Raw genomic sequence first — 461373 nt, forward strand, 5'->3', positions numbered from 1 at the left:
CCTCGCCCGAGGACGGGCCGGCCGAATTCATCGACAAGCCGGGCCTGTCGCTGCTGGCGCCGGGCGCCACCAAGCGCTTCGCCATGTCGGTCCGCTGGCTGCCCGATGTCGGCCGGCTGATCGGCCCGCATGAGGTGGAGGGCTAGCGATGCGCGGTGCGCCGATGCGGGGAGGAGCGGGTCGGAAAACCGTCTCCATGCTCGACCTGTTGCGTGGGGAGAACCTCCTTGGCATCAGCGTCGGCGATAGTCGTAAGAAGGTAATAGGCAAAATTGGGAAGCCAACTATGCAAGATATCTATCTTGCAACTGGCAACATTTGTTATCGATACAATGATATTGAAATGGCATTTTACCATGTTGATGATGAATTGTGTTACGTTGTGTTTTATGGAAAGGGAAAAAATGGAAGAAAGGAAAATTTTCGCCTTCCGCGATTCATAAAACGTAGAGACAGAATTCTTAGGGACATAAACTATGAAAATATGATCCGTCTTCTTGAGAAGAACAATATCTGGTACTCGGTCAGAGCGAGCGTTGGCGATGATGATAAGCGCCTTGACGTAAAAAACGGAAGTATGACATTCTACGATGCGTGCGAAGATGGAAATTTTATTTTATATGCACTGTATCTTTATCACGTATGACAAGAAATTGTCCGGCTGAGGGCATCAATTCATCGCGCTGGGCCGCCTTGGCCGCGCGGGGCGGCTGCCGGAAGAGGGCCCCGGCGCCGTCATTGCCTCCCGCGCGGTGTTCTGAGACCATCGCCGGGCACGAAGGCTCGATGGTGAAGATGGTGCGTTACGGCCTTTATCGTCTCAAACTCCTTGCCGGCGCCGCCGTGGCGCTGGCCGGCTTAATCCTGCCGGCCTTCGCCCAGGCCGGGCCGCCGCCTGCCGCGCCCAGGCCTGTCGTCGTCTGGGATGTTCCCGCCTTCGATGCCCTGCCGGACGATGAACAAGGGCGGCTCGCCCGCTATGGCCGCTCGGTCATCGAGGCGACCTATGCCCATATCGGTCCGGCCGTCGCCGATCCCGCCGCCCGCTTCGCCGGCAACAATCTGGCGTGCGCCAACTGCCATTTGCAGGCGGGCCTGAAGAAATTCGGCCTGCCGCTGGTCGCCGCTTCCGCCGACTACCCCGCCTATAGCACCCGATCCGGCGCGGTGAGTTCGCTGTTCGACCGCGTCAATCAGTGCCTGAAGCGCAGCATGAACGGCCGGCCGATGGGAGAAAACGACCGGCCCATGCAGGCGATCCTCGCCTATCTCGACTTTCTCGCGACCAACATCCCGCCGGATGCGTCGATTGTCGGCGCCGGGGCGGGGGCGATCCCTGAACTGGGCCGCGCGGCCGATCCGGTGCGGGGCGCGGCGATCTATGCCGCCAATTGCGCGGAATGCCACCGCCGCGACGGGCTGGGCGTGCGGCGCAACGAGGCGCAGCCGGATATGGGCTATGCCTTCCCGCCGCTCTGGGGGCCGGACAGTTTCAATGACGGCGCGGGCACGGCGCGGCTGATCACGCTCGCTAATTTCGTCCATGACAATATGCCGAACGGCACGTCCTGGGTGGCGCCGACACTCGCGCCGCAAGACGCCTGGGACGTGGCGGCTTTCGTGCTGTCGCAGAAGCGGCCGCAACTCGACGGCATCGACCGGGATTTTCCCGATCTGCTACTGAAGCCGGTGGACGCGGCCTATCCGCCCTTTGCCGACAGCTTCCCGGCCGAGCAGCACCGCTACGGTCCCTTCGCCCCGATCCGGGCCGAGATCGCCCGGCTGAAACAGGCGCGCGGGGCGATCCCTAATCCCAACATGCCCTGACACGACGTGCCGGGCACGGCACGCCGTCAGAGCGGCCGGGCGCCGGCGCGCGGGTCGGCCGTTTCGCCGAACGTGTCGCCGATATGGGTCAGTTCGTCGATGAAGCGTTGGCACCAATGATGGATGGTGTTGGTCTCCACCGTGCTCATATTGGTGCGCCAGCGCTCCTGCCGCTCCTCGCGCGGCATGTTCAGCGCCCGGTCCATCGCCGCCGCCATGCCCTCAATGTCATAGGGGTTGACCAGCAGCGAGCCCTTCAGCTCGTCCGCCGCGCCGGCGAAGCGCGAGAGCACCAGCACGCCGGGGTCCTCCGGGTCCTGCGCCGCGACATATTCCTTGGCGACGAGGTTCATGCCGTCGCGCAAGGGCGTCACCAGCCCGATGCGGGCGCGGCGATAGATGGCGGCCAGCGTCGCGCGCTGGAACGGGCGGTTGAGATAGCGCAGCGGCACCCAGTCGAATTCGGCGAACTCGCCATTGATGGCACCGCCCAGCTCTTCCAGCTCGCGCCGCAGCGCCTGATACTCGGCCACCTCGCTGCGCGAGAGCGGCGCCACCTGCATCATCGTCACCTTGGAACGGTGCTCGGGATAGCTGCGCAGCAACTCGCCGAAAGCCCCGAACTTGCCGGGCAGGCCCTTGGAATAGTCCAGCCGGTCGACGCCGACGGCCAGCGCTCGGCCGGCGAGGCTTTCGTTTAGCCGCCGCTCCTCCTCGCTGCCGACCGACTTCCTGGCGTCCTTGACGAAGGCGTCGGCGTCGATGCCGATGGGATAAGCGGCGACGCGGAAGCGCCGGTCCTTCAGCCCCACCGTGCCGCCGGGCGCGATCCAGCCGCGCACTTCGGAGGAGATGTAGGTCAGCAGCGCGCGGACATCGTTTTCGGTCTGCAGCCCGACGAGATCGTAGCGCGAGAGGTCGTCGACCAGCGCCGCGTGCGAGGGCAGGCTGAGATAGACCTCCGGCGTCGGCCAGGGGATGTGGTGGAAATAGCCGATGCGCCCCTCGAAGCCGAGCTTGCGCAGTTCCGCCGCCAGCGGGATGAAATGGTAGTCATGCACCCAGACAATGTCGTCGGGTTTCAGCAGCGGCATCAGCGCGCGGGCGAAATGCTCGTTGACGCGGCGATAGCCCTCCCAATCCGCCTTGCGGAAGGAAAGAAGGCCCAGCCGGTAATGGCACAGCGGCCACAGCGTGCCATTGGCATAGCCGGCATAATGGGCGCGCTGGTCCTCGGGGTCGAGGTTGAGCAGGGCATAGGTGACGCGGCCGGAACGGAAGACCTTGGGCGTGTCAGGCGGGTTGACTTCGGTTTCCCCGCTCCAGCCGAACCAGAGCCCGCCGCGCTGGCTCAGCGCCTCGCGCAGGGCCACCGCCAGTCCGCCCGCCTTGGCCGCGCGCTCCTTGGGCGACGCCACCCGGTTCGAGACGATTACGAGCCGCGCCAAAAGGCTTCCTCCCATGTCTTCGACAGACGCATGGCGGTGTCGATCAGGCCGACCATGGAATAGGTCTGCGGAATATTGCCCCACAGCTCCAGCGTCTGGTTGTCGATGTCTTCGGACAGCAGCCCGGCCGGGTTGCGCCGGGCGAGCAGGCTGGTGAACATCTCGCGCGCCTCGTCGCGGCGGCCGATCAGGTCGAGCGCGCCAGCGTACCAGAACGAGCAGATGGTGAAGGAGGTTTCCGGCAGGCCGAAATCATCCTCGCCGGCATAGCGCATGAGGTAGCCATTGCGCTTGAGCTCGCGGCCGATGGTCTCCACCGTGGCGACGTAGCGCGGATCGTCCGGCCGGACGAAGCCGAGTTCGGCCAGCAGCAGCAGGCTGGCGTCGAGCTGGCCGTCCTCCTCCGCATCGACGAAGCTGCCGCGCGCCTCGTCCCAGGCGAAGGCGAGGATGCGGGTGCGGATCTCGTTGGCGTGCTGGGTCCAGAACGCGGCGCGGTCAGGCAGTTCGAGCACTCGGGCGATACGGGCCAGCCGGTCGCAGGCGGCCCAGCTCATCACGGCGGAGAAGGTGTGCAGCCGCCGCTTGCCGCGCAGTTCCCACAGCCCGGCATCCGGCTCGAAGGCGAATTCCACCGCCCGCGCGCCAACCCCTTCCAGCAGCTCGAACAGCGCCTTGTCGCCGCGCTTGGGCAGGCGTTCGTCGAAGAACATCTGCGCCGCCGCCAGCACGACATGGCCATAGCCGTCATTCTGCACCTGCTCGCCGGCCTGGTTGCCGACGCGCACTGGCCCCATGCCCTGGAAGCCGGAAAGCGCCGGAGCGAAGCGCTCCTCCAGCGGCGTGCCCGGCACGATGGAATAGACCGGCGCCAGCCGCCCCGAAGGCTCGGAGGCGATCACCGTGGTGAGATAGCGGATGTAGTCTTCCATGGTGCGGGTGGCGCCGAGCATGTTCAGCGCCCGCACGGTGAAATAGGAATCGCGCAGCCAGCAGTGGCGGTAGTCCCAGTTGCGGATCGAATGCGGCGCCTCGGGAATCGAGGTGGTGAGCGCGGCGACGATGCCGCCGGTCTCCTCGAACGCGCAGAGTTTCAGCGAAATGGCGGCGCGGATCACCGCGTCCTGCCACTCATAGGGAATGGAGAGGTAGCGCACCCATTCGTGCCAATAGTCGCGCGTCTTTTCCTCGAAGCCGCGCGTGGTGTCGGCGATGCTGGCGGGGAAAGGTTCGTCCGGCCCCAGCACCAGCGTCGCCGCCTTGCTGAGCACGAAGGGGCGCTCTTCCATCACATAGACGATGGGCAGGTCGGTGGTGGCGCGCAGCGTCACGTCGTCGCCGGCAAAGCGCATGTGGTTGGAGCCGCGCACCGGCGCCGGGCGCTGTTCGCCCCAGTTGAAATGCGGGCGCAGGCGCAGCGTCACACGGCACATGCCGCTGATCGGCTCGATCCGCCGCACCAGCATGGCCGGACGGTAGATGCGGTCATAGAGCTTGAAGCGCGGAGCGAAGTCGACGATGCGCAGCTTCGCGCCCTGGTCGTTCTCCAGAATGGTCTCGATGATCGCGGTGTTGGTCTGGTAGCGGCGCGTCGCCTTCACCTGGCCTTCCAGCACTACGTCGAAGAAACCCGCCTCCGGCTCGGTGCCGCCGAGCAGGGAGGAGAACACCGGGTCGCCGTCGATGCGCGGCCAGCAGCACCAGCCGATGCGCCCGTTACGGTCGATCAGCGCGGCGATGGTGCCGTTGCCGATGGCGGCCAGGTCGAGATGGGTGCTCACGAATTCACGCGCTCCAGTGCCGTGGGAAGGTCGGTCAGCCAGCGCCGCACCTCGGTGGGCGAGGCGAGCTTGTAATCGGCCTGATCGGTCGGGCGGGACCCGACGGCGAGGGCAAGGCCGCCGGCGGCGCGGACAGCGCGGAAGCCGTCCTCATCCGTCACATCGTCGCCGAGAAACACCGGGCGGCGGCCGGCGAACAGAGCCGAGTTCATCAGCTCCGCCACCGCCGTGCCCTTGTTGCGGCCGGCCTGGCGGACTTCGATGACGTATTTGCCCTTGAGAAATTCGACCCCGCCATCGATGCCGGTGCCGAGCGCGATCACCCGGTCCATGATCGCCTCGCCGAACTGCGGCACGGCGCGGAAATGCACGGCCAGCGACAGCGGCTTGTGCTCGACGAACACGCCGGGCCAGGTGGCCAGCACCTCGTCCAGCGCCTGTTCCAGCGGCCGACGCCATTTCGGCAGGGGGATAGGCACGGAGGGGGCGTCCGGGGCGAGGCGCACCTCCGCCCCGTGCTGGCCGGAGGCGGCGAGGCGGGTGGGGGCGAAGCGGCGATCCATCCAGTCGATGGTCCGTCCGGACACCAGCGCCACCGCGCCGTCGAGCGCGCCCTGCAGGCGCGCCAGCAGGTCGGGCAGGTCGTCGGGAATGCTCACGCCCTCGGGGTGGTCCGCATGCTCGATCAGGGTACCGTCAATGTCGAGGAAGAGAGCCCAGTCGGGGCGTGGAAGCAGGGGGAAGTGTGCGCTGGGTGCTGTCGCCATGCTGTCGTTTATTCCGCCTGGGTCCGGCATAGTGAGGTCGAAAGAGCGGCATAGGCTGCCGGCACGGTCGCCGGCTGCCAACAACGCGCGAGAGCCGGAGGCGTTCCAATACCTCGGTGAAAAAGCCGCGAAAGCCCGCCTTTCGCGGGGCGGTTGGCGGGCGTCCCGCGCGTGACGGCCTTGCCGCTCAACGGCGCGCGGTTTACATAGCGCCCAACCCGCACCTTATGACGCCGCGGCAGCGCGGCATGTTACCGGCTCGCCCGCACGCGCAGGATTTGGACATGGCTTATCAGTTTATCTACCACATGCACGGCATGACCAAGGCCTATCCGGGCGGCAAGAAGGTGCTCGACAATGTGCACCTGTCCTTCTACCCCGACGCCAAGATCGGCATTCTCGGCCCCAACGGCTCGGGTAAGTCCACCCTGCTGAAGATCATGGCCGGCATGGACAAGGACTTCTCCGGCGAGGCCTGGGTCGCCGAAGGCGCCCGCGTGGGTTACCTCCCGCAGGAGCCGCTGCTCGACCCCAACCTCTCCGTGCGCGAGAACGTGATGCTCGGCGTCGCCAAGCAGAAGGCGATCCTCGACCGCTACAACGAACTCGCCATGAACTATTCCGAGGAGACCGCGGACGAGATGACCGCGCTCCAGGACGAGATCGAAGGCCAGGGCCTGTGGGACCTCGACAGCAAGATCGACCAGGCGATGGACGCGCTCGGCTGCCCGGAAGAGGGCTCGGACGTTTCCAGGCTCTCGGGCGGTGAGCGCCGCCGCGTCGCGCTGTGCCAGCTGCTGCTCTCGCAGCCGGAACTGCTGCTGCTGGACGAGCCGACCAACCATCTCGACGCCGAGACCACCAACTGGCTGGAAGGGCATCTGCGCAACTATCCCGGCGCGATCCTGATCGTCACCCATGACCGCTACTTCCTCGACAATGTGACGGGCTGGATCCTCGAGCTCGATCGCGGTCGCGGCATCCCCTATGAGGGCAACTATTCCTCCTGGCTGGCGCAGAAGGCCAAGCGCATGGCGCAGGAAAACCGCGAGGACGAGGCCCGCCAGCGTGCGATCGCCTCCGAGGCGGAGTGGATGGGGGCCTCCCCGAAGGCCCGTCAGGCCAAGAACAAGGCCCGTATCCAGCGCTATGACGAGCTGGTGAAGAAGGCGTCCGAAAAGGCGCCGACCACCGCGCAGATCGTCATCCCGGTGTCCGAACGGCTCGGCAACAACGTCATCGAGTTCAACGGCCTCAGCAAGTCGTTCGGCGACAAGCTGCTGATCGACAACCTGTCCTTCAAGCTGCCGCCGGGCGGCATTGTCGGCGTCATCGGCCCGAACGGCGCGGGCAAGACCACGCTGTTCCGCATGATCAACGGGCTGGAGAAGCCCGATGCCGGCTCCATCACTGTCGGCGACAGCGTCCAGCTCGGCTATGTCGACCAGAACCGCGACGCGCTGAACGATAAGAAGACCGTGTGGGAGGAAATCTCCGGCGGCAACGAGGTGCTGTATCTCGGCAAGCGCGAGATCAATTCGCGCGCCTATTGCGGCGCCTTCAACTTCAAGGGCGGCGACCAGCAGAAGAAGGTCGGCATGCTCTCGGGCGGTGAGCGCAACCGCGTGCATCTCGCCCGCATCCTGCAGCAGGGCGCCAACGTCCTGCTGCTGGACGAACCGACCAACGATCTCGACGTGGAAACCCTGCGCGCGCTGGAAGAGGCGCTGGAAGATTTCGCCGGCTGCGCGGTCATCATCTCGCATGACCGCTTCTTCCTCGACCGTATCGCCACCCACATGCTCGCCTTCGAGGGCGAGGGCCATGTCGAGTGGTTCGAGGGCAACTTCCACGACTATGAGGAAGACAAGAAGCGTCGTCTCGGCGTCGACGAGATCGTCCCGCACCGGATGAAGCACAAGAAGCTGATGCGCTGACGCCATGACCGGACGGAGGGCGGCGATGACCGAAGACTGGAACCCCGCCCTCTACCTCGCCTTCGAGGATGAGCGCACCCGCCCGCCGCGCGACCTGCTGGCGCGGGTGCCGCTCGTCCATCCCCGCCGGGTGATCGATCTCGGCTGCGGGCCGGGCAATTCCACCGAGTTGCTGGCGCAGCGCTGGCCGCAGGCCGAGGTGATCGGCGTCGACAATTCCCCGGCGATGATCGAGCAGGCCCGCGCCCGCCTGCCGGGCCTCCGCTTCGAACTGGCGGACCTCGCATCCTGGACGCCGCCCGAAGGCACCGACCTGCTCTTCGCCAATGCCGTGTTCCAGTGGGTGCCGGACCATCTCGACGTGCTGGCGCGGCTTCTCGATCAGCTGCCGCCCGGCGGTGTACTGGCGGTGCAGATGCCGGACAATGTCACCGAGCCCTCGCATCTCCTGATGGAGGAAGCCGCCGCCGCCGGGCCCTGGGCAGCGCGCATCGCCGGCGCGGCCCGCGATGTTCTGCCGGCGGTTGGGGCCTATTACGACCGGCTCGCGCCGCTCGTCCGCCAGGTCGATATCTGGCACACGCTGTACAACCACCCGCTGGCGGGGCCGGCGGCCATTGCCGACTGGTTCCGCTCCACCGGCCTGCGCACCTATCTCGCGCCGCTCGACGCGGCCGAGCGGGAGGCGTTTCTCGCCGACTACACCGCGCGGCTGGCGAAAGCCTACCCCGCCCGCGTCGACGGCAAGGTGCTGCTGCGCTTTCCCCGGCTGTTCATTGTGGCGGTGCGCTGACGCCCGGCGCGGCGGACCGCCCGCGACGTGCAGGCCGGGCGCCCGCTCAGATGCCGGACTTCAGTGTGAAGGTCACGACCGCGTCCGGCGGACGCGACGGCGAGGTGAAGTCCTCCCAGAACCGGCCCCTGAGATTGCCCGAGGCGTCGCTGACCATCACGAAGTTGTTCTTGCCATTGGTGGTGAAGCTGAAGCCGCCGCCGGCGTCGCGATGCACGTTCACTTCGACGCACAAGGTCTTGTAGCAGTAGACGATGCGGTCGCCGTCGGTGAATTGAAGGCGGCTTATGTTCTTCGGGTCGCGTTTGTCCTTGAACGCGCCCTGCCACACCCAGCGGCCCTGAAAGTGTTCCATGCCGGTCTCGATGGTCGGCTTGGATTGCGCGGTCGCGCTTTGCAGACCGGCGATCTGCACGGTGGCCATCATGCCCGCGCCGGCAAGCGCCGCGCGCCACAAACTCTTCTTCATGGTCCGATCCCGGTGTGTCGCATGCCGTCGACTGGCATCATGGTAGGGTAGGAGAGTTGCCGCCTTTTGCAAAGCGCCGCGGTGCGTGAGCGATCCGCACTCCGGTCGGATTGCGCTCAAAGGTTCACAGCCGGGGGCGATACGGGTTATCTCAAGCCATGATGTTCCCCGCGCTTCGCCGCCCCCTTGTCGCCGCCGCCCTGGTGCTGGGCCTCCTCCTCGCCGCGCGCCCCGCGCTTGCCGATGCCGGCTTTGACCGCTGGCTGGCGGCGCAATGGCCGGCGGCGCAGGCCATCGGCATTTCCCGCGCCACCTTCGAGCGCGAGACCGCCGGGCTGGAGCCGGATTATGCGCTGCCCGACCTCGCCCTTCCCGGCAAGCCGAAGGCGCCCGACCGGCAGGCGGAATTCGTGCAGACCCCCGCGGCCTATCTCTCCGATAAGGCGATCGCCACCTATGCCGCGCGGGGGCGCAAGCTGGCGGCGCAGTACCGCGCGCAGCTCGACGCGCTGGAGCGGCAGTTCGGCGTGCCGGGGCCAATCCTGCTCGCCATCTGGGCGCGCGAGACCTCCTATGGCGGTGCCAAGCTGAACCATGACGCGCTGCGCGTGCTGGCGACGCAGGCCTATGTGGGGCGGCGCAAGGAGGAGTTCCGCGCCGAATTCCTCGCCGCGCTGAAAATCCTCGACGAAGGCCATGTCACCCGCGCGGCGATGAAGAGTTCCTGGGCCGGGGCGATGGGGCTGACCCAGTTCATGCCCACCGGCTATCTCGAATATGGCGTCGATCTCGACGGCGACGGCACCGCCAATATCTGGACCGACGTGCCGGAGGCGCTGGCCGCAACGGCGAGCCTCCTGAAGCAGAAAGGCTGGCAGGCCGGCAAGCGCTGGGCCTATGAGATCACCGTGCCGCAAGGCTTCGACTGCACGCTGGCCGAGCCGGAGACGCGGCTGCCGATCGGCGAATGGCTGAAGCGCGGTGTGAAGATTGCCGACGGGCGCCGCGTGCCGCCCGCCGCTCTGAAGGACGAGGCGTCGATCATCATGCCGGCGGGGCCGTATGGGCCGGCCTTCCTCACGCCGGCCAATTATTTCGTGCTGAAGAGCTACAATTTCGCCGACCTCTATGTGCTCTATGTCGGCCATCTCGCCGACCGCATCGAGGACGACAGGCCCTTCGCCCGCGACTGGGCGGAGATCGCGCTGGTGAAGACGCGCGATCTCGAATTCATGCAGAAGGTGCTGACCCGCGAGGGCTTCTACGCCGAGAAGATCGACGGCAAGGCCGGGATGAAGACCCGCGCCGCGCTCGGCGCCTATCAGAAGGCCAACGGTCTGCCGCTCGACTGCTGGCCCGACGCCGCCGTGGTGGCGCATATGAAGAAGGGCGGCTGAACCTCAGCGCGGCATGCGGTTGATGACGCGCAGATCGGCGTTGACCGTGAGATCGGCGGCGGAGAGCCAGAACACCTCGCCTTCGCTGTCTTCGGTGTCGAGCCAGAGGAAGGGAAGATGCGGGTATTCCGCCTGCAAGATTTCCTTGCCGGTGCCGAATTCGCAGATGAGCCCGCCGCCAGGGCTGAGATGGGCCGGTGCCTCCGCGAGGATACGGCGGACGATGTCGAGCCCGTCCGGCCCACCGGCAAAGGCGAGGCTCGGCTCATGGCGGTATTCCGCCGGCAGCGCCGCCATCGCCTCTTCATCGACATAGGGCGGGTTGGTGATGATGAGGTCGTAGACTTCGCCCTGGAGCGGGCCGAACAGATCGCCCTCCAGCAGCCGCACCCGGTCTTCGAGCCCGTGCTCGGCGACGTTCTCCGCCGCCAGCGTCAGCGCCTCGGGGGAGAGGTCCACCGCGTCGATCTCGGCATTGGGGAAGGTCATGGCGGCGAGGATGGCGAGGCAGCCCGAGCCGGTGCACAGGTCCAGCACGCGGCCGACCGTCTCCGGCTGCGGCACCAGCGAATAATCGCCACCGGTGAACAGTTCGCCCGCCATCAATTCGCCGATGAAGGAGCGCGGCACGATGGCGCGCTTGTCGGTGCGAAACGGCACGCCGCCAATATAGGTGCGGCCGAGCAGATAGGCGGCGGGCTGGCGGGTGGTGCAGCGCCGCTCGATGAGATCGGTGAGGCGCAGGCGCTCCTCATGGGTCAGGCGGGCGTCGAGCCAGGGCGAAAGGTCGTCCACCGGCAGGTTCAGCCCTTCCAGCACCATGAAGGCGGCCTCGTCCAGCGGCTCGCTGGTGCCATGGCCGAAGGCGATGCCGGCCTTGGCAAAGCGGCTCACCGCGTAGCGCACGAAATCCCTGACCGTCTTCAGATCGTCCGCCGCCGTCATCGCGCCCTCTCCCCGTTGTCGCGCCAAGGGTCAGCACGGCAGGCCGCCGAATGCAAGCTGCGGGCTTGTCATCGCGGCGTGAGAAGGGCGCGAAGCGGGGCTTGTCATCGTGGCGTGACAAGCGACGGGCTTGTCATCGCCCTGTGACCGGACGATAGGAAGGAGACAGGCTCGCAAGGGGACATGGCATGGCCGAGGCGCTGGACGACGAAATCACCTTGGTCATCGACCGCTCCGTCGCGGTCGTGCTGTTCGAGTTCCTCTCGCGCACGGTCGACGATGCCGATGGCGAGGCGATGGCCGAGTTCATCGAGGACGAGGCGGAGATTCCCGCGCTGTGGGCGCTGCTCGCCGGGCTGGAAAGCGTGCTCACCGAGCCGATGGCGGAGGATTATGAGCGCCGCGTGCTGAAAGCGCGCGAAGCGGTGATGAAGCGCTTTGGCGGCGCCTTCTCCGACAAGGGCGAAGACTGAGCAAGGGCGACGACTGAACTTAATCCGTCGCCGCCGAACCCAGACGTTCAGGGCGCGGCGGCGGCCGACACCGGCAGGGCGGCGGGCGCAGCCGGAAGCGCGGAAGACTTCGCCGCCGCACCGCCCGCACTGCCCACTTCCGCCGAGCGCTGCTGCGATTCGACATTGGCGACCACGGCGCGGCCGAGATCGCGGGCGAAGCAATTATAGCCCCAGTCGTTCATGTGGAACTTGTCCTTCCAGAGGAAGGAATCGAAGCCCATCGACGCCTTTTCGTGCCAGTCGCGCATCAGCGCGAAGCGGTGATACACCGCCACGCCTTCTTCCGCGCCCACCTCATCGATGAGGCGGACCATCGGCCCGCTATCGGCATCGGCGAGCACGCGCGGCGCATATTGCGGATCGACCAGCACCAGATCGGCGCCGATCGCCTTCACCCGGGCAATGGCTTCGTGCAGCAGGGCGTCGGCGGAGGCGAGGCCATTGTCGCGGAACAGCGCGTTCACGCCCGATTGCCAGATCACCAGCGTGGGTTTCAGCGCGGCGACATCGCTGTCGAACCGCGCCAGCATTTCCGGTGCGTCCTGCCCGTTGACGCCGCGATTGAGTACGGTGATGTCCGCGGCGGGGAAGCGCTCGCGCAGCATCGCCTGCAGGCGGGCGGGATGGCTCGCCTCCTGGCTGCTGGCGCCGGCCCCGGCGGTGGAGGAGGAGCCGATGGCGACGATCACCACCTTCTCGCCGGCCCTCAGCGCCGCAGCGGTGCGGGCGAGCGGGGCGTTGAGCTTCGCCAGCGTCTTCGTGCTGGGGCAGCCGGCGGGGATCATCGTCTGGGCGCGGGCCGGCAGGGCGGCGGGCGCCAGGACGGCGGCGGCAAGGGCGAGGGGGAGAAGACGGCGCAGCAGCATTTAGCGGGAACCGAGCGTTCGCAGATCGACGCCATCGACGATCATGGTCACCAGAAGGCGGCCAATGCAACTATGCACATCGTCGAACAGCGTGGGGGAGGGGCGGGCAGTGTCGAGATCGAAGACGCCATCGTCTTCCCAGAACCGCATGATGGCGTAGCGGTCGAAGAACGGCACCCCTTCGAGCCGCGCGGTCCAGCGCATGGCGTTGGTGTAGGCGCCGATATCGAAGGCGAGGGCGGTGCGCGGGCTGTATTGCGGGCTGACGAGAATGACATCGGCGCCGGCCGCGCGGGCTGAGCGGATGCCGGTGCCGACCGCGTCGGAGAAGGTGGAGGTTTCGGCGCCGAGAATGGCGTCGTAGGTGCCGGTCTGCCAAATCATCAGCGCCGGCTTGGTTTCCGCCAGCATGGCGGGCAGATCGGCGAGCATCGCCTCGGCGGTGGCGCGCGGCTGGCTGCGGGTCGTCACCACCACGCCGCCATCGGGATAGCGGGCCCGCAGCGTCTCCTCGATGTAGCTCGGGAAGCTGCGGCGGGCGACCGCCTTGCCGCCGTCAGAGGTGGAAGGCGGCTTGGCGGTGCTGGCGCTGTTGACCACCAGAATGGTGGTCGGTTCCTTCTTTTCCAGCGAGCGGGCAAGGCGCGGCAGGGCGAAGCCGGCGCGGGTGAGGGCGGACGGCGCGGCGCACACCTTCCCCGTCTCGGCGGCGGCCACAGTGCCGCCGTCCCAGGCAAGGACGCTTGCGAAGACAACACCCAAAATCCAGCGTTTCACGTCGAACCGCGCTAGCCAGCCTTCTTGCGCGCCATACGGTCGCGCTCGGCGCGAGCATACCACGACAGCAATGCCGAGAGACCTACCATTAAGGCGATGCCGGACACGCTCATGGTTAATTGCATGAGCACCGTGCCGGAGACCTCGTTCAGCACGAAATGTGCGGCAAAAGAAAGGAAGACGCCGAAACAGAACACCTCAAGTGAGTGCTGACCGCACATAATGAGCGGTTTCAGCAACTCCCAGCGCAGAAAGGCAGCGTGCACCGGTATCAGCCTGACGATGACAACCGCCAGCGCCAGAAAATGCACGAAGCGCAGCACGGAAAGGTCGGTCTTGCTGATGGGGTAGATGATGTCGCCGATTACCGGCGGCACGAAACCTTCCATCGGCGGCCAGTACCAGCTGGTGACCACGGCCAGCGACAGCACGAGATAGAGGACGGACAGTACCAGCACGAGCCGCGAATGCACCAGACCGGACAGCCGGTCGCTGCCGCCGAGGCCACACCAGCCGCCGAACACAAACATCAGCTGCCAGGCGAAGGGGTTGAAGAACCACATTCGGTCGTCGGGATAGCCCGGCAGGTTGAAGCCGAGGAACTGCACGGCGAGCCAGAGCAGGAAGGAGGCGAAGAGCGTGGCGTCGGGCCAGCGCTTCAGCGCCCACAGGATCGGCGGAAAGGTCGCCAGCAGCACGATGTAGAGCGGCAGCACATCCATATTGGCCGGCCGGAACTTCAACAGCAGCGCCTGCACCAGCGCCACGTCCGGCTCGGCCAGGAACTGCAGCGCGCCCATCTCCTCGGCATAGAGGGGGTTCTCGAAACTGCCGACGACATAGGAGATTTCGGCGAGATAGATGACGAACAGAAAGATGAAGGCGACATAGAGCTGCCACGCCCGGCGCAGGATGCGGGCGGAGGTCACCATCACGCCGCTGGAGTCGAGCTGGCGCCCATAGACCATGGCGGCGGTGTAGCCGGAGATGAAGACGAAGATCTCGGTCGCGTCGGAGAAGCCGAAATTGCGGTTGGTGATCCAGTTGCCGACATTGTTGGGCACATGGTTCAGGAAGATGAACCACAGCGCCAGTCCGCGGAACAGGTCGAGCCGCAGATCGCGCCCGGAGGCGGGCGGGGGCGGGGCCGGCCGTTCGGCCGGCTCCGCGTGCGTGGTCGCCGTGGCGGCGAGGGGCGCAGGCACCGTTCCGCGCTACTTCTTCAGGCCGAAGCCGAGGAACAGCACGGCGATGCCGTTGAACACCAGGTCGATGCCGAGCAGCAGGCCGAGCACCCACAGCCCGCTCACCGGCCAGCCGGCGATGATCTCGATGCCGAGCAGAATGGCGATGACGGCGGAAAAGGCGATCCAGCCCCAGCCCTCGGCCGGACGCAGCCGGAAGGCGGCGACCAGACGGAACACGCCGCCGACGATCAGCGACACGCCGAGAAACAGGGTGAGGAACTCGGCCGCCACCATCGGCACGAAGATGCAGACGAGGCCGGCGGCGAGGAACAGCAGGCCGTCGAGCAGCCAGAAGGCGAAGGCGCCCCAGGTCTTGACCTGAAAGGCGTGGATGACCTGCGCGCCGCCGGAAATGGCCATCATCACGCCGATATACAGCACCGAGACCACGGTGCTGAGCACGAGATTGCCGAGCGCGATGGCGCCGGCCATGACCATCAACAGGCCGAGCGCGACAAACCAGCCCCATTTGGCGCGCAGTTCGGAAAGATGCCCGGCGACCATGCCGCCCGGCGTCGGCGAGAGGGAACCCGATTGCGAAGACATGTGGTCGATCCTCATTCTTGCCCGCCACGCCGGCAGCGCGGTAACGCAATCCCGCCTCCCGGAGTTCCAGCGACTCGTGTTGAACGAGCGCCCTAACGTATAGGCTGGCACTGCCCTGTCGTCATGGAAGAACCGGATGCCCACCCGATCCCCCGCGCCGCCGGCGCCTGACCTGTTCGGCGCGCCGGTGGCGCTGCCCGGCCGCCGCCTCACCGCGCAGCTCACCCAGACACTGATCGCCGATGGCCCAGGCTTCGCCACCCGCGCGGTGGCAGAACTCGCGGTCACGCTTGAGGGCATTGAAGGCGATCGCCATGCCGGTTTTGCCCGCCGGGCGGATACGCGCGTGCCGTGGTATCCGCGCGGCGCGCCGATCCGCAACAGCCGGCAATTGTCGCTGGTGGCACCCGACGAACTCGCCGAGATCGCCCGCCGGCTCGGCGTGCCGGCGGTGGAGCCGGAATGGATCGGTGCCAATCTGATGATTGCGGGCGTGCCGGATCTCACCGGCCTGCCGCCGGGCACGCGGCTGCATTTCACCGGCGGCGCTGCGCTGGTGGTGGAGGGGGCGAACGCGCCCTGCCGCCATGCCGGGGCGGCGATCGCGGCGGCGACCGGGAACAGCGCGGCGGAGGTGGATTTCGCCAAGGTGGCGAAGGGGCTGCGCGGGCTGGTCGCCTGGGTCGAGCGTGCCGGCCCGCTCACGGCCGGCACCGAGGTGAGCCTGCGCATTCCGACCCAGCGCCTTTGGGGCGGCTGAATGAAAACGGCCGGATCGCGGGGGCGATCCGGCCGTTTGGTCATCATTGGTCTTGCGCGGCGTCCGCTCAGCGGACGGCGAAGCCGGTCTCGGCCACGGGCGCGGCGGCGGTGGGCGGCACGGCGCCGGCACTCGCGGTGGCGGGCGCATTGCCCGGCAGGACCACGACCTTGGTGCCGACCTTCACCTTGTCATACAGCGCTTCCACGTCCTCGTTCAGCATGCGGATGCAGCCCGACGACATGAACTGGCCGATGGTGGAGGGCTGGTTGGTGCCGTGGATGCGGTAGATCGTGCCGCCGAGATACATGGTGCGGGCGCCGAGCGGGTTGCCCGGGCCGCCGGCCATGAAGCGCGGCAGATAGGGCTGGCGCTCGATCATTTCCGCCGGCGGGCGCCAATCGGCCCATTCCGCCTTGCGGCTGATCTTCTCGGTGCCGGCCCAAGTGAAGCCCTCGCGGCCGACGCCGATGCCGTAGCGCTCCGCCTTGCCGCCGGGCAGCACGTAATAGAGGTAGGTGTTCGGGGTGTCGATGACGATGGTTCCCGGGGGCTCCTTGGTCACATAGTCCACCACCTGGCGCTTCAGATTAGCCGGAAGCTCCTTGGGCGGGCCTTCTTCCGGCTGGTCCTCGGGCGGCAGCATGGCGACGCTGGAGCCGTTGGCGCCAGCGGTGTTGGCGCCATTGCCCACCGGCGCGGGCGGCTGGCCATAGGCCGGCGGCTGGCCGTAGTTGGGCTGGCTATAGGCCGGCTGCGGCGCCGCGGCCTGGTTGCCATAGGGCGAAGCCATGCCGGCTGGCGGCTGGCCGGAGTAAGCCCCGGCGGGGTAGCCGGAAGGCTGGCTCGACGGGGCGGTGTAAGGAGCGGTAGCCACCGGCGGAACACCCGGCGCCGCCGGGGCATAGGGATCACGCACGCCGGGAGGAGGCGCGCCATAGGCCGCCTGCGGCTGGCCATAAGCGCCGGGCTGGCCATAGGCCCCCGAGGGTGCCGCCGCGCTGGGGGCCTGCGCCCCATAGGGGTCATAGGCGGCCGGGACCTCGACATTCTCATTCGCGCGGCTGCCTGCCGCGTCATAGGCCGACCCACCCTGCGCAGCCGGGTCCTGGCCTTCGACGGGGTAGTACTGGGCTGCGGCGGTGCCGACCGATGCCAGGACCGTGAAGGCGACAGCGGGAACGAAACCGAGGCGAACGACCATCATCAAGCCTTAATCGAATCTGTCGGCGCGGAACTGCGCCAAAATGTTCTGCCGAGGGACATGACGCAGGATCAAGGCAGGTTCAAGACCATAAGTCCTCACGAAAACGCGGGTTCCGCCCTGCCATGCGCGTAGCGCGGGGCTGATGCAGCGGCGCCACAGGTCACCCAGCGGCAGGGCCAGCCTCGTCCGCGCGCTCGCGCCGCCAGCCGACGGCCGCGTCGGGGTGACAGTCGGTGGAGGCGAAATAGGGCTTGATGTCGAGGAGCGGCGTGCCGTCGAGGCAGTCCGGGCCGATCACGGTGAGCCTGCCGCCGTCGATCCCGAGCAGCCGCACCGCGCTCAGGGCGATGGGGTTGGGCCGGGCCGGGCTGCGCAGGGCGAAGGTGCCATGGGCGGTGCCGGAGCGCCGCGGCACCTGCATCACAAGGTTGCGCGGCGCCTGATCCATGAAATAGAGCAGCCAGAGATGCGTGGTTCCCTCAAGTCCCTGCAGCGCGGGGCGAAAGGGTGGGTCGATTTCCACCGTGCACACGTGCTGCCGCGCCATCGCCTCGCCGGCATTTTTCGGGCAGTCGGCGCGCTGCGTCCACGGGGTGCGGATGCGGCCGATGAAATAGAGCCCGGCGTCCGGCTGCGCCGGCAGGTCCACCGTCACCTCGCCGGGGCGCACGCCGAAATCGCCGGCTGCGCCGGTCACACCGTGCGCGGTGTCGTCCTTCTCAACGCTCATGATGCGTCACGGCCCCTTGCGTCGGGTCGGGATAAGACATAAACATATCTTTATATCTTTCTTGGAGGTCTCTTTGTCCGCTTCCCCGCTCGGTTTCGCGTTGCTGCTCGACGGCCTGAAGGCGGCCGGCGAGGACACGCGATTGCGCCTGCTGGCGCTGATCGGCGAGGGCGAACTGACCGTTTCCGAGCTTACCGAGATTCTGGGCCAGTCGCAGCCGCGAATCTCGCGCCATCTCAAGCTTCTGGCCGAGGCCGGGCTTGTCGAGCGCTTCCGCGAGGCGAGCTGGGTGTTCTACCGCCGCGCCGTCGACGCGCCCGGCGCCGCGCTCACCGATGCACTGCTGGAACTGATGGCGCCTGATGACGAGGTGCTGCTGCGCGACCGCGAGCGGCTGGATGCGGTGCGCGCCGCCCGTGCCGCCCATGCGCAGGCCTATTTCCGCGCCCATGCGCATGAATGGGACGCCATCCGCCGGCTGCACGCGCCGGAGGCGCAGGTGGAAGCCGCGATCCGGCAGGCGCTGGCCGGAGGGCGCATCGGCAGCCTGCTCGATCTCGGCACCGGCACCGGGCGCATTCTGGAACTGTTCGCGGGCGAGATGGAGCGCGGCGTCGGCATCGACCTTTCCGCCGAAATGCTGGCGGTGGCGCGCGCCAATCTCGACCGCGCCGGCGTCCGCAACGCCACGGTGCGCCAGGGCGACATTTACAGCCTCGCTCTGCCGCGCGACGCGTTCGACGTGGTGATCGTGCATCAGGTGCTGCATTTCCTCGAAGACGCGCCGCGCGCCATCAAGGAAGCCGCCCGGGTGCTGCGCCCCGGTGGGCGACTGCTGGTGGTTGATTTCGACCCGCACGACCTCGAATTCCTGCGCGAGCAGCACGCCCATCGCCGTCTCGGCTTCGCGCCGGAAATCATGGAAAGCTGGCTCGCCCAGGCCGGACTCGTGCCGCAATCCCATCGCCTGCTCGCCCCCAAGGACCATGGAACGTCCGGGGAGGGCCGGCTCACCGTGTCGCTCTGGCTCGCCCGCGATCCCCGCATCGTGCGGGCGGAAGCCCAACACAACAAGGAGGTCGCCTGATGTCGTCGGATGTCGAGCGCCGCAGCCGCCGCGCCGGCGGGCGGCCCATTTCGGTGTCGTTCGAGTTCTTCCCGCCGAAGACGGCCGAGATGGAGACCACGTTGTGGAACTCCATCACCCGTCTCGCGCCGCTGGCGCCGAAATTCGTCTCGGTCACCTATGGCGCCGGCGGCTCCACCCGCGAGCGCACCCACGCCACAGTGGAGCGCATCGTCAAGGAAACGCGCCTCGCGCCGGCGGCGCATCTCACCTGCGTCTCCGCCACCAAGGGCGAGGTGGACGAGGTGGTGCGCGGCTATTGGGACGCCGGGGTCCGCCACATCGTGGCGCTGCGCGGCGATCCGCCGGGCGGGGTCGGCCATCATTATGAGCCGCACCCGGACGGCTACCGCACCACGGCGGAACTGGTCGCCGGCATTCGCCGCATCGCCAATTTCGAAGTGTCGGTCTCGGCCTATCCGGAAAAGCACCCGGAGAGCCCCTCGCTCGACACCGATCTCGACATTCTCGCCGCCAAGGTGGAGGCCGGGGCGACGCGGGCCATCACCCAGTGCTTCTTCGACAATGATCTCTACTTCGCCTATCTCGACAAGGTGCGGGCGCGCGGCATCGATGTGCCGATCGTGCCGGGCATCCTCCCCGTCTCGAACTTCAAGCAGGCGAAGAATTTCTCGGAGAAGACCGGCACCTTCATGCCGGACTGGCTGGCCGCCCGCTTCGAGGGTCTGGACAACGACCCCGAGACCCGCAAGCTGATCGCCGCCGCTGTCGCGGCCGAGCAGGTGTTCGATCTCGTGGATCGCGGCGTCACCGAGTTCCATTTCTACACGCTCAACCGCGCCGATCTCGTCTACGCCGTGTGCCACCTCCTGGGCATCCGCCCGCCGCAGGAGGTCAATGGCGCGGGCGACGGCAAGGGACAGGCGGCGGCATGAGAATTTCGCGTCGGCGTGCCATATAGTAGGGGCACTCCACGGAGACGGTCGATGAGCGAGCCGGACAACTTCATCCTGACGCTGCTGCGTGAGATCCGCGCGGAGATGAAAGAGGGCTTCGAGCGGGTGGATCGCAAGCTGGTGGAGCACGATCTTCGCTTCGAGGGTCTGGACAAGAAAATCGAAAGCCTCAAGCAGGCCATGCATGGTGAATCCGTGCTCGGCCGTTACGCCTCTGCCGAGTTTGAAGACCGTATCGAAGCCATCGAGAAGCGTCTCGACAAGCTCGAAAAAGGTCATTGACCTGCAACGCGACGGGGTGATGGCGTCGGCCCCATGGGTTCGCGCCGCAGCCCCTCACCCCAACCCTCTCCCCGCCGGGGAGAGGGAGTAGAAAGTGCTCTGTCATGGCCAACGCCCCGACCTTGACCACCGACACCCTCGACGCCCTGCATCAGGCCGCGCGCGAGCGCATTCTTGTGCTCGATGGCGCCATGGGCACGATGATCCAGCAATTGAAGCTGGATGAGGCGGGCTATCGCGGCGAGCGGTTCAAGGCATGGAACCGCGACCTCAAGGGCAATAACGACCTGCTCAACCTCACCGCCCCCGACGCGGTGCGCGACATCCACCTGGCCTATTTCCTCGCCGGGGCGGATATCGTCGAGACCAACACCTTCTCCGGCACCACCATCGCCATGGCCGATTACGGCATGGAAAGCCTCGTCTACGAGATCAATTTCGAGGGCGCCAAGCTCGCCAAGGACGCCGCCCGCCTCGCGCACGCGAAGGACGGCCGCCGCCGTTTCGTCGCCGGCGCCATTGGGCCGACCAACCGGACCGCCTCGATCTCGCCCGATGTGAACGATCCTGGCTTCCGCGCCACCTCGTTCGACGAACTCGCAACCGCCTATGGCGAACAGGCCGCCGCGCTGCTCGACGGCGGGGCGGACCTCCTGCTGATCGAAACCATTTTCGACACGCTGAACGCCAAGGCGGCGGTGTTTGCCATTGAGCGGCTGTTCCAGGAACGCGGCATCCGCGTGCCGGTCATGATCTCCGGCACCATCACCGACCTCTCCGGCCGCACCCTGTCCGGCCAGACGCCGGCGGCGTTCTGGAATTCGCTGCGCCACGCCCAGCCCTTCTCCATCGGGCTGAACTGCGCGCTCGGCGCCAAGGAGATGCGCGCCCATATCGATGAGCTCTCGCGCCTCGCCGATACGCTGGTCTGCGCCTATCCCAATGCCGGCCTGCCCAACGAATTCGGCCTGTATGACGAGAGCCCGGCGGCGATGGCGAAGCTGGTGGGCGAATTCGCCGCCTCCGGTCTCGTCAACATCGTTGGGGGCTGCTGCGGCACCACGCCGGACCATATCCGCGCCATCGCCGAGGCGGTGGCCCCGCATGCGCCGCGCATCGTGCCGGAAATCGAGCCGATGCTGCGGCTGTCGGGGCTGGAGCCGTTCGAGCTCACCCCGATCATCCCCTTCGTCAATGTCGGCGAGCGCACCAACGTCACCGGCTCGGCCCGCTTCCGCAAGCTGATCACCAATGGCGACTACACCGCCGCGCTGGCGGTGGCGCGCGACCAGGTGGAGAACGGCGCCCAGGTCATCGACATCAACATGGATGAAGGCCTGCTCGATTCCGAGAAGGCGATGGTGACTTTTCTCAACCTGCTCGCCGCCGAGCCGGACATCGCCCGCGTGCCGGTCATGGTCGACAGTTCCAAATGGAGCGTCATCGAGGCCGGCCTGAAGTGCATTCAGGGCAAGGGCATCGTCAATTCCATCTCGATGAAGGAAGGCGAGGAGGCGTTCCGCCACCATGCGCGCCTCGTGCGCGCCTATGGCGCCGCCGTGGTGGTGATGGCCTTTGACGAGAAGGGGCAGGCCGACACGTTCGAGCGCAAGATCGAGATCTGTTCGCGCGCCTACCGCATCCTCGTGGATGAAGTCGGCTTTCCCCCTGAGGACATCATCTTCGATCCCAACATCTTCGCGGTGGCGACGGGCATCGAGGAACATGCCGGCTATGGCGTCGCCTTCATCGAGGCGACACGCGCCATCCGCCAGCAGCTGCCGCACGCCCACATCTCCGGCGGCGTCTCCAATCTGTCCTTCTCGTTCCGCGGCAATGAGCAGGTGCGCGAGGCGATGCACGCCGTGTTCCTGTACCACGCCATCGCTGCTGGTATGGACATGGGTATCGTCAATGCCGGCCAACTCGCGCCCTATTCCGAGATCGAGCCGGAACTGCGCGAGGCCAGCGAGGACGTGGTGCTCAACCGCCGCGAGGACGCCACCGAGCGCCTTCTCGCGCTGGCGGAGCGCTTCAAGGGCGGCGGCCGCGAGAAGAAGGAGGCCGATCTCACCTGGCGCACATGGGCCGTGGAGAAGCGGCTGGAACACGCGCTGGTCAACGGCATCACCGATTTCGTCGAGGTGGACACCGAAGAGGCGCGCCAGTCGGTCGCCCGGCCGCTGCACGTCATCGAAGGCCCGCTGATGGCCGGCATGAACGTGGTCGGCGACCTGTTCGGCTCCGGCAAGATGTTCCTGCCGCAGGTGGTGAAGTCCGCCCGGGTGATGAAGCAGGCGGTGGCCTATCTCATGCCCTTCATGGAGCAGGAGAAGATCGACGACGGCACCACCGGGGATTCCTCCGCCGGCAAGGTGCTGATGGCCACCGTGAAGGGTGACGTGCACGACATCGGCAAGAACATCGTCGGCGTCGTGCTTCAGTGCAACAATTACGAGGTGATCGACCTCGGCGTCATGGTGCCGGCGGCGAAGATCCTTGAGGTCGCCAAGGCCGAGAAGGTGGATGTGATCGGCCTGTCCGGCCTCATCACCCCCTCGCTGGACGAGATGGTGCATGTCGCCGCCGAGATGGAGCGCGAAGGCTTCGAGGTGCCGCTGCTCATCGGCGGCGCCACGACCTCGCGCGTCCACACGGCGGTGAAGATCGCCCCGCAATATGTGCGCGGGCAGGCGGTCTACGTCACCGACGCCAGCCGCGCGGTGGGGGTGGTCTCCAATCTGCTGAACGACAACACCCGCACCGACTACGTCGCCAGCCTGCGCGCCGAATATGCCAAGGTCGCCGACGCCCACGCCAAGAGTGACCGCAACAAGGTGCGGGTGAAGCTGGCGGACGCCCGCGCCAACCGGCTGGCGCTGGACTTCGCGAGCTATACGGCGCCGGTGCCGACCTTCCTCGGCACGAAGGTGTTCAGCGATTACGACCTCGCCGAACTGGTGCCCTATATCGACTGGACGCCGTTCTTCCAGTCCTGGGAACTCGCCGGCCACTACCCCGCCATTCTCGACGATCCCAAGGTCGGCATCGCCGCGCGCGCGCTCTATGACGATGCGCGCAAGATGCTGGACCGGATCGTTTCGGAGAAATGGCTCACCGCCCGCGCCGTGGTCGGCTTCTGGCCGGCGGGCGCGGTGGGCGACGACATCGTGCTGTTCGCGGATGACAGCCGGGCGCAGGAGCGCGCCACGCTGCACACGCTGCGCCAGCAGATGGCCAAGCGCGAGGGCCGCACCAATCTGGCGCTGGCCGACTTCATTGCCCCCACCTCGACCGGCGTGCCCGACTATATCGGCGGTTTCTGCGTTTCCACCGGCTTTGGCGAGCAGGAGCGCTCCGACGCTTTCAAGGCCGCGAACGACGACTATTCCTCGATTCTTCTCAAGGCCTTGGCGGACCGTCTTGCAGAAGCGTTTGCGGAACGGATGCATGAGCGGGTGCGCCGGGAATTCTGGGCCTATGCCCCGGATGAAAAGCTGGAGAATGAGAGCCTCATCCAGGAAGCCTATCGCGGCATCCGCCCCGCGCCGGGCTACCCCGCACAACCCGACCACACCGAAAAGGCGATTCTTTTCAATTTGCTCGACGCCACCGCTGAGATCGGAGTCGAGCTAACGGAAAGCTTCGCCATGTGGCCGGGGGCGGCGGTGTCCGGGCTCTATTTCGCCCATCCCGAGGCCGCCTATTTCGGCGTCGGCCGCATCGAGCGCGACCAGGTCGAGGATTATGCCGCGCGCAAGGGCATGAGCGTGGAGGAGGCCGAGCGCTGGCTGGCCCCGGTGCTCAATTATGACCCGCTCAGCCTGCGGTCGCAGGCGGCGGAGTAGGGACGATGAGCGTGCTGGATGGCGAGACGCGCAAGGTGCTGATGTGGGCGCTGGTCGCGCTCGTCATCTGGGCCGCGCTCGCCTATGTGATGCTGCCGCGGCTGTGGACGCATCACGAGCACCAGCCCGGCATCAAGCGCATGCCGATGGTGACGCAGACCAAGCAGGGCATTCCCGGCGACCCGATCGATGTCGGGCTTGTCGGCACGCAGGAGGATGTCCTCCACGCCATGAATGCCGCCGGCTGGCTGCCGGCGGACCCGATCACGCTGAAATCGAGCCTCGCCATTGTCGGCTCGGTGCTGCTGCGCCGGCCCGACCCGCAGGCGCCGGTGAGCCCGCTCTATTATGACGGGCGGGTGGAAGACCTCGCCTTCGAGAAGGAGGTCGGCCGTAGCGCCGACCGGCGCGACCATGTGCGCTTCTGGAAGGTGCTGGACAGCGGCAAGGAAGGCGCCCCGGTGTGGCTTGGCTCGGCCACCTATGACAAGGGCGTCGGGCTCAGCCATTACACCGGCGCCGTGACCCACCATATCGGCGCGAATGTCGATGCGGTGCGCGACCTGCTGATCGACGACCTCAAGGCCGCCGGCATGGTGCGCACGGTCTATCAGGTCACCGGCCTCGGCCCCACCTTGTTCGGCCGCAATGGCGGCGGCGACCGCTACTACACCGATGGCGAGGTCACCTTCGCCCGGCTGACCACCAATGGCGAGAAGAACCCCAACCCGCCCACCATCGTCGCCTCGCCCCCCGGCGTGGGGGTGAAGAACGCGGTGTGGAGCGCGGCGGCGTCGCTGCTCGGAGTGGACTGAAGAAGTGCCGGCGACGACGTTGATCGTCGCCGGCTCCGGCGCTGCGGCCTGACAGGCTACTGGCTGGCGGGCTGCCAGATCACCACGGCGCTGGTATCGACGGCACGGGGCAGCAGCTTTTCCGCTAGAAAGGCGTCGGCGATCTTCTGCTGCTCGGCGAGTCCGTTCTTGGTGACGGCCCCCACCTTGTAGCTGCGCCGCCCATCCGCGACCTCGACGGCGGCGGGATCGATGCCCCACAGCGTGGCGAGTTCGGCGGCGGCCGCCTTCGGGTTGGCCTTCACCCAGTCGCCCTTCGCCTTGAGCTGCTCGAACAGCAGGGCGATGACCGGGGCGCCCTTGGCGGCGAACTCTTCCGAGGTGAGGTAATAGCGCTTGTAGCTCGCCAGCCCGTTCGTGCCGTCGGCGAGGATGCGCGCCTTGGATTGCGCCTGCGTGGTGGCGAGGAAGGGGTCCCACGCCACCCAGGCATCGACATTGCCGCCGACAAAGGCGGCGCGGCCATCCGCCGGCGTCAGATAGGCGGGCTCGATGTCCTTGAAGGTGAGGCCGCCCTTGGCCAGCGCGGCGAGCAGGAGATAGTGGCTGCCGGCGCCCTTGGTGACGGCGATCTTCTTGCCCTTCAGCTCGGCGAGGCTGGCGATGGGCGAGCCCTCCGGCACGAGAATGGCCTGCGCCGACGGGGAGGGCGCCTCCTCGGCGAAGAACACCAGCTTGGCGCCCGCCGCCTGCGCGAAGACCGGCACCGTGTCGGCGACATCGGCCGTCACGTCGATCTTGCCGAGATTGAGCGCCTCCAGCAGCGGCAGGCCGCTGGTGAATTCATGCCAGGTGACCTTCACGCCGAGCGGCGCCAATGCCTTCTCAAGCAAGCCATCCGCCTTGAGCAGGGCGATGAGCGTCGACGAGCGCTGATAGCCGATGCGTACCGTCTCGGGCGATTGGGCGTGGACCGGCAGCGTTGCGGCCAGTGTCAGGGCAGCGGCGGCCGCTCCGGCGACGCGGATGAGGGATCGACGGGAAAAAATGCGGGACATCAATTAAATCTCCATTAGTATATCGATTTAATATAATAATGGATGACCTGTCCAGCGTCGCGCGAACCAGAATGCAAAAAGCCCCGGACGTTGCCGTCCGGGGCCTTGTGGCAGGCAGGGCTGCGGCGATCAGAACTTGTAGTTCACGCCGGCCTTGAGGGTGGACATGGACATGTCCAGCTTGGTGCCGGAGGCGCCGTCCCAGGTGATGTCGCCGAGGTCGATATAGAGATACTCGGCCTTCACGGTCCAGTTGTCGGTGATGGCGTATTCCACGCCGCCGCCCAGCGTCCAGCCCCACAGCGTGTCGCTGCGCGAGGAGGCGCCGAAGCCGTCGAGCGCGCCGTCGGCATAGGAGGTGAAGCTCTCGCTGACCTTCACATTGCCCCAGGCGAGACCGCCGGTGACGTAGGGGAGGAAGCGGTCCATGGAATAGCCGACGCGGGCGCGGACGGTGCCGAAGGACTCGATCTTGGTGTTGATCGAGCCGGTGTCCTGCAGGGTCGGGTCGCCGGCGGCGATGGCGGTGTAGTTCAGGCGATCCGTCATGGAGCCGAAGTTGAAGTCGGCTTCCGCGCCGAGAACGACGTTGTTCGCGAGCTGGTAGTTGTAGCCGATCTGCGCGCCGCCGAACCAGCCGGTGGGGTTGGAGCCGCCATTGGCCGCAACCGAATCATAGCCGCTGTAGTAGTACAGCAGGTAGTTGTTCCACGGCGCGGAGCCATCGCCCCAGCCATAGCCGAAATTGCCGCCGAGATAGACGCCGGTCCAGCTGAAGGCCGGCACATAGGCGACGGGCGCCGCCTTGACCGGGTAGGAGAGGTCGGCCGCGAGGGCCGGAGCGGCGAGAGCCGCCGCTGCGACGGTGCCGAGGAGGAGAGACTTGATACGCATGAGGAACGCCCCCGAAGGAAATGGAATGGGGGCAACCTAGTGCTGCGTACTTAACAAAGCCTCTGCCGGTGTCGTTAACAAACCGTTTTCTGCGACAGAAACAGCGTCAACTTTTTGTCAGGCCGCAGATGCTTGGGCCGGAAACCGACCTCAGGCGGCGACGATGGCCCGCTCCAGGAACCGGCCGATCTGCATCAGCTCGCGGTCGCGGCCGAAGCGGCCGACGAGCTGCACGCCGATCGGCAGTCCGGTGGCGCCGGTCAGGCCGGTAATGTTGAGGCACGGGCTGCCGGTCAGCGTCCACACGCGGTTGAACGCCGGCGAGCCGGTGCTGCCCAGGCCTTCCGGTGCCTCGCCGGCCGCAGAGAAGGTGAGCAGCGCGTCATAGTCGGTGTAGAGGTCGGCGAGCGCGTGACGGCCGCGCCGGGCGGTGCGCCGGGCGGAATCGTACTGCTCCGGGGTGAGGGCGGCGGCGCCTTGCAGATAGGTTGAAAGCGTCGGCGACAGGGCGTCGCGGTGGCGGTCCCATTCATCGGCGAAGGCGAGCGCGGCCTCATAGCCCTGCACCACCCCATGCGCCTCGTCCGCCGCCTCGACCGCGTCCGGCAGATCGAGCACCGTGACCTGCGCACCGGCCTTGCCGGCGGCCGCCGCGGCGGCGTCGAGCGCGGCATGGGCGTCGGCCGTGGCCAGCGCCGCGCGCGCCGTCTTCACCACGGCGATGCGCGGGGCCGGCATGTCATCGGTGAGCGCGAAGTCGCGCCCCGTCAGTGCCCCCGTAGCGAAGGCGACATCCGCGACATGGGCGCCGAACAGGCCAATCGTATCGAGCGACCAGGAAAACGGCTTGAGCCCCAGCACGGGCAGCAGTTTGAAGGACGGCTTGTAGCCCGTAACGCCGCAAAACGAGGCCGGACGGATGATCGAGCCGCCGGTCTGGGTGCCGATCGTCACCGGCAGCATGCCCGCGGCCACCGCCGCCGCCGATCCGGCGGACGAGCCGCCCGGCGTGTGGGTGACGCGACGTGGGTTGCGGGTCACGCTCGGCTGCAGGAAGGCGAATTCCGTCGTCACCAGTTTGCCGGCTATGAGCCCGCCCGCCCGCACCGCCATACGAACAACGGCCGCATCGGTTGTGGGTCGGTAGCCGGCAAAAAGCTTTGAGCCGCGCTCGGTGGGAAAGTCCACCGTGTCGAGAATGTCCTTGACCCCGACCGGGAGCCCGGCCAGCGGCGTCTGCGCGAGCCCCGGCCGCGTGGCGGCCTCCAGCAGCCCCGGCAGGTCGAGGCTGGCGAAGGCCTGCACCTCTTCCTCGCGGGCGCGGATCGCCTCGGCGCAGCGTTCGGCGACATCGACCGGGGAGAGGCGTCCGGCGTGGACGGCCTGGGCGAGGGCGGCAGCGGAGAGCATCTCTGTCATGGCCTTAAGCCTGTCGCATGGGCGGGGATTCGCGACAAGAGCCCGCGTGCCGGCGACGCATCGATTCCGCTTATGGGAGCCGCGCGGAATTTCGTTTGAGCGCTTGCCTTCGGGGCGCTAAGCGCGGATCGTCAGCAAAGGTGAGGCGCGTCGCATGAATATTCTGTCGATCCAGTCCTGGGTGGCCTATGGGCATGTCGGCAATGCGTCCGCCATGTTTCCCATGCAGCGGCTCGGGCATGAGGTGTGGGGCCTGCACACGGTGCAGTTCTCCAACCACACCGGCTATGGCGCCTGGCGCGGCGAGGTGTTCGGCGCCGATCTGATCCGCGAACTGGTCGGAGGGCTGGAGGACCGCAACGTGCTGCCGCGCTGCGACGGCGTGCTCTCCGGCTATATGGGCTCGGCCGAGATCGGCGATGCCATCCTCGACACGGTGGGTCGCGTGAAGGCGGCGAATGCGGAAGCGCATTATTGCTGCGACCCGGTGATCGGCGATGTCGGGCGCGGCGTGTTCGTGCGGCCGGGTATCCCTGAGTTCATGCGCGACCGGGCGGTGCCGGCGGCCGATCTCATCACCCCCAACCAGTTCGAGCTGGACTATCTCTCCGGCCGCTCCTCCACCACGCTCAATGAGGCGGCGGCGGCCTGCGACGCGGTGCATGCCAGCGGGCCGCGCGTCATCATGGTCACGAGCCTGCACACCGAGGACACGCCGGAGGATTCCATCGACCTGATGGCGTCCGGCCCGGACGGGCGCTTCCGCCTGCGTACCCCCAAGCTCGACATTTCGGTGAACGGCGCGGGCGACGCCATCGCGGCGCTGTTCTTCGTGCACTGGAAGGCGACGCATTCCACTGCCGAGGCGCTCGCCAAGGCGGCCTCCTCCGCCTATGGGCTGCTCGCCCGCACCGCGGCGGCGGGCTCGCGCGAAATCCTCACCGTCGCCGCCCAGGACGAGTTCGTCACCCCGTCCCGCCTCTTCACCCCGGAGAAGATCTGACCCCATGGCCCGCCGCTTCGTTGTGCTCGACGTCTTCACCGACCGGACACTCTCCGGCAATCCGCTGGCCGTCGTGCTCGACACGGAGGGGCTCGACGGCAACCACATGCAGGCGATCACCCGCGAGTTCAATCTCTCGGAGACGGTGTTCATCCTGCCGCCGCAGGACGAGACGAACCGGGCGCGGCTGCGCATCTTCACCACCAGCCACGAACTGCCCTTCGCCGGCCACCCGACCGTGGGGGCGGCGGTGCTGCTGGCGCTGCGCGACGGCGTGACCACCAGCGACGATTTCGTGCTGGAGGAAAATGTCGGGCCGGTGGCGTGCCATGTTGCCGTGCGGAGCGAGCGTTCGGGCAGCGCCACCTTCACCGTGCCGCGCATTCCGGAAATCCTCGACGCCGCGCCGATGACACGCGAGGCCTGCGCCCAGGCGCTGGGCCTCGACACGTCCGATATCGGCTTTGACGGCTACGGCCCGTTCATCGCCTCCGCCGGGGTGCCCTTCGTCTGCGTGCCGCTGGCCTCCCGCTCGGCGCTGGCGCGCATCAGCCCGAGCGCGGCGCGGCTCATCTCCACCTTCGGCGGCGGCGCCGATTCCGTCTATGTGTTCTGCCGCGATGAGGATGGCGAGGGCGACTTCCGCGCCCGCATGTTCGCCGCCAATATGGGCATCGACGAGGATCCCGCGACCGGCTCGGCCGCCGCGTCGCTGGCGGCGGCGCTGCTGGCCGGCGAGCAGCCGGGCGACGGCTTCCATGCCTATGACATTCTGCAAGGCGTCGAGATGGGCCGTCCCAGCCTGGTGCGGCTCGGTCTCAAGGTGGAAGACGGCGCGCTGACCGCCGTCACCATTGGCGGCGGCGCGGTCATCGTCTCCGAAGGCGTGCTGCATGTCTGAGCCGGCTGGCCGCCCGGAACGTTGGTGAGCATGGCGGCAGAGCCGGACGGGCTGACGCTGCGCATGCTCGACCATGTCGAGGGGCGGCTCGCGCCGACGCCGCTCATTTTCACGCCCGAGGAGCGGTCGGCGATCGACGCGCATTACGCCGCCCGCAAGGCGGCCAATCCGGCGCTATGGAACGGCCGCGTGCTGCTGCTCGACGCCCACCGCTTCGAGGGGCGGCGGCTGGTCGCGGACTATGCCGAGGCCGATTATGCGGCGCTGCTCTGGCTGCTGGCGAATGAGCGCGCGCATCCGCGCCTGCGCGTCTCCTTCGCCATGGGCGCGCTGCGCGGGGCGGATGGCGGCTTCGTCCTGATCCGTATGGCGCAATGGACCGCCAATGCCGGGCGCATCTATTTCGCCGCCGGCACGCCGGACCTCACCGACCTCACCCCCGAGGGAACGGTCGATCTCGAAGGCAGCGTCCGGCGCGAGCTTACCGAGGAGACCGGCCTCACCGCCGCCGACATCACCCTGGCTCCCGGCTGGACCGCGCTGCACGATGCCCGCCGGCTGGCGCTGCTGCGCGAGGTGCGCGCGCAGGAGGAGGCAGAGGCGCTTGCCGCCCGCATCCGCCGCTTCGGCGCGGGTGATGAGAGGCCGGAATTCGACGAGGTGCTGGTGGTGCGCGGGCCGCAGGACCTGGCCGAGGGCATGTCGCCGCTCATTCGCCGCTATCTCGCGCAGGCTTGGGCGACGCAGGCTTAGGCGGAGGCGCCGACGCCTGCCATGGGAACAGGGCAGGGGACAGGGTAGAATGAGGCCGTGACTTTTCGGACCAATCAGTTCGAAAATGGCATGGCCCTCGCATGGGCAGGGTCATCGCGGCGCTGAGCTGGGGCCGGTCGCCGGAGCTTATTCGGGGAGTACAGGAAATGCTGCGCAAGTCGTCTGGAAGCCTGCCGCTTTTTTCGTCAGGCATGCTGGATCGGCGGCAATTGCTGGCGCTCGGCGCGGGCGCGCTGGCGCTGACCGCCGCCGGCCGCGAGGCCTTCGCCGCCGGCAAGGCCAAGCCGATCAAGGTTGCCGCCATCTACACCGTGCCGGTGGAGCAGCAATGGGTCTCGCGCATCCACAAGGCGTTGAAGGCCGCCGAGGCGCGCGGCGACATCACCTACAAATTCTCCGAGAACGTCGCCAACACCGATTATGAGCGCGTGATGCGCCAATATTCGGAAGAGGGCGCCGACCTCGTGGTCGGCGAGGTGTTCGCGGTGGAGCGCCCGGCCCGCAAGGTGGCGGCGGACTACCCCAAGACCGCCTATCTCATGGGCTCCTCCTTCGGCCCGACCAAGCCGAACTTCTCGGTGTTCGACAATTTCATCCATGAGCCGTCCTTCCTCACCGGCATGGTGGCGGGCAAGACGACCAAGTCGAACATCATCGGCCTCGTCGGCGGCTACGCCATTCCGGAAGTGAACCGGCTGATGCAGGCCTTCATGGAAGGCGCCGTCTCGGTGAACCCGAACGTCAAGTTCATCGTCACCTTCATCAACTCCTGGTACGACCCGCCCAAGGCCAAGGAGGCGGCCTTCGCCCAGATCGACAAGGGCGCGGACGTGCTCTACGCCGAGCGCTTCGGCGTCTCCGACGCCGCCAAGGAGCGCGGCGTGAAGGCAATCGGCAACGTGATCGACACGTCGAGCCAGTATCCCGGCACGATCATCGCCTCCGCCCTGTGGCAGATGGAGCCGACCATCGACAAGGCGATCAAGGAAGTGACGGAGGGCACCTTCGTCGCCGCCGATTACGGCCCCTACAGCTACATGGCCGAGGGTGGCGCGAGCCTCGCCCCGCTCGACCCGAAGCTGGTGCCGCCCGAGGTGATCGAGCTGGTGCTGGTAAAGGAAAAGGAGATCAAGGACGGTCTCTTCCGCGTCAACGTCAACGACGCCGAGCCCAAATCGACGCTGTGAGGCGGGACGACAGCGCCGCCTTCTTCCCTCTCCCCGTCGGGGAGAGAGCCAGGGTGAGGGGGCTGCGGCATCTCGCCCAAACGGCCGCCATCCCGGATGGTCCTAAGTCGTTCCGGGAACGCTGACCGACCACCTTCCTCCCTCATCCCCGGGCTTGACCCGGGGATTTAGGGGGACGGGTAGGCACCAACACTGGGTGCCCGGGTCAAGCCCGGGCATGAGGGCCTGTCAGTAGGGCCGCTTTCCTTACATGGACATTCCATGCACCCCGATTCTCGGCATCCCGATCCCCGCCCGCTCGTCCTTTCGCTCAGTGGCATCACCAAGCGGTTCGGGCCGCTGGTGGCGAACGACGCCATCGACCTCGATGTGCGCGCCGGGGAGATCGTGGCGCTGCTGGGCGAGAACGGGGCCGGCAAGACCACGCTGATGAGCATCCTGTTCGGCCACTACATCGCCGATGAGGGCAGCGTCTCGATCGCCGGCGCCGATGGGCAGCTGAGCCCGCTGCCCGGCGGTTCGGCGCAGGCGGCGCTGGCGGCGGGCATCGGCATGGTGCACCAGCACTTTGCGCTGGCCGAAAACCTCACCGGCTTCGAGAACATCGTGCTCGGCACGCAGTCGCTGTGGAGCGTCAAGCTGCGCGGGCGTGGCGCGCGGGCCAAGATCGCCCGGTTGATGCAAGAGAGCGGCCTTGCCGTCGATCTCGACGTGCCGGTGGCGCGGCTGTCGGTGGGCGAGCAGCAGCGCATCGAAATTCTGAAAGCGCTTTATCGTGACGTGCGGGTGCTGATCCTCGACGAGCCGACCGCCGTGCTCACCCCGCAGGAGGCGGACAGCCTCGCCGCCACGGTGCGGGCGCTGGCGGGGAAGGGGCTGGCGGTCATCTTCATCAGCCATAAGCTGCACGAGGTGCTGGCGCTGTGCGAGCGGGTGGTGGTGCTGCGCGGCGGCGCCAAGGTCGCCGACCGCCCGACCGCCGGCGCCGACCGCGCGACGCTCGCCGAACTCATGGTGGGCCGCGCCATTCCCGCGCGCGAGCGCCCGCCGTCGACCCCCGGCGCGCCGGTGCTGAGCCTGAGCGGCGTCAGCGTTGGCGCGCCTTCCGCGCGTGACCGGCTGGAAGACGCCGACCTTGAGGTGTGCGCCGGCGAGATCGTCGGCATTGCCGGCGTTTCCGGCAATGGGCAGGGGGCGCTGGCGGCGCTTGTCGCGGGTCTTGCCGCGCCCCGTGCCGGAGAAGCGCGGCTCGACGGCGCGCGCCTCGCCGCCGCCGATCCGGCCGGGCGTGTCGCCGCCGGGGTGGGCCGAATCCCTGAGGACCGCCACCGCGACGGCACCATCGGCGCGCTCAGCGTGGCGGAGAATTTCGTGCTGGAAACCATCGCCGCGCCGGAGAACCAGCGCGCCGGACTTATCCGCCGCGCCGCCATCCGCGCCCGCGCGCGTGAGGCGATACAGGCCTATGACGTGCGCTGCCCCGGCCCGGACGCGGCGATCCGCGCGCTATCGGGCGGCAACATGCAGAAGGTGGTGCTGGCCCGCGTGCTGGAGCGCGCGCCGCGGCTCGTCTTGGCGCATCAGCCGACGCGCGGGCTCGACATCGGCGCCACCACGGATGTGCATCGAAGGCTCATCGCCGCGCGCGGGCGCGGGGCGGCAGTGCTGCTGATCTCGGAGGATCTCGACGAACTCTTCGCCCTTTCCGACCGCATCGCCGTGGTCCATGCCGGGCATTTGTCGCCGGCGCTGCCGGCCGAGGGGCTGGATGTGCGCACGGTCGGGCTGATGATGGCCGGTCATGGCGTGGGGGAGGCGGCGTGATGGCGTTCGATGACAACGAGCATCCTTCGAGGCCCGGCTTTGCCGGGCACCTCAGGATGACGGCAATCGGTGAGAGCCACGTCATCCTGAGGTGCGAGCGGAGCGGGCCTCGAAGGATGCTCGTTGTGTCACTTGGAAGGCCCGGAGCCCGCGCATGATCCGCTTCGTGCCCCGCGCCCGCACCCCGCTCTGGCTCACCCTTGCCGTTTCCGTCAGTGCGGGGCTGGCGGCGCTGGCGCTGACCGCTATCCCTCTGGCGCTCACCGGCGCCCCGGTGTTCACCGCCTTCGCGCTGATGGCGCAGGGCGCGGCCGGCAACGGCTTTGCGCTGGCGGAAACGCTGACCCGAGCGACGCCGCTCATCTTCACCGGCCTCGCCGCCGCCGTCGCCTTCCGCGCCAAGCTGTGGAACATCGGCGCCGAGGGCCAGCTCTATGCCGGGGCCCTCGCCACCGTGGCGCTGGGCGCGGGACTGATCGAGGCGCCGTCCTATGTGCTGGTGCCGCTGGTGCTCATCGGCGCCGCACTGGCTGGGGCGGTGCTGCTGCTGGTGCCAGTGCTGTTCAAGACCCGCTTCGGCGCCGACGAGGTGGTGGTGACGCTGCTGCTCAATTTCATCGTGCTGCTGTTCGTGCAGATGATGCTGGAAGGGCCGATGAAGGACGAGATGGCGCTCGGCTGGCCGCAATCGGCGCCGGTGCTGGACGAGGCGACACTGCCCAAGCTGGTGGCCGGCTGGCGCCTGCATTGGGGGCTGGTGCTGGCCATCCTCGCCGCCGTGCTGCTGCACGTCTTCATCACCCGCACCGTCTGGGGGTTCCGCCTGCGGGCGGTGGGCGAGAATGCCCGCGCCGCCCGCTATGCCGGCCTGCCCGTGGGCAAGGCGATGGCGCTGGTGGGCCTGCTCTCCGGCGGGCTCGCGGGCCTTGCCGGGGCGAGCGAGGTGGCGGGGCTGAAGGGCTATCTCACCGCCGATCTCTCGCCCGGCTTCGGCTATGCCGGCATCGTGGTGGCGACGCTGGCGAACCTCTCGCCGCTCGGCGTCATTCCCGCCGCCATCTTCGTCGCCGGCGTGTTCGTCGGCGCGGATTCGATGAGCCGGGCCATCGGCGTCTCCAACTATCTCGCCGATCTCGTCGTCGCCTTCGCCCTGCTCAGCGTGCTGGTGGGCGGGCTGCTGACGCGCTTTCGCATCGTTTTCGTCCGCCGGGGGACCGCCTGATGTGGGAGGCGCTGGACATTCTCACCCAGGCCAATTTCTGGGCCGCGACGCTGCGCATCGCCACGCCGCTGATCTTCGGCGTGCTCGGCGCGCTGCTGTGCGAGCGGGCCGGGGTGCTCAATCTCGGCATTGAGGGCATCTTCGTCGCCGGCGCGCTGTCGGGCTGGCTGGCGGTCTATCTCGGCCTGCCGCTCTGGGGCGGGGTGGTGGTCGCGGCCGGCGTGGGGGCGGCGTTCGGCCTGCTGCACGGCGTGCTCACCGTGCCGCTCGGCCTGTCGCAGCACGTCACCGGCATCGGGGTGACGCTGCTCGCCACCTCGCTCGCCTATTTCGGCTACCGCGTCGCCTTTCCCAATGTGGCGACGCCGCCGCGCATCGAGCCCTTCGCGCCGCTCGACGTGCCGGTGCTGGGCGACCTGCCGTTCATCGGGCCGATCCTCGCGCAGCAGACCGGCTTCACCGTGCTGGCCTTCGCCTGCGTCGGCGGGCTCGCCTTCGTTCTCGCCCGCACGCCGCTTGGCCTCGCACTCCGGGCGGTGGGCGACAATCCGGAAGCGGTGGAAGCGCAGGGGCTTTCCGTTGTCGGGCTGCGCATCGGCGCGGTCATGGCCGGCTCGGCGCTGATGGCGCTCGGCGGGGCGTTTCTCACGCTCTCCGCCTTCAACGCCTTCTATTTTGGCATGATCAACGGGCGCGGCTGGGTGTGCATCGCGCTCACCGTCTTCGCCTCCTGGCGGCCGGGCAAGGCGCTGCTGGGCGCGCTGCTGTTCGGCGCGCTCGACGCCTACCAGCTGCGGGTGCAGACCATCGCCGGCGGGGTGGTGCCGAGCCAGATCTTCCTCATGCTGCCCTATATCTTCTCCATCGCCGCGCTGGTGCTGGTCGCCCGCCGTGCGGATTACCCGCGTGCGCTGATGAAGCCCTATTTCAAGGGCCAAAGGTGAGTCTGGAGTTCCCATGAGCATCGACCTTCTCGTCAAGAACGCCCGCCTGCCCGACGGGCGCGCCGGCGTGGACATCGCCTGCGAGGGCGGCCGCATCACCGCCGTCGAGCCGGACATCGAGGCCGAGGCCGGGCGGGTCATCGAGGCGGATGGCCGGCTGGTCACGCCGCCCTTCGTCGATGCGCATTTCCACATGGACGCGACGCTCTCGCTCGGCCTGCCGCGGCTCAACCAGTCCGGCACGCTGCTGGAAGGCATTGCCTTGTGGGGCGAACTGAAGCCGCTGCTGACGCATGAGGCGGTTATCGAGCGGGCGCTGCGCTATTGCGATCTCGCGGTCAGCCAGGGCCTGCTCGCTATCCGCAGCCATGTCGACATTTGCGACGACCGGCTGCTGGCGGTCGAGGCGCTGCTCGACGTGAAGGAGCGGGTGAAGGACTATATCGACCTGCAACTCGTCGCCTTCCCGCAGGACGGCTATTACCGCTCGCCCAACGCGGCGGAGAACCTCAACCGCGCGCTCGACATGGGTGTCGATGTCGTCGGCGGCATCCCGCATTTCGAGCGCAGTATGGCCGACGGCGCGGCGTCGCTGAAGGCGCTGTGCGAGATCGCCGCCGCGCGCGGGCTGCGGGTCGATATCCATTGCGACGAGAGTGACGATCCGCTGTCACGCCATATCGAGACGCTGGCCTATGAGACGCAGCGGCTGGGGCTTCAGGGAAGGGTGGCGGGCTCGCACCTCACCTCCATGCACTCCATGGACAATTACTATGTCTCGAAGCTCATCCCGCTGATCGCGGAAGCCGGCGTGCACGCCATCGCCAACCCGCTGATCAACATCACCCTGCAGGGCCGGCACGACACCTACCCCAAGCGGCGCGGCATGACCCGGGTGCCGGAATTGCGCGCGGCCGGCGTGAATGTCGCGTTCGGCCATGACTGCGTGATGGACCCCTGGTACTCGCTCGGCTCCGGCGACATGCTGGAAGTCGCGCATATGGCGCTGCATGTCGGCCAGATGACCTCGCGCGAGGCGATGACCTGGTGCCTGGAGGCCGTCACCACCAACCCAGCGGCAATCATGGGGCTGGAAGGCTACGGCATCGCGCCCGGCTGCAACGCCGATTTCGTGCTGCTGCAGGCGGCGGATGCCATCGAGGCGATCCGGCTCAAGGCGGTGCGGATGTTCGTGGTGCGGCGCGGGCGGGTGATCGCCGAAGGCATGCCGCGCGTCAGCGTACTCGGTCTGCCGGGCCGGCCGGGGCTGGTCGATCCGGCGGCCTATGCGCCGGTGGCGGCGGGCGGTTAGGTGACTGACGGACGAACGCCGTCATCCTGAGGCGCTCGCGCAGCGAGCCTCGAAGGATGGGTCTCCGGCGCACCCTAATGAGCATCCTTCGAGGCCCGGCCGTTGGCCGGGCACCTCAGGATGACGTTCATCCAACTGGGCGAGTAGACAGTTGCGCCTCACCCACCCGGCGGCAGCACGATCACCGTCGGTTTCTTCGGCAGCGTCGCGCGCGAGAGCACGAGTTCGGGGCTCTCGCGCCGCTCGATCACATAGTCCCGCCCGGCGAAGCGGGTGAGGAAGTGGTTCAGCGTGCCCTCGTTGAAATAGTGCATGGGAATGATGACGGGGGCTTCCAGCGCTTTCAGCACCTCGATCATGCCGTCAATGTCGAGCGTGTAGCTGCCATCGACGGGCGCCAGCACCACATCGAGCCGGCCGAGTGCGCCGATGTCCTCTTGCGTGAGCGTGTGGTGCAAATGGCCGAGATGGGCGATGCACAGATCGGCGGCGCGAAAGACGAAGATCGAATTGCCGTTGCGGACCGTCTCGCCCTGCCAGTCGCGGATATTGGTCGGCAGATTGCCGACCCAGAGATCGCCAATGTCGAGATCGTAATGCACGGGGTCGCGGTCCTCGCGCCAGCCCTTGAGCACATGTTCGATGCCGGGATCGGGATTCAGCGAATAATGGGTGGAGTGCGCCCGGTTCATGGTGGCGACGCGCGGCACCACGGAGGGGCGGACATAGTCGTTATAGTCGGTCGCCGCCGTCACCCCGCCGGCGGTCTCGATCAGAAAGGTGGAGTGGCCGATATAGGTCAGCCCCACCTGGCGCGGCGCGACATAGGCGGCGGGCAGGGCGCGCGGCGCCAAGCGCTGCAGGAACGGGTTCTCCGCCACCAGTTTGGGGCAGCGCTCGGCCTGGGCGCGGGCGGGGCTCGCGGCGACGAGCGCGGCGAGGCCGAGGAGCAGGGCGGAGCCAAGAGCGGCGATACGCGACAGGGGGCACGGCATGGGCGGGGCTCCGGGCTGGCGTCCGGAGCATCATCAGCCCTCCCTTGCGTCAGGGCGAGTCACAGTTCCGTGGCGGTGCGGCCGGCTTGAGCGCAGGTGAGCCCCGTCATCCCGGACGCGCCATTGGCGCGATCCTGGATCGCCCGCCAATCGCCGAGCGATCCAGGCTCTTCGCTGCGCTGCGGCCGGGATGATGGCGGAAGAGAGGGCCCGGTCCTGACGACTTCCCCGCTATCGCCGCTCAGCGCAGGAACGGGTTGGTGCGCTTTTCCAGCGCGATATTGGTGGCGCTGCCATGGCCGGGCAGCACGGTGAAGGCGTCGCCGAGCGGCAGGATCTTCTCCTTGATGCCCTTGATGAGCAGCGGCCCGTCGCCATAGGGGAAATCGGTGCGCCCCACCGAGCGCTGGAACAGCGTGTCGCCGACAATGGCGAGTTTGTTCTCCCGGCTGACCAGCACGATATGGCCCGGCGTGTGGCCGGGCACATGCAGCACCTCGAACACCACGCCGCCGATATCGACCGTCTCGCCTTCCTCCAGCCAGCGGTCCGGCGTCACCACACGGCCGGGGATGCCGGTGCGCTCGCCATCGGCGGGAAGGTTGTCGAGCAGGAACTTGTCGCCCTTATGCGGGCCTTCCACCGGAATCTTCAGCGTTTCCGCCAGTTCCGCCGCGCCGGCGGCATGGTCGATATGGCCATGGGTGAGCACGATCTTCTCGGCCGTGACTTCCAGTTCCTCCAGCGCCGCGAGAATGCGCGGCAGGTCGCCGCCGGGGTCGATCACCGCGCCGCGCTTGCTGGTCTCGTCCCAGACGATGGAGCAGTTCTGCTGGAACGGGGTGACGGGAACGAGGGCGACCTTGAGTTCGGGCATGGGGGCTCCTTGGCGACAGGCGGCGCGAATGTGGTCGAACACGCCCCGCCGCGCAAGGCGGCGCCTTGTAGCGTAACGGCGCCAATGCTATCCCGCCCGGCATGAGCACCGAGCCGATTTCCAACATCCGCAACTTCTCCATCGTCGCCCATATCGACCATGGGAAGTCGACCCTTGCCGACCGCCTGATCCAGATCACCGGCGGATTGTCGGAACGCGAGATGTCCGAGCAGGTGCTCGACAATATGGATATCGAGCGCGAGCGCGGCATCACCATCAAGGCGCAGACCGTGCGCCTGTCCTACAAGGCCAAGGATGGGCAGGACTATGTGCTCAACCTCATCGACACGCCCGGCCATGTCGACTTCGCCTATGAGGTGAACCGCTCGCTCGCCGCCGTCGAGGGCTCGCTCCTGGTGGTCGACGCCTCGCAGGGCGTGGAAGCCCAGACGCTGGCGAACGTCTACCAGGCCATCGACAATAATCACGAGATCGTGCCCGTCCTCAACAAGGTCGACCTGCCGGCCGCCGAGCCGGACAAGGTGAAGGCGCAGATCGAGGACGTGATCGGGCTAGACGCTTCCAACGCCATCCTCATCTCGGCCAAGACCGGCATCGGCATCCCGGACGTGCTGGAAGCCATCGTCACCCGCCTGCCGCCGCCCAAGGGCGACCGCGAGGCGCCGCTGAAGGCGCTGCTGGTCGACAGCTGGTACGATGTCTATCTCGGCGTCGTCGTGCTGGTGCGCATCGTCGACGGCGTGATGAAGAAGGGCATGCGCATCAAGATGATGCAGACCGGCGCCGTCTACGAGGTCGACCGCGTCGGCGTGTTCACGCCCAAGCTCACCGTGATGTCCCAGCTCGGCACCGGCGAGATCGGCTTCCTCACCGGCTCGATCAAGGAAGTGGCGGATACCCGCGTCGGCGACACCATCACCGAGGAAAAGCGCCCCACCGCCGAGGCGCTGCCGGGCTTCAAGCCGGCGCAGCCGGTGGTGTTCTGCGGCCTGTTCCCGGTCGATGCCGCCGATTTCGAGGATCTGCGCGCCGCCATGGGCAAGCTGCGGCTCAACGACGCCAGCTTCTCCTTCGAGATGGAAACCTCCGCCGCGCTCGGCTTCGGCTTCCGCTGCGGGTTTCTTGGGCTGCTGCATCTGGAAATCATCCAGGAACGGCTGGAGCGCGAGTTCAATCTCGACCTGATCGCCACCGCCCCCTCGGTCATCTACGAGATCGAGATGAACGACGGCAGCGTGCTGGAACTGCACAACCCCGCCGACATGCCGGATGTGGTGAAGATCAAGGAAATCCGCGAGCCGTGGATCCGCGCCACCATCCTCACCCCGGATGACTATCTCGGCTCGGTGATCAAGCTGTGCCAGGATCGGCGCGGCAACCAGATCGAGCTGACCTATGTCGGCGCGCGCGCCATGCTGACCTATGACCTGCCGCTGAACGAGGTGGTGTTCGACTTCTACGACCGGCTGAAGTCGATCTCCAAGGGCTATGCCTCGTTCGACTACCACATCACAGATTACCGGGTCGGCGATCTCGTGAAGATGTCGATCCTGGTCAATGCCGAGCCGGTGGACGCCCTCTCCATGCTGGTGCACCGCACCCGCGCCGAATATCGCGGCCGCGCCATGTGCGAGAAGCTGAAGGACCTGATCCCGCAGCATCTGTTCCAGATTCCGATCCAGGCCTCGATCGGCGCCAAGATCATTGCCCGCGAAACCATCCGCGCGCTGCGCAAGGACGTGACCGCCAAGTGCTATGGCGGCGACATCACGCGTAAGCGCAAGCTTCTGGAGAAGCAGAAGGAAGGCAAGAAGAAGATGCGCCAGTTCGGCCGCGTCGAGATTCCGCAGGAAGCCTTCATCGCCGCGCTGAAGGTCGACGACTGATCTGCCACATCTCGATCAAGCATTGACGCGCCAATCATGGCTGCCCCCATTATGTTGTCTTCAGTCTGGGAGCAGAGCATGGGTAACGACATTAGAAAGAGCGAGAAAGGCGGCAACACTGCCTACCTCAACGTTGGCGTCTGGTACAATGCAGACACAGGGCACATTCATTTGACCTTGCCGCGTTCAGGATGGTTTCACACGACAGTCAATGGCGATGAGAAGAGTAAGAGGGGACACCCGAATCTATACGGGAAACTCGCTCGGGCTCTCAAGGAGGCAGGCGTCCCTGGCCCAGACACCGGCGATGTTGAGTAATCTCTCAACTATCCAGGAGGTGCCTTTCGTGATGTGATCGTCCTTCCCTCAACTGATAAAGGGAGGATGCGACAATGGCCTACAAGTTCGAAGTCTATAAGGACAAGGCAGGCGAGTTCCGGTTCCGTTTCCGGGCCTCGAATGGAGAGGCGATGTTCTCGTCCGAAGGCTACAAGGCCAAGGCGTCCGCCCTGGCCGCCGTCGAATCCATCCAGAAGAACGCATCCGCCGCGGAGATCGTCGACACGACGAAGGAAGCGCAGGGATGACCACGCAATAACGGCCGGGCGTTGAGCCCGGCCGCTGCAAGTGGGACCGGCGTGCCTACGCGTCAGATGACGTAAGGCGGCACGTTGTAATAGTCGTCGACCTTGCGCCCCCAGTCGCGGTCCTGCCAGGAACGCTCGTCCGAGGTGGCGTGGTGCGGCGCGCCCTGTAGCTGCTCCTCGCTGATATCGACGACATAGCCGTCGAGCCGCTCGTCATATTTCAGCAGCGACCAGGGCAGCGGGTAGTAATCCTCGCCGAAGCCGAGGAAGCCGCCGAAGCTCATCACCGCATAGGCGGTCTGGCCGGTCAGCTTGTCGATCATCACGCGCTCGATAGCGCCGATGCGCTCGCCATTGGGGCGATAGACGGCGGTACCTTCCACCTTGTCGCTGCCGATCAAGGTGCGGGTCTCGCGCGCGTCGACATTCTGCTGCGTCGTCTGCATGTTGGCCTCCCATTGTTGACAGTCTCGTTGTGTCAACCGCTTGGGCCCGCCCCGGTTCCGCTGCGTCGCGGCGGGTGTGGGCGATGCGACCAGAAATCGGCGGTTGGCGTGGCGGGCCGGTGCCCGATATCGTCGCGCCGGCTTCAGCACAGGGAGAATCACCATGACGGACGGGACGAGCGGCTGGCGCGCGGATCGCCGTACGGTGCTGTTGGGCGGCGCGGCCCTTGTGCTGACGGCGGCCGGAGGCTGGCCGGCGCAGGCGCAGCAAGTGGCGGAGACCGAGGTCGACAAGCTGAAGCCCGGCCAATTCGCCTGGTTTCCCGACCGCGCGCCGGAGGGCTTCGTCGCCATCATCGTCTCGCTGCCGGACCAGCGCTGCTATGTCTACCGCAACGGCGTGCGCATCGGCGTCTCCACCGTCTCGACGGGGCGGGAAGGGCACGAGACCCCGGTGGGCGTGTTCGTCATCCTGCAAAAGGATGTCGACCACCATTCCTCGCTCTATGACGATGCTTCCATGCCCTACACGGAAATGCTCACCTGGTCCGGGGTGGCGCTGCATGCGGGCGGGCTGCCGGGCTACCCGTCCTCGCATGGCTGCGTGCACCTGCCGCTGGAATTCGCCAAGCTGCTGTTTTCCGTCACCCATTACGGCACGCCGGTCATCATCGCCGATTCGCATTCCGAGCCGGTGGACGTGCTGCATCCCGGCCTCGTGCTGCCGACCGATGCCACGGCGGCGATCGCCAAGGCCGACCCCAAGAACAGCAATGGCACGCCCGACACCGAGGCGGCGCCCGACCCGGCGCAGGACGCGGTGACGATGATCGTCAGCCAGGCCGACATGGCGCTGACCGTGCTCAAGGACGGCGCGGTGGCCTTCACTGCCCCGGTGACGATCCGCGACCCGCAGACGCCCCTCGGCAATGTGGTCTATGTCCTGAAGAATGTCGGCGGCGAGGTGTCGTGGACGGCGCTGTCCTTCGAGGGCTATGGCGCTGCCGGTGGCAAGGCCGCCGCCGCCATCGACCGCGTGACCGTGGCGGCGAGCGCCAACCAGCAATTGGCCAAGCTGCTGGTGCCCGGCTCGACCCTGTTCGTCACCGAGCTTTCCGCCAAGCCGGACACGCGCTCGGACAAGAACTTCGTCATCCTCTCGCAGGCGGCGAACTGATGCGGCGGCGCGCGGGCCTCGCGGCGCTCGCCCTCGTCCTCGCGGCGGGGGCAGCCTCGGCGCAGACGCCGGACGCCGGCCGGCTCGACACGCTGCCGGCCAAGCAGGTCTTCGGCGCGGCCAAGGCGCCGGCGCCGCTGGAAGCGCGCGCCATCGGTTTCTATTCCAAGGGCTGTCTGGCCGGGGCGCAGGCGCTACCGGTCAATGGCGCGACCTGGCAGGCGATGCGCCTGTCGCGCAACCGCAACTGGGGGCACCCGAACCTCATCGCGTTCCTGGAGCGCTTCGCCGCCGCCGTGCCCAGCGTCTCGCAATGGCCGGGCATATTGGTCGGCGACATGTCGCAGCCGCGCGGCGGGCCGATGCTCACCGGCCATGCCTCGCACCAGATCGGGCTCGACGCCGATATCTGGCTCACCCCGATGCCGAAGCGCGAATTCACCCGCGACGAGCGCGAGAAGGTCGCCGCCACCATGATCGTGCGGAAAGACCGGCTCGACGTGGATGCGGCGGTGTGGACCCCCTCGCACATCGCCGTCATCAAGACGGCGGCGCAGGACCCGGAGGTCGAGCGCGTGCTGGTCAACGCCGCGATCAAGAAGGCGCTGTGCCGCGATGCGAAGGGCGACCGCTCGTGGCTGCAGAAGGTGCGGCCCTATTGGGGGCACGACTACCACATGCATGTGCGCCTTTCCTGCCCGGAAGGCGCGAAGGATTGCCGCCCGCAGGATCCAGTGGTGCCGGGCGAGGGCTGCGGCCCGGAGCTCGACTGGTGGTTCTCGGACGAGAATCTCCACCCCAAGCCCCCGGCGACCCCGCCCAAGCCCAAGCCGCCCATGCTGGTGAAGGACCTGCCCGATGCCTGCCGGCAGGTGGTGCTGGCGCCGTAGGAGATTTCGGCAAGGCTGCCGGCGCACATGGAGGTCGTCGCTCCCTCTCCCCGTCGGGGAGAGGGGGATCTAACGCTCGCCGGATCGTGGCCCCTCACCGACCCGCTTCGCGGGCCACCTCTCCCCAATGGGGAGAGGGAGAGTGATCCGGTCTGCCGGAAGGGCCGGCAATTACCCCCGCGCGTCCGCGAGGATCATCCCCGCCGCCTTCTCCGCGATCATGATGGTGGGCGAATTGGTGTTGCCGGAGACGATGGTCGGCATGATCGAGGCATCGGCGACGCGCAGGCCCCGGACGCCGAACACGCGCAGCCGCGCATCCACCACCGCCGTCGGGTCGGAAGGAAGGCCCATCTTCGCCGTGCCGACGGGGTGGAAGATGGTGGTGCCGATATCGCCGGCGGCGCGGGCCAGCGCCTCCTCGCTGTCGTCGATGGCGGGGCCGGGCAGATACTCCTCCGGCGTGAACGGCGCCAGCGCTGGCTGGCGGACGATGCGCCGGCCGGTGCGCAGGCTGTCGGCGGCGACCCGCCGGTCCTCCTCGGTGGCGAGATAGTTCGGCTGGATGCGCGGCGGTGTGGCGCTGTCGGCGCTCGCCAGCGTCAGCGTGCCCCGGCTGGTGGGGCGCAGATTGCACACGCTCATGGTGAAGGCGGGGAACCGGTGCAGCGGCTCGCCGAACTTGCCGAGCGAGAGCGGCTGGACGTGGAATTCGAGGTCGGCGCTCTCCTTCTCGGCGCGCGAGCGGGTGAAGATCCCGAGCTGCGAGGGTGCCATGGTCAGCGGCCCGCGCTGGAACAGCGCGAAGTCGAGCCCCATCTTCGCCCGGCCGAACAGCGAGTGATATTGCTCGTTCAGCGTCGGCACGCCGGAGACCTTGTAGATCATCCGCAGCTGCAGATGGTCCTGCAGATTGGCGCCGACGCCCGGCAGCGCGTGCGCCACCGTGATGCCGTGGCGCGCCAGTTCCTCGCCCGGCCCGATGCCGGAGAGCTTGAGCAGATGCGGCGAGCCGATGGCGCCGGCGGCGAGGATCACCTCGCCCCGCGCCCGCGCCACCTTGGTGACGCCGTTCTGCCGGTAGACGACGCCGGCGGCGCGCCCGTCCTCGATCAGCACCCGCTCGGTGTGGCAGGAGGTTTCCAGCCGCAGATTGGATCGGGAGAGCACGGGTTTCAGGAAGCCGCGCGCCGCGCTCCAGCGAAAGCCGCGCTTCTGGTTCACCTGGAAATAGGACGAGCCCTCATTGTCGCCGGTGTTGAAATCCGGGATCGGCGGAATGCCCGCCTGCTCGGCCGCCACCCGCACCGTGTCGAGCAGCTTCCAGGTGAGGCGCGGCGCCTCCACCCGCCATTCGCCGCCGCCGCCATGGAATTCGGCCGTGCCGAGATAATGGTCCTCATGCCGCTTGAACACGGGGAGCACATCGTCCCAGCCCCAGCCGTCGAGCCCGAGCTGGCGCCAATGGTCGTAATCCGCCGCCTGGCCGCGCATATAGATCATGGCGTTGATGGCGGAGGAGCCGCCAATGGTCTTGCCGCGCGGGTAGTTCAGCGCCCGCCCGTTCAGCCCGGCTTCCGTCTCGGTCTTGAAGCACCAGTCGGCGCGGGGATTGCCGATGGCGAAGAGATAGCCGACCGGAATGTGGAACCAGATCCAGTTGTCGCGCCCGCCGGCCTCCAGCACCAGCACCCGGTTCTTCGGGTCGGCGGAAAGCCGGTTCGCCAGCACGCAGCCGGCCGAGCCGGCGCCGACCACGATGTAGTCATAGGTTTCGGCGGAAGCGGGGAGGGCGTCGGTCACGGCAGGCACCTGGCAGTATCACGGGGGGACTGCGATAAAGCCGCCGGCCTTCCCGCGCGGCAAGCCGAAATCCCGCGCAAGGGCTGTTCGCTTATGGGCGGTGGTCGGCCCTCCCACGCCGTCCTCCCGGACGCCGCGCAGCGGCGCCGGGATCATCGCCAATGCCCCGCGATCCCGGCGCTTCCGCTTCGCCTGCGGCCGGGATGACGCTCTCTGTCCCTATTGCTTCAGCTTGCTGGCGAACAGGCCGATGGTCTTCACATAGACCTCCGCCTTGTTCCAGCCGAGCAGCGCCTGGTAATTCGGCTCGCCCGGCCCCCAGCCGGCGCCGGGGCGCCAGCCATGGCCGCGCAGATAATTGGCGGTGGAGGCCAGCACGTCCGGGGCGCTGCGCACGAGGTCGGCGCGGCCATCGCCGTCGAAATCGACCGCGTATTTCACATAGGACGAGGCGAGGAACTGGGTCTGGCCGATCTCCCCGGCCCAGGCGCCGCGCATCTCGTCGAGTGTCAGGTCGCCATGCTGGTAGATGCGCAGCGCGTCGAGCAACTGGCCGGTGAAGAAATCGGAGCGCCGGCAGTCATAGGACAGGGTAGCGAGCGAGCGCAGGATCGGCATCTTGCCCTTGTTGACGCCGTAATCGGTCTCCAGCCCCCAGATCGCCACCAGCACCTCGCCGGGCACGCCATAGCGCTGCTCGATGCGGGCGAGGGTGGAGGCGTATTGCTGCATCTTCTTCTTGCCGGTGGCGATGCGCCCGGCGCTGATGCGGCTGGCGGCGAACTGCTCGAAGCTCACCTTGAAGTGCTTCTGGTTGCGGTCGAGCCGGATCACCGTGGTGTCGTAGGTCACCCCGTCCAGCGCCCGCAGCGCGGCGGGCGAAATCCCCTGCGCCTGCGCCTCGCGCTTGAAGGCCGGCAGCCAGGCGGCAAAGCCCGAGGCGTCGTTGCCGCAGGGCGCGGCCTGTGCTGAGGCCAGCGCCACGGGCACAAGACACAGCGCGGCGATGCCGCCCTGCCAGAACCGCTTGAACATGCCTGCGCTCATCCTTGTCCCCCACGGGTCGCCATACCCCAGCATGACTTAGGGGAGTGAACGGGTGGTTTCACCTTGGCGTCAACAGCGGCCCGCACTTGTCAAATGCCGATCCGCCCGAATCCCGGCAGCTTGATGCCCGGCCGGCGCAGGTCGAGCCCGGCGACGGCGCCGAGGAAATTGAGCTCGATGCCCTCCACCCAGGCGACGGTGAGGCCGAGATAGCCGTCGAGCGTCACCCGGAGGCCGGTGCGCGAAGGCGCGAGCCCGAACCAGCCGCCATCGACGGGATAGTCCTTGCCGATGGCGGTGGGCGGCAATGTGACGCCGAGTTCCGGCACCTGGCCGATCACATGGGCAATGAAGCTGTTGGAGTTTGGCCCCGGCCACACATGGTAGTCGCCGGCCTTGCCATAGGGATAGGAGGCGACCGCCGCCCGCAGCTTCGGAATCAGCCGCTCGGCCTCCTCTCCGGTGGCCTCGAACACGATTTCCGGGTCGTTGCCATACCAGCGCCCGTCCGGCGCATAGCCATTATGGCGGATCGGCCGACCCCAGCCGACCTTGTCATAGCGCTCATAGGCGCCGGCGCCCGGCTCCTTGAACACGAGCCAGCTATGCACGGCGAAGATGCCGCGCCAGCGCCCGACGCGGGCGGCATAGATGCGCACCATCGCCTCCGGATGCGCGTCCGCCGCCGGCAGCGTGCCGGTGCTGGACCAGTCGGCACTGCCCCAACTGCGTGACCAGTCGGCCGTCTGCCACTGCACCAGCGCATGCGCGCCGAGGGGCAGGATGAAGAGCAACAGGAAACCGAGGAGCATGAGACGGAGGGCTTTCAGCATCAGCCGCGAACATGGCTTCCAAGCCTCGGAATTTAAAGGGGAAGCACCGGCCGCGCGCGAAAACGTGTCCACGCCGTCCGCCCTTGCCGGTGCCGCGCGCGGCCTCCCTGTCTTGCGCGCGTCGCCCCATAGGGGTCAGATGGCGCGGCCTGCGTATCGAAAGGGGAGGCGGCATGGACGGCGGAACCAGCTTCTTCGGCGAGCTTCTGGGCAGCATTGCCGAGCGCGGGCGTGCGCTGCTGGACCTCGGCCGTGAGCGCCGCCCGTCCGGCGAGGCGCGGACGGCCAGCGTCGCCGAACTGTGCGAGCGGCTGCTCTCCGGGCAGGGGGAGGCCTCCGGCGTCGCGCTGGCGCAGGAAATCCTCGCCGCCTATGCCGGGCTGCGCAGCGGCGAGCGCATCGCCTTTTTCGAGACGCTGGCGCATGATTTCGGCCCCGATGCCGCCCGGCTGGACAAGGCGCTGGCGGCCTACGCCGCCCATCCCGGCGCGCGCAGCGTGGCGGAGATTCACTTTGCCAGCGAGCCGCGCCGGCAGGAACTGATCCGTCGCTTCAACCTTGCCCCCGGCGCCACCGCCCGGCTGGTGGCGATGCGGGCCGATCTTCTCGGCTTTCTGCGCCGCCGCCCCGACCTCGCCGAGGTTGACCGCGACTTCGTTCACCTCTTTGCTTCCTGGTTCAATCGGGGGTTCCTCGTGCTGCGCCGGATCGACTGGTCGACCCCCGCCAATGTCCTGGAAAAGATCATCCGCTACGAGGCGGTGCACGAAATCCGCGACTGGAACGATCTGCGCGCCCGCGTCGATAGCCCCGACCGGCGCTGCTACGCCTTCTTCCATCCCGCGCTGGTCGACGAGCCGCTGATCTTCGTCGAAGTGGCGCTGACCCGCGAGACGCCTTCCGCCATCGCGCCGATCCTCGACACGGCGCGCACGCCGCTGGCGCCGGAGAGCGCGCGCACCGCCGTGTTCTATTCCATCTCCAACTGCCAGACCGGGCTCGGCGGGGTCAGCTTCGGCAATTTCCTCATCAAGCAGGTGGTGGCGGAAATCTCCCGCGAATTCCCCAATCTGAAGGAGTTCGTCACCCTCTCCCCGGTGCCCGGCTTCCGCGCCTGGGTGGAGGGGCAGCTCGCCGACCCCGCCTCCACCGTTCTCACGGCGGAGCAACGCAGCGCGCTCGCGGGCCTTGCGGCGAAGGAGACGCCCGATGCCCCGGCACGTGAGGCGCTGCGCCCGGTGATCGAGGCGCTGGCGGCGCATTATTTCCTGATCGCACGTTCTCCCAAGGGCAAGCCGGTGGACCCGGTGGCGCGCTTCCATCTCGGCAATGGCGCGCGGCTGGAGCGCCTCAACCCGTTTGGCGACCTCGCGGCGCGCGGCATGGCGCAGTCCTACGGGCTGATGGTGAATTACCGCTACATCGCCGAGGACATCGAGAAGAACCACGAGGCGTTCTTTGATCGCGGCACCATCGTCGCCAGCCCGCAGGTGCGCAAACTCGCCCGCGCCGAGGAGACGCCGAAGCCGTCCGCGCTGCGGGAGGTGGCGGGCTAGGGGAGGGTGGGCGCGACCTTCCCGTGCTTGACAGGGCGGCGGCCCTTATGCCCGATGCCGCAAGGCGGACCGGCGGGGGCTCGCCGGGCAGGCGGAGCGTTCCATGCGGTTTCTACCCCATCTCCTCAAGCGGTTCGTCCATAAGGGCCAACTGACGGTCATCGAGCCCAATGGCACGCGCACCGTCTTCGGCAGCGGCGAGGACGGGCCGAATGTGGTGATGCGGCTGAAGGACGAGAAGCTCGACCGCGAGCTGTTCTTCAATCCCGAACTCGTGTCGGCCGAGGCCTATATGGACGGAAGGCTGACCTTCGAGGACGGCTCCACCGTCTATGATTTCCTCATGCTGTTCTCGGTCAACCGGCGCGGCCTCGCCTCGCATCCGGTGCAGCAGGCGCTGCGGCGCTCCTGGCGCGCGCTCAAGCGCTGGCACCAGTCCAACCCGCTCGGCCGCTCGGCCAGCAACGCCCAGAGCCATTACGACCACCCGCCGGAATTCTACCGGCTGTGGCTCGATTCGCGCATGATCTATTCCTGCGCCTATTTCCCCACTCCCGACGCCTCGCTGGAAGAAGCCCAGGAAGCCAAGCTGCGCCACATCGCCGCCAAGCTGAAGTTGGAACCCGGCATGCGGGTGGCGGAGATCGGCTCGGGCTGGGGCGCGCTCGCCATCTATCTCGCCGAGCTCGGCGTGCATGTCACCGCGATCAACGTCGCCACCGAACAGCTCGCCGAATCGAAGAAGCGTGCCGAGGCGGCCGGCGTCGCCGACCGCATCACCTTCTTCGAGCGCGACTATCGCGAACTCACCGGCCGCTTCGACCGCATCGTCTCCGTCGGCATGATGGAGCATGTCGGGGTCAATCATTTCGACGACTATTTCAACACCATCAAGCGGCTGCTGGCGCCGGGCGGCTTCGCCATGATCCACGCCATCGGCCGCATGTCGCCGCCCGGCTCGACCGCGCCCTTCATCCGCAAATACATCTTCCCCGGCGGCTATGTGCCGGCCATGTCGGAAGTGTTCACCTCGCTGGAGCGGGTCGGGCTGTGGACCGCCGACTGCGAGATCCTGCGCCTGCACTATTACTGGACCATCCGCCACTGGCGGCAGAACTTCGAGGCCAAGCGCGGCGAGGTAGTGGCGATGATGGGCGAGCGCTTCGCCCGCATGTGGGAGTTCTACCTCGTGGCGGTGGAACTCGGCTTCCTGCACGGCTCGAACATGGTGTTCCAGCTGCTGCTGTCGAATGAGCGCGACGACGTGCCTGTAATTCGTGACTTCATCACCGAGGGCGAGCGGGCGCTGGCGGCGCGCGCCATTCAGCCGCTGCCGCCTCAGTAGCTGTGGGGTCCAGTAGCTCTGGGGGTCAGTAGCTCTTGAGCCCGTCTCGGCTCAGCACCCCCAGCGCCGTGCCCCGGCCTTCCAGGGCGATGTCGGCTTCCCATGCGCCGCAGCGCACCCGCTTGGTGCTGCGGGCGGTCTCGTCCTGCCAGGGGTCGATCGCCATCACCACGCAGGAGCCGTCATCCAGTTCGACGGTGCGCACCAGCGGCTGGCGCGCGCGCCAGGCGGTCTGGGCCGGGGTGTCGATGACCAGCCGGCCACGGCCGATCTTGTCCGACAGCGCCGCCACGCGCTGCAGCGAGCGGACATAGCGCGGGAGCTGCGCATAGGGCGGGCGCGCGGTTTTCAGTTGCGGCTCCCAACCCCAGAGCACCACGCCCTTGGCGCCGCTGAAATAGGGAATGATCGCCATCGCCTCGGCGAGATAGCCGGGCACTTCCTTCCCGCTCAGCTCGGCATTCGAAACGTGGAACTGCAGCCACTCATAGGCATAGACCGGCCGGTCGCCGAACGGGCGGGTCCGCAGATAGTTCTCCTCGACATTGGCCGCCATGTAGAAGACCGAGTCGGGCTTGTCGTAGAACAGGTAGATGCTGGAAATATAGAAATCGACATGAGGGTCGATATACTCCCACAGCAGGGCATCGGTGCGGTGCGACCCGTCGATCTGCGCGGCATCCTTGCCGGAAAGGCCCCAATAATCGCGCCGGAATGGCTGCGGGCCGTAGAGCCCGACCACGGCGCCGGGGTAGCGTTCCTTGGTCCAGAGCAGCGGCAGCCAGAACCATTCCGCCCATTTCTTGTAATAGGCCGCCTCGAACGCCGCCAGCGAGGTCGTGCCGGAGGCGAGACGCGCCGCCGTATCCCCATGCGCCTTGTCGATGCTCTCGACGAAGGGGAATTCGATGTCCTGGACGTAGATTCCGCTGGGCTTGCCGTTCTCGATGGCGCGGCGGACCACCAGCTCGAAATTGGGCGGCATGTCCCAGGGATTGGCGCTTGGCCCATCCTTGGACGGGTTGATGTCCCGGCGCGGCTTGCCCCAATAGTCCGCATAGGTGTTGACCAGCGTCACCGGCTCGAAGCCGCGGGCATAGGCTTCGGTGTTGTTCTCGGCGAAAGGGGTGAGCACGTTCCAGAACGCCTTCAGCCCGCCCTTCATCTCAAAGCGCGGAATGTCCGCCCAGCGGAGCGTCTCGCCGCCCGATTGCTGGCTGAAAGCGGGGGCGGGCGACAGCACGGCGAGCGCCGGGGCGAGCGCGAGCGCGAGCAGAGCGGCCGCGCCGCGGCCAGTCCGGGGGTTCGTCATCGACTTCTCCGTCGCCATCTCGTCGCGAGGATTCATACGCCAAATCGAGCCATTTGATGGTGGTACGCCCGCCGGGCACGGGCGGAAACGGCGCTGCGTCAGGAAGCGTGGAACCCGGCGAGGGGTATTGCGTTCTCCGTAGCTACTGACCGACTGTGAAAGCCGAAAAGTTCCCTTATGCCCCTCGCCCCGTGTCGCCCGTCGCCCTGTTCGCGGCCTCGCCGCCACCGTCCGAAGCCCTTGGCGGCGGGCATGTTCCTCCCCGCTTCCGGCCCCTTCGGCCCGGCCGCGCGCGCGAAGGCCGGGGCGTTTCATGTCGGCGGGTGAGCGGGTCGACCTTTCCAATTGCGATCGCGAGCCGATCCACATTCCCGGCAGCGTGCAGTGCCATGGCTGCCTCATCGCCTGCGATCCGCAGGGCGGGGTGGTGCAGCGCCATTCCAGCAATGCGGCGGAGATGCTCGCCCTGACGGGCGACCTCATCGGCCGCGATCTCGCCGATCTGCTCGGCCCGCACGCCGCCACCCGCATCCGCGAGGCACTGGCGCGCGGGTCGGACCCGTCCTCGCCGGCGCTGCTGTTCAATGTCGAACTGGCCTCGGGCGGGCGCTTCGACGTGTCCGCCCATGTGTTTAGGGGTGTCAGCCTCATCGAGTTCGAGGTCGCCTCGGCCGAGGACGGGCCGGCGCTCGATCTCGCGCGCTCCATGTTCGCCCGCGTGCGCGGCGAGAAGGACATCGACAAGCTGCTCGAACACTCCTCGCGACTGATCCGCAGCCTGCTCGGCTATGACCGGGTGATGATCTACCAGTTTGCCGAGGACGGCGCCGGGCAAGTGGTGAGCGAGGACAAGCGCGAGGATCTGGAAAGCTTCCTGCACCAGTGGTTCCCCGCCAGCGACATTCCCCAGCAGGCGCGCACGCTCTATGTCCGCAACATCGTCCGCGTCATCGGCGATGCCAATGGCGAGCGCTGCCCGCTGGTGCCGGAGGAAACCCCGTTCGACGACCCGCTGGACCTGTCCTTCGCGCATCTGCGCTCGGTGTCGCCGATCCATCTCGAATATCTGCGCAATATGGGGGTGGCCGCCTCCATGTCGATCTCGGTCATCGTCGACGGCCAGCTCTGGGGGTTGGTGGCGTGCCACCATTACGCGCCGCGCGTGCTGCCGATGGCGGAGCGGGTGGCGGCGGAGATGTTCGGCGCCTTCTTTGCCCTGCATCTGCAGGCGCTGAAGCAGAAGCGCACGCTCGATGTCGCCACCATGGCGCGCCGCGCGCTCGACCGCGTGCTGCGCCTTGCCTCGCAGGAAGAAGACATCGGCGAATTGCTGCGCACCAATCTCGCCGACTTCGCCAAGCTGATGCCCTGCGACGGCATCGGCCTGTGGCTCGGCGGGCAGTGGAGCGCGGAAGGCGCGGTGCCGCCCGCCTCCGACATTCCCGGCCTCGCCAATTTCATCGGCGAGCGGGCCGAGGGCAAGGTGTGGGCGAGCCACGAACTCTCCGCCATCTGGCCGCGCGCGGAAGCGTTCTGCGCCGAAGCGTCGGGCGTGCTGGCGCTGCCGCTGTCGCAGCTGCCGCGCGACTATCTCCTGTTCTTCCGCAAGGAAATCGTCCACACGCTCGACTGGGCCGGACGGCCGGAAAAGACCTATGAGACCGGCCCGCTCGGCGACCGGCTGACCCCGCGCAAGAGCTTCGCCATCTGGAAGGAAACGGTGCGCGGCAAGGCCAGCCCGTGGACCGATGCCGACCGCGAGATCGCCGAGGCGGCGCGCTCCACGCTGGTGGAAATCGTGCTGCGCCACAATGAACTGATGGCGGATGAGCGCGACAAGGCCGACACGCGCCAGCGCCTGCTCAATGAAGAGCTGAACCACCGGGTGAAGAATATTCTCGCGGTGATCAAGTCGCTGGTGGAGCACTCGCTGCGCGACGGCCGCAGCACGCAGGACTATGTCGATAGCCTGCGCGGCCGGGTGCAGGCGCTGGCTATTGCGCATGATCAGGTGGTGCGCGGGGCCGGCGGCGGTTCGCTCGGCGACCTGTTGCGCGCCGAACTCTCGCCCTATGGCGGCGACGGTTCCCGGCTGACGCTGAGCGGCCCCACGGTGTGGCTGGATGCGCGCGCCTTCTCGGTCATGGCGCTGGTGCTGCACGAACTCTCCACCAACGCTGCGAAATATGGCGCGCTCTCGCGTCTGGGCGGGCGGCTGGAGGTGACGTGGCGTGTCACCCCGGAGGGCGATTGCGAGGTGGTGTGGCGCGAGCAGGGTGGGCCGGACGTGGTCGCCACCGGACGGCGCGGCTTCGGCATGGCGCTGATCGAGCGCAGCGTGCCCTATGATCTCGGCGGCACCAGCCGGCTGGAATTCGCCCCCAGCGGCCTCGTCGCGCATCTGCGCCTGCCGGCGCGCCATATCTCCACCTCGTCGGGCGAGGCGGGGGAGGGGGTGGAGGGCGACGGGCTCGGCCCTGTCCCGGCGCAGCCGGAGCCGTTGTCGGAACTGGGTGTGCTGCTGGTGGAAGACCAGATGCTCATCGCCATGGATGTGGAGATGATGCTGAACGATGCCGGCATCGATAATGTGGTGACGGCGCCTTCCGCCGCCGAAGCGCTGCGCCGGCTGCAGGACTTCACCCCGGATGTGGCGGTGCTCGATGTCAATCTCGGCGCCGGCACCTCGGCCCCGGTGGCGCAGGAACTCCAGCGCCTCGGCGTGCCCTTCCTCTTCGCCACCGGCTATGGCGACCGCTCGATGATCCCGGCGGGCTGCGAGGGCGTACCGGTGTTGCCCAAGCCCTATGAGAGCGAACCGCTGCTGAAAGCCTTGCGCGAGGTCTGGGAGCGCCGGGCGGCCTGACGCTTTTGCCGTCGCGGCGGACGGACGGCCGCGTCACTTGTTCCCGATCATTTCACCGTTTCACGGAAACAGTGAAATGATCTAATTCTTTGTTTTATCACGTTTTCTTCACGCGAACCGGTATCCGCTTCGCTCGAAAACGCTCTAGCCGCGCGCGGCGGGCTTCTCGACCGGCTGCGTGCCGTAATAGGCGAGGAAGATCGCCACGGCGCGGTCCACCGTGGCCTCGATCTGCGAAGGCGTGGGCTGCTGCTCGGTGCCGAACAGCAGGCCCTTTACCTGATTGCTCTGGCACAGGTTGAAGAACACATAGGCGGCGGCGAGATCGTCGTCGATGGCGAGCCGGCCGAGATCGGCCTGCTGGCGCAGCAGATCGGCCAGCCTCTGGCCGCCATGGCAGGGGCCGGCCTCGAAGAAGGTGCGGCCGACGCGCGGAAATCGTTCCGCCACCGCGATCACCATGCGTACCAGCCGGATATGGTCCGGCTGCACCATCATGGTCATGAAGGATATGCCGATCCGGCGCAGCAGGCTCGCCACATCGTCGATCGACGGGTCGACCACGAACAGGTGCTCGGCGGAGCGGGCGCGGTCATTGTGCACCAGCGCTTCGAACAGCTCTTCCTTGCTGTTGAAATAGACATAGATCGTCGCCTTGGAGACGCTGGCCGCCTTGGCCACCTCGTCCATGCTGGCGGCGTCGAAGCCTTTTTCGAAAAAGACCTTCCGCGCGCCGTCGATGATGTCGCGGCGCTTGGACGATTCCGGCTCGGTGCGCGCAGGCGCGGCGGGCGTTTCGATGTCGATCATGCTCATGGCTATCCCCAGCCCCCTGATAGGGCGCGCGGAGCGCTGTTGTCAAAGCTCTTGACTAAACTGTTTAGTTTGATATGTAAAGCACCAGAGTGAACTGAACGGTTTAGTTACGTTACGGAGGGTGGCATGGCGCAGGCTGAGATCAGGGCAGTGCCGGAGACGGCGGGGCGGCAATCCGCCGAGCCGATCCCGCTCACCGCGCGCAAGCCGGCGCCGGACGCCGTCGCGCCTGTCGCGCCGTCCACTGACGCGGCACCCAAGCCGCCGCGCTCGCGCAAGAAGCTGATCCTCGGCGCGATCCTCCTCGCCGTGCTGGCGGGTGGGGGGCTCTATGGCGCCGATTGGTGGCGCGTGGGCCGGTTCATGGTCGCCACCGACGATGCCTATGTCGGCGCCGACACCTCGATCCTCGCCGCCAAGGTGGCCGGCCATGTCGTGGCGCTCGATGTGGAGACCAACCAGAACGTTAAGGCCGGCGATGTCATCGCCCGCATCGACGATGGCGACTACCGGCTCGCACTCAAGGCGGCGGAGGACAAGATCGCCACCCAGCAGGCGACCATCGACCGCTATGGCCAGCAGATGGAGGCGGCGCGGGCGGAAATCGACCAGGCGCAGGCCGAACTGGCCTCGCAGCAGGCCGAACTGCAGCGCGCCGATCTCGAACTCACCCGCCAGACCCAGCTGATGAAGGACCAGTTTTCCAGCCGCGCCACGCTGGAAACGGCGCGCGCCGACCGCGACAAGGCGCAGGCCGCCGTCGATGCCGCCAAGGCAAAGGTCGTCTCGGCGCAGGCCAATGTCGCCGTGCTCGACGCCCAGCGCACCGAGGCGCTGCGCACGCTCGACGAATTGAGGACCGCCCGCGACCAGGCCCAGCGCGACCTCGATTTCACCGTCGTCAAGGCGCCCTTCGACGGCGTCGTCGGCAATCGCGCGGTGCAGGTGGGGCAATTGGTGCAGGCCGGCACGCGCATCGCCGCGCTGGTGCCGATGGCGCAGGTCTATGTCGACGCCAATTTCAAGGAGACGCAGCTCGGCCGGCTGCATCCCGGTCAGAAGGTCGATGTCGCGGTCGACGCCTATCCCGACGAGACCTTCCATGGCCGCGTCGTCAGCGTCGCCCCGGCCTCGGGCTCGGTGTTCAGCCTGCTGCCGCCGGAGAACGCCACCGGCAACTTTACCAAGATCGTTCAGCGTGTCCCGGTGCGGATCGAGTTGGATGAGGCCGCCCGCGACAAGGCGGAGCTGCGCCCGGGCATGTCGGTGGTCGCCACCGTCGACACCCGCGGCTGAGCCTTCAGGAGGCGCGCATGTCCGACATGACAGCAACGCCCGGAGCCGCGCCGCGTGCGGCCTCCAGCGAGGGGAGGCGCATGTTCGCCTTCCTGTGCATGGTGTTCGGCATGTTCATGGCGATCCTGGACATCCAGATCGTCTCCGCCTCGCTGTCCGAAATTCAGGCCGGGCTCGCCGCCTCCTCCGACGAAATCTCCTGGGTGCAGACCAGCTACCTCATCGCCGAGGTGGTGATGATCCCGCTGTCCGGCTTCCTGTCGCGGGCGCTGTCCACGCGCTGGCTGTTCGCCGCCTCGGCGGTGGGCTTCACCGTGATGAGCTTCATGTGCGCCACCGCGACCTCGATCAACCAGATGATCGTCTATCGCGCGCTGCAGGGCTTTCTCGGCGGCGGCATGATCCCCACCGTGTTCGCCGCCGCCTATTCCGTGTTCCCGCGCGAGAAGCAGGGCGTGGTGGCGCCGCTCATCGGCCTGGTGGCGACGCTGGCGCCGACCATCGGCCCGACCATCGGCGGCTATCTCACCGATCTGTTCTCCTGGCACTGGCTGTTTCTGGTCAACATCATCCCCGGCATCTTCGTCGTCATCACCACGGTGACGCTGGTGGATTTCGACGAGCCGGACCTTGCTCTGCTCGACCGCTTCGACTGGTGGGGCCTGCTGTTTATGGCCGGCTTCCTCGGCAGCCTCGAATTCGTGCTGGAGGAGGGGCCGACCAATGACTGGTTCGAGGATGAGTGGATCCTCATCTTCGCCGTGCTCGGCGCGGTGTCGGCGGTGGCGTTCTTCGCCCGCGTCTTCATGGCCCGCGAGCCGGTGGTCGATCTGCGTGCCTTCGCCAACCGCAATTTCGCCGTCGGTTCGGCCTTCAGCTTCGTGGTCGGCATCGGGCTGTATGGGCTGACCTATCTCTACCCGCTCTATCTCGCCCGGGTGCGGGGCTATTCGGCGCTGATGATCGGCGAGACCATGTTCGTCTCCGGCCTCGCCATGTTCCTGTGCGCGCCCATCGCCGGCCGGCTGATGAGCAAGGTCGATCCGCGCGCCATGATCGCCTTCGGCTTCGCCGCCTTCGCCGTGGGAACGTGGCAGGTGACCGGGCTGACCAAGGATTGGGATTTCTGGGAGTTGCTGGTGCCGCAGATCCTGCGCGGCGTCGGCATCATGATGGCGATGATCCCGATCAACAACATCTCGCTCGGCACCCTGCCGCCGGACCAGCTGAAGAACGCCTCCGGCCTGTTCAACCTGATGCGCAATCTCGGCGGCGCGGTGGGGCTCGCCCTCATCAACACCGTGCTCAACGACCGCTGGGACCTGCACCTCGCCCGCCTGCACGAGAATGTGCAATGGGCGAATGCGGCGGCGGTGGAGCGGCTCGATTCCATGACCCGCGCGCTCTCGGCTCTCGGTTCGGACGCGGGCACGGCGGCGCTGAAGCGGATGGCGGGGCAGGTGCGCATCCAGGCCGAGGTGATGGCGTTCTCCGACGTGTTCCTCGTGCTCACCGTGCTGTTCGTCGTGCTGTTCTTCGCCGCCCCGCTGCTGCGCCGTCCGACGCACAAGGTGGAGGGTGGGCACTGAAGTCTTCGCTTCCCCGTCCGGCCGCACGGACGTGACGGGGTCGAACGTCATGGCCGGGCGAGGCCCGGTTGCCGCGCCATCGGGAGGCCGCCCCCTCCACCCGACGGCGCGCGGCTAGGCGCCCGCCCGGCCATGACGCACCCGCCTCCCGTCTGCGCGAGCCGGAGGCGCCCCTTACCCGCGCCCTTGCCGTTTCCCCCGCGCTCGGCTATGACCTTGCGCCAGAGCAACCTCGCGAGAGCCGAGCCGTGACGAATTCGTCCGCCCGCCGTTCTTCCGCGACCCCGACCGCGCTGCGGTTTGCGGGGAAGGTTCTCCTTGCGTCCGGGCTCCTTCTTCTTAGCCGCCCCTGAGGGCCGGCCGGGCTTCGCGCCTGGGCGCTCAGGGGATGACGCCTCCCGCCACACTGTCAGACAGGCAACGGACGATGCCGCACGGGCCAGAACGCCCTGCCGCTCCCGGTGCCGGAGCCGAGAAGGAAGCCCACATGTCCACCCCTCATGACCGCGTCGTCATTTTCGACACCACCTTGCGCGACGGCGAGCAGTGCCCCGGCGCCTCGATGACGCTGGAAGAGAAGCTGGAAGTCGCCGATCTGCTCGACACGATGGGCGTCGATGTGATCGAGGCCGGCTTCCCCATCGCCTCCAATGGCGATTTCGAGAGCGTCGCCGAGATCGCCCGCCGTACCAAGCGCGCGGTGGTCGCCGGCCTCGCCCGCGCCATCCCCGCCGATATCGCCCGCGCCGGCGAGGCGGTGAAGTTCGCCCAGCGCCCGCGCATCCACACCTTCGTCTCCACCTCGCCGATCCATCTCGAACACCAGATGCGCAAGACGCAGGATCAGGTGATCGACATCATCACCGCGACGGTGACGCAGGCGCGCAACCTCGTCGACAACATCGAATGGTCGGCGATGGACGCCACCCGCACGCCGATCGACTATCTCTCCCGCTGCGTCGAGACGGCGGTGAAGGCCGGCGCCACCACCATCAACCTGCCGGACACGGTGGGCTATGCCACCCCGTCGGAATATGAGGCGATGTTCCGCCAGGTGCGCGCCTACATCCTCGACCGCGTGCCCAATGGCGAGCAGATCATCTTCTCCGCCCATTGCCATGACGATCTCGGCCTGGCGGTGGCCAATTCGCTGGCGGCGCTGGCCGGCGGCGCGCGGCAGATCGAATGCACCATCAACGGCCTCGGCGAGCGCGCCGGCAATGCGGCGCTGGAAGAGGTGGTCATGGCCATCCGCACCCGCGGCGACGTGCTGCCCTATGCCACCGGCATCGAGAGCACCATGCTGACCCGGGCCTCCAAGCTGGTCTCGGCCGTCACCTCCTTCCCGGTGCAGTACAACAAGGCCATCGTCGGCCGGAACGCCTTCGCCCATGAGAGCGGCATCCACCAGGACGGCATGCTCAAGAACAACACCACCTATGAGATCATGACCCCCGACAGCGTCGGCGTGTCCAAGACCTCGCTGGTGATGGGCAAGCATTCCGGCCGCGCCGCCTTCCGCGACAAGCTGAAGGCGCTGGGCTACGAGCTGGGCGAGAACGCGCTGAACGACGCTTTCAGCCGCTTCAAGGAACTCGCCGACCGCAAGAAGGTGGTCTATGACGAGGACATCGAGGCGCTGGTCGATCACGAGATCGCCGCCGCCCATGACCGCATGAAGCTGGTGTCGCTCAGCGTCATCGCCGGCAGCCATGGCCCGCAGCGCGCCACCATGAAGATGAAGGTGGATGGCATCCTCGTCACCGAGGAATGCGAGGGCAATGGCCCGGTGGATGCGGTGTTCAACTGCATCAAGGCCATCGTCCCGCATGAGGCGAAGCTGGCGCTCTATCAGGTCCACGCGGTGACCGAGGGCACGGACGCGCAGGCGGAAGTCTCGGTGCGGCTGGAGGATGGCGACAAGGCGGTGACCGGGCGCGGTTCCGATCCCGACACGCTGGTCGCCTCGGCGCAGGCCTATATCATCGCGCTCAACAAGCTGGCGACCAAGCGCGGCAGCCTGAACGCGCAGGCGCAGCCGGCGGCGGAATAGTCCGTTTCGCGCGACGCGCACCGCCCCTGAAACGACAAGAGCCCCGGCCGATGGCCGGGGCTCTTTTTGTTTCAACGGCGCGGGCCGGTCGCGGCGGCACGCGCGGTGGCGGCCATAATGCTGCCGGGCGCATCGGGGATGGCTTTGCCGACCACCGGAGGCTCCCCGTGCCGGCCCATCCCGCATGATCGCCGTCTCGTCCCTGCCGGGCGCCGTCCACGGTCTGCTGGAAGCGGACGAGCGCCGGCCGCCGCCGGCGCGCTCCGTTGCCGAGGCCGCGCGGCTCACTGCCTCGGCGCTGCTGCATCTCGGCGTGCTGGCGGCGCTTGTGCTGGTGGGGACGAGGGGTTTTCCGGAACCGGCCGACGCGCCGGCGCTGGAAACCGAGATCATCAGTTACCGCGATTTCGCCGCGTTGCGTGGTGTCCCGGCGCCGGCCGTCTCCCCGGCCCCCGTACCGTCATCGCCCTCGGCGGAAGCGCTGCCGCGCGCGGGGGCAGCGCTTCCGCCGACGGCGCATGCGGCGCCCGCAAAGCCCGCCGCACCGGAGATGATACGCCCCGCGCGGATCCTGTCGGAACAGGCGCTGGACAGCCCGCGCAGCCGGGGCCTGCGCCGCGAACTGGCGCGGCTGGGCGAGGAGGACCGCCTCGCCCAGCTCTGCGATCTTGAGGCGATGGAGCAGATCCACACCTGGCGCCCGGAGTTCCAGCCCGACCGGCTGGTCGACTACGCCTCGGGCGATACGTCGCTGGAGGGAGCGGTGTTCACCGCCAGGGGCGGCGCCTTCCGCAGCCAGCGCCGCTGGTACGAGGTCTCGTACCGGTGCGAACTCGATCCGCCGCTGCGCAAGGTGGTGGGCTTTGCCTTTCATGTCGGCTCGGCGATCCCGCGCGAGGACTGGGCTTCCTATAATCTTCCGGCCGTTCATTGACGGCGGAGAGAGGCGGCAAAATCTCACTTTACTCGCCGGCCCTCCGCCAGTTCCCAAACGGCGCTGAGCGGTCCGCTGACAGGTACGACCGTAGACGCGGCGAGGTGACAGCCATCCGGTGACGGTGACGTACCGGATGGCTCCAAGGGTAGGGTGCCCCGCCTTTACTGCGCGCCGGGCGGCACGGGTGGCTGACCGGGCCCGCCGGGGCCTCCCGGACCACCCGCCCCGCCGCCGGGCGGACGCGGCTGACCCTGCGGCGGACGCGCGGGTTGGTTCGGTCCGGGCTGGCCCTGCGGGGGACGAGCCTGCTGTGCCCCCGGCTGCTGTGGCGGCTTCTGCTGACGCTGCTGCATCTGCTGCTGCATCTGTTCCTGCCGCTGCTGCTGCCGGGCGCGCTGCTGCTCCTGCTGGGCCTCCTGCTTCTGCTGCCGCTGCTGCTGGTTCTGCTGCTGCCGGGCACGCTGCTGCTCCTGCTGCGCGTCCTGCTGCTGCTGGCGCTGCTGCTGGCGGGTGCGCTGCTGCTCCTGCTGGGCGTCCTGTTGCTGCTGGCGCTGTTGCTGACGGGCGCGCTGCTGTTCCTGCTGAGCCTCCAGCTTCTGCTGGCGGGCACGCTGCTGTTCCTGCTGGGCGTCCTGCTTCTGCTGACGCTCCTGCTGCTGACGCTCGCGCACCTCCTGATTCCGCTTCGCCCGATCGGCATTGTTCAGCGGCGCCGGATTGGGGGTCGGTTGCGCCGCCGCGGGCGGTTGACCGGGCACGGGGCGGGGGGCTCCCGGCCCGCCGGGGCCGGCATTGGGACCGCTATTCGCACCGCCCGGACGGGGCGGCGTCGCTCCGGGCGCACCGGGGCCACCGGGGCCACCGGGCCGGCCGGGGCCGGCGTCGGGGCCGTTATTCGGCCCGCCCGGACGGGGCGGCGTCGCACCGGGCGCGCCAGGGCCACCGGGCCGGCCGGGGCCGGCGTCGGGGCCGTTATTCGGCACGCCCGGACGGGGCGGCGTCGCTCCGGGCGCACCGGGGCCGCCCACCGGGCCGTTATTCGGTGTGCCGGGAGTGGCGCCGGGCGCGGCCGGTCCGCCGGGGCGGCCGGGTCCCACACCGGGGGCGCCGGGGCCGCCGGGGCGCGGGCCGGGTTGGTTTTCCACCCGGTCCACCACACGCTGCGCCTTGGCGCGCTGTTCCGCGCGCAGCTGTTCATAGACGGCGCGGCGCTGCTGCAGCGCCTCGCGCTGCTGGCGCTGGAAAGCCTCGGCGCGGGCATCCGCCTGCCGCCGCTCTTCCAGCAGCCGGTCCGCCCGCTCCCGCTCCAGAAGCTGCACCTGCTGGCGGAACCGGTCCGGGTTGTCGAAGCGGCGTTCGCGCAGATCGCGCCTGTTGTCGGGGGTCAGCACGTTGAGCAGCGCCGCCGAGGGGGCGAGCCAGCCCGGCACGTCGCGGTCCTCGCGCACATATTGGCGGATCAGCGGCCGGCGGTCGGGCTCGATCTCGCGCACATAGCGCGGCGGCGGGCCGCGCCGGTCGCCGAAATCGAGGCGCGGCGCGAAGATGCCGAGCCGGCCGCCCGTGCCGTCGAAGAACACGTCGTCGCGGTTGTCGACATAATAGACCTCGCGCGTCACCAGCCGCTCGCGCACCGGCGCGTCATAGACGCGGTAGCCGAAGCCGCGATTGACGTAGTAGCCATCGTCCCAGCTTGGCTCATAGGCATCCGGCGCCGCCTGCAGATAGATGTTGATCTGCGGGATCGGCGCGACATGGACGGCGATGTCCTCCGCCGCCATGTAGCGGTCCTCGACGAAGACCCAGCTTTCCGCCACGGGCGGGGCATAATGGGCGGGCCGGCCGACGGCATAGCCGGGGCGATCCGGCGCGATCGGCGCCCAGCCGGTGCGCCCGCCGCCGCGCCGCCACGTCACCCAGGCCGGCGCCCAGGTGTCGCCGGGCACCCAGAACCAGCCATAGGAGGGGTCATAGCCCCAGCGGCCATAATGATAGGTCGCCCAGCCGAAGGGCTCATAGGATTCCCAGTACCAGCCATATTGTTCGGTCCACACCCAGCGCCCTTCCTGATAGGGGCGCCAGCCGGGGCCGACATCGCTGGGAATGAAGACATAGTCGTAATCGGGATGAGCGACCCAGGTGCCGAAGCGGCCCAGCTGGTCATAGAACAGGTTCACGTCCATCGTCGCGGCGCCGCCCTGCGGGCCGGCCTGCGCCAGCCGGATCGGCGCGTTCTGCGCGAGGGCGGGCAGGGCGGCGACGCCGGCGAGAAGGCTCGCGCCAATCCCGGCGGCGAGCAGGGGGCGGGTCAGGCGAAGCATGGGGCACCTCCGGCAGCTTTGCGGTGGTCTTCAACGCCGCCGCCGCCGGAAGGTTTCAAATAATTGCGGCATGTCCGCGTCGGTTCGCCGGCGCAAAACGCAGCCGAATAAGAAAGCGTCAAAAATATGATGCCGCCATGTCTCGCGTCCTCTATCGCCAACGCAAGATATCGCAAGGTGAGCGGTGCGCTTATTTTCCGACGGTGGCCTGCCGCCAGATTATATCCTGCAGGTTGCGTAGGCTGTCGTGCTCGTCGCCCAGTGCAACGCCGTCCAGCGCCGTCACCGGGCGGAGGAAGCGCACGGAATTGGTGAGGAACACCGCGTCCGCCCCGGTCAGCGCCGCCGGCGCCAGCGGGCGCTCCTCCACCGCCAGCCCGAGACGCGGCGCCGCCTCGATCACCAGCGCCCGCATGATGCCGGGCAGGCAGCCCTCGCTGAGCGCCGGCGTCACCAGCCGCCCGGCGATCAGCGCGAACACATTGGCGATGGTGGTGCAGGCGACGCGGCCCCGCGTGTTGAGCAGCAGCGCGTCGTCCACCCCCGCTAGCGCCGCCTCGCGCGCGGCGAGGATATGGTCGAGATAGCCCAGCGTCTTGAGGTTGGCGGTGGGCGAGAATTCGTTGCGTCGCCCGCTGGCGGTGATCAGCCGCGCCGGCTGGCCGAGGAGGGCAGGGGACCAGGGCGCGCGCGTCACCACGACGGTCGGCGCGCCGGCGCTCGCCGGCCACAGGCCGCGCGCCGCCGCGCCGCGCGTCACCGTGGTGCGCAGAATGGCCGGCTCCGGCGTCAGGGCCGCGTCGAGCGCCGCCTCGACCGCCGCCGCCTCAAGGGCGATGCCGATCCGCTGCGCCGCCGCCACCAGCCGGCCGACATGGCGCGCACGGGCGAAGACCGCCCCGTCCAGCGCCAGCGCGGTGTCGAACACCCCGTCGCCGAGCGTGAAGCCGCGATCCTCAATGCTGATCGAGGTCATCGCACGCTGCCGCCATCACCTCTCCCCGTGGGGGAGAGGTCGGCGCGCAGCGCCGGGTGAGGGGAAGGCGAAGGGGCCAGCGACCCCTCACCCCAGCCCTCTCCCCCACGGGGAGAGGGGGGCTGACGCGCCAACTTCAGGAAATTGCCCAGCAGCGCGTAGCCATCCGGGGTCAGCACGGATTCCGGGTGGAACTGCACGCCATAGGTCGGGTGGGTGCGATGGGCGAGGCCCATGATCTCGCCATCCTCGCTCCAGGCGGTGGCGATCAGCGGCGCGCCCTCCTCCAGCTCCACCGCCAGCGAATGGTAGCGCCCGGCCGGCAGCGGCGAGGGTAGGCCGGCAAACACATCCGTGCCGGCGTGGCGCAGCAGCGAGGCGCGTCCATGCATCGGCTCCTTCGCCCGCACCACGCGCCCGCCAAAGGCCTGGCCGATGCACTGGTGGCCGAGGCAGATGCCGAGAATCGGCAGCGTGCCCGACAGCGCCCGCACCGCCTCCAGCGAGATGCCGGCCTCGTTCGGCGAGCAGGGGCCGGGCGAGATCACCAGCGCCTGCGGCGCCCGCGCCTCGATCGCCGCAAGGTCCAGGGCGTCGTTGCGGGCGACCTCCACCTCTTCGCCCAGCTCGGTGAGATAGCGCGCGACGTTGAAGACGAAGCTGTCGTAATTATCGATCAGCAGGATCACGGCGCCGCCCTCTCGGTGAAGGCGCGGAACAGCCGCTCGGCCTTGGTCAGGCTTTCCGCATGTTCGGCGGCAGGGTCGGAGAGGGTGGTGATGCCGCCGCCGACGCCGAAGCTGGCGCGCCCGTCTTCCACCGTCACCGTGCGGATGGCGATGTTGAAATCCATGGCGCCGTCGAAGCCGATATAGCCGATGGAGCCGCAATAGACCCCGCGCGGCCGGCCTTCCAGCTCGTGGATGACTTCCATGGCGCGGATCTTCGGCGCGCCGGTGATCGAGCCGCCGGGAAAGGAGGCCGCCATCAGGTCCAGCCCGTCGCGGCCCTCCTTCAATGCGCCGGTCACCACCGAGACGAGGTGGTGGACATTGGCATAGGTCTCCAGCCCGCACAGGCGCGGCACCTTCACCGTGCCGGGCCGGCACACGCGCGAGAGATCGTTGCGCAGCAGATCGACGATCATCACGTTTTCGGCGCGGTCCTTCTCGCTGGCGGCGAGCGCGCGGCCGCGAAAGGCGTCGAGCGTCGGCTCCACCGAGCGCGGCAGCGTGCCCTTGATCGGGCGGGTCTCCACCTCGGCGCCGACGAGCTTGACGAAGCGCTCCGGCGAGGAGGAGGCGATGAGACGGTCCTCATTGACGATCAGCGCCGCGAACGTGGCGGGGTTGGCGCGGCGCAGCTGGTCATAGAGGGCGAAGGGGTCGACGGCGCCGACCTCCGCCTCGAAGCGCTGGGTGAAATTGGCCTGGAAGATATCGCCGGCGCGAATGTAGTCGATCACCCGGGCGACGGCGTCGCGATAGCCCGCCGCGTCGAAATTGGAGCGCCAGTCGCGCGCCCGCACCGGCGCGCCGAGCGGGGCTTCTTCCGCGGCCAGCCGGGCGCTGGCCTCATGCAGCCGTTCGCGGGCGCGGCGGGCGCGGCGGGCGGGGTCCGTTTCCGGCCAGCCGGTGGAAATGAGAAAGGCCCGTTCCGCCACCACGTCGAAGGCGGCGACGAGATCGTAGAAGCCGAGGTCGATTTCCGGCCCCTCGCCGGGCTCGGCCTGCGGGGTGGGGAACCGGTCGAACAGCCGCCCGGCCTCATAGGCGATATAGCCCGCCGCCCCGGCCTGAAAGCCGGCCTCGCCCGGCAGGCGGGGCTGGGCATAGGCGTGGAGCCGGGCACGCAGCGCTTCCAGCGGCGGCGCGTCTTCGCGCACCCCGTTCCAGTGCGCTACGCCGCCTTCGCTGCGGAAACGGCCGAAGGGCTCGGCCATGACATAGGACCAGCGCCCAAGCACGGGGTGACGCATGGCGCTGTCGAGAAAGGTCAGCCCCGCCACCGGCGCGCCATCGCGGCAGCCCAGCCGGCGCGCGGCCAGCCAGGGCTCCTGCCAAGCGATTTCGACGACGAGGGGAGGCGGCTCCTGAATCATGCCGCGAATATGGAACGTCACGCGGCGGGTTCCTAGAGCCGTGATGCGCCCTCCGCCTCCCCGCCATGGATATGTAGGGCGCCGCGTGTTTTCTAAGCCAAAGGGCCACTTGACGCTGCGTTGCGCGGGTGGTGGCCTAGTCTCCCAACAATACGGCGCCCGCCCGGACGGGCGACCGTGCAACTAAACAGGCTCAACACGTCTCGGGAGGGACATATGACGAACTTCAAGGGGGCGGCCACGGCCCTTGCTGCCTTTGCGCTGATGGCATTGCCTTTTGGCGCTGCGGTTGCGCAGGATTATCCGAACCGTCCGGTGACGATGGTGGTGCCGTTCGCCGCTGGCGGACCGACGGACACGGTGGCGCGGCTGATCGCGGAATCGATGTCGCGCACGCTTGGCCAGCAGGTGGTGGTGGAGAATGTCGGCGGCGCCGGCGGCACGCGCGGGGCCGGGCAGGTGGCGAAGGCCGCGCCCGATGGCTACACCGTGTTGCTGCACCATATCGGCCAGGCGACTGCGGCCACGCTCTACCGCAAGCTGCCCTACAACGTGCTCACCGATTTCGAGGAAGTCGGGCTCGTCACCGACGTGCCGATGACCGTCATCGGCAAATCCACGCTGGAGCCGAAGGATGCGGCTGAGCTGATCGCCTATGTGAAGAAGAACAAGGACGGCGTGATCTACGGCAATGCCGGCGTCGGCTCGGCCTCGCATCTGTGCGGCATGCTGTTCATGTCGGCGCTGGACACGCAGATGACCACCGTTCCCTATCAGGGCACGGGCCCGGCGATGAACGACCTTGTCGGCGGGCAGATCGACCTGCTGTGCGACCAGACCACCAACACGACGGGCCAGATCAAGGCCGGCAAGGTGAAGGCCTATGGCGTCACCACCAAGGCGCCGGTGAAGTCGCTGCCCAACCTGCCGACGCTCGATTCCGCCGGCCTGCCCGGCTTCGAGGTCGCGGTGTGGCACGGCCTTTACGCACCCAAGGGCACGCCCAAGGCGGAGATCGACAAGCTCAACGCCGCCCTCGTCGCTGCGCTGCAGGACCCCAAGGTCATCTCCCGCTTCGCTGATCTCGGCACCGAGCCGGTGGCGCTGGACCGCGCTACGCCGGAAGTGCACCAGAAATATCTGGAAGCCGAAGTCGCCAAGTGGAAGCCGGTGATCGAGAAGGCCGGCGTCTTCGCCGACTGACGCCGCCGCCGTTCCGGCGCGCCCGTGTGGCGCGCCGCTGCGTCGCGCTCGTTCCGCCCTTCCTCCTGCCCGCCGGCCTGCCGCTCACCCCGGCGGGCCGGTCCCCCATCCGGCCGCTGGACACATCCCATGACACGCTTCGTCAAAAGCCCGAAGGAGGTCGCCAGCGGCTTCCTGCTGGTGCTCCTCGCCGCCTTCTTCGCCTGGCAGGCGATGGACCTGCCCATGGGCCGTGCCATCCGCATGGGGCCGGGCTATTTCCCGATGATTCTGGCCGGCCTGCTCGGCTTTCTCGGCCTCATCGTCCTCCTCACTGGACTCACACTCCACCCCGTGGCGGAGGAGGATGAAGGCCAGGAAATCGGGCTGCGCCGCTGGCCATGGGTGCCGCTGGGGCTGGTGACGCTCGCGGTGGTTGTGTTCGGCCTCGGCATCCGCCCGCTCGGCCTCGGCCCCTCCATGGGGCTGGCGGTGTTCCTCTCCACCCTCGCCAGCCGCAAGTTCCGGCTGACCACCGCGCTGCTGTCCTCCGCGATCATGGTGGCGTTCTCCTGGGCGGTGTTCATCAAGGGGCTCGGCCTGCCGCTGCCCATGCTGGGCCCGTGGCTCGGCGGCTACTGAGGAGCGAACCCCATGGAAATCTTCGACAATCTCGCCCTCGGCTTCTCCGTCGCCGTCACCTTCCAGAACATTTTCTACTGCTTCATCGGCGTGCTGCTGGGCACGCTGATCGGCGTGCTGCCGGGCCTCGGCCCGGTGCCGACCATCGCCATGCTGCTGCCCATCACCTTCGGCCTCCCGCCGGTTTCGGCGCTGATCATGCTGTCGGGCATCTATTACGGCGCGCAATATGGCGGTTCGACCACGGCGATCCTGATCAACCTGCCGGGCGAGAGCTCCTCGGTCGTCACCGCCATTGACGGCTACCAGATGGCGCGCCAGGGCCGCGCCGGGGCGGCGCTCGCCACCGCCGCGCTCGGCTCCTTCTTCGCCGGTTCGGTCGCCACCTTCCTGCTCGCCGTCTTCGCCCCGCCACTCGCCGACCTCGCGCTGAAATTCGGGCCGCCGGAGTATTTTGCGCTTATGGTTCTAGGGCTTGTGGCCTCCGTCGCCCTCGCCTCCGGCTCGGTGGTGAAGGCGCTGGCCATGGTGGTGCTCGGCATCCTGCTCGGCCTGTCGGGCCAGGATGTCTACACCGGCACGCCGCGTTTCACCTTCGACATGCTGGAACTCGCCGACGGTGTGGAATTCGTCGCGCTGGCCATGGGCGTGTTCGGCATTGGCGAGATCGTGCGCAACCTGGAGGATGAGCACACCCGTACCGTGCTGGTGCAGAAGGTGAAGGGTCTGCTGCTGACGAAGGACGACATCAAGCGCATCCTCGGTCCCATCCTCCGCGGCACCTTCCTAGGCTCCTTCCTCGGCATCCTGCCGGGCGGTGGGGCGATCCTGTCTTCCTTTGCCGCCTATTCGATCGAGAAGAAAATCTCCCGCCATCCCGAGCGCTTCGGCAAGGGCGCCATCGAGGGCGTGGCCGGTCCGGAAAGCGCCAACAACGCTGGCGCCCAGACCTCCTTCATCCCCATGCTAACGCTGGGTATTCCGTCCAACCCGGTCATGGCGCTGATGATCGGCGCGCTGATCATCCAGGGCATTGTGCCGGGGCCGAATGTGGTGAACGAGCAGCCGAACCTGTTCTGGGGCATCATCGCCTCGATGTGGATCGGCAATTTCATGCTGGTGGTACTCAACCTGCCGTTGATCGGCATCTGGGTGCGGCTGCTCACCGTGCCCTACCACATCCTGTTCCCGCTCATCGTCGGCTTCTGCTGCATCGGCGTCTACAGCGTGAACAACAACGCCATCGACGTCTACACCATGGCGCTGTTCGGGGTGGTCGGCTACGTGCTGGTCAAGCTCGACTGCGAGCCGGCGCCGCTGCTGCTCGGCTTCATCATCGGCCCGATGCTGGAGGAATATCTGCGCCGCGCCATGCTGATCTCGCGCGGCGATCCGACCGTGTTCTTCACCCGGCCGATCTCTGCCACCATGCTCGGCCTCGCCATGCTGGCGCTGGTCGTGGTTCTCCTGCCCTCCGTCCGCAAGAAGCGCGAGGAGGCCTTCCAGGAATAAGTCGGTAGGCTCACCGAGCCTGTGGATAGATCAGGAAGCGTACCTGACCCTATGGACACACCCCGGGGGCTCTGCTACACGACCCCCCGTCCGCAAGGCCACGGTCTGCGGCGGGGGCGCATAGCTCAGTTGGTAGAGCAGCTGACTCTTAATCAGCGGGTCCTAGGTTCGAGCCCTAGTGCGCCCACCAAATCCCGGCTCGCCGGCGATTGGTGGAAACCAAGGCGAAGTCTCTTCGCCACCCCTCTTCTTAATCTTGTTCGTCATGCTTATTTGACGGCACCGCGCGGCGGCGCCGTCGCCGGAACTTTATTTTCCCTATGACCATCTGAAAGCATCGGGCGGGCGATCTATCGGCGGCGCCGCCGCGTGATCCAGGCCGCTTTGCTCAGGAGGGCGAGATGATCGACCAGTCTTCCATGCTGTGTGCCCATTGCCAGCGCTGCGGGCGGCGCTCCGTGCTCGGGCGAGTCGATGCTGCCGCCCTCGCGCCGCCGGCGGAGGGCGGCAGCGCACCGCGCCTGCGCTGCGACATGTGCGGCGGCCGTCAGGTGAAGCTGTTCAACGCTCAGGGTCCGGTGGAAATGCTGGCCTTTCTCAACGGACGTATGTGAGGGGGGCCATCATCGGCTCGCCGTGAAAGCTACGGCGAACGAATTGCGGCCTCGCGCGTTAGGCCTCGCAGCAGCACAAGCAGGCGAGGCAAGTCATGGAACATCCGAACAACGGTTATGGCGTATCGGGCGGAGCCGGCGCCGCGAACACCGAGCGTAAGGTGGAGGGGGCGACGGCTCAGCCCCGCCTAACGGGCACGAGCACATCCAGTGGCCAAAGCGGGGCCGAGAGGCGCGCCACCGGTTCAACCGCATCGCTGTTCCCACCGCGCCTCTATTCCTTCCAAGCACTGGTTGCGATGGGCGTGCTGGGCTTCATGGTCGGCCGCATCTGCCGCTGAGGCCCCTCCTTATGCGGGGCGGCGTGTCCGCCGCTCCCTGGAAATTGATCATGCAGACTTTGACTGTCCGACACGTCACCCATTACCGCTATGCCAACCCGGTCGTGTTCCACACGCACCGGCTGATGCTGCGCCCGCGCGACAGCCACGATCTGCGGCTGGTGGACGCGGAACTGGTGCTGTCGCCTCATGGCACGGTGCGGTGGATCCACGACGTGTTCGGCAATTCCGTCGCCATCGTCGACTTCGCCGAGCCGGCAAACGAATTGCGGATCGAAAGCGTGCTCACGCTTGAGCGTTACGGTCTCGGTGGCCTGATCTTCGAACTCGCCGAAGACGCGCAGTCGTACCCGTTCGTTTATTCGCCCGATGACCGAATCGATCTCGGCCGGATGCTCGAGCCGCATTATCCCGATCCGAACGGGGAGCTCGAGGCCTGGGCGAAGGGGTTCGTCGCCACCCGCCCCACGGACACGATGGCGCTGCTGACGGACATCAACAACAGCATCCATGCAAACTTCGCCTATAATCTGCGGATCGAGGAAGGCACCCAGCCGCCGCTGGAAACGCTCCGCCTCGGCACCGGGTCGTGCCGTGATTTCGCGCTGCTGCTGATCGAGACCGCGCGCGCGCTCGGCATCGCGGCGCGTTTCGTCACCGGCTATCTCTACGATCCCGCGCTCGATGGCGGCGAGATGGGCGTTGTCGGTGCGGGCGCCACCCATGCGTGGGCGGATATCTATCTGCCGGGTGCCGGCTGGGTCGAGTTCGATCCCACCAATGGGACCATCGCCGCTGACAATCTCATCCGCGTGGCGGTGACCCGTGATCCCAGCCAGGCGGTGCCGGTGGGCGGCGGCTTTACCGGTCTGACAGGCGACTATCTCGGCATGAATGTCGATGTGGCGGTGCGCACGGTCCAACCGGAAGCGCCACTCGCGGCCTGATCCCGCGCGTCCGGGAAAAGAAAAGGCCCGGCAGTGCCGGGCCTTTTTGTGCGTCAGGCGCTCGCGCCTTCCAGCGTGGGATAGTCGGTGTAACCCTTTGCGCCGCCGCCATAGAGATGGTCGCGGTCCAGTTCGTTGAAATCGACGCCCCGGCGCAGACGCTCGACCGCGTCGGGCGAGGAGATGAAGGCCTTGCCGAAGGCGACGAGGTCGGCCTTGCCGTCCGCGATCACCTGCTCAGCCATCGCCTTGTCGTAGCCGTTATTGACCATCCAGGCACCGCTGTAGCGGGCGCGCAGCGCCTCGAAATCGAAGTCCGGCGCGATATCCCTCGGTCCGCCGGTGGCGCCCTCGATCATATGGACATAAACCGGGTGCAGGCTCTCCACCACATCCATCACGTGGTTGAACAGCGCCTGCGGGTCGCTGTCGGCAAGGTCGTTGGCGGGCGTGACGGGGGAGAGGCGCAGCCCGGTGCGCGCGGCGCCGATCTCGCCGATCACCGCCGCCAGAACCTCCTTGAGGAACCGGGTGCGGTTCTCAATCGACCCGCCATAGGCATCGTCGCGCTTGTTCGCGCCGTCGCGCAGGAACTGGTCGACGAGATAGCCATTGGCGCCGTGAATTTCCACGCCGTCGAAGCCGGCGCGGATGGCATTGGCCGCCGCCTTGCGGAAATCGTCGACGATGCCGGGAATTTCCTCCAGCGTCAGCGCGCGCGGCTCATCCACCTCGACGAAGCCGTTATTCACATAGGTCTTGGTGTTGGCGCGGATGGCGGAAGGGGCGAGGGGGGCGGCGCCGCCCGGCTGCAGCGAACGGTGCGAGACGCGCCCGACATGCCAGAGCTGAACGAAGATGTGGCCGCCTGCGGCGTGGACGGCATCGGTGATCTTCTTCCAGCCCTCGATCTGCGCCTCGGTGAACAAGCCGGGCGTGTCTTGATAGCCCTGCGCGGTGTCGGAGATCTGCGTCGCCTCGGTGATGATGAGGCCGGCGGTGGCGCGTTGGCGATAATATTCCACTGCGAGCGGCGAGGGGACGAGACCCGCCCCGGCGCGGTTGCGCGTCAGCGGCGCCATGACGATGCGGTTGGCAAGAATGATGTCGCCGAGGCGATAGGTATCGAAGAGGGATTTCGTGGCAGCCACGATGTGCTCCTGTCGAGAAGGGCCACTGCGGTTGGGCAGGGCGTTGGAGCGCAGTTAATCATTGGATCGGCGGTTCCAAGGGCTGAATCGCACGACCTTCGTCGCAGGGTTCGACCCTGCCCTGCCGTAAGCGACGCGGTGCGGCCTGCAATTTCGTGCGGCATGCTCTAGAAGGGGAGGCCGGGCAAACGGGGCCTACCGCATGATCGACATCGCGACTCGCGTCTATAACCATACCTGGAAGATCGACCCGATCGTCCGCTCCGTGCTCGATACGGACTTCTACAAGCTCTTGATGGCGCAGACGATCTACCGCCGTCACTTCCACACCCGCGTCACCTTCGGCATCATCAACCGCACCCATTCCGTGCGCATCGCCGATTTCGTCGATGAGGGCGAACTGCGCGAGCAGCTCGACCATGTGCGCACCCTGTCGTTGACGCGCGGGGAATCCACCTGGCTGCGCGGCAACATGTTCTACGGCAAGCGCCAGATGTTCTCGCCGGACTTCGTCGCCTGGTTCGAGGGGTTCCGCTTTCCTGCCTATCATCTCGAAAAGCGCGACGGGCAATATGAGCTGACCTTCGAGGGGCCGTGGATCGAGACCACGATGTGGGAAATCCCGGCGCTCGCCATCATCAACGAGCTGCGCTCGCGCGCCGTGCTCCGCAGCATGGGGCGCTTCGAGCTGCAGGTGCTCTATGCCCGTGCCATGACCCGTGTCTGGGAGAAGGTGGAGCGGCTGAAGGCGCTGAGCGGGGTCGGCGTCGCCGATTTCGGCACCCGTCGCCGGCACGGCTTCCTGTGGCAGGACTGGTGCGTGCAGGCGATGATGGAGGGGCTTGGCGAACGCTTCCTCGGCACGTCCAATTGCCTCATCGCCCTGCGCCGCGAGGTCGAGGCCACCGGCACCAACGCTCATGAGCTGCCCATGGTCTACGCCGCGCTCGCCGACAGCGACGCCGCACTCGCCCGCGCGCCCTATGACGTGTTGGCGGACTGGCAACAGGATTACGAGGGCAACCTTCTTGTCATCCTGCCCGACACGTTCGGCACCACGCATTTCCTGGAGAAGGCGCCGGACTGGGTCGCGCGATGGACGGGGATCCGAATCGACAGCAAGGATCCGATCGAAGGCGGCGAGGAGGCGCTGCGCTGGTGGAAGGCGCGCGGGCAGGACCCGACGCAGAAACTCGCCATCTTCTCAGACGGGCTCGATATCGGCGACATCGAGCGGATCTACCGCCATTTCCACGGCCGCATGCGCATGGGCTTCGGCTGGGGCACGCTTTTGACCAATGATTTCCGTGGCTTCGCACCTGAGGGGCGGCTGGACCCGATCTCGATCGTCTGCAAGGTCATCTCGGCCGACGGGCACCCGACGGTGAAACTCTCCGACAATCCGACCAAAGCCATGGGGTCGCCGGCGGAACTGGAGCGCTATCACCGCATTTTCGGCGCCACCGCCGCGCCGGCGCGGGCGGTGCTGGTGTAAGGGGCTGCGCGTTTCCCACAAGGCATTGCAGCTGTTGAGGTAATTTGACGCTGGGGGAGTGAACGCGGCCAAGAGTTGCCGCATTCTTTGTTCATAAGGAAATTTCCGGCATGTGACATTCTTGCATCAAGGGGGCATTTGCCGGTAAGTTGTGACCCGTCGCATACGAAGGCGGTTTACGGAACTCGGTCGCGGGCCCTTGGGCGCCGGCCCGAATGGACTGGAAGAACGCATGCGAAGTGGTCAGCGCCGCGCCCTTGAGCTGGCCGTCAGTGCTTCTCGGCACTGTCGGCATCCGCACCGTGCAGACGCTTTTGCCGTTTCGTCTTTCTTGTTCGCCCGCCCCTTCCTCGTAGCGTAGAGTTCCCGCGTCATGGCCACGGCATCGCAACAGTCGCGCGGAAACGGGCTCTCCTCCTCGTTGATTTCCGATTTCCGCTCCATCGTCAGCACGCTTGAGCAGGAAAAGGCGGGTCGCGACGGGAGCCCATCCGACGGCGAGGCGTCTGCGGCAGCGCGCTCCACGCCTGGCGAGCAGCGTTCCCTCGGCGATGTCCGCAGCCGCATCGCGGCGCTCGGCGACATGGGCGATGTGCTGGCCGCCAGGCCGGTATCGGCAAGGGTCGAACCGGTCGCGGCCCCCTCCGCCGAGACGGCGCAGGCCGCCCGCCGGCGCAGCTTCGGCAGCACGGCGCGCCAGCCCGGAGAATCGGAGGCGCGGCGCAAACGTAACGCTTCCAAGGATGTCATCACCTGGCAGCGTCTCGGCGTGCTGGCGGTGTTCATGGCGGTGGTCGGTGGTGGGGCCATCCTGCTGCAATCGCTCGCCGCCCGTGAGGAGGCGAAGGTCGCCCCTGAGGTGATCGGCAACGCCGCCGTGGCGAGCGTCGCTCCCTCCGCCCAGAGCGAGGCGCAAGCGGCCGTTGCGCTCAAGCCGGTGGAACTGTCGGGCGCGGCGATCGAAGCCTCGGTGCCGTCATCCGCCCCGCCCGCCGTACTCGCCCATGGCTCGGCCTCGGACAGTCTACCTCCCATCGTTCTGAACGCGCGGGGACGCGCGAGCGCCGCTCCCGATGTTCCGCCGCTGGCTTCCGGCGTCACGGCCTTCGCGGCGCCCGATCCTGTGGTGGCCGCCGCGGGTGCCATCCCCGATGCGGCCGAAGGGGCGCCTGAGGCGGTCGCGGCCGTCGCCGCCGATGCGGCAGCACCGACGCGCGTGGCGGCCCTGCCGAAGCAGGCACCGCTGCCGCCAACCCGGGCACCCCAGCGCGAGGTCGCGGCGGCCACTCCTGCAGCTTCGAATGCCGAGGCCCCGTCCTCGGCTCCCGCTGCTCCTGCGGCGCTGGCCGTGGCCGAACCTCTGCCCGCGGGTTTCGGCGGCGACCCTGTCGGTACGGCGGTCATGCGCAGCCCGGTGACGATGCGGGCGGCGCCAAAGAAGGGAGCCGCCGCCATTGGCAACCTGCCGCGCGGCAAGCAGGTGCAGCTGGTGACGTGCCAGCAATGGTGCGAGATCATCGTCGATGGCAAGCGGGCCTTCGTCTACAAGAGCTTCGTCGATACCGGCGCCGTTGCGGCGAGCGCGGGCGCTGCGGCGGAAGAGGCCGGCGACGCGGCGGATGCCGAGGCCGCCGCTCCTGAGTGAGGCTGTCGGTAACAGGTTGAAGCAAATAGTGAAGCCTTTGTTGTGGCTTTACGATTCGGCCTCTCTCGCCACGCTTCGGGGCGCGTGTTAGACCCCGGCAACCTATTCAGACGGAAGGATGTTCCCGAATGGTGAAGGACCCGAGCGGGGCTTCTAAGCCCGTTCGCGTCGGCGTCGTCGGCGTCGGCATCATGGGTTACAACCATGCCCGCGTGCTGATCGACCTGCCTGGCGCCGAGATGGTCGGCGTCGCCGATCCCGATCAGGGCCAGCGCGAGAAGGTGGCGGCGCTGCTGGGCTGCCGCGCTTTTGCCAGCATTGATGAGCTCGTGGCGAACGGAGCCGAGGCGCTGGTCATCGCTGCCCCGACCCATCTCCATCACGAAGTGTCGCTGCGTGCGATCGAGGCCGGCATGCATGTGCTGGTGGAGAAGCCGATCGCGCCCACCGTTGCCGAGGCGGAGGCGATCGTCGCCGCGGCCAAGGCGAAGGACGTGGCGCTGGTGGTCGGCCATGTCGAACGCTTCAATCCGGCGGTCGAGGCGGTGAAGAACGCAATACGTGACGAGGAGATTCTCTCCATCGGCATTACGCGCGTCGGTCCGTTCCCGCCGCGCATGTCGAATGTCGGCGTGGTGATCGACCTTGCCGTGCATGACATCGACCTGATCTGCCATTTCACCGGCTCGCACATCACCGAGGTGCAGCCGCAGGTGAAGGCGGCGGTGGCCGAGCGCGAGGATATCGCGCTGCTGCAGTTCCGCACCGCCAATGGCGTGCTGGCGCACATCAACACCAACTGGCTGACGCCCTTCAAGGCGCGCACCGTGCATGTCGCCACCCGCAAGAAATATGTCATCGGCGACCTGCTCACGCGCCAGGTGACTGAGTATTTCGACTACAAGCCGGACGGCAGCTACTCCATGCGCCATCTTCCCGTCGCCTATGCCGAACCGCTGCGGCTTGAGCTGCTGCGGTTCCTCGAGGCGGTACGCGGCGGTTCGGCCCCGGCGGTCACGGGCGAGGATGGTGTGGCGGCCATTGCGGTCGCCATGCGCTGCCTTGAGGCACTGGAACCCGCGCCCGTCGCGCCGACATCCGCCGTGCCGTCGCCCCTGCGCGCCAGCGTGGCCTGAGAGGAACACCGATGAATTCGCATGTGAAGACCGAGTTGGCGCCCATTCCTTTCATCGACATTGCCGCCCAGCGGGCGCGGCTCGGCGCGCGCATCGACGAGGCGGTGGCGCGGGTTCTGACGCATTGCCGGTTCATCAACGGGCCCGAGGTGACGGAATTCGAGCATCAGCTCGCCGCCTTCGCCGGCGCCAAGCACGCGGTCGCCTGCTCCAGCGGTACCGACGCGCTGGCCATGATCCTCATGGCCTGGGGCATCACGGCCGGTGACGCGGTGTTCTGCCCGGCCTTCACCTTCTGCGCCACCGCCGAGGTGGTGCCGTGGGTCGGGGCGACCCCGGTCTTCGTCGATATCCTCGAAGACACTTTCAACATGGACCCGGCCAGCCTGGAGGCCGCCATTGCGGTGGCGAAACAGAAGGGGCTGACGCCGAAGGTGGTGGTGCCGGTCGATCTGTTCGGCCAGCCGGCCGACATGGACGCCATCGACGCCATCGCCAGGGCGCATGGTCTCAAGGTGCTGTGCGACACGGCGCAGGGCTTCGGCGCCACCTGGAATGGCCGGCGCACCGGCTCCTTCGGCGACGCCACGGCCACCAGCTTCTTCCCCGCCAAGCCTCTCGGCTGCTATGGCGACGGCGGCGCGGTGCTGACCGATGACGACGCGCTTCTGCCGACCCTGAAGAGCGTGCGCGAGCACGGCCAGGGCGTCGACAAATACGAGAATGTCCGCCTCGGCATGACCGGCCGGCTCGACACGATCCAGGCGGCGGTGCTGCTGGAGAAGCTCGCCATTTTCGAAGACGAGATCGCCGCCCGCCAGCGTATCGCCGACCGCTACAATGCGGCGCTGGCCGATGTCTGCACCGTGCCGGAGGTGGACCCGCGCGCCAGTTCGGTCTGGGCGCAGTACACGATCCGCCTGCCCCACGGCGTGCGTGACGATCTGGCGGCGGCGCTGCAGAAGGAAGGCGTGCCCACTGCCGTCTATTACCGCATTCCGATGCATCGCCAGCCGGCCTATGCGCAGTATCCCGCCGCCGGCAACGGCCTGCCGGTGTGCGAAAAGCTGGCCGGCGAGGTGATCAGCCTGCCCATGCATCCCTACCTTGATGAGGCGGCGCAGGAGCGCGTCATCGCGGCGGTCCGCCGCGCGCTTGGCGCCTGAGACACGGCAGGGGCTGGCCGGGCGGGGACGGGGAGGCTAGCTTTCCGCCCGCCGTCCGATTCCGGCAGCCTCTAACGCGTCGGCTCCCATGATACGCAGCATCTTCACGGTCGGCGGCTGGACGCTGCTCTCGCGGCTGACAGGCTTCGTGCGCGACATCGTCATGGCGGCGGTGCTCGGCGCCGGGCCGATGGCGGATGCCTTCTACATCGCCTTCCGCCTGCCCAATCATTTCCGTTCCATCTTCGCCGAGGGCGCGTTCAACACCGCCTTCATCCCGGCCTATGCGCGGGTGAAGACCGTGGAGGGCGAGGTAAAGGCGCGCCGCTTCGCCGACGGCATCCTCACCGGCGTGGTGCTGGTGCAACTGGCCATCCTCGCCATCGCCCTTCTCGCCACGAATTGGGTCGTCGCCACGCTGGCGCCCGGCCTGTCGGACGATCCCGGGCGCTTCGCCCTCACCGTGGATTTCACCCGCATCACTTTCCCCTATCTCGGCCTCATCGCCCTGGTGACGCTGGTCGGCGGGGTGCTGAACGCCAATGACCGCTTCTGGGCGGCGGCGGCGGCGTCGATCCTGCTCAACGTCGCCATGGTCGGCACGCTCAGCGTCGCCGGGCTGTTTCCCACCGCCGGCCATGCGGCGGCGTGGGGCGTGCTGATTTCCGGTTTCCTGCAACTCGGCCTGCTGGTGTTCGACGCCGAGCGCCACGGCCTCGGCCTGCGCTTCGGTCGGCCGCGGCTCGATCCGGAGACGCGCGCCTTCCTTATCGCGCTGGGGCCGGCGATCATTGGCTCTGCCGGGGTCCAACTGGCGATCTTCGCCGACACCATCATCGCCTCCTTCCTGCCGCAAGGCGCGGTGGCGGCGCTGTTCTATGCCGACCGTATCAACCAGCTGCCTATCGGCGTCGTCGGCATCGCCGCGGGCATCGTGCTGCTGCCGGAAATGTCGCGCCGCATCGCGGCGGAGGATTTCGATGGCGCACGCTTTGCCCAATCGCGGGCGATCGAGCTGACGCTGCTCCTGGTGCTGCCCTTCCTCGCGGCAGCGCTGGTCATTCCCGAGATCATCATGCGCGGCCTGTTTATGCGCGGCGCCTTCACGCCGGAGGCGGCGGCCGAAGCTGGCGCGACGCTCGCCGCCTATGCCATAGGGCTCGCGCCCTTCGTGGTGGTGCGGGCCTTCATGTCGCCCTTCTATGCCCGGGGCGATACGCGCACCCCCGTGCTGGCGACTCTGGGAGCAGCGGTGGTGAACATCGGGCTCAAAGTCCTCCTGATGGGCACGTTCGCCCAGGTGGGCCTTGCGTTTGCCACCTCCGTCGGCGGCTGGATCACCGTCCTCGTCCTCGCGATGCTGGCGCGCTGGCGCGGCTATGAATGCGGTGATGCGCAATTGCTCCGGGCCCTTCCGCGCCTGGGGTTGATCCTGGCGGCGCTGGCCGCGACGCTGCTCGCCACCTCCGCTGTCGCGCCGCGCTGGCTGGCGGTGCTTCCGCACGGGCGGGACGAGACGCTTCTGGCCTTGTGCGTCGCAGCGGGCGGGGCGGTCTATGCGGCTCTCGCGCTGGCACTTTTCGGTCGCCGTTATCTCGTCGGCCTGTTGCGCGGGCGGCGCTGACGGGCTCATCCGTTTACGTTTTATTGCTTACGCGGTGCAGCAAAACTGTGGTACGTCGCACCGGCGTCATGGGTTCCGGGCGGGGTGCCCCATGGCTTGCGACCTCAAAGGGACAATGTCCCGACATGCCCGACGAGCCTTCCCGGAGATGTCCATGATCACCGCGCTGCCGCGTCTTTCCCTCGCTGCACTCTCGCTCGCCGCTCTCGCGCTGGCGGGCTGCTCCGAGCAGAATCAGGGGCAGCCGGCGGCCGCTCCGCCGCCGCCATCCGTAACTGTCGCCCATCCGACGACGCGCACCATTACGGATTACGACGAATATGTCGGCCGCTTCGCCGCCGTCGATCTCGTCAATGTCTATGCACGGGTTTCGGGCTATCTGGAAAAGGTGGCCTTCACCGACGGTCAGCTGGTGAAGCAGGGCGATCTTCTGTTCACCATTGACAAGCGGCCCTTCCAGGTGGCGCATGATCAGGCGCAGGCCAATCTCCAGCGCGCCCAGGCCGAGCTCGACTTCGCCACCTCCGACCTTCAGCGCGCCCAGACGCTGATCGACGACAAGACGTCCAACGCCATTTCCAAGCAGGCCTATGACCAGCGCCTGCAGAGCGAACGCACAGCGCGCGCGAGCGTGGCGGCGGCCCAGGCAGCGCTGCAGGCCTCGCAGCTCGATCTCGACTTCACCGATCTGAAGGCGCCCGTGACCGGCCGTATCGGCGACCGCAAGGTGTCGGTCGGCAACCTCGTCACCGGCGGCTCGGGCGGCACCAATACCAATACGCTGCTCGCCACCATCGTCTCGCTGAACCCAATCTATTTCGAATTCACCTATGACGAGGCGTCCTATCTGCGCTACCAGCGCATGGCCAAGGAACTGGGTGCAAAGGCGGATTCGATCCCGGTGAAGCTGGGGCTGATTGATGAGAAGGGCTTCCCGCATGAGGGCAAGCTCGACTTCGTCGACAACCGCATCAGCGAGGACACGGGCACGATCCGTGGCCGCGCCACCTTTGCCAACCCGGATGGCACCTTCACCCCCGGCATGTTCGGCCGCATCCAGATTCCCTCCGCCGCCCCGCACGAGGCGGTGCTGGTGCCGGATGTCGCGATCGGTACCGAGCAGACCCGCAAATTCGTCTATGTGATGCAGCCGGGCGACCAGCCGCAGGCGCCGCAGATGAAGTATGTCACCCTCGGCCGCGCTTATGACGGCCAGCGTGTCGTCACCAGCGGCATCGGCAAGGACGACCTTGTCGTCGTCAACGGCCTGATGCGCATACGGCCCGGCGCGAAGGTGGTGGGCAAGATGGAAGCGCCGGCGGCTCCTCCCGCCGCCGGTGCGGCGGGCGATGCCAAGGCGGCCGACGGCAAGGCATCCACCACGACCACCGCCAACTGAGCGCGGAGCGGTCTCATGCGATTCTCCCACTTCTTCATCGATCGACCGATCTTCGCCTCGGTGGTTTCCATCGTGGTGATGATTCTCGGCGCGGTCGCCTTTGTTGCGCTTCCCGTGGCGCAGTATCCCGACATCGCCCCGCCGGTGGTCAATGTCAGCGGCCAATATCCCGGCGCCAGCGCGGAAACGGTGGCCGACACAGTGGTCGCGCCGATCGAACAGCAGATCAACGGCGTCGAGGGGATGCTCTACATCTCCTCCAACTCGACGGCGGACGGGCGCTTTTCGATCGCCGTTACCTTCGACATCGGGACGGACCTCGATATCGCGCAGGTGCAGGTGCAGAACCGGGTCGCCACCGCGACGCCGCGCCTGCCGCAGGATGTGCAGCAGATCGGCGTTACCGTCGCCAAGTCCTCGCCGGACATTCTGATGGTGGTCAGCCTGTTCTCGCCGGATGATTCCCGCGACTCGCTGTTCATCTCCAACTACGCCAATCTGCAGATCAAGGACCAGCTCCAGCGCGTCCCGGGCGTCGGCTCGATCACCGTTTTCGGCTCGCGCGACTACGCGATGCAGGTGTGGCTCGATCCCTTGAAGCTGCAGGCGCTGAACCTGACGGCGGGCGACGTGACTGCCGCGCTGCAGGCGCAGAACCTTCAGGTCGCCTCCGGCGTGCTGAACGCGCCGCCGGTGCCGAACCAGATGGGCTTCCAGATCGCAGTGCGCACGCTTGGCCGCCTCTCGACGCCCGAGCAGTTCGGGAACATCGTGGTGCGGGAGACGGGCAACGCCGTGGTGCGGCTGCGCGACGTGGCGCGGATCGACATCGAGGCGCAGGATAATTCCTCGATCTCCTATTTCGATTCCAAACCCTCCGTGGCACTGGGCATCTTCCAGCTGCCGGGCTCCAACGCGCTCGCCACCGGCGAGGCGATCGAAGCGGCGATCAAGGAAATCGCCAAGGGCTTCCCGCCCGGTGTCGCCTATTCCACCGCCTACAACCCGACGCAGTTCATCGCTGAATCCGTGCGGGCGGTGGAACACACCATTATGGAAGCCATCGTTCTGGTGGTGATCGTGGTGGTGCTGTTCCTGCAAAGCTGGCGGGCGGCGATCATCCCTATCCTCGCCATCCCGGTGTCGCTGATCGGCACCTTCTTCATCATGAGCCTGTTCGGCTTCTCGCTGAACAATCTCTCGCTGTTCGGCCTCGTGCTGGCCATCGGCATCGTGGTGGACGACGCGATCGTCGTGGTGGAGAGCGTGGAGCACAACATCTCCACCGGTCTCTCACCGCGCGACGCGGCGTACAAGACCATGGACGAGGTGGGCGGGGCGCTGGTGGCGATCTCGCTCGTGCTGGCCTCGGTGTTCATCCCCTCGGCCTTCATCACCGGCATTTCCGGGGAGTTCTACCGCCAGTTCGCCCTCACCATCGCCGGTTCGACGCTGATCTCGCTGATGGTGTCGCTAACGCTGTCGCCGGCCATGTGCGCGCTGCTGCTGAAGCCGCATAAGGGGCCGGACCACAAGCCGGCCTGGTACGCCCGGCCGTTCACCGGCTTCTTCTACTATTTCAACAAGGGCTTCGACGCGGTTTCGGGCGGCTATGGCTGGCTCACCAGCAAGCTGGTCCGCGTCGCCGTGGTAGTACTGCTGGTCTATATCGCCATCCTTGCCGGTGGCTTCCAGCTGTTCCGCACCACGCCGCAGGGCTTCATCCCGGCGCAGGACCGCGGCTATCTCATCGTCGCGGCACAGCTTCCCGGCGGCGCGGCGCTTTCGCGCACCAACGAGGTGATGACCAAGGCTGCCAAGGAGGTTCTGGCGACCCCCGGCGTGGCGCATGTGGTGAACATTGTTGGCTTCTCCGGCGCGACCTTCACCAATGCGCCCAATGCGGGCGCCATGTTCGTCATCCTTGGCCCCGCCGCCGAGCGCGCCGAGCACCCCGGACAATCCGCCCCGGCGATCCAGGGCACGCTGTTCGGCAAGCTCGCCTCGGTGGAGGAGGCGCAGATGATTGTCGTCATGCCGCCGCCCGTCTCGGGCATCGGTAATGCCGGCGGCTACCGGATGATGATTGAGGATCGCGGCGGGCGCGGCTATCAGGCGCTGCAGGGCGCGGTCTACGCCATGATGGGCGCGGCCAACCAGACGCCAGGCCTGCGACAGGTCTATTCGCTGTTCGAGACCTCGACGCCGCAGCTCTTCCTCGACATCGACCGCACCAAGGCCCAGCTGCTTGGGGTCAACATCGCCGATGTGTTCTCGACGCTGCAGACCTATATCGGCTCGTCCTATGTCAACGACTTCAACCTGTTCGGCCGCACCTACCGGGTGCAGGCGCAGGCCGACGCACCCTATCGTCTGACTTCGGACGATCTGCTGCGGCTGCGGGTGAAGAACGCGGACGGCCAATTGGTCCCGCTCGGCTCCTTCACCACGGTGAATGACATCTCCGGCCCCTACCGCGTGCCGCGCTACAATCTCTATCCGGCGGCGGAGCTCGACGGCGACACCATGCCCGGCACCTCGCAGGGCCAGGCGATCCAGAAGATGCAGGAGATTGCCGCCCAGGTGCTGCCGGATGGCTTCGCCTTCGAGTGGACGACGCTGGCCTATCAGCAGGTGAGGGCGGGCAATACCGCGATCTTCGCCTTCGCGCTGGGCGTGGTGTTCGTGTTCCTCGTGCTGGCGGCGCAGTATGAGAGCCTCACCCTGCCGCTGGCGGTGATCCTCATCGTGCCCATGTGCCTCATCGCGGCGGTGGTGGGCATCCAGATTAGGGGACAGGACAACAACATCCTCAGCCAGGTCGGCTTCATCGTCCTCATTGGCCTCGCGGCGAAGAACGCGATCCTGATCGTCGAATTCGCCAAGCAATTGGAGGATCGGGGCGAAAACCGCTTCGTCGCCGCCACCGAGGCCGCCAAGCTGCGCCTGCGGCCGATCATCATGACCTCACTGGCCTTCATCTTCGGCGTCGTTCCCCTCGTCATCGCCACAGGCGCGGGGGCGGAGCTGCGGCAAGCGCTCGGTACGGCGGTGTTTTCGGGAATGATCGGTGTGACTGTCTTCGGTCTGCTGTTCACACCGACCTTCTATGTCGTCTGCCGCTGGCTCGCCGGCTTCGGCGAGCGGCGCCGGGCCCGCAAGGGCGAGACGCCCGCCGCCGCGCCGTACTGAACAGGGCGCTGGCGATCAGCGGATGACCGATCGACCCCGCCGCTCCTTCGAGCGGCGGGGTTTTTCTTTGTCGCGAGATGTCGCGATGCACTTGGCGCGCCGTGGGCCGCGATCTCTCGGGCCTCCGCGACGGCTTGCCTTTCCGGATCGGGCCCTCGACCCGCGGACAGGGCGACCCGGCGATCCGCCTTCGTGTTGCGATGGCGCCTTGGGCGCCCGCCCACGCTCCGTGATGCGTCTCGGACAAGGCCGTGGCGCAGCGGAGACGACAGGCCCCGCAGGAGAACCAGCAGACAAGGCGCGCCCGTGGGGCCCGCCGCTGGCGGAGAGACCCGGACGATCGTCCGTGGCCTGGTGACGCGGCTAAGCCCTAGCCCTTCGCTGCACCTCGTCTCCCGTCCCAACGCTCGCCGTCGACGACGCACTTTCGCAGCCTGCTGCGCCTCGCTCAAAAGAAAACCCCCGCTCAAGGCGGGGGCTCTCATTCGACGGGGTAGGGACTAGGCCGGGCCGCGTCAGTCGAAGCGGCCGGCGGCATGGGCGAGCAGGGTGTAGACCTTGCCCGTGTCCGAGGTGAGATAGGTCTTGGTCAGCTCCTGCCCACGCTCATCGCGGGAGACCTGCTCCAGCAGACGCTCGAACTCGCCAATATACCGATCAACGGTGTCGCGGAACTCGAGGTCGCGCCGGTACTTGCGGCGGATTTCCTCAAAGGTCTGCTGACCCTGCATGGTGTAGAGACGGCGGGTGAAGACGTTGCGCTCACCCTTCTTGTAGCGCTCCCAAAGGTCGACCGCCGCTTCGTGGTCGATCATGCGTGCGATGTCCACTGACAGCGAGTCGAGCGACTCGATGGTGTGGTGTACCGGCCGCTCCGGCTGTCCCTGGCGCGGGTCGAAATTGCGCGCGGGGTTGGCCGGGACGCTGCGGGGCATGGGGCCCACGGGCCCATTGCTCTCGCCGTCCGAGGCCCGCGCGAGGAGTTCCGACAGCCAGCCGCCCTTGTCGGAACCGCTGCGTTCAGCGGCTGCCGGGGTGACATTGGCGCGGCGCTGGGGCGCGGGAGCCGCATTGCCATTGCCGCGAGGTGCCTCGAAATAGGCGGGCGCTTCCGGCCGGGAGGCTGGCTCAGGGCGCGGCGCGACCGCCTGGGGACGGGCGAGCGGCGCGCGTGCGGCGGGAGCCGGCGCCGCGGCTAGCGGCTGCGGGCCGGGCAGCGGGGCAGTAACGCGCGTCCGGGGAGCGGCTTCCACGTCGAGCGTGCGACCATGGCGCGAGACGATCTCGTTCAGCTCGGCCAGCGCCTTGATCTGCTCGGCGACAGTGCGACGCATGGCCGAGGCATTGGCCTCGGTCTCCTCGGGCAGTTCCAGAATGCCGCGCTTCAGCTCCTCGCGGGTGGTCTCCAGCAGGCGCTGGATGTCCTGCACCGAGCTGCGCAGAGCCTGGGCGGTGCCGGAGAAGCCCTGATTGGCCTGACGCATCAGCGTCTCCACCTCGCGCACGGCCTGCTCATAGGTCTCGTGCAGCGCGGCCACGGTACGCTCGCGCTCGGCCTCGGTCGCTTCGCGCATCTCCTGCTGCTGACGCACGATGGCATCAGTGGAGTTGCCGGCGGCCGCCAGGATCGACTTGGAGATGGCGCCGACGCGCTCCTCGGCGCGGCCGAAGGTGCTCTCCAGCGTGGTGGTGTAGTGCGACAGCCGTTCATCCAGCTCCGCGGTCCGCCCGGTGACCTGTTCCGCAAGCGCGAGAAGCGCCTCGTGACGGCCGCCGAGCGTGTCGTCCAGGTTCTCATGCGCATTGCCGAGCGCATTGGCGACGTTGGTGATGAGGCTCGCCTGCTCACTGAAGGAATGGCTGAGGCGGGCCACGTCCTTGAGCACGTCCGTGGAGACGGACCGCAGCGCGCGGATCTGCTCGTCCATGCGCGAGGAGGCGACGGCACTGGCCTCCTCGACATTGGCGACGGTGCTGCGGAAGGCTTCCAGACGTTCGCTGATCGTCTTCTCGGTGTCGGCGAGATTGCTGGCCGAGCTGGCGAGCACGTCCTGCAGCTGGACGTTCACGTCGCCCAGACGCTCCAGCAGGCTGGTGACATCGCCTTGCAGCGCCTCATTGGTGGCGGCGATCTCCGCCACCGCCGAACGGCCGCTGGCGGCGATCGCATCGATCAGGCCACTGCCACGCCCTTCCAGCGCCGCCGCGAACTCTTCCGCCAGCCGGGCAAACTCCTCGGACGCCACCGTGGTGGCGCGGCGGGCGCTGTCGGTAAGCTGAGCGCCCTGGCCGTCGAACGCATCGACAAGGCGGGCGAATTCCTGGGAAGCCCCACCGGTCGCTTCGCGCACGCTTTCGACCAGCTGGCTGCCGCGCCCGTCGAACTCGTCGACGAGGCGGGAGAATTCGCTGGAGGCGAGAGCGGTCGCCTGGCGGGCGCTTTCCACCAGCTGGGCGCCGCGCCCGTCGAATTCGCTGAGGAGGACATCGCCGGCTGTGGCGATTTCCTGGGTCACCTGGCCGCCGATCTGCTGCAGCGAGGTGGAGACTTCGCCGGTGACCAGCTTGAGCTGGCTGTTGACGTCGCTGCCCACCGACTGCAGCGAAGCGGTGACTTCGCCACCCGCCGCCTGCAGCGAGGCAGCGACATCGCCGGTGATCTGCTGCAGCGACGACACGACATCGCCGCTGATCTGCATCAGCTGGTCGGCGCGGCTGGTGGTCGCGCTGTCGAAGGCCGAGATGATGGCATCCGAACGGGCTTCCAGCGTGTTCAGCAACTCGTCGCTGGCGCGCATGATCTCGGTCACGGCGCCATTGCGCGTGGTGTCGAGCGCGGAAACCAGGTTCTGGCGGTGATCGTCGATGGCCGTCAGAAGATCGGTGCTGGCGCGGGCGATCTCGCTGGTAATGGAGATGCTGCGGTCTTCCAGCGCCGTGAGCAGGCCATTGCCGCGCTCTTCGACGATGCGGGCGATCTCATCCGTGCGCGAGTCGAACAGCGTCGTCACTTCGCCGGCGCGGTCGGACAGGGTGCGGCTGACATTGTCGACCAGCGAGGTGAGGCTGGTCTCGATCTCGGACGCTTCGCTGCGCAGCTGACCGGCGACGGCGCCGATACGCTGGCCGAGCAGGTCGGCCATTGCCGCGCCGCGCACTTCCACCGAGGTTGCTACATTGTCGAGACGGCTGATGACGGTCGCCTCGAAGCGGCCCACGCGCTCGTCGAGCGAGGTCGCGATATCCTGGGCGCGCGCCGCGAGGGTGCGGTCGGCCTGGTCGATATGCTGCGACAGCTGGTCGGCGATGGTGCCGGCACGCTCGTCAAAGAAGCCGCTGAGCATGCCGAGCGACTCGCTCATCGCGTCATTGGCCTGACGGGCACCTTCGGACAGCGTCTGGGCGAACTCGACGGTGCGGCTGCCAAGGGTCTCGTTGAGGCCTTCCACGCCCCGGTCGAGCACGCTTTCGATGCTGGCGATGCGCTGGTCAAGGGCGGCAGCGACCTGCTCGGCCTTGTTCGAGACCTGATCGTCGAAGCCGGAGAGGTTGGTGTCGATCGCCCGGGTGACCGCGTCGACGCGGTCCGAAATGCGTTGCACCAGCTGACCGCCATTGGTGTTGATGACGGTGTCGAAGTCGCGCAACCCGTCGACGATCTGGCGGCCCAGCAATGCGGTGTCGACAGAGATACGGTCGGCGATCTCGCCGCCGCGGACGCTGACCAGATCCTCGATGTTGCGGAACTGCTGTTCGAGGTGGTCGCGCATGTTCTCGCTGCGCGTCGTGAGGTCGGAGGCGAGGTAGTCGGCCGCCTCGCGGAACTGCTCGGTCACCCGCGCGCCGTTGTCGGCGAGCGTCTGCGCCGCTTCGGCGCCGACATGGGCGAGCTGCTGGGTCAGGGCCTGGCCGCGATAGTCGATATCCTGCGAGACCCGGCCCGCCGCTTCGGCGAGGGCATCGTGAATGCCGGTGCCGGCCTGCGACAGCTGGTGGACCACGCGCTGCCCGGTCTCGCCGAGCAGCCGCTCCAGTTCGGCGCCACGCACGGCGACGGCGTCATAGATGCGGTTGCCGGTATCGGCGATGCGGTCGGCGAGGTCGTCGCCGCGCACGGTGATGGTGTCCGCCACCCGGTTGCCGGTCTCTTCCAGCTTGCGCACGACTTCGCCGCCGCGCACCGAAAGGTCGAGCACCAGCGCGTCGCCGGTGGTCTTGAGCGTCTGGTTCACCTGGCTGGCGCGGATCGCAATCTCGTCGGCGAGCCGCGTCCCGGTGCTCACCAGGGCGTCGGTGATCTCGTCCGAGCGCGCGGTGAGCGTGCTGGTGAGGTTGATGGTCGTGGCCGACAGCTTATCGCCCAGTTCCTCGGTCCGCAGATTGACCACATGCGACAGCTCGGAGGCGGTCCGCAGCAGGCGGTCGCCGATCTCGTCGGTCCGGGTGGCGAGGGTGTCGGAGAGGTTCTCAGTGACGCCGGTCAGCTGACGGCTGATCTCGTCGGTGCGGATCGACAGGGTATCGGAGAGGTTTTCGGTGACGCCGGCGAGCTGGCGGCTGATCGCGTCGGTGCGGGTAGCCAGCGTATCGGTGAGGTTCTCGGCGATGCCGGCGAGCCGCAGGCCGATCTCGTCGGAGCGTGCCGTGAGCGTCTTGGAGAGGTTGTCGGTGGCGCCCGAGAGCTGGCGGCTGATCTCGTCGGTCCGCGTGCTCAGCGTTTCGGTCAGCTGGGTGGTGACGCCCGAGAGACGGTTGCCGATCTCGTCGCTCTTGGCGGCGAGGGAGGAGAGCAGGTGCTCGCTCGAATCGGACAGGTTGGTGTTGACCTCCGACCCTGTGGCCTGCAGCCGGTCGATCAGGTCGCCGCCCTTCTCGGACAGAGCCTCGATGATGGTGTCGCCGACGCGGCCGAGCGCCAGGGTGATGTGTTCGCCACGATCCGAAAGCGTCAGGGCCACGCGGTCGGCGGCCAGGGTGACGGTCTCGTTGATGCGGTCGCTGACATTGCCGACTTCCTCGGCAAAGGTGAATTGCGAGGCGGCAAGCGTCTCGCGCACATGCTCGGTCTGGGTCAGGATGGCATCGCGTTCGAGCTGCAGACGCTCGATCAGCTGATGCATCTTGCGATTGTTGTCGTCATAGGCCTGGGCCAGTGCCGCCACCTCGCCGCGCACGAAGGCTTCCGCCTCGCTGGCGCGGGTGACCGCCTGTTCAAGCCCGGCATACTGGGCAAGCGTATCGGGCGAGACGCCTTCCGGCATCTGAATGGCCGGCAGGGCGGCGGCGGTTGCCGGCGCGATGACGGCCGGGGCGGGTGCGGGCGCCGGCGTCTTCGCCGGTTCGGCAAGGCGGATGGCGACCTGCGCCATGGAATAGGCGACGATCCGCATTTCCTGCATCCGCCGCACCATGGCGGCGAGCACGACGAAGAAGATCGGCGGAACCAGAGTCGCGGCAATGCCGGCGAGGAAGCCGGGCGCGTTCATCAGCGCGGAGAAACTGCCGCCTGCGGCCCCGAACTGCGCCTGCAGCAGCACGCCGCCGGCCACGAGCCAGATCAGCGCGGCGAGGCTGGCAACGACATAGGGCGTGGAGGAGGGCCGGCGCTGCAGAGACGCCAGCAACTGCCCGATGCTCTCGCGGTCGTCATTGGCGGCGGCACGGCGTCCCTTCGACGGCGTGGCTGTCTCGGCCGGTTCGGCCTCGCTGCGTACCTCACCGCGCGGAAGAACGGCCGCAGCGCCGGCGGCTGCCACGCTTGCCGCCACAGCGGGTGCGACCGGGCTTAGCCCGGCATCCGCACCGGTGGGGGTAACGTCGAATGTCGGCTCGCCCGCGCGAGTAAGGTCGGACGTGTCGGCGAGGTCATCCTCGGACAGCCGGAAGTCGTCGTCGTCGAGCGACGCCGCGTCGAATTCGGCCGGCTCCGCCGTATCGCCGAACAGGTCGATCTCGTCGAGAAAGCGCGAAGACCCGGCCTCGCCGGTGGCGCCGGCGCGGGTCTCGATACGCGGTCCCTCCGGCTCGCGGGCCGGGGGCAGCTCGAAGTCGTCCCCCGCCGATGCGGCGAAGCCGTCATCTGGCGTGTGGTCGAGACTGAGCGCCTCCTCGATGGCCGACAGCGCGGCCTCGGCGGGATCCTGCTCAATCTTCTTCGTGTTCGTCGACATCGGCGCCTGCCTCCGGTCCGTACTCTACTCCGACCGGCTCGCGCCGTCGGCCCGGGGTTTCGCGGAGTCATGGCATTCCCGTCCGTGGGAGAGTTCCGCACTTGACGAGAGGAACGCCAGTTCCCCGCAGCTTTATCCTACGCTCTTGACCATCAGAAATGGAACGGGGGTTAACGGGCTGATTTCAGTTATCGTTAACGCCCTGTTTACCACGCCGTGAAACCTATGATTCACGGTCTTACGAAAAATCATCCCAGCACCTCTCGCTCCGCGAATCGCGCTGCGGCCAAACTCCGGGGCCGCGGCATGAGCCGGCTGGTGTTCGTCGCGTCTCACCGTTATCTAGGGCGGACCTTCCTGAAGTCATTCCAAATCGCTGAAGCCCCATGCCCAAGATCACCTTTATCGACGCCGCCGGTACCGAGCGCTCCGTTGAGGCCGCCCTCGGCGCCACCGTAATGGAAGCGGCGATCCGCAACGGCGTGCCGGGAATCGACGCCGAATGCGGCGGCGCCTGTGCCTGTGCGACCTGTCACGTCTATGTGGACGAAGCATGGCAGGCGGCCACCGGAGAGCCGGGCCCCATGGAGGAGGACATGCTCGACTTCGCCTCCGACGTGCGCCCCACCTCGCGTCTGTCCTGCCAGATCAAAGTGACCGAGGCGCTGGACGGGTTGGTCGTGCGCACGCCGGAAAATCAGGGCTGAGCGGTTCCCGACGGGGGCTTGGCGCCCTCGCTCGCGGGCTCCTTCGTAGCGCTGCGGCTGATGAGGCCGGAAGCGACGTCGCTGAGCGCCGGTGCCTTGAGGGCGACGAAGGGCAGGGGGCGTGTCACCTCAATGGCCGCAATGCCAAGCCGCGCGGTGAGCAGGCCGTTCACCACGCCCTCGCCCAGCCGCGCCGAGAGCTTGGCGGCGATGCCGTGGCCGACGACCTGCTGAACCAGCGAATCGCCTGCCGCCATGCCGCCGGTCACAGCGAGATGGGTGACCACCTGGCGAAAAAGCCGCACCATGCCGAGCGCGCCGGGGCGTCCGCCATAAAGCTGCGCCAGCCGTCGCACGAGGCCGATAGCCGTCACCAGCACGAAGATGAGGTCCACCGCCGCCCGGGGCGAGACAGCGGTGACCACCGAGACGCGCTTGGCGGCGTTGGACACCAATTGCGTCGCCTCGGCGTCGAGCGGGGCCATCAACTGGCGCTCGGTGAGCCGGATCAGATCGGCGCCATCGATGATGGCGTCGAGATGGCCCGAGAGTTCGGTGCGGGCGCGGAACAGGCGCGGCGAGGTCGCGGCGATGGCGAGCAACTGGCTCGTCACCGATTCGGCGAGGCGTCGGTCATCCTTCGCCAGCGCTTCCGCCGCCTGCTCGCGCAGGTGGTTGAGCGTGCGTAGGCGTATGAGCCCGAAGGCCTCGCGCGTCAGAATGGCCAGGCTGGCCAGCGCCAGTGCCAGCGCGAAAGCGAGGCCGACATAGCCGAGCCAGTCCGCACGGGCGAACAGGTCTTCGACCAGCTTCGTCACCGCCAGTCCGGCCCCGAGGCTGACCAGGCCGCCGAGCCCCGCCCAGAACAGCTGGCCCCAGCGCGACGTCTTCGGCGGGGCCGGCGGCAGCGGGGTAATGTCCTCCAGCGCTTCGGCCGTCGTCGGCGTGACCACGACGGCGCCGCGCGGCACGGCGCGGCCGTCTTCGGCCAGCACGACGCCGGGATCGTCGAGACGGAAGGCTTGCGGGCGTCGAGGGGTGCGGTCGCTCATAAGTGTCCCTGTCCAGCCGGCTCTATTTCAGTCGGTCGCCGAGGAGGAATTCCAGCGCGCGATCGAGACGAATATGCGGAAGCGGCAGGGCGAGTGTCTCCGCATTGCGCGCGACCAGCGGTGGACGGAAGCGCAGGAAGCGGAAATCACCGCCTGCGGCGTCCGACAGGCCGCTGAAGCCATGGGCGGGATCGAACAGGGCGGAAGGGTTCTCCGGCAGGTCGCCGGGGAAAACGGCGGCCTCCGCCAACCCGTCGAAAGCGTCTGCGCCGTGCTGGCCGGCCTCCGGTACGCCGACAATGGCCGGCAGATGCGCCCGCCCGCGCTTCACCATCGCCTCACGCGTTGCCCGCACGGCGGCGAGGGCTACCACATCAATATCCGCCCCCGCGCTTTCCGCCCGCGCCAGCGCCCGCTCCACCAGCCGGCGCAGGATCGCCTCCAGCGGGTCGTGGCTGGTGTGGTGGAGATGGTCGGCCTTGGTGGCGGCGAACAGCACCTTGCCGATGCGGTGGCGGAAAAGGGCCGAGAGCCATGAGTTCCGCCCGATGCGGAACGCCGCGAGGATGCCGTCCAGCGCCGATTCGAGGTCGGCCAGCGCCGCCGGCCCGGCATTGAGCGCGGAGAGCACGTCGATGAGCACGATCTGCCGGTCGAGCCGGGCGAAATGATCGCGGAAGAACGGGCGGACGACGCGTTCCTTATAGGCTTCGAAGCGCCGCTCCATCATCGCCTGCAGCGAGCCGGAAGCGGCGTCCGTACTTTCGGCGAGGTCGAGCGGGGCGAAGGTGAGGGCGGGCGAGCCTTCGAGGTCGCCCGGCATAAGAAAGCGCCCCGGCGGCAGCAGGCTCATCGACACGGTCTCCGCACGGCATGCGGCGAGATAGTCGGTGAACAGCGCCGCGAGCTTCCGTGCCTCGGTCTCATCCGCCGGGGCAGAAGGGTCCGTCGCCGCCAGCGCCGCCAGGAACGGGCCGGCGAGCGGACGGCGGGCGGGCGCATGGGCTAGGGCGAGGCTTTGGCGGGCGAAATCGGCGAAGGACTGATCGAGCAGCGGCAGGTCGAGCAGCCATTCGCCGGGATAGTCGACGATGTCGAGTGTCAGCGTCCGGCGCCCGCCCCGCGCGGGGGCGTAGTCGATGGCCAGGCGCAATTCGCTGATGCGCCGCGTCGATTCCGGCCAGCGCCGGTCGTCCACCAGCGTTGCCAGATGCCCCTCATAGTCGAAGCGTGGCACGCCGTCGTCCGGCTGCGGCTCCAGCCTTGCGGTGGCGATGCGTCCCTCATGCATGGCGCGGAAGACCGGCAATCGCCCTCCGCGCATCAGCGCATGAATAAGGGCTGTGGTGAACACCGTCTTTCCCGCCCGCGACAGACCGGTGATGCCGAGCCGCAGCGTCGGGCTGGCGAGGTCCTCGGCGCGGTCGATCAGGGTCTGCGCGGTGAGGCGCGCTTCATCCAGCAGCCATTCCAGGCGAGAGGCCACGGCTAGTCCTTCTCCTTCGTCACCCCGAGCGCACGCGGCGTGACGAATCGTTCCAGCGTGCCGATGCCAGGCTCGATATCGGCCCAGTTCGCTACCGGCACATCGATGACCGCTAGGGCGCCTGTGGGAAATTTCGGTAGAACCTTGGCCCGCTGCTCGCGGCGCAGGAGCAGAGTGGTGAAGTCCTCCATGCCGGGATTGTGTCCGACGAGCATCAGGGGCGACGCCTCGTTCTGCGCCGTTACGAGACGCATCAGATTGGCAGCGGGCGCCTCATAGATGCTGCGCTCATAGGCTGGCAACGGATGCGCCGGCCAGTCGCGGCTCACAATCTCCCAGGTCGCGATGGTGCGGCGTGAGGGCGAGACGAAGATGCGAGCAGGAAGCAGTTCCTCCTGCGCCATGTAGGCGCCGATGGCGGTGGCGGCGCGCAGGCCACGCGGGGCCAAGGGGCGGTCGATGTCGGCGACCCCGTCCGGCCAGGCGGACTTGGCGTGACGCAGAAGGATGAGGCGCAGCATCATAATCCATGAGCGGAGGAGGGGACGTAACGGACATATAGGTGCGAAATCCGGTGGTGCGAGTATCCGCAGGAGCTGCCGCCTTAATGATTGACGGGCATTAAGTGACTTTTCGGCAACCACTTGCGTGCTAACCTGCTGTAAGGAAGAGGCTGTCGGTTTCATAGGATGGTTGCAATGCGGTCAGTCGGCTTCGCCAGTGTCGTGGTTGTTGCGGGAACGCTCGGCCTTACGGCGTCGATCACCCATGCGGCCGACATGACCTACAAGGGCGACCCGACCTACGCGCCGACCGAATCGCGCGATCGCCAGTGGACGGTCACGCTCGGCGGCTATGTGATGGGCGTGCCGACCTGGATGGGTTCGGATGACTATGAGTTCGGCTTCAAGCCGATCATCAGCATCAACCGTGCGGACCGGCTGAGCCAGTTCAAGAGCTTCAACGACAATCCGAGCATCGCGCTGTTCGACAACGGCGTGTTCGAGGCCGGTATCACCGGCACGATGACCTGGAAGCGGGATTCGTCCAGCTCCGATGCCCTGCGTGGCATGTCCAACATCGATTATGCCTACCAGGTCGGCGGCTACGCCCAGTGGTTCCCGATGGACTGGCTGCGCCTGCGCGGCGATGTCCGCTATGGCTTCGGCGGCTTCGAGGGCGTGGTGGCGGACTTCGCTGTCGACGCCATTCATTTCAGCCCGGAACTCTGGGGTGTCACCCTGTCGGCCGGCCCGCGCATGACGCTGGCCAGCTCGGGCTATACCGACACTTATTACGGAATCACCCCGGCCGAGGCGACCTTCGCCCAGGCGCTCGGCAACCCGCTGACGCCCTATAAGGCCGGTGGCGGCATCTATTCCGTGGGCTTCGGCGGGCAGGTGGTGAAGCGCTTCACCGAGAACATCACCGGCTCGATCTTCGCCGAGTACAAATATCTGATGGACGACGCGGCCGACAGCCCGCTCGTTGTGCAGAACGGCGACCGCAACCAGTTCCAGGCCGGCGTCTCGCTCGCCTACACGTTCTTCCTCGGTTTCGAGTAGTTGCGCGGGCCGGGCTACCGGCGCGCTTCCCCTTGCGGCGCGGGCCCGGCCCGCGCTTGGGAGCCGTAACGGCTCCCTGCCTCGTTTGGGCGCTCAACCTGCTGAAAAATCCGGCATTTTGTGTCGAGCGCATGACGCTGTGAGGTGTTGTGCGGCGCGGGGCGTGGCGATATAAGCTGCCCCCGATAGGGGTGCCCCCGGAAAACGAGGACCAAGGCCGATGTCGGTTGAGATCGACCAAGAGTATCGCCCCCGCGAGGACGAGCCTTTCATGAATGAGCGGCAGCGGGAGTATTTCCGCCACAAGCTGCTGCAGTGGAAGGAAGACATCCTGCGCGAGGCGAAAGAGACGCTTCAGCACCTTCAGGACGAGAATCAGAACCACCCGGACATTGCCGACCGCGCCTCGTCCGAAACCGACCGCGCCATCGAGCTGCGGGCTCGCGACCGCCAGCGTAAGCTGATCGCGAAGATCGAATCCGCGCTGGAACGTATCGATGACGGCTCCTACGGTTATTGCGAGGAGACCGGCGAGCCGATCTCGCTCAAGCGCCTCGAGGCCCGTCCGATCGCGACATTGTCGATCGAAGCGCAGGAGCGGCATGAACGCCGCGAGCGCGTCTATCGCGACGACTAGGATTGATGCGGTCGTGCATTTGCCGGCCTCGTTGAGAGGGCGGCGAGGGGATATGAAAAGGGCGGCCCGGATGACGGGCCGCCCTTTTCCTTTGTTCGCGCTAGCGTCCTGCGGCTCAGGGGCGGCGGTTGCGGCCGAGGAGGCTCGCCATTTCCTCCTCGAACAGGTCCACCTCCTCGCCCGGACGAGATGTGGCCTCGTCGGGCAGCTGGATTTCCGGGGCGAACATGTCGATCGCACGGACCGACGCCGCGGGCACGGCGGGCGCATTCTCCGCATTGGTGTCCAGGCGTACCTCCGGCGCTGCCGCGTCGGCCGCCACGACGGGCGGCTTGACGACCGGCGCGCCGGTCAGCGGTGCCCGCACGGGTGGGACAGGCGCCATTTCCGCTACGGGTGCCGCGACGGCCGCAGGGGAGACAACGGGCGTCGCATGGACAGGGACCGCCGGGTGAGGCATAGGCGCGAGCGCCGCGTGAGCCGGCGGCGTGGCGGAGCGCCCCGGACGATCGATCGCCTTTTCCAGCGCGCGTTCGAAGGCCGGCGAACCGAGCGGCGAGGCGGCGACGGGCGGCCGAACAGGCTCGGCGTCGGCCACGGGCGGACGCCGCAGCGTCTCCTCCAGATGCTCTGCCATACCGGCAAACAGCGGGTCGACCTTTACAGTGACCCGCGCGCCGGTGTCAGGCTCGGGAGCGCTGATAGGTTCGGCGCGAGTCGCGACCGGAGCGACGCCCGGCGCGTGCGGCAGCGGGGCCAGCAGCGGCGATGTGCGGGGAGCCTCCGCCATCTCGGGCGCGCGCGGTTCCAGCGGGCGGCGGGCAAAGGGCGGGCCGGCGACCGGGCCCGGCGAAACCGCCGGACCGGGCGTGAGGGGAGCTGGCTCCGCGCCGATGTCGCGGGCCGGGCCGCGCGAGATCATCGGCGGGCGGGGATCCACCGGTCCGCGCGCCTCGGGCGGCAAGGGGGTGGCGCGCGGCGCACGCGCTGCTGCCGGGGAAGGCGGCGGTGCCTCGCGCGGCGGGCGTGCCTCGCGCAGCGGTTCGGTTCGCGGGGAGGGGCGGTGGAGATCGCCGGGTCGTGGGTCGAAACGGTGAGGATCGAGCGGCGGGTGGTCCGGGGTCCGCGCCAGCTCGGGACGCAACGGCTCGTGATGCGGCGCGGTGTCCGGCCGTGCCGGCTCGGGCACGCGCACCGGGTCGACAGCCCGCGCGGCCAGGGAAGGGTGTTGCGGCGCCCGGGCGTGGACGGCGGCAATGCCGCTCTCCACCAGGAAGTCGCTGCCTCCGCCCAGCACGACCAGATGCTGGACATCGTCGCGCTGGATCAGCACGAGGCGGCGGGTTTCGTCGATCTGGATATGGTCGATGACGGCGAGCCGGTGACCGGCGACCATGCGCTGGCTCCGGTTGCGCCGTGTCAGGCGGCCCAGAAACACCACGAGTCCCGCCAGCACGATCAACCCGGCCAGGGCGAGGATCGGTACGGTGTAGGGTCCGAGACCGGACAGTACATCCATCATGCGCCACATCTCCTGCAGGGCGGGCCTGCGCTGGCGTCGCACAGACCGATCACATCCGTCCTTTGTGTCGCGTCAGGGCCTTTCCGGCAAGTCCCGGCCTCAATTCCGCCGTTCCGCGCACGGCTTAGATCGCTGCGTGCGGCGGATAAGCCCAATCGGGCCTTGCCCCGGGGGAGCGGGTCAGGCACCAAGAAGGACAGGTTGAATCGCCTCGCTGCGCGGCGTCGGCGGCGGCAGCGGAAGGCTCCTGGCTTGAACATGGCGGACGGCGGACGCGACGATCCCACCCTCGACCGAACCGAGATCGGCGGCAGCATCCGGCTGGTGCTGCTTGTTGCGCTCGCGCTGGTCGGCGCGGTGGTGTCGCTCCTGCTGTTGGGCCGCGACCGGGCCGACCCGTGGATCATCGGGCTGCTCACCGTCCTTGCGGTCGTCGGCGTTTTCGCCCTGTTCGCCTATGCGGCGGGCTTGCTGCGCTTCGGCGCGCCGGACCTGCGCGACGAGCTGGCGCGACGAATCGTCGATAGCGGTCCCGAGGGCGTCAGCATCGTCGATACGCTTGGGCGGGTGCTTTATGCCAATCCGCGCTATTGCGAGATCACGGGCGCGGCCTCCCTGCAGGAAGCGCGACCGGTCGAGCGGCTGTTCACCAGCGACCCCGATGTGTCGGAGGCGGTCTATCGCCTCGCCCAAAGCGTGCGCGAGGGGCGCGCCTCCGTCGAGGAGGTGCGTCATGCGGTTCCCGGCCAGCCCGTGCGCTGGCTCCGCCTCGGCGCCCGCCCGGCGGCGGCGGGGAAGGGCGTGCGCTGTGCCGTGTGGACGGTGAGCGACCTGACACGCGAGCGGGAGCGGCAGGAGAGCGCCTTTCTCGAACTGCAGCACGCCATCGACTATCTCGACCACGCACCGGCCGGCTTCTTCTCGGCGGCCGGTGGGGCCATCCACTACATCAATGCCACGCTGGTGGATTGGCTCGGCTACGACCTCGCCGAATTCGGTCCCGGCGGGCTCACGGTCGGCGACATCGTGCCGGGGCCGGCGGCGGCGCTGCTCACCGGCATGGCGCCTCTTCCGGGCGGTGTGCGTACCGAAGTGCTCGATCTCGACCTGCGGCGCAAGAATGGCCAGCCTCTTCCGGTCCGCCTCTGGCATCGCGTCGCCTATGCCTCCGACGGCACGCCGGGCGCCTCGCGTACGCTGGTGGTCAACCGCTCGCGCGAGGACAATGCCGCCGATCCCGCCCGCGCGGCCGAGGTGCGGTTCGCCCGGTTCTTCCACAATTCGCCCATCGCAATTGCCGAGGTCGATGCCGAAGGCCGCGTCGTGCGTGCCAATGCGATGTTCGCCCGGCTGTTCGGCGGCCGCGAGGATGAGCGGCGGCACATTGTCGATCTCGTGCCCGAGCCGGCCCGGGCGCCGCTGCGGGGCGCGTTGACGGCGGCGGTGCAGGGGCAGGCGCCGTCGGCACCGCTCGATATCGTGCTGGAGCGCGAGGGCGGGCGGTCGGCGCGCTTCTATTTCGCTTCGGTGGAGGATGGCGGCGCCGCCCGCGAGGCGGCGATCGTCTATGTCATCGAGACCACCGAACAGCGGGCGCTGGAAGCGCAATTCGCCCAGTCGCAGAAGATGCAGGCGGTCGGCCAGCTCGCCGGCGGCGTAGCGCACGATTTCAACAATGTGCTGACCGCCATCATCGGCTATTCGGACCTTCTGCTTGCCAATGCGCGCCCCACCGATCCGTCCTTCCAGGACGTGATGCAGATCAAGCAGAACGCCAATCGCGCGGCGGGGCTGGTGCGTCAGCTTCTCGCCTTCTCGCGCCGCCAGACGCTACGCCCGCAGGTGCTCCGGCTCGGCGACGTGATGAGCGACCTCACCATGCTGCTGCGCCGCCTGCTCGGCGAGACCATCAAACTGGAGGTGAAGGAAGGACGGGACCTGTGGCCGGTGAAGGCGGACCTCAACCAGTTCGAGCAGGTCATCGTCAATCTGGCCGTCAATGCCCGCGACGCCATGCCGGCCGGCGGCACGCTCGCCATCCGCACCGCGAATGTCGGCGCTGCGCAGGCCGCTTCCTACGCCGAGGCCGGCCTGCCGGAGGCTGACCATGTGCTGGTGGAGGTGGCCGACACCGGCACCGGCATTCCGCCTGACATTCTCGACAAAATTTTCGAGCCTTTCTTCTCCACCAAGGAAGTCGGCAAGGGCACGGGCCTTGGGCTCTCAACCGTCTATGGCATCGTCAAGCAGACGGGCGGCACGCTGCAGGTGGAGAGCGAAGTGGGACGCGGCTCGGTGTTCCGTGTCTTCCTGCCGCGCCATGTGCCCGACGCCGCGGAATTGGCGCCGCGTGCGCCCGAGCCCGACGCCCCGGCGAAGGCCGCCGACCTCACAGGACGCGGCACGCTGCTGCTGGTGGAGGACGAGGAAGCTGTGCGGGCCTTCGCGGCTCGGGCGCTGGCCTCGCGCGGCTATCACGTGCTGGAGGCCGGTTCCGGTGTCGAGGCGCTGGAAGTGATGGCGCAGCACCCCGGCGAGGTCGAACTGATCCTTTCCGACGTGGTGATGCCGGAAATGGACGGCCCGACGCTATTGAAGGAGTTGCGCCCCAGCCATCCCGACATCAAGGTGATATTCATGTCGGGTTATGCCGAGGAAGCCTTCGCCAAGAATCTGCCGGAGGGCGCGGATTTCGGCTTCCTGCCGAAGCCGTTCACCCTCAAGCAACTGATCGAGGCGGTGAAGGCGAGCATGGGCCGGAGCGAGCCGGGCCGTACCGAGTAATGTCCCGCGAGGGGACCGTCTGGAGGATGAGATGAGCGCAGCGACCGAGGATGTCTTCAAGGCTCTGGCCGCCGACCATGCTTCCCGCGCCGAGCAAAAGGTGGCGGACCTCTTCGCCGCCGATGCCGACCGCTTCGCGCGCTTCTCCGCCTCTTTCGAGGACATGCTGCTCGATTTCTCCAAATGCTCGCTGACGGCGGACACGCTCGGCCTGCTGCTTGGCCTCGTCCGCGCCGCTGGCGTCGAGGCGAAGCGCGAGGCGATGTTCTCCGGCGTGCACATCAATCTCACCGAGGACCGGGCGGTGCTGCACACCGCGCTGCGCGATCCCGGCGAGACGCCGCTCGTCGTCGACGGGCAGGATGTGCGCGCCGATGTCGCCTCGGTTCTCGCCGCCATGGCGACCTTCGCCGAGGGCATCCGCTCCGGCGCGCTCAAGGGCTGGACCGGCAAGCCGATCACCGATGTGGTGAATATCGGCATCGGCGGCTCGGACCTCGGGCCGGTCATGGCGACCATCGCGCTGACGCCCTATCATGACGGCCCGCGCGCGCATTACGTCTCCAATGTCGACGGCGCCCATCTCTACGACACGGTGAAGGGGCTCGATCCGGCGTCCACCCTGTTCATCGTCGCCTCCAAGACCTTCACCACGCAGGAGACGATGGCGAACGCCGCCAGCGCCCGCCACTGGATTGTCGAGGCGCTGGGTGAGGCGGCGGTGGCGAACCATTTCGCGGCCGTGTCCACCGCCCTGGACAAGGTCGCTGCGTTCGGCATCGCGCCGGACCGCGTCTTCGGCTTCTGGGACTGGGTCGGCGGGCGGTATTCGGTGTGGTCGGCCATCGGCCTGCCGGTCATGATCGCGGTGGGCGAAGCGCATTTCCGCCGCTTCCTGGCCGGCGGCCACGCGATGGACACGCATTTCCGTACCGCGCCGCTGGAGAAGAACCTCCCCGTCCTGCTGGCTCTCGTGGGCCTCTGGCACCGCGACGTGTGCGGCTATGCCACTCGCGCGGTCATCCCTTATGACCAGCATCTGGCGCGGCTGCCGGCCTATCTCCAGCAGCTCGACATGGAGAGCAACGGCAAGCATGTGACGCTCGACGGCCAGACGGTGGCGCATGACACTGGCCCTGTGGTCTGGGGCGAGCCGGGGACGAATGGCCAGCACGCTTTCTTCCAGCTGATCCACCAGGGCACCAGCCCGATCCCGGTCGAGTTCCTGATCGCCGCAAAGGGCCATGCCGAAGAGACCGAGCCGGGGCTGAAGCGTCAGCATGCGATGCTGATCGCCAACTGCCTCGCCCAGTCCGAGGCGCTGATGCGCGGGCGCTCGCTGGAAGAGGCCAAGGCGCAGCTCATCGCCGCGGGCCGTGACGAGGTCGCCGCCGACAAGATCGCCCCGCACCGCGTCTTCACCGGCAGCCGCCCCTCGGTGACGATCGCCTATGAGACGCTCGATCCCTACACGCTCGGGCGCCTCATCGCGCTGTATGAGCACCGCGTGTTCGTCGAGGGTGCGGTGTGGAACATCAACAGCTTCGACCAGTGGGGCGTCGAACTCGGCAAGGAACTCGCCAGCACCTTGCTGCCTGCCGTGGAAAGCGGCGTGGCGCCGGACAGCGTCTCGACCTCGGCGGCCGGGCTGCTGCGCCATCTCGTCGGCAAGTGACGGTCCACCCTGGCCCGGCTCCCTCTGTGGAACCGGGCTCTTTCCCAAACGTCTAATGATCCCGGCGCGGCTGTGGCTGTCGGGGATGGGTTGAGCAAAGTCCGGGAGCGAGCATGATCCGCGTCGTCGCCACTACGCCGTATGAGGGCCAGAAGCCGGGCACGTCGGGCCTGCGCAAGAAGGTGCCGGTGTTCCAGCAGCCGCACTACATCGAGAACTTCGTGCAGGCGCTGTTCGACAGCCTTGATGCCTTCGAGGGCGAGACGCTGGTGATCGGCGGCGACGGGCGCTTCTACAACCGCGAGGCGATCCAGATCGTGCTCAAAATGGCGGCGGCGGCCGGATTTGGCCGGGTGCTGGTGGGCAGGGGTGGCATTCTCTCCACTCCCGCCGCGTCCTGCGTCATCCGCAAGCACGAAGCGTTTGGCGGCATCATCCTTTCCGCGAGCCATAATCCCGGCGGGCCGGAAGGCGATTTCGGCATCAAGTACAATATCGGCAATGGTGGCCCGGCGCCGGAGCATGTGACCGACGCGATCTTCGAGCGGAGCAAGACGATCCGCGAGTACCGGATCTTCGACGGCGACGATGTCGACCTCGACACGCTCGGCATCACGCGCCTTGGCGACATGGTGGTCGATGTCATCGACCCCGTCGAGGACTATGCGGAGCTGATGGGTGAGTTGTTCGATTTCGACGCGATCCGCGACCTGTTCGCCTCCGGCTTCACCATGCGTTTCGACGCGATGAGCGCGGTGACGGGCCCTTACGCCACCGCTATTCTGGAGGAAACGCTGGGCGCCCGCCCGGGCACGGTGATGCACGGCACGCCACTGCCGGATTTTGGCGGTCATCACCCCGACCCGAACCTCGTCCACGCCAAGGAACTCTGCGACCTCGTCATGTCGGAGGAGGGGCCGGAGTTCGGTGCGGCTTCCGATGGCGATGGCGACCGCAACATGATCATCGGCCGCGGCCGCTTCGTCACGCCCTCGGATTCGCTCGCCATCATCGCCGCCAATGCGCATCTCGCGCCGGGCTACAAGGCCGGCATCACCGGCATCGCCCGCTCCATGCCGACCAGCGGGGCGGCGGATCGTGTGGCCGCGAAGCTTGGCGTTACGTGCTACGAGACGCCGACGGGCTGGAAGTTCTTCGGCAATCTGCTCGACGCCGGGCTCGCCACCGTGTGCGGGGAGGAGAGCTTCGGCACCGGCTCCAACCATGTGCGCGAGAAGGACGGTCTCTGGGCCGTGCTGATGTGGCTCAACATCCTCGCCGTGCGCCGTCAGAGTGTCGCGGAAATCGTTGCTGAGCACTGGCAGGCCTATGGGCGCAACTATTACACCCGCCACGATTACGAGGAAGTCGATAGCGCCGCCGCCGATGCGCTGATGGCCGATCTGCGGGCGCGGCTGGAGAATTTGCCGGGCACTGTCATCAACGGGCTCACCGTGGAGCGCGCCGACGATTTTGCCTACCGTGACCCGGTGGATGGTTCGGTGACCACGAAGCAGGGCATTCGCGTGTTCTTCGACGACGGCTCGCGGATCGTCTACCGCCTGTCGGGGACGGGGACCGCTGGCGCGACGCTGCGCATCTATCTCGAACGCTTTGAGCCCGACGCCGCCCGGCACGATCTCGACACCCAGGACGCGCTCGCCGGCTTGGTGCAGATCGCTCGCGATCTGCCGGATATTGAGGGGCGCACCGGCCGCAGCGCTCCGACCGTGATTACCTGACGGCGCAGCGCACCCCCGGTCGGCGGCGACGGCGCTCGGCTAACGCAGGGCGCCCGTCCAGTGCAGTTCCAGTCGCCGGAGGACACCATAGGCGACGGTGAGGTCGTCACTCTCGTCGTCCTGCGCGGGTTGTGAGCCGGCGGGTCGGCCGTCATGTGTGGCGCGAATAGCGTCACACAGGCTCTGCGCCTTTGTCGTCAGTCGCAGCCGGGCCGAGCGGCGGTCGCGTTGGGAGGCGGCGCGATGCACATATTCCGCATCTACAAGTTGCTTGAGATTGTAGGACGCATTCGAGCCGAGATAGTGCCCGCGCTCCAGCAGGTCGCGGACAGACAGTTCGTCATTGCCGATATTGAACAGCAGCATCACCTGCGACGGGCTGATGTCGTCCACGCCAAGGCGGGTGAGCTCGGCACGCAGTACATCTAGGAAGCGGCGATGAGCCCGCTCGATCAGCCGCCCGATGTCTAAGGGGGTGACCTGGGCGCTACCTGCGGGCCCATCCAACGAAGCGGCCGCCGGAAAGGCCTCCTCCGGGGCGTCGGAGTCTCCGGCCGTCTCCGCCGCCTGGGCAGCTTTCCGTGCAGTCGACCTCATAGCTGTGTCCCCATCCCCGTAATCGATGACTGATTTCGCGACCGTCCCCGAACGGTCACGCAGCAGACGCCGATGATGTGGCCAGCAGATTATTGAGAAAATGCGGCGGTCGCCAACGGATTTATGAGAGGAGCGCCCCGGTCCACGGAAAACCGTCGCCACATAGGCGCGGCATTGCAAAGTGTTCGGGGGGAGATGGCCTCATCCCTGCCAGGCCCAGGGCGCGGACTCTCATCGCGGGGTTTCGAGATGCGATTCGAGAAACCAGAGCGCTTTATCGAGGGAGCGCGAGGCGGCGGTGAAGATGTCGGCAGTGGTTGGGTCGCCGGCGTCATCGGACTCATTGATCGCCTTGCGCACATTGTTCGCCACCGCTCCGAAACGCTCGGCCAGGGCCGCCAGATGGTCGGGAATGGCGTAGATGTCGGTCGGGTAGGCCTTCAGTGGAGTGCCGTCCGCAACGGTCTGCGTGGTTCCTAGCGCCGTGCCGCCCAGCTGAACCACACGCTCGGCCATGGTGTCGTTATGGTCGTCGAGCTCGGTGCGGAAGCCGTCGAGCATTTCATGCACGGCGATGAATTGCGGGCCCTTCAGGTTCCAATGCGCCTGCTTGACCGCCAGTGCGAGGTCGATGCCGGCGGCGAGATTGGCGTTGAGCAGGTCGATGGCGACCTTCTTGGCATTGGACGGAACGTCATTTGCGGTCTTGTGGTCAGACATAGGGAACCCTCTTCCTGGGGTGGCCCGGCAGCGGCACTGCCGGGCGCCAACAGGGACAAGATTGGCCGCGCCGAACGGTATTCAAGAGCCCCTGTTGTGAAGAATCCGGCCGATGAAGTTGAGCAGCAACTGGGCGGCGAGGATGGAGGTGACGCCGCCGGGGTCATATTCCCGCGCCACCTCGACCAGGTCGACACCCGCGACGGTGCCGCGCTTGGTCAGCCCGTCCAGCAGTTCGAGCACTTCGTAATAGGTGAAGCCGCCATGGCTCGGCGTGCCGGTGCCGGGCGCGATGGAGGGGTCGAAGCCGTCAATGTCGATGGTGACGTAATAGCGCTTGCCGGCGGGAATACGCGCCAGCACCGCTTCCGTGCCGAGCTTGCGGATCTGGCGGACGGAGAGGATGTCCGAGCCCATGGCGCGGGCCGCCTCATAGCCCTCGCGTGCGGTGGAGGAAACGTTGCGGATGCCGAGCTGGGTGAGGCCGGTGACATAAGGCTTTTCCGCCGCGCGGCGCAGCGGGTTGCCATGCCCGCGCCGCACGCCGTGGCGCTCATCGACGAAGTCGAGATGGGCGTCGAACTGGACGATGTGGATCGGCTCCTGCTCGGAGAACGCCTCGATGCAGGGAATATTGATCGAATGGTCGCCGCCGAGCACCACGGGGAGGGCACCGGCGGCAAGGATCTTGCGGACGGCCAACTCGATATTGGCGTGGCTGCCCTCGGTGTCGGTGTGGATCATGTCCGCATCGCCGATATCGACGATGCGGGTGGCGTCCGCCGCGAGGTAGGTGACGTCGTCCTCGTGGTCGTAGGCGCCGGCGTGGCCGAAGGAGAACAGCGTCGAGGCTTCGCGGATGGCACGTGGGCCGGAGCGAGCGCCCGAGCGCCATTGCGTGCCGAGATCGAACGGCGCGCCGACAATGGCGACATCGGCGTCGATCTTGTCCCAGTCGAGCTGCAGCGGGTACTTGCCGAAGGTGCAGATGCCGACAAAGGGAAGATCGAGCCGGCCGCCCTCATAACCGTGAGCCATCAGCGCGCGCCCTTCTTCTCGACCGCGCCGGCGAGGACGCAGAGCAGTTCGAACAGGATAGTGGCGCCGGTGAGGGCGGTGAGGCCAGAGGGATCGAAGGGCGGCGCCACCTCGACGAGATCGGCGCCGATGATGTCCAGCCCGTCGAGCAGGCGCACCATCGCTTGAGCCTCGCGGGTGGAGAAGCCGCCGATTTCCGGCGTGCCGGTGCCCGGCGCCTGCGACGGGTCGATGCCGTCAATGTCAAAGGTCACATAGGTCGGCGCGTCGCCGACAATGGCGCGTGCTTCCGCCATCACATCGGCGACGCCACGCTCCATGAACTCCTCGATGAAGATGATGCGCACGCCCATTTCACGGGCGTAATCATAATTGCCGGCGTCGGAGATGGCCCCGCGCAGGCCGATCTGCACGAAGCGCTTGGGATCGACCAGCCCTTCCTCGATGGCGCGGCGGAACGGCGTGCCGTGGGTGTAGCGGCTGCCATTGAAGAAGCTGTCATAGGTGTCGGAATGGGCATCGAACTGGATGAGGCCCACGGGGCCGTTCTTCGCCAGCCCGCGCAGGATCGGCAGGCTGATGAGATGGTCGCCGCCGGCGGTCAACGGCAGCGCGCCGGCCGCCCGCACGGCCTCGTAATGAGCGGTGATGATGTCGAGCGAGCGCATCAGGTCGAAGGGATCGATGATGACATCGCCGCAATCGGCGACGCGGGCGCGGTCATAGGGCGACAGGCCGGTGACATGATGCACGCGGCGCATCAGGCTCGACTGGTTCCGCAATTCGCGCGGGCCATGGCGGGTGCCGGCGCGGTTGGTGGTGCCGAGGTCGAAGGGCACGCCGATGATGGCGATGTCGACCTGGGAGGGCTCGGCCACCGGGAGGCGCATGAAGGTGGGAAGCCCGGCGAAGCGCGGGACAGTGCCGGAATCGAGCGGTTCGAAGGCGTTGGTCATGTCGGAACCTGATGCGTGCGTTCGGGCCTAAAGCCCGAACTCCTTGCGGACGGCGGCGGAGATGTGCGTGACGTAATCGGCCATTAGCGCCTCGCCCTTTTCGACGGTCGAGCCGGTGGCGACCGCCAGCACGCCGGAGGGCGGCAGACCGAAATCGTCCGGCACCGGGAAGCGGTCATAGGGCGGGAAGGTCGCCGGGCCGTCGGAAGGCGCCTTGTCCATCTCCACAAGGTCGGGCCGCAGCACCAGCATCAGCGACGTTTCCATCAGGCTGGCATGTTCCAGCTCAATGCCGGGGAAACCGGCGGGGAAGATGCCCTCCAGCGTCGCGCGCTGGGCGAAGTCCCAATATTCCAACCGCATCACGGTGAGGTCGGTGATGCCGTCGCGGGCGATCTCGCGCCGGGCGAGGTCCAGCCCTTCCACCGACGGCCAGAGGTTCTCGTAATGGCCGTTGACCACCACCAGACGCCGCACCCCCTGGCGGACAAGGTTGCGGATCACGTCGCGCACGACCAGCGCGAAGGTGTGGGCATCGACGCTCAGCGTGCCGGGGAACTGCTCGCCGCCGCCCGAGCGCGGCATCGACTTGCAGCCATAGGCGACGGTGGGGGCGACGAGGCCGCCCACCTCGCGAGCGATGCGCTCGCACACGCCGGTGGGCAGCACGACATCGACATTGAGCGGAAGATGCGGGCCATGCTGCTCGGTGGAGCCGAGCGGCAGGAACACCGGCGCGCCGGCGGCCATTTTCGCCGCGAATTCCGGCCAGCTGAGTTCGTCGAGACGTACGCTGTCGACCATGCGGTCCCCCTGAGTGTGATGGCGTGCCCGTTCAGTGCATCGCCGCGCCGCCATCGACGCTGATGCACTGGCCGGTGATGAAGGTGGTGGTGCGGCTCGCCAGGAAGAGAACCGCCTGCGCGACCTCTTCCGGCCGCCCGACGCGGCCGGACGGGTTGCCGGTTTCCAGCCGCTTCAATTCTTCGCTCAGATTGGCGAAGTCGAGCAACGGCGTGTCGACCGGCCCGGGCGCGATGGCGTTGACCAGAATGTCCGGCCCGAGTTCCCGCGCCCAGGAGCGGGTGAGGGCGAGGACGGCGCCCTTGGTGCCGGCATAGCCGGAGAAGCCGGCGCGGCCGAGATAGGCGAGTTCGGAGGCGATGTTGATGATGCGCCCGCGCACCGGACCTTCACTGCTGAAGCGGGACAGTGCCTCGCGCGCCATCAGCATCGGCCCGCGCACATTGACCGCCGCCATCCGCTCATAGGTCGCGATATCAAGGCTCGCCAGCAGCGTCTCCTCGCAGATGCCGGCGCAGTTGACGATGACATCGAGCCCGCGCAGTTCCGCCACGGCTGCGTCCATGCCGCCAATGACCGAGGCTTCGTCCGCGACGTTCACCAGAATGGTCGGCCAGCGGGTCTCGTCGGGTGGGGGATGAAGATCGAAACCGATGACCTTGGCGCCGGCGGCGCACAGCGCGTCCGCGCTCGCCCGGCCGATGCCGCTTGCCGCGCCGGTGACAATGACGCGCAAATCCCGGTGGGGGTGGTCCTTGTGGTGGGCTACCATGGCAGTTCTCCGCGATCGACCCCGAGGCTCTGGCCGGTGATGTTGGCCGCCAGGTCCGAGGCGAGGAAGAGATATGTACCCGCCACATCTTCCGGGTCCATGAAACCCGGCAGAATCTGCGCGGCGACGATTTCCTCCAGCAGCACCTCGGGCGCGAGGCCGGTACGCGCCGCCATGGCGTGGAGGGAACGCAGCGAGGCTTCCGTGCGCACCCAGCCGGGGCAGACGGCGTTGACGGTGATGCCGCGCGGCCCGAGCTCCTTGGCCCAGGTCTTGGTGAGGCCGATCACCGCGTGCTTGGAGGCGACATAGGCGCCGAACAGCTGCTCGGCGCTGCGCGACCAGATGGAGGCGGTGTTGATGATGCGCCCGCCGTGCGCGAGGCGGGGCAGCAGGGCGCGGGTGACGAGAAACGTGCCAACGACATTGATTTCCACCACACGGCGGAAAATCGCTTCGTTGTCGGTGCTCAGGTCGTCCAGAGGGGTGACGCGCTCCAGCCCGGCATTATTCACCAGAACGTCGAGATGAGGGATCGCTTCCGCCACCGCCGCCACCTCCTCGGCGACGGTGATGTCGGCGCGGTGGCCGCGCGCGCCAAGGCGTTCGGCGACCTCGGTGATCGCCTCGTCATCAGCCAGCATATGCAGTTCTGCTCCCGCCGCCGCGAAGGCGCGGGCGATGCCGAGGCCGATGCCGCGGCTAGCACCGGTGACCAGCACGGTGCGGCCGGAAATGCCGTCGAGGCTCATGGGCGGGACCGGGTCAGGCGGGGGAAGACGGGCACGGTGGGCTCCCTTTGGCCCCACATGCTGGCGCATCTTCACATCAAGAGAAATCGGAATTAATGGAAAGATACATCGGCAAAGGTCGATGTAAGTGGAGGGCGGATGCGCCGTCTCGACAATATCGACCTGCGGCTATTGCGCGTCTTCGTCACGCTCGCGGAGGAGGGCGGCTTTCAGGACGCGCAGATCGCGCTCAACCTGTCGCAGTCCACGCTCTCCACCCATCTCGCGGCACTGGAGCGCAAGCTGGGCGGGCAGCTGTGCGAGCGCGGGCGGGCCGGCTTTCGGCTGACGCCGTTCGGCGAATCGACCCTCGCCGCCGCCAAGCGGCTGTTCGACGACATCGACGCCTTCCACGGCCGCATCGGTCAGGACCAGCGCCGGCTGGTGGGCCGGCTGCGGATCGGCATTGTCGATGGCGTCGTCACCAACCCGCAGCTCGGGTTGCAGACGGCGCTGTCGCGCTACATGGCCTATGCGTCCGAGGTGTTCGTCGATCTCGAACTCGGCACGCCGCTGGTGCTGGAGCGGGCGCTGATGGACGGGGCGCGCGACCTCGTGGTCGGGCCATTCTCGCAGAAGGTGCCGGGCCTTACCTATGTGCCGCTCAACCGCGAGGCGCAGGCGCTCTATTGCGGGCGCGCGCACCCGCTCTTCGCGCTGCTAGGCGCCGAGATCACCCACGCCCGCATCGAGGAGGCGTTGTTCTCGGTCCGGCGCTATCGCCACCTCGACGACCTCTACCGGGTCAACCACCCGCGCGCGAGCGGCGCCATCGTGCAGATGGAGGCGCAGGTGATGATGATCCTCTCCGGCCGGTTCATCGGCTATCTCCCGCGCCATATCGGCGAGGACTGGGTGGCGCGGGGAGAGATGCGGGTGCTGCGGCCTGAGGCCTATGGTTTCGAGACCACCCATTTCGCCGCCACGCGGCGGCTCAAGGGCGAGCAGCCGCTGGTCGACGCCTTCGTGCGCGAATTGAAGGTGCAGGCGGGCGGCGGCCCAGCCGGCTAGAGCGCTTTCGAGCGAAGTGGATACCGGTTCGCGTGAAGAAAACGCGATAAAACAAAGAATTAGATCATTTCACTGTTTCCGTGAAACGGTGAAATGATCTAGATGCCGCCGCGCACGCGGTCGCTCAGGTTGCGGCGCTCGCGGACGATGACGGTCAGCGCCGCCTCCTCCTCCGGCCCGCGCGGCAGCTGGGAGAGCTGATCGAGCTGATTGAGGGCCACGAGACGTAGCAGGTCGTCGCGCACCGCGCCTTCCTTGTCGCGGGGGAGGGCCGGCACCAGCTGGAGATGCTCCGGCGGCAGAAGATCCGGCAGGCGGGCCGCGAGATGCGCGCGCAAGGCTTCCTCAGTGGTGCCTTCCGCCTCGACGAAGGCATAGAGCCCGAAGGAATGGCCGGCGGTGGGGAAATCGCAGATATGCACGTGGCGCACACCCGTGACCTCGCCCAGCGCGCTGGCGATGCGCGGGCCCTGCTCCATGGCGCGCGGGCCGCGCCCCTCCGTGTCGTGGTAGTTCAGCAGCCGGCGGGTGACGAAATTGTAGACCTTCTTGCCGGTCTTCATCCACACGCGGGTGAACAGGCTCTTGCGGGCGAGAATCTTTTTCTCGCGCGCGGTCAGCGCCTCGGGGCAGTAGCTGCGCTTCTGCTTGAGGAAGTGGCGGATGTCCTCATAGGCCGCGACGCGGAAGGCCTTGCTGCGCCGGGAGAACACCATGGCGAGCTGGAAATCCATCAGCACCGCGCGGCCATCGGCGGCGTAGAGCCAGTTCTGCGGCTTGGCGAGATCGTTATGGGCGATGTTGCGCCGATGCACCTCGCGCAACCCCTTGCGGGCGGAGGCAAAATAGGCGCGGTCGCCGCGCGGGCGGGCGATCTGCAGCGGGATGCCGTCGACAAAGCCGCGGACCAGATAGCCCTCTTCCAGCGCATAGACCGGCACGGTGTGGCCGCTGCCCTCCGCACGCATCAGCGCGCGCGCCTCGCGGGCGGCGAAGTGGCGAGCGAGCGGCTTCACCCACCATTTCACCTCGGCATAGTTGCGCCGTACCGCCGGGTAGACGGTGCCGGCGGCATCGCGCCAGAAGCCGCGCTCGATGGTGGAGAAGGTGTCGCGCTTGAGCACGGTGTCGAGCTCGAACACGCCGCCCTTGGCGGGGACCGTGAGGCTCACGCGGCGGCCTCGTTCGGCTCATCGGCGTGGGCCTTGGCCCAGGCGTCCATATCGGCAAGGGCGCGGGCGGCGAGGACCTGCTTCTTGGCCACCGTCTTCTGCGTGCCACGCAGGCGGTTGCCGTCGGCGTCGCGGGTCGGGTTAGCGTCGAGAGGCGGGAACAGGCCGAAATTGACGTTCATCGGCTGGAAGGAGCGCGGGCCGGTCTCCAAGCTCTCGATATGGCCACCGGTGATGTGGTTGAGCAGGGCGCCATGGGCAGTTGTCGGTGGCGGCAAGGCGGGGGTCTCCCCGCGCTGCTCGGCGCTGGCGAACAGGCCGGCCATCAGCCCCATGGCGGCGCTTTCCACATAGCCTTCGCAGCCGGTGATCTGGCCGGCGAAGCGCAGGCGCGGCTCGGCTTTCAGCCGCAGCGTGGCGTCGAGCACGCGGGGTGAGTTGAGATAGGTGTTGCGGTGGAGGCCGCCGAGCCTCGCGAATTCCGCCTTTTCCAGCCCCGGAATCATGCGGAACAGGCGGGTCTGCTCGCCATGGCGGGTCTTGGTCTGGAAGCCGACCATATTATAGAGCGTGCCCAGCGCGTTATCCTGCCGCAGCTGGACCACGGCGTAGGGCTTCACCGTCGGATTGTGCGCGTTGGTCAGGCCCATCGGCTTCATCGGGCCGTGGCGCAGCGTTTCCGGGCCGCGCGCGGCCATCACCTCGATCGGCAGGCAGCCGTCGAAATAGGGCGTGTTGGCCTCGAACTCGCGGAAGGGCACGGTATCGGAGGCGACCAGGGCGGCGACGAAGGCCTCGTACTGCGCCTTGTCCATGGGGCAGTTGATGTAGTCGGCGCCGGTGCCGCCGGGGCCGGCCTTGTCGTAGCGCGACTGAAACCAGCAGACGCTCATGTCTATGGAATCAAAGTGAATTATCGGCGCGATCGCGTCAAAGAAGGCGAGCGCCTGCTCGTCGGCGCGGGCGCGGATCGCTTCGGCGAGGGCCGGGGAGGTGAGCGGGCCGGTGGCGATGATGACGCTGTCCCACGCCTCCGGCGGCAGGCCGGCGACCTCGCCGCGCTCCACCGTGATCAGCGGATGGGCGGCAATGGCGGCGGTGACGGCCTCGGCAAAGCCGTCACGGTCGACCGCCAGCGCGCCACCGGCGGGGATCTGGTGATGGTCGGCGCAGCCCATGATGAGCGAGCCGAGACGGCGCATCTCGGCATGCAGCACGCCGACGGCATTATTGGAAGAATCGTCTGATCTGAAGGAGTTAGAGCAGACGAGTTCGGCCAGGCTGTCGGTTTTGTGGGCATCGGTGCCGCGCGTCGGGCGCATTTCGTGCAGCACGACAGGGGTGCCGCGACGGGCGAGCTGCCAGGCGGCTTCGCAGCCGGCGAGGCCGCCGCCGACAATGTGAACCGGGCGCTTTTCGGTGATGCTCATATCCTGCCGCTGCTCAACACATCCGCGCGCGGCTTAGCACGGAACGGGGGCAAAAAAGAACGGCCCCGGAAAATTCCGGGGCCGTACGATCAGTGCAGTGAGGTGGACGATGTGTCCGGTCAGACGCCAGCGTCCGGCCTCAAGGCCGCATCACGCCGCAGCGGCGGCGCGACGGGCAACGCTGGTGATTTCGCCACGCGACACGTTGATGTCGGCGAGGGTGCGGTCGTCGAGCTGGGAGAGCTCAACGAGAGTGCGGCGATACGCCTGGTAGCGGCGGATCTGCTTGGCAACGAGGCCCCAAAGCAGCATGTCAGTCTCCATCGGTTTTAGTTACCGGATCGCGGCCTCCGGGCATCCCCGGCAGCTGCACGTCCGTTAATCATTCCGTTGCCTAGATATTCGACATCCTGCTTGTTTGGTAGGAAATATACCGCATCCCAGCCCTGCGAGGCGCGCATGCCACGCTCACAATTCATTCACGATCCGCAAGGTTGGCGAAACCTTGGTGTGAATCAGGCGCCCGTGGGCGCCTGATCGAGATCGGCCGAGCTGCGCCCGCAGGCGCCCGTTCAGCAGCGCTTATCAGGCGTTTGCCAGCGCCTGTTCGAGATCGGCGATGATGTCCGCCGCGTCCTCGATACCCACCGACAGGCGCACCACATCCGGGCCGGCGCCGGCCAGCGTCTTCTGCTCGTCGGCGAGCTGGCGGTGGGTGGTGGAGGCAGGGTGGATGATGAGCGAGCGGGTGTCGCCGATATTGGCGAGGTGCGAGAACAGCTTCACCCCGGACACCAGCGCCACGCCGGCCTCGAAGCCGCCCTTGAGGCCGAAGGTGAACACCGCACCGGCGCCCTTCGGCGTGTAGTGCTGGGCGAGGTTGTAATAACGGTCGCCCGGCAGGCCGGGATAGCTGACCCACGACACTTTCGGGTGGTCGGCGAGGAATTTCGCCACCGCCAGCGCATTGTCGCAATGGCGCTGGATGCGCAGCGGCAGGGTCTCAATACCGGTGAGCAGCAGGAAAGCGTTGAACGGCGACAGCGCCGGGCCGAGATCGCGCAGGCCAAGCACCCGCGCGGCGATGGCGAAGGCGAAATTGCCGAAGGTCTCGCCAATGACCACGCCCTCATATTCCGGGCGCGGCTGGGAGAGGAAGGGATAGCGCCCCTCGCGCAGCCAGTCGAAGGAACCGCCATCGACGATGACGCCGCCGATGGAATTGCCATGGCCGCCGAGGAATTTGGTGGCGGAATGGATGATGATGTCGGCGCCGTGCTCGAACGGACGGATGAGGTAGGGCGTCGCCAGCGTGTTGTCGACGATCAGCGGCACACCGGCGCGCTTGGCGATCTTCGATATGGCGGCGATGTCGGTGACGATGCCGCCGGGATTGGCGATCGACTCGATGAAGATCGCCTTGGTGCGCGGCGAGATGGCGCGCTCGAAGGAGGCGACATCGTCGGAATCCGCCCAGACCACGTTCCAGCCGAAGCTCTTGAAGGCGTGGTTGAACTGGTTGATCGAGCCGCCATAGAGCTTGCGCGCGGCGATGAACTCGTCGCCGGGGGTCAGCAGCGTCTGGAAGGTGAGCAGCTGCGCGGCATGGCCGGACGCGACCGCGAGTGCGGCGGTGCCGCCTTCCAGCGCCGCGACGCGCTCTTCCAGCACCGCATTGGTGGGGTTGCCGATGCGCGTATAGATGTTGCCGAACGCCTTCAGCCCGAACAGCGAGGCGGCGTGGTCGACATCGTCGAACACGAACGACGTGGTCTGGTAGATCGGCGTCGCGCGCGCCTTGGTGGTCGGGTCAGGGGCGGCGCCGGCATGCACGGCGAGGGTGGCGAAGCCCGGGGCGGGAGTGGTGGCGTCGGTCATTGGCGTTCTCCTGTCGACGGCTCGGCGGCCGCGCGAGCGGTGCGCGGCGGCGGGCGTCTTGGGAGGTAGTGTCGCGCCTTGGCTAAAAAACGCAACAGGGCTGGAGAAAGAATTAAACAGCGGAAGTTGGCTGTTGATATTGCGGCTAGGCGAGGCGCGGAAGCTGCAGCCGGGGAATCTCGATGGCGGGGCAGCGGTCCTGAATGACGGCGATGCCTTGCGCCTCCGCGGTGGCGGCGGCGGCATCGTCGCGCACGCCGAGCTGGCTCCATATGAGCTGCGGGCGGGGCGAAAGCGCGAGCGATTCCGCCACCACGGCGGCGAGATATTCCGGCGCGCGGAACACGTCCACCATGTCGATCGGTTCGGGCACATCGGCGAGGCGGGCATAGGTGGGAAGCCCGGCGATGTTGCGCCCGGCCTGGCCGGGATTGATGGCGAACACGGTATAGCCGTGCGCGGCGAGAAAGCGGGCGACGCCATGGCTCGGGCGGGCCGGATTCGGACTGGCGCCGACCACGGCGATGGTGCGCACGCGGCCGAGCCAGCCGGCGATGAAGGCGTCGTCATAGGAATCGTGATTCACGGGGCCTCCTGGGGGTGGATGGCGGGGCTTCTGCCGGCCATATGGTGCGCCGGTGCGCACACGGGGAGGGGGCGCACGCGCTCGAAAGCGGCGGGCCGGAGGGCGAATTTCAAGGGGTTAGAACGTGGTATTAAAATACCTAAATCGTAACTCATTGATTTTTAATAGAAATATCAGATAGTGCGGGATTGACGTTGCGCGGGTGCTCGTCTAGAACCCCGCCACGAGAGAGGTGCGGGTACTCCGCGCCCTTGCATATGGATTTTCCCATGAAGACGTTTTCGGCAAAACCCGCCGATATCCAGAAGAAGTGGGTGGTGATCGACGCCACCGGCCTCGTGGTCGGTCGTCTCGCCACCATCATCGCCACCCGCCTGAAGGGCAAGCACAAGGCGATCTACACCCCCCACGTCGATTGCGGCGACAACATCGTCGTCATCAACGCCGACAAGGTGGTGCTGACCGGCCGCAAGCGCGATGACAAGGTGTATTACCACCACACCGGCTTCCCCGGCGGCATCAAGGAGCGGACCGCGAAGTTCATCCTCGAAGGCCGGTTCCCGGAGCGGGTCGTCGAGAAGGCGGTGGAGCGCATGCTGGCGCGCGGCCCGCTCGGCCGCAAGCTGATGGGCAATCTGCGTGTCTACAAGGGCGCCACTCATCCGCATGAGGCCCAGCAGCCGGAGACGCTCGATGTCGCCGCGCTCAACCGCAAGAACGTGGGTATCTGATCATGGCTGAGCTCATCCAGTCGCTCGACGGGCTCGAAGCCCTGAAGTCCCAGGCCGCTGAGGCCCCCAAGCATGTCCAGAAGCTGGACAAGCAGGGCCGCGCCTACGCCACCGGCAAGCGCAAGAACGCGGTCGCCCGCGTGTGGGTGCGCCCCGGCACCGGCAAGATCCTGGTCAATGAGCGCGACGTCGAGGTGTATTTCGCCCGCCCCGTGCTGCGCCTCATCATCCAGCAGCCGTTCTCGGCGGCGGCCCGCAGCGGCCAGTATGACGTGGTCTGCACCGTTTCCGGCGGCGGCCTCTCCGGCCAGGCCGGCGCGCTGCGCCACGGCATCTCCCGCGCGCTCACCTATTACGAGCCCGAACTGCGCGGCCCGCTGAAGAAGGGTGGCTTCCTGACCCGCGACTCGCGTGTGGTCGAGCGCAAGAAGTACGGCAAGGCGAAGGCCCGCCGCAGCTTCCAGTTCTCCAAGCGCTGATCGGCGCTTCGGCCTCCAATGCGAAAGGGCGGGTCCTGCGACCCGCCCTTTTTGTTTGTCTTGTGGAAATGCCGGCACGAAAAAGGGGCGCCCTGCGGCGCCCCTTTCCGTTGGTCGACCGGCGTGCCGATCAGACCGAGTAGTACATCTCGAACTCGACCGGGTGCGGGGTCATTTCGAACCGCATCACCTCGACCATCTTCAGCTCGATATAGGCGTTGATGAAGTCGTCGCCGAACACGTCGCCCTTCTTGAGGAACTCGCGGTCCTTGTCGAGCGAGGCCAGCGCCTCACGCAGCGAGCCGCAGACGGTCGGGATCTTCTTCAGCTCCTTCGGCGGCAGATCATAGAGGTCCTTGTCCATGGCCGGACCCGGATCGATCTTGTTGATGATGCCGTCGAGGCCGGCCATGACGAGCGCGGCGAAGGCGAGATAGGGGTTCGCGCCGGGGTCCGGGAAGCGGGTCTCGACGCGCTTGGCCTTGGCCGAGGTGGTGTAGGGGATGCGGCAGGAGGCCGAGCGGTTGCGCGCGGAATAGGCGAGCAGCACGGGCGCCTCATAGCCGGGGACCAGCCGCTTGTAGGAGTTGGTCAGCGGGTTGGTGAAGGCGTTCAGCGCCTTGGCGTGCTTGATGATGCCGCCAATGTACCACAGGCATTCCTGGCTGAGGTCGGCATATTTGTTGCCGGCAAACATCGGCTTGCCGTCCTTCCAGATCGACTGGTGCACATGCATGCCCGAGCCGTTGTCGCCGAAGATCGGCTTCGGCATGAAGGTGGCCGTCTTGCCATAGACATTGGCGACCTGGTGGATGCAGTACTTGTAGACCTGCAGCTGGTCGGCCATCGTCACCAGCGTGTCGAACTTCAGACCCAGCTCGTGCTGGGCGGAAGCGACCTCGTGATGGTGCTTCTCGACCTTGGCGCCCATGCGGGCCATGGCCGCGAGCATCTCGCCGCGCAGGTCCTGGCAGCTGTCGACCGGCGGCACCGGGAAATAGCCGCCCTTGGTGCGCACGCGGTGGCCGAGATTGCCGCCTTCATATTCGGTGCCGCCATTGGTCGGCAGTTCCACCGAATCGAGCTTGAAGCCGGTGTTGTAGGGGTCGGCGGTGAAGCGCACGTCGTCGAAGATGAAGAACTCGGCCTCGGGGCCGATATAGATGGTGTCGCCGATGCCGGTGGACTTGAGATAGGCCTCGGCCTTCTTGGCGATGCCGCGCGGGTCGCGCGCATAGGGCTCGCCGGTGGTCGGCTCCAGCACGTCGCACACCACGACGAGCGTGGTCTCGGCGAAGAACGGGTCGATGCTGACGGAGTCGAGATCGGGCTGCAGGTGCATGTCCGATTCGTTGATGGCCTTCCAGCCCGCAATGGAGGAACCGTCGAATGCCTGACCTTCGGCGAAGAAATCTTCGTCGACCATCGAGATATCGAAGGTCACATGCTGCCACTTGCCGCGGGGATCGGTGAAGCGCAGGTCGACGTATTTCACGTCGTTGTCCTTTATCAGCTTCATTACATCCTTGGCCGTCGTCATATTGTTCGTACCTCTTCTGATACTGCCGTCTTTTGCAGGGCAGATGGATCCCAAGCGGATGGTCAACGACGATACGCGCCGCATCCGTGGGGATGCGGCGCGCTCATATGCGCCACCATACTACGCTGGCTGTCAGATGGCGTCGACGCCCGACTCACCGGTACGAATGCGAATGGCTTCTTCGATGTTGGAAACGAAGATCTTGCCGTCGCCGATGCGGCCGGTCTGGGCGGCGCGACGGATGGCGTCGATCGCCGTTTCCACCGTCTCGTCGGCGACCACGATCTCGATCTTCACCTTCGGCAGGAAATCGACGACGTATTCGGCGCCCCGATAGAGTTCCGTGTGTCCCTTCTGCCGGCCGAAGCCCTTGGCTTCCGTTACGGTGATGCCCTGCAGGCCGATCTCCTGCAGCGCCTCCTTCACCTCGTCGAGCTTGAAGGGCTTAATGATGGCCTCAATCTTCTTCATCTGACCTCGTCTCCCTGACTCGTCGATCCGCGACGCCCGGCCGAGTCGGGTCGCGAAGAAGCAGAACCCATGCCAAGCACCCTAGTGTCGCCGGAAACCGTTAATAGCGCATCATCGCATGCCGCTACCGCACCGGCCAAACAGCTTCGATTTCCGGGAATGATGAAGTTGTGGGCGTTGTGCCGGCAAACTAGGCAAAAGCGACAGGGCGACCGGCCGAAGGGCTGCGCTAAAGCTAGGCATTTGCCGTCGATTGTTGCGGCGGCTGCGGCCTCGCACGGCTGGTGCGGTTTCCGCTAAGCTAGAGCCGGCGCCGCCGGCAGCGCCGACCGTGCAGGATCAGGGACCGATGGAACTTCTCACCCCCGCCGAAATGGCGCGCGCCGATGCCTTCACCATCGCCGCCGGCGTTCCCGGCGCCGTGCTCATGGAAAGGGCGGGACACGCTGTCGCAGCCCTCGCCGCGCGGGTGACGGTGGCGGGCGGGCGGGTGCTGGTGCTGTGCGGGCCGGGCAATAATGGCGGCGATGGATTCGTCGCCGCGCGGCTCCTGGCGGCGGCCGGCTACCGGGTGCGGCTCGCTCTGCTGGGCGACCGGGCGGCTCTGCGCGGCGATGCCGCGCTCATGGCCGCGCGCTGGGAGGGGCCTGTCGAGGGGGCGGAGACGGTCGACCTCGCCGGCGTCGATCTCGTCATCGACGCGCTGTTCGGCGCCGGGCTGGCGCGCGATCTCGACGGCGCGGCGCGGGCGCTGGTGGAGCGGGTGAACGCCGCCGGCCTGCCCGTGCTGGCGGTGGACCTGCCCTCCGGCATTGACGGCGCCACCGGCGCGGTGCGCGGGGCGGCGATCATGGCGCGCTGGAGCGTCACCTTTTTCCGCGTCAAGCCCGGCCATGTGCTCCTGCCGGGGCGCCTGCATGCGGGGGAGGTGAGCGTCGCGGATATCGGCATCCTGCCCGCCGCACTGGACGACCTCGCGCCCCGCGCCTTCGCCAATGTGCCGGAGCTGTGGGGCGGCCATTTCCCGGTGCCGGCGCCGGAGGGGCACAAATATTCGCGCGGCCATCTCGTGGCCGTTTCCGGCCCGGCGCAGGCGACCGGCGCGACGCGGCTTTCCGCCCGCGCGGCACTGCGCGCCGGGGCGGGGCTGGTGACGGTGGCGTGCCCGGCCGAGGCGCTGCCGATCCATGCGGCGAATCTCTCCGCCATCATGGTGCGGCCGGTGGAGGACGCGGCGGGGCTGGCGCATCTGCTGGCCGACCCGCGCCTGACGACGCTGGTGCTCGGCCCCGGCCTTGGCGTCGGGGAGGCGGCGCGCGCCAAGCTCGCCGTGTGCGGCGGGCGGCGGCTGGTCATCGACGCCGATCTCCTCACCTCCTTCAAGGGCGAGGCGGACGCGCTGGCGCAGGCGCTGGCCGGCGCGCCGGCGGCGGTCGCGACCCCGCATGACGGCGAGTTCGCGCGGATTTTCGCCGGCTGCCCGCAGGTGCTGGAAGCGCCTTCGCGGCTGGAGCGGGCGCGCGCCGGGGCAGCGCGCCTTGGCGCGACGCTGCTGCTCAAGGGGCCGGACACGGTGGTGGCGAGCCCGGACGGGCGCGCCAGCATCGCCGCCAATGCGCCGCCCTGGCTGGCCACCGCCGGGGCAGGGGATGTGCTCGCGGGAATCGTCGGCGGGCTGCTGGCGCAGGGCATGCCGCCCTTCGAGGCGGCGAGCGCTAGCGTGTGGCTGCATGGCGAGGCAGCGCGCGAGGCCGGGCCGGGGCTGGTGGCCGACGATCTGATCGACGCGCTGCGCCCGGTCTATCGCCGCCTCTTCGCCCTGCTGGGGGCTGTGTAGCGGCGGGCGGACGCGCGCATTTTGCACTGGCGCAGCGTCATGACCGTGTTATAAGCCCGCACCCGGCTGGCGGCGCCTTCTCGGGTGCGCGCCCATGTGCCCATGCGCGTCCTCGCGGACGACGTGGCGGGCGACAGGCGCAACCGCGGGCGTGGCGGAACTGGTAGACGCGCTGGATTTAGGTTCCAGTGGCGAGAGTCGTGGGGGTTCGAGTCCCTCCGCCCGCACCAGTGCCTTACCCTTGTCCGGTGCCGCCTTCCGACCCATTTGCACCGAGCGCGGCCGTCGGCGATCACGCGGCCACGCACACCGACATTCGAGAGCCCGCGCACGCGGCAAACTAGACGAAGGCCGATTAAAATGCAGGTCACCGAACTCCTCGCCGAAGGTCTGAAGCGCGAATATCGCGTGGTGCTGCCGGCCTCCGAACTTGACGCCAAGGCCAATGCGCGCCTCAGCGAACTCAAGGACAAGGTCCGCCTCAACGGCTTCCGCCCCGGCAAGGTGCCGGTCGCGCATCTCAAGCGCATGTATGGCAAGTCCGTGCTCGCCGAGGTCATCGACCAGGCGGTGAACGAGGCCAACACCAAGATCATCGAGGATAACGGCTTCAAGCTTGCCATGCAGCCCAAGGTGGAGCTGCCGCAGGACCAGGAGCAGGTGAACGAGGTCATCGAAGGCAAGGCCGACCTGTCCTTCACCGTGAACCTCGAAGTGCTGCCGGCGATCACGCTCGGCGACTTCAAGTCGATCACCCTCGACAAGCCGGTGCTCGCGGTCTCCGACGAGGAGGTCGAGGAGACCGTCAAGCGCATCGCTGACGCCAACCGCCCCTATGCCGCCAAGCCGGAAGGCACGGCCGAGAACGGCGACCGCGTGACCATTTCCTTCGTCGGCTCGATCGACGGCGAGAAGTTCGAAGGCGGCGCGGGCGAGGACGTGCCGTTGGTGCTCGGCTCCAACAGCTTCATCCCCGGCTTCGAGGAGCAGCTCGTCGGCATCAAGGAAGACGAGACCCGCACCGTCACCGTCACCTTCCCCGAGGCCTATCAGGCCGCCCATCTCGCCGGCAAGGAAGCCTCGTTCGAGGTGACGGCGAAGATGATCGAAGCCCCGACCGAGATGGAAATCGGCGACGAGTTCGCCAAGACGCTGGGTATGGACAGCCTCGCTGCGCTCAAGGAGCAGGTGAAGAGCCGCATCGCCCAGGAGCACAACGCGCAGAGCCGCAACAAGGCCAAGCGCCGCCTGCTCGACGCGCTGGACGGCCTGCACCAGTTCGACGTGCCGCCGACCCTGGCGGAGCAGGAATTCGACGGCATCTGGGGCTCGGTCACGTCCGAGATGGAAGCCCAGAAGAAGACCTTCGCCGATGAGGGCACCACCGAGGAGGCCGCCCGCGAGGATTACCGCAAGATCGCCGAGCGCCGCGTGCGCCTCGGCCTGGTCCTTGCGGAAATCGGTGAGAAGAACAACATCCAGGTCACCGACGACGAAGTGACCCGCGCCGTCGTCGAGCGCGCCCGGCAGTTCCCGGGGCAGGAGCAGCAGGTGTGGGAGTTCTACCGCAAGAACGCCCAGGCGCTGGCCAGCCTGCGCGCGCCGATCTTCGAGGAGAAGGTCGTCGACTACCTGCTCGAACTCGCCACCGTCAACGAGGTCCCCGTCACCCGCGAGGAACTCTATGCCGAGGACGAGGACGACAAGGCGGCCTGATTTCGGCGGAACTCGCGGAGTCGTGCACGGTGCGCGGCTCCGCCTCCCGCCGCTGCCGCACCGGCGGGCTGGTAGGGACGCGCTTTCCCTTTATTGTGGGGTAGGTGGATTCGCGGGCGGCGCAGGCGCGCCGTGCCGCCGAGGATCGAAATATGCGTGACCCGATTGATACCCTGAACAACTACCTGGTCCCGATGGTGGTCGAGCAGACCAACCGGGGCGAGCGTTCCTACGACATTTATTCGCGGCTCCTGAAAGAGCGCATCATTTTCCTGACCGGGCCGGTCGAGGACGGCATGGCGACCCTCATGGTCGCCCAGCTGCTGTTCCTCGAAGCGGAGAACCCGAAGAAGGAAATCTCGATGTACATCAACTCCCCCGGCGGGGTGGTGACATCGGGTCTGGCGATCTACGACACCATGCAGTTCATCAAGCCGGCGGTATCGACGCTGTGCATCGGCCAGGCGGCCTCGATGGGCTCGCTGCTGCTGACCGCCGGCGAGAAGGACATGCGCTTCGCCCTGCCGAACGCGCGAATCATGGTGCACCAGCCCTCGGGCGGCTTCCAGGGCCAGGTGACCGACATCATGCTCCACGCCAAGGAGATCATGAGCCTCAAGCAGCGGCTCAACGAGATCTACGTGAAGCACACGGGCCAGGACATCAAGTCGGTGGAAGACGCGCTGGAGCGCGACAACTTCATGACCGCCGAGGTGGCCAAGTCCTTCGGGCTTATCGACAAAGTGATCGACAAGCGCCCGGATGAGGCGGCACCGAAGCCCTGACGGGCCTTCGCGCCGTGTTTCCGAATGCGGCGCGACTTCCTATATTGACACCTGAGCCCGCGTCGAGATGAAGCGCGGGCTTGCATGCGTCGCGGTATCGCGCTTGCATGGCATCAGCATGAAGTGTCGCCTGGAGGTGTGACGAGGGGACGACGGGCAGATGCCCATTTCGCGAAAGCGGGGATGGTGCGAATGCCTTCTTGATCGGATCGTGGCCAGCGTGCTTGGCTGTGACAGAACAGGGACCCTTAAGTCGCTTCCTTTTGACGGCCTTTTCGAGCCGTCGCGTTTCTCCCCCCTTGGAGGCCCGCGGCGGCCGCGGGACTGGGGCGGTTCCGGGCAGTGCCTGGACCGCCGAGCGGACGGAGAGACGCATGAGCAAGGTTGGCGGCGGCGACAGCAAGAATACTCTTTACTGCTCGTTCTGCGGCAAGAGCCAGCACGAGGTCCGCAAACTCATTGCGGGACCGACCGTGTTCATCTGCGATGAATGCGTCGAGCTGTGCATGGACATCATCCGCGAGGAAAACAAATCCTCGCTGGTGAAGTCGCGCGACGGCATCCCGACCCCGAAGGAAATCTGCAAGGTCCTGGACGACTATGTGATCGGCCAGTTCCATGCCAAGCGCGTCCTCTCGGTGGCGGTGCATAACCACTACAAGCGCCTGAACCACGCGACCAAGCACGCCGGCGATGTCGAGCTGGCCAAGTCCAACATCATGCTGATCGGGCCGACGGGCTCGGGCAAGACGCTGCTCGCGCAGACGCTCGCCCGCATCCTCGACGTGCCGTTCACCATGGCGGACGCGACCACGCTGACCGAGGCGGGCTATGTCGGCGAGGATGTCGAGAACATCATCCTCAAGCTGCTCCAGTCGGCCGACTACAATGTCGAGCGGGCGCAGCGCGGCATCGTCTATATCGACGAGATCGACAAGATCAGCCGCAAGTCCGACAACCCGTCCATCACCCGCGACGTGTCGGGCGAGGGCGTGCAGCAGGCGCTCTTGAAGATCATGGAAGGCACGGTCGCTTCCGTGCCGCCGCAGGGCGGGCGCAAGCATCCGCAGCAGGAATTCCTGCAGGTGGACACGACCAACATCCTGTTCATCTGCGGCGGCGCCTTCGCCGGCCTCGACAAGATCATCTCCTCGCGCGGCAAGGGCACGTCCATCGGCTTCGGCGCGGTGGTGGCGGCGCCCGAGGACCGCAAGCCGGGCGAAGTGTTCCGCGAGGTGGAGCCGGAAGACCTGCTGAAATACGGGCTGATCCCGGAGTTCATCGGCCGTCTGCCGGTCATCGCCACGCTGGGCGACCTCGATGAGGCCGCGCTGAAGAAGATCCTCTCCGAGCCGAAGAACGCGCTGGTGAAGCAGTATCAGCGCCTGTTCGAGATGGAGAATGTCGAGCTGACCATCCATGAGGAAGCGCTGGGCGCCATCGCCCGCAAGGCCATCGAGCGCAAGACCGGCGCGCGCGGCCTGCGCTCGATCATGGAGGGCATCCTGCTCGACACGATGTTCGACCTGCCGGGCCTGGAAGGCGTGGAAGAGGTCGTCATCAGCAAAGAGGTCGTCGAGCAGAACGCACGTCCGCTCTACATCTATGCGGACCGCGCGGCCGGCGATGCGGGCGCGAGTGCGTAGTCGACCGGCGGTGGACAGGGCCGGGCCATCGGGTCCGGCCAGCGGCGCGGCCCGCTCCCTTGACGGGGGGCGGGGGCATCGCCATCTGAGCCTCAACCACCGGTCCTCGACCGCATCGACGTGCCCCGCGCGCCTGACGCAGCCCCCGCACAGAGATCAACGTTCGCGTTCCGGCCGCATCGCGGCGCGGTTCTCCCCGGGGACGTGTGTCCTCGGGTCTGGTCGCCTGCCGCCCAAAGAAAGGAAAGAGCCATGACGAGCCCCAAGCCTCGCACCGCGCTCACCCCGGGAGTGGCGCAGACCTTCCCGGTCCTGCCGCTGCGCGACATCGTCGTCTTCCCGCACATGATCGTGCCGCTGTTCGTCGGCCGCGAAAAGTCGATCCGCGCCCTCGAAGAGGTGATGCGCAACGACACCTTCATCCTGCTGGCGACGCAGGAGAACGCCTCGGACGACGATCCGGCGACCTCCTCCATCTACAAGATCGGCACGCTGGCCTCGGTGCTGCAGCTCTTGAAGCTGCCGGACGGCACGGTGAAGGTGCTGGTCGAGGGCATTTCGCGCGCCAAGGTCAACCACTACACCGACCGCACCGACCTCTACGAGGCCGAGGCGCAGGCGCTGGAAGAGGAACTCGGCTCCAAGGTCGAGGCCGAGGCGCTCGGCCGCTCCGTGCTGGCCGAATTCGACAGCTATGTGAAGCTGAACAAGAAGGTCTCGCCGGAAGTCGTCGGCGTCGTCACCCAGATCGAGGACCACTCGAAGCTGGCCGACACCGTCGCCTCGCATCTCGCGGTGAAGATCCCCGAGAAGCAGGCGGTGCTGGAGATCCTCAAGGTCACCAGCCGGCTGGAGAAGGTGCTCTCGCTGATGGAAAGCGAAATCTCGGTCCTTCAGGTCGAGAAGCGCATCCGCACGCGCGTCAAGCGCCAGATGGAGAAGACCCAGCGCGAGTACTATCTCAACGAGCAGATGAAGGCGATCCAGAAGGAGCTGGGCGACGGCGAGGACGGCCGTGACGAGCTGGCCGAGCTGGAAGAGCGCATCAAGACCGTCAAGCTCTCCAAGGAAGCGCGCGAGAAGGCGACGCATGAGCTGAAGAAGCTGCGGCAGATGTCGCCCATGTCGGCGGAAGCCACCGTGGTGCGCAACTATCTCGACTGGCTGCTGTCGATCCCGTGGGGCAACCGCAGCAAGGTCAAGAAGGACCTGCCCTTCGCCCAGAACGTGCTCGACACCGATCATTTCGGTCTCGACAAAGTGAAGGACCGCATCGTCGAATATCTCGCCGTGCAGAGCCGGCAGAACAAGCTCACCGGGCCGATCCTGTGCCTGGTCGGCCCGCCCGGCGTCGGCAAGACCTCGCTCGCCAAGTCCATCGCCAAGGCGACGGGCCGCGAATATGTGCGCGTCGCCCTCGGCGGCGTGCGCGACGAGGCGGAGATCCGTGGCCATCGCCGGACCTATATCGGCTCCATGCCCGGCAAGATCATCCAGTCCATGCGCAAGGCCAAGAAAGCCAACCCGCTGTTCCTGCTGGACGAAATTGACAAGATGGGCGCGGATTTCCGCGGCGACCCGTCCTCGGCCCTGCTTGAGGTGCTCGACCCCGAGCAGAACCACACCTTCGCCGACCACTATCTGGAAGTGGATTACGACCTCTCGAACGTGATGTTCGTGACCACCGCCAACACGCTGAACATTCCGCCGGCCCTGCTGGACCGGATGGAGGTGATCCGTATCGCCGGCTACACCGAGGACGAGAAGGTCGAGATCGCCCGCCGTCACCTCATCCCGCAGGCGCTGACCAAGCATGGTCTGCAGCCCAAGGAATGGTCGATCGACGACGAGGCGCTGCTCACCCTGGTCCGCCGCTACACCCGCGAAGCGGGCGTGCGTAACCTTGAGCGCGAGATTTCCAATCTCGCCCGCAAGGCGGTGAAGGACCTGATGCTGACCAAGAAGAAGACGGTCAAGATCACGGTCAAGCAGCTGGAGGACTATCTCGGCGCGCCGAAGTACCGCTATGGCGAGGCCGAGAGCGAGGATCAGGTCGGCGTCGTGACCGGCCTTGCCTGGACCGAGGTGGGCGGGGAAATCCTCACCATCGAAGGCGTCATGATGCCCGGCAAGGGCAAGATGACGGTGACGGGTAATCTGCGCGACGTGATGAAGGAATCGATCTCGGCGGCGGCCTCCTATGTCCGCTCGCGCGCGCTCGATTTCGGCATCGAGCCGCCGCTGTTCGACCGCCGCGACATCCACGTGCATGTGCCGGAGGGGGCGACCCCGAAGGACGGGCCGTCCGCCGGCGTCGCCATGGCCACGGTGCTGACCTCGGTGCTGACCGGCATCCCGATCCGCCGCGATGTCGCCATGACCGGCGAAGTCACGCTGCGCGGCCGGGTGCTGCCGATCGGCGGGCTGAAGGAAAAGCTGCTGGCGGCGCTGCGCGCCGGCATCAAGAAGGTTCTGATCCCCGAGGAGAACGCCAAGGACCTGGCGGAAATCCCGGACAATGTGAAGAACGCGCTTGAGGTCGTGCCGGTGTCGCGGATGGACGAGGTGCTGCAGCACGCGCTCGTCCGCCAGCCGGAGGCGATCGTGTGGGAAGAGAAGGCGCTGGCGCCGGCCACCGAGGTCGAGCCGGTGATCGCCCGCGACGAGATCGGCGTCATCGCCCCGCACTGAGCGGGTAGAGCGAACGGTCGACGCAACCGAAAGAGGAAATGGCGGCGCCCGGCGGGCGCCGCCATTTTCGTTTGTCGCCCGTTCGGGCCGGACCGGTGGCCGTGCCCATGGGCAAGTCCAAATATGGCGGTTTGCGGGCGGCGCGTTCGCCCAAAATGCGGGCGTGGCAAACCGTCACAAATTACGGTATCCAATTACACTCAATCGCCCCGAAGTCGTGTATTTGTGCGGGTTTCGCGGTGGGAGCGCTTGCAATCGCCGCAATTTGGGGAAAGTGTGCCCGCCCGTCGTCGGTGCATGCGACCGACGATTCTTGTGCAATCAAGGGAAGGACCGGTCAAATGACCACGAAGAACGAACTCGTCGCCGCTGTGGCCGAGCAGGCCAAGCTGACGAAGGCTGCTGCGGCGGCCGCGGTCGACGCGACCTTCGATGCTATTGCCGCCTCGCTGAAGGCCGGCGAAGAAGTCAAGCTGATCGGCTTCGGCAGCTTCTCCGTCGTGACCCGCGCCGCGCGCGAAGGCCGCAACCCCCGCACCGGCAACCCGGTCAAGATCGAGGCCTCCAAGGCCCCGAAGTTCACGCCCGGCAAGGGCCTGAAGGAAACCGTCAACGGTTGATCCTCACGGCGTCGCGCCCCCCGTGCCTGATGGTGCGGGGTGCGGTGCGGCACTGAAGGCGCAGGTTCGCCGGCCATGCCGGCGGACCCGCGCTGCGCCCGCCCTCCGTGGCGGCGCATGGCGGCTGCGAGTGAGACGCCGCACCGGCCTTTTTTCCAGATATCCATCCGCATGAGCGGCGCGCCTCCCGCACCCCGACTCAACTGTCGAGATGGCACGGCCCACGGGCCGATGGCGCGTCCGCGCCGCCCTTCTCACCCACAGCCTCTTTGACACCGGCGCCGCTTTCTCGTCAGAGGCTCTTGCCGCCTCGCGGCGGCGATGCTTAAACGCGGCCGGCGAAAGCCGTGCGGGCGGTTAGCTCAGTTGGTAGAGCATCTCGTTTACACCGAGAGGGTCGGCGGTTCGAGCCCGTCACCGCCCACCATCGCCCCCCGAAGCGGGGCGGCGCCTCCGCAGGGGTTGTGACCCGGCGGCACGACAGCTTCACACAAGGCGGCGTTTTCATGGTGACGGCGGTAGGTCTCGGCCGGCACCGCGCAGCGACGCGCCCGGGCTGGGGCTGGGTTAGCTGTCCCGTGGAGCTCACATGTCCTTCAAGAATTTGCCGCTTATCGGCAAGATATCGGCGCTGCTGCTGCTGCTGGCCGCCTTCGCCGCCGGCGGGGTGATTTTCGCCGGCACCCGCATGCAGGCGATCAGTTCGGAATATCAGGGGGCCCTTACGGGCCCGGCCTCGGCCGCCGTGGCGCTAGCCCGGGCCAATCGCTTCACCGTCTATTTCAACCAGGGTGTCTATCAGTCTCTCTCGTCGCTGACCGATGAGGACAATGAGGCCGCCGTCAACGTGCAGAAGGAGGCCGTCGCCGGCTTCCATGACCGCATGACCGAGGCGGCCACCAAGGACCCCTCGCTGACCGAACAGGTGAAGACGCTGGTGGCGAGGTTCGACCGCTTCACCGGCGAGCAGTGCGGCGACGTTGTCGCGCGCGCCAATGCTTCGACCTCGGTCGAGGAGAACAACAAGACGGCCGCAGAATGGAATGCGCGCTGCATGCCGATTTCGACTGCGCTCATCGCCGATATCGCCAAGGAGGTGAACGCGCGGGCGAGCGACATCGTTAAGCTTTCCGACAGCCTGCGCGCGGACGCCGACTCGGCCGTCATGACGGTGTATGTCGGCATGGCCGTTGGCCTCGTGCTCGTGCTGCTGCTGGCCTTCCTGGCGACGCGCTTCGGCGTGGTGAAGCCGCTGGAGCAGCTGCGGAAGGTGTTCGACAATCTCGCCCAGGGCGTGCTCGCCGTGACCGTGGACGGCACCGAGCGCCGGGACGAGATCGGCGGCATGGCCCGTTCGGCGGATGTGCTGCGCGGCGCTCTCGTCGATGCCGAGAAGGCGCGCGAGGAGGCCCGCCAGGCCGAAGTCCACGCCGCCCAGCGCGTCGTGGCGCAGCGCCAGGCGATCGCCGACGAGTTCGAATCGAAGATGGGCACGCTCGTCAACGCGCTGTCGAACTCCTCCACCGAAGTGTCGGAAGCGGCGCGCAACCTCGCCGCCAGCGCCGAGGAGACCTCCCGCCAGGCGGCGGCGGTCGGCAGCGCCGCGGCGGAAGCCTCGGGCAGCGTGCAGACGGTCGCAGCGGCGACGGAGGAGCTTACCTCCTCGATCCGCGAGATCGGCAACCAGGTCAGCGGCGCCGCCGGGCGTGCGGTGAACGGGGCCGAGGTGGTGAACCGCACTGCCGCCGAGATCCGCGAACTCTCCGACGCCGCGGCCAAGATCGGCGAAGTGGTCAACCTCATCACCGACATCGCCGCCCAGACCAACCTGCTCGCGCTCAACGCCACCATCGAGGCGGCGCGGGCGGGTGAGGCCGGCCGCGGCTTCGCGGTGGTCGCGCAGGAAGTGAAGCAGCTGGCCGAGCAGACCGCCGGCGCCACCAAGGAGATCGGCCTCAAGGTCAACGATATCCAGCAGGCGACCGGCCGCACCGTGGGCTCGATCGAGCACATCGTCACCACCATCGCCCAGATCCGCGATGCGACGACCACCATCGCCAGCTCGGTGGAGCAGCAGGGCTCGGCCACGCAGGAAATCGCTGTCAACACCAACCAGGCCGCCAGCGGCACCGGCATGGTGAGCGAGAACATCGTCGGTGTCGGCCGTGCGGCCGAAATGACCGGCGCCGCCTCCGCGCAGCTGACCTCGCTCTCCGGTGCGCTGGCGCATCAGGCCAGCGACCTGAAGCAGCAGGTGGGTGAGCTGGTGCGCAGCCTGCGGGCGGCCTGACCGTCCACACGCTCCCAGCCCCGCCGCGCGCCGCTTCCCCCAGCGGCGCGCGGTTTGCTTTTCGGGAGGCCGCCCGGCCGGTCCGGCGCCGGGGGTTGACATCCCCGGCCGCATCCCCGACTTCGACGGCTCTCCCGCGCAGCCGTGCCCCACGTGCCGCGCCCCGTCAGCCGCGCGTGGTGTGCCGATGAAACTCGTCCTGTTCGATTGCGACGGCACGCTGGTGGACAGCCAGCACGTCATTGTCGCCGCCATGGGCCGCGCCTTCGCCCGCGCGGAACTCGCCATGCCCTCGCGCGAGGCGGTGCTCGGCATTGTCGGCCTGTCACTGGTGGAAGCGATGCAGCGGCTGGGCGAGGACGATCCGCGCTTTCCCGCCGAGCGGCTGGCCGAGCTCTACCGCGAGGCGTTCCGCGAATTGCGCACCGAGCCGGATTTCAGCGAGCCGATGTTCCCCGGCATGCGCGGGCTGATCGACTGGCTCGCCGCCCGCGACGATCTGCTGCTCGGCATCGCCACCGGCAAGTCGCAGCGCGGCGTGGCGGCGGTGCTGGCCCATCACGGGCTGGAAGGGCGCTTCGTCACCATCCAGACGGCGGATGACGCCCCCTCCAAGCCGCACCCGGCCATGGTGCTGCAGGCGATGGCGGCCACCGGCGCGGCGCCGATGGACACGGTGCTGATCGGCGACACCAGCTTCGACATGGTGATGGCCCGTGCCGCCGGGGCCCGCGCCATCGGCGTGAGCTGGGGCTATCACGCGCCCGATCTGCTGACCCAGTCGGGCGCCGAGCGTCTGGCAACGGATGCGGACGAGCTGCAACGGGCGATCGACGAACTCTGGGAGACGGTGGCGTGAGCGAAGGAACCCCCGAGGCCACGTCTGCGCCGGCCCGGCCGGGCTTTGCCGAGCGCAAGCCGCTGCCCAAGCGTTTCTACCGCGAGGCCGGAGCGGCTGCGACGGAGGGCGGCCTGTTCCGCGTGGAGCTGGACGGGCGCCCGGTGCGCACGCCGGGGCGCCACCTCGTCGCGGTGCCGAGCCGGCCGCTGGCGCAGGCTCTGGCGGAGGAATGGCAGGCGCAGGGCGAGTTCATCGACCCCATGACCATGCCGATGACCCGGCTGGTCAATTCCGCCCTCGACGGCGTCGCCCCGAACATGGCCGAGGTGGGCGAGGAGATCGTGCGCTACGCCGGCAGCGACCTGCTGTGCTACCGCACCGACACGCCGGCGCAGCTGGTGGCGCTGCATGCGGAACTGTGGGACCCGGTGCTGGCCTGGGCGCGCGAGCGCTTCGGCGCCATTTTCATGCTGAGCGAGGGCGTCGTCCATGTCGCCCAGCCGCCGCGCACGCTGGAACTCATCGCTGGCGCGCTGCCGGACGATCCGCTGCGGCTCGCCGCGCTCAACCTGATGACGACGCTGAGCGGCTCGGCGCTGCTGGCGCTGGCGGTGGCGCATGGCCATCTCGATGCGGAGATGGCGTGGCGCGCCGCCCATGCGGATGAAGAGGTGCAGGAGCAGCTCTGGGGCACCGATGCCGAGGCGCTGGACCGCCGCGCCCGGCGCCGGCGCGATTTCGACGCCGCCGCGCAGGTCTACGCGCTTCTTTAGCAGGGCCGCAGCAAGCTCAAGGTCGCCAGCGCGATCATCCGCTCCTCATCGGTAGGGATGACCAGCACATGCGGGCCGGGGCCGTCGGCGTCGATCCAGGTGGCGTTGGCGTCGTTGGCGGCCGCGTCCAGCGCCACGCCGAGCAGGCCGAGCCGGGCACAGATGCGGGCGCGGATCTCGGCTGAGCGCTCACCGATGCCAGCGGTGAACACCAGCGCGTCGAGCCCGCCCAGCGTGACCGCGAGCCGCGCCACCGCCTGCGCGACATGCAGGGCGAAGTACTCCACCGCCAGCGCGGCGGCGGGCGCCTCGCTCGCCAGCAATTCGCGCATGTCGCTGGAGAGGCCGGACAGGCCCTTCAGCCCGCTGTCGTGATAGAGCATGTGGCCGACCTCGGCAGCGCTCATGCCCTTCTGCTCGATGAGATGCAGCACCACGCCGGGGTCGAGCGCGCCGCAGCGTGTGCCCATGGGCAGGCCGTCCAGCGCGGTGAAGCTCATCGTCGCGTCTTGGCTCGCGCCGTCCTTGAGACCGCAGGCCGAGGCGCCGGAGCCGAGATGGCAGATGACGACGCGCCCGCGCGCCAGTTCCGGCGCCAGTTCGCGCAGCGCGCCGGAGACATATTCATAGGACAGGCCGTGGAAGCCGTAGCGGCGCACGCCGTCGCGGTAGAGCGCGTCGGGCAGGGCGAAGCGGTCGCAGATTTCCGGGTGGCTGCGGTGGAAGGCGGTGTCGAAGCAGGCGACCTGCGGCAGGTCCGGCCGGCGCTCGCGGATGGTGCGGATGGGGTCGAGATTGGTCAGCTGGTGCAGCGGGGCGAGCGGGATGAAGCTCTCCAGCGTGCGCAGCACCTCGTCATTCACGCGTTCGGGGTGGGTGTAGTGCGGCCCGCCATGCACGACGCGGTGGCCGACACCGATCAGATCGAACCCGTCGAGATGCGGCAGCACCCAGTCGCTGATGGCGTGCTGGGCCTCCGGCGCCTTGGCGATTTCCTCCGGCGCGAAGCTGCGCTCGACCAGGACCGTGCCGGCCTCGTCCTTGGCCAGGAGGCGCGGGCGTGTGCCGATGCCGTCCAGCGCCCCGCCGAGGACCAAAGCGACATCGCGCCCGGTGACGCGGTAGAGCTTGAACTTGATGCTGGACGAGCCGGCATTGACGACGAAAATGGCCTCGTTCATCGCGCTCATCCCCCCAGCTTCGGCTGGCGCAGCCGCGCCTGCGCATAGAGCACCGCCACCGCGCAGGAGGCGAGGCGGGTCTTCAGCGTGTCGGCGCGGCTGGTGAGGATCACCGGCACCCGCGCGCCGAGCACCACGCCGGCGGCATCGGCGCCGGCCATGAAGGTGAGGTTCTTCGCCAGCATGTTGCCGGCTTCGAGGTCCGGCGCGACGAGAATCTGCGCCCGGCCGGCGACGGGGGAAACGATGCCCTTGATGCGCGCGGCTTCCGGCGAGATGGCGTTGTCGAGCGCCAGCGGCCCGTCGAGATCGCCGCCGGTGATCTGGCCGCGATCGGCCATCTTGCACAAAGCGGCGGCCTCGATGGTGCTGGGAATGGAGGTGGTGACGGTTTCCACGGCCGAGAGGATGGCGACGCGCGGCCGGCCGAGGCCGAGCCCGACATGCAGGTCGATGGCGTTCTGCACGATGTCGCGCTTGGCATCGAGATCGGGGAAGATGTTCACCGCCGCATCGGTGATGAACAGCGGCTCGGCATAGCTCGGCACGTCCATGACGAAGACATGGCTGACCCGCCGCCCGGTGCGCAGGCCGGTGTCGCGGGCGGTGATGGCGGCGAGCAACTCGTCGCTGTGCAGGCTGCCCTTCATCAGCAGCGCGGCCTGGCCCTCCCGCACCAGCTCCACCGCCTTGGCGGCGGAGGCGACGCTGTGCGGCGTATCGACGATCGCGATGCCGGCGAGGTCCAGCCCTTCCGCCTGCGCCACCGCCTCGATGCGGGCGCGGGGGCCGACCAGGATCGGCACGATGAAGCCGGCCTTGGCGGCGTCGAGTGCGCCGTGCAGGGAGGCGGCGTCGCAGGGATGGGCGATGGCGGTGGGCATGGCCTCCACCGTGCGGGCGCGGGCGACCAGGCGCTCATAATTGCCGTGATCGATCGGGGGCACCGTGCCGGGGCTTGTGGCCATGTCCATGTCTTCGCCTCCGTTGCGCCGGTGTCGCGGCGCCGATGTCGCGTTCAGTGTCGCCGCCGTGGCTGACGGCCGGACGACACAGACCGACCTTTTGTGCCCACGTCCATGACCTCACGCAAAGACCGCCCGACCCGCACCGGTCGCCCGTGGGCAGGCTCAGCCCGGGCGGCGGGCGACGAGGTCGATCTCCACCAGCGCGTCGCGGGCGAGGCCGGTGACGCCGACGCAGGTGCGCGCCGGGCGGCGATCGGCCGGGAAATAGGAGGCGTAGACCGCGTTCATGGCGGGATAGTCGCCCTTGAAATCGGTGAGATAGACGCGCGCCTGCAGCACATGCGACAGGTCGAGCCCGATGCCGGCGAGCACCAGCACGAGATTGTCCATCACCCGGCGCGTCTGCGCCTCCACGCCCTCCGGCAGCGGGCGCGAATCATCGTCCGGCCAGGTCGGCATCTGCCCGGTGATGAAGACCCAGCCATCCGCCTCCACGGCGTGGCTGAACGGGGCGACGGGGGTGGGGGCACCGGCAATCATGTGGAACTGCGCCAAGATCGCGTCTCCTGCGGGGGATCGGGTGCGCGAGCTTCCCCCGGCGACGGCGGCGCGGTCAATGCAGGAGGCGGGACGCGCGGCCGGGGGGCTGGCCTTCGTGCCGGAGCGGGAGGAGAATGCCGCCCGTGAAAGCGGTGCCGGGCAAACCCGGATGTGTCGTGAGTCGAGCATGAATCAGCATGTGAGCGCCCATATTCTGCGCGAGCCCTTCGGCACCCTCGCCGACGGCACCGAAATCCAACGCTTCCGCCTGTGCGGGGAGGGGGGCATGGAGGTGTCCATTCTCGACCTCGGCGCCACGGTGCAGGCGCTGCACGTGCCCGACCGTTCGGGTCGCCGCGCGGATGTCGTGCTCGGCCATGACACGCCGGACGCCTATGTGCGCGAGCCGCGCTTTTTCGGCGTGGCGGTGGGCCGCTACGCCAACCGCATCGCCGGCGGACGCTTCACGCTCGACGGGACGGAATATCGCGTACCTGCCAATGATGGCGACCACGCCCTGCATGGTGGGCCGGAAGGCTTCGACCGGCGCGTGTGGCGGCTCGCTGAGCTGTGCGAGGGGCAGGCGCCGTCGCTGCGCCTCACCCTTACCAGCCCGGTGGGCGATCAGGGTTTTCCGGGTACGCTGGACGCGAGCGTGACCTACACGCTGAGCGGGGCAGGGGAACTGACCATCGCCTTCGAGGCGACGACGGACGCGCCGACCCTCGTGAACCTAACCCATCACGGCTATTTCAACCTCGGCGGGGTGGAGGCCGGCGGCGATGTGCTCGACCATCTGCTGACCATCCATGCCGACGATTATCTGCCCGTGGACGCGGCGGCGATCCCGCTCGGCGGACCGGAAAGCGTCGACGGCACGCCCTTCGATTTCTGCACGCCGCGCCGCATCGGCGACCGCATCCGCCAGGCGCATGAGCAGCTGCGGCGCGGGCGGGGCTATGACCATAATTACTGCCTTGAAGGCGGCACCACCTCTCGCCCCCGCCTCGCCGCGCGGGTGGAGCACCCCGCCTCCGGTCGGGTGATGGAGGTGCTGACCGACCAGCCGGGGCTGCAATTCTATTCCGGCAATTTTCTCGACGGCACCGCGCTCGGCAAGGGCGGTCGGCTCTACCGTCAGGCCGACGGTTTCTGCCTGGAGCCGCAGGTCTGGCCCGATGCGCCGAACCGGGGGGACTACCCCTCGGCCCGGCTGGACCCCGGCCAGACCTATCGCCACGTCTCCGTCTACCGCTTCTCCACCGACTGAGGCGCGGCCCTCATGCCGGCAGGTAGCGCCGGGCGAGATGGGCCTTGAACACGCCGGCATCGAGCGGGCGGCCGGTGGCGCGGGTGAGGAGTTCATCCGTGTCGAGAAGCGAGCCGAGCCCGTGCACATGGGTGCGTAGCCAGCCGACCAGCGGGGCGAAATCGCCGCGGCCGATGGCCGGCAGCGTGTCCGGCTCGGCGCGGCAGGCGGCGTCGAACAGCTGCGCGGCGGCGATGGCGCCGAGCGTGTAGGTGGGGAAATAGCCCCAGCCGCCGCTCGGCCAGTGAATGTCCTGCAGGCAGCCCAGCCGGTCGTTCGGCGGCGTGGTGCCGAGCAGTTCCTTCATCCCGGCATTCCATGCCGCCGGCAGCTCCGCCAGCGGGAGGTCGTCGGCGATCATCGCCTTTTCCAGCCGCGTGCGCAGGATGACATGGGCGGGATAGGTGACCTCGTCGGCATCGACGCGGATGAAGCCGCGCTCGATGCGGGTGTAGCGGCGCCACAGCGCCTCCGCCTCCCATTCCGGCCCCGTTCCGCCGAAGGCGGCGCGCATCAGCGGCGCGGCGAAGCCGAGGAATTCGCGCGAGCGGCAGGCCTGCATCTCCATCAGCAGCGACTGGCTTTCATGCAGCACCATGCCGCGCGCCTGCCCGACCGGCTGGTTCATGTAGCCGGCGGGGCGGCCCTGCTCATAGAGCGCGTGGCCGGTCTCGTGGATCACGCCCATCAGCGCCTTGGCGAAATCGGCCTCGTCATAGCGGGTGGTGATGCGCACATCATGGTCGGCACCGCCGCAGAAGGGGTGGGTGGACACGTCGAGCCGGCCCCGGTCGAAATCATAGCCGAGCGCCGCCATCATGCGCTGGCCGAGCCCGCGCTGCGCCTCCACTGCGAAGGGGCCTTCCAGCGCGCCGGGCGCGGGGCGGCGGGCCTGCGCCGCCAGCGCTTCCTCGGTGAAGCCGGGCAGGAAGGCGGCGAGATCGTCGAACAGCGCGTCGATGCGGGCGATGCGTGCGCCGGGCTCATAATCGTTCAGCAGCGAGTCATAGGGCGAGAGGCCGAGAATCGCGCCCTTGGCGGCACCGGCCTCGCGCTGAAGCCGCAGCACCTCGGCGAGATAGGGCAGCAAGGCGGGGAAGTCGGATTCCGCCCGCGCCTGCCGCCACGCCATTTCGCAGGCGGAAATCGCCTTGCTGGAGGCTTCCACGAGATCGGCGGGGAGGGCGGTCTGTGCCGTGAAGACGCGGCGCATCTCGCGCAGATTGGCCCGCTCCCAGCTACCCAGCGTGTCGTCGCTGGCGGCGGCCTCCAGCCAGTCGCCAAGGCGCGGGTCCACCGCCATGTCGTGCTGGAGCACGCGCAGCAGCGCCAGGCTTTCCGCCCGGCTGGCGGCGGCGCCCTTCGGCATCATCGTGTCACTGTCCCATTGCAGGATGCCGACCGCGTTGGACATCGCGCTGATGCGGCCGAAATGGGCGGCGAGGGAGGCGTAGGCGGACATGAACCTTCTCCGGCAGCTGCCGGCGCGGGCCGGCCTTGCCCCTGTTCTAGCCGAGGGCAACCTCCGGCGGAACCTTGGTGCCGGGGGCGGGCATGGCGGCCTCGCGGACGATTTCCGCCATCCGCTCGAAGGAGGCGGCGAGCGGATTGGTCCGGCGCCAGACCATGCCGATGGTGCGGGTGGGGCGGGGCGTCGCCAGCCGCGCCACCGCGACGGCGGCGGAGCGCGTTTCGATCCCCACCGCCATTTGCGGGATCAGCGTCACGCCGATGCCGGCGCCGACCATCTGCACCAGCGTGGTGAGCGAGCTGCCCTCCATCAGGTCGCGCGGCAGCTGCGAGGCAAGGTTGCAGAAGGAAAGCGCCTGTTCGCGGAAGCAATGGCCTTCCTGCAGCAGTAGCAAGCGCATGGTGCGCAGCGTCTCGGAATTCGGCACCGGCAGGTCCGCCTCGATTGCGGGGCGCACGAGGACGAACTCCTCCTCGAACAGCGCGTGTTCGCTCAGCGAGGGCTCGGAGACGGGCAGGGCGACGAGGGCGGTGTCGAGCCGCCCGTCGATGAGATCGTCGACGAGGCGCTGCGTCACCGCTTCGCGCGGACGCAGGTCGAGGCCAGGAAAGCGCTCGCCCAGAAGCTGCATCACGGCGGGCAGCAGATAGGGCGCGACGGTGGGAATGACGCCGATGCGCACGCGTCCGGCCAGCGGGCTGTGCGAGGCGCGGGCGAGATCGCCCAGTTCGTCCACCGCCCGGAGGATATTGCGCGCGCGGGCGGCGAAATCCTCGCCGAGACGGGTGAGCCGGATCTGGCGCGGGCCGCGCTCCACCAGCGGTGCGCCGAGGATTTCCTCCAGCTCCTTCACCTGCAGCGACAGCGCCGGCTGGGAGATGGCGCAGGCTTCCGCCGCCCGGCCGAAATGCCCGTGCTGGGCCAGCGCCTCGAAATAGCGCAGATGCCGCATGGAAATGTCTGTCATAAGCTCAGGTTATCGTGGCAATTAGAAAATGCAAATTTTCATTATCCCGCGCCTACGATAAGACCTCTTCCAATTCCAAACGCCTGCCCGCGCGCCTCGCGTGCCCGGGCGCGCGCCGGGCGAAGCTCGCCGCCGGCCTCTTCTCACGATCGGAGACTGCAATGGACGACATCACGAACAGGCCGGCCGGCAAGTGCCCGGTGATGCATGGCGCGATCACCGAAACCGGCACGTCGAACATGGATTGGTGGCCCAAGGCGCTCAATCTCGACATTCTCAGCCAGCACGACACCAAGACCAACCCGCTCGGCGAACACTTCAATTACCGCGAGCAGGTGAAGACGCTCGATTTCGACGCGCTGAAGGCGGATATGCGCGCGCTGATGACCGACAGCCAGGAATGGTGGCCGGCGGACTGGGGCCATTATGGTGGGCTGATGATCCGCATGTCGTGGCACGCGGCCGGCTCCTACCGCCTCGCGGACGGGCGCGGCGGCGGCGGCACCGGCGACCAGCGCTTCGCCCCGCTCAATTCCTGGCCGGACAATGTGAGCCTCGACAAGGCCCGCCGCCTGCTGTGGCCGATCAAGAAGAAATACGGCAACAAGGTGAGCTGGGCCGACCTGATCGTGCTCGCCGGCACCATTGCCTATGAGACCATGGGGCTGAAGACCTTCGGCTTCGGCTTCGGCCGCGCCGATGTGTGGCACCCCTCCAAGGACACCTATTGGGGTTCCGAGCGCGAGTGGCTGGCGCCGAGCGACAACCGCTACACCGATGTGAACGACCCCTCGACGATGGAGAACCCGCTCGCCGCCGTGCAGATGGGCCTCATTTACGTCAACCCGGAAGGCGTGAACGGCAAGCCCGACCCGCTGAAGACCGCCGCGCAGGTGCGCGAGACCTTCGCCCGCATGGCGATGAACGATGAAGAGACCGCCGCGCTCACCGCTGGTGGCCACACGGTCGGCAAGACCCATGGCAATGGCGACGCCAAGGCGCTCGGCCCCAACCCGGAAGCCGCCGCGCTGGAAGACCAGGGCATGGGTTGGTCCAACCCGAACCAGAACGGCCTCGCCAGCCGCGCCGTGACCTCCGGCCTCGAAGGCGCCTGGACGACGCATCCGACCCAGTTCGACATGGGCTTCTTCGAGATGCTGTTCGGCCATGAATGGGAGCTGCGCAAGAGCCCGGCCGGCGCCTGGCAGTGGGAGCCGATCAACATCAAGGAAGAGGACAAGCCGGTCGACGCCAGCGACCCCTCGATCCGCCACAATCCGATGATGACCGACGCCGACATGGCGATGAAGGTCGACCCGATCTACAACGCGATCTGCCAGAAGTTCATGGCCGATCCCGAGTACTTCAAGGACACCTTCGCCCGCGCCTGGTTCAAGCTGACCCATCGCGACATGGGCCCGAAGGCCCGCTATATCGGCCCGGACGTGCCGGCCGAAGACCTGATCTGGCAGGACCCGGTTCCCGTCGGCCCCACCGACTATGACGTGACGGCGGTGAAGGCGAAGATCATCAATGCCGGCCTCACCATCAGCGAACTGGTGAGCACCGCCTGGGACAGCGCCCGCACCTATCGCGGTTCCGACATGCGCGGCGGCGCCAATGGCGCGCGCATCCGCCTCGCGCCGCAGAAGGACTGGGAAGGCAACGAGCCGGCGCGCCTCGCCAAGGTGCTCGGCGTGCTGGAAGGCATCGCGGCCGAGACCGGCGCAAGCCTCGCGGACGTGATCGTGCTCGGCGGCAATGTCGGCATCGAGCTGGCGGCCAAGGCGGCCGGCCATGATGTCACCGTGCCGTTCGCGCCGGGCCGGGGCGACGCCACCGACGCCCAGACCGATGCCGCCTCCTTCAGCGTGCTGGAGCCGCTGCATGACGGCTACCGCAACTGGCTGAAGAAGGACTATGTGGTCAGCCCCGAGGAAATGCTGCTCGACCGCACCCAACTGATGGGCCTCACCGCGCCGGAAATGACCGTGCTGGTCGGCGGCCTGCGCGTGCTCGGCACCAATCACGGCGGCAGCAAGCACGGCGTGTTCACCGCCCGCGAAGGCGCGCTGACCAACGACTTCTTCGTCAACCTCACCGACATGGCCTACACATGGACCTCGGTCGGCAATGGCGTCTATGAGCTGCGCGACCGCAAGACCGGCGCGGCGAAGTGGACGGCCACCCGCGTCGACCTGGTCTTCGGCTCGAACTCGATCCTGCGCGCCTATGCCGAGGTCTACGCCCAGGACGACGCGCAGGAGAAGTTCCTCAGCGACTTCGTCGCCGCCTGGACCAAGGTGATGAACGCCGACCGCTTCGACCTGGTGAAGTGATTGCCTGACGGCTTGGTGAAGTGATCGCCTGACAGCTTCCCTCTCCGCCTCTGGCGGGGAGGGGCGGCTCCTGCAAGGCCCGTTGCGCCCGGCGCGACGGGCCTTTACTTTTGCCGCACCGACAGCGCCGCGCGCCGTTCGGCCCGGGGGGAACGCGCATGACCGACCGCCGTCCCGAACGCCGTCCCGATCCCGTGCTCATCGCCGGCGCCGGCCCGGTCGGGCTGGTGATGGCGCTGGAACTCGCCCGCTACGGCGTCCCGGTGCGGATTGTCGACCCGATGACCGCGCGCGCCACCACCTCTCGCGCCGTGGCGATCTGGCCGCGCACACTGGAGTTGCTGGACCGCGCCGGCGGCGACCTTACCGCCGAGCTCATCACCGCCGGCAACAAGGTGATTGCGGCGCATATGCTGGCCGATGGCAAGAGCCTCGCCCGCGTGCCGCTCGCCGAAATCGAGTCGCCCTATCCCTTCGTGCTGATGCTGCCGCAGAGCGAAACCGAGCGCATTCTGCTGCATCATCTGGAGGCGCGCGGCGTTCGGCCGGAACTGGCCACGGCGCTGGCGGACTTCACCCCGGACGAAGAGGGCGTGACCGCCACACTCCGCCGCGCCGATGGCAGCGAGGAGACCGCCCGCTTTGCCGCGCTCATCGGCTGCGACGGCGCCCACAGCCCGGTGCGCCACCGGCTTGGCCTCGCTTTCGCCGGCGAGACGCTGGGCAGCGACTGGGCGCAGGGCGACTTTCATCTCACCGGCATGCCGTTCCCGGTCGATGAATTCGCCACCTGCCTGCACCGGGAGGGGCCGGCGGTGCTGTTCCCGCTGTCGCCCGGGCGCTACCGCGTCATTGTCGGCCTCGGCCCCAACCCTGCGCCGACGGCGCCGCCACCGCCCGATATGGCCGGCTTCCAGGCGCTGCTCGACCGGCGCGGCCCCGGCGGCATCACCCTGACCGAGACGCTGTGGTCGACCTCGTTCCGCATCAATGAGCGCCAGGTGGAGAGCTATCGGGTGGGGCGCGTCTTCCTTGCCGGCGATGCCGCCCATGTGCACAGCCCCGCCGGCGGGCAGGGCATGAACACCGGCATGCAGGACGCGGTGAACCTCGCCTGGAAACTCGCCCTGGTGCTGCGCGGGTGCGCGACCTCCCCGCTGCTGCTCGACAGCTACGACCCGGAGCGGCGGGCGGTGGGGGCGGAGGTGATCGCCACCTCCGGCCGGCTGATCCGGCTCAGCACGATCAGCAACCCGCTGGCGCGGCAGCTGCGCAACATCGTCATGCCCTTCGTGCTTGGCCTGGCGCCGGTGCGGCACGCCCTCGCCGGCGAACTCACCGAGACCGCGATCCACTACGCCGACAGCCCGCTCAACGGCGCGTCCTGGGAGGCCGGCCGCCGGGCCGGCACGCGGTTGGCGCCGCTGGCCGGGGAAGTGCCCTATGGCGCGGGCGATACGCCGCGCTTCACCCTGCGGCTCGGCGCCGGCGTGCCCCCGCCGCCGGACAATCTGCCGATGGGCCTGGTCGATCCGGTGATGCGCGCGAACCCGGTGCCCGGCGGCATCGAACTGGTGCGGCCCGATGGCTATCTCGCTCTGGCGGTGGCCGAGGGCGAATGGGAGCCGGTTTTGGAATATATGCGCCGCCTCGGCCCGGTGGACGCTTGACCGGCGCGCGGTGGAAGCTCTGCTTCCGTCCGTCTGCTGATCCCTGCCGGGGACAGCGAGCGCTCGCAGGACCGCCCCCCACCACCTTTTCTCGGCGTGAAGCCAACCCGTTCAACAAGCCAGGGCTCACGGCCTCTTTGCCTGGAAGCCGCCCCAGCTATGCGTGAAGCGTTCGGCATCGGCCGGCGGCTCCGCGGGATAGAAACCTTCTGGACTAGCGCAATAGAGGTCGCGTTTCGCACCTTGATACATGCGAAAGAACAACCCGGCCGAAAGAACCCAGCTGCATAACGGTGAGTGGTCGCCTTGATCACGCGCTGCGGCGTTTCTGGTCATGGCCGGTGAAGCGTGAACCGCCCCGCACTGAGATTGTTACCGTTCTCTGTTGCTAGCAGACATTATTTGCCCGGATTAACCCGGACGACAGCGAACGAAGCCGGATAGGTTCCGCTTAGGGGCCCGCCAGATAGGTCGATCCCGCAAGTCCAGCATCGTGAAGCCGCTCATCGCGCGCCTTGTACCGCGCTCGGTAGCGCCCGCCGTAGCGGTGCTGATCGCGGCAGGTGTTGCATTTGTGGTCGCGTTGACGGTGACACTGTTGTTGACGGTCACGGTCTGTTGCATCTGCCTGCTCTGGTCGACGTTGTTGACCAGATCGGCCATCGTTCGCGGGGCAGGCAGGGCACCCGTTGTCGCGTTGTCGTTGGCGGCGGCCGGGCGGTTCCTCTGGCGTCGCTGACCGCGCTTGCCACACAGGTCCGAGACCAGCATCCCGGCCTCGTGCTCCTTCACTGATGATCTGCTCTTCCGTGAACCGGCTGCGCCTCATGTTCTGGTCCTCTCATTGGGCCAGAAAGAACTTCAATCCGGATTAGCCAGGAGAGGCAACGTCATGCGGGTCCTCAATACTCGCTATCCCGGAGGCTTCCGGGATTGCGTGTCGCCCCGTTGCTCCAAAGGTTGCCAATCGAACCAATGGAGGAACCGCAGAAATGAGTTTTTGCGCCGGTTTCCGGCCGATAGAGCGACAAATAGTGTTGGCGGGCAACCACCGCCAGAACGACAAAAAGCGATCGAACCCCCAGGGCTGGCGCGGTTCGCCGATAAGAACATATTGCGAACATCGAACAAACGGGGTACAAACGCGGTAACGTCTTTCCCGCCGCCCTTTTCCCTTGCGCCAAGCCCGGAGCCCGGCAATGACTCAATCGACTCTACGACTCGTTGAAGGATCTTCCATGGACAAGTCCAAGGCGCTCGACGCCGCACTGACCCAGATTGAGCGCCATTTCGGCAAGGGCTCGATCATGCGGCTGGGCAAGAACGACAAGATCATGGAGATCGAGACGGTCTCCACCGGCTCGCTCGGCCTCGACATCGCGCTCGGCATCGGCGGCCTGCCGCGCGGACGCGTGATCGAGATTTTCGGGCCGGAATCCTCCGGCAAGACCACGCTCGCCCTCCACACCATCGCGGAATCGCAGAAGAAGGGCGGCGTGTGCGCCTTCATCGACGCTGAACACGCGCTGGACCCGATCTATGCCCGCAAGCTCGGCGTCGACCTCGACAATCTGCTGATCTCGCAGCCCGATGCCGGCGAACAGGCGCTGGAGATCGCCGACACGCTGGTGCGTTCCGGTGCGGTGGACGTGCTGGTGGTGGATTCGGTCGCGGCCCTTACCCCGCGGGCGGAACTCGACGGCGAGATGGGCGACAACCAGCCGGGCATGCAGGCAAGGCTGATGAGCCAGGCGCTGCGCAAGCTCACCGCCTCGATCAACCGCTCCCACACCATGGTGATCTTCATCAACCAGATCCGCATGAAGATCGGCGTGATGTATGGCAGCCCGGAAACCACCACGGGCGGCAATGCGCTGAAATTCTATGCCTCCGTCCGCCTCGACATCCGCCGCATCGGCGCGATCAAGGAGCGCGAGGAGGTGGTCGGCAACCAGACCCGCGTCAAGGTGGTGAAGAACAAGCTGGCGCCGCCTTTCAAGCAGGTGGAATTCGACATCATGTATGGCGAGGGCGTCTCCAAGATGGGCGAACTGATCGATCTCGGCGTCAAGGCCGGCGTGGTCGAGAAGTCCGGCGCCTGGTTCTCCTATGACAGTCAGCGCCTCGGCCAGGGGCGCGAAAACGCCAAGACCTTCCTGCGCCAGCACCCCGAGGTTTCCGGACGCATCGAGGCGACCATCCGCCAGAATGCCGGCCTCATCGCCGAGCAGATCCTGGCGGGCAGCGAAGAGAGCGAGGACGGCGACGACGCCGAGTGAGGCCGCGGCCGGGGTGGCGGCCGGGCTTGCCTGCGGCATCTCCGGCTGTTGCGCGCCGGGTCGGCAGCGCAGCGGGGACGACGCCCCGCTGCTTTCTGGACAAGGTGTTGATGCGTCGTTAGAACCGTTGCGCCCGCGCCGGTCGGTGCGGGTCGGCGCCTTTCGCGGCGCTGCTATCCAGCATCGGCGGACCCGGGTTCATGAGCGGCGTAAACGAGATTCGCGCGACCTTCCTCGACTATTTCGCCCGCAACGGGCACCAGGTGGTCGACTCCTCCCCGCTCGTGCCGCGCAACGACCCGACATTGATGTTCACCAATGCGGGCATGGTGCAGTTCAAGAACGTCTTCACCGGCATCGAGAAGCGGCCCTATTCGCGTGCGGTCACCTCGCAGAAATGCGTGCGCGCCGGCGGCAAGCACAACGATCTCGACAATGTCGGCTACACCGCGCGGCATCACACCTTCTTCGAGATGCTCGGCAATTTCTCCTTTGGCGACTACTTCAAGGAGAACGCCATCGAGCTCGCGTGGAACCTGATCACCCGCGAATTCGAACTGCCGGTCGAGAAGCTGCTCGTCACCGTCTATCACGAGGATGACGAGGCGTTCGGACTGTGGAAGCGCATTGCCGGCCTGCCGGACGAGCGCATCATCCGCATCGCGACGTCAGACAATTTCTGGCAGATGGGCGATACCGGCCCGTGCGGCCCGTGCTCCGAGATTTTCTTCGACCACGGCCCGCATATTCCCGGCGGCCCTCCCGGCTCGGCCGACGCGGACGGCGACCGTTTCATCGAGATCTGGAATCTCGTTTTCATGCAGTTCGAGCAACTGCCGGGTGGTGAGCGGGTGCGGCTACCGCGTCCGTCCATCGACACCGGCATGGGGCTGGAACGCATCTCCGCCGTGCTGCAGGGCACGCACGACAATTACGAGATCGACCTCATGCGCGCCCTGACCGGCGCGGTCGAGGAATTGACCGACGTGCCCGCCAATGGCCCGCAAAAGGCCAGCCACCGGGTGATCGCCGACCATCTGCGCGCCTCCACCTTCCTCGTCGCCGACGGCGTGCTGCCCTCCAATGAGGGGCGCGGCTATGTGCTGCGCCGCATCATGCGCCGCGCGATGCGCCATGCGCAGCTGCTCGGCGCCCGCGATCCGCTGATGCACCGCCTGGTGCCGGTCCTGGTGCGCGAGATGGGCCGGGCCTTCCCGGAGATCGTCCGCGCCGAGGCGCTGGTGGCGGAGACGCTGCGGCTGGAGGAAACCCGCTTCCGCAAGACGCTGGAGCGCGGCCTGTCGATCCTCGAGACCGAGAGCGAAGGTCTCGAAGCCGGCGCGAAATTCTCCGGCGAAACCGCATTCAAGCTCTACGACACCTTCGGCTTCCCGCTCGACCTCACCGAGGACGCGCTGCGCGCGCGTGGCGTCGGCGTCGACGTCGAGGCGTTCAACACCGCCATGGCGCGGCAGAAGGCCGAGGCCCGCGCCTCCTGGTCCGGCTCGGGCGAGGCGGCGACCGACACGGTGTGGTTCGCGGTGCGCGAGGATGCCGGGGCGACCGAGTTCCTCGGCTATGACACGACGAGCGCCGAGGGCACGGTGACCGCGCTCGTCGCCGAGGGGCGGCAGGTCGCGGAGCTTGGGGCGGGCGCCACCGGCCTGGTGGTGCTGAACCAGACGCCGTTCTATGGCGAATCCGGCGGCCAGACCGGCGACACCGGCGTGTTCAGCGGCGAGGACGGGCTCAAGGTCCGCGTCACCGGCACGCAGAAGAAGCTGGGCGACGTGTTCGTGCATGAGGTCACGGTCGAGAGCGGCACGCTCAAGGTCGGGAGCGCGCTGGCGCTCACCGTCGATGCCGAGCGCCGTCAGGCTATTCGCGCCAATCATTCGGCCACCCATCTGCTGCACGAGGCGCTGCGCCGCGTGCTCGGCGACCATGTCGCGCAGAAGGGCTCGCTGGTCGCGCCCGACCGTCTGCGCTTCGATTTCTCCCACCCCAAGCCGGTGGAAGCGGACGAATTGCGGCGGGTCGAGGATTTGGCCAACCGCATCGTGCTACGCAATGAGCCGGTGGTGACCCGTCTGATGGCGGTGGATGACGCCATCGCCTCCGGTGCGCGGGCGCTGTTTGGCGAGAAATATGGCGAGGAGGTCCGCGTCGTCAGCATGGGCACCGATCCCGGCAATGGCGCGCCCTATTCGATCGAACTGTGCGGCGGCACCCATGTCGGGCGCACGGGCGATATCGGCGTCATCAGTCTCGTCAGCGAAAGCGCCGTCGGCGCCGGCGTGCGCCGGGTCGAGGCGATGACCGGCGATGCCGCCCGCCACGCGCTGACCGCCGACCGCCAGGCACTGCAGGGTGCGGCGGCGCTGCTCAAGGCACCGGTCGCCGAGGTGGAGGCCCGTCTCGCGCAACTGGTCGAGGAACGCCGCAAGCTCGAGCGCGAGCTGGGCGAGGCGCGGCGCAAGCTGGCCATGGGCGGCGGTGCGGGGGCGGAAGAGCCCGTGCGCAGCGTCGGTGATGTCAAGCTGCTGGCGCGCGAAGTCACCGGCATCGAGCCGAAGGATCTCAAGAGCCTGGTCGACGAGGGCAAGAAGCGCATCGGCTCCGGCGTGGTGGCGATTGTCGGTGTCACCGAGGATGGTCGTGCCGGCCTCGTGGTCGGCGTCACTGAGGACCTGACCGGGCGTTTCGACGCGGTGGCGCTGGTGCGGCGCGGCGCCGAGGCTCTGGGTGGCAAGGGCGGCGGCGGGCGACCGGACATGGCGCAGGCGGGCGGGCCGGACGGCGCCCGTGCGGCCGAGGCACTGGCGGCGATCGAGAGCGCTCTGGCCGGCTGATCGCGCCGGTGGGCGGGGGAGTGTCCGGCGATGGCGGCGCGCAGACACGAGCCCGGCGGGTCGATGGCGTCGCTGTGGCGCGCGCGGCGGCGGCGCTGCTACGAGATATTGGAGCGCGACGCCGCGCATGACCGCACGGCGCATCGGGTCGAAATCGGCCTGATCGTGCTGGTGGTGCTCAACGTCATCGCCGCCGTGCTGGAGACGGTGCCGAGCCTGTATCTGCGCGACTACCGCGCCTTTCTCGGCTTCGAGCGGCTGTCCCTGCTGGTGTTCGCGCTCGAATATGCGCTGCGCCTCTGGGTGGCGCCGGAGAATCCGCGCTATCGCGGCCTCACGCCGCTGCAGGCGCGGCTGCGCTATGCGCGCACGGCGGTGGCGATTGTCGATCTCATCGCCTGGCTTCCCTTCGTGCTGTCGGCGGCTTTCGGGGTCAACCTCGTCACGCTGGCCATCTTCCGCCTGCTGCGCTTCATCAAGCTGGTGCGCTATTCGCCCGGCATGCAGTCGCTGCTTGAAGTGCTGCACCGCGAGAGCCAAGCGCTCATGGCGTGTTTCTGGCTGCTGTCCGCCGCCGTGCTCGTCGCCGCCTCGGCGATGTATGTGGCGGAGGGCCATGTCCAGCCCGAGCATCTCGGCTCGATTCCGGCGGCGATGTGGTGGGCCATGGCGACGGTGACCACGGTCGGCTATGGCGATGTCTATCCCGTCACCGTGGCCGGCCGGGTCATCGCCAGCCTCACCATGGTCACCGGCATCGTGATGATCGCCCTGCCGGTCGGCATCATCGCCACGTCCTTCGTCGATGTGATCAAGCGCCGCGATTTCGTCATCACCTGGGGCATGGTGGCGCGGGTGCCGCTGTTCGCCGATCTCGACGCGTCCGGCATTGGCGAGATCCACAAGATGCTCTCGGCCCATACCGCGCAACCCGGCGAGGTGATCGCCCGTCGCGGCGAGGTGGCGCGCTCCATGTACTTCATCGCCTCGGGCGAGGTGGAACTGGAATTCGCCGACAGCGTGCATGTGCTGGGCGAGGGGCAGTTCTTCGGCGAGATGGCGTTGCTGCACCAGACGCACCGCGCCGCCACGGCGCGGGCGCGGGCGCGCTGCATGCTGCTCATCCTGGAAGCGGAAGCGCTGGCGGAGGTGATCCGCCGGCATCCGGAAATCGGCAAACGCATCCGCGCCATGGCCAAGGATGAGGAAGGCCCGCATCCGGTGCGGCGCAGCGCCGACATCGCCAATGATGAACTTGTGGAGCCACCGGCGCCCGAGGGCGCATAGGCCGGGCAATTCGGCGAAGACGCGGGGCGAGGGCGCGTTCAGATCGCGATGGGCGGGCCTGCGGCAGTGTCGTCCCGGGCCGGCGCACTCGGCGACCTGTCGCGCTTGGGCACCGGGGGGGCCGCTAGTCAGCCGAATTTGGTTTGTGAGGCCGTCTGCGAGCGGCGGCGGTGCCGTGGCGCGCCGCCGCTCCGCGGAAGCGCATCAGGCCGCCGGGAACGCGCGGGCGACGAGGCCGCGCCAGGCCTGTTGCGAGGCGAGGTGGAGGACGATGAGGTCCGTCCAGCCATTGGCATGGAAGGTCTGCAGCGTCGGGCCGGACAGCGCGCGGAACGCCGCTTCATCGACCAGGCGGAAGCCCTGGATCAGCTTCTCCGTTCCGTCCGGCAGGGTGACGCGGGCCTCGCGGCCGGTCAGCAGGTTTTCGGATTCGAGCGCGGCGGCGAAGGCGCGCGTGCGCTCATGCTCCACCGCATAGGCCTCGCAAAAGGCGATGGCGGCGGTCGCGACCTCGGTCGCCTTGCCGTCTTCGGCGAAGAGCGGGCGGGCGCCGTCGCGCACCGCGTCATTCGTCACGTGGGGGGCGGCAAGGTCCACGCCGAGCAGGATCGCTTCGCCTTCGCCCGGCGTCATGCCGATGAAGGGGTAGCGGCGCACATAGCTCGGCACATAATCGCCTTCCGTCCAGCCGCCTTCCGCACGCACGAACAGGTTCTGGCCCGCCGTGAGCCCGGTCACCGCCAGTGGCGCGGCGCCTTCATCGGTCGCGAACACGATGGGGTAGCTACGCTGGATGTGAACGAACTCGCTCGCCACCAGCGGGATCGCCGTCGCCGTCCGCGCGAAACCGAAATCCACGCCGTCGCGCAGACCGATCAGGCGATGGTCAGGGAAGCGCAGGAGCGCGGGGGAGCCGTAAAAGGGCGGAAGCCCGGGAGCAGGAATTGGCGTGCCGGCCGACATGGGAGGAGCTTTCGTGGAGAGGAAGCAGCGCCGCAGCCGGGCCGGCTGCGGCCTTCGGTGGGCAGGGATCAGGGCTTGAGGCTGGCGTCGAGCGCGGGCGCGAAACCCTTGAACGAGATCGGCAGGGTAACGGGACGCTGGGCGCCGTCCTGGAAGGTGAAGCTGCCGGCCTCGGCGGTGGTCTTCATGGCCTGCACCAGGGCGGCGTCGAGCTGGGCTTCGGCGACGCAGACCTGCGCGCAGCGCTTATACTCGAGATCGATCTCCTTGCCGTTTTCGCCGATCTTCAGCGATATTCCGGCCGGCAGCCATACGCCCTGCGGCACCTGGATGAGGATGATCATCGGCGACTTCGGGTCGGCGCGGCCGACGGCGATGGTGGCGACGAGGCCCTGGCCCTGCACCTGCAGCTTCTGGATCACTTCGCAGGCGCGGGGCTGGTCGGCCGGGGTGACGCAGCGCATCAGCCAGTCCTGATAGGTCGCCGTGGTCTCGGCCGGCTGCGCATCCCCCGCAGCGGCCGCAGGTGCCGGCGCCGCCGGGCGCGCGGCGGCGGGCGCCGCCGGGCGAGGTTGGGTGGCCTGGGCCGGTGTCGGGGCGGTGGTGGTCTGCTGCGCCTTAGCGGGCCCAGCGATGAGAGCGCCGGCCATCAGGGCGGCGCTGAGCATTTTCAGGCTCGCATGCATGTCTCTGCTCTTTCTTGAACGCGAGGGAAGGGATGTGAGCGGCGCCGGCCGCGGTTGCGGCACGGCGACGCCGTGTGAGGACGCCGTTTCGGCGGCGACGCGCGACGGCGGCTGGGACAGGTCTGCGGCATCCGGTCAGAACCTCACCGAGAACTGGGCGCTGAAGGCGTTCTGGCTCGCCTGCGCGGCGATCTGGCCAGCATAGTTTACCTGCAGAGTGACGGTATCCGACAGCCCATAGGCGAGGCCCGCGCCGACGATCAGCGTCTCCTGCGCGATCGGCACGCCCTGGATCTCGAAGGGGGTGGTGCCGGAGAGGAACCGCATCGTCGCCGTCGAGTCCGTGTCGCCGAAGGCGTGCTGCCAGCCCAGCGTCGCGCTCGGCGTCACGGTGCGACCGCCCCACTCGAAGGAGGTCGCCATCCGCGCGCCCACCGTGGAGTAGAACGTGTCCTGCCCGGCGACATCGACCGCCAGCCCCGCCGCGTTGAGCCAGCTTTCGCTGGCCGACCCACCAGCCACGCCGACATAGGCGAGACCGATGAAGGGCTCGATCTCGTAGCCGGCATAGGCCATGCGATAGCCGGCCTCGCCGAAGATCTGCGTGGTGCCGACCATGTAGCTCGCGCTCTCCTGTTCGGCGAAGCCGGGGAAGGCCACGTTCCGCTCCACGTCGATATCGTGCCAGCTGTAGGAGGCACCGCCGCGCAGGCCGAGGGCGCCGAATTGCGCGCCGAGATAGACGCCCAGATCGACATTGTCCATCGAGCCGGAAGAGGAGCGTCCATCGACGGCGAAGGTCGAGCGGCTGTAGCCCGTCACCACGCCGGCGCGCACATTCTCGGCGATGGCCGCGTCGACGCCGCCGAGGAAGCCGCCGATCGAGGAGGAGATGGTCGCCGCATTGCCATTGCCGAAGGCATCGCCCCAGGCACCGTAGCCCTGTGCCCACAACGTGGGGGCGAGTTCACGGCTGAGCGCCGCCGTGGCCGGGCCGGCCGCCTTGGCGGCGTAGCCGAGCGCGCTGCTGTCCGTGCTCATATCCGCCTGGCGCAGGCGGGCGCCGACCGCGTCGCGCAGATAGACGCTCTCCTGCTGGATCACGGTGTTGATCGACGGGTAGATCTCGCCGGTCAGCTGGTTCAGCGCCGGCGCCGCCGCGCTGTCGGGCAGCATCAGCAGCGCCTCGAACACCGCGTTGCCCTCGCCCAGCGCCTGCGCCGCCACCGCGACATGGGCCTGGTTGGGGGTGGTGGCGTAGTCGACGAATTCGGCGCCGCTATAGACGAGGTCGAGATAGACGTTGTGCAGGTCGTAGGTCAGCGTCGGCCGCAGGAAGGCGAAGTTCGAGCTGGCCGTGCCGAACTTGCCGGTCACGGTGCCTGACGTGGTCAGGATGGTGACCTGGCTCTTGCGGTCATAGGTGCCCGGCGTCGCCACTACCTTCACGCTCGCCCCGGACGAGAGCGTGACATTGCCGGAGGCGACGATGAGGTCATGCGCACCCTGCGGCGTCACATCGACGGAATAGATCGCGCCGCTATTGAAGGCCAGCGGTCCGTTGATGGTCAGCGTGCCCGGCGAATAGCCCGGCGCCACCACACCGCCGCTGTTGACGGTGAGACCGGCAATGGTTGCCGAGCCGCCCAGCACGCCGCCGGCATTCAGCACGAAGGTGGCCGCCGTCGTCGATCCCGCCACAAGCTTGGTCGTGGAATTCTGCAGCGTCACCTGACCCGCATAGGACGAGCCGAACACGGCCGTGCCGCCGCCGGTGAGGGTCAGCGTGCCGGTGCCGGTGATGGCGCCGGTGATGGTGTAGGTGTCGGAGCGGTTGAACACCAGATTGGCGTTGTTGACGATGTCGCCGGCGACTGACCCCGTTGTGCCGCCATTGCCGATCTGCAGCGTGCCGGCGGAAATGGTGGTGGTGCCGGTATAGGTGTTGTTCGCCGTCAGGATCAGCGTGCCGGTGCCGGTCTTCTCCAGATCGCCGCCGCCCGAGACGACTCCCGAGACGGTCAGCGTCTTGCCGCTGTCCACCGCGATCCTCGCGTCGGATGGCGAGGACAGCGCCGTCGACAGCACCACGCCGCCGGCGAAGGTGAAGGTGCCGCTGGCCTGCAGCGTCGCCCCGCGCTCGATGGTCAGTCCGCCCGTGCCCATGCTCTGTGCGGTGAGCGCGCGCAGCGTGCCCGCGCCGATGGTGGTGCCGCCGGCATAGCTGTTGGTGCCCGCGAGGGTGAGCACGCCCGAACCGTTCTGCGTCACCGTGCCGGTGCCGGAGATCGCCCCGGCGAAGCTGGTGTCGGCGGAGAGGTCGAACACCAGCGAGGCATTGTTGATGACATTGCCGAGGATCGAGCCGGTGGCGCCGCCATTGCCGATCTGCAGCGTGCCGGCGCTGATGGTGGTGCCGCCGGTGTGGCTGCTCGCGCCGGTGAGGATCAGCGTGCCGCGATCGGTCTTTTCCATGCCCACCGAGCCGGTGAGGGCGCTGGCGATGGTCGCCACCGTCGCGGCGCCCGCGTCGGTGCCGTCGCCGACGCGGATCGTCGCCTTCTCGGTGCCGGTCAGTTCGATCGATCCGCTGGTCACGAGATAGCCGCTGGTCACGAACTGCATGCCGCTGGTGCTGACCTGGCCGGAGCCATTGTCTACCGTCACCGTGCCGGCCGTGCCCTGGAACACGGCGAAGCCGCCATTCCAGGCCTGCGCGATGGTGCCCGACGCATTGCTCCAATTGGTCGTGGCGCCCGCCGTCCAGGTGCCCGTACCGCCGACGACCGTTTGCGCCGGCGTGGTGGTGGAGCCGTTCCAGAACTGGATCGATGCCCCCGCGCCCTCGACGACGAGATTCACCTCGCCCGCCACCGAGGTCTGCACCCCGCCCGCGAACCCGCCGGTGAGCGGCGCCACCACCATGCCATTGTCGGTGAGGCTGCCCGTATAGGTAATGAAGCGGTAGACGCCCGCGCCGAAGCCCGCTTCCTGGGTGACGTTCAGCGTGCCGTTCAGCGTCACATTGCCGTTCACGGTGAACACGTCGCCATCCGTGGTCAGGCCGAGCGCGATGTCCACATTGGCGCCGGCCTGGAGGTCGAGCCCGCCCATGGTCAGCGCGTCTGCCTGCGCTCCGGTGAGCGTGCCACCGGCGAGCACTTGGACGGTGCCCGCCACCGTGCCATCGCCCGAAAGCGTCGCCCCATTCTCCACCGTCGCGCCGCCGGCGACGCTGCCGGTGAGAGCCAGCGTGCCGCCGGAGACGGTGGTGGTGCCGGTATAGGTGTTGCTGCCGCTCAGCACCAGCGTGCCGGCGCCGGTCTTGCCGAAGCCGCCCGTGCCCGACAGCACGCCGGAGAAGCTGGTGGAGCTGTTGTCGCTGCCCGCCGTCAGGTTGGCCGCGTTCATCTTCACGCTGCCGGCGCCGCTCAGCGCGCCGAGCGCCTTGGTGCCGGTCATCTGCAGATCGAGGATCGCCCCCGCCGCCACCGTGACGGTGCTGCCGGCGGCCAGCGCCCCGGCCCCGTCCGCGACCAGCGTGCCGGCCTCGACCTGCAGCGTCGCCGCGCCATTGCTGCCGTTCAGGGTCAGCGTGCCCGCCCCCTGCTTGATCAGGCCGCCCGTGCCGGTGATCGAACCGGAGAAGGTGGTCGTCGTACCGTCGCCGCCGGCGGTGAGGACGTGGCTGCCGAGGGACAGCGTGCCGGCGCCGGCGAGCGAACCCACCGTCTCGTTGGCATCGCCGAGGGAGAGGGTCGCGCCGGCCTCGATGGTCAGGCGCGCGCCATCGGCCAGCGAGGCGCCGCCGCTGATAGCCAGAGTGCCGCCCGAAACGGTTGTGGCACCGGTGAAGCTGTTGGTCGCGGACAGGGTGAGGGTGCCGCCGCCCATCTGGGTCAGCGTGCCGGTGCCGGAGATGGCGCCGGCGAAGGTCACGTCGTCGGAGCGGTTGAAGACCAGCGCGGCGTTGTTGGTGATGTCGCCGGCGATCGCGCCTGACGTGCCGCCATTGCCGATCGAGAGCGTGCCGGCGGAGATGGTGGTCCCGCCGGTGTAGTCATTGCTGCCGGAGAGGATCAGCGTGCCGCTGCCCATCTGGGTCAGCGTGCCGGCGCCGGAAATGGCGCCCGCAAAGGTCACCTCATCGGTGCGGTTGAAGACGAGGCCCGCGCCGGAGGCGAGCACGACATCGCCGCCGATCGCGCCCGTGTTGCCGCCCGCGCCGATCTGCAGCGTGCCGCCGGTGACCGTGGTGCCGCCGGTATAGATGTTGGCGCCGGTGAGGATCAGCGTGCCGAGATCGGTCTTCTCAAGGCCGGTGGAGCCGGCGAGCACAGAGCCGATGGTCGCGCTGTCGCCGGCGCCGTCTTCGGTGCCATCACCGACGCGTACCGGCGTCTTGCCGGATGCCGCCGCCAGCGTGATGGTGCCATCGGAGACGGTGTAGCCATCGACCATGAACTGCAGGCCGATCGCCGACACCGTGCCGTCGACCGTCACCGTGCCGGCCGTGCCGGCGAAGGCGGCGAAGCCGCTGTTCCAGGCGCGCGACTGGTTGAGCGACGAGGTCAGCCAGTTGGTCTCCGACGGGCTCGCTGTCCAGGTGCCGTTGCCGCCCTGGATGGTGCCGTCCGCCGTGGTGGTGCTGCCGTTCCAGTACAGCATCTCGCCGCTCAGCACGGCAAGATTGACCTGACCCGGGGCAAGCTGGATCTCATAGGCGAAGTCGCTCGGCGTGGAGCCGAGCACCAGCCCGTTATTGGCCGCCAGCGTGGTGTAGTCGATGATGCGGTAGACGCCGACGGCCATCCCGCCGCCATTGGTCACGTTGAGCACGCCGTCGAGCGTCAGCGTGCCGGTGGAGACGACGCCGCCACTGCCCGGCGCGCCGAGCACGACATGGACATTGGCGCTGCCGGAGAGCACCAGCGCGCTCATGGAGAGGCCATAGGCGCCGGCCGTGGCGCCGGCGCCGGCGCGCAGCGTGCCGCCATTGGCGATGGTGACGGTGCCGGCGATGGTTCCGCCCGCCGTGCCGTCGGTCGCGCCTTGCAGCGTGGCGCCGGACTTCACCTCGACATCGCCGGCGAGGCTGACGCCGCCACCCAGCGCGAGCGTGCCGGCGGAGACCGTGGTGCCGGCGCCGGCGCTGTTGGCGCCGGTGAGGGTCAGCGTGCCGGCCCCGCGCTTGTCCAGCGCACCGGTGCCGGTGATGGTGCCGCCGGCCGTCAGGTCGTCGGAACGGTCGAAGACCAGCGTGCCGCTATTGGCGATCGCGCCGGCGATGGAGCCCGTGGTGCCGCCATCGCCGACCTGCAGCGTACCCGCCGAGACGGTGGTGCCGCCCTCATAGGTGTTGCTGCCGGTCAGCACCAGCGTGCCGGCGCCGGTCTTGGTGAGGCCATCCGTGCCGGCCAGGGTGACGGCGAGCGTGGCCGAGCCGTCGTCCACCTTGATGAAGGGGGCGCTGTCATCGGCCTGCTTGATCAGGGTGAGGGTCTGGTCGCCGCTGAGCTGATAGCCGCCCACCGCGAATTGCAGCCCGCTGGCGCTGATCGCGCTGCCGAGCGTCACCGTGCCGGCGGTGCCGTTGAAGATGGCGAGGCCGCCCTGGATCCAGGACGCGGCGATGGTGCCGTCGACATTGGACCAGTTGGCGTTGGCCGCGTTCCAGGTGCCGGCCCCGCCGGTGATGGTGCCGCTGCCGGCGGTGCCGGCGCCGTTCCACCATTGGGTGGAGACGCCGTCGACGATGGCGATCAGATTGACCTGGCCGGCCACCGAGGTCTGGATCACGCTGTTCGACAGCGAGGCGGGCACGCCTTCCAGCGCGAGGCCGTCGCCCTCCAGGGTGAGGGTGCCGGCATAGTCGATCAGCCGGTAGCTGCCGGCGGTGAAGCTGCCGCCGCCATTGACGGTGACGAGGCCGCCCGAGAGGGTGAGGTCGCCGGTGACCGTGATGCGGTCATTGAGCGTGCTGGCGGGATCGTTGGCCACGGCCAGGGTGAAGGCGAGGGTGGCACCGGAGCCGACGGAGAGATCGCCGCCGATGGACAGCTTGCCCGCGGTGCTGGCGGTGCCGGGCGTGAGGGTGGCGCCGGTGGCGAGGGTGACATTGCCGCCGATCGTGCCGCTGCCGGCGAGGGTGGCGCCGCTCGCCACCGAGGCCGCCCCGGCGACACTGCCGTCGACCTGCAGCGTGCCCGCCGAGACGGTGGTGCCGCCGGTGTAGTCGTTGGCGCCGGAGAGGATGAGCGTGCCGGCGCCGGTCTTGGTGAGGCCGCCCTCGCCGGTGACGACACCGGAGAGGGTGAGGGTGGTGGCGGTGTCGGTGTCGAACGTGCCGCCGCCGGCAAGCGTCACGCCGCGGGCGGAGGCGAGGGTCGCGGTCGTCGCCAGCGTGGCATTGGCGAGGGTGAGGCCGCCGTCCTCATCGCCGAGATTGGCGTCGTCCGAGATCGACAGCGTGCCCGCCGAGACGGTGGTGCCGCCCTCATAGGTATTGCTGCCGGTCAGCACCAGCGTGCCGGCGCCGGTCTTGGTGAGGCCGCTCGTCCCGGTGACGACGCCGGAGAGGGTGAGGGTGGTGGCGCTGTCGGTGTCGAACGTGCCGCCACCGGAGAGCGTCACGCCGCGCGCGGAGGTGAAGCTCGCGGTCGTCGCCAGCGTGGCATTGGCGAGGGTAAGCCCGCCGTCCTCGTCGCCGAGGTTCTCATCGGCGCCGATCGACAGCGTGCCGGCGGAAACCGTGGTGCCGCCCTCGTAGCTGTTGCTGCCGGTCAGCACCAGCGTGCCGGCGCCGGTCTTGGTGAGGCCCGCCGTGCCGGCCAGGGTGACGGCGAGCGTGGCCGAGCCGTCGTCCACCTTGATGAAGGGGGCGCTGTCATCAGCCTGCTTGATCAGGGTGAGGGTCTGGTCGCCGGTGAGCTGATAGCCGTCCACCGCGAATTGCAGCCCGCTGGCGCTGATCGCGCTGCCGAGCGTCACCGTGCCGGCGGTGCCGTTGAAGATGGCGAGGCCGCCCTGGATCCAGGACGCGGCGATGGTGCCGTCGACATTCGCCCAGTTGGCGTTGGCCGCGTTCCAGGTGCCGGCCCCGCCGGTGATGGTGCCGCTGCCGGCGGTGCCGGCGCCGTTCCACCATTGGGTGGAGACGCCGTCGACGATGGCGATCAGATTGACCTGGCCGGCCACCGAGGTCTGGATCACGCTGTTCGACAGCGAGGCGGGCACGCCTTCCAGCGTGAGGCCGTCGCCCTCCAGGGTGAGGGTGCCGGCATAGTCGATCAGCCGGTAGCTGCCGGCCGCGAAGCTGCCGCCGCCATTGACGGTGACGAGGCCGCCCGAGAGGGTGAGGTCGCCGGTGACATTGATGCGGTCATTGAGCGTGCTGTCGGGATCGTTGGCCACGGCCAGGGTGAAGGCCAGGGTGGCACCGGAGCCGACGGAGAGATCGCCGCCGATGGAGAGTTTGCCGGCGGTGCTGGCGGTGCCGGGCGTGAGGGTGGCGCCGGTGGCGAGGGTGACATTGCCGCCGATCGTGCCGCTGCCGGCGAGGGTGGCGCCGCTCGCCACCGAGGCCGCCCCGGCGACGCTGCCGTCGACCTGCAGCGTGCCCGCCGAGACCGTCGTGCCGCCGGTGTAGTCGTTGGTGCCGGAGAGGATAAGCGTGCCGGCGCCGGTCTTGGTGAGGCCGCTCGTCCCGGTGACGACGCCGGAGAGGGTGAGGGTTGTGCTCTCCGCCGTGCTGATCGTGCCGCCGCTGGCGAGCGTCACGCCGCGCGCGGAGGTGAAGCTGGCGGTCGTCGCCAGCGTGGCGGCATTGAGGGTGAGGCCGCCGTCCGCGTCACCGAGATTGGCGTCGGCCGAGATGGACAGCGTGCCGGCGGAGACGGTGGTGCCGCCCTCATAGGTGTTGCTGCCGGTCAGCACCAGCGTGCCGCTGCCCTTCTGGATGAGCGCGCCTGCGCCGGAAATGACGCCGCCGAAGCTCACCGTGTCGGTGCGGTAGAAGGCCAGGTTCGCCCCGGAGGCGACGGCGACATTGCCGAGAATGCGGCCGGACGTGCCGCCCGCGCCGATCTGCAGCGTGCCGGCGGACACGGTGGTGCCGCCGACATAGGTGTTGGTGCCGGAGAGCACCAGCGTGCCCGCGCCGGTCTTGGTGAGGCCGCGATGGCTGTCCGTGTTGCCGCCCGACACCACGCCGGTCAGCGTCAGCGTGGTCGCATCGGCGGTTGAGAACGTGCCGCCCGCCACGCCCAGCGACACGGCGCGGGCGGAGGCGAGGGTCGCGGTCGTCGCTAGCGTGCCGCCGGCGAGGGTAAGCAGCTTCGACGTATCGCCGAGCACCTCGTTCGCGGCGATTTGGAGCGTTCCGTAGACGGTGGTGGAACCGGTATAGTCGTTGCTCGTATTCGCGAGCACCAGCGTGCCGGCGCCGTCCACGATCAGCGCGCCGGTGCCCGAGACCTTGCCGGAGAGCGTGAGGACGGTGCCGCTATCCGGGGCGAAGGTGCCGGCATAGGTAAGTGTGACCGCGCGCTCCGAGGTGAAAGTCTCGGTTGTCTGCAAGGTGCCGAGGGCGAGGGTGAGGCCCCCCAGAGCGCCACCCGGTGTGCCACCGAGCGGGCCGCCCAGCGCGCTGTCGGCGGCGATCTGCACGATGCCTCCGTTGACGGCCGTGCCGCCCGTATAGCTATTGCCGGCCGAGAGGACCAGAATGCCCTGGCCCGAGGCGGTGAGCGCGCCGGTGCCGGCGATGACGCCGGTGAGGGTTAGCGTCTTGCCCTCGTCTGGGGCGAAGCTGCCGCTGCCGGTGAGGGTGATGGCGCGCGCGGAGGCGATGTCCTCCGTGGTCTGCAGCGTGCCGCCGGAAAGCGCGAGGGCGCCGCTTATGGCGCCGAGATTGCCGTCGTCGCTGATCGACAGCGTGCCGGCGGAAATGGTGGTGCCACCCTCATAGCTGTTGCTGGCGGTCAGCGTCAGGATGCCAGATCCCGCCTGCGTCACCGAGCCGGAGCCGGAGATCGTGTAGTCGAAGGTCACGTCATCGGAGCGGTTGAAGACGAGGGCGCCGTCATTGCTCACATCGCCGGAGATGTGGCCGGAGCTGCCGCCATTGCCGATCTGCAGCGTGCCCGCCGAAATGAACGTGCCCCCGCTATAGCTGTTCTCGCCGGTGAGGATCAGCGTGCCGCTGCCGGCCTGGGTCAGCGAGCCGTTGCCGGCAATCTCGCCGCCGAAGGTCAGTTCGTCGCTGCGGTTGAACACCAGGAAGGTGTTGGTCTCCAGGCTCACATTACCGACCAGGCTGCCGGAGGTGTTGCCATCGCCCACCTGCAGCGTGCCACCCATGACGGCGGTGCCGCCATCATGCGCGTCCTCGCCCGTCAGGATCAGCGTGCCATCGCCGGTCTTGGAATAGGACCCCGTGCCGGAAATGGCGCTGGTGAGCGTGAGGGTGAGGCCGGGGTCGATGTTGATGGTGCTGTTGCCGGTCACGGAGACCGCGCGGGCGGAGGTGATGTCCGCGACGATGGCGAGCGTGCCGCCATCGAGGGTGAGGCCGCCGGTGCTGGCGCCGAGATTGCCGTCCTCGGAGATCTGCAGGAGGCCGCCGGAGAGGATCGTGCCGCCGGAATAGCTGTTGAGGCTCGACGCCAGAACCAGCGTGCCCGCGCCCGCCATGGTGAGGCTGCCGTCGCCCGAGACCACGCCGGCGAGGGTGAGCACGGTGCCGACCGACGGGTTCACCGCGCTGTCGGCCGTCAACGACACGTTGGAGCTGTAGGTGAGCGAGGCCGTGGTGGCCAGCGTACCGCCGGCGAGGGTGAGGCCGCCCGTGCCGAGATTGTTCGCGGCGGCGATCGACAGCGTGCCGGCGGAGATGGTGGTGCCGCCGGAATAGGTGTTGGTGTTGGTCAGCACCAGCGTGCCGTAGCCGGTCTTGGTCAGGCTGCCGCCGCTGCCGGAAATGACGCCGGTGAGGGTGAGCGTCTTGCCGCTCGCGGGGGAAAGCGAGCCGCCCGAGCTCAACACGATCGACCGGGCGGACGTCATGTCCGCCGTCGTCGCCAGCGTGCCGCCCGACAGGGTGAGAGTGCCGTCCTCGTCGCCGAGCGCGGTGTCGGCACCGATGGAGAGCGTACCGGCGGAAATGACGGTGCCGCGAGTGTACGTGTTGGTGCCGGTGAGGACCAGCGTGCCCTCGCCGGACTTCACCAGCGCGCCGCCATAGTAAGGATCGTAATCGCCAATGGTGCCGGACAGGGTCAGCGTGGTGCCGGTGGCGGTGGCGAAGATGCCGTTGTCGATGAGTTGCACGTCGCGCGCGGAGGTAATGTCCGCCGTCGTCGCCAATGTGCCTCCCGTCAGGCGCAAAGAACCGCTGCTCGCGCCTAGATTGGCGTCGGACGCGATTTCCAGCGTTCCGGCGGCAATCTCGGTGCCGTCGGCATAGTCGTTGTCGCCGGTGAGGACGAGCGTGCCCGCACCGGAAATAACCAGATAACCCGCGCCGGTGATGTTGCCCTCGAGGGTCAGCGTCTCGCCGCCCGCCACGTCCAGATAGGCTACGCTCTCCACCGTCACCGCCCGGCCGGAGGTGAAGCCCGCGGTCACGGTCAGGTTGCCGTAGTCGAAGGTCAGCCCGCCGGTGGCGGCGCCGAGATTGGCATCGCTGCTCACCCGCACCGTGCCGATACTGATGATCGTGCCGCCGCTATAGCTGTTGTCGCCGGTGAGCGTCAGCGTGCTGTTGGCATTCTGCGTCACTGAGCCGCTGCCCGAGATCACGCCGGCATAGGTTGTGTCGTCGGAGCGGCTGAACACCAGCTTGGCATTGTTGAGGATGTCGCCGGTCACGGAGCCGGTGTCGCCGCCATCACCGATCTGCAGCGTGCCGGCGGCGATGGTGGTGCCGCCGCTGTAGCTGTTGTCGCCCGTGAGGATGAGCGTGCCGGCGCCGCTCTTGGTCAGCGCCCCCTCGCCGGAGAGAGTGCCGTCGAGCGTGAGGGACACCGCATCGTCCGTGGAAATGGTGCTGCTGGTGCCGTTGGTCAGTGTAACCGCGCGGCTCGAAGAGAACGTACCGGTTACGGACAGCGTGCCGCCGGAGAGGGTCAGGCCGGCGGAGTTGTTCCCGAGATTCTGGTTCGTGCCGATCTCGAGCGTTCCGGCCGCCACCGTGGTGCCGCCGCTATAGGTTTTGGTGTCCTCCAGAACCAGCGTACCGTCGCCGGTCTTGATCAGCCCGCCGCTGCCCGTAATGTTACCCGTCACGGTCAACGTCGTCCCGGCAGCCTGGGAGAAGGTGCCGGTGGCCGTGAGCGACACGGATCTGGTGAGGGTGAAAGTGCCCGTGGTGGCGAGGGTGCCGCCATTGAGCGTCAGCGAACCTGTGCCACCGAGATTGGTTCCCTGCGAGACCTGCAGCGTCCCGCCATTAATCGTCGTGCCGCCGGTATAGGTGTTTGTCCCGGTGAGGACGAGCGTGCCCGCGCCGGACTTCACCAGCGCGCCGCTGGAGATCACTCCGGAAAGGGTGAGCGTCGTAGCGGTGGCCGTGTTGATCGTGCCGGTGCCGGTGAGGGTGACGTTGCGGGTGGAACTGAAGGTGCCCGTCGTCGCCAGCGTGCCGCCGGAGAGCGTGAGCGCGCCGGTGCCGCCGAGATTGTCGTCGGCGCCGATCTGCAGCGTGCCGGCTAAGACCGTCGTGCCACCGGTGTAGGTGTTGCTGCCGGTCAGCACCAGCGTGCCGGCGCCGGTCTTGGTCAGGCCGCCATCGCCGGAGATCGTGCCGGACAGGGTGAGGGTCGTGTCCGCATCCGTGCTGAAGGTGCCGGCGCCGGTGAGCGTGACGCTGCGTCCCGAGGCGAAGGTGGCGGTGGTCTTGAGCGTGCCACCGTCGAAGGTCAGGTCGCCATAACCCAGCTTGTCTTCGCTGGACACCTGCAGCGTGCCGGCGTTCAGCTCGGTGCCGCCTTCATAGGTGTTGTCTTCGGTGAGAACCAGCGTGCCGGCACCGGCCACCACGAGCGCGCCGCTGCCCTCCAGAGAGCCGGTGAGGGTGAGCGTCGTCCCGCTCGCCACGGCGAAGACGCCATCGGCGGTAAAGTCGGCGCGGCGGTTCGAGGTGAAGGATGCCGTGGTGGCGAGCGAGCCGCCGGTGAAGATGAGCGCGCCGGACTCTCCGCCGAGATTGTCGTCGGCGCTGATCGAGAGCGTGCCGGCGGCGATTGTGGTGTCGCCGGTGACGTTGTCGTCGCCGGTGTAGCTGTTGGTGCCGGTGAGGATGAGCGTGCCGGCGCCGGTCTTGATCAGTCCGCCTATGCCGGAGATCTCACCGGAAAGGGTCAGCGTGGTGCCGGTCGCGGTGTCGAACGTGCCGGTGCCGGCGACATTCACGGTACGAGCGGAGGTGACGTCGTCCGTCGTCTGCAGCGTGCTGCTCTCGAGGAAAAGCCAGGCGGTGCTGGCGCCGAGATTGGCGTCGTCGCTGATCGAGATCGTGCCGGCATTAATCACGGTGGCGACACCATAGGTGTTGGTGCCGCTCAGCGTCAGCGTGCCGGTGCCGGCCTTGGCGAGTACTCCGTTGCCGGAGATAGTGCCGGAGAAGGTGGTGCTGCTATTGTCACCGCCGGCGGTGAGGCTTTGGTTGCCCACGGAAAGACTGCCCGCACCGGCCAGCGAGCCGACGACCTCGGCGGTCGCGAGCGTGACGCTGGCGCCCTCCTCGATGGTGAGGCGCGCCGTATCGGAGAGTGACGACCCGCCGCTCAGCGCCAGCGTGCCGGTGGCGACGGTGGTGGCGCCGGTGAAGCTGTTCTCGCCGGTGAGGCTCAGCGTGCCGGCGCCGGTCTTGGTCAGCGATCCGTCGCCGGAGATGGTGCCGGAGAGGGTCAGCGTGGTCGAGGCATTGGTGCTGAACGTGCCAGCGCCGGTGAGGGCGACGGCGCGGGCGGAACTGAAGGAGGCCGTCGTTTTGAGCGTGCCGCCGTCGAGGGTCAGCCCGCCCGACGCATCGCCCAGATTCGCATTCGCGCTCACCTGCAGCGTGCCGGCGGAGATCGTCGTGCCACCGCTATAGGTGTTGGTGCCGCTCAGCGTCAGCGTGCCGTCGCCGGCCTTGATGAGTGTGCCGCCGCCGGAGATCGTGCCGGAATAGGTGATATCATCGCTGCGGTCGAACGTAAGGATGGTGCCGCTGGCGAGGCTGACAGCGCCGGTGATGCTGCCGGTGCTGCCGCCATCGCCGATCTGCAGCGTGCCCGCCGAGACGGTGGTGCCGCCGGTGTAGTCGTTGGTGCCGGTGAGGATGAGCGTGCCGGCGCCGGTCTTGGTCAGGCTGCCGCTGTTTGAAATCTTGCCGGAAAGTGTAAGCGTTGTACCGGTGGATGTGGCGAAGGTGCCTGTTCCAGTGTTCAATGACACCGTGCGGGCGGAAGAGAACGTCCCCGTGGTCGCCAGCGTGCCGTTCGAGAACCCGATCCCAGAGCCGGCACCGAGGTTGGCGTCGGCCGACACCTGAAGCGTGCCGGTGGTTATGCTGGTGTCGCCCGTATAGGTGTTGGTCCCGGAGAGGACGAGCGTGCCGGCCCCGGCCATTCTGAGAGCGGTACCAGAGAGCACCCCGGAGAGCGTGAGCGTGGTACCGGCGGCCGGCCTAATGAAGCCGTTAGCGAGGGTCACCGCCCGGCCGGAACTGAAGCTTGCCGTGGTGACGAAGCTGGTGGTCGACCCGCTAATGGTAAGACTTCCTGCGGCGTCACCCAGATTTTCGTCGGCGGACACCTGCAGGGTTCCGGCCGAGATCGTCGTGCCGCCCGAATAGGTGTTGGTTCCCGTGAGGATGAGCGTTCCCGCGCCGGACTGGGTCAGCGATCCGAGGCCGGAAATCACGCCGCCGAGCGTCAGACTCATGCTGGTTGCCGGCGCGAACGCCCCGGCACCGTCGAGGGCCACCGCCCGGTTCAACGTGACCGTGGCCGACGCCGCGAGCTTGCCGCCGCCCGACAAGGTCAGGCCACCCGCATCATTGCCGAGATTGCCGTCCGAGGAGACCTGGACCGTGCCGGCCGATATGGCCGTCCCGCCCGAATAAGTGTTGTCGCCCGAAAGAATGACGGTGCCGGCGCCGGTCTGCGCCAAGGCCCCCGTCCCCGCGATCACCCCGGCCACGGTCAGCGTCGTGCTCGCGGCTGCGGCAAGGGCTCCCGTGCCGGTGACGGTGATGGCGCGGCTCGTCGAAAATGTCGCCGTGGTCGCAAGTGTGCCGCCCGCCAGGGTCAAGCCGCCGCTTGCGGCGCCAAGACGGCTGTTGCCACTGATGCTCACCGTGCCGGAGTTGATGGTTGTGCCGCCGGTATAGTCACTGGTCGCCGAGCCGAGAACGAGGGTCCCGGCGCCTGACATGATCAGTGCGCCCGACCCGCTGATCTTTCCGTTCCACGTCAGGGTCGTGTCAGATGCCGGTGCGAATGTGCCGCTGCTGCCGGAAGACAGGGTGGTGTTGCGCGTATTGGTGAAGGTTTCCGTGACGGCCAGCGTTCCGCCCGAGAAGGTGACGATTCCACTGCCACCAAGGCCGCTGTTCGCCGCAATCTGGACCGTGCCGCCCGCGATGGTGGTCCCGCCGGTATAGGTATTAACGCCGGAGAGGACGAGCGTGCCTGGGCCGGTCTTGGTGAGGGCGCCGCTGCTGGAGAGCACGCCCGACAGGGTCAGCGTGGTGCCGGTGGCGACGGAAACAGAGGAGCTGCTGGCAAGGGTTACATTCGGGGTGAAACTGAACGTGCCTGTGGTGGAGAGGGTACCGCCACCGAGGGTCAGTATGCCGGTTCCAAGCGCCGTATTGCTCGCCACCTCCAAGATACCGCCCGAAATGGTGGTGCCGCCGGTGTAGGTGTTGCTGCCCGACAGCACCAGCGTGCCGGCGCCGGTCTTGGTCAGGCCGCCATCGCCGGAGATCTCGCCGGACAGGGTGAGCGTGGTGTCGGCGTCCGTGCTGAAGGTGCCGGCGCCGGTAAGCGTGACGCTGCGTCCCGAGGCGAAGGTTGCAGTGGTCTTGAGCGTGCCGCCATTGAAGGTCAGGCCGCCCTCGCCGTCGCCGAGATTGTCGTCGGCACCGATCTGCAGCGTGCCGGCGGATAGGGTCGTTCCGCCCGAATAGGTATTGGTGCCGGTGAGGACCAGGGTGCCCGCGCCGCTCTTGGTCAGGACGCCGTCGTCGCCGGCGATGACACCGGAGAGAGTCAGCGTGGTGTTGGCGCTGGTGGAGAACGTGCCGGCGCTGTCGAGCGTGATGCCGCGCGCCGAGGCGATGTCCGCCGTGGTCGCCAGCGTGCCTCCGGCGAAGGTGAGGCCGCCCGTGTTCTTGCCGAGATTGGCGTCGTTGCTGATCTGCACCGTGCCGGCTCGGACCGTGGTGCCGCCCTCATAGGTATTGGTGCCGGACAGCACCAGCGTGCCGGCGCCGGACTTGATGAGCGCACCGGTGCCGTCCACCGTGCCGGTTAGGGCGAGGGTGACCGAGGACTGGGCAAAGAACGTGCCGCCATCCGCGCCGAGATGGAAGGTGCGGGTACTGGTGAAGGAGGCGGTGGAGGCGAGGGTGCCGCCGGAAAGCGTCACCGCCCCCGCCGCGTCGCCCATATTGGCCTCGTTCGCCACCGACAGCGTGCCGGCGGTGACGGAGATGCCGCCGGTGAACGTATTGACGCCGGTGAGGGTCAGCGTGCCAGCGCCGATCTTGGAAATCCCGCCGCCGCCGGACAGGATGCCGGAGAAGGTCGCGCCAAAGCCATTGGTGTCAATGCTGGTGGTGACGTTATCGACCAGCGTCGCGTTCACCGCCGTGGCGATGGAATTGTCGATGATCTGGATCCCGCCGCCGCCGAGATTGAAAGTGGCGGTGCCGGTTGGGCTGCTGGCGCCAAACCGGGTCCTGAGATCGCCGCCGAGCTGGAACACGCCGCCATTGAGGTCGTAGCGGCCATTGCCATAGGCGGAGAGGTAGAAGGTCGTGCCGGTGCGCACGCTGAAGGTGCCGCCGGTCTGGGTGATGGTGCCGGTGCTCTGGCCGCTGGTGGCGCCGGGCTCGCGATTGCCGAGGATCAGCGTGCCGCCACCGAACACGCCGGTGGTCAGTTCGACGAAGGCGGTGCCACTGATGTTGAGCGTGCCGCTGCCGGCGGGGTTGGAGCCCGAGTTGCGGCCGATATTGTTGAGGCCGCCCTGGATGCTGAGCGTGCCGGCGCTGATGTTGTAGGTGCCGGTGCCGCCCTGATTGCCGATATTGATCGAGGCGCAGTTGGCGCTGATCCCGCAGGTGGCGGCGATGTTGAGCGTGCCGCCGGTCTGGTTGACCGTGCCCGTGCCGCCCCAGTCGCCGATTTGCAGGCCGACGCCGACATTCAACGTGCCACCGGAAATCGCCAGTGTGCCGGTATTCGCCGTGCCGTAGGTGGTGGCCGTGCCCACCGAGAGATAATCGACCGCCGTGGTGCCGCTGCTGATGGCGAGGCCGCCGCCGAGCACATAGGCTTCGCCGCCGGCAATGGTGGCGCCGTCGAGGGTGAGCGTGCCGGTGCCGGCCTTGGTGAAGGTGCCGCGGGCGGCGCTTCCCCAGGCTGTGCCGGTGTTGGTGATCGTGCCGGAGAAGGCAGTATTGGTGTTGTCGAGGCCGACGATGAGCGCGTTCGTCCCCATCGTCACCGTGCCGCCGCCGGCGAGCGAGCCGATGATGAGCTGGACGGCGGAGAGCTTGAACGTCGCGCCGCTGGCCACGGTGAGCGCGGTGCTGGTGGACAGCGCGCTGGTGGAGCCGGCGGTGAGGGTGCCGGCGGCCACATTGGTGGCGCCGGTGAAGCTGTTGGACCCGCTGAGCACCAGCGTGCCGTCGCCGGCCTTCGTCAGCCCGCCATCGCCGGAGATGTTGCCGCTAAGCGTTGTCGAGCCCGAGCCGACGTTCACCGTGCCGGTGAAGCCGTCGCCAATAGCGATGGCGTTGGCGAGCGAGGCTACGCCGGTGACGTCGAGCGTCGCGTCGCCGCCGAAATTCACCCTGCCGGCGCCGAGGGCCGTGCTGGACCCGATCGCCAGCGTGCCGACATAGAGATAGGTGCCGCTGGAATAGGTGTTGGTGCCGTTCAGAACCAGCGTGCCCTGCCCGTTTTTCAGCAGATAGGTGCTGCCCGAGATGTCGCCGTTGAGTGTGAGCGTGGTGCCGGTCGCGGTGTTGAAGGTTCCGAGCGAGGACAGGACGATGTCGCGGTCGGAGCTGAAAGTGGCGGTCGTCGCCAGCGTGGCGCCAGTGAGCGTCAGGCCGCCCGCCGTGTCGCCGAGATTGGCGTCGGAGCCGATTTTCAGCGTCCCGCCGGAAACCAGCGTGCCGCCGGAATAGGTGTTGGTGCCGGTGAGTTGGAGCGTGCCCGTGCCGCTCGCTTCCAGCGTGCCGTCGCCCGACACCACGCCGCTCAGGATCAGTGTCTGGCCGCTATTGACCTTGATGATGCCAGAGGTGCTCGCATCGATGGCGACCGTGCGGTCGGTGGTGAAGCCCTGTGTGACCTTCAGGGTACCGCCGGAGAAGGTGAGCCCGCCAGTCACCGCGCCGAGATTGGCGTTCTCCGAGATTTCCAGCGTGCCGCTGACAAGGCGCGTGCCGCCCTCATAGAGGTTTTGGGCGGTGAGCGTGACGGTCCCGTAACCCTGGACCGACAGCGCGCCGGTGCCGGAGATCACGCCTGCGGCGGTGAGCTGCACGTCGACGAAGGCGCCGAGCCCACCCACGCCGGTAACGGTGATCGCCCGTTCCGTGGTGAAGCTCTCCGCCGCGCCCAGCGTGCCGCCGCTCAGTGTGACCCCGCCAGCCCCGTCGCCGAGCTTCTCGTCGCCGGTGACCAGCAGAATGCCGCCCTGAACTTCCGTTCCGCCCTGATAGGAATTGTCGGAACCGAGGATGAGGTTGCCCGTCCCCGTCTTCACCAGCTTGCCAGTCCCCGAGATGGTCCCGCCCAGCCCGAGGCCGACGCCGGCGCCTTCGGTGGCGAAGGTGCCAGTACCGGCAAGGGTGACATCCCGGTTGATGGTGCCGCCGTTCATCGCCAGCGTTCCGCCCACCATTGTGAGCGTGCTGTCGCCATCGCCCAGATTGGCGTCGCTCGCCACTGAGACGGTGCCGCCCGTGATAAACAGCCCGCCTGTAAACGTGTTGGTGCCGGTGAGGGTGAGCGTCCCGTCGCCGGTCTTGACGAGCGCGCCATCGCCGGAAAGCACGCCGGACCAGGTGGCGCCGAAGCCGTTGGTGTCGATGGTGCTGGTCGTATCCACCACCAGCGTCGCGTTCACCGAAGTGTTGAGGTCGGCGCCAATGACCTGGATCGTGCCGCCGCCCAGATTGAATTCATAGGTGCCGGCGCCACCGGTGTAATTGCCCACCAGCCCGTCGCTGCCGCCCACCTGCAGCGTGCCGCCAAGCAGATCGTAGCGTCCGGCGCCAGAGGCCGAGAGATAGAGGTGCGAGCCCTCCGAAACCGTCAGCGTGCCGCCGGTCTGGGTGATCGTGCCGGTGCCGTTATTGGTCGCGCCTACGCTGCGGTTGCCGAGCACCAGGCTCGCCGCCCCGTTCGCATCCGTCTGCAGGACGACGACGGCCGTGCCGCTGATGTTGAGCGTGCCCGTGCTCTCCGGGCGTGAGCCGGTGCTGCGGCCGAGATTATGGAGCCCGCCGACGAGATTGAGCGTGCCGGCAGAGATGTTGTAGGTGCCGGTGCCGCCCTGATTGCCGATGTTGAGGCTGGCGCAGCGGCTGAGGTCACCGCAGCTGGCCTGCACGTTCACGGTGCCGCCGGTCTGGTTGACCGTGCCGGTACCGCCCCAGTCGCCGACCTGCAGCGCGACGCCGATATTGAGCGTGCCGCCGGTGACGGTGAGGGTGCCGGTGTTCCCCGTGCCGGACGTCGTGCCGGAGCCCACCGCGAGATAATCGATCGCGGTCGTGCCGCTGCCGATAGCGATCGAGCCTCCTTCGATATAGGCCTCGCCGCCGGTGATGGTGGCGCTCGTCAGCGTCAGGACGCCGCTGCCCTTCTTGCTGAACGTGCCGTAGGAGCTGTCCCAGCCATTGCCGGTATTGGTGATGGTGCCGCTGAAGGTGCTGTCGGTGGCGGAGTCGAGGGTCAGCCGGTAGGTGTTGGTGGTTACCGTGCCGCCGCCGCTCAGGCCGGCGACGGTCTGGCTCGCGGTGAGGTTCAGCGTCGCGCCGTCGGCGATGCTGACCGCCGCGCTGCTGAAGAGCGCGCCCGCCGCTCCGGCGGTGAGGGTGCCCTCCGTGATCGTCAGCGGGCTGGAAGAACTGTTGGCGCCGGTGAGGACCAGCGTGCCGGCACCTGTCTTCGTCAGCGCACCTGCGCCGGAAATCGAGCCGGCAAGCGTTGCCGAACCGGAAGCGACATCGAGCGTCGCCGTAACGCCGGTGTTGACGACAAGAGCGTTCGCCACGCTGGTGCCGCTGGCAAGGGCCAGCGTCGTGTCGGCCGTGACCGTCGTCGCCCCGCTGCCGAGCGCGCCATCCGCGCCGATCTGCAGCGTGCCGGCGGAGACCGTGGTGCCGCCGGTATAGGTGTTGGTCCCGGAAAGGACGAGCGTGCCCGCGCCGGACTTCACCAGCGCGCCGCCCGAGATCACCCCGGAAAGGGTGAGGGTGGTGCCGGTGGCCGTGCCGAAGGTGCCGGTGCCGGTGAGCGTGACATTGCGGCTGGAACTGAAGGTCGCCGTGCTGGCCAGTGTGCCGCCGGCCAGGGTGAGCGTGCCGGTACCCAGGTTGTCGTTGGCGCTCACCTGCAGCGTACCGGCCGTCACGGAGGTGCCGCCGCTATAGGTGTTGGTGCCGGTGAGGATCAGCGTGCCGGTGCCCGCCTGCGTTACCGAGCCGCTGCCGGAAATCTCGCTGGCAAAAGTGAAGCTGTCGGAGCGGTTGAACACCAGCGCCGCGTTGTTGGTGACATCGCCGGCCAGGCTGCCCGTGGCGCCGCCTGCCCCGATCTGCAGCGTGCCGCCCGAGATGGTCGTGCCGCCGCTATGCGTATCGGCGGCCGCCAGGACCAGCGTGCCCGCGCCGGCCTTCTGATAGGAGCCGGTGCCGGAAACGCTGCCCGTGAGGGTCAGGGTCAGGCCGGTGTCGACGTTGAGAACGCTGCTGCCGACCGCCGAGAAGCTGCGGGCGGAACTGATGGAGTTAGCAACGATGGCCAGGGTGCCGCCGTCGAGGGTGACGCTGCCAGCGGCGTCGCCCAGATTGCCATCGCTGGAAATCTGCAGGGTGCCGCCGCCGGAAAGGATCGTGCCGCCGGCATAGGTGTTGGCGCCGGAGAGCACTAGCCTTCCCGCGCCGGCCATGTTGAGCGAGCCGGCGCCGGAGACGATCCCGGACAGGGTGAGCGTTGTGCTGGCGGCAGGGTTGAAGGAACTGCTGCCGGTGAGGGAGACCCCGCTGGCATAGGTCAGGGTCTGGGTGCTGGCCAGCGTGGCGGTGCCGAGGGCGAGGCTACCGGTGCCGAGATTGCCGGCGCTGGAAATCTCCAGCACGCCGCTCGCGACGGTGGTGCCACCCCCATAGGTATTTGCTCCCGAAAGCACCAGCGTGCCGCTGCCGGCCTTGATGAGCGCGCCCGTGCCGGTGACCGTGCCGGAGAGGGTGAGCGTGGTGCCGATCGAGGGCGAGATCGTGCCCGTGCCCGTGAGGGTGATGCCGCGCGCCGAGGCGAAGGTGGCCGTGCTGGCCAGCGTGCCGCCGGAGAGGGTGAGCCCGCCTGACGCGTCGCCGAGCGCGCTATCTGCCCCGATCTGCAGCGTGCCGGCAGAGACTGTCGTGCCGCCCGCATAGGTGTTGACGGCTGAAAGGGTGAGGGTGCCGGTGCCGGTCTTGGTCAGCGAGCCGCTGCCCGAAAGCACGCCGGAGAGGGTGGCGCTGTTGCCGTTGGTGTCGACGGTCGCTGTCGCGCCCGTCTTCAGCGTCATGGCGTTCGACGTGGTCAGCGTCGAGCCGACCTTCAGCGTGCCATTGCCGAAATTGAACGCGCCGGTGCCGCGAATGCCATTCGTACCGCCGACCGTGAAGGTGCCGCCATCGAGGTTAAACGTGCCGGTGCCGGAACCGAAGGAGAGATAGCTGCCGCCCGAAAGCGTCAGCGTGCCGCCGGTCAGATTGACCGTGCCGGTGGCGCCGGAGACGCTGGCGAGAATGAGGGTGGTGGCCACATTCGCTGCGCCACCTGAAATATTGAACGTACCCGTGCCGCCGGAGGACGCGCCGAAGATGATCTGCGGGGAACCGCCGACATTCTGTACCGTGAGCGTACCGGCGGAGAGGTTATAGGTGCCGGTGCCGCCGGTGCCGTAATTGCTGACATCGCTGCCGAAGCGGATGGGATTGGCGAGCGCCAGCGTGACGACCGAACTGGCGCCATTCTGGGTGATGGTGCCCGAACCCTTGGAATCGCCGACATAGAGCTGACCCCCGGCGAAGCTGCCGGTGGTGATCGAGAACTGGGCACTGTCGGAAATGGTCAGCGTGCCCGTTGAGGCGGTTCCGGTGCCGCCGGCGCCGGACGTACGGGAGCCGATATAGGCGGTCATGCCGCCGGAGCTGGCATCGAAGACCGCGTCGCCCGACAGGGCATAGGTGCCCGTTCCACCCTGCGTGCCAAGATCGAGGCTGCCGGCGCTGCTGAAGCGCACCACGCCGCTCGATTGGTTGAACGAACCCGTCACGCCCGCGCCCCGCCCGATGGCGAGGCCGCCATAGTTCAGGCTGCCGGCATTGGCGACATAGAGCAGTTCGCCACCCGTCATGTTGACGGTGCCGGTGCCGCCGGTGGTGTTCGAGTCGCCACCACCTACCCAGATGCGGCCAATCGACGCTCCCGGTGCGGTGCTGGTGTCGGCCAGGTTCACCTGGATCGTGCCGCCGGAAATGTTCAGCGTGCCGGTGCCGCCATTGCCGATCTCGAGGCGGCCCAGCGGACTGCCGCTGGTGGTGTTGAGCGTGAGGGCCGAGCCGGACTGCAGCGTAAGCGTCGCTGTCCCATCAGCCGTGCCGATGTCGAAGGGCGAGGTGTTGAACGTCAGGTTCAGTGTAGTGCCGGCACGCGGTAGCGTCCACGCCGGCTTGGCGACGAAGGTACCGCCGCCCTGGGCGGTGATGTTGTCCGGCTGGCCGGTGGCAATGGCCGCATCGACGGCCGCCGCGAAACCGCTCTGGTCGGTGACGATAACGCTGTCTGCGCGGGCCTCGCCCGTGGGGGCAACATGCGCCAGCACGGATAGCGCGGCAACCCCCGCGCATAGCCGCGCTGCGCGTGCTTTCAACAAGCCAGCCACCCCACGTACCCCGCACCGTTTTTTACGGCTTCGACCCCGGGCGGATTCGCCGCGTGGTCGCGCATAATTGGTTACCGTTCTACGCTGTGAGGCGCAGAACGTGCAACGAATGCGAACAGTTGAGGGTGCCGATTTTTGTGTGTTTCCATCCGACCCTGTCGGGCGCCTGGGCGCCCAATAACCGGAGGTAATCGGGTGGCGCAATTAGCCGGCGCAGCGGGCTAAGCAGCGGTCGGCGCTCTGGTATTCCAGTAGAGAGTAGCCGCCGAGCACGTCACCGGCCGGGTCGCGGCGCGGGCAGGGCCCCCGGGGCGCGGTGGCCCCGGGGGGTGGAAAAATTCAGGCAAGCGCCTTTCCGAGGTTCTCCGAGATCTTGTCGAGGAAGCCGGTGGTGGAGAGCCACTTCTGGTCGGCGCCGACCAGAAGGGCGAGGTCCTTGGTCATGTAGCCGCTCTCGACCGTGTCGACGCACACCTTCTCCAGCGTGGTGCAGAAGGTGGCGAGTTCGGCATTGTCGTCGAGCTTGGCGCGATGAGCAAGGCCGCGCGTCCAGGCGAAGATCGAGGCGATGGAGTTGGTGGAGGTCTCCTTGCCCTTCTGGTGCTCGCGATAATGGCGCGTCACCGTGCCATGGGCGGCTTCCGCTTCCACCGTCTTGCCGTCCGGCGTCATCAGCACCGAGGTCATCAGGCCGAGCGAGCCGAAGCCTTGCGCCACGATGTCGGACTGCACGTCGCCATCATAGTTCTTGCACGCCCAGACATAGCCGCCGGACCATTTCAGCGCCGAGGCCACCATGTCGTCGATCAGGCGGTGCTCGTACCAGATCTTGTGCTTCTCGAACTCGGCCTTGAACTCGGCGTCGTAGATCTCCTGGAAGATCTGGCGGAAGCGGCCGTCATACTGCTTGAGGATGGTGTCCTTGGTGGACAGGTACACCGGGTACTTCCGCATCAGGCCGTAATTGAGCGAGGCGCGGGCGAACTCGGCGATGGACTCGTCGATATTGTACATCGACAGAGCGACGCCGGCGCCGGGGTACTTGTAGACCTCATGCTCGATCACCTGCCCGTCGTCGCCGACGAACTTGATGCTGAGCGTGCCCTTGCCGGGAACGAGGAAGTCGGTGGCGCGGTACTGGTCGCCGAAGGCATGGCGGCCGACGATGATCGGCTGGGTCCAGCCCGGCACGAGGCGCGGCACGTTCTTGCAGATGATCGGCTCGCGGAAGATCACGCCGCCGAGGATGTTGCGGATGGTGCCGTTGGGCGAGCGCCACATCTTGGCGAGGTTGTACTCGGTCATGCGGCCGGCATCGGGGGTGATGGTGGCGCATTTCACGCCCACGCCCACGCGCTTGATAGCCTCGGCGGCGTCGATGGTGACCTGATCGCCCGTCGCGTCGCGATTGGGCAGGCCGAGATCGTAATATTCGAGCGGCACATCCAGATAAGGATGGATGAGCTTGTCCTTGATGTACTGCCAGATGATCCGGGTCATCTCGTCGCCGTCGAGCTCGACGACCGGATTCGCCACCTTGATCTTCGCCATGAAATAGCACCTCGCACGGAAATCGTTGTCGGAGGGGTCGCGGCGCGTGTCCGCGCGGGCAGACGCCGGATGGGCGGGTGATACCCCGCCGGGCCCCCAAGGGAAAGCAGGGACCGGGCCAATTTCGGCAAATCTGACATGCCGGCGGCCGTTTATGCGCCGAGGTGGCTGGCATCTGGTATGCGGTGCGGCAGATACATGGTGAAAGCCGCTTGACGCTTCGCAAGCGGGCCCGGCGCCGCTATAGGAGCGCAGCTTTCAAAAGGCGAAGCAGCGGGGAGACACGGATGTCCGGCGCCGGCACCGATAGCACCAAGCCATGGCCGGAAAACGGGCCGGTGGTGATTCTGGTCGAGCCGCAGCTTGGCGAGAATATCGGCTCCGCCGTGCGCGCCATGGGCAATTTCGGCCTGACGCGGCTGCGCATCGTCAATCCGCGCGAGGGCTGGCCCAACCCCAAGGCGGTCACCTTCGCCTCCGGCGCCGACCGCATCCTCGACAATGCCGAGATTTTCCCGGATCTGCGCGCGGCGCTGGCGGATCTGAATTTCGTCGCCGCCGCCACCGCCCGTGAGCGCGGCATGCAGAAGGCGGTGCTCGGCGCTGACGCCGTGGCGGTGGAAACCGCCTCCCGCATCGCCGGCGGCGAGCAGGTGGGGCTGGTTTTCGGACGCGAGCGCACGGGACTCTATACGGAAGAGGTCTCGCTCGCCGATGTGATCCTCACCCTGCCGGTCAATCCTGCCTTCGCCTCGCTCAATCTCGGCATGGCGGTGGCGGTGGTGGCCTATGAATGGTTCAAGCTGGCCTCGGGCGGCGCGCTGCCGTTCCAGCAGCCGGACCGCTACCCCATCGCCGACAAGGCCGACCTTCTGGCCTTCTTCGACCATGTCGAGCGCGAGCTGGACGAGGCGCTGTTCTTCCGCTCGCCGGAGAAGAAGCCGGTGACGATCCGCAACATCCGCAACATCTTCCATCGCGTCGGGCTGACGCGGCAGGACATTGCCACGCTGCACGGCATGGTGGCGGCGCTGGTGGAGGGCAGGCGGGTGCGCGAGGCGCGCACCGCCGCGCGGCTGGAGGGGCGGAGCGGCGTGCCGGAGGAGGGCGCGGGCGAGAACTGAGCCGGGTGCAACGAAGCGTTCACCAAGATGCGCCACAATGATGCCTGGGATGGAGGACATCAGATGCGTATCGAGGCTTCTCCCGTAACCGTTGCCGGCCTACGCGGCGTCTCGCCACCTGCTTCGTCCACCGGGACTGTTGCCGTGTCGTCCTTGCCGCCTGCTACCGCTCTGCGCGCGCCGACCATACTCGTGTTCGATTCCGGGCTCGGTGGCCTCTCCGTGTTTCGCGAACTCGCCCGCGCCCGGCCGGATGCCCGCTTCGTCTATGCCGCCGACGATGCCGCCTTTCCCTATGGCGCGCTGAGCGAGACGGCGCTGGTCGCCCGGGTAATGGCGGTGATGGAGCACCTCATCGCCCGCCACGCGCCCGATGCGGTGGTTATCGCCTGCAACACCGCCTCCACGCTGGTGCTGGCGCCGCTGCGGGCACGCTTCGACCTTCCCTTCGTCGGCACCGTACCGGCGATCAAACCGGCCTGTGAAAGCTCGCTGACGCGGCAGGTGAGCGTGCTGGCGACGCCCGGCACGGTGCGGCGCGACTACACGCAGAAGTTGATCCAGGATTTCGCCGGCGATTGCCAGGTCACGCTCGTGGGCTCCACCCGGCTGGCGCCGCTCGCCGAGGCGGCGATGCGCGGCGAGGGCGTGAGCGACGCGGACCTCGCCGCCGAGATCGCGCCCGCCTTCGTGCGTGAGGGGCGTGCGCGCACGGACACGGTGGTGCTCGCCTGCACCCATTATCCGCTGCTGCTCGACCGGCTGCAGCGGGTGGCGCCGTGGCCGGTGCGCTGGATCGACCCCGCCCCGGCGATCGCCCGGCGCCTGTCTTCGCTGATCGGCCCCGTCGCCTTCGCCGCCAGCCCGGCGCCGCTGCGGCTGTTCTCCACCGGAGAACGGCTGGACGCGGGGATGGTGGAGCGGATCGTCGGGCGTCGCGCCCGGGCGGGCGAAATCCTCGCCATGGACGCGCCCGCGCCCGCGTGATCCACTGCGCGGTATCCCGTTGTGCGGGGTGCGGAGCGTGGGCGTTCTCTGAACAGGGTGCCTTGCCGGCGCCGCGATCCCTGCCCAACATGCCGCAACGGCAGGAGCATTGACGTGACGCGCGACCCTTCCACCGCCAGCCGGCGGGCCTTTCTCCTCGGCGCCGGCGCCAGCCTCGGGGCTTTCGCCTTCGCGGGCGGGGCGCAGGCGCAGGTGGCGAAGGAGCGATTCGAGGCGTGGGTGGTGACCTTCCAGCCCCGTGCCCGCGCCAAGGGCATTTCCGATTCGGTCTATGAGCGGGTGATGGGCGGGTTGCGGCCCGACCTTTCCGTCTACGCCAAGGACAGCGGCCAGCCGGAATTCCGCGAGCAGCTCTGGCAATATCTCAACCGGCGCATTTCCGACTGGCGGCTGATGACCGGCCGGGCGGCGGCAAAGAACAACGCCGCGCTGATGAAGCGCCTGCAAAAGGATTTCGGCGTCGAGCCGGATGTGCTGCTCGGTCTGTGGGGTATGGAGAGCGCCTTCGGCGAGCTCGTCACCGATCCCGACCATATGAAGCCGGTGTTTCCCGCGCTCGCGGCGCTGGCCTGGGGCGAGCCGCGCCGGCGCAGCTACTGGGAGACCGAGCTCATCAACGGCCTCGCCATCGTCCAGCGCGGCTGGGCGAGTCCGGACGAAATGCTCGGCTCCTGGGCCGGGGCGATGGGCCACACCCAGTGGATGCCCGAAGTCTGGCTCAATCTCGGCGTCGATTATGACGGCGACGGCGCGCCCTCGCCCTACCGCGCGGCGGACGCGCTGGCGGGCTCCTCGCTCTACCTCATCAAGCGCGGCAACTATCAGCGCGGCCTGCCTTGGGGCTTCGAGGTGAGGATGGACGGCGTGCCGGAGAAATACGCCGACGCCAAGGCCTGGCGCACGGTGGAGGAGTGGGGCAAGCTCGGCGTGACACCGGCCGGGGGCGGGCGCTTCGCCCTGCCCAAGGCGCGGACGCGGCTGTGGGCGCCGGTGGGGCCGGAAGGGCCGTGCTTCCTGCTGACGCAGAATTTCTACGCCGTGCGCAGCTACAACCCGTCGATGAACTACGCGCTCGCCGTCTGCCATCTCGGCGACCGGGTGCTGGGCGGCGATCCCTTCATTACCCCCTTCCCCGGCGGCGAGCGGGCGCTAACCCTGTCTGAAATCCAGGAGGTGCAGCGCCGGCTGACGCGTGCGGGATTCGACACCGGCGGCGCCGATGGCCGCGTCGGCAACATGACCATGCGCGCCGTGGCCGATTTCCAGCGCAAGATGGGGGTGGAGCCCGACGGCTATGCCAGCCTTGAGGTGCTGGCGGCGCTGCGCGGGGGGCGGTAAGCGCGCTTATCGCGTCCTCCCGTCTCGGTCGCGCTTTCCGGATGACGGAAGGACGACAGGAACTTGACCTTTCGGCCTTTTGTGCCTATGCACCCGGCCAAGCGCGGGGCTGGAAACGGCCCCGCGTGGTGTTTCACGCACCCGTGGGCCTTTCCGGCGCGTTCGGAAAGATCCTGTCGGCTCCCGAAATGGGGGTAGAGGAGGGGGCGCGATCCAAACCGCAACGATATGCGAGAGGACCTGCGCATGAGCAAGCGCGTTTCGGCCAAGCACAAGCTTGACCGCCGTATGGGCGAAAACATTTGGGGCCGCCCGAAGAGCCCCATCAACAAGCGTGAATACGGCCCCGGCCAGCATGGCCAGCGCCGCAAGGGCAAGCTGTCCGACTTCGGCGTGCAGCTGCGCGCCAAGCAGAAGCTGAAGGGCTATTACGGCTCGATCGGCGAGAAGCAGTTCTATTCGGTCTATGTCGAGGCCTCGCGCCTCAAGGGCGATACCGGCGCCAACCTGATCGGCCTGCTCGAGCGCCGTCTCGACGCGGTGATCTACCGCGCCAAGTTCGTCCCGACCGTGTTCGCCGCCCGCCAGTTCGTCAGCCACGGCCACATCAAGGTCAATGGCCGCCGCGTCAACGTCCCGTCCTACCAGGTGAAGGTCGGCGACGTGATCGAGGTGAAGGAAGCCTCCAAGCAGCTCGTGCTGGTGCTGGAAGCCGTCGCCTCCGGCGAGCGCGACACCCCGGATTATCTCGAAGTCGATCATTCCAAGATGACGGCCAAGTTTGTCCGCATCCCGGAGCTCAACGAGGTGCCCTATCCGGTCGTGATGGAGCCGAACCTCGTGGTCGAATATTATTCGCGCTGATCCTTCCCCGGATCGCGAGAAACGGAAAAGCCGCCCGGTGGGGCGGCTTTTTTGTTGGGTCGACGCCGGTTGGTTTCGGACCGAAGCCGGCAGAGCTATATGTCCGCTATGCCGAGGAAGGCCCGCACGGCCGCAGCTGCCTCCTTTGGGAAGTCGACCATTTCGCCGTGTCGCAGCGCCCGTGGGAGAATGTCGTTCAAGAGCTGGGCCTTTTCGGCCGGATGTTCGGCCCAGTAGGGGGCGGGGGCCCGCACGACACTGGCCAGCAGATCGCCGGGGTAGAGGCTGACACATCTGCAGGGTTCTTCCACAAGCAGGCTCAGGGCGAGAGGCACCAGCCAGGGAAGGCCGATGCCCTGGCCAATTACGAGCCTCAGTTCCTCCGGCGTCAGTGTTCGCAATGGCTTGCGTCGGGCCGCGTGGCAGGTGGTCACGACATGGGAAGTGAAGCCGGGCTCGTCCCACCGCTCGCCATCCAGCTCCTCCAGCGTGTAATCGAGCGGACCTTTTGAGCGCCGCTCCTTGCTGCTGCGCCCCATATGCCTCACTCCCTGGCTGGCGACCGCTGCCGCTTTTGCCTGAGGTGGAGAAAGTGCTCCAACCCGCACAACACGAAGCTGTCTTCTTCCGCAATCGTGGTTCGAATGTCGCGAATGCTCTCTCCTGACCTCACACGCCGTGCAATGGCGAGCGCTCGGTCGGATCGCTGAAGGGCCTCGGCCCGCCAGATGTCCAGCCATCGACGGTTTGAGGGGCTCGATGTTGGTAAAGACAAGCCAGCCCCGGTGCCGACCAGCGTGCAGAAGTGGTCGAACGAAGCGGTGGGTGCATCTATCGCCCAACGGATGCTGCACAGCCGTACGGTCAAATCTCTATCGTGAAGGCATTTTGCCAACGCGTCGGCGATCCTCGCATCGTAAAGGTGCGTATCTGTCACGAACTTTACGAAGGCGCGCCGGCAGTCGGAGAGGTTGTCATCGGCGAAGCCGACAATAGCCTCGTACAGCGCCTCGTGAGCGGTTGCGGCTTCCTCAATGAGGAAGGAGGCTCGGCTCCGCGCGGCACTGCTGTCCGATTGCATCAGCGCGACCAACAGCGGCAGATCGATGCCTGCCCTGCAGCGCTTGATGAGTTCCCAATCGGCTTCGTATCGAGAATCGGGGTCGCACGCGGGCGACGCACCTTGGGCGATCAGTTCGGCGGTCGAAACGCCGGAGATTGCGCTGGGCATGCCTACAGCCCGCAAAGCGCGGGCGACTGGAGCAAAAAAGCCCTGCCACTCGAACACGAATGGCAGGGCTTTGCAATGTCTGGCCTTGGTGTGCCCGGCTGTCGGACCCTTCAGCCGCGGCAGAGGCGAGAACCTCAGGCGGTCGCCTTGCCCATCACCGGGACGCCCTTCTCTTCCAGCAGCGTCTGCAATTCGCCGGACTGGTACATCTCGCGGACGATGTCGCAGCCGCCTATGAACTCCCCCTTGACGAAGACCTGCGGAATGGTCGGCCAGGAGGTGTACTCCTTGATGCCGTTGCGGATCTCGTCGGAGTCGAGGACGTTGATGCCCTTATAGTCGACGCCGAGCAGGGCGAAGACCTGCGCCACCTGGCCGGAGAAGCCGCACATCGGGAATTGCGGCGTGCCCTTCATGAAGACGACGACGTCGTTGCTCTTCACCTGGCCGTCGATGAAATCGTGAATGCTCATCACATTGCCTTTCGCCCTTGCGGGCCTCGCGAGATGGTGTCGTGGCGGCGCGGCTCAGCGCGCCGGCCGCCTTCAGTCAGGTACATTGGTCTGAAGCGCGAGGGCGTGCAACACGCCGCCCATCTGGCCCTTCAGCGTCGCATAGACCATCTGATGCTGCTGCACCCGGCTCTTGCCGCGAAAGCTCTCGGCCACCACCGTCGCGGCATAGTGATTGCCGTCGCCGGCGAGATCGCGGATCTCCACCGAGGCGTCCGGCAGCCCTTCCTTGATGAGGCGCTCGATTTCCGCCGCTTCCATCGCCATCAGACAGGCTCCCTCACATCAAGCCCGCGCCCATATAGATGGGCAGCCAGGCCTCGTGCCGCTCGCGCAGCGCGTCCACTACAATTGGGCGCTCGCCCGCAATATTCAATCGGTCGCCGCCCGTGGTGCCGAGCTTGGCGAGCGGGATGCCGGCCAGCTCCGCCCGGCGCGCGACCAGCGCCTTGGCGCTGCCCTCGACGGTGACGATGTAGCGGGCCTGATCCTCGCCGAACCAGAAGGCGAAGGGGTTCATGTCAGGCGGCGGCGCGGCGAGGGTGGCGCCGATACCCGACGCCAGCGCCATTTCCGCCAGCGCCACCAGCAGGCCACCATCGGACACGTCGTGCACAGCGGTGACGAGACCGTCATTGATCAGCGCACGCACCAGATCGCCGGTGCGGCGTTCCAGATCGAGATCGACCGGCGGCGGGGCGCCGTCCTCGCGGTCGAGGATTTCCGAGAGGAAGGCGGACTGGCCGAGCCAGCCGGTGGTGGCGCCGATGACGAGGATGGTTTCGCCGCCGGCCTTGAAGTCCAGCGTCGCCATCTTCTCGATGTCATCGAGCAGGCCGACGCCGCCAATGGTCGGGGTCGGCAGGATGCCCCGGCCATGGGTTTCGTTGTACAGGCTGACATTGCCGGACACGACGGGGAAGTCGAGCGCCAGCGCCGCCGCGCCGATGCCGCGCAGGCAGCCGACCAGCTGGCCCATGATCTCCGGCTTTTCCGGATTGCCGAAATTGAGGTTGTCGGTCAGCGCCAGCGGCTTGGCGCCGACGGCGGTGATGTTGCGCCACGCTTCCGCGACCGCCTGCTTGCCGCCCTCGAACGGGTCGGCCTCGCAATAGCGCGGGGTCACGTCGCAGCTCATGGCCAGCGCCTTGGGCCCGTCTTCCACCCGCACCACCGCCGCATCGCCGCCCGGGCGCTGCGCGGTATTGTTGAGGATGAGATAGTCGTACTGCTCCCAGATCCAGCGCTTGGAGGCGAAATCGGGCGAGCCGATCAGCCGTTCCAGCGCGCCCGGAACGGTGGCGGTGATGTCGAGCGAGGCGGGGTCGACGCGCTGCTGCTTGGGCGTCTCCACCCAGGGGCGGTCATAGAGCGGGGCCTCGTCGCCCAGTTCCTTGATCGGCAGGTCGGCCTTGATCTCGCCCTTGTGCTTGACGACGAAGCGCAGCGTGTCGGTGGTGTAGCCGACAATGGCGAAGTCGAGGCCCCATTTGCGGAAGATGGCCTCCGCCTCGTCTTCCTTGCCTGGCGCGATGACCATGAGCATGCGCTCCTGGCTCTCGGACAGCATCATCTCATAAGCGCTCATGCCCGCCTCGCGGCAGGGCAGCTTGTCGAGGTCGAGTTCGATGCCGAGGTCGCCCTTGGCGCCCATTTCCACCGCCGAGCAGGTGAGGCCGGCGGCGCCCATGTCCTGAATGGCGACGACGCAGCCCGCCTCCATGATCTCAAGGCAGGCTTCGAGCAGCAGCTTTTCGGCGAAGGGGTCGCCGACCTGCACGGTGGGGCGCTTTTCCTCCGCGCCCTCGCCGAACTCGGCCGAGGCCATGGTGGCGCCGTGGATGCCGTCGCGGCCGGTCTTGGAGCCGAGATAGACCACGGGCAGGCCGACGCCGGTGGCCTTGGCGTAGAAGATCTTGTCGGCGTCGGCGAGGCCTACCGCCATGGCGTTGACGAGGTTGTTGCCGTCATAGCGGGTGTGGAAGCCCACCAGGCCGCCCACCGTCGGCACGCCGAAGGAATTGCCGTAGGAGCCGATGCCGCTCACCACGCCGGCGAGCAAATGCCGGGTGCGGGGGTGCTTGGGGTCGCCGAAGCGCAGCGCGTTCAGCGCCGCAATCGGGCGGGCGCCCATGGTGAACACGTCGCGCAGAATGCCGCCGACCCCGGTCGCCGCGCCCTGGTGCGGCTCGATATAGGACGGGTGGTTGTGGCTTTCCATCTTGAACACGGCGGCCTTGCCGTCGCCGATGTCGATGACGCCGGCATTCTCACCCGGGCCCTGGATCACCCACGGCGCCTTGGTCGGCAGGCCGCGCAGGTGCAGGCGGGAGGATTTGTACGAGCAGTGCTCGTTCCACATCGCCGAGAAGATGCCGAGCTCGGTGAAGGTCGGCTCGCGGCCGATCAGCTTCAGGATGCGCTCATACTCGTCGGGCTTGAGGCCGTGCTCGGCGACGAGTTCGGGAGTGATTTTCGGTTCGGAGGGGATCATGTGAAGGCCGTCATTCCGTTACGCGGTCGGGCAGGGCGGGGCAGGCGGGGTCACGCCTTCTCCAGCACCCCGACGAGGCTCTCGAACAAAGCGCGCCCATCGGTCGGGCCGACCTGCGGGTCCACATGGTTTTCCGGGTGCGGCATCAGGCCGAGCACGTTGAGCTTCTCGGAGACGATGCCGGCGATGGAATTGGCGGCGCCGTTCAGCACCTGCGCGTCGTCGCGGTGGCCGTCGGGCATCACATAGCGGAACAGCACCCGGCCCTCATCCTCCAGCTTCTTCAGCGTGGTGGCGTCCGCGGTGTAGTTGCCCTCGCCATGGGCGACGGGGAAACGCACGACCGCGCCGCGCGCGTAGCGGCGGGTGAAGGGGGTGTCGTTGCGCTCCACCTTCAGCAGTGCCTCGCGGCAGATGAAGCGCAGCCGGGCATTGCGCACCAGCACGCCGGGCAGCAGCCCGCTCTCGCACAGGATCTGGAAGCCGTTGCAGATGCCGAGCACCAGCCCGCCACGGGCGGCGTGGGCGCGCACCGCGTCCATGATGGCGGCGCGGGCGGCGATGGCGCCGCAGCGCAGATAGTCGCCATAGGAGAAGCCGCCCGGCAGCACGACGAGGTCGGTGCCGGCGGGCAGGGCGGTGTCGGCGTGCCAGACCAGGGCCGGCTTGACGCCCGAGACCAGTTCGAGCGCGCGCGCGACATCGCCCTCGCGATTGGAGCCGGGGAAAACGAGGACGGCGGCTTTCATCGTCGTCAGCCCACCAGCTCGATGCGGTAGGATTCGATCACCGTGTTGGCGAGCAGCTTCTCGCAGGCGTCCTTCAGTGTCGCCTCGGCCTTGGCGGCATCGCTGGTTTCCAGCTCGATATCGAAGACTTTGCCCTGGCGGACGCTGGATACGCCGGGAACGCCGAGCGAGCGCAGGGCGCCCTCGATGGCCTTGCCCTGCGGGTCGAGCACGGCGGATTTCAGGGTGACGAGGACGCGCGCCTTCATGGAATCACTCTCGGGGAGGTTCGTGCGACAGAAGCACCGAAAACAGAAACGGGGGCTTTGAGGCCCCCGCCTACCATCTGGCCGCGAACGGCTCAATGCTCGAATGCGGAATGGCTGACCCGAGGGCAGGACATTCCGCATCCGGCACGTTTCATTCGTCGGGCTCGGATTTCACCAGGACAGGGCCGCCCGGCTGGGCGCGCTCGTTCTCGGTCATGATGCCGAGACGGCGGGCGACCTCCGAATAGGCCTCCACCAGCCCGCCCATGTCGCGGCGGAAGCGGTCCTTGTCGAGCTTGTCGTTCGACTTGATGTCCCACAGCCGGCACGAATCCGGGCTGATCTCGTCGGCGACGACGATGCGCATCATGTCGCCTTCCCACAGGCGGCCGCATTCCATCTTGAAGTCGACGAGACGGATGCCGACGCCGAGGAAGAGGCCGGACAGGAAGTCGTTGACGCGGATCGCCAGAGCGATGATGTCGTCGATTTCCTGGGTGGTGGCCCAGCCGAAGGCGGTGATGTGCTCTTCCGAGACCAGCGGGTCGTTGAGCGCGTCGTTCTTGTAATAGAACTCGATGATCGAGCGCGGCAGCTGCGTGCCTTCCTCGATGCCGAGGCGGGTCGACAGCGAGCCGGCGGCGACATTGCGCACCACGACTTCGAGCGGGATGATCTCGACCTCGCGGATGAGCTGCTCGCGCATGTTCAGCCGCTTGATGAAATGCGTGGGGACCCCGATCTCGTTGAGTTTCAGGAACACATATTCCGAGATGCGGTTGTTCAGCACGCCTTTGCCGTCGATGACGTCGTGCTTCTTGTTGTTGAAGGCGGTGGCGTCGTCCTTGAAGTGCTGGATCAGGGTGCCGGGCTCAGGACCTTCATAAAGGACCTTCGCCTTACCTTCATAAATGCGGCGGCGGCGGCTCATGGGTGGGTACCGTCGGTTGAGGAAGTCCATTAGGATGCCGGGGCTCCGGTTCCGGGTTCACGGCTGGGGGCGCCGCGTCTGCGCGAACTCTCCGCGCTCTGACGATTCGTCTCGCATGGCGCGGGCACCCTCGAGCGCGACACTATCGCATCGGGGGGGCGGATACAAACGCCGCCGCACGCACGGCACCGCATGGCAGCGCTTGCTGCGGGGCTATCCACCGTGCCGGCGCGGGCGAGCGTCACATTGCCCTAGGTAATGGTCGCGATGGTGCCGGGCGTTGATTTGGGGGCGGCGTCGCGATAATCAAGCCGCGCTTTCCAAAGACACGGGGCAACCAGATGAGCACGTTTGACAAGCGCGAAGACGCGTTCGAGGCGAAGTGCGCCCACGACCAGAATCTGCGCTTCAAGGCGCTGGCGCGCCGCAACAAGGCACTCGGCCTGTGGGCTGCCGAGAAGCTTGGCCTCGCCGGCGAGGAGGCGAACGCCTATGCCGGTTCCGTCATCGCCGCCGACCTCGAAGAGGCGGGCGACGAGGATGTCTACCGCAAGCTGAAGGCCGATTTCGACGCCAAGGGCGTCGATGTCTCCGAGCACCGCATCCGCCGCACCATGGAAGAGCTGCTGGCCGAGGCGATCGAGACGCTGAAGAAGGAGGGCTGAGCCCTCCCGCGTCGTGCGCGGCGGCGCCCGTCCGGGCGGGTCTCGCTAGCGGGACTTGTCTTTCCGCCCGCCGCCGATCCCGGCGGGCGGCATCTGCACTGTTTCCTCCGCTAGGTAATGCAACCAATTTCGCCGGATTCGATTGCTATCGAGGATGGATAGCGAGCGGGTCCGCCGGAGATCTGTGCCGGACGCTCCCGCAGGGAGGTTCACATGCAAAAAATCATGAAGACGCTGGCTCTGGCCGCCGGCCTGCTTGTCGGAGGGGCGGCGCTGACGGCGGCCTCGGCGGCGGTGGTGACGCGCGATCTCAATGTCCGCGCCGGTCCCGGCACCAATTTCCGCGTCATCGGCTCGCTGCCGGGCGGCACGCGGGTGAATGTCGGCGCCTGCCAGGGCAATTGGTGCCAGGCGGCGGGCGGCTGGGTCAGCGCCAGCTATCTCGCCGGCGGCAATCAGACGGTGATCGTCAACCCCAACAATTATGTCGCAGACGATGTCGCCATCGGCGTCGGCGCCTTCGCGCTCGGCGCGGTGGCGGGCTCGGCCTGGGGGCCCGGCTGGGGTGGCGGCTATTATGGCCCCGGTCCCGGCTGGGGCTATTACGGCCCGGGCTGGCGCCCGCGTCCGGTGTGGTGGGGCCGTCCGGGCTGGGGGCCGCGCCCGGGTTGGGGCCCGCGTCCCGGTTGGGGTCCGCGTCCGGGCTGGAACGGCCCGCGTCCCGGCTGGGGTGGTCCGCGCCCCGGTATGGGTCCGCGCCCGGGCTGGGGTGGTCCGCGCCCGGGAATGGGGCCGCGTCCGGGCTGGGGCGGTCCGCGTCCCGGCATGGGTCCGCGTCCGGTCTTTGTGCGGGGTGGCGGCTTCGGTCCCGGCCCGCGCGGCTTCGGCGGCGGCGGTCGCGGCTGGCGCTGATCGGCTTACACAGGCAGCTGAAATGCGAGAGGCCGGGGGAACCCGGCCTCTTTTGCGTATAATCACAGAGCTGGAGCCGTTCCGGTCACCAGAACCGCTCCAGGTCAGCTGCGCCCGAACACGCGCTGGAAGATCGTGTCGACATGCTTGAGGTGGTAGCCGAGGTCGAACTTCTCGGCGATCTCCTCTTCCGACAGATATTGCCGCACCTCGGGGTCGGCATTCAGCAGCTTCTGGAACTCGCCCTCGCCGCGCCAGACCGGCATGGCGTTGCGCTGCACGAGGCGATAGGCGTCCTCGCGGCTGGCGCCCTTCTGGGTCAGCGCCAGCAGCACGCGCTGGGAATGCACCAGCCCGCCGAGGCGGTCGAGATTCCGCTGCATGTTCTCGGGATAGACGACCAGCTTCTCGATGACGCCGGCCAGCCGGTTCAGCGCGAAATCGAGGGTGACGGTGGCGTCCGGCCCGATCATCCGCTCCACGGAGGAGTGGGAAATATCCCGCTCATGCCAAAGCGCCACATTCTCCAGCGCCGGCGTGACCATGCCGCGCACGAGGCGGGCGAGGCCGGTGATGTTCTCGGTCAGCACCGGGTTGCGCTTGTGCGGCATCGCCGAGGAGCCCTTCTGGCCGGCGGAGAAGAACTCCTCCGCTTCCAGAACCTCGGTGCGCTGCAGGTGGCGGATCTCGATCGCCACCCGCTCCATGGAGGAGGCGACGACGCCGAGCGCGGCGAAATATGCGGCGTGGCGGTCGCGCGGAATGACCTGGGTGGAAACCGGCTCCACCGTCAGCCCCATCTTCGCCGCGACATGTTCCTCCACCCGCGGGTCGATCTGGGCGAAGGTGCCGACGGCGCCGGAGATGGCGCAGGTCGCCACTTCTTCGCGCGCGGCGACGAGGCGGGCGCGGTTGCGCTGGAACTCGGCATGGGCCTGGGCGAGCTTGAGACCGAAGGTGGTCGGCTCGGCATGGATGCCGTGCGAGCGGCCGATGGTCGGGGTCAGCTTGTGCTCGAAGGCGCGGGCTTCCAGCGCCGCCAGCAGCCGGTCGACATCCTTGATCAGGATATCGGCGGCCCGCACCAGCTGCACCGACAGGCAGGTGTCGAGCACGTCCGACGAGGTCATGCCCTGATGGACGAAGCGCGCTTCCGGGCCGACGATCTCGGCGAGATGCGTCAGGAAGGCGATCACGTCGTGCTTGGTGACGGCCTCGATCTCGTCGATGCGTTCGACATCGAAGGTCGCGTCCTTCGCCATTTCCCAGATCTTCGCCGCCGCTTCCTTCGGCACCACGCCGATCTCCGCCAGCGCGTCGGTGGCGTGCGCCTCGATCTCGAACCAGATGCGGAAACGGGTCTGCGGCTCCCAGATGGCAGCCATTTCGGGGCGGGTATAGCGCGGGATCATTGGCAGTGCCTTTGTACGGGAGCGTTTCCGCAGCGCTCTATCAGGCATGGCCCTTCGTCGCAAACCAGGCATGAAGTAGTGCTGGACGTAAATACACGGAGAGGTAGTATGCGCGTCTGGAAGTCTTTATTCGTGGGGGCGGATATGGCTACAGACTCGGACAATCAAGGGGCGCCCGTGCCGACACAAGCGGAGCTGCCAGACGTGGCAGCTCGCGCCGCTGGACCATCGCCGGTGGAGGCGGGTGCAGCCGGTGATGTGGAAAGGCCGGCATCCTCGACGGCGCGCGATCCAGCGCCGACCAGCGCGGAAATCCTGTCGCGGATCGCGCGCGAGGCGGAAGGCGAAGGTGGCGGCCGTTCGGCGGACCGGATGGCGGACCGGCTCATCAATGATCTGTCGGCCAATCCCGAGCTGGCGGGCACGCTCGAACGCTCTCCCGAAAAGGTGCGCGAATTCGCCGATGTCGCCAAGCTCAGCGCCGATGCGGCCCTGCTCCGCCAGTACGATCTCGAGATCATCAAGAGCAATGGGCAGCTCTATCTCCTGGTGGTCGGTTGTGTCGGCGCTTCCCTTGTCTTGGTGGTGCTGGCCATTGCGATTCTGGCCCTGTACCAGCTCACCCTGCTGGGCAAGCCGGTGCAGGGCACCATTACCATCGCGGTGCCGGATGGGCTGATCGCCCTCGGCTCCGCCGCCATCGGAGCGTTGGCGGGCCTGCTCACACCGCTCACCGGCCGGCGCTGATCTCTCACACCAGCTCGCCGCGCGCCCGCAGCGCGGCGCTGCGGATGGCGTCGATATTGCCGGCATAGGCGTCGGCGCCGCCCTTGAACACGGCGGAGCCGGCGACCAGAGCATTGGCGCCGGCCTTGATGCAGGCGGCGGCGGTATCCTTCGTCACGCCACCGTCGATCTCGATATGGATCGGCCGCTCGCCCACCATGGCGGAGAGCGTCGCCACCTTGTCCATGACCGAGGGGATGAAGGCCTGCCCGCCGAAACCGGGGTTGACCGTCATCACGATGATCACGTCGATGAGGTCGAGCACATGCTCCACCGCGTTGGCCGGGGTGGCGGGGTTGAGTGCGACGCCCGCCTTCTTGCCGAGCGCGCGGATCGCCTGCAGCGAGCGGTGCAGATGCGGCCCGGCCTCGGCATGGACGGTGATGTGGTCGGCCCCGGCCTTGGCGAAGGCTTCCAGATACGGGTCCGCCGGCGCGATCATCAGATGCACGTCGAAGGGCTTGGCGGAATAGGGGCGCACCGCCTTCACCGCGTCAGGGCCGAAGGAAATGTTCGGGACGAAATGCCCGTCCATCACGTCGATATGGATCCAGTCCGCGCCGGCGGCATCGACCGCGCGCACTTCCTCACCGAAGCGGGCGAAGTCGCAGGCGAGGATGGAGGGGGAGAGGATCAGCGGACGGGTGGTCATGGCGGGGGCTCCGGCTGTGTGCCGGGGGCGTAGCATCACGGGGCCGGGGCGGCAATGCCGTCCCGGCCCGCGCGGGGCCTAAAGGCCGCAGCTGGCGGAGAGCGTGCCGGTCGGGACCGTGGCCCCGCCGATGGCGAAGACCTGCCCGCCGGTCTCGGTGAGCTTGGTGCCGGACCATTGGCCGGCATCGGCCGAGCACGGGGCGGCAACGTCGGTCGTGCCGATGTTGCCGGAAATGTCCTGGATCGGGCCGGAGACATAGACGGCGGAACTGCCGCTGGCGATCACCTCGACATCGGTGAAGCTCACCCCGGTCACCGGCCCGCCGGCGAAGCCATAGGCGTCGCCATAGAAATAGACGCCATAGCTGCCGGGATTGGAGATGGTGACATTGGTGAAGCTGATATCGCTCGACGGGTTGAGGAAGATGCCGGCGCGGTAGGTGTCGGCGATGAAGGCGTCGGACACCGCGATGTCGGTGGTCACGCCCGGCAGGTTGAAGGAGGAGGCGAACATCAGCGCGTTGATGCCGCCACGCAGGGTGAGATCATCAAGCGTGGCGTGCGCGGTCTTCTGCAGGACGATCAGGTCCATCGAGCGGTCCATGGCGGAATTGTCGATGCTGATGGAGCGCAGCGCGGCGCCATCGACGCCGACCAGCAGGATGCCCTCGCGGCGGCTGTTGACGATGGAGAGGTTCTCGACCGTCAGGTTGCCGCTCTGGCCGGTGATCACATTCTCCCAGTCGATCTCCTCATAGCGGCTGCCGACGAAGAGGCCGTAGGTGACATTCTCCATCGCCACATTGCGCAGGGTGAGGTCGTCCACCGCCAGCGCGGCGATGCCGGCATTGTGCACCACGTTCGGATCGAAGATCGACCATTCGCAGTCCGTATTGTTCTCGCACAAAGCGAGGTCATGGATGCGGGTGGCGCTGATCGTGGCGCCCGAGACGGTGTCGAGCGCGATACCGTGCTGGCTGGTGCCGGATATGTCGAGATCGCGCATCACGATGCCGGAGACGCCCTCCGCCACCACGCCGGAGCGGCCGCCGCGGATGGAAAGCGAGGCCACCGCGCTGCGGTCGCCGTCGAGCGAGACCACGTCGTCCAGCGGGTCGGTGCCGGTGAGCCGTGCCGCCGGCAGGGCGTTGCGGAACACGGCCGTGCCGCCGCTCACCGCGCCGCGCACGGAAACCGCGCCGCCGCCGCCGAGCAGATACTGGCCGGTGCCGAGCGAGACGGCGGAATCGACATTGATCGCGCCGGAGGCCAGCGCCAGCGCGCCATTGCCCGCCTCGGCCAGCCGGGCATTGATGCTGCCGGCGTCGTCACCGGCGCCGATGGCGACCACGCGGCCGGCGACCGCGCCGGTTTCCGTATAGATCGCCGCCTCCGCGGCGCCGGTGGCGCCGACATGGGTGCGGATGGCATCGGAGCGCTCGACCCGGCGATAGAGCGGGTCGTAGGGCGCCTGGCCTGAGGTGTCGCCGAGCGGCACGCGCAGGCGGGCGAGGAAGACACCCTGCGTGTCGTACTGCTCGTCATAGGTCAGGCCGGCGATGAGGGTCAGGCGCGACCCGTTGCCGAAGGCCGGCAGGCCGGCGCGGGAAAGCTCGATGCGGGCGGAGACGCCCGGCACGTCCTCGACGCCCTCGCCCGTGTACCAGTAGCCGCCGGTAAACAGCTTGATCTGGGTGAGATCCTCCGGGGAGAGGAAGGGCAGGCGGTAGCCGATTTCGCCGTTGAAACCCTTCAGTGCGGTTTCCTCGCCGGCGCGGAACACCAGCCGTCCGGCCTCGATCAGCGCGGCATTGGCACTGGCGAGCGCGGCCTCGATGTCGCCCACGGGGAGATAGCCATTGGCGCGCAGTTCCCAATCCTGGCTCAGCGCCTCGACGCCGACCCCGATCTGGGTGAAGTCGTTGTCATAGGTGCTGTTGAGATAGTCGAAATAGCCGTTGACGCCGTAGACCCAGCCATTGTCGTGGCGGAAGCGGTAGCCGAGGCCGAGCGAGCCCTGCTCGATCTCCTGCTCGCTGCCGAAGCTGGCGCGGGCGTCGAGGAACAGCAGCCTGTCGCTGTCGCCCAGCATGGGCAGGAACAGGTCGAAGCTGCCAAAGGCTTCGTTTCCAACGCTGCCGAGCGTGGCTTCCACCGAGGCGGGGGACGGGCCCCGCGGTTCGGCCATCGCCGGCAGACTCACCGTTGCCGCGACCATCACGGGAAATACGGCGCGTCTCATGTGCACTCTCCTGGGCAAGGTGCCGGGGGCATTTGCGCCCCCCGGCCCGACCCGTGCGATAGCACCAATAATCGACATGCAGAACGACGAATGACTCTAAGTTATTGAAAAGAAATGTAATTTCAAATTGTTCGTATTCCAATGAAGCCTGTAACTGGCGTTTTTCGCCTGACGGTCGGCGACGTTGCGGAACTCGCTTATTGCCGCTGGGGCAGAAAAGGCGTCCCATTACCGTCTCGAATCCACGGCGCGCGAGCCGGCGCCGGAGAGACCCTGAGGAGCGAATGTGATGATGAAGAAGAGCGTTCTCGCCGGGCTGGCGATGCTGTCGAGCGTCGGCCTGCTCGGCACGGTACAGGAAGCGAGCGCCTGGCGCGCGGCCGGCTGCGGCGGGCGCGGCTGCGCAGCCGCCTGGGGTCCGGGCCCCGGCCATTATTATGGCCCCGGCCGCTATTACGGCCCGGTGCCGCGCGGCGGCGGCGTGGTCGTGGTCAATCCGCGTCCCTACTGGCCGCCGGGCGGCGCGGTCGCGGCCGGTGCCGCGCTCGGCTTCCTCACCGGCGTCGCCGCCGCGAACCTCGCCGGCCCGCCGCCGCAGCCGAATTACTGCTGGTTCTACACCAACCCGCAGCGCACCCAGGGTTTCTGGGAGCCGTGCCCCTGATCCCTGCCTGACAAAAAAGGGCGGCCGGAACGCGCCGGCCGCCCAAGGGGAGGCAAACCCGACCGGCACGACCCGGCCGGGCTCGTTCACGAGGGCGGGCGAGGGCCCGCGCACTCGTATCGGCGCTCGCGCGCCGATCTCTTTGCGGCCGGCGCCGCGTGGCGCCCGCGCTGTTTCTCGGCGGGCGCATCGTCGCGCCCGCTTTGGTTCATGATGGCTGACGCGGTATCGCGCCGGGGTCACTTCATCCAGGCGTCGACCTTGGCCTTGTTGGCGGCGACCCAGGCCTTGGCGGTGGCAGCGGGATCGGCGCCGGGCTTGTTGTTCTCGACCATCACCTTCTGCTCGTCGTCGAGGGTGAGGCTGAAATTGTCGAGGATCTTGTAGGCCTCCGGCGCCTCGGTCTTCAGCTTGGTGGAGACGATGGTGTTGACCGTTTCCTCACCGCCGAACACGTTCTTGGGGTCGGCGAGGTACTTCAGGTCCCACTCCGCGAACATCCAGTGCGGCGTCCAGGTGGTGACGATGATCGGCTCTTTCTTGGCGTAGGCGTCCTTGAGCGCGGCGACCATGGTGGCGTCCGAGCCTTCGACCAGCTTCACCTTAAGCCCGTAGTCCTTGACCGCCTTTTCCGAGGCCTTCATCAGCCCCGCGCCGGGATCGATGCCGATGACCTTGCCGCCGAACTTGGCCGGGTCCTTGTTGATGTCCTCGATCGAGGTGATGTCGACATAGGTCGGCACGGCCCAGCCGATCTTGGCGCCGGAGACGTTGGGGCCGAGATTGACCACCTTGTCCTTGAGCTTGGCGTAATAGGCCTCATGCGTCGCCGGCAGCCAGCCGGCCACCATCGCGTCCGCCTCGCCGCTCGCCACCGCCTGCCACATGGCCGCGCCGGAAAGGGGGATGAGCTTCACCTTGTACCCGGCGTCTTCCAGCACGGTCTTGACGATGTTGGTAGCGACGACGGTGTCGGACCATTCGACATAGGCGAGGGTGAGGTCCTTCTTTTCCGCCTGCGCGGCGCCGACGGCAAGGCCGAGCGCGGTGGCGGCGATGGCCGCGGTCTTGAGCACGTTTCCGAGGAATGACATGTCGCTAGGCTCCACTCTGAAAAGGGGTGTTGGGTTCGGAAGTCGTTCGCTGCTTCCGTTTGAGAAGGTTCAGCCCTGCTGGCGGTCGCGCCGCATGTGCCGGGCGATGTGCTGGGTGATGCGGTCGAGAATGACGGCCAGCACCACGATGGCGATGCCGGCCTGGAAGCCCTGGCCCGCCTCCAGCCGCTGGATCGCCCGCCACACCTCACCGCCGAGCCCGCCGGCGCCGATCATCGCGGCGATGACGACCATGGACAGCGCCAGCATGATGGTCTGGTTGACGCCGGCCATGATGGTGGGAATGGCGAGCGGCAGCTGGATCTTGAACAGCTTCTGCCAGCGGCTGGAGCCGAAGGCGTCCGCCGCCTCCACCAGCTCCGGCGGCGTCTGCAGGATACCGAGCGCGGTGAGGCGGATGGTGGGCGGCATGGCGAAGACGATGGTGGCGAAGCACGCCGACACCGCGCCCAGCCCGAAGAACGGGATGGCGGGGATCAGATAGACGAAGCTCGGCATGGTCTGCATCATGTCGAGCGCCGGGCCGACAATGCGCCAGAACCGCTTGCTGAGCGCGGCCGCGACGCCGATCGGAATGCCGATGGCGAGGGCGAACAGGGTCGAAACCAGCACCAACACCAGCGATTGCAGCGTCGCCCGCCACAGTTCGAGGTTCCACAGGAAGGCGAAGCCGATCACCGTGCCCAGCGCGATGCGCCAGGTTGTGAGCCGCCACACCAGCAGGCCGCAGGCGAGGATGACCAGCCAGGGCGGCAGACCGACGAGAAAATCGGTGGTCGATTCGATGGCGGTGCCGACCACGGCGCTGAGCGCGCGGGTGACGCCGGAGAAATGCTCCGTCGCCCAGTCCAGCGCGACATCGCACCATTCGGCCAGCGGGATGCGGGGTATCTCGAAATCCATCCGTCCCTCCCGTCAGTGCGCCTCGACCCGGCGCCGCGCCAGCGCGGCGACGAGGTCGGCATTGGCGATGACGCCGAACAATTCGCCGTCCGGCCCGGTGACCGCGATTTCGCCGCGCCCGGAGGCGAGGCGGGCCACCGCCTCGTTCAGCGTGGCAGAGCGGGGCACGAAGGCATCGCGGTCGCTCAGCAGCAGGCGCAGCTCGGTGGTGCCGGCGCGGCTGAGGGTGTCGGCGTCGACCGTGCCCTGGAACCGGCCCTGCTCGCACACCACGGTGACGACAGGTTCGCCGGACTGGGTGAGCACCGCCAGCGCCTCGGCCGCCGTGCTTTGCCAGGGCCGCACCGCAGCCGGGCGGCGCATGGCATCGCCGGCGGTGACGACGCCGAGCACGTCGATATGCTCGACGAACCGGCGCACATAGTCGTCGGCGGGGTTGGCGAGGAAATCGGCGGCGGTGCCCTGCTGCACCACGCGCCCGTCCTTCATCAGCACGATCCGTCCGCCGAGCGCGATAGCCTCGTCGAGATCGTGGCTGACGAAGACGATGGTCTTCTTCAGCCGCTTCTGCAGCGCCACGAGCTCCTGCTGCATGTCGCGGCGGATCAGCGGATCGAGGGCGCTGAAGGCCTCGTCCATCAGCAGCACATCGGGGTCGAGCGCCAGGGCGCGGGCGAGGCCGGCACGCTGCTGCATGCCGCCGGAGAGTTGCGAGGGGAAATGCTGGTCCCAGCCCTTCAGCCCCACAGTCTCGATGGCGGCGAGCGCCTTGTCGCGCCGAGCGGCGGGCGGCACGCCCTGCACTTCAAGCCCATACTCGACATTGCGCTGGATGGTGCGGTGGGGGAACAGCGCGAATTGCTGGAACACCATGCCGAAGCGGGTGCGGCGCAGCTCCATCAGCTCGCGCTCACCCAGCGCGGTCACGTCGGTGCTGTCGATATGCACCGAGCCGGCGGTCGGCTCGATCAGCCGGTTGATGCAGCGCAGGCAGGTGGACTTGCCCGAGCCCGACAGCCCCATGACGACGAGGATCTCGCCCTCGGCGACATCGAAGCTCACATCCTGCAGGCCGATCACCGCGCCGGTGGCCTTCTGCACCTCGGCGCGGCTCTGGCCGGCGCGCAGCAGCGGCAGGGCCCGGCCGGCCTCGTCGCCGAAGATTTTGGTAAGCCCCCGCACCCGGATGCGTGGTTGCGTCTGGTTCATGCGCCCCCCTCTTATTGAGGTGAGTGTCAGACGCATGGCAGCCATGCCGATTGGACAGATGCGACAAGCGGCGCGTCAAAACCGACAGAGGCCCCGTGCTTATTGCGTGCGACGCAATAAGCCGGTGTCAGCCGCCGAAACGCTGCCGCCAGCTGGGAAGGGTATCCTGTTGCGGCAAGGGCTTAGCCTCGAACACCGCCCGGGCGCAGGCGCGGGCGAGGGTGCGCACTACCGCGTCGCCAATGAGGGCGAGGTCGAACACCGGGTCTTCCAGCGGGCGCCGACCGGTGGCGGCAGCGAAGATGGTGTCGCCGTCGAGCGGCGTGTGCACAGGCCAGATGGCATGGGCGTAGCCGTCATGGGCCATCACCGCCAGCCGCTTGCACTGCGCCTTGGTCAGCACCGCATCGGTGGCGACGATGGCGATGGTGGTGTTGGCGCCGGGCGGCAGACCTTTCAGCGCCGGACGCACCGGCAAGGGCGGCAGCGGATGGGGCAGGCCGAGGCCGCCGAACTCGTTCTTCTGCTCGAAGGGGGCCGCCCAGAAATGCGGCCCGCCGGGGAAATTGGTGGCGCCGCAGGCATTCACCGCCACCAGAGCCCCGACCGTGTGGCCGGTGGATGCCATCATCGAGGCCGAGCCGAGGCCACCCTTGAGGTCCACCGTCGTCGCCCCGGTGCCGGCGCCCACCGTGCCGAGCGGGAAGTCGCGCCCGGCGGCGTTGGCGGCGGCATAGCCGAGATCGCGATAGGGCGGGAAGCGGCCCCAGTTCTTGTCGCCGCCATTCAGCAGGTCGAACAGCACCGCGCCGGGAACGATCGGCACCCGGGCATCGCCGACGGGGAAACCGATGCCACGCTCGGCCAGCGCCGCCGCCACCCCGCCCGCCGCATCCAGCCCGAAAGCGGAGCCGCCGGACAAGGTGAGGGCGTGGACGGCGCCCACGGTCTCGTCCGGCGCCAGCAGGTCGGTCTCACGCGTGCCCGGACCGCCCCCGCGCACATCGACCGAGGCGACGGTCGGCTCATCGAACAGCAGCACAGTGACGCCGGAGGCGAGGGCGAGGTCGGTGGCGTTGCCGACGGTGAGGCCGGCGACATCGGTGATCAGGTTACGCATGGGCTCCTCGCTCGCGCCGCGTGGAATCGCGGCATCACATCACGGGTAGAGGCCAAGCCGCCGCATTGCGCCGGCGGGTGGGCCGGTGCATTGGGAAGCCTCGGATAGGCTAGGGTTGCTTATTTCATGGCCGACGTCACTCTTCCGGCTGCCTTCGTGGCCGGTATCGCCAGTTTTGCCTCGCCCTGCGTGCTGCCGCTGGTGCCGCCCTATCTGTGCTACCTCGCCGGCACCAGCCTCGATCAGATCACCCACAAGGCGCCGACCGATGCCGCCGCCCGCCGCACACTGGGCGCGGCGGTGCTGTTCGTCGCCGGGTTCTCCACCGTGTTCGTGGCGCTGGGGGCGGGGGCCTCGGTGGCGGGGGCGTATCTGCGCTACTATTCGCAAGAACTCGCCATGGTGGCCGGCGTCGCCATCCTGCTGATGGGGCTGCACTTCCTCGGCATTTTGCGCTTCGGCTGGCTCACCCGTACCAAACGGGTGCATGTGGACGCGCCCTCCACCTTTCTCGGCGCCTATGTGATGGGGCTCGCCTTCGCCTTCGGCTGGACGCCTTGCATCGGCCCGGTGCTGGCGGCGATCCTCGCCGTGGCGGCGAGCGAGCAGACGCTGACCCATGGCGCCGGCCTGCTGGCGGTCTATTCCGCCGGGCTCGGCGTGCCGTTCCTCGTCGTGGCGGCGATGGCGCGCCCGGCGCTCGGCGTGCTCGGCCATGCCAAGCGCTACCTGCCCATGGTGGAAAAGGTGATGGGCGCGCTGCTGGTGCTCACCGGCATCGGCTTCCTCTCCGGCTGGATGGCGCAGCTGAGCTTCTGGCTGCTGGAGACCTTCCCGGCGCTGTCCGCCTTCGGCTGAGCGCGCCGGCTGGAACCGGACCCCACAAAGCAAAACCCGCCGGATCGCTCCGGCGGGTTTCGTCTTTCAGTCCTGTCGCGGCGCGCCGTGCGCGCTTCGCCTCAGAGCTCGGTGTAGCCACCGTCCTTCCAGACATAGACGACGTAGTCGAGGTTGGTGCGGTCGCCCTTCTTGTCGAAGGTCAGGGTGCCGAGGACGGTGTTGAACTTGGCGCCGGAGTGGATGTACTCGGCGACCTTCTTGCCATCGAGCGACTTGGTCGCCTCGACCGCCTGCTGGATCACCTGGCCGGCGGCGTAAGAGTAGAGCACGTAGCCTTCCGGATCGATGCCCTTCTTCTTGAACTCCTCGACGACCTTGGCGGCGGCCGGGTTGTTGCGCGGGTCCGGGCCGAAGGTCATGAGGGTGCCGGCGGCGCCCGGACCGGCGATGGTCCAGAACTCCTTGTCGGTGATGCCGTCGCCGGAAAACAGGACGGTGTTCTGGCCCTGGTCGCGCAGCTGGCGCACCAGCAGGCCGGCTTCGGTGTGCAGGCCGCCGTAGTAGAGAATGTCGACGTTCGCGGCCTTCAGCTTGGACACGAGCGCGGAATAGTCCTTCTCGCCCGGGTTGATGCCTTCATAGACGACTTCGGTGACGCCGCCGGCGTTGAGCGCCTTCTTGGTCTCGTCCGCCAGGCCCTTGCCGTAGGGGGTCTTGTCGTGGACGATGGCGATCTTCTTGCCCTTCAGGTTCTGAAGGATGTAGGCGGCGGCCACCGCGCCCTGCTGGTCGTCACGGCCGCAGGTGCGGAACACGTTGCTGAGGCCGCGCTCGGTCAGCTTCGGGTTGGTCGAGGCCGGGGAGATGGCGACCACGCCGGCTTCGGCATACTGCTCGGAGGCCGGGATCGACACGCCCGAGTTGAAGTGGCCGATCACGAACTTCACGCCATCGGCGATGAACTTGCTGGCGACCGAGACGCCCTGCTCGGGCTTGGAGGCGTCGTCGCCCACCACGATCTCGACCTTCTGGCCGAGGAGGCCGCCGGTGGCGTTGACATCCGCCGCCCACTGTTCGGCACCGTTCTTGAGCTGGGCGCCGAAGGTGGCGTTCGCACCGGTGATCGGGCCGCCGACGCCGACCTTGACCTGCGCCGAGGCCGGCGCGGCCAACGCCGCCATGGCGCCAAGCGCCAGGCCGGCAAACAGAAGCTTCTTCATGAACGTCTCTCCTGATTCTGGAAGGTTGGAAAGCGCGGCCTCAATGGCTCGGCGGCTGTCGCCCCGGGCCGATATCATGCCCTTTTCGGTGCTCTTGTCGATGAGCAAGCGAAACACGGTAAAGTTGCCTCTCACGGCTCGCCGGAACGGGGGCCGGCCTGGCCTTCGAGCCAGCCGAACACGCCGGACTGACGGTAGATCCAGCCATAGCGGGTCGCCATCTGCCGTGCCCGCTCGGCCCGGAAGCCGAGCGTGGCGAGGGCGACCAGGAAGGCGGTGTCGGTCAGGAAATAGTGCAGCGAGAGCAGCGTGCCCTCGAACAGCGCGAAATGGAAGAAGCGCACCACGCAGCCCAGCAGCAGCGCGTAGACCACCGCCTGCCGGTAGGGCCGCCAGGTGGAGGCGATGGAGCGCCCGGTGAGCCATGCCGCGCCGCCGCCCAGGAACAGGGTGACGAGCACGAAATCGGCGCGCGACACCTCAACCACAAGTTCCGGCTTCAATACCGCCGAAACGAGGACGAGGGCGACCACCAGCAGCGGCAGCACGACGGCGAGGCTCGCCGAACTGCCCTTGGAAACGAGGGTGCCGGAAACGGGAGCCATCAGTGCGCTCCTCCTTCGAGATAGGCGGCGCGCACTTCCGGGCGCTCCAGCAACTCGCGGCCTTCACCCGAAAGGGTGATGGCGCCGTTGACGAGAACATAGCCGCGATGGGCGAGCTTGAGCGCGTGGAAGGCGTTCTGCTCCACCAGCAGCACGGTGAGCCCTTCGCTGCGGTTGAGCTCACGGATGGCGTCGAAGATCATCCGCACCACCAGCGGGGCGAGGCCGAGCGAAGGCTCGTCCAGCATCAGCAGGCGCGGACGGCTCATCAGCGCCCGGCCGATGGCGAGCATCTGCTGCTCGCCGCCCGACAGCGTGCCGCCGCGCTGGTTGATGCGCTCCTTGAGGCGGGGGAACAGGCTGAAGACCTTTTCGAGGTCGGCGTCGAAATGGGCGAAGCCATCGAGCGCCGCGCCCATCTGCAGGTTCTCGAACACGCTCATGCGCGGGAAGATGCGCCGGCCTTCCGGGGACTGGGCGATCTTGAGATGGGCGATCTCGTGGGTCGGCACCTTGGTGATGTCCCGGCCCTCGAACAGGATCGAGCCCTCGCGCGGGCGCGGCTGGCCGAAGATGGTCATCATCAGCGTCGACTTGCCGGCGCCGTTGGAGCCGATCAGGGTGACGATCTCGCCCTTATGCACGTCCACATCGACGCCCCGCAGGGCCATGATGTTGCCGTAGAAAGTCTTGACCCCGCGCACCTGCAGCATGGGCGTGTCGGTGCGTGCGGGCGCCGTCGTCGCGGCGGCGGGAGGGGTGAGGATGTCGCTCATGCGCTGGCTCCCGGCGCGGAAGACTCCATTTGCAGCTCGGCCTCGACCTCCTCGATCGCGTCCTCGTCGACACCGAGATAGGCGGCGATGACGCGCGGGTCGTTCTTCACCGCGTCCGGCGTGCCGTCGGAAATCTTGGTGCCGTAATCGAGCACCACGACGTGGTCGGAAATCTCCATCACCACGCTCATGTCGTGCTCGATCAGCAGGATCGAGGTGCCGTGTTCGGCGCGGATGGCGCGCAGCAGGGTGTTGAGTTCAAGGCTTTCGCGCGGGTTTAGGCCGGCGGCGGGCTCGTCGAGGCAGAGCAGGATCGGCTCCGAGCACATGGCGCGGGCGATTTCCAGCCGGCGCTGGGCGCCATAGGGAAGATCGCCGGCCGGGTCGTCGGCGCGGTCGGTGAGGCCGACCTTGTCGAGCCAGTATTTCGCTTTCTCGGTGGCGGCCCGCTGCGCCCTTGTCCAGCCGGGCAGGCCGAACAGACCTTTCAGCGAGTAGCCGGACGCCGCCATCAGCGCGTTATGCTGTGCCACCATCAGGTTCTCCAGCACGGTCATGCCGGTGAACAGGCGGATGTTCTGGAAGGTGCGGGCAACCTTTGCCTCGCCGGACACGCGGTAGTCCGGCAGACGCTCCAGCAGGTAGACGCCGGCGTCGCGGCCGGTGAGCGAGCGCTCGCCGATGCGGGTCACTTCGGCGATCTCGTCGGGCGTCGGGGCGCGGCCCTGCGCCAGGATGAGGCGGCCCTCACTCGGCTTGTAGAAGCCGGTGATGCAGTTGAACACCGTGGTCTTACCGGCGCCGTTGGGGCCGATCAGGGCGGTGATGTCGCCGCGCCCGACCTTGAAGCTGAGGTCGTTCACCGCGATCAGGCCGCCGAAGCGCATGAACAGGTGTTCGACGATGAGGATGGGGTCGGCTTCCCAGCGCGGGAGGCCGGTTGCGGGAGAGGTTGCCATCAGCCGTGGCCCTCCTTCACGAGATCACCGGAGACCGCCTTGCGTTCCTTGAGGAAGATCGTGGGGTCGCGGGTGGAGACGAGACCGCGTGGCTTCCACACCATGATGGCGACCATGGCGAAGCCGAAGATCAGCATGCGGTACAGGCTGGGGTCGAAGTCGTTGCCGAAGAACTGCTTGAGAAAGCCGAGATTGCGCAGCATCTCCATGCCGCCCATCATCACCGCGGCCGACACGGCAACGCCGATCTGCGAGCCCATGCCGCCGAGCACGACGATGGCGAGGATCATCGCCGACACGTCGAAGGTGAAGCTTTCCGGGCTGACGAAGCCGGCGCGCACGGCGAAGAAGCAGCCGGCGAAGCCGCCGAACATGGCGCCGGTGGCGAAGGCCGAGAGCTTGGTCGTGGTGGTGTTGATGCCGAGCGAGCGGCAGGCGATCTCGTCCTCGCGCAGCGCTTCCCAGGCGCGGCCGACCGGGAGCCGGCGCAGCCGCACGGTGACGAAGGCGGTGAGCAGCGCCAGCGCCAGGATGACGAAATAGAGGAAGACGATGCGGTGCATCGGGTTGAAGGGCAGTCCGAACAGCGCGGCGAAACCATTAGGCTCCGCATTGAAGGGAATGCCGAAGAAGGTCGCGCGCGGGATCGAGGCAATGCCGGCGCCGCCATTGGTGAAGTCCACCCAGTTGATCAGCACCAGGCGGATGATCTCGCCGAAGGCGAGGGTGACGATGGCGAGATAGTCGCCGCGCAGCCGCAGCACGGGAAAGCCGAGGATCATGCCCCAGACGCCGGCGAAGATGCCGGCCATCGGCAGGCAGATCCAGAACGCCCAGTTGGCCCAGAAGGTGGCGCCGAACAGGCCGGCGAAGAAATCATTGATCGGCGCCGAGGTCGCCAGCAGCGCATAGGTGTAGGCGCCGACCGCGTAGAAGGCGACGTAGCCGAGATCGAGCAGGCCGGCGAGGCCGACGACGATGTTGAGGCCCCAGCCGAGCATCACATAGGTGAGGATGAGAATGCCGAGGTCGATGAGGTAGCGGCTCTCGTTCAGCCCGCCCATGAGGAAGGTAGAGAGGAACGGGAACGCCACCGCAAAGGCCAGCAGAGCCGGCTTGACGCCGGGGCCGATGGCGGTGCCGAGCCGGTCGAACACGCTCGGGCCGGTGCGGGCAGCGGGGCGGCGGTTCGGCGACCACAAGGTGAGGTTCAGCAGCAGCCGGCCGACGAAGATGATGCCGACCATGATGGCCAGCAGCGACGGGCGATAGGCGAGGCCCAGCGCCCCGTCGATGACGATGGTCTGGAACCCGATCAGCGGGCCGAACAGGCCGAGCGCGATCAGGCCGGTGATCAGCGCGTCCTTGAAGGCGTGGCCGAGGAGAGACGGGGAGCCGGCGGCCGGGGCTGCGGGCGCAGCGGTGTCGGCGGTCTGGACAGCCATGATGCGCGACCTCAGACCTTCTCGACCTCAGGCCGGCCGAGCAGGCCCTGCGGCATGAAAATCAGGGTGATGGCGAGGATGGAGAACGCCGCCACATCCTTGTACTCGATGGAGAAATAGGCCGACCAGAAGGTCTCGATCAGGCCGATCAGCAAGCCGCCGAGCACGGCGCCGGGCAGCGAGCCGATGCCGCCGAGGACCGCCGCGGTGAAGGCCTTCACGCCCGGCACGAAGCCGTCGGCGAAGTTCGCGACGCCGTAATACATGAGGTACAGCGTGCCGGCGACGGCGGCGAGCGCGGCGCCGATGACGAAGGTTAGCGAAATGGTGTGGTCGACATTGATCCCGAGCAGCGCCGCCATCTTGCGGTCCTGTTCGCAGGCGCGCTGGGCGCGGCCGAGCGAGGTCTTCTGCACGAGGTACCAGAACCCGCCGAGCAGGGCGGCGGTGACCACCATGATGATGACCTGCTTCCAGGCGAGGGTGACCTGGTAGGAGCCGGAATCCATCAGCACGATCACGTCGGTGATCATCGGCGGCACCGGCTTGTTGCGCGGGCCCTGCGTCACCTGCACGAAATTGGCGAGGAAGATCGACATGCCGATGGCCGAGATCATCGGCGCCAGCCGGAACGAGCCACGCAAGGGCCGGTAGGCCACCCGCTCGATCGCCCAGTTGAGCAGCGAGGTGAAGAACATCGCCACCACAAGCACGATCGCCAGCGCGAGGAAGATCGAGGTGATGCCGAGCACCGTGGTGACCAGCAGGAAGCAGATCAGCGCGATGAAGGCGGAGACCATGAACACGTCGCCATGGGCGAAGTTCACCATGCCGATGATGCCGAACACCATGGTGTAGCCAATGGCGATCAGCCCGTAGATCGAGCCGAGCGTCAGCCCGTTTATGAGCTGCTGAACGAAAATTTCCATGATTGTACCGGCTCCCCTCAGCCGAATTTGCGCAAGGCGCCATCGTCGGGCTTTTGCACAGTTTATGACCGTGCCCTTACGACAAGCGCCCTTACTCTTAGCTCGCGCCCGTTTCCGATACAATTCGATCGAAAGACGAAATGCAATCGATCGAAAAGCATGATATTAGGGTGCGTAATTACCGCTTAAAGTAAATCTCATTGCAACTCAAGCGGTTAATGTGACGAGACTGCGTCCGACTTGTGTCGGCCTCCGTCATTTTTGTCTTCACATCGTCATGTCGACATGGGGGGTGGAGGCGCGGTTTCCAAAACCGGCCGCCAGAGGTTATGCACAGCGCATATGCGTGCGGCCGCCTTCGGTCCACGCGCCGGTGCAGGAGGCACGGCAGATTGGATCAGCCAAAGGCGCCTGAGGCGCATCACGACGCCGGGCACGCAGTCGAGGCCGGGCTCTATCGCGAGGCGATGAGCCGGCTGGTCGCCGCCGTGCATGTCATCACCACCCATGGGGCGGAAGGCCGCGCCGGCTTCACCGCCACGGCCGTCGCCTCGGTGTCCGACAGCCCGCCGACCCTCCTCGTCTGCCTCAACCGCCGCATCCGCTCCGCTCCCGCCTTCCGCCAGGCCGGGCGGTTCGCGGTGAACATGCTGGCTGCCGACCAGCAAGCGGTGGCGGAGAGCTTCGGCGGGCGCGGCGGGCTGGAGGGCGAGCAGCGATTCGGCGTCGGCCAGTGGCACGAAGGGGCGCTAGGGGTGCCCTGTCTCACCGGCGCGGTGGCGGTGTTTCAGTGCCGGCTGGTAGAAGCACGCACCATCGCCACCCATGATGTGCTGGTCGGCCGGGTCGAGGCGGTGACGCTTGGCCCGGACAGGGCGAAGCTCGCCTATCTCGGGCGCGGGTTCCTGTCAGTCTGAGGGGTGCGACCGGTGGCGGGCATCACGCCACCTGCCCGGCGACCCAGCCGGACGACCACGCCCACTGGAAATTATAGCCGCCGAGCCAGCCGGTAACGTCCACCACCTCGCCGATGAAATACAGGCCCAGCACGGTGCGGGCTTCCATCGTGCGTGAATCGAGGCCGGCCGTATCAACGCCGCCCAGCGTCACCTCGGCAGTGCGGTAGCCTTCCGAGCCGGTCGGCTTGAGCCGCCAGCCATTCACCGCCTCGTCGATCCGGCGCAGCACTTTGTCGGAGAGGTCGGCGAGGTTGCCGGCAGCGGCTTCGCGCTCGGCGATGAGCTGGGCGAGGCGCTTGGGCAGAAGCGTCGCCAGCGCGGTGACGGGCGCCTGCCGGCCATTGGCGGCGCGCATCTCGCGCAGCCGGGCGAAGATGTCGGTGTGCGGCGCCAGCGCCAGCCTGATCTCGTCGCCTTCGCGCCAATAGGAGGAAATCTGCAGGATCGCCGGGCCGGACAGGCCGCGATGGGTGAACAGCAGCCCTTCCTCGAACCGCGTCTTGCCATGGCTCACCCGCGCCTCCACCGCCACGCCGGCGAGCGGGGCGAGCCGCTCCAGCTGCGCGGGATCGAGCGTCAGCGGCACGAGCCCCGGGCGCGTGGGCTGCAGCGCCATCCCGAAGCGCTCCGCGATCTCATAGCCGAAGCCGGTGGCGCCCATTTTCGGGATCGACTTGCCCCCGGAGGCGACGATTAGCGAGCGGCAGGCGAAGCTCCCGGTCGTCGTCGCCACGGTGAAGCCGTCAGTCGCCCGCTCGATGCCTGTTATGGCGGTGGCGAGGCGCAGTTCGCCGCCGGCCTCGCGCAGATCGTCGGTCAGCATGTCGACCACCTGCCGGGCCGAGCCGTCGCAGAACAGCTGGCCGAGCGTCTTCTCGTGCCAGGCGATGCCGCGTCGGTCGATGCGGGCGATGAAGTCCTGCGCGCGGTAGCGCTTCAGCGCCGAAATGGCGAAGCCGGGATTGGCCGAGAGATAGTTGCGTGGGCCGGCGTCGCGATTGGTGAAATTGCAGCGCCCGCCGCCGGAAATGCGGATTTTTTCGCCCGGCGCCCGGGCATGGTCGATCACCACGACGCGCCGCCCGCGCCGGCCGGCTTCGATGGCGCACATGAGCCCGGCCGCGCCGGCGCCGATCACCACCACATCGACGGGTGTGGGGCGGCTCACACGCCCTCTCCATACGCATGCACGCCGCCGCAATAATCGGTGACGCGCCAGCCCTCCGGCGCCGGTTCCAGATAGGACGGGCCGACCGGCACCTTGCCGTGGCCGCCGGGAATGTCGAGGACATAGGTCGGCAGCGCGAGACCGGAGACCCGCCCGCGCAGCGCCGCCATCAATTCCTGCCCGCGCTCTATCGGCAGGCGAAAATGCGCGGTGCCGGGGGCGAGGTCGGGATGGTGGAGGTAATAGGGTTTCACCCGGCACTCCACCAGCGCACGGAACAGCGCGGCGAGCGTCTCCGCCTCGTCATTGACGCCCGCGAGCAGCACGCTCTGCCCCACCAACGCGATTCCGGCATCGGCGAGACGGGCCAGCGCCGCGCGGGCCTCGGGGCCGAGTTCGCGCGCATGGTTGGCATGGATGGCGACATAGGTCGTCACACCGGGCGCGCGCAGCGCCGTCACCAGCGCGCCGGTCACCCGCTCCGGCGCGGCGACCGGCACGCGGGTGTGGAAGCGCACGATCTTCACATGCGCAATCGCGGCGAGGCGGGCCATCAGATCGGCGAGGCGGCGCGGCGAGGCGACCAGCGGGTCGCCGCCGGTGAGCACCACTTCCCATATCTCCGGCCGGCCGTCGATATAGGCGAGGGCGGCGTCGAGCGCGTCGTCGGACAGGCTGGTTTCCGCGCCCGGTCCGACCATCTCGCGACGGAAGCAGAAGCGGCAATAGACAGCGCAGACCCCCACCAGCTTCAGCAGCACCCGGTCGGGGTAGCGGTGGACGATGCCCGGCACCGGGCTGTGCGCGTCGTCGCCGATCGGGTCGTCGCGCTCTTCCGGCCGGGTCTCCAACTCGCGCGCATCGGGCAGGAACTGCCGGGCGATGGGGTCGGCGGCGTCGGCGGGGTCGATCAGATGGGCCAACGTCGGCGTCACCGCCACGGCGTAGCGCGCTTCCACCGCCTCCAGCGTCGGATCGGCCGTCACCAGCCCGGCCTGCGCCAGTTCACCCACGCGGCGCAGGGTACGGGCGGGCAGGGCTTCGGGCGCGGGCGGGGCGAGGGGCGTGCGGAGGGGCGAATTCATGCGCGGTCTTGTGATCGTTTCCGCGCGCGCGGGCAAGGCGCGTTTGCTGCGGCGCGTTATAGTGCGGGAGAGACCGAAGGAGAAAACATGCTCACGCGCGAGGACGATGTGTTGCAGGTGGCGGCCGATTGGCGGCGGGCCGGCCGGGGTGTGGCGCTGGCCACGGTAATCGAAACCTGGGGCTCGGCACCGCGCCCGGTGGGCAGCCATCTCGCCATCGATGAGGACGGCAACTTCCTCGGCTCGGTGTCGGGCGGCTGCGTCGAGGGCGCGGTGGTGGCGGAGGCGGCCGAGGTGATCGCCGACGGGCGGGCGCGGCTGCTGGAATTCGGCGTCGCCGATGCCACCGCCTGGCAGGTCGGCCTGTCCTGTGGCGGACGCATCGCCGTCTATGTCGAGAAGGTCGGCTGATGGACCTTACTCTGCTTGAAGCGCTCAATACCGAACGCGCCGCCCGTCGCGCGGCAGTGCTGGTCACCGATCTCGATGGCGGCGCCCAGCGGCTGGTGCGCGCCGGCGACGCCGGCACCGATCCGCTGGCGCCGCATCTCGCCGAGGCGCTGCGCAGCGGGCGCAGCGGCAGGGTGGAGGCGGAAGGCCGGCGGCTGTTCCTCACCGTCCAGCTTCCCGCGCCGCGTCTCGTCATCACCGGCGCGGTGCATATCGCGCAGGCGCTGGCGCCCATGGCGGCGGCGGTGGGATTCGCGGTGACGATCATCGACCCGCGCACCGCCTTTGCGACGCCCGAGCGTTTCCCCGGTGTCGATGTGCGGGCGCAATGGCCGCAGGACGCGCTGGCCGAGCGGTCGCTCGACCCGTTCACCGCCGTGGCGGCGCTGGCGCATGACCCGAAGATCGACGATCCCGCGCTGGAAGCGGCGCTCAGCGCCGGCTGCTTCTATGTCGGCGCGCTCGGCTCGCGTAAGTCCCATGCTGGCCGGCTGGCCCGGCTGGCGGAACGCGGCGTGCCGCGCGCGGCGCTGGAGCGCATCCGCGCGCCCATCGGCCTCGATATCGGCGCGGCGACGCCGGCGGAAATCGCCGTCTCCGTCCTCGCCCAGCTGGTCGGTGAACTGCGCCGCCGCCCGGCGCGTCCACCTGCGGCACTGGTGCTGGCCGCCGGGGAGGGCACGCGTCTGCCGGGGGCTTACAAGCTGACCCTGCCGCTTGGCGGCGTGCCGCTGGTGCGACGTGCGGTGGAGGCGGCGCTCGCTGCCCGCGCGCGGCCGGTGATCGTGGTCACCGGCCATGAAGACGCTTTGGTGCGGGCGGCGCTCGACGGGCTCGATGTCACCTTCGTGCCCAATCCCGATTTCGCGCGCGGGCTCTCCACCTCGTTGCGCACCGGTGTCGCGGCGCTGCCGAAGGAGACGGAACGCGTGGTGGTGCTGCTCGGCGACATGCCGAAGGTGGAGCCCGCTCTCATCGACTGCCTCGCCGATGCGCTCGATCCCGCGCGCGGGCGGCTCGCGGCGGTGCCGGTGGCGAGCGGCCGGCACGGCAATCCGGTGGCGCTGGCGCGGGCGCTGTTCCCGGCGCTGATGACACTGGAAGGCGATGTCGGCGCCCGCCGCATCCTCGCCGACAATCCCGATTTCGTGGTCGAGCTGCCGGTGGAGGGGGAGGGGGCCTTTGTCGATGTCGACACGAGGGAGGATCTCGAGGCGCTGGAAATCCACGAGATCGCCGCCGCGAGCGATGTCGATGCCGCCGCCGCTCTGGAGGCAATGCGGGCGGAGGACGCCTGAGCCGGTGCGGGTCAGAACGGGATGAACAGGGACAGCGTGCCATAGGGGCTGTCGTCGCTGTCGCCGCTCCAGTTCCAGCCGGCGGCGGCGCGCAGTTGCCAATCGCGCAGCTCACCCCCTTGCAGCGGGCTGGCGAGGAACAGGCCGAACCGGGCGCTCTCATCCGGCCAGTCGGAGGTGGCCCCGGCCTCGACGCCGAGATCGAGCCAGGGAAACGCCCGCCAGCCGGCGGTGGCGCGCCCGCTGACGCTGCCATCCGCCGTGGAGCCGCTGAGCGAGGCGGTGAGCGTCCAGCGGGCATCGAAGCGGTAGAACCATTCAATGACGGCCTTGCCGCCCCAATGCGTGCCCTGGTCGCGATTGCCGGGATCGGGCGTGTCCAGCCGGTTGTCGACGACATTGACCCCGGCATAGAGCGCCAGTGCGTGCGGACCGCGCAGGAACTGCCAGCCGAGCAGCACCTCGCCATCGGTCTTGTCGACGCTGTTCCAACCGCCCGGCACGGCTTGCGTGCGGTAGTCATAGCGCCCGCCGCCGGTCTGGGTGCGCAGCCGCAGCCCTTCCTGGTCCATCGGCGCGAAGGGTGCCCACGCCATGCCGCCCCAGCCATAGCCGCTGTCGCGGGCGATATCGACGCCGGTGTAGAAATAGAGCCGCCGGCGCAGCGACACTTCCGCCCCCTCCTCGGCAGCCGCGCCGGGAGCCGGGCACGCGGCAGCGACCGTCGCCGCGAGAAGAGGCGCGAGAAATCGCGCCGGCGAAGAGGGCATCGCCGCGCTCACGGTTGTGGGGCTTCAGGAAGTACGCCTTATCCGAGCACCCGCCGCGATCGGCCTCAATCAACCGAAGGGCGAGCTTCGATGGGGATGCACGCCACGGCATGCCGCATTTTGTCGCAGGGGGGCCGCGTCCGGCTCAGACGGGCGGCGCCATCAGATGCTCAATGGTGACGCCGACGCGCTCGCAGATGAGATCGGCTACCATCTGCCGGTGGCAGTGCTCGGGATGGCGCTCGAAGCACAGCACGCAGACGCGCCTGCCGGCCTTCACCAGCGCGGTCAGCTCGTCGAGCTGCTCCTGCGCGGTCGGGGTGGCGAGGTGGGCGTCGTAGATGCGCCTTAACTCGTCGTAATGCCCGCTGCGCGCCGCTTGCCGGCCTTCCGCCGGGGTGCCGAGGCCGCGCAGATGCAGATAGCCGATGCCGCGCTCGCTAACGCCGGCGGCGAGGTGGCTCTTGGAGAAGCCAGCGCGGCGTGAGGCGGCGACGGCGCGCACATCGACCAGCAGGTCCACCCCGGCGCCGCTCAGCGTGTCGAGCACGGCGGCGGAGGAGACCTGTTCATAGCCGATGGTGAAGAAGGGCGGGAGCGACATGGCGGCAGAGTGGCCCGAAGCATGGGGCTTGTCGAGCCGGGCCGAATCTGTGGAGTTCTTGCCGGCTGTCGGCGTTGGCCCTTGCCGCGTGCTAAAGGCAGGGCCGGGCGCGGCGGCCACAGCGGCTTCCCGCCGGATCGGCCGGCTGGGGGGCGGGCAATCGAACCATGCGGTCCTCGCGCAGGGCCGGTGCAGGGATGCGTCACCGCAGATGAAGATCGGTATCGAGCTTGGAAGCAGCAACGCCGGACAGCCGGTTCGGCTCGATCTGGAAGAGCTCCTTTCCACGCGCCTTCTGGTGCAGGGCAATTCCGGCTCGGGAAAATCGCATCTGCTGCGCCGCCTGCTCGAACAGAGCGCCGGCCATGTGCAGCAGGCGATCATCGACCCGGAAGGCGATTTCGTCGGGCTCGCCGAGCGTTTCGGCCATGTGGTGATCGACGCCGAGCGCACCGCCGGCGAGATCCAGCGCATCGCCGCCCGCATCCGCAAGCACCGCGCTTCGGTGGTGTTCAACCTCGAAGGGCTGGATGCCGACGCGCAGATGCGCTCGGCCGCCGCCTTTCTCAACGGCCTGTTCGATGCCGACCGCGAATATTGGTACCCGATGCTGGTCGTGGTCGACGAGGCGCAGCTCTTCGCGCCCTCGGGCGGTGGCGAGATTTCCGACGAGGCGCGGCGCATCTCGCTCTCGTCCATGACCAACCTCATGTGCCGTGGCCGCAAGCGCGGACTCGCCGGCGTCATCGCCACCCAGCGCCTCGCCAAGCTGGCGAAGAACGTGGCGGCGGAAGCGTCCAACTTCCTCATGGGCCGCACCTTCCTCGACATCGACATGGCGCGCGCCGCCGATCTGCTCGGCATGGAGAAGCGGCAGGCGGAGAGCTTCCGCGATCTCAACACCGGCTCCTTCGTCGCGCTCGGCCCGGCGCTGGCGCGTCGCCCGGTGGCGGTGAAGATCGGCCATGTCGAGACGGCGAGCCGCAACGGGCGCCCGTCGCTGCTGCCGCCGCCCGAACTCGGCATGGCGGAAATCCAGGACCTGATCTTCGACGATCTCGGCACCGAGCCTTTGCCCGCGCCGCCCGCCCGGGCCGAGCCGCGCGCCACCGAGGCCATTCTGGAGACGCTGGAAGACGCGCCGCCGCCCGAAGCCGCGCCGGTCGATCCGGAAGTCGCTGCCGCCTTCGCGGCGGAGCGCGAGGCGCTGGTGGAGGAGATCATCCGCCAGTTCGTCTCCGATCCCGAAGCGCCGTTCCGCTCCGCCGCCGCGCTCTACCCGGATTTTCTCGTGCATTGCCGGGTGCGCCGCGTCGGCTCCAAGGTGCCGGACCTCGCCGAATTCACCCGGCGGCTGGCCATCGCCCGCGCCGGGCTGGAATCCCGCAGCGGCGATGAGGGCTGGGCGCGCGCCGTCGACCAGGCGGCCGGCCTGCCGGAGGAGATGCAGGGCGTGTTCCTGCTGCTGGCGCGGGCCGGCATGGAGGGTGCGCCCTCGCCGGCGGACGAGGCTCTGGCCAAGGCCTATGGCAGCCGTTCGCCCTCGCGCGGGCGCTGGCTGCTGACCTATATGGAAGAGCGCGGCCATCTCGTCTGCGAGGCCGATTTCCGCGGCCGGCGGGTGGTGCGCTTCCCCGCGCTCGGCTGGAAGACTGCGCCGGGCGACCCGCGCGCGCCGGCGGCCTGAGAACGATCACACCGGCGGATATGAAAACGGGCCCTTGCGGGCCCGTTTGCTTTTGCGGGTCGCGACCGTCAGCCGCCATAGAGGTAGTTTGGCAGCCAAAGCGCGAAGCCGGGGAAGGTGTAGAGCAGCACCATCGCGAACACGACAATGAGGATGAACGGCATCACACCGGAGAAGATCTCGTCGATCGACACATGCTTCGGCGCCACGCCTTTTAGGTAGAACGGCGCCATGGCCACAGGTGGCGAGAGGAACGAGGTCTGCAGGTTCAGCGCCACCAGCACCCCGAAGAAGATCGGGTCGATGCCGAAATGGTCGAGCAGCGGCAGGAAGATGGGCAGGAAGATGACGATGATCTCCGTCCATTCCAGCGGCCAGCCGAGCACGAAGATGATGACCTGGGTGAGGATCAGGAAGCCGATCGGCCCGATATCCAGCCCCATGATGAACTCTTCGACCACACGCTGGCCGCCGAGCAGGGCGAACACGGCGGAGAACACCGCCGAACCGACGAACAGCCAGCACACCATGGCCGACGCGCGGGCGGTGAGGAACACCGAGTCCTTCAGCTTCTCGATGCTGAAGGTGCGGTAGGCCAGCGCCAGCAGGATGGCGCCGAAGGCGCCGACGGCCGCCGCCTCGGAGGGCGTGGCGAGGCCGAAGATGATGCAGCCGAGCACGGTGACGATCAGCAACACCAGAGGGAAGAACGAGGTGAGCAGCGCCCAGATGATCGTTCCCACCGGGACGTTGCGTTCGGCGGCGGGCAGCTTCGGCGCCAGCGACGGGTTGATGATCGCGCGGATGATGACATAGGCCATATACATGCCGGCCAGCGTGATGCCGGGAATGAAGGCGGCGGCGTAGAGCTTCACCACCGACACGCCGGCCGTCGCGCCGTACAGAATCAGCATGACGCTGGGAGGGATCAGGATACCGAGGCAGCCGCCGGCGCAGACCACGCCCGAGGCGATCTTGGTGTCGTAGCCGGCGCGCAGCATGGCCGGGAAGGCGAGCAGGCCCATCAGCGTCACCACGGCGCCGACAATGCCGGTCGCGGTGGCGAACAGGGCGCAGGTGATGAGCGTCGCCACGGCGAGCGAGCCAGGAATCCAGCCGGCGGCGAGCTGGATGGCGCGGAACAGCCGGTCGAGAATATTCGCCCGCTCGATCACATAGCCCATGAACAGGAACAGCGGGATCGAGATCAGAACGTCGTTGGCCATCACCGAATAGGTGCGCTGGACGAAGAGCTGGAAGATGCCGTCGCCGATGGAGAGGTAGCCGAAGGCGACGCCGAGCGCCATCAGCGTGAACGCGATGGGGAAGCCAAGCATCAGCAGGATGAGAAACAGCACCAGCATCAGCATGCCGAGCGCGGGATCGGAAAGAAACATCACAGGGTCCCCCGCGTGGTGGAGTCGCGCTCGACGGCGTTGAGCAGTTGTTCCTCGGCCTCGGCCTTGGCGGCCGCCTCGTCGAGAATGACCTTTTCGAGTTCCTCCACATCGTGCAGGCGCTGCGGCCATTCCCCGTCGCGGATGCAGATCCAGCAGCGCACGACCTCGACCATGCCCTGCAGCAGCATCATCACGCCGGTGATGGGGATCAGCGCCTTGAACGGCCAGATGACCGGGCCTTCGGGGCTGAAGGAGGAGTGCTCGTTCAGCAGATAGGACAGGTAGAAATAGCCCCAGCCGGAATAGATCAGCGCCAGGATGCCGGGGAAGTAGAACAGGAAGTAGAGCGCGAGATCGCTCTTCGCCTGCGTGCGCGGCGCCCATTTGCGGTAGATGAAATCGCCGCGCACATGGCCGTTGCGCGAGAGCGTGTAGGCGCCGGCCATCATGAACAGGGCGCCATACAGCATCAGGCTGACATCATAGGCCCAGGTGGTGGGGTCGCGCAGCACATAGCGGCGGAACACTTCGTAGCAGATCGCCGCCATCAGGATGACGATGCACCAGGCGAACAGCTTGCCGATGAAGGCATTCAGCCGGTCGACGCCGAGAAGAATGGATTGCATGGGGATGGGCCTCTTGGTGGCACGTCGGGGTCGCGCGGTGTCGAGACGGAGGCTGTGGCGCATGCACCGGCGTCGGCCCGTCACGCCACACAGGGAGGCGCGGCCAGGCCGGAAACCGGTGCCTACCGAAACCAAAAGCCCCTCTCCGTCGCCGGAGAGGGGCGCACGCGAACCCGGGATCAGGCCGGCTTGAAGAAGTGGTCGTAAGCGAACTTGTTGTCCGGCTCATATTCCAGCCGGAAGCCGACGATGCGCTTGGCCCATTCCTTCTGACTTTCGACCACCTTCTTGAACACCGGATCGGCAGAGAGGTTGGCGATCACCACATCCCAGGCCTTGAGCTGGGCTTCCAGCACGGATTTGGGCGTCTGCAGCACCTTGACGCCGCGCGCCTTGATCGCCGCGAGGTCCTTGGAATAGCGATCCTGCGCCTTCCACATCATGGTGGAGGAGGTGGCGTCCGAGGCGCCGCGCAGGATTTCCTGCACGTCCTTCGGCAGGCCGTCGAACTTGGTCTTGTTGAACAGGATCTCGAAGCATTCGAGCGCCTGATGGTAGCTGCCGAGCATGTAGACCTTGGCAACGTCAGGGAAGCCGAGCACGAGGTCGGACGAGGGGTTGTTGAACTCGGCACCGTCGAGCAGGCCACGGTCGATGGCCGGCACGATTTCGCCGCCGGGTACGATGGTCACCGCCGCGCCGAACTCCTTGAACAGGTCGGCGCCGAGGCCGACGGTGCGGTACTTCATGCCCTTCATGTCTTCGGGGCCGGTGATTTCCTTCTTGAACCAGCCGAGCGGCTGGCTCGGCATCGGCCCGGTCAGCATGCCGACCACGTTCAGCTTCAGCGTGTTCTGTACGAGGTCGTCATAGAGCTCCTGGCCGCCGCCGAAGCGGATCCAGCCCAGCAATTCGTCCGCGTCCCAGCCGAAGGCGGGCGCGGTGCCGAACAGCGAGAACGCCTTGCTCTTGCCGTACCAATAGGCGGCGACGCCGTGGCCGCCGTCGAGAACGCCCGAGGACACCGCGTCCAGCATCTGGAAGGCCGGAACGACCGAGCCGGCGGGAAGAATTTCCAGCTCGACGCGCCCGCCGGTCATGGCGTTGACGCGCTTCACATAGTCGCCGGCGAATTCGTGGAAGATGTCCTTGTTCGGCCAGGTCGACTGGAATTTCAGCTTGATGGGGGCCTGCGCATGAACCGCCGGGGCGGCGACGGTGGCGCCGGCGGCCGCCGCTGCGGCGGTGGCGATGAAGCGGCGACGGCTGGTGCGGACATCCGGACGCGCGTCCGTGGTCTTCCCTGACGTTTCGGTCATGGGGCGGTTCCTCCTATGGCGTTTCCTTGCGGGTAGTCCCCCGCCGGGCGGCGCTTCGGCGCCTTGTCCCGATACGCCAAGGAGACGATGCCGAAAGGGCGAGTGCAAGCCCTAATTGATGATTTTTACTGTAATCCTTTCGTCCGAAAGTCGAATGCTGCGCGGTTGACGCAGAGGTCGCGTGTCCGGCCTCGCCGCGCCGCTGCGGAAGGAGAAGCCGGCTGCCGCAACGGGGTTATCCGCCGTCCATCCTGTGCAGGCGGCGGGATCGTCATGCCTTTGTCATGGTCAGGCCGTTGAACCGCAGCAGCGCGGGCCGGTTCCGCCCGCATCCGATCGGAGACCCCCATGCGCCCGATGCTTCTCGCCACCGCCTCCGCCGCCGTGCTCGCCCTCGTCGCCCTGAGCGCCCCGGTGCTGGCGGCGGACGCGCCGTTCAACCGCATCGCCACTTTCAATGTGATGGAAAACCTCCCGGCCGGTGCCGATCCCGCCAAGCAGACGGCGGCCGAGATCATCACCTATACCGAGGACGGCAACACGCTGATCTACAGCGACAGCCCCGGCGAGCGCATCGGCTTCATCGACATCACCGATCCGGCGGCGCCGAAGGCGGCCGGCGTGGTCGCGCTCGACGGCGAGCCCACCACCACGGTCGTGATCGGCGGCAAGGCGTATGTCGGCGTCAACACCTCTGAATCGAAGGCGAAGCCCTCGGGTCATCTCGCGGTGGTGGACCTCGCCACCCGCAAGGTCGAGGACAAGATCGATCTCGGCGGCCAGCCGGATTCGATCACCAAGAGCCCGGACGGAAGCTATCTCGCCATCGCCATCGAGAATGAGCGCGACGAAGAGCTGAATGACGGCGCGCTGCCGCAGCTGCCGGCCGGCAACCTCACCACTTTCGAGGTGAAGGACGGCCGCGTGGTCGACGCCTCCAAGCGTGTGATCGACCTCACCGGCCTCGCCGCCATCGCGCCCGAGGACCCGGAGCCGGAATATGTCGACATCAATTCCCGCAACGAGGTCGTCATCACGCTGCAGGAGAACAACCACATCGTCGTGGTGGACCTGCTCACCGGCAAGATCCTCTCGCATTTCTCCGCCGGCACGGTGGACCTCGACAAGATCGACACCAAGAAGGATGGGGTGATCGACCTTTCCGGCTCGATGAAGGCGGTGCCGCGCGAGCCGGACACCGTGCAGTGGATCGACGACAACCGCTTCGTCATCGCCAATGAGGGCGACTGGAAGGGCGGCACGCGCGGCTTCTCCATCTTCGACAAGACCGGCAAGCTGCTGTTCGAGAGCGGCACCGCGCCCGAGCACATGGCGGTGCGCCTCGGCCATTATCCCGAGAAGCGCAACAAGAAGGGCATCGAGATGGAGGGCGCGGAAGTCGCGACCTTCGGCGATGACCGCCTGATCTTCGTCGCCTCCGAGCGCGGCTCGCTGGTCTTCGTCTATCGCGACAAGGGCCCCGGTGCGGCGCCGGAATTCCTGCAGGTGCTGCCCGGCGGCGTCGGCCCGGAAGGGCTGATGGCGCTGCCCAAGCGCGACCTGTTCGTCACCGCTGCCGAGACGGACAACCGCAAGGATGGCGGCATCGGCTCCGTCGTCACCGTCTATCAGCGCCAGCCCGGCGCGACGGCGGCTTATCCCACGCTGCTCTCGGTCGACGGGCCGGATGGCCTGCCGATCTGGTGGTCGGCGCTCTCCGGCTTCGCGGCGGATGCGAAGGAGGCCGGCAAGCTCTATGCCGTGACCGACAGCGCCTATGCGCAGGCGCGCATCCTGACCATCGACGCCACAGTGAAGCCGGCGAAGATCACCGCCGCCACCGTGCTGACCAAGGACGGTGAGCCGGCCAAGGGGCTCGACCTCGAAGGCATCGCGGTGCGTCCCGAAGGCGGCTTCTGGATCGCCTCCGAGGGCAACCCGGAGAAGAAGGAGAAGCCGACACAGAACCTGCTGCTGCGGGTCGGCGCGGACGGCGCCATTGCGGAAGAGATCGCGCTCCCCGAGGCGGTGGCGGCGCAGGCCGGACGCTTCGGCTTCGAGGGCGTGGCGGTGGTCGGCACCGGCGCGGACGAGACGGTGTGGATCGCCGTGCAGCGCGAGTGGAAGGACGACCCCAAGGGCTTCACCAAGCTCCTCGCCTACAAGCCGGCCGACAAGAGCTGGGGCGTCGTGCGCTACCCGCTCGACAAGGCGGCCAAGGGTTGGGTCGGCCTGTCCGAGGTCTCGCCCTATAAGGATGGCCTCATCGTCATCGAGCGCGACAACCAGATCGGCAACGACGCCGTGATCAAGAAGCTGGCCTTTGTCTCGCTGAAGGACGTGAAGCCGGCGCCGCTCGGCAGCGAGGTCACGCCGCCGGTTCTGGTGAAGAGCGAAGTCAAGGACCTGCTGCCGCTGCTCAAGGCGACGCATGGCTATGTGCTCGACAAGGTCGAGAGCTTCGCCATCGACGCCGCCGGCAACGCCTTCATCGTCACCGACAATGACGGCGTCGACGGCTCCTCCGGCGAGACCCAGTTCATGGCACTCGGCAAGCTGAACTGAGGGCGATCCCGGTCCTCTGGGTGGCCGGGTCAAGCCCGGCCATGAGGGACAAAGGGACTGGAAAAGTCAGGGACGGGCGCCTTCGGGCGCCCGTTTTCGTTCCGCAGCCTGTCCGCCCCTCAATCCAGCACGGCGGCCTTGAGCAGGCAGACCATGGTGGCGTGGGCGGGCTCGGTGGTGAGGTTGCGGATGACGTGGCGGCGGTCGCAGCGATAGCGCAGCGTCTCGCCGGCGCGGGCGGTCTCGATCACGTCGCCGCACTCCACCTGCAATTCGCCCGAGAGCACCGACAGGCATTCCACCGAGCCGCGCTGGTGGCCGTCGGAGATCAGCTCGCCGCCCGGCCCGGCGACGAAATCGAACCATTGCAGCCATTCCACCGTCTTGATCCAGCCGGTGATGGTCAGCCGGCACTTGCCGTCCTCCGACACCAGGATCGGCGTGTCGGCGCGGGTGAGGTGCTCGACGAAAGGCTCATCGTCGGTCGCCGCCATGAAGCGGTCGATCGACATGTCGAGCGCCTGTGACAGCCGCCAGACCGTGGCGAGCGTCGGGTTGGTCTCGTTGCGCTCGATCTGGCTGATGATCGACTTGGCGACGCCGGACTGCTCGGAAAGCTCGGACAGCGACAGATTATAGGCCTTGCGCAGGCGCTGGATGGTGCGGCCGAGCTGGCCGGTGATCGCCTGCGCCCCGGCATCCATGTCGCCCCGATCGAGGCTGCGCGTTCGGCCCGACATGCCGGCTCCCGTTTGGCTTATGAGACATGTATTTAGGTCGCCCGGGCCCGCCCGCGCAAGCCGGCGCGAAAAAGCTGCGCGCGGGCGTCGGAAAGCACATGCGCGCGCGCCGTCGCGGGATTAAGCTCAGCCCATGATGCAGAGCAACGCCCTTCCCACCTATGACGACGTGACCTCGGCCGCCGAACGCCTCGCCGGCGTCGCCGTGCGCACGCCGCTCCTCTCCTGCGCCCGGCTCGACGAGATCACCGGCGGGCGGGTATTCCTGAAGCCAGAGCCGCTGCAGCGCACCGGCTCGTTCAAGTTCCGCGGCGCCTATAACCGCATCTCGCGCATCCCGGCGGATGAGCGGGCTGGCGGCGTGGTCGCCTGCTCCTCCGGCAACCACGCGCAGGGCGTGGCGGCGGCGGCGACGCTGATGGGCATGGCCTCGGTCATCGTCATGCCGAAGGACGCGCCGGCGATGAAGAAGGCCCGCACCATCGCCTTTGGCGGTGAGGTGGTGGAATATGACCGTGGCGTCGACGACCGCGACGCCATTGCCGGCGAGATCGCGCGGGCGCGCGGGGCGGTGTTCGTTCCGCCCTATGATGATTTCCACATCATCGCCGGGCAGGGCACGGTGGGGCTGGAGATCGCCGAGGACCTGCTCGCGCGGGGGCTGACGCCCGATCTGGTGATGGCCAATGCCTCCGGCGGCGGGCTCGTCTCCGGCATCGCGCTGGCGGTGAAGCACCATTTCCCCGAGGTGCAGGTGATGACGGCCGAGCCGGCCGGCTTCGACGATCATGCCCGCTCCTTCCGTTCCGGCGGGCGCGAGCGCAACAACCAGGCCACCGGCTCGATCTGCGACGCGCTGATGGCGGCGACGCCGGGACAGCTCACCTTCGAGATTTCCTCGCGGCTCGTCGGCGTCGGCGTTTCCGCCACCGATGAGGAAGTGGCGCGGGCGGTGGCCTTCGCCTTCGAGGAGCTCAAGATCGTGGTCGAGCCGGGCGGGGCGGTGACGCTCGCCGCCGTGCTGGCGGGCCGCGTGGACCTCAAGGACAAGCTCGCCGTGCTGGTGCTGTCCGGCGGCAATGTCGACGCCGACACCTTCGCCCGCTGCCTCGCGGCGGCCTGAGGTTCACCCCGCCGCCGCGTGCGCCGTGGCATGGGCGCGGGCATGGGCGGATTCGATGTTGTGCAGGAACTGTTCGGTGCAGGCGCGCCAGGAAAAGCGCAGCGCATATTCCCGCGCCGCCGCGCGGTCGAGGGTGAGGGCGGTCAGCGCCGCCTGCTTGAGGTCGTCGCTCAGCACGCCGACGGCGGCCCCCGCCTCGCCGATCACATCCTTCGGCCCGGTGACGGGGAAGGCGGCGACCGGCAGGCCGCTCGCCAGCGCTTCCAGCAGCACGATACCGAACGTGTCGGTGAGGCTGGGGAACACGAACACATCCGCCGCCGCATAGATGCGGGCAAGCGCCTCGCCTTCGCGGAGGCCGAGGAAATGCACGCCGGGGTGCCGGGACTGAAGCTCGGCGCGGGCGGGGCCGTCGCCGACCACGACCTTGGAGCCGGGCAGGTCGAGATCGAGGAAAGCGGAGATGTTCTTCTCCACCGCCACCCGGCCGACCGAGAGGAAGATCGGGCGGGGCAGGGCGGCGACCAACGCATCCATTTCCGCTTGCGGGCGCGGGCGGAACAGCTCGGCATCGACACCGCGCGACCAGCGCAGAATGTTGTGGAAGCCGCGCGCGCGCAGCTCCGCCTCTAGCGTCGGGGTGGAGACCATGATGCCGGCGCCGGCATTGTGGAAGCGGCGCAGCCAGGCATAGGACAGCACTTCCGGCACTGGGGCGCGGGCGGCGAGATATTCGGGAAAGCGCGTGTGGTAGCTGGTGGTGAAGCTCTGCCCGCGCGACAGGCAGGCGCGGCGCGCCATGATGCCGATCGGCCCTTCGGTGGCGATGTGCACGTAATCGGCGCCGATCTCGTCCATCCGCCGGCGCACCCGTCCGGGCGTTGCCAGCGCCAGCCGGATTTCCGGGTAGGTCGGCATCGGCACGGTGCGGAAATCGGCGGGGGTGAGAAAATCGATGTGCGCGCCGAGCTTTTCGGCCTCGCGCGCCGTGTTCTGCAGCGAGCGGACGACGCCGTTGACCTGCGGCAGCCAGGCATCGGTGGCGACGAGAATGTGCATCAGGCGGCGACCTTCGGCCGTTCGAGCAGCAGCGGCGCCTTCACCCGCGCCCGTGTCTGGCGCGCCCAGTCGATCAGCTCGAAGCGCCCGTCGGCATGTTCGACGATCGCCGTGCAGCTTTCCACCCAGTCGCCGCAATTAATGTACTCGACGCCGAAGCTGTCGTGAATGACCGCGTGGTGAATATGCCCGCACACCACCCCGTCCACCTTGTGCCGGCGGGCCTCGGTGGCGACCGCTTCCTCGAAGCGGCCGATGAAATTGACGGCGTTCTTCACCTTCAGCTTGGCCCACTGGCTCAGAGACCAATAGGGAAAGCCGAATTTGCGGCGGGCCCAGTTGAGATAGGTGTTGAGGCCGAGCGCGGCGGTGTAGGCGCCGTCGCCGAGGAAGGCGAGCCAGCGGGCGTGGCGCACCACCACGTCGAACACGTCGCCATGGATGACGAGGTAGCGTTTGCCATTGGCGGCTTCGTGTATCGCCGTTTCGACCACTTCGATGCCGCCGAAATGATTGCCGTAGTAATCGCGGAGGAATTCATCGTGGTTCCCCGGCAGATAAACCATGCGGGTGCCCTTGCGGCTCTTGCGCAGCAGCTTCTGCACCACGTCATTGTGGCTCTGCGGCCAGTACCAGCCCGAGCGTAGCCGCCAGCCATCGACGATGTCGCCGACGAGATAGATGGTGTCGGCGTCGTGGTAGCGCAGGAAGTCGAGCAGCAGATCGGCCTGGCAGCCCTTGGTGCCGAGATGGACATCGGACAGGAACAGGCTGCGGTAGCGGCGTGCCTCGGGTGCGTCGTTCACCTCGGAAGCCCCCTCGATCAGGCCCGCGAATGGGCTGGGCAATGTCTCCATGGGGAAAGCATAAGCCCGACTCGCATCACGCTTTTATGACGATGCTGCGCTGCACCGTGCTTCGGGCCGATCAAACGAGCGTCAGAGGAACAGCATCACCACGCTCGCCGCCACCAGCGCCGCCATGGCGTAGTTCACCAGCCGCTGCTGGCGCGGGGTGGAGAGCAGCCGGGCGAGCAGCGCGCCGAAGCCGGCCCACAGGCACAGGCTGGGAAAGGTGACGATGCCGGAGACGAGCGCGATCATCGCCACTTCGGCGAACAGATCCTCGCCACCCACCGTGGTGAAGGCCGGCACGATGGACAGCGCGATGGTCCACGCCTTCGGGTTCACCCACTGGAACAGCGCCGATTGCAGCAGCGTCATCGGCTTTTCCACCTCAGCCCCGCCGCCCGGGCCGCCGGCATGGGCAATCTTCCAGGCGAGGTAGAGCAGGTAGAGCGCGCCGACGATCTTCAGCGTCTGGTGCATATAGGGGATGGCGAGGAACAGCGTGCCGAGCCCGAGACCGATCGCCACCACCATGACCGCGAAACCGACCGTGACGCCCCAGATCTGCGGCAGGGTGCGGCGAAAGCCGAAGGCGGCGCCGGAGCCGGCCGAAATCATGTTGTTCGGCCCGGGGGTGAGCGCGCCGGCAAGGGCGAACAGGAACAGCGGCAGAAGCTGGGAGGACAGCGGCACGGGCATTCCTCGGGCGGTGGGCCGGAACGGCGCGCCAGAGCTAGGCCGTCCACCCGCCCGCCGCAACCCGGAAAGGTCGGCGGCACAAACGAAACCGCCGGCCTTCCCAAGGCCGGCGGCGAAGCGGTAGGGCGCGGGCACGCTGCCCGGCGGCTCAATGCGCGACGAACAGCGGCGCGGGCGGATCGACCAGCAACGAGGCGGTGACGCCGCCGAGGATCATTTCCGCAAGGCGCGAGCGGCTGTAGATGCCCATCACCAGCAGGTCGGCGCCGAAGTCTTGCGTCTCCTGCGGGATGATCGTCGCGGCGGAGCCTTCCGCGATATGGCGGTGCTTGGCGTTGATGCCATGGGTGGCGAGATAGGCGGCGAGCTTGGCGCCGGAGGCAGCGACATCGGACTTCGCCTCCTCCACGGTCAGCACTTCCACCTCGTCCGCCAGAGCGAGGATCGGCAGGGCGAAGCGCACGGCATGGCCGGCCTCGCGCGAAGGCTTCCACGCCACCAGCACCTTGCCGAGCCGGCCCGGCACCTTCTTGCCCGTCGGCACCACGATGACGGGGCCGTTGCAGGCGAGGGCGAGATGCTCGGGCAGGGTGGCGGCGAGTCCGTCGTCCACCGTGCCGTAGCGGGTTTCGCTGACGATGGTGACATCGGAGAAGGTGATCTCGTCGCGCAGGGCGGCGGTGACCTCGCCTTCCACCGTGTGCCACACGCCGGTGACGCCGGCTTCCGCCACGGCGGCCTCGAACTGCGCCTTGAGGGTCGCTTCCTTCTCCTTCGCCTCGCGCACCAGCTCGTTGACATAGATGGACAGAGCCCGCCCGACGCGGGGAACGCCGGCGGGATAGAGCGTGTAGACCGCCCGCAACTGCCCACCGGTCTGGCGGGCGAGGCCGATGGCGAAGGCCAGACGGTCATTGAAGCCCGAATCGGGGGCGGCGTGCAGCAGGATGGTACGGATGGACATGGCGTTTCTCTCTCCTGACGGCTGTGCCTTTTGACGTAGGGTCATTCGTGCAGAATGAAAATGCGGGAAACCACGATCCGCAACAGGCAGTAGCTCCTCGCGATGCCTAGGCTGTCCCATCACGAGCGCGCGAACAGGCGACCGCGCCGATTGCCATCTTACCGCCGGCCAATAAGGTCGGCCGGCGCGCGCGCCTTCCCGGCGCGCGAATGAGGGAGCATTTCATGGTTCGCCGACTGACGGTTGCGCTCGCAGCCGGCATGATCACCGCCTTTGCCGCCAGCATGGCGATCGCCCAGACCGATGTGGTGAAGGAGCGCCAGGCGCTGCTGAAGCAGTTCGGCGATGCCACCAAGCCGGTCGGCGGCATGCTGCGCGGCGGCACACCGTTCGATCTCGCCCAGGTGCAGGCGGCGCTCGATCTGTATGTGAAGAACGCCAAGGCGCTGCCGGCGCTGTTCCCGGAAGGTTCCGGGCCGGGCAGCGACGCGCTGCCGGCGATCTGGACCAACAAGGCGGATTTCGACGCCCGCTTCGCCAAGTTCGGCGCCGACGCCGCCGCCGCCCGCGCGGCGATTACCGACGAGGCCAGCTTCAAGGCCAATTTCCCCGGCGTGATCCGCAATTGCGGCGCCTGCCACGACAGCTACCGGCAGAAGAATTGATCGGCGCGCCGCTCTCCCCTCCCGCGCCGGCGCTGCTGGCGTGGGACCTGCCGACGCGGCTGGCGAAATGGAGCCTCGCCGCGCTGGTCGGGCTCGCCTTTGTCAGCCGCTATTACGGCGATGCCGGGCTGGTCTGGCACCAGTGGAACGGCCTTGCCATTCTCGTCGTGGTGGTGTTCCGGGTGTTCTGGGGGCTGGTGGGCGGCTCGACGGCGCGCTTTGCCGGCTTTCTGCGCGGCCCGCGCGCTGCGCTGCGCTATGTCGCCTGCCTGCTCAGGGGCCGGCCGCAGCATTTTCTCGGCCATAACCCGCTCGGCGGCTGGGTGGTGATGGCGCTGCTAGGTCTGGTGGCGGCACAGGCCCTCACCGGCCTGTTCACCAGCGACGACATCATCGTCTACGGCCCGATGACGCCCGTGGTGAGCGACGAGACCATCCGCAGCGCCTCGGTCTGGCACCAGCGGCTCTACCCCTATCTGCTGGCGCTGATCGGCCTGCATGTGGCGACCAACATCGCCTATTCGCTGTTCGGGCGGGACAATCTGATCCGCGCCATGATTACCGGCGCCAAGCCGGCGGCGTCCTATGCCGACCGGGCACCGGCGACGCCGGGCGGGATCGGGCGGGCGCTCGCCTGCCTTGTGCTGGCGGTGGTCGTGGTCTTCGGCGGTATCGCGCTGGAGGGAGGGCACCCCTTCCCCTGATGTTTAGGCCTTTCGGCGCGCTTGCGGGGCGCCGGCAACCATGCTCCATGGCGACCCCATGAACGCGCTCAAGGGCATCGCGCTGCAGGTCGGCGCGACGTTCCTCTTCACCATCATGTCGGCCCTCGTCCGCATCGTCTCGGATCATGTTCCGACGGGCGAGATCGTCTTTTCGCGCTCCTTCTTCGCGTTGTTTCCGCTGCTCGCCCTTCTGGCCTGGCGGCGGGAGATCGGCGCGGCGGTGCGCACCGCCAACCCGCTCGGCCATATCGCGCGCGGCACCATCGGCGTGTGCGCCATGGGGCTGAGCTTCGCCGCGCTGGCGCGCATCCCGCTGGCGGACGCCACCGCCATCGGCTTCGCCGCGCCGCTGCTCACCGTCATGCTGGCGGCGCTGCTGCTGCGCGAGCGGGTGCAGGCCTATCGCTGGGCGGCGGTGGTGGTGGGGCTCGGCGGGGTGGTGGTGATGCTGTGGCCGCACATGCAGGGCTCGTTCGACACGCCCGGCCATCTGTTCGGCGCGCTGTTCGCGCTTATGGCGGCGGCGTTCACCGCCGGGGCGATGGTGCAGGTGCGCCGCCTCACCCAGACCGAGACCACCGCCTCGATCGTGTTCTATTTCCAGGCGCTGGCGGCGCTGGCGGGACTGGCCACCGCCGGCTGGGGCTGGGTGCTGCCGAGCGGGCGGGAAGGGCTGCTGCTGCTGACCATCGGTTTCATCGGCGGGGTCGGGCAGATCCTGCTGACCGAGAGCTACCGCTACGCGCCGGCCTCGGTGGTGGCGCCCTTCGCCTATTCCGCCATGCTGTGGTCGCTGCTGCTCGGCTTCATCCTCTTTGCCGAGGTGCCGCCGCTCCTGGTGCTGCTCGGCGGCGCCATCGTCATCGGCGCCGGCCTGTTCGTCATCTGGCGCGAGCGCCAGCTCGGCATTGACCGGACGCAGGACGAGGCGGCCTCGACCCCGCCCGCCGCACCGGCGCCCTGAGGCCGTCAGAACGCCTTGAAGGTGATCAGCGTGCGGGTGTCCTGGATGCCCGGGAACAGCTGCACCTTCTCATTGACGAAATGGCCGATATCGGTGCCCTCGGGCACGTAGAACTTCACCAGCAGGTCGAACTCGCCGGCGGTCGAATAGATCTCCGAGGCGATCTCGGCGTCGGCGATGGCGTTCGCCACCTCATAGGCGCGGCCGAGCTGACATTTGATCTGCATGAAGAAGGGAACCATGGCGGTCTTCCGGCTGAACGCGGGGAGGCCGATAGGAAACAGAAGGCGGACCCCGGCGCAACCCCCGCCGTCCCGTGGCGCGACGACGCCTTGCGCGTGCGCGCGTCCTCGCCTATCTCGCGACAGACGATCACGTTGGGGTGCCCAAGGCGCGCACGCGCTCCGGGCTGAGAGGCGAAGGCGGGCCGAAAGGCGCGTCGCCAACCCACGAACCTGATCCGGGTCATGCCGGCGGAGGGAACGGATCGCGCGCGCCGGGGGCCGGTCTCCCGTCGCGACGCCTCCACCCCGCGCGGCGAGGGGAGGCGTAGCATGGCAGGCTCCACACCGATTGCGGTGACGATGGCGGGCTCGGACAGCGGCGGAGGCGCCGGCATCCAGGCCGATCTCAAGACCTTTTCCGCGCTCGGCGTCTATGGCGCCAGCGTCATCACCGCGCTCACCGCGCAGAACACGCGCGGCGTCACGGGCATTCACGACGTGCCGCCCGCCTTTATCGCCGCGCAGATCGACGCCGTGCTGTCCGATCTCGCGGTCGATGCGGTGAAGATCGGCATGCTCTCGCGCCCCGAGGCGATCACCGAAGTGGCGTCGGGGCTCGCGCGGCACGGCGTGTCGGCGGTGGTGCTCGATCCCGTGATGATCGCCGCCTCCGGCGACCGGCTTCTGGTGCCGGAAGCCATCGACACGCTGCGCCGGGAATTGCTGCCGCAGGCGCTGCTGATCACGCCGAACCTGCCGGAAGCCGCCGCGCTGCTGGAGGCGGCCCCGGCGGAAGACCTCGCCAGCGTGCGCGCGCAGGCGCAGCTCCTCCTGGCGATGGGTCCGCGCGCGGTGCTGATCAAGGGCGGCCATGGCGAGGGGCCGGACAGCATCGACGTGCTGCTCGATTCGGATGGCTTCATAGAATTCACCGCGCCGCGCATCGTCACCCGCAACACCCATGGCACGGGCTGCACGCTGTCTTCCGCCATCGCCGCCGGCCTCGCCAAGGGGCTGGGCCTGCGCGAGGCGGTGGCGGCGGCGAAGGACTATCTGACCAAGGCGCTGGCCCGTTCGGAAGAACTCGCCATCGGCCAGGGACACGGGCCGGTGCACCACTTCCACGCCTGGTGGTGAGCGCGCCGGTGGTGCGGCGGCGCGCGGCCTGCTAAGCCGGGCGACGCCTCCGCGAGCCGCCCCCCGTGCCCCTCATCGCCCCCCGCCACGCCATCGCCGCCGTCTATGCCGGGCTGTTCTTCGGCATCGGCGTGTTCATGCCGTTCTTCCCCGTCTGGCTGGAGGGGCGGGGCTTCGACGCGGCGATGATCGCGCTGGCGCTGGCCGTGCCGCAGGTGGTGCGGCTCGTCACCATGCCGCTCGGCGGCCTGCTGGCCGACCGCAGCGGTCGCCCGCGCGCGACGCTCATCGTCTATGCCGCCGCCACCGCCCTGTGCTTCGCCGGCATCGCCTTTGCCCCCAGCGCGACTTTCATCCTCATCGGGCTCGGCCTTGCCGCCGTGTTCTGGCAGCCGAGCCTGCCGGTGCTCGACGCCTATGCGGTGGCGCGCCGGCGCGAGGGGCTGATCGATTATGGAAGGGTGCGATTGTGGGGCTCGGCAGCGTTCATCGGCGGCAATCTTCTGGCCGGCGGCCTGCTCGGCGGCGCGTTTCTCGTCGCGGTGCCGCCCGATACGGTGATCTGGCTCATCGCCGGGGCGAGCGTCGCGGCGGCGCTGGCGGCGGCAACCCTGCGCGAGGTGCGCCCGGCGCCGCATGAGGCGGCGCGGCCGAGCGGCTTTGTCCTCGCCGGCCTCGCGCCGGTGCTGTTCGTCGGCATGGCGGCGGCGGCGCTGGTGCAGGGCTCGCACGCCGTGCTCTACGCCTTCGCCTCGCTGATGTGGCAGGGCAAGGGGCTCTCCAGCACCCTTATCGGCCTGCTCTGGTCGCTCGGCGTAGTGGCGGAGGTGGTGCTGTTCCGCTACGGCACGCGGGTGACGCGGCGGTTGGGGCCGGAAAAGCTGCTGCTGATCGGCGGGCTGGCCGGGGTGCTGCGCTTTGCCGTCATGGCGCTCGATCCGCCGCTACTGCTCCTGCTGCTGTTGCAGCCGCTGCACGCCTTCACCTTTGGCTGCACCTATCTCGGCGCGGTGGAACTCGTCGCCCGTCATGCGCCGCCCGGGCGCGGGGCGAGCGTGCAGGCGCTGGCGGCCTGGGCGACGGCGATTGCCATGGCCGGGGCGACGCTCGCCGCCGGCCCGCTGTGGCAGGCGTTCGGCCCCGGCGCGTTCTTCGCCTCCGCAGGGCTGGCGCTGGCGGGAACGGGCCTCGCGCTCGTCGCCGGCCGGCTGCGTCAGCCCCACAACGCGGGTTCGGGCGGGTAGACGAGGCTGCCCTCATAGCGCAGCGCCGGGGTACGGTCGGCCGCCAGCAGCAGCGGGCCGTCGAGATCGACGAAGCGCGCCAGCGGCGCCAGCAGCAGCGCCGGCGCCATGGCGAGCGAGGTGCCGACCATGCAGCCGACCATGATGTCGAGCCCGGCGGCCTGCGCGGCGCGGGCGAGCAGCAGCGCCTCGGTCAGCCCGCCGGTCTTGTCCAGCTTGATGTTGAGCGCGTCATAGCGCCCGGCGAGCGCGTCGAGACTCTCCAGCCCGTGCGCGCTCTCATCGGCGCAGACCGGCACCGGACGGGCGATCTCGGCGAGACGGGCATCGTCGGCGGCGGGCAGGGGCTGTTCCACCAGTTCGACCCCCACCTTCGCGCAGGCGGCGAGATGGGCCTCCAGGCTCTTCCCGGTCCAGCCCTCATTGGCATCGACGATCAGCCGCGCCTGCGGCACCGCCGCGCGGATGGCCTTCAGCCGGTCGAGATCGCCCTCGGCGCCGAGCTTGAGCTTGAGCAATTCGTGCCCCGCCTCCTCGATCGCCGCGCGTGCTGCTTGCGCCATCGCTTCCGGCGTGTCGAGGCTGAGCGTATAGGCGGTGACCACCGGCTGCGGCGCCGGCAGGCCGGCCATCTCATAGGCGCGCATCCGCGCCCGCTTGGCGTCGAGGTCCCACATGGCGCAGTCGATGGCGTTGCGCGCCGCGCCGGGTGGCAGAACGCTCATCAGGTCCTCGCGTCGCAGACCCTCCGCAACCAGCTTTTCCAGCGCGGCGAGCTGGGCGATCACGCCCTCAACGCTCTCGCCATAACGGGCATAGGGCACGCATTCGCCCCGCCCGACATGGGCCCCATCGCGCAGCTCGACCGTGACGACGGCGGCCTCGGTCTTGGAGCCGCGGGCGATGGTGAAGGTGCCGCGTATGGGAAAACGCTCGGCGGTGATGAGAAGCTCGGTCATGGCGGAAGCCGTCCGGAGGGAGAATCGCACCGCCCATGATAAGGCCCCGCGCGCGCCGCCGGGCGTCGCCGCGAAAGCACACCTGTGGGGATTAAGTCACTTTGCCGCCGTCCCTAATCGCGAATCGCCGCTGGCTCTCTCGACGGCTGCGGCACCCCCCGCTAGAAACGCGGAGCGAGTTCTGGTGTCGGCGTCGCGGCCGTGGCGTGGTCGTGTCCGCAGGGAGGGTCATCTTGGGAGCTGCTGAAGCGCCGCTTCTGGCCACCGCCCGCAATGGCCGCGAACTCGTGTTCGTGGGCAATGGCCGCTGGGTGGCCGGGCAGGGCCGTGCGCTGGAAGGCTCCGTCGACGCCGCCCTCGCCGAGGTCGCTTCCGGTGCCAGCGAAACCGCGCGCATCGACCTTTCCGGCGTGCGCAGCCTCGACACGCTCGGCGCCGTGGTGCTCGACCGGCTGCTGCAGGCGCTCGACAAGGCGAACATCCGGTTCCAGATCGTCGGTCTGGAGCGCCGCTTCCGCCCGCTGCTCGACGACATCATCAACGGCAGCCACGAGAATCCGCCGCGACGGCACCATGTCAATCCGCTGTTGGGCGCTCTGCAACTCGTCGGCAAGACGACGGTTGCCATGGGCGAGGACGGGCTGGCGCTGCTGTCCTTCATCGGCTCCGTGGTCGCCGCGCTGCTGCGGGTGCTGCTGCGTCCGCTCAGCTTCCGCTTCACCTCGATGATCTATCATCTGGAGCGGACGGGGCTGCGCGCGGTGCCGATCGTCGCGCTGATCACCTTCCTCATCGGCTGCATCATCGCCCAGCAGGGCATTTTCCATTTCCGCAAATTCGGCGCCACCACCTATGTCGTCGACATGGTAGGCATTCTCACCCTGCGCGAACTCGGCGTGCTGATCGTCTCGATCATGGTCGCCGGCCGCTCGGGCAGCGCCTTCACCGCCGAACTCGGCTCCATGCGCATGCGCGAGGAGGTCGACGCGCTGCGGGTGATGGGGTTCGATCCCAATGAGGTGCTGGTGCTGCCGCGTCTCATCGCGCTCATCATCGCCGTGCCGCTGCTCACCTTCATCGGCAATATGTGCGCGCTGTTCGGCGGCGGGCTGGTGGTCTGGCTCTATGGCGGCATCTCGCCGGCGATCTTCATCGCCCGGCTGCAGGAAGCCATTGCGCTGAACACCTTCGAGGTCGGCATGATCAAGGCGCCGTTCATGGCGGCGATCATCGGCCTCATCGCCTGCATGGAAGGCATGCGTGTGGGCGGCAGCGCCGAATCGCTCGGCGCCCACACCACCGCCTCGGTCGTGAAGGCCATCTTCCTGGTGATCGTGGTGGACGGGCTGTTCGCCATGTTCTTCGCCGCGATCGACATGTGAGGGCGGCGATGCAGCTCGACAGCGCAGCCCAGTCTTCCAATGGCGCGGTTCCCGAGGTGGCGCCGGGCGAGCCGATCATCCATGTCCGCGACCTCGTGGTCGGCTTCGGCGAGCGAACCATTCTCAAGGGGCTGTCGCTCGACGTGATGCGCGGCGAGATTCTCGGCTTCGTCGGCGCCTCGGGCGGCGGCAAGTCGGTGCTCACCCGCACCATTCTGGGGCTGGTGCCCAAGCGCGCCGGCACGGTGGCGGTGTTCGGGCAGGATCTCGACGGGCTGACCTTCGAGGGCCGCCGCGCGCTGGAGCAGCGCTGGGGTGTGCTGTTCCAGCAGGGGGCGCTGTTCTCCTCGCTGAGCGTGCGGCAGAACATCCAGTTCCCGATGCGCGAATATCTCGATCTGTCGCAGGGGCTGATGGACGAGCTCACCATCGCCAAGCTGGAAATGGTCGGCCTGACCGCCGACGCGGCGGAAAAGGCGCCCTCCGAGCTTTCGGGCGGCATGATCAAGCGCGCCGCGCTGGCGCGGGCGCTGGCGCTCGATCCGGAAATCCTGTTCCTCGACGAGCCGACCTCGGGTCTCGACCCGATCGGCGCCGGCGAGTTCGACGAACTGATCGCCACGCTGCAGCAGACTTTGGGGCTGACCGTATTCATGGTAACCCACGATCTCGACAGCCTGCACACGGTCTGCGACCGCATCGCGGCTCTCGCCGATGGCAAGGTCGTGGCGGTGGGGCCGATCGACACCATGCTGGCGTCGAAGCACCCCTGGGTTTCGGCTTATTTCCACGGAAAGCGGGCGCGCGCCGCCGGCTTCGGTTCTGAGGGGGCGCGCTGAGGAGACCATGGAGACACGCGCCAATTACACGATCATCGGGCTGTTCACTCTGGCCGTCGTCGCGGCGGGGTTCGCCTTTGTCTGGTGGTTCACCGGCTCGGCCAGCCGTGGGCCGCGCATCTCCTATGACGTGGTGTTCAGCGGCGTGGTGAGCGGGTTGCAGACCGGCTCGGCCGTGACCTTCAACGGCATTCCCGTCGGCGAGGTGACCGGGCTGCGGCTCGACGCCAAGGACCCGCGCAAGGTGATCGCCCGCATCGCGGTGCAGCCGGACACGCCGATCAAGTCCGACACCCGCGCCACGCTGGATTCGCAATTGCTCACCGGCCTCGCCTCGGTCGGCCTCGTCGGCGGCTCCACCCAGGCGACGCCGCTGCCCGCCCCGCCCGAGGGCCAGCTGCCGATGATCGACGCTGATACCTCGGCGGTGCAGGACCTGATGCGCACGGCGCGCGAGGTGCTCGGCCGGGTCAACGACATCGCCATCCGCGTCGACGACCTCGTCAAGGCCAACGACGCCAAGATTTCCTCTGTTATCGACAATGTCGACAAGTTCACCGCCGCACTCGGCGAGAACTCCGGCAATATCGATACCTTCCTCAAGGAAATGGGCGGTGCGGCGAAGCGCATCTCCTCGCTGGCGGACAATCTCGACAAGCTGGTGGTTTCCGTCGACCCGGAGAAGCTCGGCAGCACGGTGAACGATATCAGCGCCTTCACCGCCCAGCTCGGCACCATGGCCGACAAGGTCAACGGCATCCTCGACAATGTGAACGCGATGACCACGAGCGAGGAAGGCAAGGGCATGTTCAACGAGATTTCCGGCGCGGCCGCCGAAGTGCGCAAGCTCGCCGCCAATCTCGACACCCGCACCGCCGAGCTTTCCGCCAATCTCAACAAGTTCACCGGGCCTGGCCTGCGGCAGTACGAGGCGCTGGCGGTGGACGGACGGCGCACGCTGGGCGAGATCGAGCGTGTGTTCCGGAATTTCGAGCGCAATCCGCGCCAGTTCATCTTTGGCGGGTCGAACGTACCCAGCTACAATGGGCGCTAGGCGATGGGGCGCCATATGATGGGAATTCGGGAAGCCGACGACGGGGGCAGGGGCGTTCGCGTGAGTGTTGACGAAAGGGGCGCCCGTTCCGCCGGGCACGGGACGCGGCCGGGCCGGACTGTCGGCGCTGTCGGTCTGCTGATGCTGGCGCTGTCGCTCGGCGGCTGCGGCACGCTGCTGTCCGGCGGCGACAAGGCGGTGCCGACCTTCGATCTCAGCGCCCCCGCCGATTTCAACGCCCCGCGTCGTGGCACGGGCCTGCTCGTGGTCGGCCCGCCCACCGCGCTGGCCGTGCTCGACACCGAGCGGATCGTGGTCGAGCCGCAGCCCGGGCAGATCACCTATCTCGACCAGGCGCAGTGGAGCGACCGGTTGCCGGCGCTGTTCCAGGCGCGGCTGATCGAATCCTTCGAGAACGGCAACCGCGCCCGCTCCGTCGGCCGGGCCGGCGAGGGTCTGAACGCCGACTACACGCTGCTGTCGGATCTGCGTGCCTTCGGCATCCGCACCTATGATGGCGGGCCGGTGGCGGTGGTCGAGGTGTCGGTGAAGATCGTCGGCGCCAGTTCGGGCCGCATCGTCGCCGCGCAGGTGTTCACCGCCCGCGCGCCCGCAGCCTCCACCAGCGGGCCGGACGCCACGGCGGCGCTCGATCAGGCCTCCGACCAGGTGTTCGTCGAGCTGGTGCGCTGGGCGTCCAGCCGGTTCTGAGACGGCACGGCGCCCGGTGGCGCCGGCCTCCACCCCTCGCCCCAGATGCAAAAAAGCCCGGCTCGCGCCGGGCTTTTTCATTCATCGGACCATCGGCCGGGCGGATCAGAACTTGTAGCTGATCGCGGCGCGGACGATGTTGGTGGTCAGGTCCGCCTTGGCGCTGACATAGCTGCCCGGGGCGCCGGCGAGATAGCTGGTCACGTTGGTGTCCCCGAGGTCGACATAGAGATATTCGCCGCGCAGGATCCAGTTGTCGGTGATGGCGTATTCGAGACCGGCACCCAGCGTCCAGCCGGTGTTCATCTTGTCATAGGAGCCGGTGGCGGCGGTGGTGAAGTCCGGTGCGCCGGCGCCGTTGAGCCCCATCACCGTGGTCGAGCCGCTGACCTTGCCATAAGCGAAGCCGCCGGTGCCGTAGACCAGCAGACGGTCGAAGGCGTAGCCGAGGCGGGCGCGCACGGTGCCGAACCATTCCAGCTCGGCGTTGGTCTGGTAGTAGGGGCCGTCCACGGTGGCGTAGAAGGAGCGGCTGTCCTCGGCGCCGGTCCACTGGAAATCGGCCTCGATGCCGACCACCACATTGTTGGTGAACTGGTAGTTATAGCCGATCTGGCCGCCGGCCACCCAGCCATCCATGTTGCCGAGTTTCACGTCGTTGCCGGCATAGAGCCCGCCGGGCGTATAGACGCCGCCGATGCTGTCGAAGAACAGGACATCGGTTGCCTTGGATTCACCCCAGGCATAGCCGGCATTGCCGCCGAGATAGAAGCCGGTCCAGGAGAAGGCCGGCACGAACACCTGCACCGGCTCGGCCTTGACGGGGTAGGGAAGGTCGGCGGCGAAGCTGGCGGTGCCGGTGGCCAGCAGAGCGGCCGCGCCGAGGAGCAGCGAGCGGTTCATGGGGTTCTCCAAGGTGAACGAACTGCCGGGATAATGACATTGCCGGCAATAGGTTCGGCCGTGGGTGAATACCCCGCGCGTTGTTCCGAGTGGTGTGTCAGAAATGCGACACTTCTGGTTGTTTGATACCATTTGCCGGTATCCGGTAGTGCATGAACGCGCCGAACCATATCAAGCGGCGCGACGAGGTTTAGCGCCCTCGCCGACGAAAAAGGGCGCGGCTTGCGCCGCGCCCTTTCGTACGTCCAGGGAGAATGAACTTCCTCAGAAGTCCATGCCGCCACCGAAGCCGGCTGTTGCCGGCTTCGGCACTCAACCCACCGCAGGGGCGGATGGATTTCCTCAGAAATCCATGCCGCCACCTGAGCCGGGCTTCCCCGGCTCAGGCACTCAGGGAAAAGCAGGGGCGAATGGACTTCCTCAGAAGTCCATACCGCCCATGCCGCCCATGCCGCCGCCGGGCATGGCGGGGGCCGCGCCGCCCTTCTTCGGAATGTCGGCGATCATCGCTTCGGTGGTGATCAGCAGCGAGGCCACCGAGGCCGCGTTCTGGATCGCCGAGCGCAGCACCTTGGCCGGGTCGATGACGCCGGCCTTGTACATGTCGACATATTCGCCGGTCTGGGCGTTGAAGCCGAAGGCGTAGTCGCTCTTCTCCAGAATGCGGCCGACGATCAGCGAGCCGTCTTCGCCGGCATTGCTGGCGATCTGGCGCGCCGGGTACTGCACCGCCTTGCGGACGATGTCGACGCCGGTCTTCTGGTCGGCATTGGCGGTGACGACACCGTCCAGAGCCTTGAGCGCGCGCAGGAGAGCCACGCCGCCGCCCGGCAGCACGCCTTCTTCCACGGCCGCGCGGGTCGCGTGCAGCGCGTCGTCAACGCGGTCCTTCTTTTCCTTCACTTCGACTTCGGTCGCACCGCCGACGCGGATCACCGCGACGCCGCCCGCGAGCTTGGCGAGGCGCTCCTGCAGCTTCTCGCGGTCGTAGTCCGAGGTGGTTTCCTCGATCTGCGCCTTGATCTGCGCGACGCGGTCCTCGATGTCCTTCTTGGCACCATTGCCGTCGACGATGGTGGTGTTCTCCTTCTCGAGCACGACCTTCTTGGCGCGGCCGAGCATGGCGAGCGTCACGGTGTCGAGCTTGATGCCGAGATCGTCGGAGATGGCGGTGCCGCCGGTGAGGATGGCGATATCCTGCAGCATGGCCTTGCGGCGATCACCGAAGCCGGGAGCCTTCACCGCCGCGACCTTCAGGCCGCCGCGCAGCTTGTTGACCACCAGGGTGGCGAGCGCCTCACCCTCAATGTCCTCGGCGATGATCAGCAGAGGCTTGGAGGTCTGCACCACGGCTTCGAGCACCGGCAGCAGTTCCTGCAGGCCCGAGAGCTTCTTCTCGTGGATGAGGATGTAGGGGTCCTCGAACTCGACCCGCATCTTCTCGGCATTGGTGATGAAGTAGGGGGAGAGATAGCCACGGTCGAACTGCATGCCTTCGACCACGTCGAGCTCGGTCTCGGCGGTCTTGGCTTCCTCGACGGTGATCACGCCCTCATTGCCGACCTTCTCCATCGCCTCGGCGAGGTACTTGCCGATCTCGGAGTCGCCATTGGCAGAGATGGTACCGACCTGGGCGATCTCGGCGTTCGAGGTCACCTTGCGGGCGTTCTTCTTGAGGTCGGCGACGATCGCCTCGACGGCGAGGTCGATGCCGCGCTTGAGGTCCATCGGGTTCATGCCGGCGGCGACCGACTTGGCGCCTTCCTTCACGATGGCCTGGGCCAGCACGGTGGCGGTGGTGGTGCCGTCGCCGGCAAGGTCGTTGGACTTCGAGGCCACTTCGCGCACCATCTGCGCGCCCATGTTCTCGAACTTGTCCTCGAGCTCGATCTCCTTGGCGACGGTGACGCCGTCCTTGGTGATGCGGGGAGCGCCGAAGCTCTTCTCGATCACGACGTTGCGGCCCTTGGGGCCAAGCGTGACCTTGACGGCGTTGGCGAGAATGTCGACGCCGCGCAGCATCTTCTCGCGCGCGTCGCCAGCGAACTTAACTTCTTTGGCGGACATGATGTTTTACTCCGGTGATGCGTTGCGAGCAGCGGGAAGAGGCTGGCTCAGGCGGCCTTCTGGGAGGCGGCGACGCCTTCGAGCACGCCAAGGATGTCGGACTCCTTCATGATGAGGTAGTCGACGCCGTCGATCTTGACCTCGGTGCCCGACCACTTGCCGAACAGCACGCGGTCGCCCGCCTTCACATCGAGGGGGACCAGCTTGCCGGCCTCGTCGCGGGCCCCGGGGCCGGCAGCGACGACTTCGCCCTGCGAGGGCTTTTCCTTGGCCGTATCGGGAATGATGATGCCGCCCGCGGTCTTCTCTTCCGCTTCGATACGCTTGACCACCACGCGGTCATGCAGGGGACGGAACTTCATCGGCTCTCTCCAATCGTGAACGATCGTTTGATCCTGCCACCGCGCCCGCCAGCCCGGACGGCATGGGGTATCGCGCGGTGCCGTGCGACATCTAGGCGCCGGTGAAAGGGGGCGCAAGGTGCGGACGGCAAAAAATTGGCAGTCTCGGAAAGAGAGTGCCAACGTGGGCCGGCAGGCGCTGTCAGCACTCCGTCGTCTATGCTGCTAGTGCTTTGATTTTGAACGTGTATTGCGATTTTTAACCTTGCCGCGCCATCGTGTCGGCGGCACACTTCCCTCTCGTCACGAAAGGAGGTTCCGCATGACCGATCATGAAGGTTCGTCGCGTGGTGTTGTCTCGACCAAGGCGGCGGAGGGGGCAGGGGGGCGCGTTTCGGCGGATTTCCGCCGTCAGCTGGAAGGCTACGGCCTCACCACCGCCCATATCCTCTACCGCATGCCAGATCATCCCGGCATTCTGCAGAGCTTTCTCTGGCAGCATTACGACCTCTGCCCGCATTTCCCCGAGCTGAAGCGCTTCCTGGACTTCTGGGCGCGCGAGCTGGAAGGGCCGCTACATTCCGTAAGGGTGGCGCATGCGCGGCTCATCGGGCCGGCGGAGCTGCGGCGGGTGGACAGCGAGTTCCGGGTGAACTGAGGCCGGGCGTCCTGCCTTTCTTTTGAGCGTGCCTGCCCTCTTATTGCCGCGCGCGACGTGCTATGAGCGCGGAGGAAGGGGCCGGTCCGGCGCCCGAGGAAAGTCAGGCAGCTGGTCACGCTGGTGGATCATCGTTCTCCCCGCACGTCGGAATTGCTCTCGGCGATCGTCACCGCCCATTCGGCGGAGCGCATCGGCGTGGGCGAGATCGTGCACGCGCTGCGCAACCGCGCCTTCGGCCTGTCCATCCTGCTGCTCGGCCTGCCGAACTGCCTGCCGATGCCGCCCGGCCTGCCGGTGCTGTGCGGCATTCTGCTCTGCCTTGTCGGCGGCCAGATGCTGCTGGGGCGCGACGAGCTGTGGCTGCCGCGCTGGCTCGCCAACCGCACCCTTTCCCGCGCGCTGCTGGAGAAGATCGTCACGGGCTCGCTGAAGCTGATCCGCCGCTTCGAGAGCTATTCGCGCCCGCGCCTGCCCTATTTCTCCTCGCCCTCGGCGCGCTTCGTGCTCGGCGGGCTTGTGGTGGTGCTCGGCCTGCTGCTGCTGCTGCCGATCCCGATCTTCGGCAACCTGCCGCCCGGCATCGCCGTGGTGATTCTTGGCCTCGGCCTCGTCGAGCGCGACGGCGTGTTCATCCTCGCCGGCGTGGTGGCCACGCTGGTCAGCTTCGGCGTGATGGGCCTGCTTAGCTGGCTGCTGTTTCAGGGCGCGCTGGCGGTGTTCTGAAACCGTCAGAAAAATAAGGTCTTGCAGTCAGTTAGTGGTGCTGGACAGGCCCGGTTTCCTGCCCCTATTCCTTAACGGAATGGGGTGGGGGAGTGAATCATGGCGCGACGCGGATCGGGCGTGCTGGCGGCCGCAGCCCTGTTTTTCGCCATGGAGCGGCCGGCGCTCGCCGCTGATCTGCCGGTGTCCGGTCTTCCCGATCAGCTTCTGCTGGCGACGCCCGGCGAGGAAATCACCCTGCGCGCCGGCTTCGGCTATAGCTGGATCACCGCCAATGAATATGTCTATGAGCGCGGCAACCGGATCAGCCGGCTGATCTGGGAGAGCCAGGCGCCGGTCGTCACCGCCTCACTGAAGGTGGAGCTGTGGGAGAACGTGGTGTTCTCCGCCAATGGCAAGCTCGGCTTCTCCGGCAGCAGCCATATGCGCGACTTCGACTGGCTCGGTCCCTATGTGCGCAGCTACGCCGCGCAGGACTGGACCCATTATTCCACCCACCCCTCCACATCGCTCGACCACTATGTCGATATCGACGCGGCGCTGGGCCGGCGGTTCAGCCTCGGCGAGGGGCGGCAGCTCACCTTGCAAGCCGGGTTCAAGTACACCGACATCAAGTGGACCGCCAATGACGGTCCCTATGTCTACAGCCGCAACGGCTTCCGCGACACCATCAAGCTCGATTACACCTCGCTGCCGACCATCGACTACCAGCAGCGCTATGCGGGCGTTTTCGTCGGTGCCGAGACCGAGCTACGCCACGAGGCGTGGACGCTGACCGCGCTGGTGAAGGGCGGCGTGACCTTCTCCGCCAACGACACCGACCATCATTACTTCCGCCAGCTGCGCTTCGAGGACGATATCGGCACCTTGCCCTTCCTCACGGTCGGGGCGCGGGCGGATTATGCGCTCAGCGCCCGCGCCGGGTTCTATCTCGGCGTGGAACTCGACACCTATTTCCGCGCCACCGGCGACGCGACAATGTACAACAACGCCACCGGCGAACTGTTGGATGTGTTCAAAGACGGTTCCGGCATGGACTTCCAGGCGACCACCGTCTCCGCCGGCTTCCGGCTGGCCTTCTGAACGCCCCGTCTCACCCGCGCCCGACGAAAGGCGCGCTGCTGGCCATGATGGTCATGGTGAGGATATTGGCGTCGAGCGGCAGGCTGGCCATGTGCGCCACGGCGCGGCCGGCATGGACGGGGTCGAAGGTCGGCTCGACCATGATCTGGCCATTGGGCTGCAGGATGCCGGTCTTCATCTTCACCGCCATGTCGGTGTCGGCATTGCCGATGTCGATCTGGCCGCAGGCGATGTTATGGGCCCGCCCTTCCAGCGCCACCTGCTTGGTCAGGCCGGTGACGGCGTGCTTGGTGGCGGTATAGGGGCCGGTCAGCGGGCGCGGGGCATGCGCCGAGATCGAACCATTATTGATGATGCGCCCACCCTTGGGGTCCTGCGCCTTCATCAGCCGCATGGCGTGCTGGATGCACAGGAACACGCCGGTGAGGTTCACATTCACCACATGCTGCCAGTCGGCAAGCGGCACGTCCTCGATCGGCGTGGCGGGCGACCAGCCGCCGGCATTGTTGAACAGCACGTCGAGCCGGCCGAAGCGGGCCGCCACCGCCTCGAACAGCGCCGCCACCGAGGCGGGATCGGCGACATCGGCGGTGATGGGGTGGCCCCGGCCTTCCATAAGAGCCGCCACCGCCTCCAGCGGCGCGGCGCGGCGGCCGGCGAGGACCACGGTGAAGCCGGCCTCGCCGAGGGCAAGCGCGGCGGCCTTGCCGATGCCGGTGCCGGCGCCGGTGACGAGGGCGATGCGAGTGGCGTTCATGGTGTCCTCCCCAATTGTTGGCCCGGCGCGATATGAGTTCAGGAACCCTATAGCAATTCCGGCGTTGTCAAGGCGAACCGCACATCTTGCAAACCGGAGGTCGACATCATGCCGATTCTTTTGTGGCTTATTGGTATTCCGATTCCGATCATTCTGCTGATCTGGCTGCTCACCTGACGGTGAGATGTCATTGCCCGCTGCAATGGGCGATGACGTGTAAAATGGGCGGCCGTCTACTGTGACGAGCCGCCCTTTTTCTATGGCGGCCGGCTAACGCCCGTAGGGCGGGCGGGGAATCGACGTATGGGCCGCCCGCAGCGCCGCCGACCAGCGCTCGCGCAGATCGTGGAAATAGGGCTCGCCCGGCTCGATGCGGTAATTCAGCTCGGCCTGCGCGCCGTCGCGCCGCGCCACCAGGATGTCGATCGGCATGCCGACGCCGAGATTCGAGCGCATGGTCGAATCCATCGAGATCAGGCCGGATTTCAGCGCGTCGTAGAGGTCGGTCTCATAGGTGATGGAGCGGTCCAGCACCGGCTTGCCATATTTGTGCTCGCCGATCTGGAGGAAGGGCGTGTCGCTGGTGCATTCGATGAAATTGCCGGCGGCATAGATCATGAACAGCCGCATCCGCCCGCCATTCACCTGCCCGCCAAACAGGAAGGACACGTCGAAGCGCAGATCCGCTTCCTTCAGCGCCGCGCCATAGAGGTCATAGACATGGCGCACCGCCCGTCCGACCAGCTGCGTCGCGCGGAACATGCTGGTGCAGGTGGAAAGCGTTTCCTTCGCCCTCGTTTCCGGGTTCTCCAGCCCCTCCTGCAGCGTGCTGATCACCGCCTGCGAGATCGAGAGATTGCCGGCGGTCGACAGCGCCAGCACATGCCGCCCGGGCTCCTCGAACACGTGGAGCTTGCGGAAGGTCGAGACATTGTCGAGGCCGGCATTGGTCCTCGTATCGGCGATCATGACGAGGCCGTCACGCACCAGAATGCCGCAACAATAGGTCATGAAAGGCACTTCCCCCATCCGCGCCGGCGCTGAAACGGCGCTGCCCCGCGCCCTTATACCGGGCCGCTTTCCCGCCGGGCAACCTCGGCGGCGATGTTCCCACGGTCCTTCGAGCGAACCTGGCCCAGCCTAGCCCTGAACCTGCCGGCTGGACTGGTCCACTTTGAGGGCGACGGTGAGATGCTCGTCGCCGCCGCCATAGCGGTTGCCGCGCACGGGCGCGGCACCGAGATAATCGAGCCCCACCGCGAGGCGCACATAGGCGTCGGTCGGGCACTGGCTCAGCACCGGGTCGAAACCGACCCAGCCTAGCCCTTCCACATAGGCTTCCGACCAGGCATGCCCGGCCTGATGGCCGGCGCGCTGCTCGGCCACGGCGCCGTCGCCGACGAGATAGCCGGTGACATAGCGCGCCGGCACGCCGATATGGCGGGCGCAGGCGGTGAAGACATGGGCGAAATCCTGGCACACGCCGCGCTTCTGCTTGAAGGCGGCGGCGGCCGTGGTGGAGGAATGGGTCGGGTCGGCGTCGAATTCCATCGCCGCTGATATCGCCTCCATCAGCGCGTGCAGCCGGGCGATGCGGTCGCCCTCACCCTTGCCGGCGCTCTCGGCGAAGGCGGCCAGCTCGGTGTCGGGCAGAGTGAGGTCGGTGCTGCGCAGGAACAGCGAGGGCGGAAAGCGCTCGCTGATGCCACGGATGACGCCGGCCGTGTCCTGCGTCTCGACCTCGCCTTCCACCAGCACGCGCAGCTCGCTGATCGGGCCGTCGAGCGCGAAGGTGTGAGTGAGGTTGCCGAAGGCGTCCTGATGGGCGCGCAGCTGGCAGCCTTCGGAAACGTCGATGCGCCAGGCGACGACATATTGGCCGTCATGGTTGCGCGGCGTCAGGCGCAACGTCTGGATCGCGCCATTGGCCGGCGGATCGTAGGAATAGGTGGTCGCGTGGTTGACATGGATACGCATGACGCAGGCCGGATCAGAGCAGGTACTGCTCGTTGACGAGGGAGCCGAGGCGGTTGTTCTCGGTCACGAAATTGTCGATGTATTCGTGCAGTCCGGTCTGGAAGATATCCTCCATGCGGCTGTTGCCGAGCCGTGTCAGGGTCGAGCGCGCCAGCCGCTGCGAGCTGCCCTGCCGCCCGTAGTAATTGGCGATATCGTCGAGATAGCGCGTGATGTTCTGGTAGCAACTGGTGAGCGAGCGCGGCATCTGCGCGTTGAGGATCAACAGGTCCGCCACCAGCCAAGGCTTGACGCTCTCGCGATACACCCAGTGGAACGAGGTCAGCGCCGACACCGAGCGCAGGATCGAGGCCCACTGGAAGTAGTCGAGCGGGCCGCCAATGTGCTCGGAATCCGGCAGCAGCACGTGATATTTCACGTCGAGAATGCGGGCGGTGTTGTCCGCGCGCTCGACATACATCCCCACCCGCGAGAACCAGAACGCATCGTTGCGCAGCATGGTGCGGTAGGCGGCGCCGTCGAAGCGCAGCGAGGTTTCCTTGACGAAGGACATGAAGCGCGCCAGCTCCTCGCGCGTCATGTTCTTGGTGGAATAGCGCTTCAGCTCCAGCCAGGAGGAGTTGATCGTCTCCCACATCTCCATGGTCAGCGCGGTACGCACCGAGCGCGCATTGGTGCGGGCGATCTCGAAGCAGTTGCGGATCGAGGACGGGTTTTCCGGCGCGAAGGCGAGGAAGTTGATGACGTTCTGTTCCGTCACCTCGTCGCCATGCACCGCCTTGTACTGCTCGGCGCAGCCGGCGGTGAGCAAAGCGGAGCGCCACTCATTGGTCGAGCCGCCATAGGCCGCCGGCAGCTGGGCGAGGCGCTGGGTCACGTCGAGGATGCGGGCGAGACAGTCCGCCCGCTCCATGTAGCGGGCCAGCCAGTAGAGATTGTCGGCAGTACGAGAAAGCATGGGACCCGCGTTCTATTTGGCGTTGCGCCAGGCGAGCGTGGCGACGCCCGCCGCGATCAGCAGCGAACCGCCGACCCGGTTGAAAAGGGCGACCAGGCGCGTGTTCTGCACCGCGCCGCGCAGGCGGCCGGCGAGCAGCGCATAGCCGAAGGCATTGGCGGCGGCGAGGGTGAGGAAAGTCGCCTCGAAGATCGCCAGCTGGGTCAGGAAATCCCGGCCCGGATCGAGGAATTGCGGCAGGAACGCCACGAAGAAGGTGATGCTCTTGGGGTTCAGCGCGGTGACCACCCAGGCATGCGCCATCATCCCGAAGGCGGAGCCCGCCGGGCGCGCCTCACCGAAGCTCGCCGTGCCGCCAGCGCGCCAGAGCTTGATGCCGAGCCAGATGAGATAGCCCGCGCCGATCCATTTCAGCACGGTGAACAGCGTCGCCGAGGTGGCGAGCAGCGCGCCGAGGCCGAGCATGGACAGCGTCATGGCGGTGAAATCGCCGAGCGCCACACCGAGCGCGACGGGGAAGGCGACCTTCCGCCCCTGGCCGAGCGCATAGGACACGACAAGCAGGATGGTCGGTCCGGGTATCACCAGCAGGACCGCCGAGGCGGCGACGAAGGCCAGCCATGTTTCAATCGGCATCTGTTACACGCTCCCACCCATTGTATCCCAGAGAGCACCGTCATCCTGAGGTGCGAGCGAAGCGAGCCTCGAAGGATGCTTATCCGGGCGAATATCCTTCGAGGCCCGGCTACGCCAGGCACCTCAGGATGACGTTGTCCTTGTCGTTCTCAGAACGCCGAAATCAGCTCTCCTCCAAAACCCAGGTGTCCTTGGTCCCGCCGCCCTGGCTGGAATTGACCACCAGCGAGCCCGCCTCCAGCGCCACGCGGGTCAGCCCGCCCGGCACGATGCGCACCTTGTCGGCGCCGGTCAGCACGAAGGGGCGCAGATCCACATGGCGCGGCGCGATGCCTTCCTCGACGAAGGTCGGGCAGGTCGAGAGAGCCAGCGTCGGCTGGGCGATGAAATTGGTCGGGTCCTGCTTCAGCTTGGCGCGGAACAGCTCGATCTGCGCCTTGTCGGCGCGCGGGCCGATCAGCATGCCGTAGCCGCCGGAGCCGTGGACTTCCTTCACCACCAGCTCGCTCAGATGATCGAGCACGTATTTCAGATGGTCCGCCTCGCGGCAGCGCCAGGTCGGCACGTTCTTCAGCAGCGGCTCCTCGCCGAGATAGAAGCGGATGATGTCCGGCATGTAGCTGTAGACCGCCTTGTCGTCGGCGACGCCGGTGCCGACCGCATTGGTCAGCGTGACGTTGCCGGCGTTATAGGCGCTCATCAGCCCCGGCACGCCGAGCGCGCTGTCCGGCCGGAAGGCGAGGGGGTCGAGGAAATCGTCGTCAAGCCGGCGGTAGATCACGTCGACCCGGCGCGGGCCTTCGGTGGTGCGCATATAGACGACATCGTTGCGCACGAAGAGGTCGCGGCCCTCCACCAGTTCCACGCCCAGCTTGTCGGCGAGGAAGGAGTGCTCGTAATAGGCGGAATTGTAGATGCCGGGGGTCAACACCACCACGGCGGGGTCGCTGCTGGAACTCGCCGGCGCCAGCGATTTCAGCGTCGCCAGCAATTCGTCGGTGTAGTTCTCCACCGGTGCCACGCGGTTGTCCGCGAACAGCTCCGGGAACAGCCGCATCATGATCTCGCGGTTCTCCAGCATGTAGGAGACGCCGGAGGGCGTGCGGGCATTGTCTTCGAGCACGTAGAAGGTTTCCGCGTCCACCCGCACCACATCGATGCCGGCAATGTGGACATAGAGATCGTGCGGCACCTTCTGGCCGTTCATCTCCGGGCGGAAGGCCGGGTTCTGGTAGACGAGGTCTTCCGGCACCACGCCGGCTTTCAGGATCTCGCGGCGGGAATAGATGTCCTTGAGGTAGAGGTTCAGCGCCTTCACGCGCTGCTCCAGCCCGCGCGACAGCCGGCGCCATTCGGTGCCGGTGAGGATGCGCGGGATGATGTCGAAGGGGATCAGCCGTTCCTGCGCATCGCTGTCGCCATAGACGGCGAAGGTGATGCCGATGCGGCGGAATATGAACTCCGCCTCCTTGCGGCGCATGTCCAGCACGTCGGGCGGGACATCGCTCAACCAGCGCGAGAGGGCGGTGTAGGCGGCCCGGATCGAACCGTCCGCGTTGGTCATTTCGTCGAAGGCCACGCTCATTGGTGCAAATGTACTCCCCAACTTCGCCAAGTTAGCTACAAAGCTCGTGCCAGCGGAAGGGGAGGCGCGTGCCTCTCGGCGATAATTGCGAGTTTGCGCACCAATTGCCCAATCGGAAGGCAGCGTGCCGCCCGTTGCGGCGAAAACTGCGGTGAATTGCGGCGACGGGCGGCAGATGGCAGCTTCGGCGGCGTCGGTGAGGGAGGGGAATCGGATGACGGCTTCGGCAGAGCAGGTGACGGCGGCGGTTCTCGTCATTGGCGACGAGATCCTTTCGGGCCGCACCAAGGACCGCAACATCGGCTACATCGCCGAATATCTCACCGCCATCGGCGTCGATGTGCGCGAGGTGCGAGTGGTGCCGGATGTCGAGGAGGAAATCGTCGCCGCCGTGAACGCGCTGCGCGCGCGCTACAGCTATGTGTTCACGACAGGCGGCATCGGTCCGACGCATGACGACATCACCGCCGACAGCGTCGCCAAGGCGTTCGGGGTCGGCATCGATATCGATCCGCGCGCCCGCGCCATGCTGCTGGAATACATCAAGCCGGAAGACCTCAACGAGGCGCGGCTGCGCATGGCGCGCATCCCGCACGGTGCTGAGCTGGTGGAAAACCCGGTCTCCAAGGCGCCCGGCTTCTGGATCGGCAATGTCATCGTCATGGCGGGCGTGCCCACCATCATGCAGGCCATGCTGGATCAGGTGGCGCCGAAGCTGAAGACCGGGGTGCGCATGCTCTCGCAGACGGTGCGGGCCGATGCGCGCGAGGGCGATGTCGGCGGGCCGCTGGGCGAGATCGCCAAGGCCAACCCGGAAGTGAGCATCGGCAGCTATCCCTTCATGGGCGAGGATGGCCGCCCGAACACCAATCTGGTGCTGCGCAGCCGCGATGACGCAAAGCTGGCGGCGGCGGTGGCGCAGGTGGAAGCCATGGTCGCGGCGCTGCCGCGCCGGGCGTGAACCTTCCGGTCCGATTTTCCCGTGCGAAGGCCGGAATTTCCGCGCCGCAGCACTGGAGAAGGGGCGGCACTGCCGCTAATGATCGCCGCTGACGCCTGTTGTGCCTTATCGAACCGACCTGCCGGGGCCTTTCCTGATGACCGACGACCGCCAGAACAAGGCCTTTCCGGTGTCCTGGGATCAGTTCCACCGCGACGCGCGCGCGCTCGCCTGGCGGCTGGCCGGCGCGGGACCGTTCGAGGGGATTGTCTGCATCACCCGTGGCGGGCTGGTGCCGGCGGCGATCGTGGCGCGCGAACTTGGCGTGCGGCTGATCGAGACCGTGTGCATCGCCAGCTATCATGACTACACCAAACAGGGTGAGATGCAGGTGCTGAAGCCGATCGCCGATGTGGTGACGGCGGCGGCGGGCGAGGGCGGCCGGGGGCTCCTGGTGATCGACGATCTCGTCGATACCGGCAAGACGGCGCGGGTGGTGCGCGAGATGCTGCCATCAGCGCATTTCGCCACCGTCTACGCCAAACCGCTGGGGCGCCCGCTGATCGACACTTTCATCACCGAGGTGAGCCAGGATACGTGGATCTATTTCCCGTGGGATATGGGGCTGAGCTTCCAGCCGCCGATCCGCGACGGGGTGGCGTGAGGACAAGACATGGCCGACAGCTACGACGAGCCCGAGAACGACAGCGATGACGGCTATGATGCCGCCTTCGACCAGCACCGCGCGGCGCTGTACGACATGCTGATGGAATATGCCGACGAGCACGATCTGAGCGACAGCTTCATGGCGGTGCTGGCCTCCGATATCGGCCTGTCGTTGCGCATGGTCGCCTATGCCTCCGAGACCGAGAAGCCCTCGGTCGGCGGACTGCGGCTCGATCTCGACCGCTATGCCCGCGAGCTGGGCGACAGCGTGCGCGACGCCAAGAAATACGCCGCCGAATTCATCGCCGAAGCCAAGGCCGCGCAGGAAGCGGAAGGGGCAGAGGACGACGAGGAAGGCGAGGAGGACGGCGAGGGCGCGGACGACAAGGCGGGCCGCCCGTCCTGAGGGCCAGCCGGTCGGCGGGGCGCGCGCGTGCGCCTCGCCTTTCGGCTTCCCTTCCCGGCTTCCCTTGCGCTATGCCGGGGTGCGGCAAATTGTGCCGCTTAAGGGTCCCTACCGATGACACCCACGCTCATCTCCGGCATCCTGCTTTCGCCGATCACGGCCTTCGTCGCGCGTCTCCTGCTCGTCTTCATGTTCCTCGGCAGCGCCATCAGCAAAGTCACCGATTTCGCCGGCGCCGAGGCCGAGATGGCCCATTTCGGGCTCAATCCACCGTGGCTGTTCGCGGTGGGTACCATCCTCACCCAGCTCATCGGCGGCGTGCTGATCCTGCTCAACCGGGCCACCTGGCTCGGCGCCGGCGCGCTCGGCATCTTCACCCTGCTCACCATCCCCATCGCGCACCATTTCTGGCGCATGGAAGGGCCGATGGCGCAGTTCGAATTCTATGTCGCGGTCGAGCATCTCTCGGTGCTCGGCGGCATGCTGTTGGTCGCCATTCTGGCCGAGCGCATGCGCGCGGCCTGACGGCGAAAGGCGACCGGCGACACGTGGCCGGCGCAAAGTGTAACGGGAGCCTTCATGAATACCGCGGCGCGCACCATCGACCCCACCAGCGACGCGGCGATCGCCGCCTCCGTGACGCCGCGTCCCATCGAGGAGATCGGCGCCCGGCTCGGCGTGCCGGCCGCCGATCTCTACCGCTACGGCCATGACAAGGCGAAGATCGCGCTCGGCTTCGCCCGCGCCGCCGAAGCCAAGGCGGATGGCAAGCTGATCCTCGTCACCGCCATCAACCCCACCCCGGCGGGGGAGGGCAAGACCACGACCACGATCGGCCTGGGCGATGCGCTGGCCCGTGCCGGCAAGAACGTCGCCATCGCGCTGCGCGAGCCGAGCCTCGGCCCGGTCTTCGGCTCCAAGGGCGGGGCGACCGGCGGCGGCCATGCGCAGATCGTGCCGATGCAGGACATCAACCTGCATTTCACCGGCGATTTCCACGCCATCAGTGCCGCGCACAATCTGCTCGCCGCCGCCATCGACAACCACATCTACTGGGGCAACGCGCTCGACATCGACACACGCCGCATCAACTGGCGGCGCGTGGTCGACCTGAACGACCGCGCCCTGCGCAGCGTCGTCGTTGGGCTCGGCGGGCCGGGCAACGGCTTCTCGCGTGAGGACGGCTTCGACATCACCGTCGCCAGCGAGGTGATGGCGATCTTCTGCCTCGCCCGCTCGCTGGAGGACTTGGAAGAGCGGCTCGGCCGCATGGTGGTGGCGCAGAACCGCGCCCGCCAGCCGATCACCGCCGGCCAGCTCAAGGTGACCGGGGCGATGACCGCGCTCCTGCGCGACGCCTTCCAGCCCAACCTCGTGCAGACGCTGGAAGCGACGCCGGCCGTGGTGCATGGCGGCCCCTTCGCCAACATCGCCCATGGCTGCAATTCGGTGATGGCGACGCGCACCGCGCTCGGCCTTGCCGATTACGTGGTGACGGAAGCCGGCTTCGGCGCCGATCTCGGGGCGGAGAAGTTCCTCGACATCAAGTGCCGCCAGGCCGGCCTCGCGCCCTCGGTCGTCGTCATCGTCGCCACGGTGCGGGCGCTGAAAATGCATGGCGGCGTGGCGCAGAAGGACCTGGGGCCGGAGAATGTCGCGGCGGTTTCCGCCGGCACCTCCAATCTCGTGCGCCATATCGAGAACATGAAGGCGTTCGGCCTGCCGGCGGTGGTGGCGATCAACCGCTTCACCAGCGACACGCCGGCCGAGATCGACGCCATCAAGGCCGCCTGCGCGGCGGTGGGCGCGCGCGTGCATCTGTGTTCGCATTGGGCCGAGGGCTCGGCCGGAGCACTCGGGCTCGCCGAGGAGGTGGCGGCGCTCGCCGAGGCCCCCTCCGGCTTCCGCCCGCTCTATGACAGCGCCCTGCCGCTGGTGCAGAAGATCGAGACCATCGCCACCCGCATCTACCGCGCCGGTTCGGTGGCGATCGAGCCCGCCGCACTGCGCAAGCTTGCCGAGTTCGAGGCGCAGGGCTATGGCGATCTGCCGATCTGCATGGCCAAGACCCAGTACAGCTTCTCCGCCGACCCGGCCAAGCGCGGCGCGCCGGAAGGCTTCGTGCTGCCGGTGCGCGACGTGCGGCTCTCGGCCGGCGCCGGCTTCGTGGTGGCGCTGTGCGGCGACGTGATGACCATGCCCGGCCTGCCCTCGCGCCCGGCGGCGGAGGACATCTTCGTTGACGAGACAGGCTTCATCGGCGGGGTTTTCTGAGGACCCCTCCGAAAGCGGCGGATCGCCACCGCTGAACGCCGTGCGGGCGTGGCGAAACAGGTAGACGCAACGGACTTAAAATCCGTTTCTCTCTGAGAGTGCCGGTTCGAGCCCGGCCGCCCGCACCAGTTTCCGCCGATGCTCGTCAGCGGCACAACGCTCGGCAAAGGCACAAATGACCAGCCCAGCGTGACCTGCCACTGCTTCTTCTTCCAAGTGGGGTCAGAGCCCGGCCTGACGAGGAACGGGCACCCTGGGCATCTCCCCTGAGGAGAGGACATGCAACAGCCTGTAATGGAACGGACAGCGGGGCCGGGGTTGGAGTTGGTCCACCATCTCAACCCTTGGGACTGCGCGACCTTCCAGGGCAACACGGCATCGATCGCATCGGTCCGCATGACCGGGACGGAGGGGGTGGCGCAAACCTTCTCGGCCTTTCGCGACTGGTGCCTGGAAAACCGGGTGCTGCTGGTGGATTGCCGGCTGAAGCACGACCAACTGGCCGAATGCGCCGTGCTCCAGGGATTTGGGTTCCGCTTCATCGAGCTGAGCTACCGGCCAACGATCACGGATCTTTCACGGTTCCTCCCCGATCCGGAACTGGCCGTTTCGCCCGCATCGGAAGCTGATCGCCCTGTCATCAGCGCCATTGTGGCCGGCTCATTCCAGACCGGCAGGCTGCATGCGGACCCCGAGGTGGGGGCCGATCTGGGGACACGCCGCTACGTCATCTGGGCGGATCGCGCGTTCGTCACGCCCGGGGAGTCCGTGCTGGCGTGCCGGCTGGACGGAAAGACCATCAGTTTCATGACCGTGGCGGAGCGCGGCCCGACGCGGCGTCAATGGAATCTGACAGCGCTGCCGCCGGAGCTGCAAGGACGTGGATTGGCAAAGCGGATTTGGAAGGCTGTGCTGCACTACCAGCATCTGGAGGGGGTAGAGGAGGTGACGACGTGCGTTTCCTCCCTCAACGCCAAATCGTTCAACCTGCTGGCGTCCATCGGCTTTCGTTTCCCGGCCCCGGACATCACTCTGCACTGGTGTCCGCTTGGCCCCTTGAACCGAGATGGTCGGACCTGAGCCCTTTTTTGACCTGAGACCCTTTTCTCCTCCGATTGAGGAGAGACGCCGAGGGTTGATGACGTGGCCGCCACAGGCATCGAACGGGCGGCGTGACGGAGACCGGAACCGGGCTTGACCGAGCCGCCACTCTCTCCGCCAAAGGCGGGACGCCTCAGAGAAGGGGGCTCAGCTCATTTGCAATTGTTTCATCAGCGCGCGCTGTCGGCTACGCGCCTTTTCAATACTTGCCGCCTTCACGTGACCATAGCCACGGATCTGCATCGGCAAATTGGCGAGTTGCAGCGCGATGTCACTTGTCGACATGTTGAGCGTCTTGAGCGCCATGTTCATGCACTGCTTGTATTCCACAATGAGCGCACGTTCCTGACGGCGTTCCTTTGTGTAGCCGAAAGGGTCAAGCCGTGTCCCGCGCAAGCCTTTTAACTGCGCCAGAACTCGGAACAGGTGTTGCGCGGCGTGGCCATAGGTGCGTTTTCGCGGGACGCCACCGTCCAGTAGCGAGACTATCGGCGGTGCGAGATGGAAGCGCAGCTTGAAATCGCCCTCGAACGTCTCAGACAGGGCTTGGTGAAAGTCTTTCCCCGTGAGCAGGCGCGCGACCTCATACTCGTCCTTGTAGGCCATCAGCTTGAACAGGTTATGCGCAACCGCTAACGCCAGAGCTTCCTTGCCCGTGGCAGCGGCTTCGGCTTGCCGTACCTGCTCGACAAAATCCACGTAGCGATTGGCGTAGGCAATGTTCTGGTACTCGACGAGGAAGTCGCGGCGGAGGGTGAGAACGTCGTCCAGGCGCGTCTGCTTCGTCGGCTTCGCGGATTTTGCCGGCGAGGACGTGCGCGTATCGTCGGGCAAGCTGGACGCCGCATGGCGTCCCCACTGGAAAGCGCGTTGATTGGCAGTAACGGCGACACCATTCAGCTCAATGGCGCGCATGATCGACGCTTCGGTAAGCGGCAGCAGGCCGCGCTGGAACGCATAACCGATCATCAGCAGGTTCATATAGAGGGCGTCACCCAGGTGATGCTGTGCAAGGCCACCTGCATCGACAAAGTCGAGCTTAGCCCTGGCTGTCTCGCCAAGAAGACGGCGCAACTGTTCCGAGGGAAATTGCCAGTCGATTTGGCGGATCGCGTATCCTGGAGGCGTCTCCTCCGTGCTGAGTACGATCTGTGTGTGGTCTGGTTTGATCGTGTCCACCGCCTCGCGCGCGCCAGCGGCGAGGATGTCATAGGCAAGCACCACGTCAGCCTGGCCTGTCGGGATGCGCTGAGACTGCAGGGACTCGTCCCGCTGCGCGAGCCGAACATGCGACATCACCGCACCATTCTTCTGCGACATACCCGTGATGTCCAGGACGGAGGCTGCCTTGCTTTCCAAATGCGCGGCCAAGCCGAGGATGTTGCCGACCGTTATGACGCCCGTGCCGCCGATACCGCAGATGAGGATGTTAAAGGGCCGGTCGGGCATCGCCGGCAGAGGCGGTGGGGGCGGCAGGACAGGAGCGCTCTCGGTGTTATGAGCCGCGCCGCGTAGGCGCCCCCCTTCGATAGTGACGAAGCTGGGGCAAAAGCCTTGCGCGCACGATCTGTCTTGGTTGCACGAATCTTGATGGATGGCGCGCTTAGATCCAAATTCCGTCTCTACCGGCTGGATGGACGAGCAATTCGATTGCGTTGCGCAGTCGCCGCAGCCTTCGCAAACCAGTGTGTTGATAAAGAGATGTCGTTCGGGAGCCGGTGTCGTCTGCTTCTTCTTGCGCCGACGCTTCTCAGCCGCGCACAATTGCTCGTAAATCAGCACGCTGGTGCCTTGCACCTCGCGTAATTCACGCTGCACGGCGTCCAGCTTTTCGCGCGGGTGAATGGTAATGCCCGCAGGCAACCTGCTTTCGCCGACATGACGCGACGTATCTTCCGATACAAGCGCAATGCGCGTGACGCCTTCCGACATCAGCTGACGCGCAAGATCCGGAACGGTCAACGTGCCGTCCACCGGCTGGCCGCCCGTCATGGCCACGGCGTCGTTATAGAGAAGCTTGTAAGTGATGTTGACTTTGGCAGCAATCGCCGCGCGAATGGCGAGTATTCCAGAATGAAAATAGGTGCCGTCGCCGAGATTGGCGAATATATGCGTCAATTGCGAAAACGGCGCTTGTCCAATCCATGGAACGCCTTCTCCGCCCATCTGCGTGAAGGTCTTATTCTGATCTGGAAATATCTCGGTCGCCATGATGTGACAGCCAATGCCGCCAAGTGAAAGACTGCCTTCGGGCACCTTGGTGGACGTGCTGTGGGGGCAACCCGAGCAGTAATAGGCGGAGCGCGCTGGCGTCGTCACCGCGAGGTCGAGAAAGGCTTGGCGATCGCGAAACGACGCTGCCGTTTCGACGAAGCGGCTGTGCGGGAAGAATTGCGCCAACCGGTCCGCAATACCTAGGGCGATCTGCGCGACGGAGAGGTCCGCTTTGGCCGAGAATACACCCTTGACCATCGAACTCACGGACTCGCCCGCCGCGTCAGACTTGCCGACGATACGTGGCCGCGCGCCGTTCGGCTGGTCGTACATGATCTGCCGCAACTGAGATTCCACGACCGGACGCTTCTCTTCAACAACGAGAATCTCGTCCAATCCCGAAGCAAAATCACGGATGCCTTCCGGCTCCAGCGGCCAAGTCATAGCCACCTTGTAGATGCGTAGCGCGGCCATCTCGTCGGAGTCCGCACCGATGTCGAGCAGGGATAATGCCTCGACCACATCGCGGTAACTCTTGCCGGATGCGACTATGCCGAGGCGTGCGTGGGGCGTGGTGTGTGCGATGCGGTTGAGACGATTGACGCGCGCATAAGCAAGCACGGCAGGCAGTTTGTGATCCAACAGCAGCGCTTCTTGCTTTCGCGCGGTCACACCCACCGGATCAGACGACAGCCGACGGTTGAGGCCACCCGCAGGGATCCTATGGCTTTCAGGCAGCGCGATCCGCAGCGCGAACGGATCAGCATCCACGCTGGTCGATGATCCGACCGTATCCGCCAATACCTTGAGGGCGACAGGGCAGCCCGAGTACCGCGACATGGCCCAGCCGTGCAGGCCAAGATCGATACACTCCTGCGCATCCGCCGGGTACAGCACCGGGATCATAGACGCGTGGAACAGATGGTCGCTCTGGTGCGGCAATGACGACGACGAGGCGCTGTGATCATCACCCGCCACCAACAGCACGCCGCCGCGCGCATGGGTGCCGTAGTAATTCATGTGCTTGAGCACGTCCGCCGAGCGGTCCACGCCTGGACCTTTGGCATACCAAAGGGCGAACACGCCGTCGTATGTGGAGTCGCCGAGCAGGTGCACCTGCTGTGTGCCCCACACGGCGGTGGCCGCAAGTTCCTCGTTCAGGCCGGGCTGGAAACGGACGTCGTGCGCTGCCAGCGCATCCGTCGCCTTCCAGAGTGCCTGGTCCAACCCGCTAAGAGGGGAGCCGCGATAGCCTGAAACGAAGCCGGCCGTGTTAAGCCCGGCTGCGCGATCACGAATCTGCTGCACCACCATGAGTCGAACGAGCGCATCGATCCCGCTGAGGAAAACGCGCCCGCTTGTCACCCTATATTTGTCAGTGGCATCGCCCGCTGGTGACATGGATTGCATCAAAGTCTCGCAAAGCTTGAACGAGTCGACGCGGCATAAAAAACCTGCCCCCCTCACTGGCGGCTGGCATGCCGTTTCGGCGAACGTATCTGCTAATGTCGCATCACCGCTTGATTAGGCAGGCGCTCCACGAAGGCCCTGCACCAAAACGGATGAGAACGACCTTCCCGCAGCAGCGCTGGGCGCAGCTCCTTACGCACGGAGTATCGGCATTCCCTCAGCTGCAAAGTGCGCGTCCTGCCTGCCATCGCTACCCTGCCTGCTGACCGAAATTCCGGGTGAAATCCGGGAAAAGCTAAGGAAGAGAGCCGGCAATAGCAAAGGTTGTGAGCGGTACCAACGATTTTGAAATTTTTGGATTTTCGCGTGGCCGCCCGCACCATTGACCAAGGGGCCGGCATCCGGTCGGCGCGCGCCTTCCGTCCAAAGGATGCACCGCTGTCGAACGCGGTCGTCCGGCCCGGCCGGCCGCTCGTCGCGACCGGAACGCCTCAAAGTGTACAAACGATAGTTACAACTCAAGATCGTGCTTGACAGGCGGCGCTCGCCCGTCGAACCTGATGCGAGATGCAACGTGGAGTAGATATCTCCATGCGATACGCGTCGTTCGGCCTTTACTAGCCTGTTGGAAGATGTCTGCGCGATTCCGCTCTCCGGCCGCCGCCGGAAGACGGAGGAGCGGAGGAGTGCGTCTGAACCGCCGCGATCCCGGTCGGGTATGCGGCCCATCCCGGACAGGCGAAAGGCCGGCCCGGGATGATACCGGCGCGCCGGTTTCCTGAGCGGTTGTCGAGCGGCACCCGTCATTCTCTCAAAAGGTCGAGTGTCGGCGGAAGAGCATCTCTGAATTTACGTCACAGCGGGTGTGGGGGCCGTCACCATGAAGACGTTTCACGTCGATCTCAGCGATCTCGATATTTCCGGGGACCTTCAGCTTGCCATTGGCGCGCGGCATTTCGACATTCGCGAGCATGACGACCGGACGTTGAACGCTGCCGTCGATTCAAACCGCCTGTTTGCCTATTCCGACACTGCCCGGTCGACATTCACCCATTACATCCGGCTTCCCCCGGAGGACATCGCGCCGCGCGGCGTGACCCTTGTGCGGTTGGTCATGCCCGAGCGCCCGGAGGTTCATCTCCGGCAGATGGTGCGCATGACCCACCACATTCCCGAGGAGGCGCTGCGGGAATTCTTCCGGATGCAGATCGCCTATTATCGGCGCCCGTCCGTCGAGCATGCCGCCTTCGGCGTGCGCGGGTCGTTCGTGCGGCCCAGCAGTTTCTCGGCGATCCTCGACAGGCTCGGCGTCAAGGAACTGCCGAAGAACACGGAGGAGGCGGTGCGGCTCCTCGTCGCCAGCAATGCGGTGGTCAACCTCACCTCCACCGCCGGCAGCCTGGTCGGCCATCATCCCGATCTCGCCAGCGTTCAGCCCTATACCCAGTCCGTGCTGATGTACGACCACATATTGGGCGATCCGCGCACCGATCCCGACCAGTTCAACAACATCCAGATCCTCAGCGCCGCGATCGACGCCGCCGGTGCGGACTGGGCCCCTGTCGTCGCCTGCACCGACCATGAGGGCAAGCCGCTCACGGCCGAGTATGATCTCGACCCGGAGCAGGGCGGGTTCAGGACCGGCCAGCCGCTCTACACCTACACGGTTGTGCCCGGCGTCGAGGATGCCATGGGTGCGCCCATCGCGCGCGCCAATCTCACCGCTGCCAACGACACAAGGCTGCAGGGAAAGACCTGGTCCCCGACCTCGGGACAGACCGCGACGCGCCGCGACGGCGTCGACCCCGACCGTTCCGCCGCCCGGCGCGCGGCGGCGGCGGACACGGCCTCCTACAAATGGACGCTCGACCATACCGGCACCAGCTTCGGCGTGCGGGCCGATGCCGCGTCGATCAAGGTCAATGCGCAGGACCGTTTCTCGATCAACGCCGGCAACGCGTTCATGCGGACGCTCTATGTCGGCTATCGCCTGCTGGATGAGGCCGGGAAGCCGATCAGCGGGATCAGGAAGCTCTGGTCGATCTCCGCCACCAATGCCGTCCTTGGCATTCCGATGCCGACCGACCCGACCGCGCTCGATTTCGACCTGGAGGGCGCGGCGGCGGTGGAGCTGCTGTTCGGCAGCCTGGGAACATCCGATTGGGTCGAGGAGGTCTCGACCCCCGGCGCGCTGCTCACCGGCCTGTGGCAATACGGCATTCCCGGCATCTTCATGGTCGCGGGCAAGATCATCACCTCGACCCAGACCTTCAACGCCATCGTCAGCGACCGCGACCTCACCGCCGCGGCCATCGCCATTGGCATACCGGTGGTCGGCGGCGGGTCGGCCACGGCGGCCGCGCTCACCAATGTCAAGAAGGTGGTGTTCGCGCTGGCCAGCGCCGCGCTCGGCCTCATCCTGAAGAAGGGCCTGGAAAAGCTGGGCGCATGGGTGGTCAAGCAGGTCGCGGCCGGCGAGCTTTCCAGCGCTTTCGGCCCGGTGGGCCTCATTCTCAAGGCGGCGGCGGTGGCGGTCGGCTTCGTTGCCATTGCCGAGACCACCATCCAGGTGCTGTCCTCGCCCGCCACGGTGCGGATCAAGGCCAAGCGCGCCATCGACGTGGCGCTGACCATGCATCCCGACCCCGCCCATGGTGAGGCCGGCAATCCCTCTACGGCGGTATGGCCGGCGGTGGGAACGCGCTACTACGCGCTGCTGCAGTACAAGGACGGCACCAATTTCGAACTCAAGGGCCCCATGCCCGCCACCACCTCGGCCGCGCCGATCGCGCTGAAATTCGAGGACGTGCCGGCGGGGGGCGCGTTCAAGATCATCTTCGGCATCTATTCGAGCAATGGGTGGCTGGCCGGGTCGTGGGAGAGCGGCAGCCTCAAGGCGGTGCCGAACGAGGGCACCACGCTGGTCCTGCCCGATGCCACCATCAAGGAGGCGCTGGTGCCGCTGTCGGCGGACACCCAGTATCGCTTCAAGGAGCAGATCGCCTTCGAGAACGGCGCCTATGTCTGGAAGGCGGGCGCTCCGCCGGTCGCCACCCTCTCCGCGCTGGACTGCGGCACCGGCGGCACGCTGTGCCAGCCCGTGGCGATAACCGTCAACAACACGGCGTTCCAGATCGGCTACATCTGGCGCGCCTCCGGCATGGCGCTGCCGCCGGACCGGCTCTCGGCGCCGCCGAGCAACGCGCAGCTTTATGCGGTGCAAAACCTTTCCGTGCTGGAGAAACCATCGTCCCGGCTGAAATTCTCCCGGATCGGCTTCACCCAGTCGCCGCAGATCGCCTATGCGCCGGTCGTGGGCGACGGGAAAAGCATCAACCAGCAGAATTTCATCCTCGATCCCCGCGACGGCGGCAACAACCTGCGGCAGGTGGTGCTCAATGACGGCTCCGACGATTTCGGCCTGACCGGCAGCGACCTGAAATCATGGGCGCGCTTCCCGATCAACCAGCTCGACGCGCTGGCGGTGCATCCCTCGAACATGGTCGTCGCGGCCTCGTTCCAGAAGCAGAAGATCCTGCTCGCGCCCCTGCCGGAGGCCCCGACCGAGGATGACAAGGCGCCGGAGGCCTTCTACGTCTCGGGCGAGGGCATTCGCGAGGGCCTGATCCGGGGGCCGAAGGCGATGGCGGTCGCGCCCGACGGCCGCCTGCTGCTGCTCGAATCCATCAACAAGCGCGTGCAGGCCTTCGACACCAAGGGCAACCCGGTGCCCTGCTTCACCTGGGCCGGCACGCTGTTCGAACTGCCGACGGCCGCGATCGCCGAGGAGCTGAATGCCGGCCGGATTCCCGAGGTCTTCGACACCGCGCTCGTCGCCGCCGGTCAGACCCTTCTCGGCATCATCGATGCCGATGTCGCGGCCGAACTCGACACCGGACACTACACGCCGGACGGCCCGTTGATCACCGCCCTGTCGAACACCGGCATCACGCCGAGCTTCGACCCCGCGCAGATGGACAATCCCGCGATCAGCGCGCAGCTGCGGGTGCTGCGGGCGGGGCAGGCCTGGCGCATGGTCGATCCGCGCGGCCTCGTCTGGCAATTGGAGTTGATGGACGAGGCGATCAGCGTCTTCGGTCTTCCGGGCCGCGCCACCATCGAGGTGGTCGATCCGGCAAAGGCCTGGCTGGTCACGGCGCCGCTGCTCGGGCAGGCGTGGGAGATTTCCCCGTCGAGCGCGGATGCCGGCATGTCGCTGATCAAGCGCAGCCTGTCCTTCTTCCCGCTCGCGCCCGCCGCCTCCACCCCGACCTATCTCGATCTCGGCGTCGAGACGCAGGGCCACATGTATGTTCTCAGCTATTACGGCGACGGCAGCCAGCCGCAGAACTACATGCTGGACATCTACGCCCCGGACGGCACCCATCTGTCACGCAGTCCCGACCCGTCGGTAATCCAGGATGTGCAGTACCCGGTGCTGTCGAAGATCACGGTCGATATCTGGCGCAACGTCTTCGGCCTCGGCTTCGGCACGCTGCGCGGCGCCGAAGGTCGCCCCGAGCCGCAGGTCAGCCACTGGATGCCCACCCCGCCGCTGTTCGATCTCGATCTCGCGCTGCAGAAGGCGCTGAACGACCGCAACATCACGGTTGTCGCGGCGGCGTTCAAGGCCAAGGGCCGTCCGCTTACCGCGAAAGCCTCGATCGAGGTCATCGACCGCGAAGGCGCCTGGTCGATCAAGGACGGGCTGGTGGTCTACCACATCTATCGCACTGGCCAGACGATCCAAGTCTACACGGTTCCGGCTTGAGGAGGATGAGAGATGAGCGTTCAGGGCGTTACCTTGGCCGTCGGCAAGAAGGGCATCGAGTTCTTCTCCCAGTCCCTGCTCAGCGGTGCAGCCGTCAAGCAACTGCAGAACCTCGCCCCGCCGCCGAACACGATCAACATACCGGACTTCACGCAGGCGGGTTTCGGCTATCTCAGCTCTTACTCCAGGTTCAAGATCGACCTCTCTAATGGCCGGCTGAACGGGTTCAACCCGGCCTATTCCTCGGTCACGCAGGGTACGGGCGGCACGCCGGCGGGAAACCAGTTCCAGCTGATCCTGAGCGCGGGGGCCTTTTCGGCAACCTATGACTGGCGCGAGACCTACGAGGTCTACACCTGCTTCAATTCCGGCGACATGGCGCCGCCCGCCTGCAACACGCGATATCCGGACAATACGTACAGCTACAATCCGGGTTTCGGCGGTATGACTGTCACCGTGCCGACCGAGTTCGTCTACAACGCGGCCACCAATACCTACAATTTCAACGTGACCGCGGCGACCGGCGCGGCAAGCGGCGCGACGGCGAACATTCCCGGCAAGAGCGCGGTCAACGGACAGACGAGCGCGGGCTGCTTTTCGAGGAAGGTCAGCGACTCCACGGCGTCGGCGATCTCCAATATCGACTTCAAGACGCCCATCGGCCATATTCTCTCGGGCGTGCTGAAGTCCATCGACGGCAATACCGATCTCGGCAACGGGATCAAGTTCAACTATGCGCTCGGCCCCGACGGGCTGGGTTTTCCCAATGCCAAGGGCGTGACGGTCGGCGCCACCGGCGTCGCCTCCTATAATGGCCAGGCCTATGCCGGCGGCACCCCGCCCGTCCTGCCGATCCCGGCGGTGCCGGCGGACAGCGACGATCACTACATGAACATCTACGTCTCGGACTGGGCCATCAACGGCCTGTCCTGGGCCTATTTCAACGCCGGCATGCTCAATCTGACGGTACGGCCGGCGGATTTGCCCAATCCCGCCGCCCTCAAGGCCGCAACCTATGCCGCCTATGAGCCGGCTTTCGCGCAATACGGCATGGCCGCGCTCACCGCGAACATCACGCCCCTTGCCGCCCCCGTCACCGTCTTCCAGCAGGTCTGGCTGTTCACCACCGACGCCATGAAACTGCTGGAAACGCAGCTGCCCGCCTCGGTCTATCAGCTTCTTCTGGGCTTCTCCGGCAACGCCTATGCCAGCCAGGCCAAGCTCGAAGCCGATCTGACGGAGACGGGCATCGACAGCCAGTATTTCACCACGATCGAGAACGCGGTGCGGCAGAAGGGCAAGGTCACGACGCAGTCGATGCAGTTCGAAATCCTGGTCGAGAACGGGGCGACGCCGCGCCCGAACCTGATCTTCGAGCTCCAGCGCACCGATGTCATGACCGATCTGTCGCTGGGCACGACCAGCACCAACGCCCAGTCGATGATGTTCAGCTTTGCCAATGCCGGCAACATGGTCACGTTCAAATCGACCACCATTCCCCGTTTCTCCAAGCAGAATTTCGGCACGATCCTGTGGCCGGTGGCGGGCGAGAGTTCCTATGCCGCCGCCATGCAGGGGATGGGACAGCGCGGCGTGGCGATCCCGATCGCCCAGGGTTTCGCCTTCCTGATGACCCATTCGACGCTGAGCATCCAGGAAGGCTATATCTCGATCTCCTGCCAGCTGGAGTTCAAGCCGTCCGAACTGCCGGTGGACATGCGCGGGCTGGTCCACACCCTGGTCAACCGGCGGGACGAGGAGACCGGCGAGATGCGCCTCTACGCCATCGCGGCGGAGTAGACGCTCGTGGCGGGGGTCTTTGCTGGCAAGTTCACCTTCGCCTCGTCCGGCGTCGCCGCTGCGGTCTATCTCGCCCCGCAGCGCGTGCGCATCTCCGGCTCCGAGACGATCGAGCTTCCCTGCATGGGCCTCGCCAGCCCGGGCGCGACGGCGGTCGCCACCCTCTACCAGAGTGGGGCGGATGGCGAAGTCCTTATCCAGCTGGCGAATGGCCGGTGGCTGAGCCTCGACACCACGAATGAGCTGAACTGGATTGTCTTCGTCGACGCCCGCGCCCAGGCGTCGCCGTTTCGCCGCACCGCCAGCGGCGGCGGGATCGAGAGCTGGAGCCTTTTCGACGGCGCGGCGTGGCGGCCGGTCTACTATTCCACCAATCTCACGGCCCCGCTGCTGACGCTCAACCCCTCGGAAACCAGCGGGCACGCTTTCCTCGCCGCGACCATCACCCCCTCGCTCGCCGAACTCCGGCGCGCCGGCGCGCGCGATGCAAACCTCGGCGGCGTCGATTTCTCGGGCGAGGACCTGAGCGCCATCGACTTCACCGGCGCCGACCTCTCGCGCGCGATCCTCAACGGCGCCGTGGCGCGGAGCGCCATTTTCTCGGCCGCGCGGATGACCGGGCTGCGGCTGGGGTCGGCGACGGCGGACGACGCGGTCTTCGACGGCGCCGACATGACGGGGGCGGATCTGCGCGCCGCCGCCTGGGGGCGTCCGAAATCCGCCCGTAACCTGCTTCTGATTCAGGCCGCCGCCGGCGGCGCGGTGCTCGGCTCGTCTTCCGGCGCGCTCGACATGCGCGGGGCCAATCTCACCGGGGCGGATCTCACCGGGGCCACGCTGGACGGGATCGATCTCTCGGGCGGCACGCTCGCCGACGCCCTTCTGACCGAGGCGTCGCTGCAAAAGACCGTGCTCGACCAGGCCTCGCTCGACCGGGCGACGATGACCCGAAGCCGGCTGAACAAGGCGAGCCTGCGCGGTACGCGTGCGCATGGCGCCAATTTCACCGGCGCCGACCTCTCGGGTGCCGATCTGGCGAAAGCGGCCTTCGGCACCCGCGCCTATCTGTTCGCCCTCGCGGCGAGCTTTGCCGACGATCTCGACCACAAGGCCTACCCGACCCCGGCGCTGATCGCGGCGTTCCAGGCGGCGGGCGTGACCCTGAATGGCAGCGCGCCCGTGCTGGTGCTGGCGGCGGGGATCAAATGGCGCATCGACGACGAGCAGAACGGGCCGTTCCTGCTCACGCTGCTGGACGGGAAGATCGAGGTGTTCCGGGAGACCGCGCTGCCGCCCGCCTGCCTCGCGGGGGTGCTGGCCTTCGGGACCCGGGCCAGCGGTGCCGGGCTGTCGGGCGCCGATCTGAGCTTCGCGCGCTGGTATGGCGACGGCGCCACGCTGGACCATGCCGATCTCGAAAATGCCGCTCTGGCGAACGGGTTTTTCGTCGGCACCGATTTCACCCAGGCATTCCTGTCGGGCGCCGATTTCAGCAACGCGGTTCTGTGCCAGGCCAAGATGTCCGGCGTGCTGGTGGCGGCCGGCGCCGGAAACGGCATGACGCGCTTTGCCGGCGCGGCGGTGTTGGGAGTGAATTTCGCGCAGGCAACCTTGCTGTCGGCGCAGTTCTACCGCGCGCTGGTGGCGACCGGGAAGGGCGTACCGATCCTCCTCCTGCCGGGCGACCAGAAGCCGAAGCTGGCGGCGGGAGACCTTTCGGGCGCGGCGCCTCTGTTCGCCACTGCCGGCTATCCGTTCGGCGCGCAGGCGCGAGTGTCGACGGTCGATATCTGGCAGATCGACAACAGCACGGCTCCGGACCCCACCGCACCGCGCCTGTATCGCGTCGAGGCGGCGCCGACCTCGTTTCTCGTCTTCGACGCCACTTCGGGCGTCTTCCTGTTTCAGCTGGCGAAGACGAGCGCGGCGGATCTCAAGAAGCCCACCGCCAGCGCGGCGCTGGTCGCTGCGTTCCGGAGCGCGGGCTACGCGCTGGCCAATCAGGCGCCGATCACGAGCGGCAGCTATTTTTCCATCGTCCCGGCCGCGACCGCCTTCGCCGGGCCTTATGGCTTCTCGCGCGTCGCGGTGTTTGACGACGATGCCGGGCTCAGTGCCTATGGAACCGATCTGCTCCTCTTGCGCGACTGGTCGATCCTGCCGCAGGGGGCGGCCTTCACCGGCAGCGTCGGTTTTACCGATGCGCTCAGCGATGCCGTCATCGGCCCGTCGGGGTCGCGCTATGCGCTGGTGCGCGGCGGCCGGATGACGCTGTTCGCGTTTTTGGCCGCCCGACGCGCCGGCTGACCCGCCAGCCGCGCGTCGGGCGCCGGCTCAGTCCACCAGCTCAGTCCACCAGCTCGATCTTGTGCTCGTAATGGCCGGCATCGCGGCGGGTGGTGGTCATCTGACCCCGCTTGCCAATGAAGCGGCCGGTGCCCCCGACAATGGCGCGCACCTGCGGCGCGTCCACCACCATCTCGCCCGCACCCACCGCATAGACCGAGCGGCCGGCGATGACGAGCGTATCGGCATTGCCGAAGTCGAGCACGATGTCGGCGAGGCGGTCGAAGAATTTGTCGCCGGCCCCGTCCGGCACGTCCACCGTGGTGATGAGCCCGTTCATCGTGCCCTTCTTGCCGTCGGCGGTGGTGAAGGTGGCTTCGAAGGCCAGCATGTCGCCATGCGAGGGGCCTTCCTTGCCGAGGTCGATATGGGTGAGTTCCGGCTTGTCCTGGATGATGCTGAAGGTGTCGCGGGCCTGCGCTGCGCCGCTCAGCAGCAGCGCGCCGGCGAGGCCCGCCAGCAGGGAAAGACGTGTCATGTTGGGCGTCCTTGGCTGTCGATACCGCTAGGGAACTGGTTGGCTCCGCCACCCCGCTACCAATCGCGTGGCCGCACCGTCAAAGCCGATTTTTGGATGGATCGCTTGCGGCCGACCCTAAACGTGCCGGGCGGCGCTTTGAGCCCGCCCGACGCCCCTCACAAGCCGGCTAAACGCTTAGCCGATGCTCTCGCCGCCATCCACCACCAGCGCCTGGCCGGTCATGAAGGAGGAGCGGTCGGAGACGAGGAACAGGATCGCCTCGGCGATCTCCTCCGCGCTGGCCCAGCGGCCCATGGGGATTTTCTCGCGCACATAGGCCTCGATGGCGGCGCGCCCGCCCATCTGGGCGATGAAGGGCTCGTTGAACGGCGTGTCCACCCAGCCCGGGCACAGCGCGTTCACCCTCACATTGTGCCGGGCATAGTCGATGGCCATCTGCCGGGCCATGGCGATGACCGCGTGCTTGGATGTGGTGTAGGCGATCATCTCGCGGTCGTAGAACACGCCGGAATTGGAGGCGGTGATCAGGATCACCCCGCCGCCCTGTGCGATCATCGCCGGCATGGCGAGCCGGGCGGCGAGATAGGAGGCGCGGACATTGATCCGCCAGGAGCGGTCCATGCCATCCGGCGCCACCTCGGTCAGCGGCCCGCCCACTTGCACGCCGGCATGGCTGTGCAGAATGTCGAGCCGGCCATGACGCGCCAGCGCCCCGCCCACCAGCGCCTCCACATCGGCATCGACATCGACATCGGTCCGCACCGCCTCGGCCCGCCCGCCCGCCGCGTGGATCGCCGCCACCGTCGCCTCGCCCGCCGGCCTGTCGCGGTCGGCGACGATGACATGCGCGCCCTCGCGCGCCATGGCCAGCGCCCCGGCACGGCCGATCCCCGAGCCGGCGCCGGTGACGATGGCGATCTTGTCCTTGAGAATCATGATGTACCTACGAGGAAGCCTGCGGACGCCGGCGCAGCAGCACCTGCGCCGCGATGACGAGGACGATGGACGCCGCCAGCACCAGCGCGCCGATGGCGTTGATCTCCGGCGTGACGCCGCGCCGGATCGAGGCGAAGACATAGATCGGCAGCGTGGTCTGCGAGCCCGCGACGAAGAAGGCGACGATGAAATCGTCGAAGGAGAAGGTGAAGGCGAGCAGGAAGCCGGCGAGGATGGCGGGCAGGATCTGCGGCAGCACGATGCAGCGGAAGGTGGTGACCGGCCCGGCATAGAGGTCGCTGGAGGCTTCCACCATGTCGCGCCCCAGCGCGCCAAGCCGGGCGCGTACGATCATGGTGACGAGCGCGGTGGAGAACAGCCCATGCGCGGCGATGATCGAGCCATAGCCCAGCGACAGGCGCGGCGGCGTATCGCCCGGCCACAGCGCCGCGAGCACCGGATTGACGAGGCCGAACAGCTGCACCAGCGCCACCAGCGTGGCGATGCCGATCACCACCCCCGGCACCACGATGGCGGCGCCGAACAGCGCGTCGAACACGGCGCGGGTGCGCGGCCCGGCGCGGCCGAGCCCGATGGCGGCGGCGGTGCCGCACAGCGAGGCGAGGCCGGCGCTGGTCGTCGCCACGATCAGGCTGTTGGTCAGCGCTTCCATCAGGAAGGTGTTGGAGAGCGCCCGCCCGTACCACTGGAAGGAAAAGCCGGTGAACTCGCTCGCATGCCGCCCCGCATTGAAGGAGAACAGCACCACCAGCGCGATGGGCAGATAGAGGAAGCCGTAAACGGCGGTGACGAAGGCGCGCATCATAGGAGATCGACCTGTCGGGCGCCGGAGAGCCGGGCGGTGAGGCGGTTGGCGGCCAGCAGCAGCACCACGGCGATGACGACCAGCGCCACGGCGATGGCGGAGCCGAAGGGCCAGTTGCGCGATTGCAGGAACAGGTCCACCAGCGCATTGCCGATGAAGAACACCTTGCCGCCCCCGAGCAGCGTTGGGATCAGGTATTCGCCCAGCAGCAGGATCAGCACCAGCGAGAAGCCGGTCATCATGCCGGGCAGCGAGAGCCGCAGGGTGACGCTGAAGAAGGTGGAGAACGGCGTGGCGCCGAGATCGGCGGAGGCTTCCAGCAGCCGGCGGTCGAGCCGCTCCAGGCTGATATAGATCGGCAGGATCATCAGCGGCAGATAGCCATAGACGATACCGAGCAGCACCGCGCCGGGCGTGTTGATGAAGCGCATCTCCGGCAGGCCGAGAAACTCCAGCCAGGCCGGGATGCCGCGCGCGCCGAGAATATACATCCAGGCATAGGTGCGGATCAGCAGGCTGGTCCAGAACGGGATGACGATCAGCGCCACCAGCAGCAGCCGGCGCTGCGGCAGCACCTTCAGCGCGAGATAATAGGCGACGGGATAGGCGATGAGCAGGCAGGCCAGCGCCCCGGCCGGGGCCAGCACCAGCGTGTTCCAGAACGCCGTCGCCCGCGCAGGCAGATTGGCATATTGCGCCAGCGTCAGCGCGGGCGCATAGCCGCCCGCCGGCGCCCGCTCGCCGAGGCTGAACACGACGATGGCGGCGAAGGGCAGCACCAGGAACAGGAACAGCCACACCGCCGCCGGGGCGAGCAGCAGGGCCGTGACCAATCGCTTGCGGGCGGCGCTCGACATGGCGGTCCACTTCACGGGGAGGAGGGCGAGAGCGCGGGCCGCGCTCCCGAAGCGGGGCCGGGAGCGCGCGCCCCCGGCCGGCGCCGGCTCAGGCGGATTTGAAGCGCGCCATCAGCTCGGCACGGTTCGGGTCGGTCAGCGTCGCCGCCGCGCCGAATTCCAGCGGGGCGAGCAGGTCGGCGGCGGGGTAGAGGATCGGGTTGTCGAGCAGATCCTTGGGCAGCAGGGCGTTGACGCGCGCATCGGTGGACGGCGCGCCATTGGCGATGTGCTCCTTCACCGCCACCTTCGGGTCCATGAGGTGGTTCAGCAGCGCATAGGCCGCCGGCTTGTTCGGCGCGTCCTTGGGGATGGCGTAGAAATCGGTCCAGATCTCGCCGCCTTCCTTGCCGAGCACATAGTTGATCTCGGGGATGTCGCGGTGCAGCTGGGCGCCGTCATTGGTCCAGCACATGGTCAGCCAGGCGTCGCCGCTGCGCATGGCGGGCTGGTAGTCGCTGGAAATGGCGAAGAGGTGCGGCTTGACCTTGAGGAGGAGCTCCTCGGCCTTGGCCAGCTCGTCCGGTTTCAGCGAGTTGAAGGAATAGCCGTAATATTTCAGCGCGTTGCCGATGGTGGTGAGCTGATAATCATGCACCATGGAGCGGCCGCTGCCGGTGGTCATGGCGACATCGAAGAAGCTCTTCCAGCTGTCCATCGGCGCGGTGAGCTTCTTCGTGTTCACGGCGAAGCCGGTGGTGCCCCAGTTCTTCGGCACCGCGCAGAGCACGCCGGCCACCTCGCCCTCGGCGGTGAAGCGCTTGTTCTGCGCGGCAGCGTCGTAATTGGGCAGCTTGGCGAGGTCGAGCGGGTCGATCAGGTCGAGCTGGCGATAGGTCGAGATGGTGTAGTTGGTCGGCACGAACAGCGACCAGCCCGAGCCGCCGGCCTGCAGCTTGGCCAGCATTTCCTCATTGGAGCCGAACACGTTCACCTCGACGGCGACGCCAGTCTTGGTGGTGAAATCGACGAAGGTCTGCGGGTCGTGGTAGTTCGGCCAGGTGGCGATCGACATGCGGTCGCCGAGCTCACCGGCCGCGAAGGCCGGCATCGGCCTGAGGCCGAACTCGCCGGCGAGCACCGCGGTGGCGGCGCCGAGACCGGTCACGCCAAGAAAGTGCCGGCGGCTGATGGAGCCGCGGCGGAAGCGCAGCAGCTGATCGATAAATTCCCGCGCCGAGAGCGGCAGGCCGTCACGATAGGACTTCGACATGGCTGGTTTCCCTCTGGGTGGTCTTGTTGTCCGCCGCCGGAAACGCCAATGGCGCGCCGGGGTTGAAGCTGATGGCGACGCTGTCGCCCGGTTGCAGCAGGTCGCTGCGGGCCGCGTCATGGTCGGCGGTGGCGAGCAGCGTGCCGAGACCCGGCACCTCGATGGCGTATTCGGCGGTGGAGCCGAGGAAGATGCGGTTGCGGATGATGCCGCCGAGCCCGGTCTCGCCCGTCGCGGCCCCGAGGCGCAGCGCCTCGGGGCGCAGGCTCACCGACACCGCCGCGCCGGGGGCGCCACCGCCGGTCAGCCTCGCGCCGATCTCCATGCCGTTGGCGAGGCGGATGCGGGCGGCCCCCCCGCCATTCTCCACCACCGTGCCATCGAGGAAATTGGTCTTGCCGACAAAGGCGGCGACGAAGCGGTCGGCCGGGCGGTCATAAATCTCGTCCGGCGCGCCGAGCTGGACGATGCGCCCGCCATTCATCACGCACACCACGTCGCTCATGGACAGCGCTTCTTCCTGGTCGTGGGTGACGAGGACGAAGGTGATGCCAAGCTCGCGCTGCAGGTTCTGCAGTTCGATCTGCATGTCGGTGCGCAGCTTCTTGTCCAGCGCGGCGAGCGGCTCGTCGAGCAGCAGCACGGAGGGGCGGTTCACCAGCGCCCGCGCCAGCGCCACGCGCTGCTGCTGGCCACCGGAGAGCTCGTGCACCTTGCGCCTGCCGAAGCCGGCGAGCTGCACCATGGCGAGCGCATCCGCCGTGCGTCGGGCGATCTCGGCGGAGGTCAGGCGCGGGCGGACCTGCCGCAGGCCATAGGCGACATTGGCGCTGACATCGAAATGCGGGAACAGCGCATAGTGCTGGAACACCATGTTGACCGGGCGGCGATAGGGCGGCACCTCCGCCATGTCGGCGCCGCCGATCAGCACCTGGCCGGTGCTCGGCTGCTCGAAACCGCCGATCATCCGCAGGCAGGTGGTCTTGCCGCAGCCGGAAGGGCCGAGCAGGGCGATGAACGCACCCTTCGGCACGGCGAAATCGGTGGGATGGACGGCGGTGACATCGCCATAGCGCTTGCTGACGCCGCGAAACTCGATGTCGAGGGTCTCAGAAGCCACCGGCGTTCTCCGCAGCTTCCGGTCGCTTTACAAAGGGGCGGCCGGATCCGTATTCGTTAAAATGCTAATAGAGGCGGGTTTGAGGGGATATACCTTTGAAGTGGTAGATCGGGCCTAATTATCAGTCACAGGGGGTATAGATGGTGAGCACGGGCAAGGTCGCCGTGCCCTCCGCCACCACCGAGGGCGGCGAGGGGCGGCAAGAGGAAAGCGAGCGCGCTCAGTCGGCGCGGCTTCTGGCCGAGGCCATCGCGGCCGCGCATGAGCGCAGCGCCAATGTCCGCACCGGGCCGGGCGACGACCCGTTCGGCCACGCGCTCATCGCCTGGCTGCGGGTGCATGTGCCCTTCGACCATTGCGTGGCCTTCGGCTATCGCGGCACGGCGCGCCCGCCGCTGCTGTTCGAAACCTTCAACCGGCAGGAGAGCCATGTCTATGTGACGCTCTACCAGGTCGGCCCCTATCTGCTCGATCCCTTTTACCACGCCGCCATCGAGCGGATCGAGGGGTTCCGCCGCATGCGCGAGCTGGCGCCGGATCGCTTCTATGCGAGCGAATATTACCGCTCCTATTACAGCCAGACCGTGCTGGCGGAGGAGGTCGGCTTCTTCGTGCCGCTGGCCAATGGCGCGAGCGTGGTGGTGTCGCTGATGCGCAAGGCCGCCTCCGGCGTGTTCGGCGCGGCGCAGGTGCGGCTGCTGCGCGAACTGGCGCCGGTGGTGCTCAGCCTGTGCCGGCTGCGCTGGGGCGCGGAGCTGATCGGCGAGGAGGCCGGCGGCCGCAGCGGGCGCGGCGAGGGCAGGGCGCCGCGCGAACTGGACCGTGGCAAGATCTGGCAGGACCTGTCGCTCACCGAGCGCGAGGGTGAGGTGGTCGATCTCATCCTGCAGGGCCATTCGGCCGATTCCATCGCCCGGCTGCTGTCGATTTCCGCCGGAACGGCCAAGGTTCACCGCCGCAACATCTACCGCAAGCTCAACATCAACTCGCAGGCGGGCCTGTTCGCGCATTTCGTCGCCATCATGCGACGCAAGCCCTGAGATTCAGCCCTTCGCCGCCGCCGCGCTCTCGCGCATCATCAGTGCCGCGCCGAGAAAGAAGCCGAGCGCGCCGAGGCCGAGCAGCCCATTGGCGAGGTCTTGTATCCACGCCGCCTCGCCGCCGCGCGGCACATAGGCCAGCGTCGAGGCGGCCATGAAGGCGACGCAGCCCATGAGATTGATGAACACGATCTGCCAGTCGAGCTGGCGCGGCCGCCAGCTCCAGTAGCGGTGCGCGGTCTCGACAAAGGCGAGATAGCCCGAGACGAGAAACAGCACCGAGCCGATCATCCCCGGCAGCCACACGGCGAGGTCCTGCGTCGCCCAGTCGGCGCTCGCCACCAGCGGGTCGAAAGTGTTGAAATTGAACGCCACCGTGCCGACGAACTGGCAGAAGGTGCTGAGCCATCCCGCGCTGTGCGGGTGCCAGCCGATCAGCGAGATATGGCGCGGCGCGGCGGCGTCGTTCGGGTCGAGCGTGAAGGCGCTCTGATTGGCGGCCTGGAAGTGCTGGAGATAGCCCGCGATTGTGAACGGGATCGACCCCATGAAGAACACGATGTTGATCGGCGTCGCCGCCGGCGCGATGCCTTCAGGCAACAGGCTGAGCAGGCTGCCGGTGAGGAACAGCAGCGAGCCGAGCGCGAACAGCGCGCCCGTCCACCAATTATAGCCCTGCGTCTGCCAGAATGGGACCGGCGCGTTCTCCAGCGCCCGCGCCGCGCGCGCCAGTCCCTTGCGGTGCTGGCGCGCCTGCCAGACGATGCGCCGTCCGGCCAGCGCATAGCTGCGGCGTGTGATGAAGGGCCACGGCCCGCCGACACGGATGCGCAGGCCGGAGGGGTGAACATGCACGCCCTTCATCGGGCCGGCTCCTCCTGTACGCGGCTTTTCTCGCTCACGCCCCTTGCGCCGCCTTCAGCGCGGCGGTGGCGTCGGCCGCCTCGGCGAGCCGTTCCAGCGGCAGCACGCGCGGCGCGGCGAGGTCGGCGAGCGCGCCAAGGTCGAAACGGGTGAAGTTGAGGCTGCGATAGTCGCGCAGGAAGAACAGCTTGCGGTCGAGGTCCGAGAGGCTGGTCCAGCAGGTGTATTCGGTGGCGTAGCTCTGGCCCTGCGGCTGGTCGAGCCCCGCCACTTCCATATGCCCGCCGCCCTGGCCGGGATAATCGATGCTCGCCCCGCGCGGCCGGTCGAACGTGTTGAGGATATGGGCGAGGGTGCGCACCGCGAGGTCCGGCGTCGCCGCCTTTTCGGTGAACTCGGCATAATAGGCGGCGCGGACGAACCGCCCGACCGAGGTGTTGGAGGAGGGCAGGCCGGCCGTGGCAATGCCGGAATCCGGCTGCACCGCCTTGTAATCGCCAAAGCGCCCCGCCGACTTGTCGACATTGGAGAGGAAGCTGTAATTGTCGAGGTTGGTGAGGTGCCAATCGAAACGCGGCCCGTTGGTCATCACCCCGACGGGGTTGTCATAGAGCTTCATCTCGCCGCGATCGAACTCGATCACCAGCGCCGCGCCGGTCGCGTCGTGCACCACATAGTGGAAGGGGGATTCCACCCCGCCCAGTATCGCCAGCGGCACCAGCAGGATCGGCTGCGCAGCCACCGCTTCTTTCACTTCCGCCACCGTCGCGAACTGGCCGAGGCACCAGCTGCCGAGATCGGAGGCGGAGAGCACGGCCTGCGTCATCTCCACGCCGCGCTGCTTGCCGCCGGCGGTGGGGTAGGAGAGCAGGCTGAAGGTCAGCCCCTGGTCGTTCAGCCCTTCCAGCACCTTGAGGTCGTCAATGCCGATCGGCGCCTCCGCGGTGGGAACGCGGGCCGGCATGGTGACCGCGAGCACGCCATGGCGCGCCCGGTACTCCACCGGCGCGTGGCCGTCCACCTGCGAGCGCGTGGCGAAGCCGGCGGGGAAATACGCCATCTGGTAGGGCAGATCGAGCGTGAGTTCGAGCGTGCGGCCGAAATAGGCCCTGCCGTCCGCATCGCGATAGCCGAGCGATGTACACATCCCCTGCGTCCTCCCGTTCGGGCGCGGGCCTGCGCCCCGCCGCGTCTCTCCTGTCGCGCCGCCAACGGACGGCGGGTTCGCTGCTGCGCGGCGTGTCCTCGGCCGCGCGGCGGGTCTCGTGCCCCGGTTGGTGGCATGATTCAGCCGGTGGCGAAAGGCCGCGCGGCGCCCGCCGCCGCGCGACAACGGAAATTTGCCCTAGCGGCAAGGGCTTGCTACCCCTTTACCCGACGTCTCCGACTCGGGGGCTCTGCCGGAGAGCGACGTTGGCCTTTTGGTATTCCGTCACAGCTGCTGCGGGCCGATTTTCGCCCCGCCGCCAGGCTGGTGCGCTGCTGCGCGCCGGGGCCGTGAGCCTTGCCGCGCTGCCCCTCGCCGGCTGCCTCCAGGCGGGCGCGCCGGCCATCCCGTTGTTCGGCGCCTATTTCCCTTCCTGGCTGCTCTGCGCCTTTATCGGCATTCTCGGCGCGGTTCTAGTGCGGCTGGTCTTCATCCGTGCCGGTATCGACGACGCGCTGCCGATCCGCCTGCCGGTCTATATCTGCATCGCCGCCGCCATCGGCTTTGCCGTCTCGCTTCTCGGCTTCGGGCGCTAGACGGTGGAGGAGCACACGCACCCCGCCCCCCGCCGCAGCCTCGGCGTGCTGGTGAGCCTTCTCGCCCTTGCCGGGGCGGTGATGCTGGGCTGGTACTATCTGCGCGACGCGGAACTGAACCCGCTCTCGCAGGACGCGGAGCTGACGGCTGACGTGACCGCCATCGCCGCCTCCGTCCCCGGCCGCATCGCCAGCATCGCCGTGCGCGAGAACCAGGCGGTGGCGAAGGGCGAGCTGCTGTTCGCGCTCGACCCCGCCACCTATGAATTGCAGGTGGCACAGGCGCGGGCCGACCTCGCCCTTGCCGAGGCGGGGCTGGCCGACAAGCAGCGCGCGGTGACCGCCGAGCGGGCCAATGCGGTGATCGCGCAGGAGCAGGTGACGCGGGCGCGGCAGAATCTCGCCCTCGCCACCCAGACCCTCGCCCGGCTGGAGGCACTGCGGCCCAAGGGCTATGTCAGCGCCCAGCAGGTTGATGACGCCGCCACCGCCAAGCGCGACGCCGAGGTGAGCCTGAAACAGGCGCTGCAGCAGGAGGCGGCCGCCCTCGCGCTGGTCAGCGACACGGCGGCGGCGGTGGCGCTGGTGGAAGCCCGGCGCGCGGCCCTCGCCATCGCCGAGCGGGCTCTGGCCGACACGAAGGTGTTCGCCCCGTTCGACGGCAAGGTGGTGGGGCTGGAGACGGCGGCAGGCGAATATGTGCTGCCGGGCCAGTCGGTCTTCGTGCTGATCGACACCGGCGCCTGGTACGCCTCCGCCGCCTTTGTCGAAACCGAGCTGGCCGGCATCCGCGTCGGCAATTGCGCCACGGTCTACACCCTCGCCAACCGCGCGGTGAAGATGCGCGGCCGGGTGGAGGGTATCGGCTGGGGCGTGCAATCGACCGAGCAGATCACCCTGCCGCGCAAGATGCCGATCGTGCCGAAAAGCCTCGACTGGGTGCGGGTGGCGCAGCGTTTCCCCGTCCGCATCCGCCTGCTCGACCCTGCCGCCGACCTCATGCGCATCGGCGCCTCCGCCACCGCGACCGTGCACCATGACACGGATTGCTGAAGCGCCCGGCGGCGGTCTGCTGCGCGAGGTCTGGGCCGACCTCCAGCCGACGCCCGGCCGCTTCGCCATGACCTGGCGGATCGCGCTGCTGTGCGCGCTCGTCTGCGGCACGGCGATGCTCTACAAGGTGCCGGAGGCGGCGATCAGCTGCTACCTCATCATTTTCCTCACCAAGCCGAACGGGGCGGAAAATGTCGGGCAGGCGCTCGGTCTCATCGTCCTCGTAAGCCTCATCATCCTCCTCATCGCACCGGTCATCCAGTGGACGGCGGAGCTGCCGCTGCTGCGGATCGTGGTCATCGCCGCCACCTCCTTCGCCTTTCTCTACCTCAGCTCGGCGTCCCAACTGGGCGAGATCGGCGCCATCATCGCCCTCGTCATTGCCTTCGTGCTGACCCTGGTCGACCAGGTGCCAGCCGGGGAAATCGTCACCCGCGGCCTGCTCTATGCCTGGCAGATGGCGGTTATGCCTATGGTTTTGCTGGCGCTTTTTTCCATGGTGCTCGGCACGTCGCCGCACCGCCTGCTGCGCCAGACGCTGGTGGAACGGCTTGAGGCGGCGGCGCTGGCGCTCGCCGGCAGGGGGCGGCGGGCGCTGAACGCGGCGCTGGCGGAGGGGCTGGAGGCGGACACCAAGCAGCTCATGCTGGCGCGCCTGTTCCACACCGCGCCGACGCGCGCCCTCGACCGGCTTTCTGCTTCCGCCGCAACGACTTATCGCCTGATGCTGGCCGTGGCCGCGCTGCCGCCCGGCACCGTGGAGAGCGGGCTGGCGCAGCGCTGCCGCGCGGCGGCCGAGGCGCTCCGCGCCGGCCGCCAGCCCGCTCACGACGCCGCCGCCAGCGAGGGCGAGGGGCCCCTCGCCGCCATCGCACAGGCGCTGGACGACCTCGGAAAAGACAATGAAGGCAAGGGGTTGGCAGCCTCCAAACCGCCTTTCCTCGCGCCCGACGCCTTCACCAATAGCGACCATCAGCGCTACGCGCTGAAGACCACGGCGGCGGCGATCACCTGCTATCTCATCTATTCGCTGATCGACTGGCAGGGCATCCACACCGCCATGGTCACCTGCTACGTCGCCGCGCTCGGCACGACCGGCGAGACGGTGCACAAGCTGGCGCTCCGCATCGCCGGCTGCCTTGTCGGCGCCGCGCTCGGGCTCGCGGCAATCCTTTATATTATCCCGCATCTTCAATCGGTTGGTGGGTTGATGGCGCTTGTGTTCGCCGGCGTTCTGGTTGCTGCCTGGGTATCGTCGGGTAGCGAGCGCATCTCCTATGGCGGCGTGCAGATCGGCCTCGCCTTCCTCCTCACCATCCTCAACGGCTTCGGCCCCAGCACCGACATGGACGCCGCCCGCGACCGCGTCGTCGGAATTTTGCTCGGCAATCTTGTGGTTTATCTCATCTTCACGCAGATCTGGCCGAAGAGCGCGGTGGTCGATGTGCGCGAAAGGCTCGCCCGGGCTCTGACCGCACTGGCGCGACTGGCGACGCTCGATCCGGTGGCCCGCCGTCAAGCGGTGGCGGAGGCGGCGACAGTGGAGACCGAACTCGCCAAGTCGCGGGACGTGCTGGCGCTTTTGCCCTTCGAGCCGGCGCGCCTGCGCCCGTCCGCGACCACCGAACGGCGTCTTCACCGGCTGGTGGAGGAGGCCGGCGCGGTGCTGCCTGCGCTGATCTTCGCCGCTGACGTGCCGACCGACACCGCGCAGCGCTTCGCCGCGGCGGCGGAGCGGCTCGGCCGGCACGAGGCCGGACAGGGGGGGGCACGCGACCGCGCCGCCCGAGCCATCGGACGCTCTCGCCCGTCGGGCCGAACGCATCGCCACACTGGCGGCGGGGTAGGGCATGGCCGCGCATCGCCCTCGCCACCACGCATTCCCAGCCTTAGCCGTTGTTGTGGCGGGTCTTTTTCTCGCCGGCTGCGCGACGAGCGCTCTGAAAACGGCGCCCCAGGACCCCGCGCAGCCCTGGACGCCGGAAGCCGGTGCCGCTTCGGCGGACGCGGCAGGCGCAGCGGAAGCGTCGGCCAAGGTGTTCAGCGTACCGGCTGATCCGGACGTCGCCCAAATGCAGCCGACCCCGGGCATCGACCCTCGCCGCGCGTATGGGCTGCCGGAACTCATCGACATCGCCCAGATGCAGAATCCGCAGACCCGCATCGCCTGGCAGCAGGCGCGGCAGGCGGCGCTGACCACTGGTATGGTCGAGGCGACCTATCTGCCTTTCATCTCGGCCAATGTCATCGGCGGCTGGCAGGACGTGTCTTCGACGCTGCCGGTCACGGTGGGCAGCGTGAACCAGGTGTCGAGCCGGGTTGAGGGCGTGTCGCCGCAGGTGGCATTGCAATGGCTTGTCTTCGATTTCGGCCAGCGCGATGCGTTGCATAAGGCCGCTCGCCACAACGCGACGGCTGCCAATATCCTGTTCAACGGCACGCATCAGAAGATCATCCACGATGTGACGCGCGCCTATTTCCTTTATGGCGCGGCGCGCAGCCGCGTGCGGATTGCCGAGCAGAACGCGGCCAATGCCCGCAAGATTTCGGCGGCGACGCAGGCGCGGAATGATCAGGGACGCGGCACGACGGTGGAGGTGGCGCAGGGGCGGCAACTGGTGGCGCAGGCGCAGTTCGGCCTCGTGCAGGCGCAAGGCGCCGAGCGCGATGCCTATCAACTGCTGATGGGTGCGATGGGCTTGTCCCCGCTCACCCGCATCACTGTCCGCGAACCCGGCCGGCGGGCGCTGCCCGCCTCGGTGGGGGCACCGACAGAAGACATGATCAAGGTCGCGCTCGCCCGCCGCCCGGATGTGCTGGCGTCTTTCTCCGCGATGAAGGCGACCCGCTCCGCCATCGGTGCCGCGGAGGCGGAGTTCATGCCCAAAGTATTCCTCGGCGCGGTTGCGGCGGGCGGAGGGGCGAGCTTCAGCGCCACCGGTCTGCCGACCATCGGCCAGCAGGCCTCGACCACCGGTGTGCTGCTGGGGGTGACGATGCCACTCTACGATGGTGGGCTACGGGCAGCGCAGCTGAAGAAGGCGGAATCATTGGCTTCTACCAGCGAGGCAACGTTCGAGGCGACGCGCGACGCGGCCGCCCGTGAGATCGTCATCGCCGCCGACACGCTGCGCTCGGCGCTGGCCTCCTACCGTGCGGCCACAGCGCTCGCAGAAGCTGCGGCGGTGACCTATGACGCCGCGCTTGGCGCCTATGAGAGCGGTGTCGGCGACATCACCGCTGCCACCACCGCCGAAAGCGGGCTTCTCACCGCCCGGCTGGCACAATCCGACGCGCATGCGGCCTCACTGGTCGCGGCCGCCAATCTCGCCTTCGTGCTCGGCGCGATGACCTCGCGCGAGGTGCCCGCCGCGCTCGACGCCCGCTGAGGCACCAAAAAGGGCGGCGTCGGCCAAGGCGCGCCACTCGCTTGCCTTCGCCTCCCCCATGTCGCTTACTCCAGCGGCTTCACCAGCCTGAAAGGACGCCAGCCTTGACGCCCGAAAAGTCCAGCACCGCTCTGCGCGACGATCTCCTCGACGACATCTATTCCTCGCCCGACCTGCTGGGAATGCTGCCGAAATCCGGCTTTCCCGATGTCCAGAGGGAGCCGCGCCATGTGTTCGCGGCGGTGCGCGACGAACTGATGCTGGACGGGAATTCACGCCAGAACCTCGCCACCTTCTGCCAGACCTGGGTCGACGACGAGATCCGCGACCTCATGGAATTGTCGATCGACAAGAACATGATCGACAAGGACGAGTACCCGCAGACGGCGGAAATCGAGGCGCGCTGCGTGCGCATGCTGGCCGACCTCTGGAACGCGCCGGATCCGCTGACCACGCTCGGCTGCTCCACGGTCGGTTCGTCGGAGGCGGCGATGCTGGGTGGACTCGCACTGAAGTGGCAGTGGCGCAAGCGCCGCGCCAAGGAGGGCAAGCCCACGGATCGGCCCAACCTGATCTGCGGTCCGGTACAGATCTGCTGGCACAAATTCGCCCGCTATTTCGATGTCGAACTGCGCGAGATTCCGCTCGAAGGCGACCGGCTGATCATGACGCCGGAGGAAGTGATTGCGCGTGTGGACGAAAACACGATTGGCGTGGTGCCGACTCTGGGCGTGACCTTCACCTGCCAGTACGAACCCGTGAAGGCGGTGAGCGACGCGCTGGACCGGCTGCAGGCCGAGACGGGCCTCGATATTCCGATCCATGTGGACGGTGCCTCAGGCGGCTTCCTCGCCCCCTTCTGCGCGCCGGAACTTCCATGGGATTTCCGCCTGCCGCGGGTGAAGTCGATCAACACGTCGGGCCACAAATTCGGGCTCGCCCCGCTGGGCGTGGGCTGGGTGATCTGGCGCGAGGCGACCGACCTGCCGCCGGAACTCGTCTTCGACGTGAACTATCTCGGCGGTGACATGCCGACCTTCGCGCTGAACTTCTCCCGTCCCGGCGGGCAGGTCGTCGCCCAATATTACAACTTCGTCCGGCTGGGCCGCGAGGGCTACGCCAAGATCCAGAACGCCTGCTACGACACGGCCGAGTATCTCGCGCGTGAGATCGCCGCTCTCGGCCCGTTCGAGATTCTCTACGACGGCAACCGCCACACCGGCATTCCGGCGCTGTGCTGGAAGCTGAAGGACGACAAGGGGTTCGGCGGTTACACCCTTTATGACCTTGCTGATCGGTTGCGCTCGCGCGGCTGGCAGGTGCCAGCCTATTCCATGCCGGCCAACCGGCAGGACCTCGTCATCCAGCGCATTCTGGTGCGCCACGGGGTGAGCCGCGATCTCGCTAGCCTGTTGCTCGACGATTTCCGCCGGGCGCTCGACTTCTTCGCCAAGCATCCGGTCACCCACTCGCTGACCGATGACGAGGCGGCAGGGTTCAACCACAATTGAGCGTGACGCCCGGGCGCGTCGCAGCGCCCGGGCTGTCCTGCCGCCTCAGCCCAGTGTCATCAGGCTGGCATTGCCGCCTGCGGCAGCCGTGTTGGTGCTGGTGGAACGCTCCAGCATCAGCAGGTCGAGCGGATAGGCTTCGCCGCGCGCGATGTCGTCCGGCGCGAGGCCGTGGACAAGCACGATCGGCCCTTCGCGGGCGGCGATGGCTTCGTTCAGACGGCGCAGGGCATCGCCATCGCCCTCGAACAGGACCGCATCGAACGCTGCCCCGTCATAGCTGTCGGTGAGCTGCACCCAATCTTCCAGGCCGCTGGGTAGTGCTGGCATTTGCGAGCCTTCCAGCAACACGCGATTGCCCGTGGCAAGGGCGGAGGCCATTTGCACGGCGAGGCCCCGCTCGGTCGCCGCCAGGCACAGCACGGTGCCGCGTGGCGAGAGTGCGTAGACATTGCGTTCGCCCACCGGGCCGGGCAGCTCGGCCACGTGGCCGAAAGGCGTGCTGTCGAGCACGGCCCCGCACATGGTGCGAATGCCGGTATCCCATTGGAAGTCTACCCAGAGCCGGGCGGGGGACGGGGCCTCGCGTGCCGGCAGCAGAGCGGCCGGGCGACGCGAGAGCAGGCGCCCGAGATAGAGCGGCCCGCCCGCCTTCGGGCCGGTGCCGGAAAGCCCATGCCCACCAAAGGGCTGCACGCCGACGACGGCGCCGATGATGTTGCGGTTCACATAGACATTGCCAACCTCAATCCGCGCGCCGACATGGGCGATGGTCTCGTCAATGCGGGTGTGCAGGCCGAAGGTGAGGCCGTAGCCGGTGGCGTTAATGGCGTCGATGAGCCGGTCCAGCCCGTCACGGGCATAGCGCACCACATGCAGGACCGGGCCGAACACCTCCCGTGTGAGGTCACCAATGTCGCCGATCTCGATCAGCGTCGGCGGGACAAAGGTGCCGTGCGCCGCCTCCTCGCCGAGCTGGAACTGCTCCACCCGGCAGCCGGCCTTGCGCAGGCGTTCGATATGGGCCTCGATCCCGGCCTTCGCTTCGGCCGAGATGACCGGGCCGATATCGGTCGACAGATTCACCGGATTGCCGACGCTGAGCTCCTTCAGCGCGCCGCGCAGCATGGCGAGCATGCGGTCGGCCACATCCTCCTGCAGGCAGAGCACGCGCAGCGCCGAACAGCGCTGGCCGGCGGAGTCAAAGGCGGAGGACAGCACATCGGCCACCACCTGCTCCGCTAGCGCCGAGGAATCGACGATCATCGCGTTCTGCCCGCCGGTCTCGGCGATCAGCGGGATGACGCTGCCATCGGGGCTGAGCCGGGTGGCGAGCTGGCGCTGGATCAGCCGCGCGACCTCGGTGGAGCCGGTGAACATCACCCCGCGCGTGCGGCTATCGGCAACGAGCGCCGCGCCGACCTTGCCATCGCCGGGGACAAGCTGCAGCGCGCCCTCGGGAACCCCCGCCTCGCGCAGGATTTCCACCGCCGTGAAGGCGATGAGCGGGGTCTCCTCGGCCGGCTTGGCCACCACCACATTGCCGGCCGCGAGCGCCGCGCTGATCTGGCCGGTGAAGATGGCGAGCGGGAAGTTCCACGGGCTGATGCACACCACCGGCCCGAGCGGCCGATGAGTGTCACCAGAATAGCCATGACGTACCTGGGCGCCGTAATAGCGAAGAAAATCAACGGCTTCGCGTACTTCGCCCACGGCGTTCGGGTAGGACTTGCCGGCCTCGCGGATGATGAGACCGATGAGGGCCGGCAGGCGCGCTTCCATCAGTTCGGCGGCGCGGAACAGGCAGGCCGCGCGCTCGTCCGGCGGCGTGGACTGCCAGATCGGCGCCGCCGCATTGGCATAGGCCATCGCCCGGCTCACCATCTCCGGCGCGGTCTCCTCCACCGTGCCGACCGTATCGCGATGATCGGCAGGGTTCAGCACCGGCCGGATCGGGCCGTCCATGGTCAAAGGTCCCGCCAGCAAAGGCTTTGCCGCCAACGGCGCGGCGCTGCCTGCGAGCAGGGCGGCGGCGAGGGAGGCGAGGCGCTGCTCGTTGGAGAGGTCCAGTCCGGCCGAATTGCGCCGTTCCGCGCCGAACAAATCGGCCGGCGCGGCGATGCCGGGATGCGGCGCGCCCATTGGTTCAATGCGCAGGGCTGCCTCGACCGGGCTTTCGATCAGTTCGTCGACCGGCACATCGGGATCGGCGATGCGGTTGACGAAGGAGGTGTTGGCCCCGTTCTCCAGCAAGCGGCGGACGAGATAGGCCAGCAGCGTCTCATGGGTGCCGACGGGCGCGTAAATCCGGCAGGGGCGGCCGAGCTTTTCGCGGCCGACCACCTCCTCATAGAGCGGTTCGCCCATGCCGTGCAGGCACTGAAATTCATATTGCCCGGCATAGTAGTTAGCCCCCGCCATCTCCATGACGGTGGCGAGCGTCTGGGCGTTGTGGGTGGCGAATTGCGGGAACACCGCGTCCGGCGCCGCCAGCAGCTTGCGGGCGCAGGCGAGATAGGCGACGTCGGTGTGGATCTTGCGCGTGTAGACCGGAAAGCCTTCCAGCCCGTCCACCTGCGCGCGCTTGATCTCGCTGTCCCAATAGGCGCCCTTCACCAGCCGGATCATCAGCCGGTGGCCGGAGCGGCGGGCGAGGTCGATCAGGAAATCGACCACATAGGGGCAGCGCTTCTGATAGGCCTGGATGACAAAACCGATGCCGTTCCAGCCACTTAGCGCCTCGTCGAAACAAAGTGATTCAAGCAGGTCGAGCGAGATTTCCAGCCGGTCGGCTTCCTCGGCGTCGATGTTGAGCCCGATGTCATAGTGGCGCGCCAGCTTGGCGAGGGCGGCGACGCGGGGCAGCAACTCATTGATAACGCGCGAATATTGCGCGCGGCTGTAGCGCGGGTGCAGCGCGGACAGCTTGATCGAAATGCCCGGCCCCTCATAGATGCCGCGCCCGGCCGACGCCTTGCCGATGGCGTGGATCGCCTGTTCGTAATCGGCGTAATAGCGCTGGGCGTCCGCTTCCGTCGTGGCCGCTTCGCCAAGCATATCAAAGGAATAGCGGAATCCCTTCGCCTCCATGCGGCGGGAATTGGCCAGCGCCTCGGAGATGGTCTGGCCGGTGACGAACTGCTCGCCCATCATGCGCATGGCGACATCGACGCCGCGCCGGATCAGCGGTTCGCCGCCGCGACCGATGAGTCTAGTGAGAGCGCCAGTGAGACCAGCCTCGCTGGTCGTGGAGGTCAGCTTGCCGGTGAGCACCAGACCCCAGGTCGCCGCGTTGACGAACAGCGAGGGGCTGTGGCCGACATGCGACTGCCAGTCGCCATGGCCGATCTTGTCGCGGATCAGCGCGTCGCGGGTGGCGCGGTCGGGAATGCGCAGCAGCGCCTCGGCGAGGCACATCAGCGCGACGCCTTCCTGGCTGGAGAGCGAATATTCGTGGATCAGCCCTTCGACCGGGCCCTTCTGGCCCTTGGCGCGCAGCGCTTCCACCAACTGCCTGGCGCGGGCGCGGGCGGCCTCTGCTTTCGGCGCCGGCAGGGTGGCAGGGCCGATGAGAACCGGCACGGCGTCGGTTTCCGGAACGCGATAGGCAGAGGTGACGCGGGCACGCAGCACGCTCTGGGGCCGGATGCCACGGGCGAAGGGGAGAAAGGGGCTGTCCCCCGACACGCCGCTGATGGCGGGCGCGGGCTCCGGAGTGGCATCCACCTGCGGAACCGCTTCCAGCCCACGCTCGGTGCGCTCGATGGCGGCGGTGAGCGCGCCCTTGACCAGCGCGTGCGGGGTGCAACCCTCTCGCTCCGCAGCGGCCCTCAGTCGGGCACGGAGATCCTCGTCGATCTTGACACCGATCGTCGTGGTGGACATCGCGGTTCCCCAAATCTATCCGGTAAGATGAGGAGGTGTAACCAAAGGCGCGAAAAGGTGCAACTCAAAAGGCGCTGCCTCACAGCCGGCCCAACGTGTCGCGGCGTAAGCTGTTCCTGCAAAGCGGGGGGCGTCGCTACGCAAAGGCTCCATAATGGTCACATCGAGGATACTCCTTGGCAGGCGGGCGGCCGATCCCCACCTCATCGCCATGACCCGTCTCACCCACACCCCCCTTTCCGTCCTCGACCTCTCCTTCGTCGCTTCCGGCTCCAGCGGGCCGGAGGCGCTGCGCGGCACGCTGGAACTTGCGCGCCATGTCGATGGTCTCGGCTTCACCCGCTTCTGGGTCGCCGAGCATCACAACCTCGCCTCGGTCGCGTCAGGCGCGCCGGATGTGATGGCGGGGCAAATCCTGGCGGCGACCGAGCGCATCCGTGTCGGTTCCGGCGGGGTGATGCTGCCCAACCATGCCCCGCTGATGGTGGCGGAGCGCTTCAAGGTGCTGGAGGCGCTTTATCCCGGCCGGGTCGATCTCGGCCTCGGCCGGGCGCCCGGTACGGATCATCTCACCTCGCACGCGCTGCGGCGCCGGCAGGATGTCGATCCCGGCGACGATTTCCTTGACCGGCTGAAAGAGCTGATGCTGTGGGATACGGGCGCCTGGCCGGCGGACCATCCCTACCGCAACATCCAGGTGATGCCGGTTGATGTGAAGCTGCCGCCGATCTGGCTGCTGGGCTCCTCCGGCTACAGCGCCCGGCTCTCGGCGCAGATCGGGGTGGGCTATGCCTATGCGCATCATTTCGCCCAGCACGATGTGCTGGACGCGATGCTGAGCTACCGCGCTGGCTTCCAGCCCTCGGAACGGCTGGCGGCACCGCATGCCATTCTCGCTCTCGCTGTCGTGTGCGCCCCGACCGACGAAGAGGCGGAGTATCTCGCCGGCAGCGTCGATCTCGCCCATCTGCGCCGCGCGCGCGGGCATTACGGCCCGATCCCGACCGCCGAGGAGGCCGCCGCCTATCCCTATAGCGAGGCGGATCGTGTCTTCATCCGCCGCAACCGCGACAAGGTGCTGGTTGGCGGTCCAGAGAAGGTGGCGGAAGGGTTGGAGCGTTTCCTCGACGCCACGCAGGCGGATGAACTGATGATCACCACCGCCATTCCCGACATGGCGGCGAAGAAGCGTTCGTACACGCTGGTGAAGGCGCTGCAGGCGGTGTCGGCGGTGGCCTGACGCGGCATCGCTAAAACAGCGTCGTCCCGGACGGCCTGAGGCCGGTCCGGGGTCGCGTAGCGCTGCTGGCTGACGACCCCGGCGCTGCGCTGCGCTTTGGCCGGGGATGACGTGCGAAACGGCTACGCTGTCCCGCGCGCCGGCCGCGTCACCAGCCAGATGCCGAGCGCGATGGGGACGATGCCGAGGAAATCGAGCGGTAGCACGGCCTCGCCCAGCAGCAACCAGCCGAAGAACAGGCCGAGCGGCGGCATGAGGAAGTGCAGGCTGGAGGCCGCTGTCGCCGAAGCGCGGGTGAGCAGATAGAACCATAGGCCATAGCCGCCGATGGAGACGCCGATCACCAGAAAGGCGAGGCCGCCGATGAGGTTGGCGGTGAGGCGGATATCGCCGGTGCTCTCGGTGGCAAACGCGACCGGGATCAGCGCCAGCCCGCCGGCCAGACACTGCACCGCATTGCCGCTCCAGATGCCGCCACGCGGCGCGAGATATTTGAACGACAGCGTGCCGGCGGCCAGCGCGGTGACGCCCCCGGCGATGAGCAGCGTGCCGGCCAGCGTTTCATGCGCGCCGGCAAGGCGCGAGCGCAGCACGATGACGACGCCGATCAGCCCCAGCGCGATGCCTGCCCATTTCGCCGGGCTCATCTTCTCGCCCAACAGCGGGCCGGCGCCGAGCGCCACCAGCAGCGGCAGGCAGCTCGTCAGCACGGCGGTGTAGGCGGAGGAGGTGAAGGTGAGGGCGGTCCAGTTGAGGCCGAGATAGACCGCATTATTGAGCACGCCGATGCCGATGAGCGCGACGATATCCCGCCGGCGGATCGGCGGCAGGCCCTTGCGGCGGGCGCCGCTGTCCCACAGCGGCGCAAGCGCCAGCATCAGCGAGCCCGCCAGCAGCAGCCGCACCGCGAGCAGGATCAGCGGCGGGCAGTCCGCCAGCGCCATTTTGGCGCCGGCAAAGGCCGAGGACCACAGCACGCAGAACAGCGCCACCAGCAGCGGCAGCGGCAAAAACGTCGCCGGCGCGGCCGGGACGGCGCCAACCGGGTTCGCCTTTGAGGCTGGGGGCATGCGTCGTCTCCACATGGGTCGCGGAGAAACTAGGCGTCGCGGCTTCTATCGGAAAACGAGATGTTCTCATGGGGGGCATGAGAAAAGTCGATCAGAAGGCGAGCGCGCCGTTACGCCCGCCAGTCATAAATCCAGCGGTAGCGTTCCAGCACCGCGCTTTCGGGCTGGAACCGCATGACCAGATCGCGGGCGAGGCGGACCGGGCCCTTGAGATGATAGATGCGATCCATGCCGCGCGCGGCGCGCTGCACGCGGGCGGTGCGCGGCTGGCGCGCGGCCTCGTAGCGGCGCAGCGCGGCGGGGATATCGTCCGCACCGGCCAGTTCGCGCGCGAGCACCACCGCGTCCTCGATCGCCTGCGCCGCGCCCTGAGCGAGAAAGGGCGGCATGGCATGGGCGGCGTCGCCCAGCAGCGTCACCGGCCCGTCGCCCCAGCGCTGGAGCGGATCGAGATCGAACAGCGCCCAGCGCAGCCAGCGTTCGGGCGCGTCGAGCAAGGCGCGGGCCGGCGTGCACCAGCCGCGGTAATGCGCCAGAAGCTCGTCGCGCGCCGCGGCCTCGCTCCAGCCATGCACCTCTCGCTCGTCGGGCGTGACGGCGACCAGATTGATCGCCCGGCCAGCCTTGACGGGATAGGTGACGAGATGGGCGCCGGGGCCGATCCATAGCCGCGTGACCGGATCGGTGAGGGCGGCGGGCAGCGCGTCGACCGGCACGGTGGCGCGCCAGGCGGCGCGGTGGCGGAAAGAGGGCGTCGCCTGCGGCTGGAGCGTCCGCCGGACGACGGAGCGCAGCCCGTCGGCGCCGATCAGCGCGTCGGCGCGCAGGGTCTCCGTGCCGCCGGCAGGGCGCAGGCCCAAGGTGACGCCGGAGGCGTCGGGTGTGAAGCTTTCCAGCGCATGGCCGAGCTTGAGGGTGATGGACGGCACCTCGCGCACGGCGGCGAGCAGGGCGGCTTGCAAATCGGCGCGGTGGATGACGAGGAAGGGTCCCCCGAACCGGGCCTCGGCGGCGGCGCCCATCGGCCCGCCGGCGATCCGTGTGCCGGTCCGCCCGTCCAGCACGGCGAAGGCGGTGGGTAGCACGGCCTGCGCGGCCACGCGCTCATAGACGCCGAGCGCTTTGAGGCAGCGCGTGGCATTGGCGGCGAGCTGCACGCCGGCACCGGCCTCCTCCAGCACGTCCGCCCGCTCAACCAGCGTGACGGCACAGCCGGCTTGCGCCAGCGCAAGGGCGGCGGTGAGGCCGCCAATGCCGGCACCGGCGATGGCGAGGGAGCGGGCGGGCAAGGGCCGCGCTCAGGCGGCGGCCGGAATCTCGAACAGCGCGCCCGGCGGGTTCGATTCGGTGCCGTGCAGGTGGGAATCGAAGGTGTAGAGGGTCGAGCAATAGGGACAGATGATCTCAGCATCCGACCCCATGTCGAGAAACACATGCGGGTGGTCATAGGGCGGCAGCGCGCCCACGCACATGAATTCCTTGGCGCCGATGGCGATCTTCGCCACGCCGGCCGAATTGTGGAAATGGGGAACGACGTGGCCCGCCATGATGTCCGCCTGTCCGCGCTCGCGTTGAAATCGGCGCGACCATAGCCGCTGGCGCGCCCGGGTCCAAGGGGCCGGATGCCGCGCCTGTGCACGCCGCCCCCATCGCTTCGCCATAATGGCCGGGCAGAAACGTGACATCGCGCCGCGCCCTCCCCATATCGCTGTCATGTATCGCTTCTTCGCCGCCTTCGGCTTCCTGCTCGCCTTCGCGGGCGCCGCCCATTGGGTGGTGCCGGCGGGACGGCATGCCCTGGCGCTGGTGAGCGCGCAGGATGATGCGGCGCGGGTCGCCGATCTGCAGCTCACCGGCGTGCTGACCGAGGCGCGCGTGGCGCAGGAGATCGACGCGGCGCTGGCGGAAGGCGACGGCGAGCTGGCGGCGAGTTTTGTCGAACTCGCGCAGGAGCGCGGCGTGCCGGTGACGACCGAGCGGCAGGCCCGCGTCGCCCTCGCCAACGCGCCGGGCGCAAGCTTTGCGCGCGGGGCGGGGAGTTTCGGCCATGGCTTCCTAACCGGGCAGGGCGAGGACATGGCGGGGCTCGCGGGCGCCGCCGCCGGCGATCTCACCGCGTGGGGCGATGTGCGCGATCTCGGCCGCGAGGCGGCAAACTGGGCGCGCGGCGAGCCGGTCGACCATTTCATGGTCAATCTCGCCGGCATCGGCATCGTGGCGACCGGGGCGACCTATGCCGCCTTCGGCGCGCCGCTGACCTTCCGCGCCGGGCTCTCGGTGCTGAAGGGTGCGCGGCGCGCCGGCGTGGTCGGCGGGCGCTTCGCGGGGAATATCGCGGCGGCGGTGCGTGGCGGCTCGAAGGCGCAGCTTGCCGCGCTGGTGGGCGATCTCGGCACGGCGGGCTCGAAAGCAGGCACGCGCGCCACCTTCGCCGGGCTACGCCATGTCGACGATGCCGCCGGTGCGGCGCGGCTGAGCGCGCTGGCGCAGGCCAAGGGCGGCAAGACGCTGGCGGTGGTGAAGACGCTGGGGCGCGGGGCGCTGTTCCTCACCGAGGCGATGGCCAAGCTCGCCTATTGGATCATCGCCGCCGCGCTGAACGTGCTCGGCCTCATCGCCTCGTTCAATTCCATGGTGGTGGCGATGCTGCGCCCGATGTGGAAGAAAAAGCGGCGCCGGCCGCAGCCCCTGCCGGCGTGAGGCCTGCCGAGGAGATACCGATGCGCCGTTTCCTGCTGACGCTGAGTTCGCTCGCCGCGCTCGCGCTCGTCGCCCTTCCGGCCGGCGCGGCGGAAAACCGCTGCGGCTGGTATGTGAATCCGACGCCGGGCAACTGGTATCTCACCGACCGCGACGGCGACTGGTGGATGCGCTCGCAGGGCGGGCTGGAGGCGGAAGGCTTCGACAACGCCCCCGATTTCGATTCCAAGCAATATGTGAAACTGCAGCCGAACGGCTATGGCTATGGCTGCGCCTGCCTCAGCGTCGATACCGACAAGGCGGAGATGAACATTACCCGCATCTATTCCGGCACGATCCTGCCGCTGTCGCGCTGCCGCAACGACAAGGCGCTGAAGAAGCCGGGCTAAGCCGACCGATGACCACCCTGCGCGCCATCAAGGCCAACATCACCACACTTGCCGTCGATGCCATCGTCAATGCGGCCAATTCGTCACTGCTCGGCGGTGGCGGCGTGGACGGCGCGATCCACCGCGCGGCGGGACCGGAGATGCTGCACGAATGCCGGCTGCTCGGCGGTTGCCGGACCGGCGAGGTCAAGATGACGCGCGGCTACAATCTGCCGGCGCGCTTCGTCCTGCACACGGTCGGCCCGGTCTGGCGTGGGGGCGGGCATGGCGAAGATGCGCTGCTGGCGCAGTGCTATGGCGGCAGCATAGAACTCGCGCGCACGCACGGCCTCGGCAGCATCGCCTTTCCGGGCATCAGCACCGGGCGCTACGGCAATCCCATCGCGCGGGCGGCGGATATCGCGGTGGCGACAGCGGCGGGATTCCGTGGCCAGCCGGGCGTGCCGGGGGACATCATTTTCTGCTGCTTCCCCGACGCCGATCTCCTTGTCTATGAGAATCTCCTGGCCGCGCTGGAGACGTGACGCCCTCGCGCCAGCGCTTGGCAGGGCGGGGCGGGCTCATTAGCGTGCGCGCTCCCTGAACGGAGCGCGCCATGCCGACCTTCTCCCATGACGGTATCGAATTCGCCTATCTCGACGAGGGGGAGGGCGCGCCGATCGTGCTGGTGCACGGCTTCGGCTCAACCAAGGAGATCAACTGGGTCGGGCCGGGCTGGGTTTCGACCCTCACCGGGGCGGGGCGGCGGGTGATCGCGCTCGACAATCGCGGCCATGGTGCCTCCGCCAAGCTCTACCAGCCGGAGCTTTACGATCCCTGGCTCATGGCGCGTGACGTGCTTGCGCTGATCGACCATCTCGGCCTCCCCCAGGTCGATTTGATGGGCTACTCCATGGGCGGGCGCATCAGCGCCTGCGCCGCGCTGACCGCGCCGGAGCGGGTGCGCGCGCTGGTGCTGGCCGGCATCGGCATTCATCTCATCGCCGGCGCCGGCCTGCCCATCACCATCGCCGACGCGCTGCGCGCCCCCAGCCTCGACGACGTGACCGACCCGATGGGCCGCATGTTCCGCGCCTTCGCCGACCAGACGAAAAGCGACCGCGAGGCGCTCGCCGCCTGCATCGTCGGCTCGCGCCGCACGCTGAGCCGCGAGGAGGTGATGCGGATCGCCGTGCCGACGCTGATCGCGGTCGGCACCCGCGACGAGGTCTCCGGCGCGGCGGCCCCGCTCGCGGCGCTGATATCAGGCGCGCGCGCGGTCGACATTCCCGACCGTGACCACATGCGCGCCGTCGGCGACAAGGTGTTTAAGGAGGCGGTGCTGGCGTTCCTGAGCGAGCAGGTGTGAACTCGCGTTTACAGCGCGCGGTATGTGAACTATAATTCACATTCATGATCGAGGTTCGGCAGACGGCGGAGTTCCTTGCCTGGTTCCGTGGCCTTAGGGACAGGCAGGCTCGGGCGCGGATCGACACGCGCATCGCCCGTCTTGCCGGCGGCAATGTCGGCGATGTCAAGCGTGTCGGGAGTATCAGCGAACTGCGGATCGACTACGGGCCGGGCTACCGGCTCTATTTCACTTGGCGTGGGGCGGAACTGGTGATCCTGCTCGCGGGAGGCGACAAGCGCACGCAGGCTCGCGACATAGCTCTCGCCACCCGCCTCGCGGCCGAATGGGAGGAGTGAGCATGGCGTTGGAGACGACCAAGTGGGATCCTGCGGACCATATCGAGACAGCCGAAGATGTGGCCGCCTATCTTGAGGCGGCGTTCGAGGATGGCGATCCGGCGGTAATCGCCACGATGCTCGGCGCGATCGCCCGCTCCAAGGGCATGACCAAGATCGCCAGGGATGCCGGGGTGACGCGCGAGGCGCTGTACAAGGCGCTGAGCGCGGAAGGAGACCCGCGTCTGTCCACGCTGCTCGGAGTGGTCCGGGCGCTCGGGCTCACGCTCACGGTGGCACCGAAAAGCGCGGCGTGAGAGGGGTCGGCAAGCCCAAAAACCAGAGTCGGATAAGCGGCTTGCCGGTCAACGCTCACATTCCGATTCCGCACCCGGGCCAACGCCTTTGTGTCCTTCCCGGCGCTTGCGGCGTGAGGTCGCCCGTCAGGCGGAATAATCGGAGTCGGCGGAATCGCTTGCGCGGGAAAGCTGATATTTCGATTCCGCGCGGTGTCAGCCTTGCTGTGGTCGCTCCCGGTGCCCGCACGCGGCAATGCAATCCTGCAATCCCGACGGCATATGCCGGCACCGGGTGCTGTGCTAGGCTCGTGTGAACTCGGGACATCTGGCCGACGCCGCAAAGGCGAACGGCGAGGGTAGAAAAAATGGCTGTGAACTCTCTTCAGCGCGTCGAGGCGCCGCGTGCGCTCGACAAGGTCGATCCGGTCTGGGCGCGCATCCGCGCGGAAGCCGAGACCATCACCCAGCGCGAGCCGGCGCTGGCGAGCTTCGTCTACTCCACCGTGCTCTACCACACCTCGCTGGAGCGGGCGGTGGCGCACCGCATCGCCCAGCGGCTCGACCATGGCGACGTGCCGGCGGACATCATCCGCCAGGCCTTCGAGGAAGCGGCCGCGGACGATCCGGGGCTTGGCGTCGCCATCCGCGCCGACATCGTCGCCGTGCTCGATCGCGACCCCGCCACCGACCGGGCGATCCAGCCCTTGCTCTATTACAAAGGCTTCCACGCCATCCAGACCCACCGTCTGGCGCATTGGCTGTGGAAGAACGGGCGCACCGATTTTGCGCTCTACCTGCAGAGCCGTTCTTCGGCGGTCAATCAGGTGGACATCAACCCGGCGGCACCGTTCGGGCGCGGCATCTTCTTCGACCATGCCACCGGCATCGTGGTGGGCGAGACGGCGGTGATCGAGGACAATGTCTCGGTGCTGCAGGGCGTGACGCTGGGCGGCACCGGCAAGGAGCATGGCGACCGGCACCCGAAGATCCGCCAGGGCGTGCTGCTGGGGGCGGGCGCGAAGGTGCTCGGCAATATCGAAGTGGGTCATTGTGCCCGCGTCGCCGCCGGTTCGGTGGTGCTGAAGCCCGTTCCGGCCCGCACCACCGTGGCGGGGGTGCCGGCGAAGGTGGTGGGGGAGGCCGGCTGTGCCGAGCCCTCGCGCAGCATGGACCAGATGTTCGACCATTTCGCCGATATGCCGACTTTCTTCGGCGAGGCGATCTGAGACGCGGGCATTCGGCGCGCCGGTGTGAACAGGCGATTGCGCCGGTGCGGTTGCGCCGGCCGTCGCGGCGTGGCAAGCCTGCCGCCCGATCAACCTCCCTGGGAGCACGGACTTGGAAAAGAAGGACCTGGAACGCGTCCAGACTTATATGCGGCGCCTGTTCACCAACACCCAGCTGCGCGTCGTCGCGCGCCCGAAGAAGAAGGATTCAGCCGAGGTCTATCTCGGCGACGAGTTCATCGGCGTCCTGTTCGAGGACAAGGAAGACGGCGAGCTTTCCTATAACTTCCAGATGGCCATTCTCGACACCGATCTCGAGGACTGAGGGCGATGCCGGTCTACGCGCTCGACGGGGTGGCGCCGGAACTCCCGGCGCTCGGCCGCTACTGGATCGCCCCCACCGCCGAACTGATCGGCAATATCGTGGTGGGCGACGAGGCGAGCGTGTGGTTCGGCTCGGTCATCCGTGGCGACAATGAGCGGATCACGCTCGGCGCCCGGGTGAATATCCAGGAACTGTGCGCGCTGCACACCGATCCCGGCTTCCCCATGAGCATCGGCGAGGACTGCACCATCGGCCACAAGGCGATGCTGCACGGTTGCACGATCGGCGCCAACAGCCTGATCGGCATGGGGGCGACGATCCTCAACGGCGCGAAGATCGGCCGCAACTGCCTAGTGGGCGCGGGCGCGCTCATCACCGAGGGCAAGGAATATCCCGACAACTGCCTGATCGTCGGGGCGCCGGGCAAGGTGATCCGCACCCTTGACGAGGCGATGGAAAAGCGCATCCACGGCACCGCCGCGCATTATGTGCGCAACTGGCGGCGCTTCGCCGAGGGGCTGAAGCGCATCGACTGAGAGCGCTTTGAACCGGAGGCGCCTGCATGGACGCGATCCGCACCGAACGGTTGGTGCTGCGAAATTTCCGCCCCGAGGATGCCTCCGACCTGCTGGCCTATCTGCGCGAACCGGCCGCGAGCTGCTTTCTCTCGCTCAAGCTCGATGATCTCGCGGCCGCCGAGGCCGAGGCGAGGGCGCGCGCCGGCAGCGACGAGCATATCGCCGTCTGCCTCGCCGCGACCGGCCGGGTGATCGGCGACGTGTTCGCCATGCCGGAGCCGCCCGACACTTTTTCCGTCGGCTGGAACTTCAACGTGGATTTTGGCGGCGCCGGCTATGCAACGGAGGCGGCGCGGACACTGTTCGACCATCTGTTCACGGTGAAACAGGCGCGGCGGCTCTATGCCTATGTCGAGGACGACAACATCTCCTCACGGCGCCTGTGCGAGCGGCTCGGCATGCGCGCCGAAGGGCTGTTCCGGGAGTTCATCTCCTTCCGGGCGGATGAGAACGGCGTCCCGGTCTATGAGAACACGCTGCAATACGCCCTGCTGCGCAGGGAGTGGGAGGCGGCCGGCTAGTTGCGGCCGACCGAGAGCGGCGCCAGCACGTCGCCGAGCGAGACCCAGCTGTCGGTGTTCTGCTGCGCCTGGCGCTTGACGAAGCGATAGCCTGTCTCGTGCCAGAGCAGGATCGCCGCTTCCTGATTGTCGAGCACGAGGTCGCCGCGGTCCGTCACCACGGTGAGGACCGCATGGCCGTCGCCCTTGTGGTCGCGCACCACGGTGACGAGCAGCGTGTCCGCCGGCCAGCCGAGTTCCACCAGCGTGCGGCGCTTGAGCAGCACATAATCCTCGCAATCGCCGAAGCCGTCGTCCGGATAGGTCCAGCGCTCGATCTCGCCGTAATGTTCGAGATCGGTCAGCGGCTGGATGCGGCCGTTGATCTCGTCATTGACCGTGCGTAGCTGGGCGAAATTGGCCTCCGTCAACGCCACCTTGCCACCGGTGCTGCCCGCCGAGCCGCAATCGGCGGGGTGCTCGGTGCAGAACTGGAAATAGCCCATCGGCACGCTGGTCTGCGCGCCGGGCGCCATATTGGCGGCGAAGCTGGAGAGCATCGCCACCGTCTTCTCCGCCTGTGCGGGCTCGGCGGGCGCCAGCACCGCCGCAAAGGCAGCCGCAACAACCGCCTGACCCGCCGCGAGAAGGGCCCGTTCGAGCCTCTTTTTCATCGCGTACCTCATCCCTGTCACTGGATGAGAGCTTAGCGCGAAGGATTTTATACGCGTCTAAGCGATGGCGACGATTCATCACTACGCCGGATAGAGAACGTTAATAGGTTTTTTATTGGCGTTAACCAAAGCAATAGGCAAACTGTTCATCACGCCGCTTAAGCTGGCGGAAACGGGTTTCGGCCCCGTGCGGCGCGGTGCGACCTTGCCGCCATGCGGCGGGACGCCTATGTCATCGGTGTGCTTGAACCGCCCCGCCTTGCCGCCCACAGACGCGAACCGCTTCTCAACGTGCCGCCGGTGATTACCGTGCTGGCGGCGGCGATGCTGCTCATCCAGCTGGTGCGTGACTGGGTGGATGTCGAGACGGGCATCGAGATTCTGGCGCTCTTCGCCTTCATTCCCGCCCGCTACGATCCGTCGATTCTCGCGGAGGGCGTGCTGCCCGGCGGCGCGGCGGCGGATGCATGGACCTTCATCACTTATGCTTTCCTCCACGGCGGCTGGACCCATGTCGGGCTGAACCTGTTGTGGATGCTTGTGTTCGGCACGCCGGTGGCGCAGCGTTTCGGCGTGCTGCGCTTCCTCTTGTTCTTCGCCTTCACCGCTGCGGCGGGAGCGGGACTGCATCTCGTCACCCATGAGGGCGAACTGGTGCCAATGATTGGCGCTTCTGCGACCGTATACGGCTTCATGGCGGCGGCGGCGCGCTTCATGTTCACCCGTGAAAGGCAGGGCGCGTGGCGTTCAGGCATGATGGACGGGGCTGCTCAGTTTCCGGCTATGCCGCTGACGGAGGTGCTGCGCAGCCGGCGCGTTATCACCTTCATCGGTGTCGTATTAGTCATCAATCTCGCCTTTGGCTTAGGCGTCCCCATGAGCCCCGTCGAGGGTACCTTGGCGTGGCAGGCGCATATGGGCGGCTTCCTCGCCGGGCTGCTGGCGTTCCCGCTGTTCGACCCCGTCCGCCGCCGGCCTGGCAGCGACAGCTATTCCCGCACCTCCCGTTTCTAAGTCGCCGAACTGATTGCGCCCGCGCCCCTTGCCTGCCGGAAGGTTAAGGCGGATCATTCCGCCATGGCTCACCCCGATGTGGGGAAGAAGCCGAACAAGGCGGGCGGTGGATGGAGCGCGTTCCAGCCGTCCCGCATTCCGGGAAGGAGGCTTGCATGACGGTTCGGACAATTCTTGAGGAAAAGGGCTTCGATGTTCAGACGATCGCTCCCGAGGCGACGCTGCGCGAGGCGACGGAGCTTCTGGCGGCCAAGCGCATCGGCGCCATCGTGGTGACGGACCCCGAGCGGCGGGTGGTCGGCATTCTTTCAGAGCGTGACGTGGTGCGCGTGATCGGCCTCGACGGGCCCGGCCGGCTCGACGACACGGTCGCCTCGGTGATGACCTCGCGCGTCGTCACCTGCGAGGGCAATGAGACGGTTCACCAGATCATGGAGCACATGACCGCCGGCCGCTTCCGCCACCTTCCGGTGGTGCAGGGCGGCAAGCTGGTCGGCATCATCTCCATCGGCGACGTGGTCAAACACCGCCTGGCCGAAATGGAGCGTGAGAGCCACGCCATGCGGGAATACATCCTCTCGGCGTGAGCCGCCTCGCCACACGTCGTCATCCCGGACGGCCGGCAAGCCGATCCGGGATCGCGGGCAGGATGGCCAACGATCCCGGCGCTACGGCTTCGCCTCCGGCGGGATGACGGCCGACAGCACCATCTCGGCCGGCTATCCGCACGGGAAGGATGATGGCCGGACTGTGCCGCCGCTAGAAGCGCGGCGTGTCGGTCTTCTTCGTCAGTCCGTAGACCTTGGCCGGATCGAACAGCGGGCCGTCATCATTGACGGCGAGCGTCAGTGCGGGCGTCGGCGCCGCGCCCAGCGGCACGGAACGGAAGAAACAGGAGCGGTGCCCGGTGTGGCAGGCCGCGCCGGGCACGCCGGGGCCGAGCGGGGGCATGCGCACGCGCAGAACCACCGCGTCCTGGTCGCAATCGACCCGCAACTCGACCAGCTGCTGGAGATGGCCGCTTTCCTCGCCCTTCTTCCACAGCCGCCCGCGCGAGCGGCTGAAATAATGCGCGACGCCGGTCTCGATGGTCAGGGCCAGCGCCTGCGCGTTCATATGCGCAACCATCAGCACGGTGCCGTCATCGGCATCGACGGTCACGGCGGTGAGCAGGCCATCGGCGTCGAATTTCGGGGAAAGGCGTTCGCCCTCCTCGATCTCGGCCTTGCTGCCGCGGGGGGCGAAGGAAATCTCGGTCATCGAAGCCTGTGTGGAGGCGGCGCCCCTACGGACGCAGGCCGCGCAGCAGGCTCATGAAGCGAACCTGCTCCTGCGGATCGTCGCGGAAAACGCCGGTGAACTGGGTGGTGACGGTGGACGCGCCCTGCTTGCGCACGCCGCGCATGGCCATGCACATATGCTCGGCCTCGACCAGCACGGCGACGCCGCGCGGCTTCAGGATTTCGTCCATCGCGGTGATGATCTGCGAGGTCAGGTGCTCCTGCGTCTGCAGGCGTCGCGCATAGATATCGACGATGCGGGCGATCTTGGACAGGCCCACCACACGCTCGACCGGGAAATAGGCGATGTGCGCCTTGCCGACGAACGGCACCATGTGGTGCTCGCAATGGGAATGGAACTCGATGTCGCGCACCATCACCATGTCGTCGAAATTGCCGATCTCGCCGAAGGTGCGGTCGAGAATGGTTTCCGGCCCGACACGGTAGCCGCTGTAGAGTTCCTCATAGGCGCGGACGACGCGCTTGGGCGTGTCGAGCAGGCCCTCGCGAGTCGGGTCGTCGCCGGCCCAGGCGATGAGCGTGCGAACGGCGGCCTCGGCCTCTTCACGGGAGGGGCGGCGCTCGGTGGAGGCCTCCTTCTCGCTCTGGGCGCTGCGCATCAGTGTTTCAAGCACGGCATCCATGACGAACTCCGTTCGACGACGCATTATGATCCGCAGCCCGACTGCTTCGGTCAAATCCGTCCTACGTGCCAATACCCGCCACGGATCAGCATCATACCGACCATAGCCGCCCGGCGCGCCTGCCGAAAGACAGATCGCACGCGCTGCTTTCGCAGGGCGGCTACCGCTCCTATATAAGCCACGCAGGGCTGGCCGCAATCGGGCGGACGCGGCCTGTGCGGGGATCACCGCCCGTCGTGCAGGGATCGAGCCTTATGCTGAACGACGTCTATAACCGCCGGATACTGGAACTCGCCGCCGATATACCACGCCTTGGCCGCCTGGCGGCTCCCGATGCGACGGCAACGGCGCATTCCAAGCTTTGCGGTTCCACCGTCACCGTCGATCTCGCGCTGCGCGATGGCGTGGTGGCGGACTTCGCCCATGAGGTGCGCGCCTGCGCTCTCGGGCAGGCCTCGTCCTCCGTCATGGGCGCGCTGGTCGTCGGCTCCACCGCGGATGAGCTGCGCGCGGTACGCGACGCGATGCGGCGGATGCTGAAGGAGAACGGCGCACCGCCCGACGGCCGCTGGGCCGAGCTGAAGGTGCTGGAGCCGGTGCGCGACTACAAGGCACGCCACGCCTCGACGCTGCTGACCTTCGACGCGGTGGTCGACGCGCTCGATCAGATCGAGGCGCGCCACGCGGGGAGCCAAGCGGCGGAATAGGGCTGGGAGCCGTCATCCCGGATGGCCACAGGCCGATCCGGGATCGCCGTCGGAACGGAGAGCGATCCCGGCTCTGCGGCTGCGCCTTCGGCCGGGATGACGAGGCGAGGAAAGCCTCAGCGCTCGGTGAAAAAGGTGAACAGCACCTCGTCCTTCGGTCCGGTGAGGCAGAGGAAACGGTTGGCGGTATCGGAGCGGTCGCGTTGGATATAGGCCTCGCCCATGATCACGCCCTTGACGGCGGTGGTGCCGAGCGTGCTCTCGGATTCCGCGATGGTGAGGCCGTCCACGTCGATATAGATGTCCTCGACAGAGGGGGAACGCTGCTTCAGCTTCGCCAGCGCATCCGCCTTGCAGGCGGCAACGCGCTGCATGTCCGGGTCCACTTCCGGCGAGTTGGCGGCGGAAGGCTCCGGCTGCGTGCCGCCGGCCGGGCCGGGGGGCACATGGGTGTCGGCCGGCGGCTGCTGCGCGAAGGCCGGGGCTGCCAGGGAAAGACCGGCCGCCAGCGCCGCCATCGTCCAGAATCGCGTGTCCGTCATCGTCTGCTCCCGGGCTGCCGGCCGGCCTGCGCGCCGGCGTGTCACGGGTGCAACGCGGCGGAGTCCCGCCGGTTCCCGGTTAGGGGCGGGTCATGACCGCGCCGAAGCCGCAGGCGAGTGTCGCAGCCCTGGCGGCACGGCTGCCGCGGCTGATGCTGCGCGCGCCGATCCTCGTCTATCGCTACAGCTTCTCCGCCTTCATGGGCCGGCAGTGCCGCTATCTCCCCACCTGCTCGGAATTCGCCGAGGAGGCGATCGACCGCCATGGCGCCTGGGCGGGCGGCTGGATGGCGGCGGGGCGCATCTGCCGCTGCCACCCCTGGGGCGGGTCGGGCTTCGAGCCGGTGCCGGCCGAATTGCCGGGTGAGGGCGCGTGGTATATGCCGTGGCGCTACGCGCGGACCCCGCAGCCGCCGGGCGCGCGTGATACGTGACCTCAGATGAGCCTACCTGCGTGGTTCGCAGGAGTGGGCAGGAGCCGATACCATGTCCGATATCCACCTCACCTTTCCCGATGGCGCCGTCCGAGCCTATGCCTCCGGCACCACCGGCACCGAGGTCGCCGCCTCCATCGCCAAGTCGCTGGCCAAGAAATCGCTGGCGATGAAGCTCGACGGGGTGCTGACCGACCTTTCCGACCCCATTTCGGCGGACGCCAAGTTCGAGCTCGTCACCCGCGAGAGCCCGGAAGCGCTGGAGCTCATCCGCCACGACGCGGCCCATGTGCTGGCGGAAGCCGTGCAGGCGCTGTGGCCGGGCACGCAGGTGACCATCGGCCCGGTGATCGAGAACGGCTTCTATTACGACTTCTTCCGCAACGAGCCGTTCACACCGGACGATTTCGCCGCCATCGAGAAGAAGATGCGCGAGATCATCGCCCGCGACGCGCCCTTCACCAAGGAAGTGTGGGACCGCGACACGACCAAGGCCGTGTTCAAGGAGAAGGGCGAGGCGTTCAAGGTCGAGCTGGTGGACGCCATCCCCGCCGACCAGACGATCAAGATCTACAAGCAGGGCGAGTGGTTCGACCTCTGCCGCGGCCCGCACATGCCGAGCGTCGGCAAGGTGGGAGACGCCTTCAAGCTGATGAAGGTGGCGGGCGCCTATTGGCGCGGCGACGCCAATAACCCGATGCTGACCCGCATCTACGGCACGGCGTGGCGGACCAAGGAAGAACTCGACGCCTATATCCTCCAGTTGGAGGAAGCCGAGAAGCGCGACCACCGCCGGCTCGGCCGGGAGATGGACCTGTTCCACTTCCAGGAGGAAGGGCCGGGCGTCGTGTTCTGGCACCCCAAGGGCTGGAACCTGTTCCAGAACCTCGTTTCCTACATGCGCCGCCGCCTCGCCGCCGACTATAGCGAGGTCAACGCGCCGCAGGTGCTGGACAAGTCGCTGTGGGAGACCTCCGGCCATTGGGGCTGGTACAAGGACAACATGTTCAAGGTGCAGCCGGCCGGCGACACCGAGGACAATGACCGCGTCTACGCCCTCAAGCCGATGAACTGCCCCGGCCATGTGCAGATCTTCAAGCACGGGCTGAAGTCCTATCGCGACCTGCCCATGCGCCTCGCCGAATTCGGCGCGGTGCACCGCTACGAGCCCTCGGGCGCGCTGCACGGGCTGATGCGCGTGCGCGGCTTTACCCAGGACGACGCCCACATCTTCTGCACCGAGGAGCAGATGGCGGCGGAGTGCCTGAAGATCAACGAACTGATCCTCTCCACCTATGCCGATTTCGGTTTCGAGGAGATCGTGGTCAAGCTCTCCACCCGGCCGGAGAAGCGCGTCGGCTCGGACGCGGTGTGGGACCACGCGGAAGAGGTGATGGGCCGCGTGCTGACCCAGATCGAGGCGGAGTCCGGCGGCAAGATCAAGACCGGCATATTGCCGGGCGAGGGCGCCTTCTACGGCCCGAAATTCGAGTACACGCTGCGCGACGCGATCGGCCGCGAATGGCAGTGCGGCACCACGCAGGTCGATTTCAACCTGCCGGAGCGCTTCGGCGCGTTCTATGTCGATGCCGACGGCTCGAAGAAGACGCCGGTCATGATCCACCGCGCCATTTGCGGCTCGATGGAGCGCTTCACCGGCATCCTCATCGAGCACCATGCCGGCCATTTCCCGCTCTGGCTGGCGCCGGTGCAGGCGGTGGTGGCGACCATCACCTCCGAGGGCGACGACTATGCCCGCGAGATCGTCGCGGCGGCGAAGAAGATGGGGATGCGGGTCGAACTCGACCTGCGCAACGAGAAGATCAATTACAAGGTGCGCGAGCACTCGCTTGCCAAGGTGCCGGCGCTGGTGGTCGTCGGGCGTAAGGAAGCCGCCGAGCGCACCGTCTCCATCCGCCGGCTCGGCTCGCCGAACCAGACCACGCTGACGCTGGACGAGGCGCTGGCGAGCCTGGTGGCCGAGGCGAGCCCGCCGGACATGCAGCGGGACTGAGACACCCGCCCCAAAGTGGCCTCCCGGACGGCCGTAGGCCGATCCGGGAGGTCACGATATGTGCCCGCGCTCCCGGCTCTCGCTGCGCCCGGCCCGTCATCCTGAGGTGCCCGGCGCAGCCCGGCCTCGAAGGGCGCAGAGGCGTGCCGCGTCACACCGCCTGCGAGCTTCGAGGCCGGCCTCTGGCCGGCGCCTCAGCATGACGGAGGGGGCGAGGCCGCAGGGATGGGCGGGCCGCTGCCGAACCCGTAGCACGCGGCCGTAGTGTGCGATCCCGGCTCCCGGCTCTCGCTCCGCTCGGCTGGGATGGCAGGCAGGCTGGTTATAGGGACCACAAACGAAAAGCCGACATGTCGCCGATGTAATGTCTGAGGCTGGAATGGACCCTTCTTTGGCGTTCAGAAGGTGCGCTCGGCGGGTGGATCGCTCCCGCGCTCGTCTCGAGCTTGAACGATTCTCTTATAAGGCCGTCGAGGCGATCAGACGCTGATGCGCCCGGTTGCCAAGCCGAAGATGGCGATTACCGCGCCGGCAGCGGCCGCAGCGAACAGCAGCCGCTCCATGGGCGTGAAGACGCGGTGGCCGCGCTCCCGCTGTGCAAGGATGAAGAGCACAGTGCCGGGCGCATAGATCACCAGCGACAGCAGCAGGAACTTCAATCCGCCCGCATAGATCAGTCCAACGGTATAGAGCGTCGCGAGACCGGCGCGCACCAGATCGCCCGCACGGCCCTTGGGCATTTCGGCATAGGTATCGCCGCTCCACGCCAGTTTCAGCGCGTAGGCCGCGACCAGCAGATAGGGCAGCAGGATCATCGACGAGGTGAGCTTGAGCGCGAGGAGGAAGGCCTGCTCGGAAAACAGCGTCAGGATGAGGAAGACCTGCACCAGCAGGTTCGTCAGCCACAAGGCGGCAAAGGGCACCTTGTTGGGGTTCTCCGCCGCTAGGAAGGCCGGCATGGTTTTCATCCGCGCGGCTGAGAACAGGACTTCGGCCGCCAGCAGGGACCATGAGAGATAGGCGCCGAGCACCGAGACGATGAGCCCGACCGAAACGAAGACCGCCCCCCAGGGACCAACAACCGCCTGCAGCACGCCCGCCATGGAAGGGTTCCGCAGCGCTGCCAGATCGGGGCGCAGCAGCACGCCATAGGACAGCATCGTCACCAGGACGAGCAGGCACAGAACGCCGAGAAATCCCAGCAGCGTGGCAAGTCCGACATCTGAGCGGCGGCGTGCGTAGCGGGAATAGACGCTGGCGCCCTCGATGCCGACAAAGACGAACACCGTGACCAGCATGGTGCCGCGCACCTGATCAAATAGGCTGCCGGCATCCGCGCCACCCCGGAAATTCGCGGCGAAGACATCGGCGTTGAAGCCAAAGCCGACGAAGATGAGGAATATCAGGATCGGGATGATCTTGGCGACGGTGACGAGGGTGTTCAGCGCCGCCGCCTGACGCACCCCGCGTAGGATGAGGAAATGCACGGTCCACACGCCGACTGAAGACACCGCCACGGCGATAATGGTGTTGCCATCGCCGAAAATCGGAAACAGCGCGCCGAGCGTCGATTTGATGAGCACCCAATAGGACACATTGCCGAGACAGCGCACGGTCCAGTAGCCGAGCGCAGAGGCGAAGCCGAGATAATTGCCGAACCCGTCCTTGGCATAGGCGAACACACCGGCGTCGAGATCCGGCTTGCGACGCGACAGGGTCTGGAACGCGAAGGCCAGCATCAGCATGCCGCCGCCGGCGATGCCCCAGGCGATCAGCGCGCCGAGGCCGCCGGTGACCCGCCCGAATGTCTGCGGCAGCGAGAAGATGCCGGCCCCGACCATGGACCCGACCACCATGGCGGTCAGGGTCGGTAGCGCGAATTTCGGGTCCGTGGGCTTGTTCATGCGAGCGCCTGCGCGACAGTGGCGGGGCACCCTCCCGCTCCCCGTTGGGGGACGAGGGAGGGCGCTCGTTCAGTAGTCCACCGCGTCGCGGATGATCGGGCAGGTCATGCAGTGCCCGCCACCACGCCCTCGCCCGAGCTCGGAGCCGTCAATGGTGATGACCTCGATCCCTGCCTTGCGCAGCAGCGTGTTTGCGTAGGTGTTGCGGTCATAGGCGAAAACAACGCCCGGTGAGGCGCAGACAAGGTTGGCGCCGGAATCCCACTGGGTGCGCTCGCGCATATAGTCGTTGCCGCCGGTGTGGACGACGCGCATCTCCTTGAGACCCAAGGCTTCGCGCACGGTCTCGACGAGACCGCCCTTGTCCCTGTGCAGCTCGACGCCCCCCTTGCCGTCCGGGCGGTAGGAGAAGCAGTCGATCTTGTCGACGATGTCGGGATAGAGCAGCACGCAGTCGCGGTCGGCGAAGGTGAACACGGTGTCCAGATGCATCGCCGCCCGCAGCTTCGGCATGGCAGCGATGATGACGCGCTCGGCGGCACCCTGCGCGAACAGCGCCGCCGCCGCCTGACTGATCGCCTGCCGCGAGGTGCGCTCGCTCATGCCGATCAGCACGTTTCCCTTGCCGATCGGCATCACATCGCCGCCTTCCAGCGTGGCGAGGCCCCAATCCTTGGTGGGGTCGCCCCACCACACCTTCACCTTGCCGGCGAAGTCCGGGTGGAATTTATAGATCGCGGTGGTGAGGATGGTCTCTTCGTGCCGTGCCGGCCAGTAGAGCGGGTTGAGCGTCACACCGCCATAAATCCAACAGGTGGTGTCGCGGGTGTAAAGCGTGTTCGGCAGCGGCGGCAGCAGATATTCGTTCACTCCGGCCGCGTCGCGGATCAGCGCCAGCGTTTCGCCGCCGATGGTTTCGGGAAACTCGTAGGTCGACAGGCCGCCGATCAGGGTCTCGGCCAGCTGGCGGTTTGGCAGCCCGTCGAGATAGCAGCGCACTTCGTCGACAAAGCCGACGCCGATATTGTTCGGCACCACCTGATGGTCGAGGATCCAGGCCTTGGCCTCGGGAAGGGCGACCGTCTCGGTCAGGAGATTGTGCATCTCAACCACATCGATGCCGCGGTCACGCATCTTGGTCATGAAGTCGAAATGGTCGCGCTTGGCCACGTCGACCCACAGCACGTCGTCAAACAAAAGCTGGTCGCAATTGCTCGGGGTCAAGCGCTGATGAGCGCGTCCGGGGGCGCACACCATCACCTTTCGCAGCTGGCCGACTTCGGAGTGAACGCCGAAGGGGGTTTCCATCCTGGGAGCTCCTATGACTGGTCCATCAGTGTGTGATGGTGCCGGTGAGAAGGCCGTAGACACCGACGGCGGCGGCCAAAACCGTGATGCTGAAGACAAGCAGCTCGGCGCGGGTGAACACGCGTGCCTTCTGCTCGCGGCGCGCCCAGAAGTAGAGAAGCAGCGTGCCCGGCACGAACAATACGGCCACCAGCAGCACATATTTCAGCCCGGCAGCGACGAACATGAACAGCGTGTAGATCACGGCGATCCAGGCGATGATCTGGTCGCGACCACGCTCCCGGGGGGTCGTCTCATAGCCGACGCCGCTGCGCGCCAGCAGCACGCCATAGCCGGCGACCAGCAGATAGGGCAGCAGCGAGGTTACGCTTGTCATGTCGAGCATGAAGTTGAAGGCGTCGCGCGACCAGTAGGTCGAGACGACGAACAGCGAGACGACGCTATTGGTCAGCCATAGCGCGTTGGCGGGCACGCGGTTGCCGTTCTGCGCGGCGAACAGCTTCGGCATGTCCTGCGACTTGGCGGCCGCGAACAGCACCTCGGCGCAGATCAGGGACCAGGCGAGATAGGCGCCGAGCACCGAGACCAACACGCCGATCGAGATGAACACCGCGCCCCAGTGCCCGACCACGAGCTCGAGCGCACCGGCCAGCGAGGGGTTGGCCACGCCGGCGATCGCCGCACGCGGCGCGGTGGCATACGGGAGCAGTGTCACTGCCACCATCAGGCCGGTGACGGCGACAAAGCCGAGAATGGTGGCGGTGCCGACATCCGAGCGCTTCTTGGCGTAGCGCGAATAGACACTCGCCCCTTCGATGCCGAGGAACACGAAGACGGTGATGAGCATGGTGTCGCGCACCTGCGCCAGCAGCGTCTTTTCCGGCATGTTCACACCGCCAAAGAAGTTCTCCGCGAACTGCGCGTAGTTGAAGAAAAACACGAAGGCGAGGATCGCCACGATCAGCGGCACGATCTTGGCGATGGTGACGATCGTGTTGATCACCGTTGCCTGCTCAATGCCGCGCAGGATCATGAAATGAAAGGCCCAGATGCCGGCCAGCGAGACGATGATCGCGGTCGCGGTGCTGCCGTCGCCGAAGATGTCGGGGAAGAAGCGCCCGAGCGTCGAGCCGATCAGGACCCAGTAGAACACGTTGCCGAGGCAACTCCCTAACCAGTAACCGAAGGCTGAGAGGAATCCCATATAGTCGCCGAAGCCCGCCTTGGCGTAAGCGAAGACACCGGCATCGATGTCGGGTCGCTTCTCCGCCAATGCCTGGAACACCCGCGCCAGCATGTACATGCCGGTTCCGGCAATCGCCCATGCGATGATCGCGCCAAAGGGACCGGTGGCGGTGGCGAAGCGGCCGGGCAGATTGAAGATGCCGGCGCCGACCATGGAGCCGACCACCACCGCGGTCAGGGCGGGAAGCGACAGTTTGCCGGCGGAGGTGTCAGCCATGTTGCGCCTCTCGAAAAACCAGGGAGCGTCGTGTGCTCGACCTATAGACCAGCTGGCATGCCAATAAATGGGCGCTGCGTCCCAATTGTTGGCATCGAGTCCCAATCTCAACCCGTTACTCTAAGGCATAGCACTGACATGCTACACCTATGAAATAAAAATGGTGGCCTGCTGGATAAAAATCATGAATACTTCTCGCACGTGCAGCATGAATTCTGCATTGCGCAGCCGGGCCGCCGTCGAGCCTACTCTGCGGGTGTCTTACACTCGCTAAGCTGTGAGCCGGCGGAGGAGTTCGGCGAGGCTCGGCATGTGGCCGGCGCTCACGCTGGCTTCCGGGCGGCCTGTTCCATGCCGTCCCATCCGGGACGCTTCGCGGGCCTCCTTGGGTGACACGCCGAACTCATGCCGGAAGGCGCGGCTGAAGACGGACGCATCGGGAAAGCCCCATTGCTCCGCAATGCGCGTGATCGGGCTCATCTCCATCGGATCGAGCAGCGCGTGCCGCGCCGCCTGCAGCCTCTGACGCCGCACATAGGCCGATATCCCGCCGATCGGCTCGAACAGACGGTAGAGCCGCGAGCGCGACACGCCGAGATCCCTGTAGATCGCCTCTGGCGTGAGCGCCGGTTCCGTCAGACGGTGCCGGATGAGCCGCCGGGCCCGTTCGAGCAGGGCAAGGTCCATCGGCGCCTGGGCCTCGGCCAGATGGTCGCGGGACGGTCGCGCGGCGGCGATGAGCAAGCAGCGCGTCGCCTCGACGAGGTGATCGACTTCGTGGGGCTCGATGAGCGGCAACCGGCGATCCAGCGCCAGCATCAGGTCGGCCAGCAGCGTGCCCAGGCCGGTGGCAAGCGGCATGTCCAGCAGGGTGTCGAGGCACGAATCGGCCAGCAGGCACCGCGGCACGAACAGCGTCAGAACCCCATCATCCTCGATCGCCGTGGTGAGGGGCTGCGCCAGTGAGTGGATGAAGGGCCGCGCACCCGGCTTGGAATGCGCCAGCCCCGCCTCGTCGAAGCGGCACGGCAGCATGACGTACCAGTGGTCGAGCACAGCCTCGGGCAGATGGGTCCAGCGGACGGGATGACCTTGGTTCGGCAGGCTGGTGCTGGTCAGCACCAGACGGCCGAGTGGCCAGATGCGCTGCGACATGGCGAAGGAGGTTTGGCAATCCGCACCCGGCCCAATGTCCATGATCGCCTCATAGGCGGCGCGAAATGCCCCGAACTGCTGGTGTGGCGGCAGGTGCGCGGTGGTGAAGAGGATGGGCTGCACGTGTTTCGTTCGGCTGGGAGCGCTTCTGAACGAGGCGGATCGCACGCTCCCCAACGGCCGCACAGTCCCGCATGACAACTGGACATAGATCGTGAAAGGACGCGATAGTTCCCCATCCCGGTAGGGCCGGCGCGGAGCGCAGATGACGGGCGAGCGACGCCAATTGCAGCTGGATTTTCGCGCCGTGCGCTCGGCCCTTGGAGTCGGCGAGTTCGTGCGCTCCAGCCGCCTGTTCGCGCATGCCGATGACGTGTTTCGGGCCAAGGAACACGGCTACCGCCGCGTCGACCGTTTCACCCTGCTTCACGTCATGAATTTCGAGGTGGCCGAAGCCTACAGACTCAAGATGATGCGGACCGACCTCGTCTGCATCCAGGCCATCGTGGCGGGCCGCTACAGCCGCTGGATTGGCCAGCGCATGGATGTCATCAATCCGCATATGCTGCAGGTGAGCAACATTCCGCTCTCCGTGTCGGATACCGATGCCGGGACGAGGCTCCGCGGCATCCTCATCGTCTGCGAACGCCAGCACTTCATCGAGCGGTACGGTCTCGATGTTAACCGCGTTCCGCCTGCCTTCAGGCCGATATTCCTCTCGCAGCACGGCACGGCGGACGTTCTTTCCCTGCCGCTCTCGCCGGCCGGCATCGCCATGGTCGATCAGATCGTCTCCTGCCGTTATACAGAGCCGCTGCGCGGCGTTTTTGTCGGCGCGAAGGTTGTCGAGATCGTCTGCGACGTCGTCTCGCAGTTGCACGGCCTGCGCCAGCGCGCGATACCCCGACTGATCGGCGCACAGGCGAAGATAAGGGCGGTCGAGACGGCGGCGGCAATTTATCGTCGCGAGATCGCTGATCCGCCGACCATCGAACAACTTGTCCAGCGTGTCGGCTTGAACCGCAACGAACTGTCCAAGGGCTTCCGGGAGCTCTTTGGCGTCACGCCACACGCCTATGCCCATGCGCGGCGGATGCAGCAAGCGCAGGAAATGTTGCGCGGCGGCGATCTCGCCATCAGCGAGGTCGCCCGGCGCATCGGCTATGAGGGTTATTCCAGCTTCGCCCGCGCCTATCACGCCTATTACGGATGCGCGCCGTCACCTGCGGATGCCGGAGAGTAGCGCGGGTTGCAGCTCAGGAAATCGGCCTGTGAGCCGTCTCGGGCATGTTCCAGACCACAAATAGGCTGGTCGCCGCAGCGGCGACCACATAGCCGGCAGGCGCCAGAGGGCTGTCCAGTGCTGTGGTGAGCCAGACGGCGATAAACGGCGCGAACCCGCCGAACACGGCCGCCGCTATGGCATAGGATACGGCCGACCAGCGCGAACGATCGGGTGTTGCAAACAACTCGGCAATGACCGCCGGCGCCGGGCCGGAATAGAGCGCGATGGCAACGGCGAAAAGCAATTGAATGGACACCACAAGCGGAAAGCTGCGAAGCGCGACGATCATCCACAAAGTGGGGATGACCATCAGCAGTACAAGCAGGCAGGAACAAAGCAGAAAAGGGCGGCGGCCAAATCGATCCGAGAGTCTGCCAATCACAGGCACGAGCAGGATGATGGCCACGAGGGAAAGCGTGTTGGACCATGTCGCCTGCGCCGCGCTCAAGCCGGCATGCCTTTGGGCAAAGAGCGGCATGTAGACGAGGAAGATGTAAAAGCAGACCGTCCAGTGGATGGTGAAACCGATCACGGTCAGACTGGGACGACGTACCCGCCGCAGCACCTCAGCGGTGGATGTGGCACGCCCGGCCAGCCGGTCGTAGACCGGCGTTTCGACCATGCCGGTGCGCAACCAAAGCGCCACGATCCCCAGCGAACCACCGATCAGAAAAGGCACGCGCCATCCCCAGTCCTTAAGGCTCTCGGGCGAAAGCGTGCTGACCAGAATGGCGGTGACCACGCTAGCGAGCCCGCTGCCCACCGCGACGGTGACCGACAGGAAGCTGGTGGAGAAACCGCGCCGACCTTCGGGGGACACTTCGAGCAGGAAGGCGTTTGCGATGCCCCATTCCCCGCCGGCGGAAAAGCCCTGAACCAGCCGTGCCAGCAGGAGCAGTATCGGCGCGACAAGGCCAATTGCCTCGAAGGTCGGCAGGATACCGATCGCGAAGGTGGCCGCTCCCATCAGCCCAGCGGTGATCACGAGACCCGGCTTGCGCCCCTTTCGGTCGCCCAAGCCACCCAGTATCAGCCCGCCGAGCGGGCGCATCACAAAGCTGACGCCGAACACGGCGAGCGTCGCCAGCAGCGCCACCGTGTCGCTTTGCTGCGGGAAGAAGGCCCCCGCCAGATAGACGGCGAGCAGGCCGTAGATAACGAAATCATACCATTCCAGGACGTTGCACAGCAGTACGCCGACGAACGCCAGCCGCCGTCGCTTCACCGTCCGTTCATGCACTGCTGACCTCATCGCGGAACGGCCATGGCGGGCTGCGGTGGTGCAGGCATGCCATCTCGAAGGTGCGTGCGCAACTGCGGTACCAAGCATATCAAGCGCCTGCCGAGACGCGATCTTCGTTCTCAGCTTTGGCTTTGTGAAAAATGGCGCCGAGAGCATCGCTATGCATGGATGGATAGTCCGCAGGTGTTCGCGGCCGCTGGTGGCCCAGATCTTTTATGATCCACATTTCGTCGGGACTGAATCGCTAGAGATGCCTCCCGCATTTCGGTCCGACTAACGCCAGTGGCCGGCCCGTCGATCAGGCCGGATGGCCCGCAGCTTGCCTCAAGGCCGACCGATCCGCGCGTCCTGCCGGATCGGGCCGAGAGCAGATGCGTGCCGGCTCAGCGCCGGCCCGCTTCGCTGAGGGCCGCGAACTCCGCGTCGTCGAGAGTGATGGCGGCCGCACCGACATTCTCCTCAAGATGCGTGACCTGCGCCGTGCCGGGTATCGGCAGGATGACGGGGCTGCGCCGCAGCAGCCAGGCGAGCGCGATCTGTCCCGGCGTCGCCGCGTGCGCCTTGGCGATGCTGTCCAGCTGCGATCCCGGCCCGGCAAGCCGGCCGGCGGCCAGGGGGAACCAGGGGATGAAGCCGATTCCTTCGCGCGTGCAGTAATCCACCACGTCCTCGCTGCTGCGGTCCGCGAGATTGTAGAGGTTCTGCACCGTCGCCACTGGGAAGAAATGGCGGGCCGCCTCGATCTCCTCAACACTGACCTGGCTGAGCCCGGCGCGGCGGATGACGCCGCGTTCGAGCAGGCGGGCGATGGCCGCGAACTGGGCCTCCCGCGACACGTTGGGATCTATGCGGTGGAGCTGCCAAAGATCGATGACATCAACTCCCAGCCGCTCCCGGCTGCCCTCCGCCTGCCGCACCAGATAGTCGGGGTCGCCTTGCGGTCGCCATTGGTCCGGCCCGGGGCGCGTGAGGCCGCCCTTGGTAGCGATATGGATCGCGCTGTAGGGGTGAAGCGCCTGCCGGATGAGGCTCTCGGATACGTGTGGCCCATAGGAATCGGCGGTGTCGATGAAGTTGACGCCCAGTTCGGGCAGACGCCGGAGCGTCTGCAGGGCGCCTTCCCTATCCCTTGGCGGTCCCCATATGCCCGGTCCGGTGAGCCGCATCGCCCCAAAACCGAGACGGTTGACCACCAGGTCGCCGCCAATAGCGAACGTGCCGGCCTTCGATGCGTCGAGCGTTTTCATACCATCTTCTCCTGACGTTTCACGTTGCATCAGGCTGCCAGCCGGGCATTGAGCACCGGCAGCTGCGTGACGTCTTCCAAACCTTCGATACCGTTCTGCAGGCCGACGCCGGACTGCTTGGCGCCGCCGAAGGGAACATCAAAGGGCAGCGACATGTGCTGGTTGACCCAGATCGTGCCTGTCTCGATGCGGCCGGCGATCGCGATGCCGCGGCGGACATCGCCGGTCCAGATGGTGCCGCCCAGACCATATTCCGTGTCGTTTGCCTGTAGGATCGCCTCATCGAGGTCATCATAGACCTGAACTGGGAGCACCGGCCCGAACTGCTCCTCGCGCACCAGCCGCGCGCTGTCGGGCAGCCCGGTTACGATGGCGGGGCGGATAAAGTAGCCCTGTCCCGTGGGCTCGCCGCCGGTGAGGAAGGTGCCGCCCTCGGCGCGGGCTGAAGCGATGAATTCCAGCACCTTCTCGTACTGCATGCGGTTCTGCAGTGGCCCCATCGTGGTGGCGGGGTCCAGCCCATCGCCCAGCACCGCCGCCGCCGCCCGCCGCGCCAGCGCGCCGGCCACAGCGTGGAAGAGGCGGCGCGGGGCATAGACGCGCTTGGCGGCATAGCAAACCTGACCGGCATTGATCATGGCGGAGGCGAAGATGCGATCCGCCGCCCATTCGGGATCGGCATCGTCCAGCACGATCGCGGCATCGTTGCCGCCGAGCTCCAGCGTGAAGCGCTTCAGCGTGCCGGCCGCCGCGCCGAGCACCTTCTTGCCGGTCGGTGTTGAGCCGGTGAAGCTCACATGCGCGACATCGCGATGGCTGGTCAGCAGCGTGCCGAGATCATTGGCATCTACCAGTGTCTGCACCACGCCCGGCGGAAAGATCTCCGCGGCAATTTCCCCCAGCAGCAAGGTGCTGAGGGGGGTCGATGGCGCCGGCTTGACGATCAGCGTGTTACCGGTGATCAGCGCCGGGCCAAACTTGAAGGCGAGAAGCGTCATCGGCCGGTTCCAGGGCATGATAGCGACCACCACGCCCTGCGGGTAGCGCTGCTCGACGATCAGTTCCTGCGCGGTCTCCCGCACGACGCGGTCCTCAAGTCTCTGCCCCGCGAAATGGCGGATCGCGGCGGTGGCGCGCTCGACCTCGACGCGGCAGTCAGCGATGGGTCCCCCGCGTTCGCGGGTGAGGGTTTCGGCAATGCGGTCGCGATGAGCGGTCATGGCTTCGGCCATCCGTTCAAGATAGGGCCGACGCCCGTCATAACCCAGCGTCGCCCAGTCCCGCTGGGCACGTTTCGCCGCTGCTATGGCCTGCTCGGCCTGCGCGGCGTCGGCGCGCGGGGATTGGGCGAAGACGGTTGCCCGCGTCGGGTCGATGACATCGAGCGTCGACGCACCTTCGACCAGGCGGCCGTCGATAAGAAGATGGTAGGACATGGCGTACCTTGAGGGTGAGGGCGTGGACGTCGCTGGGTGGCTCATGCGGTCAGCTTCGGTGGACGCCCGGAGGCGGTTCCATGAAGCAGCCGCTGTCGGCGAGCCTGGCGGCTTCGAGGTCGGCTTCGATCTGCAGTTCGCGGGCCGTGGCGGCGAGCACCAGCCAGGCGCCGGCGAGCAGTGCGACATCTTTGAGCACGAGCCGTCCCGCACCCGACAGATAGGGGAAACCATGCTCGGCATCGCCAAGCGCCGGCACCCAGGTCTCGGGCGTGGTGACAAGGAATGACAGCGTCACAAAGGGTGTCGCGAAGGCAAGGGCCGCACCGATGAGCCCGAGCCGGCGATTCCAGAGCCCGGCCAGGGTCAGGGTGCCGATGACGAGTTCCACCGTGCCGAGCCCGCGCGAGAAACCATAGGTGTTGTTGGCAGTCTCCCAGGCGCGCTTGTCCGGGTTCAACTCGCCCTCGTGCGTGAGGTGCGTCTTGTAGTCCCCCGGGGCGTCGTAAAAGAACGACATGAATGGGCTGTTGGCCACGAAGGGCGTGATGCTGTCGGCCTCGTAGGGCACGAATTTGAGGGCGCCGATCCAGAGGAAGATGATCGCGATGGCGATTTTCATGCCGGCGAAGCCAATCCGGAAGGACAGCGGCGCGGCAAGGATCACGAGAGCCTGACGATAAAGCGATTCCATGGTGACGCCTCAGATGTCGCCGGCAGCGGCGAAGGCGTCGAGCGCGCGGGTGGAATAGACCAAGGCCGCCCCGGCATTGAGGGCGATGGCGACGCCGAGCGCCTCGGCGACCTCCTCGCGCGTGGCGCCGAGCTTGAGGGCCTGCTCACTATGAACGGTGATGCAGCCGTCGCAGCGCAGGGTCACGGCGCAGGCCAGCGCGATCAGCTCGCGCGTCTTGGCGTCGAGATGGTCGGTCTTCCCGCCCGCCGCGCCCAGCTGCACGTAGCCGCGCACCGAGTCCGCACTCAGCTTCGCCATGTCGCCGACACCGGCGAGCACCTGCTGCCGGTACTCGTTCCAGTCCATCATGTGCATTGCATTTGTTCTCCGTTGCATTTGGGGAGAACTATCGGCGGCGATCGAAAAACTCGAAGGACATAAATGCCGGGAAAAGGGACGTTTCGTGCGTTGTGGAAAAGAATTCGAAGCGGATAATCAAGTCATTCTGTTGAAATTACTTGCACTCGAGCGCTGCGCGATGGAGGCAAGTGGCCGTATCCAAAAGGCACGCCCGGTGGTGGCGGCGTCGCCCGACGGCTTGCACGATCAACGCGCGCGCCCTGACGCACAGCGGAGCAGCAAGTGCACCCGCCCAGGCCGGGCCTCCCGCCCATCGCCGATGGGTGGCCATGCAGCGGTGATCGATGAGTGCGTTGAGCGCGCGCGATGACCAGCTCGACCACATTCGGGACGACGTCGGTCTCGGTGGCGCTTTCCCCGGCCGTCGCCTAGGCACGGCCCTGCGGGCTCAGCACGCGTCAGGCGGAACGGCGCGCGTCGTTCGGCTCGATGGACGGTTCCCTGTCAAGGATACAGGGTGATCAGGGGGCTGGTTCCGGATCGTCGAGCCTGACCATTCCGCGACCTTCCGCCCTCAGCGCGGCCCGCACGGACGGTCTCTCGCCGACATATCGAAGGAAGGCGGCAAGGCGCGGAAAGGCGGCGATGTCGATACCGTAAAAGCGCGTCCAACTGGCGATGACGAACATATAGGCGTCCGCCGCCGTGAACGTCTCACCGGTGAGGAAGGGCCCGGCGAGACCCCGTTCAGCTAGGGCCAGCCGCCCCCGGATGCGGGCGAGCACCAATTCGCGCATCGGCGCGTCGATCTTCCAGTTCAGGGGGATGAAGCTTTTGTGCAGCTCCGCTGCCACGAAGCTCTGCCACTCCATCACGCGGTAGCGCGCCAGTGTGCCGGCCGCCGGCATCAGGTCGGTGCGGTCTGCGGCATCGCAGATATACTGAGCGATGACGAGATTTTCCGTCAGCCTTTCCCCTGAAGAGAGTTCCAGCAGCGGGACCATTCCGCGTGGGGCGATCTCGCGGTAGTCGGCGCCGTCCGCCCTCTGCTTGGCGGTGACATTGACGACTTCGAGTTCGAACGGCGCGCCAATCTCATGTAGAAGGATATGCACGGACAGCGAGCTCCCGCCGGGATGGACATAGAGTTTCATACAGCCGCTCCTGAAGGGCAGGGCTGCCCGCCGCCACGGGGGGCGGGGGACGCGATGAGGCCCGTGGTTGCTCCAGCACGCAGCTTGGCCGCGCCGTCGGCCGCCGCCAGGCTGCTCCGCGCACCGTTGATGGTCAGAGGGGGCATGCGCCCCTCATGCACTGGCATGAGGATGCGGAACGCTTGACGCGCCGATGAGGGCCAGCCTCTGACCGTGCCACGCAGCATCGCTTCCAGCCGATTTATTGCTCCTCGGTGCGGCTGAACACCGCGACGATCCCGGCCCCGCGTCCAGGAGCACATTCGCGCGCCGGTCGCATGCTGATCTGGCGATTATTGGCATGGAATACGCCGTTGAAATCGGTCAGGAACGCCGGCGTGCATGATGGTTTCTTCGCCTTCTGACGACCTTCGGCAGAGGTAGCAATACGTGCCGTGCTGTGGACAGGACGTAGATGTCATCATTTCTGCCACGCGGCTGGCAGAGCGCGCGCACGGAGACCATCTTGCCGCCCATGCGTGATGGAGACGAAAAATGAAGATCGGCTTTGTGGTAGCCCCGGATTTCCAGCTGATCGGGCTTGCCGCGGTCGCGGCGTTCGAGGTTGCCAATAAGCGAGCGGGTCAGACGCTCTATCAGCTCGACGTCGTATCGGAGGAAGGGGGCGCAATCACGTCATCCGCGGGCACGCCGGTGCTGACGCAGCGGCTGGACGAACAGATCTACGACACCTTGATCGTGGGTGCGGGGATGGAGATCCCCACCGCATCGCCCGGTCTGGTCAGGCTTCTGCGCTCCTCCGCCGAGAATGCGCGGCGGGTCGCCTCGATCTGCCTCGGCGCCTTCATCCTGGGAGACGCCGGGCTCCTGAGCGGCCGCCGGGCGACGACCCATTGGCGTCATGCAAGGTCGCTGCAGGAGCGTTTTCCGAGCTGCCGTGTCGACATGGACAAGATTTTCATTGAGGACGGTACCGTCTGGACGTCGGCCGGTATGACGGCGGGGATCGACCTCGTGGTCGGTATGATCGAGCGGGATCATGGCGTGGAGATCGCTCGTACGGTGGCGAAGAGCCTGGTGATGTATCACCGCCGGTCCGGCGGCCAGTCCCAGCATTCCGCCCTGCTGGATCTGAATGCCCGCGAGGATCGGGTGCAGCGCGCGCTCAACTTCGCCCGTGCAAACCTCAAAGCGCGGCTGGGCATTGACGAACTGGCGGATGCCGCGAGCCTGAGTCCGCGTCAATTCACCCGGCTCTTTCGGGCCGAAACCGGCACAACCCCGGCCAAGGCTGTCGAGATGCTGCGTGTCGAGGCGGCGAAACTGCTGCTGGCCCAGTCGCGCCTGCCGATCGAGGAGATCGCCCGCGAGGTTGGCTTTGAAAACAGGGAGCGGATGCGTCTCGCCTTCACGCGGGTGCATGGCGAGGTTCCCCGTGCGTTTCGCAACGATGCGGGGCCCCTCGCCACCATCTAGCAATCGCGACTAGGCCAAGCGGATATTGGACAGGTCGATCGAGACGACAAGCGGCTCGGGACTAAAACTCCCGTCGGGCTGACGGGCGAAGATCCGCCGGCGCGTCGGAATCTTGATGCCGGAAACCTCGATATAGTCGCTGACCAAATGGGCGCCGGGCGTGTTGCCGGCGATCTCGACATTGTAGTCGTGGCGCTTCAGCAGGCCGTCGCCGTTGAAATAGAGGGTCTGCAGGGTGCTGTGGGTGGCAATTGTCGCGGGAAAGCGCACAGCGAGGCGGCGCAAGTCGCCGCTATCGGTCGGCCACGGCTCCAGTTCCTCCGATTCCACCCCGGGCCAGGCGAGGAGGAACGGGAGGGTAAGGTACGCCCACATGGCGCAGCCGGCGAAGTAAGCCAGTTGCAACTCGCTCCACGGCGTCTGCAGCGTATGGCCGGCAAAGCTCTCTCTGGGCAGCAGCAATTCCTCGAGCACCATGCCGTCCGCGTTCTCGATCGCCACGCGGCCGGGCTCGAAGCGCGAGCGGCGTCCGTCGGACCCGAAGGGGCCGTGCGAAGCCCATTGCGCCTTGAGGCCGACGGTGACGCCCGTACGTTCCAGCGTGTGGGGCTGCCCTTTAAGCCCCCACAGCACGCCACCCTGGTCGAGGTCGGCCGAGAGCTGCGTGAATTGCAGCCAGCGCGGCAAGCCACCATGCGCTTCGATGACGAAATCACTTAGACGGGACATGACAGCCTCCAGAAGAAATGGTCCGCTCGGATGTAGAGCGATCCAGCTCTGGACATTAGGACCGCCAAAGCCGGTGCTTACATGCCGTAGTTGCCTTGTTTCCGGCCAACAATGTCGGCTCGGCAGCGGAACTATCCGCAGGCGACGGTGGACTGGCGTTCACCGGACTCGACGAGAAGCGGCTCGCCTTCCGACATCATGATCTCCGCCAGTATGGCGGCGGCGATCGCGGGTGCGCTCTTGGCACCCGCGAAGAGGCCCGCGGGCCCGTGAATGCGTTGCAGGCGCGCTTCGGCTATCCCTGCGTCGCGCAACGCGGCCAGGCGGATCTCGTGCGTGCGGCGGCTGCCCATCGCGCCGACATAGAAGCTGTCGCCGAGCAGGATGCGGGAGAGCAGGGTCAGTTCCACGTCATGGTCGTGGAACATGAGGACGACCGCCGTGTGCCGGTCCAGGCGGATGTCCGGCATGGCCTCGGCGCGGTTCATGGCGAACGTCGCGACACCTGCGCGTTGGCCCGCCTGCCGGGTGGCCGCATCGGGGGAGAACAGAAGCGCTTCGAGACCGGTGGCGTGTCCCAGCTTGCCGAGGCAGACCGGCGCAGCCCCTATGCCGAGAAGGATCAGCCTTCGACGTGGCGGGTAGCGGCGGATCAGGCCGGGCCGTTCCGGTCCGACGGATGCGTCGGCAAGATGGAGAGAGGCGTCGCGGCGCTCGCCCTGCCGCCGCTCGATCGCCTCAAGGTCACCGACGGAAACCTGCACATCGAAATGCAGGTCGATGGCGCTGCCGCAGGGAAGCCGGATATCGAGATATTTCGAACCGCGGCCATACCGCACCCGGCGGTTCAGACCGGCTCTGATCGCCTCCACCGCCTCGGCAATGACGGCCCGCTCGACGCAGCCGCCGGAGAGATAGCCGACCCATTCACCGCTTTCCGCAACGGCCATCTGGGCGCCAAGCGGGCGCGGTGACGCTCCCTCGATGGCGACGAGCGTGACGAGGCAGATGCGCTCACCACGGCGCCGCGCGGCAAGGGCGAAATCGACGACATAGTCGTCGAAGGGGTCCCACACCCCGCCAAGCTTCCGCATGTGGCTGATCTCCGTGAGCACGGCCGGTGCCGCGCCCCCCTGCGGGAGCGCGGCACGTCCCGAGCGTCCTCAGGCACTGAACTTTACTTTGGCAAGCGGGAGGCTGCGCACGCGGGTGCCGGTGAGCGCGGCCACGGCGTTGACGACAGCGGGTCCGACACCCGGCAGGCCTGGCTCGCCGACCCCGCCCATCGGAGCGCCGCTTTCGACGATCTCCACATGCACGGCCGGCATGTGTTCGCGGCCCAGGATCGGGTAGGTGTCGAAATTCGAGGACTGCCGAACACCGTCGACATAGGCGAGTTGCTCGAACAGCGTCGCCGACAGGCCGAGCGCAGCGGCGGATTCGACCTGCGACTTCACGATCGCCGGGTTGACGATGCTGCCGGGATCGAAGGCGATCCACAGATCGTGCACCCGCACCTCACCATCCCGCAGCGACACTTCGGCAATCGTCGCGGTCTCCGAGCCGAAGGGCGAGGCCATGGAGATGCCGCGTGCCCGTCGGCCGCCTTCCGCTTCATAGGGCCCGCGCTTCCAGCCGCCCGACAGGGCGCCGACCTTCTGCAGCAAAGTGAGATGGCGCGGCTGATCCTTCAGCAGTTCCAGGCGCAGCGCATAGGGGTCCTGTCCGCCGGCGTCGGCGATCTCGTCGAGGAAGCTCTCGTAAAAATAGTCGTTCATGGAATGGCCGACCGAGCGCCAGAAAGCGATGGTTACCGGATGAGGAAATTTGACGTATTCCATGGAGCGGTTCGCGATCGCGTAGGGCTTCTCGACAATGCCTTCCACCGCTGAAGGATCGATAGGCCCGCCGAAGACCGCGCCGAAATAGCGCGCGAGCGGGCCTTCGCCGACGGTGCGGACCTTGATCGCCACCGGCTTGCCGGCCTTGTCCAGCGCTGCGCTGAAGCGGCTGAAACTGAGCGGGCGCAGAGCGTCGCGCTTGAACTCCTCTTCGCGCGACCACAGCACCTTGACCGGCTTGCCCGTCGCCTTCGCCAACAGGATCGCCTGCGGGAAAGGGTTGCCCGGGCCATAGGCGAAGTGGCGGCCGAAGAAGCCGCCGAGGATCGGCGAATGGACGATCACCTTGTCCTGGGGGATGCCAGCCGTCTGCGCCGCGAGGAGCTGGAACAGCTCCGGCATCTGGTTGGGCATCCAGAGTTCGAGCGTTCCGTCCGGGTTGAAGCGAGCGATGGTGGAGGGCGGCTCCAACTGGCCATGGGCCAGATAGGGCGCATCATACTCGGCCTCGATCACCTTCGCCGCCGAAGCAAAGGCCGCATCGACGTCGCCTGCCTTCTCCGCCGACGCCCCGGAACCGCTCGCCGCCTTGAGCGCGGCAAGCAGGCCCTGTGATGAATAATCAGCAGCGGCCGTCTCGAGCCCGGTCGGGGCGGGGTCGTTCCACGTCACCTCCAGGGCTTCGACGGCTTTGCGGGCCCGATACCAGCTATCGGCCGTCACCGCGACGGCACCGGGAAGCGTGTGGATGGCATGCACGCCCGGCATCCCCTTGACGGCAGCCTCATTGGCCATACTGCGGGGATCGGTGCCGAGATGTGGCGCGTGCTGTATGGCGGCATAGAGCATGCCCGCCACCTTTTGGTCGATGGCGTAGACAGCCTTACCCGTCGACTTGTCGCGTGCATCGAGCCGCGGCACCGGCTGGCGGATATAGCGGAAGGTAGCAGGATCGCGCAGCGCGACTGACACTGCGGGCTCCAGCGCCATCGCCTGCTTCGCGATGTCGCCATAGGGGACGCGCCGGCCGCTGCCCTGATGGATCACCACGCCGTCCTCGGTGCTCAGCGTGTCGGGAGCCACCTTCAGCTTTGCGGCGGCGGCGCGGATGAACATGTCGCGCGCTGTCGCTCCGATGCGACGCAGCACGTCATAGCTGGAGCGCGTGGAAAAACTGCCTCCGGTCATGCGCAGACCGCCCACTACAGCATAGTCCGGCCCCGGCGGCGCGCATTCGACGACGAACCGGCTCGGGTTCACATCCAACTCCTCGCCGACGATCTGCGCCTGGCCGGTGCTGATGCCCTGCCCGCCTTCGACGAAGGGGCTGAGCAGCGTGACGGAATTGTCCGCGCCGATGACCAGGAAGGCCGGCACGCGCGTGCCGGGCTTGACCGCTTCCCCCATGGGCACGGCCGCGACGGCGCGGGGGGAGAGACCGGGCAGCAGTACGCCAAGCACCAGCGCACCGGCGCCGACGCCGAGGAAGCGCCGACGCGAGAGATTGGTGATGCCGTCCGGGTTCATCAGCCGCACGGCCTGGGCCGGATTAATCATGGCGAGCATGTTCATGGCGATCCCCTCACGCCGCCGCCGCTTGGCGGACGGCGTCAGCTATGCGGTTATAGGTGCCGCAGCGGCACAGATTGGTCATCGCGTCGGCGATATCGGCATCAGTAGGGTGGGGGATCTGTTTCAGCAGGGCGGTGGCCGCCATGACCTGACCGGACTGGCAGTAGCCGCATTGCGGCACCTGGAGCCCCGCCCAGGCTTCCACCACCTTGCGCCCGACCTCGTCCTGTTCGATCGACTCGATTGTGCGGATTTCGGCGTTGCCGACGCTCTCCAGCGGAACCTGACAGGAGCGCGTCGCTTCACCATCCATGAGCACGGTGCATGCGCCGCACATCGCGATGCCGCAGCCATATTTTGTTCCGGTCAGGCCGAGCGTGTCGCGCAGCACCCACAGGAGCGGCGTATCGGCTTCGACAGAGACATCATAATCCCGGCCATTGACGTTGATGCGCGGCATGCTGGCGTCCTCCGAATTGCGAGTGGAACCGTTTTAGAACCGCTCCAGTTCGGCTCGTAGGACGTAGAAACGCCCTTTCCGGCCATTCTTTCGGCTTCGCATGCCGCTCGCTGCGATTGTGGATGGCTGGAGAATTGGTCGGCAATGCATGGATGAGGCAGTACGGCCGACCCAGAACTCTTCTGGATCGGCCAGTATTCACGGTTATCTGTGGGTAGATGTCGCGATCAGTTGGAGGAGCGCGAATTGCCCTCAATCTGCGCACGAATGGCCACGTTTTCATTGCTGACGATGGTGCGGTCGACCGCCACGGCGGCGTTCCGGCCTTCCAGAACCGTCGCCTGCAAGGTCTGACGGCCGTAGAGCGAGGGGTCCCGGCCCTCGGCGGCCTTGGCGGACAGGACGCCAGCAGCGAGGAAGCCGGACAGGGCGACAACGGTAATCATCTTCGCGTTCATCTTCGTTCTCCTTATCGTCGCTTGCGGAAGTGCATCGCGATCCGATGAAAAGAGACTAGCGCCGCGGCTTTCACTTCATAATCATCTACCCCGTTCCCAAATCTAGGCGCGAAGGACGTTTTCCTATACCGAGGTTTAGGTGCGCGTCGGCCCCAAGATGCTGGAAGTGGTGGCGTGACGTGGAATATGCCGTCTCAGTGGGTGTGACGGGTACGGCCCGTCCCGGATGAGCGGGGAGCACAAGAGTTTCAGGCAGAGGCCGGTTCCGTGCGTCGACGCTGGCGCCATCAGTAGCGGATCGGCGCCGGACGTCGCGGCGGCGTCGGCTTGGGCGGCAGCCGAGCTGGCGGGCGATAGGGCGTAGAACGCAGTACGGCCGACCCAGAGATCTTCTGGGTCGGCCGTATTCACGGCTTCTGAGCTGTCGAGGTCGCGCTCAGTTGGAAGAGCGGACGTTACCCTCGATCTGCGCGCGGATGGCGGCGTCTTCATTGGTGACGATGTGGCCGTCAACCGCGACGGCGGCATTGCGGCCTTCCAGAAGGGTGCTCTGTACGCTCTGGCGGCCATCCAGCGAGGGGTCCCGGCCGTCGGCAGCCTTGGCGGACAGGACGCCGGCAGCGAGGAAGCCGGACAGGGCGACAACGGTGATCATCTTCGCGTTCATCTTCGTTCTCCTTATCGTCGCTTGCGGAAGTGCATCGCGATCCGATGGAAATAGACTATCGTCACAGCTTTCACCTCATAATCATCTACCCGGTCTCCAAATCTAGACACGAACGAAGCTTTCCTATACCGAGGTTTCGGTTCATGCGGATCATCTTTTGCTGGACGCGCTGGCACGGGGCCGAAGACGCCTTGTCAGCGCGCGGTGCCGCCCGCTCGCATCCTGCGATACTGCGCGTCGAACGACATGGGAGAGGTGGCAGGGCGTCGTGGAGAAGTGACGCGCCGACGCTGTGCCGAAAGCTCACGCCAGTCGGCGCCGTTGCGGGACGGCGATCGGGCGATGGGTCATCAGCCAGCCGCGTCGATGCAGCGGAGAAGTGCGTCGGCCAGAATGGGCTTTCGCAGCAGGCATGCCGCGCCGCCGGCCGATGCGCGCCGCTCGATCATTTTGTCGGCGAGCGCGGTCATGACAATCACATGCAGGTGCGGGTGACGCGTGCGGATGATGTCCTGCAGGTCGAGCCCGCTCATGCCGGGCATGTTTACATCCGTAAGCACGCAGGCAATCTCTCCCATCGGCGCACGTTGCAGGAAGTCTTCCGCCGACGCGTAGGAAAGCGTCTCGTGGCCGACGGACCGAAGGAACTCAGCGGTGGCGTCGAGAAAAGCCTCGTCGTCATCCACAATGGCCACGAATTTCTTGCCGAACGTCACGACCGACGCTCCCTGGAAGCGTTGAGATTTATCCTTTCATCAGATGGAGCGACGGCAGAGCTGCGGTAATTATACCCTCGTATAGGGAGGGCGAGGGCTGGGTCCCACAAGCTATTGATGCAAAGGCACTTTATGCCGTTCCGTCAGGTGGCTGCCGCCGCCTTGATCTGTTCCGCCTTCAGCACGAGGTCGACGACCGAGGTTGCCTTCATCTTACGCATGAGGTTGCCGCGGTGAATTTTCACGGTGATTTCGCTTACCCCGAGTTGATAGGCGATCTGCTTGTTCAGGAGGCCCTGCACGACAAGGGCCATCACTTCCGCCTCCCGCGGCGTGAGTGTGGCCGCGAGCCCTGCCAGTTCCGCGGACGCTTCCTTCTCGGACCTTTGGGCGCGGTCTCGCTCGACCGCCGCCATCACAGCGTCGAGCATTTCCTGGTCGCGAAACGGCTTCGTCAAAAAGTCGGTGGCCCCCGCTTTCATGGCCCGTACCGACATAGGTACGTCGGCATAACCGGTCATGAAGACAATGGGCATCCTGTTGCCCATGCCGTTGAGCTTCGCCTGCAGGTCCAGCCCGCTCGCACCGGGCAGGCGCACATCCAGAACAAGGCAACCGGGCCGGTTGGGGATCGTGGCCGACAGCAGTTCGGTTGTGGAGCCAAAGGCGGTCGTCTCAATCCCCACCGAACGCAGGATATCGACGAGGCTGTCCCGAATGCCTTCGTCATCATCGACGATGATCACGAGGGGAGCCTCAGCAGAGGAGGTGGCGGTCGTCTTCTTCATGCTGTGCCCCGATTGCGATCCGGCTGACAGCCATGGGCCGTCGCCCATGCGCTCGTCAGACTGCCGCGCAGATTGATACGATAACGCCGTGGCGTAACAGCTTATCTCAGGACAAAATTGCAAGGATAACGGACGTTCTTGCTTCCGGACCTGTACATTTCCGTGAAATGAGGATTAACGGTCTCACTTCATACATAGTGACAGGTATGTCGGCGCGCATATCGGGCGTGACGACTTGATCTGATCGTAATTCGCGGCCCGGATCATGAAACGTACTGCATTGGGGCCCTTCTGATGGGGTCTGTCGCGCCGGTTGCCCCACGCCAGAATGTCCGCCGCATCCTTTTCGCGAGCCTCGTCGGTACGACGATCGAGTTCTATGACTTCTATATCTACGCTACGGCCGCGAGCCTGATCTTCGGGCCGCTCTTCTTCCCCGCCTCGGTGCCGTCGATGGAACTGATCGGAGCCTATGCGAGCTTCGGCCTCGCCTTCATGGCCCGGCCGCTCGGCGGCGCGGTGTTCGGTCATTTCGGCGACCGCATCGGCCGCAAGACGACGTTGGTCGCCTCGCTCTTGCTCATGGGCGGGTCCACAGCGGCTATTGGTTTTCTGCCGACCTATGCGCTGGCGGGATGGCTCGCGCCGTTGCTTCTCTGCCTGCTTCGCCTGGGGCAGGGCCTGGCACTGGGCGGAGAATGGACCGGCGCGACGCTGCTCGCCCTGGAGAACGCGCCGTCCGGCTGGCGCGCCCGCTACGCCATGTTCGCGCCGCTTGGCGCGCCGCTCGGCTTTATCATCGCCAACGGGCTCTTCCTTCTCCTCACCCTTGTCCTCGACCCGGGCCAGTTTCGCGACTGGGGCTGGCGCGTGCCTTTTCTGGCCAGCCTGCCGCTGGTCTGGATCGGTCTTTGGGTTCGGATCAACCTTGTTGAAACCCGTGAATTCGCGGAAGCGCTGGCACAGGCGCCGCCGCCGCGGGTGCCGTTGCTGGAGCTGCTTCGAAGCTACCCGTTTCAAGTCATCATCGGCACCTTCGGCGTCGTCGCCTGTTTTTCGCTCTATTACACGGCTACGGCCTTCGCGCTCGGCTATGGTACCACGACGCTCGGTTACACGCGTTCGACCTTTCTGCTGGCGGAGCTCGGCGCCATCCTGTTCATGGCCGGCAGCATCATCGTCGCCAGCTGGCTGGCAGACCGTTTCAACCCCGAGTCAATTCTTAGCGTCGGCTGTGTCGGCACGGTTCTGGCGGGCATCGTGCTCTCGCCGATGCTAGGCAGCGGATCGCTGGCGATGGTGTTCGGCTTCCTCGCTTTCGCCCTGTTCGTGATGGGATTCGTGAATGGACCGCTCGCTGCCTGGCTGCCGGAGCTTTTTCCGCCTCGGGTGAGATATTCTGGTACCTCCGTAGCCTTCAATTTCGGGGGGATCCTTGGAGGGGCCTTTTCTCCAATGATCGCGCAGGCCCTGGCGCAGAACAGCGGGCTGGCGGCCGTGGGCTTCTATCTCGCCGTCACTGGCGGCGTGAGCCTGAGTGCGTTCGGCTTCAGCGCGCGCCGGCGAACGCAGGAGGCGCTGGCGCAGAGTGAGAAGCGCTATCGCTCGCTCTTCGAGCAGGCCCATATCTCGCTGTACGAGATGGACCTCGCCGGATGGAAAGAGGCGCTGGAAGAACGGGTCGCCCCGGGATCAGCGGGCCGGCGCCATGCGCTGCACCGGAGGGCCACCCTCGACCATCCACCCGAAAGCATCCGCCTCGTCAATGGGAACGAAGCGATGGTGCGGCTTCTGTCGGCCGAGAGCAAGGCGGATGTGCTGGGGCCAATCAACCGGTTTCTGGTCGATTCTGCGCCGCTGACGACAGCGCTGGAGACGGCCATCCGGGGGCAGTCAGCTCACATCGAAACCCAGTTGCGGCTGCGGACGTGTCAGGGGCGCGAACTCACGGCGCTGCTGCTGATGACACTTCCCGACGATGAAGCATCCTTTAGCCGCGTGAGCGGGGCTATGCTCGACATCACCGAGCGCGAGGCGGCCCGCGAAACTCTTATGGCGGCGCAGCAGGAGTTGGCGCGTGTCGGGCGCATCTCGACTGTGGGCGCCATTTCAGCCTCCATCGCGCACGAGGTGGCCCAGCCGATCGGCGCCGTCATCATGAGCGTGCAGGCCTGTATGCGCTGGCTCCAGCGCGAGGTGCCCGATATCGAGGCGGCGACGCGTGCGGCCGAGCGGGCGGTGAAGGATGGTATCCGGGCCAGCGAGATCGTCCAGCGCACGCGCGAACAGTTGCGGCAGGTCCGCCGCCAGCCTCAGAGCGTGGAGTTGCGGCAGGTGGTCGAAGAGGCGGTCCGACTGCTCGACCGGGAAGTGCTGGCGACAGGGACGCGCGTTCAAATGGACCTCGGCCGCACGGGCGCCCACGTCATCGCTGACCGAGTGGAACTCCAGCAGGTAGTCATAAACCTGATGACCAACGGCATGCATGCCATGAGCGCGACGCCCGAGGAGCACCGCCTACTGGACATAACGCTACGGCGTGAGGGAGAGGATCTCGTCGCTCTCAGCGTGCGCGATCGTGGCAGCGGCATTTCGCAGGACAATCTGGCCAAACTGTTCAATCCCTTCTTCACCACCCGACACGAGGGCATCGGCATCGGCCTCGCCATCTGCCGGACCATTGTCGAGAGCGCGGGAGGTTCCCTGCAGGGACGCAACAGCGAGGGGCGGGGGGCCGTCTTCGAGGTCCGGCTGCCGCTCGCCGTCGCCACGCATGACGAAGCATTGGCGGTGGGAGCATCGGCCACGAGCAAGTAGTCGAGCGATGCTGCGCGCGTTGTGGGGCGAACGAAGCAGTGTCTCAGATCCAAATCCCGCGAACGACCGGCTGTTCCGCGCGCCTTGCTCCTGGAATTCCCTCGCTCGGATCCCGTTTCTATCCGGTTCGCCGTCTGTTGCTCTTCACGATCCCGACGATCTGCGCCTCGCTGAACCGCTCTTGCGCGTCCTTCGTTTCCTGGTCGGTATCCCAGCGTCTCAGCGAGGGTAATCCAGGGGACATGTTTAGATGCAGCGCAACTGCTGCCGAGTTTCCGTGTCTGTACACCTCTATTCCAACCGAAAGTCGGTATCGGGCATTGCGACCTGCACAGCTCGGCCCTTTGTGCAGTCGACCGTCCGCAAGAGGGAGACGGGCCAATGGCTGCTGGCATCGCAAAGGTGCCTGCGTGCCCAACCTTGCTAATGTCTCGTTTTGGGCGGCGGCCGTTACCCGATCAATGGCCGAAATCGGGGCGCAATGCGGACGTCGCTGAAGGAACAGCCGAGAGGCAGGTATGGGTCAACACACCCTATAGGGCTATGGCGTACACATAATTCTCTTCTTGGTCGCTCGCGGCCCGCCATTCCCGTTCTTCCTTGAATATCAACGATCATGGCAACCCGCACGGCCGGCGGCCCGGGCGTGACGGCCATTGGCCGTGGCGGGTTGGGGGCGGCCATGCACCGACGCGCGCGATGGCCGGGACAGCCTGCGCGAGCGAATGGCGCGGGAAATGCTGGCCGTTTATTCGACGGCCAGTGCCGGGTCTGCCTTCACCGGGCGACGGCTGATCCGCCGGCACATCGCATAGAAGGGTGGGGTGAAGATAAGGCCGAAGAAGGTGACGCCGAGCATGCCGGCGAACACCGAGATTCCGAGCACCTGCCGGAGTTCGGCGCCGGCGCCCTCGGCGAGGACCAGCGGCAGCGCCCCCAGAATGAAGGCCAGAGATGTCATGATGATCGGGCGCAGCCGCACGCGGGCCGCCTCGGCGGCGGCCTCGGCCGGGGACGCGCCGTCATCCTCGCGCTGGCGGGCGAACTCCACGATAAGGATGGCGTTTTTCGCCGCGAGCCCGATCAGCACGACAAGTCCGATCTGCGCCAGGATATTCAGGTCCATCGACATGACCAGCAGGCCGCTCACCGCCGCCAGCAGGCACATCGGCACGATCAGCATGACGGCGAGCGGTAGCGTCCAGCTTTCATACTGCGCGGCGAGCAACAGGAACACGAACACGATCGACGCGGCGAAGACGATCAGCCCGGAACTGCCGGCGAGCCGTTCCTGCAGCGCAAGCTCGGTCCACTCGAAACTGTAGCCTTCCGGCAGCTGTTCGCCGGCGATCTGCTCCATCCGGTCCAGTGCGGCGCCGGTCGACGTGCCGGGCGTCGCGGTGCCCTGCACCTCCGCGGCGACCGCAAGATTATAGCGCGGAACACGGTAGGGACCGGAGCGCTCCTCGAAGGTCGCGACCGAGCTCAGGGGCACCATGGCGCCGGAATCGCTGCGCGTCTTGAAATTGGCAATGGCGGAGACGTCCTGGCGGAAGGCGCCGTCGGCCTGCGCGCGCACCTGGAAGGTTCGGCCGAGAAAGTTGAAATCGTTGATGTAGGACGAGCCGAGATAGACCTCCAGCGCCTCGAACACGCGGCTCGACGGCACGCCGAGCATCTGGGCCTTCACCCGGTCGATGTCGGCATAGAGCTTGGGCGTCGCGGTGTTGAACGGCGTGAAGACGCGGGTCAGTTCGGGATGGCGCGCCGCTTCCGCCACGATCGCGGCGATCGTCGCCTCAAGTTCCGCCGGGCTCGCGCCGTTGAGGTCCTGGACCATCATCTTGAAGCCGCCCGCATTGCCCATGCCGCGCACGGACGGGGGCTTGATGGGAATGACGCGTGCTTCAGTAAGGTCGGCGAGGCGCCGGGGCAGCCCCGCCATGATGGCGTCGATTCCGAGACCGGGGCCGGTGCGGTCGGCAAAGGGGGCAAGGATCACGAACCCGATCCCGCTGTTTGACGCATTGGTAAAGGTGGCCCCGTCGAGACCGGCGATGGTGACGACATGGGCGACGCCTTCGATTTCCTGCAATCGGGTCGACAGGTCGCCCATCACCTCTTCGGTGCGCGAGAGCGAGGAGCCGGGTGGAAGTTGCACGGAGGTGATGAAGTAGCCCTGGTCGAGTTCCGGGATGAACCCGCGGGGCGTTCGGTCCATCTGGAATGCGGTAAGGGCCAGCAGGGCGGCATAGGGCACCAGCACGAAGGCGCCCGCGCGCAGCACGCGCCGGGTCAGCGCGCCATAGCCGTGGGACAACCGGTCGAAGCCGGCGTTGAAGGCCGACGCTGCGCGGGGAACCCAGCCGAGCGGCCCGCGCCTGCGCGTGGTGTGGTGGCCATGCGGCTTGAGCAGCAGCGCGCCGAGCGCCGGGCTGAGAGTGAGCGAGACGAAGGCGGAGATGAGAGTCGAGACGGCGATGGTGACGGCGAACTGCCGGAAGAACTGGCCGGTGATGCCCGGCACCAGCGCCGCCGGGATGAAGACGGCGGACAGCACCAGCGCGATGGCGACCAGCGCCCCCGATATCTCGTCCATCGAGACATGGGCGGCCTCCTTGGGCGAGAGGCCGCGTGCCAGATGCCGCTCGATGTTCTCGACGACGACGATGGCGTCGTCGACCACGATGCCGATCGCCAGCACCAGGCCGAGCAGCGAAAGATTGTTCAGCGAATAGCCAAGCGCCGCCATCACCGCGAAAGTGCCGATCAGCGAGATCGGAATCGCCAGGATGGGGATGAGCGCGGCACGCCAGCTCTGCAGGAACAGCATGACGACGACGACAACCAGCACCATCGCCTCCGCCAGGGTCACATAAACCGCGTCGACGGATTCCTGAATGAACAGCGTCGGGTTGAACGGAATCTCGTAGGCCACGCCCTCGGGCAGCCGCGCGCCGAGCCGCTCCATTTCCGCCGCGACGCGCCGGGCGGTGTCGAGCGCGTTGGAGCCGGGCTGCTGATAGACCAGGATCGGCTGCGACGGGCGGCCATCGAAGCGGGCGCCGGCGCGATAGGTCTGCGCGGTCAGCTCAACATGGGCGATGTCGCGCACGCGGGTGACGCGGCCCTCCGCGTCGGTGCGGACGATGATGTCTTCGAACTGGGCAGGTTCCGACAGCCGGCCAAGCGCTTCGACATTCAGCTGGAACGCCCCCTGCGTGGGGGTCGGCGGCTGGTTCACGACGCCGGCGGCGACCTGCACATTCTGCGCGCGGAGGGCCTCGACCACCTCGCCCGCCGTCAGATTGCGCGCGGCGACGCGGTCCGGATCGAGCCACACCACCATGGCGTAGTCGCGCGAGGCGGCGAGCCGGACGTCGCCCACGCCGGAGATGCGCAGCAGCGCGTCCCGGATCTGCAGCGTGGCGTAATTGGCGAGATAGAGCTGCGAGCGCGATCCGTCCGGCGACAGCAGCTGGATGCCCATCATGAGGTCGGGCGAGGTCTTGCGCACGGTGACGCCGAGACGGCGTACCTCCTCCGGCAGGCGTGGCTCGGCGACGGCGACGCGGTTCTGCACCAGCACCTGCGCCTCGTCGACATCGGTGCCGAGGGCGAAGGTGACGGTGATGGAAAGCTGCCCGTCGCCGGTGGCCTGCGAGGACATGTACAGCATGTCCTCGACGCCGTTGATCTCCTGCTCGATCGGCGCGGCGACGGTGCTGGCCACCACCTCCGCCGACGCGCCGGGATATTGCGCGTTCACTACGACGGTGGGCGGCGCGATCTCGGGATATTGCGCGAGCGGCAGCGTGACATAGCCCGCCAGCCCGATCAGCACGATGAGGATCGACATCACGCCGGCGAAGATCGGCCGCTCGATGCAGAAATGGGCGAGGCGCATGGGGCGTCTCCTCAGCCGCCGGTCGGACCGGCGAGCGCTGCGGCCCGAGGTTCACCCTCCACCGGCTTGGCCGTCACCTTCTGCCCGGGGCGCGCGCGCAGCAGCCCGCTGACGACGACGCGGTCCTCCGGGCCGACGCCACTGCGCACGATGCGCATCCCGTCCGGTTGCCGCGCGCCGAGATCGACCTTGGACGAGCGTATCGTGCCATCCGGCGTCACGGTGAACACCACCCGGTCGGCCTGGTCGGTCATCAAGGCGGTTTCCGGCACCAGGGTCGCGGGATAGCTGCCGGAGAAGGGAAGCCGCACGCGACCGAACTGGCCGGCGGTGATGTGCTGCTGCGGGTTGGGGATGACGGCACGGGTGCGGATGGTGCCGGCGCCGGCTTCCAGCCGATTGTCGACGAAGTCGAGTGTGCCGGAAAGCGGCCAGCCTTCGTCGGATTGGGTGCGGGCCTCGATTGGAATCTGTCGGCCGTTGAGCAGCGGAACGTCACCTCGTCGGGCGGCCGACTGATAAGCCAGCAGGTCCTGCTCGCTGATGTCGAAGACGAAGTAGACCGGATCGAGCGCGACGAGCGTGGTCAGCATCGCGCCGTCGGTCACCAGGGCGCCGGCGTCGACGCGGCGATTGGAGACCCGCCCGGCAAAAGGCGCGCGCACGTCGGTGAAGCCCAGCTCGATTTCGGCCCGGCTCACCGCCGCAGCGGCAAGCGCGCGGGCGGCGTCGGCAGCCTTCTTCTGCTGGCGGCGCTGGTCGAGGGTGGCTTGCGAGACTGCGTTGCTGCTGACCAGTTGCTCTGCCCGCTGCAATTCGAGCGTGGCGAGCTCGACCTGCGCTTCGGCGCTCGCGTGTTGCGCCCGCGCCTGGTCCAGCGCCGCACGATAGGGCCGGGGATCGATGACGAACAGGATCTGACCCGCTTCAACCACGGCCCCGTCCTGGAACGCGATGGAATCGAGATGGCCGGAGACACGCGAGCGGATCTCGACCGCCGCGCTGGGCTCGAAGCGACCCGAGAACTCCCGCCAGTCGACGGTCTCCCGCACCACGGGCGAGGACACCAGCACCGTCGGCGGCTGTGGCGGCTGCGCCTGGGCCTGCGCCTCCAACGCGGGAACGGCGAGGTGCCAGGTGAGGGCGGAAGCGACGAGTGCCGCCGTGAGGGAAAGGGCGGCGCCTGCAATGAACCTGCGGTCACGGGGCATGAGTGCTTTCCATCGTCGCGGCATTGGAAGCCTGCCGCCGAGTTACGGGCGCCTTGCGGGGCGGATGGATGGGAGTCGGGGGCGAGGTGGCGAGACCGGCATGAGGTGCCTTGGTGGGCGACGGGTCATCGTTACCCCAGCCGGTCCCGCTCCCGCCTACGCACCGGCTGGTGGGGGCGCCAGCGCTGCGTGGGCAGTTGTCATCATCCGGGGCCGCCGTTCGGCCTTGAGGGGCCGCGCGTAGTCGCAGATGTCACACTGTGCCTGCCCATCCGCTCACCTTGGTTCGGCCGCCGCTCAAACGGCTGACGAGGCGATGCTAGGAAGCGAATGTCGCCAGCGTTTCCCATGCGTTGCGAATGTTGTCATGGCTTGTAACAGGCCGGGAGACGGTGACGTTTTGATACATCTGCCGTAACGCCGACGAACCCGCATCCTGCTGCGGGCTCCGCCGCCTGCTGCGGGGTTCAAAGCAGCTTGTCGAGGGTTATCGGCAGGTCGCGTATGCGTTTTCCGGTGGCGTTGAACACCGCATTGGCGACTGCGGCGGCAACGCCAGTGATGCCGATCTCGCCGATGCCACGGGCACCGAGCGGCGATCGCGGGTCGGCGATGCCGGTCCAGATCACGTCGATGTCCGGCACATCAAGGTGAACCGGGATGTGGTAATCGGCGAGGGTGGCGTTCATGATCCGCCCGCTGCGCGGGTCGAACAGGGTTTCCTCCGTCAGGGCGAGGCCGAGGCCCATGATCATTCCGCCCTTGAACTGGCTTGCGGCCGTTTTGGGGTTGAGAATGGTCCCGCAATCGAATGAGCCCAGCAGCCGGTCGACACGAACCTCGCCCGTCACCTCGCTCACCCGCAGCTCGCAGAAGACGGCGGACGAGCTGTGCATGGCGAATTTCAACATCTCCAGCGGCGGACTCCCGGCGGCGGTTACGCTCACCTCCTCCCGCGCCGCGCGGGTCAGGATCGAGCGGTAGCTCTCGTGCCGCCCGGTATCCGCGACACCGCCGATGCCGGCATCGACAAGCCGGATGTCTCTCGCCCGCAGCCCGGCGATCGGGCTGTCATTGCCGGCGAGGCGAAGAAGTTCGCCGGTGAGCTTTTCGGTGGCGGCCATGATCGCGGCCGCGATCGACACGGTCTGCGACGACCCGCCCGCCATCGCTCCGGCGGGCAGGGCCGAGTCGCCCATGTCGAAGGTGATGGCCTCGACCGGCAGGCCGAGCCGGTCGGCGGCGTGCTGGACCTGCACCGTTGCCGTGCCCATGCCCATATCCTGCGCCGAGCAGGACAGGTTTACCGTCCCGTCGCGGCGCAGCGCGAGGCGAACATTGGCGCTCGGCATGCGGGCATAGGGGAAACTCCCGCTGGCGCAGCCCATGCCGATGCGCCACTCGCCGTCGCGCCGCGCGCCGGGCTCGGCAAGCCTGCGTTCCCAGCCAAAGCGCTCCGCACCTTTGGCATAGGCCGTCGTCAGGGCGCGCTGGGAGAAGGCCGTGCCGCTGAGGGGGTGCCGCTCGGGCTCGTTGCGCCGGCGCAGCTCTATGGGGTCGATGCCCATCTGATGCGCAAGCTCGTCGACGGCGCATTCGATGGCAAAGGTGCCGATCGCCTCGCCGGGGGCCCGCATATAGGTGTTGGGTACCACGTCGAGGTCGACATGATGCTGGACGATCTCGAAGCTCCTGGCGTTGTAGAGCGCGCGCGAACACATCGTGTATTGCTCGGGGCAGGCGCCATAGGGCGGCATGACCGAATAGCCGGTGTGGATGAGGGCGTTGAACCGGCCCTCCGCGTCCGCACCGATGGCGACGCGCTGCTCCGACGGCGAGCGGCCACCGATCATGCGGTAGACGCTCTCGCGGCTCAGCATCAGGCGCACGGGCCGCCCGACGAGCTTCGCGGCCGCCACCGCGACCACCTGATGGTCCCACAATCCCTTGCCGCCAAAGCCACCGCCGACATAGGGCGACAGGACACGGACCTGATCTTTCTTCAGCCCGAACAGCTTGGCCAGCGCGTTGGCGCTGGGGGCGATCATCTGCGTCGTGTCATGTACCAGCAGGGTCTCGCCCTGCCAGGCAACGGTGACGGCGTGGAGCTCGATCGCGTTATGGTTGTGACCCGGCGTGCGATAGAGGTTGTCGACGCGATGCGCCGCGCGGTCGAGTTCCTGCGCGGCGTTGCCGACCAAAACGTGGTTTCGCTCGATGAGGATTGAGGCCGGCGTCCGGGCGGCGGCCTTCGCATCGTCGAAGCGCGTTTTCGCGGCATCAACGGCATAGTCGATCACGATCAGCGAGGCGGCGTGGTCGGCCTGTTCCTGCGTCTCGGCCAGCACGGCCGCGACCACCTGCCCGTTGTACCGCACCTCGTCGTTCTGAAGGATCGGCAGGCTGCTATTGCCGACGGCAGAGAGGTCGGTGACGCTGATCAGCGCGAGCGTGCCGATACGCGGCATGTTGCGATGGGTGACCACCAGCACGACACCCGGCGCGGTCTCGGCGGCGGCGGTGTCGAGCCGGGCGATGCGCCCTCGCGTGACGGTGCTGTGGAGCAGCGCCGCATAGCACAGCCGCTCCATCGGTACCTCGGCGGCGAAGCGCGCCAGCCCGGCCACCTTGGCCGGCCCGTCGAGCCGGCTGTCCTGCCGCCCGATCGCCGCGCGGCGCTGGATCAGCGGATCGGGCGTGCCGCCCGGTAGCCATTGCGCCGGCACCCAGCCGAGCGCGGTCTTAACGGTCTCGATGACGACGTTCTGCATCCGGCTCATCGCTCGCTCCCGCTCAGTTCAGTAAGGACGGCGACCAGCGTGCGCTTCGCCAGTTCGACCTTGAAGGCCGCCTCCGGGGGAGGTGTCGCCCCGGCAAGTTCCTCGATCACGGCGGCCTCGAAGGCCTCGCGCGTGGCCGGCCCTCCGTGCAGCAGAACTTCGGCGCCAAATGCGCGCCACGGCTTGGGTGCAATCCCGCCGAAGGCGAGGCGGATATCCTCCACCATGCCCTCCCGCACCGACAGCGCCGCTGCGACCGACACGAGTGCGAAGGCATAGCTGGCCCGATCCCGCACCTTGCGATAGGCGGAGTTGCGCGCGACCGGCGAAGGGGGGACCTCGACCGCGAGGATCATCTCACCGGGCGCGAGCAGGGTCTCGATGTCCGGCCGGTCGCCGGGCAGGAGATGGAAACTGACGAGAGGGATGGTCCGCGCGCCCGCGGCGCCCGCGACATGGATTCGGGCATCGAGCGCCGCCAGCGCCACACACATGTCCGAGGGATGGGTCGCGATGCAGGCAGGCGACGTTCCCATGATCGCGTGGTAGCGGTTGAACCCGCCCTGCGCCTCGCAGCCGCTGCCTGGAACGCGCTTGTTGCAGCGCGAGGCGGCGGCGTCCTGGAAATACAGGCACCGCGTGCGCTGCATCAGGTTGCCGCCGACGGTCGCCATGTTGCGGATCTGCGCCGACGCGCCGGAAAGGATCGCCCGCGCCAGCATCGGATATTGCGTCCGCACAAGCGGATGCGCAGCCACGGCGCTGTTGCGTACGGCGGCGCCGATCAGCAGCCCGCCCTCTGCCGTCGCCTCGACGGTAGCGGGCAGTGCGGTGACATCGACCAGCGCCGAGGGCCGCTCCACACCCTTGCGCATCAGATCGACCAGATTGGTGCCACCGCCAAGAAGTCGCGCGGCACCGTTGTTCGACATATGCAGGACGTCGGTCGTCGAGGTGGCGCGGTGATAGCTGAGCGGGTTCATGCCGCGCGCTCCGCCGCAACGTGGAGAATCGCGTCGACGATGCCGTTATGCGCCCCGCAACGACACAGATTGCCGCTCATGCGCTCGCGCACTTCCTCGCGGGTGAGGGGGGCGGGGGAGGCCAGATCGGCGGTGACGTAGCTCGGCATGCCCGCCGCGATCTCGCGCAGCATTGCGTCCGCCGCGCAAATCTGTCCCGGCGTGCAATAGCCGCATTGGAGCCCGTCATGTGCGATGAAGGCGTCTTGCAAAGGGTGCAGCGCGCCGGCGCTGGCCAAGCCCTCGATGGTCGTTACCGAGCGCCCATCAGCCTGTGCTGCCAAGGTGAGGCAGGACAGGACACGCTCGCCATCGATGAGCACGGTGCAGGCGCCGCAGGCGCCCTGATTGCATCCCACCTTTGTTCCGGAAAGGTGGAGCTGCTCCCGCAGCAGGTCGAGCAGGGAAACCCGCGCGTCGTCCGGCACCGCGATGTCGGCGCCGTTGATCCTGATCGCCATAATTTCCTCCCATCGCGACAGCGCGCCCATGCGACGCAGTCTGGCGAGGAAGTATGGCGATCTTCGGATTATTCAATCTTCATGATATACGATTTTCGTTATAAGACTGATGAAGGCCGTCCGCTCCGCGGGCGACAGCGGCCCGAGCATCCGGCGGTACAGTTCGCGGTGAACGTCCACATAGGCCTGCGCGCGCACTTTGCCGCTCGCGGTGAGCTTCAAGGCCACGGCCCGTCGATCCGCCTCCGGGCGGTGCCGTTCGAGCAGCCCCTGTTTGACCAGCCGGTCCGCCGCCGAAGACAGGGTGGTGTTCGCGACCCCGAGAAAGCGCGCGACGTCGCTCGGCCCGCATCCCGGGTGCTCCGCGATGTAGAGCAACGTCTGCTTGTCCAACTCGTTCAGCGGCTTTTCCGGCCCCAGCGCGTCGGCCAGCTTGTACCGGCGTGCGAAGGTATCGAAGGCGGCGCCAAGTGTGGCGAGTTCATCGTCCGTCGGGAGCGTCATGGCATCCCTATAGCGTGGCTCCCATTGCCGTTTCAACGCGAAGTGACGGCGCAAAACCGACCAGGGGCTCAATCGTCTCCACGACGCCCTGGCGCCGGCGTGGCCGGTCTGGGCGATCCAGCGCGCATGCCGGTCTCAAGGCCATTGGGTATCAGGCGACGGCCAAAGCGGAGCGACGATCGGCAACCCGATCGCTCCTGGTCGCTCAGAGGCTCTGATTATAGGCGCCAACTTCGGGGTGACGGCGCAAGACGCCATCCACCACCCGGAACATGTCGCGCATGCGCGCCTCCGAGACCGGGCTTTCCACCACGACGACGAGCTCGGGCTTATTGGACGAGGCGCGCACGAGGCCCCAGGAACCATCCTCCACCGTCACCCGGACGCCGTTGACGGTGACGAGGTCGCGGATCGCCTGGCCGTCGATCCGCCCGCCCCCGCTCGCCATCTGCTCGAAATGCTTCACCACGGCATCGACCACGCCGTACTTCACCTCGTCCGCACAATGGGGCGACATGGTCGGCGACGACCAGGTCTTCGGCAGCGCGTCTTTCAGGGCGGAGAGCTTCCTGCCGGGATTGCGATCCAGCATGTCGAGAATGGCGATGGCGGAGACAAGGCCGTCGTCATAGCCGCGCCCGATCGGCGCGTTGAAGAAGTAGTGGCCGGACTTCTCGAAGCCGACCAGCGCGCCGGTCTCGTTGACGCGGCGCTTCATGTAGGAATGGCCGGTTTTCCAGTAATCTGCTGTCACGCCATTGGCCCGCAGCACCGGGTCGGTGACGAAGAGGCCGGTGGACTTCACGTCGACCACGAAGGTGGCGCTGGGGTAGATCGCCGAGAGGTCCCGGGCCAGCAAGACGCCGACCTTGTCGGCAAAGATCTCCTCGCCGGTATCGTCCACCACGCCGCAGCGGTCGCCGTCGCCGTCGAAGCCCAGGCCGACATCGGCGCCCGAGTGCCGCACCGCGTCGCGCATGGCGTGCAGCATCTCAAGGTCTTCCGGGTTGGGATTGTACTTGGGAAAGGAATGGTCGAGCGCGGTGTCGAGCGGCACCACCTCGACGCCGAGCGCCTCCAGGATGCGTGGGGCGAAGGCGCCGGCCGTGCCGTTGCCGCAGGCGACCACGGCCTTGATCGGGTGCGTGAGCCGCGCCCGGTCCGTCAGATCCCGGATATAGATGTCGGGGAAATTCTCGACATAGTGATAGGCGCCGCCCTGGCGCGCCTGCCCCGCGCCGCGGAGCACAATGTCCTTCAGCCGGCTCATCTCGTCCGGCCCGAAGGTCATCGGCCGGTTTACACCCATCTTCACCCCGGTCCAGCCATTGTCATTATGCGAAGCCGTGACCATGGCGACGCAGGGGATGTCGAGCGCGAACTGGGCGAAATAGGCCATTGGCGACAGTGCGAGGCCGATGTCGTGAACGCGGATTCCGGCCGCCATCAGCCCGTTGGCGAGGGCCTGCTTGATTGAGGCGGAGTAGGCGCGGAAATCATGGCCGACCACGATGTCCGGTCGGATCCCGCGTTCATGGATCAACGTGCCAAGCCCGATGCCGAGCGCCTGCACGCCCATGAGATTGATCTCGCTACCGAACAGCCAACGGGCGTCATATTCGCGAAACCCGGTCGGCTTCACCAGCGGCACGGTCTCATAAGCATAGGTGTTGGGCTCAAGTGACGCCTGAGGAATGGGGAACATGAAAGCTCGACCTCTTCGTTGCGTGAGACACGTTTGGGCGAAAGGCGACCGTCAGGGCCTCCAATAGGCGGGATCAGCAATGGCGGAGACATCGGGAAGCCGTTGCTCGGCAGGCCGCGTGCGGATGTTGGTGTAGTCCTCGCACAAGGTCATGAGCCAGACGTGGCTCCTGCCCGACTTGGGGTCGACGATCGCGCGGGCATAGGCATCGTCATGGCCGGGAGCATCGGTGAAGCGGGTTCGGGACGAGACCTCGAAGGTCCCGCCCGTCGGCGGGCCGCAGCGTCCGCGCTGGCGCAGTTCACGGGCGAGATCGGGGGCGGAGCGGTGGCTGCGGGGGTGCACCCAGTCCTTGCGCGCCCATTTCTCCCAGCGCGACAGGCCGAATTCGCGGGTCCAGTAGGTCTGCTCCATCTGCATTGTCGCGCCGGGGGAGAGTCCGTCGCGGCTCACCTGCGCGAAATGGCTGGAGACCACCGACACCAGCTCGCGCCCGGCGGTGTAGCGCATGGGCGTAACCAGCCAGGTGGTCAGCGCCCGCCGGTAACGGGCAGGGCAGGCCTGCGGCAGTGCCGAGGCGGCGCCGGTGGCGAGCCGGCTCTCGAAGACGCCATGGCCGCCTTGTCCCACGGCCGGCACGCTGGCCGGCGCAATCACCCAGCCGCGGAAGAACCGCCGCGAGGAGGTATTGTCGTTCCGGCACAGCGGGGTTTGGTAGATCGACAGGGCGACCGGGCTGTAGCTGCCCATGATGAAGCCGTAGGCCTCGTCGTGCCACTGGATCGAGGCGCCGCCCTCGCCGACGCGGCCCGGCCGGCCACGGGCGCCGCTGCAGGGGCTCACCGGGAGGCTCAGGGTGGAGGAGACGATGCGCGTCTGTCCGTCACGGGTGACGGGAAGGTTGAGCTTGGCCACCGTGCCGCCATCCGTCGGGCAGTCGCCGCCGGGATTGAGGAAATTGCGCAGCTCATAGGGCGGCGGCTCGCCGGGCTGAATGTTGCGCCGGCGTTCGCAGCCGGCATCGCCGGGCACGAGACCTGGCACGATGGCATCGTCGGCATCGACGCACACATCCATCACCATGTAGTCGGCGATGGTTGCGGGCGCCTGTGCCCGCGCCGGTCCGACAAGGCCGAACACCAACACGGCCAGCGGTGACAGGCGGAACAGCTTCCTCACCTTGACCTCCCTCTGATAGGCGCCGCTCCACACCTGTGTGGGCGTCGCACAGGTCCGACGCGGGCCACTCAGTCCACCGACCAGGTCGCCGTGCTGCTACGGGCCATCGAGCTGATCATCAGCGCCATGCGCAGGAACTTGGTGAATTCAACACCGGGGGCGTTGGCGACATAGACGATGTCACCGGCGCGGATCGGAAAGGCGCGGGCGATGAAGTAGCCGGAGGGATCCTTCAGGTTGAGGCGGTAAATGACAGGGACGGCGCTGTTGCCGGAAAGAAAGGGCGATTCCGGATTGAGCGTCCTCACCACGGCCGCCTGCTCGTAGCGGAAGATGAAAACGCCGCTGGGATCGGCCTGGGTGTCGATAAGGCCGCCGGAGGAGCCTACCGCCTCGGCGACGGTGAAGTCCTCGCGGTCAATCGCCACCTCGCCCGCCCCCTTGACCGCGCCCAACGCGGTGAAGCTCTGGGGACGGCGGAACACGTAGACCGTGTCGCCGGGTTGCATGAAGATGTTCTCGTCCGGCCGGGCGAGCACGGCGGTCAACTGCATCGTCGCGCTGCGCTTGCCGCGGGTGACGCGCACGAACGTCTCGTGCGGCGGCGCCTTGATGCCGCCCGCCTGGGCGATCACTTCCAGCAACCTGTCGCCCTTCACATTGAGATTTACCCGGCCGGCACCCGTGAGGTCGCCGACCACCACGACGGAAGCGGAGGTTTGCTGCGGCAGCGTGATCAGTACCTGCGGGTCGATCGACTTGCCGGTCAGTCCCTGCTCGATCGTTTTGGCGATTTCGCTCGGTCGCTTGCCGATGACCGACACCTCTCCGACATAGGGAACCTTGATATGTCCGTCGCGATCAACCGTCTGTTGCGGCAGCATTTCGCTGCCCGAGCCGGCGTCGGCCGTGCCGCCCCCAAACAGCCCGCCCGAACTCGCCTCCCAGATCGAGACCTGAACCACGTCGCCGACATTCACACGTGTCTCGGGGGCAGGCTTGCGGGCGCCGAAACTGCTCGCCAGGCTTGGCGCGCGCCACATTTGCATCGCCCTCACCACGTCGGCGTTGACGTCGACGATCTCGTAGTCGATCGGCTCGCGTGGTTGCATGACCTCCTGGGTCACGGGCCCGGAGGCGGGAAAAAACACGCAGCCGCCGAGCGAGGCGCTCAGCATAACAAGCCCGGCAAGACGGACTTTAGCCCCCCGGATAATCAAGTTGCCGGTTCTCCTTTACTTTAATCAAGGTCCATCTAAGACGGGAAAAGATGACCACTTTTACACCGAACGGAGAAGAACAATCTGAAAATCAGTCTATGTGGTTGATAAAACACACAATATGAAATCATTATTAAAATAACTGGAGGGAAGATGGCGCAAGACTTTGCCTCTTCTGTCCACACCGTTACATTGACGGCGAAGGCGGCACCGGCCGCGTGGGAGCGGCCGGTGCCGAGGCGGTGCCTTACTCCGCAGCGGTGGCGCTCACGCCGGCATTGGCCTGACGGGCGAAATAGTTACGCTCCGCCTTCAATGCGCGGCGCGCCGCCTGGATGCACTCCTTGCGCTTCTGGACGCTGAGTTCTTTCCAAGCGGCCTGGTCGAATTCGACCAGCCGGCGGGCAACGAAGCGTTCAAGCTGACGGCTGATTTCCGGAAGATCGTTCATGTCGGCTCCTTCAGGTTAGGTCGGACAGCCCGACCGAAAGTGATGGAAGGGAACTTCAGGCCAATGGCCCGAAGGGTTCGTCGGCGAGACGTTCTGCATCCTCTTCGTCGAACCCATCATCCATCTCGGATGCTGGCCCATCATCGATGGTGCGAAAGAGGCGTATGGCGTCGCCGATTCGGTCGAACATGTGCAGCCGACCCTCGTGCAGCACGGCACCCATGTCCGCGAAACGTCGCAGCATCTGGGGGGATCGGGTGGTGAAGATCAGCGTCGCATGGGCCCGTCGCGCCTGCACCAGCTCGGCGCAGCGTGCGCGAAAAGCTCCGCTGCCCCCGAACAGAGCTTCGTCGGCGAGGAAGATGTCGAAAGGCAGCGCGTAGGACGCGGCGAACAGGAAGCGGGAACGGCGCTCGCGTGTATAGCTCGACAGCGGCTGGTCGAGCTCTTCCTCCATCTGCGCGAAGCGGCCCACGAAGCGCGCCGCCGCGTCGCCGTCAAAGCCGTGGACGCGGGCAACGAAGTGCAGGTTCTCACGGCCGGTCAGCGCGGCATGGTAGGCCTGGGTGTTGGCGATGGGCGGGGAGACCGAGCCGAGGCGGCGAATCTTGCCGCGATCCGGCAGGGTCGCCCCGCCGATCAGCCGGATGAGCGTCGATTTGCCGGCACCGCGTGCGCCGAGAATGCCGATGGACGCTTCGCGCGGGAAGGCGGCGTCGAGGCGCTCGAAGACGCGGCGGGCGCCGTGCGCCGCATGAAACGTCTTGGCGATCCCCGCCATTTCGACGGCCATCATACCAGCCTCGCGCGAAATACACGTTCGAGCGCCAAGCCGATGAGCAGCGCGACCAGGCCGAAGCCGATGAGATAGGTCTTGTCGAGCGTAAGGGTGGGGTAGGTGAGGTAGAAGCCGGAGCGGAACCATTCCAGCCCGTGCAGCAGCGGGTTCCAGCTCAGCCAGTAACGTATCTGCGGCGGCATGAAGTCAGGCACGAAGAACACCCCGGACAGGAAGATGAGCGAGCGCGACAGCACGCCGTAGATCACCGCCCAGAGCCGGAAGAACGCGCCGATCACCCCGTTGATGAGGCCGACGCCGATGGCGAGCAGCGCGGTGGCGGCAAAGCCTTCGATCGCCAGCATCGGGCGGATCGGAAGGGCTTCGGGGATGCCCGTGGCATAGATGACGGTGAACAGCAGCACCGCCACCACCAGCAGCGTCGCCGTCTCCAGCAGGGCGCGCGCCACCATGATGTCGAGCGGCTGGATGGGGGCGAGGGCTCGCACCAGCCCGCTGGCGCGGATCGCGCTGGTGGTGCGTCCGGACACGTGGGTGAACAGGAAGAAGGGGAGGATGCCGGTACCCAGGAACAGCAGCAGGCTGGTGCCAAAATCCGGCCGGCGACCGATGATGCTGAAGATGCCCATCATCATCGCAAGCTGGAGGATCGGCTCCAGCAGCGCGAGCAGGTAGCTCAGGCGCGAATGCACCGAGCGCAGCCGCATCTCGCGCAGCATCAGCGCGATGACCACGCGGCCCTGCGTATGCAGGCCTTGCAGGATCGCGTTAGGACCAAACCTGCCTTCCGGCGTATCGGCTGGGGGGCTGAAGTTCATCGACGTTCCCCTCAAGCCACGTGGTCGCGGATGGAGAAGAAGATCATGACGCTGATGAACCACAGCGCGCCGGCGGCGAGGAAGACGATCAGAATGGAAACGCCGCGGCGGGGGTACTCGCTCGCCTGTGCCTGTGCCGGCTGCACATAGGTGGCGACGTAGGTTTGTTGGGCGGCGGCCTCCGAGCGCGCGAGTTCAAGCGCCGAGAGAGTCGTCTCGTAGTATTTCTCGGCGAACTGCCGGCTGAGATCGACATCCTCATAATTGGACAGCACGTCGGACAGCACCGGGGGCGCGCCGCCCGTCGTGGTGCCGGCGCCGCTGGCCGCACTCGCGCTGCCGCCGCCTTTGCCGATTTCGCGCTCGATGGCGGCGATTTGCTTTCCCGTCGCGGCGATGCGGCTTTCCAGCACTTTCACGGTCGGGGCGTTGGTATCCATATAGGTGCGCAGCGAGGCGAGCTGAGATTGCAGCCCCGCCAGTTCCCCGCGCAGCTTCATCGCCAGATCAAGCGTGCCGCCGGCGGTGCGGGCGGCGTCGGGTGTCTGCTCCAGGTCGCGGAACTGGCGCAAGGCAAGACGCGCCCCGCGCAGCCGATCCTCGGCGCGCGAGACGTCGGCCTTGGCGAAGGTCACGGCATCGCGACGGGCGCGGGCGGAGATGTCATTGATGAGCGTCTCGCTCTGGGTGACGAGCCGGGCGGCGATCTGGTGGGCGTCCTCGGGCGTGAAGGCGCGTACGCGCACCAGGGCGAGGCCCGTTGCCAGATCGAAGGAGGCGTCGATCATCGACTGCCAGTAGGCGACGAGGCTCTCCATCGTCGCCTCGCCCCCCAGCCGGGAGAGGCCGTCGACACCTGCGCGCGTATACATCGCGCGCAGGTCCATCGTTTTCATCAGGTCTTCCACCGCCTGGCGGCTGGAGAGGTAGTCGACGACAAGGAAATTGTCGGTGAAGCCGCCGGAGCGTGCCGCCGCCCCGAGTGCGGTGCTGGCCGCGCTGGCGCCGGCGGGCGCGAAGTCCTGGCTGCGCACGGCGAAGCGGAATTCCGACATGTACTGGTTGGAGACGACGAAGCCATAATAGAGCGCCGCGACGAGGGTCGGCACGGCGACCATCAGCAGGAACGTCGCCCACAGCCCGACCGAACGACGCTTGCGCGCCTTGCGCGGCAGACTCGCCGCGAGTTCGTCCGCGTGGCGCTCCGGCAGGGCGAAATCGTCGCGCTTGGCGACAGGCCGCACCGGCTTGGCGCGTTTGGCGGGGGCAAAGGCTTCATCCGGGGGCAGCGTCTTGTGCGGATTAGCCGCCTCATCTCCGCCTGACAGACTGTGCACGACGGGGCGAAGAGGTTCTTTCCGCGGCGGTGGGGTGACTTTGAGTTTTTCCGGCGACTTTCCGGGTACATTCGCCCCGAGCTCGCCTTTGCCAAAAAGTGCGTGCAGCTTATTCATGTCATGCTGCCCCGAATTGCGTCACGACGACCTGTATATTGTCACCAGGTGTTCCAATATTATTTCTAATTAGAAAGTATTTTTCTTTTTCCCGAAGAGGGTAACGTAAGTTTTCTTGGTGTGAAAGTTGATTTAGCTTTAATTTTGACCAACGATCTGCCGCGATGACGGCTAGCTCGCGAGTGAAAAGAGCCCGATGTTCCACGTCGTATTGATGTTCGCGGCCTTGGCGGCCACGCTGGTCGTTGCCGGCAGGCTGGACGGCCTGGCGGTTCCGGCGGGCGAGCGCGCGCCGCGCCGTCCCGGGCAGGCGCAGCTGCTCGGCGCGCTCATCGCAGTCTGGCTCTGGCTGCTCTGGCTCGGTCTGTCGGCGCGCCCGCTCTTCGCCGCTGTTGCGGCGCTGGTGACGCTTGGCGTGTTCGCGGGCATATCCCGCGCCAAATATGCCTATCTGCGCGAACCCCTCGTGTTCAGCGATCTCGGCTTCCTTCCGACGCTGGTTCGCCACCCGGCGCTGTTCTATCTCGGGCGCAACGAGGCGGTGGGCCTCGGCGTCGTGGTGATGCTGCTGGGCGGGGTGATCGCGGCGTGGACCCGGCTGGAGCCACGCGCGCTGGGCGGGGCCGTGCAGTTCGGCGCGCTCGCGGCGGCAGGCTTGGTCGTCATTGCCGTTCCGCTGTCGGCTGGGCGCATCGCCAGTGCTCTGCCGACCCTCTCGCGGCAATTGCTCGACCTGCCGGCCGGGCGTTTCGTCGGCCTTCAGGGACTTGCCGTCTCGCTGGTGGCCGGCTTCGCCCTGTGGCGGAAGGGCGGCGGGCGGGAAGAGGCCTGCCCGTCGCCGGACCTGCCGGCCGGAGGGTATGACGCTGTCATTCTCCTGCAGTCGGAATCCTTCACCGATCTGCGCCGCGTCGGCGTGGGGCTGGAGTTGCCGCACTATGACCGCCTGCGCGCGCGGGCGCTGTCCCATGGCCGGCTCAACGTGTCCTGCTACGGCGCCTACACCCACCGCTCCGAGGTGGAGATGCTGACCGGCGTGGCCTTCGCCGATCAGGGCATGGATCGGTTCGACCCCTATCTGCGGCCCGGGCGACTGGCGCCGGCCTCGCTGGCACGGAAGCTCGGCGAAAAGGGCTGGCGCACGCTTTTCCTGCATCCGCACGACACGCGTTTTTTTCGCCGCGACAGGGCCATTCCTCGTCTCGGCTTCGCGCGGTTCCTTGGCGAGGGCGCCTTCGCTCCAGGCGACCGCTTCGGGCCCTATGTCGGCGACGCGGCGGTCGGCCGTCGCATCGTCCAGGAGGTCCGGGCCGCTGGCGCAAGCGGGCAGGCCCTGTTCCTTATGGCGGTCACCATGGAGGCGCATGATCCCTACGGGCCCGGCCGACTGCCCGGCATCGACGACCCGGTCGCGCAATATGTCCGCCACGCCGCCAATTCCGATGCCATGCTCGGCGCCCTCGTGGCGGCGCTCGACGCGCACACCGGTCGGTCGCTGCTGGTGTTCTATGGCGATCATGCACCTATCCTTCCCGGGCATGAGGGGCTGGCGGACGACAGGGCCACGGATTACCTCGTGCTCGAATGCGGGCGGGCGGCGGCAAAGGCGAGCGAACGCCCGGCTTCCACACGCTCGCCGGCCGCGATCAATGCCCTGCTGCGCTCGAAGCTCGCCGAGGGGCGCCAGGCCGATGAGGGGGCGGGGATGTCAGGCGAATCCGCCACGACGTCGATGATCCGGTCAACGATGGAGAAATGATCCGCCCAGCGCGGCATGCGGATCTGTCCCAGCTGGCGCAGCTGAGCGGCGCGCGCCTGTGAATCGGGCTGGGCGTAGTCCTCGATCGTCCGCGCCCATCCGAGCCCGTCGATCGGGTCGAGATAGCAGGGGGCGGGACCGGCGACGTCGCGAAACGCCTGCAGATCGGAGCATATCACCGGCACGCGCAGAGCCATGGCCTCGAACAGGGGGAGGCCGTAGCCCTCGACGAAGGAGGGAAACAGCACGCCCCGCGACTGCTTCATCAGGCGCCGCAGCTGGTCGTCAGGCAGGCGGTTGCACTCCAGCACATGATCGCTGAGGTTCCGGCAGCGCTCGATGATGTCGATGACATTCTCGTTCTCCCAGCCGCGCCGCCCGACGATGATAAGCTTCGGCGCCCTCTCGCCGAGCTTCTCCACCAGCACTCGCCAGGCATGCAGCAGGACGAGATGGTTCTTGCGCGGCTCGATCGTGCCGACCGTAAGAAAGAAGGGATGGAGCTCCGGCATTGCCGGCTTCTCCTCGTCGAACTCGTCCTCGACGCCGAGCGGGCTCACCACGCTGGGCGGCATGGCCAGATCGCTGCGCGCGGCAAACGCGGCGAGTTGGCTCCGCGTGTGCTGGGAGTTGCAGATCACCGCCTCGGCGGCATTCAGCACGGTACGCATGCGCGTTTCGTGCTTTTCCGCATCGCCCGGCCGCACATATTCCGGATGGGTGAGCGGGATCAGGTCGTGCACCAGAAATATCGGCTTGAGCCCATGGCCGCGCACCATTGAACGTATCCCGGCGACAGAGTTGAGCCCCTCGTGCGACACGTTGAGATAGACAGCCCCCTGCGAGTTGCGCCGGCGGAGCAGGCGCGGCAGCAGGTTGACCGGCGAGAACAGGCGCCTTAGCGGCGGCAGCACATCCGGCAGCGACGAGCGCGGCGGCGCCTCCGGCTCCAATGCGCTGAGGGTTCCCGGGGCGAGGCGGAGGAAACCCTCCACATTTCCCAGTTCGCGCCGGGTGATACGCCCCTCGGACTGCTTCCAGCGCTGGGCCAGCGCCTCGATGAAGGCGGCAACGGTTTCGGCGTCGAGATACCAGGTCGAGGCGCGCACCCGCGCGACGAAGGCGGTGTGGTCCTGATAGTGGCGGCTGCCCAGCAGGTGGCGGGCATAGGCCAGTTCGACACGATCAATACCCGTGGGCGTCGCCTGCGAAGAGCGACGCATCAGCCGGGTGATGTCGAGCACGACCTTCATGTTCACGTCCTCCGCTCGGGATCAGGAACCGCCGCGCCCTCTTCACCCTCAAAGCCGAGAGCCGCGAGGGAGCGGGAGCACTCGAAGATCTCGTCGACGAGCCAGCCGATGGCCTCATCGATTTGCTGCGCGGTATGGGCGCTGGTGATGAAAAAGCGCAGCCGCGCTGCCCGATGCGGCACGGCCGGGTGGATGATCGGCAGGACGTTGACGCCCCGCGCCAGAAGCCTCTCCGACAGCAGCACCGCCTTGAGGGAATCGCCGACCATGATCGGCACGATGGCGTGGCCTTCGGCGCTCCCGGTGGAAAGGCCGGCCGCCTGCGCGGCATCAAGGAAATGCCGGGCGTTGGCCTGCAGCCGCGCCACGCGCTCGCCCTCGTGCTCCAGGACGCCGAGGGCGGCGAGCGCGGCGCCTGCCGCCGCCGGCGGCAGGCCGACGCTGTAGACGAAGCCGGGCGCGGAAACCTTGAGATAGTCGATCAGAACCTGCGGCCCGGCGATGTAGCCCCCACAGGAGGCGAGCGCCTTGGACAGCGTGCCCATCCAGATGTCGACGCCGGCCGGATCAAGGCCGGCATGCTCGGCGATGCCGTGGCCGCGGGAGCCCAGCACGCCGACACCATGCGCTTCATCCACCATCAGCCAGGCGCCAAAACGCTGCTTGAGCTCGATGAGCCGGGCGAGGTCCGGCACGTCGCCATCCATGGAGTAGAGCCCCTCGACGACGATGAGCGCCCGCCGGTAGTGCTGCCGCTCGCTGATCAGCATGCGCTCCAGCGCGTCGAGATCGTTGTGGGGAAAGCTGCGGCGTGTGGCGCCGGCGAGTTCGATTCCGACGATGACGCTGTTGTGGATCAGCGCGTCGTGGAACACCGCATCCGGCGCGCCGACGATGGTGCCCAACGTGGTGACGTTGGCGGCGTGGCCGGAAACGAAGGACACGGCATCCTCCGCCCGGTGCAGCGCGGCCAAGCGCGCCTCCAGCGCACGGTGAATGGGCCTTTCGCCGGCGACCACGCGGCTCGCCGAGACGCTGGTGCCGTAGAGCGCGATCGCCTCCTGGGCCGCGCGTCTCACCTCGGGGTGGCTGTTCAGACCGAGATAGTCGTAGGAAGCGAAGTTCAGCACCTCCCGGCCGTCAATGCGGGTCAGGGCGCCAGCGCAGCCCTCATGAGGGCGAAAGAACGGATTGGCGATGCCCAGCGCTTCGCCCGTGGCGCGGATCATCCGCAATTCGTCATAGCCCGGCAAGGTCGCGAAGGAGGTGTCGTAGGCCGGCTTGGCGCCCGGCGCCGCGTCGCCGGGCCGTCCGCGCATGCGGGCCAGCAGCGCTGCGCGGGTGGCAGCATCGAGCTGGAGATCGTTGAGATGAGCGGTCATCGCAGCAGGCTCCCGTCGCGGCGGCTATCCTTGATCGCTTTGGCCTTCAGCGCCTCCACCATCGCCGCCGTCGGTGCGACATCGAGATGCCGGTCGATCAGCCGAGTGCTCTCCTCCGGGAGGAGGATGCCCGAAGCGGGGATCGCCTCGCCCGATGGCTCGGCGGGCGGGCGCAGCTTGCGCAGCACCCTGTCGGCGATGTCCTGCAGGGTCGCCCCGGAATCCAGACCGAGCATGGGCAGGGTCACCTTGTGGCGGCGCTGCATTTCCATGTCGAGTTCCAGCCCCATCAGCGAATCCATGCCGATGTCGCTGAGCGCGCGCGCCGGGTCGATGCTGTCCGGCGGCAGGCGAAGGATGCGACCGAGCTCGGTTGAAAGCAGGCGCAGCAATGTCTCGCGGGCCTGGCTTTCGCTCTGCTCGCGGATGAGCGCGACGAGGTCGTCCGCGGCGCTGGCATCGTCCGTGTGGTCGAAGCCGGGACGCAGCGCGGCGAAGGTGGCCCCGGCCATGACGGCGAGATCGCGCCCCGCCTGCCAGTTCACCGCTGCATGCACGCTGACGGGCGGCGTGGCGGCATCGGTCAGGCACGTCCCGAGATGATCGAGCGCTTCAGCGGCGGTGAGCGTGCCGAGTCCGAAGCGTCGGCTAAGCTTCTCCGAGGTGGCGCGATCACGCGCCAGTACGCCAGCATCCGAAATCGCGCCCCAGGCGATGGCAAGCCCCGGCTGCCCCTCGCGGCGCCGGCGGCGGGCAAGCCCTTCGAGATAGGCATTGGCCGCGACATAGGCGGCCTGTCCGGGATTGCCAACCAGCGTGGTGGCGGAGGAGAACAGCACGAAATAGTCGAGGTCCAGCCCGGCGGTCGCGGCGTCGAGATGGCGGGCGCCATCGACCTTAGGTCCGAGCACGGTCTCGAAGCGTCCATGGTCGAGATCGCGGATCAGGGCGTCATCCAGCACCATGGCCGTGTGCACCACCCCTGCTATGCGCCCATGGCGGACCCGGAGGCGCTCGATCAGTTCGGCGCAGGCCGCGGCATCGCGCACGTCGAGGCGCTCAGCCACGATGTTGGCGCCTTCGACCGCGAGCGGCGGATCAACGACGCCCCGGCGGGAGGCGACGACGACATGGCGGGCGCCGCGCATCGCCAGCCAGCGGGCGGTTTCGCGGCCAAAGCCGCCGCCACCGCCGACCACAAGGTGCACACCATCCGCCGCCGCTACGAAATTTCCGGCGCTGTTGGGGGGAGTCCGGGCGCGCTTGGGCGGGCGGATGAGGATCTTTCCGACGTGGCCGGAGCCCTGCATGAGCCGGAACGCCGCGCGTGCCTCGTCGGCGGCGAAGACGCGGTAGGGCAAGGGCCGCATCGTGCCGGCCTCGAACAGGGAGGCGATCTCGGCGAGCATGGAGGCGACCAACGCCGGCCGGGCGGCGATGAACTGATCGGCGTCGACGCCGAAATAGGTGAGGTTGCGGGCGAAGGGCCGCAACCCGATTGCGGTATTGGCCACGAAGTCGCGCTTGCCCAGCTCGACGAAGCGGCCGAAAGGCTTCAGCGCCCGCACCGACAGCTCCATGGCCCGTCCGGCGAGCGAGTTCAGAACGACGTCGCACCCACCTTCCGCCTGCAGCATCCGCGCGAACGCCGTGCTGCGGGAATCATGCACGACTTCAGCTCCCAGCATGCGGGCAAGGGCGCGCTTCTCCGGCGTGCCTGCGGTGGCAACCACGCGGGCGCCGCGCATCAGGGCGATTTGCAGGGCGGCCATGCCGACCCCCCCGGCAGCGCCGTGAATGAGCACCGTTTCCCCTGCTTCCAGCCGGGCGCAGTGCACCAGGGCGTACCAAGCGGTCAGAAAGGCCACCGGCAGCGTCGCGGCCGCCTCGGCAGAGAGGCCGGCAGGGGTGGGCAGGACGGCGGCGGCGGGCACGGTGACGTGGGTGGCGAAGGCGCCGGGTGCGAAGGCGATCACGGCGTCGCCCGGTTTGAGATCCGCGACGTCGGCACCGATGCGGGTGATGGAGCCGGCGCATTCAAAGCCGAGCGTCGGGCCGGCGAAGCCTTCCGCCAACATGTCGTCGCCGACGAGCCCCTGGGCGAACATCACGTCGCGGAAATTGAGCGCAGTCACCTCGATGGCGATTTCCACCTCGCCGGGTCCAGGGCTGCGGCGTGGCTCCGGCTGCCAGACAAGGCGGTCGAGCGAGCCTGGCAGCGGCATGGCGAGACGCGCGGCGGTGTGGGTACCGTCCGCCGCCGCCGGTTCCGCTGGCGCCAGACGCACCGCCTTCAGGCCGCGGGCATCGATCACCAGTTCCCGCTCGCCGGGAACGCCAGAGACGGCGCGTGCAAGCTCGCGCAAAGCGGCTGCGTCGATCATCGGTTCCTCGACCGCGATCAGCCTGATGTCGAGATCGGGGTATTCGTTGATCGCCGTCCGCCCGAACGCCCACAGCGCTGCCGAGGAGGGGACGTCGCCCAGCGGGTCGCCGGCCACGAGCAGGCGCACGGGGGGCGCCTTGGGGCTGGCTCGCAGCGCCTCAAGGAGTTGGCGCGCCTCGCTCAGCGTCCCGGCGAGGGTGCAGGCATCGTCGCCGCTTGCGAGTCGCCAGACGAGCACGCTGCCTGCGGTTCCGACCCTCAGAAAGGAGGGGTCAGGGTCAAGTACGTAGCCGGCTTCGGAAATGAGGCAGGCGCCGGCGTCGTCTTTGAGCAGGGCCGTGAGGGCGGCCACGCTTACCTCGTCGTCCACGACCTCTGTTGCCGGAGAGGCGAGAACTGTGATGTCGATGGCGGCTCGTGCGTCGCGCAGCCGGCGGCCACCGCGTGTGCCGGGCGGGGCGTTGATGGTCATCAGCTGGGCAAAGCCACTGGCCGCGAAGCCGAGGCAGACGAGCGCACCTCCCTGCCGCAACGCGCCACCGAGCCGTCGGGCCATCTCCCCGCCGGGATCGAGCGGAAGGCGTGGATCGAAATGGAGGATGAGGTCCGCCTCCAAAGCATGTTCCTGATGGCCCAAGCAAATCCCCGCCGAAGGGTGAAGGCGATCGGCGAGGGTGGCGCGCGCGGCGGGGTCGGAGGGCAGGACGGTAAGGACGATGTCTCCCGCCTCTGCCAGCGGGCGCAGGGCGTCGAGCAGTACACCGTGCCGCTCCACCACGACCACAGACACCGGCGCGGCGAGTCCCTGCGCGACCTGCGCAACCAGCGCTGTGACCTGTCCGGCGAGGGTGCGGGCGGCCGGGGAGGCGCTCTCCCACTGGTCGATGAGACCGGCGCCGGGAACGATGTCCAGCATGCCGCGTAGGTGGGCCGCAAGATCGGCAGCGAGGCGGGCGCCGATGGCGAGTTCTGCGGCGCGGTCCGGCGCCAGCCTCGCGATCTCATGCAGCAGAGGCTCGGGCGCCGGCAGGTCGCTCTGCGGCAGCAGGCGCCATCCACCGGCCAGAGTGTGGCGGGCGAGGCCGCCCTCGGCGAGAAGTTCAAGCAGCGACAGGAACGCCGGGCTCCGCTCTGCCGCGAGCTTCCCCTTATCAACCAGCGCGTCGATGCTGACAGGGGCGTCCTCCCGCAGCGCGTCGCCGGCGATGTCGATCACGGCTCGATGGGCGATGGCGTAGGCCAGAGCGTCCAGGATCAGTGCGTCGTCGGCCGACTCGACATCGCCGGCGGCATCGAGAAACGCCTGCACACGCTGGTGCGCCTGCGTCACCGCCGGGCCGAGGCGGACGAAGCTCTGGCGGAAATCGCGGTCTAGCGCCGGCGTGGAGGTTAGCGCCACCGCGCGAAGCTCGACACCTTCGATGTGGGCGATCTCGTCTCCCGCCGCATCCAGCAGCGTCACGTCGAGCGCCAGCGCGCGGGGGCTGGCGCGCTGGATGGTCAGGGCCGCACGCACCGGAAGTGCCGAGCTTGCGACGGTGAGGGCCGCAAAGCGAACCGGCAGGAAGGCGGTCCCGGCAGGTGCCGCGAGTCCATCGGCTGCGAGGACAAGACCGTGCAGGGCCGCGTCCGCCAGTGTTGGCGCCAGCACATAGGCGTGTGGCGGGTGCTGCGGCGGGGTGAAAGTGAGGTCGATGTGGGCGCCCACGCGCCTCGCCGTGTGGACCAGACGGAAGGCCGGCCCGTAGTCGAGCCCGAGCCGGGCGGCAGCGGCGTAGAGCCCGTCGGCGTCGAGCACGGTCCCACCCTCGGTGAGCGCCGGGCGCGCGGTGGTGGGTGTTGCGGGGCCGGTTTCGGCCAGCACCCGCCCCTGTGCGTGAAGGCTCCAGTCCTGCGAGCCCCGTGTGCGGGAGGAAATGATGACGCCCCCGGCGGGCTCGGTCGCGACCCGCGTCTCCACGCTCTCGCCGGGTGACAGGCGAAGCGCCGTCAGAATGGCAAAGTCCTCAAGCCGCAGTCGCCCGGTGCCGAGCGTCTCGCGGCCGGCTGCCAGCGCCATTTCCGCCAGCATGGTCCCCGGCAGCACAACATGGCCGCCGACTTTGTGGTCGCAGAGGAAGGGGCGCGTCTCGATGTCCAGCATGCCCCGCCATTCGTTGCTGCCGTCGCGCAGCCGCTGGCCCAGCAGGGGATGATCTGGGCCCGTGCCGCCGATAAGGTCGATGGCTTCCGGGGAGCGCGGCGGGCGAATGGACTGGCGTTGCCAAGGCGTCTTGGGCAGGTTGAGCCGGGCGGGGGAGAGGGCAGGGCCGAAAACGGCTTCCTCGTCCACCGCCGCGCCGTTCACCAGCGCGGCGAGCAGGCTACGCTCCACCGGGTCGTCCTCCGCCGTGTCCTTCTCCTGGAGCGAGGCGAGCACGGTGGCCGGGCGTCCCTCATCGGCAAGGATCTCCCTCAGGAAACCGGTGAGGACGGCCTTCGGCCCGATCTCCAGAAAAATGCCGATGGAGCTGTCGCGGGCCACGGTCCGCACCGCTGCGTGAAACTGAACGGGCTGGCGGATATTGTCCCACCAATAGGCGGCACCGAGCGTGTCGCCCTCGACGCGCTCCCCCGTGACCGTCGAGATCAAGGGGATCGCCGGCGCGCTGGGCGTCAGCATCGACAGCGTTTCAAGCATGGGTTCGTAGAGCGGCCCCATCGCCCGCGAATGGAAGGCGTAGTCGAGACCCAGGCGCTTGCCTACCGTACCCTCGCCACGGGCCCGGCGCAGCACCGCGTCGATGGCCGCACTTGGTCCCGAGAGCGTGACACCGGTGGGGGCGTTGATCGCCCCGATGACGAGGTCAGGCTGTTCTGCGGCGGCAATCAGCTCCTGCGCCTGCTCCGGCGTCGCCATCAGGAAGGCCATGGCACCGGAGCCCCGTGTGCGACCCTGAAGCTGGCTGCGCCAGTAGATGAGGCGCACCGCATCGAGCAGGCTTAGCGCGCCGGAAATATGGGCAGCAGCGATCTCGCCGACACTGTGGCCGACAACCGCCGCCGGCGCGCAGCCGCCCGCCATCAGCGCGCGGGCGAGCGCAACCTGCAGCGCGAAGATCAGCGGCTGTGCCGTCTCGGTGGCGGCCAGCTCCGTTTCGTTCGGGGGCTGGACGAAGGACTCTGCCAGCGACCAGCCGGCCAGCGGCTTGAAGATAGCGTCGATCTTCTCGACCTCACGCCGGAACACCGCGCTGGCCTGCCAGGCGGCGTGGCCCATGCCGGCATATTGCCCGCCATTGCCCGTGAAGACGAAGGCCACCCCACCGGCCCCGCCGCGCGGCGCACCGCGCAGCAGCGCGCCCTCGCCATCGCCGGCGGCGATGCGGCGCAGGCGGGCAGGCGCATCCGGCCCCTTCACCGCGATGGCCAGGCGATGGGGCAGCGTCGAGCGGCCATGCGCGGCGGCGTGGGCGACGGTTTCCGGCGCCGCCTCGCCCTCCAGCCGGTCAGCATAGGCGTTGGCGAGGGCGGACAGGCTCTGCGGGTCAGATGCCGAGATCATCAGCACCGGCGCGGTGGCGCGCGGGTCCGCGTCCGGGACCTCATGGGCCTCGGGCAGGCGGATGACGGCATGGGCGTTAGTGCCGCCAAAGCCGAAGGAGGAGACCCCGGCAATGCGCGCCTCGGCGCCGAGCGCGAGCGGCGCGGCCGCGGGGCGAAGGTTGAGCGCCTCGAAGTCGATGGACGGATTCAGCGTGTCGAGGTGAAGCGAGGCCGGCAGTTCGTGCCGCTCCAGTGCGTTCAGCGCTTTCAGCAGGCCGGCGAGGCCCGAGGCGGGCTCGAGATGGCCGATATTCGACTTCACAGAACCGATGGGGAGCGGCGAGGAGCGTCGCCCGCCAAGGGCGGCGCCGATGGCGCGCGCCTCCGCCGGATCACCGACCAGCGTGCCGGTGCCGTGCGCCTCGATGAAGGCGAGGCGATCAGGGTCGATGCCCCGCCGCTCATAGAGTTCCTCGATCAGCCGCTGCTGCGCCCGGCTCTCCGGCATGGCGATGCCCAGTGTGCGCCCGTCGGAATTAGTGCCGGTGGCCATGACCACGGCGCGCGGCGTTCGGCGCAGGCGCTGCGCGCCCGAAAGGCGGCTCAACACCGTCACGACGCCACCCTCGGCGCGGACATAGCCATCGGCCCCACCGGAAAACGGGCGGCAGCGGCCGGTCGGCGACAGCATCCCAGCGCGCGAAAAGCCAATGAAATTGAACGGGCTGACGAGGATATTCACCCCGGCGACCACAGCGGTATCGACCTCACCGCTTTCGATCGCCTTCACCGCGCGGTCGAAGGCGACCAGCGAGGATGAGCAGGCTGTATCGATGGTGAGGCTCGGGCCGGTGAATCCGAAGACGTGCGAGATGCGGTTGGCGATGATCGACAGCGCGTTGCCGGTCACGAAATGCGCATCGGCCGCCGCGATATCGGGAACGAAATGCAGCGAGTGGTCGAGCGAGGACGCCCCGACAAAGACGCCGACAGGCGCCCCGGCGAGCGGCGACAGCGGAATATTGGCGTCCTCGAACGCCTCGCGCACCAGTTCGAGCAGCAGCCTCTGCTGCGGATCGATCTGTTCCGCCTCGCGGGGGGATAGGCCGAATGCGCTGGCGTCGAAGCCATAGATGTCGTCCAGCACGCCGGCGGCGAAGGTATAGGCCCGTCCCGGCGTCCCGCGTACCGGATGGAGGAAGCGTGGATGCGACCAGCGGTCGGCCGGAATTTCGGTCACGGCGCAGGCGCCCCGGGCCAGCAGGGACCAGAAGGCCGCTTCGTCCGGCGCTCCCGGCAGGCGGCAGCCGCAGCCCATGATCGCCGCACTGTGCTGCGGCTGTGAGGAAACGGGGGAGAGTGCGGCGTCCGCGCCGTGAACGATGCTATCCAATCGGCACCTCATCTGACCTCAAGCGAACAGGGTGCCCGGCCGTGAAAGCGGGGGCTTTCACGGCGCAGCCATTTTCGGGGGAGCGGCAAAGAGGAATGCCTATCCCCGAAAGGCGGCAGCGCCCCAGCCGGACGCGGCGGCCTCCGGTGCCGGCCCCTCCGCGCGCAGCGCCTCGCCAGCCTGCTGCTGAATCCGCTGCTGGATGCGGGCGGAAATCGCCCCGCTCCACTGGCGGAAATCATATTTGCGGGTGACGCGGGACTGGCCGGCGGCGGCGCGGGTGGCGCGCAATTCGGCGTCGGTCGCCGCCTGATAGAGGGCGTGAGCGGCGGCCTCCACATCCGGGACGCCCCACTGCCCGATATAGCCCCGGCTGGCGAGATATTCCGGGGGGGCCGGCGTCTGTTGCACCGGCACAAGGAAGGCATTGTCGGCGTCGCAAAAATCCTGCGAACCGGAATAGTCGGACACGACCACGGCCTTGCCCGCGAACATGGCGTCAGCGATGAAGTAGCCGAAGCCCTCTGAACGGTGCAGCGACACCATAGCGTCGACGCTCCACATCAGGGTCCAGTATTCCTCGGCGGTGAGATTGCCTTCGACAAGCGCGATTCGGTCGTCGCCGGCGATACGCTCCTCGATCTCCTCCCAGTATGAATCGATATTGCTCCAGTGGCCGGGATTGACCTCCCGGATCTTGATCAGAAGCCGTACATTAAGGTCGCTGTCCTCGAACGCGCGCTGGAAGGCTTTCACCACATCCAGCGGGTTCTTGCGGACGATGGACGAGCCGAATTCCGCCGCCGTGAGGAAGATGAACGCGGTCGGGTCGGTCCGGAAGCGGTCGAGAAATGAGACATGGGCAAGGGGGGCGTGCAGCCCCTTGTCGACTACCGTCACCGGAACCGGGGTGATCTTGCGGTACGCCTCGGCGACATAGTGGCTCGGTGTCCAGATCTCGTCGACGGCAAGCGCGCCGAGCGTGTGGTTCGGTGGCGGGCGGTCGCTTTCCCAGAGATAGAAGCCGATGATGTGCGCGTCCTCGCAAATGCCGGCGAAGCGGGCGATCATCTCCGGCGCCCGGTCGGCATTCACGCACAGAAGGACGACCCGGGCGCGCACCCCGATATTCGGGTTGTAGCTGGCATCGGGATTGACGCAGGAGCCGTCATCGGCGTTGAACACCAGCGGCGCGAAGGAGGCCAGCGCCTCGGTGAACATACTGAGATTGCGCCCGACTCCGGTTTCGTTGGCATGGCCGATAATGACGAGGTCGCGCCGGGGCACGTCGTCGCGTACCGACACCGGCGCCTCGACCCGCCCCAGCGCGGAGAGAGCCGACAGCTCGGGGGCGCGGGCATAGACATCGTGATGCAGCCGCTCGCGCCAGAGTTCGGCACCGTGTTCGGCGACGGCGATGTCGGGATACGGCGTGTCGGCAAGGATCGAGATCAGTGCCAGATCGAAGCGGGTGAAATCGGAGGTGCCGCCGGCGCCCCAATAGGCCCGCCAGACATGCGGCGTAAAGGACAGCCGGTCCGGCTGGGTGACGTCGAGCGCCACTTCCTTGAAGCTGGTGAGGCGGATGAAGTCCTCGTCCCGCAGCCGGTTGCCCAACCCCTGGTCTTCCAGCAGGAACAGCCAATACCAGCTCCAGGGCAGTTCACGGCTGCGGAACATGTCGGCCGGCGCCGAAAGCGAGCGTCGCAGCCCCTCGGACACCAGCTTGACGTTGTTCTTGTCGGCGATGAAGGGGGCCGTAGCGAACTTGTACTGGACGAGGCGCAGACCTTCGTCGGTGAAGATGTCGATATGCGGGTAGTGCCGGCGCCAGAAGGCGAACAGGGTGAGGCTGATCTCGTGCTTCATCACCCGCCGGTTCATGACCGGTTCGCTGAGAAGCGCATGTATTTCGTCGGTAAGACAGAAGACATGGCGCTTGTACCAGTCCTCAAATACCTCTGATACGATCCAATTCGCTACTGACTGCCCGCCGGAAAGCTTGCTCTTCAGCTCCAGGCGATTGGCCATGTAACGGGTGTACACCGAAGCGCGCCAACGGGCCGGCGGCTCGTCCGAGCTCTCCAAGCGGCGCGTGACATTGGGGATGTCGTGCCAGACGAGGTGGCGCAGCCGCGCCTCCCGGGCCGAGCCGCCGATGCCGACGATGAAATGCGTTAAATCCTCCCGCGCCTCCGGGCTGGTCCAGTAGGCCTGAACGGCGATCGGGCCCGCGAGGGCGCTCGCGTCGTCGACGCGCAGCACCATCTGCCGATGCGTGGCAAAGCGGTAGCCGGTGACGTGGACGGGCATATGGGTCTCGGGCGAGGTGGTGAGCTCGAACACGCAGACCCCGTCGACCTCCAGCCGCAGCGTGACTGGGCGCAGCAGATCATGGCGGTGGAAGCCCCAGGCAACACATTGCCCGCCTTCAAAAAACACGCCGCCATCGACGTTTTCGTTCTCCGGAATCCGCAAGTAGTTTTGGCAAGAGTTGGCGAACGCATATGCGTTTTGAAGTTGTTCGTCAGCATTCATGCCGTCATCGCCGATTCGTGTATCGCGCAGCGTTTGGGCCGGCGACACCACGTTTTCGGGGTTGAAGTCGCGTCCAGCCTGATGCCCGAAGGTCTCAAAATTCATGAGCCACCCGTTTCGATGGTCGACGTTTCGAGGGGGATCAGCCTTCGAAAGCCGTCAAAGCAATCGAAGATGATGCGTGCCATGTGCATTGCAGCATCAAAAGTGACGACCTGTCTAGAGGCTGCGTTGCGTATTAATGCATGAATATTCAGCATAAATGGTACTAAGAAACCAATATCGATGACAATTCGTCCCATTACGTTAATAGACGCAATTTTGAACGAAAATAACCGGAGTGTTTGCCGTGTTATCGCGCCCGATGGAGGGGGAATAAAGTTCATCTCTTTAAGGCGATAACGTGATTGGCCAGAATATGGTGCTTATTTACCGATAGATCGCAGTGTTTCGCGTGAAAATGAGACGGTACTTTCATTCACCGTCTGCTGCATTGCGGTAGCATGAGAGTGCGATGCAATCGTCTGTGGCATATGGAATTCGGCACGATGTCCGATCCCCGTCGGGGAGTGTCGCCAGGTCTTTTTGATCGCCGGATCAGGCCATCGGCGGTGCTGAGGTGGAAGAAGTCTCACCGGAAGGCGATATTTCAAGCGGAGTAGACACGATGGAAAAATCGAACAATACTACTAGCATGATTGCCCCCAAGTGACGCGATCGTTCCACGGACATTTCGGATATGCTTATGGCGCGTGAGGCTGTATGAAAACACCGCTTGAGGCGATCGTTCGCAGCGAAGGTGAAGTGCGGCTCGGCTGGGCCGGTTCGACCACGCTGATGGACTATCTGAACTTTGAGGACGCACTCAGTCCGGTGCTCACGGCCATGGTTGGCGGGGTGCCGGTGCGGCGCGTGCCGGCGAAATCGAACTCGATCCGCATGGCCGCGATCGGTGCCATCGGACACACGTTCGAAGGCGGCCAGGTGCATGTCTGGGGCACGGGCTGCTCGCCTTGGAAAAACCCGTCAGCGCCGGCCGACCGCCGGGTGGCCTTCGCCCCGCCCGCCCACGGCGCGATGGTGCTGCACGCTACCAGCGGACCGGTGGCCGAGCGGCTGATGGCCAATGGCGGCCCGCGCCCGGGGCTTTACGGCGACCCGACGTGGCTGTTGCCGCGCTTTTATCGTCCCCGCATCCGAAAAAAGTGGAAGCTCGGGGTGATTCTCCACCTCTCCGAACTTGCCGACCGCTCTCATGAAGCACGACCGCTGCCGGCCTTCGTGCGCTACCGGATTCCCGACGAGTTCAGGGACGACGTCCACCTCATCACCACGGTGACGCCCCTGGGCGTGCCGGCGCTGAAGGCAAAGCTCGACGAAATCCTCGCCTGCGAGCGCATCGTCTCGATGAGCATGCATGGGCTGATCATCGCCGAGGCCTACGGCATCCCCTGTCTTTATTTTTCTCCGCTTGCCGAGCCCCTCGGGCTGGGGCGGCTCGCCCTGGACCCGGAAGGGCCGGCGGACCTGCGGATCGTCGATCTCTATCTCGGCCTCGGCCGGCGGCACATCCCCGCCTATTTCCAGGATCGCGGCCTGCCGACCGACTGGCGGGCGTTGATGGACGCGGTGGACCGCGCCTGGGAGCCCGCGGGCTTCGACGCCGGGCCGTTGATCGAGGCGTTTCCCTTCACGCCGTCGCCGCTCAAGGCGCCCGCCGGCAAGAGCATCTGGGACCATCCCGTCATAAAGGGGCTGACCTTGCAGCATGACGTGGCGCTGCTGCGCCAGCAGGACCGCGACGCTGATGGCGAGCCGGCGGGCGGGCCGGTCCCGGCGAGGACACCCGCCGCCCCGCCACCCGTCGCGAAGGTGGTCGGCGAGGCTCCAGGCAGTTCCCCACCTCGGCCGCCTGCGATGGCGCCGGGTGGCATGGCTCCCGATCTCGCCACTCTCCTGCGGATGAATGCCGACCGCATCTCCATCCCGCTTTCCTGGGCGGCCACGACCCGGGAAACCCCGCATGCCAATCTTGGCGACACGCTGAGCGCACTGATGGTCGCGGGCATGGCGGGCGTCACCGTCCGCCGCGCCGGCTTCGACCAGCCGATCGAGCGCATGGTCGCCGTGGGCACCATCGGCCATAACCAGCGTAACGGCATCCTGCATTTCTGGGGCACGGGCGTCGATGCCGAGCGCAATCCGGTGGATCCGCTGGTGCGGGGCTATGTGCGCCCGGCCGACACCCAGTTTCACATCCACGCTCTGCGCGGCCCCAACAGCGCCCGCACGCTGCGCGCCGCCGGCATGGAGGTTCCCGACATTTTCGGCGACCCGGTATGGATGCTCCCGCGCTTCTGGCCGATGAAGGAGGTGGAAAAGACGCATGATCTCGGCGTCATCCTCCACATCACCGAATTGGACGACCGCACGCCGGAAGCTACCGCCAAAGCGTCGCTGCGCCGCTATGGCGTGCCAGAGGCCTTCAAGGGCCGCATCCGGCTCATCAACACGCACTGCCCGCCCACCGTCGAAGCGATGCGGGGCAAGGTGGCGGAAATCGTTTCCTGCCGCGCCATCGTATCGACCAGCCTGCACGGTCTCGTCATTGCCGAGACCTACGGCATCCCGTGCGCGTGGTTTGCTACTTATGGCGACGGCGAAGGTCGGATGCTCGATCTCGGCAATCCGCAGCACCAGATTGACCACCGTATGCGCGATTTTTATTCCGGCGTCGGGCGCACAACGCTGTCCTCCTATTGTCTCGACCGCTCGAAACCGACGGATTGGGCCGCCGTCCTTTCCTGGGTGCACGGCAAATGGCGGCCATTAAGCTATGACGACCGCCCGCTGATCCGTGCCTTTCCTCTGCCGCTGGCGGTGTCGCCGGACGACATGAACTGGCCGCTGCCGGCCGAAATCGTCGATCGGATCGACTATTGAGAGCGGCGGCACTCAAGCTCCCCGGGCCGGTGACCCTCGGCTCCCCACCCCTGGGCATCAGGGCGTTTGGCTCCCCGGCGGAACGCACGGCCCTGCCGGCGCCCCCGGTGGAAGCGGCCCGGCCTGGCGGTGCGGCAGGCGCGACCGATCTGTTCGCCGATCGCTGCTTCCTGTTCCTGCAGGGTCCGGCCTCGCCCTTCGGCTTCCGCCTCGCGCGGGCCTTGCGCCGGCGCGGCGCCCGCATTGTGAAGGTTCATCTCTGCGGGGGAGATACGGTCTTCTGGCCCGGGGCTGCCCGTCTCTTTCGCGGCCGGCCGGAAGAGTGGCCGGCTTATGTGGAACGGATGATGGCCCTGGAGGGGGTCAGCGATCTCGTGCTGTTCGGCGACTGCCGCCCCTACCATGCGCCCGCCGTGCTTGCCGGTCGCGGGCGGGGCGTGCGGCTGCATTTGCTGGAGGAGGGCTATGAGCGCCCGGGCTGGATCACCTGCGAATCCCATGGCGTGAACGCCCATTCCGATCTGCCGCGCACGCCGCAGGCGATCCGGGAGGCGGCCGTCGCCCTCGGCACTCACGCGGCGGCTGCCCCCCGGCGGGCCGAGACACACGGGGCGCCTTCCGCCGAGCCTTTCGCGCGCCGGGCGCTGTGGGACGTTGCCTGGCATGCGGGCCACACGGCGCTGGCGCCGCTTTTCCCGCGCTACCGCCGCCACACGCTGGCCCACCCCGCCATCGATTACGCGGGCTGGCTGCTTCGCTGGCTAACGATGTCGGGCGCCAACCGCCGCGACCGCCGGGCGCGAGCGGCGATCGCCGACGGCCGCCCCTGTTTCCTGCTGCCGCTGCAGCTCGAAGGCGACTACCAGATGCGCATGCACTCGCGCTTCCGCTCGGTCGAGGAGGTTGTAAGGCACGTCCTCGCCTCCTTCGCCCGGGCGGCACCCGCGGACGCGCGCCTGGTGGTGAAACGGCACCCTTACGACACGCGCGTGCCGGCCGCCCACAAGATGGTGGCGCGCCTGGCGGAGGAATACGGCCTCGCCGGCCGCGTCGTCTTCATCGAGCGCGGCGCCATCGACCCGCTGGTCGCAATGAGTGCTGGCGTGGTGCTGGTGAATTCCACCACCGCCATGCTGGCCCTGCGAGAAGGGCGGCCGCTCAAGGTGCTGGGCCGCGCCACCTACGACATGCCGGGGCTGTCGCACCAGGGAACGCTCGATGCGTTCTGGACCGAGGGGGTGGCACCGGACGCCGACCTCTTTCATGACTACCGGCGCGTCGTGCTGGCGCGCACGCAGGTCGCCGGTGGCTTCTTCGCACCCAACACTATCGCGCGCGCGGTGGAAGCATTGGTGGCCCGCATGGCGGTCGTGGAGGCGCGGTCGGCATGAACGGGCGGCACATCCTCATCACCGGCGCCTCAAGCGGGCTGGGCGCTGCCCTGGCCCGGCATTACGCGCGCGAGAACGTGTGCCTTTTGCTGATCGCCCGCAATGCGGCGCGGCTCGATGCGGTGGCGCAGCAGTGCCGGGCGCGCGGGGCGCGGGTGCGGGGCGAAATTCTCGACGTGCGCGACAGCGTGCCCTTGGCTCATCTCATCGCGGCCGTCGATGCCGAGACGCCGATCGACACAGTGATCGCCAATGCCGGCGTCGAGGCGAGCCTTGGTGAAGGCGGCGAAGCCGAGACACTGCACGACGTGTTGGCCCAGATCCGCACGAATTTCGAGGGCGCCATCGCCACCGTGCTGCCGCTGCTGGATTCGATGCGCAGGCGCGGCGAGGGGCGGGTCGTGCTCGTCTCGTCGTTGGCCGGGCGCATGCCAATACCGGACCAGCCGACCTACAGCGCCACCAAGGCTGGGCTGATCGCTTTCGGCGAGGCGCTGCGCCCGGTGCTGGCGGCGCGGGGTGTGAGTCTGACGGTGGCCTGCCCGGGCTTCATCGACACCGGGATGAGCCGCGCCTATCGCGGCGGGCGCCCGCTGCAATGGGACGCCTCGCGCGCTGCCGCCGCCATTGCGGCTGCTGCGGAACGCGGCGCGCGAAGCGTCGCCTTCCCGCTGCCCCTGGTGATGCTCATCACATTGGGGCGCTGTGTGCCTGCGTTTCTGCGTGCGGCGGTGCTGCGGCTGTTCTTCGCCGTCGAGATTGGACGCCCGCCTGAGAAAGGCGCCGCGTCGGTGGGCGGGCCACCATAGCCGGTCCCGGATGTTCAATGGTTATCAGTTCGTATTGTCGTCGCTTATGTTCGTGGATGGTAAATGTATAGAAATATAATGCTCGCAAGATTGAACAAAATAACTTCATAAAATTATGTTGACGTTCATTTTCCTGCGTATAGTCTTTTCGCAAATGCGAAATAAGCGGTGTGTTCTGTAATTCAACGCAGTTCGACAACGTTAAACGTGAGGAGAACATCAATGTCCAGCTCCAAGATCGTCCCTGTCATTCTTGCCGGCGGCTCCGGCACCCGGCTTTGGCCCATCTCGCGCGACTCGTTGCCCAAACAGTTCCTGCCGCTCTCGACCTCCGGCGACACGCTCTACCAGGACACGCTTCGGCGTGTGGCGCAGGGCGAGATGTTCGCCGCACCGATCATCGTGACCAATGAGGAGTTCCGCTTCTTCGCCCAGCGTCAGGCGCGGGATATCGGCGTCGAGCCGACCGTCGTGTTGGAGCCGGTGCGCCGCGATTCGGCCCCGGCGCTGCTCGCCGCCACCCTTCTCGCCCAGCAGATGCATGGCGAGGAGGCGACGCTGCTGGTGCTCGCCGCCGACCATGTCATCGGCGACGTGTCGCTGTTTCACGAGGCGTGCCGCAAGGCGCATGGCACGGCGAAGCTCGGCCATATCGTCACCTTCGGCATCACGCCGAGCGAGCCGCGTACCTCCTATGGCTATATCCGGCGAGGCGTGGCGCTGAACGGCGGCGCGGCGGCGCTCGTGGAAGCCTTCGCCGAGAAGCCGAATGCCGCGACGGCCAAGGATTATGTGGAGGCCGGCTATCTCTGGAATTCGGGCAATTTCCTCTTCCCCGCCCATGTGATGCTGGAAGAGGCGGAGAGCTTTGAGCCGGAGATCGTCGAGGCCGTGCGCCGGGCGGTGGACGGGGCGACGCGCGACCTTGGCTTCTGCCGGCTCGGCTCCGCCTTCCACGACGCCCCGAGCATCTCCATCGATTACGCCGTGCTGGAGCGCACCAGCCGGGCGGCCGTGGTCGAGGGCAGCTTCCCCTGGTCCGATGTCGGCAGCTGGAATGCGGTGCGCGAGATCAGCGCGCCGGATGAACGGGGCAATGTGCAGCGCGGCCCGGTTCGGCTGGTCGATGCCACCGATTCCTACGTCCATTCCGAAGGGCCGCTGGTCGCCGCCATCGGCGTCGAGGGGCTGTCGGTCGTCGCGACCGGGGACGCGGTGCTCATCATGCCTTCGGCCCGCTCCGAGGAGGTGAAGCATCTCGTCACCTCACTCAAGGCGGAGCGGCGCAACGAGGCCATCGAGCATCGCAAGATGCACCGGCCCTGGGGAAGCTATGAGACCATCAATCTCGGCGGGCGCTTCCGCGTGAAGAAAATCATTGTCGACCCCGGGGAGCGCCTGTCGCTGCAGCGCCATCACCACCGTTCGGAGCACTGGATCGTGGTGCACGGCACCGCCGAGGTCACCGTGGGCGAGAAGGTGTCGACCGTGCACGAGAACGAATCGACCTACATCCCGCTGGGTGCCGTTCACCGCCTCAGCAATCCCGGCCGCATTCCGCTTGAGCTCATCGAGGTTCAGGTGGGCTCCTATCTCGGCGAGGACGACATCGTTCGTCTCGACGATGTCTACAACCGCGTCGAGGCGGTGGCGCCTGTCGCTCTCGCCTGAACGAGCAAGAAGGATCAGCGACGTGACAGAAGCAACTTTGCGCCAGATCGTCCGCGAAAACGGCGCCGTCCCGCTCACCTGGGCGGCGGCGACGCGGGTTCAGCACTATCTCAACCTCGGTGACGCGCTCAGCCCGGTCATGGTGGCCCTGCTGTCAGGTAAGCCCATCGTCCATCAGGCGCATGACGGCAACAGCGTGCGCATGGCGGCGGTCGGGACCATCGCCCAGAACCTGAAGGGGGGCGATGTCTCGGTGTGGGGCACAGGCTCGTCCCGTTTCGTCAACACCGGGCAGGAGGGCGAGCGCATTCCGTTCCATCCCGACCCGGCGACACGCTACCGAGTCCATGCCACGCGCGGCCCGGTGAGCCGCGCTTTGCTCGGCGAAGAGAACGCCGTCGGCGCGGCGGTGTTCGGCGATCCGGTCTGGGCGCTGCCGCGCTTCTACAACCCGAAGCTGGAGAAGAAGTGGGAGATCGGCGTCATTGTCCATCTCTCCGATCTCGATGGCCGCTGGCTTGATGCGCTGCCGCGCGAGGCCTATGAGCGCTACCATATCCCCAAGGAGTTCGAGGGCAGCGTGCGCATCATCAACACGCTGACGGCGATCAGCGCGGACTCGATGCGCGAGAAGCTCGACGAGATTCTCTCATGCAAGCGGTTGGTTTCCACCAGCCTGCACGGGATGGTGTTTGCCGAAAGCTACGGCATTCCCTGCCTTTACTTTTCGCCGCGCGGCACGCCGGAAGGGCTGATCGGCCGGGTGATGGACCCCGATGACGGTTATGACCTGCGCATCACCGACCTCTATCTCGGGCTCGGCATTCCGCAAATTCCGGTCTATGTGCAGCGCCGCAACAAGCGCACCGACTGGGCGCATTTGATGTGGTCGATCGATACAGCCTGGCGTCCGGTGGAGTTCGACATCGATCCCCTCATTGAGGCGTTCCCGATCGATATCGCCCCCATTACCGCGCCCAAGGGGGGCACCATCTTCGACCACAAACTGATCCGCGACATTCCCTATGCCCATGGTGGCGGGGCACCGGTGCCGGTGCGGCCCGAACTAACGCGGATGCAGGCTGTTGCGGGGTGACGAGAGCGGCGGCGGTGCGGGCGTGGGGGCCTCGGTGAAGCTCCCGCCGGCGCCGCACCGCGGGACGGTGATGATCGACGGCTATAATCTGGCGCTGGAAGCCGGCACCGGCGTCGCCACCTATGCCCGCAATCTGAGCTTTGCCTGTGGCGCGCTGGGCTATCGCACCGAGGTTCTCTACGGCACGCGGGCCTCGCCGAGCGCCGACCCGCTGTTGCGCGAGATTTCGTTCTTCGACCCCAATGCGGGATCGCCCTCGCTGATGCTGGAGGTCGCGCGGCGGCTGAAGCAGCTGTGCACCTCGCCCATGGGCATCCGCGCGCGCGATGTTCCGCTAACGGGGAAAGTCATCAGCCGGGCGTTTCAGTCGCGCCTGCCGCATTACGACCGCATCTGGAACGCGCCGGAACTGTTCTCGCGCAGCTATTGGCATTTCAGCGCCTACCGGCATTTTCTGACCGTCGGCGGCGTCGACAAGCCGGACCTGATGCACTGGACCTATCCGCTGCCGATCCGCCTTCCAGGCGTGCCGAATATCTATACGCTGCACGATCTGGTGCCGCTGCGGCTGCCCTACACGACGCTCGACAACAAGAAATTCTACAAGCGTATGATCCAGGGGGTGCTCAAGCGGGCGGATCACATCGTTACTGTCTCCGAGGCCTCGAAGCGCGACATCGTCGAACTGTTTGGCTATCCCGAGGAAAAGGTAACGAACACCTACCAGGCGGTGTCCATCCCGTCGAAATATGCCGACAAGCCGGACGATCTGGTGCGCGAGGAAGTCGAAGGCGCTTTCGGCCTCAAGTATAAAGGTTATTTCCTTTTCTTCGGCGCCATCGAGCCGAAGAAGAACATTTCCCGCTTGATCGAAGCCTATCTCGCCTCGCAGGTCGACGAGCCGCTGGTGATTTTGGGCAAGACGGCGTGGAAGGCGGGTGAAGAACTGCGCTTCCTCAACGAAGGCAGTAACCGTTATCTCGAACAGCTCGACAATCTGACATTCGTGCGCGACCGCGTGCGGCGCTTCGACTATGCGCCGTTCCCGCTGCTGGTGAGCCTGATCCGCGGCGCGAAGGCGCTGGTGTTCCCCTCGCTCTACGAGGGCTTCGGCCTGCCGGTGCTGGAAGCGATGGCGCTCGGCACGCCCGTGATCTGCGCCAACACCGCCTCGCTGCCGGAAGTGGCGGGCGATGCCGCGCTGCTGGTCGACCCTTACGACCCGCGCGCCATAGCCGATGCCATCAAGACGCTTTGCACCGATGCCGAATTGCGGGCCGCCCTCTCCCAGCGCGGCCGGGCCCAGGCGGCGCTGTTCTCGCAAGAGCGCTACCGCGCACGGCTGTCGGCGCTTTATCGCCAACTGATGCCCGAAACGGCCGCTGCTGGCCGCTGAGAGCAATTCCCGCAGAATCGCAGGGCGGTTCGGCGACGGGAATTGCGCGAGATCAAAGGGTTAGAGCGCGAAGCCCACGCCGCCGGCTTAGCGCCGGCCTCGCGGCTTTTGGAGGTTCAACCCGAAATCCGGCCGGGCCCAACGAATCACAGGAATGGCGGGCATCGCCACGCTCACAGCGCCGCCCGCCGCCATCCAACATCAGCGCGCTGCCGGTCATCAAAGACGCGGCATCCGATGCGAGGAACACCGCCGCCGCCGCTACGTCGTCCACGCGGCCAATGCGACCGAGCGGAATCTTCGCCAGCACCTCCGAACGGGACGCCGGGTCGCGAAAGAACGGCTCCGTCATCGGCGTCTCGACAAAGGTCGGGCAGATGGTGTTGACGCGGATGCGATGGGGCGCAAGATCCATGGCCAGCACCTTGGTGAAGCCCTCCAGCCCCCATTTCGAAGCGCAGTAGATCGTGCGGTTGGCTGCCCCGACATGCCCCATCTGCGAGGACATGTTGATCACCGATCCGTCCCACCTCGACCATGGCGGCGGTAACCGCCTTGGCGGCGAACACCGCGCTGCGCAGGTTCAGCCCCAACACGGCGTCGTAATCCTCCACCGTGATGTCGGCGAGCGGCTTGGGCCGGTTCATGCCGGCATTGTTGAAGAACACGTCAAACGCCGGGCGTGCCGCGATGAGCGCGGCAAACGATTGCACATCGGTGACATCGGCCGGCAAGGCCTCAGCCTTCAGGCCCTGCGCCCGCAATTCGTCAGCCGCCGCGCCGATCTCGCCCGCCGAGCGGGCGCAGAGCGTCACCTCCGCGCCGGAGGCGGCGCAGGCCTGCGCGATGGCGAGGCCGATGCCTCGCCCCGCGCCCGTCACCAGCACCCGGCGCCCGTCCAGCCGGAACGACGGCAGGGCAGCGCTCATTCCGCCGCCTCGCCATAGGGCACGTTCTTGCGCCCGTAGCGGCGCACCCGAACATTGCACTGCTCGGCGTGGCCGACGAAGCCTTCCAGCAGGCACAGCCGGAGCGCGCTGGCGGCAGACCCGCGCACGGGCGTCACGCTGGCCTGAGATGCGTACGGCCCGGTCAGTTCCGGTCAGGGAACAGACGCTTACTCAAAATGGCGTGGACGCCCCAATTGCCGTCCACCACCTGGGTGATGCCGAAATCGACGGCGGCTGACATCAGGGCGATCGCCTCGTCCTCGCTGAGGCCGCGCGTCGTCATCAGGAAGCGCCGCACCTTACGGAAAGCGTCGCGCATGGCGAGGTCGAGCGAGGACTTGGAGTAGACCTCGCTCTGACCGTCCGCGCCGAATTCGGCGAGATAGTTGGGGTGGCTGAAGCCGGTCAGCACCCAGTCTTCCGGCGTCTCGATCAGCGGGTAGGTCAGGTCGGCGAGCAGCGTGCCGGCCGTCTCCGCCTTCTTGTGCAGCGTGACGCGGAAGGTGCCGGTCATCGAGCATTCGATGGCCGTGCCGGACAGTTCGCCGTCCCCCTGCACGGCATGCGGATCGCCGACCGAAAGCAGCGCGCCCGGCACCGAGACCGGCAGGTAGACGGTCGCGCCCTTGCCCAGCCGCCAATTGTCGAGATTGCCGCCGAAATAGGCCGGCGGCACGGAATCCACCAGCTCGGCCTCGCGCGGCGCCACGGCGATGACACCGAAATGCGGCCGCAGCGGAATGCGCACCCCTTCGAGAACGCCCTGTTGCAGCGTCACAGTGCCTGGCCGCACCGGCACGCCGGGGTAATCGTAAAGCGCGTGGCGCACGCCGGCGGGATCGGTCTGCGGCTCCCAGCGATAGGCATGGACGGCCCGTGCATGGGGCTCCGGCGTGTCGGTGATGATCTCATAGATCGTCACCGTCTCGCGCGGATGCGGGTCGCTCAGGAACTCGGAATAATGGAAGCCCCACCAGGCCGCGACGCTGCTGCCATAGACGCGTCCGGCATGGGCCGGGTGGCGTGAGGGGCGCGGCTCAATGTCGAGAATGTGGACCTCGAGCACGTCGCCGGGCTGGGCACCGTGCACGGCGATAGGCCCGGTGCAGATATGCACGCCGAACCCTTCCCCGGCGCCGCGCCCGAAGACGGAGGCATCCATCGGCCCGGCGCCGCGACGGTCCACCGCCTTCTGCGTGGTGGTCCAGTGGAAGACGCTTTCCGCTCCGGGATCGCCGATGATCATCCGCTCGGGATCGTCGGAAGCGTGCTGGGTCAGCGTCTCGACGGTAACGATGTCGCCGGAGGCGATCTCCAGCAGCGGCTGGAGCGACCGGCTGAAATAGCCCCAATGCACGTGCTGGGCATTGATCGGCAGGTAATGATGGGTTGGCACTTCCTCAGGGATGTCGGGCGGCGGGGTGCGCTCCAGCACCCGGGTGCGGCGTGAGTCGGGTTCAGCCTTGGTCTGGCGCGCCCGCAATTGCACCAGCGCCTGCTGCGGCCAGCCACGCTGACCGCTCGATGGTGCTTCGTGGTCGTGGCGCTCGGCCTCGCGCCGGCGCAGCTCGCGCGGCGGCAGGCCAAAGCGCTCGCGGAACAGCCGGCTGAAATGCGCGGAGTCGGCAAAGCCATAGCGATAGGCGACCTCGGAGATCGGTACCGCCAGCTCGGCGGGATTGGCGAGGTCATGCCAGGCGCGCTGCAGCCGCCGCTCGCGGACATAATGGCTGAAGCTCTCGCCCGTCCCCTCGAACAGCTTCTGCAGATAGCGGTCGGAAATGCCCTCGGCCCGCGCGACCTCGGCGATGGTGAGATCCTCGCGGCCGATGCTGCGCTCGACGGTGGCGTAGAGGCGCTGGAGCAGGGCGGCGCGGCTGGAGGAGGAGTCCGCGCGCGTTGTTGCGAGTTCCGCCGTCAGCGCGAGCAGCAGCTCGGCGGCGCTCTGCGCCACCGTCTCCCATTCCGCCTCACCGAGCCGGTCGAGCGCGCCCGCGCTGGATTGGACCGTGCGCGCAAGCACATCCGCCAGCCCCTCCGGCGCGAAGACCCGCGGCGGGCAGGCGGCGAGCGGGGCGACCTTGCGGCCACGAAAGGCCTCGGCCGGAACGGACAGCACCAGCGCCCGCAGGCTACGCTGAAACTGCACCTGCCAGTCGCCGGCGCGCGGGGCGAGCACGACATGGCCGGCCGGCACGATCTGCGTCTCGCCCGAGAGGGTGAGCACCAGCGTGGTCTCGATCGGCATCAGCAGGAGCGGCAGTCCGCCACGCCCGGCGAGCGGGCGCAGCGATTGCGCGTCCGCCGACAACGTTCCCAGCCGCACCCCGAGCGCTGAAAGGCGAGAGAGCGCACGGGCGTGCGAGGGCGTCCCCGACCGCGCGCCCAGCGCTTGCAGCCCGAACCCGCCGAGGACCTCCTGCCAGGCGCGCTCGCGCGCGCCCTCGGCATAGGACTCGCTTGTGAACGGCTCGGCATTCATGGGTCGGACCTCTTCATGAGGCCCAGTCAGGCAAGGATCATGCCCCGCCGCATGCCGTCTCAACCGCCGGCATGCGGGTCAACGGCCGGCGAACAGGCTCTTGCGGATCGAGCCGGTAACACCCCAATTGGCGTCCACCACCTGCGTCACCGCGAAATCCGCCGCCACCGACATGAGAGAGATCGCCTCGTCCTCGGAGAGCTTCTGCGTGGTCATCAGAAAGCGGCGCAGCTTGCGGAAGGCATCGCGCATCGCGCCGTCGAGGCTGCCGCGCGTGAGGATCTCGGTCTGGTGGTCGGGACCGAGTTCGGACAGATAGTTCGCCACACTGAACCCATAGACCGACCAGATGTCATCGTTTTCCAGCAGAGGATGCGTGAGGCCTTCGAGGACCGTCCCCTCCAGCGCCGCCTTCTTGTGCAGGATGAACTCGAACTCGCCGGTCAGCGAAATCTCGATGGCCGTGCCGGAGAGTTCGCTGTCGCCTTGCGAGGCATGGGCATCGCCGCAGGAAAACAGGCCGCCGGGCACGGCGACGGGGTAGTACATCCGCGCGCCCTTGGCGATGCGCCAGTCATCCATGTTGCCGCCGGTGTAATTGGGCGGGATGGTCGAAACGAAATCCGCCTCGGCCGGAGCGAGGCCCATCGTGCCGAAATGCAGCCGCGCCGGCACCTTGATGCCGGAGAGTATGCCGTCCTTCTTCACGATCGTCGCGTGATCGACCCGCACGCCCGGATAATCGATGGTGGGGTGGACGATGCCGTCCGGGTCGGTCTGCGGCGTCCAGAGGTAGGAATAGAGCGCGGTGACCGACGCCTCTCCCATGTCGAGCTCATAGATCGTCACCACCTCGCGCGGCCTGGGCTCCTCGATCAGATCCTTGTACTGGAAGCCCCAATTGGCCGAGGGGTTAGAGCCGAAGAAGCGGCCTTGATAGGCCGGGTTGGCGCTCGGGCGCGGCCAGGTGTCGATGATGCGCACTTCGAGAATGTCGCCAGGCTCGGCGCCCTCGACGGCGATCGGGCCGGTGAGCAGGTGGACGCCGAGGCCCTCGCCGGAACCATAGGTGAACGGCCCGTCCGTCGCCCCCGCCCCGCGCCGGCGCATCGTCTTCTGGTCCTTGGTCCAGAGGAAGATCTCCTCGGCGGCCGGATCGCCGGCGATCATGCGGTCATAATCGTCATTGGCGTGGTGGGTGATGCTCTCGACGACAACACTGTCGCCCGACTTGATGGTGAGCACGGGCGCGAGCGTCCGGCTGAAATAGCCCCAATGGACGGTGGCGGCGGTGGCGGGCAGGTGATGTTTGGTCATGTCGGGCCTCATAGAGCAAGGGTCGGCGTACGGGCTGAGGCGCCCGTACACGGATCGAGCCGGCGGTCAGTCGGCGGCCATGGTGTTGAGGAAGCGGGCGGTAAGGGGGTGGCGCGGCTCGCGCAGCACCTGCCGGGCCGGGCCTTCCTCGACGATGGAGCCACCGGCGAGGAACAGAATGCGGTCCGCCACGTCGCCGGCGAACTGGAGCTGATGGGTGGAGATGATCATGGCCAGCCCATCCTCCACCGCGAGCCGACGGATCACCTCGAGTACCTCGCCCACCAGTTCGGGATCGAGCGCGGAGGTAGGCTCGTCGAGCAGCAGCACGCTCGGCCCCGGTGCCACGGCGCGGGCGATGGCGACGCGCTGCTGCTGGCCGCCGGAGAGATGGCGCGGCAGCGCATCCGCACGGTGCGCGAGACCGACCCGCTCCAGCAATTCCTGAGCGCGGCGATCGGCGTCAAACCGGCTCAGGCCCTGGACCCAGCGCAGCGGCCCGGCGATGTTCTCGCGTGCGGTGAGGTGACCGAAGAGATTGAACTGCTGGAACACCATGCCCACGCCGACGCTGGCGCGCATCTGCGCGACGCCGCGCGGTGAGAGCGGGCGCCCCGTCTCGTCGCTGCCGAGCAAACGTCCGCCGACGCGGATGGCGCCATCCTGCCAGCCTTCCAGCCGGTTGATGCAGCGCAGCAGGGTGGACTTGCCCGAGCCGCTGGGGCCGAGAAGCGCCACCACCTCGCCCGCGCGCACCTTGAGATCGATGCCGTCCAGCACCGTCTGGTTGCCATAGCGCTTGCGCAGCCCGGTGACCTCGACGGCGATGTTGTTGCCGGCGAGCCGGCGGGCGCGCGCCTCCCGGTCGACGGGCGCGCCGGCAGGGCGCAACGCCACAGGCGGCAGCGGGTCGGACGCGACATCGGCGAGGATTTCGGCGGCGACATCCGGCGGCGTCACCCCGGGCGACGCCGGCGAGACCTCTGCACGGCCCGGCATGAGCGCCCGCAGGAAGCGGCGCACCTGCTCGCGCGGCGGCGGGCGGTCGAGGTCCAGCAGCATCTCGACGACGATCTGGATCACCGCCAGGGCCCCGGTGAGGATGAGATACATCAGCCCCGAGGCGAAGAAGATGGAGAAGAAATCGAAGGTGGCGGAGGCGAGTTGCGTCGAGCGCAGGGTCAGCTCCTGCACCGCGACCACCGAGGCGAGCGAGGAGTTCTTCAGTGCGCTCACCGCCTCATTGCCGAGTGCCGGCACCATGGAACGGATCGCCTGCGGCGCGATCACCCGGCGCATGATGGCGGCCGGTGTCATGCCGAGCGCCTGGCCGGCGCTCACCTGCCCGCGATCGACGCCGATGACGTTGGAGCGCAGGATTTCGGCGATGAACGGCGCCTCGTTGAGCGCGAGCGCCAGCCCCGCCGCCGAGATGGCCGTGAGCTTGATGCCGATCATCGGCAGGGCGTTGTAGCAGAACACCATCTGCAGGATCAGCGGCGTGCCGCGGAAGATGATGGAGTAACCGCGCGCGATGATGGCGAGCGTGCGGAAGCGGCTGAGCTGCATCGCGGCGAGAATCACGCCCATCGCGAGCCCGCCGAGAAGCCCCAGCGCGGTGATCAGCAGCGTATAGCCGACGCCGTCTATCAGATACGGCATGCTCAGATAATGCAGGAAGAGATCCATCGGCCTTTCCGGGCTGTGGCACAGGGCATGATGCCGACGAGACCACGGACGGAACGCCCGCCCGTGGCCTCATGCGGGGCATGTCAGTCCGCGAGGACGAGAGTCGGGCTTTCGAGCTGCTCGGCCGGCAGGTTCCACTTCTTCATCAGCTCGGCCTGAAGGCCGGTCTTCTGGATTTCGGTGAGCGCGGCCATCACCGCGTCACGGAAGGGAACATTGTTGCGCGGCACGGCGATGCCGACCGAATAGGGCAGCGTCACCGCCGTCGCCTTCTCCAGCTTGTCCGGATAGGCCTTCACCGCGCCATCGACCGTGTTGACGTCGTTGATGTAGGTATCGGCGCGCCCGGCGAGGATCGCCTGGATGCAGTTGGCGTTGTTATCGAAGAGCAGGATCTCCGGCGCCGGCTTGCCGGCCTTCTTGCATTCGGCCTCCAGCGCCTGGATCAGCGGCACCTCGACATAGCCGGTGTTCTCGGCCGCGACCGCGCCGCACAGCGAAAGATTGATGCCGTCGATCTTCTTCGGGTTGCCCTTGGCGACCAGCACGCCGTCGAACACCTTGAGATAGGTGATGAAGTCCGCCGCCTTGGCGCGGTCCTTGGTGGCGTAAATGTCGGAGATGACGATGTCGGCCTGGCCGGCCTGGAGGGTGGTGAGCAGCGCGGCAAAGGTGACGGCCTTGTAGGTCAGCTTGAAGCCGAGGCAGTCGCCAATGGCCTCGCCGAGATCAATGTCGAAGCCGATATATCGGGTCGGATCCTTCGGGTCGATGGTCTCATAGCCCGGCGTGTGCGGGTTGATGGCGTTGACCAGAGTCTTGCCCTTGAGCTCGGGATATTTCGCCTGCAGCGCAGCACAGGCGGCCGGAGTCGCGGCCTGCGCCTTCTGCGGCAGACTGGCGGCAAGACCGCCGGTGGCGAGCGCGAGGCCCATGACGCCAAGGAGCGCCGCGCGCAGTCGCGCGGCGAGCGAGCCATCGCGCGCGCCGGAATGCGTGTCGAGATTGAGTGCCACTGAACCTTCTCCTCTGCTTCCGCGTGCGAATGGCGCGGCGGTCGGAACTGAGGAGCAAAGTGTCGCGCAGCGTGCCCGGGAGGACTTGTCTGCGGACGCACCGATTGTTGGATGGGCGGCAGCCAAGATTGAGGCAGTCTCTGCCTGTTCGGCGGGCAGGCCGTCTTCTGCCGGAATGTTTCGCGAGAGGGAATGGCAGAGAAAATCCCTCGCGTCGAAGACGACCTGAGACCCTCATTGAACGCCCTCGGGTTCGTCGGAGGCTCCAGCTCCTGAGAAGATGGAGCCGTGATGAGCAAGACGATGAACAAGCTCTCGCCTGCAATGCGTGTCCACGCAGTGCGGATGGCGCTGGAGCACGAGGCCGAGCATCCGTCGCGCTGGGCGCTGTGGTGTCGATCGCGGCGAAGACGGGCTGTTCCGGGCAGACGCCGAAGGAACGGGTGAACAAGGCCGTGGTCGACAGCGGCTCCGAGCGCGCTCGCGTCGGTGATGCGGAACCGATGCCCGGCGAGGATGACGCTCCCAATCCGACGACGCATCCGGCGCAGGCTTACGTAATGTGGGCCGTTGAAACGCCTTTGGGGACCAGCGAATGGGCGCCGCCACAAAGCTCCGGAATTCAGGCGCGTCAATCCTGATAGCGATGCCAGGAATGCAGATGGTTGGCCACTTGGACTGCAATCGGATGAAACGGCACCGGCTTCATGGCGGTGATCGGAAGGGGCGTTTCGTCGTCACGCCGCCGGCCCGCGGCCCAGCGGCCGATCTCCTGTCCAAGCGTGAGGGCGAGCGCGACGCCGCGGCCGCCGGTCGGGCACCACCGCGAAAGTTCCGCTCCAGTATTCGCTCATGGCCGGCGGTCCGTCGAGCGCCGCGAAGGCAGTGCCCAGCATGCGCGAAACCTTGGCGCGGCCGCGCTCGGCCCCATCGTGCCAGAAGGCGTGCGTGCCACCGCTCACCAGCCGGTGGTCACGGTCGTAGTGGAAATAGCGCATGTCCGCGTGCATGTCCGACACCGCGGGGACTGCCGATGAGGATCTGCGCGCGGACCTCCGGCGGCAGCGGCTCTGTGGCCGCCTGGAACACCTTGGCCGGAATCAGCGTGCGCTTGAGGCCGGGCCAGATGTCGCCGGTGAGCGCATTGGTGGCGAGCACGACCTCCGGCGCGGTCACCGAGCCCTCGGCGCTGTGGACCCGCCGGCCCGCCGCGACCTTCTCGAGCCGAAGACCGTGGGAATTCTCGAAGACGCTCACCCCTAGCCAGGAGACGGTGGCGCCTAACGCTTTCTATTCGTCGTGAAGGTGCGCGCCCGCGCGAGGGTCGCCTCGGTGTGAGCCGGCTGAAGCCAGCCATCCTGTACCTGGTGGGCGTCGATCCCGAAGCGCTGCATCAGCCCGAAGGCGACCCCGGCGGCGTCCGCCACCAACCGGTTGTAGCGCTCGCCATGCACCTTGCCGTAAGCCGCCTCGAACTCGGACGGCGAGGCCTTGGAATGATGCGAGATAACCAGCCCGTTATTGCGCCCGGAGGCGGCCGAGCCGATTTCGTTGCCCTCGAGAAGGATGACGGCGGCCCCGCTGTCCCGCGCGCCGAGCGCCGTGGCGAGGCCGGTGAAGCCGCTGCCCACCACCAGCACGTCGCAGGAGCGGTCGCTCGTTAGCGCCGGCGCCGTGCGTCGATCGGCGGTGGTCTTGCGCCAAAGGTGAGGTGTCTTCCGGTCGACCTCAAACATGCAATGTCTCCTGGGCGGCGCCTAGAAAGGCTTCGCCCAAAGACGAGTGGGCCGCGATCGCCTGCGCCGCCCGTGCAGGCGGATCCCCCAGTGTTCAGCATGTAGGCGTAGCCACCGCATTCAAGGGCGAGCTGAACGTTCTGTTCCACCAGCAGGATCGAGATGCCGGCCGTCGACAGGTCGATGATGATACGAAAGATCTGGTGCACCACCTTCGGCGCGAGGCCGGGCGAGGGTTCGTCGAGCATCAGCAGAGCACGTCGGAAACAGACCCGACGACGGTGGCGCGCCAAGAGCGAGCCGCGCTGCCGCTGCGCCCATGGGGCCGAGGAAGCCGGGTCGGTTGATCTTTGACTGGCGGCGCCTTTTGCCTGAGCGTCAGAACTGCCAATTGGCGGGCACCCAGGCATAGGCGCCATCGGTCTTGAGCAGCCGACCAAGGCCAGGGAACGGGAAGTGGAAGCCGAGCACGGAAATTCGATCGACCGCCGCCCGGTCGAAGATGCGCCGGCGAGAGGCGAAGGCCGTCTCCTTGTCGCGGTCCGGGCCCGGAACCCAGGGCCGGTCCACGTTGATGACCGGGTGGTAGGCTAGGTCAGCGGTCAGCAGCAGCTGGTCGTTCCCGGAGTGGACGAGAAATGTCGCCATTCCAGGCGTGTGCCCGGATGCCTCAATCGTCGTCAGGCCGGGTACGATCTCGGCGCCGGCTTCATAGAGTGCGACATTGTTCCTCACCGGCTCGAGACTGTTCTTGATGGCCGCCGCGAAGCGCACGCGAAAGTCCTGCGGGACCGGCATGTAGGAGAGATCCGGGTCGGTGCGGACGAAGAAATCCCAGTCCGCCTTCGGCGCGAATACCGTGGCGCGGGGGAAGGCTCTCCCGCCGTCCGCGGTTCGGAGATTGCCGACATGGTCGGGGTGGGTGTGCGAGACGACGATCACGTTGATATCTGCAGGACCAAGCCCGATCGCCGCCAAGTTTTCAAAGAGGCGGCCGCCGTTCGGCCCCATGGTCTTGCCCGCTCCCGCCTCGATCAAGATCCGCTGTCCGCCCGTCTCGATCAGCAGCGTGTTGAGGTTAAGCGTCATATGGTCTGTGGCGAGAAAGGCGCGGCGCAGCACCTCCTGAAGCTCGGTTTCGGGCGCGTCGCTCGCATAGACGCGAGGCGGGCCGCCAATGACGCCGTCGCTTAGGACGGTGGCCTGGATGTCGCCGACACGGAAGCGGTAGCAGCCGGAATTGCCGCCCAGTGCGGGTGCCGCCTGGGCCATCGCGCTGCTGGAGCCACCGATGGCCGGCACGACCAGGCTCGATACGCCCGTGACGGCGGAGAGCATGATGGCGCGTCGGTTGAGGGTGAAGGCATTCATCGGTCTTCCCTTTCATGTGGGCACGCGCGCTTCCATTCCGGTCTCGGCGACCGGGGACGGAAGCAAGCTGCGCCCGGCAGGTGCCCCTACGGCAACCATGACATGGGGCTTTTGATCCGATAACATGCACAGATACGATCAGCTTGATTAGCTATACTTCGCAATGAACCCGATCCGGCTCGACAGCTTCGATGTGTTCGTCTCGATCGTCCGCTGTGGTGGTTTCCGGGCGGCGGCGCTCGAGCGCGGCGTGTCGTCATCGGCCTTGAGCCAAACGATGAACGCGCTCGAAGAAACCCTCGGCATCCGACTCCTCAATCGTACGACGAGAAGCGTATCGCCAACCGAAGCCGGACAGCGCCTGCTCGAACGATTGGCTCCTGCGCTGAGTGACATTCGGCTGGCCATCGCGGAAGTCGACGAGTTGCGGGACACCCCGTCCGGGACGCTGCGGTTCAACGCCCCGGCCCCGGCGGTCGACCATGTTCTCTGTCCACTGGCATTCGCCTTCATGGAAGACTATCGCGAGGTGAACATCGACATCATCAGCGATGCGGCGGTCATCGATATCGTGGAACAGGGCTTCGACGCCGGCGTCAGGTTTGGAAACCAGCTGGCGCAGGACATGATCGCGCTTCCGCTCGGACCCCCGCTTCGCTATGCGATCGTCGCCTCACCGGGATATATAAAGAAGCACGGCCGACCGCAGGTGCCGCACGATCTCGTTCGTCATGACTGCGTCAAGCGCAGATTTCCGGGGGGAACGTTGGCCACCTGGCGGTTTACCGACGGAAAGGACGAGATAGAGGTTACCCCCAAAGGCCGCCTGCTGGTCAGTTCGGCGCATAACGAGTTGCAGGCCGCGTTGGCCGGCAGAGGGATCGCGCATGTCTTCGATGACTATGCCCAACCCCACATACGGAACGGCGGGCTCGTCGAGCTCCTCCCTGATTGGAGCCCCGCATTGCCGCATTGGTTTCTGTATTATCCAAGCCGCCGCCTCCCGAGCGCTGCCATGCGCGCCTTTCTCGATTATGTCAGGCGCTATGATTGGCAAGCGCGGACGTAGCGGCGCCTCCTTCATTTGACGCGCTGCCATTCGATCCTGATCTCGGTCCCTTCCGGTCGCCGAAAGCGTTCGGTCATGCGGTCGCCGGCAACGACCAGTGTCAGATCATCACGGGTACGGACGCTGCCTACCCAGTTCGGAAATGTCGCCCCTTCCACGCGGTTTCCGCTGAACTCACCTCTTTCATCAACGCTGTAGGTCCCGAAGAACCCGATGCTGCGCGACATGGCCATGCGATTTTCGTCATCGGTTCCCTCACCGCGCGCATTGGATGCAAAACGCGGGACGTTGGCGTCGGTAAGAACTTCCACGAAATGCATGTCGGGAGTGAAGACAAGAAGACCGTTGGGCTTCTCACCATAGGCGGCGATATTCTTACCGCCGGGGTCGATCGTCGCCGAGACCATACGCCACGTGCCGACCACCTGATTCTGAGCGGCGGTCTGCGCGTAGGCAGCAGACGAGATGCTGAAGGCGAGAGCTAAGACAGCCGGCCGAATAGACATGTTGTTTCCTTCCCTTTTCATGAGGTCCGCATGTCCTGAGCACTGCCGCGTCTCACAGATCCTGCCTGTCCGCGGAATGGGCCGTTTCCCGCTGCACCTGGAGGGCCCGTCATCCTGAGGTGCCCGGCGCAGCCTGGCCTCGAAGGACGCAGATACTTGCCGCGTCACACCGCCTGCGTGCTTCGAGGCCGGCCGACGGCCGGCACCTCAGCATGACGAGGCGTGTATGAGGCAGTCTCCGCCTTTCCAGACAAACCCGCCGCCGCCCTACTTGTCCGGCGTTTCCGCCGGCCGCACCGGCGGCGGCAGCGGCGGGGGCGGGTAGGGCTCGGTGTCGCGCCGCAGGCTGGGATTGGCGGTGGCGCCGGGCACGTTGAGCCGGCGCTGCTGCGGCGTCCAATAGGACGGACCCTGCATGAGGTTCTGACTGTTGGGTCGGACCGAATCGCGTCGCTGGGGCATGTAGGGGCTCGGCTGTGAGGTGACCTGGGCCAGAACGGGACCGGCCGAGACCGCCAGTGCCACCGTCAGAAGGCCCGCTCGGAATATCTTCATCGCTGTCTGTGGCGCCTCCCTCCGTCCTATCTAGGGTGTGGAAGCGTCCCGCGCCACGGGTTCCCGCGCGCCATTCGCAGGCATGCCGCGTCGCTGCCATACCCCAATACGGATGCCGCTGCGTGAGGCTGGGAACATGCAGCTTTTGTCACTGTCCGGAAGCTTCGGCGGCGTTGCTAAGCCCTGTCATTGTGTGGATAGTCCGCGCGGGCCCGCATCCGGGCGCAGTCGAGAAGCACGTCGGTGGAAGCGGGATCATGACGGACCAGAACGCGGCGATTCTGGTGGTCGACGATGTCGCCGAGAACCGCGACCTGCTGCTGCGGCGCCTGAAGCGGCTCGGCTTTTCCCATATCGACGAGGCCGCCAACGGCATCGAGGCGCTCGCCGCCATCGACCAGAAGCCCTACGACCTCGTTCTGCTCGACATCATGATGCCGGAGCTGGACGGTTTCGGCGTGCTCGACCGGCTGCGCGCTGACGGGCGGATCAACGATCTGCCGGTCATCGTCGTGTCCGCCCTCAACGAGATCGAGCCCGTGGTGCGCTGCATCGAGCTGGGCGCCGACGATTTCATCTTCAAGCCGTTCAATCCCACGCTGCTGCGCGCCCGCGTGCTCGCCACGCTGGAAAAGAAGGCGCTGCGCGACCGCACCCGCGACGAGCTGAAGCGCAAGCAGGCCGAGCTCATCGAAGCGCGCACCCTGCAGCTGGCGCTGGTGCCGCCGCCCTTCGCCGGTGTCTTTGCCGGGCGGAGAGTGGCCATCGACGTGCTGCTGGAGCCGGCCAAGGAAGTGGGTGGTGATCTCGTCGACTATTTCCCCGTCGGCGATGGCCGCATGGTGGCGATCATCGGCGATGTCTCCGACAAGGGCGCCGGCGCGGCGCTGATGATGGCGCGCACCCATTCCATGTTCCGTTCGCTCGGCACACGGCCGGACGCGGCCGAACTGTTCGCCGATCCGGCGCGGGCGGCGGGGCTGGTGAACGATGCGCTGGCGCGGGGCAATGCCTCCTGCATGTTCGTCACCCTGCTGTTGGCGGTGGTCGACGTGCCGGCGGGCACGCTGACCTATGTGCGCGCCGGCCATGTGCCGCCTTATCTGCGTGCCCGCGACGGCATGGTGAGCCGGCTGACGGCCGCTGGCGGTCCGGCGCTCGGTGTGATGGAGGAGTTCCCGTTCAGCGCCGCCACCGTGCCGCTCGGCGCGGGAGAACGGCTGATGGTGGTGACGGACGGGCTGACCGAGGCGCATGACCATGCCGGCGACCTCTATGGCGAGGAGCGGGTGGGCGCTTTCCTCGCCGCGCTCGGCGAGGAGGCGGCGCCGCTGCCGCGACTGGCCGCGGCGGTGCGGGCCTTCGAGGCGGGCCTGCCGGCGTTTGACGACATGGCGGCGCTGCTGCTGACGCTGGATGCGCCGGCAGCTGAGTGAGGGGGCAAGGGACGGGATGACCGAGGACGAGTGGGTGAGCGAAGCGACGCTCTTGCGCGCGACGCTGGAAAACATGGCGCAAGGTGTCGCCATGTACGACGCCAAGCACCGGCTGGTGACCTGGAACCAGCTGTTCGTCGATTATCTCAACATGCCGGAGGAGTTCCTCGGCACCGAACACACCTTCTCCGATTACATCCGCTATCTCGGCGCGCGCGGCGAGTTCGGGGATGTGGACATAGAGGTCGCGCTCGCCCAGCGCCTCGCGCAGCTGGAAACGCCGCACCGCTTCGAGCGCACCCGCCCCGACGGCACCATTCTGGAGGTGCGGCGCGATCCCGTGCCGGGGGGCGGCTTCATCGCCATCTATACCGATATCACCGAGCGCAAGCTGGCAGAGATGAAGCTGCGCGAGGACGAGGAGCAGCTGCGCGCCATCGACGCGGCGGCGCCGATCGGGCTCGTCATCATGGATGTGGCGGAGCGCGTGGTGCGCCATTGCAATGGCTGCCTCGGCCGGCTGATCGGCCGCGACGCCGACACGCTGGTCGGCCTCCCCCTGCGCGAGCTGTTCGCCGATCCGGCGCGGGGTCGGGAGCTTGAGGACATTCTCGCCACGCCGACCAGCGAGCGGCAGGAATTCAACCTGCCGCATGCGGACGGTTCCACCATCTCCACCATGGTTTCGCATGAGCGGCTGGATTTCCGCGGCAAGCCGGCGGTGATCGCCACCTTCGTCGATATCAGCGACCGGGTGCGCATGGAGCACCAGCTCCGCGAGGCCAAGGAGGCGGCGGAATCCGCCAGCCAGGTCAAATCGGCATTCCTCGCCAATATGAGCCACGAACTGCGCACGCCGCTCAACGCCATTATCGGCTACAGCGAAATCCTCTCCGAGGACGCCGCCGATGCCGGCGACAGCGCCATGGTCGCCGATCTCGACAAGATCCAGGCGGCGGGAAAACACCTGCTCGGGCTGATCAACGACATTCTCGACCTCTCCAAGATCGAGGCCGGGCGCATGGATGTCTATCTGGAGCAGGTGTTCCTGACCCGCATGGTCGAGGAGGTGAAGACCATTGTCGGGCCGATGATGCAGAAGAACGGAAATCGCTTCGTCATCGACTGCCCCGTGGATATCGGCACGCTGCGCACCGATGTCACCAAGCTCAAGCAGAGCCTTATCAACCTGCTCAGCAACGCCGCCAAATTCACCAAGGAGGGCACGGTGACGCTGGCCATCGCTCGCGACCGCATGCCCGATGGCAGCGAGGCGGTGCGTTTCGATGTCCGTGACAGCGGCATCGGCATGAGCGAGGAGCAGATGGGCCGGCTGTTCCAGGCCTTCACCCAGGCGGATTCCTCCACCACGCGCAATTTCGGCGGCACCGGGCTCGGGCTCACCATCACCAAGCACTTCGCCGCCATGCTCGGCGGCACCATCGCGGTAGCGAGCGAGCCGGGCAAGGGCTCGACCTTCACCATCGAGCTGCCGGTCGAGGCGCATCTGGTGGGCGCGCTCGGCGATGAGGACGAGATCGTCGATCCCGGCGCGCCGACGACGCCGGGGGCGATCACCGTGCTGGTGGTCGACGACGACCCGGCGGTGCATGACGTGCTCACCGCCACCCTCGGCAAGGAAGGCTATGTGCTGCGCCACGCCCGCGACGGGGTGGAGGCGCTCAACATCATGCGCAAGGAGCCGCCCGATATCGTCACGCTCGACGTGATGATGCCGAAGATCGACGGCTGGTCGGTGCTCGGCATCATGAAATCCGAGCCGGCGCTGGCGCATATCCCGGTCATCATGCTCACCATCGTCGATGACCGGAATCTCGGCTATTCGCTCGGCGCCTCGGAATACATGACCAAGCCGATCGACCGGCAGCGGCTGGTCGCGCTGGTGCATAAATTTGCTCCCGGCAATGAGGACGGGGTGGTGCTGGTGGTCGATGACGATGCCGAGGTGCGCGCGATCATGCGGACCACCATCGAGGGCGCCGGCCTGCCGGTGGCCGAGGCGGCCAATGGCGAAGAGGCACTGGCCTGGCTCCATTCGCACCCGCTTCCCGCGCTCGTGCTGCTCGACCTGATGATGCCCAAGATGGACGGCTTCGCCTTCCTCACCCATGTACGGGCGGAGCCGGCCTATGGCGAGCTGCCCATCGTCGTGCTCACCGCCAAGGAACTCACCGAGGATGAGCGGGAATTCCTGGCCCGCAACACGCTGCTGATCTTGAACAAGGGCGCGCAGCCGATCGGCTCGCTCGGCGCGGCGCTCGGCACGATCGCCAGCCACGGCCATTGAGAGGGTGCGATGACGAAGATTCTGCTCGTCGAGGACAATGAGATGAACCGCGACATGCTCTCGCGGCGTCTCGCCCGCAACGGCTTCGAGGTGCTGATCGCGGTCAACGGCCAGGAGGGGGTGGACATCGCGCTCGCCGAGAAGCCGGCGCTGATCCTGATGGATATGAGCCTGCCGGTGCTCGACGGCTGGGAGGCGACGCGCCAGGTGAAGGCGCATCCCGAGACGGCCGCCATTCCGGTCATCGCGCTCACCGCCCACGCCATGGCCTCGGACCGCGAGCAGGCGATGGCGGCGGGCTGCGACGACTTCGACACCAAGCCGGTGGAACTGCCGCGGCTGCTGGAGAAGATCCGCAGCCGGCTCGGCCTGCCGGGTTGAGGTGGATCGGTGTCGTCACCGCTCTGTCATGCGAACCTTCCATAACGGCCTGCGCCTTGCATTCCTGCCGTCGCCCGGCGGCAGAGGAACCGCTTTTCGTGCGCCCATCCAATAATCAACGGACGACAAGGTAGGCCCATGGCGACCATCGCGCTTCTGTTCAGCGGGCTGGGGCTGTTCTTCATCGGGGTGCGCGGGCTGTCCGCCAATCTGGTGCCGCTGGTCGGCCGGCGCACCCGCGCCGCCTTCGCACGCGCGCTGCGCGGCAATGTCAGCGCCGCGATCAGCGGCACGCTGGCGGGCATGATTACGCAGAGTTCCACCGCCGTGTCGTGGATCGTTGTGTCCTTCGTGCGTGGCGGCGTGCTCACCGACGGGCCGGCGCTGCTGGCGCCGAGCTGGGCCAATGTCGGCACCTCGCTGCTGCCGCTGATCGTTGCCGTCGACACCTCGACCGCCGCCGGCCTCGTCATCGGCGTGGTAGGCTTCACCACCTATTTCCGGCTGGTGCGCGGCGATCGCATGCGCAACGCGCTCGACGCCGCGCTCGGGGCGGGGCTGCTGCTGTTCGGCATGCATCTCGTTTCCGTCGCCGTCGGCCCGATGCGCGAGGCGCTGCTGGGGCATCCCTGGTGGGAGGCGGCGGTCGAAAATCCCTGGCTGCTGGCGGCGATCGGCGCCGGCTTTTCCATGGCGGCGCAGTCCTCCTCGGTGGCGGCGGCGCTCGCCGTGGCGGCGGTCGGTGGCGGGCTGCTGGATTTCGGCACCGCGCTGCCGCTGATCGCCGGCGCCAATGCGGCGGGGATGATCAACAATGCCGTGCTGATCCCCGGCGAGACGCGGCCCGGCCGCGTCGTCTTCGCGCTGCAGGTGGTGCAGAAGGGCGCGGGATCGCTGCTGCTCGCCGGCCTTGCCGTGTTCGCGGCCTTACGGCCAGAGGCCGTGGCCGGGCTCCTGCCGGCCGAGGGCGATATCGGCGCCGTGCTCGCGCTGCTGTTCCTGGCGGCGCAGATTGGCGGGGCGATCGCCTCCGCGCTGCTCGAAGCGCCGACCCGCCGCATCCTGGCGCGGCTGCTGCCAATGAACGCGGTGGAAACGCTCTCCCAGCCCGCCTTCCTGCTGCGCGAGGCGCTGAGCGACACCGAGGCGGCACTGGACCTCGCCACGCGCGAGGTGGCGCGGCTGAGCGGCCGTCTGCCGCAGATGATCGAGCATGTGCGCGAGGAGGGTGATGCCTCCGCGCCGTCCGCCACGGTGCTGCGCACCGCTGGCGCCAGCCTCACCGAGGCGATCCGCGCCTATCTCGCCTCGCTGCTCGACGCGCAGCTGGCCCGCGACCAGGTGGCGGTGGCGCTGCTGCTCGACGATGCCGCCAACAATGCCGGCGCCCTGCATGAGGCGCTGGGCGATTACGCGCAGGAGGCCGCTGTCGTCCGCCATGTGCCGACCGCGCAGCGGCTGAACGAGGCGCTGCATCTGCTGCTCGGGGCCGTCGCCGACCATGCCGAGAGCCTCGGGGCGGAGGAGCCGGAAGTGGTGCTCGCCTTGCTCGGCCATCGCGACCGGCTGATGGAGGAGCTGCGCCAGCGCCTCTCCTCGCAGAGCGACCTGGCGGCGGCGGAGCAGAACGCGCTGTTCCGCATGACCGTTCTTTTCGAGCGCATCGTCTGGCTGGCGCGCCGGCTGGTCAACGGGATGACGCAGGTGCGCCGCGCCCGCAGCGTGGGCTAAAGCGCGAAGCTGAGGCGCTTCACATTGCGCCCATTCTCGCGCGCATAGGCGAAGCTGTCGGCGAAGGTGCGCACCAGATGCACGCCAAGCCCGCCGATGCGGCGCTCTTCCAGCGTGCCGTCGAGATCGGGAGGCGGCGCGGCGAAGGGGTCGAACGGGTCGCCGTCATCGCTGAAGACGAGGTGGAGGCGGTCGCCGGTGCGGCTCACTTCGATGCCGATCTCGCCCGCGCGGCCATCGGGATAACCGTAATCGACCGCGTTGTTGAAGAACTCGTCCACCGCCAGTTGCAATCGATAGGCCGGGGTCGGCGGAACCTCGGCTTCTTCCATGAAGCCTTCGATCCGTGTGCTGAGTGCGTCGAGCTCGCCCAGGTTGTTGGGCAGGCGTAGATCGAGCCGCATGTCGGTCATCGCCCGCTCCGCCGCGCGTGCCGGTGGTGTGGTCAGCCGAGGGTGGCGAGCGCCGCCTCGCGGCTGGGATGGATCGGGATCAGCGAGGAGAAGCCGCTCACGTCGAACACTTCGTGCACCTGCGGAATGAGGCCGCACACCGCCAGCGTGCCACCGGCGCCACGCAGCAGCTTGGTCGCCTTGAGCACGACGCGCAGGCCCGCTGAGCTGATATAGGTGAGCTCGGCGAAGTCGAGCAGCACGGTCCCGCTCGGCGCGGCGTCGATGAGGAATTCCTCCAGCTTGGGCGAGGAACTGCTGTCCAGCCGCCCCTTGACGGCGGTGACGACGACGGCGCCCTCGACGATGCGGTCGATATGTATCAAGGCTCGGCTCCAGAATTTGGGAGGGCGGCGGCATCGGGGAGGCCGCGCGGTCCAGCGCCTGCCAGCCCGTCCGCGCGAGGATGCAAGAGGATTATCGACAAAGCCAAAACCGTGCAAGCGCCGGGCTTGGGCCCCGGCGATGCGGTCAGTGCTCGAAGCGCAGGGTCAGCTTCTGCCGGGCGCCGTCCGTGCCGAGCACCAGCCTGTCGGCCCGCTTGCTCAGCATGTAGCCGACGAAGCGGGCGACGGCGTGGGCGTCGCCCAGAAGGTCCTCGGGGGAGGGGCGATGGTCGGGAATGGTGATCGGCTCGCCCTCATAGAGCAGCGCCACGTCGAAATTCTCCTCGTCGAAATGCGCCCGCACCTCCAGCTTGCCCGGGGCGACGCCGGTGTCGAGCAGCATCTCCACTCCTTCCGCCACGACGGGGATCGCCATGGAAATGACATCGCGCCGCGCGCCCCACAGGTCGCCTTGATGTTCGAGGAATTCGGTGGCGACGGTGAAGGGGTTGTCGGCCGTCGTCACCTCGCGCGAGGCTTCCTGGCGGATGCCGATGCGGAAGATCAGGTTCAGCACGATGGCGACGGCGGTGGAGATGGAGAGCGGCGATTCGAGGATCGGCTGCGCCCATTCCGGCGTGAGGCCGACAAGGCCGGGGAGAATGGCCACGGCGAGGCCGGTGAGGATGGCGAGGCCGACGGTGAAGATGCGCCGGTCGCTGAGGCGGCGGGACAGGATGAGTTCCATTCCCGCCACGGTGAGGAAGGCGGCGGCATAGATGAGGATGGCGCCGATGACCGGGGAGGGGATGATGGTGAGGACGCCGATGAGGCGGGGCGAGAAGGCGGAGAGGATGATGAGGATGCCGGAAATCGCGCCCACCCGCCACGCGGTCGTGCCGGTGGCGAAGGCGACGCCGACGGCGGCCGAGGAGGAAGCGCTGGCGAAACCGCCGGTGAGGGCCGTGCCGATATCGCCGAGGCAGTTGGCCTGAATGGCGCGGCCGGCCTGGTCGAGATCGGCGCGGCGCCAGTCGGCATCGTCCATGCGCTGCATCGACACCACGGTGCCGACCATGTCCACGGCGGACAGCACGCCGGTGATGATCGCCGCCGGGATCAGCGCCCAGGAGAAGAAGCTGACGCCCGGCCAGCCGACATGCGGCAGATCGATATAGGGCAGGGTGGCGAAGCTGGCATTTGGCTCGGGCGCGACGCCGAGATAGGCCGCCAGTATCCAGCCGATCGCGGCGCCAATCGCCACCGCGAACAGACGCAGCATGCCGCGCGAGAAGATGGCGAGGCCGACGATGATGACCAGCGTGACCGAGCTGACGAGGGCATAGCGCAGATCGAGATCGGGCGTGATCTCGCCGGAGATGCCGAACACCCGCCGCAGCGCCGGATCGGCGAGGGCGACGCCCAGCATGGTGACGGCGACGCCGCACACTTCCGGCGGGAACACCGCCCTGAGCGCGCGCATGAACCGCGACAGGGTGAGCTGCGAGATGGCGGCGACGAGGCTCATGCCGGCGTAAAGCGCCGGTCCGCCGGCGGCGAGGGACTGCACCGCCAGCGGCATGTGCGCCATGTTCGGAATCTGCACCAGCAGCATGCCCGCGCCGGGCTTGGGCAGGCATTCCAGCAGCGTGGCGATGCCCATGAAGATGATGCAGCTGGTGATGAAGAGCTGGGTATCGTCGAAGGACAAACCCGCCTCGGCGGCGGCGACGAGGGGATAGACGATGAACAGAAGCGCGAGGGTGGCGTGCTGGACCCCGAGGATGAGCACCGTGCCGGCCGGCGGCTTCTCATTGGCCGAATAGATGATGTTTGTCGGCTTGCGCGGCATGGGCGGGCCCTTGGCAAAGACATGACGGGGCCGCCAGGGCGCCCGTCCGGTGCGGGATCGAGGCTCCCGCCCGGCGCTGCCGACGGTAGGGGAATCTGCTGGTGCGACTATGATATTTCGCTCGAAGCCGGGCAAGATCGCCCGCCGCCAACTTTCGGCTCCGCGACGGCGGCGAGGTCTTGTCGTCGTAAAGGATACAATGTATCAGTTGGTCGGCGCTGGCGGAAGCCGGGCGAGGCCCGGGCGAACCGGCACGCTTGACGGCGGGGGCGAAGCGTTTACGGTCACGGTCGATCACGGTTCTTCGGGCACCCGCCCGAAGCTAAGAGGGAATTCGGTGAGGCGCTTCGCGCCAAAGCCGAGGCTGCCCCCGCAACTGTAAGCGGCGAGCCCTCTGCCCATCGTCCACTGGCGTCAAGGCTCTGCCTTGCGCTGGGAAGGCCGGGCGGAGCCAGCGTTGACCCGCGAGCCAGGAGACCTGCCCTGATCGCACACAATCTTTCGGGCGGGGTGCTCCGAAGGTTGCCGGCCGCGCGGGAGTGCGATTCGCTCCCGCCCGGGTGGTGTCCTTTACGCTTCCCGTCTTCCTGTTCAGGAAGCGGTAACAATGCTCAACACGACCTCTCATCTTCTCCGTCGCTCGGCCCAAGGCCTCGCCGTGGCGCTTGGCCTGCTTGCGGGCGCGGGAATCACGCAGGCCTTCGCTGGCACGACCTATCCGCTCACCCTGGAGAATTGCGGCTCCAAGGTGGTGATCGACCACGCGCCGAAGCGCGTGGTGAGCATCGGCCAGGCGCAGACGGAAATCCTCTACGCGCTCGGCCTCGGCGACCGCGTGGTCGCCAGCGCGCTGTGGTTCGGCCCGGTCGCCAAGCCCTATGAGGCGGTGAATGAAGGGGTGAAGCGGCTCGCCGACAATGATCCGAGCTTCGAGGCGGTGGTCGGACAGGAGCCGGACCTCGTCGTCGCCATGTATGAATGGCACATCGGGCCCAATGGCATTGTCGGCACGCGCGGGCGCTTCGACGGGGTGAAGGTGCCGGTCTATGTTTCGCCCACCGACTGCGTCGGCAAGGACAATAGCGGCGCCGGCGACGGGGTGCGGACGCAGATGTATTCGACCGAACTGCTCTACCGGAACATCCGGGAATATGGCGCCATCTTCGACGTGTCGGACCGCGCCGAGGCGCTGGTCACCCGCCTGAAGGCACGCGAGGACGCCGCCGCCCGCACCGTCGCCGCGCTGAAGGGCCGGGATATGTCCATGGCGCTGTGGTTCTCCAGCAAGGAGATCAAGGGCGACGCCTTCCTCGCCGGCAAGAACGGCGTGCCGGCCCATGTGATGGAGCAGCTCGGCGTCCGCAACATCATCACCACGGAGGAGGAATGGCCGCTGGTCGGCTGGGAGACCATCGCCGCCAACGACCCGGACGTGCTGGTGCTGGTGAAGATGGACCGCCGCCGCTTTCCCGCCGACGACATCGACGCCAAGCTCGCCTTCCTCAAGACCGACCCGGTGGCCAGCCAGCTCTCCGCTGTGAAGAACGGGCGCATCGTCATCGTCGATGTCGCGGCCACAAGGCCGGGGCTCGATACGGTGGACGGCCTGGAGGCCATCGCCACGGCGGTGCAGGGCTTCGGTCTGGTCCATTGAGCCACATCGCCATCGGGCCGAATTGGCCGGCGCGGTTTGCCCTCGCCGGCCTCTCCCTCGCCGCGCTGGTCGTCGCCATCGCGCTGGCGGTGACGGTGGGCGAAATGCCGATCCCGCTTGCCGTCGCCTTCCGCGCGCTCGGCAACGGGCTGTTCGATCTCGGCTATCCCGTCAGCGCCATCCAGCAGGGGGTGATCTTCGAGTACCGGCTGAGCCGCGCGCTGATGGCGGCCTTGTGCGGCGGCGCACTGGCGCTTTCCGGCGCCATCCTGCAGGCGCTGCTGCGCAACCCGCTGGCGGAGCCCTATATTCTCGGCGTTTCCGCCGGCGCCTCCACCGGGGCGGTGTGTGTGATGATCCTCGGCTTTGGCGGGGCGACGCTCGGCCTGTCCGGCGGGGCGTTTCTCGGCTCGGTGGCGGCGCTGGTGCTCGTCGGCCTGCTCGCTGCCGGGGCGGGAGGGGCCAGCGACCGGGTGATCCTGGCCGGCGTCGCCGGCTCGCAGCTGTTCAACGCGGCCACCGCCACCATTGTCACCACGATGGCGAGCGCCGAGCAGGCGCGGGGCGTGATGTTCTGGCTGCTCGGCAATTTCGGCGGCGTGCGCTGGGCGGACCTCGCAGTGGCCGCGCCGGTGGCGCTGCTCGGCTTCCTGGTCTGCATGGTCCACGCCAAGGCGCTGGACGCCTTCGCCTTCGGCGCCGACGCGGCGGCCTCGCTCGGCATCCCCGTGGTGCGGGTGCGGCTGGTGCTGCTGGCAACGACCGCGCTGCTCACCGCCACCATGGTGGCGATTGTCGGCACGGTCGGCTTTGTCGGGCTGGTCATCCCGCATGCGGCGCGCTTCCTTGTCGGCCCCGGCCATGCCCGGCTGCTGCCGGCCTGCCTCGTCATCGGCGCGGTGTTCATGATTCTCGCCGATGTGCTCTCGCGCATCTTGGTGCCGCAGCAGATCCTGCCCATCGGCATCGTCACCGCGCTGGTCGGCGCGCCGGCCTTCGCCCTTATCCTCTATCGCGCGAGGCGGCCGGCATGACCCTCGCCACCCATGATGTGCGCTGGGGCGCGGGCGGCAAGCTCATCGTCGACGGCGTGACGCTGGAGGTCGAGCCCAACCGTGTGCTCGGCCTGATCGGCCCCAATGGCTCGGGCAAGTCGAGCCTGCTGCGCCTGCTCTGCCGCCTGCGCAAAGTGGCGAGCGGCGTGGTCACGCTGGACGGGCAGGACATTGCCGGCGTCGGCCGGCGCGACCTCGCCCGGCGTCTCGCCTTCGTCGAGCAGCAGGCAACGACGGAGATCGCGCTCACCGTCTGCGACGTGGTGCGGCTGGGGCGAACGCCCCACCGCGCCGCCTTCGCCGCCTGGAGCGCGGAGGATGAGCGTGCCGTCGATGCGGCGCTCGAACGGGTCGGCCTTTCCGAGCGGCACGACCAGCTTTGGCACACGCTGTCCGGCGGCGAGCGCCAGCGCGTCCATATCGCCCGTGCGTTGGCGCAGGCGCCGCGCGAGCTCATTCTCGACGAGCCGACCAACCATCTCGACATCCAGCACCAGCTGTCCATTCTCCGGCTGGTGCGGCGGCTCGGCGTGACCTGCATCGTGGCGCTGCACGACCTCAACCTCGCCTCGCTGTTCTGCGACCGCATCGGCGTGCTCGCCGCCGGCCGGCTGGTCGCCGCCGGCGCGCCGGAGGAGGTGCTCACCCCTGCGCTCATTCGCGACGTGTTCGGGGTGGAGGTCGCCATCCGCCCCGGCGCCAATGGTCGACGCCAGATCGACTATCTCGTCGATCACGAGCCGGGCGACCCCTTGTGAGGCGCTGGCGCTGAGCCGAATGGCGGCAGAGTAAGGGTTTCATTGCCGGGCTCGCGGGCGCATTCTACTGTGCCGCGAAACCGACGCTGAAGGTGCCATGTCGCAATCGCCGAAAGGTTCGCCGAAGGATACGCAGGCACCTCTCCCGGGGGCGGACCTGCTCGCCCCGTTCGCCGGCCAGACCGACGATGCCTGGATCGCCGTCATCCGCAAGATGGACGAGACCTATGCCGAGCTCGTCGCCCAGCAGGTCGCGCTCGAACAGAAGAACGCCGAGCTGGAGGAAGCGCAGACCTTCATCGCCGGCCTGATGTCGTCGATGACCGACGTGCTCATCGCCTGCGACCCCTCCGGCCGCATCGAGCAGGTGAATCTCGCCGCCGAGCGGGCCTTCCAGCGCCCGCCGGGCGATCTGGAGCGGCGGCATTTGCGCGAGCTGATCGCGGCGGACTCGCCGACCTCTTTCGACGATCTGCGCGCCACCATCGAGCGGCGCGCGCGCCTCAGCGACCGCGAACTGCTGTTCGCGACGCCGGCCGGGCCGCTGCCGGTGTCGGTGAATGGCGCGGTGCGCTTCGACTCGCGCGGGCGTGCGGTCGGCATGGTGCTGGTCGGCCGGCCCATCGGCGAGTTGCGCCAGGCCTATAGCGACCTCGCCGCCGCACATGAGCGGCTGAAGCAGACGCAGAAGCAGCTGGTCCATTCGGAAAAGATGGCCTCGCTCGGCCGTCTCGTCGCCGGTGTGGCGCATGAGCTGAACAATCCGATCTCCTTCGTCTATGGCAATGCCCATACGCTGAAGCGCTACGGCGCGCGGCTCACCACCTATCTCGACGCCGTGCATCGCGGGGTGAGCGGGCCGGCGCTGGCGAAGTTGCAGGCAGAGCTGAAAATCGACACGACGCTGGCCAATATCGCCGGCACGCTTGACGGCATGCTGGAAGGCGCCGAGCGGGTGCGCGACATCGTCGCCGATCTGCGCCATTTCTCCTCCGAGCGGCGCGAGGCGTGGGAGGCGTTCGACCTCGCCCCGCTGGTCCGCTCGGCGCTGGAATGGGTGGCGAAGGCGCAGCGGCCGGCGATCGAGACGCGCTTCGACCTCGGCGACGGACTGGTGGTGGTGGGCCATCCCGGCCATATCCATCAGGTGCTGATGAATCTGGTGCAGAACGCGCTCGACGCCATGGAAGGCCGGCCTGTGCAGCGGCTGGACATCACGGGCCGAGCGGGCGAGGTGGTCACGCTCACCCTGCGCGACACCGGGCCGGGCATCGACCCCGACATCGCCTCGCGCATTTTCGACCCCTTCTTCACCACCAAAGAGGTGGGCAAGGGCACCGGGCTCGGGCTTTCCATCAGCTATGGCATCGTGCAGGAGCATGGCGGCACGCTGGAAGCCGCCAACCATGCTGACGGCGGCGCCGTGATGACGCTGACGCTGCCGGCGGCGCGCGCCGCGAACGGAGATTGAGATCATGCTCGCGCCGTCCGCTCCTGCGCTTTTCAACGTGCTGTGGATCCAGTCCGGCGGCTGCGGCGGCTGCACCATGTCGATGCTGTGCGCGGAGGCGCCGGACCTCGCCACCACGCTGGAGAGCGCCAATATCCGCTTCCTTTGGCACCCGACCCTGTCCGAGGAGACCGGGGCGGAGGCGGTGGCGCTGTTCGAGCAGGTGCTCGACGGCACGCTCCGGCTCGACGCGCTGTGCGTGGAAGGCGCCATGCTGCGCGGCCCCAAGGATACGGGGTGCTTCCATATCCTCGCCGGCACGGGCGTTCCCACCATCGAGTGGGTGCGGCGGCTGGCGGCGGTGGCTGAGAATGTCGTCGCTGTCGGCACCTGCGCCGCCTATGGCGGTGTCACCGCTGCCGGGGCCAACCCCACCGATGCCTGCGGCCTGCAATATGACGGGCGCCGCGAGGGCGGGGCGCTCGGCGCCGCCTTCCGCTCCCGCTCCGGCCTGCCGGTCATCAATGTCGCGGGCTGCCCGACGCATCCGAACTGGGTGACGGAAACGCTGATGCTGCTGGCGGCCGGTCTGCTGGGGGCGGACGATCTCGATGTCTATCGCCGCCCGCGCTTCTATGCCGACCACCTCGTGCATCATGGCTGCCCCCGCAACGAATATTACGAGTACAAGGCCAGCGCTGAGAAAATGTCGGACCTCGGCTGCATGATGGAGCATCTCGGCTGCCTCGGCACACAGGCGCATGCCGATTGCAATACGCGGCTGTGGAACGGGGAGGGCTCCTGCACCCGCGGCGGCTATGCCTGCATCAACTGCACTGCGCCGGAATTCGAGGAGCCCGGCCACGCCTTCGTCGAGACGCCGAAGATCGCCGGCTTCCCCATCGGCCTGCCCACCGACATGCCGAAGGCCTGGTTCGTGGCGCTGTCCTCGCTCGCCAAGGCGGCGACGCCGGAGCGGCTGCGGCTGAACGCGACCAGCGACCATGTGGTGCGCCCGCCCGCCGTGCGGGACATCAAGCGCCGATGAGCGACAATGGTGCAGCGGAAGGCACGACGCGGCTTGTCGTCGGCCCGTTCAACCGGGTCGAGGGCGACCTGGAAGTGCGGCTGGAACTGGCGCAGGGGCGGGTGGAGGCGGCCTTCGTCTCCTCGCCGCTGTTCCGGGGCTTCGAGCGCATATTGGAAGGCCGCGACCCGCGCGACGCGCTGGTGATCGCGCCGCGCATCTGCGGCATCTGCTCGGTGTCGCAATCCCACGCCGCCGCTTTGGCGCTGGCCGGGGTGCAGGGGCTGGCGCCGACCGACAATGGACGGGTGGCAACCAATCTCATCGTCGCCACCGAGAATGTCGCCGACCATCTGACCCATTTTCACGTCTTCTTCATGCCGGACTTCGCCCGCGCCCTTTATGCCGACCGGCCGTGGTTCCCACGCGTCGAAGCGCGCTTCAAGGCGGCGCAGGGCAGCGCGGTGCGCAAGGCGCTGGAAACGCGGACCACGCTACTGCACGTGCTCGGCCTGCTCGCCGGGCGCTGGCCGCACACGCTCGCAATCCAGCCCGGCGGGGTGACGCGCGGCGCCGACGCGCGCGACAAGGTGCGCCTGGCAGCCACGCTCGGCGCGGTGCGGAGGGCGCTGGAGGAGGGGCTGTTCGGGGCGAAGCTGGAGCGCGTGGCCGCGCTTTCCACCCGCGAGGAACTGGACCACTGGCGCGCCAGCGGACCGGAGGGCGATTTCCGCCTCTTCCTCGACATCGCCGCCGATCTCGACCTCGGCCGGCTCGGCCGCGCCTATGACCGTTATCTCAGCTATGGCGCCTATCCCGGCGCCGAGACGCCGCTTTACGCGCGCGGGATCTTCACCCCGGACGGCGCGGGCGCGGTGGATATGAGCGCGATCGCTGAAGACCATACAAATGCGCGGATGGAGCATCGCTCCCGCCCGCACCATCCCTTCGACGGCTCGACCCTCCCGGATGCCGAGGACGAGACCGGCTATAGCTGGTGCAAGGCGCCGCGCCTTAATGGCCTCCCGTTCGAGACCGGCGCCGTCGCCCGGCAGATGGTGGATGGCCAGCCGCTGATCCGTGACATCGTGCGGAGCGAGGGCGGCAGCGTGCTGGCCCGCGTCGTGGCGCGGCTGGTGGAAACCGCCCGCACGCTCATCGCCATGGAGCGCTGGGTGCATGAACTCACCCCCGGTGCGCCCTGGTGCGCGCAGGGCAGCCTGCCCAGCCATGGGCGGGCGGCGGGGCTGACCGAGGCGGCGCGGGGTGCGCTCGGGCACTGGCTGCGGGTGGAGAACGGGCGCATCGCCGGCTATCAGATCATCGCGCCGACCACCTGGAACTTCTCGCCGCGCGATGCCGCCGGCGTGCCGGGGCCGCTGGAGGCGGCGCTGGTGGGGGCGCCGGTGCGCCAAGGCGAGACGACGCCGGTGGCGGTGCAGCACATCGTCCGTTCCTTCGACCCCTGCATGGTCTGCACGGTGCATTGAGCGGCGCCATGCCCAGCGAGGAGATCATCGTCCGCGGCATCGTGCAGGGCGTCGGCTTTCGCCCCTTCGTGTGGCGGCTGGCGCAGCGCCGCGGGCTCGACGGCGAGGTGAGCAATCGCGGCGACGCGGTGCTTATCGTCGCCTCGGGCGCACCGGCGGTGCTGGACGCTTTCGCGGCCGCGCTGCGGACAGAGGCGCCGCCGCTGGCCCGCGTGGAGGCGGTCGAGCGCCGGGTGGCACCTGCCTTCGCCGGCAGCGGCTTCAGCATCGCCGCCAGCGCGCCCGGCACGGTGTCGGTCGGCATCGTCGCGGACATCGCGACTTGCCCGGCCTGCCGCGCCGAGATGGCCGACCCCGCCACGCGCCGGCACCGCTACGCCTTTACCAACTGCACCGATTGCGGGCCGCGCTTCTCCATCGTCGAGGGCCTGCCCTATGACCGCGCCGCCACCACCATGCGCGGCTTCGCCATGTGTGCGGCCTGCCGGGCGGAATATGCCAACCCGGCCGACCGGCGCTTCCACGCCCAGCCCATCGCCTGCCCCGACTGCGGGCCGAGGCTGTGGCTGGAGGAGGGTGGGGAAGTGGTCGACGGCGACCCGGTGGGGGCCGCCGCCCTGCGGCTGTGCGGGGGAAAAATCCTCGCCATCAAGGGGATCGGCGGCTTTCACATCGCCTGCGACGCGACCAGCGAGGCGGCAGTCGCTGAACTGCGCGCCCGCAAGCACCGCCCGACGAAACCGCTGGCGGTGATGCTGCGCGATGTGGCCATGGTGCAGGCGTTCTGCGTCGCCGGGGACGCGGAGATCGCGGCGCTCAGCCACCCTTCCGCGCCCATCCTCCTGCTGCGGCTGCGCCCGGAGACCGCGCTCGCCGCCTCGGTGGCGCCGGGGCAGAACCGGCTGGGGGTGATGCTGCCCTATACGCCGCTGCACCACCGGCTTATGGAGGCGGTGGCCCGCCCGCTTGTCATGACCAGCGCCAACCGCTCCGGCGAACCCCAGATCTTTCGCGACGACGCGGCGCGGGCGGGGCTTGCCGGGATCGTCGACGGTTTCCTCACCCATGACCGCCCCATCGCCCGGCGGCTTGACGACAGCGTGGTGCAGTTCGCCGCCGGGCGGCCGCAGGTGATGCGGCGCGGGCGCGGCCTGGCCCCGGCGCCGCGCACTTTGCCGGCGGGCTTCGAGGAGGCAACCCCGGTGCTGGCGCTCGGTGGCGCGCTGAAAAGTGCGATCTGCCTCACCACCGGCGGCAAGGCGCTGCTGTCGCATCATCTCGGCGATCTTGACGAGCCAGCGACACAGGACGCCTTCGAGCAGGCGATCGCTGATTACACCGCCCTGTTCGACCATCGCCCCGCGGCGATTGCCGTCGACACGCACCCGGATTACCCGCCAAGCCGCTACGGCGCCGCGCTGGCGGAAGCGCGCGGCCTGCCGTTGATTGCCGTGCAGCACCACCACGCCCACATCGCCGCCGTGATGGCGGAACGCGGCTGGCCGCTGGAAAGCGGGCCGGTGATCGGCGTCGCGCTCGACGGGCTCGGGTTTGGTGAGGACGGCACGATATGGGGCGCGGAGATCCTCCTTTGCGACTACCGCAACAGCCGCCGGCTCGCGCGGCTGAAGCCGATCCCGCTCGCGGGTGGCGACGCGGCCAATCGCGAACCCTGGCGCGTGCTCCTCGCCCATCTCGACGCCGCGTTGGAGCCGGCGGTGGTGCCGGATGCGCCGTTCGCGGGGCTTCCGGTCGCGACCCTGCGCGCCATGATCGCGCGCGGTCTCAACGCGCCGCTGGCAAGTTCCGCCGGGCGCCTGTTCGATGCCATGGCCGCGCTGCTCGGCCTCGCGCCGCCCCGCCTCAGCTTCGAGGGCGAGGCGGCGATGGCGTTGCAGGCGATGGCGGAAACGGCGGCAGAGGTGCCGTCCTATCCCTTCGACCTCGCGCCGATGGGCGAACTGATCGAGATCGACCCCGCCCCGATGTGGCGGGCGGCCTGTGCCGACCTCGCGGCGAGCGTCTCGCCCGGTCCCACCGCCCGGCGGTTCCATGCGGGCGTGGCGGAAGCGTTTGGGCGCCTCGCCCTTTCCCTTGCCGCCCAGTACGGGGCGAGTGCTATCGCCTTGTCCGGTGGCGTCTGCCAGAACGCGCTGCTGCTGGAGATGCTGGTGGCGCGGCTGGAGCCGTCCGGGCGAACGCTGCTGCTGCCCGGCGAGGTGCCGACCAATGATGGCGGCCTCGCCCTCGGGCAGGCGGCGGTCGCGTCCGCGCGGCTGGAAGATGCGCGGCGCGGCGGGCGGTAAGCCGCTTTCCGGTCCTCCCGCAAAGCGGTCTCGCCGCTTCCGGGGCGCAGTCACGGAGATGCGATCTAAGCTTTTGAAATAGAATAATAAAGATCGCTGGCACGCGGGTTGCTGTTGTCCTTCCATCGGTGCGCGCCGACGCACCGGACAACAAGCACACCGGAGGGAGCCGCATGGCTGGGCTTGAGACGTTTTATGAGGTGATGCGACGGCAGGGCATCACCCGCCGATCCTTCCTCAAATATTGTTCGCTGACCGCCGCCGCGCTCGGTCTCGGCCCGGAATTCGTGCCGCAGATCGCCCATGCCATGGAGACCAAGCCGCGCACGCCGGTGCTGTGGCTGCATGGGCTGGAATGCACCTGCTGCTCGGAGAGCTTCATCCGCTCGGCGCATCCGCTCGCCAAGGATGTCGTGCTGTCGATGATCTCGCTCGACTATGACGACACGCTGATGGCCTCCGCCGGGCACCAGGCCGAGGCGATCCTTCAGGAGGTGATGGAGAAGTACAAGGGCAACTACATCCTCGCCGTGGAAGGCAACCCGCCGCTGAACGAGGATGGCATGTACTGCATCATCGGCGGCAAGCCCTTCCTCGACCAGCTGCGCATGGTGGCGAAGGATGCCAAGGCGGTGATCTCCTGGGGCTCCTGCGCCTCGCATGGCTGCGTGCAGGCGGCGCGCCCGAACCCGACCCGTGCCACGCCGGTGCACGAGGTCATCACCGACAAGCCGATCATCAAGGTGCCCGGCTGCCCGCCCATCGCCGAGGTGATGACCGGCGTCATCACCTACATGCTCACCTTCGACCGCATGCCCGAGCTCGACCGGCAAGGGCGGCCGAAGATGTTCTACTCCCAGCGCATTCACGACAAGTGCTACCGCCGGCCGCATTTCGACGCCGGCCAGTTCGTCGAGTCCTTCGACGATGAGGGCGCGCGCAAGGGCTATTGCCTCTACAAGGTCGGCTGCAAGGGCCCGACCACCTACAATGCCTGCTCCACCGTGCGGTGGAACGAGGGCACCTCCTTCCCGATCCAGGCCGGCCATGGCTGCATCGGCTGCTCGGAGGACGGCTTCTGGGACAAGGGCTCCTGGTATGCGCGCCTCACCGACCTGCACGGCGTCGGCTTCGGCATCGAATCCACCGCCGACCGGGTCGGTCTCGGCGCGGCGGCAGCGGTGGGCGGCGCGGTGGCGCTGCATGCCGCGGTGAGCGCTCTCAAGCGCGCCCAGCACAAGCACGGCAACGGTTCGAACGGCTCCAATCACACGGGAGACGCGGCATGACCATCCAGACGCCCAACGGCTTCAGCCTCGACACGTCAGGCAAGCGCATCGTCGTCGATCCCGTCACCCGCATCGAAGGCCATATGCGCTGCGAGGTGAATGTCGATTCCAACAATGTCATCCGCAACGCGGTCTCCACCGGCACCATGTGGCGCGGGCTGGAGGTGATCCTGAAGGGGCGCGACCCCCGCGACGCCTGGGCCTTCGTCGAGCGCATCTGCGGCGTGTGCACCGGCTGCCACGCGCTCACCTCGGTGCGCGCGGTGGAGGATGCGCTGGACATCCGCATCCCCAACAACGCCTTCCTGATCCGCGAGATCATGGCCAAGGTGCTGCAATGGCACGACCATGTCGTCCATTTCTATCACCTGCACGCGCTGGACTGGGTGAACCCGGTCAACGCGCTGAAGGCCGACCCGAAGGCGACCTCGCAGCTGCAGCAGATGGTCGGCCCCGACCATCCCAATTCCAGCCCCGGCTATTTCCGCGATGTGCAGAACCGGCTGAAGAAATTCGTCGAAAGCGGCCAGCTCGGCATCTTCAAGAACGGCTATTGGGACAATCCGGCCTACAAGCTGCCGCCCGAGGCCGATTTGATGGCGGTGACGCATTATCTGGAGGCGCTGGATTTCCAGAAGGAGATCGTCAAGGTCCACACCATTTTCGGCGGCAAGAACCCGCATCCGAACTACATGGTGGGCGGCGTGCCCTGCGCCATCAACATGGACGGCAACATGGCCGCCGGCGCGCCGCTGAACATGGAGCGGCTGAACTTCGTCAAGCTGAAGCTGCAGGAAGCCTTTGCCTTCTCCAAGAATGTCTATGTTCCCGACGTGATCGCCATCGCCTCCTTCTACAAGGGCTGGCTCTATGGCGGCGGTCTCTCCGGCCTCAATGTCATGGACTATGGCGACTACGAAGCGGTGCAGGGCCGCAAGGAGACCGACCGCCTGCCGGGCGGCGTCATCCTCAACGGCAAGTGGGACGAGGTGCACCCCATCGACCCGCGCGACCCCGAGCAGGTGCAGGAGTTCGTCACCCACAGCTGGTACAGCTATGGCGACGGCAATGCCGACAAGGGGTTGCATCCCTGGGACGGCGTCACCTCGCCGAAATACGAGCTCGGCCCTAACGCCAAGGGCACCCGCACCGACATTCGCGAGATCGACGAAAGCGCGAAATATTCCTGGATCAAGGCGCCGCGCTGGAAGGGCAATGCGGTGGAGGTCGGGCCGCTCGCCCGTTACATCCTCGCTTATGCCCATGGCGTCGACTACGTGAAGGGGCAGGTGGACGACTCGCTCGGCCGCTTCAACGCGCTCGCCGGCACCAGCCTCACCCCGCAGCAGGCGCTGCCCACCACCATCGGCCGCACGCTGGCGCGGGCGCTGGAGGCGCATTACTGCGCGCAGATGATGCTGGACGATTTCGACCACCTCATCGCCAACATCAAGGCCGGCGACAGCTCCACCGCCAATGTGGAGAAATGGGACCCCGCCACCTGGCCGAAGGAGGCCAAGGGCGTCGGCACGGTGGCGGCGCCGCGCGGCGGGCTCGGCCATTGGATCAAGATCAAGGACGGGCGGATCGAGAACTACCAGTGCGTGGTGCCGACCACCTGGAATGGCGGGCCGCGCGACCCCAAGGGCAATATCGGCGCCTTCGAGGCCTCGCTGATGAACACGCCGATGGAGCGGCCGGAGGAGCCGGTGGAGATTCTGCGCACGCTCCACTCCTTCGACCCGTGCCTCGCCTGCTCGACGCACGTCATCGCGCCCGACGGGGCGGAGATGGCGCGGGTCACGGTGCGCTGAGGGGAGGCGGCGATGACCAGCATCGACCCCGCGTCTCTCCACGCCGCGCCGGCCGTGCCCGCCACCATCGATGGCGAGCCGGTGGGCCGGGTGAGCGCCGTCTATGTCTATGAGGCGCCGGTGCGCCTCTGGCACTGGACCAATGCGGCGGCAATCAGCGTGCTCGCGCTGACCGGCTACCTCATCGGTCAGCCGCTTCCGACGCTGTCGGGGGAGGCGAGCCAGCATTATCTGATGGGCACGATCCGCTTCCTGCACTTCTCCGCCGGCTACATCTTCGCCGTCGGCTTCCTGTTCCGCATCTATTGGGCCTTCGTCGGCAATCACCATGCGCGGCAGCTGTTCATCCTGCCGTTCTGGAGCCGGGCCTATTGGCGCGGCCTGTTCGAGGAGGCGCGGTGGTACTTCTTCCTCGAAGCGAAGCCGAAGAAATATGTCGGCCACAACCCGCTGGCGCAGTTCGCCATGTTCTGGGCGATCGGCGTGGGTTCGGTGTTCATGATCGTCACCGGCTTCGCGCTCTATTCCGAGGGGGCAGGGCCGGGCAGCTGGCAGGACCATGTGTTCGGCTGGGTCATCCCGCTGCTCGGCGGCAGCCTCGACGTGCACACCTGGCACCGTCTCGGCATGTGGGCGATCCTGCTGTTCATCATCATCCACGTCTATGCGGCAATCCGCGAGGACATCATGTCCCGCCAGTCCATCGTCTCCACGATGGTCTCGGGGGTGCGCACCTTCAAGGATGACGATCCCGACTGAGATTCCGGTCCTTCCCGGAATACGGCCTGCGGGGACAGGCCGGCTTTGAGGGCGCGGCCTCGGCTGCGCCCTTCTTTTTGCCTGGATGAGAAATTTCCATTTCAGGCGAAGACTGGAAACATTTCTTCCAGTCTGCGCGCGAGCTAAAATGCCGGTGTGTAGATTTCGATAAGATCGCCAACGACTTAATGGATGTGCCGCCTAGTGGCACGCGGTTTGAATTGAGACAGATTCAAAAGAGCGGCGATCAGACCGCTCGCGCCTAGGGTACGGAAAGACGCTTCGGGGAGACGTCGCTCATGGCCGACGAACGCATTCTCATACTCGGCATCGGCAACATTCTGTGGGCGGATGAGGGCTTCGGCGTCCGCGTCATCGAGGAATTGCAGGCGCGCTACGAGCTGCCCGCACACATCACCGCGCTCGATGGCGGCACGCAGGGTCTCTACCTGCTGCCTTATCTGGAAGAGGCGGACGCGGTCATCATCGTCGATGCCATCGACTATGGCCTGCCGCCGGCGACGCTGAAGCAGCTGCGCGACGATGAGGTGCCGGCGGTGCTGGGAGCCCGAAAGGTGAGCCTGCACCAGACCGGCTTCCAGGAAGTGCTCGCGCTGCTGCAGCTGCGCGGCTGCGCCCCGTCGCGCCTGCGGCTGGTCGGCGTGCAGCCGGAACGGCTGGACGATTATGGCGGCGGGCTCACCCCCGCCATCGCCGCGCAGGTCGAGCCGGCGCTGGCCGTGGTGCTGGGTCTCCTCGCCGACGAATTCGGTGTGGACTTGCCGCCGCGCCGGTCAGTGGAAGGCTTCACGCCGCCCGCCATCAGCCGCGAGGCCTATGAGGCCGGACGCCCGGCCGCCGAGGACGCCTGCCGCATCGGCGACGCCCGCGTCCTCGCGGGCTGGCGCTAGGAGCCGCCCCATGTGCCTCGGCATCCCCATGGAAATCGTCAGCGTCGAAGGGCATGCCGCCCGCTGCCGGCGCGGCGAGGAACTGCATCTCATCGACCTCTCGCTGCTGCCGGAGGCGCAGCCGGGTGACCATGTGCTGACCTTTCTCGGCACCGCCCGCCGCCGGCTCGACGCCGAGGAGGCCCGCCTGATCGCGCAGGCGCTCGACGCCGTCGCGGCTGCCCTGAGCGGCGACGCGGCTGCCATCGACCACGCCTTTGCCGACCTCGTCGGCCGCGAACCGACCCTGCCAGCCCATCTCGCCCCGCCCGTCGCTTCCCGTCCGGAGCCGCTTTCATGACCCCCGACACGCTCCACCCGCTCGTGGCTCGCCTGACCACCGCGCTCGGCTATCCCTATGTCGACAGCGAGGAGGAGGCCGCCGCCACCCTGCCGGTGGGCGACAGCCTGCTGTTCCTGCCCGCCCACGGCAAGGCGCATATGGAGACGCCCGATATCGCCGTGGTGCTGCCGGAACTGGTCGGCGCGCTCGGGGCCTCTGCCACCATGGGCGGAGCGGTAGCCGGGCCGGCCTATGAGAAGCAGCTGCGCGAGCAACTCGGCGGCATCGCTTTGCCGGCTATCGTCGTGCTGCGCGGCGGGCGGCCGCTCGGCTCGCTCTCGCGCATGCGCGACTGGGACGAGTTCCTGGAACGCCTCTCCGCCGCCCTCGCCCGTCCCGCCGCCAGCCATTGAGGCCCGCCATGTCGTCCATTCCCTTCGCGACGGTTCCCCCCATCGGCTACGGCGCCGGCAGCCAGCCGGGCGAGGAGGCCGACGGGCTCGCCTATCTCGCCATGCCCTCGGGCATGCGCATCTATGAGGCGCATCTGCCCGAGGTCGACGATCCCGCCCGCTTCGCCCCTGCGCTGGCGACGCTGGAGGCGATCCGCGCCGCGCTGGCGCAATGGACGCCCAACGGTTCCACCACCGTCGCGCTTGATGCGCTGGATGCGGAGAACCGGGCGCTGGTCGACGAGACGCTGGGCGAGGGCGAGGTTGCCATCGTGGTCGAGGTGCCGGGCGAGCGCATCGAAATACAGGAAGCCAGCTGCGCCGGGGTGTGGCGGCTGCGGGCGACCGCCATGGCGCCGGGCGCGGCGCCGGTCACGCGCGAGCGCATCGACATCGCGGCCTTCCCGCGGGGCGCTCTGGTGCGGGCCTTTCCGCGCGAATGGCCGGTGGACCTCGATTATGTCGCGCGGCCGCGACCCGGTGTGGTCAACGCGCCGGCCATTCTCACCGAAATCGTGCATAAGAGCCGTGAGCGCCCCCCTGGCGGCCTGCCGCACGTGATCAATCTCAGCCTGCTGCCGCACACGCCGGAAGACCTCGCCCTGATCGAGGCGGGGCTGGGACGGGGAGGGATCACCATCCTCTCGCGCGGCTATGGCAATTGCCGCATCGATGCCACCGCCACGGCGGGGGTCTGGCGGGTGCGCTACTACAATTCGGCGGACACGCTGATCCTCGACACGATCGAGGTGACTGACGTGCCCGAGGTCGCCTGCGCCGCGCCGGAGGACATCGCCGACTCCGCCGAGCGGCTGGCCGACATCCTCGCCGCGATCCGCTAGGAGCCCTTTGATGCTGACCAAGCGCTTTGAAGGCTCCTTCCTCGGCGACGCCGCCCGGCTGGCGCCGAACGCCGTGCTGGAATGCAAGATCTGCTGGCATGTCTATGATCCGGCCGTGGGCTGCGATTACTGGCAGGTGCCGGCCGGCACGCCCTTCGCGGCGTTGCCGGAGGAATGGCGCTGCCCGAAATGCGACGGCGCCCGCGACCAGTTCATGGTGATCGACGCCGATGGGGAGGCGCCCTTGCGCGCACCGGCGACCGCGGCGCCGGCCACCGATCCACGCCTCACCGCGCTGGCGGCCGCCATGCCGGCGCGGCTGGAGGCGGCGTTCCGGGAAATCCATGTCGGCCAGATGCGCGGCGTGCCGCTGCTCAACGAAACGCTGGAGGTGAAGGCCATCGGCTTTCGCCCGCATGAGGGGCGCGTGCTCGGCATGCTGGTCACGCCCTGGTTTATGAACCTCGTGCTGGTGCCGGGACCGGATGAGGATTGGTCGGCACTGGTACCAGGAGCGAAGGAGATCATCGCCTTTCCCTCCGGCGCGTATGAATTCGTCGGCGCCAACCGCCCGGAGACCGGCCCTTACAAGGCCTGCTCGCTGTTTTCGCCCATGTTCGATTTCACCTCCATGCTGCAGGCAACCGAGACGGCGCGTGCCGCGCTCGCCGCCCTGTTCGACTCGGCGATCCGCGAAGAGGGCGACCGCTCGGACGAGATCCGCCGGGCGCGGCAGGAAGCCGTCGACGCCGAGGCGGCGCGGGCCGCAGGCGTGGACGTGGGGGATGAGGAGGCGAGCCCCGCTGAGGCAGCGAAAGCGCCCGCCGCCCCGACCCGCCGCGCGCTGATCTTCGGCGCGGGCCTCGCTTCCGCACCTGCCGGCGAGGGAACCGGCGCATGATCGGCGGGCTCGCCATAGCGCTTGACAGCGCCGACGGCGTGCCACGCTGGCGTCTGACGCCGACGGGCGGAGGGTTCGGCACCGGCTGGGCCATCGGCCGCCACGCGGAAGAAGTGGCGGCGCTGATGCCGCGCGTGTTCAACCTTTGCGCCGGTGCCCATGCGCAGGCGGCACGGGCGGCGCTCGGCCTGCCGTTGGACGAGGCCGCCGCGCGCGCCGCCCGGCGGGAGCGGGCGCGCGACCATGCGGTCGCCCTTCTGTGCGACTGGCCGTCACTGTTGGGCCATGCTCCCGACCGCGCGGCGCTGGCCGGGCTGGCGAACGGCTCGGAGGACTCGATGCGCCGGCTGCGCGATGCTGTGCTCGGCAGTGACATCGACCTGGCCGGCAGTTCGATTGAGGCGATGGAACACTGGCTGGCGGACGGCCGCAGCCCGACGGCTCGCCTGCTCGCGCATATCCGCGCCACGCTCGACCCCGCCTGGGGCCGGGCGGAACTCGCCATGCCCGACGCGGCCGACATCGCCGCCGCGCTGGACGCCGGGGAACCGACAAGCCTGCGCGAGACCACCGCCGCCGACCCTTGGCGTGCCGCGCCGCTGCTGCGCGAACTGCACGCGCGCGAAGGGGCGAGCCTGTTCCTCCGCCTGCTGGCCCGGCTGCTGGATCTCCTCGCTTGTCTCGACGGAGCGCCGGACGCTCCGTTCCTCGCGCCTCCCGGCATCGGCCTCGCCCGTGCCGCACGCGGCCTGCTGGCGCATCGCGCGCGTGTCGTCGGCGGTCTTGTCGCCGATTACCGCGTGCTGTCCCCCAGCGCCTGGAATCTCGCGCCCGGCGGATTGCTGGCGCGCATGCTCGCGGCCTTGCCCATGAGCGGGCAGACGCCGATGCTGGCCCGTCTGGTCGTCTCCTGCGTCAATCCCTGTGTGCCGGTGACGCTGCGGATGGAGCCGAGGGAGGTCGCCCATGCATGAGATGGCGTTGTGCGAGAGCCTGCTGGACTCGCTGAAGGACGCCGCCCGCACCCATGGCTTCGCCAAGGTGACGAAGGTGCGGCTGGTGGTCGGTCCCTTTGCCGGGGTCGAGGTGGAGGCGCTGCGCTTCGGCTTCGATGTGGTGATGCGCGGTTCGCTGGCGGAAGCGGCGCAACTCGACATTCTCGACGAGCCCGGCACCGCCTGGTGCTTCGACTGCTCCGATACGGTGGCGCTCGCCGACCGGCTTTCCCCATGCCCTCAGTGCGGCGGCGAGAGGCTGCGGCCCAATGGCGGCACCGAGATGCGTATCAAGGACCTGGAGGTGGTGTGATGTGCGTGACTTGCGGCTGCGGATCGGACAACGTCACCATTTCAGGCGCCCATGGCGAGGCACGTGGGCATGGGCATGACCACCCTCACGGTCACGGGCACGCTCATCACCACGGGCATGACCACCATCACGACCACGAGCATCACCACGAGCATCATCCGGCCGCCCCAGCGGAAAATCGGCTGGTGGAGATCGAGCGGGGCATCCTCGCCAAGAACGACGCGTTCGCCGCGGAAAACCGCGCGCGGCTGAAGGCCGGCGGCATCGTCTCGCTCAATCTTCTCGCCGGTCCCGGGGCCGGCAAAACCACGCTGCTGGTCGAGACGCTGCGGGCTCTGGGCGCGCGGGTGCCGGCGGCGGTGATCGAGGGCGACCAGCAGACCGCCAACGACGCCGAGCGCATCCGCGCCACCGGCACCCCCGCCGTGCAGATCAACACCGGCAAGGGCTGCCACCTCGACGCGCATATGGTCGGCCATGCGCTGGAGGAACTGCCGCTGCCGCCGGGCGGGCTGCTGTTCATCGAGAATGTCGGCAATCTCGTCTGCCCCGCCGCCTTCGATCTCGGCGAGGACAAGCGGGTCACGCTGCTCTCGGTGACGGAGGGCGAGGACAAGCCGCTGAAATACCCGGATATCTTCCAGACCGCCGATCTCGTCCTGCTCACCAAGACCGACCTGCTGCCGCATCTCGATGTTGATGTGGACGCCATCGAGCGCAACATTCAGCGCATCAATCCGGTCGCGTCGATCCTGCATGTGAATGCCAAGTCGCCCGGTGGCCTCGCGGCGTGGCTCGGCTGGCTGGGGGATCTCCGGCGTCAGCGTCTGGCCGAACTGGCAGCGGAAGCGGAGGGCAGGGCGCGGGCGTTGCGCACGGCGGCGGAGGCACTGCCGTGAGCCAGACCCGACCCGGCATCCTGATCGTCGATGACGAGCCACGTTCGGTCGAGGTGATCGCCCGCGTGCTCGGCGAGGAATTCGAGGTGTTCACGGCGCTGGACGCTTCGCGCGCGCTGGAGGTTCTGGAGAATGAGTGGGTGCAGGTCGTGTTCTGCGACCAGCGCATGCCCGGGCGTTCGGGCGTCGACCTTCTCACTGAGGTGCGGCGGCGCTGGCCGGATGTGGTGCGCATCATCGTCACCGGCTACACCGACCCGCAGGACATGATCGGCGCCATCAACGAAGCCGGCATCTACCAGTTCATCACCAAGCCCTGGCACCCGGACCAGCTTCTCTTGGCCGCGCAGGGGGCGGCGCGCCTCTACCACCTCCAGCGCGAACACGACCGGCTGTCGCTCGAACTCAAACTCGCCGCGCCCGCCGCCGAGGTGCGCTTTGCCGAGCAGCATGAGCGTGTGCTGCGCAATTTCCATTTCGATGCGCTGGTGCGCACCCCCGCCAGCCCGCTGAACGAGGTCTGCCGGCGGGCGGCGCAGGTCGCGGCCTTCGACATACCGGTGCTGGTGCTGGGCGAGACCGGCACGGGCAAGGAATTGCTGGCTCGCGCCGTCCACTATGCCAGCCTGCGTTCCGAGCGCCCGTTCTTCGCCGTCAATTGCGGGGCGATCCCGGACGAATTGCTGGAATCCGAGCTGTTCGGCCACAAGAAGGGCTCCTTCACCGGCGCCTACACAACGCGCATCGGCCTGCTCGACCAGGCCGATGGCGGCACCATCCTGCTGGATGAGATCGGCGATGTGTCGCCGGCCTTCCAGGTCAAGCTGCTGCGCTTCCTGCAGGAAGGCGAAATCCGCCCGGTGGGCTCCAACGAAACGCGGCGGGTGGATGTGCGCATCCTCGCCGCCACCCATCGCGACCTTGCCGGCGAGGTAAAGGCCGGCCGCTTCCGCGAGGACCTCTATTACCGCCTCGCCGCCATGGTGCTGACTCTGCCGCCGCTGCGCGAGCGCCGGGGCGATCTGCGCGTGCTGGCGCCGCGCATCCTCGACAGCCTGTCCAGCGCCCATGGCAAGCGCACCCAGGGCTTCACCGAGGAGGCGCTGGCCTGCATCGAGGCCTATGACTGGCCGGGCAATGTGCGGGAATTGCAGAACGAGCTCACCCGCATGCTGGTGCTGGCCGGGGGCGGCCCGCTCGGGGCGGACCTGCTGTCGCCACATGTGCTGCGCGGGGCCGCGGCCTCCAGCGCCAACGCGACGGCGGCCGATCTTGCGGTAAGGGATACCGGCCCGCTCAAGGACCGCATCGAGCGCATGGAAGCGCTGATCCTGATGGAAACGCTGCTGCGCTGCCGCTGGAACAAGAGCCGCGCGGCGGAAGAACTCGGCCTGTCCCGCGTCGGCCTGCGGGCCAAGCTTGACCGCTACGGAATCGCCCGCGACGGCACGTTCGGCCGCAGCCATTGAGGAGAAAACGCCATGTGTCTCGGCATTCCCGGCCGCATCGTCGCCCTTGTCGATGAAGAGGCGATGCTCGCCAGCGTCGATGTGTCCGGCGTGCGCCGCACCGTCGATGTCGTCTGCGTCGCCGAGCCTGGCCGCCCGCTCGCGGAACTGATCGGCGCCTGGGTGTTGGTGCATGTCGGCTTCGCCATGAGCGTGATCGACGAGGAAGAGGCAGCCGCCACGCTGAAGGTGTTGACCGAGATCGGCGAGGCGGAAGGGGAGATCGAGGCGATGCGTAGCGGCAGCGTCGAGCCTTTCCATCCATCCCCCGCGCCCTTGGCCCCGTGAGCGGAGTTGCGTGATGCGCTATGTCGATGAATTTCGCGATCCCGCTTTGGCGCGCGGCCTGATCCGCGAGATCGAGGCGCTGGCGGCGCGGCTGGAGCGCGGGCGCGACCGGCCCTTCGCCATCATGGAAGTGTGCGGCGGGCACACCCACGCCATCTTTCGCTACGGGCTGGAAGGGCTGCTGCCCGACATCATCGAATTCGTCCACGGCCCCGGCTGCCCGGTCTGCGTTCTGCCCATGGGGCGGGTCGATGATTGTGTGGCCATCGCCGAACGGCCGGAAGTGATCTTCGCCACTTTCGGCGACGCCATGCGCGTGCCGGGCTCGCGCAAAAGCCTGCTCGCCGCCAAGGCGGACGGCGCCGATGTGCGCATGGTCTATTCGCCGCTGGACGCTCTGGCGCTGGCCCGGCGCAACCCGGAGCGCGAGGTGGTGTTCTTCGGCCTCGGCTTCGAGACCACCATGCCGTCCACCGCGCTCACCGTGCTGCGGGCGGCGCGCGAGGGCATCGGCAATTTCTCGCTCTTCTGCAACCACATCACCATCATCCCGACGCTGCGGGCGCTGCTGGAGATGCCCGATCTCGGCATAGACGGCTTCATCGGGCCGGGGCACGTCTCGATGGTGATTGGGACCGAGCCCTACCGGTTCATCGCCGAGGAGTTCAACAAGCCGATGGTGGTCGCCGGCTTCGAGCCGATCGACCTGCTGCAATCGCTGCTGATGGTGCTGCGCCAGCTGGAGCAGGGGCGCGCGACAATCGAGAACCAGTATGCCCGCGTCGTACCGGATGCCGGCAATCCGCGCGCCATGGGGGCGGTGGAACAGGTGTATGAGCTGCGGCCGACATTCGAGTGGCGCGGTCTCGGCTCCATCGCCCATTCCGGGGTGCGGCTGCGCGAGGCCTATGCCGGCTTTGACGCGGAGCGGCGGTTTGCCGTGAAGGAGGTGCAGGTGGCCGATCCCGCCGCCTGCCGCTGCGGTGAGGTGCTGACCGGGCAGATGAAGCCCTGGGCCTGCCCGGTGTTCGGCACCGGCTGCACGCCGGAAATGCCGCTGGGCGCGCTCATGGTGTCGTCCGAGGGGGCGTGCGCGGCCTATTACCAATATGGCGGGCTGCGTCCGCCGCAGCTGGAGGGCGCGGCATGAATCCGCCGATTCCCGTCCTCGCGATCCCCAGGCGCCAATTGCCGAAGGCGGTCACCCTCGCCCATGGCGGTGGCGGCAGCGCCATGCGCGACCTCATCGACGAGGTGTTCATCGAGACGTTCCAGGGCACGAAAGGCGCTCCGGAGGATCAGGCCCGCTTCGATCTCGCTGCGTTGATGGCGCAGGGCGACCGGCTCGCCTTCACCACCGATGGCTTCGTCGTCGACCCGCTGTTCTTTCCCGGCGGCGATATCGGCAAGCTTGCGGTCTGCGGCACGATCAACGATCTTGCGGTCGGCGGGGCGCGGCCGGTGGCGCTGTCCTGCGCGGTCATCATCGAGGAGGGGCTGGCGCTCGACACGCTGCGGGCGGTGGCGCGCTCCATGGCTGAGACCGCCGGCACGGCGGGCGTGCCGATCGTCACCGGGGACACCAAGGTCGTGGCGCGCGGCGCCTGCGACAAGCTTTTCATCACCACAACGGGCATCGGCGTGGTGCGCACCGGGGTCGAGGTCGGCATTGCGCGCGCCCGGCCGGGCGATGTCGTGCTGGTGAACGGCCAGGTTGGCGACCATGGCGCGGCTATCCTGAATGCGCGCGGTGACCTCGCGCTGGAGACCGATATCGCCAGCGACTGTGCCGCGCTGCACGATCTGATCGACCGGCTCATCGACGCCGCCCCCGGCGTGCGGATGATGCGCGACGCCACGCGGGGCGGCGTCGCTGCCGTGCTCAACGAACTGGCGGCGGCGAGCGGCGTCGGCGTGCGCCTGCGCGAGCGCGACACGCCGATCCGCGCGGATGTGCAGGGCTTCTGCGAAATCCTCGGGCTCGATCCGCTCTATCTCGCCAATGAGGGCAAGATCGTCGCTGTGGTGCCGCCCGAACAGGAGGAAGCCGCCCTGCAGGCGCTGCGGGCGCATCCGCTCGGGAGCGGCGCCGCCGCCATCGGGCGTATCACCGATACGCGGCCCGGCCGGGTGGTGATGGAGACCCGCTTCGGCGGCGAGCGCATCGTCGATATGCTGGTCGGCGACCAACTGCCGCGCATCTGTTGATGTCGCGTGGAGCGGACGCGGAACCCGCGTGCCGATTCGTCCGTTGGCCCTGCAGAGCGGCGCGTGCCGCCCCGCAGGGAGATGAGAAATGTCGAAGCGCGAACTGATCGATACCGGGACCGACAAGCGTTATGTCCGCCGCGATGAAGAAGGGCGATTCAAGGAATCCGTCGATGTCGGCCGCTCGCTGAGCCAGGACCGGCGCAAGCAGGCCGAAAACGACGCCAAGCCCGGCGAGGGCGATCGCGGCGACCGCAAGCGTTGATGCATTTCCGCCACGTGCGTAGCGGTGTTGCGATAGGAACGGTCTCGGGTCGGAGTGTGAAAGTCGTTGCGTGAACGGAAGTCACGGAACGGCTCTGGATGACCTTAGCCGTGAGGCGCCGGGCTCGGTGAGACGGTGGTGTCGTCTGTGGCGCCCCGCGGGGCATGGGAGACGTTCAGCCGGCGGATCGACGATTGATCGACATCGGGCCATGCACTGCCGTCGACGCTGACGCGCGTGGGCTGACCATTCTCGAATTCGCAAACGGCATAGCGCAGGACACCCGCACGGAAAAACGCGCCCTGGACCTTGCCATTCGTGGCGTCCCCGTGGACCCGCATCGAGGCGACCTCGTCCTCGCTCAAATCATGCGTCGTCGCCGCTTCGATATGGCGCTCGCAGGTCAATTGCGCGGTCGTCGTGGCATCCCGGCCGTGCAGGAACAGCCAGCCCCCGATGAGGATCGCGGCGGCGGTCGCTGCCTTGAGTTTCCAATTACGCGTCATGCGGCACCCCGGCGTCTGTGAGGCTCAGGGCGGAGCCTGAGACCTGCGGCGCTCCTCTATTGGAAGCGTGCGAACATGTGGCGGGGAAGGCTTGTGGCAGGCTTGCGCGCGCCGAGGTGTGTCAGGCGATGGACGCTGGGGTGATTCATCGCGGGCCGCTTGGCTGGCACCGGTGGGGACGCCCGTATGGCGGCCGAGGCCGCCATACGGATACCCCAGCGCCTCAGCGGCGGCCGGAGATCAGATAGGCGACCATGCCGATGGTGAGCAGACCGGCAAAGGCGATGGCGGGATGACGGCGCACCTGCGCGGCGACCTCATCAGCCGCGTGGCGCGCCCGCTCGCTCGCCTCCTCAAGAAAATCCGCGCTGCCATCGGCGGCATAGTCGAGCGCGGCTCCCGCTCGTGAGGCACCCCGGCGAGCATATTCGCGGGCATAGCGGCTCACGCTGGCGCCACCTTGGCTGGCCAGCGAGCCGGCGAGCTTCGCGACATCGCGGCGCAGCGCGTCAAGGTCCTTGGAGAGGGCGGCGAGTTCGGTGGACGTGGCCATGTTTCACTCCTGATGGGAGGTGGATAAACGCGTGGCGGCGAAGCGGGTTCCGCTTCACGCCATGTGCCGAAGTGGAGCGGGCCGTGCGTCGAGTTCAAGATTGACCACAAGCCGGCGGATATCGGGGCACCCGGCCATGACGCCCCAGCCATGGGCGAGGGCGGCGGCTTCGTCATAGGCGGGAATCAGCGGGCGCAGGGTCATCGCGAGATGACCGCGCTGCCGGTCGAAGGCGATGCTGGACGAGTCCACGTCGAATTTGCGCGCGAGCATGGGGCAGTCTCCCGTTGCAACATTCGTTAACAATTGGTGAACGGGAAGGTTCCGCAGGGCCGGCGATGTGGGACAGACTGGGGCACGCAAGCGTCGGTGTCGCGCCGGGCCATTCCGAGGAGAGGCACGTGACCGGGGAGGGGCCGACCGCCTCACTTGGCCGTCACGCGCGCGTCTGGAAGCAGAGGTCGGGACGAACACTCCAAGCTGCAAGAGCGTGATGGCTTCGGGCAGAGGCTTGGAGAAAAGAGATGGCTCCCTGAGCAAGCAAAAAATACCTTAAGCAGAGCATTCAAATGTATGTGATAAGTATTCTCAGAGAATACGTCGAGCCAACAAATAGGCCAACAATTTCAAAGTGCTATATGGGTTGTGCTGGATCCCGGTGAGACGCTATGCGATCCTGAGCGGAGCGCAAGGATTAATTCGGGCTTCCGGCCCGTTATTCGGCTGCGGCCGTAATGATGACCCCATCGGCCCAATGGGTCGGCGAAGGCGCCGTCAGTTCGACTCAGAGGGCTTCCGGAAGCGCACGCCAGCGCCGCCTCCATTCTCGGGAATAAATTCGATGCCGGCGGCCTCAAAGGCGGCACGGATGGTTTCCATCGTACCAGCCCGAAGACGCTCACCGCGCTCCAAACGCGCGATGGTGTCAGGCGAAACGTTCGCCTTTTGCGCCAAGTCGCGGGTACCCCAGCCGAGCGCCACTCGTGCCATTTTCGACTGGATGGGTGTCATTTCGTAACGGTGATACGATTATTCATTGAAGGCTGCCGTCGCGAGAGTTATCGTACCAAGGTTACGATTATCGTTTAGGCGGCCGTTCAGAGCGTTGGCCCGCTCAGAACGGCCTGACCACAACCCAAGCTGTCTGGAGCTCGGATCATGGCTGATTCTGAGATTAGCACGACTCTGTCCCGGCCATCCCGGAGGGACATTATATCCGCCGCTCTGCTGACGGTCGGCGGCGCTTCCTTAAACAGTTCGTCTGCGGCCGCGCCGCGTGATGGCGGCACGACAGATGCCGCTATCATTGCGTGGAAAGCGTGGCGCACCGCGCATCGGCGCACGCTCGCTCTATGCCGGAAACAGCAGCGATTGGAATCCGAACTCGCGCGGAGGATCGGCTTTCCGCAGGCGGTTCTTGCTGCCGCCGAGCTGCCATCACCAATGCGGATCACCTCCCTGCGGCAGTTCGATGAGCTTGTCACTGATCTGCCGTCGCTTCGCGCTCAGCGCGATAAAGTGGCTGCCGCGCTTCGCGCGCATCAGAAGCGTTGGGACGACGCGGATCGCGCCTTAGGCTACTCCACCGCCCGACAGGAAGAGGCGGCGGCATCCGACGATGAAGAGCGTCTGATCGCGAGGCTCTTGGAATCGGATGCCACCTCTCTACGCGGTCTGTCATTGAAGCTCGATGTGCTGATCGCCGTCGGAGCTGATGGCGCCGAGGAGCGGCAGTTTCCCTGGCCGGAATTGCGGCGCATCCGCAGGGATGTCGCGGACTTGATGCAGCTGCACCGGCATAATGCAGCCGGCTGCATTTGAAGCAGGGGCTCCCGATGCCAATGCAGGAAGTGGGGATGTGAGCGCTCGAACGTCCGTGACATTGCCCCATCCTTTCCAGCCCTGGGCTGGTCCTGGCGGGCGGTGTGGCCTGTTGGCCTGTGGGAGATACGCGATATGGCGAGGAAAGCCCGCCTCGTCGCATGCCATAGCCTATATTCGAACGTGAACGTCTCCTCGCTCAGGGGCTCCGCCTTCTACACAGCTGCGGCGGTCGAGGAGTTGTCGTTAATGATCGACGTGACGACCGGCTTCTGCAACCAACGTTTGACGGAGCGGTGAGCGTCCTCCGGCGCGACCTTTCCTACGTTCATAGACACCTTGTCTAGCAGCTTCCGAACAGCCCTAGCTTGTACTGGAAGCGTAGATTTTAGGATGTCTTCAGCCGAAACCAAGAAGGCGATAGCTCCCTCGGCATCGCCCGCTGCGATAAGGGACTCGGCTATCCACTGCCTGGCGAAGGCCTGGTTTCCGAGTCGATGCGAACTCTTGTCTTCTTCAAGCAGGATGGCTGAGCGCTGCAAGCAGATGAGGGACTGATCGAGACGCCCCATCATGAAAAGGCATCGCCCGACGTTGCCGAAGAGTGGCGCGCCAAGCTCCTCAGCTTCCTGGCCTCCCGTCAATCCGGCTGACAACAACCGATCCAATTCTTTCGAGCCGAGAAACAGATTCAACGCTGCTTCGGGATTGCCGCCGTCGCGAGTTGCAAGAGCCAAGTTGTGCTCGCAGTCGAAAGGCGTGTCCACGTTCGAGATCTTTTTCAGATCGTCTCCTCGTCGTCCCCAAACGGCTGCCTGATCGTAGAAACCCCTCTGCCAAAAAGAGTGGCAGCGAACGTCGCAGTACTTGATATATCTCGCAGTCTTCTCCGGAATGGTGGCGGCGTAGCGCTCCAAAAGATCGTCGGCATCGGCGAACTGCTCCGTCGCATCGAGGCATGAAACCAAATCGCTTAGGACTTCGTCGAAATGCTTCGATACGTCCGGGCCCTTCTGCCAATCGACGGTTTCGAATAACTTGCGAGCAACTCGCACAAACTCCTCAAGATGGCCGCCGCCGATGAGGGCGCTGTGAACCTCGTGGAGAGTCGAGAACGCATTTGACACTTGGCCGGCCTCGATCTGGATCTCGGCTTTCTGGGACCAGTGCTCGAGCATGGAAAAGGGCATGTGTACGCCAAGCATTTTCGCGATGCGCTTCGTCATCGCGTCGTAATGGCCGAGCACCAGGGTTATGTAGCCGGCCCGTTCCGCCGGAACGTGAGCCCTTCGGACGAACTGCCTCACAAGCGGATGCAGATCGTAGAGGTCGGGGGCGTTCTTTTCGCGCTTGACGACGATCAGGTTCAGAGAGATCAGCGAACGCATTGACCGCTTGAACTTGGCGTAGTTGAGCTTCGATGAGACGATGTCTGCAATCGTGGTTTCGTTTTCCGGTCGAACAGTTTCGGCCATGCCGCGTAACACTGTGCGGTCGCGCTCGGTCAAGCCGTCCCACATAGGGGACAGGAAGTCCGGGGCATCGTCCCGGCCGCGCCGGACGTCTTCAAGAATGCTCTTTAGGGAGTTGTTGGGGCCGCTCGCGACCTTGGCGGCCATGAGATCGAGCCAGAACGGATGTCCCGCGCTCAGGCGGTGCGCCGTCGCTATGTCTGTTGGGTCTTCGGAATGGGCGCTGAGCCGCTTGCTGAACAACTCCTGAGCCTCCGAAAGGCTCAACCCAGGCATGTCCAAGGTGATTCCGGCTACCGTCTCTTGCTGGATCTGAGGGCGGCAGGTGATGACTAGACGGCTGCTTGTCGGTGATCGACAGAAGGTTTTCACGAGTTGGTCGAGAAAACCCACTAGCGTTCGCTTTTCAAGATCCACGTGGTGATCGACGTTGTCGAATATGAAGACCACTCGCCTTTCAAGCGAAAGGCGAACGAAGACTTCGATCAGGTCCGCATCCTTCGCTTGCGCGAGCTGGGAGGTTTGAAATTCCTCGCCAGACAGGCGAGTGATAGCCGCGATTACCTGGGAGCGCAGCCGATCCCCTTCTTCCCGGCAGTCGCGCCAATCCCAATGTTGGAATGTTGTTTTTCCTAGCTCGACCCTCTTAGCATATGTCGCTGCCAAAGCCGATTTGCCTTGGCCTCCGATACCACAAATGGCGACGAACTTGGCGTTCGAGTTGACGAGCGTCGCCAACTCGAAATCGCGGCCGACCCATGTCTCCACGCTCGGCGGCCTGTCGCAATCGAGCGCGGGAAGAAGCGGGGCGGGATTTCCTGTCCCAGCCCCCGCCGCAGAATGCGTGATAGGAGGCGGCAATGAAACAGCTTGATCGGAGCGCTGCACTGCGATGCAGCGCCACTCGGCGACCAGCCGTGGCAAGAAAGTGTGGCAATCGATTCCCGAAAAGAAAGTGACCCGATTGCGATCCATGCCCGGTCCGAGGACCGAGAGAAGGTGGTCCCCTAGCTGAGGTTCGCGGGAGAAAAAGGTCCAGATTACCTCGGGGAAAGCCGCCGGATTCGACACTAGCGTGCCGAGCGCGTTCGTTAGTACGTCTTCCCATCCCCCGTAGGCCATTACTACGACGGTCTTTCCAGCCAAAAGGTCGAGCAGGGACCCGGCGAGCTTTGGACGCTTTTGCAGAAGTTGATTGCCGGTATGAAGGGTGTCGGATCCTCTCCAGAACCCATGGATATGGATAATTTCGCACCCATCCGCACTGCTTACCCCCAGAGCTACGTCGCCATGTAGCGCAGTGCGCCATGCCTCGCCGCCCGCACGCTTGATGGCGACATGAATTAGCGGATCGAAATTGGACGTAACCACTGCGCGGCCGAATTTCGTCGGCTCCAACGCGATAAGTTGGCCGAGCGCTTCGACCGCTGGGTTGAGATGCCAAGCTGCTAGATCATTCTCATAAGCTTTCAACTCGTCGTCCGACAGATGGCACAAAGCCTCGCTCTTGTCGGGATCGAAATCCTTCCGAGCCATCCAAACAGCTTGGCGAATGATGCGGTTAGCAACGTCTTGCCCCCGTCTTCCCGTCAAGAAAGTGAAGGCGGTCTGATATGGATTCGTGGTGTTCTCAAGCTTGGCATTCAAGTCCGCCAGCCGGGCAGGGGTCGAGGAGAAATGACTTCGTATGAGATTGGTGACACCTCGAACGTCAGCCACGCCCGGGCCGCCATCCACTGTCGGAGCAGTGAGCGGGGCGCCGGTGACAAAAACCACATCCCGGCCTGATTCAACTACTCCCGCCGTTAGCCGGTCGAGAAGGGCCTCCTCGTCGTAGAAATGTGGTGGCTCCCGTTGAGACAATTCAAAAGTCCCCAACTGTGCAATGCGACTCTAGCGTTAATTAACGAGGGATTGTTGCAAACACCGCCCTTAAGTCAATCGGTCCACCAGGCAGATTGGTTAGCTCTGGATCGGCTGCATCCGACTCACGAGCACCCGATCTGGATGCCTACGAAGTCGGCATTAAGCTGTGCAGACCAAAATCTAGACTGACCACTTCCGCAAGAAAGGAGGGTCCTTTGAATCCGGCTCGGGATTGGGCCGGCCCACAGACAATCGCGTGGGAACGGGTAGCGCCGCGCCAAAAGTTATCGCCTCGCCGCGCCCTAGCCCGGCAAGCTGGCGGGATACGTTCAACCCCGCTGTTTCCGCCGCCGATGCGACCGCCCGTTGATCTGCTTCGTTATTGAGTCGGAACACCGCCCATGTGCCGCACTGGGAGAGGACCGTCGGGGAAACCTCGGATGGGCGCTGGGTACTGATCAGTAGGGATAGGCCGAACTTGCGTCCCTCTTTCGCTAGTCGTTCATAAGCAAGCGCCTGCTGTCCGCCGTCGGATTCACCAGGTAGTTGACGCAGATAGTGGTGGGCCTCTTCCAAGGCAAGCATGGTTGGATGGGTATTGCCGGGGCCGCGCTTGAAGATCTCGGCGGCGAACATCTCAAGCAGTGAACCGAGGACAAATGGCATAAGATCCTGGGTCAGGCGGCTAAGATCAACGATGTGAACCGACCAATCGTTCTGGCCGAAGACAGGCGGCCCAAATACTTCTCGAACGAGAGCGGCACATTCGGCGTCCATGCTCAATGGACGCGTTAATCCATCGCCGCCAGAAATCTCCACAACCGATGTAAATTGCGAATCTTCGATCAAGCCGCGTATGCGGTTAATCATCGACTGAATATGACCATACTGGAAGGCGTTTCGTTCTACCCCATTCCGGCCTGGCGAAAGAACATACCATTCCGTGGCGAGGCAGGACAACGCGCGCATATGCGGCCATAGGTTCGCCATAGGCGATGTCCCCGTCCTTATCGCGGCAATCGCCTGACTGGCTTGCGTGGGATTGCCGGTATGGCAATCGTCGAAAAGGACGTTTGCCTGTTCGCCGACCGGCTTCGCGCCGTGGGCGTCCGCTTCGACAAAACGCAGATGCTCAATGGCGAAGCGGAGAGTCGGCATTTGCGCTTTCTCGCTCGGTATCAACAGCCGGGACAGGCCGTGCCGACCAAGGGCGTAGTATGGAATCCGAAGCCCGCCATTGGGGCCGCCTAGCTGCGTAATCTTCACACGCTGTCCAAGGTGAGCGAAGGCGGGCGTATATTCGCCGTTCACGTCGAACACGACGATCCGCGACTTGGGCAGGCGCACAAGCTGTTGCAGCACCGCCGCGACGAAGTGGGTTTTGCCCTGGCCCGTCGAACCAAGGATCGCCATGTGACGGCCCAGCACCTGGTCGATGTTGGCGCAGACCTCAACCGCCCGGTTCCGCGAGTCCGCGCCCAGCCTGATCTGTTCCGCCTCGATGCCGGTCGCGCCGATAGTCGCCACGGTTTCGATGTCGGAAAGCGGATAAACGCTCGCCCCGAGAACAGGCAGCCGCCATTCCTGTGGCGAAAAGATCAGCTTGCCGTCGCGCTTGGCCAGACAGCCGACAACCCGGCCACGAAGTTGGCGCAGCGGTTCCTGTGGTGCGTTCGAGGATCGCCCGCGTCCTGCGGCATGGACTTCGCGCGGCTCCGCGAACGCAACCGTCATGATCCGAAGAATGATTGTCTCGGCCCCGGCGTCGATACCGACCAAATCGCCCGGCTGCTCTACAGTCGATAAGCCGTCGCGGTGTCCGGCAACGTGACCACGAGAATCGTCAAGCAGGTTGACTAGAAGCTGCGGGCCATCGATCTCAACCACATATCCGATGGGGCGACGGGAACTCATCAAAGCCGATCCTCGGTGACATCGCCGGGTGCAGGTGCAGCACCGGGAGCCGCCCTGGCGATCTGGTCCGTGTCCTCTGCCACGACTGGCCTCTTCGACACCTGAATGTTCGTGGCCTGCCTAAGAAGCGTTTCAAGCTGGCGCGCACGTTCCGAAACCTCATCCAGCATTGCCGGTTCGGGTAGGTCGTTCGCCAGTGCGTCGAAGAAGCCTCCAGCCCCGAAGCCGCGGACCGTCACCTGGGGGAGCTGCGCCAGAAGCAGACGCTTAAGCTGCTCGTTGGGCTTGATCGCCTCGCCGGTCGCGGCGAGCGTGTCGTAAATGCCCAAGCGGTCGATCTCGGGAAGGTAGATTATGAGTTGCAGGGTCGGGTTCTGTAGCGCCGAAACGATAAGCCGATTGATGTGGTCATCGGTAAATCCGTAGCCATTGACGATAAGGCAGGCATTCGGACGTGAGAGAAATTCGGTGAAGCGGCGGATGACCTCGCCATATACGAAAGCAGTTGTCTGAACGAATTTCGATGCGCCGGGGAAGATCATGAAACCCGGCCAGTTGTCTGGCTGATCGGATGCGATGAACTGATCCACCAGCGGCTTCACGCTGGTGCTGGGCAATTCGCACACGCTGCCTGACTTGCTCGCGGTCCATGAAATCGAGCCGTGCAGCTTACCAAGGTAGAGGTTGTATGTGCCGAAGCGCGCCTCGCCGCGCGCCTGCACGTTGCGAAGACCAAGATCGAAACTGCTCGGCCGAAAAGCGCGGTCGTGCGTTCCCGAAAAGCCGTTGACGCAATGGAGGCCCAGCGCCTCGGCCGACCACTCCAGCGCAAGGTCGTAGTTGGTCGTGAACGCCCACGGCGCGGCCTGACCAGGTTGGCGGTTTCCGGCAAGGCGGGACACAAGCCTGATGTGGGCCGAAAGTTTGGGGTTCAGGATCGCCTGATCCGGTTCGGACCATAGCTTTTCGTCCAGAATGGCGGCCCGCAGCACAACCTTGCGCAGGGCGTGCCGCGCCGCTTTCAGCTTAGTCAGGTCAGTGCCGGTTCGTTCGCCGTCCAGGCAGGCGATTTCCAGCCGGTCGAGCAAGAGTTCGACATTGCCTAGCTCGCCGTCCGCAAGAAACTGGTTGTCCCGAAGGAACTGGATTTGGTCAGCGTATTCGCTCTCAAGCAGCATCCACACGTCCGACATGACCATGCCGCCGACGCCTTTCGAGGCGCCGGCACCAAGTAAGACGCCGACATTTTCCAGCCGGATCGCAAGCGCAAGATGCGCCAGGAACTCCTCGGACGTTAGCTGTCGGCTTCCTCTGATGGCGAAAAAGGTCATGACAACTCCCCCTTAAACGCCTTGTCGAGAATGGCGGGAAGCATGGCGTCCAACTCGGTGGCGGTTTCGATTTGGAGCACGCGCACTGCGTCGAGCTTTTCTTGGATGGTGCGAAGCTTCGCGACGATCTCTGTTTGTTGGTCGATGGAGAGATGTACAGGGAATGGAATGGCCTCGACGATGGACTGCGAAATCTTTTTCATTGTCGGGCTTGTGCCCTTGGCGGACCGTTTGATGTGGTCGCGAACCACTGTGGATTGAAGCCAATACCAGACGAACCGAGTGTCGGTGCGGCTCTTATCGAGCCTCAGCTTCATCATCAGGTCGGGGTAGATGCAGTGGGCGGGACTGCCGGAGTGGATGGCAGCATGACCGACAAGTTCGGGGGTGTTGCTCCTCGTTATCAGCAGATCCCCTTCGGTCGCCCAATAATGCGCGTCGGCGCGAGTCGGGAAGGATGTTCGCTTGTACGCATTCGCGTTGAACTGCCAGCCAGTGACCGCAGAGAGCGTGAGTACAGGGGTCCCGTTGCCGTCGTTGTCGCAGACAGGGGACCAACCGTTTCGAGGGGCTCCTTGGAGCACGTCGCCGAGTGTTCCGCTTGGAGCAACCAAGCCCAGGATGGCATCCCTCGACTTGACGCTCAGTGCGGCAAGCTCGCCCAACGTAGAGGACCGCGCCTTACCCGCTTCCTCCACCTTCGCAGCCAAGTCTTCGATGCGCGCGACGATGCGGCGCTGCTCGTCGAGCGGCGGCAGCGGAACGTGGATGGCCGCAAGCTTTTCCACGCCAAGCGTCCGGTTGCGACCGGCGCCTCCTGGCGACGCCCGGAGAAGCTGGTCGCGCCCCTCTGCCCGCGCGAACCAGTAGTTAAGGAACCGAGCATCGGCCTTCGACTTGTCGGTGACACAGGTAAGAAACCTATGCGAGCCAATCATTCCGCGTTCGGCTTCGGTGGCGACGGCGACAGCCCCCTCCCACGCGAAGACGATATTGAAGAGCAGGTCACCCGGCTCCACGGTGAAAACGCGCTTGCTACCGATGTCCAATCCGGTGACTGGAGCTTTATGGAAGACTCCCTTTCCGAAGGATCGAATTCCGATTTCTCGGTATAGTTCCTCTGCCTTTGTGGGAACAGGACGTCTCACTAGCGGGGCGATTTCACCCATGGGTGCCTTGTGCCACTCCGCCGTCATGCGGACGCCCCCAACACTGCCTTGATCTCCCGCATCAGCTCGGCGATCCGCAGTTCCTTCTGGAGAATGTCGTCGGCAAGTTGCTCAGGCGGCAGATGCTCGAAATCCACCTTGGCCCGTGGGTTCTTGCGGTCGAGGTTGCAGCCCGAGTCAAGCAAATCCTTGGCTGACACCTTCCACGCCCGATCGTTCTCCTCGCGCTTTGCCCACCACGCCATGCAGCCCCCGAACTCGTCGAACTGCATGGGTTGGGTCTTGGTGTAATTCTTGCGGCCATCGGGCAATGGCTGCTCGTAATACCAGACCTCTTTCGTCGGGCCGGAGCGGTCGAAGAACAGGATGTTCGTCGGGATGCCGGTGTAGGGCGAGAACACGCCATTGGGCAGCCGCACGACGGTATGAAGGTTGAACTCCTTAAGAAGCTCCTCCTTGATGCGGGCGCATACGCCGTCGCCGAACAGCGTTCCGTCGGGCACAACGACGGCAGCTCGCGCCGGGCGGCCCGCCAATGTGGGATGGCGCCTGAGCTTTCGCATGATGAGTTGCAGGAACAGCAGCGCGGTTTCCGCTGTCTGGCGATCCTCGGGGAAGTTGCCCTGGACGCCTTTTTCTTCCTCCCCACCGAAGGGCGGGTTGGTGAGGATCACATCGACGCGCTCTTTCTCGCCGATTTCCGAGAGCTTGAAGCGCAGGGCGTTGCCGGGGTCGATCTGCGGCGCGTCCAGCCCGTGCAGCAGCAGGTTCATCTGGCACAGCAGATAAGGCAGGGATTTCGGTTCGCAACCAGTGATGGTGTTGCTTTGCAGGCGCTTGCGGTCGGCGACGGTCTTTACTTGCTTTTCAAGGTGGTTGTACGCTTCCACCAGAAACCCGCCCGTGCCGCTGGCCGGATCGAGGACAGTTTCGCCGAGGCGCGGGTCGGTGACTTCCACCATGAAGCGGACGACGGCGCGCGGCGTATAGAATTCGCCGGAATCGCCCGCCGCGTCGCGCATTTCGCGGAGCATGGATTCGTAAAGCGCGCCGAGGGTGTGAAGCTCGTCCGACGACGTGAAATGAATCCCGCCAACCTTGTTGATGATGTCGCGAAGCAGATAGCCGCTCTTCATGCGGTTATCGACGCCCTTGAACACCATGGCGATCACGTCGCGGCGGTTGTCGCCGTTGGAGCTTGAGAGCGACCGAAGGTAAGCGAACAGGCCAGGACCTTTCGTCCCATCCGCACGCACGGCTTCGTCGGAATTGATGAAGGAAAGCAGTTCGTCGCCCGTGACGCCCTGCGGATCAGCGGCCCAATCGCGCCAGCGATACGGAGCCTCGATGGCGGCCTTGAACTTCTTGCCGGACAGCGCGGTTTCCTCCTCGCGCTGCTGCTCAAGGTCGTCGAGGAATTTGAGGAACATGATCCATGTCAGCAGCGGCAGGCGGTCGAGGTCTCCGTTCAGCCCCTTGTCCTTGCGCATGATGTCACGCGCGGACTTGAGAAGGCTCCCGAGCATCTGGGAGGTCGTCATCGGTGCGGCGTCTGCGCCGTTCTTCTTTTTAGTTCGTGCCATAGAGCAGTCCTTGCAGGTCGGTCACGGCCCGGCGAAGCTCGTCGGGGCCACCGAACAGCTTGATGATTTCGGCGGGCTGGCCGTGGGTTGAGATCGGCGGAACCTTGAGCACATCCGGCAAGACAAACTGCGCGTCGCCATGTTCCGCATATTTTTCCAGAAGCTCGTCGAGCACCTGACGCGCCTCGGGGGAGAACTTCTCGAAATAGTCCTTGCGCTCGGCCTTGAGGCGCTGCGCGCGTTCGCGCCGGGTGCGAAGCGGCGCGTTGAAGGCGAGATGGCAAAGCAGGTCGAAGGGGTCGGCGTCGGTCTGGCCCGTCTGTTCGGCCAGCACGTCGAAGTCGATCCCGCGCTCGGCCAGAGCGGCGATGATCTCGCTACGCTGATCCGCGTCAGCCCAACGTCTGCGAAGCTCTGCGGACGTCGGGGCGAGGGAGCGGATGCTTTCGGCAGCGTAGTCAGTGTATTTGACGACGCGAAGCTGCTTGCCGTTCGGATCAAGCTCGTGGACCAGATGGGCCACGACTTCGACTTTGCCGCCGTCGAAATAGAATTTGCGCGGCTCGCCGGTCGGCGGTTCGATCACGCCGGGTTCGCCTTCCTCTGGCGGGGCGGGCTCCGGCTCCTGCCCTTCGGGAATGATCTCCGTCGTTGCCGTGGTCTCGCCGTCGTCGTTGACTTCTTCTTCCGTGATCCGAGCCGGATCGCCGTCGAAATCCGGGTCAGCGAACATGCGGGTGGCCGAGCCGGTGTAGTCGAGGATGTTGAACCACAGCTTGCCGTAATCGTCGCGCAGGCGCGTGCCGCGTCCGATGATCTGCTTGAACTCGCTCATGGACCCGACAACGCGCGCCAGCACGACATTCTTGCAGGTGGGCGCATCGACGCCGGTCGTCAGAAGCTGCGACGACGTGAGGATAACCGGCGTTTTGGTTTCGAGGTCCTGGAACTTGGACAGGTGGCCGCGCCCGATGGCGCCCTCGTCGGCGGTAACGCGCGCCACATAATCAGAATACTGCGCCACAAGGTCGGCATTGAGGTTGACCAGAGCCTGCCGCATTTCCGAGGCGTGTTCCTGATCGACGCAGAACACGATGGTCTTGGCGAAACGGTCGGTCTTTTTGAGGAAGTCGGTCAGGTGGCGTGCGATGGCCTCCGTCCGGGCGCGCAAGGCGATGGTCCGCTCGAAGTCCTTGGTCTGGTACTCGTCATCGGGGATCGTCCGGCCGAAGCGGTCAACCTCGTCTCTGCTCGGCCGCCATCCGGCCGCGTCCCATTGGGTGACGACGCGATGAACGCGATAAGGCGCCAGAAAGCCATCGTCGATGCCCTGCCGCAGACTATATTCGTAGATCGGATTCCCGAAATAGAGGTAGGTGTCGCGGTTGTCCTCGCGCAGAGGCGTGGCCGTCATGCCAAGCTGGTAAGCGGGATTGAAATGATCAAGGATGACGCGCCATGAGCTGTCATCCCGCGCGCTTCCTCGGTGGCATTCATCGACAATGATGAGGTCGAAGAACTCCGGCGGATAGTCGCGAAAAAGCCCTGCGCGGCGCTCGTCCTCTGCAAGCGCCTGATAGATGGCGAAATACATTTCCCGGCTTTTGACGATCTCGCCAGATTCGATCTTGTGGCGAGCATCCCCGAAAGGGGTGAAGGTCTTGTCCTTCGGATCGTCGATGAGGATGTTGCGATCCGCGAGGAACAGGATGCGCGGCTTGCGATACTCCCCTGTCCGGTTCCAGCGGCTCGACCAAAGCTTCCAGCAAATCTGGAAGGCAACGATGGTCTTGCCCGTTCCCGTCGCCATCGTGAGAAGCAGGCGCTTTCTCCCAGCGAGGATCGCTTCGACCGTCCGGTTGATGGCGATTTGCTGGTAGTAGCGAGGCGGCTTGCCCCCGACAGTGTTGTAGGGAGCGATTAGGTGTTCCACCTGCTCGGGCGTGTCGATTCCGCTACCCGCCTGATAGCGCCGCCAAAGGCCGTCAGGCGTAGGGAAGTCGGCGACGCGCGTTTCCGTTCCCTTGAAATAGTCGATCTCGATGATCTCGGCACCGTTGGTGGCGTAGGCGTATTTGAGGCCGAGAATTTCCGCATAGTCGCGAGCCTGCTGCACGGCATCAGTCGCGGATTTGTAACGGGCCTTCGCCTCGACGACGGCAAGCGGGAAGTCCCGCGTGTAGCGCAGCAGGTAGTCCACCCGCTTGGGCGGCTTGCGGACGAAGCCCTTGCCCACGGGAATGACGCGACCATCCGTGATGGTGCGCTGCTCGGCGATGGAATGAGGGTCGCTATCCCATCCAACAGATTGCAGCCTGGGCACGACGAGCTTTCTGCAAGTATCGGCTTCGTTCGTCATGCTCCCCCGCTGCCGGTTCGTTGTTCTTCTACCTTACGCTTGATCCAATTTGTTATCTCCTGCCGCTCGAAGCGCCACGATCCACCGACCTTGAAACCCGGAATTTCGCCCGCAAGGGCAAGTTTGTAGGCGGTCTTCTCATTAATCTTGAGAAGTTCCGCCACCTCCCGGATTGTCAGGATTTCGTCGATCATGCGCCCGCCGTGACTCGCAGTTGGGAAATGTATAGAAGATCGGAGAAAATCAGGGAAGATAGCGGTAGCTTCCCTTCCTGGGCGGGGAGTGCGGTTGGGCCGGGGCTACCGCAGCATCATATTGAAAGTTCCGCCCTCAAAGCGGACTTTTCAGGACGATCCGGTGTGGTCAACCTTCTCATTTGTCTTGAGCGCGGTTTATAGATTTCGCAAAACACAAAGTATAACTTAGCGAATCTCAAGGAATCCGAACTCGACAGAGGTTTGAAGATCGGCCAGAATACCAAGCATGGATATGCGTTCCGGTGGCAAGCTAAACCGACTCCAGCAGGAACTCCCGGAAGGGCTCCTGGCCGATGCCGCCTGGATGGAGGCCCACGGCTATTCGTCCGCACTGCGCAGCCAGTATGTTCGCGCGGGCTGGCTCGATAGTCCGGCCCGGCGCGTCTATCGCCGGTCGCGCACGCCACTCACATGGCAGCAGGTGGCCGTCTCACTCCAGACGGTTCTGGACCTTCCGCTGACCGTTGGCGGGCGCACCGCGCTCGAACAGCAGGGTTACGCCCACTACCTTTCGACAGCCGTGCGCGAGGTTCACCTCTACGGGCCGAAGCGGCCGCCGACCTGGCTGGCGGACTTGCCGCTCGACGTGACCTTTCATTGGCACAACAGCCTGCGGCTGTTTCCCGGAGGCGCCGACGCACCGCCCGAGTCAAACCCGGTCATGGTCAGCGCCGGTGGTCTGACCTTACCTGTCCGCTATTCCAGCAAGGAGCGCGCCGTTCTCGAACTGCTCGACGAACTGCCCGAGCATGAGAGCTTTTATCAGGCCGACGCCTTGATGGAGGGGATGAGCGATCTGAGCCCACGCCGTTTGCAGGCCCTACTGGAGGCTTGCGCCAGCGTGAAGGTGAAGCGGCTTTTTCTCTACTTCGCCGACCGCCACCGCCATGCGTGGAGATCCCGGCTCGATGTATCCCGCGTCGATCTGGGTTCGGGCAAGCGCGTCCTCGCTAAAGGCGGGAAGCTCGATCCGCGCTACAACATCACCGTGCCGTCCGATCTTGGAGGTCCGTGAAGTTCATGGCCTTCCTGGACACATATCGGCAGCAGGTCGCCCTGCTCATTCGCGTCCTTCCTTTCGTGGCGGAGGAGCGGACTTTCGCGCTCAAGGGCGGCACCGCGATCAACCTGTTCGTGCGCGACATGCCGCGCCTCTCGGTGGACATCGACCTGACCTATCTGCCGGTCGAAGATCGGGCCGCATCGCTCGCGGCAATCAACGCCGCCATGCTGAGGATCAAGGAACGGATCGAGCGGGCGATCCCTGTTGCGCGCGTCAATGCTTCACGTTCCGCCGACGAGAATATCGTCACCAAGCTGATCGTTCGGGCGAACGGCGTGCAGATCAAGATCGAGGTGACGCCAGTGCTCCGTGGCGCGGTCTATGATCCCGTTGTAATGAGCGTGGTGCCCGTTGTCGAAGACGCCTTCGGCTTCGCCGAAATGCAGGTCGTGTCATTCGCCGACCTCTACGCGGGCAAGATCGTGGCGGCCTTCGACCGGCAGCATCCGCGCGACCTCTTCGACGTGCGTAGCCTCTTGGCAAACGAGGGCATCGGCGACGAGTTGCGCCGCGCCTTTCTGGTCTACGTCATCAGTCACAACCGTCCGATGGCCGAAGTTCTCGCCCCGACCCGCAAGCCGCTGGGCGAAGAGTTCGCGCGGGGCTTCGCCGGCATGACTCAGGAGCCTGTCGCGCTCGCGGCCCTTGAGGCCGCGCGGGTGGCGATCATCGCCGCGATGGTCGCCGACATGCCGGAAGATCACCGGCGCTTCCTTGCCGGCTTCAAGCGCGGCGAACCGGATTGGGCACTTCTCGCGATACCGGAGGCGCAGCATTTGCCCGCCGTCATGTGGAAACAGCGCAACCTCGCCCAGCTGCCCGATGCCAAACGGCGCGAACTGGTCGATGCATTGGAGCGCGTTCTCTTTCCCTGACCTCAATGCCATCGAAGGGGCGGGTCCTTCGTCGGTGCTGATGCTCAGTTATCCTCGAACGCCTGCTTTCCCTTCGCAACCCACAGCGCCAGCGCCTTGTCGCGCTCTTCGCTTCGGAGCTTGTCGGCCATCCAGAGCAGTGCGCCGTAGATCATGGCGCGATCATCGCCGGTCAGGTCCACGATCCCGGCCTTAACCACGAGGCCGCCGAGTTCGATCAGATGCCGCGTCCGCCTGCGACGCTCGACCTGCCAGGTGCGCATATCATTCCGCGCCCGCGCTCCCTGATGCCGGTTGCGCGCCGCCCGGTTGCGGTTGAGCGCCACCAACGTCGCGGTCAGACGCTGATGCAGTTCGGCGTGTCCGCCCCTGAAAGAACGCGGCGCCACGCTTCGCCCATGCCTCCCTCTTTCCGGCGTCCTTGGTTTCGGCCAGCACGATCAGCGCGCCCGCCAGTTCGTCGGCGGTCAGCGCGTCGGCTCCTGTGGAGATGACCAACTCGCCGAGTTGCTGCACTTTGCGGGCTTTCAAGTCCCGTGCCTTGTCTTCCAGCGATTTTAGTTCTGCATCGAAGTCCCGTGGTTTGCGCATCATCGTCTCCATAAGCTGTCGATGGAGCGATGATAGTTGAGCGCCTGCCGAAATGCTTTAAGGGTGACGGGACGGCCTGGAACGGCGCGATCAGTCCCGAGAAATTAGTTTCGAGGGCGCGCTTATACGTCGTTCCGACGTGCGCTTCGCCGTGCTGATGTTCGGATCGCGATGGCGATCTATCATCTTCACGTCAAGGTCATCGGCCGCAAGGCCGGCTCCAGTGCGGTGGCGTCCGCCGCCTACCGTTCGGCCTCAAGGCTGCGCGACGCGCGCATCGATCGCATCCAGGACTTCTCCGGCAAGCGCGGCGTCGTGCATTCCGAGGTGCTGCTGCCGGACGGGGCGCCCGAGGCGTGGAGCGACCGCGAGCGGCTGTGGAACGATGTCGAAGCCTTCGAACTGCGCAAGGACGCGCAGCTCGCCCGCGAGGTCGAGTTCGCCCTGCCGCGTGAGATGAGCGAGCGCCAAGGCATCGCGCTCGCCCGTGACTTCGTTGAGACGGAGTTTGTCGATCTCGGGATGGTCGCCGATCTCAATGTGCATTGGGATACTGGCGAGGACGGCATGGCCAAACCCCACGCCCATGTCATGCTCACCATGCGCTCGGTCGATGAGGAGGGCTTCGGCCCGAAGGTGCGGGAGTGGAACGCGACCCAGATGGTCGAGCGATGGCGCGAGCGCTGGGCCGCGCTCGCCAATGAGCGGCTGGCCGAGCTCGATATCGACGCGCGCATCGACCATCGCAGCCTGGAAGCGCAGGGCATCGCGCTGGAGCCGCAGAGCCAGATCGGCGCGCCCGCCCAGCGGATCGAAGGAGAGGGGATCGAGGTTGCGGATCGGGCGGAGGTTCATCGCGAGATCGCGCGCGGCAATGGTGCGCGGATCATCGCCGATCCGGTGCTGGCACTGGATGCCATCACCCACCAGCAATCGACCTTTACCCGGCGGGACATGGCTCGGTTCGCGCACCGCCACAGTGATGGCATGGAGCAGTTCAACGAGGTAATGGGCGCGATGGGCCGCGCCCCCAATCTCGTCGAGCTCGGCAAGGGCGGACGCGGCGAGGACCGCTTCACCACCCGCCAGATGATCGAGGCCGAGCAGCGCCTGCACAGGGCTGCCGAGCTGATGGTGGAGCGCGAGCGCAATGCGGTGAAAGATACCGAAAGGAACGCGGCGCTGGCGCGTGCTGAGCAACGCGGCCTTGCTCTCTCCGGCGAGCAGTCCGACGCGCTGGCACACATCACCGGCACCCGCGATCTTGGTATCGTCGTCGGTTATGCCGGAACGGGAAAGAGCGCCATGCTGGGCGTTGCGCGCGAGGCCTGGGAGGCGGCGGGCCTTAAGGTTCGCGGCGTCGCGCTGTCCGGCATCGCGGCGGAGAATCTGGAAAGCGGATCGGGCATCGCGTCCCGCACCATCGCCAGCCTCGAAGATGGCTGGAGCCAGGGCCGGGATCTGCTCACATCACGCGATGTTCTGGTGATCGACGAGGCCGGCATGATCGGCACGCGCCAGTTGGAACGCGTGCTCTCCCATGCCGCGGATGCTGGCGCCAAGATGGTACTGGTCGGCGATCCGCAGCAGCTGCAATCGATCGAGGCGGGCGCCGCCTTCCGCTCGCTTATTGAGCGTCATGGCGGTGCGGAGATAGGCGAGGTACGCCGCCAGCGCGCGGAGTGGCAGCGCGACGCCACGCGCGATCTGGCAACCGGCCGGATCGGTGATGCCATCCAGGCCTATGAGGGGAATGGCATGGTGCATGCCGCGCAAACGCGGGAACAGGCGCGCGGCCAGCTGATCGATCGCTGGGACCATGACCGGCAGACCGCGCCTGACCGCAGCCGCATCATCCTCACCCATACCAATGACGAGGTGCGCGCCCTCAACCAGGCCGCCCGCGAACGCATGCGGGAGGCCGGTGATCTCGGCGAGGAGGTGCGCGTCACCGTCGAGCGCGGCGCGCGTTCCTTCGCCCGCGGTGACCGTGTGATGTTCCTGCAGAACGAGCGCGGGCTCGGGGTGAAGAACGGCACGCTCGGCACCATCGAAGAGGTCAGCGCGCAGTCCATGTCCGTGCGTATTGATCATGGCCGATCCGTCGCCTTCGACTTGAAGGACTACGACCGCATCGACCATGGCTATGCCGCCACCATCCACAAGGCGCAGGGCATGACGGTCGACCGCACCCATGTGCTGGCCACGCCCGGCCTGGATGCCCATTCCAGCTATGTCGCCCTCTCGCGCCATCGGGACGGGATGCAGTTGCACTATGGCCGCGACGACTTCGCGGATGGGGACCGGCTGGCGCGCACCCTGTCGCGTGACCGGGCCAAGGACATGGCGTCGGACTACGAGCGGTCCGATCCGGCGCAGGACTATGCCGAGCGGCGCGGCATCACCTTCCGCCAGCGCGTCGTGGAGATGGTGCGCAGGGTCCCGGAGAAGCTGCGCGACCTCGTCGACACGCTCAGGCCGTCCGTGGATATGGCACGAGAAGCGCCAGCTGTGCGCGAGGAGCTAGGAAACAAAGTCAGGCCAATCACCCAGGAGCCTCCCGAGGATCCAGAGGCGGTGCTGCGGCAGGCGCGAACCCGCGCGCTTGTTCGGCATGCCCGTGCGTGGGACGCGATCCTCTCTACGGCCGATGCGACCGGCCAAGGGACGCCCGAGCAGCTGCGCGAGCTCACAGATGCCCGCAAGGCCTTTGAGGCGGTGCGGCCTCATGGCTGGCGCGATGCCGAGGCGGCCTATGAGAAGAACCCGGAGCTGGTGCACGAGGCGGCCGACGGCAAGCTCAATCGCACCATCCGCGCCCTCCAGCTTGAAACGGAAATCCGTACCGATCCGGAGCGCCGTGCCGATCGCTTCGTCGACCGCTGGCAGAAGTTGGACCGGCAGCACCAGCGTCAGTACGCGCAAGGCGACTACGCCGGCTACAAGTCCACCCGCCTTCAGATGGGCGACATGGCGCGGAGCCTTGAGCGCGACCCGCAGCTCGAATCCCTGCTCGCCAACCGCAAGAAGGAACTCGGCATCAGCTTTGAGACCGGCCGCAGCCTCGGCCGTGAGCTCGCCCGCAGCCACGGTATCGACTTCGACCGCAGCCGTGGCCTCGGTCTCTAAACCCGTCCGATGTGCCGCCGTCGCTTCGCCACGTTCCACCGGTGCCGATCATCCTCTTGCCGGCCGACAATCCCACGCCTTGTCTGGAGCAGGCGCCCTCAGGCGCATCCAGCAGGAGGCCGCACCGCCATGCAGACACCAGAGCGTATCATTCGCCTGAAAACCGTGCTCGCCCGCACTGGCCTGTCCCGGTCCACCATCTACCGCAAGATCGCCGAGGGCACCTTCCCCGCCCAGCTCAGGATCAGCACCAACGGCGCCGGCTGGCGGGAGTCCGACATCAACCGGTGGGTTGCCGATCCCCCGCGGTGGCGGGTGGGGATCGAGGCTCCTTTTGACGATATGCGTTAGCTTGCATAGCCCTGGTCCGAACCGCGCCTCACTCTGGCCATTCAACCACTGGCTTCGTCAACCGCTGAGAGCCCGGTGGCCCAACCGAACCAATCCAAGAAAGATTATTCGTTTCCATGAGGCCTGGGGACACTCCAAATCTGCTTTGCGTGATCGAAGAGCGCCTTGCCGCGGGTGGCAATCTCTTCCTCGTTCCATCCCGGCTTTTTCACGAAGTCCTTGGTGAGCATCATGATCGATTGATCCTCGAATTCCTGCCGTTTGGTCTCGAATGCAAGATTGCTGACCCCGCTGTTGAAGGATTGTGTGACCAGGGTGAGGTTGCCGAGCGTCTGCTTGAGCCGGTTCCGCTTCACGATCCGGCCGACGGCGCTCTCGTCTTCGAGCACCGCGAATATCGCCTGGGTATGCTCCGCGTCGGTGGGCTGAAGCTCGCCGAGCATCGGCCAGTGCGTCCGCCAGGACTGCGGCAGGATGTGTTCGACGGTAAGCGTATCGGGGAGCGACTGGTGTTCCTGCTTCTTGCCGCGCTTGGCGAGTTCGATCTCCGAAAGCAGCGTGCGCACCCTGGCGGAGCCAAGCGTGTTATAGAGCGGCTTTGAGAGGATCGCGTTTTCGAACTCGGCATCTTGCGGGAAACGCCCGCTCTCCGATGTCAGCCCGAGCAGGTAGGCGCGTAGGTTGTCGTAGGACCAACCCTTCTTCTCCAGATCGCCTATCACGCTCAGGAACAGGTTGTTGTAGTTCTTGCCCGTGAGGCCGCACACGGCGCGGCGCACGATCAGCGAAAGGAGGAGATCAAGAGATTTCTGCTTATCCTCCTCACCCATGTCGCTGGCCCACAAGCGCAGCAGCAGCGGGTTGATGGTCGTGACATCCCACGCCCGCAGCCGCGCCGAGAAGATCGCCAGCGGTGAGCCCGACGTGCGCTCGATGATTTCGCGGTAGATCTTACCGTATTTTTCGAGGTCCTGAATCTCGGCCTGCACGCTTGCGTAGCGCGGCACCGTGCTGATACGCGCCGGTCTGAGGAAGGATTTATATTCTGAGAACAGCTTGGAGATCGTCACTTCGCCGGCAATTTTGCCGGCGATGAAGTTGGCGAGGAAGAACTCGATGCGCTGCTTCTTATAGCGGCCCTGCTTCTCCATCTGGCTCCAGAAGGAATGCTCGAACGGCTTCCAGTGCTTTTTGAACAGCACTTCCGCGTCCTCGCCGCGTGCGTCTGCGCGCTGAAAAATGTTGTTGCGTACTAGATCAGCTGCGAGAAGCGGTTCGCCGCGGTCGTTGAGGGTCTCGAAGATGACCTGCGCGTCGTCTCCTTCATCGAGCACGATCTCGACGACCTTGAATTCTTCGAGCAGCGATTGCCAGATAGCGTCGAGCTTCAGCTCCTTCGGAATGGTATCTTCGCTCGCTTGTGCGGCCACTTCATCTTCTGTGTCCGGCGCCTCGACCAAGTCGTCGTGCAGATCGTCGGTTTCGACCGAGTGTTTGATTCGGTCGTAAAAATAGCCATACGCCCGAAGCATCGACGGGGTGGAGCTGTATTCCTTGACCTGGTCGCGCTGCGCTTTCGCGTACCAGTGGCCCGCATACGCATTCTTGAGCGCTGCGCGATCTTCGGAGGCGACGATGTCCACGAAGAGCTGGCGGTTCGATTGCGTTGGCCAGACTTTGTAGATCTCAACTTCCGCGTCTTCCATCAGGTGCGGATCACTGTTGAGCACATAGCGCGTGATGTTGCCGACCGTGGTTTGGTGGCCGATTGCCTGCGCGTAGTGACGCGCGGCGGTGAGAAAGAGCTGAAACGTCGTGAGGCGCTGCTGCCCATCCACCACCTGAAAGGACGGCACCTGCTTGACCGAGGGCTTGGCCCGACTTTCCAGCACGACCGCGCCCATAAAATGGGAAAAGCGCCGCTCACGTCCGGCAAGGCGCTCAATGGCCTTTGTGCGGATATCCTGCCAGAACGGCTCCCACTGCTTCTCCCGGTTCCAGACATAGTGGCGCTGGTAGATCGGGACGCAATAGCGGTTCCTGTTCTGCAGCAATGTCCCGATTTCAACAGGTCCCGCTTTCATTCATCACCCAAGTGCAGAGTCGATCTGAGCATACTCTAAAGGGTAATGCAGGAAGCGTCACCGCTCCGTCGATTGCCGAAAGGGGGGGGCGGGCTGGCTCGTCGAGCCTGGTATGGTCGGGGCAGTTTGGGGACCGCCTAGCGCGATCTGGCGCGCCATACGCTGATGCGGGCGCATAGTCGACCAGCGTCGCTTCGTCCAGCGATGCTGGTTCTGAAAACCCGTAACTGGCCCTGAAAAACTTCACTCGTTTGGCAACATGTATGAAAAATGTGTCTTGACGGCTTTGATTGCGCCTCGGCCCTCTCATTGATCAGCGGTAGGCCCAGTCTGTGGCCGTCGCTGGCGAACCGATTGAAACTTTAAAGGCCTGTTCTGCGGGCGGGCCGTGGCGCGGGCTTCCGCAATAGCTGCTTCACGAAGCCGATCCAACTCGTCCGCCCACCACTGCATCATCAACACACGTTCGTCCCAATGCTCGCCGCGGGTATAAGCCCGGCGCACATTATTGCCTTCAGCATGGGCGAGTTGCCGCTCAATCGCATCGGGATGCCAGCGTCGGCTCTCATTGGCGAGCGTGGCAAACGCTGCCCGAAAACCGTGGGAGGTCATCTCCTCCGCCCCTATATCCAAACGTCGTAGAGCGAAGTTCAAGGTGTTCTCGCTCATCGGCTTCCTCACGGAGACGGTCGCCGGAAACACGAAGGGACTGATCCCGCTTCGGGTGACGTTGCGCAACTCCAGCAAGGTGGCCACTGCCTGTAAGGGGAGGGGGGTGCGGTGTGGTCGGCGCATCTTGGTTCGGCAGGCTGGAACGATCCAGACACCCGCTTCAAGGTCAATCTCGTCCCATGTGGCTGCGCGGAGTTCGCCGGGACGGAGCGCCAGCAGGGCGAGCAGCTTCAGGCCTGCTACCGTCGTTTCCTGACCCTTCGTCCAACCATAGATGGCCGCCATAAGCTCGCCCAGCCGCTTCGGGCGTGTGATGGCGGCCCGGTGCTTAGTCCTGGGTGCGATAAGCGCACCTCGCAGATCGGCCGTCACATCCCGTTCTGCGCGGCTGGTTGCGATCGCATATCGGAAGACCTGACCGATGATGCTGCGGGAGCGGCGAGCGGTCTCGTAGTGACCCTTGACCTCTACGGCCCGCAGGACGGCAAGAGTCTCTGGCGGTGTGATTTCCGCGATGGGGCGGTTGCGAAGAGGGGCTGCGATTTCCTCCAGCAGCCAGTGCGCTTTCAGGAGGGTGGCCTCGGCTCGCCCTTCCTTGGTCATCTTGTCGATGAACTCCGTCGCAATGACCCCGAAGGTGCTTGTTGCTGCCGCGACAGACGCCGCGACGGCGGCCTTGTTGGCTCGTTTGTTGGCTCCGGGGTCTACCCCCGAGGCCAACAACCTCTTGGCCTCGTCCCGAAGCCGCCGCGCATCGGCCAGCGAAATGAGCGGATAGGGCCCATGGGTGAGTTTCTTCTGTTTGCCCGCGAATCTGTAGGCCTGCTGCCAGACCCGGGCGCCGTTGGGCTTCACGAAGAGATAGAGGCCGCCACCGTCGGAAAGTTTGTATTCGCCTTCCCGGCCTTTGGCCGTCCGGCACGCTGCATCTGACAAGGCCATGTTCGCCCTCCCTGCTGATCGCTGGGATCACGAAAACACAGGCTGCAGGCCAACAACAAGGCCAACAAATTCGGGGGATGGGGTGGCTCTGGCTGATCCTGGCTGGGACAACGAGCGGAGGCTGGAGAAGAAATTATCCAGCAAATTCAAGGGTTAGTAAGGCGATCTGGGGAAGGCTGAGCCGCCCCGGAAACGGGGGAGTGGCTCCCTGAGCAGGACTCGAACCTGCGACCATTCGATTAACAGTCGAACGCTCTACCAACTGAGCTATCAGGGACCGGGGACGCCGTGGCGTCTCGGAGGCCGGCGATATAGCAATGCGGGATGGGTTTGTGAACCCCTTCCATCCCGCAGCATGTGGATATCCTCAGGCGCTGAGGCGTTCCTGCTGCCCGGCGAACTGCAGCTGATGGAAGGTGAAGTAGCGTCCACGCTTGGTCACGAGCTCGTCATGGCGCCCGCTTTCGACCACGCGGCCCTTCTCGATCACGCAAATCTTGTCGGCGTTGATCACCGTCTGCAGGCGATGGGCGATGACCAGCGTGGTGCGGTTGCGCTGCAATTCGTTGAGCGCCTTCTGCACTTCGGCCTCGGATTCGCTGTCGAGCGCGGCGGTGGCCTCGTCGAGCAGCAGAATCGGCGCGTCCTTGAGGAAGGCGCGGGCAATGGCGATGCGCTGGCGCTGGCCACCCGAGAGCTGCGTGCCGCGCTCGCCGACGCGGCTGTCATAGCCGCCCTCGAATCCCATGATGAAGTCATGCGCGTGGGCCGAGCGGGCGGCGGCGATGATCTCTTCCTCGGTGGCGCCGGGGCGGCCGGCAGCGATGTTCTCGCGCACCGTGCCCGTGAACAGGAACACGTCCTGGCTGACGAAGCCGATGGATTTGCGCAGCGAGTGGCGCGTCACGCTGTCGATGTTCTGGCCGTCAATGGTGATGACGCCGGATTCGACCTCATAGAAGCGCTCCAGCAGGTTCATCACCGTGCTCTTGCCGCCGCCCGAGGGGCCGACCAGCGCGGTGGTCTGGCCGGGTTCGGCAACGAAGCTGAGGCCGCGCAGCACCGGCTCGCCCTCGCGATAGCTGAACACCACCTCGTCGAACACGACGCCGCCGCCCTTGATCGCGAGCTCCGGCGTGCCCGGCGCATCGGCTTCAGTCGCCGGCCGGTCGAGGATGGCGAACAGCATGCGCGCACCCATGAGATGGGTGGTGAGATCGATGTTGAGGCGGGCAAGACGCTTGGCCGGCTCGTAGCAGAGCAGCAGCGCGGTGATGACGGAGAAGAACTCGCCCGGCGTGCGCCCGCCATGCAGAACGCCCCAGCCGGCATACATGACGACGAGGCCGATGGCGACGCCGCCGAGCGCTTCCATCAGCGGGCCGGACTGCGACTGCGCCCGCATCATGCGGTTCGAGGCCTTCTCCATCTTGTCGATGCGCTCGAAGATCCGCTCGCGCTGCACATCCTCAAGCGTGAAGGACTTGATGGTGCGGATGCCCTGGAAGGCGTCGATCGACTCCGTCATGATCTGGATCGCGCTGTGGAATTCGCGACTGAAGATTTTCTGCACCTTGCGGATCAGCGACCGAACGCCGCCGATCGCGATCGGCATCACCACGAAGCCGATCATCGCCATGAACGGATCCTGGATGATCATCACCAAGGTGAGGCCGATGACCGAGAGCAGGTCGCGCCCCAGGCTCGTGATGATGAGATTCAGCACGTTGCGCGCGGCCTGCGCGCCGGTGTTGAACCGCATCATGATCTCGGCGGTGTGACTGCCGGAAAAATAGGTCACGTCCTGCATCAGCAGGCGGTCGAGCACCCGCTTCTGATTGTCGGCGACGATGCGATTGCCGACCTTGGCCAATGCCACCGCCTGCCCATAGGCGGAAAATCCCTTGATGACCGACAGCGCGACCACAGCCCCGGAGAGAATCCAGATCGCGTTGGAATTCTGCTCGACGAAGATGCGGTTGATCACGTCGCCCATGAGATAGGCGAGGCCCGAGGTCGTGCCGGCCATGATGCCCATGAAGAGGAAGGAGATGGCGTATCCCTTCCAGTGGCGCCGCCCGTCCTGAATGAACAGCCGGCTGACCGTGTCACGCGTCTCCGCGCTGATAATGTTGCGGAACGCATTTGCCATCTTCGGAGGCAGCATCGTCGAGAATCCTCTGCACGGGCCCGGCCGGATCGGGCGTCGCCCTTCGCTCCGCCTCTCCTGTGACGGAGCGCGGATCATCAACGACGATCATGGCTTGTTGTCAAACCCATGACGGCGGCTGCGCCGGCGACCGATAAGGCGGTGACGACACCCGCCGCCGGCGCTTTTTTCAACGCCGGCGGCGGGTGCGTGAACTGGAGGCCACGCCCGGAATCGAACCGGGGTGCACGGATTTGCAGTCCGCTGCGTAACCACTCCGCCACGTGGCCCGACCCAGGCTACCCATAAGGCGCCTGACAGGGCCGGCGCGGCTCATAACAGAGCTCGGGCCGATGAGCAACGCACGAGGGGGCAGAAGATGGGGATGATCGATGCGGGCAAGCGCCGTGAAGAGGAGCGCGTTCCGCCCCGTGAAGCGGCATTCCGCCGCGCCATCGCACGCGCCTCTGGCGCCCGCGGGCGGGATCCGGGCCCCTAAGCGCGGGTCGTGAGTGCGACGTGACTGCACGCTGGCATGCCAGGCTGGAAATCTTCGAGGCTGGGCGCCGAGAAGGCTTGCAATGACGGCGCCGCTGCCGCAATTCTGACGCCGTTCGCTCGCGCCTTTTGGGTGCGCGCTCGTCGCGCGACCCGCGCGCGGCCTTGCCTGTCTGCTTTCGAGGTTGTCGCCGAATGATCGATTTCGCCGAACTGCGCCGCGCCATGGTGGACGCCCAGGTGCGTGCCAACGACGTCACCGACCTGCGCATCGTCGCCGCCATGCTGGAGACGCCGCGCGAGCGCTTTGTTCCGGCCAGCCTGCGCAACTTCGCCTATATCGATGACGACGTGCTGGTGAAGGAGGGCGCGCCGGCGCGCTACCTGATGGAGCCGATGGTGCTGGCCAAGCTGCTGCAGGCGGCCGAGATCGGCCCGGACGCGCTGGTGCTCGATGTCGGTGCGGCGAGCGGCTATTCCACCGCGGTGCTGGCCAAGCTCGCGGGTCAGGTGGTGGCGCTGGAGGAAGATGCCGACCTCGCCGCGCAGGGCTCCTCGCTGCTGGTCGAGCTCGGCCTGCTCAATGCCGCCTATGTGCAGGGGCCGATGGCCGCCGGATGGCCCGGCGAGGCGCCCTATGACGTGATCCTGGTCAATGGCGGCGTGGATGAGACCCCCGAATCGCTGCTCGCTCAGCTGAAGCCCGGTGGACGCCTCGTCGCCGTCGTCGGGCGTGGCCGCGCCGGCAGGGCAACGGTGTACACTCATACCTCCGGCGGCATTGGTTCGCGCGTGGTGTTCGACGCCGCCGTGCCGACCCTGCCGGGCTTCGAGGCGCGCCCGGGCTTTGTGTTCTAAAGGTTTTCAGCACCCCTGTGGCTCATCTGCCGCGTGTGCGACGAAATCGTTCGCCGCACCAAACCGAGCGGTTCACAGTCCATCTTCGAGCACCTATCCTGCGTTCACGTCAGTAACAGAGTGAGAGAGTCGCCCGGGGGCAGGTGATTCCCATCAGATTAGCGTTCGCAGAGGTTGGACATGTGGCTGTCGGCTACCGGGGGTAAGGTCGTCGCGTGGGCGGCGGTCGCGTTTGTCGTTGGCATTTCGGTGCCGGCAACGGCTCAGACCCTCGATCAGGCGCTTGTGGCGGCCTATCGCAACAATCCCACACTGAACTCGCAGCGCGCCGCCACCCGCGCGACCGACGAGTATGTGCCGATCGCCCTGTCCGGCTATCGCCCCCAGATCTTCGGCACCGCTTATGCCGGAGCGCAATGGGCCGAGACCCGGGTCGATCCCGGCAGCGTGACGCCGGGGACGGGTTCGCTCTCCGTCGCCAAGACCTATCCCACGGGCGTGGGCATCACCATCAGTCAGACCATCTATAATGGCCTGAAGACCGCCAATTCGGTGCGCAGCGCCGAATCGCAGGTGCGCGGTCAGCGCGAATTGCTGCGCAATACCGAGCAACTCGTGCTGCTCGATGCCGCCACCGCCTATATGAACGTGCTGCAGAACGCGGCGCTGGTGGAACTGCAGAAGCAGAATCTCGAAGCGCTGAAGGAAGAGCTTCGCGCCGCGCGCGACCGCTTCTCGGTCGGCGAGATCACCCGCACCGACGTCGCCCAGGCGGAAGCCAGCGTCGCCAATGCGCAGAGCGAACTCGCGCTCGCCGAATCGAACCTCAACACGGCCAATGCCGTGTTCTACCAGGTGATCGGCCTGCGCCCGACCAAGCTGAGCCCCGGCCGGCCGATCGATCGCCTGCTGCCCAAGAGCGAGAAAGCCGCCGTCGAATCCGGCATCACCAGCCACCCGGCGGTGAAGTCGGCCGAGTTCGCCGTCGATGCCGGCGTGTCGAATGTGAAGGTGGCCGAGGCGGCCCTGTCGCCGACGCTCACCCTCAATGGCGCGGCCTCGTCCGACTATAACAGCACTCTGAATATCGAGCGCCAGACCTCGGCCTCGGCGACGCTGAACCTCACCGTGCCGATCTACCAGGGCGGTGGCGAGTACGCGACGATCCGGCAGGCCAAGGAAACGCTCGGCCAGCTGCGGATCGAAGTGGACGTAAACCGCGAGCAGGTGCGCGCCAATGCGGTGCAGTACTGGGGCTCGCTGGAAGCGGCGAAGGCGGCCATCGAATCGGCGCAGGCGTCGGTTGCGGCCAACGAGATCGCGCTGCGCGGCGTGCGTGAGGAATGGCGTGTTGGTCAGCGCACCACGCTCGACGTGCTGAACGCGCAGACGGCGCTGTTCAACGCCCGGGCCAGCCTCGTCATCGCCCAGCGCGACCGCGTGGTCGCCTCCTACGCCGTTCTCTCGGCGTCGGGCCGTCTCAGCGCCACCACGCTGGGCCTCAAGGTTCCGGTCTACAACCCGCAGGTCCACTACGATCAGGTCCGCGACGCCTGGATCGGCGTGCGCACGCCCGGCGGGCAGTAAGCGCCTACGCTGCCGCCGAGGGCCTTCACCGGCCGCCTCGGCGGTGATGAAGGCGAGAGGCGGCTTGCAGTGGGCGGGAACGCCGTTAACCTTAGATTGCGAACCTTGTTCATCCTCTCGGGTTGCATCTTGGCGTGCCGCCCCCGGCGGTCCAGACTTCATGAAGTGTTAACGGGTTGAAACGTGCGCTTCGGCCGAGCGCCTCAGCCCCGGGATCGGAAAACAGCGCATGCCGAATGCGAGAGGCAGTGAGCCGTCGATGGAGGAGATCCTGGCCTCCATCCGCCGCATCATTTCCGACGAGGTGGCCGGCGAGCCGGCGACCGCGCGCAATGAGGCGTCGCGTTCCGGGCGCGAGGCGCCGGCCGCCCGCGCGGCTTCGCCGACCCGTGAGGCCGCGCCGCGCCCCGCCGCTCCCGTTCCGCCGCGCCCGCAGGCGGCTCCGGCCGATGCGGAAGCCCTGTCCTATGCGCCGCCTCCATTTCGCGAGCGAGTCGAAAGCCCGGTGGATTATGCCCCGCGCGGGCGGGCGCCTGCTGCCGATCCCTTTGCCTCGCGCCCGGTGACCGTTGCGGCGGCCGCGCTGGCGGCCGCGCCGTTCTCGCCGCCCTCGGTTGTGAGCCGCGCGCCCGCGGCGGCGGTCTATTCCGGCGGTTCCGCTGCCCGGGCGCTGGACGTGCCGGCCCCCGCGCCGGTGGCGAGCGAGAGCCGCCCGCCCGAACCGCGCCGCACCGAGCCACGGCTGTTCCCCGATTCCCGGCCCATGCCCGATCTGCGGCCCTTGCCTGAGGTGCGCCCGCGTAGCGAGCCGCGTCTGGTCGAGCCGCGTAGCCCGGTGCCGGCGGCGGAATCGCGCGCGGCGATCGCACCCGCTGCGCCCCGGCCGGCACCGCCCCCTGCCGTGGCGGCGTCCGCTGCCGCCAGCATGGGCGCGCTGCCGCCCTTGCGCCCCTCCTATTCCCGCCCGTCAATGGTCAAGCCGCCGGCGCCGCTGGACAGCGATCTCGACAAGCCGCTGGCGGCGGCGCTGCTCGATCTTGCGCTGGTGGAGCAGGCCGTTCAGGCCGAACTGGCGAATGTGGCGCTCACCGAGCCGGTGGCCCCGACGGAGCGTGCGGCTCCGCCGGCCGCGCGCGCCCCCGAAGCGACGCCCGCCCTTTCCGCGCCCGCCAGGGTGGAGTCGGTGCGGGCCTCTTATGTGCCGGCACCCTCCGTCGCCGCTGAGGCTGAGGCACCCGCGCCGGTGACCGTGGCGCCGACTCCGGTGGGGCCGTCTTCGGTCGCTCCGTCGAGCCCAATGGCCTTCACCGCCGAGCCTGAAGCGATGACTGCCGGGCCCGCCACCCCGGTGGCCGACGCGGCGGCGCCGGTCGTCGAGTCGCATCCGGTGGCCGAGCCGAGCGAATTGCCGGTGCGGGCGCCTCTCACACCTGCCGAGCCCGCTTCCGTGGAGCCGACCCGCGACACGCGGCCGCGCAGCGCTGCGCCGATGAACGAGCCACCCGCGCCGCGCGCTGCCGAACCGCGTCCGTTTGAGGCTCGTCCCCAGGAAGCACGTCCGCAGGAGTCCCGCTCTTACGAGCCCCGCTCCTACGAGCCGCGTGCTTATGAGGGGCGCGCCTTTGAGGGCCGGTCTTATGAGCCTCGCCCTTCCGAGCCGCGCATTGTCGACAGCAACGGGGCCGAGGCCCGGCGCAGCGAGACTTCGCCAGCGGAAGGCCGGCCGGCGGAAGCCCGCCCGGTCACCGGCAGCCGGCCGGCGCCGTCGACGGAAACCGCCGAGGCCGTGCGCGAGCGTCTGGTGTCGGGGCCGGCGAGCAGCGCGGTGTCTGCCGCCTTCAGCTCCCTGCAGCGCACCATGAGCAGCCTGCCGCCGCGTTCGATCGACGATCTCGTCACCGACGCGTTGCGGCCGATGCTCAAGGAGTGGCTCGACGAGAACCTGCCGGCCTTGGTCGAGCGGCTGGTGCGGGCGGAAATCGAGCGCGTCGCCCGTCACGGGCAATAGGCCGGGCACAATCGGCCCGATTCCGGGCTTTGCATCGCGCATTGCCTCTCGCGAGTTGACTTGAGGCATCCGCTCCGCTTTCTCTCGCGCCTGTTCAATTGAGGTGCCGGAGCCAACATGCTCGACAACAGGTTCGATCCCGCCGCCGTCGAAGACCGCATCTACCAGGGCTGGGTGGAGGCGGGCGCCTTCAAGGCCGGGCGTCCGGAGCGGGCAGGGGCCGAGCCCTATTGCATCGTCATTCCGCCGCCCAACGTCACCGGCTCGCTCCATATGGGGCACGCGCTCAACAACACGCTGCAGGACATTCTCTGCCGCTTCGAGCGCATGCGCGGAAAGGACGTGTTGTGGCAGGTCGGCACTGACCATGCCGGCATCGCCACCCAGATGGTGGTCGAACGCCAGCTCGCCGAGCGGCAGCTGCCCGGCCGCCGCGACATGGGCCGCGCCGCCTTCGTCGAACGCATCTGGGCGTGGAAGGAAGAATCCGGCGGCACCATCATCAACCAGCTGAAGAAGCTGGGCGCCTCCTGCGACTGGTCGCGCGAACGCTTCACCATGGATGAGGGCCTGTCCCGCGCCGTCCTCAAGGTGTTCGTGCGGCTCTACAAGGAAGGGCTGATCTACAAGGACAAGCGGCTGGTGAACTGGGACCCGAAGTTCCAGTCCGCCATTTCCGATCTCGAAGTGCTGCAGGTGGAGGTGAAGGGCCATCTCTGGCATCTGCGCTATCCCTTGGCCGATGGCGTGACCTATCAGCACCCCATCGCCTTCGACGAGAACAACCAGCCTTACGAGTTCGAGACGCGCGACTACATCGTCGTCGCCACCACGCGCCCCGAGACCATGCTGGGCGACACGGCGGTCGCGGTGCATCCGGATGATCCGCGCTATCAGGGCCTCGTCGCCGCGGGCGCCAAGGTGCGCCTGCCGCTGGTCGGTCGGCTGATCCCCATCGTGGCGGACGAGTATTCCGACCCGACCAAGGGCACGGGCGCGGTGAAGATCACCCCGGCGCACGACTTCAACGATTTCGAGGTCGGCCGTCGGCACACCCTGCCGATGATTAATGTGCTCGACGCCGAGGCGCGCATCACGCTGGCCGGAAATGAGGATTTCCTCGCCGGGACCGAGCCGGGCGCCGAGCTCGACGCGGCGCTGGCCCTCGACGGTCTCTCGCGCGAGGCGGCGCGCAAGGCCATCGTCGCGCTGCTGGAAGAGCGCGGTGTGCTCGACCGGATCGAGCCGCACACGCACATGGTGCCGCATGGCGACCGCTCCAATGTCGTCATCGAGCCGTGGCTGACCGACCAGTGGTATGTCGACGCCCACACACTCGCCCAGCCGGCGCTCGCCGCCGTGCGCGAGGGGCGGACGAACTTCGTGCCGAAGAACTGGGAGAAGACCTATTTCGAGTGGCTGGAGAACATCCAGCCCTGGTGCGTGTCGCGCCAGCTGTGGTGGGGCCACCAGATCCCCGCTTGGTACGGTCCGGACGGCTCCGTCTTCGTCGAGGAGACGGAAGAGGCGGCCGTTGCCGCCGCGCTCGCCCATTGCGTGCAGAACGGCATCATCACCGACGCCGAGGCGCAGGAACTTGCCGCCGACCCGGAAAAGCGCGCGGCGCTGATCACCCGCGACGAGGACGTGCTCGACACCTGGTTCTCCTCCGCCCTGTGGCCGTTCTCCACGCTCGGCTGGCCGGACGAGAGCGCGGAGGTCGCGCGCTTCTACCCGACCACGGTGCTGATCACCGGCTTCGACATCATCTTCTTCTGGGTCGCCCGGATGATGATGATGGGCCTGCACTTCATGCCCGACGTGCCGTTTAGGGATGTCTACATCCACGCGCTCGTCCGCGACGAGAAGGGCGCCAAGATGTCGAAGTCCAAGGGCAACGTCATCGACCCGCTCGATCTCGTGGGCAAGTACGGCGCCGACGCGCTGCGCTTCACACTGGCGGCGATGGCGGCGCAGGGGCGCGACATCAAGCTCGCCACCTCGCGCGTCGAGGGCTACCGCAATTTCGCGACCAAGCTGTGGAACGCCGCCCGCTTCGCCGAGATGAACGGGTGTGGGCGCGATCCCGCCTTCGTGCCGCGCAACGCCGAATCCCGACTCAACCGCTGGATTCTGTCCGAGCTGCAGAAGGCCGGGACCGAAATCACCCAGGCGCTGGAAGCCTACAAGTTCAACGAAGCAGCCGGAGCGGCCTATCGCTTCGTCTGGAACATCTTCTGCGACTGGTATCTCGAACTCGCCAAGCCGGTGTTCAACGGCAATGGCGGCTGGAAGGCCGAAACGCGGGCCACCACCGCCTTCGTGCTCGACGAAATCCTCAAGCTGCTCCACCCGTTCATGCCCTTCCTCACCGAGGAACTGTGGGCGCGCACGGCCGAGACCGGCGCTCCGCGCGCCAGCCTGCTCACGCTGGCCGAATGGCCGGTGCTGACCGGCCTGGAAGCGCCCGAGGCCGAGGCGGAGATCGGCTGGCTGGTCGATCTCATCACCGAAATCCGCTCCGTCCGCGCCGAGATGAACGTGCCGGCGGGGGCGCAGATTCCGCTGGTGCTGGTCGGCGTGCCGGAAGAGGTGCGGGCGCGCGTGGTGGTGTGGCTCGACACGCTGACGCGCCTTGCCCGCCTGTCCGGCATCACCTTCGAGGCGGAAGCCCCGGCGGGCTCGGTGCAGATCGTGGTGCGTGGCGAGACGGCGGCGCTGCCGCTTGTGGGCATCATCGACATGGACGCGGAAGCCGCGCGCCTCGCCAAGGAGCTGGCCAAGGCGCGGGACGATATCGCGAAGGTCGATGCCAAGCTTGGCAACGCCGATTTCATCAAACGTGCACCCGAGGAAGTTATCGAGGAGCAGCGCGAGCGCCGCGAGGCGGCGTCGGAGCGCGCCGCCAAGATCGGTGAGGCTTTGACCCGGCTCGGCCGCGCCGGCTGAGGCCGGGCGACCGGGCCGCGGCGGCGGGGCAGGGGATCGGCATGCCGTTCATCGAATCGTTCGAGCCGGGGGACTTCGCCTCGACGATCATCAGCCTGGTGGTGGCCTTCGCCATGGGCACGGCGATCGGCGCCGAGCGGCAATACCGCCAGCGCACCGCCGGCCTGCGTACCAATGTGCTGGTGGCGCTGGGCGCAGCCCAGTTCGTCGACATGGCGATGCATCTCTCCGGGCCGGACGGCGCGGTGCGGGTGGTCGCCTATGTCGTCTCCGGCATCGGCTTTCTCGGCGCCGGCGTCATCATGAAGGAAGGCACCAATATTCGCGGCCTGAACACGGCGGCGACCCTGTGGTGCTCGGCGGCGGTGGGGGCCTGTGCGGGCGCCGACCTCATCGCCCAGTCCGTGCTGCTGACCGGCTTCGTGCTCGCCGGCAACACATTGCTGCGTCCGCTGGTGGGGGCGCTGGAGCGTCTGCCGCGCAATGAGGAATCGACCGAAGCGACCTATGGGGTCAGTCTCATCGTGCCAGCGGCGCGCGCGGCCGACCTGCGCAGCAAAGTGTCGGCCGTGCTGGAGGCGGCGAAGTTTCCCGTCGAAGAGGTGGAAATGCAGGATCGCCCCGACGGCAGCAGCGAATTGCGGGCCACCCTGGTCAATACCTCGGTGCGGGTGGCAGAGCTCGACGCCGCCGTCGCCCGGCTGCGGCATCTGCCGGGGGTGATATCCGCCGACTGGACACGCTCCGCCGCCGACTGAGCCGGGCGCGGACGGTGCGTCAGCCCTGCGGCGGTGCGGCGGCGGCCCGTGCCGATTCCAGCAGCTTGTCCATGCGGTCGAGTTCCGCCCGCAGCCGCTCGATCACGTCGGCGGCTTCCGAGAGTTCATCCTCGACCTTGTCGCGGCGGAACTGGTCGAGATTGGCCGCCATCGCCCGCAGGCGCTCCACGATATTGCCGCTCGACACGCTGCTCTCCCTTGTGTTTTCAAAGGCTTAACGCGCACCGTCGGCGCCCCGGGCCGGCGGTTGGCCGCCGCGTTTTTGTGACTGACCGGCAACAGTGTCACGCATTCGCAACCATAACGGAAGGCCATGCGGCCGACGCCGCGAAGCCGCCACAAACCGGCACGAAATCCGACGGATAGACGGGGGATAAAGGTGCCGGATGCGGTGCCGAGATAAAGAGCCCCCGCGCCGGGATGCGTGAAGAAAATGGACGTCAGGACGATCATCGACAAGCGGAACCTGCCGAGCCGCCATGTGACGGAAGGCCCGGCGCGTGCGCCGCATCGGTCCTATCTCTACGCCATGGGCCTGACCCGCGAGCAGATTCACCAGCCGCTGGTCGGCGTCGCCTCGTGCTGGAACGAGGCCGCGCCCTGTAACATCTCGTTGATGCGTCAGGCGCAGGCGGTGAAGAAGGGCGTGGCAAGTGCCAATGGCACCCCGCGCGAATTCTGCACCATCACCGTCACCGATGGCATCGCCATGGGCCACGACGGCATGAAGGCCTCGCTGGCCTCGCGCGAGGTCATCGCCGACTCGGTCGAGCTCACCATTCGCGGCCATTCCTATGACGCGCTGGTCGGCCTGGCGGGTTGCGACAAGTCGCTGCCGGGCATGATGATGGCAATGCTGCGCCTCAATGTGCCGTCGATCTTCATCTATGGCGGCTCGATCCTGCCGGGCTCCTTCCGCGGCCAGCCGGTCACCGTGCAGGACATGTTCGAGGCGGTCGGCAAGCACTCGGTCGGGCTGATGTCCGACGATGACCTCGACGAGCTGGAGCAGGTCGCGTGCCCCTCGGCCGGCGCCTGCGGCGCGCAGTTCACCGCCAACACCATGGCGACCGTCTCCGAGGCGATCGGCCTCGCGCTGCCCTATTCGGCCGGCGCGCCGGCGCCTTACGAGATCCGCGACCGGTTCTGCATGGCGGCCGGCGAGCAGATCATGGATCTCGTCGCCCGCAACATCCGCCCGCGCGACATCGTCACGCTGAAGGCGCTGGAGAACGCGGCCACCGTCGTCGCCGCCTCGGGCGGGTCTACCAATGCCGCGCTGCACCTGCCGGCCATGGCGCATGAAGCCGGCATCAAGTTCGACCTGTTCGACGTGGCCGAAATCTTCAAGCGCACGCCCTATATCGCCGATCTCAAGCCCGGCGGGCGCTATGTCGCCAAGGACATGTTCGAGGCCGGCGGCATTCCGCTGCTGATGAAGACGCTGCTGGAGCATGGCTTCCTGCATGGCGACTGCCTCACCGTGACCGGCCGCACCATCGCCGAGAACCTCGCCTCGGTGAAGTGGAACCCGCATCAGGACGTGGTGCGCCCGGCCAATGACCCGATCACCGCCACGGGCGGCGTGGTCGGCCTGCAGGGCAATCTCGCGCCCGAAGGCGCCATCGTGAAGGTGGCGGGCCTTAAGAACCAGAAATTCACCGGCCCGGCCCGCTGCTTCGACGGCGAGGAAGCCTGCTTCGAGGCGGTGACGCAGCGCGCCTATAAGGAAGGCGACGTGCTGGTCATCCGCTATGAGGGGCCGAAGGGTGGTCCCGGCATGCGGGAAATGCTGTCGACCACCGCCGCCCTTTACGGGCAGGGGGCGGGCGACAAGGTGGCGCTGATCACCGATGGGCGCTTTTCCGGCGCGACGCGCGGCTTCTGCATCGGCCATGTCGGGCCGGAAGCGGCAGTCGGCGGCCCGATCGGGCTCATCCGCGACGGCGACATCATCACTATCGACGCGATCGAGGGCACGCTTGACGTGGCGCTTTCGGACGAGGAACTCGCCGCCCGTCGGGCGGAGTGGAAGCCGCGTCCGTCGCCCGTAGGCTCGGGGGCCATCTGGAAGTTCGCGCAGGCCGTGGGACCCGCCCGTGATGGCGCGGTCACTCACCCCGGCGGCGCGGCCGAGACGGCATGCTATGCGGATATCTGATCTCACGGGCGCTCGCCCGCTCCCCCTCCCGCGTACCGCGCTTGTCTGCGCGGCGCTGCTGGCCGCGCTGCTGGCCGCACCGACCTCACATGCCTTCGACGGCACGCCCGGTGCGGACGCGCCCGCCGCAGCGACGCCCGGCAAGCCGCGCACTATCGAGGAATCCGTGCGCTTCGGCGCGCAGGCGTTGCGCTCCGGCCAGACCGAGAAGGGCATCGATTCCCTGCGCTATGCCGCCGAACAGGGCCATGCCGGCGCGCAGTGGAAGCTCGGCCGCATGTATGCGGAAGGTGAGGGCGTCGAGCGCAACGACATCAAGGCGTTCGAATATTTCAGCCAGATCGCCAACATGCACGCCGACGACAACCCGGCGACGCCAGAAGCGCGCTTCGTGGCGGATGCCTTCGTGGCGCTCAGCGCCTATTATCTCGTCGGCATCCCCAACACCAAGGTGCGCCGCGACGCCACGCGGGCGCGCGACATGTTCGCCTATGCCGCCTCCTATTTCGGCGATCCCGGCGCGCAGTACCATCTGGCGCGGCTCTATATCGATGGCGACGGCGTCGACCGCGACCCGCGCTTCGCCGCGCGCTGGCTGGGGCTGGCGGCGCAGAAGGGCCAGTATCAGGCACAGGCGGCGCTCGGCGGGCTGCTGTTTAAGGGCGATGACGGCATTCCGCGCCAGGCGGCGCGCGGCCTGATGTGGCTCACCCTCGCCCGTGATGCCGCCGCCGGCCCGCAGGACAAGTGGGTGGTGGACCTCTATGAGGACGCCTTCGCCAATGCGAGCTCGGACGAGCGCGCCATGGCGCTGGTCTATCTCGAACAGTACATGAAGACGGCGCGCTGAGGCGCCTCGCTCAGACCCTGCCTATCGTCCAACGTCATCCCGGACGGCCATCGGCCGATCCGGAATCGTTAGGGGCGGAGAGCGATCCCGGCTCTCGCTGCGCTCGGCCGGGATGACGTAAACCCTAACCTGCCAGCTCCTAAAATGTGAGCTCCGCCCAGACAGGCACATGGTCGGAGGGCTTCTCCCAGCCGCGCACATGCTTGTCGATGCCCACCGCCTTCAGCCGGTCGGTGGCCTGCGGCGACAGCAGCAGATGGTCGATGCGGATGCCGTTGTTCCGCTGCCAGGCGCCGGCCTGATAGTCCCAGAAGCTGTAGAGCCCGGCGTCCTGCGTGGTGGCGCGCAGCGCGTCGGTCATGCCGAGATTGAGGATTTCCCGGAACGCCGCCCGCGTCTGCGGCAGGAAAAGCGCGTCCTGCGTCCAGGCTTCGGGATGGGCGGCGTCTTCCGGTTCGGGGATCACATTGTAGTCGCCGCACACGACCAGCGGCTCCTCGAAGGTCAGCCTTGCCGCGATATGCGCCTTCAGCCGCTGCATCCATGAGAGCTTGTAGGGATATTTCTCCGTGCCCACCGGATTGCCATTGGGCAGGTAGATGCCGCATACGCGCAGCGAGCCTTCCGGGGTCGAGACCACCACCTCGATGAAGCGCGACTGCACGTCCGCCTCATCGCCCGGCAGGCCGGCCGTCACTTCGTCGAAGGGCAGGCGGGAGAGGACGGCGACACCGTTGAAGCCCTTCTGGCCATGCACCGCGACATTGTAGCCCAGCGCCTCGAACGCCTCGCGCGGGAACGCCTCGTCGGCGCATTTCAGCTCCTGCAGGCACACCACGTCCGGGCGGGTTTCGGTGAGCCACGCCACGGCGTGCTCCTGGCGTTGCCGGATCGAATTGACGTTCCAGGTGGCGATGCGCATCGGCGTCTCACGGAAGGCGAAGGGAAGGGCGAGTCGCGGCCAGTCTACAGCACCGGCAGCAGCCGGCGCACGATGAGGGCGGAAGACAGCGCCACCTCATCGACGAACTGGCGGAAATCGAAATGCGAATCGCGGCCGGCGAGGTCGGAAAGCGTACGCACCACCAGCCAGGGCACGCCAAAGGCCGTGGCGGCCTGCGCCATCGCCGCGCCCTCCATTTCGACCGCGATGCCGCCCAATTCGCGGAACAGCCGCTCGCGCAGCGTCTCGGAATTGATGAACTGGTCGCCGGTCAGGATACGGCCAAAATGCAGACGGGGCGGGCGCTCGCTGCCGGCGGCGGAGAGCGGGGCGAGCGACATCTCGCTGAGCGCCGTGCGCACCCGCCCGATCAGATCGCCATCGGCGCTATGGCCGAGTTCCTCCTGCGGGCTGAAGAAGGGCAGGTGGCCGGCCTGATAGACCACGAAGCCTTCATCCGCGCCGTAATAGCCGGCATCGTGCTGCACCACATGGTCGGCGATCACCACATCGCCGATGGACAGCGCGGGATCGAGCCCGCCGGCGATGCCGGAGAACAGCAGCAGCCGGCAGTCGAACCGTTCCAGCAGCAGGGTGGCGGCGATGGCGGCGTTGACCTTGCCCATGCCGGCGCGCGCCAGCACCACCTGATGCCCGTCGAGCCGGCCGGCGTGAAACACCATGCCGGCGCGCTCGGTGATGTCAGTCGCCGTCAGATTGTCGGCGAGAAAGGCGAATTCCTGCGGAATGGCGCAGAGGACGCCAATCGGGCGCATCAGAGGGCGAAGCTGGTGCCGCAGCCGCACGAGGCGGTGGCGTGCGGATTGGCGATGCGGAACGAGGCGCCGATCAGGTCGTCGACGAAGTCGATATGCGAGCCCGACATATATTCCAGCGACACGGGGTCGATGACCACACTCGCCCCACCTTCGGCGATGACGATGTCGTCCGCCTCACGTTCGCGGGTGATGTCGAACTTGTACTGGAAGCCCGAGCAGCCGCCACCCTCCACGCTGACGCGCAGCATGGTCTCCGGCGGTTCGCCCTTGAGGATTTCGGCGATGCGCCGCGCCGCGCTGGCGGTGACGCCGACGGACGGGGCCGCGATGTCGGGCGATGGACCTGCGCTCATGTCGCACACTTCCCGTTGAATATGACCTGCCCGGATAGTTAAGTGCTGCCGCCCCCGAGTCAAAGGGGGCTTCTCGCAGAACGGGCAGGAGAGACGCGCATGGCGGTGGCCGGGGCGCAGCCGCGGGCGCCATGGGCGTCGAAGGCTGAGGAAAGCCGGGGACGCCTCTACCCCGAGGCCGGCGGCGACGCGCGCAGCGCCTTCCGCCGCGATGCCGACCGCATCATCCATTCCAGCGCCTTCCGCCGGCTGGCCTACAAGACGCAGGTGTTCTCCTATCACGAGGGCGACCATTACCGCACGAGGCTGACCCACACGCTGGAAGTGGTGCAGGTCGCGCGCTCGGTGGCGCGGGCGCTCGGCCTTGATGAGGATCTGAGCGAGGCACTGGCGCTGGCGCATGATCTCGGTCATCCGCCCTTCGCCCATGCAGGCGAGCGCGTGCTCGACGCCTGCATGGCGGCCTATGGCGGCTTCGATCACAATGCGCAGTCGCTGCGCGTGGTGACGCGGCTGGAGAACCGCTACCCCGATTTCGACGGTCTGAACCTGTGCTGGGAGGCGCATGAGGGCATCGTCAAGCACAACGGCCCCCAGCGCGCGCCGCTGCCGCACGCCATCGAGGTGCATGCCGAGCGGCAGGACCTCTGGCTGTGGAGCTGGCCTTCCGCCGAGGCGCAGGTCGCTGCCCTTGCCGACGACATCGCCTATGACGTGCACGACCTCGATGACGGGCTGCGCGCCGGCCTGTTCGGTCTCGACGAACTGGCCGAGCTGCCACTGGTCGGGTCGATCCTCACGGATATCCGCGCCAACTGGCCGAATCTCGACCGCGCCCGGCTTTTTCATGAGCTGGGACGGCGGATGATCACCGTGCTGATCGGCGACGTGGTCGCCGAGAGCCGTCGGCGGATCGCCCTCGCGCAGCCCGCCGACGCCGACGCCCTGCGCCGGCTCGGTCATGCCGTGGTGGGATTCTCAGGGGAGACGGCGGCGGCGGAAAAGGCGATCAAGGCGTTCCTGTTTCCGCGCATGTACCGCCACCCCCGGGTGATGGCGGCGATGGACGCGGCCGGGGCGGTGGTGCGTGACTTGTTCGCCCGCTACATGGCCGATACTGCCGCCCTGCCGGAGGAGTGGCGGGCCAGTGTCGAGGGCCGCAGCGAGGTGGCACGCGCCCGGCGGATCGCCGATTTTCTCGCCGGCCAGACCGACCGCTACGCCCTCGCCGAGCATGCCCGGCTCTTTGACAGGGCACCGGAACTGCGGTAGCGGCAGCGGCCCCTTTGGGTCTGGCCGCGCCGGGAGTCTTCCGTCATGAACCTTTTCGCCCTGTTCGCCGATCACGTCCGCGACGCCCTTGCCGGGCTCGCGCGCGAAGGGGTGGTGCCCGCCGGGGTCGATACGGCGCGCGTTGTCGTGGAGCCGCCGCGCGACGCCTCCCATGGCGACCTCTCCACCAATGCGGCGATGGTGCTCGCCAAGGAGGCCGGGCTGAAGCCGCGCGACCTCGCGGAGAAGCTTTCGGCCAAGCTCGCCGCGCTGCCCGGTGTCGCGAAGGTGGACGTGGCCGGCCCGGGCTTCATCAATCTGACGCTGGACGGTTCCTACTGGCCGCAGGTGCTCGCTGCCGTGCTGGTTCAGGGCCGTGACTACGGCCGCTCGCAGGTGGGTGGCGGCCAGCCGATCAATGTCGAATATGTCTCGGCCAACCCCACTGGCCCGATGCATGTCGGCCATTGCCGCGGCGCCGTCTTCGGCGACGCGCTGGCCAATCTGCTGGCCTTTGCCGGCTGGAAGGTAACGCGGGAATATTACATCAACGACGCAGGAGCGCAGGTGGATGTGCTCGCCCGCTCCGCCTTCCTGCGCTACCGCGAGGCGCTGGGCGAGACGATCAGCATTCCCGAGGGGCTCTATCCCGGCGATTATCTCGTCCCCGTCGGCAAGGCGCTGGTGACGAAATACGGCCGCACGCTGCTCGACAAGCCGGAAGAGGAATGGCTGCCGGCGGTGCGCGCCGTCGCCATCGACGCGATGATGGCGATGATCCGCGCCGATCTCGCTGCCCTCAACATCCATCACGAGACGTTCTTCTCCGAGCGGACGCTGCATGCCCGGCCGGACGGCGCGCCGAGCATCATCGACCGGCTGCTGGAAACGCTGCGGGCGCGCGATCTCGTCTATGAGGGGCGCCTGGCGCCGCCCAAGGGCCAGCCGGTGGAGGACTGGGAGGACCGCGAGCAGACGCTGTTCCGCGCCACGCAGTTCGGCGACGATGTCGACCGTCCGCTGATGAAGTCGGACGGCGCCTATACGTATTTCGCCGCCGACATCGCCTATCACAAGGACAAGTTCGATCGCGGCTTCAAGCGGATGATCGACATCTGGGGCGCCGACCATGGCGGCTATGTCAAGCGCATGCAGGCGGCGGTGAAAGCCGCCTCCGACGGCGAAGCCAGCCTTGATGTCGAGCTGTGCCAGCTGGTGCGGCTGCTGCGCAATGGCGAGCCGGTGAAGATGTCGAAGCGCTCCGGCGACTTCGTCACCCTGCGCGACGTGGTCGACGAGGTCGGCCGCGACGCGGTGCGGTTCATGATGATCAACCGCAAGAACGACGCGGTGCTCGACTTCGATCTGGCCAGAGTGATCGAGCAGTCGCGCGATAATCCGGTGTTCTATGTGCAGTACGCGCATGCCCGGGCCTGCTCGATCCTGCGCAACGCGGCGCAGGCTTTCGCCGACCTGCCGTCGGCGCCGGCCGATTTCGCCGGCGCGGCGCTGTCGCGTCTCGACGATGAAGGGGAAGTCGGCCTCGCCCGCCTCATCGCCAATTATCCGCGCCTGATCGAGCAGGCGGCCCCGGCGCGCGAGCCGCACCGGCTCGCCTTTTATCTCTACGATCTCGCCAGCGCCCTGCACGGACAGTGGAATCGCGGAAAGGATCTGCCTCATTTACGCTTCATTATCGAAGATGATCGAGAGTTGACCTATGCGCGGCTGGCTTTGGTGCACGCCGTCGCGCTGATCATCGCTTCAGGACTTTCCATTCTTGGAGTCGATGCTCCCGAAGAAATGCGGTGAGCGCGTTCGCGACGGTTCGTTCGACCTGCCGCTCCCGTGATGCCGCCCGATGGGCGGTCCTGGTGTTGAACGTGGCGAACAGGTTCTGAAGATGGGCAATGAGAACATGCGTGACCGGCCGGAAAACGGCGCCGAGGACCCGCTTGCCGAACTTGCGCGTCTGATGGCCCAGGAGGACGATTTCGCCGAGCTGCTGCGCCAGTCGCCGCCCGCGCGGACGGCCACCCCGCCCCAGCCCCCGGCCGCCCCTTCGGGCCGGCCCATGTCCCCCCCGCCCACCCGTCCGCCGCTGACGGCGCGCCGTCCCACCGATGAAGCGCGTCCCGCCCCCGGTTCCTTCGCCGCGCTGGCGGCAGAGGTCTATGGTGAGGGCGTGTCGCGTGGAGCGCCGCCGCGTCCGGGTTCGGAGTATCAGGCGCCCGACGCCCATCGCGAACCGGCCCGTGGCGAGCGGCCCGATCCGCGCGCGCCCTATGTCCCGCCGCGTCCGCAGGTGACCGAGGCTGGCCGCCGCATGCCTGCCCCGAATGCGGCCCCCGCGGCGCCGCAGCGGCCGCTGCCGACCCGGCCCGAAGCTCCCCGACCCGAGGCGGCGCGTGCTCCCTCGCCGCGCCCGATGACGGCGGCGGACATGGCGCGCCAGGAAGCGCTGCGTCAAGAAGCGCTGCGCCAGGATGCCGTTCGCCAAGAGGCTTCGCGCCCGGAGGCTTCCCGTCCTGATCTTGGCCGCCAGGAAGCGGCACGTCAGGAAGCCGCGCGTCAGGAGGCCGCCCGTCAGGAAGCGATGCGCCGTGAGGCGCTGCGGCAGGAAGCCGTGCGCCAGGATGCGGCACGCCAAGATGCGGCACGTCAGGACGCGGCCCGTCAGGAGGCTGCGCGCCAGCAGGCTGCGCGTCAGGAGAGTGCCCGTCGCGAGGCGGCCGCGCAGGCTGCAGCGGCTCCTTCGGCGGGCAGCGGGGATGAGGCCGCCGACACCCGTATTCCGGCCTGGATGACCCGCGCCACGGCCGCGGCTCGCGCCGTCGATGCGCCGGCCCCCGCGGCGCCGCCGGCCGGCTCGGCGGCCCAAGGCCGTCCCGCCAGCCCTCAGCACCCGGTCGATCTCGACGAGGATGCTTATGATTACGGGCGTTCCGCTGGCGACTACCCGGCGGAGGCCGACGCCTATGACGATTATGCGCCGGAGGAACTGGCGCCCAAGGGCCTCGACCGCAAGCGCCTGCTGATGATCGGCGGGGCCGTGGTGGTGTTCATCGGTGCCGCCGCCATCGGCTATAGCCTGATGTCCGGCCGCTCGACCTCCACTGTCGCCGGCGCTCCGCCGGTCATCCGCGCCGATCAGGGGCCGAACAAGGTGGTTCCCAACCAGCCGGCGGCGGCGGAACAGAGCGCCGATGGCCAAAAGCTGATCTATGACCGCGTCGGTGGCGCCACCACCGGCAATGAGCAGGTGGTATCGAGCGAGGAGCAGCCGGTCGACGTGTCGCAGGCGGCGCAGCCGCAGCCGCGCGTCATCCAGACCTCGCCGTCCAATGCCTCGCAGCCCGGCTCCGGCGAACCCAAGCGCGTGCGCACCCTCACCGTCCGCGCCGATGGCACGGTGGTGGAGGTGCCGGCCCCGGCCGCGCCGGTGCCCCCCGGCGCTTCGGCCGCTCCCGCCGGCAATCCCGTGGCGCTGAACATGGGCGCGGGCGGCACTGTGCCGACCTCGCCCACGCCGCTCGCCGCGACGCCCTCCATCGTCGAGAACATGCCCGCGGACGCGGCGCCCGCGCCGGCCCCGGCTGCCGCCCCACGCGCGGCGGCCCCCGCGCCGGCCGCGCCGCCCGCCCGTACAGCTGCGGCGCCTGCGGCGACGTCGAGCACGTCGTCGGTGCCTGCGGGTGCCTATGTCGTGCAGATCGCCTCGGTTCGCTCCGAGGCCGAAGCGCAGGCGACCTGGCGCAGCGCGCAGACCCGCTACGCCGATCTGCTGCGCGGCCAGCCGTTCAGCACCAAGCGGGCCGATCTCGGCGACAAGGGCATCTATTACCGGGCACAGGTGGGCAATTTCAGCTCGCGTGACGGCGCGGTGAGCCTGTGCGAAGCCCTGCGCGCCCAGGGCACGACCTGCATGGTCACCCGCAACTGAGCCGCCGGAACCTCATGACCGCCTCGCCCGCGCCGCGCGCCTTCATCACCGGCTGCGCCGGCACCGTGCTCACCCCTGATGAGGTCGCCTTCCTGGAGGAGGCGGCGCCGTGGGGGCTGATCCTGTTCCGCCGCAATGTCGAGAGCCCCGCCCAGGTGGCGGCGCTTGTCGCCGCGTTTCGTGCCACCGTGGGCCGCCCCGACGCGCCGGTGCTGATTGACCAGGAAGGTGGGCGGGTTCAACGCCTCGCCCCACCGCACTGGCCGGCCTATCCGCCGGCGGACGTGTTCGCGCGCCGCGCCGAGGCGGGTGACACGGACGGTGCGGCCGAGGCCGCCCGGCTCGGCGCCCGGCTGATGGCGGCCGATCTCGCGGCGCTCGGCATCACCGTCGATTGCGTGCCCTGCGCCGATCTGCGCCTGCCCGAAGGCCATGGCATCATCGGCGACCGCGCCTATGGCGCGACGCCGCCGCAGGTGGCGCATCTCGCCCGCGCGGCGGCCGAAGGGCTGATGAGCGGTGGCGTGCTCCCGGTGCTCAAGCACATTCCCGGCCATGGCCGCGCCCGTGCCGACAGCCATGAGAGCCTGCCGGTGGTCGAGACCTCCCGTGCCGAGCTGGAAGCGACCGATTTCGCCCCGTTCCGCGCGCTTGCCGACCTGCCGCTTGGCATGACGGCGCATGTCGTCTATGCCGCCATCGACCCCGACCGCCCGGCGACGACCTCACCCATGGTGATCGCCGAGATCATCCGCGGCCATATCGGCTTCGACGGCGCCCTGATGAGCGACGATCTCTCCATGGGCGCTCTGGCGGGGTCGCTCGCGCACCGCGCCGAGGCGTCCTTCGCCGCCGGCTGCGACCTCGCGCTGCACTGCAATGGCCGGCTGGACGAGATGACCGAAGTGGCCTCTCGCTCGCCGCTGCTCGCGGGCGAGGCGGCCCGGCGCTGCGCGGGCGCGCTCGCACGTCTGGCGGCGCCGGAGGAAATCGCCCTGGATGAGGCACGGACGCGTTTTTCGGCTATGATCGCGGCGTCCTGAACGTCGTTCGCGGTTCCTGATGGTCCAAAGCCAGTTCTCCTTCGATGCCGACGCCGCGCGCCAGGCGGGCGAGCCCGCTCTGGTGGTGGATGTCGACGGCTTCGAAGGGCCGCTCGACCTGCTGCTGGCGCTGGCGCGCACGCAGAAGGTGGACCTGCACCGCATCTCCATCCTCCAGCTTGCCGAGCAGTATCTGCATTTCGTCGAGGAGGCGCGCCGTATCCGGCTGGAACTGGCGGCCGACTATCTCGTCATGGCGGCCTGGCTCGCCTATCTCAAATCGCGCCTGCTGCTTCCCGACCCGCCGAAGGAGGAGGGGCCGAGCGCGTCCGATCTCGCCGCCGATCTCGCCGAGCGGCTGCGCCGGCTGGAGCAGATACGCGCCGCCGCCGCGCATCTCGCCACCCGCGACCGTGTTGGCCACGAGGTTTTCACGCGCGGGGCGCCAGAGCCGCTGCAGGCGGCCGGTCCCATCGTCTATGAGGCGACGCTCTATGATCTGCTCGCCGCTTACGGAGCCCAACGCCAGAAGATGGCGCTGTCGCAGGTTCGCTTTCCGCCGCGCAGCGTGATCTCGCTGGCCGAGGCGCGCGAGCGGCTGGAGCGGCTCCTGGGGCGGCTGGCGCTGCATGGCGAATGGTCGCGGCTCGACGGTTTCCTGCTCAACTGGATCGCCGATCCCAAGATGCGCGCGACCGCGCTCGCCTCCGGCTTCTCGGCGACGCTGGAAATGGTGCGCGAAGGGCTGATCGACGTGCAGCAGGAGGAGAGCTTCGCGCCGATCTGGATCCGCAGCCGGCGCGACGCGCCGGAGGAGGGCGCATGAGCGCCGAGGCGGCCCGCAGCCCCGTACCGGAGCCGGCGGAAGAGGCGCCGCGCGTGCCGGGACGCGATCCGGACCTGCGCCTGCTCGAAGCCATGCTGTTTGCCGCCGGCGAGCCGCTGGACGAAGCGACCATGGCCGCACGCCTGCCCGAGGGTGCGGATGTGCGGGCGCTGCTCGCCACTCTTTCTGCCGACTATGCCGACCGCGGCTTCAATCTCGCGCGGGTGGCCGGCAAATGGATGCTGCGCACGGCGCCCGATCTCGGCTTCCTGCTCGCCCGCGACAAGCCGGAGCCGCGCCGGCTCTCGCGCGCGGCGCTGGAGACGCTGGCGATCATCGCCTATCACCAGCCCGTCACCCGCGCCGAGATCGAGGAAATTCGCGGCGTTTCCACCAACAAGGGCACGCTCGACGTGCTGCTCGCCGCCGGCTGGGTGCGGCTCCGCGGGCGGCGGCGCAGCCCCGGGCGGCCGGTGACCTATGGCACCACCGAGACCTTCCTCGTGCATTATGGCCTCGACACCATCCAGGACCTGCCGGGCCTCGATGAGTTGCGCGGCACCGGGATGATCGATTCGCGCGTCGCCGCCGGCCTCACCGTGCCGCTGCCCAGCGACGCGCCCGACCTGAAGGACGACGAAGACCCGCTGGAGCCGGAATTCGAGCTGTCCTTCGCGCACGAGCCGGATGGCGACGACGATCCGGACGACTGAAAGAGCCCCCATGCTGACAGAATCAGGTAGCGCCATGCCGTCCCAACCCTCTCGCACGCCGGTCTCGCTCGCCAGCCGGCTGGTGCTGGAGGAGGTGCGTCATGGCTATGGCGAGGTGGAAGCGGTGCGCGGCGTCAGCCTCACCGTGGAGCCGGGCGAAATCCTCTGCCTGCTCGGCCAGTCCGGCTGCGGCAAGACCACGCTGCTGCGGCTGATCGCCGGCATCGAGCGGCCGAGCCACGGGCGAATCCTGCTCGACCGGCAGGTGGTGGCTGGTCCCGACGCGTTCGTGCCGCCGGAAAAGCGCGCCATCGGGCTGGTGTTCCAGGACTATGCGCTGTTCCCCCACCTCACAAATGTGGAAAACGTCGCCTTCGGCCTGCGCCGTCTGGGCCCTTCCGGGGCGCATGACGAGGCGATGCGGGCGCTGGAACGGGTGCGCCTTGCGGCTTACGCGGAAAACTATCCACATGCTTTGTCGGGCGGCGAGCAGCAGCGCGTGGCGCTCGCCCGCGCGCTCGTGCCGCGCCCCGGCATTCTCCTTATGGACGAACCGTTCTCCGGCCTCGACAGTCGGCTTCGGGGCAGTGTGCGTAGCGAAACGCTGAAGGTTCTGCGCGATGCCCGCGCCACCTGCATCATCGTCACCCACGACCCGGAAGAGGCGATGCGGCTCGGCGACCGCATCGCGCTGATGCGCAAGGGGCAGCTGGTTCAGGTCGGCGCGCCAGAAGAACTCTACCGCCATCCCGCCGATCTCGAAGTGGCGCGTTTCTTTTGCGAAATCAATGAGGTGGAGGGCGTGGTGCGCCAAGGTCGGGTGGACACGCCGCTCGGCAGTTTCCCCGCTCCCGGCCTTGCCGAGGGGGAGGCGGCCACAGTGGCCATCCGCCCGCAGGGTGTCGAGCTGAAGGCGCCCGGCTCCGGCGTCAGGGGGCGAATCGTCCATCACCGCTTCCTCGGCGAACTCGACCTTTACGAGGTGGCGGTGGAGGGGCTGGACCGGCCATTGGTCGCACGCCGCCGCCCGACCGCCGGCCTATTACGTGGGCATGACGTCGGAGTGAACATCGAGCCGGCCGAGGTTCTTGTCTTCGCCACGGGCCGGCCCTAGTGTCCGGGTTGAATTGCGATGCGCGGCTGCAAGGGGCCGGCGGCGCTTCGGGCAAGGGAGTTTTGTGATGGGTTCTCTCAGCATCTGGCACTGGATCATCGTGCTGGTGGTCGTGCTCCTCCTCTTCGGTCGCGGTAAGCTGTCCGAGCTGATGGGCGATGCCGCCAAGGGCATCAAGGCGTTCAAGAAGGGCATGGCGGACGACGACGACACGGCGGCCAAGCCCGGCGAGCCGGCGCGCTCGCTCGATCACCAGCCGAAGGTGGAAGCCGAGCGGACCAAGGTCGGCTGATTTCCGGCCTCGGCTTCTCGATCGGGGAGGGTCGCGTTTCGCGGCCCCGCATGATGTATGCTTGATATCGGCTGGTCGGAATTTCTCGTCATCGGCGTGGTCGCCCTTGTGGTGATCGGGCCGAAGGAGTTGCCGCGCGTGCTCCGCACCATGGGGCAGGGCGTGCGCAAGCTGCGCCATATGGCGGGCGAGTTCCAGGGACAGTTCAACGAGGCGCTGCGTGAGGCGGAGCTTTCCGACCTCAAGGACAGCGTCAGCGGGCTGCGCAACGATCTTTCCGGCCTCGCCAGCAATGCGCGCGAGTCGCTTGCCAAGGCGCTGCCGACCAATCCGCTGCAGGACATCGAAACCGAGCTGAAGGCGCCGACCGGCAGCGTTGAAGCCGGCAGCAGCCTGCCGCCCGCCGACACGGCCGAGACGGCGCTGCCCGCGCCCGGTGACCTTGAGCCCCACCCGTTCGAGACGGTGGAGGACGAGGTACGCAGCGCGGCGGCCGGGCTTGACGCCGTGGCGCCCGTCGCACCGTCTACCGCACCTGTTGCATCCGCCGCGCCGGTGACGGCTGCGACCCCTGCACCGGCCGCGACCCCGCCCGCCGCGACGCCGGGCGCACCCGCCCCGGCGGTGCCATCGGCATCGGCCCCGGCCGCTCCGGCAGCAGCGTCGCCTGCGGCGCCCGCTCCCATCGCGGCCGCTCCTGCGGCCCCGCGTCCGCAGACGGCGGCTGAGCCTGCAAAGGACACCGAGGTCGCTCCCGCCGCCGTGCCTGCGGCGCCTAAGCCGAAGCGCGTGCGCACGTCTGCGGCGAAGGCGGCTGTACCTCCGGAGGACGCGGTCCCGACCGACCCGCCACCGGTGGACGCGGCGCCGAAGCCCGCTACCCGCCGTCCCCGCAAGCCGGCCGCCGTCGCCGAAGTGGCCGAGCCGGGACTGTTCGAGGCCGTCTCCTCGCTCGATCAGCCCGCCGCCGCACCCGCCGCCAAGCGGCCGGCCAAACCGCGCGTCAAGGTCAAGCCGGCCTCCGGCAATGAAGGGCCGGCCACATGAGCCAGGAAGACATCGACGCCTCCAAGGCGCCGCTGATCGAACATCTGATCGAGCTGCGCGCCCGCCTGATCAAGTCGCTGATCGCGTTCTTCATCGCGTTCTTCGGCTGCTTCATGCTGGGCAAGTTCATCTACAACATCCTGCTCTGGCCCTATGAATTCGCGGCCGGCGGCACCGAGCATGTGAAGCTCATCTACACCGCGCCGCAGGAATTCCTGTTCACCCAGATCAAGCTCGGCATGTTCGGGGCGGCGTTCATCTCCTTCCCCATCGTGGCGACGCAGATCTACATGTTCGTCGCGCCGGGGCTCTACAGCCACGAGAAGAACGCCTTCCGGCCCTATCTGATCGCGACGCCGGTGTGCTTCCTCATCGGCGCGGCCTTCGTCTATTTCGTCGCCATGCCGCTGGCGATGACCTATTTCCTCTCCATGCAGCAGATGGCGGGGCCGGGCTCGCCGGAAATCTCCATGCTGCCGCAGGTGAGCGAGTATCTCTCGCTCATCATGACGCTGATCTTCGCCTTCGGCATTTGCTTCCAGCTTCCGGTGATCCTCACGCTGCTGGCGCAGATCGGCGTGGTCACGTCGGACCAGCTGAAGAAGGCGCGGCGCTACGCCATTGTCGGCGTGTTCATCCTCGCGGCGGTGCTGACGCCGCCCGACGTGGTGAGCCAGTTCGCCCTCGCCATCCCGACCCTGCTGCTCTACGAGGTCTCGGTCTTCCTGGTGCGTATGGTCGAGAAGAAGAAGCGCGCGGCAGAAGCGGCGGCCGACGCGGCCGTGTGATCCCAAGCGGCATCCTTCGAGGCCCGGCTTTGC

At 67.2% G+C, this 461373-nt stretch carries 373 protein-coding genes, 6 tRNA genes, 4 pseudogenes and 1 riboswitch (1 of these 384 only partly in view); of the genes and pseudogenes, 193 read left to right on the top strand and 190 right to left on the bottom strand.

The genetic code is table 11. From position 1 onward, the window contains the following. From ACO07Z_RS20285 to ACO07Z_RS20295, 3 genes are all read left to right on the top strand, one after another. Nucleotides 1-146 carry the end of an aldose 1-epimerase family protein gene (locus ACO07Z_RS20285; RefSeq protein WP_421700357.1) on the top strand. The gene continues 769 nt to the left of window position 1, outside the view, so only the last 146 of its 915 coding nucleotides appear in the window; its start codon lies beyond the left edge, outside the window; it ends in the stop codon at nucleotides 144-146. Nucleotides 147-148: 2 nt separating this feature from the next. Next, nucleotides 149-646 carry a hypothetical protein gene (locus tag ACO07Z_RS20290; RefSeq protein ID WP_421700358.1) on the top strand — a complete coding sequence of 166 codons (498 nt, stop codon included), beginning with the start codon at nucleotides 149-151 and terminating at the stop codon, nucleotides 644-646. 149 nt (nucleotides 647-795) lie between these two features. Next, complete coding sequence (locus tag ACO07Z_RS20295) at nucleotides 796-1827, top strand: c-type cytochrome (protein WP_421700853.1); 1032 nt, start codon at nucleotides 796-798, stop codon at nucleotides 1825-1827. 26 nt (nucleotides 1828-1853) lie between these two features. On the opposite strand, the gene otsA is transcribed toward ACO07Z_RS20295, so the two are convergent. Genes otsA through otsB form a run of 3 tightly spaced genes read right to left on the bottom strand, consistent with a single transcriptional unit; the run spans nucleotide 1854 to nucleotide 5823 of the window. Then, entirely contained in the window at nucleotides 1854-3275 is a 1422-nt protein-coding gene (otsA, locus tag ACO07Z_RS20300; RefSeq protein WP_421700359.1) for an alpha,alpha-trehalose-phosphate synthase (UDP-forming), read from the bottom strand. After that, nucleotides 3260-5056 carry a glycoside hydrolase family 15 protein gene (locus tag ACO07Z_RS20305; RefSeq protein ID WP_244375862.1) on the bottom strand — a complete coding sequence of 599 codons (1797 nt, stop codon included), beginning with the start codon at nucleotides 5054-5056 and terminating at the stop codon, nucleotides 3260-3262. The genes otsA and ACO07Z_RS20305 overlap by 16 nt, the downstream gene beginning before the upstream one ends. Beyond that, a complete protein-coding gene (gene otsB / locus ACO07Z_RS20310; RefSeq protein WP_421700360.1) occupies nucleotides 5053-5823 on the bottom strand; it encodes a trehalose-phosphatase in 771 nt (256 codons plus the stop codon). The genes ACO07Z_RS20305 and otsB overlap by 4 nt, the downstream gene beginning before the upstream one ends. Before the next feature lie 284 nt (nucleotides 5824-6107). Here otsB and ettA point away from each other — a divergent pair, with 284 nt between their 5' ends. Both ettA and tam read left to right on the top strand, forming a co-directional pair. After that, nucleotides 6108-7760 carry an energy-dependent translational throttle protein EttA gene (gene ettA / locus ACO07Z_RS20315; RefSeq protein ID WP_421700361.1) on the top strand — a complete coding sequence of 551 codons (1653 nt, stop codon included), beginning with the start codon at nucleotides 6108-6110 and terminating at the stop codon, nucleotides 7758-7760. A 25-nt stretch (nucleotides 7761-7785) separates the two neighbouring features. Then, nucleotides 7786-8553, top strand: coding sequence for a trans-aconitate 2-methyltransferase (tam, locus tag ACO07Z_RS20320; RefSeq protein WP_421700362.1), 768 nt, complete (start codon nucleotides 7786-7788; stop codon nucleotides 8551-8553). A 46-nt stretch (nucleotides 8554-8599) separates the two neighbouring features. On the opposite strand, the gene ACO07Z_RS20325 is transcribed toward tam, so the two are convergent. Continuing rightward, a complete protein-coding gene (locus ACO07Z_RS20325) occupies nucleotides 8600-9022 on the bottom strand; it encodes a hypothetical protein (protein ID WP_421700363.1) in 423 nt (140 codons plus the stop codon). Between the two features lie 158 nt (nucleotides 9023-9180). Between ACO07Z_RS20325 and ACO07Z_RS20330 the strand changes: the two genes are divergently transcribed. Beyond that, complete coding sequence (locus ACO07Z_RS20330) at nucleotides 9181-10419, top strand: lytic murein transglycosylase (RefSeq protein ID WP_421700364.1); 1239 nt, start codon at nucleotides 9181-9183, stop codon at nucleotides 10417-10419. A 3-nt stretch (nucleotides 10420-10422) separates the two neighbouring features. On the opposite strand, the gene prmB is transcribed toward ACO07Z_RS20330, so the two are convergent. Next, on the bottom strand, nucleotides 10423-11364 hold the full coding sequence (gene prmB / locus ACO07Z_RS20335; protein WP_421700365.1) for a 50S ribosomal protein L3 N(5)-glutamine methyltransferase: 942 nt from the start codon (nucleotides 11362-11364) through the stop codon (nucleotides 10423-10425). A gap of 188 nt (nucleotides 11365-11552) precedes the next feature. Here prmB and ACO07Z_RS20340 point away from each other — a divergent pair, with 188 nt between their 5' ends. After that, nucleotides 11553-11837: a hypothetical protein gene (locus tag ACO07Z_RS20340; RefSeq protein WP_421700366.1), complete on the top strand. Its 285-nt coding sequence runs from the start codon at nucleotides 11553-11555 to the stop codon at nucleotides 11835-11837. 47 nt (nucleotides 11838-11884) lie between these two features. Here the strand turns inward: ACO07Z_RS20340 and ACO07Z_RS20345 are convergent, their stop codons facing one another. The 4 genes from ACO07Z_RS20345 to ACO07Z_RS20360 are packed head-to-tail and all read right to left on the bottom strand — an operon-like array spanning nucleotide 11885 to nucleotide 15315. Further along, on the bottom strand, nucleotides 11885-12745 hold the full coding sequence (locus ACO07Z_RS20345) for an SGNH/GDSL hydrolase family protein (protein ID WP_421700367.1): 861 nt from the start codon (nucleotides 12743-12745) through the stop codon (nucleotides 11885-11887). Further along, on the bottom strand, nucleotides 12746-13522 hold the full coding sequence (locus ACO07Z_RS20350; RefSeq protein WP_421700368.1) for an SGNH/GDSL hydrolase family protein: 777 nt from the start codon (nucleotides 13520-13522) through the stop codon (nucleotides 12746-12748). An 11-nt stretch (nucleotides 13523-13533) separates the two neighbouring features. After that, on the bottom strand, nucleotides 13534-14727 hold the full coding sequence (locus tag ACO07Z_RS20355) for an OpgC family protein (RefSeq protein ID WP_421700369.1): 1194 nt from the start codon (nucleotides 14725-14727) through the stop codon (nucleotides 13534-13536). Between the two features lie 9 nt (nucleotides 14728-14736). Further along, the gene (locus ACO07Z_RS20360) at nucleotides 14737-15315 is read right to left on the bottom strand and encodes an HdeD family acid-resistance protein (RefSeq protein ID WP_244375884.1); all 579 of its coding nucleotides are present in this window, start codon (nucleotides 15313-15315) and stop codon (nucleotides 14737-14739) included. 136 nt (nucleotides 15316-15451) lie between these two features. Between ACO07Z_RS20360 and ACO07Z_RS20365 the strand changes: the two genes are divergently transcribed. Beyond that, nucleotides 15452-16075, top strand: a complete 624-nt coding sequence (locus tag ACO07Z_RS20365; protein ID WP_421700370.1) for an MOSC domain-containing protein — start codon at nucleotides 15452-15454, stop codon at nucleotides 16073-16075. 67 nt (nucleotides 16076-16142) lie between these two features. Here ACO07Z_RS20365 and ACO07Z_RS20370 read toward each other — a convergent pair whose 3' ends face one another. Beyond that, on the bottom strand, nucleotides 16143-17282 hold the full coding sequence (locus ACO07Z_RS20370; protein WP_421700371.1) for a L,D-transpeptidase family protein: 1140 nt from the start codon (nucleotides 17280-17282) through the stop codon (nucleotides 16143-16145). Nucleotides 17283-17442: 160 nt separating this feature from the next. Then, nucleotides 17443-18012, bottom strand: a complete 570-nt coding sequence (gene tsaA, locus ACO07Z_RS20375) for a tRNA (N6-threonylcarbamoyladenosine(37)-N6)-methyltransferase TrmO (protein WP_421700372.1) — start codon at nucleotides 18010-18012, stop codon at nucleotides 17443-17445. A 73-nt stretch (nucleotides 18013-18085) separates the two neighbouring features. Between tsaA and ACO07Z_RS20380 the strand changes: the two genes are divergently transcribed. The 5 genes from ACO07Z_RS20380 (at nucleotide 18086) to ACO07Z_RS20400 (ending at nucleotide 25000) form a co-directional block, all read left to right on the top strand. Further along, complete coding sequence (locus ACO07Z_RS20380; RefSeq protein ID WP_421700373.1) at nucleotides 18086-19099, top strand: ArsR/SmtB family transcription factor; 1014 nt, start codon at nucleotides 18086-18088, stop codon at nucleotides 19097-19099. Beyond that, nucleotides 19099-20034: a methylenetetrahydrofolate reductase [NAD(P)H] gene (gene metF / locus ACO07Z_RS20385; RefSeq protein ID WP_244375891.1), complete on the top strand. Its 936-nt coding sequence runs from the start codon at nucleotides 19099-19101 to the stop codon at nucleotides 20032-20034. The genes ACO07Z_RS20380 and metF overlap by 1 nt, the downstream gene beginning before the upstream one ends. A gap of 51 nt (nucleotides 20035-20085) precedes the next feature. Then, the gene (locus ACO07Z_RS20390; RefSeq protein WP_421700374.1) at nucleotides 20086-20337 is read left to right on the top strand and encodes a hypothetical protein; all 252 of its coding nucleotides are present in this window, start codon (nucleotides 20086-20088) and stop codon (nucleotides 20335-20337) included. Between the two features lie 104 nt (nucleotides 20338-20441). Beyond that, nucleotides 20442-24185, top strand: a complete 3744-nt coding sequence (gene metH / locus ACO07Z_RS20395; RefSeq protein ID WP_421700375.1) for a methionine synthase — start codon at nucleotides 20442-20444, stop codon at nucleotides 24183-24185. 5 nt (nucleotides 24186-24190) lie between these two features. Further along, nucleotides 24191-25000, top strand: a complete 810-nt coding sequence (locus ACO07Z_RS20400; protein ID WP_421700376.1) for an LssY C-terminal domain-containing protein — start codon at nucleotides 24191-24193, stop codon at nucleotides 24998-25000. Nucleotides 25001-25056: 56 nt separating this feature from the next. On the opposite strand, the gene ACO07Z_RS20405 is transcribed toward ACO07Z_RS20400, so the two are convergent. The 3 genes from ACO07Z_RS20405 to ACO07Z_RS20415 form a co-directional block, all read right to left on the bottom strand. Next, nucleotides 25057-26037, bottom strand: a complete 981-nt coding sequence (locus ACO07Z_RS20405) for an aliphatic sulfonate ABC transporter substrate-binding protein (RefSeq protein WP_421700377.1) — start codon at nucleotides 26035-26037, stop codon at nucleotides 25057-25059. 129 nt (nucleotides 26038-26166) lie between these two features. After that, nucleotides 26167-26931 carry an outer membrane protein gene (locus ACO07Z_RS20410; protein WP_421700378.1) on the bottom strand — a complete coding sequence of 255 codons (765 nt, stop codon included), beginning with the start codon at nucleotides 26929-26931 and terminating at the stop codon, nucleotides 26167-26169. Between the two features lie 150 nt (nucleotides 26932-27081). Next, nucleotides 27082-28350, bottom strand: a complete 1269-nt coding sequence (locus tag ACO07Z_RS20415) for an amidase (protein WP_421700379.1) — start codon at nucleotides 28348-28350, stop codon at nucleotides 27082-27084. A gap of 154 nt (nucleotides 28351-28504) precedes the next feature. On the opposite strand from ACO07Z_RS20415, the gene pdxY reads away from it, so the two are divergent. From pdxY to ACO07Z_RS20455, 8 genes are all read left to right on the top strand, one after another. Continuing rightward, nucleotides 28505-29353 (top strand): pyridoxal kinase PdxY, encoded by an 849-nt coding sequence (gene pdxY / locus ACO07Z_RS20420; RefSeq protein ID WP_307019974.1) that lies wholly within the window; start codon nucleotides 28505-28507, stop codon nucleotides 29351-29353. A gap of 4 nt (nucleotides 29354-29357) precedes the next feature. Continuing rightward, nucleotides 29358-30254 carry a PhzF family phenazine biosynthesis protein gene (locus ACO07Z_RS20425; protein ID WP_421700380.1) on the top strand — a complete coding sequence of 299 codons (897 nt, stop codon included), beginning with the start codon at nucleotides 29358-29360 and terminating at the stop codon, nucleotides 30252-30254. A 30-nt stretch (nucleotides 30255-30284) separates the two neighbouring features. Continuing rightward, nucleotides 30285-31007 carry an NUDIX hydrolase gene (locus ACO07Z_RS20430; protein ID WP_421700381.1) on the top strand — a complete coding sequence of 241 codons (723 nt, stop codon included), beginning with the start codon at nucleotides 30285-30287 and terminating at the stop codon, nucleotides 31005-31007. Between the two features lie 167 nt (nucleotides 31008-31174). Continuing rightward, a complete protein-coding gene (locus tag ACO07Z_RS20435; protein ID WP_421700382.1) occupies nucleotides 31175-32215 on the top strand; it encodes a BMP family protein in 1041 nt (346 codons plus the stop codon). A gap of 261 nt (nucleotides 32216-32476) precedes the next feature. Next, a complete protein-coding gene (locus ACO07Z_RS20440) occupies nucleotides 32477-34039 on the top strand; it encodes an ABC transporter ATP-binding protein (RefSeq protein WP_421700383.1) in 1563 nt (520 codons plus the stop codon). Between the two features lie 154 nt (nucleotides 34040-34193). Further along, on the top strand, nucleotides 34194-35261 hold the full coding sequence (locus ACO07Z_RS20445; protein ID WP_421700384.1) for an ABC transporter permease: 1068 nt from the start codon (nucleotides 34194-34196) through the stop codon (nucleotides 35259-35261). Then, nucleotides 35261-36205, top strand: coding sequence for an ABC transporter permease (locus ACO07Z_RS20450; RefSeq protein ID WP_421700385.1), 945 nt, complete (start codon nucleotides 35261-35263; stop codon nucleotides 36203-36205). The genes ACO07Z_RS20445 and ACO07Z_RS20450 overlap by 1 nt, the downstream gene beginning before the upstream one ends. A gap of 13 nt (nucleotides 36206-36218) precedes the next feature. Then, nucleotides 36219-37517 (top strand): amidohydrolase family protein, encoded by a 1299-nt coding sequence (locus tag ACO07Z_RS20455; RefSeq protein ID WP_421700386.1) that lies wholly within the window; start codon nucleotides 36219-36221, stop codon nucleotides 37515-37517. A 158-nt stretch (nucleotides 37518-37675) separates the two neighbouring features. On the opposite strand, the gene ACO07Z_RS20460 is transcribed toward ACO07Z_RS20455, so the two are convergent. After that, nucleotides 37676-38512: an MBL fold metallo-hydrolase gene (locus ACO07Z_RS20460; RefSeq protein WP_421700387.1), complete on the bottom strand. Its 837-nt coding sequence runs from the start codon at nucleotides 38510-38512 to the stop codon at nucleotides 37676-37678. A 241-nt stretch (nucleotides 38513-38753) separates the two neighbouring features. Next, nucleotides 38754-39389, bottom strand: coding sequence for an MBL fold metallo-hydrolase (locus tag ACO07Z_RS20465; protein WP_421700388.1), 636 nt, complete (start codon nucleotides 39387-39389; stop codon nucleotides 38754-38756). A gap of 101 nt (nucleotides 39390-39490) precedes the next feature. On the opposite strand from ACO07Z_RS20465, the gene lepA reads away from it, so the two are divergent. Together lepA and ACO07Z_RS20475 are read left to right on the top strand one after the other, a co-directional pair. Then, entirely contained in the window at nucleotides 39491-41296 is a 1806-nt protein-coding gene (lepA, locus tag ACO07Z_RS20470; protein ID WP_421700389.1) for a translation elongation factor 4, read from the top strand. 392 nt (nucleotides 41297-41688) lie between these two features. Beyond that, nucleotides 41689-41883, top strand: coding sequence for a YegP family protein (locus tag ACO07Z_RS20475; protein WP_421700390.1), 195 nt, complete (start codon nucleotides 41689-41691; stop codon nucleotides 41881-41883). Nucleotides 41884-41945: 62 nt separating this feature from the next. Here the strand turns inward: ACO07Z_RS20475 and ACO07Z_RS20480 are convergent, their stop codons facing one another. Further along, complete coding sequence (locus ACO07Z_RS20480) at nucleotides 41946-42329, bottom strand: PRC-barrel domain-containing protein (protein WP_421700391.1); 384 nt, start codon at nucleotides 42327-42329, stop codon at nucleotides 41946-41948. A 163-nt stretch (nucleotides 42330-42492) separates the two neighbouring features. Between ACO07Z_RS20480 and ACO07Z_RS20485 the strand changes: the two genes are divergently transcribed. Both ACO07Z_RS20485 and mepA read left to right on the top strand, forming a co-directional pair. Further along, on the top strand, nucleotides 42493-43506 hold the full coding sequence (locus ACO07Z_RS20485; RefSeq protein WP_421700392.1) for a L,D-transpeptidase: 1014 nt from the start codon (nucleotides 42493-42495) through the stop codon (nucleotides 43504-43506). After that, entirely contained in the window at nucleotides 43506-44396 is an 891-nt protein-coding gene (gene mepA, locus ACO07Z_RS20490; protein ID WP_421700393.1) for a penicillin-insensitive murein endopeptidase, read from the top strand. Before ACO07Z_RS20485 ends, mepA begins: the two co-directional genes overlap by 1 nt. A 171-nt stretch (nucleotides 44397-44567) precedes the next feature. Here mepA and ACO07Z_RS20495 read toward each other — a convergent pair whose 3' ends face one another. From ACO07Z_RS20495 to ACO07Z_RS20505, 3 genes are all read right to left on the bottom strand, one after another. Then, nucleotides 44568-46208, bottom strand: a complete 1641-nt coding sequence (locus ACO07Z_RS20495; protein ID WP_421700394.1) for a GMC family oxidoreductase — start codon at nucleotides 46206-46208, stop codon at nucleotides 44568-44570. Nucleotides 46209-46418: 210 nt separating this feature from the next. Next, complete coding sequence (locus ACO07Z_RS20500; protein WP_421700395.1) at nucleotides 46419-47246, bottom strand: lytic murein transglycosylase; 828 nt, start codon at nucleotides 47244-47246, stop codon at nucleotides 46419-46421. An 89-nt stretch (nucleotides 47247-47335) separates the two neighbouring features. After that, entirely contained in the window at nucleotides 47336-48079 is a 744-nt protein-coding gene (locus tag ACO07Z_RS20505; protein WP_421700396.1) for a DUF3750 domain-containing protein, read from the bottom strand. A 173-nt stretch (nucleotides 48080-48252) separates the two neighbouring features. Between ACO07Z_RS20505 and ACO07Z_RS20510 the strand changes: the two genes are divergently transcribed. Together ACO07Z_RS20510 and ACO07Z_RS20515 are read left to right on the top strand one after the other, a co-directional pair. Then, a complete protein-coding gene (locus ACO07Z_RS20510) occupies nucleotides 48253-49635 on the top strand; it encodes a malonyl-CoA decarboxylase (RefSeq protein ID WP_421700397.1) in 1383 nt (460 codons plus the stop codon). Between the two features lie 103 nt (nucleotides 49636-49738). Beyond that, the gene (locus tag ACO07Z_RS20515; RefSeq protein WP_421700398.1) at nucleotides 49739-50980 is read left to right on the top strand and encodes a class I SAM-dependent methyltransferase; all 1242 of its coding nucleotides are present in this window, start codon (nucleotides 49739-49741) and stop codon (nucleotides 50978-50980) included. 25 nt (nucleotides 50981-51005) lie between these two features. On the opposite strand, the gene ACO07Z_RS20520 is transcribed toward ACO07Z_RS20515, so the two are convergent. Then, on the bottom strand, nucleotides 51006-52292 hold the full coding sequence (locus tag ACO07Z_RS20520; protein ID WP_421700399.1) for a hypothetical protein: 1287 nt from the start codon (nucleotides 52290-52292) through the stop codon (nucleotides 51006-51008). Nucleotides 52293-52605: 313 nt separating this feature from the next. Between ACO07Z_RS20520 and ACO07Z_RS20525 the strand changes: the two genes are divergently transcribed. After that, nucleotides 52606-55158 (top strand): HWE histidine kinase domain-containing protein, encoded by a 2553-nt coding sequence (locus ACO07Z_RS20525; protein WP_421700400.1) that lies wholly within the window; start codon nucleotides 52606-52608, stop codon nucleotides 55156-55158. A gap of 144 nt (nucleotides 55159-55302) precedes the next feature. Here the strand turns inward: ACO07Z_RS20525 and ACO07Z_RS20530 are convergent, their stop codons facing one another. Then, on the bottom strand, nucleotides 55303-55974 hold the full coding sequence (locus ACO07Z_RS20530) for a TetR/AcrR family transcriptional regulator (RefSeq protein WP_421700401.1): 672 nt from the start codon (nucleotides 55972-55974) through the stop codon (nucleotides 55303-55305). A gap of 126 nt (nucleotides 55975-56100) precedes the next feature. On the opposite strand from ACO07Z_RS20530, the gene ACO07Z_RS20535 reads away from it, so the two are divergent. The 4 genes from ACO07Z_RS20535 to ACO07Z_RS20550 all read left to right on the top strand — a co-directional run bounded on the left by ACO07Z_RS20535 (nucleotide 56101) and on the right by ACO07Z_RS20550 (nucleotide 61846). Continuing rightward, nucleotides 56101-57270, top strand: coding sequence for an HlyD family secretion protein (locus ACO07Z_RS20535; protein WP_421700402.1), 1170 nt, complete (start codon nucleotides 56101-56103; stop codon nucleotides 57268-57270). A gap of 17 nt (nucleotides 57271-57287) precedes the next feature. Then, the gene (locus ACO07Z_RS20540; RefSeq protein ID WP_421700403.1) at nucleotides 57288-58859 is read left to right on the top strand and encodes a DHA2 family efflux MFS transporter permease subunit; all 1572 of its coding nucleotides are present in this window, start codon (nucleotides 57288-57290) and stop codon (nucleotides 58857-58859) included. A 487-nt stretch (nucleotides 58860-59346) separates the two neighbouring features. Next, nucleotides 59347-60912, top strand: coding sequence for a 2-isopropylmalate synthase (locus tag ACO07Z_RS20545; RefSeq protein ID WP_421700404.1), 1566 nt, complete (start codon nucleotides 59347-59349; stop codon nucleotides 60910-60912). A 184-nt stretch (nucleotides 60913-61096) separates the two neighbouring features. Further along, the gene (locus ACO07Z_RS20550; protein WP_421700405.1) at nucleotides 61097-61846 is read left to right on the top strand and encodes a DUF930 domain-containing protein; all 750 of its coding nucleotides are present in this window, start codon (nucleotides 61097-61099) and stop codon (nucleotides 61844-61846) included. Nucleotides 61847-62010: 164 nt separating this feature from the next. Here ACO07Z_RS20550 and ACO07Z_RS20555 read toward each other — a convergent pair whose 3' ends face one another. From ACO07Z_RS20555 to pabB, 4 genes are all read right to left on the bottom strand, one after another. Beyond that, entirely contained in the window at nucleotides 62011-64170 is a 2160-nt protein-coding gene (locus ACO07Z_RS20555; protein ID WP_421700406.1) for a DUF6600 domain-containing protein, read from the bottom strand. A 190-nt stretch (nucleotides 64171-64360) separates the two neighbouring features. Further along, nucleotides 64361-65146 (bottom strand): aminotransferase class IV, encoded by a 786-nt coding sequence (locus tag ACO07Z_RS20560; protein WP_421700407.1) that lies wholly within the window; start codon nucleotides 65144-65146, stop codon nucleotides 64361-64363. Further along, a complete protein-coding gene (locus tag ACO07Z_RS20565) occupies nucleotides 65143-65835 on the bottom strand; it encodes an anthranilate synthase component II (protein WP_421700408.1) in 693 nt (230 codons plus the stop codon). The genes ACO07Z_RS20560 and ACO07Z_RS20565 overlap by 4 nt, the downstream gene beginning before the upstream one ends. Next, nucleotides 65832-67247, bottom strand: coding sequence for an aminodeoxychorismate synthase component I (gene pabB, locus ACO07Z_RS20570; protein ID WP_421700854.1), 1416 nt, complete (start codon nucleotides 67245-67247; stop codon nucleotides 65832-65834). The genes ACO07Z_RS20565 and pabB overlap by 4 nt, the downstream gene beginning before the upstream one ends. Nucleotides 67248-67463: 216 nt before the next feature. Here pabB and ACO07Z_RS20575 point away from each other — a divergent pair, with 216 nt between their 5' ends. The 7 genes from ACO07Z_RS20575 to ACO07Z_RS20605 all read left to right on the top strand — a co-directional run bounded on the left by ACO07Z_RS20575 (nucleotide 67464) and on the right by ACO07Z_RS20605 (nucleotide 72485). Next, complete coding sequence (locus ACO07Z_RS20575) at nucleotides 67464-68450, top strand: tripartite tricarboxylate transporter substrate binding protein BugD (RefSeq protein ID WP_421700409.1); 987 nt, start codon at nucleotides 67464-67466, stop codon at nucleotides 68448-68450. A 129-nt stretch (nucleotides 68451-68579) separates the two neighbouring features. Then, on the top strand, nucleotides 68580-69071 hold the full coding sequence (locus ACO07Z_RS20580) for a tripartite tricarboxylate transporter TctB family protein (RefSeq protein ID WP_421700410.1): 492 nt from the start codon (nucleotides 68580-68582) through the stop codon (nucleotides 69069-69071). Between the two features lie 12 nt (nucleotides 69072-69083). Continuing rightward, nucleotides 69084-70583, top strand: coding sequence for a tripartite tricarboxylate transporter permease (locus ACO07Z_RS20585; protein WP_421700411.1), 1500 nt, complete (start codon nucleotides 69084-69086; stop codon nucleotides 70581-70583). 114 nt (nucleotides 70584-70697) lie between these two features. Continuing rightward, nucleotides 70698-70773 (top strand) — tRNA-Lys (locus ACO07Z_RS20590). Between the two features lie 211 nt (nucleotides 70774-70984). Then, nucleotides 70985-71197, top strand: coding sequence for a hypothetical protein (locus tag ACO07Z_RS20595; protein WP_421700412.1), 213 nt, complete (start codon nucleotides 70985-70987; stop codon nucleotides 71195-71197). Nucleotides 71198-71292: 95 nt separating this feature from the next. Beyond that, complete coding sequence (locus ACO07Z_RS20600; protein ID WP_421700413.1) at nucleotides 71293-71538, top strand: hypothetical protein; 246 nt, start codon at nucleotides 71293-71295, stop codon at nucleotides 71536-71538. Nucleotides 71539-71588: 50 nt separating this feature from the next. Further along, entirely contained in the window at nucleotides 71589-72485 is an 897-nt protein-coding gene (locus tag ACO07Z_RS20605) for a transglutaminase family protein (protein ID WP_421700414.1), read from the top strand. Between the two features lie 53 nt (nucleotides 72486-72538). Here ACO07Z_RS20605 and ACO07Z_RS20610 read toward each other — a convergent pair whose 3' ends face one another. Beyond that, a complete protein-coding gene (locus ACO07Z_RS20610; RefSeq protein WP_421700415.1) occupies nucleotides 72539-73636 on the bottom strand; it encodes an alkene reductase in 1098 nt (365 codons plus the stop codon). 202 nt (nucleotides 73637-73838) lie between these two features. Between ACO07Z_RS20610 and pncB the strand changes: the two genes are divergently transcribed. The 7 genes from pncB (at nucleotide 73839) to ACO07Z_RS20645 (ending at nucleotide 85293) form a co-directional block, all read left to right on the top strand. Then, nucleotides 73839-75131: a nicotinate phosphoribosyltransferase gene (pncB, locus tag ACO07Z_RS20615; RefSeq protein ID WP_421700416.1), complete on the top strand. Its 1293-nt coding sequence runs from the start codon at nucleotides 73839-73841 to the stop codon at nucleotides 75129-75131. A gap of 373 nt (nucleotides 75132-75504) precedes the next feature. Next, nucleotides 75505-76776 (top strand): SH3 domain-containing protein, encoded by a 1272-nt coding sequence (locus tag ACO07Z_RS20620; RefSeq protein WP_421700417.1) that lies wholly within the window; start codon nucleotides 75505-75507, stop codon nucleotides 76774-76776. Nucleotides 76777-76904: 128 nt separating this feature from the next. Next, on the top strand, nucleotides 76905-77912 hold the full coding sequence (locus tag ACO07Z_RS20625; protein ID WP_421700418.1) for a Gfo/Idh/MocA family oxidoreductase: 1008 nt from the start codon (nucleotides 76905-76907) through the stop codon (nucleotides 77910-77912). Between the two features lie 11 nt (nucleotides 77913-77923). After that, a complete protein-coding gene (locus tag ACO07Z_RS20630; protein ID WP_421700419.1) occupies nucleotides 77924-79078 on the top strand; it encodes a DegT/DnrJ/EryC1/StrS family aminotransferase in 1155 nt (384 codons plus the stop codon). An 88-nt stretch (nucleotides 79079-79166) separates the two neighbouring features. Next, on the top strand, nucleotides 79167-80702 hold the full coding sequence (gene murJ / locus ACO07Z_RS20635) for a murein biosynthesis integral membrane protein MurJ (protein ID WP_421700420.1): 1536 nt from the start codon (nucleotides 79167-79169) through the stop codon (nucleotides 80700-80702). A gap of 154 nt (nucleotides 80703-80856) precedes the next feature. Continuing rightward, complete coding sequence (locus ACO07Z_RS20640; RefSeq protein ID WP_421700421.1) at nucleotides 80857-82101, top strand: efflux RND transporter periplasmic adaptor subunit; 1245 nt, start codon at nucleotides 80857-80859, stop codon at nucleotides 82099-82101. Nucleotides 82102-82116: 15 nt separating this feature from the next. After that, nucleotides 82117-85293, top strand: coding sequence for an efflux RND transporter permease subunit (locus ACO07Z_RS20645; RefSeq protein ID WP_421700422.1), 3177 nt, complete (start codon nucleotides 82117-82119; stop codon nucleotides 85291-85293). A 515-nt stretch (nucleotides 85294-85808) separates the two neighbouring features. Here ACO07Z_RS20645 and ACO07Z_RS20650 read toward each other — a convergent pair. Next, complete coding sequence (locus ACO07Z_RS20650) at nucleotides 85809-91463, bottom strand: apolipoprotein acyltransferase (RefSeq protein WP_421700423.1); 5655 nt, start codon at nucleotides 91461-91463, stop codon at nucleotides 85809-85811. A 386-nt stretch (nucleotides 91464-91849) separates the two neighbouring features. Here ACO07Z_RS20650 and ACO07Z_RS20655 point away from each other — a divergent pair, with 386 nt between their 5' ends. Then, a complete protein-coding gene (locus ACO07Z_RS20655; RefSeq protein WP_307020019.1) occupies nucleotides 91850-92170 on the top strand; it encodes a 2Fe-2S iron-sulfur cluster-binding protein in 321 nt (106 codons plus the stop codon). Here ACO07Z_RS20655 and ACO07Z_RS20660 read toward each other — a convergent pair. Genes ACO07Z_RS20660 through ACO07Z_RS20670 form a run of 3 tightly spaced genes read right to left on the bottom strand, consistent with a single transcriptional unit; the run spans nucleotide 92161 to nucleotide 95229 of the window. Further along, nucleotides 92161-93222: a YcjF family protein gene (locus ACO07Z_RS20660; RefSeq protein WP_421700424.1), complete on the bottom strand. Its 1062-nt coding sequence runs from the start codon at nucleotides 93220-93222 to the stop codon at nucleotides 92161-92163. The two genes, ACO07Z_RS20655 and ACO07Z_RS20660, sit on opposite strands and share 10 nt — an antisense overlap. Nucleotides 93223-93244: 22 nt before the next feature. Continuing rightward, nucleotides 93245-94708, bottom strand: coding sequence for a YcjX family protein (locus ACO07Z_RS20665; RefSeq protein WP_421700425.1), 1464 nt, complete (start codon nucleotides 94706-94708; stop codon nucleotides 93245-93247). 2 nt (nucleotides 94709-94710) lie between these two features. Continuing rightward, nucleotides 94711-95229, bottom strand: a complete 519-nt coding sequence (locus ACO07Z_RS20670) for a SixA phosphatase family protein (protein ID WP_421700426.1) — start codon at nucleotides 95227-95229, stop codon at nucleotides 94711-94713. A 177-nt stretch (nucleotides 95230-95406) separates the two neighbouring features. On the opposite strand from ACO07Z_RS20670, the gene ACO07Z_RS20675 reads away from it, so the two are divergent. After that, nucleotides 95407-96273, top strand: a complete 867-nt coding sequence (locus tag ACO07Z_RS20675; RefSeq protein ID WP_421700427.1) for a MipA/OmpV family protein — start codon at nucleotides 95407-95409, stop codon at nucleotides 96271-96273. Between the two features lie 220 nt (nucleotides 96274-96493). Continuing rightward, nucleotides 96494-96910 carry an RNA polymerase-binding protein DksA gene (dksA, locus tag ACO07Z_RS20680; RefSeq protein ID WP_126280180.1) on the top strand — a complete coding sequence of 139 codons (417 nt, stop codon included), beginning with the start codon at nucleotides 96494-96496 and terminating at the stop codon, nucleotides 96908-96910. Between the two features lie 115 nt (nucleotides 96911-97025). On the opposite strand, the gene ACO07Z_RS20685 is transcribed toward dksA, so the two are convergent. Continuing rightward, nucleotides 97026-98429 (bottom strand): hypothetical protein, encoded by a 1404-nt coding sequence (locus ACO07Z_RS20685; protein ID WP_421700428.1) that lies wholly within the window; start codon nucleotides 98427-98429, stop codon nucleotides 97026-97028. Between the two features lie 261 nt (nucleotides 98430-98690). On the opposite strand from ACO07Z_RS20685, the gene cckA reads away from it, so the two are divergent. The 3 genes from cckA to ACO07Z_RS20700 all read left to right on the top strand — a co-directional run bounded on the left by cckA (nucleotide 98691) and on the right by ACO07Z_RS20700 (nucleotide 104633). Beyond that, nucleotides 98691-101216, top strand: a complete 2526-nt coding sequence (gene cckA / locus ACO07Z_RS20690) for a cell cycle histidine kinase CckA (RefSeq protein WP_421700855.1) — start codon at nucleotides 98691-98693, stop codon at nucleotides 101214-101216. A gap of 31 nt (nucleotides 101217-101247) precedes the next feature. Beyond that, complete coding sequence (gene pgi / locus ACO07Z_RS20695) at nucleotides 101248-102891, top strand: glucose-6-phosphate isomerase (protein WP_421700429.1); 1644 nt, start codon at nucleotides 101248-101250, stop codon at nucleotides 102889-102891. 113 nt (nucleotides 102892-103004) lie between these two features. Beyond that, complete coding sequence (locus ACO07Z_RS20700) at nucleotides 103005-104633, top strand: alpha-D-glucose phosphate-specific phosphoglucomutase (RefSeq protein WP_421700430.1); 1629 nt, start codon at nucleotides 103005-103007, stop codon at nucleotides 104631-104633. A 39-nt stretch (nucleotides 104634-104672) separates the two neighbouring features. Here the strand turns inward: ACO07Z_RS20700 and ACO07Z_RS20705 are convergent, their stop codons facing one another. The 7 genes from ACO07Z_RS20705 to ACO07Z_RS20735 form a co-directional block, all read right to left on the bottom strand. Then, complete coding sequence (locus ACO07Z_RS20705; RefSeq protein ID WP_421700431.1) at nucleotides 104673-105230, bottom strand: MarR family winged helix-turn-helix transcriptional regulator; 558 nt, start codon at nucleotides 105228-105230, stop codon at nucleotides 104673-104675. A gap of 231 nt (nucleotides 105231-105461) precedes the next feature. Next, nucleotides 105462-105950 carry a DNA starvation/stationary phase protection protein Dps gene (gene dps, locus ACO07Z_RS20710; protein ID WP_421700432.1) on the bottom strand — a complete coding sequence of 163 codons (489 nt, stop codon included), beginning with the start codon at nucleotides 105948-105950 and terminating at the stop codon, nucleotides 105462-105464. 81 nt (nucleotides 105951-106031) lie between these two features. Then, a complete protein-coding gene (speB, locus tag ACO07Z_RS20715; protein WP_421700433.1) occupies nucleotides 106032-106988 on the bottom strand; it encodes an agmatinase in 957 nt (318 codons plus the stop codon). After that, complete coding sequence (speB, locus tag ACO07Z_RS20720) at nucleotides 106988-107944, bottom strand: agmatinase (RefSeq protein WP_421700434.1); 957 nt, start codon at nucleotides 107942-107944, stop codon at nucleotides 106988-106990. The genes speB (ACO07Z_RS20715) and speB (ACO07Z_RS20720) overlap by 1 nt, the downstream gene beginning before the upstream one ends. 27 nt (nucleotides 107945-107971) lie before the next feature. Further along, on the bottom strand, nucleotides 107972-108748 hold the full coding sequence (locus tag ACO07Z_RS20725) for a creatininase (RefSeq protein ID WP_421700435.1): 777 nt from the start codon (nucleotides 108746-108748) through the stop codon (nucleotides 107972-107974). A 31-nt stretch (nucleotides 108749-108779) separates the two neighbouring features. Continuing rightward, nucleotides 108780-109520 carry an SDR family NAD(P)-dependent oxidoreductase gene (locus ACO07Z_RS20730; protein ID WP_421700436.1) on the bottom strand — a complete coding sequence of 247 codons (741 nt, stop codon included), beginning with the start codon at nucleotides 109518-109520 and terminating at the stop codon, nucleotides 108780-108782. Further along, on the bottom strand, nucleotides 109514-110272 hold the full coding sequence (locus tag ACO07Z_RS20735) for an SDR family NAD(P)-dependent oxidoreductase (RefSeq protein ID WP_421700437.1): 759 nt from the start codon (nucleotides 110270-110272) through the stop codon (nucleotides 109514-109516). Before ACO07Z_RS20735 ends, ACO07Z_RS20730 begins: the two co-directional genes overlap by 7 nt. Nucleotides 110273-110410: 138 nt before the next feature. Between ACO07Z_RS20735 and ACO07Z_RS20740 the strand changes: the two genes are divergently transcribed. Beyond that, complete coding sequence (locus ACO07Z_RS20740; RefSeq protein WP_421700438.1) at nucleotides 110411-111322, top strand: LysR family transcriptional regulator; 912 nt, start codon at nucleotides 110411-110413, stop codon at nucleotides 111320-111322. 98 nt (nucleotides 111323-111420) lie between these two features. On the opposite strand, the gene ACO07Z_RS20745 is transcribed toward ACO07Z_RS20740, so the two are convergent. From ACO07Z_RS20745 to ACO07Z_RS20765, 5 genes are all read right to left on the bottom strand, one after another. Beyond that, a complete protein-coding gene (locus ACO07Z_RS20745; RefSeq protein ID WP_421700439.1) occupies nucleotides 111421-112494 on the bottom strand; it encodes a serine/threonine protein kinase in 1074 nt (357 codons plus the stop codon). Further along, the gene (trmFO, locus tag ACO07Z_RS20750; RefSeq protein ID WP_421700440.1) at nucleotides 112491-113924 is read right to left on the bottom strand and encodes a methylenetetrahydrofolate--tRNA-(uracil(54)-C(5))-methyltransferase (FADH(2)-oxidizing) TrmFO; all 1434 of its coding nucleotides are present in this window, start codon (nucleotides 113922-113924) and stop codon (nucleotides 112491-112493) included. Before trmFO ends, ACO07Z_RS20745 begins: the two co-directional genes overlap by 4 nt. Before the next feature lie 150 nt (nucleotides 113925-114074). Continuing rightward, complete coding sequence (locus tag ACO07Z_RS20755; protein WP_244376008.1) at nucleotides 114075-114236, bottom strand: DUF1127 domain-containing protein; 162 nt, start codon at nucleotides 114234-114236, stop codon at nucleotides 114075-114077. A 273-nt stretch (nucleotides 114237-114509) separates the two neighbouring features. Next, on the bottom strand, nucleotides 114510-115802 hold the full coding sequence (locus ACO07Z_RS20760) for an O-acetylhomoserine aminocarboxypropyltransferase (protein WP_421700441.1): 1293 nt from the start codon (nucleotides 115800-115802) through the stop codon (nucleotides 114510-114512). Nucleotides 115803-115947: 145 nt separating this feature from the next. Then, complete coding sequence (locus tag ACO07Z_RS20765; protein WP_421700442.1) at nucleotides 115948-116388, bottom strand: CoA-binding protein; 441 nt, start codon at nucleotides 116386-116388, stop codon at nucleotides 115948-115950. Between the two features lie 269 nt (nucleotides 116389-116657). Here ACO07Z_RS20765 and rplM point away from each other — a divergent pair, with 269 nt between their 5' ends. Then, nucleotides 116658-117119 (top strand): 50S ribosomal protein L13, encoded by a 462-nt coding sequence (gene rplM / locus ACO07Z_RS20770; protein WP_307020040.1) that lies wholly within the window; start codon nucleotides 116658-116660, stop codon nucleotides 117117-117119. A gap of 2 nt (nucleotides 117120-117121) precedes the next feature. Further along, a complete protein-coding gene (gene rpsI / locus ACO07Z_RS20775; RefSeq protein WP_421700443.1) occupies nucleotides 117122-117598 on the top strand; it encodes a 30S ribosomal protein S9 in 477 nt (158 codons plus the stop codon). Nucleotides 117599-117728: 130 nt separating this feature from the next. Here rpsI and glnA read toward each other — a convergent pair whose 3' ends face one another. Further along, complete coding sequence (gene glnA / locus ACO07Z_RS20780) at nucleotides 117729-119138, bottom strand: type I glutamate--ammonia ligase (protein WP_421700444.1); 1410 nt, start codon at nucleotides 119136-119138, stop codon at nucleotides 117729-117731. 132 nt (nucleotides 119139-119270) lie between these two features. Continuing rightward, entirely contained in the window at nucleotides 119271-119609 is a 339-nt protein-coding gene (locus ACO07Z_RS20785; RefSeq protein WP_018386933.1) for a P-II family nitrogen regulator, read from the bottom strand. A 349-nt stretch (nucleotides 119610-119958) separates the two neighbouring features. On the opposite strand from ACO07Z_RS20785, the gene ACO07Z_RS20790 reads away from it, so the two are divergent. The 11 genes from ACO07Z_RS20790 to ACO07Z_RS20840 all read left to right on the top strand — a co-directional run bounded on the left by ACO07Z_RS20790 (nucleotide 119959) and on the right by ACO07Z_RS20840 (nucleotide 132808). Further along, the gene (locus ACO07Z_RS20790; RefSeq protein WP_421700445.1) at nucleotides 119959-121446 is read left to right on the top strand and encodes an NAD(P)H-hydrate dehydratase; all 1488 of its coding nucleotides are present in this window, start codon (nucleotides 119959-119961) and stop codon (nucleotides 121444-121446) included. A gap of 145 nt (nucleotides 121447-121591) precedes the next feature. Next, a tRNA-Leu gene (locus ACO07Z_RS20795) sits at nucleotides 121592-121676 on the top strand. Between the two features lie 130 nt (nucleotides 121677-121806). Beyond that, nucleotides 121807-123162, top strand: coding sequence for a trigger factor (tig, locus tag ACO07Z_RS20800; protein ID WP_421700446.1), 1356 nt, complete (start codon nucleotides 121807-121809; stop codon nucleotides 123160-123162). Between the two features lie 152 nt (nucleotides 123163-123314). Beyond that, nucleotides 123315-123947 carry an ATP-dependent Clp protease proteolytic subunit gene (locus ACO07Z_RS20805; RefSeq protein ID WP_421700447.1) on the top strand — a complete coding sequence of 211 codons (633 nt, stop codon included), beginning with the start codon at nucleotides 123315-123317 and terminating at the stop codon, nucleotides 123945-123947. Between the two features lie 374 nt (nucleotides 123948-124321). Beyond that, nucleotides 124322-125593 (top strand): ATP-dependent Clp protease ATP-binding subunit ClpX, encoded by a 1272-nt coding sequence (clpX, locus tag ACO07Z_RS20810; protein ID WP_244376030.1) that lies wholly within the window; start codon nucleotides 124322-124324, stop codon nucleotides 125591-125593. Between the two features lie 252 nt (nucleotides 125594-125845). Beyond that, nucleotides 125846-128284: an endopeptidase La gene (gene lon, locus ACO07Z_RS20815; protein WP_307020046.1), complete on the top strand. Its 2439-nt coding sequence runs from the start codon at nucleotides 125846-125848 to the stop codon at nucleotides 128282-128284. A gap of 341 nt (nucleotides 128285-128625) precedes the next feature. Further along, nucleotides 128626-128904, top strand: a complete 279-nt coding sequence (locus ACO07Z_RS20820; protein ID WP_018386927.1) for an HU family DNA-binding protein — start codon at nucleotides 128626-128628, stop codon at nucleotides 128902-128904. A 351-nt stretch (nucleotides 128905-129255) separates the two neighbouring features. Then, nucleotides 129256-129331, top strand: a tRNA-Val gene (locus ACO07Z_RS20825). Nucleotides 129332-129493: 162 nt separating this feature from the next. Continuing rightward, complete coding sequence (locus ACO07Z_RS20830) at nucleotides 129494-131194, top strand: methyl-accepting chemotaxis protein (protein WP_421700448.1); 1701 nt, start codon at nucleotides 129494-129496, stop codon at nucleotides 131192-131194. 187 nt (nucleotides 131195-131381) lie between these two features. After that, nucleotides 131382-132053 carry an HAD-IA family hydrolase gene (locus ACO07Z_RS20835; RefSeq protein ID WP_421700449.1) on the top strand — a complete coding sequence of 224 codons (672 nt, stop codon included), beginning with the start codon at nucleotides 131382-131384 and terminating at the stop codon, nucleotides 132051-132053. After that, nucleotides 132050-132808 (top strand): ATP12 family chaperone protein, encoded by a 759-nt coding sequence (locus tag ACO07Z_RS20840; protein ID WP_421700450.1) that lies wholly within the window; start codon nucleotides 132050-132052, stop codon nucleotides 132806-132808. Before ACO07Z_RS20835 ends, ACO07Z_RS20840 begins: the two co-directional genes overlap by 4 nt. On the opposite strand, the gene ACO07Z_RS20845 is transcribed toward ACO07Z_RS20840, so the two are convergent. The 3 genes from ACO07Z_RS20845 to ACO07Z_RS20855 all read right to left on the bottom strand — a co-directional run bounded on the left by ACO07Z_RS20845 (nucleotide 132805) and on the right by ACO07Z_RS20855 (nucleotide 135497). Continuing rightward, nucleotides 132805-133989 carry an acetate/propionate family kinase gene (locus ACO07Z_RS20845; protein ID WP_421700451.1) on the bottom strand — a complete coding sequence of 395 codons (1185 nt, stop codon included), beginning with the start codon at nucleotides 133987-133989 and terminating at the stop codon, nucleotides 132805-132807. The two genes, ACO07Z_RS20840 and ACO07Z_RS20845, sit on opposite strands and share 4 nt — an antisense overlap. Nucleotides 133990-133994: 5 nt before the next feature. Then, nucleotides 133995-134963 (bottom strand): phosphate acetyltransferase, encoded by a 969-nt coding sequence (locus ACO07Z_RS20850; RefSeq protein WP_421700452.1) that lies wholly within the window; start codon nucleotides 134961-134963, stop codon nucleotides 133995-133997. A gap of 156 nt (nucleotides 134964-135119) precedes the next feature. After that, complete coding sequence (locus ACO07Z_RS20855) at nucleotides 135120-135497, bottom strand: RidA family protein (RefSeq protein ID WP_307020080.1); 378 nt, start codon at nucleotides 135495-135497, stop codon at nucleotides 135120-135122. A gap of 187 nt (nucleotides 135498-135684) precedes the next feature. Between ACO07Z_RS20855 and ACO07Z_RS20860 the strand changes: the two genes are divergently transcribed. Beyond that, nucleotides 135685-136767, top strand: a complete 1083-nt coding sequence (locus ACO07Z_RS20860) for an aldose epimerase family protein (RefSeq protein WP_421700453.1) — start codon at nucleotides 135685-135687, stop codon at nucleotides 136765-136767. Nucleotides 136768-136777: 10 nt separating this feature from the next. Here the strand turns inward: ACO07Z_RS20860 and ACO07Z_RS20865 are convergent, their stop codons facing one another. Beyond that, nucleotides 136778-138268 (bottom strand): carboxypeptidase M32, encoded by a 1491-nt coding sequence (locus ACO07Z_RS20865; protein WP_421700454.1) that lies wholly within the window; start codon nucleotides 138266-138268, stop codon nucleotides 136778-136780. 46 nt (nucleotides 138269-138314) lie between these two features. Beyond that, entirely contained in the window at nucleotides 138315-139244 is a 930-nt protein-coding gene (locus tag ACO07Z_RS20870) for a hydrogen peroxide-inducible genes activator (RefSeq protein ID WP_421700455.1), read from the bottom strand. A 161-nt stretch (nucleotides 139245-139405) separates the two neighbouring features. On the opposite strand from ACO07Z_RS20870, the gene katG reads away from it, so the two are divergent. Together katG and ACO07Z_RS20880 are read left to right on the top strand one after the other, a co-directional pair. Then, on the top strand, nucleotides 139406-141583 hold the full coding sequence (katG, locus tag ACO07Z_RS20875; RefSeq protein WP_421700456.1) for a catalase/peroxidase HPI: 2178 nt from the start codon (nucleotides 139406-139408) through the stop codon (nucleotides 141581-141583). A 158-nt stretch (nucleotides 141584-141741) separates the two neighbouring features. Next, nucleotides 141742-143253 carry an FAD-dependent monooxygenase gene (locus ACO07Z_RS20880; RefSeq protein WP_421700457.1) on the top strand — a complete coding sequence of 504 codons (1512 nt, stop codon included), beginning with the start codon at nucleotides 141742-141744 and terminating at the stop codon, nucleotides 143251-143253. A gap of 411 nt (nucleotides 143254-143664) precedes the next feature. Here ACO07Z_RS20880 and ACO07Z_RS20885 read toward each other — a convergent pair whose 3' ends face one another. Further along, the gene (locus ACO07Z_RS20885; RefSeq protein ID WP_421700458.1) at nucleotides 143665-144045 is read right to left on the bottom strand and encodes a hypothetical protein; all 381 of its coding nucleotides are present in this window, start codon (nucleotides 144043-144045) and stop codon (nucleotides 143665-143667) included. Nucleotides 144046-144452: 407 nt separating this feature from the next. On the opposite strand from ACO07Z_RS20885, the gene recA reads away from it, so the two are divergent. The 3 genes from recA to ACO07Z_RS20900 all read left to right on the top strand — a co-directional run bounded on the left by recA (nucleotide 144453) and on the right by ACO07Z_RS20900 (nucleotide 149671). Continuing rightward, nucleotides 144453-145532: a recombinase RecA gene (recA, locus tag ACO07Z_RS20890; RefSeq protein WP_244376063.1), complete on the top strand. Its 1080-nt coding sequence runs from the start codon at nucleotides 144453-144455 to the stop codon at nucleotides 145530-145532. Nucleotides 145533-145732: 200 nt separating this feature from the next. Then, the gene (gene alaS / locus ACO07Z_RS20895) at nucleotides 145733-148384 is read left to right on the top strand and encodes an alanine--tRNA ligase (RefSeq protein WP_421700459.1); all 2652 of its coding nucleotides are present in this window, start codon (nucleotides 145733-145735) and stop codon (nucleotides 148382-148384) included. 30 nt (nucleotides 148385-148414) lie between these two features. Continuing rightward, nucleotides 148415-149671: a cyclic nucleotide-gated ion channel gene (locus ACO07Z_RS20900; protein ID WP_421700460.1), complete on the top strand. Its 1257-nt coding sequence runs from the start codon at nucleotides 148415-148417 to the stop codon at nucleotides 149669-149671. 204 nt (nucleotides 149672-149875) lie between these two features. Here the strand turns inward: ACO07Z_RS20900 and ACO07Z_RS20905 are convergent, their stop codons facing one another. The 4 genes from ACO07Z_RS20905 to ACO07Z_RS20920 all read right to left on the bottom strand — a co-directional run bounded on the left by ACO07Z_RS20905 (nucleotide 149876) and on the right by ACO07Z_RS20920 (nucleotide 175260). Then, nucleotides 149876-150634, bottom strand: coding sequence for a SapC family protein (locus ACO07Z_RS20905; protein ID WP_421700461.1), 759 nt, complete (start codon nucleotides 150632-150634; stop codon nucleotides 149876-149878). Between the two features lie 68 nt (nucleotides 150635-150702). Beyond that, entirely contained in the window at nucleotides 150703-151320 is a 618-nt protein-coding gene (locus ACO07Z_RS20910; RefSeq protein WP_421700462.1) for an invasion associated locus B family protein, read from the bottom strand. A 135-nt stretch (nucleotides 151321-151455) separates the two neighbouring features. After that, nucleotides 151456-173649: an autotransporter-associated beta strand repeat-containing protein gene (locus ACO07Z_RS20915; RefSeq protein ID WP_421700463.1), complete on the bottom strand. Its 22194-nt coding sequence runs from the start codon at nucleotides 173647-173649 to the stop codon at nucleotides 151456-151458. A gap of 399 nt (nucleotides 173650-174048) precedes the next feature. Continuing rightward, on the bottom strand, nucleotides 174049-175260 hold the full coding sequence (locus tag ACO07Z_RS20920; protein WP_244376075.1) for an NADP-dependent isocitrate dehydrogenase: 1212 nt from the start codon (nucleotides 175258-175260) through the stop codon (nucleotides 174049-174051). A gap of 287 nt (nucleotides 175261-175547) precedes the next feature. Here ACO07Z_RS20920 and ACO07Z_RS20925 point away from each other — a divergent pair, with 287 nt between their 5' ends. From ACO07Z_RS20925 to rpsD, 4 genes are all read left to right on the top strand, one after another. Continuing rightward, complete coding sequence (locus ACO07Z_RS20925; RefSeq protein WP_421700464.1) at nucleotides 175548-176384, top strand: RNA methyltransferase; 837 nt, start codon at nucleotides 175548-175550, stop codon at nucleotides 176382-176384. A gap of 144 nt (nucleotides 176385-176528) precedes the next feature. Further along, nucleotides 176529-177371: a glutamate racemase gene (murI, locus tag ACO07Z_RS20930; RefSeq protein ID WP_421700465.1), complete on the top strand. Its 843-nt coding sequence runs from the start codon at nucleotides 176529-176531 to the stop codon at nucleotides 177369-177371. Between the two features lie 114 nt (nucleotides 177372-177485). Further along, nucleotides 177486-178730, top strand: a complete 1245-nt coding sequence (locus ACO07Z_RS20935; protein WP_421700466.1) for a lytic murein transglycosylase — start codon at nucleotides 177486-177488, stop codon at nucleotides 178728-178730. A gap of 246 nt (nucleotides 178731-178976) precedes the next feature. After that, a complete protein-coding gene (gene rpsD, locus ACO07Z_RS20940; protein ID WP_244376081.1) occupies nucleotides 178977-179594 on the top strand; it encodes a 30S ribosomal protein S4 in 618 nt (205 codons plus the stop codon). 95 nt (nucleotides 179595-179689) lie between these two features. Here rpsD and ACO07Z_RS20945 read toward each other — a convergent pair whose 3' ends face one another. The 8 genes from ACO07Z_RS20945 to purC form a co-directional block, all read right to left on the bottom strand. Beyond that, complete coding sequence (locus ACO07Z_RS20945) at nucleotides 179690-180133, bottom strand: contact-dependent growth inhibition system immunity protein (RefSeq protein WP_421700467.1); 444 nt, start codon at nucleotides 180131-180133, stop codon at nucleotides 179690-179692. A 5-nt stretch (nucleotides 180134-180138) separates the two neighbouring features. Next, entirely contained in the window at nucleotides 180139-180825 is a 687-nt protein-coding gene (locus tag ACO07Z_RS20950; RefSeq protein ID WP_421700468.1) for a hypothetical protein, read from the bottom strand. Between the two features lie 134 nt (nucleotides 180826-180959). Further along, entirely contained in the window at nucleotides 180960-181298 is a 339-nt protein-coding gene (gene grxD, locus ACO07Z_RS20955; RefSeq protein WP_307018437.1) for a Grx4 family monothiol glutaredoxin, read from the bottom strand. A gap of 72 nt (nucleotides 181299-181370) precedes the next feature. Then, complete coding sequence (locus tag ACO07Z_RS20960; protein WP_244376087.1) at nucleotides 181371-181604, bottom strand: BolA family protein; 234 nt, start codon at nucleotides 181602-181604, stop codon at nucleotides 181371-181373. Between the two features lie 13 nt (nucleotides 181605-181617). Beyond that, a complete protein-coding gene (gene purL / locus ACO07Z_RS20965; protein WP_421700469.1) occupies nucleotides 181618-183831 on the bottom strand; it encodes a phosphoribosylformylglycinamidine synthase subunit PurL in 2214 nt (737 codons plus the stop codon). 50 nt (nucleotides 183832-183881) lie between these two features. Continuing rightward, nucleotides 183882-184580 carry a phosphoribosylformylglycinamidine synthase subunit PurQ gene (gene purQ, locus ACO07Z_RS20970; protein ID WP_421700470.1) on the bottom strand — a complete coding sequence of 233 codons (699 nt, stop codon included), beginning with the start codon at nucleotides 184578-184580 and terminating at the stop codon, nucleotides 183882-183884. A 5-nt stretch (nucleotides 184581-184585) separates the two neighbouring features. Then, the gene (gene purS, locus ACO07Z_RS20975) at nucleotides 184586-184828 is read right to left on the bottom strand and encodes a phosphoribosylformylglycinamidine synthase subunit PurS (RefSeq protein ID WP_421700471.1); all 243 of its coding nucleotides are present in this window, start codon (nucleotides 184826-184828) and stop codon (nucleotides 184586-184588) included. Between the two features lie 151 nt (nucleotides 184829-184979). Beyond that, nucleotides 184980-185789: a phosphoribosylaminoimidazolesuccinocarboxamide synthase gene (gene purC / locus ACO07Z_RS20980; RefSeq protein WP_307018429.1), complete on the bottom strand. Its 810-nt coding sequence runs from the start codon at nucleotides 185787-185789 to the stop codon at nucleotides 184980-184982. A gap of 311 nt (nucleotides 185790-186100) precedes the next feature. On the opposite strand from purC, the gene ACO07Z_RS20985 reads away from it, so the two are divergent. Next, complete coding sequence (locus ACO07Z_RS20985; protein WP_421700472.1) at nucleotides 186101-186424, top strand: DUF1476 domain-containing protein; 324 nt, start codon at nucleotides 186101-186103, stop codon at nucleotides 186422-186424. A 213-nt stretch (nucleotides 186425-186637) separates the two neighbouring features. Further along, nucleotides 186638-187336 carry an SH3 domain-containing protein gene (locus ACO07Z_RS20990; RefSeq protein ID WP_421700473.1) on the top strand — a complete coding sequence of 233 codons (699 nt, stop codon included), beginning with the start codon at nucleotides 186638-186640 and terminating at the stop codon, nucleotides 187334-187336. A 104-nt stretch (nucleotides 187337-187440) separates the two neighbouring features. Here the strand turns inward: ACO07Z_RS20990 and purB are convergent, their stop codons facing one another. Beyond that, a complete protein-coding gene (gene purB / locus ACO07Z_RS20995; RefSeq protein WP_244376101.1) occupies nucleotides 187441-188748 on the bottom strand; it encodes an adenylosuccinate lyase in 1308 nt (435 codons plus the stop codon). Nucleotides 188749-188856: 108 nt separating this feature from the next. Here purB and ACO07Z_RS21000 point away from each other — a divergent pair, with 108 nt between their 5' ends. After that, nucleotides 188857-189495, top strand: coding sequence for a hypothetical protein (locus ACO07Z_RS21000; RefSeq protein WP_421700474.1), 639 nt, complete (start codon nucleotides 188857-188859; stop codon nucleotides 189493-189495). A gap of 4 nt (nucleotides 189496-189499) precedes the next feature. Here ACO07Z_RS21000 and rpe read toward each other — a convergent pair whose 3' ends face one another. Then, the gene (rpe, locus tag ACO07Z_RS21005; RefSeq protein ID WP_421700475.1) at nucleotides 189500-190186 is read right to left on the bottom strand and encodes a ribulose-phosphate 3-epimerase; all 687 of its coding nucleotides are present in this window, start codon (nucleotides 190184-190186) and stop codon (nucleotides 189500-189502) included. 78 nt (nucleotides 190187-190264) lie between these two features. After that, entirely contained in the window at nucleotides 190265-192430 is a 2166-nt protein-coding gene (locus ACO07Z_RS21010; protein WP_421700476.1) for an inverse autotransporter beta domain-containing protein, read from the bottom strand. Between the two features lie 289 nt (nucleotides 192431-192719). Between ACO07Z_RS21010 and ACO07Z_RS21015 the strand changes: the two genes are divergently transcribed. After that, nucleotides 192720-193094, top strand: a complete 375-nt coding sequence (locus ACO07Z_RS21015; protein ID WP_421700477.1) for a hypothetical protein — start codon at nucleotides 192720-192722, stop codon at nucleotides 193092-193094. Between the two features lie 239 nt (nucleotides 193095-193333). On the opposite strand, the gene ACO07Z_RS21020 is transcribed toward ACO07Z_RS21015, so the two are convergent. The 4 genes from ACO07Z_RS21020 to ACO07Z_RS21035 form a co-directional block, all read right to left on the bottom strand. Beyond that, the gene (locus ACO07Z_RS21020; protein ID WP_244376111.1) at nucleotides 193334-194188 is read right to left on the bottom strand and encodes a glycine betaine ABC transporter substrate-binding protein; all 855 of its coding nucleotides are present in this window, start codon (nucleotides 194186-194188) and stop codon (nucleotides 193334-193336) included. Between the two features lie 69 nt (nucleotides 194189-194257). Further along, nucleotides 194258-195112, bottom strand: a complete 855-nt coding sequence (locus tag ACO07Z_RS21025; RefSeq protein WP_421700478.1) for an ABC transporter permease — start codon at nucleotides 195110-195112, stop codon at nucleotides 194258-194260. Between the two features lie 12 nt (nucleotides 195113-195124). Then, complete coding sequence (locus tag ACO07Z_RS21030; protein ID WP_421700479.1) at nucleotides 195125-196321, bottom strand: quaternary amine ABC transporter ATP-binding protein; 1197 nt, start codon at nucleotides 196319-196321, stop codon at nucleotides 195125-195127. A gap of 127 nt (nucleotides 196322-196448) precedes the next feature. After that, a complete protein-coding gene (locus ACO07Z_RS21035; protein ID WP_421700480.1) occupies nucleotides 196449-197441 on the bottom strand; it encodes a P1 family peptidase in 993 nt (330 codons plus the stop codon). A gap of 126 nt (nucleotides 197442-197567) precedes the next feature. On the opposite strand from ACO07Z_RS21035, the gene ACO07Z_RS21040 reads away from it, so the two are divergent. Then, nucleotides 197568-198299: a cytochrome c biogenesis CcdA family protein gene (locus ACO07Z_RS21040; RefSeq protein WP_421700481.1), complete on the top strand. Its 732-nt coding sequence runs from the start codon at nucleotides 197568-197570 to the stop codon at nucleotides 198297-198299. Between the two features lie 101 nt (nucleotides 198300-198400). Here the strand turns inward: ACO07Z_RS21040 and ACO07Z_RS21045 are convergent, their stop codons facing one another. From ACO07Z_RS21045 to ACO07Z_RS21070, 6 genes are all read right to left on the bottom strand, one after another. After that, nucleotides 198401-199501 carry a branched-chain amino acid ABC transporter substrate-binding protein gene (locus ACO07Z_RS21045; RefSeq protein WP_421700482.1) on the bottom strand — a complete coding sequence of 367 codons (1101 nt, stop codon included), beginning with the start codon at nucleotides 199499-199501 and terminating at the stop codon, nucleotides 198401-198403. 131 nt (nucleotides 199502-199632) lie between these two features. Continuing rightward, nucleotides 199633-200004: a DUF6867 family protein gene (locus tag ACO07Z_RS21050; RefSeq protein WP_421700856.1), complete on the bottom strand. Its 372-nt coding sequence runs from the start codon at nucleotides 200002-200004 to the stop codon at nucleotides 199633-199635. Nucleotides 200005-200105: 101 nt separating this feature from the next. After that, nucleotides 200106-200882 carry an ABC transporter ATP-binding protein gene (locus ACO07Z_RS21055; RefSeq protein ID WP_421700483.1) on the bottom strand — a complete coding sequence of 259 codons (777 nt, stop codon included), beginning with the start codon at nucleotides 200880-200882 and terminating at the stop codon, nucleotides 200106-200108. Then, nucleotides 200879-201841, bottom strand: a complete 963-nt coding sequence (locus ACO07Z_RS21060; RefSeq protein ID WP_421700484.1) for an ABC transporter ATP-binding protein — start codon at nucleotides 201839-201841, stop codon at nucleotides 200879-200881. The genes ACO07Z_RS21055 and ACO07Z_RS21060 overlap by 4 nt, the downstream gene beginning before the upstream one ends. Then, nucleotides 201841-203286, bottom strand: a complete 1446-nt coding sequence (gene livM / locus ACO07Z_RS21065; protein ID WP_421700485.1) for a high-affinity branched-chain amino acid ABC transporter permease LivM — start codon at nucleotides 203284-203286, stop codon at nucleotides 201841-201843. The genes ACO07Z_RS21060 and livM overlap by 1 nt, the downstream gene beginning before the upstream one ends. 11 nt (nucleotides 203287-203297) lie before the next feature. Further along, on the bottom strand, nucleotides 203298-204215 hold the full coding sequence (locus ACO07Z_RS21070; protein WP_244376129.1) for a branched-chain amino acid ABC transporter permease: 918 nt from the start codon (nucleotides 204213-204215) through the stop codon (nucleotides 203298-203300). A 392-nt stretch (nucleotides 204216-204607) separates the two neighbouring features. On the opposite strand from ACO07Z_RS21070, the gene ACO07Z_RS21075 reads away from it, so the two are divergent. Then, nucleotides 204608-205132 carry a flavin reductase gene (locus ACO07Z_RS21075; RefSeq protein WP_421700486.1) on the top strand — a complete coding sequence of 175 codons (525 nt, stop codon included), beginning with the start codon at nucleotides 204608-204610 and terminating at the stop codon, nucleotides 205130-205132. Between the two features lie 22 nt (nucleotides 205133-205154). Here the strand turns inward: ACO07Z_RS21075 and ACO07Z_RS21080 are convergent, their stop codons facing one another. Both ACO07Z_RS21080 and ACO07Z_RS21085 read right to left on the bottom strand, forming a co-directional pair. Continuing rightward, nucleotides 205155-206342 carry an NAD(P)/FAD-dependent oxidoreductase gene (locus tag ACO07Z_RS21080; RefSeq protein WP_421700487.1) on the bottom strand — a complete coding sequence of 396 codons (1188 nt, stop codon included), beginning with the start codon at nucleotides 206340-206342 and terminating at the stop codon, nucleotides 205155-205157. Next, a complete protein-coding gene (locus ACO07Z_RS21085; protein WP_421700488.1) occupies nucleotides 206339-207427 on the bottom strand; it encodes a lysine-2,3-aminomutase-like protein in 1089 nt (362 codons plus the stop codon). Before ACO07Z_RS21085 ends, ACO07Z_RS21080 begins: the two co-directional genes overlap by 4 nt. Before the next feature lie 87 nt (nucleotides 207428-207514). Between ACO07Z_RS21085 and ACO07Z_RS21090 the strand changes: the two genes are divergently transcribed. Both ACO07Z_RS21090 and ACO07Z_RS21095 read left to right on the top strand, forming a co-directional pair. Further along, nucleotides 207515-207838, top strand: coding sequence for an XdhC family protein (locus ACO07Z_RS21090; RefSeq protein WP_244376135.1), 324 nt, complete (start codon nucleotides 207515-207517; stop codon nucleotides 207836-207838). After that, nucleotides 207838-209175: an XdhC family protein gene (locus ACO07Z_RS21095; protein ID WP_421700489.1), complete on the top strand. Its 1338-nt coding sequence runs from the start codon at nucleotides 207838-207840 to the stop codon at nucleotides 209173-209175. The genes ACO07Z_RS21090 and ACO07Z_RS21095 overlap by 1 nt, the downstream gene beginning before the upstream one ends. Nucleotides 209176-209186: 11 nt before the next feature. Here the strand turns inward: ACO07Z_RS21095 and bcsS are convergent, their stop codons facing one another. Together bcsS and ACO07Z_RS21105 are read right to left on the bottom strand one after the other, a co-directional pair. Beyond that, nucleotides 209187-209945: a cellulose biosynthesis protein BcsS gene (gene bcsS / locus ACO07Z_RS21100; RefSeq protein WP_421700490.1), complete on the bottom strand. Its 759-nt coding sequence runs from the start codon at nucleotides 209943-209945 to the stop codon at nucleotides 209187-209189. Between the two features lie 145 nt (nucleotides 209946-210090). Then, complete coding sequence (locus tag ACO07Z_RS21105) at nucleotides 210091-210549, bottom strand: DUF488 family protein (RefSeq protein ID WP_421700491.1); 459 nt, start codon at nucleotides 210547-210549, stop codon at nucleotides 210091-210093. A gap of 211 nt (nucleotides 210550-210760) precedes the next feature. On the opposite strand from ACO07Z_RS21105, the gene ACO07Z_RS21110 reads away from it, so the two are divergent. After that, entirely contained in the window at nucleotides 210761-212236 is a 1476-nt protein-coding gene (locus ACO07Z_RS21110; protein ID WP_421700492.1) for an ATP-binding protein, read from the top strand. Nucleotides 212237-212304: 68 nt separating this feature from the next. Here ACO07Z_RS21110 and ACO07Z_RS21115 read toward each other — a convergent pair whose 3' ends face one another. The 3 genes from ACO07Z_RS21115 to ACO07Z_RS21125 all read right to left on the bottom strand — a co-directional run bounded on the left by ACO07Z_RS21115 (nucleotide 212305) and on the right by ACO07Z_RS21125 (nucleotide 215581). Next, entirely contained in the window at nucleotides 212305-213633 is a 1329-nt protein-coding gene (locus ACO07Z_RS21115; protein ID WP_421700493.1) for a TRAP transporter large permease, read from the bottom strand. Then, the gene (locus ACO07Z_RS21120; protein ID WP_421700494.1) at nucleotides 213633-214262 is read right to left on the bottom strand and encodes a TRAP transporter small permease subunit; all 630 of its coding nucleotides are present in this window, start codon (nucleotides 214260-214262) and stop codon (nucleotides 213633-213635) included. The genes ACO07Z_RS21115 and ACO07Z_RS21120 overlap by 1 nt, the downstream gene beginning before the upstream one ends. 179 nt (nucleotides 214263-214441) lie before the next feature. Further along, nucleotides 214442-215581, bottom strand: a complete 1140-nt coding sequence (locus ACO07Z_RS21125) for a TRAP transporter substrate-binding protein (RefSeq protein WP_421700495.1) — start codon at nucleotides 215579-215581, stop codon at nucleotides 214442-214444. A 348-nt stretch (nucleotides 215582-215929) separates the two neighbouring features. On the opposite strand from ACO07Z_RS21125, the gene ACO07Z_RS21130 reads away from it, so the two are divergent. Then, nucleotides 215930-218146 (top strand): esterase-like activity of phytase family protein, encoded by a 2217-nt coding sequence (locus ACO07Z_RS21130; protein WP_421700496.1) that lies wholly within the window; start codon nucleotides 215930-215932, stop codon nucleotides 218144-218146. A 119-nt stretch (nucleotides 218147-218265) separates the two neighbouring features. Here ACO07Z_RS21130 and ACO07Z_RS21135 read toward each other — a convergent pair whose 3' ends face one another. Next, nucleotides 218266-218886: a helix-turn-helix domain-containing protein gene (locus tag ACO07Z_RS21135; protein ID WP_244376152.1), complete on the bottom strand. Its 621-nt coding sequence runs from the start codon at nucleotides 218884-218886 to the stop codon at nucleotides 218266-218268. A 133-nt stretch (nucleotides 218887-219019) separates the two neighbouring features. Here ACO07Z_RS21135 and ACO07Z_RS21140 point away from each other — a divergent pair, with 133 nt between their 5' ends. Beyond that, nucleotides 219020-220009 carry a threonine ammonia-lyase gene (locus tag ACO07Z_RS21140; protein ID WP_244376154.1) on the top strand — a complete coding sequence of 330 codons (990 nt, stop codon included), beginning with the start codon at nucleotides 219020-219022 and terminating at the stop codon, nucleotides 220007-220009. A gap of 3 nt (nucleotides 220010-220012) precedes the next feature. On the opposite strand, the gene ACO07Z_RS21145 is transcribed toward ACO07Z_RS21140, so the two are convergent. From ACO07Z_RS21145 to ACO07Z_RS21160, 4 genes are all read right to left on the bottom strand, one after another. Then, nucleotides 220013-221068: a glycosyltransferase family 4 protein gene (locus ACO07Z_RS21145; protein ID WP_421700497.1), complete on the bottom strand. Its 1056-nt coding sequence runs from the start codon at nucleotides 221066-221068 to the stop codon at nucleotides 220013-220015. Beyond that, nucleotides 221068-221925: a UDP-2,3-diacylglucosamine diphosphatase gene (locus tag ACO07Z_RS21150; RefSeq protein ID WP_421700498.1), complete on the bottom strand. Its 858-nt coding sequence runs from the start codon at nucleotides 221923-221925 to the stop codon at nucleotides 221068-221070. The genes ACO07Z_RS21145 and ACO07Z_RS21150 overlap by 1 nt, the downstream gene beginning before the upstream one ends. Nucleotides 221926-222006: 81 nt before the next feature. Then, nucleotides 222007-222609 (bottom strand): LysE family translocator, encoded by a 603-nt coding sequence (locus tag ACO07Z_RS21155; RefSeq protein ID WP_421700499.1) that lies wholly within the window; start codon nucleotides 222607-222609, stop codon nucleotides 222007-222009. Nucleotides 222610-222763: 154 nt separating this feature from the next. Next, nucleotides 222764-223579 carry a universal stress protein gene (locus ACO07Z_RS21160; RefSeq protein WP_421700500.1) on the bottom strand — a complete coding sequence of 272 codons (816 nt, stop codon included), beginning with the start codon at nucleotides 223577-223579 and terminating at the stop codon, nucleotides 222764-222766. A 224-nt stretch (nucleotides 223580-223803) separates the two neighbouring features. On the opposite strand from ACO07Z_RS21160, the gene ACO07Z_RS21165 reads away from it, so the two are divergent. Genes ACO07Z_RS21165 through ACO07Z_RS21175 form a run of 3 tightly spaced genes read left to right on the top strand, consistent with a single transcriptional unit; the run spans nucleotide 223804 to nucleotide 225933 of the window. Then, on the top strand, nucleotides 223804-224244 hold the full coding sequence (locus ACO07Z_RS21165; protein WP_421700501.1) for a c-type cytochrome: 441 nt from the start codon (nucleotides 223804-223806) through the stop codon (nucleotides 224242-224244). Next, on the top strand, nucleotides 224241-224948 hold the full coding sequence (locus ACO07Z_RS21170) for a cytochrome b/b6 domain-containing protein (RefSeq protein WP_421700502.1): 708 nt from the start codon (nucleotides 224241-224243) through the stop codon (nucleotides 224946-224948). Before ACO07Z_RS21165 ends, ACO07Z_RS21170 begins: the two co-directional genes overlap by 4 nt. A 58-nt stretch (nucleotides 224949-225006) precedes the next feature. Beyond that, complete coding sequence (locus ACO07Z_RS21175) at nucleotides 225007-225933, top strand: DMT family transporter (protein ID WP_421700503.1); 927 nt, start codon at nucleotides 225007-225009, stop codon at nucleotides 225931-225933. 5 nt (nucleotides 225934-225938) lie between these two features. On the opposite strand, the gene ACO07Z_RS21180 is transcribed toward ACO07Z_RS21175, so the two are convergent. Next, the gene (locus tag ACO07Z_RS21180) at nucleotides 225939-226175 is read right to left on the bottom strand and encodes an Lrp/AsnC ligand binding domain-containing protein (RefSeq protein WP_018391378.1); all 237 of its coding nucleotides are present in this window, start codon (nucleotides 226173-226175) and stop codon (nucleotides 225939-225941) included. A gap of 312 nt (nucleotides 226176-226487) precedes the next feature. Here ACO07Z_RS21180 and thiD point away from each other — a divergent pair, with 312 nt between their 5' ends. Both thiD and ACO07Z_RS21190 read left to right on the top strand, forming a co-directional pair. Next, nucleotides 226488-227294 carry a bifunctional hydroxymethylpyrimidine kinase/phosphomethylpyrimidine kinase gene (gene thiD, locus ACO07Z_RS21185; protein ID WP_421700504.1) on the top strand — a complete coding sequence of 269 codons (807 nt, stop codon included), beginning with the start codon at nucleotides 226488-226490 and terminating at the stop codon, nucleotides 227292-227294. 65 nt (nucleotides 227295-227359) lie between these two features. Further along, nucleotides 227360-228538, top strand: coding sequence for an MFS transporter (locus tag ACO07Z_RS21190; protein WP_421700505.1), 1179 nt, complete (start codon nucleotides 227360-227362; stop codon nucleotides 228536-228538). On the opposite strand, the gene dgcA is transcribed toward ACO07Z_RS21190, so the two are convergent. Further along, nucleotides 228508-229497, bottom strand: a complete 990-nt coding sequence (dgcA, locus tag ACO07Z_RS21195) for an N-acetyl-D-Glu racemase DgcA (RefSeq protein ID WP_421700506.1) — start codon at nucleotides 229495-229497, stop codon at nucleotides 228508-228510. The two genes, ACO07Z_RS21190 and dgcA, sit on opposite strands and share 31 nt — an antisense overlap. 233 nt (nucleotides 229498-229730) lie before the next feature. Between dgcA and ACO07Z_RS21200 the strand changes: the two genes are divergently transcribed. The 4 genes from ACO07Z_RS21200 to ACO07Z_RS21215 are packed head-to-tail and all read left to right on the top strand — an operon-like array spanning nucleotide 229731 to nucleotide 233483. Then, on the top strand, nucleotides 229731-230879 hold the full coding sequence (locus ACO07Z_RS21200) for an ABC transporter permease (RefSeq protein ID WP_421700507.1): 1149 nt from the start codon (nucleotides 229731-229733) through the stop codon (nucleotides 230877-230879). An 8-nt stretch (nucleotides 230880-230887) separates the two neighbouring features. Continuing rightward, nucleotides 230888-231718 (top strand): ABC transporter ATP-binding protein, encoded by an 831-nt coding sequence (locus ACO07Z_RS21205; RefSeq protein ID WP_421700508.1) that lies wholly within the window; start codon nucleotides 230888-230890, stop codon nucleotides 231716-231718. A gap of 7 nt (nucleotides 231719-231725) precedes the next feature. Then, nucleotides 231726-232772, top strand: coding sequence for an MlaD family protein (locus ACO07Z_RS21210; protein ID WP_421700509.1), 1047 nt, complete (start codon nucleotides 231726-231728; stop codon nucleotides 232770-232772). Between the two features lie 60 nt (nucleotides 232773-232832). After that, nucleotides 232833-233483: an ABC-type transport auxiliary lipoprotein family protein gene (locus ACO07Z_RS21215; RefSeq protein ID WP_421700510.1), complete on the top strand. Its 651-nt coding sequence runs from the start codon at nucleotides 232833-232835 to the stop codon at nucleotides 233481-233483. Nucleotides 233484-233588: 105 nt separating this feature from the next. Here ACO07Z_RS21215 and ACO07Z_RS21220 read toward each other — a convergent pair whose 3' ends face one another. From ACO07Z_RS21220 to groES, 3 genes are all read right to left on the bottom strand, one after another. After that, complete coding sequence (locus tag ACO07Z_RS21220; RefSeq protein WP_421700511.1) at nucleotides 233589-234386, bottom strand: outer membrane protein; 798 nt, start codon at nucleotides 234384-234386, stop codon at nucleotides 233589-233591. 420 nt (nucleotides 234387-234806) lie between these two features. After that, nucleotides 234807-236453 (bottom strand): chaperonin GroEL, encoded by a 1647-nt coding sequence (gene groL, locus ACO07Z_RS21225; RefSeq protein WP_421700512.1) that lies wholly within the window; start codon nucleotides 236451-236453, stop codon nucleotides 234807-234809. A 47-nt stretch (nucleotides 236454-236500) separates the two neighbouring features. Continuing rightward, on the bottom strand, nucleotides 236501-236815 hold the full coding sequence (gene groES / locus ACO07Z_RS21230; protein WP_421700513.1) for a co-chaperone GroES: 315 nt from the start codon (nucleotides 236813-236815) through the stop codon (nucleotides 236501-236503). Nucleotides 236816-237116: 301 nt separating this feature from the next. On the opposite strand from groES, the gene ACO07Z_RS21235 reads away from it, so the two are divergent. The 3 genes from ACO07Z_RS21235 to ACO07Z_RS21245 all read left to right on the top strand — a co-directional run bounded on the left by ACO07Z_RS21235 (nucleotide 237117) and on the right by ACO07Z_RS21245 (nucleotide 239261). Next, the gene (locus ACO07Z_RS21235) at nucleotides 237117-237452 is read left to right on the top strand and encodes an usg protein (protein WP_421700514.1); all 336 of its coding nucleotides are present in this window, start codon (nucleotides 237117-237119) and stop codon (nucleotides 237450-237452) included. 123 nt (nucleotides 237453-237575) lie between these two features. Further along, nucleotides 237576-238178 (top strand): exopolysaccharide biosynthesis protein, encoded by a 603-nt coding sequence (locus ACO07Z_RS21240; RefSeq protein ID WP_421700515.1) that lies wholly within the window; start codon nucleotides 237576-237578, stop codon nucleotides 238176-238178. A 99-nt stretch (nucleotides 238179-238277) separates the two neighbouring features. Continuing rightward, on the top strand, nucleotides 238278-239261 hold the full coding sequence (locus tag ACO07Z_RS21245) for an omptin family outer membrane protease (protein WP_421700516.1): 984 nt from the start codon (nucleotides 238278-238280) through the stop codon (nucleotides 239259-239261). A 10-nt stretch (nucleotides 239262-239271) separates the two neighbouring features. Here the strand turns inward: ACO07Z_RS21245 and ACO07Z_RS21250 are convergent, their stop codons facing one another. From ACO07Z_RS21250 to ACO07Z_RS21275, 6 genes are all read right to left on the bottom strand, one after another. Beyond that, nucleotides 239272-240018 carry an SDR family oxidoreductase gene (locus tag ACO07Z_RS21250; protein WP_421700517.1) on the bottom strand — a complete coding sequence of 249 codons (747 nt, stop codon included), beginning with the start codon at nucleotides 240016-240018 and terminating at the stop codon, nucleotides 239272-239274. Between the two features lie 270 nt (nucleotides 240019-240288). Continuing rightward, nucleotides 240289-241029, bottom strand: coding sequence for a peptidase (locus ACO07Z_RS21255; protein ID WP_421700518.1), 741 nt, complete (start codon nucleotides 241027-241029; stop codon nucleotides 240289-240291). Between the two features lie 129 nt (nucleotides 241030-241158). After that, nucleotides 241159-241995 (bottom strand): transglutaminase family protein, encoded by an 837-nt coding sequence (locus ACO07Z_RS21260; RefSeq protein ID WP_421700519.1) that lies wholly within the window; start codon nucleotides 241993-241995, stop codon nucleotides 241159-241161. A 13-nt stretch (nucleotides 241996-242008) separates the two neighbouring features. Next, a complete protein-coding gene (locus tag ACO07Z_RS21265; protein WP_421700520.1) occupies nucleotides 242009-242953 on the bottom strand; it encodes an alpha-E domain-containing protein in 945 nt (314 codons plus the stop codon). A 12-nt stretch (nucleotides 242954-242965) separates the two neighbouring features. After that, on the bottom strand, nucleotides 242966-243589 hold the full coding sequence (locus tag ACO07Z_RS21270) for a LysE family translocator (protein ID WP_421700521.1): 624 nt from the start codon (nucleotides 243587-243589) through the stop codon (nucleotides 242966-242968). A 163-nt stretch (nucleotides 243590-243752) separates the two neighbouring features. Then, on the bottom strand, nucleotides 243753-245174 hold the full coding sequence (locus ACO07Z_RS21275; RefSeq protein WP_244376204.1) for a circularly permuted type 2 ATP-grasp protein: 1422 nt from the start codon (nucleotides 245172-245174) through the stop codon (nucleotides 243753-243755). A 214-nt stretch (nucleotides 245175-245388) separates the two neighbouring features. Between ACO07Z_RS21275 and ACO07Z_RS21280 the strand changes: the two genes are divergently transcribed. The 7 genes from ACO07Z_RS21280 (at nucleotide 245389) to ACO07Z_RS21310 (ending at nucleotide 250540) form a co-directional block, all read left to right on the top strand. Continuing rightward, the gene (locus ACO07Z_RS21280) at nucleotides 245389-246135 is read left to right on the top strand and encodes a competence/damage-inducible protein A (RefSeq protein WP_421700522.1); all 747 of its coding nucleotides are present in this window, start codon (nucleotides 245389-245391) and stop codon (nucleotides 246133-246135) included. 136 nt (nucleotides 246136-246271) lie between these two features. After that, nucleotides 246272-246778, top strand: coding sequence for a xanthine phosphoribosyltransferase (gene gpt, locus ACO07Z_RS21285; RefSeq protein ID WP_307018344.1), 507 nt, complete (start codon nucleotides 246272-246274; stop codon nucleotides 246776-246778). Between the two features lie 9 nt (nucleotides 246779-246787). Further along, nucleotides 246788-247186 carry a hypothetical protein gene (locus ACO07Z_RS21290; RefSeq protein ID WP_421700523.1) on the top strand — a complete coding sequence of 133 codons (399 nt, stop codon included), beginning with the start codon at nucleotides 246788-246790 and terminating at the stop codon, nucleotides 247184-247186. A 114-nt stretch (nucleotides 247187-247300) separates the two neighbouring features. Further along, nucleotides 247301-247711, top strand: coding sequence for a DoxX family protein (locus ACO07Z_RS21295; RefSeq protein WP_421700524.1), 411 nt, complete (start codon nucleotides 247301-247303; stop codon nucleotides 247709-247711). 54 nt (nucleotides 247712-247765) lie between these two features. Next, complete coding sequence (locus ACO07Z_RS21300) at nucleotides 247766-249460, top strand: formate--tetrahydrofolate ligase (protein ID WP_421700525.1); 1695 nt, start codon at nucleotides 247766-247768, stop codon at nucleotides 249458-249460. A 42-nt stretch (nucleotides 249461-249502) separates the two neighbouring features. Further along, nucleotides 249503-249588, top strand: a tRNA-Leu gene (locus ACO07Z_RS21305). A 151-nt stretch (nucleotides 249589-249739) separates the two neighbouring features. Next, on the top strand, nucleotides 249740-250540 hold the full coding sequence (locus ACO07Z_RS21310) for a GNAT family N-acetyltransferase (protein WP_421700526.1): 801 nt from the start codon (nucleotides 249740-249742) through the stop codon (nucleotides 250538-250540). A gap of 168 nt (nucleotides 250541-250708) precedes the next feature. Here ACO07Z_RS21310 and ACO07Z_RS21315 read toward each other — a convergent pair whose 3' ends face one another. After that, nucleotides 250709-254185, bottom strand: a complete 3477-nt coding sequence (locus ACO07Z_RS21315) for an indolepyruvate ferredoxin oxidoreductase family protein (RefSeq protein WP_421700527.1) — start codon at nucleotides 254183-254185, stop codon at nucleotides 250709-250711. A gap of 880 nt (nucleotides 254186-255065) precedes the next feature. On the opposite strand from ACO07Z_RS21315, the gene ACO07Z_RS21320 reads away from it, so the two are divergent. Genes ACO07Z_RS21320 through ACO07Z_RS21330 form a run of 3 tightly spaced genes read left to right on the top strand, consistent with a single transcriptional unit; the run spans nucleotide 255066 to nucleotide 263063 of the window. Further along, nucleotides 255066-258956, top strand: coding sequence for a hypothetical protein (locus tag ACO07Z_RS21320; RefSeq protein ID WP_421700528.1), 3891 nt, complete (start codon nucleotides 255066-255068; stop codon nucleotides 258954-258956). Between the two features lie 12 nt (nucleotides 258957-258968). Then, complete coding sequence (locus ACO07Z_RS21325; protein WP_421700529.1) at nucleotides 258969-260756, top strand: hypothetical protein; 1788 nt, start codon at nucleotides 258969-258971, stop codon at nucleotides 260754-260756. A gap of 6 nt (nucleotides 260757-260762) precedes the next feature. After that, nucleotides 260763-263063, top strand: a complete 2301-nt coding sequence (locus ACO07Z_RS21330) for a pentapeptide repeat-containing protein (protein WP_421700530.1) — start codon at nucleotides 260763-260765, stop codon at nucleotides 263061-263063. A gap of 40 nt (nucleotides 263064-263103) precedes the next feature. Here ACO07Z_RS21330 and ACO07Z_RS21335 read toward each other — a convergent pair whose 3' ends face one another. The 6 genes from ACO07Z_RS21335 to ACO07Z_RS21360 form a co-directional block, all read right to left on the bottom strand. Further along, nucleotides 263104-263580: a hypothetical protein gene (locus ACO07Z_RS21335; RefSeq protein WP_421700531.1), complete on the bottom strand. Its 477-nt coding sequence runs from the start codon at nucleotides 263578-263580 to the stop codon at nucleotides 263104-263106. Between the two features lie 177 nt (nucleotides 263581-263757). Next, nucleotides 263758-264519, bottom strand: coding sequence for an SDR family NAD(P)-dependent oxidoreductase (locus ACO07Z_RS21340; protein ID WP_421700532.1), 762 nt, complete (start codon nucleotides 264517-264519; stop codon nucleotides 263758-263760). 7 nt (nucleotides 264520-264526) lie between these two features. Then, the gene (locus tag ACO07Z_RS21345) at nucleotides 264527-265342 is read right to left on the bottom strand and encodes an ABC transporter permease (protein ID WP_421700857.1); all 816 of its coding nucleotides are present in this window, start codon (nucleotides 265340-265342) and stop codon (nucleotides 264527-264529) included. Beyond that, the gene (locus tag ACO07Z_RS21350; protein WP_421700533.1) at nucleotides 265342-266202 is read right to left on the bottom strand and encodes an ABC transporter permease; all 861 of its coding nucleotides are present in this window, start codon (nucleotides 266200-266202) and stop codon (nucleotides 265342-265344) included. The genes ACO07Z_RS21345 and ACO07Z_RS21350 overlap by 1 nt, the downstream gene beginning before the upstream one ends. An 88-nt stretch (nucleotides 266203-266290) precedes the next feature. Further along, nucleotides 266291-267454 carry an ABC transporter substrate-binding protein gene (locus ACO07Z_RS21355; RefSeq protein ID WP_421700534.1) on the bottom strand — a complete coding sequence of 388 codons (1164 nt, stop codon included), beginning with the start codon at nucleotides 267452-267454 and terminating at the stop codon, nucleotides 266291-266293. Then, the gene (locus ACO07Z_RS21360) at nucleotides 267435-268574 is read right to left on the bottom strand and encodes an ABC transporter ATP-binding protein (RefSeq protein ID WP_421700535.1); all 1140 of its coding nucleotides are present in this window, start codon (nucleotides 268572-268574) and stop codon (nucleotides 267435-267437) included. The genes ACO07Z_RS21355 and ACO07Z_RS21360 overlap by 20 nt, the downstream gene beginning before the upstream one ends. A 140-nt stretch (nucleotides 268575-268714) precedes the next feature. Between ACO07Z_RS21360 and ACO07Z_RS21365 the strand changes: the two genes are divergently transcribed. Beyond that, nucleotides 268715-269614, top strand: a complete 900-nt coding sequence (locus ACO07Z_RS21365) for a helix-turn-helix transcriptional regulator (RefSeq protein WP_421700536.1) — start codon at nucleotides 268715-268717, stop codon at nucleotides 269612-269614. Between the two features lie 3 nt (nucleotides 269615-269617). Here the strand turns inward: ACO07Z_RS21365 and ACO07Z_RS21370 are convergent, their stop codons facing one another. Both ACO07Z_RS21370 and ACO07Z_RS21375 read right to left on the bottom strand, forming a co-directional pair. After that, on the bottom strand, nucleotides 269618-270478 hold the full coding sequence (locus tag ACO07Z_RS21370) for a hypothetical protein (protein WP_421700537.1): 861 nt from the start codon (nucleotides 270476-270478) through the stop codon (nucleotides 269618-269620). A gap of 34 nt (nucleotides 270479-270512) precedes the next feature. After that, a complete protein-coding gene (locus ACO07Z_RS21375; protein WP_421700538.1) occupies nucleotides 270513-271625 on the bottom strand; it encodes a linear amide C-N hydrolase in 1113 nt (370 codons plus the stop codon). Nucleotides 271626-271975: 350 nt separating this feature from the next. On the opposite strand from ACO07Z_RS21375, the gene ACO07Z_RS21380 reads away from it, so the two are divergent. From ACO07Z_RS21380 to ACO07Z_RS21400, 5 genes are all read left to right on the top strand, one after another. Next, nucleotides 271976-272221 (top strand): YtcA family lipoprotein, encoded by a 246-nt coding sequence (locus ACO07Z_RS21380; RefSeq protein ID WP_421700539.1) that lies wholly within the window; start codon nucleotides 271976-271978, stop codon nucleotides 272219-272221. A gap of 3 nt (nucleotides 272222-272224) precedes the next feature. After that, the gene (mdtN, locus tag ACO07Z_RS21385) at nucleotides 272225-273274 is read left to right on the top strand and encodes a multidrug transporter subunit MdtN (protein WP_421700540.1); all 1050 of its coding nucleotides are present in this window, start codon (nucleotides 272225-272227) and stop codon (nucleotides 273272-273274) included. After that, nucleotides 273258-275330: an FUSC family protein gene (locus tag ACO07Z_RS21390; RefSeq protein ID WP_421700541.1), complete on the top strand. Its 2073-nt coding sequence runs from the start codon at nucleotides 273258-273260 to the stop codon at nucleotides 275328-275330. Before mdtN ends, ACO07Z_RS21390 begins: the two co-directional genes overlap by 17 nt. Before the next feature lie 16 nt (nucleotides 275331-275346). Beyond that, the gene (locus tag ACO07Z_RS21395) at nucleotides 275347-276663 is read left to right on the top strand and encodes a TolC family protein (protein ID WP_421700542.1); all 1317 of its coding nucleotides are present in this window, start codon (nucleotides 275347-275349) and stop codon (nucleotides 276661-276663) included. A 182-nt stretch (nucleotides 276664-276845) separates the two neighbouring features. After that, nucleotides 276846-278174: a glutamate decarboxylase gene (locus tag ACO07Z_RS21400; RefSeq protein WP_421700858.1), complete on the top strand. Its 1329-nt coding sequence runs from the start codon at nucleotides 276846-276848 to the stop codon at nucleotides 278172-278174. Between the two features lie 45 nt (nucleotides 278175-278219). On the opposite strand, the gene putA is transcribed toward ACO07Z_RS21400, so the two are convergent. Beyond that, nucleotides 278220-282059 carry a trifunctional transcriptional regulator/proline dehydrogenase/L-glutamate gamma-semialdehyde dehydrogenase gene (putA, locus tag ACO07Z_RS21405; protein ID WP_421700543.1) on the bottom strand — a complete coding sequence of 1280 codons (3840 nt, stop codon included), beginning with the start codon at nucleotides 282057-282059 and terminating at the stop codon, nucleotides 278220-278222. A 211-nt stretch (nucleotides 282060-282270) separates the two neighbouring features. Between putA and ACO07Z_RS21410 the strand changes: the two genes are divergently transcribed. Next, on the top strand, nucleotides 282271-283299 hold the full coding sequence (locus ACO07Z_RS21410; protein WP_421700544.1) for an LLM class flavin-dependent oxidoreductase: 1029 nt from the start codon (nucleotides 282271-282273) through the stop codon (nucleotides 283297-283299). A gap of 122 nt (nucleotides 283300-283421) precedes the next feature. Here the strand turns inward: ACO07Z_RS21410 and ACO07Z_RS21415 are convergent, their stop codons facing one another. From ACO07Z_RS21415 to ACO07Z_RS21425, 3 genes are all read right to left on the bottom strand, one after another. Beyond that, a complete protein-coding gene (locus ACO07Z_RS21415) occupies nucleotides 283422-284369 on the bottom strand; it encodes a DMT family transporter (protein WP_421700545.1) in 948 nt (315 codons plus the stop codon). 110 nt (nucleotides 284370-284479) lie between these two features. Next, nucleotides 284480-285658 carry an FAD-dependent monooxygenase gene (locus ACO07Z_RS21420; RefSeq protein ID WP_421700546.1) on the bottom strand — a complete coding sequence of 393 codons (1179 nt, stop codon included), beginning with the start codon at nucleotides 285656-285658 and terminating at the stop codon, nucleotides 284480-284482. A gap of 9 nt (nucleotides 285659-285667) precedes the next feature. After that, nucleotides 285668-285916 (bottom strand): zinc-finger domain-containing protein, encoded by a 249-nt coding sequence (locus ACO07Z_RS21425; RefSeq protein ID WP_244376248.1) that lies wholly within the window; start codon nucleotides 285914-285916, stop codon nucleotides 285668-285670. Nucleotides 285917-286082: 166 nt separating this feature from the next. Between ACO07Z_RS21425 and ACO07Z_RS21430 the strand changes: the two genes are divergently transcribed. The 10 genes from ACO07Z_RS21430 to ACO07Z_RS21475 all read left to right on the top strand — a co-directional run bounded on the left by ACO07Z_RS21430 (nucleotide 286083) and on the right by ACO07Z_RS21475 (nucleotide 292072). Beyond that, nucleotides 286083-287069, top strand: a complete 987-nt coding sequence (locus ACO07Z_RS21430; protein WP_421700547.1) for a hypothetical protein — start codon at nucleotides 286083-286085, stop codon at nucleotides 287067-287069. A 20-nt stretch (nucleotides 287070-287089) separates the two neighbouring features. Next, a complete protein-coding gene (locus ACO07Z_RS21435) occupies nucleotides 287090-287458 on the top strand; it encodes a DUF4087 domain-containing protein (RefSeq protein ID WP_421700548.1) in 369 nt (122 codons plus the stop codon). Between the two features lie 8 nt (nucleotides 287459-287466). Further along, the gene (locus ACO07Z_RS21440; RefSeq protein ID WP_421700549.1) at nucleotides 287467-287982 is read left to right on the top strand and encodes an O-acetyl-ADP-ribose deacetylase; all 516 of its coding nucleotides are present in this window, start codon (nucleotides 287467-287469) and stop codon (nucleotides 287980-287982) included. Between the two features lie 71 nt (nucleotides 287983-288053). Then, nucleotides 288054-288806 (top strand): alpha/beta fold hydrolase, encoded by a 753-nt coding sequence (locus ACO07Z_RS21445; protein WP_421700550.1) that lies wholly within the window; start codon nucleotides 288054-288056, stop codon nucleotides 288804-288806. A gap of 44 nt (nucleotides 288807-288850) precedes the next feature. Further along, nucleotides 288851-289144, top strand: coding sequence for a type II toxin-antitoxin system RelE/ParE family toxin (locus tag ACO07Z_RS21450; protein ID WP_421700551.1), 294 nt, complete (start codon nucleotides 288851-288853; stop codon nucleotides 289142-289144). Between the two features lie 2 nt (nucleotides 289145-289146). Beyond that, nucleotides 289147-289440: an addiction module antidote protein gene (locus ACO07Z_RS21455; RefSeq protein WP_421700552.1), complete on the top strand. Its 294-nt coding sequence runs from the start codon at nucleotides 289147-289149 to the stop codon at nucleotides 289438-289440. 347 nt (nucleotides 289441-289787) lie between these two features. After that, nucleotides 289788-290648 (top strand): serine O-acetyltransferase, encoded by an 861-nt coding sequence (gene cysE / locus ACO07Z_RS21460; protein ID WP_421700553.1) that lies wholly within the window; start codon nucleotides 289788-289790, stop codon nucleotides 290646-290648. A 112-nt stretch (nucleotides 290649-290760) separates the two neighbouring features. Further along, the gene (locus ACO07Z_RS21465) at nucleotides 290761-290973 is read left to right on the top strand and encodes a DUF3126 family protein (protein WP_018391302.1); all 213 of its coding nucleotides are present in this window, start codon (nucleotides 290761-290763) and stop codon (nucleotides 290971-290973) included. 5 nt (nucleotides 290974-290978) lie between these two features. Further along, the gene (locus tag ACO07Z_RS21470; RefSeq protein WP_421700554.1) at nucleotides 290979-291509 is read left to right on the top strand and encodes a gamma carbonic anhydrase family protein; all 531 of its coding nucleotides are present in this window, start codon (nucleotides 290979-290981) and stop codon (nucleotides 291507-291509) included. A gap of 26 nt (nucleotides 291510-291535) precedes the next feature. Beyond that, nucleotides 291536-292072, top strand: a complete 537-nt coding sequence (locus tag ACO07Z_RS21475) for a GNAT family N-acetyltransferase (RefSeq protein WP_421700555.1) — start codon at nucleotides 291536-291538, stop codon at nucleotides 292070-292072. On the opposite strand, the gene ACO07Z_RS21480 is transcribed toward ACO07Z_RS21475, so the two are convergent. Further along, nucleotides 292069-292725, bottom strand: coding sequence for a transglutaminase-like cysteine peptidase (locus ACO07Z_RS21480; protein ID WP_421700556.1), 657 nt, complete (start codon nucleotides 292723-292725; stop codon nucleotides 292069-292071). The genes ACO07Z_RS21475 and ACO07Z_RS21480 overlap by 4 nt on opposite strands. 213 nt (nucleotides 292726-292938) lie before the next feature. On the opposite strand from ACO07Z_RS21480, the gene ACO07Z_RS21485 reads away from it, so the two are divergent. Further along, nucleotides 292939-293739 (top strand): rhomboid family intramembrane serine protease, encoded by an 801-nt coding sequence (locus ACO07Z_RS21485; RefSeq protein ID WP_421700557.1) that lies wholly within the window; start codon nucleotides 292939-292941, stop codon nucleotides 293737-293739. A 155-nt stretch (nucleotides 293740-293894) separates the two neighbouring features. Next, nucleotides 293895-294326 (top strand): CBS domain-containing protein, encoded by a 432-nt coding sequence (locus ACO07Z_RS21490; RefSeq protein WP_421700558.1) that lies wholly within the window; start codon nucleotides 293895-293897, stop codon nucleotides 294324-294326. Nucleotides 294327-294498: 172 nt separating this feature from the next. Here ACO07Z_RS21490 and hisI read toward each other — a convergent pair whose 3' ends face one another. Both hisI and folE read right to left on the bottom strand, forming a co-directional pair. After that, on the bottom strand, nucleotides 294499-294999 hold the full coding sequence (hisI, locus tag ACO07Z_RS21495; protein ID WP_421700559.1) for a phosphoribosyl-AMP cyclohydrolase: 501 nt from the start codon (nucleotides 294997-294999) through the stop codon (nucleotides 294499-294501). Between the two features lie 25 nt (nucleotides 295000-295024). Continuing rightward, on the bottom strand, nucleotides 295025-295663 hold the full coding sequence (gene folE / locus ACO07Z_RS21500) for a GTP cyclohydrolase I FolE (RefSeq protein WP_421700560.1): 639 nt from the start codon (nucleotides 295661-295663) through the stop codon (nucleotides 295025-295027). Nucleotides 295664-295917: 254 nt separating this feature from the next. Between folE and ACO07Z_RS21505 the strand changes: the two genes are divergently transcribed. Continuing rightward, the gene (locus ACO07Z_RS21505) at nucleotides 295918-296370 is read left to right on the top strand and encodes an iron-sulfur cluster assembly scaffold protein (protein WP_421700561.1); all 453 of its coding nucleotides are present in this window, start codon (nucleotides 295918-295920) and stop codon (nucleotides 296368-296370) included. A 116-nt stretch (nucleotides 296371-296486) separates the two neighbouring features. Here ACO07Z_RS21505 and ACO07Z_RS21510 read toward each other — a convergent pair whose 3' ends face one another. Further along, nucleotides 296487-296912: a hypothetical protein gene (locus ACO07Z_RS21510; protein ID WP_421700562.1), complete on the bottom strand. Its 426-nt coding sequence runs from the start codon at nucleotides 296910-296912 to the stop codon at nucleotides 296487-296489. 92 nt (nucleotides 296913-297004) lie between these two features. Between ACO07Z_RS21510 and yidD the strand changes: the two genes are divergently transcribed. Further along, nucleotides 297005-297346 carry a membrane protein insertion efficiency factor YidD gene (gene yidD / locus ACO07Z_RS21515; protein WP_421700563.1) on the top strand — a complete coding sequence of 114 codons (342 nt, stop codon included), beginning with the start codon at nucleotides 297005-297007 and terminating at the stop codon, nucleotides 297344-297346. Nucleotides 297347-297398: 52 nt separating this feature from the next. Continuing rightward, complete coding sequence (gene thrS, locus ACO07Z_RS21520; RefSeq protein ID WP_421700564.1) at nucleotides 297399-299360, top strand: threonine--tRNA ligase; 1962 nt, start codon at nucleotides 297399-297401, stop codon at nucleotides 299358-299360. Nucleotides 299361-299839: 479 nt separating this feature from the next. On the opposite strand, the gene ACO07Z_RS21525 is transcribed toward thrS, so the two are convergent. From ACO07Z_RS21525 to ACO07Z_RS21540, 4 genes are all read right to left on the bottom strand, one after another. Continuing rightward, nucleotides 299840-301264 carry a basic amino acid/polyamine antiporter gene (locus ACO07Z_RS21525; RefSeq protein WP_421700565.1) on the bottom strand — a complete coding sequence of 475 codons (1425 nt, stop codon included), beginning with the start codon at nucleotides 301262-301264 and terminating at the stop codon, nucleotides 299840-299842. 69 nt (nucleotides 301265-301333) lie between these two features. Next, a complete protein-coding gene (locus tag ACO07Z_RS21530; RefSeq protein ID WP_421700566.1) occupies nucleotides 301334-302572 on the bottom strand; it encodes an arginine deiminase in 1239 nt (412 codons plus the stop codon). Between the two features lie 25 nt (nucleotides 302573-302597). After that, nucleotides 302598-304034, bottom strand: coding sequence for a basic amino acid/polyamine antiporter (locus ACO07Z_RS21535; RefSeq protein WP_421700567.1), 1437 nt, complete (start codon nucleotides 304032-304034; stop codon nucleotides 302598-302600). A gap of 270 nt (nucleotides 304035-304304) precedes the next feature. Continuing rightward, the gene (locus tag ACO07Z_RS21540) at nucleotides 304305-305312 is read right to left on the bottom strand and encodes a helix-turn-helix domain-containing protein (RefSeq protein WP_421700568.1); all 1008 of its coding nucleotides are present in this window, start codon (nucleotides 305310-305312) and stop codon (nucleotides 304305-304307) included. Between the two features lie 142 nt (nucleotides 305313-305454). Here ACO07Z_RS21540 and ACO07Z_RS21545 point away from each other — a divergent pair, with 142 nt between their 5' ends. Next, nucleotides 305455-306432: a helix-turn-helix transcriptional regulator gene (locus ACO07Z_RS21545; RefSeq protein WP_421700569.1), complete on the top strand. Its 978-nt coding sequence runs from the start codon at nucleotides 305455-305457 to the stop codon at nucleotides 306430-306432. A gap of 13 nt (nucleotides 306433-306445) precedes the next feature. On the opposite strand, the gene ACO07Z_RS21550 is transcribed toward ACO07Z_RS21545, so the two are convergent. From ACO07Z_RS21550 to ACO07Z_RS21575, 6 genes are all read right to left on the bottom strand, one after another. Beyond that, nucleotides 306446-307714: an MFS transporter gene (locus ACO07Z_RS21550; RefSeq protein ID WP_421700570.1), complete on the bottom strand. Its 1269-nt coding sequence runs from the start codon at nucleotides 307712-307714 to the stop codon at nucleotides 306446-306448. Nucleotides 307715-308100: 386 nt separating this feature from the next. Further along, nucleotides 308101-308964 (bottom strand): aldo/keto reductase, encoded by an 864-nt coding sequence (locus ACO07Z_RS21555; protein WP_421700571.1) that lies wholly within the window; start codon nucleotides 308962-308964, stop codon nucleotides 308101-308103. Between the two features lie 29 nt (nucleotides 308965-308993). Continuing rightward, nucleotides 308994-310400 carry an aldehyde dehydrogenase family protein gene (locus tag ACO07Z_RS21560; protein WP_421700572.1) on the bottom strand — a complete coding sequence of 469 codons (1407 nt, stop codon included), beginning with the start codon at nucleotides 310398-310400 and terminating at the stop codon, nucleotides 308994-308996. 49 nt (nucleotides 310401-310449) lie between these two features. Beyond that, the gene (gene rclC, locus ACO07Z_RS21565; protein WP_421700573.1) at nucleotides 310450-311094 is read right to left on the bottom strand and encodes a reactive chlorine resistance membrane protein RclC; all 645 of its coding nucleotides are present in this window, start codon (nucleotides 311092-311094) and stop codon (nucleotides 310450-310452) included. A 9-nt stretch (nucleotides 311095-311103) separates the two neighbouring features. Next, nucleotides 311104-311451: a carboxymuconolactone decarboxylase family protein gene (locus ACO07Z_RS21570; protein WP_421700574.1), complete on the bottom strand. Its 348-nt coding sequence runs from the start codon at nucleotides 311449-311451 to the stop codon at nucleotides 311104-311106. Nucleotides 311452-311957: 506 nt separating this feature from the next. Then, nucleotides 311958-312590 carry a glutathione S-transferase C-terminal domain-containing protein gene (locus tag ACO07Z_RS21575; RefSeq protein ID WP_421700575.1) on the bottom strand — a complete coding sequence of 211 codons (633 nt, stop codon included), beginning with the start codon at nucleotides 312588-312590 and terminating at the stop codon, nucleotides 311958-311960. A 534-nt stretch (nucleotides 312591-313124) separates the two neighbouring features. Here ACO07Z_RS21575 and ACO07Z_RS21580 point away from each other — a divergent pair. After that, nucleotides 313125-314066 carry a GlxA family transcriptional regulator gene (locus tag ACO07Z_RS21580; protein ID WP_421700576.1) on the top strand — a complete coding sequence of 314 codons (942 nt, stop codon included), beginning with the start codon at nucleotides 313125-313127 and terminating at the stop codon, nucleotides 314064-314066. 9 nt (nucleotides 314067-314075) lie between these two features. Here ACO07Z_RS21580 and ACO07Z_RS21585 read toward each other — a convergent pair whose 3' ends face one another. The 8 genes from ACO07Z_RS21585 to ACO07Z_RS21620 all read right to left on the bottom strand — a co-directional run bounded on the left by ACO07Z_RS21585 (nucleotide 314076) and on the right by ACO07Z_RS21620 (nucleotide 321297). Beyond that, a complete protein-coding gene (locus tag ACO07Z_RS21585; protein WP_421700577.1) occupies nucleotides 314076-314795 on the bottom strand; it encodes a hypothetical protein in 720 nt (239 codons plus the stop codon). 131 nt (nucleotides 314796-314926) lie between these two features. After that, nucleotides 314927-315889 carry an XdhC family protein gene (locus ACO07Z_RS21590; RefSeq protein ID WP_421700578.1) on the bottom strand — a complete coding sequence of 321 codons (963 nt, stop codon included), beginning with the start codon at nucleotides 315887-315889 and terminating at the stop codon, nucleotides 314927-314929. A 69-nt stretch (nucleotides 315890-315958) separates the two neighbouring features. Next, nucleotides 315959-318208, bottom strand: coding sequence for a molybdopterin cofactor-binding domain-containing protein (locus ACO07Z_RS21595; protein WP_421700579.1), 2250 nt, complete (start codon nucleotides 318206-318208; stop codon nucleotides 315959-315961). Between the two features lie 10 nt (nucleotides 318209-318218). Then, complete coding sequence (locus ACO07Z_RS21600; RefSeq protein ID WP_421700580.1) at nucleotides 318219-318668, bottom strand: (2Fe-2S)-binding protein; 450 nt, start codon at nucleotides 318666-318668, stop codon at nucleotides 318219-318221. Between the two features lie 227 nt (nucleotides 318669-318895). After that, nucleotides 318896-319126, bottom strand: coding sequence for a hypothetical protein (locus ACO07Z_RS21605; RefSeq protein WP_421700581.1), 231 nt, complete (start codon nucleotides 319124-319126; stop codon nucleotides 318896-318898). Nucleotides 319127-319562: 436 nt separating this feature from the next. Then, nucleotides 319563-319793, bottom strand: a complete 231-nt coding sequence (locus tag ACO07Z_RS21610) for a hypothetical protein (protein ID WP_421700582.1) — start codon at nucleotides 319791-319793, stop codon at nucleotides 319563-319565. Between the two features lie 350 nt (nucleotides 319794-320143). Continuing rightward, entirely contained in the window at nucleotides 320144-320509 is a 366-nt protein-coding gene (locus ACO07Z_RS21615; RefSeq protein ID WP_421700583.1) for a response regulator transcription factor, read from the bottom strand. A gap of 143 nt (nucleotides 320510-320652) precedes the next feature. Continuing rightward, the gene (locus tag ACO07Z_RS21620) at nucleotides 320653-321297 is read right to left on the bottom strand and encodes a response regulator transcription factor (RefSeq protein ID WP_421700584.1); all 645 of its coding nucleotides are present in this window, start codon (nucleotides 321295-321297) and stop codon (nucleotides 320653-320655) included. Nucleotides 321298-321591: 294 nt separating this feature from the next. On the opposite strand from ACO07Z_RS21620, the gene ACO07Z_RS21625 reads away from it, so the two are divergent. Further along, nucleotides 321592-324114 (top strand): MFS transporter, encoded by a 2523-nt coding sequence (locus ACO07Z_RS21625; RefSeq protein ID WP_421700585.1) that lies wholly within the window; start codon nucleotides 321592-321594, stop codon nucleotides 324112-324114. Nucleotides 324115-324862: 748 nt separating this feature from the next. Here ACO07Z_RS21625 and ACO07Z_RS21630 read toward each other — a convergent pair. From ACO07Z_RS21630 to ACO07Z_RS21690, 13 genes are all read right to left on the bottom strand, one after another. Continuing rightward, nucleotides 324863-328021 carry an efflux RND transporter permease subunit gene (locus ACO07Z_RS21630; RefSeq protein WP_421700586.1) on the bottom strand — a complete coding sequence of 1053 codons (3159 nt, stop codon included), beginning with the start codon at nucleotides 328019-328021 and terminating at the stop codon, nucleotides 324863-324865. Between the two features lie 11 nt (nucleotides 328022-328032). Further along, the gene (locus tag ACO07Z_RS21635) at nucleotides 328033-329232 is read right to left on the bottom strand and encodes an efflux RND transporter periplasmic adaptor subunit (protein ID WP_421700587.1); all 1200 of its coding nucleotides are present in this window, start codon (nucleotides 329230-329232) and stop codon (nucleotides 328033-328035) included. A gap of 467 nt (nucleotides 329233-329699) precedes the next feature. Beyond that, complete coding sequence (locus ACO07Z_RS21640; RefSeq protein ID WP_421700859.1) at nucleotides 329700-332003, bottom strand: xanthine dehydrogenase family protein molybdopterin-binding subunit; 2304 nt, start codon at nucleotides 332001-332003, stop codon at nucleotides 329700-329702. A 5-nt stretch (nucleotides 332004-332008) separates the two neighbouring features. Continuing rightward, nucleotides 332009-332995 carry an FAD binding domain-containing protein gene (locus ACO07Z_RS21645; RefSeq protein ID WP_421700588.1) on the bottom strand — a complete coding sequence of 329 codons (987 nt, stop codon included), beginning with the start codon at nucleotides 332993-332995 and terminating at the stop codon, nucleotides 332009-332011. Continuing rightward, nucleotides 332992-333495, bottom strand: a complete 504-nt coding sequence (locus ACO07Z_RS21650; protein WP_421700860.1) for a (2Fe-2S)-binding protein — start codon at nucleotides 333493-333495, stop codon at nucleotides 332992-332994. The genes ACO07Z_RS21645 and ACO07Z_RS21650 overlap by 4 nt, the downstream gene beginning before the upstream one ends. 72 nt (nucleotides 333496-333567) lie before the next feature. Then, complete coding sequence (locus tag ACO07Z_RS21655) at nucleotides 333568-333999, bottom strand: MarR family winged helix-turn-helix transcriptional regulator (RefSeq protein WP_421700589.1); 432 nt, start codon at nucleotides 333997-333999, stop codon at nucleotides 333568-333570. 205 nt (nucleotides 334000-334204) lie between these two features. After that, complete coding sequence (locus tag ACO07Z_RS21660) at nucleotides 334205-335704, bottom strand: phosphomannomutase/phosphoglucomutase (protein WP_421700590.1); 1500 nt, start codon at nucleotides 335702-335704, stop codon at nucleotides 334205-334207. Nucleotides 335705-335755: 51 nt separating this feature from the next. Then, on the bottom strand, nucleotides 335756-336883 hold the full coding sequence (locus tag ACO07Z_RS21665; protein ID WP_421700591.1) for a hypothetical protein: 1128 nt from the start codon (nucleotides 336881-336883) through the stop codon (nucleotides 335756-335758). 68 nt (nucleotides 336884-336951) lie between these two features. Next, nucleotides 336952-338061 carry a polysaccharide biosynthesis/export family protein gene (locus tag ACO07Z_RS21670; RefSeq protein WP_421700592.1) on the bottom strand — a complete coding sequence of 370 codons (1110 nt, stop codon included), beginning with the start codon at nucleotides 338059-338061 and terminating at the stop codon, nucleotides 336952-336954. 289 nt (nucleotides 338062-338350) lie between these two features. Continuing rightward, nucleotides 338351-338554 carry a hypothetical protein gene (locus tag ACO07Z_RS21675; protein WP_421700593.1) on the bottom strand — a complete coding sequence of 68 codons (204 nt, stop codon included), beginning with the start codon at nucleotides 338552-338554 and terminating at the stop codon, nucleotides 338351-338353. A gap of 55 nt (nucleotides 338555-338609) precedes the next feature. After that, nucleotides 338610-339350 carry an ABC transporter ATP-binding protein gene (locus ACO07Z_RS21680; protein WP_421700594.1) on the bottom strand — a complete coding sequence of 247 codons (741 nt, stop codon included), beginning with the start codon at nucleotides 339348-339350 and terminating at the stop codon, nucleotides 338610-338612. Further along, nucleotides 339347-340171, bottom strand: coding sequence for an ABC transporter permease (locus ACO07Z_RS21685; RefSeq protein WP_421700595.1), 825 nt, complete (start codon nucleotides 340169-340171; stop codon nucleotides 339347-339349). The genes ACO07Z_RS21680 and ACO07Z_RS21685 overlap by 4 nt, the downstream gene beginning before the upstream one ends. Before the next feature lie 11 nt (nucleotides 340172-340182). After that, on the bottom strand, nucleotides 340183-341508 hold the full coding sequence (locus ACO07Z_RS21690) for a hypothetical protein (RefSeq protein ID WP_421700596.1): 1326 nt from the start codon (nucleotides 341506-341508) through the stop codon (nucleotides 340183-340185). Between the two features lie 679 nt (nucleotides 341509-342187). Between ACO07Z_RS21690 and ACO07Z_RS21695 the strand changes: the two are divergent. After that, nucleotides 342188-343153: pseudogene (locus tag ACO07Z_RS21695) on the top strand (LTA synthase family protein); the annotation flags it as partial. 41 nt (nucleotides 343154-343194) lie between these two features. On the opposite strand, the gene ACO07Z_RS21700 reads toward ACO07Z_RS21695, so the two are convergent. The 4 genes from ACO07Z_RS21700 to ACO07Z_RS21715 all read right to left on the bottom strand — a co-directional run bounded on the left by ACO07Z_RS21700 (nucleotide 343195) and on the right by ACO07Z_RS21715 (nucleotide 355669). Next, complete coding sequence (locus ACO07Z_RS21700) at nucleotides 343195-344637, bottom strand: glycosyltransferase family 4 protein (RefSeq protein ID WP_421700597.1); 1443 nt, start codon at nucleotides 344635-344637, stop codon at nucleotides 343195-343197. 2 nt (nucleotides 344638-344639) lie between these two features. Then, nucleotides 344640-346019 (bottom strand): aminotransferase class I/II-fold pyridoxal phosphate-dependent enzyme, encoded by a 1380-nt coding sequence (locus tag ACO07Z_RS21705; RefSeq protein ID WP_421700598.1) that lies wholly within the window; start codon nucleotides 346017-346019, stop codon nucleotides 344640-344642. Further along, on the bottom strand, nucleotides 346016-353323 hold the full coding sequence (locus tag ACO07Z_RS21710) for an SDR family NAD(P)-dependent oxidoreductase (protein ID WP_421700599.1): 7308 nt from the start codon (nucleotides 353321-353323) through the stop codon (nucleotides 346016-346018). Before ACO07Z_RS21710 ends, ACO07Z_RS21705 begins: the two co-directional genes overlap by 4 nt. Before the next feature lie 99 nt (nucleotides 353324-353422). After that, nucleotides 353423-355669: a glycosyltransferase gene (locus ACO07Z_RS21715; RefSeq protein WP_421700600.1), complete on the bottom strand. Its 2247-nt coding sequence runs from the start codon at nucleotides 355667-355669 to the stop codon at nucleotides 353423-353425. A 48-nt stretch (nucleotides 355670-355717) separates the two neighbouring features. Here ACO07Z_RS21715 and ACO07Z_RS21720 point away from each other — a divergent pair, with 48 nt between their 5' ends. From ACO07Z_RS21720 to ACO07Z_RS21750, 7 genes are all read left to right on the top strand, one after another. Continuing rightward, on the top strand, nucleotides 355718-356110 hold the full coding sequence (locus tag ACO07Z_RS21720; protein WP_421700601.1) for a hypothetical protein: 393 nt from the start codon (nucleotides 355718-355720) through the stop codon (nucleotides 356108-356110). A gap of 513 nt (nucleotides 356111-356623) precedes the next feature. Continuing rightward, nucleotides 356624-358804, top strand: coding sequence for a polysaccharide pyruvyl transferase family protein (locus tag ACO07Z_RS21725; protein WP_421700602.1), 2181 nt, complete (start codon nucleotides 356624-356626; stop codon nucleotides 358802-358804). Nucleotides 358805-358911: 107 nt separating this feature from the next. Further along, nucleotides 358912-360195, top strand: coding sequence for a capsule biosynthesis protein (locus tag ACO07Z_RS21730; protein ID WP_421700603.1), 1284 nt, complete (start codon nucleotides 358912-358914; stop codon nucleotides 360193-360195). After that, the gene (locus ACO07Z_RS21735; protein WP_421700604.1) at nucleotides 360192-361004 is read left to right on the top strand and encodes an SDR family NAD(P)-dependent oxidoreductase; all 813 of its coding nucleotides are present in this window, start codon (nucleotides 360192-360194) and stop codon (nucleotides 361002-361004) included. Before ACO07Z_RS21730 ends, ACO07Z_RS21735 begins: the two co-directional genes overlap by 4 nt. A 222-nt stretch (nucleotides 361005-361226) precedes the next feature. Further along, nucleotides 361227-362675, top strand: a complete 1449-nt coding sequence (locus tag ACO07Z_RS21740) for a mannose-1-phosphate guanylyltransferase/mannose-6-phosphate isomerase (protein WP_421700605.1) — start codon at nucleotides 361227-361229, stop codon at nucleotides 362673-362675. 22 nt (nucleotides 362676-362697) lie between these two features. Further along, complete coding sequence (locus ACO07Z_RS21745) at nucleotides 362698-363771, top strand: polysaccharide pyruvyl transferase family protein (protein WP_421700606.1); 1074 nt, start codon at nucleotides 362698-362700, stop codon at nucleotides 363769-363771. Nucleotides 363772-363805: 34 nt separating this feature from the next. After that, complete coding sequence (locus ACO07Z_RS21750) at nucleotides 363806-365167, top strand: glycosyltransferase family 4 protein (RefSeq protein WP_421700607.1); 1362 nt, start codon at nucleotides 363806-363808, stop codon at nucleotides 365165-365167. Nucleotides 365168-365219: 52 nt separating this feature from the next. On the opposite strand, the gene ACO07Z_RS21755 is transcribed toward ACO07Z_RS21750, so the two are convergent. From ACO07Z_RS21755 to ACO07Z_RS21785, 7 genes and pseudogenes are all read right to left on the bottom strand, one after another. Then, entirely contained in the window at nucleotides 365220-365675 is a 456-nt protein-coding gene (locus ACO07Z_RS21755; RefSeq protein ID WP_421700861.1) for an SDR family NAD(P)-dependent oxidoreductase, read from the bottom strand. A 70-nt stretch (nucleotides 365676-365745) separates the two neighbouring features. After that, nucleotides 365746-366096: pseudogene (locus ACO07Z_RS21760) on the bottom strand (SDR family NAD(P)-dependent oxidoreductase); the annotation flags it as partial. Further along, nucleotides 366093-366224 (bottom strand): hypothetical protein, encoded by a 132-nt coding sequence (locus ACO07Z_RS21765; protein ID WP_421700870.1) that lies wholly within the window; start codon nucleotides 366222-366224, stop codon nucleotides 366093-366095. The gene ACO07Z_RS21765 and the pseudogene ACO07Z_RS21760, both read right to left, overlap by 4 nt. Before the next feature lie 35 nt (nucleotides 366225-366259). After that, a complete protein-coding gene (locus ACO07Z_RS21770; protein WP_421700608.1) occupies nucleotides 366260-368599 on the bottom strand; it encodes an acetamidase/formamidase family protein in 2340 nt (779 codons plus the stop codon). Between the two features lie 78 nt (nucleotides 368600-368677). After that, nucleotides 368678-369916, bottom strand: coding sequence for an acetamidase/formamidase family protein (locus tag ACO07Z_RS21775; protein WP_421700609.1), 1239 nt, complete (start codon nucleotides 369914-369916; stop codon nucleotides 368678-368680). Between the two features lie 66 nt (nucleotides 369917-369982). Continuing rightward, nucleotides 369983-371605, bottom strand: a complete 1623-nt coding sequence (locus tag ACO07Z_RS21780) for an amino acid ABC transporter permease/ATP-binding protein (protein ID WP_421700610.1) — start codon at nucleotides 371603-371605, stop codon at nucleotides 369983-369985. An 83-nt stretch (nucleotides 371606-371688) separates the two neighbouring features. Next, nucleotides 371689-372540 (bottom strand): ABC transporter substrate-binding protein, encoded by an 852-nt coding sequence (locus ACO07Z_RS21785; protein WP_421700862.1) that lies wholly within the window; start codon nucleotides 372538-372540, stop codon nucleotides 371689-371691. 372 nt (nucleotides 372541-372912) lie between these two features. Between ACO07Z_RS21785 and ACO07Z_RS21790 the strand changes: the two are divergent. Beyond that, nucleotides 372913-373127: pseudogene (locus ACO07Z_RS21790) on the top strand (IS3 family transposase); the annotation flags it as partial. 231 nt (nucleotides 373128-373358) lie between these two features. On the opposite strand, the gene ACO07Z_RS21795 reads toward ACO07Z_RS21790, so the two are convergent. The 4 genes and pseudogenes from ACO07Z_RS21795 to ACO07Z_RS21810 form a co-directional block, all read right to left on the bottom strand. Continuing rightward, nucleotides 373359-373631 (bottom strand): hypothetical protein, encoded by a 273-nt coding sequence (locus ACO07Z_RS21795; RefSeq protein ID WP_421700611.1) that lies wholly within the window; start codon nucleotides 373629-373631, stop codon nucleotides 373359-373361. Further along, nucleotides 373594-373887 (bottom strand): annotated as a pseudogene (locus tag ACO07Z_RS21800) (FAD-binding oxidoreductase); the annotation flags it as partial. The gene ACO07Z_RS21795 and the pseudogene ACO07Z_RS21800, both read right to left, overlap by 38 nt. 14 nt (nucleotides 373888-373901) lie before the next feature. Beyond that, nucleotides 373902-374357 carry an NAD(P)/FAD-dependent oxidoreductase gene (locus ACO07Z_RS21805; RefSeq protein ID WP_421700612.1) on the bottom strand — a complete coding sequence of 152 codons (456 nt, stop codon included), beginning with the start codon at nucleotides 374355-374357 and terminating at the stop codon, nucleotides 373902-373904. A 378-nt stretch (nucleotides 374358-374735) separates the two neighbouring features. Beyond that, nucleotides 374736-375728: an MBL fold metallo-hydrolase gene (locus ACO07Z_RS21810; protein WP_421700613.1), complete on the bottom strand. Its 993-nt coding sequence runs from the start codon at nucleotides 375726-375728 to the stop codon at nucleotides 374736-374738. Nucleotides 375729-375891: 163 nt separating this feature from the next. Between ACO07Z_RS21810 and ACO07Z_RS21815 the strand changes: the two genes are divergently transcribed. Beyond that, entirely contained in the window at nucleotides 375892-376797 is a 906-nt protein-coding gene (locus ACO07Z_RS21815) for a LysR family transcriptional regulator (protein WP_421700614.1), read from the top strand. 11 nt (nucleotides 376798-376808) lie between these two features. Here the strand turns inward: ACO07Z_RS21815 and ACO07Z_RS21820 are convergent, their stop codons facing one another. Further along, a complete protein-coding gene (locus ACO07Z_RS21820; RefSeq protein WP_421700615.1) occupies nucleotides 376809-377303 on the bottom strand; it encodes a lipocalin-like domain-containing protein in 495 nt (164 codons plus the stop codon). 267 nt (nucleotides 377304-377570) lie between these two features. Next, on the bottom strand, nucleotides 377571-377765 hold the full coding sequence (locus ACO07Z_RS21825; RefSeq protein ID WP_244376281.1) for a hypothetical protein: 195 nt from the start codon (nucleotides 377763-377765) through the stop codon (nucleotides 377571-377573). Between the two features lie 350 nt (nucleotides 377766-378115). On the opposite strand from ACO07Z_RS21825, the gene ACO07Z_RS21830 reads away from it, so the two are divergent. The 4 genes from ACO07Z_RS21830 (at nucleotide 378116) to ACO07Z_RS21845 (ending at nucleotide 383714) form a co-directional block, all read left to right on the top strand. Then, complete coding sequence (locus ACO07Z_RS21830) at nucleotides 378116-379294, top strand: PP2C family protein-serine/threonine phosphatase (protein ID WP_421700616.1); 1179 nt, start codon at nucleotides 378116-378118, stop codon at nucleotides 379292-379294. Nucleotides 379295-379310: 16 nt separating this feature from the next. After that, entirely contained in the window at nucleotides 379311-381602 is a 2292-nt protein-coding gene (locus ACO07Z_RS21835) for a response regulator (RefSeq protein ID WP_421700617.1), read from the top strand. A 9-nt stretch (nucleotides 381603-381611) separates the two neighbouring features. Then, nucleotides 381612-381983, top strand: coding sequence for a response regulator (locus tag ACO07Z_RS21840; protein ID WP_421700618.1), 372 nt, complete (start codon nucleotides 381612-381614; stop codon nucleotides 381981-381983). 138 nt (nucleotides 381984-382121) lie between these two features. After that, nucleotides 382122-383714, top strand: a complete 1593-nt coding sequence (locus tag ACO07Z_RS21845; RefSeq protein WP_421700619.1) for a Na+/Picotransporter — start codon at nucleotides 382122-382124, stop codon at nucleotides 383712-383714. Here the strand turns inward: ACO07Z_RS21845 and ACO07Z_RS21850 are convergent. From ACO07Z_RS21850 to ACO07Z_RS21860, 3 genes are all read right to left on the bottom strand, one after another. After that, nucleotides 383711-384127, bottom strand: coding sequence for an ATP-binding protein (locus ACO07Z_RS21850; protein ID WP_421700620.1), 417 nt, complete (start codon nucleotides 384125-384127; stop codon nucleotides 383711-383713). The genes ACO07Z_RS21845 and ACO07Z_RS21850 overlap by 4 nt on opposite strands. A gap of 32 nt (nucleotides 384128-384159) precedes the next feature. Continuing rightward, on the bottom strand, nucleotides 384160-384492 hold the full coding sequence (locus tag ACO07Z_RS21855) for an STAS domain-containing protein (RefSeq protein ID WP_307018271.1): 333 nt from the start codon (nucleotides 384490-384492) through the stop codon (nucleotides 384160-384162). A 145-nt stretch (nucleotides 384493-384637) separates the two neighbouring features. Continuing rightward, entirely contained in the window at nucleotides 384638-386344 is a 1707-nt protein-coding gene (locus ACO07Z_RS21860) for a uracil-xanthine permease family protein (RefSeq protein ID WP_421700621.1), read from the bottom strand. Nucleotides 386345-386624: 280 nt separating this feature from the next. Then, nucleotides 386625-386844: riboswitch (cobalamin riboswitch) on the top strand. Between the two features lie 107 nt (nucleotides 386845-386951). Here ACO07Z_RS21860 and ACO07Z_RS21865 point away from each other — a divergent pair. From ACO07Z_RS21865 to ACO07Z_RS21975, 23 genes are all read left to right on the top strand, one after another. Further along, entirely contained in the window at nucleotides 386952-387998 is a 1047-nt protein-coding gene (locus tag ACO07Z_RS21865; protein ID WP_421700622.1) for an ABC transporter substrate-binding protein, read from the top strand. Then, nucleotides 387995-389032, top strand: a complete 1038-nt coding sequence (locus ACO07Z_RS21870; RefSeq protein ID WP_421700623.1) for a FecCD family ABC transporter permease — start codon at nucleotides 387995-387997, stop codon at nucleotides 389030-389032. Before ACO07Z_RS21865 ends, ACO07Z_RS21870 begins: the two co-directional genes overlap by 4 nt. Next, on the top strand, nucleotides 389029-389811 hold the full coding sequence (locus tag ACO07Z_RS21875) for an ABC transporter ATP-binding protein (protein WP_421700624.1): 783 nt from the start codon (nucleotides 389029-389031) through the stop codon (nucleotides 389809-389811). The genes ACO07Z_RS21870 and ACO07Z_RS21875 overlap by 4 nt, the downstream gene beginning before the upstream one ends. A 97-nt stretch (nucleotides 389812-389908) precedes the next feature. Continuing rightward, nucleotides 389909-391282: a sensor histidine kinase gene (locus ACO07Z_RS21880; RefSeq protein WP_421700625.1), complete on the top strand. Its 1374-nt coding sequence runs from the start codon at nucleotides 389909-389911 to the stop codon at nucleotides 391280-391282. Nucleotides 391283-391286: 4 nt separating this feature from the next. Then, the gene (locus ACO07Z_RS21885) at nucleotides 391287-392309 is read left to right on the top strand and encodes a HupU protein (protein WP_421700626.1); all 1023 of its coding nucleotides are present in this window, start codon (nucleotides 391287-391289) and stop codon (nucleotides 392307-392309) included. Next, entirely contained in the window at nucleotides 392306-393778 is a 1473-nt protein-coding gene (locus ACO07Z_RS21890) for a nickel-dependent hydrogenase large subunit (RefSeq protein WP_421700627.1), read from the top strand. Before ACO07Z_RS21885 ends, ACO07Z_RS21890 begins: the two co-directional genes overlap by 4 nt. Before the next feature lie 8 nt (nucleotides 393779-393786). Then, complete coding sequence (gene hypF / locus ACO07Z_RS21895) at nucleotides 393787-396084, top strand: carbamoyltransferase HypF (protein WP_421700628.1); 2298 nt, start codon at nucleotides 393787-393789, stop codon at nucleotides 396082-396084. A 173-nt stretch (nucleotides 396085-396257) separates the two neighbouring features. Further along, the gene (locus tag ACO07Z_RS21900; protein WP_421700629.1) at nucleotides 396258-397373 is read left to right on the top strand and encodes a hydrogenase small subunit; all 1116 of its coding nucleotides are present in this window, start codon (nucleotides 396258-396260) and stop codon (nucleotides 397371-397373) included. Beyond that, a complete protein-coding gene (locus ACO07Z_RS21905; RefSeq protein ID WP_421700630.1) occupies nucleotides 397370-399187 on the top strand; it encodes a nickel-dependent hydrogenase large subunit in 1818 nt (605 codons plus the stop codon). The genes ACO07Z_RS21900 and ACO07Z_RS21905 overlap by 4 nt, the downstream gene beginning before the upstream one ends. 12 nt (nucleotides 399188-399199) lie before the next feature. Next, complete coding sequence (cybH, locus tag ACO07Z_RS21910) at nucleotides 399200-399946, top strand: Ni/Fe-hydrogenase, b-type cytochrome subunit (protein WP_421700631.1); 747 nt, start codon at nucleotides 399200-399202, stop codon at nucleotides 399944-399946. Nucleotides 399947-400245: 299 nt separating this feature from the next. After that, nucleotides 400246-400857, top strand: coding sequence for a HyaD/HybD family hydrogenase maturation endopeptidase (locus ACO07Z_RS21915; RefSeq protein ID WP_421700632.1), 612 nt, complete (start codon nucleotides 400246-400248; stop codon nucleotides 400855-400857). Between the two features lie 10 nt (nucleotides 400858-400867). Further along, nucleotides 400868-401197 carry a HypC/HybG/HupF family hydrogenase formation chaperone gene (locus ACO07Z_RS21920; protein WP_421700633.1) on the top strand — a complete coding sequence of 110 codons (330 nt, stop codon included), beginning with the start codon at nucleotides 400868-400870 and terminating at the stop codon, nucleotides 401195-401197. Next, complete coding sequence (locus tag ACO07Z_RS21925; protein ID WP_421700634.1) at nucleotides 401194-401592, top strand: hydrogenase; 399 nt, start codon at nucleotides 401194-401196, stop codon at nucleotides 401590-401592. The genes ACO07Z_RS21920 and ACO07Z_RS21925 overlap by 4 nt, the downstream gene beginning before the upstream one ends. An 8-nt stretch (nucleotides 401593-401600) precedes the next feature. Further along, nucleotides 401601-402473 (top strand): hydrogenase expression/formation protein, encoded by an 873-nt coding sequence (locus ACO07Z_RS21930; RefSeq protein WP_421700635.1) that lies wholly within the window; start codon nucleotides 401601-401603, stop codon nucleotides 402471-402473. A 10-nt stretch (nucleotides 402474-402483) separates the two neighbouring features. Beyond that, nucleotides 402484-403374, top strand: a complete 891-nt coding sequence (hybE, locus tag ACO07Z_RS21935) for a [NiFe]-hydrogenase assembly chaperone HybE (RefSeq protein ID WP_421700636.1) — start codon at nucleotides 402484-402486, stop codon at nucleotides 403372-403374. After that, a complete protein-coding gene (locus ACO07Z_RS21940) occupies nucleotides 403371-404348 on the top strand; it encodes a hypothetical protein (protein ID WP_421700637.1) in 978 nt (325 codons plus the stop codon). Before hybE ends, ACO07Z_RS21940 begins: the two co-directional genes overlap by 4 nt. Then, nucleotides 404341-404682, top strand: a complete 342-nt coding sequence (gene hypA, locus ACO07Z_RS21945; protein WP_421700638.1) for a hydrogenase maturation nickel metallochaperone HypA — start codon at nucleotides 404341-404343, stop codon at nucleotides 404680-404682. The genes ACO07Z_RS21940 and hypA overlap by 8 nt, the downstream gene beginning before the upstream one ends. A 185-nt stretch (nucleotides 404683-404867) precedes the next feature. Beyond that, the gene (gene hypB / locus ACO07Z_RS21950) at nucleotides 404868-405581 is read left to right on the top strand and encodes a hydrogenase nickel incorporation protein HypB (RefSeq protein ID WP_421700639.1); all 714 of its coding nucleotides are present in this window, start codon (nucleotides 404868-404870) and stop codon (nucleotides 405579-405581) included. Continuing rightward, nucleotides 405578-407050 (top strand): sigma-54-dependent transcriptional regulator, encoded by a 1473-nt coding sequence (locus tag ACO07Z_RS21955; protein WP_421700640.1) that lies wholly within the window; start codon nucleotides 405578-405580, stop codon nucleotides 407048-407050. The genes hypB and ACO07Z_RS21955 overlap by 4 nt, the downstream gene beginning before the upstream one ends. 12 nt (nucleotides 407051-407062) lie before the next feature. Continuing rightward, nucleotides 407063-407377, top strand: coding sequence for a HypC/HybG/HupF family hydrogenase formation chaperone (hypC, locus tag ACO07Z_RS21960; RefSeq protein WP_421700641.1), 315 nt, complete (start codon nucleotides 407063-407065; stop codon nucleotides 407375-407377). A gap of 13 nt (nucleotides 407378-407390) precedes the next feature. After that, nucleotides 407391-408527: a hydrogenase formation protein HypD gene (gene hypD, locus ACO07Z_RS21965; protein ID WP_421700642.1), complete on the top strand. Its 1137-nt coding sequence runs from the start codon at nucleotides 407391-407393 to the stop codon at nucleotides 408525-408527. Then, nucleotides 408524-409585 (top strand): hydrogenase expression/formation protein HypE, encoded by a 1062-nt coding sequence (gene hypE / locus ACO07Z_RS21970; RefSeq protein ID WP_421700643.1) that lies wholly within the window; start codon nucleotides 408524-408526, stop codon nucleotides 409583-409585. The genes hypD and hypE overlap by 4 nt, the downstream gene beginning before the upstream one ends. An 88-nt stretch (nucleotides 409586-409673) precedes the next feature. Then, the gene (locus ACO07Z_RS21975; protein ID WP_421700644.1) at nucleotides 409674-409850 is read left to right on the top strand and encodes a hypothetical protein; all 177 of its coding nucleotides are present in this window, start codon (nucleotides 409674-409676) and stop codon (nucleotides 409848-409850) included. 104 nt (nucleotides 409851-409954) lie between these two features. Here the strand turns inward: ACO07Z_RS21975 and ACO07Z_RS21980 are convergent, their stop codons facing one another. From ACO07Z_RS21980 to ACO07Z_RS21995, 4 genes are all read right to left on the bottom strand, one after another. After that, nucleotides 409955-410356, bottom strand: coding sequence for a hypothetical protein (locus tag ACO07Z_RS21980; RefSeq protein WP_421700645.1), 402 nt, complete (start codon nucleotides 410354-410356; stop codon nucleotides 409955-409957). A gap of 223 nt (nucleotides 410357-410579) precedes the next feature. Next, entirely contained in the window at nucleotides 410580-410909 is a 330-nt protein-coding gene (locus ACO07Z_RS21985; protein ID WP_421700646.1) for a hypothetical protein, read from the bottom strand. 54 nt (nucleotides 410910-410963) lie between these two features. Continuing rightward, the gene (locus ACO07Z_RS21990) at nucleotides 410964-411182 is read right to left on the bottom strand and encodes a hypothetical protein (protein ID WP_421700647.1); all 219 of its coding nucleotides are present in this window, start codon (nucleotides 411180-411182) and stop codon (nucleotides 410964-410966) included. Nucleotides 411183-411683: 501 nt separating this feature from the next. Then, nucleotides 411684-411920, bottom strand: coding sequence for a helix-turn-helix domain-containing protein (locus ACO07Z_RS21995; protein ID WP_421700648.1), 237 nt, complete (start codon nucleotides 411918-411920; stop codon nucleotides 411684-411686). 147 nt (nucleotides 411921-412067) lie between these two features. On the opposite strand from ACO07Z_RS21995, the gene ACO07Z_RS22000 reads away from it, so the two are divergent. Further along, nucleotides 412068-412730 carry a hypothetical protein gene (locus ACO07Z_RS22000; RefSeq protein ID WP_421700649.1) on the top strand — a complete coding sequence of 221 codons (663 nt, stop codon included), beginning with the start codon at nucleotides 412068-412070 and terminating at the stop codon, nucleotides 412728-412730. A 215-nt stretch (nucleotides 412731-412945) separates the two neighbouring features. On the opposite strand, the gene ACO07Z_RS22005 is transcribed toward ACO07Z_RS22000, so the two are convergent. The 7 genes from ACO07Z_RS22005 to ACO07Z_RS22035 all read right to left on the bottom strand — a co-directional run bounded on the left by ACO07Z_RS22005 (nucleotide 412946) and on the right by ACO07Z_RS22035 (nucleotide 424618). Then, nucleotides 412946-415978, bottom strand: a complete 3033-nt coding sequence (locus ACO07Z_RS22005; RefSeq protein ID WP_421700650.1) for an NACHT domain-containing protein — start codon at nucleotides 415976-415978, stop codon at nucleotides 412946-412948. 270 nt (nucleotides 415979-416248) lie between these two features. Continuing rightward, nucleotides 416249-417982, bottom strand: a complete 1734-nt coding sequence (gene herA, locus ACO07Z_RS22010) for an anti-phage-associated helicase HerA (protein ID WP_421700651.1) — start codon at nucleotides 417980-417982, stop codon at nucleotides 416249-416251. Further along, on the bottom strand, nucleotides 417982-419313 hold the full coding sequence (locus ACO07Z_RS22015; RefSeq protein ID WP_421700652.1) for an SIR2 family anti-phage-associated protein: 1332 nt from the start codon (nucleotides 419311-419313) through the stop codon (nucleotides 417982-417984). Before ACO07Z_RS22015 ends, herA begins: the two co-directional genes overlap by 1 nt. Beyond that, nucleotides 419310-420509, bottom strand: a complete 1200-nt coding sequence (locus tag ACO07Z_RS22020) for a restriction endonuclease subunit S (protein WP_421700653.1) — start codon at nucleotides 420507-420509, stop codon at nucleotides 419310-419312. Before ACO07Z_RS22020 ends, ACO07Z_RS22015 begins: the two co-directional genes overlap by 4 nt. Continuing rightward, entirely contained in the window at nucleotides 420506-422065 is a 1560-nt protein-coding gene (locus ACO07Z_RS22025; protein WP_421700654.1) for a type I restriction-modification system subunit M, read from the bottom strand. Before ACO07Z_RS22025 ends, ACO07Z_RS22020 begins: the two co-directional genes overlap by 4 nt. After that, nucleotides 422052-424424 (bottom strand): EcoAI/FtnUII family type I restriction enzme subunit R, encoded by a 2373-nt coding sequence (gene hsdR / locus ACO07Z_RS22030; RefSeq protein WP_421700655.1) that lies wholly within the window; start codon nucleotides 424422-424424, stop codon nucleotides 422052-422054. Before hsdR ends, ACO07Z_RS22025 begins: the two co-directional genes overlap by 14 nt. Beyond that, nucleotides 424421-424618, bottom strand: a complete 198-nt coding sequence (locus tag ACO07Z_RS22035; protein WP_421700656.1) for a helix-turn-helix domain-containing protein — start codon at nucleotides 424616-424618, stop codon at nucleotides 424421-424423. Before ACO07Z_RS22035 ends, hsdR begins: the two co-directional genes overlap by 4 nt. Nucleotides 424619-424907: 289 nt before the next feature. On the opposite strand from ACO07Z_RS22035, the gene ACO07Z_RS22040 reads away from it, so the two are divergent. Then, nucleotides 424908-425696 (top strand): type IV toxin-antitoxin system AbiEi family antitoxin domain-containing protein, encoded by a 789-nt coding sequence (locus tag ACO07Z_RS22040; protein ID WP_421700657.1) that lies wholly within the window; start codon nucleotides 424908-424910, stop codon nucleotides 425694-425696. Nucleotides 425697-425701: 5 nt separating this feature from the next. After that, a complete protein-coding gene (locus tag ACO07Z_RS22045; RefSeq protein WP_421700658.1) occupies nucleotides 425702-426619 on the top strand; it encodes a nucleotidyl transferase AbiEii/AbiGii toxin family protein in 918 nt (305 codons plus the stop codon). Nucleotides 426620-426663: 44 nt separating this feature from the next. Here ACO07Z_RS22045 and ACO07Z_RS22050 read toward each other — a convergent pair whose 3' ends face one another. Then, nucleotides 426664-426882, bottom strand: coding sequence for a conjugal transfer protein TraD (locus tag ACO07Z_RS22050; RefSeq protein WP_421700659.1), 219 nt, complete (start codon nucleotides 426880-426882; stop codon nucleotides 426664-426666). Nucleotide 426883: 1 nt separating this feature from the next. After that, nucleotides 426884-427210 carry a conjugal transfer protein TraD gene (locus tag ACO07Z_RS22055; protein ID WP_237356838.1) on the bottom strand — a complete coding sequence of 109 codons (327 nt, stop codon included), beginning with the start codon at nucleotides 427208-427210 and terminating at the stop codon, nucleotides 426884-426886. A 171-nt stretch (nucleotides 427211-427381) separates the two neighbouring features. On the opposite strand from ACO07Z_RS22055, the gene traA reads away from it, so the two are divergent. Beyond that, the gene (gene traA, locus ACO07Z_RS22060; protein WP_421700660.1) at nucleotides 427382-430339 is read left to right on the top strand and encodes a Ti-type conjugative transfer relaxase TraA; all 2958 of its coding nucleotides are present in this window, start codon (nucleotides 427382-427384) and stop codon (nucleotides 430337-430339) included. Between the two features lie 129 nt (nucleotides 430340-430468). Then, the gene (locus ACO07Z_RS22065) at nucleotides 430469-430690 is read left to right on the top strand and encodes a helix-turn-helix transcriptional regulator (protein WP_421700661.1); all 222 of its coding nucleotides are present in this window, start codon (nucleotides 430469-430471) and stop codon (nucleotides 430688-430690) included. 104 nt (nucleotides 430691-430794) lie between these two features. Here the strand turns inward: ACO07Z_RS22065 and ACO07Z_RS22070 are convergent, their stop codons facing one another. The 5 genes from ACO07Z_RS22070 to ACO07Z_RS22090 all read right to left on the bottom strand — a co-directional run bounded on the left by ACO07Z_RS22070 (nucleotide 430795) and on the right by ACO07Z_RS22090 (nucleotide 436827). Beyond that, a complete protein-coding gene (locus ACO07Z_RS22070; protein ID WP_421700662.1) occupies nucleotides 430795-432774 on the bottom strand; it encodes a DUF262 domain-containing protein in 1980 nt (659 codons plus the stop codon). A gap of 306 nt (nucleotides 432775-433080) precedes the next feature. Continuing rightward, nucleotides 433081-434388, bottom strand: coding sequence for a tyrosine-type recombinase/integrase (locus ACO07Z_RS22075; RefSeq protein ID WP_421700663.1), 1308 nt, complete (start codon nucleotides 434386-434388; stop codon nucleotides 433081-433083). 201 nt (nucleotides 434389-434589) lie between these two features. Then, nucleotides 434590-434665: transfer RNA gene (locus ACO07Z_RS22080), tRNA-Asn, on the bottom strand. Between the two features lie 90 nt (nucleotides 434666-434755). Further along, nucleotides 434756-436555: an ABC transporter ATP-binding protein gene (locus ACO07Z_RS22085; RefSeq protein WP_421700664.1), complete on the bottom strand. Its 1800-nt coding sequence runs from the start codon at nucleotides 436553-436555 to the stop codon at nucleotides 434756-434758. Between the two features lie 198 nt (nucleotides 436556-436753). Beyond that, a tRNA-Cys gene (locus tag ACO07Z_RS22090) sits at nucleotides 436754-436827 on the bottom strand. 403 nt (nucleotides 436828-437230) lie between these two features. On the opposite strand from ACO07Z_RS22090, the gene ACO07Z_RS22095 reads away from it, so the two are divergent. From ACO07Z_RS22095 to ACO07Z_RS22115, 5 genes are all read left to right on the top strand, one after another. Further along, a complete protein-coding gene (locus ACO07Z_RS22095) occupies nucleotides 437231-437893 on the top strand; it encodes a protein-L-isoaspartate O-methyltransferase family protein (RefSeq protein ID WP_421700665.1) in 663 nt (220 codons plus the stop codon). Nucleotides 437894-438073: 180 nt separating this feature from the next. Further along, complete coding sequence (locus tag ACO07Z_RS22100; RefSeq protein WP_421700666.1) at nucleotides 438074-439480, top strand: TolC family outer membrane protein; 1407 nt, start codon at nucleotides 438074-438076, stop codon at nucleotides 439478-439480. A 259-nt stretch (nucleotides 439481-439739) separates the two neighbouring features. Further along, nucleotides 439740-441488 (top strand): DUF2497 domain-containing protein, encoded by a 1749-nt coding sequence (locus tag ACO07Z_RS22105; protein ID WP_421700667.1) that lies wholly within the window; start codon nucleotides 439740-439742, stop codon nucleotides 441486-441488. A gap of 117 nt (nucleotides 441489-441605) precedes the next feature. Next, the gene (locus ACO07Z_RS22110) at nucleotides 441606-444437 is read left to right on the top strand and encodes a valine--tRNA ligase (RefSeq protein ID WP_421700668.1); all 2832 of its coding nucleotides are present in this window, start codon (nucleotides 441606-441608) and stop codon (nucleotides 444435-444437) included. 41 nt (nucleotides 444438-444478) lie between these two features. Next, entirely contained in the window at nucleotides 444479-445195 is a 717-nt protein-coding gene (locus ACO07Z_RS22115; protein WP_421700669.1) for an MgtC/SapB family protein, read from the top strand. Between the two features lie 19 nt (nucleotides 445196-445214). On the opposite strand, the gene ACO07Z_RS22120 is transcribed toward ACO07Z_RS22115, so the two are convergent. Further along, nucleotides 445215-445403 carry a hypothetical protein gene (locus tag ACO07Z_RS22120; protein ID WP_421700670.1) on the bottom strand — a complete coding sequence of 63 codons (189 nt, stop codon included), beginning with the start codon at nucleotides 445401-445403 and terminating at the stop codon, nucleotides 445215-445217. A 246-nt stretch (nucleotides 445404-445649) separates the two neighbouring features. Here ACO07Z_RS22120 and ilvD point away from each other — a divergent pair, with 246 nt between their 5' ends. Both ilvD and ACO07Z_RS22130 read left to right on the top strand, forming a co-directional pair. After that, nucleotides 445650-447377 carry a dihydroxy-acid dehydratase gene (ilvD, locus tag ACO07Z_RS22125; RefSeq protein ID WP_421700671.1) on the top strand — a complete coding sequence of 576 codons (1728 nt, stop codon included), beginning with the start codon at nucleotides 445650-445652 and terminating at the stop codon, nucleotides 447375-447377. Beyond that, nucleotides 447364-448227 (top strand): tetratricopeptide repeat protein, encoded by an 864-nt coding sequence (locus ACO07Z_RS22130; protein ID WP_421700672.1) that lies wholly within the window; start codon nucleotides 447364-447366, stop codon nucleotides 448225-448227. Before ilvD ends, ACO07Z_RS22130 begins: the two co-directional genes overlap by 14 nt. Before the next feature lie 139 nt (nucleotides 448228-448366). Here ACO07Z_RS22130 and xth read toward each other — a convergent pair whose 3' ends face one another. The 3 genes from xth to ACO07Z_RS22145 are packed head-to-tail and all read right to left on the bottom strand — an operon-like array spanning nucleotide 448367 to nucleotide 450302. Next, complete coding sequence (gene xth / locus ACO07Z_RS22135) at nucleotides 448367-449149, bottom strand: exodeoxyribonuclease III (RefSeq protein ID WP_421700673.1); 783 nt, start codon at nucleotides 449147-449149, stop codon at nucleotides 448367-448369. Nucleotides 449150-449193: 44 nt separating this feature from the next. Next, complete coding sequence (locus ACO07Z_RS22140; RefSeq protein WP_421700674.1) at nucleotides 449194-449946, bottom strand: 5'-methylthioadenosine/adenosylhomocysteine nucleosidase; 753 nt, start codon at nucleotides 449944-449946, stop codon at nucleotides 449194-449196. Continuing rightward, nucleotides 449946-450302, bottom strand: a complete 357-nt coding sequence (locus tag ACO07Z_RS22145; RefSeq protein ID WP_307018147.1) for a HesB/IscA family protein — start codon at nucleotides 450300-450302, stop codon at nucleotides 449946-449948. The genes ACO07Z_RS22140 and ACO07Z_RS22145 overlap by 1 nt, the downstream gene beginning before the upstream one ends. A 99-nt stretch (nucleotides 450303-450401) precedes the next feature. Between ACO07Z_RS22145 and ACO07Z_RS22150 the strand changes: the two genes are divergently transcribed. From ACO07Z_RS22150 to tatC, 10 genes are all read left to right on the top strand, one after another. Then, on the top strand, nucleotides 450402-451574 hold the full coding sequence (locus ACO07Z_RS22150; RefSeq protein WP_421700675.1) for a deoxyguanosinetriphosphate triphosphohydrolase: 1173 nt from the start codon (nucleotides 450402-450404) through the stop codon (nucleotides 451572-451574). Nucleotides 451575-451619: 45 nt separating this feature from the next. Further along, nucleotides 451620-453386, top strand: a complete 1767-nt coding sequence (gene argS / locus ACO07Z_RS22155) for an arginine--tRNA ligase (protein WP_421700676.1) — start codon at nucleotides 451620-451622, stop codon at nucleotides 453384-453386. 91 nt (nucleotides 453387-453477) lie between these two features. Further along, the gene (locus ACO07Z_RS22160) at nucleotides 453478-455517 is read left to right on the top strand and encodes an SPOR domain-containing protein (protein WP_421700677.1); all 2040 of its coding nucleotides are present in this window, start codon (nucleotides 453478-453480) and stop codon (nucleotides 455515-455517) included. Nucleotides 455518-455531: 14 nt separating this feature from the next. After that, the gene (gene nagZ / locus ACO07Z_RS22165; RefSeq protein ID WP_421700678.1) at nucleotides 455532-456560 is read left to right on the top strand and encodes a beta-N-acetylhexosaminidase; all 1029 of its coding nucleotides are present in this window, start codon (nucleotides 455532-455534) and stop codon (nucleotides 456558-456560) included. Nucleotides 456561-456579: 19 nt separating this feature from the next. Next, nucleotides 456580-457386 carry a segregation and condensation protein A gene (locus tag ACO07Z_RS22170; protein ID WP_421700679.1) on the top strand — a complete coding sequence of 269 codons (807 nt, stop codon included), beginning with the start codon at nucleotides 456580-456582 and terminating at the stop codon, nucleotides 457384-457386. Continuing rightward, a complete protein-coding gene (gene scpB, locus ACO07Z_RS22175; protein WP_421700680.1) occupies nucleotides 457383-458099 on the top strand; it encodes an SMC-Scp complex subunit ScpB in 717 nt (238 codons plus the stop codon). The genes ACO07Z_RS22170 and scpB overlap by 4 nt, the downstream gene beginning before the upstream one ends. Before the next feature lie 34 nt (nucleotides 458100-458133). Next, a complete protein-coding gene (locus ACO07Z_RS22180; RefSeq protein WP_421700863.1) occupies nucleotides 458134-459213 on the top strand; it encodes an ABC transporter ATP-binding protein in 1080 nt (359 codons plus the stop codon). A 67-nt stretch (nucleotides 459214-459280) separates the two neighbouring features. Next, the gene (locus tag ACO07Z_RS22185; protein WP_421700681.1) at nucleotides 459281-459505 is read left to right on the top strand and encodes a twin-arginine translocase TatA/TatE family subunit; all 225 of its coding nucleotides are present in this window, start codon (nucleotides 459281-459283) and stop codon (nucleotides 459503-459505) included. Between the two features lie 57 nt (nucleotides 459506-459562). Further along, nucleotides 459563-460552, top strand: a complete 990-nt coding sequence (gene tatB / locus ACO07Z_RS22190; RefSeq protein WP_421700682.1) for a Sec-independent protein translocase protein TatB — start codon at nucleotides 459563-459565, stop codon at nucleotides 460550-460552. Continuing rightward, on the top strand, nucleotides 460549-461340 hold the full coding sequence (tatC, locus tag ACO07Z_RS22195; protein WP_421700683.1) for a twin-arginine translocase subunit TatC: 792 nt from the start codon (nucleotides 460549-460551) through the stop codon (nucleotides 461338-461340). Before tatB ends, tatC begins: the two co-directional genes overlap by 4 nt. Nucleotides 461341-461373 lie beyond the last annotated feature (33 nt).

Origin of the sequence: Ancylobacter sp. (assembly GCF_965229075.1) — a bacterium.
In the GTDB taxonomy this organism is placed as follows: domain Bacteria; phylum Pseudomonadota; class Alphaproteobacteria; order Rhizobiales; family Xanthobacteraceae; genus Ancylobacter.

Coding starts and splice junctions, on each gene's coding strand:
- ACO07Z_RS20290 (WP_421700358.1), top strand. CDS start 149: ATGCGCGGTGCGCCGATGCGGGGAGGAGCGGGTCGGAAAACCGTCTCC.
- ACO07Z_RS20295 (WP_421700853.1), top strand. CDS start 796: ATGGTGCGTTACGGCCTTTATCGTCTCAAACTCCTTGCCGGCGCCGCC.
- otsB (WP_421700360.1), bottom strand. CDS start 5,823: ATGGCGACAGCACCCAGCGCACACTTCCCCCTGCTTCCACGCCCCGAC.
- ettA (WP_421700361.1), top strand. CDS start 6,108: ATGGCTTATCAGTTTATCTACCACATGCACGGCATGACCAAGGCCTAT.
- tam (WP_421700362.1), top strand. CDS start 7,786: ATGACCGAAGACTGGAACCCCGCCCTCTACCTCGCCTTCGAGGATGAG.
- ACO07Z_RS20325 (WP_421700363.1), bottom strand. CDS start 9,022: ATGAAGAAGAGTTTGTGGCGCGCGGCGCTTGCCGGCGCGGGCATGATG.
- ACO07Z_RS20330 (WP_421700364.1), top strand. CDS start 9,181: ATGATGTTCCCCGCGCTTCGCCGCCCCCTTGTCGCCGCCGCCCTGGTG.
- prmB (WP_421700365.1), bottom strand. CDS start 11,364: ATGACGGCGGCGGACGATCTGAAGACGGTCAGGGATTTCGTGCGCTAC.
- ACO07Z_RS20340 (WP_421700366.1), top strand. CDS start 11,553: ATGGCCGAGGCGCTGGACGACGAAATCACCTTGGTCATCGACCGCTCC.
- ACO07Z_RS20345 (WP_421700367.1), bottom strand. CDS start 12,745: ATGCTGCTGCGCCGTCTTCTCCCCCTCGCCCTTGCCGCCGCCGTCCTG.
- ACO07Z_RS20360 (WP_244375884.1), bottom strand. CDS start 15,315: ATGTCTTCGCAATCGGGTTCCCTCTCGCCGACGCCGGGCGGCATGGTC.
- ACO07Z_RS20365 (WP_421700370.1), top strand. CDS start 15,452: ATGCCCACCCGATCCCCCGCGCCGCCGGCGCCTGACCTGTTCGGCGCG.
- ACO07Z_RS20370 (WP_421700371.1), bottom strand. CDS start 17,282: ATGATGGTCGTTCGCCTCGGTTTCGTTCCCGCTGTCGCCTTCACGGTC.
- tsaA (WP_421700372.1), bottom strand. CDS start 18,012: ATGAGCGTTGAGAAGGACGACACCGCGCACGGTGTGACCGGCGCAGCC.
- metF (WP_244375891.1), top strand. CDS start 19,099: ATGTCGTCGGATGTCGAGCGCCGCAGCCGCCGCGCCGGCGGGCGGCCC.
- ACO07Z_RS20390 (WP_421700374.1), top strand. CDS start 20,086: ATGAGCGAGCCGGACAACTTCATCCTGACGCTGCTGCGTGAGATCCGC.
- metH (WP_421700375.1), top strand. CDS start 20,442: ATGGCCAACGCCCCGACCTTGACCACCGACACCCTCGACGCCCTGCAT.
- ACO07Z_RS20400 (WP_421700376.1), top strand. CDS start 24,191: ATGAGCGTGCTGGATGGCGAGACGCGCAAGGTGCTGATGTGGGCGCTG.
- ACO07Z_RS20405 (WP_421700377.1), bottom strand. CDS start 26,037: ATGTCCCGCATTTTTTCCCGTCGATCCCTCATCCGCGTCGCCGGAGCG.
- ACO07Z_RS20410 (WP_421700378.1), bottom strand. CDS start 26,931: ATGCGTATCAAGTCTCTCCTCCTCGGCACCGTCGCAGCGGCGGCTCTC.
- ACO07Z_RS20415 (WP_421700379.1), bottom strand. CDS start 28,350: ATGACAGAGATGCTCTCCGCTGCCGCCCTCGCCCAGGCCGTCCACGCC.
- pdxY (WP_307019974.1), top strand. CDS start 28,505: ATGAATATTCTGTCGATCCAGTCCTGGGTGGCCTATGGGCATGTCGGC.
- ACO07Z_RS20425 (WP_421700380.1), top strand. CDS start 29,358: ATGGCCCGCCGCTTCGTTGTGCTCGACGTCTTCACCGACCGGACACTC.
- ACO07Z_RS20430 (WP_421700381.1), top strand. CDS start 30,285: ATGGCGGCAGAGCCGGACGGGCTGACGCTGCGCATGCTCGACCATGTC.
- ACO07Z_RS20435 (WP_421700382.1), top strand. CDS start 31,175: ATGCTGCGCAAGTCGTCTGGAAGCCTGCCGCTTTTTTCGTCAGGCATG.
- ACO07Z_RS20440 (WP_421700383.1), top strand. CDS start 32,477: ATGCACCCCGATTCTCGGCATCCCGATCCCCGCCCGCTCGTCCTTTCG.
- ACO07Z_RS20445 (WP_421700384.1), top strand. CDS start 34,194: ATGATCCGCTTCGTGCCCCGCGCCCGCACCCCGCTCTGGCTCACCCTT.
- ACO07Z_RS20450 (WP_421700385.1), top strand. CDS start 35,261: ATGTGGGAGGCGCTGGACATTCTCACCCAGGCCAATTTCTGGGCCGCG.
- ACO07Z_RS20455 (WP_421700386.1), top strand. CDS start 36,219: ATGAGCATCGACCTTCTCGTCAAGAACGCCCGCCTGCCCGACGGGCGC.
- ACO07Z_RS20460 (WP_421700387.1), bottom strand. CDS start 38,512: ATGCCGTGCCCCCTGTCGCGTATCGCCGCTCTTGGCTCCGCCCTGCTC.
- ACO07Z_RS20465 (WP_421700388.1), bottom strand. CDS start 39,389: ATGCCCGAACTCAAGGTCGCCCTCGTTCCCGTCACCCCGTTCCAGCAG.
- lepA (WP_421700389.1), top strand. CDS start 39,491: ATGAGCACCGAGCCGATTTCCAACATCCGCAACTTCTCCATCGTCGCC.
- ACO07Z_RS20475 (WP_421700390.1), top strand. CDS start 41,689: ATGGCCTACAAGTTCGAAGTCTATAAGGACAAGGCAGGCGAGTTCCGG.
- ACO07Z_RS20480 (WP_421700391.1), bottom strand. CDS start 42,329: ATGCAGACGACGCAGCAGAATGTCGACGCGCGCGAGACCCGCACCTTG.
- ACO07Z_RS20485 (WP_421700392.1), top strand. CDS start 42,493: ATGACGGACGGGACGAGCGGCTGGCGCGCGGATCGCCGTACGGTGCTG.
- mepA (WP_421700393.1), top strand. CDS start 43,506: ATGCGGCGGCGCGCGGGCCTCGCGGCGCTCGCCCTCGTCCTCGCGGCG.
- ACO07Z_RS20500 (WP_421700395.1), bottom strand. CDS start 47,246: ATGAGCGCAGGCATGTTCAAGCGGTTCTGGCAGGGCGGCATCGCCGCG.
- ACO07Z_RS20505 (WP_421700396.1), bottom strand. CDS start 48,079: ATGCTGAAAGCCCTCCGTCTCATGCTCCTCGGTTTCCTGTTGCTCTTC.
- ACO07Z_RS20510 (WP_421700397.1), top strand. CDS start 48,253: ATGGACGGCGGAACCAGCTTCTTCGGCGAGCTTCTGGGCAGCATTGCC.
- ACO07Z_RS20515 (WP_421700398.1), top strand. CDS start 49,739: ATGCGGTTTCTACCCCATCTCCTCAAGCGGTTCGTCCATAAGGGCCAA.
- ACO07Z_RS20520 (WP_421700399.1), bottom strand. CDS start 52,292: ATGACGAACCCCCGGACTGGCCGCGGCGCGGCCGCTCTGCTCGCGCTC.
- ACO07Z_RS20525 (WP_421700400.1), top strand. CDS start 52,606: ATGTCGGCGGGTGAGCGGGTCGACCTTTCCAATTGCGATCGCGAGCCG.
- ACO07Z_RS20530 (WP_421700401.1), bottom strand. CDS start 55,974: ATGAGCATGATCGACATCGAAACGCCCGCCGCGCCTGCGCGCACCGAG.
- ACO07Z_RS20535 (WP_421700402.1), top strand. CDS start 56,101: ATGGCGCAGGCTGAGATCAGGGCAGTGCCGGAGACGGCGGGGCGGCAA.
- ACO07Z_RS20540 (WP_421700403.1), top strand. CDS start 57,288: ATGTCCGACATGACAGCAACGCCCGGAGCCGCGCCGCGTGCGGCCTCC.
- ACO07Z_RS20545 (WP_421700404.1), top strand. CDS start 59,347: ATGTCCACCCCTCATGACCGCGTCGTCATTTTCGACACCACCTTGCGC.
- ACO07Z_RS20550 (WP_421700405.1), top strand. CDS start 61,097: ATGATCGCCGTCTCGTCCCTGCCGGGCGCCGTCCACGGTCTGCTGGAA.
- ACO07Z_RS20555 (WP_421700406.1), bottom strand. CDS start 64,170: ATGCTTCGCCTGACCCGCCCCCTGCTCGCCGCCGGGATTGGCGCGAGC.
- ACO07Z_RS20560 (WP_421700407.1), bottom strand. CDS start 65,146: ATGACCTCGATCAGCATTGAGGATCGCGGCTTCACGCTCGGCGACGGG.
- pabB (WP_421700854.1), bottom strand. CDS start 67,247: ATGATTCAGGAGCCGCCTCCCCTCGTCGTCGAAATCGCTTGGCAGGAG.
- ACO07Z_RS20575 (WP_421700409.1), top strand. CDS start 67,464: ATGACGAACTTCAAGGGGGCGGCCACGGCCCTTGCTGCCTTTGCGCTG.
- ACO07Z_RS20580 (WP_421700410.1), top strand. CDS start 68,580: ATGACACGCTTCGTCAAAAGCCCGAAGGAGGTCGCCAGCGGCTTCCTG.
- ACO07Z_RS20585 (WP_421700411.1), top strand. CDS start 69,084: ATGGAAATCTTCGACAATCTCGCCCTCGGCTTCTCCGTCGCCGTCACC.
- ACO07Z_RS20595 (WP_421700412.1), top strand. CDS start 70,985: ATGATCGACCAGTCTTCCATGCTGTGTGCCCATTGCCAGCGCTGCGGG.
- ACO07Z_RS20600 (WP_421700413.1), top strand. CDS start 71,293: ATGGAACATCCGAACAACGGTTATGGCGTATCGGGCGGAGCCGGCGCC.
- ACO07Z_RS20605 (WP_421700414.1), top strand. CDS start 71,589: ATGCAGACTTTGACTGTCCGACACGTCACCCATTACCGCTATGCCAAC.
- pncB (WP_421700416.1), top strand. CDS start 73,839: ATGATCGACATCGCGACTCGCGTCTATAACCATACCTGGAAGATCGAC.
- ACO07Z_RS20620 (WP_421700417.1), top strand. CDS start 75,505: ATGGCCACGGCATCGCAACAGTCGCGCGGAAACGGGCTCTCCTCCTCG.
- ACO07Z_RS20625 (WP_421700418.1), top strand. CDS start 76,905: ATGGTGAAGGACCCGAGCGGGGCTTCTAAGCCCGTTCGCGTCGGCGTC.
- ACO07Z_RS20630 (WP_421700419.1), top strand. CDS start 77,924: ATGAATTCGCATGTGAAGACCGAGTTGGCGCCCATTCCTTTCATCGAC.
- murJ (WP_421700420.1), top strand. CDS start 79,167: ATGATACGCAGCATCTTCACGGTCGGCGGCTGGACGCTGCTCTCGCGG.
- ACO07Z_RS20640 (WP_421700421.1), top strand. CDS start 80,857: ATGATCACCGCGCTGCCGCGTCTTTCCCTCGCTGCACTCTCGCTCGCC.
- ACO07Z_RS20645 (WP_421700422.1), top strand. CDS start 82,117: ATGCGATTCTCCCACTTCTTCATCGATCGACCGATCTTCGCCTCGGTG.
- ACO07Z_RS20650 (WP_421700423.1), bottom strand. CDS start 91,463: ATGTCGACGAACACGAAGAAGATTGAGCAGGATCCCGCCGAGGCCGCG.
- ACO07Z_RS20655 (WP_307020019.1), top strand. CDS start 91,850: ATGCCCAAGATCACCTTTATCGACGCCGCCGGTACCGAGCGCTCCGTT.
- ACO07Z_RS20660 (WP_421700424.1), bottom strand. CDS start 93,222: ATGAGCGACCGCACCCCTCGACGCCCGCAAGCCTTCCGTCTCGACGAT.
- ACO07Z_RS20670 (WP_421700426.1), bottom strand. CDS start 95,229: ATGCTGCGCCTCATCCTTCTGCGTCACGCCAAGTCCGCCTGGCCGGAC.
- ACO07Z_RS20675 (WP_421700427.1), top strand. CDS start 95,407: ATGCGGTCAGTCGGCTTCGCCAGTGTCGTGGTTGTTGCGGGAACGCTC.
- dksA (WP_126280180.1), top strand. CDS start 96,494: ATGTCGGTTGAGATCGACCAAGAGTATCGCCCCCGCGAGGACGAGCCT.
- ACO07Z_RS20685 (WP_421700428.1), bottom strand. CDS start 98,429: ATGGATGTACTGTCCGGTCTCGGACCCTACACCGTACCGATCCTCGCC.
- cckA (WP_421700855.1), top strand. CDS start 98,691: ATGGCGGACGGCGGACGCGACGATCCCACCCTCGACCGAACCGAGATC.
- pgi (WP_421700429.1), top strand. CDS start 101,248: ATGAGCGCAGCGACCGAGGATGTCTTCAAGGCTCTGGCCGCCGACCAT.
- ACO07Z_RS20700 (WP_421700430.1), top strand. CDS start 103,005: ATGATCCGCGTCGTCGCCACTACGCCGTATGAGGGCCAGAAGCCGGGC.
- ACO07Z_RS20705 (WP_421700431.1), bottom strand. CDS start 105,230: ATGAGGTCGACTGCACGGAAAGCTGCCCAGGCGGCGGAGACGGCCGGA.
- dps (WP_421700432.1), bottom strand. CDS start 105,950: ATGTCTGACCACAAGACCGCAAATGACGTTCCGTCCAATGCCAAGAAG.
- speB (WP_421700433.1), bottom strand. CDS start 106,988: ATGGCTCACGGTTATGAGGGCGGCCGGCTCGATCTTCCCTTTGTCGGC.
- speB (WP_421700434.1), bottom strand. CDS start 107,944: ATGACCAACGCCTTCGAACCGCTCGATTCCGGCACTGTCCCGCGCTTC.
- ACO07Z_RS20725 (WP_421700435.1), bottom strand. CDS start 108,748: ATGGTCGACAGCGTACGTCTCGACGAACTCAGCTGGCCGGAATTCGCG.
- ACO07Z_RS20730 (WP_421700436.1), bottom strand. CDS start 109,520: ATGGTAGCCCACCACAAGGACCACCCCCACCGGGATTTGCGCGTCATT.
- ACO07Z_RS20735 (WP_421700437.1), bottom strand. CDS start 110,272: ATGAGCCTCGACGGCATTTCCGGCCGCACCGTGCTGGTCACCGGTGCT.
- ACO07Z_RS20740 (WP_421700438.1), top strand. CDS start 110,411: ATGCGCCGTCTCGACAATATCGACCTGCGGCTATTGCGCGTCTTCGTC.
- trmFO (WP_421700440.1), bottom strand. CDS start 113,924: ATGAGCATCACCGAAAAGCGCCCGGTTCACATTGTCGGCGGCGGCCTC.
- ACO07Z_RS20755 (WP_244376008.1), bottom strand. CDS start 114,236: ATGCTGCTTTGGGGCCTCGTTGCCAAGCAGATCCGCCGCTACCAGGCG.
- ACO07Z_RS20760 (WP_421700441.1), bottom strand. CDS start 115,802: ATGACCGACGCCACCACTCCCGCCCCGGGCTTCGCCACCCTCGCCGTG.
- rplM (WP_307020040.1), top strand. CDS start 116,658: ATGAAGACGTTTTCGGCAAAACCCGCCGATATCCAGAAGAAGTGGGTG.
- rpsI (WP_421700443.1), top strand. CDS start 117,122: ATGGCTGAGCTCATCCAGTCGCTCGACGGGCTCGAAGCCCTGAAGTCC.
- glnA (WP_421700444.1), bottom strand. CDS start 119,138: ATGACGACGGCCAAGGATGTAATGAAGCTGATAAAGGACAACGACGTG.
- ACO07Z_RS20785 (WP_018386933.1), bottom strand. CDS start 119,609: ATGAAGAAGATTGAGGCCATCATTAAGCCCTTCAAGCTCGACGAGGTG.
- ACO07Z_RS20790 (WP_421700445.1), top strand. CDS start 119,959: ATGGAACTTCTCACCCCCGCCGAAATGGCGCGCGCCGATGCCTTCACC.
- tig (WP_421700446.1), top strand. CDS start 121,807: ATGCAGGTCACCGAACTCCTCGCCGAAGGTCTGAAGCGCGAATATCGC.
- ACO07Z_RS20805 (WP_421700447.1), top strand. CDS start 123,315: ATGCGTGACCCGATTGATACCCTGAACAACTACCTGGTCCCGATGGTG.
- clpX (WP_244376030.1), top strand. CDS start 124,322: ATGAGCAAGGTTGGCGGCGGCGACAGCAAGAATACTCTTTACTGCTCG.
- lon (WP_307020046.1), top strand. CDS start 125,846: ATGACGAGCCCCAAGCCTCGCACCGCGCTCACCCCGGGAGTGGCGCAG.
- ACO07Z_RS20820 (WP_018386927.1), top strand. CDS start 128,626: ATGACCACGAAGAACGAACTCGTCGCCGCTGTGGCCGAGCAGGCCAAG.
- ACO07Z_RS20830 (WP_421700448.1), top strand. CDS start 129,494: ATGTCCTTCAAGAATTTGCCGCTTATCGGCAAGATATCGGCGCTGCTG.
- ACO07Z_RS20835 (WP_421700449.1), top strand. CDS start 131,382: ATGAAACTCGTCCTGTTCGATTGCGACGGCACGCTGGTGGACAGCCAG.
- ACO07Z_RS20845 (WP_421700451.1), bottom strand. CDS start 133,989: ATGAACGAGGCCATTTTCGTCGTCAATGCCGGCTCGTCCAGCATCAAG.
- ACO07Z_RS20850 (WP_421700452.1), bottom strand. CDS start 134,963: ATGGACATGGCCACAAGCCCCGGCACGGTGCCCCCGATCGATCACGGC.
- ACO07Z_RS20855 (WP_307020080.1), bottom strand. CDS start 135,497: ATGATTGCCGGTGCCCCCACCCCCGTCGCCCCGTTCAGCCACGCCGTG.
- ACO07Z_RS20860 (WP_421700453.1), top strand. CDS start 135,685: ATGAATCAGCATGTGAGCGCCCATATTCTGCGCGAGCCCTTCGGCACC.
- ACO07Z_RS20865 (WP_421700454.1), bottom strand. CDS start 138,268: ATGTCCGCCTACGCCTCCCTCGCCGCCCATTTCGGCCGCATCAGCGCG.
- ACO07Z_RS20870 (WP_421700455.1), bottom strand. CDS start 139,244: ATGACAGACATTTCCATGCGGCATCTGCGCTATTTCGAGGCGCTGGCC.
- katG (WP_421700456.1), top strand. CDS start 139,406: ATGGACGACATCACGAACAGGCCGGCCGGCAAGTGCCCGGTGATGCAT.
- ACO07Z_RS20880 (WP_421700457.1), top strand. CDS start 141,742: ATGACCGACCGCCGTCCCGAACGCCGTCCCGATCCCGTGCTCATCGCC.
- recA (WP_244376063.1), top strand. CDS start 144,453: ATGACTCAATCGACTCTACGACTCGTTGAAGGATCTTCCATGGACAAG.
- alaS (WP_421700459.1), top strand. CDS start 145,733: ATGAGCGGCGTAAACGAGATTCGCGCGACCTTCCTCGACTATTTCGCC.
- ACO07Z_RS20900 (WP_421700460.1), top strand. CDS start 148,415: ATGGCGGCGCGCAGACACGAGCCCGGCGGGTCGATGGCGTCGCTGTGG.
- ACO07Z_RS20905 (WP_421700461.1), bottom strand. CDS start 150,634: ATGTCGGCCGGCACGCCAATTCCTGCTCCCGGGCTTCCGCCCTTTTAC.
- ACO07Z_RS20910 (WP_421700462.1), bottom strand. CDS start 151,320: ATGCATGCGAGCCTGAAAATGCTCAGCGCCGCCCTGATGGCCGGCGCT.
- ACO07Z_RS20920 (WP_244376075.1), bottom strand. CDS start 175,260: ATGGCGAAGATCAAGGTGGCGAATCCGGTCGTCGAGCTCGACGGCGAC.
- ACO07Z_RS20925 (WP_421700464.1), top strand. CDS start 175,548: ATGTCCGGCGCCGGCACCGATAGCACCAAGCCATGGCCGGAAAACGGG.
- rpsD (WP_244376081.1), top strand. CDS start 178,977: ATGAGCAAGCGCGTTTCGGCCAAGCACAAGCTTGACCGCCGTATGGGC.
- ACO07Z_RS20945 (WP_421700467.1), bottom strand. CDS start 180,133: ATGGGGCGCAGCAGCAAGGAGCGGCGCTCAAAAGGTCCGCTCGATTAC.
- ACO07Z_RS20950 (WP_421700468.1), bottom strand. CDS start 180,825: ATGCCCAGCGCAATCTCCGGCGTTTCGACCGCCGAACTGATCGCCCAA.
- grxD (WP_307018437.1), bottom strand. CDS start 181,298: ATGAGCATTCACGATTTCATCGACGGCCAGGTGAAGAGCAACGACGTC.
- ACO07Z_RS20960 (WP_244376087.1), bottom strand. CDS start 181,604: ATGGCGATGGAAGCGGCGGAAATCGAGCGCCTCATCAAGGAAGGGCTG.
- purL (WP_421700469.1), bottom strand. CDS start 183,831: ATGATCCCCTCCGAACCGAAAATCACTCCCGAACTCGTCGCCGAGCAC.
- purQ (WP_421700470.1), bottom strand. CDS start 184,580: ATGAAAGCCGCCGTCCTCGTTTTCCCCGGCTCCAATCGCGAGGGCGAT.
- purS (WP_421700471.1), bottom strand. CDS start 184,828: ATGAAGGCGCGCGTCCTCGTCACCCTGAAATCCGCCGTGCTCGACCCG.
- purC (WP_307018429.1), bottom strand. CDS start 185,789: ATGGACTTCCTCAACCGACGGTACCCACCCATGAGCCGCCGCCGCCGC.
- ACO07Z_RS20985 (WP_421700472.1), top strand. CDS start 186,101: ATGAGCACGTTTGACAAGCGCGAAGACGCGTTCGAGGCGAAGTGCGCC.
- ACO07Z_RS20990 (WP_421700473.1), top strand. CDS start 186,638: ATGCAAAAAATCATGAAGACGCTGGCTCTGGCCGCCGGCCTGCTTGTC.
- purB (WP_244376101.1), bottom strand. CDS start 188,748: ATGATCCCGCGCTATACCCGCCCCGAAATGGCTGCCATCTGGGAGCCG.
- ACO07Z_RS21000 (WP_421700474.1), top strand. CDS start 188,857: ATGCGCGTCTGGAAGTCTTTATTCGTGGGGGCGGATATGGCTACAGAC.
- rpe (WP_421700475.1), bottom strand. CDS start 190,186: ATGACCACCCGTCCGCTGATCCTCTCCCCCTCCATCCTCGCCTGCGAC.
- ACO07Z_RS21010 (WP_421700476.1), bottom strand. CDS start 192,430: ATGAGACGCGCCGTATTTCCCGTGATGGTCGCGGCAACGGTGAGTCTG.
- ACO07Z_RS21015 (WP_421700477.1), top strand. CDS start 192,720: ATGATGAAGAAGAGCGTTCTCGCCGGGCTGGCGATGCTGTCGAGCGTC.
- ACO07Z_RS21020 (WP_244376111.1), bottom strand. CDS start 194,188: ATGTCATTCCTCGGAAACGTGCTCAAGACCGCGGCCATCGCCGCCACC.
- ACO07Z_RS21025 (WP_421700478.1), bottom strand. CDS start 195,112: ATGGATTTCGAGATACCCCGCATCCCGCTGGCCGAATGGTGCGATGTC.
- ACO07Z_RS21030 (WP_421700479.1), bottom strand. CDS start 196,321: ATGAACCAGACGCAACCACGCATCCGGGTGCGGGGGCTTACCAAAATC.
- ACO07Z_RS21035 (WP_421700480.1), bottom strand. CDS start 197,441: ATGCGTAACCTGATCACCGATGTCGCCGGCCTCACCGTCGGCAACGCC.
- ACO07Z_RS21040 (WP_421700481.1), top strand. CDS start 197,568: ATGGCCGACGTCACTCTTCCGGCTGCCTTCGTGGCCGGTATCGCCAGT.
- ACO07Z_RS21045 (WP_421700482.1), bottom strand. CDS start 199,501: ATGAAGAAGCTTCTGTTTGCCGGCCTGGCGCTTGGCGCCATGGCGGCG.
- ACO07Z_RS21055 (WP_421700483.1), bottom strand. CDS start 200,882: ATGAGCGACATCCTCACCCCTCCCGCCGCCGCGACGACGGCGCCCGCA.
- ACO07Z_RS21060 (WP_421700484.1), bottom strand. CDS start 201,841: ATGGCAACCTCTCCCGCAACCGGCCTCCCGCGCTGGGAAGCCGACCCC.
- livM (WP_421700485.1), bottom strand. CDS start 203,286: ATGGCTGTCCAGACCGCCGACACCGCTGCGCCCGCAGCCCCGGCCGCC.
- ACO07Z_RS21070 (WP_244376129.1), bottom strand. CDS start 204,215: ATGGAAATTTTCGTTCAGCAGCTCATAAACGGGCTGACGCTCGGCTCG.
- ACO07Z_RS21085 (WP_421700488.1), bottom strand. CDS start 207,427: ATGAATTCGCCCCTCCGCACGCCCCTCGCCCCGCCCGCGCCCGAAGCC.
- ACO07Z_RS21090 (WP_244376135.1), top strand. CDS start 207,515: ATGCTCACGCGCGAGGACGATGTGTTGCAGGTGGCGGCCGATTGGCGG.
- ACO07Z_RS21095 (WP_421700489.1), top strand. CDS start 207,838: ATGGACCTTACTCTGCTTGAAGCGCTCAATACCGAACGCGCCGCCCGT.
- bcsS (WP_421700490.1), bottom strand. CDS start 209,945: ATGCCCTCTTCGCCGGCGCGATTTCTCGCGCCTCTTCTCGCGGCGACG.
- ACO07Z_RS21105 (WP_421700491.1), bottom strand. CDS start 210,549: ATGTCGCTCCCGCCCTTCTTCACCATCGGCTATGAACAGGTCTCCTCC.
- ACO07Z_RS21110 (WP_421700492.1), top strand. CDS start 210,761: ATGAAGATCGGTATCGAGCTTGGAAGCAGCAACGCCGGACAGCCGGTT.
- ACO07Z_RS21115 (WP_421700493.1), bottom strand. CDS start 213,633: ATGTTTCTTTCCGATCCCGCGCTCGGCATGCTGATGCTGGTGCTGTTT.
- ACO07Z_RS21120 (WP_421700494.1), bottom strand. CDS start 214,262: ATGCAATCCATTCTTCTCGGCGTCGACCGGCTGAATGCCTTCATCGGC.
- ACO07Z_RS21125 (WP_421700495.1), bottom strand. CDS start 215,581: ATGACCGAAACGTCAGGGAAGACCACGGACGCGCGTCCGGATGTCCGC.
- ACO07Z_RS21130 (WP_421700496.1), top strand. CDS start 215,930: ATGCGCCCGATGCTTCTCGCCACCGCCTCCGCCGCCGTGCTCGCCCTC.
- ACO07Z_RS21135 (WP_244376152.1), bottom strand. CDS start 218,886: ATGTCGGGCCGAACGCGCAGCCTCGATCGGGGCGACATGGATGCCGGG.
- ACO07Z_RS21140 (WP_244376154.1), top strand. CDS start 219,020: ATGATGCAGAGCAACGCCCTTCCCACCTATGACGACGTGACCTCGGCC.
- ACO07Z_RS21145 (WP_421700497.1), bottom strand. CDS start 221,068: ATGCACATTCTCGTCGCCACCGATGCCTGGCTGCCGCAGGTCAACGGC.
- ACO07Z_RS21150 (WP_421700498.1), bottom strand. CDS start 221,925: ATGGAGACATTGCCCAGCCCATTCGCGGGCCTGATCGAGGGGGCTTCC.
- ACO07Z_RS21160 (WP_421700500.1), bottom strand. CDS start 223,579: ATGTCCATCCGTACCATCCTGCTGCACGCCGCCCCCGATTCGGGCTTC.
- ACO07Z_RS21165 (WP_421700501.1), top strand. CDS start 223,804: ATGGTTCGCCGACTGACGGTTGCGCTCGCAGCCGGCATGATCACCGCC.
- ACO07Z_RS21175 (WP_421700503.1), top strand. CDS start 225,007: ATGAACGCGCTCAAGGGCATCGCGCTGCAGGTCGGCGCGACGTTCCTC.
- ACO07Z_RS21180 (WP_018391378.1), bottom strand. CDS start 226,175: ATGGTTCCCTTCTTCATGCAGATCAAATGTCAGCTCGGCCGCGCCTAT.
- thiD (WP_421700504.1), top strand. CDS start 226,488: ATGGCAGGCTCCACACCGATTGCGGTGACGATGGCGGGCTCGGACAGC.
- dgcA (WP_421700506.1), bottom strand. CDS start 229,497: ATGACCGAGCTTCTCATCACCGCCGAGCGTTTTCCCATACGCGGCACC.
- ACO07Z_RS21205 (WP_421700508.1), top strand. CDS start 230,888: ATGCAGCTCGACAGCGCAGCCCAGTCTTCCAATGGCGCGGTTCCCGAG.
- ACO07Z_RS21210 (WP_421700509.1), top strand. CDS start 231,726: ATGGAGACACGCGCCAATTACACGATCATCGGGCTGTTCACTCTGGCC.
- ACO07Z_RS21220 (WP_421700511.1), bottom strand. CDS start 234,386: ATGAACCGCTCGCTGCTCCTCGGCGCGGCCGCTCTGCTGGCCACCGGC.
- groL (WP_421700512.1), bottom strand. CDS start 236,453: ATGTCCGCCAAAGAAGTTAAGTTCGCTGGCGACGCGCGCGAGAAGATG.
- groES (WP_421700513.1), bottom strand. CDS start 236,815: ATGAAGTTCCGTCCCCTGCATGACCGCGTGGTGGTCAAGCGTATCGAA.
- ACO07Z_RS21235 (WP_421700514.1), top strand. CDS start 237,117: ATGACCGATCATGAAGGTTCGTCGCGTGGTGTTGTCTCGACCAAGGCG.
- ACO07Z_RS21245 (WP_421700516.1), top strand. CDS start 238,278: ATGGCGCGACGCGGATCGGGCGTGCTGGCGGCCGCAGCCCTGTTTTTC.
- ACO07Z_RS21250 (WP_421700517.1), bottom strand. CDS start 240,018: ATGAACGCCACTCGCATCGCCCTCGTCACCGGCGCCGGCACCGGCATC.
- ACO07Z_RS21255 (WP_421700518.1), bottom strand. CDS start 241,029: ATGACCTATTGTTGCGGCATTCTGGTGCGTGACGGCCTCGTCATGATC.
- ACO07Z_RS21260 (WP_421700519.1), bottom strand. CDS start 241,995: ATGCGTATCCATGTCAACCACGCGACCACCTATTCCTACGATCCGCCG.
- ACO07Z_RS21265 (WP_421700520.1), bottom strand. CDS start 242,953: ATGCTTTCTCGTACTGCCGACAATCTCTACTGGCTGGCCCGCTACATG.
- ACO07Z_RS21270 (WP_421700521.1), bottom strand. CDS start 243,589: ATGCCGATTGAAACATGGCTGGCCTTCGTCGCCGCCTCGGCGGTCCTG.
- ACO07Z_RS21275 (WP_244376204.1), bottom strand. CDS start 245,174: ATGAGCGTGGCCTTCGACGAAATGACCAACGCGGACGGTTCGATCCGG.
- ACO07Z_RS21280 (WP_421700522.1), top strand. CDS start 245,389: ATGACGGCTTCGGCAGAGCAGGTGACGGCGGCGGTTCTCGTCATTGGC.
- gpt (WP_307018344.1), top strand. CDS start 246,272: ATGACCGACGACCGCCAGAACAAGGCCTTTCCGGTGTCCTGGGATCAG.
- ACO07Z_RS21290 (WP_421700523.1), top strand. CDS start 246,788: ATGGCCGACAGCTACGACGAGCCCGAGAACGACAGCGATGACGGCTAT.
- ACO07Z_RS21295 (WP_421700524.1), top strand. CDS start 247,301: ATGACACCCACGCTCATCTCCGGCATCCTGCTTTCGCCGATCACGGCC.
- ACO07Z_RS21300 (WP_421700525.1), top strand. CDS start 247,766: ATGAATACCGCGGCGCGCACCATCGACCCCACCAGCGACGCGGCGATC.
- ACO07Z_RS21310 (WP_421700526.1), top strand. CDS start 249,740: ATGCAACAGCCTGTAATGGAACGGACAGCGGGGCCGGGGTTGGAGTTG.
- ACO07Z_RS21315 (WP_421700527.1), bottom strand. CDS start 254,185: ATGCAATCCATGTCACCAGCGGGCGATGCCACTGACAAATATAGGGTG.
- ACO07Z_RS21320 (WP_421700528.1), top strand. CDS start 255,066: ATGAAGACGTTTCACGTCGATCTCAGCGATCTCGATATTTCCGGGGAC.
- ACO07Z_RS21325 (WP_421700529.1), top strand. CDS start 258,969: ATGAGCGTTCAGGGCGTTACCTTGGCCGTCGGCAAGAAGGGCATCGAG.
- ACO07Z_RS21335 (WP_421700531.1), bottom strand. CDS start 263,580: ATGACACGTCTTTCCCTGCTGGCGGGCCTCGCCGGCGCGCTGCTGCTG.
- ACO07Z_RS21340 (WP_421700532.1), bottom strand. CDS start 264,519: ATGATTCTCAAGGACAAGATCGCCATCGTCACCGGCGCCGGCTCGGGG.
- ACO07Z_RS21345 (WP_421700857.1), bottom strand. CDS start 265,342: ATGCGCGCCTTCGTCACCGCCGTTTACGGCTTCCTCTATCTGCCCATC.
- ACO07Z_RS21350 (WP_421700533.1), bottom strand. CDS start 266,202: ATGTCGAGCGCCGCCCGCAAGCGATTGGTCACGGCCCTGCTGCTCGCC.
- ACO07Z_RS21355 (WP_421700534.1), bottom strand. CDS start 267,454: ATGTCGAAGTCCTATCGTGACGGCCTGCCGCTCTCGGCGCGGGAATTT.
- ACO07Z_RS21365 (WP_421700536.1), top strand. CDS start 268,715: ATGGTGAGCACGGGCAAGGTCGCCGTGCCCTCCGCCACCACCGAGGGC.
- ACO07Z_RS21370 (WP_421700537.1), bottom strand. CDS start 270,478: ATGAAGGGCGTGCATGTTCACCCCTCCGGCCTGCGCATCCGTGTCGGC.
- ACO07Z_RS21375 (WP_421700538.1), bottom strand. CDS start 271,625: ATGTGTACATCGCTCGGCTATCGCGATGCGGACGGCAGGGCCTATTTC.
- ACO07Z_RS21390 (WP_421700541.1), top strand. CDS start 273,258: ATGACACGGATTGCTGAAGCGCCCGGCGGCGGTCTGCTGCGCGAGGTC.
- ACO07Z_RS21395 (WP_421700542.1), top strand. CDS start 275,347: ATGCAGCCGACCCCGGGCATCGACCCTCGCCGCGCGTATGGGCTGCCG.
- ACO07Z_RS21400 (WP_421700858.1), top strand. CDS start 276,846: ATGCTGCCGAAATCCGGCTTTCCCGATGTCCAGAGGGAGCCGCGCCAT.
- putA (WP_421700543.1), bottom strand. CDS start 282,059: ATGTCCACCACGACGATCGGTGTCAAGATCGACGAGGATCTCCGTGCC.
- ACO07Z_RS21410 (WP_421700544.1), top strand. CDS start 282,271: ATGACCCGTCTCACCCACACCCCCCTTTCCGTCCTCGACCTCTCCTTC.
- ACO07Z_RS21415 (WP_421700545.1), bottom strand. CDS start 284,369: ATGCCCCCAGCCTCAAAGGCGAACCCGGTTGGCGCCGTCCCGGCCGCG.
- ACO07Z_RS21425 (WP_244376248.1), bottom strand. CDS start 285,916: ATGGCGGGCCACGTCGTTCCCCATTTCCACAATTCGGCCGGCGTGGCG.
- ACO07Z_RS21430 (WP_421700547.1), top strand. CDS start 286,083: ATGTATCGCTTCTTCGCCGCCTTCGGCTTCCTGCTCGCCTTCGCGGGC.
- ACO07Z_RS21435 (WP_421700548.1), top strand. CDS start 287,090: ATGCGCCGTTTCCTGCTGACGCTGAGTTCGCTCGCCGCGCTCGCGCTC.
- ACO07Z_RS21440 (WP_421700549.1), top strand. CDS start 287,467: ATGACCACCCTGCGCGCCATCAAGGCCAACATCACCACACTTGCCGTC.
- ACO07Z_RS21445 (WP_421700550.1), top strand. CDS start 288,054: ATGCCGACCTTCTCCCATGACGGTATCGAATTCGCCTATCTCGACGAG.
- ACO07Z_RS21450 (WP_421700551.1), top strand. CDS start 288,851: ATGATCGAGGTTCGGCAGACGGCGGAGTTCCTTGCCTGGTTCCGTGGC.
- ACO07Z_RS21455 (WP_421700552.1), top strand. CDS start 289,147: ATGGCGTTGGAGACGACCAAGTGGGATCCTGCGGACCATATCGAGACA.
- cysE (WP_421700553.1), top strand. CDS start 289,788: ATGGCTGTGAACTCTCTTCAGCGCGTCGAGGCGCCGCGTGCGCTCGAC.
- ACO07Z_RS21470 (WP_421700554.1), top strand. CDS start 290,979: ATGCCGGTCTACGCGCTCGACGGGGTGGCGCCGGAACTCCCGGCGCTC.
- ACO07Z_RS21475 (WP_421700555.1), top strand. CDS start 291,536: ATGGACGCGATCCGCACCGAACGGTTGGTGCTGCGAAATTTCCGCCCC.
- ACO07Z_RS21480 (WP_421700556.1), bottom strand. CDS start 292,725: ATGAAAAAGAGGCTCGAACGGGCCCTTCTCGCGGCGGGTCAGGCGGTT.
- ACO07Z_RS21485 (WP_421700557.1), top strand. CDS start 292,939: ATGCGGCGGGACGCCTATGTCATCGGTGTGCTTGAACCGCCCCGCCTT.
- ACO07Z_RS21490 (WP_421700558.1), top strand. CDS start 293,895: ATGACGGTTCGGACAATTCTTGAGGAAAAGGGCTTCGATGTTCAGACG.
- hisI (WP_421700559.1), bottom strand. CDS start 294,999: ATGACCGAGATTTCCTTCGCCCCCCGCGGCAGCAAGGCCGAGATCGAG.
- folE (WP_421700560.1), bottom strand. CDS start 295,663: ATGGATGCCGTGCTTGAAACACTGATGCGCAGCGCCCAGAGCGAGAAG.
- ACO07Z_RS21505 (WP_421700561.1), top strand. CDS start 295,918: ATGCTGAACGACGTCTATAACCGCCGGATACTGGAACTCGCCGCCGAT.
- ACO07Z_RS21510 (WP_421700562.1), bottom strand. CDS start 296,912: ATGACGGACACGCGATTCTGGACGATGGCGGCGCTGGCGGCCGGTCTT.
- yidD (WP_421700563.1), top strand. CDS start 297,005: ATGACCGCGCCGAAGCCGCAGGCGAGTGTCGCAGCCCTGGCGGCACGG.
- thrS (WP_421700564.1), top strand. CDS start 297,399: ATGTCCGATATCCACCTCACCTTTCCCGATGGCGCCGTCCGAGCCTAT.
- ACO07Z_RS21525 (WP_421700565.1), bottom strand. CDS start 301,264: ATGAACAAGCCCACGGACCCGAAATTCGCGCTACCGACCCTGACCGCC.
- ACO07Z_RS21530 (WP_421700566.1), bottom strand. CDS start 302,572: ATGGAAACCCCCTTCGGCGTTCACTCCGAAGTCGGCCAGCTGCGAAAG.
- ACO07Z_RS21535 (WP_421700567.1), bottom strand. CDS start 304,034: ATGGCTGACACCTCCGCCGGCAAACTGTCGCTTCCCGCCCTGACCGCG.
- ACO07Z_RS21545 (WP_421700569.1), top strand. CDS start 305,455: ATGACGGGCGAGCGACGCCAATTGCAGCTGGATTTTCGCGCCGTGCGC.
- ACO07Z_RS21555 (WP_421700571.1), bottom strand. CDS start 308,964: ATGAAAACGCTCGACGCATCGAAGGCCGGCACGTTCGCTATTGGCGGC.
- ACO07Z_RS21560 (WP_421700572.1), bottom strand. CDS start 310,400: ATGTCCTACCATCTTCTTATCGACGGCCGCCTGGTCGAAGGTGCGTCG.
- rclC (WP_421700573.1), bottom strand. CDS start 311,094: ATGGAATCGCTTTATCGTCAGGCTCTCGTGATCCTTGCCGCGCCGCTG.
- ACO07Z_RS21570 (WP_421700574.1), bottom strand. CDS start 311,451: ATGCACATGATGGACTGGAACGAGTACCGGCAGCAGGTGCTCGCCGGT.
- ACO07Z_RS21575 (WP_421700575.1), bottom strand. CDS start 312,590: ATGAAACTCTATGTCCATCCCGGCGGGAGCTCGCTGTCCGTGCATATC.
- ACO07Z_RS21580 (WP_421700576.1), top strand. CDS start 313,125: ATGAAGATCGGCTTTGTGGTAGCCCCGGATTTCCAGCTGATCGGGCTT.
- ACO07Z_RS21585 (WP_421700577.1), bottom strand. CDS start 314,795: ATGTCCCGTCTAAGTGATTTCGTCATCGAAGCGCATGGTGGCTTGCCG.
- ACO07Z_RS21590 (WP_421700578.1), bottom strand. CDS start 315,889: ATGCGGAAGCTTGGCGGGGTGTGGGACCCCTTCGACGACTATGTCGTC.
- ACO07Z_RS21595 (WP_421700579.1), bottom strand. CDS start 318,208: ATGAACATGCTCGCCATGATTAATCCGGCCCAGGCCGTGCGGCTGATG.
- ACO07Z_RS21600 (WP_421700580.1), bottom strand. CDS start 318,668: ATGCCGCGCATCAACGTCAATGGCCGGGATTATGATGTCTCTGTCGAA.
- ACO07Z_RS21605 (WP_421700581.1), bottom strand. CDS start 319,126: ATGAACGCGAAGATGATTACCGTTGTCGCCCTGTCCGGCTTCCTCGCT.
- ACO07Z_RS21610 (WP_421700582.1), bottom strand. CDS start 319,793: ATGAACGCGAAGATGATCACCGTTGTCGCCCTGTCCGGCTTCCTCGCT.
- ACO07Z_RS21620 (WP_421700584.1), bottom strand. CDS start 321,297: ATGAAGAAGACGACCGCCACCTCCTCTGCTGAGGCTCCCCTCGTGATC.
- ACO07Z_RS21625 (WP_421700585.1), top strand. CDS start 321,592: ATGGGGTCTGTCGCGCCGGTTGCCCCACGCCAGAATGTCCGCCGCATC.
- ACO07Z_RS21630 (WP_421700586.1), bottom strand. CDS start 328,021: ATGCGCCTCGCCCATTTCTGCATCGAGCGGCCGATCTTCGCCGGCGTG.
- ACO07Z_RS21635 (WP_421700587.1), bottom strand. CDS start 329,232: ATGCCCCGTGACCGCAGGTTCATTGCAGGCGCCGCCCTTTCCCTCACG.
- ACO07Z_RS21640 (WP_421700859.1), bottom strand. CDS start 332,003: ATGCAGAACGTCGTCATCGAGACCGTTAAGACCGCGCTCGGCTGGGTG.
- ACO07Z_RS21645 (WP_421700588.1), bottom strand. CDS start 332,995: ATGAACCCGCTCAGCTATCACCGCGCCACCTCGACGACCGACGTCCTG.
- ACO07Z_RS21650 (WP_421700860.1), bottom strand. CDS start 333,495: ATGGCGATCAGGATCAACGGCGCCGACATCGCGGTGCCGGACGACGCG.
- ACO07Z_RS21655 (WP_421700589.1), bottom strand. CDS start 333,999: ATGACGCTCCCGACGGACGATGAACTCGCCACACTTGGCGCCGCCTTC.
- ACO07Z_RS21660 (WP_421700590.1), bottom strand. CDS start 335,704: ATGTTCCCCATTCCTCAGGCGTCACTTGAGCCCAACACCTATGCTTAT.
- ACO07Z_RS21670 (WP_421700592.1), bottom strand. CDS start 338,061: ATGCTGAGCGCCTCGCTCGGCGGCTGCGTGTTTTTTCCCGCCTCCGGG.
- ACO07Z_RS21675 (WP_421700593.1), bottom strand. CDS start 338,554: ATGAACGATCTTCCGGAAATCAGCCGTCAGCTTGAACGCTTCGTTGCC.
- ACO07Z_RS21680 (WP_421700594.1), bottom strand. CDS start 339,350: ATGATGGCCGTCGAAATGGCGGGGATCGCCAAGACGTTTCATGCGGCG.
- ACO07Z_RS21685 (WP_421700595.1), bottom strand. CDS start 340,171: ATGAACTTCAGCCCCCCAGCCGATACGCCGGAAGGCAGGTTTGGTCCT.
- ACO07Z_RS21700 (WP_421700597.1), bottom strand. CDS start 344,637: ATGAAGGTCGTGCTCGACATCACCCGGCTGATGCGTCGCTCTTCGCAG.
- ACO07Z_RS21705 (WP_421700598.1), bottom strand. CDS start 346,019: ATGACCGCTCATCTCAACGATCTCCAGCTCGATGCTGCCACCCGCGCA.
- ACO07Z_RS21720 (WP_421700601.1), top strand. CDS start 355,718: ATGGCGGTGGAAGCCCCAGGCAACACATTGCCCGCCTTCAAAAAACAC.
- ACO07Z_RS21725 (WP_421700602.1), top strand. CDS start 356,624: ATGAAAACACCGCTTGAGGCGATCGTTCGCAGCGAAGGTGAAGTGCGG.
- ACO07Z_RS21735 (WP_421700604.1), top strand. CDS start 360,192: ATGAACGGGCGGCACATCCTCATCACCGGCGCCTCAAGCGGGCTGGGC.
- ACO07Z_RS21740 (WP_421700605.1), top strand. CDS start 361,227: ATGTCCAGCTCCAAGATCGTCCCTGTCATTCTTGCCGGCGGCTCCGGC.
- ACO07Z_RS21755 (WP_421700861.1), bottom strand. CDS start 365,675: ATGTCCTCGCAGATGGGGCATGTCGGGGCAGCCAACCGCACGATCTAC.
- ACO07Z_RS21770 (WP_421700608.1), bottom strand. CDS start 368,599: ATGAATGCCGAGCCGTTCACAAGCGAGTCCTATGCCGAGGGCGCGCGC.
- ACO07Z_RS21775 (WP_421700609.1), bottom strand. CDS start 369,916: ATGACCAAACATCACCTGCCCGCCACCGCCGCCACCGTCCATTGGGGC.
- ACO07Z_RS21780 (WP_421700610.1), bottom strand. CDS start 371,605: ATGGATCTCTTCCTGCATTATCTGAGCATGCCGTATCTGATAGACGGC.
- ACO07Z_RS21785 (WP_421700862.1), bottom strand. CDS start 372,540: ATGGGCCTCGCGCTCGCCACCGGCGGTCTTGCCGCCAGTCTGCCGCAG.
- ACO07Z_RS21795 (WP_421700611.1), bottom strand. CDS start 373,631: ATGCACGCGGACATGCGCTATTTCCACTACGACCGTGACCACCGGCTG.
- ACO07Z_RS21805 (WP_421700612.1), bottom strand. CDS start 374,357: ATGTTTGAGGTCGACCGGAAGACACCTCACCTTTGGCGCAAGACCACC.
- ACO07Z_RS21810 (WP_421700613.1), bottom strand. CDS start 375,728: ATGAATGCCTTCACCCTCAACCGACGCGCCATCATGCTCTCCGCCGTC.
- ACO07Z_RS21815 (WP_421700614.1), top strand. CDS start 375,892: ATGAACCCGATCCGGCTCGACAGCTTCGATGTGTTCGTCTCGATCGTC.
- ACO07Z_RS21820 (WP_421700615.1), bottom strand. CDS start 377,303: ATGTCTATTCGGCCGGCTGTCTTAGCTCTCGCCTTCAGCATCTCGTCT.
- ACO07Z_RS21825 (WP_244376281.1), bottom strand. CDS start 377,765: ATGCCCCAGCGACGCGATTCGGTCCGACCCAACAGTCAGAACCTCATG.
- ACO07Z_RS21830 (WP_421700616.1), top strand. CDS start 378,116: ATGACGGACCAGAACGCGGCGATTCTGGTGGTCGACGATGTCGCCGAG.
- ACO07Z_RS21835 (WP_421700617.1), top strand. CDS start 379,311: ATGACCGAGGACGAGTGGGTGAGCGAAGCGACGCTCTTGCGCGCGACG.
- ACO07Z_RS21840 (WP_421700618.1), top strand. CDS start 381,612: ATGACGAAGATTCTGCTCGTCGAGGACAATGAGATGAACCGCGACATG.
- ACO07Z_RS21845 (WP_421700619.1), top strand. CDS start 382,122: ATGGCGACCATCGCGCTTCTGTTCAGCGGGCTGGGGCTGTTCTTCATC.
- ACO07Z_RS21850 (WP_421700620.1), bottom strand. CDS start 384,127: ATGACCGACATGCGGCTCGATCTACGCCTGCCCAACAACCTGGGCGAG.
- ACO07Z_RS21860 (WP_421700621.1), bottom strand. CDS start 386,344: ATGCCGCGCAAGCCGACAAACATCATCTATTCGGCCAATGAGAAGCCG.
- ACO07Z_RS21865 (WP_421700622.1), top strand. CDS start 386,952: ATGCTCAACACGACCTCTCATCTTCTCCGTCGCTCGGCCCAAGGCCTC.
- ACO07Z_RS21875 (WP_421700624.1), top strand. CDS start 389,029: ATGACCCTCGCCACCCATGATGTGCGCTGGGGCGCGGGCGGCAAGCTC.
- ACO07Z_RS21880 (WP_421700625.1), top strand. CDS start 389,909: ATGTCGCAATCGCCGAAAGGTTCGCCGAAGGATACGCAGGCACCTCTC.
- ACO07Z_RS21885 (WP_421700626.1), top strand. CDS start 391,287: ATGCTCGCGCCGTCCGCTCCTGCGCTTTTCAACGTGCTGTGGATCCAG.
- ACO07Z_RS21890 (WP_421700627.1), top strand. CDS start 392,306: ATGAGCGACAATGGTGCAGCGGAAGGCACGACGCGGCTTGTCGTCGGC.
- hypF (WP_421700628.1), top strand. CDS start 393,787: ATGCCCAGCGAGGAGATCATCGTCCGCGGCATCGTGCAGGGCGTCGGC.
- ACO07Z_RS21900 (WP_421700629.1), top strand. CDS start 396,258: ATGGCTGGGCTTGAGACGTTTTATGAGGTGATGCGACGGCAGGGCATC.
- ACO07Z_RS21905 (WP_421700630.1), top strand. CDS start 397,370: ATGACCATCCAGACGCCCAACGGCTTCAGCCTCGACACGTCAGGCAAG.
- cybH (WP_421700631.1), top strand. CDS start 399,200: ATGACCAGCATCGACCCCGCGTCTCTCCACGCCGCGCCGGCCGTGCCC.
- ACO07Z_RS21915 (WP_421700632.1), top strand. CDS start 400,246: ATGGCCGACGAACGCATTCTCATACTCGGCATCGGCAACATTCTGTGG.
- ACO07Z_RS21920 (WP_421700633.1), top strand. CDS start 400,868: ATGTGCCTCGGCATCCCCATGGAAATCGTCAGCGTCGAAGGGCATGCC.
- ACO07Z_RS21925 (WP_421700634.1), top strand. CDS start 401,194: ATGACCCCCGACACGCTCCACCCGCTCGTGGCTCGCCTGACCACCGCG.
- ACO07Z_RS21930 (WP_421700635.1), top strand. CDS start 401,601: ATGTCGTCCATTCCCTTCGCGACGGTTCCCCCCATCGGCTACGGCGCC.
- hybE (WP_421700636.1), top strand. CDS start 402,484: ATGCTGACCAAGCGCTTTGAAGGCTCCTTCCTCGGCGACGCCGCCCGG.
- ACO07Z_RS21940 (WP_421700637.1), top strand. CDS start 403,371: ATGATCGGCGGGCTCGCCATAGCGCTTGACAGCGCCGACGGCGTGCCA.
- hypA (WP_421700638.1), top strand. CDS start 404,341: ATGCATGAGATGGCGTTGTGCGAGAGCCTGCTGGACTCGCTGAAGGAC.
- hypC (WP_421700641.1), top strand. CDS start 407,063: ATGTGTCTCGGCATTCCCGGCCGCATCGTCGCCCTTGTCGATGAAGAG.
- hypD (WP_421700642.1), top strand. CDS start 407,391: ATGCGCTATGTCGATGAATTTCGCGATCCCGCTTTGGCGCGCGGCCTG.
- hypE (WP_421700643.1), top strand. CDS start 408,524: ATGAATCCGCCGATTCCCGTCCTCGCGATCCCCAGGCGCCAATTGCCG.
- ACO07Z_RS21975 (WP_421700644.1), top strand. CDS start 409,674: ATGTCGAAGCGCGAACTGATCGATACCGGGACCGACAAGCGTTATGTC.
- ACO07Z_RS21980 (WP_421700645.1), bottom strand. CDS start 410,356: ATGACGCGTAATTGGAAACTCAAGGCAGCGACCGCCGCCGCGATCCTC.
- ACO07Z_RS21985 (WP_421700646.1), bottom strand. CDS start 410,909: ATGGCCACGTCCACCGAACTCGCCGCCCTCTCCAAGGACCTTGACGCG.
- ACO07Z_RS21990 (WP_421700647.1), bottom strand. CDS start 411,182: ATGCTCGCGCGCAAATTCGACGTGGACTCGTCCAGCATCGCCTTCGAC.
- ACO07Z_RS21995 (WP_421700648.1), bottom strand. CDS start 411,920: ATGACACCCATCCAGTCGAAAATGGCACGAGTGGCGCTCGGCTGGGGT.
- ACO07Z_RS22000 (WP_421700649.1), top strand. CDS start 412,068: ATGGCTGATTCTGAGATTAGCACGACTCTGTCCCGGCCATCCCGGAGG.
- herA (WP_421700651.1), bottom strand. CDS start 417,982: ATGAGTTCCCGTCGCCCCATCGGATATGTGGTTGAGATCGATGGCCCG.
- ACO07Z_RS22015 (WP_421700652.1), bottom strand. CDS start 419,313: ATGACCTTTTTCGCCATCAGAGGAAGCCGACAGCTAACGTCCGAGGAG.
- ACO07Z_RS22020 (WP_421700653.1), bottom strand. CDS start 420,509: ATGACGGCGGAGTGGCACAAGGCACCCATGGGTGAAATCGCCCCGCTA.
- ACO07Z_RS22025 (WP_421700654.1), bottom strand. CDS start 422,065: ATGGCACGAACTAAAAAGAAGAACGGCGCAGACGCCGCACCGATGACG.
- hsdR (WP_421700655.1), bottom strand. CDS start 424,424: ATGACGAACGAAGCCGATACTTGCAGAAAGCTCGTCGTGCCCAGGCTG.
- ACO07Z_RS22035 (WP_421700656.1), bottom strand. CDS start 424,618: ATGATCGACGAAATCCTGACAATCCGGGAGGTGGCGGAACTTCTCAAG.
- ACO07Z_RS22040 (WP_421700657.1), top strand. CDS start 424,908: ATGGATATGCGTTCCGGTGGCAAGCTAAACCGACTCCAGCAGGAACTC.
- ACO07Z_RS22045 (WP_421700658.1), top strand. CDS start 425,702: ATGGCCTTCCTGGACACATATCGGCAGCAGGTCGCCCTGCTCATTCGC.
- ACO07Z_RS22050 (WP_421700659.1), bottom strand. CDS start 426,882: ATGCGCACCTGGCAGGTCGAGCGTCGCAGGCGGACGCGGCATCTGATC.
- ACO07Z_RS22055 (WP_237356838.1), bottom strand. CDS start 427,210: ATGCGCAAACCACGGGACTTCGATGCAGAACTAAAATCGCTGGAAGAC.
- traA (WP_421700660.1), top strand. CDS start 427,382: ATGGCGATCTATCATCTTCACGTCAAGGTCATCGGCCGCAAGGCCGGC.
- ACO07Z_RS22065 (WP_421700661.1), top strand. CDS start 430,469: ATGCAGACACCAGAGCGTATCATTCGCCTGAAAACCGTGCTCGCCCGC.
- ACO07Z_RS22070 (WP_421700662.1), bottom strand. CDS start 432,774: ATGAAAGCGGGACCTGTTGAAATCGGGACATTGCTGCAGAACAGGAAC.
- ACO07Z_RS22075 (WP_421700663.1), bottom strand. CDS start 434,388: ATGGCCTTGTCAGATGCAGCGTGCCGGACGGCCAAAGGCCGGGAAGGC.
- ACO07Z_RS22085 (WP_421700664.1), bottom strand. CDS start 436,555: ATGCTGCCTCCGAAGATGGCAAATGCGTTCCGCAACATTATCAGCGCG.
- ACO07Z_RS22095 (WP_421700665.1), top strand. CDS start 437,231: ATGATCGATTTCGCCGAACTGCGCCGCGCCATGGTGGACGCCCAGGTG.
- ACO07Z_RS22100 (WP_421700666.1), top strand. CDS start 438,074: ATGTGGCTGTCGGCTACCGGGGGTAAGGTCGTCGCGTGGGCGGCGGTC.
- ACO07Z_RS22105 (WP_421700667.1), top strand. CDS start 439,740: ATGGAGGAGATCCTGGCCTCCATCCGCCGCATCATTTCCGACGAGGTG.
- ACO07Z_RS22110 (WP_421700668.1), top strand. CDS start 441,606: ATGCTCGACAACAGGTTCGATCCCGCCGCCGTCGAAGACCGCATCTAC.
- ACO07Z_RS22115 (WP_421700669.1), top strand. CDS start 444,479: ATGCCGTTCATCGAATCGTTCGAGCCGGGGGACTTCGCCTCGACGATC.
- ilvD (WP_421700671.1), top strand. CDS start 445,650: ATGGACGTCAGGACGATCATCGACAAGCGGAACCTGCCGAGCCGCCAT.
- ACO07Z_RS22130 (WP_421700672.1), top strand. CDS start 447,364: ATGCGGATATCTGATCTCACGGGCGCTCGCCCGCTCCCCCTCCCGCGT.
- xth (WP_421700673.1), bottom strand. CDS start 449,149: ATGCGCATCGCCACCTGGAACGTCAATTCGATCCGGCAACGCCAGGAG.
- ACO07Z_RS22140 (WP_421700674.1), bottom strand. CDS start 449,946: ATGCGCCCGATTGGCGTCCTCTGCGCCATTCCGCAGGAATTCGCCTTT.
- ACO07Z_RS22145 (WP_307018147.1), bottom strand. CDS start 450,302: ATGAGCGCAGGTCCATCGCCCGACATCGCGGCCCCGTCCGTCGGCGTC.
- ACO07Z_RS22150 (WP_421700675.1), top strand. CDS start 450,402: ATGGCGGTGGCCGGGGCGCAGCCGCGGGCGCCATGGGCGTCGAAGGCT.
- argS (WP_421700676.1), top strand. CDS start 451,620: ATGAACCTTTTCGCCCTGTTCGCCGATCACGTCCGCGACGCCCTTGCC.
- ACO07Z_RS22160 (WP_421700677.1), top strand. CDS start 453,478: ATGGGCAATGAGAACATGCGTGACCGGCCGGAAAACGGCGCCGAGGAC.
- nagZ (WP_421700678.1), top strand. CDS start 455,532: ATGACCGCCTCGCCCGCGCCGCGCGCCTTCATCACCGGCTGCGCCGGC.
- ACO07Z_RS22170 (WP_421700679.1), top strand. CDS start 456,580: ATGGTCCAAAGCCAGTTCTCCTTCGATGCCGACGCCGCGCGCCAGGCG.
- scpB (WP_421700680.1), top strand. CDS start 457,383: ATGAGCGCCGAGGCGGCCCGCAGCCCCGTACCGGAGCCGGCGGAAGAG.
- ACO07Z_RS22180 (WP_421700863.1), top strand. CDS start 458,134: ATGCCGTCCCAACCCTCTCGCACGCCGGTCTCGCTCGCCAGCCGGCTG.
- ACO07Z_RS22185 (WP_421700681.1), top strand. CDS start 459,281: ATGGGTTCTCTCAGCATCTGGCACTGGATCATCGTGCTGGTGGTCGTG.
- tatB (WP_421700682.1), top strand. CDS start 459,563: ATGCTTGATATCGGCTGGTCGGAATTTCTCGTCATCGGCGTGGTCGCC.
- tatC (WP_421700683.1), top strand. CDS start 460,549: ATGAGCCAGGAAGACATCGACGCCTCCAAGGCGCCGCTGATCGAACAT.